The sequence below is a fragment of the Acidobacteriota bacterium genome (assembly GCA_016715115.1).
Classification (GTDB): domain Bacteria; phylum Acidobacteriota; class Blastocatellia; order Pyrinomonadales; family Pyrinomonadaceae; genus JAFDVJ01.
In genome coordinates, this window is sequence record JADKBM010000016.1 from 1 (window position 1) to 461373 (window position 461373).

The following is a 461373-nucleotide window of genomic DNA, read 5'->3' on the forward strand; positions in this document are numbered from 1 at the left end:
CTATCCACTCTGTCAATGCCTGAATAGTGTTGACCGTTTTTTGAGTTTGCTAGAAAACATTTGTTTGCTTTTTTTCGTCAAAATATCGGATACCTTCGTTTCGAGATCGAAACGGAAGTGAGTACTTCGGGAGAGCACCTCACTGTGGATAGACCTCCGAAGTAGTTTGTCGCGGAGCCGGGCATTTATTGTCCGGCTTTTCTTCAATTACTTTTGAACCCTCCACGCTTAAGAAAACTCAAGGTTCCCTGCCGCTTTTCGGAATGCATCGGGGCTTAAGGGAGTTCAATGCCGTATGCGGCTTGTAATTGTTGTACATATTGACCGCCTTTTCAGTCATCTGCCTTAGCTGGGATAAATTCTCCGGCCCGTAGAATCTGACGTAACTGTTTTTAATAGTTCCGTTTTACGCGTTCGGCATTCGGACTTCATAGACACTCGTGCCCACGCTACTTTTCATATTACAGGCTTGGGTCAGTTTCACGAATTCCTTGCAGTAATACTGGCCGCCGCCGTCCGAATGAAATATCAGACCACGTGCGGGCCGGCGACCCGCGATCGCCATCCGTATTGCTGGCAGCGTGGTGCGCCTGGTCATCAGGTTGTCCGGAGACCGCATAGCCCACGATCCGTCTTTGAGAAGAGGTCCATAATGAAGGTCAGGCACAGAACCTTTCGCCTATTCTGTAGTAGGTTACGTCGCTGACTCCAAACCTCGTTTACACCTCGTCAACTCGAATCCGGCAATCAAATTGTCAAATCGCGTCACCCCGCGCGAATCCGTCGGGCGGTGATATGCCCTTTCCGCCTGATCTTGAACCCGTGCGAAAAGCAAACTGCTCTCGAACCGGTCTCTGCCAAAACTGCATCGGCCTTTATCATCCCGTACATGACAGCGCGACGACATTTGCGGGATGATCGCGCCGTATCTCGGCGATCACCGGCAGAAGCTGCTCCTGCTCTTCCAACATCCTGAGATGACGTTCCGTATGCTGGTGAAAACGCCTGCTTGCTGATACCCATTGCCCGATACAGTTGATTCATTTTGTGCCCGTGCCTTTCCCGGTTCGGGACCAGAACCACCGGAGGGCTTTTAAAGTACATTTTTTAATATCAATGCCGTACTCTTCCTCCGCCAGATCGATCATCTTGTCAAAGAAATCGATCTGTATCTGCTTCTGCCCGACAGCCTGCTCCAGCTCTTTCAATCTTTCCTTCAACGCCTTGGATCTTTCTCGTGTCGTCTCAGACTCTCCAGCACAAGCCGCTCCTGTTTTTTTCTCATACGTGAATACTGACGCATCCACGCATATATTGCAGACCGGGAAACCTGATATTCGCGGCTCACCTCACTGACCGACGTGACGCAACGCTCGATCTCACCCACTTTCTCTTTCGCCTGAACCCTTCACTGAAAGTCCTGTTGCGTCGTTCCTTGACCGTCAGCTTTTCATATTCACTTAAATTTGCCATAGTTGTTCGCTCCTGGAGTTGAAATCAAACTCAAAAAACGGTCAACCTATTTCAGGCAAGGACACTATCCTTCTATTCCACTTTCACGAAGTCCGTGCCCGTGCGGCCGAAGGTCCGGGATGATACATCTCCTCGGCCTTGGCCGGCGGGACGACGAATTCGCCCGGTGTCGTTGCTCGGCGACGTATGAGTAGTTGTAAACGCCTTCCCAGCAGCGATGCAACGCTTCGGCGCGTTCGTCGCGGAAGTTCTGGTGTTCGAACCAGTATTGCCTCCAGTAATACCAGCCGCGGCCGTAGCTCCTGACCCGTATTCGACGACCGCAGTGTTCTGATTGTCGCCCGGGATCGATCCGTCGTCGCCAGCCCCGGATCCAGGATCTCAAGCTCCCGCCGGCAGATTGGTCGACCAGCGCGACGTGGTATCGCCGCGCCTGGAGCGACCATCGTCAGTTTCACACGGACGCGCGCCCCGGCCTTGAAAGTCCAGGTTCCGTCCGGATTCTGCTTGACGTCTTCCGGATCGTCGACCGCCTCCGTATTTGTGGAGCACAGTGAACCCGTAATCCGCCGGAGCGAGTTTCAGGACTTCTTTCGGCGCGTACTTCAATCCGATTTGGATAGTAGAGCCGTCCTGGCCCCTGTTTGTCGAGGATCAGGTTCGACGTTCCGCCCTGCTCGACGAGGTACGACATCGGCACGTTAAGCCGATTCGAATCGATCGAACGTCCCTTGAAGACCTGTTCGCCGGCGTATGCGTTGCCGAGCCAGACTTTGGCGACGAAATCGGGCGTCACCTTTCAAAGGCGTTGAAATACTTGTCGAGCGCGAGAAGAATAAACACATTCCCTCCTGCGTATTCGACCACGCGCCTTTCGTTCGATGATCGAGCAGTCCGCGGACGAGTTCGGGGATCAGATCCCTCGACGCTCAGACCGCCGCCCTGACGGGCCTGATCAGCGCTTTCGAGCAGCACGCCGTCGGCGCGCCGGTTCGAATACATAATCAGCCAGGCACCGTCGCCGTAATCGGTGACGAAACCGCCGTCGCCGCGGTTTCGGTGGTTCGGTTTACGAGGAACCGCTTGATCGCCTCGACTCGACGGTCGAACCCTTTGTCGCTCGCGAGAACCGACAGGATCCAGCCCAAAGCTTCGAACGGCATCTTCTCGATCGTCGCTTCCTTGAGCAGCGCCTTCGCCTTCGCGACGTCCTTGTCGCCGATCATATCGCGGACATAGAGCGCGTAGGCCGAAATCGTCCAGCGGACCTGCGGCGAGCGTCTGTGCCACTCATCGAAATGCTTTTCGATGTCCTTGAGATACGGCTTGGTCTTTTCAAGCATCCCTTCGGGGACCTTGTAGCCCTTCGCCTTTGCTAACCCGGAGCGCGTGCGCGACGTGGACCGTCAGGAACGGATATTCGTACCGCTCTTTGCGCTGCGACCAGAGCCCGAAACTGCCGTCGCCGCGTTGACGTCCCTTGAGAATCTCGACATCCTTCGCGAAACTCGCGTCGAGCGCGTCTTTCGTCGGGAAGTCCTGGTCTTGAAAGCCGACAGCACGTCTCGCAGTGCGGCGATCGAGATCATCCGTGACGAGATCTGTTCGGAGCATTCGAACTGATATCGATACAGGTAGATGAACGCGTCGGTAAGTTCCTGCAGCTGGGTCGAACTCGTCGTCACTTCGAGGCCGCCGAACTGCGGCCAGACCTCGCCGGGCGTCTGGACCGGCTGGAAGATCGCGCCGTTCTGATCGGTCGTGCCGTAAGTCGCGAACGCCTCGGTCGTTGCCGGCGTCCAGACCGGCAGATTGATCTCGGCCGCGTCGGACCATTTGCCGGACGTGACCGCGATCTGAAACGTGCCGTTCCGGCCGATTGCGTCGAGACCGGGAACCTCACTTCCGCGCGGTCATTGGCTTTTTACAACCCTTCGGCCCGCAGTCGTGCCGGCCGATCCGGGCTCCGTCAGGGTGCATTCGTCGCCCGAATGGCGACGTCGACCGACATATCCTTGTCGGTCTGATTCTGACGACGACCGGAAGCTCGACCTTGTCGCCGAAGTTCATAAACCTCGGGGCCGACGGCCTGACCATCAGCGGCTGACGCGCCGTCAGGTTCGATTCGCCCTTGCCGAAGCGTTTGCCGGTATCGACCGAAACCGCCGTGATGCGGTACCGCGTCAGATTGTCCGGGAGTTTGACGTTGACCGTCGCCTTGCCGTTCGAATCCGTCTTGACGCGCGGAGCGAACACCGCCAGCGCGTCAAAATTCGTCCGCAGATTGATCGGGGTGTCGGGACTCGCCTCTTCGTCGCGCTCGGCGACCATTTTGTCGGCGACCATCTCCTCGGCGCGGACCGCCGAAGGTCTCGGCGCCGACTTCTTCGCATCGTTCATATCGCTCTTGCGCGCCATGATTGCGGTGTTTGAAACGGCCCCGGCGGCCATCGTTGCCTGAATCTGCGGTTCCTGCTTTCTGACGTCGAGCGGATTTCCGAGCAAAATGTCCTTGCGCGAATGATAATCGGTGACGCCGTTGCCGCGCTGGCCGTAGAACGCGCCGAGCGGATCGGCGATCGAATACCCTGGAAAGCGCGAGCACGCTTTCATCGACGACGACGACCGCTACCTCTGAATTGGCGACCGGTTCGCCGCGGAAATCCGTCACCGCGACGTTGACCTTCGTCTCGCCGCCCGGTTCGATCGTCGCCGATTCCGGTTCGGCCGAAACGTTGAGCTTGCGCGATTCGGTCGATATCTGGAGATTTATCTGTCCGCTCGCGAATGCCGGGCGTTTGGCGAGCTTTTCGTCGATCTCGCCCTTCTCGTTCGGCCGCGGCGCGGCGCCGACCAGATCGACCTGGGCATAAATGTTCGGCAGATACTTCTCTTCGAGCGGAACGCGCAGAGTGATCGAAGAATCCTTGACCGAAAACCGCTCGGTCTTGATGAGGCCGCCGCGGCGGAGTGTCAATACGCCTTCCGCTTGCGCGAACGGGGAGATGACGAGAAGTTCCGCCGTTTCTCCGGCTTTGTAGTCCTTCTTGTTCGGGATCAGCTGCGCTTCTTCCTGTTCGACGTTGCGTTTCGGCGGGGTCTTTCCGCCCGGAACCCAGATCGTGAACTCGCTTTCGTTGAAGCGTTCCTTGTCGTCCATCACGCGCGCCGAGATCCTGTACTGGCCGCCGGCCTTCGCGACAAACTCGCATTTCTGACCCTTGTCGCCGAGCGATTTGACGTTGCAGACCTGCTCATCGACCGTCTTTTCGATCCAGCTTCCCTTCTCGAACGCCCAATCCTTCAATACGGCTTTTATCTCGACATCGCGGTTGGCGACGAGTTTGCCGTCGAGATCGGTGACGATCGACTCGACCGCCATTTTCTCGCCCTTCTGGACGAAGTTTCGCGCCGACTTGATGCCGACATACAGATCCGCCGGATGAACCAGCAGACTCGTCGAACTCGCCCACGTCTGTCGGTTGACATCCTGAACCGAGACGGAAGCCGAAACCGTGTAAGGCCGCGGCGGATTCACCGATTCAAAGTCCACTTTCAAAAGATGTTTTCCGGCTGCGTCGGTCACTCCCTTGAACGTCTGCGTCACCGATTGGCCGCCTCCCGGCCTGAAACCGCCGTCGTAATCCCCAAACGTGCGCCACCAAGGAACCCACGTTCCAAAGGTGTAATCCTCGCGGTTCGGCGGCGTGTAACTCGTCGGCGTCGCGGTCACGGTCCAGTTCGTTTCGGCGTTCCCGAGCCCTCCGCCGGCGTAGTATTTCGCTTCGACGCCAAACATCGCATTGCCCTTGACGAAGTGCGGCGCCTCGGATTCGACGCGCGCCTTGACCTCGAATTCGGGCCGGCGAAATTCCTGAACCTGAAACTGATGGTAATGGGTGTAAGCGCCGCCTTCGGTCTTGAGTTCGACGGTCGCCATCCCGAGATTCATATTGTCGGTGAGCTTGAACTTGAAGTCGAACGCGCCGAAAGCGTTGAGTTCGGCGGCGCCCTTCGTGATCTCGTTGCCGCGCGCGTCGCGCATCACATAGGTCACGCTCTTGCCGGCGCGGTCGCCGAGCGCGCCGATGTCGCCCAGTTTTCCGCCGTCATAATGGCGAATGTAGCCCTTGATCGAGACCTCCTCTTTCGGGCGGTACATCTTGCGGTCGTCAAAAACGAACCACGTCAGCGTGTCGCTGTAGCCCTTTTTGTACCAGCTCCCGGTTTCATTCCAGTAGTAGTCGGAGTTCTCGGGCAGGAACGCGATGTCGCGGCCTTTCTTCGCAATCAGCACGTTCTGGGTCTTGTCGGACTGCGTTTCGGGCAACGGCAGTCTCAGAATGCCGTTGTCGCCGGTCTGCGGACCGACAGCCGGCAGGATCGTTTCCGTTTCCTGCACGTCGCCGTTCTCATCGACCGATTCGACCTCCGTTTTCGGTTCGCTGCTTCCCCAACTCCAGAGCCATTCCCACCAGCTCTTGCTGTTCGCGGGCTCTTCGTTCACGGAAGACCCCGTCGGCGTTTTGCCGTTCGGATAGATCGACAGCTCGACGCCGTTCAGCGGCTTGCCGGTTTTGAGATCGGTCGCGAATCCGACCAACTCTTCGTTATCGACGAACGCGTCGAGCCCGATCTGCGTCGCCTGCGTCCAGGCGGTGATCTTCGTCCGGTCGTATTTGTCGCGCCGGACCGTCGGCTCGACCTCGATGATCGCGCTGCCGAAACCGCCGCTCAGAGCTTCGGATAGATCGATCCTCGTTTCGACCATTTCGTCGGGCTTCGCCTCGATCGCCTGGGTCTTGTTGATGACGAGCCTTCCCGGGATCTTCGGGCGCTTCTGCTCGTCGTAATACTGGAAACGCATATACGAGCGGTACGCTTCCCAATCCTGGACCGTAACGGCGTAAACCTTGACCTTGACCGACGGCAAATTTGTCGAATAGATCGAATATGTCGGCTTCGCGGTCGGGTCGAGTATGACGAACGTTCCGCCCTGCGAGTACAGATTCGGTTCGGCGGAACCGACGACCATCGTCGCCGTTCCGGGCGCGACGAGCGATTGTCCGTAAATGTCTTTGATCGAAGTGTCGACCGTGACTTTGTAGCTCGTTCGGCCCTTTTTGTAGCCTTGGAAATAGATGTAGTTCCCTGCCGGGTAGATATTCAGCCCTTCGACCGGCGGATCGATCTTGATCGATTCCTTACGAAACGATGTTCCGTCGATCGCGTTCGTGAACTGAACGTACCAGGACTCGAACGGCGAACAGTTCTTGTTCCCCTGCCAGCCGCAGTAGCCGTTGACGAACTTCATCGCGCCGAACGTGCGGAATCCGAACGCCTGATCCTTGACCGACGTCAAAGGCCCCTCGGCGGATGCCGTTCCTTTGAACACGGTAACATTGATCGCCGCGTCGGCGGGCAACGCGTTTTCGGTCAAGCCTTCGTTCGTGACCGCGCGGAAAGCGACCCAACGTTTCGGCTGCGCCTGCTGGGCGTAATACTTGATCGAACCGTCCTTTTCGATCTCTTCCGGCGTCGCGAGCCTGATCGCGAGCGGTTTCCCTGCGCCGGTGACCTTGACGGTCTTCAGAACCGCTTCGGGATTGATCTCCTGGTCGAACTGCAAAAACATCAGAGCGTCGCGCCGGGTCGTCTGATTCTGCGGGATCATCTGCTCGACCGTCGGCGGCGGCGTGGTGAATGTCCACATCACGTCTTTCTGGAGCGTCTGGCCGGTGGCGGATTTCGTTCCGGCGGCAACACGCGCGGTGAATTTGGTCGCCATCGGGAAACGCTTCGTGGTGTCGAACATCAGCGTCTTCGTGCCGAGCCAGCGCCATTTGCCCTCGACCTGCGGCGTCAGTTCGACGGGCACGGCCTTCGCGGCTTCCTCTTGCGATGTGACCGCGACCATCGGCTGCGAGAATGTGACAGAAAGATCCGGCGCGAGCGAGACTTCGCCCTCGGGCGAGAATCTCAGAACCTCAAGCGCCTGTTTCGACGGATCAGCGTTCGGATTTATCTGTTCGGGAGCGGGAAACTTGACCTCGATCTTGTTGCCGGTCTTCGGCGCGGGGAGCGTGCCGAGCCGTTTGTTGAACTCCGTTCGATCGTTGGGTTCCGCCTTGATGTCAGGCAGACGCTTGAGCATCGCGTCGCGATCGCCCGCACCGAGCGGGTCGGAAGGCGGCAGCGTTTGTTTCTCGCGCTTCTCGGCGCCCTCGACGCCTTCGGAAAGGCGAAACTGCAATCCGTTCGGTAACACTTGATTCATATTCTGGGTAGTTTTCCCACTGACCTTCTGTGCGTTGACCGACAGAATTACCGGCGAGAAAAGATTGAGAAAGAGACCGCAAAACAAGATCCAGGCAATAGTTTTTTTCATTGTCGTGTCCTCCCGCGAGACAGGGGCGAGTAATATTCGTCGCGTTAGTTTCATTCTAAATTATGCTCTCAAAACAGCTTTTGGAAAAGCCTACTTCTGGAATGAGAACGCGCGGGAAAGGCGGGACTTGCAACCTGACGGGAGAGGAAGTGCAAAGTGCAGAGTTCAAAGTGCTTTGACATAGTGCAAAGTGCTTAGTGCAAAGTGCATAACAGTTGAAGGCGGCAGCTTCTGCACTCTGCACTCTGCACTCTGCACTCTGCACTCTGCACTTTGCACTTTGCACTCTGTCAATGCACTCTGCACTCTACACTCTGCACTCTGCACTTAGAAGTTTTCCATCACGACGAGCGCCGTTTCGCCGCCGCCGGCGGTTACGTTGACGAGGGATTTGGAAGAGAGACGGACGAGTCCGCCGTTGACCTTTCCGCGAAAGAGGAACGGGTCGAAGTCGATGTTGAGGCTTTCCATCGTCAGTTCGGTGTCATTGAACGTCGGCATCATCGTCTTCTCGATCGCGACGCGTTCCTGGGCGATGAAGATGTTTGAAAGCGCGTTCCCGAGCAGCGCGTCCCATTCGGATTCCGAATGCTCCCAACCGAAACTGACGCCGTGGCCGCCGTAATCGTCGTGCGGTTTGATGATGAACCGTTCGCGTTCGCGGCGGAGCGTTTCGAGCAGATCGACCTCGCGGCCATCGAGCGTCGTCTTCCCTTCACGGACACGGCGCGTCCAGGGGATGTGTTTGGCGATCACCGAAAGCTGCGCGGACGTGAAAAGATGATGCCACCGCTCGTCGGACACGATCGCGAAACTCGTTTTCTTGTGCGGGATCTTGACACGGAAGTTGTTTGCCATCAGCACGTTGCCGTCGGCGTACGCGCGGATTAGCGGATGGGTCTCATCGAACGTTTCGAGAAATTCGTGAATGATGACGCGTTTGTAGAATATATCGACGACGAAGTCGCCGACGCGCAGGACTTTTCCGTCATACTCGAGCTGATACGGATTCGCAATGATGGTTTCGTAACCGTTCGCCAGCCAGTGCTTTTTAAGGATCTCGAACTCCGAATATGTCGAAACGCCGTCCCAATCGACGATCGCGATGCCCGGCTTTTCCTTCTTGCCGCCGAAATCCCGATACGCGGCGTCGAGCGTTTCGAGCAGCGTGATGTAAGGCTTCGGTCGCCAATGGGCCTTATCTGACAGGAACTCGGCGACCTCTGGAACCTTTTCAAAAACGAGATCGAAAGAATACTGATCGCCGACACCGGCCGGAGTCTCGGCATTGTACTCAAGAAACTTGAAATCGTCGCCATCGAGAAACGTGTCGAAACGACTCGAAACACACAGTCCACCGTGTCCCGGTTCCAACCGCGCCATCCGTTCTTCTTTCTCGGTCAATCCGACTTCGCTCATCAAAACGGGGTCGGCGATCGCAGCCTCCGTCATCCGTTCGAAGACCTGATGGAGAGTCTCGGCTGCCGATTTGACACTTTCGTAACGCGAGCGCGGAAAGAAATGCGGACGCATAAACGGACAGATCGGACGGTCGTCGTGAAGAATTCCGGTTTCGTGCTGGACGCGACCGAGACTCGCGAAAAAGTCGGTGTCAAACCGATATTTTTCAATAAGCCGGGCATCGAGTTCGCGGACGCTTTCGTCAAGTTTCGTGTTCATTCCAAATAATTTAGCGCAAAGCCGGATTTTCTGCTACGCGATCTGCGACTCTAGGCGGAGAACGTCACACACTTCTCTGAGTGCGCAACGTCAGAAATCCGTTCTTGCCGCCGTCGAACACCGACCCAGTTTTCGTGAAATTCGCGCGATTCGTGGCGGAAAACAAGCCTGACTTGCAGCCGACAGACCGAATTTCCGGCCGCGGCGATTCTCCCGATTCGACCCGACCGAATTCAACGCTTCAAAATTGGGACTTTCTTGTTATACTGACTCTGGAATTTGCAACTTTGGCAAAATAGATGACGTAAAGATTTCCGACATTAAGTTCATTTAACAATTTTTTAGGAGCGGATTGAACAAAAATGGGATTGTGGCAAAGAATAACGCGGATTTTTAGAGCCGGAACCGGCGCGGCTCTCGACAAGATGGAAAACCCGGAATTGGTTCTTCAACAGACGATCCGGGATATGCGCGACCGTGTGCCGGAACTCAACAATTCCGTCGCACAGGTAATGGCGACCGAGCGCCTTCTTGGAAAGCAAAAGGAAAATCTCGAAACTCAGGTCGTCGACCTCGATTCGAAGATCAAGGCATCGGTGAAAATGAACCGCGACGACATCGCGACCGCGTACATCGGCCAGTTGCAGCAGGCGCAGATGGATCTTGAACGGACGAACGTTCAGTACGACAATGCGCAATCGGCGTCCAAGCAGGCGCTCAAAGCGCGTGACAACTATGTTCTGAATATGAAGAAGCGCACCGCCGAGGCGATGCAGCTGATCAGCGCCGCGAAACAGGCGAAACTTCAGGAACAGTTGGCGCAAACGATGGAAACGTTCAACATCGGCGACGATGCCTCGACTTTCAACGAAATGCGCGAGAAGATCGATCGCCGCGTCGCAGCCGCGGAAGCCAAGCTTCAGCTCGGAACGAGTTCAGTGGACTCGCAGATGCAGGATATCGAGCGCGAGGCGATGGACATTCAGTTGCAGGACAAACTGCTCGAGTACAAATCTAAGATGGGACTCCTCGGCGCCGGGGCGCCTACGGCCGGCAAACAGATCGCCGCCGGAACGCCCGAGATCAGCGAAGAAGAGGTTCTCGACCAGGCGATCCTCAACGAAACGAACGAGATGAAATGAATCTGACGGTCAATGATCACCCTGAAACCGTTAAGAGAATCCCGCCGGCGGCCGGCGGCAAGGAGGTTTTTTATCCGTGCTCAGACGGAAAACCTATGGGGGAAACCGGCGCTCACGTCCAAACCATCATCACACTTTTTCAAATACTCACAAATCACTTTCGCCGATCGGACGACGTGGCGGTGATCGCGAATATGATGTTTTATTATGTGGAAGGCGATCCGCGAAAGGTGATCTCGCCCGACGTCTTCGTCGTCCGAAACGTCGGGAGCCACGTCCGGCGGGTTTACAAACTATGGGAAGAAGCGGCACCCGATGTTGTTTTTGAAATTTCCTCGCGCGGAACGCGGCGCGAGGATTTGAATCGCAAGTTCCAGCTTTACCAGCAAATCGGCGTCAAGGAATACTACGTCTTCGACCCGGAATACGATTATTTGGGAGACGAACCGTTGCGCGCATTCCGTTTAATCGACGGCGTTTTTGTCAAATCCGACGTTCGCAACGGCCGTGTTTTCAGCCCGGCGCTCGGACTCGAGCTTGTGGATACGGGAAAAACGCTCCGTCTTTTCGATCGCGAATCGGGTGAATTCCTCAAAACGTATGACGAGATCGATACCGCAATGGATACGATGGAAACGAACCTGAAACGCGTTGAGGCGGAAAATGATCGCCTGCGCGCAGAACTAGAGGAACTCAAACGGAAATAACGGCATCTATCGGAATATGGCGGATCTAGCGAAATATCAGAAGGAAATTCAGCGGTTCAATACGAAATTCGTAAAGGAAGCCGTCAAGGAACCCGTGAATTTTTGGGGCCTTGCCGGTTTCGCGGTCGCCGCCGCCTGGACCGGTAGCATCATCCCGCTTTTCGTCGCGCTCATTTGCGAAGCAGTTTATCTCGTGTTTCTGCCGATGGTTCCGTCATATCGCCAACTCGTCAACCGACGGGAGAAAGACCGACTGCTGGCCGCCAACCGCGCCTATCGCGAGAAGATGATCCGCGAATTCTCGCCGCGCGAGCGCGAGGCCGTCGATTATCTCAAATGGCAAAAGAATAAGATCCAGGAAAACTACAAGAAGTTCACGGGCGCCCGCGAACTGCCGACGAATCTTATCACGCTCGAACAGCGCTGGGAAGACTTCGTCGACTTGCTTGACGTTTATCGCCGCCGCAAACAGCATCTCAAGTCGATCAACCGCCAGGCCGTCCATAACCAGCTCGCGCAGGCCTTTCGCGCGTCCGAAAACTCGCCCGACGAAAAGACGCGCCGGATCCAGCAGACGAACGTCGAGATACTCAAACGCCGCATCGCTTCGTTCGACGAACTCGAGAACAGCGTCAAACTCGTCGAGGGCCAACTGCAGTCGATCGAAAACTTCTTCGGCTATCTCAACGACGAGATCGTGACGATGTCGACGCCCGAAAAATTCTCTTTGCTCGACTTTGAACAGCTCTCCGATTCGATCTCGATGACCAAGCAAATGCTAGACGCCACCGCCGATTCCGTCGGCGCCCTCGATGCCTACAACCGCTCGATGGGCAATTACGAACTGTTGCCGGAAAACCGTTAGACTTGATCTCAGAGTCTTGGTCTTGGGACGTTGAATTCTGGTCGTTGGCCATCGAGGTTCGATCTTCTCGGCATCGATATTAAATGAGATCGGCAGCCCAAAGCCCTTAGTTCGAAGCTCCAAAACCAAGTTACAGGTCCACAGATCGTAGTCCAAATCGAAAGCTCTCTTGCGTGCCCGCCCGTTCATCTACTAAAATCTAAAATTTCAGATCAACACTGAAAAACTGCACTTATCAACATAGAACATATTTATTTAAGGACTAACTTATGAAAAGAGTCGGAATATTAGCGGGGCGCGAAGTGACGTTCCCGGAATCAATTATCAAAAGCATCAACGAACGCGGCGGCGGCGAGGTCGTCGCGGAAATGGTCACGGTCGGCGGCATCCGGATGGATCAGGACAAGAAGTACGATTTCATCATCGACCGCATCTCGCACGAAGTTCCGTATTACCGGGCGATGCTCAAACGAATGGCGCTCGAAGGCACATACATCATCAACAATCCGTTCTGGTGGTCGGCGGACGACAAGTTTTTCAACTTCTGCCTCGCCGACAAACTCGGCGTCGCGATCCCGAAAACGGTTCTGCTGCCGCAGCACAGTTATATCAAGGACATCGTCAGCGACAGTCTGCGCAATCTCGAGTTTCCGATCGATTGGGCAGGGATCTGCGAGTACGTCGGATTCCCTGCCTTCCTTAAACCGCACGACGGCGGCGGCTGGAAGAACGTGTCGAAGATCTGGTCAATGGAGGAACTCTGGCAGGAATACAACCAGTCGGGAACGCTCTGTATGACGCTCCAGGAAGGCATCGAATACGATCACTTCGTCCGTTGCTATTGCGTCGGCAAGGAAAAAGTCCTGATTATGCCATACGATCCGTCGCAGCCGTATCTTTCGGGAATGCAGTATGTTGACGTCGACGAATACCTGACGCCGGAACTCCACGCGCGGGTTGAGAAGGACGTGATCACGATCTGCGAAGCTCTCGGCTACGATCTCAACACCGTCGAATTCGCGATCAAGGACGGAGTTCCGTATGCGATCGATTTTATGAATCCGGCGCCGGACGCGGAACTTGCATCCGTCGGGGAAAGAAACCACAAATGGATCGTCGCCGCGATGACCGAATTCATCTTCAAGAAGATCGAAGAAGGAGTTGAGACCCCGGAATATCGTTGGTCATCGATGCTCAATCCGCCCGCTGCGGATCCAAAAAAAAAATTGACGACTAAAGCGAAGGCGAAAAGACCGGCCGCGAAAAAGGCGAGCACGAAGAAGGCCGGAAGCGTCTGATCGTTTCGCGGCCCTGCAGCGACAGCGATCAACGCAGATTGCAGCTTTCAAATTCGATTTGCCCGCGAATCACGCCAAATCACGCGAAAAATACTGGTTTCCGGCAATTTTTCGAGTATTTTGCGTGATTCGCGGGCAACCCCCTCTTTTCGGGTAATCTTGGATTAACCCAAAATTACGTAATAGAAAATTTCTTTCCCGCGAAACATCACGCCAAAAACGCGAGAAATGGCATTTTTGATGTTGTTTTTCGCGTATTTCGCGTATTTCGCGGGAAATTGCTTTCAATGAGTAATCTGGGATTAACGGGAGTGCCGCCCCGTGGGCGGGACGTGAAGCAGTCCGAAATCCGAAATCGCAATTCGCGAATCCGAAATTCGCTCATTCTTCTTCCAGAACTTCGTACGGGATCCGCGAAGAGAAAACATTCACGGCGACCATCAGGGCGAGCCAGAGCACGAGCGCGATGGACGAAACGGCCCAGCCGATGTTGGCGACGAGCGGGTCGTCAAAAACGACACCGAAAATTATCGTCGGAAGCCCGACGAGTCCGACACGTCGCGCCGTGCGCTTCGAACGCTCGAGGGTTTCGAGCAGATTGATGCGACTAACCTCAAGATCCATATACTCTTCGTTCTCGTTAAGCCGCGAAAAGTAATCCGCCTCGGTCTGCGCCCAGCGGCGCAACGCCGGGGTCTCGGCCAGCCGGTTCGCAGTCAGAAAATTATGTATGACGTGGGCGATCTTGCCTTCGCGCAAGGCGATCTCGGCCATCCCGCGGGCGGCTCGAAAACTCTCTTCAATGATCTCGACCGACTTCTGGAACGCCGTCTGCGCGCGGCGCCAATCGCCGAACTGAAAATACGATTCGCCGACGCGTGCCAGCAGTTCGCCGTCGTCGGCGCGTTTTTCGACCAGCCGGAGCGAAGCGATCGCGCGTCGCAAAAGACGCTCGTTACGCTCGGCCGCGGCGTAGGAATTCAAACATCTGGCGAACTCGAACAATAGCCAGCTATCGCGCGGCGTGATCAGAAGCGCCCGCCGAAACGCTTCGAGCGCCTGGATGAGATATCCCGAAAGCCGCAATTCATTGGCCAGCTGTCTCAGATCGGCAGCTTTCGCCGGATCGCCCTCGGCGCGCTTTTCCGTTCGCCGCGACTTCCCGACCCGAAACTCGAACACCGAATCTTCGAGAACGTCCGCCGAAGGGATGTGCACGAATTCGGCCTTCATCAAAACCTCTTTCGGCTCCGCGAGATAGTCCCGAAGTTCGATCGAACGGTTGTCGAGAATGTCCGCGGGGACGCGTGGAAATATCTCATGCACCATCCGGCGATAGTCTTCGCCGCCCGAAGCGATGACAAAATGCATCCCGCGGCCGGAAAACGACGTGCGGTAGCGGTAGAAGACGTTCCCGCCGCGTTTGAGGGCGCGCAGCGACTGTGTTTCGATCTGCTCGATGTCGGTGATCTTGAGGCGATAGTGGAAGTTGTTGAACCAAGCCCAGAATCGCGGCACAATGCCGGTCCGCCGAAGCCGCTTCCCGTCGAAGACGATACGGTCGGTGAATGCCAAAACCGGCAGAATGACGATCCCGGATACGAAAAGCGCGACCGCCGCTATGTTCCATTCAAGGTAGACGCAAAAGGCGGCAAAAAACAGCACGAGCATCATCGCCGTCACATACCGATTCGGCGAAACCCTGATTCCCGCAAACGCGGCGCGCTCGTTCTGCCTGGTGTTGGTCAAATACGTAAAATCTCCAAAAAAATGTTCGTCCTATTACAAAGTACGAATTGCCGTTGAATTTTTCAACTGATTCGGGAATTCGATCGAAGTTTGCGTGGATTTGCGCTCTGTCAACTTTCAATTATCCGCTATCAACTAATATTATGGCTGAAAACTTTGCCGGCAATCGCCCCGGGAACGCGGTTAAGCCGGTTTTTCAAAGCTCCGTTTCTGAGATCCTTATCGAGTAATTCGGCGTCAACCGAAACTCCTCAGTCGCGGACAAGCCGGATGCCGGTAAACTGCCAGCGGAGGTGCGGTTGGAAGAAATTCCGGTAGGTCGGACGGCTGTGGCCCGGCGGAGTTGCGACGGATGCGCCGCGAAGCACCATTTGGTTGATCATAAATTTCCCATTATATTCGCCGACCGCTCCGGGGCCCTTCGTGAAGTTCGGGTACGGAAGATACGCGCTGTTCGTCCATTCCCAACGCAGTCCCCAATCGAGCGAACCGCTCGCCGCTTCCCATTCGAATTCGGTCGGCAGCCGCGCCGACCGCCATTCCGCAAACGCGGCCGCTTCGTAAAATGAAACGTGACAGACCGGCGCGTCCCTTTTCAAAGGGCGCAAACCGCTTAGCGTGAATTGATGCCGGTTTCCGTCCCCGATCTGCCAATAGAGCGGCGAGTCGATTCGATTTTGACTGACCCAGTCCCAGCCGTCGGCGTGCCAGAGATTATGATCCCGATAGCCGCCGTCATCGATGAATTCAAGGAATTCGCCGTTCGTGACGAGTGTTTTGGAGATCGAGAAATCGCCGAGACGAACCTGATGGCGACCGAGTTCGTTGTCGAAACAGAATCCGTCACCCTCAAAACCGATCCCGTAAATCCCGCCGGCGACGTCCAGAAAACCCGATTCTTCAGGCTGGACGGTTTCGCAGGGCGCGAAATCATCCCTGTACGCCGGCAAAAGCGGATTGACGCCGAAGGTGTACTTGAGATCGGTCAAAAATAGTTCCTGGTGCTGCTGTTCGTGGTTCAGACCGAGGATCACGAGATCGTCCACGCCCTCGGGCAAATCTCCGCGCAAGAACTCCGCCATCTTCCGATCGACATACCGGCGGTATTCGAAGATCTCCCTGACTGTCGGCCGGCTGAGGTCTCCGCGCTTGTGCCGCAAGGTGCGTTCGCCGATGGTGTTGTAATAGCTGTTGAAAAGAAACCCGAACCGCGCGTCAAACAACCGATACGACGGCGAGAAATGCTTCAGGATCATTTCCTCGAAAAACCAGGTCGTATGAGCGATGTTCCATTTCGCCGGACTGACGTCGACCGACGGCTGCGGAACGTAATCCTCGATTTCGAGCGGCTCGCACAGTCGTTCGGTGTACGCCCTCACTCGACTGTATCGATCCGCGAGATCAATCGATGGCTGTTTGTTGTCATCGTCCGGCATACCGACATTAAACCAAAAACCGCCGGAAAAGTCTCAGGCCGCGGATTCCCGCCCCGCCTTGCGGCAACGGAAATCGTTTTGACTTGCCGGGCTTTCGCGTTAAAGTTATCGTGCCCCGGCTCAGCGATATGACTTATCTGACGGACAAAAATGAACCCGCGGTTGAACTTCGTAACGTTCGACTTTCGATCGGACAGGCGACGATCCTCGACGGGCTCGACCTGCGGATCGAACGCGGCGAGACGCTCGTCCTGCTCGGCGAGTCCGGTTGCGGAAAAACGACGACGCTCCGGCTGATCAACGGTCTCGCAGACCCGACCGCCGGAGTCGTTCTGGTCGAGGGAAAATCGACGGCGTCCTGGGACAAGATCAAACTTCGCCGACGGATCGGCTACGTTCTGCAGGAAGCGGGCCTCTTTCCGCATTTTACGGTCGCCGAGAATGTCGCGCTGATTCCCCGGATTGAAAAATGGGACGCACCGAAAACCGACTCGCGGACGCGTGAGATGCTCGAACTGGTGGGCCTCGAACCGGAGACGTTTGCCGGCCGTTTTCCGCACGAGCTTTCCGGCGGCCAGCGCCAGCGCGTCGCCGTCGCCCGCGCGCTGGCGGCCGACCCGCCGATCTTGCTGCTCGACGAACCCTTCGGCGCACTCGATCCGATAACCCGAAACTCTCTGCAAAAAGAATTTGCGGCGCTGGTCAAAGCGCTCGGAAAAACAGCGATTCTCGTAACTCACGACCTGCGTGAGGCGCTTCTACTCGGAAACCGGATCGCGCTGATGGACCGCGGCAAGATCCTGGTTCTCGAAACCGCGAAGGGATTTCTGAACGCTGAAGAACCGTTGGCGAAGGCATACCTCGAAACGATCGCGGGACTACATTGAAATGAACTTCTTAGAGTTTCTGCGGCAAAACTGGTTCGAACTCCTCGTGCTGACGCGCGAACATCTGGTGCTTGTCGCCGTCTCGACCTTCGCGTCGGTCCTCATCGGCGTTCCTCTCGGAATCGTGCTGACGCGCATCGAGAGGTTGAGGTCCCCGGTGCTGGCGTTGGCGAACATTCTGCAGACGATCCCTTCCCTGGCGATATTCGGGTTGCTGATCCCCTTGCCGTTCATCGGCGGTATCGGCGCGCGAACCGCGATCATCGCGCTCGTTCTTTATTCGCTCTTGCCGATCATCCGCAACACCGTGACTGGAATCCTGAACATCGACCCGAAAGTCCGCGAAGCGGCGCGCGGGATGGGATTGACCGACGGGCAGATGCTGAAATTGGTCGAACTGCCGCTTGCGGCACCGGTGATCCTGACCGGGATCCGCGTCGCCATCGTGATCGCGGTCGGCGTCGCGACGATCGCCGCGGCTGTCGGCGCCGGCGGTCTCGGCACTTACATTTTTCGCGGACTTCGGCAAAACGACAATAACCTGCTCCTCGCCGGCGCATTGTTTTCGGCTCTGCTCGCGCTTTTGGCCGACTTTGGGATCGGACAGATCGAACGCGCCTTTCGTTTCGGTGAACGCGCGGGTTCGCGCCGGCGAAAATTGGCGACCGTTGTCGCCTGTATTTTGTTGCTGGCGGTCGGCGGCTTGAGCTTTTTGCAGGGCTCCGGCGTTTCGCCGATCGGCAAAGACCCGATCAGGGTCGGTTCAAAGGACTTTACCGAATCGATCATCCTTGCCGAGATTCTCGCCCAGATGCTCGAGAAGCGCGGCGTCGCGGTTGAACGAAACTTTGAACTCGGCGGAAATCTGGCACACGATTCGGTCGTTTCCGGCCAAATCGACGTCTACCCCGAATACACCGGAACGGCGTTCACGGCGATCCTCAAAAACGCCCCGTTGACCGACCCGGACGCGGTTTATCAGCAAACGAAAAGCCAATATGCCGAGAGGTTCGACCTGACGGTCAGCCCGCCGCTTGGTTTTTCGAACGATTTCGCGATTCTCGTTCGCGGCGAAACGGCGCGGCGGCTCAACCTCAAAACGATCAGCCAGGCCGTTCCGCTTTCGAAGGACTGGCAGGCGGGTTTCGGCCAGGACTTTATGTCGCGGGCCGATGGTTACAGTGGTTTTGCAAAGGCGTACGATTTTCAATTCGCGAAGCAACCGCGCGAAATGGATCTGTCATTGACCTACCGCGCGCTGGCGTCGAACCAGGTCGACATCATCGCCGGCAACTCGACCGACGGTTTGATCGCCGCGCTCGACCTTTTTCAACTCACGGACGACCGAAACTACTTCCCGCCGTATCAGGCGGTATTCATCGGACGCGCCGACAAATCGGGAATTCTGGGTGAGATATTTGAAAAAATGCGGAACGCGATCTCGACGGACGAGATGAGGCGACTGAATTTCGAAGCCGACGGAAACAAACGTCCGCCAAAAGATATCGTCTCCGAATGGATCAGGAAAAAGGGGTTCTAGCTTGCGCCGAGCCAACGCTCTGCCAAAGCGAATCCGCAAAGTAGCGCTTCTCGTCGAGAAATTCGGTGACGACATTGAACCCGCTTTTCCTGGCAATATCGGCGATCATCCCGAGCGTGTATTTCTGGGATATCTCCATAAAGATCGGCTCCCAAGCCCGAAACTCGAAGGTCTTGCCCAAATACTCCACGGTCACCCGCTGATTCTCGCGGCTGATCAAATACGATCGCGCGGCGCCGTCGGCCGGGTCATAGTTCGCATAATGTGAAAACTTCGACAGTTCGAAATTCCCTCCGAGTTCCCGGTTGATCCGTGTCAGCAGATTCAGATTGAAGGCCGCCGTGACGCCGCGGGAATCGTCATAGGCCCGCAAGATCGTTTGCGGATTTTTTTGCAGGTCGAAACCGATGAACAACAGATCTCCGTCATTGATCGACGACCTTACGCGGTTCAGGAAAGCGACGCTGTCGGCGACCGTGATGTTACCGATGTTGGAGCCGAGGAACAGGACGATCTTACCGCGCTCCGAACCGGCTTTGAGGCGTTCGAGTCCGTGAAAATAGTCGTCGTGGACAGGATTGACGACAAGCGCCGGAAATCGAGCCTTGAACTGTTCGGTCAGGACCGCGAGCGCCTTTTCGGAGATGTCGATCGGCGAGTAGCTGAAATCAATCCTCTCGTTGATGAGCGTTTCGATCAGGATCGCTGTTTTCGTGCCGTCTCCGGCGCCGAGTTCGATCAGTTCGAAACCGGCGTGATGCGCGGCGAACGCCCGAGCGATCTCAAGTTTCTGCCTATCGAAGATCTCGGTCTCGGCCCGCGTCAGGTAATACTCGGGCAGATCCATTATGGCTCGAAACAGATCGCTGCCGGCATCGTCGTAGAAGTACTTGGAGAAGAGCTTTTTCGGATTCGCGGTCAGGCCGGATCGCACGTCTTCGGCAAAAATGCTGAGTTTGTTTCCCGTTTCATCCGCCATTGTTTCTAGTCTGAATTCGATCGATCAATCTGGAATTCGCTGTGGCCAGATTCAGCCATTCCAAAATCAAATAGGGATGAAAGCTCGCGGCCGTCACCCCCATTCCACATCGGTCATCCCTCAAGCTTACTGCTGCAGGATCGGCGGCAGGTTCCCGCCGCCAAGCGGATTCTCCGGAGTCGGCTCGACGATCTCTTTTGCCTTCTCGGGGTTCAATTCCTTGAGTTTGTCCTTGGCCTCGCGTGCCGTCGTTCCCGGCGGGACCGGTTTGCCGTCGGTGTCCTTCGCTTCGCTTGCCGCCTTCGCGATGTTGAAATAAATGTCAGCCGCTTCGGTCTTTTTGCCTTGCTTTTCGAGGAGCGTCGCAAGTTCGAAATTGATCGAGTCCTTGGCGACGACCGGATTCGACGAACCGGCAAGTTCCTGATAGAGCGCCACGGCCTCATCCGTCTTTCCGTCGGCCGCCTTCGCCTGCGCCAACGCGAACTTCGCGAGGCTGGCGATATCGCCGGAAGTCTTCGACAATCCTTCGAGTTCCGTGATTGCACCGGCGCGATCGATGCTCAATTTGTTGACGGCGATAAAATACTTCGCGCGTTCGCCGACCGCCCCGCCGAACTTGTCGACGACGGCCTGGAATTCCGCGATCGAAGCTTCGGCGCGTTCCTTTTCGGTCTTGAACGTCTTGAGCGTCGAACCAGCCGCGGCCGGGACGTCGGTCACCTGCGCCTGCGACGTTTCGATCGCCTTGCCGAGCGCCGCCTGTGCCTTCGCATCGTTAGAACCCGACCAGCGCCAGAAGATCGCGACGACGATAAGCAGAACGGCGATCGCCGCCACCGTGTACAGCGCCGTTTTGCCCTTGCCCTCAAGTTTCTTTTGCGCGTCCTCGACCTTTTTGATCATCGTCGACTGAAACGCATCGCGGTACTGCGGTATTTCCTTTTTCTCTTCCGTCGGCAACACCGCTTCAGGAGTTCGTTTTTTACGTGCCATCTGTTAAAAATTGCAATCTCTCAAATGATTGTTCGTTATATAATCAGCCCTAATGGAAATTTTCCAAAAGAGTTAATTTAGCCTAAAAACACGGTCGTGGCAAGCGATTGCCGGAATCGGAGACAAAAGGAAAGGGATCGTGGTGGGAAGAAAGAAAACTTCTGCCCGCGAATTGCGCGAAAAACCGCGAAACTTGCGTCTAGTTCGAGTGTCGGGACTCGCCTCGCAAGAATCGGGGCGCTGGGGACCGGACTGATGAACTGGATTTCATTCGCCTTTTTCGTTTGTCCGGCCGATCGGAAAAATAGCCGGGAACAAATCCGGGAATCGGGTGTCTAACAGTTCAGTCCGCGAAATATGCGGGTGAGCAATTCGAAATTCCCGGTTGAGGAGATCGCTAGGCAGGAGATGTTCTTCAGCAAGTCAATCAGTTTGGACGATGAGGAATTAGGGCGCGCCGCATTGGCCGCGCGGTCCGATGCTGCCTACGGAGAGATCGAGTTCATTGAAAGATTGAAAGCGGGAGACGCCGATGCCTTCGACGTTCTCGCCAACCGCTACGCCGGCGATATCTACGGATTGCTTTACCGCTTGACGCAGGACCCGGAGGAGGCTCGCGACCTGACGCAGGAGACTTTCCTGAGCGCGCTCAGGGCGATCTCGAAATTCCGCGGCGAAGCGAATTTGAAAACCTGGCTTTTCCGGATCGCGATCAACGAGTCGCGAAATCGTTTCCGCTGGTGGAAACGCCGCCGTCGCGATCAGACGATCTCGCTCGACGTCAGTTTCGGCCCTTCGGAGACGCCGCTCAGCGAAACGTTCTCGTCCGATTCGCCGAACCCGGAAGAAACGACGTTGCGGCGCGAACGCGAAAGACTTTTGCGCGCCGCGCTCGGCGAGTTGCCCGACATCTTCCGTGAAGCCGTGGTGCTCTGCGACATCGAGGGCCTGAGCTACGAAGAGATCGCGACCGCGCTCGACGTCAACATCGGCACGGTCAAATCGCGGATCGCCCGCGGACGCGATGATCTGCGAAAACGCCTGAGGGATATTTGAAAACTCGATCCGGGAAACGGGGTCCGAAATCGGACACCGCAAATCCCGAATCGAAACGGTGGATAATTGACTCGCCCCGGTTTTACCTGGAGACGAAAAATCGGTGCCAAACGAGAGGTCAAAGGTAACGATGTGTCGGCGGCGGATCAAAAGCGGCGGAGCGGTTCGGTTTTTTTGAAAACTGACCAGCAACAAGCAAGTAGCCAAACGGCCGAAAGCGCGCGCTGCGATCCGACAAGGACATTCGTTGTTTTCCCGCAAAGGAAAACAGCCGGGGTCAGTCAGTTATTCACCGGAAAACATTGGACTTTGAATTTTGATCTTCGAACTTTTGAACATTCGCGCAGATCTTTCTTTTCAAAGATCAAAAATCGAAGATCGGTTTGATTAATATGAACTGCGAAACTTTACAACTTAGCCTATCGCTCTATCCGGACGGATCTTTGTCGTCTGAAGATAAGGCCGTCGTGGATTCGCATCTCGTAACGTGTCCGATTTGCCGCCAGAAGCTTGATGATTTTGAACTGTTGCGTTCGAGCCTCAGACGGATTTCGCGGCCGGCGGTACCCGCCGATCTGACCTCGACGGTCAGGAGTGCGATGAGAACCGAGCTTTACCGTTCGAGGAATTCGCGTTTCGGTTTCGTTCCCGAGGGTTTTCGGGAGTTTCTCAAGATGCGCGTGATGCCGTACGCGGTCGGCAGCGCGGCGTCGGTCGTCATCGGATTCACGATGCTCTGGATGTTGCTTTCGGGAACGGCCGGACCGGCGCGCGACGTCGCATCGACACAGGATTCAACAACGCCCGTTTTCCTTCCGCCGGTAACCTCGAGCGTCGGAGACGTGATCACGCCTACGGCATTTGCGGCGGAACGAATCGCCGTTTCGGGTGAATCGCCGAGCATCAACCCTGAAGGCGCGCTCATCGCTTTGACCAAGTCCCTGACCCGCGGGTCGATGAAGGACAGCGAGGTGGTCGTGGTCGCGGATGTTTTCAGCGACGGATTGGCGATCGTTGACGAGGTCGTCGAACCGCTCGACGATTCGCGGACGCTCATCGAACTTGAAAAAGCGTTGCGGCAGGACGCATCAAACGCACCGTTCGTCCCGGCATCGCTTGACCGACGCGCTGATTCGGTGCGGGTAGTCCTCCGGATCCAGCGGGTCGACGTGAGCACGAAAAAACCAAAAACGAAGAAATAACCCACCCGCGATATGACACAGCCTTCTGACAGTCCCGGCCCCAAATTGCCGCCGTCTTCAATTGCCACGGTCTTCAATTGCCACGGTCTTCAATTGCCACGGTCTTCAGACCGTGGTCCCGAGTCAGCAATGACACATCGCATTTTGGAATGGGGATTTGCGGATTTTCGTCCACCCATAAGAGTTCGCGATCACACGTGACCGCAAATCGATGAAAGACCGCGTGTCGCGATCGGATTCCTTTTGGTCACGACCAATCCAAAATCCGAAATCCAAAATCCCAAATGGATTGTGCCGGGAAGCTTTATCCAACGAACTGGTTTCCCATCAAGAAATAGGCCAGATTAGGAGATTCGTGCGAACGGTCATAGCCGACCAACTCAACATATGCGCGTCCGCCGACGTCGCCGGCGACTTCGCAGGCGCCTTCCCAGTAAATGATCATCGTCGTTCCGCGCGTGTCGAGTTCCTGTTCGCGAAGATACGGCGTCACCAGCAGGTTGAGTCCGAATCGGTCGCATTTGACCCGCCAACCGCTTGGGTAGGTCGCGCCCGATGCGGGCGATTTCCAAAAGCCCGTCGGCTCGATCGAGAAATCCTCGTGCGTGAGCGGCGTGAACTTGCCATCGGCGTCGATGAACGTCCCGCTTGAGAACGGCGAGACCCGATTCTCGCTGTCGCGCAGTTGATAGCACATCAGCTCCGTATTGTTTTCAAGTTGGATCGAGAACCAATCCCAGCCTTTTTGGTTCTCGGTCGGCGTCCACGTTCCGAACTCGCGATCCATCCACGCCGAACCCTTGAAATGCTCGGCTCGTCCGCCGCGGACGATATCGCCTTCCATTTCCATCCGCGTATATGCAAAGTAGCGCGAGGCTTCGCCTTCGTCCTTGTACGACACGCCGTCCTTGTTGCGGCCGTTCAGGATCGGCGCTTTCGACGGCTTGAGATCGGCTTCGAAGACGAGATCGCCGACGGTCGCGCGGAGGATCTGCGTCCCGTGCGATTCACGCAGCGACCAGTCGCCGAGCCGAAGGTGAAAATGGTTCTCGCTCGCCGAGGCCGGATAGTCGAACCAACCGTTAGAGCTTTTGCGATGCGCGTATTGAAATTTCTCGCCGTCGACGTCGGTCAGGGCGAAATGCGCGAAATAGATGGGATTGCCGAGGATCCGCAACGGAACCATCGAGAATTTGTCGAGGTCGGTCCGCCGTTTGAAGAATACGAGTTCGAATCCGAAACGCTTTCCCGACGAAGTCTCGCCGTGACCCGTGTAGTACCACCATTCGGTTTGCGCCCCGTGGTGCGCGTAGAGGTCGCGCGGCAGAGTTACCGGATCGAGTTCGGTTCCGTCACGCAAAGTTTCGGCCGGCCCGGCAAACGTGACCGCGAGATTCTCAAATAGTTCCGCGGCCGTCTTTTCAAAATTCTCGAATATGCTGTCTTGCTTTTCCATCCCTTGTTTGTTGTCCCTCCTGGTATAAGGTTAGCGGATTGAGCCCATCGGGGAAAGTGAACAAAGAATACGGCGGACTTTTGGATACGAATCGAGCCGTCAGAACTGAACGCTTTAACATTCGGACGTCGCGCCCTCGCGAAATAGCGGGAACATCGGCCGATTCAAATCGAACCGATCGTTTTCCCGCCAAGTCGCAAAGGCGCGGTGTTGTCGCTATCTACTTCTCGAGACGAAACAAATGCGTGATCTATTTCTCGATCACCGCCCGCAGTTTCTCGGCCAAAACCGGATCAAGGTTCAGAAGCAGATTGTATTGCTCACGTGCGGCCGATTTGTTGCCGACCGAGAAATACGAATATCCAAGCGTGTATCGCGCCCGGGCAAAATTGGGCGCAAGCCGCAGGCATTCGAGATATGCCCTGATCGCGTCGTTGTCCTTCTGAAGCGCGAAGTATGCGTTGCCGAGCAGATAAAACCCGTCCGAATAGTCCGGATTCTCCTGAGTATATTTGATCAGTCCCGTGATCGCCTTGTTGTAGTTGTCGACGGCGCGATCGGTTTGATTCAAGAACTCGTACGCGCGGGCGATGTAAAGATGGCTTTCACCGTCGCCAGGATTGATCCGCAAGGCCGAGTTGCAAGCCTGAACCGCCTGACTGTATTGTTTCGTGTCGTTGAGGGCACGGCAAAGGTTCGTATATCCCATCGACTGCGCCGAATCGAGTTTGATCGCTGCCTGCGCCGCGATCACCGCGTCCTGATGCCTGTCGGCGAGGCTGTAATACCAACTCAATCCGATCCAAAGGTTGTAATCCGTCGGGTAACGCTCGATTCCCTTTTTCGCGGTCGCGACCGCATCGGCGAAGCGGTTCTTGATCCGGTAGATGTCCGAAAGCGCAATATAAGCACCGTAGATCTCGGGCTTGACGTTGATCGCGCGTTCGTAGTATTCGATCGCTTCGTCATACTTCTTCGCACGATAGAGCGCGTCCGCGACCAAAAAATAAGACTCGCCGACGAACCGCGTTTTGTACTTCAGAGCATCGAGCGCCGCGAACCCCTGGTTCAGATAATCGCCGACGTTCGCATAAGATTCGGCGAGATTGTAATGAACATCCGCCTCGTTCGGACGGAACTGAAGCCCTCTCTTGTAACTCTCGATCGCTTCCGGATACTGTTTCTTGGCCTTGAAAATGTCACCGAGTGCGAATTGATAGTTGGCGTTCTTCGGTTCGATCCGCGCCGCCTCGGAGGCATCGCGGAACGCGGCGTCGTAGTCGCCCTTCTCGAAATACAGGAACCAACGCACACGATAGATCTCGATCGGTTTGTCGTAGCCCTTGGCGATGGCGGCGTCAAAATCGGTCAGCGCCTGGTCGTTTTCCTTCAAATAGTAATGGGCGTACGCCTTCCAGTAATGAGCCGCCGCATAGCCGGGAAAAACGACGATCGCCTCGGCATACTTGCCGATCGCGCCGCGATAGTCCTTTTTGTTGAACAACGCGTCGCCCTGAACAGCGATCTTGCGGGCCCGTTCGCGATCTTTTTTTGACTGCGCGGGAACCGAGACCGCCGATCCGGCGGCGATCGAAAGAACGATGAACAAAACGAAAAATCTAATCAATTTGTACCTTTGCATCTTTTCAAATCCTCCCGCTTACTGCGGAATCTCGCGTCCGCGAAGCGTCGGTTTGGCCGACGGTTTGACGGTCGGCTTGATCGTCGGCCGAGGCGTCTGCGGAGTTACCTGCGTCGGACGCGGCGTCGGCGGAACGTTCGTCGGTCGCGTTACAGGCGTATTCTGTCGGTCAGGCGTCACATCGGTTGCCGGAGTCGCGGTCGGTTCCGGCGACACGGTCGGCGACGGCGACGAATCGACCGTTCCGTTTTGATTCGAGGTGTTCGATTCGTCCGGCGTCGGCGTCGCCGTCACGGTCGGCGAAGCTGACGGCGTCGGCAACGGTGTCGGCGTTTCGGACGGACCGAACAAACTGCCTTTGCCCGAATAGACGTACCAAGCGAGACCGGCGCCGCCCGCGCCGAGAATCATCAGCAGGAACAACGCGATCAACACTCCGATCAGGAATCCCTTCGACGTCTTTTTCTTTTCGGGCGCGGCGGCAACTGCCGCCACCGCCGCCGGACTCGCCGGTTCAGGCTCTGGCTGCGCGAATGATTCGGCCGCCGGCGTCTCCGAAAAACCGCCGTCCGCAAACGGCGAAGCCGGAACCGAAAAATCGCTCGTTTCGGAAAATCCGCCGTACGAACCCGTTTGATCGTTATGCGGAGCCGGTGCCTCGGGCGCGTCCAGATTCACGATCGGCACGGTTGCGTCGGGAAGAAATGTCTCGTTCGCCGCCGCCGGCGCAGAAGGCGTCTCGCCAAAAGACTCGGGCATCTCTGTGAACGGCGCCGGAGCCGGTGTTTCGGTGAACGGCGCCGAAGGTTCCTCAAAAGTCAGGTTCGGCGAGATGAAGACCTCGGTCTTGATATCGGCCTGTTTCGGCGTCGAATCCGGAGCCGCCGGCGCGTCGATGATCGGGCCGTCATAGCGGATCGTCGCGTCAAACTCGGCGGGCTGAACCTCCGCCGGGGCCGGGGTCGACGGTTCCGGCAAATTGACGACCATTCCGAACGGGATGGTTGCCGCGCCCATATCTTCTTTTGAGGCCATTTGCGCTTCGCCGGGAGACGTCTCTACCGGCGCATTCATCACGACGGTCTTCTCGGAAGTCGCCTCGTTCATCCGCGCGAACGCCTCGCGGAGTGCTTTTTGCATCGATCGCGCATCAGCGAAACGCTGGTCCTGGCTAACCGCCATTCCCTTCTGGATCACTTCCGAGACCGAAGCCGGAACTTCCGGATTGATCTGGCTTATCGGCCGAAGCGGATCGGGTCTCCCACTCAGAACGGCGTCGGCCCGCTGGGTCGCATCCGGCGGGACAACGTTCGTCAAAAGAAAGTAGAGCGTCGCGGAGAACGAAAAAATATCGCTTCGCGGGTTGGTTTCGGCGCCGCGGATCTGCTCAAGCGGCGCGTAGGGCTTGGCGAAACCCGCAGATCCCGCGCCGCCCTCAAGTTTCGCAACTCCCTTTCGGGACAGCCCGAAATCGAGCAAAACGACGTTGTTGTTTTCCGTCAGTTTGAGATTTTGCGGCTTGATGTCGCGATGGACGATCGCCGGCTCGTTCGAGTGAAGATAAACGAGCGCGTCGAGCAATTGGTCGGCCCAGAACATCACCCAACTCAGCGGAAACGGCGTTTGCGTCGTTGCGAGGCGTTTTGACAGGTCGTCGCCGGCAACATGATCCATCACGAGAAACTGTTCGCCGTTCTCGACGAAATGGTCGGAAACCTTCGGCAGCGCTTGGTGTCGCAGACGCCCGAGCGCACGCGCCTCGTTTTCGAAACCGCCGCCGAGAACGTCGTCGCCGGCAAAATAGGTGCGCTTGATCACCACCGGACCGCCGACGCGCTGATCTATCGCGAGATAAACCTCGCCCATTCCGCCCTGGCCGATCATCTGGCCGACAAGATATCGGTTCTGCAGTAAAGTGTTTTGTGCTAATGGTGTCATATGATTCGCCGCAAACGGTTCTCTGAAATTTGCCAATCAAAAGAATTATAAGGAATTTCCGCGAAAAATCACTATGGCGCGGCGCGCGTTTTCGAATTTCCCGCCGGAGGCGGCTGATCTTTGTGTTGCCAACACCGTCCGCCGCCTTTGACGCGGCGTGTGCACGACGTCCCTTTCTTGGTCAAAGCGCCGCAAAACTCGGCTGATTCCTCGGTTGGCTCCGGAGTGGGACGCGTCCGCTCGCCGAAGTTTGCGATGTTTCGATTCGCCGGGGACGGTGTTTGGTCCGCGGCGACGTTCGAGTTTCGGTTCGCGTTTCGGACGGGCGCGGGCTTGCTGAACGCGGCCGGTGGCGGCGCGCTTGCCGCCTTGAAGTAAGTTCCGACGCCGAAGAGTCCGATCATCGCCATCACGCCGGCGAGGACCGTCGGTAGCCAGTCCTCGACGAAGAACTCGGTTTGGCAAACATCGCAGAATCGGCGGCTGTTCGAGAAATTCCATTCGACACGTTCGATTTTTTCGCCGCAATTGCAGCAAAAATTGGGTTTATAGATCACTGAGGTTCCCCTTTTTCTATTCGAGGCGTTGAGTCGGCGGTAATGTGACGGAACCGCCGTAAATTCGTTTGAGTTGGATTATAGTCCAATTCGGCCTGGTTGTTAAAGAGTCCTTTGACAAATCGCTCCGCAGTTTGACGTTGCGCGTAAGGCGTCACAAGGTCCGACCTATCGGGTTCGCCCCGGAGACGTTGCGTTCTTTGGGATCTCCGCACGGTGCAACTCCTGATCGGCGATGAATCATCTGCATTTCGTGCAAAGTTCGCCAAGATCGCAGAGTTTTGGATCGGCCGCTTGCGTGATCGGGAGCATTGAAAGAACACTTGGGAGGAAACGAGTATTCCGGATTCCAGATATTCCAGCATTCCAGTATTCCAGGAGCCTGTCGGAAAAAGGCCGTTTGGGAATCTTCAAGCGTGCGGAGCACCACGTGAAGCGGAGCGGAACGTGGTGTCAACCACGAACAATTCAATTCAGCGTGTGTAACACGCTCGTCGGGATTTTCCGCGGCTGACACGCCGACCTGTGTTCATTCGCAGACTACCAACTCAACTACTTTGAAATCACTGTCTTCCGGAAAGATAAGTTTGATAACTGTTCCGGAAACCACTCGGGAAACGCAGTATGGTTGGTTCTTCGAAGCCCCCGAATCTGGATCCCAGAATCAGGGTTGATCCCCGGCAAACCCGCCGGGCCTGACACCGAAGGCAGAATTGAAACAGCGATCGACGAAACATCGTAAAACCAATTCGGCGCGGCGGTGCAACCAGGCTTCGGAAATCGGCGTCTGATTAGTAAAATTTCGTGTATGTTTCGCAAACTTTTATTCTTTCTACCATTTACGTTGTTCCTGTGCGCCGGCATCGCGTTCGCGCAGGACGATGAGCCGATCACGGTCGATTCCTCGATCGTCCGGCTGAACGTCGGCGTCGTCGACCGCCAGGGGCGCCCGATCACCAGTCTCTCAAAAGACAATTTCGCGATCTTTGAGGACGGCGTCAAACAGTCGATCTCGCGTTTCGAGCCGACCGTCGCGCCGTTCTCGGTCGTGATGATCCTTGATATGTCGGGTTCGACGCTCGGGTTTCGCGAAACGATCCGGCAGTCGGCATATCGCTTCGTCGACGCGCTCGCGCCCGACGACCGGGTCGCGGTCATTGAATTTTACGACAAGGTCAATCTCCGCAACGATTTCACGACCGACCGAAAGACGATCGGAAATTCGATCGGCGTCGCCAACGGGCGCGGAAAGACGCAGCTTTACAAGGCGCTCGATTTCTCGCTCGAAAAGCTCAAGGGCGAGGGAAAACGCCGGAAGGCGATCATCGTTCTGACCGATGGAGTCGACACTGCGGCCCGCGACATCGATCGTGATTTTCTGCAGAGGGTGAACGAAAAGGATCTGAGTGCGGCGATCAAACCCGAGGCGAGCGATTTGCTCGTTCGCGTCCTCGGCAAGTCGGACGTTCAGGGCGTGACGATCTATCCTCTCGCGCTGCCGACCGGAGACCCTTTCAAACTGGCCGATCCGACGCCGATCCAGATCGCGATGTTCTCGGCCGCGCGCCAGCGCCTGCAGATAATGGCCGACCGCACCGGCGGACGGCTCAACACGATCAACCGACTCGAAGAAATGGGCCGTCTCTACGCCGCCGTCGCCGCCGAACTTCGGACGCTCTACACGATCGAATATCAGTCGACCAACGAAAAGCGCGACGGCAAATGGCGCACCATCCGCCTCGACGTCGACAACGCGGAACTGATCTCAAGAACCCGGCCCGGATATTTCGCGAAATAAGAGCAAAGAGCAAGTGCAAAGTGCATAGTGCGGAGTGCATAGTGCATAGTGCAGAGTGCATAGTGCAGAGTGCGGAGTGCATAGTCCGGAAAAAAACAAGTGTCGGGACTTTCCATTTTGCACTCTGCACTCCGCACCTTGCACTATGCACTATGCACTATGCACTCTGCACTATGCACTTGCACTCTGCACTATGCACTCTGCACTATGCACTCTGCTTGCACTCTGCTTGCACTCTGCACTCTCCCCCACTTTGCTTGACACATAATCGCCCGAATTAGTATTCTCTTCATTCGCCTTTGTGCACCCGTAGCTCAGCTGGATAGAGTACTTGACTACGAATCAAGGGGTCGCATGTTCGAATCATGCCGGGTGTACCATTTCAACTTCAATAAACAGAACGTTTAAGCAACCGCAAAGGCAGGCCCGAAAGCCTGCCTTTTGTGTTTGGTGCAACATAGGTGCGCCGACGTCGGCCCCGAGCTATTCGCCGAACGGGAGAAGATCGCGGCCTGAGATGACGTTGCCTTCGCTGTCCGTGATCACGCGCGGTGTCCGAGATGGTCTTCGGTCAGATAGCGTGTCGTCGGATTCGTCACCGGAACCTGCGTGTTAGAGTATTCCGCGACGAGCTTTCCCACGGAATAGACGAAAACAGTCGTCTCCGAAACTCCCTGGGTGTTCCAGGTGATCTTCTTGACGCGTTTTCCCTCGCCGTCATAAAATTATCGCCCGATCGTCTGGCCTGCGGCGTTCTTTATCTCGTGCTGTTTGTTCTCGCCGTTGAAGATGACGGTTCGGTTGTCGCCGTCGGTGGCCAGATTTCCGTTTTTGTCGTTGCGAAAGTTTTGATTGGCGGCAATGAACCGGTTCGTCGCCGGATCGATCGTCGGCGTCGTGAATGTCTGAACCACGCCAATCGATGGATTCAGTGCCGTGCTGTTGCCGTACCGATCTCCTGAGACCAATGCGTCGGCTTCGGCGCGATTGGTCCCGGTCGACTCAAGATTCGCGGTTCAACCAGCCGCGCGAGCGGCGGCATAGTTTAGCCGTGGCGCGTAAGCCCACGGTAACGTCGCGCGAACTCGTCCCCGAGCCGCGGCAGCGGCGGCACATCGCGCTCGGGAATTGGGATCTGCGAATACGGATTTTGCCCAATTCGGATGCGACGGATCGCGAAATGCCCGAGGGGAAACCATTTGGAATCGTCGAAACTCGGGATGTTGTGACCTTGGAATCGACGGAATCCTCCAAATCGGCAATTCAAAATCCAAAATGTACCGTGTCGTCGCTCTGCGACTCGGGCGTCCTTTTTGATCAATACCGTGGGTTTACGCGCCACGGCTAAAGTCTGCCGCCGCTCTGCGGCTGGTTGACGGGCGAGTTCGGGCTGGCGCTGCCGGAAGAGTTGTGGTTCGGGTCGCGGCGGGAGCTTGGGGGCATCAAAACTGTACAGCCAAACTTGTTTCCTGTATCTTAAAAAGTATCCCCGAATGCTTGATTTTGTGAGGTTTTTGAAGATGAAGTCGTTAAGTTTCGCCGCGATCGCGGCCGTTTGCCTTTTCTTGTTTTCCGGTCTTGCCGTGGCTCAGAAATTGAAGGCCGAAGAGATCATCGCCAAACATTTGGCAGCCGTCGGTTCCGCTGAAAAACGTGCGGTCAAGAACCGTGTCGTGATCGGCACCGCCGAATATGAGATCGAAGCCTCGGGCGGGATGAAGATCAGCGGCCAGAGCGTCCTTGCCTTTGAAGGCGACAAATCGGCGTTCGCGATGGCGTTCCAGAATCCCAAATATCCGCAGGACAAGATGGGCTACAACGGAAAGAAAGTGACCGTCGGATTCACTCTGCCGGGCGAGCGGTCGGCTTTGGGCCGCTACATTTTCAGTTTCGGCGACCCGTTCTCGGAAGGACTTTTCGGCGGCGTCCTTTCTCCGACGTGGGCACTTTACGATCTCGCGGCCAGAAAGGCAAAGGTCGAATCCGAAGGCACGAAAAAGATCGACGACCGCGAAACCTACGTCCTTTCTTACTCGCCGAAAGGCGGTTCCGACCTGACGATCCGGATCTACATCGACCAAGAGACCTTCCGGCACGTCAGAACGGAATATCGCAAGATCATATCCGCGCAGCAGGGGCGAACCGCGGATTCTTCGGCCCGACAGCGCGAGGCGCGTTATTTTCTGACCGAGGATTTCTCCGATTTCAAGAAAGAGGACGGCTTAGATCTGCCGCACGCAATGAAGATCACGCTGCTTACCGATGCGATGAGCGGTGCGCAGACGGCGATCTGGAAGCTGGCATTCAACCAGTATTTCATCAATCAAAAGCTGGAACCCGCAACGTTCGTGATCGAATGACGGTGTTTCAAATCTGAATTGAACGGGCGTGTCTGTCGCGCCCGTTTTTATGTTCGTACGGTTGCGGGTTGCCGCGTCGAGGGATTCGGTAATGTAAATTTTTGACAAAAGCGGTCGAAGTCCGTAGTTTCGTGTAAGGCCGATGAAGACGTTTTCGAAGATATGTTTCATTCTGTTCGCCGTGTCGGTGCCGTTTCTGTTTTATGGCTTCGGCGTTGAAACCTTGCGGGCGGCGGCAACGGTTTCGCTTCGCGATCCGCGTTGGACGTCGTTTTTGGCGGGAGCCGCGATCTTCGTTCCGTGTTATTTCCTCCTGCGGCCGCTGATCCATTCGATCTGGAGCTGGATTGAAACGTTCGAACACGAATTGACCCATTTGCTGATCGGACTTCTGTTTCTGAAAATGCCCGTCGGCTTTCGCGTCAGCGCCCACGGGGGCGGCGAGGTGAAACACGTCGGCTGGGGAACGACCGGTCAGACCTGGGTCACGCTTGCGCCGTACTTTTTCCCGACGGTTTCGATCTTCGTCGTTGTCGTTGCCTGGTTTGCAGGAATGAGTTCGAACTACCTGCTCGGAGCGCTCGGCTGGGCGACCGCCTTTCACCTCGTTTCAAGCTGGAGCGAAACGAGTTTTCGCCAACCCGATCTGAAGAAAGCCGGAATCCTGAAAACGCTTCTGATCTTGCCGGTGATGAACCTCATCTGCTACGGCGCCGTCATCGCCTTCGTCGCCGGCGGCGGTGAACGGTTCTCGGAGTTTTGGATAAACGGCATCAGGCATTCGTGGAAATTATTGACGGGCATTTGGATCCGATGACTTTTGTTGCAGCGCGGATTCATGCGCCCGATCCATCCGAGCCCGCCCTTCTTCCGTCTACCCCTTTTTCACTTTACCGTCACAAACTCCGTCGCCGTCCGTCCGAACGTCTCGGGGGAATACATTTCCTCGGCCTTCGCCGGAGGCACGATGAATTCGCCCGGAGTCGTAGCGCGCACAATGTAGGTGTAATCCCAGATTCCAGGCCAGAGCATCGACCTGAAAACTTCGGCACGGTCGTCGCGCAGATTCTGATGGTCGAACCAACGGCCGCGCGGATTTTCGGGCTCAGGCGGCAGGCGCTCGCTCGTCAGCAGTTCGGGATTGACGATCTCGAAACCGGCCGGCAGATGATCGACCAGCGCAACGTGATTGCCCGGCTTCGGTGCGACCAACCGCAGCCGGACGCGAACGCGCGCGCCGGCCCGGATCGTCCAGCTTCGGTCGGCGTTTCGAATGACATCCGCCGGATCGTCGATCGGGGAATAACCGCGCTCGACCGTGAAGCCGTAATCGGCCGACTCGAGTCGCGCGTTCTTCGGCGCGTATCTCAAACCGATCCGATAATAAAGTCGTCCGGTCCCCTGCCGGTCGAGTATAAGTTCCGGCGTTCCTTGCCGCAAAACCTCGCTCATCGGAACCTTCACCAAACCTGAATCCGCCGAACGGCCGGCAAAGCTCCGCTCGCCGACAAAGGACCCACCGAACCAGATGCGTGCTTTCAGATCGGGAACGTCTTTTTCAAACTCCTTGAAATAACGGTCGAGGGCGAGCAACGCAAACGCGTTTTCCTGTGTGTTCCGCCAACGCCCGCGAACGCGACCATCGAGAAGCCCGCGGACGAGTTTCGGCAACAGGTCGTCGGTCGTTGCCGAGCGCGTTCTGATCAGCGCTTCAAGTACGATCCCGTCCGTCCGACGATTCGACGAAAGCAGTTCATACTCGCCATCGCGATTTCCCGAAACGAAGTTTGCCCGACCGGCCGTTTCGACGACCCGATTGAGCAGTACGCGGCGCATCTCCCTGACCGTCTTCGCCGATTCCCTGTCTTCGGCCAATATCGGCAGCAGCCACGCGATCGTTTCCGGCGAAAGCGTTTCGATCTTTGATTCCGCAACCAATCGGCGCGCCTTTTTCAAATCGCGGTCGCCGAGAAGATCACGCACGTAAAGGGCGTACGCCGACAACGTCCAGCCGATCGGATTTCCATAGTATTGGCGTGACCGCGCCTCAATGTTCTTCAGAAAATCACCGGCGCGATCGAGCATTTTCGGAGGAACCGCAAAACCCTTCTCCCGCGCGCGGGCCAAGGCGTGAGTCACGTGAACGGAGACGTATGGAATCGAGTCGCCGGTTGCGGACCAGAAGTTGAAACCGCCGTCCGCGTGCTGAAGTTTTCTGATTTTTTCGATATCGACATTCATTCGGGCGTCAAGCTCACCTTTCGGAGGCAGACCGTCGGCCTTGAACGCCGCGAGCACATCGCGGAGCGCCGCAGTGCTCAGCATTCGGGACGAAACCTGCTCCGAACACTCGAACGGATAAGCGTGCAAATAGATGAATGCGTCGGTCAATTCCTGGAGTTGCGTTGTCGAAGTCGTTATCTCGAGCCCGCCATAATCGGGCCAGACATCCGGGGGCGCCGACACTTTTTGAGAAAGAGCGCCGTTCTTATCGCTCGTCCCGTAGGTTGCGAAAGCCTCGGTCGTCGCCGGCGTCAGAACCGGAAACGCGAACTCCGCGGCGTCGGCAAGTTCGCCCGCGACCGCGCCAACCTGAAAACGGGCGAGTCCGGTCGAATCGGTCGTTACCGGAAACCGCAATTCGACGCGATCGTTCGCCGAAACCGCGACGCGACGCCCGATTCCGTTCGTCAACCTGGCGTTCGAAGCGCGGACAGCCACATTCACGGTCAGCGTTTCGTTCGTCTGATTCTGAAGAACGACCGGCAGTTCGGCTCGGTCTCCGTAATTCATAAACCGAGGCGCCGACGGTCGGACCATCAGGCGCTGACTCGCGGTGATCGCCGATTCGGTCTTGCCGAACTGTTTCGCGTTCGTCACGGCGACGGCCGTGATCCGGTAACGGGTCAGGTTGTCGGGCAACTTGATTGGAACCGTCGCCCGACCGTCGCGATCCGTCCGGACCGTCGGTGAAAACAGCGCGAGCGCGTCGAAGTTCCGGCGGATCCGAATCGGCTCCGGAGCGTTCGGCGGACGCTGGAGGTTCGCAAGGATCTCGAGCCGGCGAAACGGCGAGTCCGATTCGCGCCCGTTTCGCAGGTCGTAAAGACCGAAACTGATCCCGTCGCCATCCCCGTCGCCGCTCCCGTTGCCGCTCCCAAACCCGTAACCGTTGCCGACACCCGCACCACGGCCGTCACTTCGAAATCCCAGCTTCGACGCGTCGGTAAGATCCCAAGGGTCGGCCAGCGAGATCGAACCACGCGAGTAATGGCTTGAAACGCGTTGCTCGACATCGCCGTAGAATTCACCGATCGGATCCGGGATGCGATAATCGGTAAGCGCCAGAATGCTTTCGTCCACGGCGACCACCGCGACCTCCGTATTCCCCGCGGGCCGTCCCTGAGAATCCTTCACCGCGACATCGATCTCCGTCTCGCCGCCCGGAGCGAGGCCGCGCGATCTTGGTTCGGCCGTGACAGTCAGAGTGCGGGTTTTTGTCGAAACCCCAAGGCTCAGTTCTCCGGTCGCGAACGCCGGCCGCGTCGGCAGTTTCTTGTCCCGCTCGTCCTCGAAATAGACGCGGGCGGCCGAGCCGAAAAGATCGACCTGAAGATGGAAATTCGAAACCAGCCCTTCGTCGATCGGGACTTTCAAGACCGTCGAAGCTTCGTTGAGCGTAAAACGCTCCGTTCGAACGATGCCGCGGCGGCGAATCGTGATCACGCCTTCTGCCGGATAAAACGGCGCGTTCAGGAGTATTTCTGCAGTATCGCCGGGCGCATACAACTTCTTGGCAGGAATCAGTTCGACCGTCTCCTGCGATACATCGCGCGAGATCTCGGACTTTCCGCCGCCAACCCACATTTGCGATTTGGTGACGTTTTTCCGGCGCTTGGAATCGTAAACCGTTGCGGTGAACTCGAACCGGCCGCCGCGGCTCGCATTGAAATCGCAGACGGCGGCGCTTTCCCGTGAGCGAGTCTCGCAGACTTCGGTCGAAACCGTGACATCCTTCCATTCGCCCTTGATCTGTTCCCAATCCTTGAGTTCGGCGACGAGCGTCAGCGGAACACCCGCGACCGCTTCTCCGCCGATGTCCGTAACTATCGTTTCGACCTTGAAACTCTGGTTCGGAAGGACAAAGGCCGTCTCGGTGCGGACGCCGACGTAAAGATCCGATGGATGAACGAGCATCGTCGTCGACGCCGCAAGCGTCTGGCGGTTGACGTCGGAAACGCGAGCTTCGGCGGTGACCGTGTAGGGCCGCGCCTCGTCCGCGCTCAGAAAGTCGAGCGCCAAACGGTGCTTCCCGTTCGCATCGGTCTTGCCCGAAAATGTCTTCGTCTTTGTCGTTTCGAAGCGGTTCGACCTCCAACGCTGCCACCACGGCACGAATTCCCCGAACGTGAAGCCTTCGCGGTTTGGCGGCGAAAACTCCGCCGGCGTCGCCTTGACGGTCCAAACGGTGTCGGCGTTCTTGAGAGCTCCGCCGGCATAGTATTTCGCCTCGACCGACGCGATCGCCGATTGATCGAGCAAGTAAGGGGCCGGCGAGTCGTTTTTCGCGGTGACCTCGAATTCGGGCCGCCGAAACTCCTGGATCTGAAATCGATGCTCGAAAACAGACGACTCGATCTCATTTTCGGCGCTGAATTTCAGGGTTTGGTATCCGAGGTTGACGTTTTCGGGAAGATCGATCCTCAAGTCGAACGCGCCGAACTTGTTGACATCGGCTCGGCCCTTCGCGATCTCGTTGCCGAGAGGATCTCGCAATGCGTAGTCGACATTCGTGACGCTTTCATTCAGACCGTCGATGTCCGGCGCGACGCCGGCAGTGAAACGGCGCAAATATCCTTTCAGCGAAACGGTTTCGCCGGGACGGTACATCGCCCGGTCATCGAACACGAACCAACGCAATTGATTGCGGGAGTCAGTGTTGCGCCATTGCCGATTGTTGAAATACGAATCGGTTGCAAAAAGAACAGCGGAATCTCCGCCGCGCTTTGCGATCAACCAATCGCCCGTCGCGTTCACGGACGGAAGCGCGATCGTCGCAAGCCCGTTTTCGGCCGATTTCGCCGTCTGCCCGGTCGAAAGCGCAATTTCGACGTCTGCGAGCGGTTTTCCGGATTTCAGATCGCTCGCGTAGAGCGTTAGACGTGCCGGATCGACAAAACCATCGACCCCGATCTTCGTCGACTGGACCCAGACGACGACACGCTGTTCAGCCGTGTCTTCGGGATCGCTCTCCGGCTCGACAACGAGGATCAAATGATGGTTTCCAGCCGCGAATCCGGGCGCAAGGTCGATCCTCGCTTCTTTGAACTCGTCCGCCTTTCCCCTGACACCGAGGCGTTTTTCAAAAACCGGCGTCCCGATCTCAGGGGCCTTTGTTGATTCCGTCTCCCGAAGCGATTGGTAAGCACCGAAATCCTCCGGACCGACGGCGTAGATCTTGATCTTCAACCGCTTGTAATTCCGCGCGAATACGGAATAAACCGGCTTCGCGTCAGGGTCGACGGTCAGAAATCCCTGACGCCCGGAATCAGCGAAGATCGCGGGCGTCTCGGGCCCGGTGCGAAACTCAGCCGTAATGTCGGAACCGAGAGTCTGGCCGAAGCTGTCCTTGAGCCGTCCTGAAACCGTGACCCTGTAATTCTGTCGGGGCCGTTTGATGCCGCGCTCAACATCGATCCGGTCGCCATAGATCACGATCTCGGCATCCTCGATCGGCGGTTCGATCCTGACCAGCGATTTGTCGAACGAATCGGGGTCGAGCTGATTCGTGAACCGCATCGAGAAGTCCTGATTCGGACCGCAGATCCGATTGTCTTCCGGCCAGCCGCAAAATGACTTGGCGAGTTTGAATGAGCCGTATGTTTCAAAGCTTCGTGAGAACGGTGAAGACGCCGTGAGCGGTCCTTCGGCCGACGGTGTTTCCGCATCGAAGGTCACAGTCACGAGCGAGTCACGCGGAAACGGCTCGACGGCCCGAAAAACAACAAACCGATCGGGCAATTGGTTGGCGATCCGTTCGGAGAGGTTCTTGTCCGCGGCGATCTCGTCGGACGTTGCGAGTCTCAACCCGATCTTTCGGCCGTCGGCAGTGGCGGTTGTCTTCGCAAGCACGCTCGCGGGCTCGATGCGTTGGTTGAACCGGGCGTAAACAAGCGCCCCGGGCCGAACCCGCGCACCTGTCGGCTGAAAGTCCGTGATTTCCGGCGGCGCGGTCGAAAACGTCCAGGAGACTTCTTTTTCAAGGGGCTCGCCGGCAGCGGACACAGTTCCGGCGGGAACGGTCGCCGTGTATCTCGTCGCCATCGGAAAACGCGTCTCGGGAACGAAAACGATCGTCCTCGTCCCGAGCCACCGCCAGCGCCCGGCGATCTCCGGCGAAAGCCGGACCGGCACAACCTGCGAGGCGACCTCCTGGCTGCCGACCGCGATCATTGGCCGCGAAAACGTGACACTCAATTCGGCGGCAAAAGGAACCGTGCCATTTGGCGCGGTTCGCAGAACGCCAAGTTTTTCCGTCCGCACCGTTTCGGTTGGCGGCACGGCTTCGACCGGCGCGGAATCCATCGGAATCACGCGTCCTGCCTTCGGCGGCGGCAGGCTCTCCGTCGGGACGACGCTTTGCTTCGTATCTGATCCGGGAGATTCAAGCGGCGGCAGGCGCTCAAAGATCGCCAGCGCATCGCCTTCGGCCAACGATTGCACATCGGGCGCTTCGGGCGCGGCGGCCGTCGGGGTTCCGGGTGCCTCGCGAAGGGAAAATACGAGGCCTTTTTCAGGTTCCGGCGTCACGGTTTGGCCCGGGACTGTCGAGACAAATAGATTGGCGAGTATCGAATAGACAAGCAGAAAACTGATCAGGCGTTTGTTCATCATCGTGGCCCTTGAAAAACCCGGGAATATAGCCAGTTAGATGCCGCACAACGTGATTGGTTCTCCCGTTGGAAACAACTTAATCGGGGATTGGATTGAAGATCCTAAAATTCATCGTCGTCGAAGCTGATCCGCTTTCCGGGCGGCGTTTCCCGAAGATCTTCCGTTTCGAGGGGTTCAAGAACAGGATTTCCCTGCGAATCCTTCAGCAGGACTTCGATGCGGCGCTCGGCCTCGTCGAGCCGTTCGCGGCATTCGCGCGTCAGTTTGACGCCGGATTCGAACAACTTAAGACTCTCTTCCAATGGCAGATCGCCATCCTCGAGCTGGCGGACGATCTGTTCGAGTTCCGTGAGTGATGATTCAAAGGATTTTTTCATTTTCGATTTTCGATTTGCGATTTGCGATTTTGCATCAAGCCGTCCGAGATTTGAGTTGATTTCAATTCGCAATAGTTGGTACGGGTGCTTTCAATTCGGAATAGTTGGTAGCTGATAGATAATAGCTGATAGTCTCACTTCTCACTTCTCACTTCCCACCTCTCACTTCCCACCTCTCACTTCTCACTTCCCACTTCTCACTTAAATATATCGTCGATCTTCTTCTTGATGTCGTCGACGCTCTTGACGCCGAGTTTCTCGGCCGCCTTGTTCAATCCTTCCTTGCTCGCCAGCGCGACGAGTTCCTGGCCGATCTTCTCGGCGATCCGTCGGGCGACGACCTCGTCTTTGATCGCGACGACGCGCCAGACATTGCCGTTCTTCTTCATCGTCAGTTCGAACGGGCGATTCTCGATGAGGCTTTTGACCTTGGCCGTTTCGCCTTCGGTCTTGATATCGAGAAACCAACCGGCGCCGACGGCGATCGCCCAGTACGGAACACGTTCGAATTTGTCCGTCTTTTCGCGAATGACGCGCGGCACTTCCTCGCGCGCACGGCGTTTGATCGCCGGCTTGAACTGATCGGCCGCGATCGTCAACCGCGAGACGACCGCTTCCGGGAGATTCTTGCCGTAAAGCTCGACGGCTTTTTCGATAACTTGCGGCAGAAACGAATCGACGACCGAGTCGGTGTCGACCAAATCGTCCATCTGCTTTTGATCGTCCTGCCGCGCGGCTTCGACGAGCAGCGCCAACGAGTATTGCGGCGAGGCTTTGACCCGTTGCCAATAGACATATCCGCTGACCGTCGACACCAAAATGGCGACGGCCAGAAAGATCAAAGTGCCGCGGACTATCCATCCGAAACGGCTCGGACCGGCGGGTTTTTCATCTCGCGGGACGGCCGTTTCGACCGTTTCGACCGTTTCGTTCTCTTTCTCTTCAAGATCAACCGTAAACTGCGACATCAATTCTTCTCCGTCGAAACAACACGCGATAATATTGTGCCATTTGCGAGCCGGATTTGCACGTTTTCATCCGCTGAAACCTGATCTACGGAGGTAACGATCTTGCCGGAACCATTCCTTGCGATCGAGTAGCCGCGGCCGAGGACCTTGAGCGGCGAAAGCGCGTCGAGCGATGCCGATTTGACGTTCAACTCCTTGGCCCGCCATTCCATCAGCTTGGTCATCGCCGCCGCGTGGCGCGTCTTGAGCACCGCGAGACGTGTTTTTTGATCGCCGGTTCGCGCCGCCAAACGGATCGGCGAAAGCCGCGACCGCGCCGATTCGAGCCGAATTTGAGATTCGCGGAGCAATTTCAAGAGCGATTCGCGCAAAGAAACGCCGATCGCCTCGACGCCACGCCGTTGTTCGCGCAAATGCCGGGGAAACTCGCCGAACACAGGCGCGAGTTCGAGGCGTTGAAATGCCGCGCGGGCCTGGATCAGCCGCCGTTCGACAGCGCGAGCGAGCGCGCGTGAACGGTCTTCGATGAAACCTGCGATCTGAACCTCGGATGCGGCGACGATCTCTGCGGCCGCCGACGGGGTCGGTGCGCGATAATCGGCGACATAATCGGCGATCGTCTCGTCGATCTCGTGCCCGACGGCCGAGATCACCGGAATCTCCGAAGCGCGGATGGCACGCGCCAGATGTTCTTCGTTGAAGGCCCAAAGGTCTTCGCGCGATCCGCCGCCGCGGCCGACGATGAGAACGTCGATGCGCGATTTCTCGTCACCGTTTTGGTTGAGCCGGTTCGCGAGTTCGATTCCCTTTCGGATCTCCTCGGCAGCAAATTCGCCCTGTACGCGGGCCGGAATGAGAACGATGCTGACGGACGATGCGCGGCGCGTCAGAACGTTGAAAATGTCGTGAAACGCGGCCCCGTTGGGGCTCGTAACGACGCCGACGCGGCGCGGCAGAAACGGCAGTTTGCGTTTCAGCTTCTGATCGAAAAGGCCTTCTTTGGCGAGTTTCGCGCGGATCTGCTCAAACGCGACGAGCAGCGCGCCTTCTCCGACCGGCTCGAGCGAATCGACGATCAGCTGGTATTCGCCCTTCGGCTCGTAAACCGAAACCCGCCCGCGAACGCGCACCTGCAGTCCGTCGAACGGTCGGAAACGAATCCGGTAGTTCGTGCCCCGAAAGCACGCGGCTTTGATCTGGGAAGAATCGTCGTGAAGCGTGAAATACCAATGGCCCGAATTCGCCGCCGAAAAATTGACGATCTCGCCTTCGAGCCAAACCGATGCGAAACGCCGCTCCAGAACCCCGCGGACTTCGGCGTTGAGTTCCGAAACCGTCAACGGACGACGTTCTTCGTCGTCGAACAATGATTTGAGCAGAGGTTGAGGCATTCTATTGTTTGACTTCCACGACCGATCCGAGCCTGACAAAGGCGTTCTCGCGTTTGATCTTGACTTTAAGACGCGGTGACGCGGTGCGTTTGTCGCCCGGATCGTACAGATTCGAACGAAACGTCACCGAATATGCGGTTCGAAGCTGGAGCACGATGTCGTCGTATGCTTTTTGGATCTCGCCCAGTTGCGAGATCGGATAATAAACGCCGCCGGACACCTGCGCGAGCCTTTCGCCCTCGCCCTCGGCCTTGCTCGTGAGACCCATATAGCGGCTGCGGACGGTGTCGATCGGTTGATTCAGATCCTGCGATCTCGACGCCGCGATCAGCCCCGACGGCACATAAAGCGGATAGATCAGCGCGCCGCTTTCCTGGATCGATCCGACCAGCGCGTCAAACGGCAAAAACGAATGATTATCGTCGCCGTCGGTGAGTACGACGACCGCCGACGGAGCGCCGCGCAACGGGCGCAGGGTCTCGGCGAGAACAAAGGCGACCGCGTCGTAGTAAGAGGTTCCGCCTCCGGCGTCGAAGGTGTCGAGCGATTCGGAGAGCTTCGCTTTGTCCGCGGTGAACGTCGAAAGCTGTTTCACGTCCTCGTTGAAAATGATGATCGCGATCTTGTCGTTCGGGCTCGCCGTCGCAATGAACGCGCGGGCCGCCTTGCGTATGAAATCGACGTAGTTTTCGACGCTGCCCGAAACGTCGAGCAACAGCACCAAATTGAACGGCGCCGTCGTCTGCTCGACCGAAACGATCTCGCGCTCCTCGCCCGCTTCGATCACCTGAAAATCATTTTTCTTCAGATCCGGAACCGCGCGGTTATTGAGGTCCGTGATCCGCGCGAGAACCCGTTTGACATCCGAGTTCACACCGGCGGGCCGCTGGCTCGCCGGGGTGAAGCGCGGTTCGAGTTTGAGCGGCGGCAGCGTCGCCGCGTACTCCCCGAAATACTTCGGACTCGCGCGGCGTATGGCTTCCATCAACAAGCCGTCGCCGCTTCGAATGACGGCTTTCGCGGCATTTGTCAGCGGACGCTCGCGGAGGTCTGACGGAACTTCGCTGGGATTGACGTTCAAAAGGACAATGCCGCGCGCGGTAGTAAAACTCAGAGAGACCGGGTCAGGTTTCTCTTTGTCCGCGTCATCGGCTTTTTTGACGATCGTGCCGGCGATCACGAACCGGCCGGCCGACTTTTCCTTGACCTCGGAAAGCTTTTTGTCGCTCAGGACGCGCGGCCGCGAGGCGGTCCACAAGAAACTGTAGGAAACGTCGTCGAGCGGGACGTCGGTCGCGATCGTTCCCGTCTCCGTCGCCGCCTGAACGACGGCGAAATTCCCCGAAATCCTGATCTCGCCCGCGACCGTCTCGAGTTTCAGACTCACGCGTTCCGGGACTCTGAGCACGATATCGATCCTCTTTTTCGGATCGAGCGGGGTGATCTCGAACCGCGTCCGGCCGTTGGCCGCGGAGGACGCCACCTCACGCTCAACGACGCCGCGAGCCGATGCGGCTTTCAGCATCGACGGCTCGTCTTTGCCGGCCGCTACGACTTCTATGCGTCCGAAGCGATTGACGATTTCGACCGTCGCGCCGTCTCCGACATTGATCTGTTTGACCAACTCCTGCGCGGCAACCGGAACCGTGCCGGCAAGGACAACGACAATGAACAAAAGTAGAATTCGACGCTTTTCTCGCATTAAGGCTTGCTTGTGATCCGGCCGGACTGGATCAGCCGGTCTTGAACGCGCTGTTGCCATTTCGGCTTCGGCTGTTCGGTTTCCTCAAACTGTTCGAGCAGGTCCTGCATCGACTCGCCGCCGGCCTGCCGCGTTTTGAAATAGATCAAGGCGGTAATGATCGACGTGATCGTCGAGATCAAAACGGTGATCGGCGCCCACAGCAATTCGAAGATCCCGGTCGCCAGCGAGCGGCGCATCATTTTCGCGTTTCGATCCGGGTCGTCCGCCGCGACTTCGTTCGCAGCGCCGTCGACGACCGGTCCGCTGAGCCTGACATTCAAACCGTCTTCACGCTTCTCCGAAACGGGCGCGCCCGGGGCAACCGATTCATTCTTCGCCTCAAGTTTGAAAAGTCCCGAGATAACGGCGCCGATGAGCGCGCCGAGAAGGACCGGAACAACGTAATTCAGCAGCGCGGCGGCAAAAACCGTCGAGAACGACCGGCGAACAAGCCGTATCGAACGCCTGAACGCGGCTCGCCCGGTGATTCCTTCCATCATTATCGACGGGGCGACAAGCATCAACAACGCGGAGGCACCGACCCCGACGAACAACCAGACGATCCCGCTGACGGCCCCGCCGACGATGAAACCCGCCGATTGACCGATCAGGTAATATACCGGAACCCCGAATACTCCGCCGGCTATTCCGGCCGGGATCAAAGCTACGATCCATCCGACGAGCGCCAGAAACGTGCTTGCCGTGACCGTAAGCACCAAGGGCCGCAACCGCTGGCGAACCTTCGCGAACGCGGTACGCAACACGATCGGCCGCAGCGGAACGGCAAGTATCTGGGCGACAACCCAGGTGATGACGCCGACCAGGATCGCGGCCGTGAAGATCTGGAGCAAAAACGCCAAAAGTTCCATCACGCCGATACCCAGAGTCGTCAGTGCCGACTCCTTGATCCATTCCACACCGACGGCGAACTTGAACCCGCCGCGGATCGAACCGATTAACAGCGCCGGAATCGAAACAAGGATTCCGATCGCCAGAAACGTCGTCAACCGCTCGCTGAAGATCGTCATCGCGCGATTGAGCAAAGCGCCGATACCTTCGGAACTTGCCTGAAGTCGCGCAGCAAACGCCTGCGCGTCCTGCGGTCGTTCGTCCGGACTCTTCGAAAGTGCCGAATGGACGACCTTTCTGACCTTTCGAGGGATCTTTCGGGCTTCGAGCGGCGGCGGCGGAATCTCTTTGTGCGCGCTCATCACGCTCGTGAAGTCGCCTTCGAACGGCGTTCGGCCGGAGAGCATCTGGTACGTGATCACGCCCAGAGAATAGATGTCCGAACGCGGTGACAGACGCTCGCCCCGGCATTGTTCGGGCGACATATAGAGCGGGGTACCGAGAACGGCGCCGACACGGGTCAGTCCGGCGGACCTTGGCGCCGTGTGTCCCGGATCTGAATCTCCGGACGCTTGTTCGGAGCCGGCCTCGCTGAGGATCTTGGTGCCTTTTGAGTCAAACAACGCCGTACGGTCTTCGCCCGCGTCTTCGATGGGCGTCATAATCGCGGTTCCCTTTTCGTCTTCCGATTCTCTGGCGATCGTTCCGGGTTCTGGACGGACGATGAGGGTCTTGGACTCCGAGACGAGCGTTCCGCCGGCGCCGGCTACGGTTTCACTCCGGTCGGCGAGCGTCGCCGCCGGACCGATCTCTTCGGTCGGGAGGCCGGAGAAGGTGATTCCCGGATCGGGCAGTTCCGAATCGTGCTCTTCGAGCTTGGCGATGCCGAAATCCAGGACTTTCACGGTGTACCCGCCGCGCTGATTCGGTTCGAGCCAGATGTTGTCCGGTTTCAGATCGCGATGAATGATTCCCTGACCGTGCGCTTCGTGGATTGCCGAACATACCTGCTCGATGATGTCGAGTGACCAAGAAAGCGGCAGCTGCTTCTCCTCGTCAAGGATCTCGCCGAGCGTGCATCCGTCGAGATATTCCATCACGAGATACGCCGTCTTCCCCGATCCCATCTCCGCAATGCCGAAATCCGTCACGTCGACGACGTTCGGATGCCGCAAACGCCCCGCGGCGCGCGCTTCGCGCCGGAAACGTTCGACGAACTCTTCGCGCTCCATATACTGCTGGACTATGACTTTGACAGCGACGGGCCGCTCGGTTCCAAGGTGCGTGGCCAGATAAACCGTCCCCATCCCACCTTTTCCGAGTTGGCTTTCGATCTTGTATTTGCCGTCAACGACTTGTCCGATAAGGCTGGCGAAATTCATTTTTCTTTCCCGAAACTCTACTCGTTTTCCGATGCTCAATGCAAGCTTTTACGCAACGGGTGAAGTATTTGTTGCGCGACTTGGCGCTCCTTCCAACGAATCAAACCGCAAACCGTAGAAATAGGTTCGTCGTTTCGCTGTTTCCGCCGGTTCGGTCAGTTTCGGCGGAAAACCCGGTCAGCATAACCCCGCCCACTGCAGGCTCTTCACCGTCCGCAAAAGATCGGGTCTTCCGCGTGATTCGCGGGACCGGATTTCTATTCGCGCAGATTCGCGAAGATTCGCGGGCAAGCCGGATCTTCGCGCAAAGTCCGCCAAGATCGAAAAGAAAGAGAATTCTCAAGATTAGCGCGCGTGATCTCGGTTAGTCCGCGGATCGGTCCGTCTTCGTCTCCCGGAAAGCGAAAAGGGCGCGGGACCGTTTCGTCGATCCCGCGCCCCCGAAATGTTGCATTCCGGATCACTTCTTCAAGGGCTCAATTCCGATCCGCAATTGCCCCGACGTCGTTTTCAGGTACATCGTGCAATTCATTTCGTCCTTTCCAATCCGACCGGTGGTGTTCGGTCCGGCTTTGACCGCGTTTTCGAGCGGAATCTCCGAGGTGAACGACCCGAGCCCCTGCCAGGCGTTGATCCGGCATCCGCTCGTTTCGGGAACGGTCAACGAAACGCGTCCGTTTTGCGAGCCGAAAGTGTACTGACCGCCGTTCAGGAGCTTGCCGCGAAAAGCGATCCCGCCGGTGATCGAATTTACCTCGACCTGGCGAAAGTCGACCGACTGCATCGTCACGGCGCCTCCGTTCGTGCGCGCCTTGAAGATATCTCCAGTTGCGCTTTGCCCGACTTCGAAGACGACGATTCCACCGGCCGTGCTGTTCAAAGTCATCGAACCGTTCGACCGTTCGACCAGGATCGAGCCCTCGTACGTCGTCGCCCAAACGCCTGCGGCGATGTTTCGCACGGCGATGTTGCCGCTGATGTTTTCGATCTTGACCTTTTCCACAGATTCGACGCGCGTCTCGTCAGGGCTTCCCTTGATGTTCACCGACGCGTCGCGCGGAACGTCCAGTTCGATCGACTCACCGGCCAGGCACTCGTCGTTCTTCACGGTCGTTTTCGCTTTCGAATCGTAACCGGTCACGAAGATCCACGTCGGGCGGCCGGTTTTTTCGCTCGTTTCGGCGACCCTGAAGCCGAGTTTTCCGCCATCGACCAGTGCCCGCACCTCTTCACGGTCCCAACCGTTGACCTTTATCCGCCCGCTTGAAACGCACAGCGAAAGAGTCAGTTTCCTGTCCACCGCGATCGACCTTTCGGCCGATACTTCGGGACCGATGCGCACGATAACAGGCTTCACGACGATCGGCGGTGTCGGTTTCGGCACGGGCGGCGTCGGTTGCGCGAAAACAGCCGCGACGAACGTCGAGAAAAACAACGGCATCGCGAGCAAAGATCTTTGAATTGTTCGTTTACCTGTCATTTCAAACCGTTATCGCATACTCGCCATCAGTTCCCCTCGGCCGTTGACCGAGTTGAGCAGATCGATCTTGTTCTGGTACGAATTGAGCAGCACCTGTCGCGCGATGTCGCTTTTCGGATTTCGGCGGACTTCACGCCGCATTCTCGTGATGGCGTCGTTTATGACCGCCAGGTCCTTTTCATATGCGAACCGCGATGACGGACTGAGCAGGGCGTCCTTGCTCTTGTCGACCGTGCGTTCGAGATTCGAGATCGTCTTGACGTACGTCTCTTCGCCCTCGACGAAACGGGTCACTACCGCCGCCGTGTCGCGATCCGTCCGGATGCGCCGTGACGGATCGGGACGGCCGAGAACGGCGCGGACTGCTTGAAAATCGTCGGCCGGTTGCTTGAAAGAGGGCGCGACCGAATCGACAACCGGTTCGGAGCGAGTCCGTTCGAAACTGATGTTCGCGCTGCGGCTCGCCATTGCGGTCATCGCGTCGTCTTGTTTCGTCAGAAGGAAAAACGCGAACGACCCGGCGACGATAAGAAGGCTGCCGTACGCCGCGACCGTCGGCAGCGAGAACTGCGACAGCATCGCCGTCAAAGGCCGCAGCCAGCCACCACGCTCTTCACCCCTGATCGAATCATTGATTTTGGTCCACAAACGCTGCGTCGGAACCAGAGTGTTCAATTCCGGATCGAGAGCGCCGAAAACGAACGCCGTTTCTTCTTCGACGACCGCCAGCAATTCCGCGCACGAAACGCAATCGGCAATGTGGCGCGAGACGCGCCGAGCTTCGCCGCTATCAAGTTCATTGTCCAAAAAGGCCTGCAATGTGCCTTCATCGAAACACTTTTCCATCTTAAACGTCCCTCCCGATCTTGCCGTAAAAACGGACGAACTCCTTTCGCCCGCGTGCCACGAACTGCCCGATGCTCGTTTCATTGAGCGACAGGCTTTCGGCAATTTCGCGGTAAGACAACCCCTGTTGCCTGAGGATCAAACAACTCCTCAGCGGTTCCTTGATCTTATTCAAAGCGCGATTGACCTCGCCGAGCGTCTCGCGCTTTTCGAAATCCGTCTCGACCGAATGAACACCCGCGTCTTCATTCTCTTTGACGTAGTTTTCCTCGCGTGTGTTCGCCCTGAATTTCGTCCGCAAGGAGTTCTTGGCAACGTTCAGCGCGACGCGTATGAGCCACGGGCGAAGCATTTCGAGATTGTCGATCGAATCCAAATTGCGGTGGAGACGCAAGAAGACTTCCTGCGTCACGTCTTCGGCGAGTCCGGAATCGCGCACAACCGAGCGGGCCGCCCGAAAGACGGTTCGGTGGTGAAGCGTGAACGCCTCATCAAATACGATTCTTTCTGTCTGAGCTGCCGCTGCCGTGTTTTCGGACATCGCGTCCATAAAGATTTCCGCGTTTTCGTTCATCTCGAGCATCAACCGTGCTTCAATCAGGAAAACACCGCGACGATCGCGGTTGTGACAAGAATTGCAGCTTTGTCCTCAGAAGTTGACGATACCGATCCGCTGAACGGTTTCCGGATTGAGCGCCTCGGCCTTGACGGTCGTCACGGCGAAAGTATGACTCCGGTCGCGTTCGTCGGCGGCGTCCGCCAACGATTCTTCAAACTTCGAATTCTCAAATTCTTCGACGATGCTCGGTTCTATTGTTGCCAACCGGCGCAGACATCCGTGCAGATGCTCGCGCCCGATGCCGTATTCGCCGTATTCTTCGTCGACCGCAAGCCTGATCTCGGCCTGCTCTTCGTTGAAAAATGAAAGCAGCGAAGCGGTTCGGCTGACTCCAGATTCAAAACGCTCTTCGTCAGCGGAAAGTTTCGTCGCTTTTCGCTCATCGTCGAGCCGTTGACGCAACGTCTTTGGCTTCAACGGTTTCGGCATCCGCGTATCGAAAACGACGGTGACGCGTTTGTCGTCTTCGGCGGAAAACTCGCGCACGATAATGCGGCGCGTGCGGGCCGTCGCCTTCCAATCGACACGGCGCATATCGTCCATCGGCTGGTAGTCGCGCAGCGCGAGAAGATCCTGGCCCGCACCGCGTTTGTTGGCGACGAGCTTGCCGATTTCGAGCGGAAGGTCGCCGAGGACTTCTTCGTGCGGTTGGATCGCCGGAAAGATGCATATCTCGGCGGCCTGCGCGGAAAGTCGCCGGCGATGCCGGAAGAACCCGAACGGAAAACGCGTCGAAAGCTCGAAATCGCGGATAAGGAACCGGCCGCGTCGCGGGAAGACGTGTTCGGCCTTGTTTTCGATCTCGCCGCGGCGCGGAACGAAGACGAAATAATCGAGCGTGTGTTTGATGATCGGCGGCCGCGTCAGTTTCTCGGCCCATTTTTCGGGAATGATCTTTTTGACCTCGTCGGTCAGCGCGGATCGTTCGCGCTCGCGTCCGCGAACCTCGGTTATCACGGAAAGCGTCGGAAACAACCATTTTCGATTGTGCAGGCTGACGATGATCGGCGTCGCCTCGCCGGCGAAGATCGTTTCCGGAAACCGCATCTTGACGTCGAGTTTCTTAAGGCAGGCGCTGCCCGCAACAAACGCGACAATGAGAGAGGCGGCAAGAAACGAAAGAACGAGGAAGAGCAGATTGTTGCCCGTGTTCCAGGCCGCGAATCCGACGACCGCGATCAATCCGAGCACGAGCGCGCCGCCGACGGTGAATTCAAACGGCAAATTCATCTGCGACGCCTCTGCACTGGCGTTGCGTGCCAGTGGCGGCACGACGAAGATCAGTATCAGGAGAACGAAAACGAGCGATACGGCGGCGGCGATCCCGGCAAGCTGCGGATTTCCCGACCGGTGGGCCCAGATTGTGAAAAACGCCCAACCCAGTCCGCCAAACACGACGACCATCCCGAGCAGTCCGTTGCGCAGATCTTTAACACTGAAAAGCTGACTGAGACGTCGGAAATCCATCAGATTCTCGATTTTGGATTTTGGATTTTGGATTGACCGGATCGGCGTTGACTGTCATTTCTCGCGCCGAGCAATCCAAAATCCAAAATCTAAACTCCAAAATCGCTACACCGGAACATTTGTCTTCTGCAAAATATCGTTCAATGCCTGTTCGGCTTCGCGAGATTTGTTCTTCAGACTGGAAGATCGCGAGTTGACCATCACGCGGTGGCCGAATACCGGAAGCACGAGCCGTTTGACATCGTCGGCGATGCAAAATTCGCGGCCTTCGATCAATGCCATCGCCTGCGCCGAACGAAACAGAGCGAGCGACCCGCGCGGACTAATGCCAAGCTCAAGTGCTTCGCTTCGACGCGTAAGTTCAACTATTTCAAGCAGATAATCGACTAGTTCGTCCGCGACCCGGACTTGCGACGTTACTCGCTGAAGTTCGACCAACTCCGATTCGTTCATCACCGGCCGGACGAATTCGAGCGGATTCTCGCGCTCGCGATCGCGCAGGATCTGGCGCTCATCGGATTTGTCCGGATAACCGACGTGGAGGCGCAGCATAAACCGGTCGAGTTGCGATTCCGGGAGCGGATACGTGCCGTGGTGCTCGGCCGGATTTTGCGTCGCGACGACCATAAATGGGCGCGGCAAAGGTCGCGAGATGCCTTCGACCGTGATCTGTTCCTCGGCCATCGCCTCAAGCAGCGCTGATTGCGTTTTCGGCGTCGCGCGGTTGATCTCGTCGGCGAGCACGATGTTCGCGAAGATCGGTCCGGCCTTCCACTCGAAAGTCGCGTTTCGTTGGTTGAAGATCGAAAGACCGATAACGTCTGACGGCAAGAGATCGCTGGTGAACTGAACGCGTTGGAACGTCAGGTCGAGCGCGCGCGCGAGCGCGTTCGCAAGCGTCGTTTTTCCGATCCCGGGAACGTCCTCGATCAGCAAATGGCCTTTGGCGAGCAGCGCGACGAGCGCGAGCTTGACCGTCTCCGGCTTGCCCTTGATGACGCGCCCGATCATCGCCTGAAGTTCGCCGATCTTTTCGTCCGCGTTAAAACTATTTGCCACGGTGCCCGGTGCGGTGCCCGCGTCTTTAACTAGCCAGTCTCTCATTATTTTTGAAGTAATCCGACGACGAGATTCGCCCTTAGTATTTTACAGGATTTCAGGTCGATCCCGCATTATTTATTTTGAATCAATTAGATGCGGGCGAATCGAAAAAGTTTCCGCAACGAATCGGAGTGTTTGCAATTTCGCAATGAATGCATCTAAAATTTTTGAAACTTCTCAACAGAATCGTCGTGAGAGAGATTCGGAGGATTTGTATAACTTTATGAAAGATGTGCGTCGTAAGTTAAAGGATCAGGCGGGTTTCAACTTGATTGAGTTGATGATCGTGATCGCCATCATCGCATTGCTCGTCGCCGTCGGAATCCCCGCTTGGAGTTCGATGGTCCGCGCCGGTAACGAAACTTCCGCCGCGCAGACCATCCAGACGATCCGCACCTGTCAGGCGACTTATTCGGGCAAGAACAAAGGCAAGTTCGCCTCGTTCGCGGATCTCGTCAAATCGGGTTGTCTCGACAGCGACAAGTTCAGCAGCGAACAGGCGGTGATCGCCGGATATGTGTTCGTCCAGAAGGTCGAAGAACCGTCGGGAACGAAGCCGGCGTTCTTTGCGGTCAACGCCGATCCGCAGGTCGGCGACGGGATCCAGCGAACCGGCGATCGCCATTTCTATTTTGACTCGACGCTCGGCGCCGTCAAGGTGACGGACGAAAACCGTCCGGCGAAGGCCGATGATCCGTCGATGTGATTTTGGATTTTGGATTTTGGATTTTAGATTATTGGAATTTGGTTTAGAGTTTGGAACTTGGAATCTGGAACCTGGAATTTGGAATCTGGAATCTTGCTTTCCTTCGCCGACTTAGCTCAGTGGTAGAGCACTCGCTTCACACGCGATAGGTCACAAGTTCAAGTCTTGTAGTCGGCACCATATCTTGCTCAAGAAAAGAGAGTCACCGTGCTCTCTTTTTTTGCGAGAAGTCCCCGCAAATCCGCCGCAGGCCGGCGATCCGACAACGACCGATATAGACTCGCCTTCGACCGGCCACAAAAACGCGCGGAGATCACAAATTAAGAGATCTCTTCTATCTCCACAACTCGATCTGAATCATCGGCGTTCCCGACGATCCGATATGGCTGCGGTAACCGCTCAGCGCCAGTGACATTGCCATCAGCACGCCGTAATTAGCCATTCCGGTCGCTTCGAGAATCGGCAAGATGCACCTCATAAACTCCGCTCCGGGTTCTCTGCCGGGCGAAAAATCATATCGGGCGAAACGGTTCGTATCCGGCCAGAGCGCGTGCGTCTGCCGCGGAGCGACCGATATCCAGCCCCGGTTCGCCCCGGAGCACATCGCGAGTTGGTCGACCGCTCCGCATAATGTATGCAGAAAAGTTATCTGCGCGACCGCCTGAACTCCATCGAGGATAGCGCTTCCTTCGGACGGCACGACATAATCGGCGACCCCTTCGGCGACTCCCAAAGCAGTCGGCCCGCCTGACCGCAAAGCCGAGAGTATAGACGCCGCTTCAAAGACATCATCGTCCGGATAATTCTCCCGCGTATACTGAAATCCGCGGCTTCCGGCAGCAAAAATATTGAAACTCATCGCGACACCTCCTAAGAACATTATACTCCCGAGATTCTCACTGCCGGACCCTACGGATTGAACCGGGATTGCACATTGGCCTTTCAACCGGCCTGACGCCGCACAGCGTGCCGAAGAAACACAAACTGAGTAAATGCTTTTTCTTCAGTAACCTGAAAATTTGTTTCTTGAGAGAGATTCTGCCCGCAAATTTTCGCAAATTAACGCCAATAGGGAGTTTGCAATTGAGCTGCTGACGGAATCGAAACAAATTCAGAAACCGTTGAGATGTTTCGCGTTGATTTGCGAAGATTCGCGGGCGACTTTTCTATCGCGCAATCCGGGTTGAAGCCAGATGAATCCGTCGCAACGAACGCCGATTCCGCGCAACGGATTGCCCGCGAAACCCGCGACAAACGCCGAAACAGGGCATTCTTCGTCCTTTTTTTCGCGTATTTCGCGCATTTCGCGGGAAAGTCCTTCCAACCAATGCGTTTTCGCCTCAACACAAAAAGGCGGACCGACTGAGCGATCCGCCTTTCCATTTTCGATTGTTTGGCCCTTACACGAACGAGATCTCCGCGGACTCGCCGTTCCTGATCACCGCCAGCTGCGGCTTTTTCGGTTTCGTGTTGTTGTTATTGTTGTTGCCCGGATTGTCGCGCGGTCTGTTCTTGTCCGGCGGCTCGATCTTGACATCGGGCTTTGGCGGGCGCTTGTTGTCATTATCCTGATTGGTATTCTGCGCCATCGCAGCGAACGAAAAGCCGAGCACGCAAATTGCCAACAATAATATTCGCTTCAGAAATTTCATCTTCATACCTCTTTCCATCATCGGGGGCTATCGGGGAAAGATGCCGCGATTTTTACTGCAATCGCGATGCCAAACAACACTTCCGTTCAAAATCCCGCAAAATCGTCGGAATTTCCGACATCGGCTGTTGGATTCGTTTACACAACTTTACGTTTTCCGTAATTTTTATACGAAATAGTGAATTCAATAAACCTGCATTTCCGGATTGCCTTCCGCCTGAAACTTGCGCGGTTCGGGTCGCTGAAACTTCCGGCGTAGGCGTTTCTCCTTTCGCAGAAGCAACGGCAAGGTCCAATTCGCGAGGCGCATCCGGCGCAGGCTGGCGATCGGATCGACAAGATGCGAATCGGGAAGCGCGGCCCCAGATTCTTTCATTACGAGGCCGATCGGAAGTTCCATCTCGTCCTGCAGTTTCATTATTTTCGCGAGCATCTTCGCTGCCGGCGTGATCAGCGGGCCGACGCCGTAACGCACCTGTTGCGTGCCGAAAACATAAATATTCTTATGATCCGCGAGCACGCAGCCGGCATAAACCTCGGCGATGTTGCCGTTCTTGACCGGCACCAATCCCGCCGGCAGGAAAGGAAAACTCACGTAGAAACCGGTTGCGCAGACGATCGTATCAACTTCGGCCGATTCGCCGCCCTTGAAACGGACCGTCTTCCCGTCGAACCGCTCGATGTCGCCGTGCGGCTTGATGCGTCCGTGTTTCAAATAGTGCAAAAGCTCGCTCGAGACCGTCGGATGATGTTCGAAGAGTTTGTGATCGGGATGCGGCAGCCCGTAATCTTCGTATTTCCCGACCACGACCTTGAGAAACGCCTTGAGGATAAATCGCTGGACGAAGACCGGCAGGTAAAGGGCCCACGATTCGGCGCTCGGCTGGCCGAACAGCGTCTTCGGCAAAAACCAGTATCCGCGCCGCAAACTCAAATGTGCTTCGGTCCCGACCCGCGCGGCTTCGGAAACGACGTCGCAGGCCGAGTTGCCGCCGCCAATGACAAGCACGCGTTTGCCGGTTAGTTGGTCGGTCTTTTTGTAGTCTTTCGAATGCATCCATTCGCCGGTGAATTCGCCCTCGTAATCGGGGAAACGCCGGTCCCAGTGATGTCCGTTGCAAACGACGACGCCTTTGTAGACGCGTTTGACCGCACCATTCGGACCGTTCAGTTCGGCGTTCCAGCTGCCGTCTTCGCGCGGCAGGCACATCACGGCCTTGGTGTTGAACTCGATGTTTTCGCGTAGTCCGAACGTGTCAGCGTAAAGCCTGTAATAGTCGCTCATCTGGCGCTGGCTCGGAAAATCGGGATAATCGGCCGGCATCGGAAAATCGGCATACTCCGTCGTTTTGCGTGATGAAATGATATGCGCCGTCTCGTAAACGCCGTGGAACCAGTTGCCGCCGACTTCCCTGTCGGCTTCGACCTGATCGTACGCAATGCCCGCTTCTTTGAGCGCTTTCGCGACGCCGAGTCCGCACGGGCCGGCGCCGATGACAAGGAATCTATCCGAATGATTTTCCATAGCTTTTTCGGGGGCGACTTTTGTGACAGTATATTAAAAACGGCGTGAAAACCCAACAAATATGAACGACAAACTAAAGCAATTCCTGGTGATTGCGGCGACGGTCGCGACGCTTGTGTTCAACTGGCTGGCGGCAACCGGAATTCTCGGCGGCGTCGCGACAAATGTTGTCTCGGACAATTTCCAGACACGGATCACACCGGCCGGATATGCGTTCGCGATCTGGAGCCTGATCTATACCGGGCTGATCGCGTTCAGCGTCTACCAAGCAATGCCTCGAAATACCGAAAAATTCCGGGCGCTGCGGACGCCGTACATTGTCAGCTGCGTCCTGAACTGCGCCTGGCTTTATTTCTGGGCCCAGGAAGCACTGATCGTTTGTCTCGTCTTGATCGCGTTGCTCCTGGCGGTTCTGTTTTTCATCAATTCAAAACTCATCGAAACCGAAACGAACGGGGATTACTGGCTCGTAAAGGCCCCGTTCGGGATATATTGCGGTTGGGTAACGGCTGCGACGCTCGTCAACGCGATGATCGTTCTCGTTTATTTGAAGGTCCCGGTCGCGGGCGCCGTCTGGCTCGGCGCGGTGTTTATCTTCGTTGCGGCAGCATTCGGAGTCGGTGTCCGGATCGCGCTCTCGAGTCACCTTTATCCGCTCGCCATCGCCTGGGCGCTGACGGCGATCGCGGTCAAACAAAGCGGAGCGACGATGATCGTCGTCAGCTGCGCCGTCGGCGTCATCGCCTGCCTGCTCGCCGCCGTCAGTTTCGTGATGGAGAAACCGAGCCGGTTCTGATTTGGGATTTGGGATTTGGGATTTGGGATTCCAGGTATTCCAGATTCCAAGATTCCAGATTCCAGATTCCAGATTCCAAGATTCCAGATTCCAAGATTCCAGATTCCCGATTCCCGATTCCCGATTCCAAAAACTCAAGATATCAGAACTTTGGAACACCGGCTTCTCTGGAATATCTGGAATTTGGAATTGAAATCTGGAATACTTGGACTCTGAAAACCTGGAATCTGGAGTACCCGGCATCTGGAATCTTGGAATCTGGTATACCTGGAATCTTGGAATCTGGAATCTTGGAATACCCGGCATCTGGAATCTTGGAATCTGAAATACGTGGCATCTGAAGTATCTCAAATCTGCGTTTCAGTTTGCGCCGCAACGGCGGACGAATTGAACGGGCTCATCGAACGAGCGGCGAAAGTTGCCGACGTGATCGAGGTTCGTTTCGATTGCCTTGAGGCGATCGCCAGGATCACGCGTCCGCGGCACTTTGCGGGTACGATACTCGCGACATATCGGCCGCAAAACGGCGGCCAGGGCGGAACTCGTGAACTGTCGGAGACCGAACGAGAGGCATTTTGGGCGAATCCCGAAATCTCCGAATTCGCCGACTGGTGCGATCTCGAGATCGATCTCCGGCCGAGTCCGGCTGGATTTAAGAAAATAATCCGCTCATTCCATTTTTTCGAATCGGTTCCGTCGGCCGACGAGATCGAATCGACCTTCAGAACGATCCTCGACGCCGGATGCGACTTCGTCAAGATCGCCGTCCGAACGGACGATGTCACCGACACGATCCCGATCTGGAAACTGCTTGAAAGGCCTTCCTCGAAACCGCTGGTTCCGATCGCGATGGGCGAGGCCGGAAAATGGACGCGGATCCTCGGACCGGCGCACGGCGCGTTTATGACATATGCCGCGCTCGACTCGGGCCGCGAAACCGCTCCCGGGCAGATTTCCGCGACCGACCTCCGCGATGTTTACAGAATCAAAGAACTGGATGTAAACACGGATGTTTACGGAATTCTCGGCGGCGACACGAGCTATTCGCTTTCGCCTTTCATACATAACGCGGCGTTCGGTTCAAAGCGTTCGAACGCCGTTTTCGTCCCGCTTCAGGCTTCGGATCTCGACGCGTTCATCAGCCGATTGGTGCGTCGGGAAACACGCGAGGTCGAACTGAATTTCAAGGGTTTTGCGGTGACGATCCCGCACAAGGTTTCAATCATCAGGCATCTCGATGAAATCGACGAAACGGCGCGGGCGATCGGCGCCGTCAATACCGTTAAGGTCGTCGGCGACAAACTGATCGGCTTCAACACCGATGCCGACGGCTTTGTTCAGCCTTTGAAGAAGGCGTATGGTGATCTCAAGAACGCCCGGATCGCGGTCTTCGGTGCCGGCGGCGCGGCGCGCGCCTGCGTTTATGCGCTTTCACGTGAGGGCGCGAAGGTCTCGATTTTCACCCGCGATGAGCAAAAAGCAACACGATTTGCCGACGAATTCGGCATTCAAGCGGGGGCGGAATCGGCCCGCTTCGACATCGTCGTCAACGCGACGCCTCTCGGAACAACCGGCCGGCACGAAACCCTATCGGCAGTTTCGGACGCGATCTTGAAAGATGCGCGGCTCGCATACGATCTGGTCTATAATCCTTTTGAAACGCGTTTGTTGCGGGAAGCAAAGGCGATTGGCGTCAAGGCCATCGGCGGATTCGAGATGCTCATCGCCCAGGCGATACGCCAACAGATCATCTGGACCGGTATCGAACCGTCCGAAGAAGCGATGCGAAGCGCGGCATTGAAACGTCTGCGAATTTGAATGATGAAGATCGAAGCCCTCAATTGTCCAAACTGTGGCGGCAACGTCACCTCTGACAGCAGTTTTTGCCGTTTTTGCGGATCGCGGCTGAAAACGGTCGCTTGCGTAAAATGTCTCGGACTGATGTTCGTCGGCGCGAAACACTGTTCGCACTGCGGCGAAGCGGTCGCATCGGTCGCGGTCGCCGACCGGAAATTGGGCGACTGTCCGCGCTGCAGATCGGCTCTTCAAACGCTCGCCGTCGAGGGCCTCGAACTCGGAGAATGCGAACGATGCGACGGAATGTGGATCGATGTCGCAACCTTCGAGCGCGTTTGCGCGGACCAGGAAAAACAAGCCGCCGTGCTGCGTTCAATGAAACCGTCGCGGGCGACGTCGGCGTCGAAGATCAGTTACGTTCCCTGCCCGGAATGCAAGAATCTGATGAATCGCAGCAACTTTGCCCGGTCGTCCGGCGTCATCATCGACACGTGCCGGAAACACGGCGTTTGGTGCGATGCGGAGGAACTGCCGAAGATCATCGAATTCATACGGCAAGGCGGAATCGATCTCCAGCGCGACAAGGAAAAGCGGCAGCTTGATGAGCAGAGGCGCGAAATGATCGATCGCGAACGCGCCGCGCTCCGCGACTCGCGGGTCCGCGGGGAAGATTACTTCGACACGCGTTCGCCGATCGCCGGCTTCCTGAGGCAAATCTTCGACTGAGATCGATTATGCAAGACCGATACAGCCGGCAAATCTTGTTTCCCGGGATCGGCGCCGACGGCCAGCGGCGCCTGAACGAGGCGCGTGTCTTGGTTGTCGGCGCGGGAGCGCTCGGCGCGGCGCACGCCGAAACGCTCGCCCGCGCGGGCGTTGGTTTTCTTCGGATCGTCGACCGCGACTTCGTCGAATTTTCGAACCTGCAGCGCCAGTCGCTTTATTCCGAATCGGACGCGCTTGAGCGTTTGCCGAAAGCCGTCGCGGCCAAGAAGCGCATCGAGGCGATCAACTCGGACATTCAAATCGACGCGATCGTCGCCGACATCAATCACACAAACATCGAAGATCTGATCAACGATGTCGATCTTGCGGTCGACGGGGCCGACAATTTTCAGATTCGCTATCTGCTGAACGACGCCGCCGTCAAACTTGGAAAGCCCTGGATCTACGGAGCGGCGGTCTCGGCTTACGGCACTTCGATGACGATCCTGCCCGGTAGAACACCTTGTCTGAGATGCGTTTTCGAAGAGATCCCTACCGCCGGCAGCGCGCCGACTTGCGATACGGAGGGCGTCATTCAGCCGATAATCGCGAGCATTTCGGCGATCCAGACCACCGAAGCGATCAAGATACTGATCGGCAAGACCGGCGAACTCCACGGTTCACTTCTGCAGATCGATATCTGGCGGAACGACTGGCGGAAGATCCGGCTCGGCCGGCCGAACGACGACTGCGAATGCTGCGCGAAGCATCGGTTCGAGTTCCTTTTGGCGACCGAAAGCGAACTGTTTACAACACTTTGCGGCCGCGATTCAGTTCAGATCCGACCGCCCAACGCGACTGCGATCGATCTTCCGGCACTGGCCGAACGCCTTCGCACGCGCGGTGATGTCAAACTGAATGAATATCTCGTGAGATTCGCGGCCGACGGCTTCGAGATTACGGTCTTCGGCGACGCGCGCGCGATCATCAAAGGCACCGACGACGTCACGATCGCCCGCGGGCTTTACGCGCGATACATTGGAACGTGATCGGAATTCGAAAACGGACTGATAGCCGAGCGCTCGCGACTCACAGCCGATCAAGGAACCGTATTGGACTCCGAAACGGACTCAAAGCTCATCGCTCGCGGCTCACAGCCCGAATCCGATCAAGGGCTGTTGATCCGAAAACCAGCCAATCTGCGCGTAATTGATTGACGAAGTTGAGATTGAGAATATGAACAAAAAGATCGTCATCATCGGCGGCGGATTCGGCGGTTTGCAGGCGGCGAAGGCATTGGCCGGCAAGTCTTTCGAAGTCACGCTCATCGACCGCAAGAATCATCACACGTTTCAGCCGCTGCTGTATCAGGTCGCGACGGCCGTGCTCTCGCCCGGCGAGATCGCATCGCCGATACGACGAATTCTGCACAAAGCGAAGAACGTCGAGGTGATTCTCGGCGAGGTCGTCGGATTCGATCTTAAGGCAAAGATCGTAAAGCTTATGGACGGATCCGAGATCGGGTTCGACTATCTGATCGTCGCCGCCGGCGCGCGGCATTCATATTTCGGCAACGATCACTGGGAAAAGTCCGCTCCGGGACTGAAAACACTCGAAGACGCGCTCGAGATCCGGCGGCGCGTTCTGCTTGCTTTCGAGCTTGCCGAACGCGACGCGTATCTGACGGGCGTCAAGAGACACCTGAACTTCGTCGTCATCGGCGCCGGAGCGACCGGGGTCGAGGTCGCCGGAGCGATCGCCGGGATCGCGCGCGAGGCATTGGCAAACGATTTCAACCTGATCGACACGCGCCGCGCGCTGGTGATGCTCTTCGAGGGCGGTGACCGGGTGCTCAACACTTTTTCGCCCGAGCTATCCGAAAAGGCGAAAAAACAACTCGAGGACCTCGGCGTCGAGGTTTGTCTCAACAGTATGGTCACCGACGTCGAGGACGGCCGGATCAAGGTCAATGACAAGTGGATCACCTGTGAGGTCGCAGTTTGGGCGACCGGAGTGGCGGCGTCCCCGCTCGGGAAATTGCTCGGCGCCGAAACCGACCGCGCCGGCCGCGTAAAGGTCAAGAACGATCTTTCGCTTCCGGATCACGCGGATGTTTTCGTCATCGGCGATATGGTGAGCCTGCTGAAGGACGACGGCAAACCAGTTCCGGGCGTTGCGCCGGCGGCGATGCAGATGGCCGATCTTGCGGTCGCAAACATCTTGGGCGACTCGATGTCAAAGCCGCGTCGCGAATTCAAGTACCGTGACAAGGGTTCGATGGCGACGATCGGCAAAAGCCGCGCGATCGCCGAAAAGGGCAAGATCAAGCTCTCGGGCTTCATCGCCTGGCTCGCCTGGCTCTTCGTCCATTTGATCACGCTGATCGGCTTTCGAAACCGGATCTATGTCCTTTCAAGCTGGTTCTGGGCTTATCTCACCCGCGAACGCAACGCGCGCCTGATCACAGGCGATGCCGGCGAACTGGGAATTCAGGAACATCGGGGTGAAACTCCGCGCGAGCAACCCGCGGGCGATTGAACGAGTCATAGAAACTGATGCAATTCCGCCGGCGTTAAGTGCTTTTCTCGCTGAATTTTGGTAATACTAATCAAAATCTTTTTTGTCACAACCAATGAAACAACATCTTTTTCTCGCCCTTTTACTCTTTTCGTCAATCACCTGCGTCATCGCCTCCGAACCGCTCGTTTGGTCGGTGAACTCGCGCGCCGACGTCCTGCGCGGCGATGCGCGCGGGGTTTCGATCGATTCGAACGGCACGCTGTCGATGGCGCCCAAACTGACTGAAGTGTTCAAAACCGATCAGCCGTATGTTTGGTCGAGCGCGGTCGATGCCGTCGGGAACGTCTATCTCGGAAGCGGCGCGGACGGCAAGGTCTTCAAAGTTGACACGACCGGCAAAGGCGCGCTTTTCGCGGATCTCGGCGAACTGAACGTTGCCGCGCTGGCGGTCGGAAAGTCGGGCGAGATCTTCGCTGCGACTTCGCCGGACGGAAAAGTCTACCGGCTCGACGCATCGGGGAAGGATTCGGTTTATTTTGAGCCGAAGGAAAAGTACATCTGGGCGCTCGCCGTGATGGCCGACGGGAGCCTCGCGGTCGCAACCGGCGAGAACGGAAAGATCTTCAAGGTCAAGTCGGCCGGATCGGCCGCCGACGCCTCGCTTTTGTTCGACACCAGCGAAACGCACATCATCTCGCTCGCCGCCGACAAGTCGGGCAATCTGTTCGCCGGAACCGATTCGAACGGACTTGTGCTTAGATTCGGAACCGACGGCAAGCCGTTTGCGATGCTCGATTCGTCGCTGCGAGAGATCCACGAACTCGCGATTGGCCCCGACGGTTCGGTTTACGCGCTGGCGCTCAGCGAATCGCTGACGGCGAAAACCGAAACGACCCCGGCTACGGCCGAGACGAAAACGGTTTCCGTCGAGCGTCCGACGCTCGTCCCGACCGAACAATTGAAAAGCCGTTACGATCTTTCGACGGCAAAGTCGGCCGTTTACAGGATCTTCCCCGACGGCGGGAGCGATGTCATCTGGACATCGCCGGCCATTGGAGCGTTCGCGATTGCGGCGCACCGCCTCGGCGTATTAATCGGAACATCGGACAAGGGACGTGTCTACGACGTCCGCAACGACGGCAGCGAGACACTGGTCCTGCAGACCGACGAGGGCCAGATCTCGACGCTCCGCACCGACGAGCGTAACATCTTCGCGACCTCGAGCAATCAGGGCAAACTTTACCGTTTCGGCGCCGAAACAAACGCCGAGGGAACTTACGATTCGGCCGTACTCGACGCCAAAGCAACCGCCAGCTGGGGACGCATTTGGTGGCGCTCGACCGGAGGCGTGACGCTCCAGACACGAAGCGGAAACACCGAGCGGCCCGACGAATCGTGGAGCGGTTGGAGTTCGCCGGCGGCTGACCCGAAGGGGACGCAGATCTCGAGCCCGAAGGCGAAGTATTTCCAATGGCGGGCGGTTTTCAAAGGCGCGGGCAGTTTGAGCGAGGTCAGCGTCTCGTTCCTCGGACGCAACATCGCGCCGGAGGTGACGTCGATCCAGATTCTCGCGACAAACGTCGGGCTTGCGCCGAATCCGCCGATCCAGCTTGATCCGAACATCGAACTTTCGGGGATGGATCCGATCCTCTTCGGCGTCCAGATCGTACCGATTCCGCCGCGCCGCGTTTACCAGCGCGGGGCCCGCGCGCTGCAATGGACGTCTGAGGACCGCAACGGAGACCGGATCGTTTATGACGTTTTTTATCGCGAACTCGGCGAATCCGGCTTCAAGATCCTGAAACAGGACCTCGCCGACAACTTCTACACGATCGATGGTCAATCGCTCGCCGACGGCCGCTATGTTTTCCGTATCGTTGCCAAGGATTCGCCTTCGAATCCGGCGGGACAGGAATTGCGCGGCGAGCGCATCAGTGAGCCGTTCGATATCGACAATACGGCGCCAGTCGTGACCGCGGCCGGAGCGCCGGCGGTGTCGGCTGACAAGGCGCGCGTCGTTTTTGAGGCGTCGGACGCGTCGAGTTTCATCAATCGTGCCGAATACAGCGTAAACGGCGGCGAGTGGCGAACGGTCTACGCCGAAGACGGCATCTCCGACGGTCCGAAAGAGCGCTACTCGTTCGAAATTCCGGTCGCCGCCGGCGAAACCGCCGTCACGCTCCGCGCGTTCGACGCCAACGGCAATTCCGGAAACGCGCGCGTGATCGTTCGAAAATAGGTTCGGAGTTCCGCCTTCAGGCGGCGCCGTTCATTCCGCAGCCCGCAATCGTATGTCGTTGAACAGCAAAAGCGTTGTCGTCATTACCGGAGCCGCGTCGGGCATCGGCCGCGCGCTCGCCGTCCGATTTTCGAAAGAGAAAATCGCCGGGATCGCGATTTGCGACGTGAACGGCGCCGGGCTCGTTGAAACGGCACAACTGGCCACCGGACCCGTTCCCGTCTCAACCCATATCGTCGATACGTCGAAGCTGGATCAGATCGAACGGCTCCGCGAAGAGGTTGTCGCAAAACACGGGCGGGCGACGCATTTGATCAACAACGCCGGTGTCGGCCTGATGGGAACTTTCGAACAGATCTCGCTCGAAGACTTCGAATGGCTGATGGGCATCAATTTTTGGGGAGTCGTTTACGGTTGCCGTGTCTTTTTGCCGATCTTGAAAGAACAGGAATCGGCCCATATCGTCAATATCTCAAGCGTTTTCGGTCTCGTCGCCCCGCCCGAACAGACGGCCTATTGCGCGTCGAAATTCGCCGTTCGCGGGTTCACGGAATCTCTTCGCCACGAACTTGAAGAAACGCATATCCGCGTCTCGAGCGTTCATCCGGGCGGCATCAAAACCAATATCGCGCGCAATTCCCGGATCGGCGAGAAGACGCCGAAAGAATTCAAGGATCAAGGCGTGGAGTTTTTTGACCTGGTCGCGCAAACGTCCCCGGAAGACGCCGCCGAGACGATCGTTCGCGGAATCAAAAATGACAACCCAAGAATCTTGATCGGAAAAGATGCGTATGCGATCAACTATGTCTCAAGGCTCTTCCCGCGCAGATATCTCCGCGTGATCGAGAGGATTTCGGGACACAGGTTGGATCTGAGAAAGAAAGAATAGCGGACGCGCCGTTCAGTTCGGTTTCTTGGGCAGCGTCATCGTTTCGCCCTCATCGTCGATCGCGAGGTGACGCGTCGTGTTTTCAACGACGCTCGGCGGAACAAGGTCGCCGGTCGAGTACGCCGAATCGGGGCGAACGAACCCGGTCTGAACCGGCGGCAACGCCGAAAGCGGCCCGTTCCCGGGAATCTGATTATGCGTGTCGGGAGCGATACCGCCGACCATCTGTCGTTTTTCCAGGCGACGACCGCGGACGATGTTTGAGATTCCGCCGGAAAGAAATGAAAAAGCCGGAAAGAGCATCGCCCACCACCAAGCGTTGCCGCCGGCGACGTTGGTTGCAAACAGGACGTATGAAATGATCAGAAATCCGATCCCAAAGATCGTCTGACGGACTCCCGCGCTCCAGGCCTCGTCGGGGTCGGTTCGAATCCGATGCCTTCGCGACAACCTGTCATTGCCCTCGAAAACACTGCCGGCCAAGTCACGCCGTTCGCCGCTTATCGCATCCGAAACAACGCTCAGATCGGACCCGCAACTTCGGCAGAATTTCCCCGCGTCGGGGTTTTTGGTTCCACATTTCGGGCAAAACATAAGCTGAATGACACCAGATCTGCAATCGTCGTCGGCGATCAGACTTCCCGATCCGGGAACTCCGGATACCGCGACGACGGCCCACAAAATAAAATTTGTCCGGCCGCGGATCAATTTGTTTCCGCGCCCAATCCAAAATCCAAAATCAGAGATTCCTCTGCCTGACGGCTTCGAAAAGAATAACGCCGGCGGCGACCGAAACGTTCAGTGATTCTATCTTTCCCTGCATCGGGATCTTCACGAGGGCGTCGCAGTTCTCGGCCACGAGACGGTGCAGCCCTTTTCCTTCGCCGCCCAGAACCAGGGCCGTCGGACGGGTCCAATCCCACTCCGAATACTCCGAATCCTCCGAACCGCTGGTCCCGACGACCCAAATGTTATTCGATTTCAACTGCTCAATCAAACGGTTCAGGTTGCGGACCTTGGCAATCTTCACGTGCGCCGTCGCACCTGCGGACGTTTTCACGACGGTGTCGGTCAGCCCGGCGGCACGATGTTCGGGGATGAAAACACCGTTGACTCCGGCGCATTCCGCGGTCCGCAGCACCGCCCCCAGATTCCGCGGATCCTCGATGCCGTCAAGAATTACGACCAGCGGCGCCTTCATCGCGGCGATCTCTTCGAGAAGTTTGTCGGCATCAGAGTAATCGGCCGCGGCCGCGATCGCGACCACGCCCTGATGATTCGCGCCGCGCTCGACGTAACGCTCAAGCCCCTCGCGCGGAATTTTCTGAAACGGAATCCCGGCCGCGCGCGCGAGGTCAATGATCTCCGTGATCCGGTGTTCACGCGCGCCGTCGGCGATCAGGATCTTCTCGATGCGGCGCGAATTCGCGCGCAATGTCTCAAGCACGGGCATCAGACCATAGAGCGATCCGCTACGTTCCTCGCGAGGTTCCGGACGCGACGGACGCGGGGCGGGTTTGACGGCGGAACGCGGGGCCGGCCGGTCGCGGCGTTTGTCGATCCTCCCGGAATTTTGTTTCTTCATATGACGTGTCGCTGCAATCGCGAGTATTTGTTGAACTGGCGTAAGTTGCTGCTCGACGAGACAGTCATCAGGTCGAACCGGCCGAAACTCGAACGCTTCATTCCTTGCGAATCCTTTCGGTTTTCGACTTCCCAAACCTCGCCCAGAACGTCGCGCAGTTTGAGATAATCATCGACCAGTTTTGCTTTGGGCGCAAACTCGTTGAGCCGCACCGTGAGTCGCTTGAGATTCTCACGCGCAAGAATCCCTTTCTCGGCTCCGAGACAGGAAAAATCAAATCCCGCGGTCGTGATTCTAAAACCCAGGGCTTCGCCGTGGATGTAGATATCGAGAACCGGCTCGTCTGACGCGGTCTCCGTCGCGTTGATCATACGCGTCTGTCCTTTCTTTCGCTTTTCGGTCGCTTCGATGGCCTTTTGAAATACCGCCCCGGTGACGATCACTTCGAGTTCGTCCGGCTCGATCTCGATCGTCGATTCGTCGTTGAAAAGCACGAACCGCGCGCCGGATTCGCCAAACTCGATTCCGCGCAAACGTCTTGGCGGCGTATCGGCCGCAAGCTCCTCATCGCTGACGATCATCGATTCGACGCCGTGCTTGGCGAGGATATCCCGAAGAAGACGGCACTCCTTGTCGGATTCGACGCGCGCGATCGGCAATCTTTTTCCGGATTCGAAAAGCCGACCGACCGCTTCGGGCTCGAGTTTGAAGTCGCGCGCGATCGCTGCCCGACCGGCCGGATCCGCCGGCGAGACGATCAGGTTGAATCCCTTTTCCCAGGCTTCGAGCCTGCGCAGCGTCGGCTTGATCTTGCCGCCGTCGACCTCGGAGATCTCGAATTCGGCGCCGCAGTAGACGCAATTCAAACGCGTCGGCGGATTTTTCCGCGCGCATTCGGCGCAGGTGACCATTTCTTCGGCCGCAAACGCGATGTTCTCCGACTGAATCGGCATCGCATCCGCAGGTTGTTTATCGGTTGATTCGCTCATCGCAGGAGACATTATCCGATATTTGCGGCGGTTTCGACTACCCAAAAGATCGACCGACATTTGTTAAACACATTGCTTGACCGCAGGGCGTCGAAAAAGGCAAACTAGACCAGACGGAAAATCGACGAAATCGACTGCCGGAAAACGATCGGAACAAGAAAATTTACAGACTGCTTTTGAGAAATTTTTTGATTGTTGATTTTAGAAATCAATTCAGTTCGGAAACCTAACTTTTTTTTCGATCCTATTACCAAAGTCCCCGTTTTGCGAACGTCGGTGTTCGTTTCCCGTCTTAGAAATCCTGGAGTAAGGGGAAACAATGCAGTTTGATACGACTACCAGCTCGTCATGGCAGTTTGGGCATCGCGGACGTGTCGCCGTTTTCATCGACGGCAACAATCTGTTCCACGCCGCGCGCTTTCACAACATCGACATAGACTACAACAAGCTTTTGCGTGTTTTGCTCGGCGACGGCCGTTTGTTGCGGGCCTTTTTCTACACCGGCGTCGACGCCGGCGCCGAACGTCAGCAAGGATTTTTGTTGTGGATGCGGCGAAACGGCTTTCGGGTCGTACAGAAGGAACTGAAAACGTTCTATGACGGCACTCGAAAGGCCAATCTCGATGTCGAGATCGCGGTCGATATGCTTTCCCTGGCCGGACGTTATGACACCGCGGTTTTGGTATCGGGAGATGAGGATTTCGTTTATGCGATCAACGCCGTCGCGTACAAGGGCTGCCGTGTCGAAGTCGCCGGCTTTCGGTCGAACACGGCGCCGCGGTTGATCGATGTCGCCGATTTCTTTATCGATCTCGGGGATATCGCGGAGCTTGTTCGAAAGGACGCAACGCAAGGCGGACATTACGATGTTCCGAGTTTTGTCCCGCCGGAGCCGGTCGGCCAAACCACGCCGCCGCGCGGCCGTGCCAACGAGAGTTTTGCCCGCATCAACAACGAGATAAATTACCAGCAGAGCTTTGCCGACGAGGAAACCGAGAACGACCTCGTCCGGGTTTCCGACGACAAATAGAAGGGCGTTTACGTTTTGAACTTTGGCCTTTGATCTTTGATTTTGGTCCAGAGTCTAAAATCTAAAATCCAAAATCCAAAATCGCTATGCGTCTCGACCTTTTCCTCAAAATCAGCCGTTTGATGGCCCGCCGTTCGCTGGCGCAGGAGTTTTGCGATGCCGGTTTGATCGCGGTCAACGGACAGACGGCGAAGTCGTCGAAAGACCTACATCCCGGTGACGAGATCGAGGTACGGCGCCGCGATCGGATCACGCGCCTTAAGATTCTCATCGTTCCGGACAAGAAACAGATCGCGAAGTCTGACGCTTCGGGGCTCTACGAGATCCTGTCCGAAACCGCCGTGGATCCGGGTTTGTAAGTGACGGACGGCGACCGATCATTTTTCCGTTTCGGGCTTTAAGAGAAACAATCCCAGCAGATAAAAGATCACTGTAAAAAATTGAATGTAACCGGTCGCGGCGGCGTATCTCGGCAGGCTGAACAGCCACGTGACGCTTTCCTTTCCCGGATTCGCCATGATCCCCTGCCACCAACTTTCCGTCGCGGGTGCGGTTAAATTGAGCAGAATCAAATATTTGACGACGAACGCGAGTCCAAAGAGCGCGCCCAGGCTGCGGATCAGCCGGCGGGTGTCGAACTCGGCGAAAAGGTTGTTCCAAAGCGTCCAGAAGAAACAGAACGCGACGACCCAGAACGGAAGTCCGAGTTCCGGAAGCAGCGAGTTGAAGATCTGGACCGACGCCGCGAACAACGAAACGACGACCGCGCCGTTGGCAACATTCTTGAGGGTCGAAAAATCTTCCGAAAACCACCCGTCGAGCCGCAAGAGCCCGGCGCGAAAAAACAAGACCAGCAGGATGGCTGCCGAGATCAGGCAAAACAGCGCCGGCCTCACAAAAATGAAATCGCTCTTTTCCGAGCCGATCCGCAATCCTCCGAGCAGCGCGACCGTCAGAAAGAGAAATGGAATCAAGAGATATGTCCGCTGGTCGTGGATATTCGATGTTCGATTCCGTGATTGCGATGCGCCGGCGACCGGAACAAGTTCGCCTTCGATGATCTCGATTTCAAGGGATTCATTGGTCATTTTCGTTCTCGCGTCAGTTTGAAAGGATTGAAATCATCGGCCGTCAGGCGGAGTCCGTCCTCGAATTCACTCTTGAGTTCGGCCGCAGTACGGAGTTTCAGGTCGCCGTCGTCGGACTTGAAGTCGCGGTCGAGTTCGACCACTTTTTCGACCTCGGCGAGTCCTTTCTTGAAAAGTTCGTCGTCGCTGTAGACCTTTCCGAATCCTTGTCGATAGTAGCTGTAAGCGATGTAGAACTGCGTCCGGGCATCGCGGCGTTCGGGGTCGGCGCGAAGAAACCCGTCGCGCGCCGCAACGAAATTGTCCCGCCGAAACTCGCCGAGGGCCGCCGTGAACCTGGTTTGGTCGACTTCGTATGTGCCAAGCACGACGCCGCCTTTGGTCGTCAGATTCTCGACCGTTTCGCGCGCCTTGGTCGACATCTGCCCGAGATCCTTGGGCGCCGCCGCGTAGATCCAAATGACGAACACCCCATATACGGCGACGAGAATTATCCCGAAAGTCTGGATTAGCTTTTCATTCATTGTTACAATCGACCCAACCTCGGATGTCGGTTTTCCGCGATCCGATTCAATTATCAAGCGGGCGCGGATTTTTGTCTATGAAGAAGTTTTTCCCGTTGCTTTGCCTTTTGCTCGCCGCTTGCTCGACGGCGCAGGTCCTGACCGACAACAAGACGGTCTCGCCGACACCGGAACGGATCGAAAAGACGACGAATCCGGGACGCGTCGTTCACGTTCTCGTTGCTCTTTGCGATAACGAGTTTCAAGGAATCGTTCCCGTCCCGGCCCATCTCGGCAACGGCGAGGACCCGGAAAGGAATCTCTATTGGGGCGCGGCGTTTGGGGTGAAGACCTTTTTTTCCAAATCGAAGAAATGGAAACTGATCGAATCGATCGCAAACCCCTCGGAAAACGTTCTGGAACGGCTCGTTTTCAAACGTCGGGACGCGAACGTTTATCTCGTCGCCGATGCCTACCGCGGCAGCCGGATGAGGCAAACGATCGATGCCTTTTTAGATGCGGTTTCCGGGAAGAACCGCGAGAACATAAAGGTCGATGACACATCCTTGCAGATCGCCGGCGGGAGCGATCTCGTTGCGTTTGTGGGCCACAACGGCTTGATGGATTTCAAACTCGATCGGCAGATCGAGAACTCGGATGGGACTTCTCGCGATGCGGTCGTTCTCGCTTGCGCGAGTCGGAGTTATTTTTTCCAACCGCTCAAAGATGCCGGTGCAAATCCGCTGCTTTGGACAACCAATCTGATGGCGCCCGAAGCGTATATTCTGCACGACGCGCTCGACGGTTGGGTTTTGAACGAAAAACCGGAGCAGATCCGCGAACGCGCCGCCGCGGCCTACGCGAGGTTTCAGAAAATCAGTCTGAAAGCGGCAAAGAACCTTCTGGTTATGGGATTCTGAGGATTCAACGGAATAACGTTCTAGCCAATCCAGCTTTTGGTGACCGGGTTGAATGAGACAAATCGTCTTTTTTTCACGGGTTAACTCAGATAGACTTAATATTACGGAAATGCCGGATCGCAGTTCTTATTTCGGAGCAGTTGAAAGCGGATGAATGATGATTGACAGAACACTTCTGAACACAGATCGGTTTTCAAGTCGGCTTTATCCACTCATCTGTGTTAATTCGTGAACGAAAGGCGGTTGGAAATTAATGTGGAATCTGGAATCGGGAACTTTGAAAAACCTGCTTGATTGAAGCGACAGGCCGTTCTTGACAGAACACGGATGGGTCGGGATGAAAACGATGATTTGAGACCAATTCGGCGCCATCACGGTCGAAAAAATACATGATCTCATCCCGCCGATCCGTGTTCATCTGTGGTTAAACTGCCGCCGATTTCCTTCAAGCCTGTATTTCAAAGCTCCCGAATCTGGAATCTGGAGTCTGGAATTTGATCGAGGCCGAAATTATGAAACCTATCTTATTCTTACTGCTTACAATCTTCGCAACGGCGGCCTTCGCCCAGGAACGCTGGACCGGACGATACGAATTTGAGGAACTCGGCGGCAAGACCTCCGGCGGCACGGCGATCATCGTCAATCACGAGCTCGAGATCACAGATTCGGACGACGGATTGATCGCTTTGATCCGCGGCACGGGCTTTCAGACGTCGCGCGACCTTGTCGGCAACGCGCGCGTCGAGGGCGAGAAATTGCTGATCTATTTCAATTCGTACAACGAGGACAACGTTCTCGAACCGTATGCGGAAGGCGATCTGCTCCTGACGCTCGAGCGCCGCAAGGGCGAACTTCTCACATTCTGGGGAAAGTACCTGCCGGTCGTTCAGAAGAACGAAAAGACCGGAAAGGTCTATTTCACGAAAGTGAAGATCGTTGAAGAATAGCGCGGTTTGGGATTCGAGCTTTGAGCTTTGAGCTTTGAGCTTTGAGCTTTGAGCTTTGAATCTGAAATATCTGGAATCTTGAATATCTGGAATCTTGAATATCTGGAATCTTGAATATCTGGAATCTTGAATCTCTGGAATCTTGAATCTCTGGAATCTTGAATCTCTGGAATCTGGAATCTCTGGAATCTTGAATCTCTGGAATCTGGAATATCTTGAATATCTGGAATCTTGAATCTCTGGAATCTTGAATCTCTGGAATCTGGAATATCTGGAATATCTGGAATCTTGAATCTCTGGAATCTGGAATATCTGGAATCTGGAATATCTGGAATCTTGAATCTCTGGAATCTTGAATCCGCCGCGCCCGTGATTTTGACGGCGAAAAGTGCGAAAATAATGTTGATGTCAGCCGTTGCGCCTCAAGTCGATAAACCGGAAGTTTTGCCCGGCGGTCATCTTTTGTTCGAATACTGCGGCGACGAGTCGGGGCCGACTTTGATCGTCTTTGGCAGCGTTCACGGAAATGAAGCCGGCGGCGTCCGCGCCATCGGGCGCGCCTGCGCCAAATTGCGGCCGATTGTCTCGAAACTCCGCGGCCGGGTCGTCCTTCTGGCCGGCAACACCCGCGCATACCGCCAGGGCATACGATTCATCGACTCCGACCTGAATCGCCATTTCACGCTTGAACGAATAGCCCAAAACCGGAAGAATCCTGGCCCGCTCAACGAAGACACCGAACAAATCGAACTGCTCGCGATCCTCGACCGCGTCATCGCAGATGCCCGCAACGAGGTTTACGCGATGGATTTTCATTCAACCTCCGCCGAGGGTGTACCGTTCGCAACGGTCGGCGACACGCTCCGCAATCGAACGTTCGCACAGAAATTTCCCGTGACGCTTCTTCTGGGGATCGAAGAACAGCTTGACGGCACGATCCTCGAATATCTAAATAATCTCGGGGCGATCACTTTTGGTTACGAGGCCGGCCAGCATTATGCCGAAACCACTGTCGATAATCACGAAGCGCTGATCTGGCTCGGATTGGTAAACTCCGGGATTCTCCGTCGCGAAGACTGCCCGCAATACGAAAAGCATCACGCTGCGCTTGCCGGCGCGACCGGGTGTACGCGGGTCGTCGAGATCCGCTATCGCCATGCGATAACTGCCGATGACGATTTCACGATGCGGCCCGGTTTCAATAACTTTCAAAAGATCGAAAAGGACGCGCCGCTCGCCGAACAGAGAACGGGGTCCGTTCTCGCGCCCGAAAGCGGCTTGATACTTATGCCGCTCTATCAGAAACTCGGCGAGGACGGATTTTTCATCGGTCGCGAGATCGCGCCTTTTTGGCTCAAACTGTCTTGGCTTTTGCGAAAAATGAAGCTCGGGAATGCCGTGCGCATTCTTCCCGGCGTCTGGCGCAGTGACGAAGATCCGGACATCTGGGAGATCGACACGCGAATCGCGCGGTTTTTCCCGTTGCAGATCTTCCACCTTCTGGGATTCAGAAAACGCCGCTGGAAAAACAAGAAACTGGTCGTCAGCCGCAGAAGATTCGACACTTCCTCGCCGTTTCTTGGTTAGGTACGAGACACGCGTAAACACGCAACTCGTGAGGTTGTCGCTACCTTCGCTTGCGAAATTGCCATTCGAAACGCGAGATCAGACCGTCGTTATTGAAATCGAGCCGTTCGAACGCGCGCCGGTTGCCGCGCCATTCGACGAATGAAACATAACCGTCGTTATTGAAATCGAGCCGGTTGAATCCGCCGAGACGTGTCTGATTCCAGTTCCGATTTTGATTCCAGTAGCGATTCTGCGTCGGACGATCGATCCGCACCCCGCGCGGCCGGCGAACCTGAGCCGACGCACAAACCGCGAACAGGCCAAAACTAAGGAGCGAAAAATAATTATCTTGCGCAACATAACACACCTCCCCAGACGAGTCATTGTTCAATTCCTCATCTCCGATAGTTAGGACGCGATCCGAGCCGTGAAAGCCGAACGATTTGGATTCCGACCTGCCGGATTCAAATCGGAATCGCGATCACGTCGACGACGACGTTTGATTCCGCTTTTCGATCTTTCGACGGGGAACAGCTTCAAGGCAGGTCGAGAGAGAGACAAAAAGGCATGCGTCAGCCAGACATCCAAGATTGGTCGCCAAAATCCAAGATCCGAGGCCGCAATCAGTTACGCGGCGCATTTAAGGCAAAAGCTGGTTTGCGGAATGGCCTGAAGCCGATTGCTCGCGATCTTGTCGCCGCAATTTTCACAAAAACCATAATCTCCGGCATCGAGCCGCGCGAGAGCGCGTTCGACCTGCACAAACTCCAGATTCAGATTGTCGTCGATCTGCGTCAGGATCTCTTCGTTCTCACGCTGAATCGCCTGTTCTTCAAGGCTCTTGTCGAATTGCCGTCTGGCGCTAACTTCGACGCGCCCGAGAAGTTCCGCAAGTTTCACCTTTCGTTCGACCAGCGTTTGCCTGATTTCGTCAAAGTTTTCCATAGTTGCCTCACGGGTTTTACAACTTTACACCGAAATAGTCTTCGGAAAATGTGATATAAATTACAATTCCGAATGAAACTCGATATCAATAACAACGAATATCTGCCGGAGTTGAAGAAGCGTGGCCGAACCAAGGTCTTTCAGCCGGGAGAGGAGATCTTCGCCGAAGGTGAAGATGCCCTACATCTGCCGATCGTGCTTTCCGGAAAGGTCAAGATGGTGCGTTATCCCGAAGTCGGAAAAGAGATCATCATCGGGATCTTTTCCGACGGCCAGATGTTCGCGGTTCCGCCCGTTTTCGACGGCGGGCCGTATCCCGCTTCGGCGATCGCAATGGACGAGTCGCGTTTGCTGATTATTTTGCGCAACGAGTTTCTCGCTTTTGTGCGCGAGCACCCGGATTTTTCGGTCGCGGTCATCAACTGGATGTGCGGAATGCTCCGCGAGAAAACCTCCGTCATCAAGAACCTCGCCACCGCCTCGCCTGAACACCGTGTCGGAAACGTGCTGATTCAACTTCTCTCAAAGGAAACGGAAAAGAATGGCGGCCCGATACGGATCTCGCTGCGGCGTCAGGATATCGCCGAAATGGCCGGATTGACGACCGAAACGACGATCCGGGCAACCCGCAAACTTGCCGAAAGAGGACTCCTGCGAATCGTCCACGGCAAGATCTATGTCGACGACGCGAAGGAACTCGGGCGATTTCTCAAGAACTGATTTTTTCGAGGACTTGAAAGGTTTTTTGCGCGAACGGCATTAACAACTGCAAAACGTTTGGAAACGCTGATCTATCAAAGCTTTTACAGGGAGAGTTCGCATGTCCGATATTCGCTACATTGACAAGGATTTCGTGAGTTTCAAATTCAAGGGTTTCGACGGCACCGAAAAGAAGGCGATACTCGTTTTCGGCGACAAGGTCGAGGTTCTGGAAGAAGGCGCGGGATCGAAGCCGAGTTCGATCCGTGCGCTGGAACTGTTCGACGGAACGATAGTGGGAACAGTTAAGGGCCGTCCGTTCCGAACCCGCGAAAAGGGGGTGTTGAAGTTCTCGATGGTTGACGTCCAGCAGGGTGACGGGATGATCCTCGAAACTCCGCCCGATGCCAACCACCGGACGCGCCTCGTCTTCATCGACGGTGGCGACAACCAGCTCTTTGCCCGCCATATCGCAGCCCGTTATCAGCATCGCAAGAGCGCTCCGAACTCGCCGCTCGAAGTTGATCTGATTCTCGTCACGCATGGCGACGCCGATCACTTTGAGGGCCTGAACTACATAATGGAGTCCGAAACGGACATTGGGATCTCGGACCGGAAGCGGCTTTTTATCCGCCCAAAACGTGTTTTTCACAACGGACTCGTCAAGGGGCCGACGAATACCGGCGAGATGGAAATGCTGGGCAGGACGGTTGATCTCAACGGAAACCCGATGATCGTCGAATTGTACGACGATCCGCGAAAAGCGCCGGACTCAAAGAAGAACACGCCGTTCAGGAAATGGGACGAGGTACTTTCACATTGGGAGACCCGCGGAAACATCGAATTTCGAAGAATTGCCCACGGTATGGACAGCGACGCGTTATTCGGCTTTCTGGGCGACGGAATCAAAGTCGAGATCCAGGGGCCGTTCTCGCAACCGGTGACCGACCCGGTCGACGGAACGGTGAAACAGGCCTTGCCGTTTCTTCACAAGCCGGCTGATTCGGCATTGATGCATCTTCAGGACGAGACTGGCGCGCCATCGGCCAGTTTTTCAAGCTCCCACACAATCAACGGACATTCCGTGGCGCTACGGTTTATCTATGGCAACGTACGCTTTAACCTGACTGGCGATCTGAATCAAGAATCGATGGCTCTGATGCGCGCTAGACTGGACCTAAGTGAACTTGAATCGGAGGTTTTGAAGGCACCGCACCACGGATCGGCCGATTTCGATTTCGAAGCGCTGCGCGCGATGAAACCGGTCGTTTCGTTGATCTCTTCGGGCGACGAAAGCGCGAACAAAGAACATATCCATCCTCGAGCGACCCTCGTCTCGGCGCTCGGGAAAGTGAGCCGCGGATCGACCGGAATCGTGCTCTGCACAGAACTCGCCGCGTTCTTCTCAAAACGTGATTATTCACACCAACGCGAACAACTTGCCAAGTATTTTGCCGGCGACGAGCCAATCACACGCGAAGAACTGCGAAAGCTCTTTGGCGGCAAGCTCCGCTCGGCGGCTGACGAGAAGGCTCTTCCCTCTTTCTTTGCCTTCGAACGGACGAATTTCGGCATTATCCACGTGCGCACCGATGGCGAACGCGTTTTGGTCTTCACGCACAGTGGAAAAGAAGGAATGCGGGAAGCCTACCGATTCAGCGTCGACCCTGCTCACGGAATACGGTTCTCGAAAAGCGTCTCAACCGGTTAGTTCAGGCCCGCGGCAGAAACACCAGGCTAACGGCTGAGCTTTCCGTCATTTGTCGGTCGTCCGATGCGGTCCACACCGATCAATCCCGCCGCAGATCGGGAACCCCGCGAATGTAGTTTTGCATTCGATTGGCGATGTTTGCGGCGCGCAGTTTCGCAAAATCGGCGCGTTCTCCAACGAACATCTCATCGGTCGTGGCGTTGAAGATCTCGAGCCAACGACGAAAATGATGCGGTTCGAGCGGTGTTTTCGAGTTGAGTTCGCCGTGAATCTGCAGCGGATTTCGGCCTCGCGTTTGATAGTTCTTTCCACCCAACAGAAGACTTTCCCAAAAATCGCCGATGATCGGCAAATGTCGGGCGAGATCAAGTTTCGCGACATCGGTAAAAATGTAGCCGATGGTCTCGTCGGCTGTCGCGCGCGCGTAGAACTGGTTCATCAAGTTATCGATGTCGGCCCTGTTCTCGATGTCGTTCTTCATCTTGGGTATCGGACGATTTGGCGGACCGTTCCGTGTGATCAGAACGGTCCGTCGTTGTGGTCGTTTGCGCTTCGCGCCCATTGCAGGCGGGACGCTTGCGCTCCGGCCTCTACGCTTCCGTCTTCCGTTTCGAGAATATCAGCTGAAGCGCGAACCAGACGAACGCGAAGGCGCCGATTGCGAACACGGTGTCGCCGAGAACGCGCATCCAACGGAAAAACTGCATCACGTCCGTCTGCATAAACTCGGCGGAACGCGCCGACCAGTAGCCGCGCGAGACCGATTCGACGGTTTGAAGCAATCCGATCGGAAGCAAACTCAGGAGCATCATCATCAAGAGTCCGATGTTGATCGCCCAGAACGCGAATTTGATCAGATTATCGTTCCATTTGCGTTCCGGATCCATCGCCCTGAGACAGAAAAGCGTCAGTGCGAGTCCAAGCGTTCCATAAACGCCATAAAGTGCGCCGTGCGCGTGGACGGCCGTCGTGTTCAGTCCTTGCATATAATACAAAGCGATCGGCGGATTGATCATAAAGCCGAAGATCCCGGCGCCGACAAGGTTCCAGAAGGCGACCGCGATAAAGAACCAGATGACCCACTTGTACTGACCGAGCCAAACCCGTGCCCGCGACCGGTGAATATTTTCCCAGGCCTCGAAACCGACCATCGTCAGCGGAACGATCTCAAGCGCGCTGAAGACCGAACCGAACGCGAGCGCCACCGTCGGCGTCCCGGCGAAATACAAATGGTGCAAAGTCCCAATGATCCCGCCGCTCAGGTAGATCGCGCCCGAAAGCAAAGATGCGCGCGCCGCCGATTCGGAATTGATGACGCCGAGCCGCGCGAAAAGAAACGCGACGACAACCGTGGCGAAGACTTCGAAAAAATCCTTCGACCCAAAGATGAACGACCCACCAGCGCCAGTATTCGACGACGGACAAATGCGACTTCATTCCCCAAAATAGTCCGGGGCGTAGAAAAGAGCGATGCCCGCCGTCGAGATCATATAGAGCAGGAGCAAAGACTTGCGTTCATCGTTCTTGCGAAACGCCGGGAGCGCCGTCCGCAATACAAGAAACAGCCACAAAAGCAGTCCGACAAAGAGCGCCGCCTGCCAGACGCGGCCGAGATCGACGTATTCATAGCCCTGGTGGCCGAACCAAAACCAGGTGTCGCCGGAGAGTTTGTGCATCACCGACATCCACTGTCCGCCCATCGAGCCGAGAACGACGACGAGGAGCGCGCCGAACAGTGCGTCGACGCCGAGTTTCTGCATCTTCGGCTCGAATCCGCAAATGATCGGACCGATAAAGAGACCGGCCGCGAGCCACGCCGTCGCGATCCAGAAGATCCCAAGCTGGACGTGCCACGTACGCGTCACGACATATGGCAGATACTCGGCCAACGGTATCCCGTAAAAACCGTGCCCTTCGACGCCGTAGTGCGCGGTAATGACGCCGAGGATAATCTGCAGCAAAAACAGAAGCGTGACCACGAGAAAATACTTGACGGTCGCCTTTTGCGAGGGCGTAAGTTCGGCTCCGATCAGCGGATCGCTGTCGGGTGCGCCCTCGAACGAGTCTTCGGAACGGGTTCCGGCGAAGAACCAGATGAGTCCCCCGATTCCGGCGATGAGCGCGATCACGCTGACCCCGGTCCAAACGATCGTCGAACCCGTCGGGACGTTGCCGACCAACGGCTCAGCCGGAAAATTGCTGGTGTACGAGATCGACTGATTCGGGCGATTCGCCGCCGACGCCCACGACGTCCAGAAGAAAAAGGATGTCAGCTGGCGGAGTTTTGCAGGATCCGGTTGCGCGCCCTTCTGAATCGCGAAATCCTTGTTGCCGTCGGTGAAGACGCCGCTGTAATACTTGAGATTCTCATCGAACGCCTCGGCCCGGAGCGCGTCGATCGTGATCTTGTTCGTGTTTGGATCGTATGTGTTGGTGCGCATCAGATCCGTCAATCGCTGACGGATTGCTGCCTGTTGCTCGCTCGACAACGCCGTGTAATCGCGGCCGAATTCCTTGTTCGAGAATTTGTTCAGGATGAACACCGATTCGCGATGAAGATAATCGGCCGTCCAATCCGGCGCCACGTAACTGCCGTGTCCCCAGATCGAACCGACCTGCATACCGCCCATCGCCTGCCACACGTTTTGTCCGTTCGAGATCTCACCCTCCGCGACCACCGTGCGGCCGTCAGATGTGACGACGGCGACCGGGATCGGCGGCGCCTCCCGAAAGATCTCGGTGCCGACCCATAGCAGCACCGCGAATGAAAGGAAGAAAATCAATCCGAATACTATCCAAAGCTTTTTCATAACCAGTTTCCTCAAAAAATTGAAATAAAGACAATGTCGCGTTAAGAATAGGCGGCGCGGCGACGGCAAAAATGATTGCGGTCATATTCATTGAAAATAAATTTTGCGACCGGCCGATTTAAGGTTAAGATGTTGTTAAATTCCGACTTCCGCTTGATAAGAAGGCTGTTTCCCGAAGGCAGAGAGTTATTTTTCCCGGTTGCCGACCAAATTGCAGGCAAGAAAGACGAGGTACCCGACGATGGGCGAACACAAGGTCACCACTGAAAACGACGAAGCTCAACTAAGACAGTTCACGCGTGCCGTTCTTGACGATCTTCAGGCGCTCGAGATGATGATCCGTGGCGGCTATATGGAAAACGACGTACTGCGGATCGGCGCCGAGCAGGAGATGTTCCTTGTCAAATCGTCAATGCATCCGGCACCGTTGGCAATGGAGATCATCGAAGACGTCAACGATCCGCGCCTGACGACCGAGATCGGCCGCTTCAACATCGAAGCCAACCTGTCGCCACTTGATTTCAGCGGAGATTGCCTGAAGGTTCTCGAGGCCGAGATCAACGAGATGGTCGGTATCGTCCGCGGTTCGGCGAAGAAGTTCAACGCCGACGTTCTTCTTACAGGTATCTTGCCGACGATCCAGTCTTCGGACCTCGTCGAGCGCAATCTGACTCCGAGTCCGCGCTATCACGAGCTGAACCGCATCCTGACGGCGCTCCACGGCACCGAACGCGTCGTTCACATAAAGGGGCTTGACGAACTGCGGATCCACGTCCAGGATACGTTCGTCGAGTTTTGCAACACAAGTTTTCAGGTCCATCTGCAGGTCCCGATGAACCGTTTCGTCGAATACTACAACTGGGCCCAGGCGCTGAGCGCTCCGATCCTTGCTTCGGCCGTCAACTCCCCGGTACTCCTCGGCCACCGTTTGTGGCACGAATCGCGGCTCGCGCTGTTCCAGCACGCCGTCGATTCGCGGTCACCGGTGCATCAGGAACGGAGCCATCCGGCGCGAGTCACGTTTGGACGGAATTGGGTTGAAGATTCGATTCTCGATGTTTTTCACGAAGACGTCGCGCGCTTTCGGATTCTCCTGACGCGCCAGCTTGAAGAGGATTCGCTCGAGTCGCTCAAAGAAGGCCGGATTCCGGGACTCGATGCGTGGCGGATGCACAACGGCACAATCTGGCGTTGGAACCGTGCGTGTTACGGCGTAATGAACGGCAAACCGAGTATGCGCGTCGAGGTTCGATTCCTTCCGTCCGGGCCAACCGTGGCCGATGAAATGGCGAACGCCGCGTTCTTCCTCGGATTGATGATGTCGATGCCGGAAGAGTTCGGCGACGTCACGAAACGAATGTCGTTCGACGACGCGAAGAATAATTTTTTCACGACTGCAAGGTATGGCTTGAAATCGCAGATCGTCTGGCCTCGACGGCCAGTCTTTTCGAACCGCGCGGCTAATCCTTGAAGAGTTGTTGCCGCGCGCTCGCCACGGCCTTGAAAAAGGTGGGGGTCGACAGCGCCGACATCGAACGCTATCTCTCGAATTCTCGAAGAGCGCGAAAAACGAGAAGACCGGTTCACAATGGGTGCTTGATTCGCTGGCGGCGATGGACAAGAAGGCGAAAGTGAACGTCCGGATGCGCACGATTACCTCGGCGATGCTCGAGAACCAGTACAACTGCCGCTGCACGAATGGCCGCTCGCCGTGATCTCCGAGAAAAGCGATTGGATCGACAATTACCGGACCGTCGAGCAGTTTATGTCGAAGGATCTTTTCACGGTCCGGCCGCAGGACGTGATCGATCTCGCCGCGAGTTTGATGAACTGGAAACATATTCGGCATATCGGTAGAAGACGATTCCGGGAAACTCGTCGGCATACTCTCACCGCGATCTGATGAAACTGATGACCGAGCATTGCGGAGAAGAGATCGTGGTGCGCGACGTGATGAAGACCGAACTCATTACCGCAACACCCGAAACGTCGTCTCGAAGCGCTCAAAACGATGCGCGATAACGACATCGGATGTCTTCCGGTGATCCGCAACGAAAAACTTGTCGGGTTGATCACCGATTTCGATTTCCCTGACGGTTTTCGGTAAAGCTCTTCGAGGAACGGCTGCGCTCGGAAGCCACATAGTCCCGTTTCGTCACGGGTCAGGTTCCGCTCGTCACAAGACCGTTGCGCGCCGGGACGATTTGCGCTGCAATCCGTATTCAGGAGATTTGAAATAGCGGCTTCGAAGGAAATCAGCGACAGTTTAACCACAGATGAACACGGATCGGCGAGAGAAGATCATATGTCTTTTCGACCGTAATGGCGCCGAGTTGGTCTCAAATCGATAGTTTTCATCCCGACCCATCCGTGTTCTGTCAAGAACGGCCTGTCGCTTCTATCAAGCCCAGGTTTTTCAAGTTCCCTATTCCCTATTACGTATTGCTCTGCGCAAGCCTTCGGAAACAGAATCAGTATGAATGAAGACAATCGCCGTTGGCTGAAGTGGGTCGCGATATTCGGCATTTGGACCGTTTTCGGCTTTCTTCGCCAGCCAACTGGCACTTAAAATCAGCTTTTCAGGAGAATCCTGTTTCGTTCTGGCGGATACTCTCGTGGCAACTTTTCTAGGGCTACATCTGGTTTCTTCTGACTCCTGTCATACTCTATTTCGGCAAACGCTTTCCCTTCGAGGATGGCCGCTGGAAATCGAGCCTTCCGGTCCACATCGCGGCGAGTTTCGCGATCGCGTTCGTCCAACTCGCGTTCGACGCCTATGTTCTGCCACAGCTCGGCTATTTAAGGCGATTTCAACCCGCCACTTTTGGGAAACCTACAAGATCTTCCTGCTCGTCAATCTCCATTTCGGGGGTCGCGATCTACTGGGCAGTGCGGAGGACTTACCAGGCGATCAGGTATTACCGCAAGTACCGCGAACGAAATCCGCGCCCCGCAGCTCGAAGCGCGCCTGCGCGCAGTCCTGCTTTGTAGGTGCTCAAATGCAGCTCCATCCGCATTTTTTGTTCAACACATTGAACGCCGTTTCCGAACTGATCCACAAGGACCGGACGCCGCCGAGCGGATGATCGGCGACCTCAGCGACCTGCTCCGTCTGTCGTTCGAAAACCTCGAGATCCGAAGATCCCGCTCAAACAGGAACTCGAGTTTCTCGAAAGTACCTTCAGATCGAACAAATGCGTTTCCAGGATCAGTTTACGGGTTGAAATGAAGATCGCGCCCGAAACGCTCGACGCGAGCGTGCCGAATATGATCCTTCAACCGTTGGTCGAGGAACGCTATCAAACACGGGATCGGGCCGCGGACGCGCGGTGGAACGATTCGAGGTCGCCGCCGAGCGCCAAAACGGTTCATTGCATCTTAGCGTCCGCGATGACGGTCACAACACGGTTCGGCGATGTCGAAACGCTACACGAAGGTGTCGGATTGTCGAACACGCGCCGCCGGTTACTGAGACATCTTTACGGCGAGAACCACAAGTTTGAGATCGAATGGGAACGGCGTAGTGTCAGATTGACGCTGCCGTTTGATTAGCCACTCGCAGATGTTTGATGTTGATACGAACCATTTTGTCGCGACAGCACTGCCAGGCGACCGCGTGCGAGGAGGTTTTGCGCGACGAGCCAGGCATTGAGATCGTCGGCGAATGCGGCAACCTGGCGCTGAAGCGATCGAACTCCATCGACTCCGTCCGCCCGGACCTTGTTTTCCTCGACATTCAAATGCCGGAGAAACCGGGTTTCCCGAAGTCGTCAAATCACTTGGCGATCGCGACGTTCCGGCGATCATTTTTCGTTACGGCTTACGACCATTACGCCCTTGAAGCGTTCGCGTCGACGCTGCTTGACTATCTTCTGAAAACCGTTCAACCGCGAACGCCTGCGCCGGGCACTCGGCCGTGCCAGGACCGACATCGAAAACCGTTCGAAAGGCAAGATCGACGAACCATCGCGTCGCTTATCGCCGACCTCAAGGCTGAAAAAGAGATATCTTGAGCGGGTCTTGGTCAAGTCCACGGGTCGCGTATATTCTTCATCAAGACGGATGAGATCGACTGGATCGAAGCCGCCGGCAACTATCTCAAGCTCCACCTCCGGACGCGAGGGCCATCTGATCCGCGAGACGATGAATTCGATCGAGTCGAAACTCGACCCGGAACAGGTGGGGTTTTGCGGATACATCGCCTTCGACGATCGTCAACATCGACCGCACCAGGAACTCCAGCCGATGTTCTCCGGCGACTATGCCGTCATACACGCTCGGGCCGCGAACTGACGCTAAGCCGCAACTATCGCGAGCGGTTTCTTGAATTGTTCGAAAATCAGATCTGAACTGGAGACGAATGCGGTGCGGCCGCGGCAAAGCGCCAACCCGACGATCAGGAGTCAGTACCGCCTGGGTTGCGCGGGCGGCAACCTCGGCCGCACGACGCTTAAACCCTAACTCTGGAATCGGGGTCCTTGGAAGAATTACTCGAGGTCGGGGCCTGCTTTGTTTTGTAACTGATTGAATTACATAATAGTTATATGAACAGCAAGCAACTGGCTCTGATGGATGCGATGTTGACGATCTCGCGACGGAAGAAGACGAGCCGTACGGTGCGGACGCTCGATTTGATCGGGAAGTGTAAGCCGTGATCAACTGATGCGAGCGCGCGAAACAAGCGGCCCCTGTTCAACCACGAGAGGTGCGCGTGATGTTATAAAGACGGTTTCTCCCCAGTCAGTGTTATGCTGACGAGTATTCAAGGTCTCTTCGTGTCGAAGATAAGGAGAAACCGTTATGGAAGTATACTACGGAGTCGACTTTCATCCACATCAGCAGACGATCTGCTGGCTGGATGACAGGACGGGGGAATTGAAAACAAGAACGATATTCCACAAGAACCGTGAGGAGTTGGCCGGGTTTACCGGGAGATGCCGAAGGGAACGGTCGGCATCGAGGCGACTGGGAAGGCCGACTGGTTCGAGGAACTGATGTTTGAAAACGGACACAGGTTGCTGGTAGGCAATTCCGGGTTTGATAAGGAGAGGGCGGAGTCGCGGCACAAGTCGGATACACGGGACGCGGAGAACATCCTGACGCTATTGATGAGACAGGAGTTCCCGGCGCTTTGGAGAAGGAGCCGGGAGAGCGTGGCGATCCTGGAGATGATCCGGCTGAGGTCGGGGCTGGTGAGGCAGCGGACGCAGGTTTACAACCGGCTGCAGGCGCTGGCGCACGATTTCGGGCTGCCGAAAGGGAGGATGGGGACGCAAGCGTACCGGGAGACCCTGGAGGCGGTGCCCGGCCGATCCGCGCAAGGCGCTGCGGCGGGAGATCCTGCTGCGGACGGCAGAGCAGCTGAGCGGGAACATCCACGAGATCGAGCGCCGGCTTGAGGAAGAAGGCGGGACCGATCCGCGGGTGGCGTTGCTGAGGACGCAGGCCGGGGTCGGCATCCTGACGGCGCTTTGCCTGATCCATACGCTGGGCGAGGTCGCGCGCTTTTCCTCGTCGAGCCAGGTGGTTGCGTTCGCGGGACTTTGCCCGCTTGAGAAGAGCTCGGAGCCGGGTAAGCTTCGGCGGGATCAGCCGTGCGGGGTCGCCGCTGCTGCGCTACATGCTCGGGCAGGCGGCGAACGCGGCGGCCCGGAGGGACGAACGGCTGAGGGCGTTCTACCGGAGACTCGCCAGAAAGAAAACCAGGCGGGTGGCGAAAACGGCCGTCACCAGAAAGCTTCTTGTCAAACTCTCGGTCATGCTGCGGGAGAACATCACCGCACGGGAGTTTGACATGCGTGGCAGCACAGCCGGAGATACCCGTGGTGAAACAAGGTCTGAAATGACCGTCGCGTGATTGGGTTATCCGGCCTTCTGCCCGTTCGGGGGCAGATGTGCGAAGCAACATCAAGGGAAGAAGTCCGGGAAACGGGCCTTCGCCAATACCCGGATAGATGAATGAGTGGACCGCGCCGAACGGGGTCACAAGCCGAAGGCTTTGCTCGCAAAGCGCCTGGCCGCGCCAACAAGCGGCAGGCGGCAAACAGAAAGAAACGAAAAACAACCGGCAGCGAGGATGATCTTGAATGGACAAAGGCACTTTCTTCGACGCCCCGGATCGGGGGGAGCGCCGGAGGTGTGTCCGGGCGGCGAGCGGTGCCGGCCGGTCTGGTCGAACCCGAAGAAGGCTATGGAAATGCCGCTCATGTGGAAATTGAGGAAAAACAAAAACGTTTTCCCTCAATTCCCACAATCGCTTGGAAAAGCCAAAAAGCGGCTTTCCACATTCCCCACAGCCACGGCTGCTGGGTATAAATCATTGAAAACCAAAGACAAAGACAGATCAATTCTCGGGACAGCAACTGCCCCGGAGATAAGGATAATGACGACGAACTTGAAACCGGAACCGAACTTTCTTTCACCAATATCATTGGCGGACCGCAAAGTTCACTTCCGAACTTGACACCGAAACCGTCTTTATAGATGTTTCACACTCGGGAACTCGGGCGTTCAGCCACAGGTTTCGCTCCGCTTCACGTGGTGCTATCGTAAGTTCGCGTTTTCCGCACGCTTGAAGGCTTTTCCGACAGGCTCCTCAAATCTGGAATCTGGAATCTGGAATCCGGAATCCGGGATATCTGAATTCTTGGAGCCTGTCCACATCAATGGATGTACCACGGCCGGCCAAATGCTTCGAACATCGGGCCGGCCGTGGTTTTTTGGTCTCGTGAGCGACGCGCGATCCGTCAGTTCACCTTTTTTACGTAGTTCTGTGAACCGTAACCTTCGACTTTTCGTCGACGGCTTCGTAAAGCGAGTTTTCCTTGTCGGATCTGATGATGACCTTCGCGCCCTTGGTCGTGGCGCGTTCTTCGGATTTCGCCTTTTCTGCCTGCTGCATAAATTCGAGGATCTGATCGCTTTTTATCGGTCGAAACGCGAGGCGATTGTTGTATTCGGCGACCGCTTCCGTCGCCGCCGCGCGGAGCATCCGATCCCAAAGCTTTCCGAACAACGCGTTCGAAACGTAGACATCGGCGCTGTTGATCTCGCCGTTGATGGCGAACGCGTATCCGATAATGTCCGTCTTGCCGGCCGTAATTCCCGGGAGTTTTTGACGTATTCGTCGATCGCGCCCTGTAGCTTCTTGTTTTCGAGGCTGAGTTGGAGACTCGTCCTCGATTTCGTGGCGGACATCGGACGAGACGTTCGCCGAGAGTTTGTCCTGTACTTTTTCGACTTCCTGCCAGACCTGGCCCTGCGAACGGCTCTCGTTGGCCGCGACCTTCAGGTCTCTCGTGACGATGCGTTCGTTCGACGACGAGAACCTCCCGTCGGATTCGGCGTCGCGCTTTTCCCAACGCCCGGATTCGACGCAGAACGCCTGGATCCTGATGCGTCCGGACCTTGCGGGTATGATTACGCTGACCGCGAGAACGCGGTCCTGTTTCCCGCCTTTGACGATGTCGCCTGATTGGATGAAGACGTCGAATTCCTTCGAAAGGTTCTCGACCTCAAGTTCGTTGACGTTGGACGTCTCGTAGACGGCGAAAAGATCGCGGGCCATCGCCTCCTGAAGCGTCAGGATATTCCCGCTTTTTGCGGCGTCCTTGCCGCGGATCAGAAATATCGTCAGATTCTTGTGCGTAAACCCTTCCGAAACCGTGTATGTTTGCGCGTTGCTTGCGCTGATTCCGAGTGCGATCACGAAGATCGCGATCATAATGGACTTAAAACTCATAGATTCTCTCCTTTGCTGCAGAATTCCCGGGGAGAGACTTTTGCATACTTACGGAACGAACGTCCGCGCGCATCTTGCAGGAACGGCTGTGTAAGTTTCGCCGCAATCTGGGCTTAAAATCTATGATGTGCCACTGGCCCGAAACGTTTCCCCGCGCGAAACGCCGCGAGTTCTTTCCGATCGCCGGGACAATCCAAGTCGACCGCGGTTCAATCGCGTCGAGTTATCAGGACAATTCAGCGGAGCGATCGTTCGCGATCGTCTCCGTTCAGATCGGATTGAGTGCGTCTGGCTGAATCACTTTTCGTACGCCGCTCTTATGGATTTGGCCAGCCGCCGTACCGCCTGAACCATCGCATGAGGCGTTGAAGAATCCTCGACTTTCTTCGCTATCCTTCAATCAGGTAATCGACAAAGAGCGGTTCGGGTACGGACGACGCATCCGGATTTCGGACCAGCGTCGGGGGGTCTTCAAACTCGATGCGCGTCAGAAACTTCTTTGTTTCCTTGGCGTCGAGCCAGTTCTTGCAACGCAGTTTCAATGGCGATTTCGAATCCGCGCCGCCGACTTCATCCGCAAGAATGACACGGCCTTTAGCCTTGGCTTCGAGCCGTTCGAGCAACTCTTGCTCCGGCATTTTCCATCCTTCCGGCGTCTTCTTTGTTTTCTTCGAAAGGGCGAATTCACGATTCGTCGGAATCATTGCGACCAAATCCTGACTCTCCATGATTTCCAAACCGCTCTTTCGGAGCGTCGCGTTGTGGCTCCCGTGATGTCCGACCTTATAAAAGACGGTGCGTTTAAGAAGATCGTCGATCAGCACCTCCTTCGAGGTTCCGTCGGCAAGTTGGATCGTCCACTTGAGTCTTTTCCAGGAATTCCAATTGCCGAACTGCGCGTCGCCGGGAAACAACAGCACTTTTCCGCTTTCAACAAGTTCGATCGCAATCGCAAGACAGGTGTTGTTGGTGATCCCATCGATGTTCAATGCAAGATCGCCCGCCATCATCAGCCAATCTTCGTCAATGCGTTTCCATTCGGGACCGCCAGAACCGTCAAATCCGTAGTTCTCCTCAAAGAACGGCCCGAATTCCCGATGAGATCTTGCATCGGTCGGCGCAATTCGGTATTTCCGATCAAAAGGATAATAGTAGTTAGCGTCGAAATCGTCATTGTCCGAACCAGTCGCGGCGGCAAGAAAACTGTCGGTCACCGCGAGCCGAAGTTGCTGCCGGTATGTCTCGTCCACCGGCGATTCCTCGTCATCGAGCACCTCAATATCCTCCGGCGGACCAAGGACGTAGATTCGCACGCCGTCAAGGCCCTTGAGGGTGTGAACTTCGCCCGGCGAACAGTACTTCGGAGACTGAGAGCCGGTTTTTGAAAGAACAAATTCCCAAGTCTCGGAACCGCTTATTCCCAGCACGTCCGCACCAATGCCGAAGAATTCGTTGACCAGAGAATCGACCGTTTCCCGAATGCCGTCGAATTTTGGAGTGTTCATTCGGGAAATCGCGGCCCGTAGTCCGCGTTTCTTTTTCTCGAAGCGTTTTTTCACCTCATCGACCTCTGGATCGCCTCGATTCTCCGTCCATCCGACCCAAACCTCATTGAATTTGAAGTCCTTCTTTTCAAAGACGTTTTTTGCAAGCGCAAATCCAGAAATGTGATCCCAATGCTCATGCGTCATCAGGACCGCATCAAGCACGTCACTGGCTGACCTCTTTATGTCCTCGGCAACCTGAGTCATAATCTCTTTCGCCGACTTTGTGGCCTGAAAAACGCCGCAATCGATCAATAGGTTGTGTTCCTGGTTCTTAGCTTCGTTGTTGAAATTAATCAAAAAACAATCGCCCAGTCCTTGCCGGTACATCCGAATTCTCACCGATAATCCGTCATCTGCCATTACCTGAACCTCCTAAAAATTACGATGCAAAAACGCAAACGGCTCGCCGGGTGAATCGCCGTCGGCAGACCCGAAATACGTCGCGCGAGTTGACGATTCCGAGCGCGCGCCGCGCCGGAATTCGCGTTGCCTGATGAGGCGCTCATGTTCGGAAACAACCCGCCATTTGCCATTCTCATCCCTCGAAACGTTGTCGCCGATGCCTTTTATCACCGCATACCGAAGACTCAAATCCTGCAGATTGAGTATCAACGTGCATCCGCCGCGAAATTTGAAGTATGGCGTCGTTTTTCTTTCGTCTTCGGTCAGACTGTCCCAAGTCTTCGCAGGATCGATGGGGATCTTCCGATGCTGCGTGATACCGATAACAACCAGGTTCAGGATCTCCCCGCTCGGACAGACGCGCCGCGCGCCCCTGAGCGAATGCACTTCAAACGAGTACTTTCCTTTGGATCGTCCGAGCCCGCCCAAACTTGCCTGACGCTCGTCCGAATCCCACAGATACAGTCCGGTCGCCTCCTCAAACTCGCGCATCTCTTTCGGCGATGCGTCAAGTTTGAAGTCCGCGAGCACTTCGTGAAGCGCCGCCTTCGAAACTTCGGTCAGGACGTGGATCTTCGCCCGTTCATTGAGTTTCTTCCAATCTTCCGGAGAACTTACGCCCCATTCCCGGTAAAAGAACGAAAAGCGGTCAAACAGATTCTGAGGAACTTCGTCAAGGTAGTCGATCTGATGAACGAACCCGCGCAGACTTGACGTGATCTGCCGCAAAACCGTCAGGCTCGACGATTCGCTTTTGGTAAACCGCCGCCAACTCAGACTTTCTTCGGAAAGCGTCCGGATGTCACGCGGATAGACCCCGCGCTTCTTGAATGCATCGATCAAAGCGATGCGATAGCCGAGATCATCGTCCGGGACCATATCGAGATCGGCCGTCACCAGGGCGCGGAGGTAATCTCCGAAGGTGATGTCGACCGGCGGGCAGTAATCCAAGGCACGGATGCACATATTCAAGATATGCTGGGCCGTTTTCGCGGCCTCGTTCGCAAGCCGGTTGACAAGATCCGAATTCAGCTCGCCGTCAGGAAGAACTCCCGAACCTCCGGTCGCGATCCGAAGCAGATCGCCGACACGCAGCTTGTATATGCACAGAAAAGTCTCAAAGATTGCGGCGACGAGTATCGCGCCCCGCAGATGCGGTTCCCTTGTGATGTTGTACTCTTCGGGTTTGGGCTGATGCGGGATCCACTTGTTGTTTTCTTCATCGTAAGACCCGATGAAGTTTCTGAGCGCTCCGTAATGGCCGATGGCGCGTCCGAATTGTTGCGCAAGTTCGCCGAGAAGATTTTGGGCCTCGAGACGCCCCCTGGTCCGCGCGATCTGATGCTTGAGCACTTCGGGAAACGAAAAATGCTGAAACAGCGCGACGATATCGGCAAACGCCTCGTGGAACGCGAGCGTGTCGCGATGGCTGGACTCAATGAATCGCCGATGCATGCCGTCAAGCAAAGCGTGCGTCGTTTCGTGAGCGATGATGTCGTGGGACAAGCAGGTGAACACCATTCCGTTCGGCAAGAACTCTCCCGGCGCGCTGGAAACGGCCGGAAAATAGCCGAAGAGGAGCGATTTCTTTGCCGGACTGTAGTATGCGTTGGCCTGCCGAAGCGCATGCGGATAGATCCTCAAACGGCCGGTGTATTCCTTTGGATATTCCGACGTCGTACCGTCTGCGCTTGTCACACGTTCACGGTAGGACGACCAAAGAGCCTTTCGCCCGAGCGCCCTTTCGAAATTCTTGATGGTCGTCATCGCAACCGCGTAGGCCATCTGTTGATGAAACTGCGGGTTTCCTTCGGATGGTGCGAGGCCGTCGCTGGCCAGAATGAACTTATGATCGAGGTCGACCGGAGCGTAAAAACTCTCGCTCGCGGGATCGAAATCGATTACTTCGATGTACTCGCCGACAGGGCCGGGCCGCAGATCTTCCCACGGAATCTTGAAGATCGCCTTGTTGATCAGCGCGGTATCAACCTGTGTCGATAAACTCGGATCAAACGCGTATCCCTGAAGCCGACGGTGTACGGGTTTAGGGGGCACACCGGTATTTTCCTCGCGACGCGGATTGAAATCGCCCGTATCATTCTCCATTTCTCATATCCTCCGTTTGACTCGAGATCAAGGTTTGGCCACTTATCCGACCGACGCGCCCGGGAAAGGAAACCCGTGCGGAACGGCCAAACCGCTATCGAAATGTTTGCGAATCGATGCGTCACAGACCGCATAACCCCAGTTGATCAATCGGTTCTGCAGCTTCTCGTCGAGCTTCCTGAGCCTCGTCGGCGTTTCGGCGAGTACGCTCGTTTGATCGAAAGGACAATTCAATGCGCCCGGAGTGCCGAAATCTTTGGCGAGATCGTGTCCGATCGACCAGAAAGCCCCGCTCCGATTCCCCTTCTTGTACGCCCCGACGATCTGCCGGCGCCGCAGACTGCGAACCTGATTGTCAATGATCATCAAAACCCGGATGGTGTGTCGGAGCCAGTCCCGTCCGGGATCGGCGTCGGTCGCGAAAGCCGCGCCGGCATCACTGACAAAGACCGTTTTGTAACGCTTCCAGGCAGTTTCAAGGCCTAAGTTGTCATACACGCCGCCGTCCGTCAGAACGATCTCCGTACGAAACATGGGATCCTCGCAGTCTCCTGTCGTACCGGCTGTGAATTGCAGCGGATCGAGCTCAAGTTCAACCGGCGACAAGACCGGCGGAAACGCGGACGATGCGGCGACGGCGACGGCGAGTTCAACCGTTGGGTTCTTGACCTCGCCGACACGATAATCGCGCATATACGGTTTTGAGAATCGCCACAACGCTCCCGACTGGACGTTGGTTGCATTGAATACAAACCGTACCTTGTCGGTAATGTCCTGGAGCGTCTTCTCGCCGAACAGATGTCTACGGTACGAATCGGCAACCTTGTCGCCGATACTGCCCACCCAAAGGGCGCCGGTGATGACCGAGGTCGAATCAATGGTTCGCGAGGCAAGTGCCTTGATCGGCAACACGACCTTTGCCACGAAGTTTGCGCCGACACCGTCGGAATCAAAACCCAACGAATCGAAATTCATCGCCAGGACGCCGGCCGTGATCGATCCGCCTGAGACGCTGGAAACGCGTTTCAATTTAGGCAGAAACCCCAGTTCGTTCAGCCGCCAAAGGACACCGACGTGAAACAACATTGCACGATACCCGCCGCCCGACAAGCAGAGCGCCATCCCTTCCTCGGGCTCGCGCCCGCGATCGGAGCTGATGTACTCGATCGGATCACTCATTTCATTCATTTCATTTGCCATAATCATACTCCCAAGCCTGTGATTCCGTTGCCGTCCGACTGAGTTCCCGACGGATTTCAAAACCTACCGATTGACCAACGGTAAAGGCCTCCGCGCCGCGTTACTGAAACTTCTTCCACCACAGATCGATGTTGAACTTTATGCCGGTTTTGAAAACACTGTTCTGCAGAATGTACTTGGGCGGTACCCGCCCGTATTCGTACGTGAAAAACGGCGAGAACAGGCCGACATTTAAGGTCAACGTCGCGGTAACATGATCTCTGACACGGCGCGTACTTTGATCCGGAAGTTCTTTTCCGTCGTCAGCGACGAAGTACGAAGTCTCGGGTTTCAGAAAGAATCTCCTGATGTAACTGATTTCCCCAAGGATCTTGTGCTTGTCTTCCTTTCGCAGCACGCCCAACGTGAGTTCGCCCCCTACCAATGGGCGGGCGATGTTCCAGCCGGGCTTGTTCTCTTCCGAACGCGAAACATAACCGCCTTCAAATCCGACATAGGGCTTAAAACGGATCGTACTCGAGCGTGACTGAGAGATGTTTATAGGTAGTTCCGCCCGAAAATCGAACGGAATGATGTTCAATTCCTCGAATCCCCATTCGGTTTCGATTTTCGGGGTGTAAACGAGGCTAAATCCGGGAAACTTCGACTTTGAATCGACGATGGTTTTGAAACGGTCGCCATCGTCGTGGAAAACGCGATTCAACTTGAAATCCGAACCGATGGTCAGCACGTTCTTCCGGTCCTTGTCGGTAGTGTTGAATCTCACTTCGGTTCGCAAGAATCCGTAGGTTAAATCGTAGTATCCCCCAAATCCGAATCGTCGTCGCCGAAAAGGACTGAAATCGGCTTTGAGCGACACCACGGTTTTCTTGCGTTTGGCGCCGTCGAGACCGAATTCAAATCCCCAAACCGGAGATTCCGTTTCCGCAGGCTTCTTGAAAACGTCACTAAACTTCACCGACTCGTCGTCGGTCTCGGATTGAATCTCGGGCGCGGGCAACTTAACAATCTGCGACGCGGCGCTACAACTCGATCCGGGTTGAATCTTAATCATCGCGGGAGTTGCGCTCGCAGTATCCGTAAACGGGGCGATCAATACATAGTTTTTCCCCAATTGATACTCCTGACCCATCACAAACGCAACCGTGTTCTGCAGAGCATATCCTTGTGTGCCGCCGCTGAGGCAAACGAACGACCCGTCGGCGAGGTTCATTACCCGGTAATGGGAAGGATTCGACAACGTTCCAATCAACGAATCGACAGTGGCGAATCGTTTGCACTCCTTTGGGGTCGGGTCGTTATGACATTCCCCGGTAGAGTCGTTGTCGAGTCGAGCGGCTCTGAATGACTTATCAAATGCCACTGCAAGCTCTTTCACTTCCGGGACGCCATCCGTCATTTGGCAAACAAGCTCCGCCTTCACGATCCCAAACGTGAAGTCGCCCGCATACGAACCGAGAGACCAAGCCAGCGCGATGAAGATGGCGCAAAGTATTCGATACATAACTATTTAACCCCCTCCAAGACACTCTCCACCCGTTCGATCAACTTCCAAAGCGGAGTAGATTCATCAATTCTCAACATCGCAAAACTGGGAAATTTGGCGTCGTCGTTGCGTTTCGATTTGAAGTTGTGTGCGTTTGCATTTAATTGCCGCTTAACTTGCTCGGGATCAAGTTGAAGATCGCCGATGGTCGTTGTTTCGCTGATCGGCAGCGCGCCGCAAAGATTAGCCAGCGGATACGACGTTTGCGAACAGTTCCCTCGAAGATTCTTGTGCAGTGGCTGCAAGGCACCGATTACGGTTCGGATCGAAGTGAGGTATGACGAGAACTCAACCTCCGATTCATGTTGCAATGCCTGCACGAGATCAAGATAAGTGCCGGCCGAGAGTACGGAATCGATCATTCCTTTGTTGTGCAGATGGTAATTGTAGCGGTTGCCTTCCGGATCGGTTACGCCGGCGTTGAGCAGAATATAATAATCGGACGTCGCCCCGCCCTCCTTTTCGCTGATGAGGCATTTCTTGAAATCATCGAAACGCGCCCCCATATCGGGGCTGATGGTATTTAACAATAACGCTGGCTCCTTTTTCGGAGAGGACGTCAATTTGGTCGCTTCGTATCGGCAGTTTGCGATCAGTGATTGCGCTTTCAGAATCGGCAATCTGGGTAATCCGGCCTTATTGCTTATCTCCAACGCCAGCTTGGCAAGGGTCCAATCCTTGCTGATATCCGAAAGCGCCGTTCTTGAAATAATGTAAGGTTGAATTCCATTTCCGAAGGGATCGCCCCAAACGCTCTGGACTCCAATTTGACGGTTCCGAATTATGTAGCGGCGCAAGGTATTGAGCCGGAAATCGTCGTTGATGCCGACGAAAGCCAACGTGTCGTCGGGACGCAATTCCTTGATCTTTCTTGTCCTTGGATCTTTGAAAGAGGACGCTTGAATAACGCAATTTTTCGCTACCTCGAGAGCTTCCTCCATTCGCATCCCGGTGCTGACGTCATCGAACTTGCCGTTTGCATGAATGCCGGCGGCACCCGCAATCGTCAACGAGATGCCGAGGAAATATAACAACTTTCGAACCATACAGTCCCTCCGCTATATAAATGTCAAAACACCCGAAACCCTTTCACCCGAAAGTCAATTTAGGACTTGAAATCCGCCTGAACGCAAGAAATGCCGGGAGGATTGGAAGTTTCGTCGAAAATCGCATAATAATCAACTGTATATGGAGAAAAGGATCAAGATTGAGGTCTGCGTCGATTCCGTCGAATCGGCCTTGGCAGCACAGACTGGCGGGGCCGACCGGGTCGAGCTTTGCGACAACCTTATGGAAGGCGGAACGACGCCGAGCGCGGGATCGATCGGGATCGCGCGGAGCCTTCTCGAGATCAAGCTTCACGTCATCATCCGACCGCGTGGCGGCGATTTTCTTTACTCGGATGTCGAGTTCGCGATTATGGAACGCGACATCCGGATCGCCAAAGACCTCGGCGCGGACGGTGTGGTGATCGGGATTCTCGACGCTAACGGGCGCATCGACCGGCCCCGAACGGCGCGTCTGATCGGACTCGCGCGGCCGATGTCGGTGACGTTTCACCGCGCGTTCGACGTTGCGCGTGATCCGTTCGAGGCACTCGAAGACACCGTCAAGCTCGGTGTCGACCGAATTCTGACTTCCGGTCAGGAATCGACGGCGGCGGAAGGCGCGGATCTGATCGGCGAACTCGTGAAGCGGGCCGGAGAGAGAATCAAGATCGTAGGCTGCGGGAATTTGAACGAGCGCAACATCGAGAGATTCGTCGCCGCGACGGGCGTCAGCGAAGTTCATTTCACCGCGTTTCAGACGGTCGTGAGCAAGATGCGGTTCAGAAACGAGCGCGTCTTTATGGGCGGGACGCTGCGCCCGCCCGAATACTCGCGGGGTGTAACCGGCTCGGACATCGTGCGCGACATTATCCGTTCGATTGAAAGTGATTAGGATCCGGCGTCAGGGACCCGAAGATCTCGGAATGCCGCGCGCCGGTGCGACGCAAATAATCCGCCGGCAGCCCGGTTCCGGAATCTGATCCGATGCTGGCCGTCTCAGTTCACCTCCCGGCTTCGTCACCCGACATAAGGCAGAAGCCTGAACCGTACCAGTCCGACGTGGACCTTTTGGCCGATCTCGAGCGGAAAAACAATCGTCTCGCTTTTAGGTCGGGTCACGGTGATCATCTGGCTCTCCGCAAGACCAAGTTTGACGACTACGCGCTCGTACGATCCGACGAAGTTCAGTTCTTCGATCCAGCCGTCGGTCAAATCGTGATAATCCTGCGTCAGATTTTCCGGGTGGCGCAGAAATACGTCTTCTGGGCGAAACACGAGTTTGGCCGGTTCGCCGTTTTTGAAATCAACATCGTCGGGCAACGCCACGTCGACATTCTCGCATTCAAACACTCCACGATTGACGACACCAGACAGCAAGTTCGCCGTTCCGATGAATTTCGCGACGTATTCCGTTCGCGGCATATTGTAGATCCGGTACGGCGTGTCGATCTGCTCGATCCGGCCTTCGTTCAGAACGGCGATCCGATCGGCGATCTCGAGCGCTTCTTCCTGGTCGTGCGTAATGAAGATGGCCGGAACGTTGATCTTCTTCAATAGCCGGCGGATCTCGCGCCGAAGCCGCGAGCGGATCTGCGCATCCAAAGCCGAAAAGGGCTCGTCAAAAAGGAGTATTTCGGGATGGTACGCCAGTGCACGCGCAATTGCCACACGCTGCTGCTGTCCACCGGACAGCTGCGATGGACGCTTTAGCCGATGTTCATCCAGATTCACGAGTTCGATCAATTCGTCGACGCGATTCTTGATTTCCGACCGCGGCTTTCGTCTCAACCGCAGGCCGTAACCTATGTTCTGCTCAACCGTCATCTTCGGAAAAAGCGAGTAAGACTGAAAGATCACGCCGACTCCCCGCTCGCGGGCCGGAAGATCCGTCACGTCTTTGCTGTGAAGAACAACCTTCCCCGATTCCGCCGATTCCAAACCGGCGATGATGCGAAGAATTGTCGTTTTCCCGCTTCCGGACGAACCGAGAAGGACAACTATCTCGCCTTCGTCGACGTGAAAATTGATGTCGTCCAGAACTTTGGTGTCGCCGAACTTCTTGGTGATGTTCGTACATTCCGCGGCTCGCGTCATATCACTCCTTCTCCAAGTATCCCTGAGCGAAAAACAAAATGCTGAAAATAGCGAACGAGAACAGCGCCAGCACGATGGCGATGGCGTTCGCGGCTTCAACCTGACCTTCGTTGAACTTGGCGAAAATGTACAGCGGTGCCGTCTGGGTCCGGGACGCCAGATTGCCCGAAACGAGTATCGTCGACCCGAATTCGCCGACGGCGCGCGCGAACGTGAGCAGTGCGCCGGTCACGATCGCCCCGCGAAGCCCGGGCAGCGTGACGTGCCAGAACGTCTGCCAGCGCGTCGCTCCCATCGTCGCCGACGCCTCTTCGAGCGAGGTGCTCATCGTGTCGAAGACCGGCTTGATTACTCCAAAAGCGAGCGGGAAAGTGACGAAGATGTTCGCCACGATAATCGCCCAAGCCGTGAACATCAAATGAAAATACGGATCGGTGTATCGCCCCAGAATCCCGTAAGGCCCCCATAGAAGAAGCAGCGCGAACCCCGCGACGGCCGTCGGGATCGCGGTCGGCAGCGAGATTATGACGGTGATTGCGTTGCTCCCCCAGAACTTGTATTTGGAAAGCACATACGCCGCAAACAATCCGAAGGCAACGTTGAAAACGGTCGCCCAAAAACTGGTCACAAGCGAAAGTTGAAGGGCGAAGACCGCTTCCGGCGCGTTGAGCGCTTGCCAGAACTTATCCAAACCACTGCTCGTGCCATAGATGAAGATCGAGGCCAACGGCAGCAGGATCAACGGCAGCATAATCCCGATCATCGCGAAAATGCTGAGCGGCTTGACGATATCGAACCCTCTTACGTGCCGAACGCGCGACATATTAACACCTCACTTTTTCGCTTGAATCTGATCGCGGAAGATACCCTCTATGACCTCCGGATATGCCTTCTCCCATCCTCCGAATCGCTGAACGGTGAACGGCATTTCGATCTTCGAGAATTCCGGATTCGCGTCGTTCAGTTTCTCGTCGGTCGTCGAGCGAAAATGGTATTTGACGAATGCGCGCTGCGCCTGCTCGGACCACAGGAAGTTTCGAAACGCTTCGATCGCCGGTCGCTCCTCGGCCGTCACGTTGCGGTCGACGATGCACACCGGATGCTCGCTGAAAATTGTTGATTTCGGCACGACGATCTCGATTGGCGCACCCGCCGCCCTCATCGCCAGCCCCTCCAGCTCATAGGTTATAAGCGCGTCGCCGAAGCCGGTTTCGAATTGAGTTCGCGCCTCACGCGCGGAGGCCGGCGTCGAGATCACGTTCTTCCAGATCGATCTCAAGGTCCCGATCGCCTTGGCATCGTCTTTAGTTCCGGCCATTTCGTTCTTGATCAGTTCCGACCCGTAGATCGACAGGATCGACCATTGCGCGCCGCCCGAACTGACCGGATCAGGATGAATGATACGAACGCCATCCTTGGCGAGATCCGGAAAATCAGTTATCTGTTTCGGGTTGCCTTTGCGCACGAGGATCACGAACGGGGTCTTGTTCGCGATGCCCTTCTGCGGCGTGACGTACCAATCATTCGGGACATGACCCGCCTTGATCAGACGGTCAACGTCACGTTCGATCGACAGAATGGCGATCTCCGCGGGCGAGCCCTGCAATATCTGGTTCGTGACCGTTTCCGAACCGGCGAATGAAGAAACAAAATCGATCTCTTCCCCGTGTTCCCTGAGCCATTTTTCTTTGAACATCGGGTATATTTCCTTTTCCAGCGGCTCCTTCATTATCGAGAATCCATAAACGGTTATCGTTCGCTTGCCCTTGCTGGAAGGCGAACTTGGCAGACAGGCCGAGAGCAGAACCGAGACAAGAATGACAAATGCGACTCTGATATACATAGTCAACTCCTTCTAGAGCTTCAACTTAAATGAGGTGCCGATAACGTTCAAATCGCCCGGACGCGAGATTCCGTCGTTTTGCCGCAAATAGTAGATCTCAAGCGAAAGGCCGTTCGACAGCGTCTTGTTGATGCCGAAACTGAGCCGATTCCGGGAAAATCTTTTGAGGCTCGAATCGTAGAACGGCTCCTCGGTGACATAGAACTTTGCTTTCGGGATCAGTTTCCCGGGGAGATCCTTTTCAAACGTCAGCGATGGACGATATCGCCACGAGTTACCGGTCGGCCGTATGCGGTATTCGAACAAACTCCGGTGGGACAGACCGAACTTCTTGATCGGAAACTTGTAGCCGATGCGAAGGTTCAGGCGATGCTCGATCCGGAATTTCCCGCGCGTATTACGGGCATTGATCTGCAAGTAGAACGGCTGAAGCGACCAGGCCTTGTTCGGTTTGATGACGACGCCGACCGCAAACCGGCCGTCATTTAACCGGGAGACGTTCTTTCCAAACCGCGTCGTGAGCACTGCCCAAAAATCGACTTTGGCGGTCATCGGAACGAACACCTGAATATCGTTCCAGGATTGGTTGTCTTCCGGTCCGACCAAATCCGGGGTCTGGGCTCTAACCGAAGCAAGAGCGCAGAGACAAATTACGGCGGATAGCGCCAAAACGTTCTTTTTCATCTGTTTCCGGCTCCTTGTTTCCGGCCAATTCGGCGAGCCTGATCTCGAGGACCTCGCGCTCTGAGAAACTTATGATGTTGCCATCCTTTCTGAAGGTTCGAAACTCGTTTGCAGCATTCCTTCCGAAAACGGTGTCGGCGTTCTCAAAAACGATCTTGAATCTGCTCAGCGTCGATCTTTCCCAAAAATACGAACTTTTCACAAATTACTCCTCCATTTTTCAGATACAAAAAGAGGTGTGAAGTATACGCTTCACACCTCTCGGATCACCTTGCGTTAACTCCTTCGTTTCGCCTGCGAGATTAGCTGTCGGGCTAGAAGCGAAGAATCTTCCGCAAATGAACTCCAAACTTCGGAGTTGATCTGCTGCGCCCCAATTTTGCTTTCGCAAAAATAATCGGTTCTCCCGTGTTGTTTAGACTGAAACAACTTCGGCAACAGTTAAATTTGAAAAGAGAATAGCAGACGAGGTTCCGTTTGTAAACAAAAATTTCCGATTCGATACCGGAGGGTCTCGTCTTCATTTTTCGTTTCTGTAGAAGAGCAGGCTCAAACAGGTCAGACCGGCCTCAGCCTTTTCAAGTTCGGTGATCTCGATGGCGCGTGTCGCAAAGCCCGCGCTCTCGATAAGCTCTTGAGTCTTCGGCGATCTGGCCGAAACGAGGACGATTCGGTCTATCGGCAATGTGTTGGCGCCGAACGGCTCGGATTCCGGCACGCTGATCTGCTTGAATCCGCGGAATGGGAAAGATTCGATCCAGTCGGAATTGAGAACGACGGTTGTTGCGTCCAGCGCCGTCACGGCGGTCTTAAGATGCAGGCTTCCGCCGACGCGCACCGGGATCGCTTCGTAGCCGAAGCGCTCGACGATCCGCGCGAACTGCGAGAAGCCCGCTTCGTTCGTCCGCGTCGAGAGCCCGACGAAAAGACGCCGGCCGATACGCAGAACGTCGCCGCCCTCGAGGGTTCCGGGAGCTGCGATTCGTTCGATCGTGGAACGGAATCCGTGCAACGCCGCTTCGACCGCGGCGACCTCCGGCCGTCTTGATTCGGTGCCGGGTCGCGTGATGACCGCGACCTCGTCGAGGACGATGGCGCAGTCCTCGACGAACATCGAATCCGCGAGAACGTCATCGGCGGCAAGTTCGACGATCTTGTATCCGGCCTCGTTGAGCGCTCGCGCGTAACCCGCGTGCTGACGTTCCGCGAGCCCGAGATCTATCGCCTCGCGATCGACAAACGTCAGTTCGCATTGATTCAGTGCCCGGCTCACCCTCCGGATGATGGCGATCTTTTCTGACATCGGAATAACTCGGAATCAAGGTCCGTCGACGGAATCTCACACTCAAGAAAGTCCCGCCAAAAAGGAAATGTCTCGCGCGCTTCTCGTTCCTAATCCTGATTCACGCAATAGGAAATACTCTCGCGCGAAACTTTGGGTTATGGCGTCCTTTGTTACGGAACGTAGGCGTTCGGCGTCGGCCGGTCGGTGTCCCGTGCATCAACCCGCTCCGAGCGCCAAAATGACAGGCCCAACACCACGCCAATGATCAACACCAGTCCGAGCAGTGCCCGTATCTTCGTCCTCTCCGTTCCAGTTGTCTTCCTGCCTTTCATATTCCGCGTCTCCTGCCAAAACCAAAAGAAATATTTGCCGGTCAATCAAGCAAAATGCGATGCTCGCCGCAATCGCGACGATATGTTTGAAGTCAATACCTAAGGATTGGGCTAGAATAACACCGTTCCTTTACAAAGCAAGCATTTTTTCGTGACGAGTTCGGACAAAATGATGCGGCCCGCGGTTGCACACTCAAGTGCGTCGTCGGCCCGGTCAATTCGTTGTTTGAGTCAATGGCGTCAACGCTTCACGCAAAGAACGCGAAGGTAATCTCGATTCAAGGGGTGATTCAGCGAGCGGGGCACACGCACGTACGATAGCACCCCGTGAAGCGGAGCGGAACCCAAGTGTCACACGCGATTTACTCAAGTGAGCGTGTAAAACACGCGGACCTGTTGAAGCCGCAAGAGGTGCGCGTGTTTCAAACGCTTTGGAAGTCGGTGCACAAACCACCACGTTCCGCTTCGCTTCACGTAGTGCTATCGCAAGTTCGCGTGCTCCGCACGCTTAAGACGGGATTGATCCAGATTCAACGATCTCAAAAGCTCTGTTCCGGCTCGAAATTCTCGAGCGCGAGGGCGAGATCGCCTCTCGTGCCGACATCTTCGACCGACTTGATCTGGGTCGCGAGCGAGGTCGCAAGCAGCGTGATGACGAAACCGCTCTGCGTACCCGGACTTTGAAGCGGAATCCACAGACGGCGTCCAAAGACGCGCGTTTTGCCGTCGGGCAGCAATCCCCGAAACTTCACTTCGTAGCCCTTCCAGCGTCCGTTCTGAATCGCAGTTTCGCCCTCGCCAAGAACCGCGAACGACTCCTTGAAGTATCCGCGAAGCTGTTCGTTCGACTTTTCGGCGAGCTTCTTGAAATTCGGGCGGTCAAGCGTCATCGCGCCGCGGCTCTTGTAATGGGTCACGAGCATTTGTTCGACGGGGATGCCGCCGCTCGTGGTTGCAATGTCCAGGAAATTCGTCGCGCTTTCGGAGCGCTTCATTTCCGCCGGATAGAAGATCTCAAAACCGAGGAAGTTTTTGGCCAGGTCGCCTTTGAGATTTTCCTGACGGTTGACGAATCGAGTGAGACCGGGCTCGGGTTTCAAGACGCGAACCGGCGGCGGACTATCGACATCGCCCTGAGGGAGAATTCCAGGCGTCACCGGCGTCTGAATCGGCTGGGTCGGACCGACGTTCGCTGTCTGCTCGGTGTCGGTCGCCGGAACTACCGGTTGGCGATTCGAAAGGAACTTCCAAACGCCCCACATCCCGAGGAGCAAAAGGGCGGCGCCGATGATCGGCAGTGCGCCCCAGATCCAGTTGCTCGTCTGCGGCGGTTCGGGGGAACGCTTGACCCAGGCATGGCCGTTTTCTTTTGTCTCAGGCGGGTTCTCCGCTTCGGCGTCATTTTCGACCGATTGACCGTTGCCCTCGATATGAATGTCGCCGTTGACCGGCGGTTCGTCAACGGCCGGCCGATTGATCGGCGGAACGACGAAAAACTCGCGCGGCTTTTCTTCGGATCTTGCTTCCTCGACCACTTCGGGCGTTTCTTCGGCAATCGGTCTCTCCCACGGAGCAACGGCCGTCAAGGCGTTGAAGAACGCGTCTCCGAAGTCGCGCGCTTTCGGATACCGTTCGGATGGTCCGAAGCTGAGCGCTTTCTCGATGATCCGGTCGGCGAGCTGCGAAACGTCCAGGCGGAGAGTTGACGGCAGAATGGCGAGGCCTTTCTCCTGCGCGGCGACGAGTTCCCGCTCGGACAAGGCGTTGAAAGGCAAACGGGTCGTCAGCATCTCGTATGCGATGACCGCGAGCGAAAAGATCTCCGACGCGAATGTCGGCGGCTCACCGACGACTTCCTCCGGTGATTTGTAGACGAGGTCGGATTCGTTCCAGAAACTGTTGGACAGTTCGAAGTTTACGAGTTTGACCTGCTCGATCCCGGTCTCCGAGACGGTCAGCATTATGTTCGACGGCATCAGATTGCGGTGCAGAATGCCGTTCTCGTGCGCTTCGCTGAGCGCATACGATGCCTGCCTAATGATGCGCGCGGTGCGTTTGGTATTGAACTGACCGGACGCACGAAGCGCGGCGTCGAGTGCTTGACCGTCGATGAACTCGCTGACGGTGAAACGGAATCCTTCGGGCAGTTCGCCGGAATCGAAAACGGCGGCGATGTTCGGGTGATTCAGATGCGAGAGCGAAATGCGTTCTTCGGCGAAATGCTGCGCATACGCTTCGTCGTCCATATAGACGCGAACGACGACGCGCCGGCCATCACCGATCTGATCGTCGGCGAGAAACTCGAGGGAGTCCTCGTCATCCCCGATCAGTTCCGTAACGACATAGCGCCCTTTGACGGTTTGTCCGACAAGCGCTCGCGGATCGTCCCAACTGAGCGCCATTCGCCCCGCGGGCCGAAGCGAGCGATCTCCGACCTCGGCGGTGCCGGACGGAATCTCGAACGGATTGACGAGTTTCGCCGTGGTTTTCGGTGCAACGTCCGTCGGTTCGGGCAATTCAAGCGTCGGTTCGGACACCTCGTTCGAGGTTTCTTGTGATTCCGCCAAAGGAATTTGCGATTCGGAGACCGATTCCGGCGTTTCAATCGTCGGTTCGGCGAATGTGTTCGCCGGTTCGGCGACGTTGGACTTCGGTTCGGCGAACGCGTTCACCGGTTTCGCCTCTTCGAGTTTCAGTTCGGCGATCAACGGAGCTTCCCGGGAATCGCGAACCGGGGCATCGAGCGGTTCTTCGAAATCGAGTTCGAGCAACGAATCGTCGTCATCGAACGCGAGCGGAGCCGCCGCGATCTGGCGCTGCGTTTCATAGATCTTGCTGATCGGCGCGTGGTCCTTCGGAGCTTCGGGTTTCAGCGGCTGTTCGAAGTTCGGATTGATGACCGTTTTCGCGGTCGGCGCCGAATCCGCCGCGTCTTTGTGCGGCATCTTGCCGAGAATGCTCGTAAAAACGCCGCCCGCCGATTTTCCGGTGTCGGACTTGGACATTACGGGCAGAAGACGACCGCCGTCGATCGAACAAAACCTTTGGGTTCCTTCTTCGTATGTGCTGCGGCACTTGGGACAGTAGAGCATCGTGGTTCTTACCGTTGCGACTGACATTAAGACTTTATCCTCAATAGATTTATCAAGCGTTCGGCAAAGAACGCCTGCTGAGAAAAAGAATCAATGAACCGGGGATTTCAGTTTTGTAGTGAGTTCCGGCTTCAGGCGGGGACAGCCGTTTCGTCACGTCCCCCGATGTTGCGTCCGTTGACGCGTTCGTTGAAGCGTCTGGGACGTCCGCGCGGCCCCAAGGCGAAACCCGCAACTACTTCGATTTCGCGATCTTTTCGGTCAGGATCGTGCGCGTCGGATCGAGCGCCATTGCTTGACGGTAAAGCCTTGCGGCGTCGCCGGATTTGCTGAACTTAAGAAACGCGTCGCCAAGCGATTCATACTCGCGCGCGAGACGCTTGCGCTCGCTGTTCGAGACGATTCGAAGCGCTTCGCCGAGCACTTTTTCGGCGTCATCGAGACGTCCGCGGCGTTGGTGCAGCGTACTGAGCAACGTGTACGCGACGACGCTGTTCGGGCTGACCTCGACGCTCTTGGTCAGTATCTTCTGCGCTTCATCGAAACTGTTGCGGGTAGTCAGCGCCCGGCCGAGGAGATTGAGCGCCGTCGGGTTTTTCGGGTCTTCGACGAGCGCGCGACGCAAAAGCTGTTCCGATTCAAGATAACGCTGCTGCGACTGCATCACGTCGGCGACAAGGATCATCGTCGGCACATCGGTCGAATACTGGATCGCGCGGCGATAACTCTCGGCCGATTCGGTTATCTTGCCGAGCCGCCGGTAAAGCCGCCCGAGATGCGCGTAAGCGAGCGCGAATTCGGGATCGATCTCGATCGCGCGCCGGTATGCGTTTTGCGTATCGTCGGCGATGTTTCCCCGAAGTTCGAGCGCCGCGCCGAGTTGGTCATAGGCGAACGCGTTGTCGGGGGCGATCTCGATCGCTTTGCGCGCCGTTTTTTCGGCTTCTGCATAACGTTCGAAAAGGTCGCCACCGATGATCGGCTGGGTCAAGACGAAACTCAAGGCGATGTACGCTCCGGGATTCGAGGGCTCGACGCGAATCGCGCTGCGGTAAGAGTTTTCGGCCTCCTCCCAGCGTTGCTGATCGGCAAAAATATTCCCGAGACCGTAAACTCCCCGCGAATCCCGCGGATCAAGCACGACCGCCCGGCGATACGCGGCATCGGCCCGCGGGTAATCGCGGTCGTCGCGAGCGGCATTGCCTTCCTCGATCGCTTTTTCGAATAGTTCCGCGTTGTTGACGCCAACGGTGATGACGACGCTTTCGTCCGGAATCGGCGTATTGACCGGCTGTTGACTGACCTTCGCGACGACCGGGGTCCTCGGCGCCGTTTTCGGTCGAACGGTCCTCGGCTTGGTCGTTGATTTGGCGACCGTCCGGTTAGTCGATTTGGGCGTTGATTTCGGGGTCGCTTTCTTGTTTGCCGCAGGCGCCGGCTTGGACTTCGCCGACGTCGTCGATTTCTTGGCCGCCGGCGACTTGAAGATGCCTGAAGTGCTGCCGAGATCCTGCGAAAAAGAAAAAACCGGCGAGAAAAACACGCACGCCGTTATTAAAAGAAACCATCTACCGTGGCCGATAATTTTCTGCATATTGCGCCAACTCCTGTCAGTCGGAGCGCACCAGACGGAAACCAATCGCTTTGTCGCGGTCCTTCGAGTCCTTGAAAACCCTGTACGTCGATGTCGAGCTCGAAGGATCTTTCTTGAGATCGAACGCGCCGCGCACCACCGAATGCGTTCTGCCGACCCGTTCTTCGACCTGCTGCGCCAAGTCCGAGCCTTTGTACGCTCGTGCCGGACTCGAGGTCCATTCCCAGACGTTTCCGACAAGATCAAGTACGCCCCATTTGTTCGCGCCCTCCGGCTTCGAGCCAACCGCGGCGAATGTCAGGTCGCGTCTCACCTGCGCCTTGTCTTCGTACCAGGTATCGCCCCACGGATAAAGAACGTTGTCTCCACCGTTGCGTGCGGCGTATTCCCATTCGGTTTCGGTCGGAAGCCGATATGTCTTCCCATCGCTCTTCGAACGCCATTCCGCAAATGCCTTGACGTCGTCGAGATTGATGTAGCGAACCGGAAAATTCATTTCCGCGGTCAGGGGCTTTGAGTTCTCCCAATTGCTCGGAACGGGATTGTAGCCGGTCGCCTGGACGAAAGCGAAATACTCCGCGTTCGTGACTTCCGTCTTATCCATCTCAAAGTCCTTCACTTCGACTTCGAATTCGGGTTTTTCAAGCGGGTCGCCGTCTTTGCGTCCCATCGTGAACTTTCCTCCGGAGATCTTGACCATTTCGGTCTTCACCGGCGGAAGATTCTGAGTGTTCGAGTTGCCTGAATTCGAGATACCATTGTTGCTTCCGGTCGTACCGGAACCGAACATCCCCATTTTCCAAGCGGCGAACAATCCAACGGAAGTAAGTACCAATACGGCTGCGATTCCAATTATTCCAACGATCAGCGACGATTTGCCCCGGGTTGGGACCGCGTTTGGATAGCTTTGCTGGCCGGTCTGCCAATTCTGGGCGGCCGCGGTGTTCTGCATCGGAAACTGCGACTGTTGGTTGACCGGAAACTGGGATTGTTGGTTGGTTTGAGAAAGCCCGGAATTCGAAATGCTTCCGGACATCACCATCGTCGCCGCGCCCTCCGTCGGGCGCGGAATGCCCCCGCTGTCGTCCATCAAACGCGCGACGACCTGCTGCGGTTGGCCGTCGCACACGACATCCGTCTCCCAATCGCGGAAACCGTCGTGACTGACTCGAATACGGTGATTTCCGCTTTGAATTCCCTCGAGAAGCAGCCATCCGTCGTCGTGCGTCAGCCCGACGGCGATGTTGTCGATGAAAACACGCGACTTCGGCGGATCCGAGTGGATCTTGATCATCGCCACCGGCAAGGCCGTTCCGGTCGAGTAACCGACCGTCGGTTGTGCGCCGGCGGATGCGTTCACCGCGTTGCGAAGTTCGTCGACGAGCTGTTCGACGGATTGCGTGCGGTTCTGGCGGTTTTTTTCGACCGAATGCCGGACCGCCTGTTCGATTTGAGGCGAAACCTGAACGCCGAGTTGCGCGAATGTCGGCGGCAGATCGCTGAGATGCTTCTTCATTATCGCCGGGATAGACGACCCCTTGAACGGCACATCGCCGGTCAGCATTTGAAAGAGCATCACGCCGAGACTGTAAATGTCGGCACGGACGTCGGGCTCTTCGTCGGCCCACTGCTCCGGCGCCATATAATAAGGAGAGCCCATCAATCCGGTCGTCTGGGCCTGAATGAACGAGCCGAGCAATTCTCCGGATTTGATCTTGGCGAGTCCGAAATCTAGGATCTTCACGGCTTCCGACATTGATTTTTTGCCGGTGCAGATCATCACGTTGAGCGGCTTAAGGTCGCGGTGGACGATCCCCTGATGGTGCGCTGCGCCGACTCCCGCGCAGATCGCGGTCATTAGCTCAAGCGCGCGTTGAGGCGGAAGCCGGCCCTCGCGCGCGAGCAGATCGTGAAGCGATTCGCCCTCGACATACTCCATCACGAGAAACGGCATCGTTCCGAAAGCGACGCCGTAATCGGACACGCCGACCACGTTTTGATGTCTGATCGCGGCGGCGGCAAGCGCTTCCTGCCGAAAACGCGTGACCAGTTGCGGATCGTTGCCGACAAGATCGGGAAGGATGACCTTGATCGCATGCTGCGTTTTCAGATATGCGTGGCGCGCCTTATAAACAACGCCCATTCCGCCTTGTCCGAGCCGCCGTTCGAGATGATATTTTTCTTCAAGCACCGGCACGCCGCTGAGCGTCTGCATCGTTTGCATACCGTCATCGGGGCAGGTCGTCACTTCATCCGGGAAGCATCGCTTACATTTCTGGCACTCTTTCATTTTGAAATTGACGTCGGGCGGAACAGTGATCGCAACTATACACGCATAAAACCGGAAAGCGTCTGATTCAGAATCCGCTTTAAGATTTTAGTTTCTTTGCCATTATCAATCAAGGCGAAAGAGTTGTGCAGACGAGAGTAACACGTAAGAGTAACGCCCTCAGGCGTGATCAAGACACGTAAGAGTAACGCCTTCAGGCGTGATCAAGGCCGAGACGCGTCACCCCTGAAGGCGTTACTCTTGGGTCGCTACATCCCGAGGTTCTTCATCAGGAATCCGTAAATGTCCGCCGCTTCTTCGATAACCTTCGCGGTCGGTTTGCCGGCCCCGTGGCCCGCCTTGGTCTCGATCCGGATCAGCGTCGGGGCGTCGCCGGCCTGCGCCGCCTGGAGCGCCGCGGCGTATTTGAAGCTGTGCGCCGGGAAAACGCGGTCGTCGTGATCGGCCGTCGTCACCATAATCGCCGGATACTTCGTGCCGGGTTTGATGTTGTGGTACGGAGAATAAGCGTACAGAGCCTTGAACTCGTCTTCTTTGTCGGGCGAGCCATAGTCCGAGGTCCAAGCCCAACCGATCGTGAACTTCGTGAACCGCAGCATATCCATCACGCCGACCGCGGGCAGCGCGGCGCCGAAAAGATCGGGCCGCTGGTTGACTACCGCTCCGACGAGCAGACCACCATTCGAACCGCCCTGCACCGCGAGTTTCTTTTTGCTCGTGTATTTGTTCGCGATGAGCCATTCGCCGGCGGCGATGAAATCGTCGAAGACGTTCTGTTTCTTCAGTTTCGTGCCGGCCTCATGCCAGGCTTCGCCATATTCGGCACCGCCGCGGATATTCGCGACCGCGTAGACCCCGCCCATTTCCATCCAGACGACGCGCGAAACCGAAAATCCGGGCGTCTGCGAAATGTTGAACCCGCCGTAGCCATAGAGCAGCGTCGGATTGTTGCCGTCGAGTTTGATGCCCTTTTTGTGCACGATGAACATCGGAACGATCGTCCCGTCCTTGCTCTTGTACTTGACCTGTTTGACGACGTAATCGGCCGGATTGAAGAGCACTTTCGCTTGTCGGTAGAGCGTGCTCTTGCCGGTTTTCATTTCGTATCGATAGATCGTCGGCGGCGCATTGTAGCTTGAATAAGTGTAAAACGTCTCGGTGTCGAAGCGGTCGCCGCCGAATCCGCCGGCCGAGCCGATGCCCGGAAGCTTGACCTCGCGGACGAATTTGCCCTTGATATCGACGATCCGGATCTGCGTATATGCGTCCTTGAGATAATTCAGCACAAACTGGTTGTTGAGAAAATCAACATTCTGCAGCGTTTCCGCCGTTTGCGGAACGATCTCGGCCCAGTCGGCAGCTTCCTTGAGAACGTCGCGCGCGACGAGCCGTGCGCGCGGCGCGCCCTTATCCGTGCGGAAGTAGAACACACTGCCGTCATTGCCGACGTAACTGTAATCATTCTCTAGTTTATCGACAATCGGAATGATCGGCGCCTTTTCCATCGAAAGGTTTTTGACGTAGACCATATTCTGCGGCCCCGTGCCTTTGCCGACGTTCAGGACCAGCCAGTTGCCGTCTTCGGTGACGCCGCCGCCGACGAAATACTCTTTGTTGTCCGGGCGTTCATAGACAACGTAGTCTTCGTCCTGCGACGTTCCGAGTTTGTGAAAATAGAGCTTTTGATTGAAGTTCTGGCCTTTGAGTTCCTTTCCCTTTTCGGCGTCCGGAAATCGGCTGTAGAAAAACCCGGAGTTGTCCTTGAGCCAGGAAATGCCGCCCTGGCGGTTCGGCTTCAGGAAATCCTTCAGATCCTCGCCGGTCGCAACGTCCCGGACGCGCCATTCTGAGCGGTCGGATCCGGAATACGCGACGCCATACGCCATCAATTTCCCGTCCTGCGTGAACGAGGTACCGGCGAGCGCCGCCGTGCCGTCGGCCGAAAGCTTGTTCGGATCGAGGAAAACTCGTCCCGGATCGTTGATGGAATCGGCGATGTAAAGCACGGACTGGTTCTGCAATCCATCGTTCTTGGTGTAAAAATACTTGCTGCCGCGCTTGAACGGCGCGCCGTATTTTTCGTAGTTCCAGAGCTCGGTCAGCCGTTTCCTGATCGATTCGCGTTGCGGGATACCGTTCAGATAGTCGAACGTCACCTTGTTCTGGGCCTCGACCCAAGCCTTTGTTTCTTCGGAGTTGTCATCCTCAAGCCATCGATACGGATCGGACACCTTGACGCCGAAATACTCATCGACCTGATCGACCTTCTTGGTCGCCGGATAATTCAGCTTCATCTGCGCAAAAGTACTTGCGGTCAACAACACCAGGACCAACCCCAAACAGCACGCCTTTCTCATAATCGAAACTCCTCAATGATAGTTTTTTGAAAATTATAGAGGATTTTCCGCCAAGATTCGACCCGCAAAAGGCCCGCCCCACCCAGACGGCACGGATTTGGATCCGCACGAGACGTTTCCGGGCCGCGGTCAACGGCGAAATGTAGGGATCACAAAAAGAAAAAAGGAGGCCGCCATTTTAGACGGCCTCCTGTGGAAGCTGGATCACGAGGGTGTTCGACGAATAAACTAGTCGGACAAGATGATTCCGCAATTCGTCTCAACCGGTTCGTCGGCCGGCTTGATGTACACGATAACGCCGGTGAAATAGACGATCACCCCAGTGAAATAGACGATCACGCCGTTGTCGACCTTCGTCGTTTCCTTTGCCGTGCATTTGTCAGTTCCGGTGGCGTCTCCGAGGATGATGCCGGCGAAGCCCGTCGATACCTGCATAGCAAAAATACTGAGTAACATTATGACTGCCGCGATGTTTGTCTTTTTCATTTTCTTTCTCCTAAATCTGATATTTTCGATTTCTCTTGCCCGTATGTAGTGCAAAACCGATGCCATTGGAGAATTCCGGTCAGACATTCCGCTAACTATCCTATTTACTTGATTTAGATAGTTCCCCAAGCAGATGGAGTTGACCCTGACTGTTGTGCTGTTCTGTTACATCTCTGGCGGGCCGTATTTGAACGGATTCGCTAACTATTTGATTCTAGGCGTGTTATATGTTTCGCGCTATGTGTCGGCGGTATCCACTGTATAGTTGGGTAACATAACGCGTTTGAGGGTCCCTTATGATGCCGAACCGCTTCGGCATTGAGACAAAATGCGAAAAGCCCGCGGGGCAATGCGGGCTTTGTTCGCGGATTCCGGCTTGTGCTTTCTAGAATGCCGGAAGATTGAGTTCTTCGTTGACGGTGTCGCCGACATCGTCGACGCCGCCAAGGAACGTTGGCGGGAACCAGTTCGACTTCTGATACAGCAACTCGTCGATCTGCTCTTTCGGAAGCGGCTTCGAAAGCAGAAACCCCTGACCGTAGTCGCAGCCGAGATTCTGAAGAAGCGCGAGCTGGTTCTCGGTCTCGATGCCTTCCGCGATGACGCCCATCTGCAGATTCTTGGCAAGCGAGATGATGGTTTGTAAAATCTCGGAATTCTCGCCGTTGGCACCAACCGTGTAAACGAACGAGCGGTCGATCTTGAGCGTGTCAAACGGCAAAGAGTGCAGTTGGCTAAGACTCGAATAGCCCGTGCCGAAGTCGTCGATCGAGAGCTGAACGCCGAGGCTCTTCAGGTTCGAGAACATCCGCACGGTCTGATCGATGTCCTCCATCGCGGCGCTCTCCGTGATCTCGAGTTTGAGGCAAGCGGGTGAAACGCGCGCGTCCGAAATCGCGTCCTCGACATCGACCAACAAGCTCTGGAAGGCCATATGCCGGCCGGAGATATTGACGCTCATCATCAGGTTGCGCGTCGCGTAACTGAACTTCTGCCATTCGGCGAGCTGCGCGCAGGTCCGTTTCAATAGCCACGTCGTGATCGGAATGATCTGACCGGTGTCTTCGGCGACGGGAATGAACTCGCCCGGCGAAATGAAACCGCGCTCGCGGTGAAACCAGCGGAGCAGCGCTTCGAAACCGATCAGCGAACCATCGGTCAGCGATATGATCGGCTGGTAGAAGATCGCCAGTTCGTCGCGTTCGATGGCGAAAGGCAGTTCGGATTCGATTCGCGCCAGCTGGACGAAACGTTCGCGGAGTTCCGGATTGAAGATCTCGACGCCCGACCCGCGATTCTTGGCGTGATGCATCGCGATGTCGGCGTCGCGAAGGACGTCCTCCGGCGTGTCGTATTCGAGATCGCAAGGAGCGATGCCGATGTTGATCCCGATGTTGATCTTGTTGCCGGACAGCGAAAACGGTTGCGAGATCTTCTGATGGATCTTCCAAGCGACCTTTTCCGCTTTTTGGATGTTCGCCAGACCATTGAGAATGATCGCGAACTCGTCGCCTCCGAGCCGCGCCACGAGATCGGTCGGACGGACCGACTTCAGAAAACGTTTGGCGACGATCATCAGCACTTTGTCGCCGATGGTATGGCCGAGGCTGTCGTTGATCTTTTTGAAACGCGACAGGTCGATGAAGATCACGTGCGATTCGGTGCGCCCCGTTTTGGCTTTGTCGGCCAGAGCTTTGCGGAGGTCCTCCGCGAAATAGGCGCGGTTCGGAAGGCCGGTCAACGCATCGTGCATCGCGGCGTGTTCGAATTCTTGCCGGCTTTTGCGCAACGCGCGGCTCGTATCCTCTTCGATCTTGAGCAGAGTCGAAAGCTCGACGGCGTATTTTTCAGCTTCTTCGGCTCGGCGCGCGTCGGCTTCGGCACGTTCGCGCCCGGCCTGCTCCGCCTCGTTGATCGATTCGGTCATCTCGGCGATGGTCTTGCGGTAGGCGAAAAAGAAGATCCCGAGCGCGACAATCGCGACCCCGATCGCGGCCGGATCCGAGTAACCCAGCAGTTTATAGAACACCGCCGCCAGCGCAGCCCCGACGAATTGTGTGATAGCGATCGCCGAACCTTCCTCGATCCAGATCTTGAGGAAGGGTTTTCCGGATTTCAGCGCGTAGTAGGTCGCCGCGAAAAATGAAGTGAAAACAAACTGGAGTATCGCAAACGTTCCGAGCGTCGTGATCAAACTCGAAGTCGAAGCCGGATCGGCGTTGCCCCCGAAAACCCCTGCAAACTTCGTCGTCAGCGCGTAGGCGAGCGACATTGAAATGGCGACCATACCGACGCTGTAGCCGATCGCATAATCGCTGAAATCGAGCCCCTTGTACTTGAAGTAGAGACAGCTGATCAGCATCTCGACCACGCCGGCGAAGATCGCCGCCTCGCCGCCATAGAGCAGATACACAAGGAATATCGCGGAGTCCGAGAAACTCAGGATAATGCTTGATTTCGGGAGATTGATACTGAGGCGCGGCGCGACCAGCACGGCGACCAAAAAAATGGCAAAGAAATTCCAGGTCAAATTCCGAAGGTCAAATCGTGTCAGGTAAAATGCAAAAACCGCGCATCCTAAAACGGATACGGCAATTCTATACGTTCTTTCCGTGGTCTTTTTATTCATCGGGCGAGAGTCCGGAGCTGGGTAGGCGATTCGATAGAACGGAGCGCCTCAATTAGGTTACCACTTTCCGACACGAAAATTCCACAACTATTTGCTTGGCGTCAACGCCGCTGGAATTGGACTCGAGAACGAGTGAAGATTGGATAAATTTGATTCTATCTGCCCTTGCTGAATCGTCGTTAGCGCGTAATTTGGTCTTGAGAAAACTGAACCGTTCGTTGGGCGACGCCGACTAACGATTCGGAACTTAGACCGGTGGGTGAACGGCGACCGCATCGGTCACGATTGCAGGATTGACGCGCAATTGTCCGGCGGCGAACAAACTGATCTCACTCGCAAACTCGCAACGGATTCTCGGCCTGCGAACGGAACCGCTTCGACCAATTCACTTGGCCAGTCTCAACCTCGAAAACTCGCGGTTTTGGGCTACGACCGCCGGGTTATTGTCGGGAATAATGTTCTGCCAACGGGACTTGTCGTCGAGAACCGTCGTCGCTTCGTCGACCGGAACCGGGCGCGAGAAGAGGTAGCCCTGGCCGTATTCGCAACCGAGAATCCGAAGCTGATGCAGTTGGTGGATCGTCTCGATGCCTTCGGCCACGATGTTCAAACCGAGTGTCTTGCCGAGCGCGATGACCGTTCGCACGATCTCGCCATTCTCGGTTCCGTCCTCCATCGACCCGACGAACGAGCGGTCGACTTTCAGCATATCGATGGGGAATCGGTGCAGATAGCTGAAAGATGAGTAACCGGTGCCGAAGTCGTCGATCGAAAGCTGCAGGCCGAGCGCGCGCAGATTCTTCAAAAGCGCGATCGCCGTTTCGGCGTTTTCCATAACGGCGCTCTCGGTGATCTCGAGTTTCAGCGTCGCCGGGTTGATCGTCGTTTCGACAATTATGCGACGGACTTGTTCAACCATATCGCTATGGGCAAAGTGCTTGCCCGAAAGGTTGACGCTTATCATCAACGAGGCGTTTTCCGGATCCCGGTTTTGCCATTCGACCGTCTGGGCACAGGCTTTTTGGAGAATCCAGAGCGTCAGCGGCACGATCAGACCGGTTTCCTCTGCAACGGGAATGAACTCGGAAGGCGGAATGATTCCGCGCTGCGGATGGTTCCAACGCATCAGCGCTTCGAAGCCGTTAAGTTTCATCGTCGCCAAATCAACGATCGGTTGATAAAAGACCGAGAGTTCGTTTCGCTCGATCGCGGACCGAAGGTCGGTTTCGAGCTGGAGGAGCGTCACGGCGCGCAGATGCATCGTTTGATCGAAGACGATGTGATCCTTGTCGTTCTCCTTGGCGTGATACATAGCGATGTCGGCGTCACGCAGAATATCTTCCGCATCCTCATACGTCACGTTGCAGATCGAGATTCCGATGCTCGCATCCGTGAACACCTGGCGGCCGGCGATCGTGAATGGCTTTTGGATCCGGCGATGGATCAACTGTGCGAACTGAACCGCATCGTCGGCCATCCTTATATTGCTTAGGATGATCCCGAAGGCGTCTCCGCTGAACCGAGCGACGAGATCGTTCTCGCGAATCATCGACGTGAGCCTTTTCGCGACGTGAGAGATCAGCCGATCTCCGACCGAATGACCGAGACTTTCGTTGATCGTCTTGAACCGGTTGAGGTCGAGTGAAAGCACCGCGAAGGTTCGATTCGGCGTGTGCTTGAATTTCTCGAGCAAGAACTTGAGCGTTTCGATAAACAAACTGCGATTCGGAAGGTCCGTCAGCTGATCGTGAAACGCGGCATGGCGATATTTCTCGCGGCTTTCGCGCAATTCGCCGCTGGTTTTTTCCTGTTCCCGGATGTAGTGCTGCAACTCCTCGATATGACGCTCAGCCTGCTCGGCTCGATCCCGTTCTGATTGCTCTGCTTTCGCCGACGACGATTTAAGCTCCTCGATGTAGCGCCGGTATGTAAGGAAGACAACTACCGCCACGCCGAGAGCGACCGCGATCAGGACCGGCTCAAGATTATCGAGAGCTTTGATGATGATCGCCGCCAGAAATCCGCCAGTGAGGAACATCAGCAGCGCATTGAAACAATACTCGTACCAAACCTTCCAGATCGGCCTGTCAGAGCGGAGCGCGGCAAACACCGCGACGAACAACGAGTTGACCAGAAATTGAGTTCCGACCATCAGACACATCAGAGTCACGAACTCGGTCGGTGTCGTTGTTTGCGACGCGGACTTGATGCTCGGAAAAACCGTGCGTGCGACGATTACGGTGACGAGAGTCGCGACGGAGGCGATCGAGCAATTCAAAAGCAACGTTCGCAATCCGATCGGGACGCCCTTCCGCTTGAGATTGAGCGATGTGTAAACCGATTCGACGGCCGCGACGACAATGCCGACCTCGCCGCCGTAAAGCAAAAGCGCGACGAATATCACAGAATCGGAGATCGTAAAGTGAATCTTGGTTCGCGGCAGCTGAACCTGGAGAAACGTCGTCAGCACGATCGCGGCGGCTGTGAACCACAGAAAGCGGTTGTCGACGATTGAAAACGGAAATCGAACGATCGCAAACGCAAGAGCAGCGGCGCCAAGCGCGACCGTCGTCCACAAGAGTGCTTCGTTTACTTTTTCTTTTGCTGTCACAATAAATGCGATCGAATCGATGGCCTCGGGAAAGATCCGAATAAAGGGCGAGGACTTGCGCCCGAAAATCGGGCCGAACTTTGTCCAGTGTTAGTATATGTTGAAACTGGTTGTGCTGACAAGAAATTTTCTTTCAGGATTCGACAAAAATCGACGCTTTCATCAGGTGCGTCCGCGAATCCTCAGTTCATACGCCGGAGCAAACTTGGGGGACCTTGTCCGTTTCGTATTCGGCGCCTCAGAATTTCGACATCCGGCGTTAACAGAAATCCCGCCCGCAGACTTGTAAGCAATGTCGGTGCCACATCCCAATTCGCCGCTCAAACATTGAGTATACGGAGTTTAGCGGCTTCGATGTTACGCGATTGTTCGATCTCCTTCGACCCCGTTGAGCAAAAGTCGGTCAAAATGAAAGAAGCGGCCGACTATTCCGTCGAACCGCTTCCTCACACAAAATCAAGGGCCGCTACTTCGTGATGCCGACCTGGCTCAGCGCATAAGCGTACTCGAACGCGACTTCCTTCAAACGGTCGTAACGACCGCTCGAACCGCCGTGGCCAGCGCCCATATTCGTCTTGAGAAGAACGATGTTTCTATCGGTCTTCAGCTCGCGAACCCGAGCGGCGAACTTCGCGCCTTCCCAATACGGAACCTGGCTGTCGTTGAGCGAGACCTCGATCAACATATTCGGGTAGTTCTGCGCTTTGACGTTGTCATACGGGGAGTACTTGATCATATAATCCCACGCTTCCTTTTCGTTCGGATTTCCCCATTCGATCCACTCCTCGGTCGTCAGCGGCAGAGTATCGTCAAGCATCGTGTTCATAACATCGACGAAAGGGACCTGGACTATCGCCGCCTTGAACGTTTCGGGCGACATATTCATCACGCCGCCCATCAACAATCCGCCGGCGCTGCCGCCTTGGATCACAAGCCGGTCGGCCGACGTGAACTTGTTCGCGATGAGCCATTTCGAAGAGTCTATGAAATCGTAGAACGTGTTCAGTTTCTTGAACATACGACCGTCCTGTCGCCATGTCTCGCCGAGTTCGGAACCGCCGCGGATATGCGCGATGCCGTAGATCATACCCCGGTCGACGAGGCTCAAACGCGCGGTCGAGAAGTTTGGCGTCATCGAAAATCCGTATGATCCATATGCGTAAAGAAGCATCGGCGCCGAGCCGTCGAGCTTCGTTCCCTTTTTCCAAACGATCGAAACGGGCACCTTCACTCCGTCGCGCGCGACGGCCCAGACGCGTTTCGTCTCATATTTCGTCTTGTCATATCCCGAAGGAATTTCCTGCTGTTTCAGCAGTTCGCTCTTGCGGGTCTTGAGGTTGAACTCATAGGTCGAATTCGGCGTGATCATCGAAGAATAGGTGTATCGGACGGCTTCGATGTCGTATTCGGGATTTCCGCCAAGCCCCATCGTATAAACACTTTCCGGGGTCGGAATGCGGAGCGCGGCGCGGCGCGTCTTGCTATCCATCACCTTCAGATACTCGAGTCCGTTCTCGACCTCCGAAACGACGGCGTGATCCTTGAAGAATGAAATTCCTTCGATCTTCACCGCCGGATTGTACGGAATGTAGTCTTTCCAGTTCGCCTCGGAAGGATCTGCGGCCGGCGCCCGTACAACCTTGAAGTTCTCGGCGTTTTTGTTGGTCGTGATGAAAAATTCGCCATTGTCGAAATCTGCCGAATACTCGTGGCCTTCGCGGCGCGGCGAGACGACTTTCCAGTCGCCGGTCGGATTCTCGGCCGCCAAGTATCGATACTCGCGCATCGTTTTCGCGAACGAGGCAATGAACAGCATCTTTTTGTCGCGGGATTTCCCGACTCCGACATTGAACAGCAGATCCTTGTCTTCGTAGATCAGTTCATTCTTGTTGGACGCGATCTCGTGCCGCCAGACTTTGTCGGAGCGCTTCGAAACGGCATCTTCCTGGCCGATGAAGAGGTACTTTCCATCATTCGACCATTCGGCGCTCGTCACGCGTTCGATCTTGTTCGGCAGCAGTCCGCCGCTGCGAAGGTCCTTGATCTGGAGCGAGTATTGCCGATACCCGGTCGTGTCGGTCGAGAAAGCAAGAAAGTTTCCGTCTTCACTAACCGAGAATTCACCGATCGCGAAGTATTTAAACCCCTTGGCCATTTCGTTCTGGTCGATCAGCACCTCTGGGTTCTTGAGATCTTTCGTCCTGCTCCGCAAATACGTCGGATACTGTTTCCCTTCTTCGGTCGTCGTGAAATACCAATAGTCGCCGATGCGATAGGGGACGCTCATATCGGTCTGTTTGATCCGGCCGAGCATTTCATTGTAAAGACCATCGGCAAAGCTCTTGTGCGGATTCATAAAATGATCCGTGTAGGCGTTGTTCTCCTCAAGATATTTGATCACTTCCGGGTCTTTTTTGTCATTTCGGTCGCGCATCCACGCGTAGTTGTCGACGATCTCGTAACCGTGGATCTTCAGGACCTTCGGTACTTTTTTTGCAACGGGTGCTTTCATATCGGTTTGTGCGAATAGTTCAGTGTTTCCAACTGTAATCAAAGTTATCGCGAATACCAAGATGCAGAACAATTTTGACATTTTCCTAACTCCCTTTCGATGAATAAGATTATAACAAGCGGGCCGTGTACATTACGCATTTCCGAACGATTTGTTTCGATTTGAACATCCCGAACAAACCCGTATTTCGCCGGCGCGCGTCACGCTGTCAAATCGACCGCCGACAAAACAAAAGGGCGGAAATCGGGAAACGATCCCGATTTCCGCCCTTTTTGTCGGTTCTGCCTTCTATCAGCGTTCGTTCATCGGAACATAAACAAGATCGCGGCCGCCGATGTACTCGGCCCGCGGACGGATCAACTTGTTGTTCGCGTACTGTTCAAGGATATGTCCCGTCCAACCCGAAATGCGCGACACGGCGAAGATCGGCGTGTACTGATCGAGCGGAATATCCATCAGGTAATAGGCTGAGGCCGAATAGAAATCGACGTTCGGATGCATATGTTTCTTTTCGAGCATCAGTTCCTCGATGCGCCGCGACATCTCGTACCACTTCGTGACGCCTTTCTTCTCGCCCAATTCACGGGAGAATCTCCGTAGCCAGGTGGCGCGCGGGTCTTCCGTCTTGTACACCGCGTGGCCGATTCCCATAATCTTGCGTTTCGCCTCAAGCGCGGCATCCAGCCAAGAGTCAACCTTCGACAGGTCGCCGATCTCAAGCAACATCTTCATCACGTTCGTGTTCGCTCCGCCGTGGAGCGGTCCGGCAAGCGCCGCGATCCCGGCGGTGACGGCACCGTACATATCAGCCAGAGTTCCCGAGACAACGCGCGTCGTGAAGGTCGAAGCGTTCAGTTCGTGGTCGGCGTGCAGAATCAGCGCGATGTCGAAGATCCGAACTTCGTCCGCTTCGGCGCGCTCGCCACGCATCATATACAGAAAGTTCTCGGCGATGCCGAGCGACGGGTCGGGCGCGACAATCTCGTCGCCGTTGCGAATACGCTCCCAAGCGGCGACGATCGTCCCCATTTGAGCCGTCAGTTTGACCGCGGTCTTGACTGCTGCCTCGCGATCAGTTCCATGTCCGGCCTTGTCGTAAAATCCAAGCGCGGAGACCGTTGTACGCAGTACATCCATCGGACTCGCGTCCTTTGGAAACGACTTCAGCATTGCAACGACTTCCGAAGGAACTCCCGAATTTGCCCGAAACTGAGCCTTGAGGTCATCGAGCTCATCCTGCTTCGGCAAACGTCCGTTCCAAAGCAGGAAGATCACTTCCTCGAACGTCGAATGTTCCGCAAGATCGTGGATATTGTAACCCTGATAGATCAAGATCCCGTTCTCGCCGTCAACATCCCCGATTGAGCTCTGCGCGGCAACCACGCCCCTCAGTCCGGCGGCTGCGGCGGTTGTTTCTGTTCCTGTACTCATATTGATTGATACCTTGTAACAAATTAGAATTTTCTATCAACTAAATTTATCAAATGAGACGCCAAACGGCAAGCATCCGAAAGTGCCTGAAGGCATGACCCAAGATACTAGAAACACTCGGTTTTTCAGGTTTCCGCGCGTCCGGTGCCGGCGTTTCCGGCGACGTTTTTTCGTCGTTCTTGCCGAATCCGTCGCGATCGATACCGCCGCAATCAAAAAGATCCGCGAAGCCTCCCGGCATCGCGGATGATCAGGGCGGGACGCTCAGCGATGTCCGCGCCGAAAGTTACGAAGACTCAGCGAATCTGAGTTTCATAGGTCGATTTGATCCGAAGTTGCTGCGCCCGGTTAAGCTTGACGTGCTTTCCGCGCTCGACGACAACGGCCCCGACTCCAAATGCCGCGCCGACGCCCGCGCCTACCGCTGCTCCGACCGGCCCGCCGACGACCGCTCCGACGACCGCTCCGGTACCGGTTGCGGCTCCGACCTTGATCGTGTCGCCTTTCAGGGAACTCTTGCCTTCGACCGTTCCCTCAGTGTCGACTCGCTTGACGTTATCGCCCTTGACCGGGAGAACTTCCGTCAGGATCGCGCTGAAGTTCGACCAACGCGCTTCGTTCAGAATAATGCGGTCAAAGGTCAGCAGGATCTCGGCGCGGCGCTTGATGCGGCCGGGCTTCTGGATCTTTGAAACGCGTCCTTCGACGATCGCGCCCCCGATCTCCATCGGCGAGACGACCTTGGCCGTGAACTTGTCGCCTTCCTTGCTGCGTTCGGTCGTGATCTCGTCATTAAGTTCGAGGATCAGCTCCGTTTCGGACGGAATCAAAATGATCGCCTCGGAGTTGGTGGTCGAATAATTGACCTCGTCGGTCTTGGTCTTCAACACCGGTGCTTCTTCGACCGGATCGGTCCTTGTCGCCGTCACGGTAACGTCCGGAACCGGCGTCGTTGGAACCTGAATCTCGTTCCGGCGCTTGAGGTCCGTCGGCAGGTTCGCGTCGAACGAACGCTTTTCGTAGCCGGCGTTGTAACCCGTTTCGAAGCCTTGCTGGTAACCGTCCCGGTAATCTTCGATCGTGCCGAAATCCTTGCTGTACGCACGGTCGGCCTTTGTGTATTCATTATGCCGCGTGTAGCTCTTCGCGGCATTGTCGATGACGTCGCGGTACCCGGCCATATAACCGTCCGAATAGCCTGTTCGGTAACCTCTTTGCAGAGCGACCTTGGTTGTCTGGGCATTGATTGTCTGAAGGGGCAGCGTCAGAAAAGTTACAAGACTCAGGGAGAGAATCAGGGCGAAACTCGAGAAACTTCTGGTCAGTTTCATTTTACCTCCTATGTTCAAAAAACAAGAAATGATTTATCCTCTAGGGTTTATACACTATAAGTTAAGAAATTACAACAACATTTTTCAAAGTGAAAAATACGACCGCCTAAGAACTCGTGGACGGTTCGATGCCGCAATGATTTTGTCAGGATGCCCCGAATCACAAAACCGGATCGTTCGAAATGGGATTTCGGTTATGTTTTTTGATTGTTTTGACGCCGAACAAACACCATTCAAACCGAATCAGGCATTAGTAAGCTTAAGCATTTCTATCTGTCCCTGAAAGGGACTCAGGTAATAGCGTCGGGAGCATCCCGACGACTCGGTTATAGTGATTGGACGTCCCTGGAAGGGACGCAGGGATTAATCGTTTCTTCCTGCGTCCAGGGACGAAAGGCCTCGTCGTTCGCGCGATCGTCGGGATACTCCCGACGCGATTGTCTGCGTGCCTTTCAGGCACGGCCACAATTCGTTCGACAGATGTTAGGTTCGAATAGGGCAAACAAAATCGGTGCCCGAAAAATCTCTCGCAAGAAACACAATTTCAAGTAACTGATGCCAAGGGATTTAGCTTATCCGTGTTTCGTCGGCGCGCCGTGCGCCCGCCGATTGGACAGCTAATGCGCAATCCGGGTTCAAACCAAATCAGGCATTTGAAGGAACTTCCAGCGAAGCGCGAAGAACCGCATGAAAATGCCAATTCTCGCGTTTTTTAGCGGGTTTCGCGGGAAAGAGACGTCCGATCGCGCAATTTAGATTCGAAGGCACCTCGTCCTCGGCGCGCACTCAGGATGCCGTCGCGCGGCGCTTTAGTAACTGCGGCGGAAAAGGTAAGACGCGCGGACGAAGAAAGTCCGGTAGTTTCGCTCGAAACGCGGTTCGAGTTGTCCCGAATACGGGCTGAAACCGTTGAAGTTCGCGTTTTCATTGTATCCGACGTAGAACGCCGTTCCGGGATTCGGGTTCCATCCGAACAGCATCTGGCCGCTGACATTGCGCGTCAGACTGTCATAATCCAGCCGCAGACGCGTGTACGCGAACCTCGAAAACTGATATGTCGATCGAATCGAGACGATGTCCGTTTCGTATGCCGCCTTGCCGCTATCATTCCGCTTCAGTCCGCTCTTTGAATAGCTCAGCGACACCCTTAACGGATCCGACGGTTTGTACTCGAATCCGAATCCGAAATTGAATTGAAGGCCTTTGCCGGGATCGAGGCCGGGACTGCTGCCCGCCGAGCCCGGATCGAGGAGATACGCCGAAAGCCACGAAAGATACGCCGGACTGACACGTCCGAATTGCCCGCCGGCGCCAAAATCGTAGTCGAATGAGTTCCAGATCGAGAACATCGACGCGCTCGCGCTGAAACGCTTGTTGAAGCTCCGGTTAACGCTGAAGTTGAAATACGGTTGATAGGCCGAACGCTCCGAATGCCCGAAGAAAGCGCCGGCCCGCGTGAGCGTCCGCTTCGGCCCGAATTCCTCTTCGAAGATCCGTTCGTACGTGAAACCAGATGAGGTATTGACGGACATATTCCCCTGAAGACTGAAACTCAGGCTCGTACCGACGGAACCGTTCTGCGACCGCCCCTTCCAGTCGTAACCCAAACGCGCGCTCTGATTCCAGTTGACGCGAATCAGTTTGGCCTTCGGATTGGATTTCGTGCTCAACCGGTTCATCAGGAAGATCGAATTCGTATTCGTCCGCCGCGTGAACCCGGCATCGGTGCGATAGTCGGCCGACTGTCCCGACGCTTCCACGTACCAACCGCGCGTGTCGGTCGTGTAATCCAGGCTCCAGTTGTATCCGAACCCATTCCCGCTCCGATACTTCGATGTGCCCAAATCGGCATCAAAGAAGAACTTCCTCGAATGCGTGCCGAGAGCCTGGAATGTCATCACGGTCCGGTCGTCCAGTTTGAACGTTCCATCGATTCCGCCTACGAAGTTGCGATTTTTCGGGAAGACGCGCGCCGAACCGAAAAACCCGAGATTGTTGTTCGTTCCGAAATCACGCTTGACGCGCAAGACCGAGAAGAAGGCGTTTTTGTCCACGAATTCCTCGATCGATCCGCAGTTTCGGCCGGGATTCGTCGCGCGTTCACGCTGACAGATCGCCAACTCCGTGCGTTCGTCCTCGGAATAGTTCCCCGGCGCGTTGTCGGACGCCGCGAGAAACCCGAACGATGTTTTGCCGATCTTGCCGGTCAGTTTCGCGGCGATGTCGGGGTCGACGATCGTCCGCGAGTAAAACGGTTGAAGCGGCGAACTGAAGATCTCCTGGCCTTCGAGAAAGAATGGCCGTTTCTCCTGAAAGAAGATCGGAAAACGCTGATTCGCCGTGACCACCGGCGCGTCGGCCTCGATCTCTGCGAAATCGGGATTGAACGCGGCGTCGAGCGTCACGTTCGGCGTGATCGTATATTTAAGCGTCACGCCGATATCCTGCTTGACGGGCTCGTTGACGAATCGACCGGGATCCCGGATCCCGCCCGGATTGAAGATCGGATGATACCGGTTGGCGTTGACGGTCGATCTTGGAATCGTCCGGTTTCGCCGTCCTGTTTCCGAGAGCGTTACGCTTGGAACGATCTCGAGCGTTCGTTCCGACCTTATTTCGTCGAGCCCCGTGATGCGACCGTGTTTTACGAGCGCTCCGGCAACATCCCGATCGTCAGGCAACCACTGATCGAGTTCGTCGTTAAGTCGTTCGATATTGCGCGCGACATTGAAGCCCCAGTGCTTGCCTTTGCCGGCCGAGTATCTTAGGGACTTGAATGGGATCTTCACCTCAACCGACCAACCCCAGTCTTCGATGACTCCTTTTGACTCCATCACGATATCGATCGAGAAGTCCGCGCCTTGCCGGCTGCCTTCTGTAAAAACGCCGTCCTGCTGGATGCCGAGCGGATTGAAACCGAGAAGATACGCACGCCGTTGATCGTCATAGGTGTCGAGCCAGACGCGGACGTTGTCTTCGCCAAAGACCGAATCGCGTTTGGCCACCGTCGCGCGGATCTTGTCGGGCTCGTCCCAGCACTTGAAAGCGATGTAGAGGTTCTTTTCGTCGTAAACCAAATAGACCTCGGTCGGTTTCGACGGCGCGGTGTTGTAGCCCGGATTGGTTTGGTAGAAATCTTTGAAGACCGCGGCCTGTTTCCAGATCTCCTCGTCGGGTTTGCCGTCGATCGACGGACCGGTCTCGATAAACGGGATCTTGATCGAACCGCGCTTTTCGGCTGGAACTTCAACCTTCGAACCGCGCGAGTCGCCCCTGGAATCGGAAACGCCCGCCTCGGTCGTGTTTTTGACGTTCTGCTCCGCCTGCGCTTGAACCGCAAACGAAAAGAACAAGATCGAAATCAGGATCCGAGGCAATCTCATAAAACAATCAACAAGACGAAAAATCGCGAGCAACCGCAGGAAAGCAACGTGCTGAGACGCAATTATAGCCGGATTGTTTCAAAAAAATCGCTCTTTTGAAAATGGGTCAAGCCCAGATTTCGGAACGGAGACAGGTTTCGAAGAGTTTTGTCGGGCGCGGATACCGCATGCGTTTCTGATCCAAGATTCCAGGTATTCCAGGTTTACGATCAATACCGTCCTTTCGGATTTGGGAGCTTTGAAAAACCCACTTAACGGCGGTCTCGGTGCAGTTTCCGACACAGACGGACACAGATGGATCGGATGCAAGAGGATAGTTCGAAACCAGCGTTTCTCTATCGATTGAAACAAATTCGCTCCATCCATCCAATCTGTGTTCTGGAGGAAACGCGATTTGCTTCCTTCATGTCGGTTTTTCAAAGCTCCCAATTTTTGAAAAACCTGCTTGATTGAAGCGACAGGCCGTTCTTGACACAGATGAACACGGATGGGTCGAGACAAAACGATGATTTGAGACGAATTCGTCGCCATCACGGTCTAAAATATATATGAACTCATCCCGCCGATCCGTGTTCATCTGTGGTTAAACGCCGCTGATTTCCCTCGAGCCGGTATTTAAGAGCTCCTGAATCTGGAATCCCAGATTTCGGATATTTCGGATTTCAGATTTCAGATGTTTCAGATCTCAGATTTTTGCAGACGCATCCGCAACGCGGCGGATGCGTCTGCCGTTAACTTGGAGTCTGTCGGAAAAGTCTCAGAAGCTTTTACGGAACAAGTACGACGCGCGAATGAAGAACGTCCGGCTGTTGCGTTCGAAGCGCGGCTCCAACTGCCCGGTGTAAGGGCTGAAACCGTTGTAGTTCGCGTTGTCGTTGTAACCTATATAAAAGGCCGTCCCGGGATTCGGGTTCCAACCGAAGAGCACCTGCCCGCTGGCGTTGCGGGTCAGCGTGTCGTAATCGAGCCGCAAACGGGTGTACGTAAACCTCGAAAACTGGTACGTGGAACGGATCGAAACGATGTTCGTATCGAACGCGACCCGTCCGGAATCGTTCCGTTTCAAGCGGCTTTTCCGGTAGCTGAACGACATCCGAAGCGGATCGGTCGGCTTGTATTCCAGTCCGGCCTCGGCGTCGAACTGATAACCCTTTCCGGGATCGAGCCCCGGATAGTCGCCGGCCGTGTTCGGGTTCTGCTGAAATCGGGCGAGCCACGCCAAATACGCCGGACTGACGCGGTCGAAACTGCCGCCGGCGCCGAAATCATAGTCGAAAGAATTAAAGATCGAACCGATGAAACCGTACGCGTTGAACCGTTTGTTGAAATTCTTGTTGATGTTGAAACTGAAATAGGGCTGATAGGCCGACCGCTCGGAATTCCCGAAGAAGGCGCCGGCCCGGTTGGCGGCGCGCTTCGGGCCGAATTCCTCTTCGAAGAGCCGTTCGTAGCTGACACCGCCTTCGGTATAGATGAACGTGTTTCCCTGCAAATTCAAGTTCAGGTTCATTCCCGCGACGCCGTTCTGCGATCTTCCCTGCCAATCAAACCCGAGCCGCGCGAATTGATTCCAATTGGCGCGAATGATCGTCGCCTTCGGGTTCGATTTCGTGCTGAACCGGTTCGCGAGCAGGATCGAATTCGTATTCGTCCGTTGGGTAAAGCCCGAATCGGCGCGATAATCGGACGTCCGCCCCGAAGCCTCGATGTACCAACCGCTCGTGTCCGCCGTTCGGTCGAGACTCCAGTGGTAGGCGAACCCGTTGCCGCTGCGGTACTGCGCGCGATCCTGTTCGGGGTCGTAGAAGAACTTCCGCGAGTGGGTTCCGAGCGCCTGAAACGTCATCACGGTCTGGTCGTCGAACTTGTACGTTCCGTCGAACCCGCCGACGAAATTCCGGTTTTTGGGGAAAACGCGGGCCGTGCCGAAGAATCCGATGTTGTTGTTTTTTCCAAAGTCGCGTTTCACTCGCAAAACGGTGAAAAACGCATTCTTGTCGACAAACTCATCGATCCGCGGCCGGATCACTGGATCATTCCGCTCGTCTTCCGAGTAGTTGCCGGGGGCGTTGTCCGAGGCTGCGAGAAAACCGAACGATGTCTTTCCGATCTTGCCGGTCAGTTTCGCGGCGAAATCGGGATCGACGATCGTCCGCGAGTAAAACGGCTGGAGCGGAGAATCGAAGATGTCCTTTCCTTCAAGAAAAAATGGGCGTTTCTCCTGAAAAAAGATCGGAAAACGCTGATTCGCTGTGACGACCGGCGCATCGGCCTCGATCTCGGCGAAATCCGGATTTATCGCGGCGTCGAGCGTGATGTTCGGCGTGATCGTGTACTTCAATGTCACTCCGATATCCTGTTTGACAGGTTCGTTGACGAAACGGCCCGGATCCCGAATTCCGTTCGGATTGAAGACCGGGTGATAGCCGTTGGCGTTAACCGTCGATATCGGAAACGTTCGCGTCCGGCGCCCGGTTTCTGAGAGCGTGATGCTCGGAACGATCTCGAGCGTCCGCTCGGACTTGATCTCATCGAGCCCGGAGATCTTTCCGTGCTTGACGAGAAAACCTGAGACATCGCGGTCGTCAGGCAACCATTGGTCGAACTCGTCATTCAAGCGGTCGATGTTGCGCGCCACGTTGAAACCCCAGTTCTTGCCCTTTCCGGCCGCGTAACGAAGCGATTTGAACGGGATCTTGGCCTCGACCGACCAGCCCCAGTCTTCGATGACGCCTTTCGATTCCATCACGATATCGACAGAAAAGTCGGCTCCCTGCTGACTCCCTTCGGTAAATATCCCGTCCTGCTGGATCCCGAGCGGATTGAATCCGAGAATGTACGCGCGACGCTGATCGTCGTAGGTGTCGAGCCAGACACGGACATTGTCTTCGTTGAATATCTGATCGCGTTTCGCGACCGTCGCTCGGATCTTGTCACGCTCGTCCCAACACTTGAACGCAATATACAAATGCTTTTCGTCGTAAACGACATAGACTTCCGTCGGCTTCGACGGCGCGGTGTTGTAGCCGGGATTCGTCTGGTAGAAATCCTTGAAGACGGCGGCCTGTTTCCAGATCTCTTCGTCGATCTTTCCGTCTATCACGGGAACGGCTTCGATCTTCGGGATCTTTATCGGGCGGCGCTTTTCGGCAGGTGCCTCGATCTTCGATCCTTTGGTGTCAACTTTCGTATCCACAACCGCCGCATCGGTATTGGCATTGCCGCCCTGAACCGTTTGCCCTTGAACAATGAATAAAGGCGCAAGAAAAAATAGCAGAGCAAATACAACTCTCATACGTCACCTCTGTGTCGTCAAATAAATGGTATGAATGCGATGAGAAAACAGGCCGTCAATTAACTAGAACGACGCCAAAACGAATTAGTTTCACAAAAAGTCCTAATTGTTGGACATCTCAATTGGCCGAATTGATGCTCATCGAGGTTCGGATCACGAGCCGGCCGTCTTCGGCGGAGAATGTGAAGTTGTTGCCGCCATCGCCGAGTTTGTAGGTGTAGTTTTCGCTCTCGTTTCCAACGAAGACAAACGGCAGCCCGTTGGCTTCGACCGATCGCGTGTTCGATGTGATGGTCGCGTTCGGCGACCCGGGCAGCGTCAGGATCACGGTGCCGTCGACGGCTTCCGCGCGAAAGCTGTCGAATTCGCCTTCGAGACTGATCTCGCCGTCAACCGTTTCGGCCACGGCATCGCCCCGAAAACCGATCACGCGGACGCGGCCGTCGGTGTTTTTGACCGCGAGTTTGCCGTCGACGTCACGAACGTTTACGGCTTCGTCACCGCCTTCGACGCGAATGTCGCCGGAAACGTTCTCCAGCCTGATCTCGCCATCGGACGTCAATCGCAAGTTGGATTTCCTGGGCACCATCACCTCGATCCGCACGCTTGCTCCGCCGCCTGGACAATCTTCGCAGACGGCCTCGTTCTCGACAGAGATGTTGACATCGGATCCCGAACTCACCGCCTTGACCTCAAGCGGTTTCGGCGCCCGGTTCTCGGAGATCCGGGTGACCGTGTATTCAACCACCGGCCGGTCCCAACCGCGAACGCTGATCTCGGCGTCGTCCGCCTTGACCGTGACCGTCGGGACACCTTTTACGTCGAACGACTCCGATTTCTTGTCAATAACCGGCGGTCCGCCTATAAAACGCGCATTTCGAAAGCGTTCGCGCATCTCGCGCTTCATCCGCTCCGCTTCGACCCGGATTCGTTTGAATTCCTCGGTCTTGATGAGTTCCTTCGAACGCTCAAATATTTCCGCCGACTGGCGCATCGCGTCTTGGGTCGCCTTTTCGATCTCGGGACGGGCCTTTTCAAACTCCTTCCGCGCCTCTTCCATTGCCTTGACCGCTTCCTTGTTCGCCTTCCGAACCTCCGAATCGATCTTCGACAGTTCTTCGGCATCGGGCACGTCGAGCGTGTCCGACTCGTCCTCGCTCGATCGGGTCGGCAAGAGGTCGACCACCGGATTCGGATTGCGGCCGTCGGATTTGCGCTTGATCGTCAAAGGGCCGTTGATGCTGTTCAGTTTGATGGATGCTTCGCCGTTGCCGATCTTGCCGAAAAGATCGCGGCCGACATATCTTCCTTTTCGAACCGGAAGCCCAAAATCGTTGGTGATCGGTCCGTTCATCGAGTCGGCTTTGACCGTCGCGTTGACGTCCGACGGGATCGTCAGGCTCACCGAGCCGTTTATCGTGCCGAGCGTGATGTTTCCGCTGCCCGCGAGTTGTTCGAAGTCGGCGACAACGCCTCCGTTGACTGTCGAAAGATCGGCGACGCCACGCAGATTCTGTGCCCGGACCTGCCCGTTGACGGCCTTTGCCCTGGTCACATTTTGCGCGTTGGTGATGCTGATCGAGCCATTGACGGTCTCGATCTCGTCGAGAACCGCGTTTTTCGGGACCGTCAGACGATAATCGACGACGACTTTTCCCATTCGGTTCCAGCTTCCGCGATCCCTGTTTCGATACTCGGTCTCGATCGTCAGCGAATCTGATTTCGCGTCGATCTTGACCTCGACATCTTCAAGCCACTCCTTCGAGTCCGCCGTTTTGACGATCTCGAGCTTGACCTGATTGTTTTCCCAGGTGTCGATCGTGATCGAGCCGTTCACGTTTGAAACCGAGACGCGGCCGTTCGCGCTGAGCGGATAGGTCTGCTCGGAACGCTCGGTTTCGTCCGCGGCGGCGGTCGCCGGTTTGTTATCGTTCTGAAACTGATCTTGCCGGACGGGCAACGTGGCGTCCGAAGTCAGAATTCCGCTTGCGAGTAATAAAGAAAATAGCCAAGACATTACGGTATAACTCCTGAATTAATGTTGAATGAACAGGAAATGAACTTCCCTTTACGATGGAGATACACCGGCGGCGTCCCGTCTGTGACACTTTTTTAGACCGGCGGCGGGTTGTGAGTTTGATTCGCGCGTGTGTTAAAATCGGCTTTGTTTGACGCGCTCCAGTTCCGACATCGTTGACACGGAGATTTACGTTGAGTTCTGCCTCCGGGAAGCGTTCAATTTACATCGATTCCAGGATTTGCTAGCTTTATACGTTTGAGCACGCGCGTGAACAGCGGAGAAGTAGGATGAATTTAAGACGAACAAGGCTCCATATATTGCACCAGGCTGAAGATCTCAGCAAGGAAGCCAAGGCCGGCGTCTCTCTCCATTGCCACACGGAGCATTCCAAGGAAATGCTGGATTTTGTTCCGCATTATGCCGAAAAGCTACCGATAATCGCGTACTTCTGGCGGAAAGAACGCGACAAATACGAGAAGAAAGAGGGCAAGGGCATCGATTTTTCGACCGCTTACTGGTCGCCGCCGATGACCGCCCACGATGTTTACGAGATCGAGAAGACCCAGATCGAAGGGGCCGGCCTCGAAGCGATAGTCTCGCTTTCGGACCACGACAGCATCGACGGCAATATGCGCAACAGCGAGACGAAGCAGCTGTCGCACGCGCCGATCTCGCTCGAATGGACCGTTCCGTTCGAATACGGTTTTTTTCACGTCGGCGTCCATAACCTGCCGAAGGATCGGGCGGTCGAGATCACGAAGGATCTTTTGGCATACACTTTCAGCGGCGACGAAAATCCGTCCAACGAACGGCTTTCGGAGCTTTTCGCGATGCTTGGCGAGATACCGCAGGTGCTCGTGATCCTGAATCATCCGTTGTGGGACATTGAAATGGTCGGCAAGGAGCGTCACGAAGTTCTGCTCCGGCATTTCATCCGCGAGCACGGCCAATGGATCCACGCGTTGGAGATAAACGGTTTCCGGACCTGGTCCGAAAATAAAGCGGTGATCGAAATGGCGGAAGCGCTCGGGATACCGATCTCGACCGGCGGCGACCGTCACGGCTGCAAACCGAACACGGTCATCAATCTGACGAACAGCAAATCGTTCGACGAGTTCGTCGAAGAGATCCGCGTCGAGAAACGAAGCGAGGTTGTCTTGATGCCCGAGTACAAACAACCTTTGCACTCGCGCCAGCTGCAATCGTTCTCGGAAATTCTGAAGCTATATCCGGAGTTTCCCGAGGAACGCCAACGTTGGTTCGATCGTGTTTTCTTTGACGTCGGGAACGGTTCAGGCTTGAATCCGCTTTCGGCCTACGGCTGGAAAAAGGGCGGGCCGACCTGGCTTCGCTGGGCGATCTGGACCCTCGGTTTTCTGGGAAGCCCGAAAATGCGTCCGTTTTTCGAGGCGGCGAGAAAGAAACGGGACCGCGTTCCGAAGGATGCGGCCGAAACGAAATTTGAAATTCCGAATTTGGAAGAGATCGCTCCGAAGAGCCTTTCTTCCGATGCGGTTTCATAGGAATCGAACTAAGGTGTCTTTTTCGTTTGGAGGCGGTCTGTTCGAGACTGCCTCTAAGCTTTTTCAAGTTATTGTGAAGGAAGTTTTGCGTGTCGCCTATTTTCCGGACTCGTTTCTGGAAGTCAACGGCGTGGCGATGACAAGTAACAAGTTGGTGCGGTTTGTACGCAAGCGCGGATATCCGTTCCTCGTCGTCCACGCCGCGCCGAAGACCGAAACGGTTCAGGACGAGAACATCACTTTCGTCAGACTGAAGCGTTCGGTAACGTCGTTCGCGATGGACGAGGGGCTCAAATACGACCCGCTTTTTCAACGTCACACGAACCGCGTCCGGAAAGCGCTCGAAGAATTCAAACCCGACGTTTTTCACATTACGGGCCTTAATGACATCAGCATTATGGGCGCGTACCTTGCGTGGAAAATGGGGCTTCCGATGGTCGGTTCGTGGCACACGAACCTCCACGAATACGCGGCGCGCCGCCTGCGCGGGCGGCTCGGTTTCGTGCCCGAAAAACAGCGGTTCGGATTCACGAACTTTCTCGAACGGAAGATACTTGACGGCGCGAAACTCTACTACAAAATGCCCCAGATCCTGCTGGCGCCGAACGATGAGTTGGTCGAAATGCTGGAAACGGGCACCGGACGCAAGGCGCGTCTGATGATCCGCGGAGTCGACACGGAGATCTTTTCGCCCGAAAAGCGAACGATCAACGACGGCATCGTCCGATTCGGATTCTGCGGACGTTTGCGGGCTGAAAAGAACGTCCGGTTGCTCGCGGATCTCGAACGGAAACTGCTCGACGCCGGAAAAACGAACTTTCGATTTCTGATAATCGGCGAGGGCAACGAGCGTGATTTTCTTGAAAAGTCGATGAAGCAGGCCGACTTCACCGGTTTTCTGGAAGGCGAAGCGCTCTCGGAAGCCTATGCGAATATGGATGTTTTCATCTTCCCGTCCGACACCGACGCCTTCGGCAACGTCGTTCAGGAAGCGAATGCGGCCGCGGTCCCGTGCATCGTCACCGATCAGGGCGGTCCGAAATTCATCGTTCAGGAAGGCACGACCGGTCACGTCGCCCACTCGCTCGATGATTTCGTCAAGTATTCGATCGAGTTGTTGGACGATCCGGAGAAACTGGCGGCAATGAAAAAAGCGTCCCGGGAGTTCGCGCTTTCGCGCTCGTGGGATGCGGTGTTCGACAAAGTTTATGAGGCGTACGCTGAAGCCAAGGTAACACTGGCGGAAAACCGGCGGAAAATTGCGGAACGGAAAGAAATTGCAAAAAGATCGAATGACTAACGAGGCCGCGATTGATAAAACGCCGAAGAAAGCTGCGACTTTTACCGTCAGCGAGGCTTGGAGCAATCTCCGCCAAAACCCTTCGCTTTTTATCCGCTATTGGAATTACAAGGGCGCGATTCTTAGCGGACTTCTCCGCGCGCCGATCTTTTTGATCACTTACCTCGTCGGAAAGGAAGGATTGAAACTGGCGATCGGCGCGGCATTGGTTCAGTTCGTCTATCGCTTCGTCTTCGCCGGCATCAGCGGCGCGATGATCCAGTCTTTCCGGCGCGTCGAACCCGCGTGGAAAGCACTTTTGACGATTCTCCTCGCGGTCCCGCTGATCAGCCACATCTTCGAATTCGCTTTTCAGGCGGCGTTCGCGTATTTCACCGGCACCAGCGATCATACCGACGAAGCGATCGTCCGCTCGATCTGCGTTTCGATCATTTCCGCGCTTTTCACACTATTCATTATGCGCCGGAACGTGATGATCGTCGGCGAAGAAGGCAGCCGATCGCTGTTTCACGACCTGACGCGGCTTCCCTTCCTGATCTTCGACTTCATCGCGTTCATCCCGAACGAGGTCGCATCTTTGTTCAGGCGCGGAGCGTATCTCTCGGTCGTCATCGCGATCGCCTCATTCGGGATCTTCTCCCAAATGCTCATTTGGGCGGTGACGAACAAGGCCGCCTGGACCTACAACAACGGCCGCGAGATCGCCCTCTTGAAATACTGGGGCATCGATGGAATGATACTCCTCGTTCTGGCCATCGTTCTGTCGTTGATCGTGCCGACGCGCGGCGGAATCCACGCCACGAAGCATTAGAATTTTGCCCGGCCTTTTGCTAACCTTGCGATATGCAATCACTGGAGTCCATCCAAACCAACATCGCCTACTCGCCGATGCTCAAGCGTTACACTCTCGCTGAATTTTGGGAACTTCCGGAACCTGACGATCGATCACATTTCGAGTTAATCGAAGGAGTTCTTCACATTGTGCCTCCACCGACAAAACAACACGGCAAGATTGTTGCCGCATTGAACCGTTCATTGATGCGTTTTCTGATAGCCACAAACAGTAACGGAAACGTCTACCATCCCCGTGAAGCAATGTTTTTTGAGAATCTATGGGGAACATATCTCGAGTCGGATATGATGTTTGTGTCCGAGGAACTCGAACGGAAAACGCCGGACGGGCGCTCGTCGGCGACGATAGTTTTCGAATGCATCTCTGCAAGTTCGGGCATTTACGACCGAACGTCGAAGGCCGACACCTATCTTGCGCTCGGCGTCGAGGAACTGTGGCTGATCGATCCGGACACGGGGACGGTCGAAATACGAAACCGGAATTTTCATAACGGCGGGCCGGTGTGGCAAAGACGCCTCTACGGAGCGAATGAAACGGCGGTTTCGAATGTTCTCGCGGACTGGAGCGTCGCGCTGGAAGACGTTTTCGCAGGGTAGGTTCAGTGTCGATCAAATCAGTTCACATCACAAATTACTATCACAAGAACTCCGGCGGGATCAGCACGAGTTTCAATAATCTGCTCGACGCGGCGGCGCGTCATCGGCGCGAAGTTCGGCTCGTCGTGCCCGGGGAAGAATCCGCCGTGGAACAGGTCAACGAATTCGCGAAGATCTATTACGTGCCGGCAAAGTACTCGCCCGTTTTCGACAAACGCTACCGGGTGATGATGCCCTGGCAGTATATGGTCAAAGATTCGCCGATCCGCCAAATACTGCTCGCGGAAATGCCCGATATGATCGAGGTCACCGACAAGTACACGCTGAGTCTCCTGGGCGTGATGATCCGGACCAACAGCTTCAAGAAACTCGGACGGCCGATGCTCGTGCATTTCAGCGCCGAACGGATGGACGACAACGTCGGATCGTTTCTGACTTCGGGCAAGCTCGGCCACTGGTTCGCGCGCCGCGTCATCGGAAACTACACGTTGCCGAACTTCGACTTTCATATCGCCAATTCCGTTTACACCGCCGAGGAGTTTTACAACGCCTACAAGACCGAAACGAATCCGCATCGTTCGGGCCGGTTTTTCAACTTCTGCTGGCGTTTTTTCAAGGCCCCGCGGATTCCGATCGAAGAACGCATCTTCGTTTGTCCGCGCGGCGTGAACGCCGACATCTTTCGCGCCGACCGCCGGAGCGACGAGGTCAGGCGCGAGATGCGCGAACGGGCCGGAATTCCGGCCGAATCGACCGTTTTGCTGTACGCCGGACGTATCTCGCCCGAAAAGAACATCGGATTGCTGGTCGAAATGATGAAGGAACTCGCGGCCGACGAGCGGAACGATTACCGTTTGCTCATCGCCGGCGCCGGCCCGGAAGAGGAATGGCTGAAGGCTCAGGCCGCGAAGCTTTTCCCCGGCAAGATCGTTTGCCTCGGCCATCTCGACAAGGAAACGCTCGCCGATTACTATGCGAACGCCGACGTCTTCGTGCATCCGAATCCGCGCGAGCCGTTCGGAATCGCTCCGCTCGAAGCAATGGTCTCGGGCGCGCCGACACTGGCGCCGAATTCGGGCGGGATCTTGTCCTATGCAACGGAAGACAACGCGTGGCTCGTCGAACCGTCTGGGGCGAAATTCGCCGCCACCGTGCGTTCGATCGTCGCCAAGCCCGAGGAAACCGCCCGGCGCACGGCGAACGCGGTCGAAACGGCGCTTGCGAACACGCGTGTTAAATCGACCGACAATCTTCTTGCAACTTACGACCGGATGTTCGAAGATTTCCAGCGTCGAAAGGAATTGTTTACGGATTTGGAAGAATCGAAGAGGTTCGATTATTTGGGATTGTTGGCCCGATAACTGAAAAAGCTGATAACTGATAGCTGATAGCTGATAGTGATAACTGAAAGCTGATAACTGATAACCGATAACTGATAACTGAGCCGTATTATGTTGGAACTAGTTTTTGCAAATCTAAAGGTTCGGCCGTTCCGGACGCTGATCAGTATCATCGGCGTCGCGCTCGGGGTCGTCCTCGTCGTACTTTTCACCGGGCTTGCGCGCGGGATGACGAACGATATGGCGAAGCGCGCGTCGAACTGGAAGGCCGAGATCGTCTTCACGCGCGTCGGCGCGATGGAACTGACGACTTCGAACGCGTCTGTCTCGACAACTTATGCACAGAAGTTGTTGGAGATCGAAGGTGTCGGCGCGACCGTTCCGGTGATCCGCTACATCACGCCGAACACCAAGGGTCGCTGGGGAATCCTGCAGCTCGACGGGGTCGATTGGGAACCGTTCGCGGCGATGAACGAGATGAAGATCATCGGCGGCCGTGCGCCGACGGCGGCGAACGAGATCGTTGTCGACGAACGTCAGCTTCGTGAGGATAATCGCCAAATCGGCGATACGATGGAGCTTTTCGGCGATCGTCAATATACGGTCGTCGGCATTTTCGCGCCGCCATCGGGCTCGCGCATCAAGATGTCGCTCGGCGCGATGCAGGAAGCGCTGGAAGCGCCCAACAAATGCACGTACATCCTCGTCAAACTGAAGGATGGAGCTGATGTTGACGCGGTCGCGTCGCGCATCAACGAGCGATTGCCGGGCAATAAGATCAACTTGACGCGCGACCTCGTCATCGACGCCCAGGAGCGTATTCCGGCGCTCAACACGTTCCTCCGGGCGCTTGTCGGACTGGGGGCGTTCGTATCGACGATCTTCGTCCTGCTTTCGATGTACACGACGATCACCGAACGCCGCAAAGAGATCGGAATTCTAAAATCGCTCGGCGCGTCGAGTTCGTTCATAATCCGTGTGATCGAAGGCGAAGCGTTTCTGATCGGGCTGTTCGGCGTCATCGGCGGCTTTGCCGTTTCGTTCATCGCCTCTTACCTGATCGAGAGCGGCTTCGAACTTCAGTTCGAATTCAGCCGTGGCTGGATCTTGACGGCGGCGCTGATCGCGATCGGCGGCAGCCTTTTCGGCGCGCTCTATCCGGCCTGGAAGGCTTCGACCATCGACCCGGTCGAGGTGATGGTCAATGAGTGAGCCGATTTGGGATTTGTGATTTGGGATATTTGGGATTTGCGATTTGCGATTTGCGATTTGGGAATTGCGATTTTTTGAATTCGTGATCTGATTTTTGGAATTCTGGAATCCGAATTCCCAATCTGGAATTTGGAATCTGGAATTTGAAGCTTTGCGATTTGCGGAGATTCGGAGTTTCGAATTCTTATCTTTAATCCTCGGATGACGAAAAAATTGGTCAAGAATGCGGTTATCCAACCGGCGGCCTCGAAGCGGCAGAGCGTTTTGCAAAAGCTGTTCGCGGTCTGGTTCGACGCCTTCGTTTACAATCAGATCTGGGAAGACCCGCGGGTCGACCTCGAAGCGCTGCGGATCGATTCCGAATCCAACGTTTTGACGATCTCGTCGGGCGGTTGCAACGCGCTCAACTATCTGCTCGCCGGCCCGCGGTCCGTAACGGCGGTCGACCTCAATCGCCATCACATTTACCTTCTCAATCTCAAACTCGCCGCGCTCAAACATTTGCCCGGCCACGCGGAGTTTTTCGCGTTTTTCGGATTCGGTAAGAGTGACGAAACGACTGCCGATTACGAAAAATGGATCGCGCCGAATCTCGACAAGGCAACCCGGAAGTTCTGGGAGTCGAGTTCGCTCGTCGGAAAACTTACGCACGGCCGACGGATCAACTTCTTTCGCAACGGCGGACTCTACGAACATTCCCGTAACGGCTATTTTCTACGCTTTTTTCACAAATTCGCGCGCGTCCTCGGATGCCGTCCCGAAGAGGTCCTGAAAGCAAAATCGCCGGAAGAACAGGCGGAAATGTTCGAGAAATTCGTCAATCCGTTTTTCGATTCTCTTTTCATCAAGGCGGTCGGGAAACTTCCGGTAACGATGTTCGGGCTCGGAATTCCGCCGCAGCAATACGCCGAACTCAAAAAGGATCTCGACGGCGGTTCGGTGATCGATATCTACCGTGACCGCGCGCGGCGCCTCGCGGTCGATTATCCGATCTACGAAAACTATTTCGCGTGGCAGGCGTTCGCGCGCCGCTACGACACCGAGAACCGGCAGGCAATTCCGGAATATCTCAAGGCTGAGAATTATGAACGGCTGAAAGAGAATGCCGGACGGCTCACAACCGCGATCGGTTCGATAACCGACGAGATCGACAGATCCGAGCCGGGACATTTCAACCGTTTCGTCTTTCTCGACGCTCAGGACTGGATGAACGCCGAAACGATGACCGAACTTTGGTCCGCGATCGCCGCGAAAGGCGCCGCCGGGTCCCGAATCATATTTCGTACGGCCGGAGCGAATTCGCCGGTCGAATCGAATCTGCCGAAGGCGCTGTGTGATCGGTTCGAATACGAGAAGGATCGGTCCGAGGAACTCTTCAAACAAGACCGCGCCTCTATCTACGGCGGTTTCCATTTGTACGTTCTCAAACCGTGATGGACGATAAATCCCAATTTCCCAGTTCCCAATTCGAGCGGATGGATCGGATGTACCGCCATCAGCGCTTCTTCTACGATCTGACGCGCAAGTACTATCTGCTCGGACGCGACCGGCTGATCGCCGAGATGAAGATCGCGCCCGGGGACCGCGTTCTCGAACTCGGCTGCGGAACGGCGCGCAATCTCATCGCTCTCGCGAAAAAACATCCTGAATCGCATTTCTACGGTCTCGACGCCTCGGCGGAAATGCTCCGGACCGCGCAAAAGAAGATCGACGCGGCAGGATTGTCGAACATCACACTCCGGACGGCGCTCGCCGATGAGTTTTCGTTTGACGGGACGTTCGGCCTCGACGACAGATTCGACAATTGCTTTTTCAGCTACGCGGTCTCGATCATCCCGCCCTGGAGGGAATCGATCCGAAACGCAATCGAGAACCTCAAACCCGAGGGAAAGCTCCATATCGTCGATTTTTTCGATCAAAACGACCTGCCGGCGTGGTTTCGCACGTTGCTTCAAGGCTGGCTCGAAAAATTCCACGTGCGCTATCCGGAAGAGTTGATCCCGTTTCTTGAAACGATGCGCGACGAAGGCTCGATCGAATTTCGGGTCGATCCGCTCTATCGAAGATATGCCTTGATCGTTGAGGTTACGAAAGCCCAGATTCAATAGTCGGGAGCTTTGAAATACCCGCTTGAAGGAAATCGGCGACAGTTTAACCACAGATGAACGCGGATTGGCGGGATAAAATCATATTTTTTTTCCACCGTAATGGCGCCGAGTTGGTCTCAAATCATCCGGCCCCATCCGTGTTCTGTCAAGAACGGCCTGTCGCATCAATCAAGCAGGTTTTTCAAAGTTCCCTTGTCGTTTTTTTTAGTTGTGCGCGTGAGACTCCAAGCTATTTGCGTCGAACGAGTATCGCAATTCCGATTCCGCCGAGTATCAGCAAGCTCGCCAGCAAAAGCCGGACCGAAAACTCTTCCCGAAGAAGCAGGATTCCGCCCGCCGCAGCGATCGCCGGAACCGCGAGCTGCAGGACCGCCGCCCGGACCGGTGTGTGAAACCGGAGCGCCGCATACCAAACCGCGTAACCGATCCCGGAGGCGATCGCCCCGGAAACTGCGGCGATCAGAGCGGCTCGAAACGATATCTTGAGATTCCCGAGGAACGGCAACGCCGCAACGGCCGCAAAAGGCAGCGAACGCGCGAAATTGCCGGCGGTCGTCGACAGCGGGTTCTTGACGCCTTTGGCGCGAAGCGTGTAAAAACCCCAAGCGGCGCCGGCCACGGCCATCAATATCGAACTCGCGATCGGCGGCGACTCGAGTCCGGGAAGGACGAGATAGACGAGACCGCAGAACGCAACCGACAGCCCGACCCATTCAAGCCGCCGCGGAGATTCGCCCCGGGCAATCGCCCAAAAGATCATCGTCAGTTGAACCGACCCGAAAAGGATCAGCGCGCCGGTCGCGGTCGTCAGTCCAAGATACGCGAACGAGAAAAGAATCGCATACCCGAACAAAAACAGCGCCGAAACCCAGTTTCCGTTGTCCTCGCCCGCGTCGCGGCGGCCGAACGCGTGCGCCAGCAGGAATAGCACGGCCGCCCCTGAAACAAGCCGGACGACCGTGAACGAAGTCGCGTCGATCTCGCCGCCGCGCAATGCCATCCGGCAAAGGACGGAGTTCAGCGCAAAGCAGAGGAGGGCGACGGTTGTAAATGCGAACGCTTTCATTTGCCGTTGTCGATCAGATCGCCGATCTCGCGGTTCAGATCCTCGCGTTCGAGCAGGAGCCGGAGAAACAAGGCCCGCTGGCGCAGCAAGAGCCAAACCGACTTGAGCCAGACCTTGAGATCGATCAAGGTTTCGGAACTGCGAAGCGCAATGTAGCCGCACAACGCGGTCAAAGGCACCGATGCGGCAGCTATCTGCCACCCAAAGAAATACCACGCAACGCCGGCGACGATCAGCCAGGTCAGCGGCATCAGGACGATCGCCGCGAGTATCTTGAAGGTCGAACCCGCAGAGTCCGGTCCGTGCGTGCGGAACATCAACCCTACGAAATTCGAGAACACATAAGCCGGCGAGTGGACCACCGCGCCGAGAATCGCAAGCGGCGACAGCAGTAAGATCACGAACAGGCGCAGGAAAAGGAAGCGAAAGACGTAAAGCGTCGGATGTTGAAGCACCGAGAGACTCTCCGACGTGACACCGCTCGCGCTAAGTTCGGCTTCATATTTTTCGATACGTTTCCCGAGCGCCGCCTTGCGTTCGGGATCATTCCGGCCGAGGAGCTCGTATCGTTCGGCGAGGTTTTGAAGCCTGCGAAACGAATCGTTGAGCGTGTTCTTGAAAAGCAGGTTGCGATAGACGGACGAAAAAAGCGCCTCGGCCTTGAGCACCGCGTCGAGTTCGTCCTGACTCTCGAGGTTTAGCGTCGCGGCACGCAGCGCGGTTTCGATCCGCTCGGTCAGGCGACGGACCGCGTCCGCGGGCGGCTCGAGATCCGCGTCGAGCGCCACCGGTTCGACGTCGAGAATTTCGCCGTAACGGATCAGGACCTCGCTTCGAAACGCCGTCTTCGACGTGTAAAACAGTCCGACGGCCGCGATCTTGAGATCGAGTTTCTCCGACCCTTCGCGCTTGATTCCGAGCGCGCCCAAAGCGATCCGCGCCGCGCCCGTTTTGACCGGCTTGAGCTTGGTCTCGTCGTGTGAGAGCCCTTCCGGAAAGATCGCGACACATCGATTCTCGGCAAGAAACCGGCGACACGCGTTGAATGTCTCCGCGTTCCGTTCCGGATCGCCATCGGCATCGACGCGCCGATAAACGGGCAACGCCTCGAGCGCGCGGATCAGCGCCCCGGCGATCGGGATCGTGAAAAGCGTCGATTTCGCGAGGAACGAAACGCGCCTTGGAAGCGAAACGAAAACGAGCGCCGGATCGACGAGACCGTTCGGATGGTTGAGGACGAAGATCACCGGCGAGTCCGTCGGGACCCGCTCGACGCCCGACGTTTCGATCCGCCGGAAAAACAAACGCAACGCGATGCTGATGACGGCGTGGAGCAGCTGCCGCGCGATCGAGCCCTTGCCGAGCACGAGCATATCCCACCAGCGAAGAACTTTGATTGATTCAGTCTCGTTCGTGATTGATATTCCTACGCCTTTATCTGTTCCAAAACGCGCCGCGCCGCGCCGATCGGATTCTCGGCGTCGCCGGCAATCCGCAAAACGCCGTTCGGCGTGAACGAAGCGCTGTCGTTCCCGGCGAGAAGTTCCATCAGTTTCTCCGGCGCGACGCGCGCGTGCTCGCTGAGTTTGACGGCGAAGCCTTCGCGCGTTTTGTCGACCGAGACGATGTTCATCGATTCGGCCAGTTTTCGGAGCCGCGCGTAATCGAAGAGGTTGTTGACGGATTCCGGAATGCGTCCGTAACGATCTTCGATCTCCGCGTGAATCGCCGTCAACCGCTCTTCGGACTCGGCCGACGAGATTCGTTTGTATGTCCGCAAACGCTGCGACGTTTCGCTGATGTAATCCTGCGGGATCGCGACGTCGATGCCGAGATTGATGGAAACGCTGATCTCGTCGACGATCTCCTCGCCCTTGAGTTCGGCGATCGTCCGCTCGAGCATCTTCGTGTAAAGATCGAAACCGAGCGCGTCGAGCTGACCCGATTGCTGGCCGCCGAGGATGTTTCCGGCGCCGCGAAGTTCGAGGTCGAGCGCGGCGATCCGAAATCCCGCCCCGAGGTCCGAAAACTCGCGGATGGCACTCAGGCGGCGCCGCGCGATCGGCGTCAACTCGATCTCGGCCGGGATCAGCAGATATGCGTATGCCCGCCGGTTCGAGCGTCCGACGCGTCCGCGAAGCTGATAGAGCTGCGAAAGCCCGTAATTGTCGGCGCGGTTGATGATGATCGTGTTCGCCCGCGGGATGTCGATGCCGTTTTCGATGATCGTCGTCGCGACCAGGACGTCGAACTTGAAATCGACGAAATCGAGCACCGCTTGCTCCATTTCCTTCTCGTTCATCTGACCGTGAGCGATGACGATCCGCGCGTTCGGGACTATTCTTTTGACGTGCGCGGCGATCGTTTCGATGGTCTCGACACGATTATGGATGAAGAAGACCTGGCCGTTGCGCGCCATTTCGAGTTCGATCGCCGACTTGATCACTCCTTCCGAAAACTGCACGACCTGCGTGTTGATCGCCAACCGGTCCCGCGGCGGCGTTTCGATGACCGACATATCGCGCATTCCAAGCAGAGACATATTGAGCGTCCGCGGGATCGGCGTCGCCGACAGCGTCAGAACGTCGACCTTTTTCTTCAAATGCTTGAGTTTTTCCTTGTGCGCAACGCCGAACCGCTGCTCTTCGTCGACGACGACGAGTCCGAGATTCGGCAGCTTGACGTCGTTCGAAAGGACGCGGTGCGTCCCGATCAGGATGTCGACCTTGGAATTCTCAGCCGCCTCGACGACCGCTTTTTGTTCCTTCGCCGAACGGAATCGAGACAGGAGATCGATCGACACGGGAAACGCTGCAAAGCGCTTTTTGAAGGTTTCGAAATGCTGATACGCGAGTACCGTCGTCGGCGTCAGGACGGCAACCTGACGCCCGTCCATCACCGCCTTGAACGCGGCGCGCATCGCGACCTCGGTCTTGCCGTAGCCGACGTCGCCGATCACCAGACGGTCCATCGGCACGGCGGTTTCCATATCGCCCTTCGTGTCTTCGATGGCATTCGCCTGATCGACCGTCAGCTGATACGGGAACGCGTCCTCAAACTCTTTCTGCCACGGCGCGTCGGCCGAAAAAGCGAAGCCCTGGACCATTTTCCGTTCGGCATAAAGCCGCAAAAGCTCGTCGGCCATATCGCGCATCGCGCGTTTCGCCTTCGCCTTCGTCTTTTGCCATCCCAGTCCGCCGAGCCGGTCGAGCGACGGCTGCGTCGCTTCGCCGGACGAGTATCTTGAAACGAGGTCGAGCCGTTCCACCGGCACGAAAAGTTTCGTGTTATCGGCATAGACGAGCAGCATAAACTCGCGCTCGCTTCCCTGCGCGGCGATCGTCTGAAGCGCTTCGAAGCGGCCGATGCCGTGATCGACGTGGACGACGTAATCGCCCTGTTTCAGGTCGCGAAAGTCGGAGATGAAAGCTCCGAGCGCTTTGCGGCTGGCGATCTGCGTTTTCGGATTCGGCTTCGCGGCCTCGCGCTGAAGATTCTCGCCGAAAACGTCGATCTCGGTAAACACCGTAATTCCGAGTGAAGGGATTTCGAAGCCGCTCGACAGCTCCCCGATGTTGAGGTTTCGCGCCGGCACCTGTACGTCGTAATCGCGGAGGATCTCGGTGAACCGTTCGACCAGCCCAAGCGATTCGAAAACGAAGGAGTAATCCTCGAGCTTTTCCTTCGATTCGCGGACGAACGCCGCGATGTCGCCGTGAAACTTGCGCGTCGCGCGCGAGCCGATCTCGAATTCGGAATCGATTTCGATGGTCGGAAAGAGGAACATCGGGATTTGCGATTTGCGATTTGCGATTTGCGATTTTTGGGCTGGTTCGCCGGATTCGCCGTCATTGGAATCCGGTTCGACCGTTCCGAAATCCGAGATCTCCTCGCCCGTGCCGGCCGCGGCCTTGCCGAGCGCGCGTAGTTCGAGACGAGTCGCGCCGGAAAGACCTTCGCGGAGCTCCGGGCCGCTCAAAAAGAGTTCGGACGGCTCGAGCGCCAGCTCGCCCGCGCTGCGGATCTCATTGTATCGGTTCCCCAATCCGTCGGAAAATCCGGCCAGCGTCTGCTCCACCATTCCGGGCTCGTCGATCACGAAAACGGCGTCTTTCAGGTAATCGAAAACCGTCGAACCGCGGGGAGCGGTCAGCGGCAGCAAAAACTCCCAGCCGGGAAACGATTCGCCGTGGTCCGCAAATTCGGTTCGGTCGCGAACGGCGCGCGCATCCTTGTCATCGTCAAATTTCTCGCGCGCGAAAAACGCCCAGTCGCGAAAATCGGACGGGCTTGCCGAGAACTCGCGCATCGGAACGAGTTCGATCCGCGTCAGCTGTGCGGTCGAAAGCTGCGTATCGGGGTCAAATTCGCGGATCGAATCTACCGTGTCGCCGAAAAACTCCACACGCACGGGCATTTCAGCCGCCGGAGACCAGACGTCGACGATCCCGCCGCGAACCGAGAACTCGCCGACGTTCTTGATCGGCTCTTCGCGAACGTAGCCGCAGGCCGCGAGGCGTTCGACCAATTCCTCGGGCGCGAAATCCTCGTCCCGCGCGAGTACCGCGCCGAGTTTGCGAATCTCGCCCGGCGACGTCGTTCGGGTCGCCAGCGACTTCGCCGAAACGATGACGAGGTCCGGCGTCGACTGCGCCAGCCGCCAGAGTGCCAGAGCGCGGCGTTCCAAGGTTTCCGCGTGCGGCGAGATATTCGAATAGATGTCGGTCTCGAAGGACGGAAGCGAGACTATTTGCGAATTTCGATTTGCGATTTGCGAGTGGGCGTCAGCCGGCGCCGGGTTGTCGTTTCGTGCCTGTTTTTCCAAAAGGTACGCCAGGTCCGACTCGATGGTTTCAAGTTCCCCGTTTGTGTCGGTCACGACGACGAGGGTTTTCCCGAGCGCGGCCCGAATGCGGGTCAGCACGAACGCCTTCGCGGCAGTCGATGTCAGGCCCGCAAGCGACACAATCCGACCGCCGCGCCGAATTTCGGCGCAAACGCGTTCAAACTGGTCCGTTTCTCCGTTCATTTTCTCTGGCAAAGAACTCTGCGAATGGACAAAGTCAGATAATTGCCGCAACCTGAGCGCAGATTTCGGTCGCACGCATCTGATTTCGCGCCGTTCGTGAAATTCGTGAAATTCGCGGCGAAACCTACTCCAGGATCAAGATCTTCGCTTCGCCGGTGATGCAGTCGCCGTTCGGCGTCGAAACGGTCGTTTCGATCGTCACTACGGGCTTGTCCTCGCGAATCGCGGTCACGACCGCCTTCGCCGTCACCGTGTCGCCGAGAAACACGGGCGCGATGAAGCGCAGCGTTTGCGACATATAGACCAGCTTTCGCTCGCTGAGTTCATAGCCGAGAACCGCCGAAATGAACGCCGCGCCGAGCATTCCGTGAGCGATGCGTTTGCCGAAGCGCGTCTTCGACGCAAAATCGTCGTCGAGATGGATCGGATTGTAATCGCCCGAAACGTCCGCGAACTTGCGGATGACCTCATCCGTGACCTCTTTTGTGACGCTGAAAACGTCGCCGACTTTCAAATCCATATGATTTGACTTTCGCACGAACGAAACATCTTTTCAAATCGCTCGATTGCCGTTGCCCGAACCCGTAAACTATAATCAACGTTTTGATTTGGACCAACGGGATTTTCAATTTCGGGAAGACTGTGCGGCATATCCAAAATCCAAAATCTAAAATCCAAAATCGCTACTCGGCTATGTCAAATTCAATCACCGGCGCCGGCATCATCGAAAACAACGACCAGGTTCAGGCGCGTCTTGAGCATCTTGGCGAGCTTAAGGAACTGGTCGGCAACGTCTATCCGAACAAGTTCGACCGGACTAGCATTTCCGGACGAACGGACACGATCTCGGACATCATCGCGTTCGCGCCCGTCGCCGAGGTCGTCGGCGAGATCGGCGAGCATATCAAGACTCTGGCCGAAGGCGAACGTCCGCACGCCGAGATCAGGGACGCGCTCAACGAACGGCTGAAAGTATTCGGCAACGTTCGCGTCTCGGGCCGCCTGACGACAACGCCGCGGACAATGGGCAAAGCCGCGTTCGTTCATCTCAGCGACGGCAAGAACCGCATCCAGATCTACGTCAGAAAGGACGACGCGGCAGGAGTGAGAAACGATTTTGGATTTTCAGATTCCGATTCGAACAATCCCAATTCCCAAATCCCAAATCCCGAATCAATCTCCGGTTGGTCGATCTTCAAGCTCCTCGACGGCGGCGATTTTGTGGGTGTCGAGGGATTTCTGTTTCTGACTAACACGGGCGAATTGTCGATCCACGTCGAAAAACTCCAGTTCCTTTCGAAATCGCTTCTGCCGATGCCCGACAAGCTGCACGGCATCGCCGACGCCGAGATCCGCCAGCGTCAGCGTTACGCCGATCTCATCGCTTCGAGCCTTCAGGTCGAACACGAAGGACTGACGACGCGTCAGGTTTTTGAGGTCCGCGCGAAGGTCATCTCGTCGATTCGCAGATTCCTGGAAGACGACGGCTATATCGAGGTCGAAACGCCGATGCTGACGCCGAAGGCGACGGGAGCAGCAGCGAAACCGTTCGTCACGCATCACAACGCGCTCGACATCACGCTCTTCGCGCGCATCGCGCCGGAACTTTATCTCAAACGCCTGACGGTCGGCGGCTTTGAGAAGGTTTACGAACTGAACCGCAATTTCCGAAACGAGGGCATCTCGTACAAGCATAATCCGGAATTCACGATGCTCGAATTCTATTGCGCCTATATGGATGTCAACGGAATGATGGATTTTTGCGAGACGTTGCTGCGGCAGTCGGTCGAGAAAGCGACCGGCGGGTTGGTCGCGAATTACGAGGGAAAAGAGATCGATTTCGGCAAGTTCGAGAGGATTTCGATGCACGACGCGGTCGGAAAGCACGCGCCCGGCGCCGAGATAACGGACAAGAATCTTGTGGCTCTTTTTGAAGAACACGTCGAGCCGAACCTCATTCAGCCGACGTTCATCATCGATTTCCCGAAATCGATCTCGCCGCTCTCTAAGGCGTCGCCCGAGAATCCGGCGATCGCCGAGCGTTTCGAGCTTTTCATAAACGGAATGGAGGTCGCGAACGGCTTCTCGGAGTTGAACGATCCGCAGGAACAGTACGAGCGGTTTCTAGACCAGATGAACCAAAGGGAAAAAGGCGACGACGAGGCAATGGTGCTCGACGAAGATTACATCCGCGCGCTCAGCTACGGTATGCCGCCCGCGGCCGGGATCGGCATCGGAATCGACCGTCTCGTGATGCTTTTGACGAACAAGCACTCGATCCGCGACGTCATCCTTTTCCCGCATCTTCGGCCGGAGCAACGGATTTCGGATGTGTGATTTGGGATTTCGGATTTAGGGATCTGAATGTGGAATCTGTGGATTCTGGAATATCTAAAAGCCCCAATCACACATCCGAAATCCGAAATCAGCTCATTCCGTGCAATCGGAAAATTCTTTTTCCTCGCAGGCGAAGAGTTCCGGCACGATCTCGCGGGTTTGCTTGCGGACGTTGCGCCAGACGACCGAATTCACGTATGTCTCTTTCGTCCAACCGAGACGTTTCCTGTTCTTCCAGACGAATTTGTAGGCTTCGGGTTCGTCGGCGCCCTTCAGATGCTGGGCCTCGTGCAGAAGTATCGCGGCGCGCTCGGTGTCGTCGACCGGCACGTTGAAAAAATCTGGATAGATCGTCAGGATCTCGAACGGAAAGTTCGTCGCGGCGTAGGCATTTTCCTTTTCGACCGACGCATTCAGCCAGTTGTCTGTGCCGCGGTATGCGCTAAAGTACCGCAGAAGAGTGACTTCGCTCGAAAAACCCTTTTCATCGAGAATATCGATCGCTCGACCGACCGTCTTTTTCTGGTCGTATTCGAGGCGCTCGGCCGATCCGATGAGCGAAAGATAGAAGCCGAAGAGCGTGAACGCGATAGCGAAAACGCAGACGGAGGCTCGCCGCACGAGAACCGCGCCGAACGAACGTTCCCGGTTGCGTGCCGGCACCGCGAAACTCGAAACTTCGCGCAGGCTGCGCTGACAGCGCAGACATTCAGCGGCCGTCGCGAAGTTGACGAGATTACAGTCTGGACATTTCTTTTTCATCGGAGTCGGGATCGGAGCGCGCGCGGGAGTCGCCTAATTATTAAAAACATTCAATTCAAGAACGTTCCAGTTTTTTTGCGTCGCCGATAAACGCCGGTCGCGGATGCCGCATCAAACCCTTCAGTTTGCATATTACAGGCAATAAATTTAAGATTTTCAGTTGAGTCAATAATCAATGAACAGTATGAAACGAATCAGCTCGGCAATAATCACTATCTTATTCCTTTTCGCGTTCAACGCGCTCGGGCAGGAAACCGAACTAAAGGTGGTCGACGAAGTCGTCGCCCAGGTCAACGACGGTGTCATCACGCTCTCGCGCGTCAAGCGTGAAATGAAGTTTCGCGTCGATGCGATGGTCGAACAAGGCAAGACACGCGACGCTGCGACTGCCGAGATCAAAGGCAAGGAAGGCGAGGTGATTGCGAAGATCATCGAAGAAGAGCTCTTGATGCAAAAGGGCAAGGAGATCGGGGTTGAATCGGACGTCGATTCCGAGGTCAACCGGCGGTTTCTCGACATTATGAAACAGCAAAATCTGAAGACCATCGAGGCGCTGTACAAAGAAATGGAGAAACAGGGTCTTGACCCGCAGGAAGTCAAGGAGAGTTGGCGGCGGCAGTTCACGATCGACTTCGTCGTCAACCGCGAGGTTTACGGAAAGACGCTTTGGGGCTGGACCGGAAAAGAGGTCAAAGCATACTTCGAAAAGAACAAGGAACGTTTTCTTAAACCCGAGGTCGTGACGCTTTCCGAGATCTTCCTGAGCTTCGCCGGCCGCGACGAGGCTGCGGTTCGCGAGCGGGCGAAACAGATCGTCGCCGATCTCCGCAAAGGCGGCGACTTTCCCAAGACCGCGGCCGATAATTCGGATCGTCCGGATGTCAAGGAAACGAACGGCGCGGTCGGTTCGATTCCGATTCCGGAACTCAAGCGCATTTGCGAAAAATGTCTCGGACCGATCGGAGCAACCGCGAAGGGCGGCGTCACCGACCCGATCGAGCTCGTCGAAGGAATCGAGATCTTCCGCGTCGACGATCGAAAGGAAGCGAGCAAGGAGTCCTTTTTCGACGAACCCGAAGTTCGGCGCGCGATGACGACCGAGGTCTTTGACGCCAAACGCAAGGAATATATGACCGACCTCCGCCAGGAATCCTACATCAAGATCAACGACAACTATCGCCCGATCGTTACGCCGTACTTTTTGAATCAGAGCGCGGCGACCGAGGAAAAGAAGCCAGCCAAATAGACATTGACCTAAATGAAGCTTTTTACGATCGAAGAAGCTAACGAGCTGATCCCGATGTTGCGCCCGAAACTCGAACAGATTCGGGCGCAATACTTGTCTCTTGCGGTTTATCGCGACAATGCCAAGCTTGCGGCGGCGGCGGCCAACGATTCGGGCGGCGGCGGAATGGCGGGCGGTACGGCATACGTCAACCGGCTGTACGAAGTCGGACGCATTGCGACCGAACTGCACGAAACCGGCATCCAGCTCAAAGACTATTCGCGCGGCCTGATCGACTTTCCTAGTCTGAAGGAAGGCCGCGTCGTGCTTCTCTGTTGGCAGCTCGACGATGCCGACGAACTCGAATGGTGGCACGAACTCGAAGGCGGCTTCGCCGGAAGGCAGCCGCTTTGAGATTTTGGATTTTGGATTTTGGATTCTTGGAATCTGGAATGTGGAATTTGGAATGTGGAATTTGGATTTTGAATTCTTGGAATCTGGAATGTGGAATTTGGAATCTGGAATTTGGAATTTGGAATTTGGAATTTGGAATTTGGAATTTGGAATTTGGAATTTGGAATTTGGAATTCCTGGAAGTTTGTTTCGAGTTCGAACCGCTCTCACAGCTCAAAGCCCAAAGCTCACGGCTCGAATCTCCTGCGGCATTACGATACAAATTGATCAATCCGTATCCTAACGATACATCTGTGGCCGCCAATAGCGACGCCTTCAAGACCCACCGGCTGCAACTCATAAACAAAAGTTGATGGGATCATTCGCATCGATAATGAACAACTTCAAAACAAATCCCTCCAAGTTTAACTTTTGCTTAACTTTACTGTTGACGACTTAAAGTAAAGTCTGATAACATCGCCTCTGTTTTTGATCATATCGTAAGGTTCTCTGATCCATCAGACAGCAATTCCAGTTTTTTCAAGTTTTTTGCACACCTATGAATTGTCCCGTTTGTAATCGAATTCTTGCATCAACTTTATCGATTTGCCCAAGTTGCGGTGCGATGATGAACGATTCCGTTCGTGAGGAACTGACCGAAAAGATTTCCCCCATCGCGAGAAACAGTATGAACGCTCCCCAACGCGAACCGATAATGCCGCCGGCCCCGCTGAAGTTCGTCGCCGCGCCGCCCGCGCCTGTGGTGGAGCCGACGCCCGCGCCGACGCCGGCCACTCCGCCGTTGAAGTTTGATACGGCCGAGATCACGGCGAAGCCGACAAGTCCGACGCTTGTCGATTTTCAGAACAAAAACGCCGCGCTTCCCGATTGGAGGCTCGAACTGCAGAACGCCGTTCGAAAGCGCCGCGACGCTTCACTTCCGGCGCCGGCCGCCGAACCCGTTCCGGCCGTTTCGCAAACGGTGCTGTCGACCAACGGCTCGGCCGCGGTCAAGGCTGAGGTCGTAGCGTACAGCGAACCCGCCGTCGCGCCCGTGAACGGCAAGCTCGAAGGCGCGCTGAAGCGCATCGAAGAATCGAGACGAAGATTTCTTGCCGAGGAAACGGCCGCTCAGCCGGCCAAAGCCGAAATCCCGGCGGCCGCGTTGGCGGCATCCGCTCCGGTTCCGGCGAAACATTATCCTTTTTATATCGCGACCAAAAACGCGTCCGTTCTGCCGAAGCCGCCGGAGATAATGCCGCCGGCGACGCTCGCCCCGCGTCCGTCGATCGAGGATCTGCCGATCATCGAAAAGAAGGATCTCGACACCAACAAGCTCAAACCGCTGCCGAATTCGTCGATCATTTCAAGCAGCCTTGAAAGATCGGCCGCGGACGAACTGCCGGAGATCGAACGGACCGACGCCCCGATGATCTCGATCTCGCGGGCGACCGACGATTTCGACGACGAAGACGATTACGAATTCGAATCGTCCGAGTCGGAACTCGAAGAGGACGAGGATCTCGCGCCGCTCGGAACGCGTTTCAACGCCGCCGCGCTCGATCTGATCATCGGCGCCGGGTCGAGCCTGATCCTGCTCGCGCCGCTGATGCTTTCGGGCGGAAACTGGTTCAGCCTCGCCGGACTGCTGGCGTTCGCCGTGACGTGTTCGATCGTGATGTTCATCTATTTAACGACGGCGGTCGGCTTTTTCGGCCAGACGCTCGGGATGAAGCTGTTTCAGCTCGAAGTGCTCGATATCGAAGAAGAAGAGTATCCGTCGCTCCATCAGGCGGCGGTCAACACTTCCGTTTACCTCGTGTCGCTCGCGTTCGGCGGGCTCGGACTGATCCCGGTGCTGTTCAACGACGAGAAGCGCGCCGCGCACGATCTGCTTTCGGGCACGATCGTCGTCCGCGAGGAATACTAGGCGGATACCGTTTTACGGAACGGGTCTTGGATTTGGGATTTTAGATTTTAGATTTTGGATTTCTGACTTAATCCGGGATCGAAGATCGAAGGTCCAAGATCCGGGATCCGTTCTTTTTTTAATGAACAACCCGACGCTCGAACTCATTTGCGAAGAATTGGCCGCAACGCTTGTCGGGCGGAGAGTCGGACGCATCTTTCAGCTTTCGAAGCTCGGTTTCGCCATCGATTTTCGCGACGGTTCGCGGTTTCTGTTCGTCAGCGCCGACCCGAACGCACCGCGCCTCTTCCTCGTCAACCGCCGCCTTCGAGACATCGAAAAGCAGTCGCTGCAGCAATTGGCGTTCGCGCAATTTCTCAAAAAACGAATCTCCGGCGCGAATGTCGTCGCCGTCGAAAAGCTCGAAGGCGAACGCGTCGTCAAGATCCGGCTGCGCGCCCAGACGGAGTTGGGCGAAACAGCGCCGTTCACGCTCGTCGTCCAGCTTACCGGCCGATCGTCGAACCTGTTCCTGCTTGACGGGTTGGACCGTATTCTCGACCGCCTCCGCGACACGTACGGCGACGGCCAGGAGATCGCGACCGTTTACGCGCCGCCGGAACGAGCTGCCGCGGTCGAACGGACCGAATCGGCGTTGAACACCGAAGGATTCGGATCGATCTCCGAAGCGCTCGACGCGCATTATCTTGCCGCCGGCGAAGAGGCGGAATTCAAACGGCTCGCCGGAGCGGCGCGCGCGAAACTTAAACAGGCCGCGGCGAAGTGCGAAAAGCTCGCCGCGAAACTCCGCGCGGATCTTGCTGCGCACGGCGATCCGGCGATCTGGAAACGATCCGGAGATCTGATCCTTGCGAATCTCTCTGACGCCGCCGTTGTTGACGGTCGCGTTCTCGTGGTGGACTATTTCGACGATGCGACGCCGGTCGTCGAGATCGAGATCGACGAAAACGACGAACTGACCGTCGCCGCGGAAAGGTTTTTCAAGCGTTATTCGAAGGCGCGAAACGCGCGAGAGGAACTAAACCGGCGACTTTCGGAACTGGAATCGACGGCCGCGTCGCTACAGGCGCAAAAAGCGGAGATCGAGGAGCGGATCGAAGACCGCGACGTCGATTATCTCGCGGAGTTTCTCGGCGACGGGAAGATCAAGACCGGTCAGAACCGAACTTCGGCAAGCGATCCGCCGGCGGGCACGCGCCGTTTCATCTCGCCGGACGGATTCGAGATCCTCGTCGGAAAAGGCGCGAAGGACAACGATCAACTGACGTTCCGCGTCGCGCGTTCGTCAGACCTATGGCTCCACGCGGCCGACTATCCGGGTTCGCACGTCATCGTCCGCAACCCTTCACGCGGCGAGATCCCACCGGCGACGGTTCTCGAAGCGGCCAAGCTCGCCGCCTTCTACTCGCAGGCGCGCGAACACCCGAAAGCCGCCGTCCATTACACGCTCCGCAAAAACGTACACAAGCCCCGCGGCGGCGTCCCCGGACTTGTCAGCCTGACGAATTTCAAGACGATCCTGGTCAAGCCGGAGATCCGGGTTTAGTCCATATCAGGCGACGGGCAGACCTCCACATTCGCCCGTGTCGCCGATCCCGCCGTTCAAGGATCGACAGCAAAGGCGTTCTATCGGTTAAGGTTCGCTGGATCGAGCGTCGACCCAGACGGATCAGGGCTGCACACGCATTTCCTGCGAAACACTCCGCCGTTGCAAGGATCGCACCGGCGCGTTAGAAGTTCCGACCGAGATCACGGGCCCGTTCGAGGTAGCCGCGCCGCGTTTCATCGTCGGCGCCGTGAACTGCGTAAAACAGAACGTGTTCAACCTGCTTGATCCCCGGATAGTTCAACGTGTACTCATCGATGACCTTGCACATCGCGTCGCGGAGCCCGGTGTCGTATGAACGCTCATCCCAGATCGTCGTCTGCATAATCAGCGCCTTCTTATGCGTCAGCAGCCCCCGACGGCCGTTGATATCGCCGCGCCAGGCCTCCTCGGTCAGGTCGTAGGCGAAGCCGGGCGTCCAGACGCGATCGAACCACCCTTTCAAAATGACCGGAAAGCTCAAGAAATGGACGGGCGCAATGAACGCCAGCGACTCGGCGCGCGCCACTATCCGCTGCTGTTCGAGCACATCCTGCGGCTGAAAACGCTCCCGCAGGAGGCGTATGATGCCGCGATCGTCGCGCTTCCCGAGCATACGCTTCATCAGGAATCGTCGAAGTGGTCCGCCCGCGCCCTCGATCACGGACTCCCGCACGCGCATTCGTTCGAGCAAGTCGTCCGGGACGCTTTCCGTAAGCCAGCTCGGCGTGTCGCGCGGACGGTGCACCGGATCAAAGCCGATCGCATACAGATCGACGACCTCGCTTGAGTGCCCGGCCTCGCGCAAGCCTGCCGTGAACTGATCCAAAATAGCGTGACAGAACGATTTCGGGTTCGAATTCGCATAGATAGTCAGCACGTTCATATAAGACCTCCCGACTGAGCGGAGTGGAACAAGTTTCTGTCGGCAAAACGCGCGACTGTACCCGCCTAACGGTTGTGAGGACGCGGAACGAAACCGTCGCGCCGCAAGTCACGGGAACTTTTTCATAACTCTACTGTCTTGATTGTAACAAGAATTGATACTGCATTCGAGGTCAACCTCGCGCGGAGTTCACTGTCTTTCTCAGGATCTTGATGCAAATCGAGAAGGCCGCCGTCTTCCCCGTAAGACGTGCGGCCCTCTGTGGGACTTGCCCCAGAATCAAAATGCCCCTAAGCCAAGATTTCCGTCAGCCTTCCGAGGAAATGTTTCTCCACCTGGCTGATGCCATGATCGACATCCATCAGCGAGCGGTCGCCTGCGGAAGAGGCCACCTTGTGGCAGCGATCCAGCATTTTGCGCTTGAGCGCAGTTCGCTCCTTTACCGTGAGGTTGTCGAGCGAAATGTTTATGAGGTCGAGACAATGGTCGAAATACTGAAGGCTCGGCTGATAGCTGAGCCATTCGTCGATCACAACATTGAATCGATGGCGTTCATCGATGCCGTCCTCGCGCGCCGCTTCAAAGATCAGCTGCTTTTCGCGCGGCGAAACCGCGCCGCAAACCCACGCCGTTTGGATCAGCGGGGTAAGGAAGAGGAGGCTTGCCTCCTCTTCTGCCAATTCGCCTCCGGCATCTATGTCTCTGAATAATTCCGTTTTCCTTTTCATATCATCTGCTCCTTGTGTCTATCGAAGTTATGCCTCGTCCGCTTTTGGCCTCTTTGGAAAAAGAAGCGAAACAGCGATCGATGCGGCTATCACCGAGAGTATGAATCCCAGCGAATAAGAAATGGGAAACTTCCCGCCAAACGCGTCGTTTAACCAAACCATCTTGAGTCCAACGAAGATCAGCACGACCGACAGCCCGTATTTCAGCAAGTAGAATTTATCCACCGCCCCTGCAAGCATGAAATACATTGCCCTGAGGCCGAGGATCGCGAATATGTTCGAGGTGAAAACGATGAAAGGCTCGTTTGTGAGCGCGAAGATCGCCGGAACGCTGTCGACGGCGAAAATGACGTCGGTAAGCTCCAAAAAGAGAAGCGCGATAAAGAGCGGCGTCGCAAAAAGCTTGCCCTCTTCGCGGATAAAGAATTTCGGTCCGTGGAGTTGGGGCGTGACCGGAATAAACTTCTTGAAGAGCCTGATCAGGAGATTTTTCTCCGGCTCGATTTCTTTTTCGGAAACGAGCATCATCTTGATCCCGGTGATGATCAGGAACGCGCCGAAAATATAGATCACCCACTGAAACTGCATCAGCCAGGAGCCCGCGGCGATAAAGATCGCGCGGAACAGGAGCGCGCCGATGATGCCATAGAACAGCACTCGGTGCTGGTATTTCGCCGGAATGGCAAAATAGGCGAAAACCATCACGAAGACAAAGATGTTGTCCACCGAGAGCGACTTTTCAACGACATAGCCCGTCAAGAATTCGAGCGAAAGCCGACTCCCAATCTCGTCGCCAAATTTTGCCGCCGAATAATAGTAGAAAAGAAGATTGAAGATCAGAGCCAGAGAAACCCAGACGATGCTCCAGATCGTGGCCTCCTTAAAGGAAACCTCGTGGGCTTTTCTCTGGAAAACGCCCAGATCGAGCGCGAGCATCGCCAAAACGAATGCCGTGAAACCAAGGTAGAGCCACCAATATTCCGCTAATGGAAAATACATTTTTTACCCCTTTGATATCTTTTCCTCTTCGATCGAGGATTTTCTTAACGGCCCGCTTCAGCCCTTTTCTTCGGTCTTTTAGGATTGCTGTAGTTAACGCCGTTGCCTTTGTACCCACTTCCGAGGAGATCCTTAAGAAACAGCTCCGCGAATCTTCCGGGAAATATCCATCCGCCGCCTTCGAACAACCGCTGGAAAACCGCGATTGAACGATTTCGTCAACAAACCGGCTCCCGGGCAACAGAAAAAGACCTTCTGCAGCAGATTGTTACAAATGCCACAAAAGGTCTCGGAAATTTACCTGGCGCGCCGAATCACCCTGGCGTGGATGATTGTATTGACGGTTGCGCCAAACCTGGAAAGGCTTCCTACTCCCCCTTCAAACGAATTGTCAGGACTAGACTAAGTAATCTTTACAAAAAAGTCAAGTATGAAGATAAACTGAAGCGGTTTCGCAAAATGTTCCCGCGCGATCCAACGACGATGGCGTCTTTGGATCCGCTGCGATGAGGCAGTTCGGAGCCTTTTTAGTGGGTTTTGCCGGACTAGAACCGCCCGGCAAGACACGCTTCGATTCGGCAACGGGTTCAACTTCCTTGCGCTCCCTGTAAACAGCTTTTCGACGACAAAGACTTTCGGCTTCAATTGCAGAATAGAATTCCCTGCGATCGAAGAATATAATTTCAAGGAGAGTCTGAAATAACTGCGAGAGCGCGACATCCGGCCGCTTTGAAGGTTTTTTTTGATTTTCACGTCGACGACATCGGGCGCGAGAGATCGGATTCAGCCGGGAGAGATTTATGAAAATACAGAAATTGAATGCTTTGCTGGTACCGCTGCTCTTCGCCGCTTTGGCAATCCAGGGCTTCGGCCAAACCGTCAATAAGTCACCCGTAGAAACCGCGAATTCGGTTGGCAACGGGTATGCTTTAACAGTCGAACCGATCGCCGTTGCAGGTTTCAACGGACTTCAATCATTTGCAGTTGCCCAATATGCGGGCAAATGGTTGTTGATCGGCGGGAGAACCGACGGACTCCACCGACGACGGCCGTTCGAGTCGTTCGCGGTCAGCGGAAACAACACGTGCATCCTGGTCATCGATCCCGAAACCAAACGAAGTTGGAGTTCCGCCGTCAATGATTTGCCTGCCGCTTTGAAAGAGCAGCTGCAATCCACGAATATGCAGTTTATCCAACGCGGAAAAACTCTCTATCTGATCGGCGGTTATGGATACAGCAACACGGCCGGCGATCACATCACGCATAATAAATTGACGGCCGTAAAGGTCGATTGTCTGATTTCGGCGGCTCAAAAAGGCAATGCGGATCCGTCGTGTTTCCGGCAGATCTCAGATCCGGTCTTTGCATTGACCGGCGGGCAGATCGGGAGAATCGGCGAGACTTACTATCTGGTCGGCGGCCAGAAATTCGTCGGGCGCTACAATCCGATGGGTCCCGACCACGGACCGGGTTTTTCCCAACAATACAGCAATCAGATCAGAAAATTTCGGATCAACGACGACGGAATTGAACTGAAAATTGAGAACTTCGTTGCGATCACGGATGAAGCGAATCTGCATCGCCGCGATTTCAATATGCTGCCGCAGATATTTCCAAACAATGTTCAAGGTTTCACCGTTTTTTCGGGCGTGTTTCAAGTTGGAGCGGATATTCCTTTCATCAATACGGTTGATGTGTTTGCCGACAAACACATCGTCAACAATGCATTTGCGCAATACCTCAGTCATTACCACTCGGCAAAGGTCGCGTTTTACGATGCGGCGAATCAGCGAATGGAGAACATTTTCTTCGGCGGAATAAGTCAATATGAAGAAAACGCGGGCGCGTTGACGAGAAATGACGACGTGCCTTTCACGAAAGTGATCAGCAAGGTCGTGCGTGAAAAGGACGGAAAAATGACCGAGACAAAGATCAGCGAGTTGCCGGGCTTTTTGGGCGCGGGGGCGGAATTCGTCCTCAATCCGCAACTGCCGATGTATGAAAACGAGATCGTAAAAACCAATGAAATCAACGCTGATCGAATCTTGCTGGGCCATATCGTTGGCGGAATCAACAGTTCGAAAAAAAGCATTTTCTTCAGCAATTCCGGCCTTGAAAGCGTTGCGAGCAAGACGGTTTTTGAGGTTTGGCTGACAAGACCTCCGAAACAGCCCGCCAAGAATTCAAGATCAGAATCAAATGAATAGGAACCGAGGAGATTCCTTGGAGGTGAAACGATGAAAACGACTTTGATAACTGCGGCAGCGCTGGGAATCCTGTTGGCGATCTCGATCGTCATCGTGTCTGTCGACAGTAAGGAAATGAAGATGCAAAAATTGAATTTACAAACAAAGATCGGCGACGGAAACGACAAAGAGATCACACCCCTTTTTGACGGGGAGCGTCGAAAGATCATCCAGATCACGCTTCGAAACAGAGCCGTTTTGGAATCGCACAAAGCCGCGGAGCCGATCACCATTCAGTGCGTTGCGGGTAAAGGATTGTTGATCGTCGGTGAGGACAAGGAAGAAGTTGAACTGAAAGAAGGCGTGTTGGTTACGATTGAACCGAACGTCGTCCACGAAGTACGATCGTCGCCAAAAGTCTCGGTCCTATTGACGAAATTCAAGGAGAAGTGATCCCGCGTTTGTTGTCAGCTCACCGCACGCAGTTCGGCCCTCGCTGAAGAAACGACTCGGATCGCAGAGCGCATCAGGAGCCATACGAGACCGAGTGCGACGAAGATATCGGGCCAACCCGAACCCGTTAGCCAGACCGCTCCGGCGGCCGCAAACACGGACAGGTTCGATGCGATGTCGTTTCGTGAACATTCCCATACCGAACTCATATTCACGTCTTCGCGGCGATGTCGCCAGAGCAGGTAAAGACAAACCGAGTTTGCGGCGAGACCAAGAAGGCTGAACGCGCCCATCACCTCGAAATGCGGGAGACTCGGCACGAAAAGCTTGTAGGCGATTTGCGAAGCAACGGCGAACGCTGCGACAAAGATCAGCGCGCCCTTGAACAGCGCGACCTTGGCCTTTACGGCGGCTCCCCTCGAAACGGCGTACAGGCTGAGGCCGTATGTCAGCGCGTCTCCGAGATTGTCGAGGCTGTCGGCCAGCAGCGCCGTCGATTTGCCGTAAAGCGCGGCCGCGACGATCACCAGAAACATAACCGCATTGATGCCAAGCACGATCTGCAGCGTTCCTCGCTGCCTTTCGCGGAGGGCATCGAGGTGACAATCATTATCGCAACAACCACTCATTCCGAAAGCCTCACCTGGGCAACCAGCCTACTTACTCAAATTACGCAATAGGAAATATTCTCCCGCGAAACACGCCAAATGTGGGAATGCACGAATAATGATCCGGGTTGAAGTCTCAGGTTGCGCGAACTGACAATTACCGCGGTTTTCCGGGCCACTTCTTGATCGTAGAATCGACTTCGCATTGAGAGAAATAAAAGTTTTCTAATCATTTTGCACCTGGAAAACCCGGCAGCGATCCACCTTGAACTAGGCCTTTCGTGTCCGGAAAAACGGGGCACCTAAACCCACAGCGCGGCAGAGCCGCCCATCCAAAGCACAAAGACGTAAGGAAAACTGGAGTCTTCGTTGAACATTTGATTTGATTTCATCAGAAAAGTGGTTCGATTACAAACGAGGCTGTCTAACAGCCCAAGCTCAGCGACGGCGGCCACGAGGCGCGCCGATTGCAGCCACACAGAAGGTTTCGTATGCATTGACGGAAGGCTTCATCCGGGTTTATGAAAGCTTGCCGGATAATGAAACACAGACAAAGGCTGCCCAAAATGGCGAAGAAATTTCTATAAGACGCGAGCGAACCATATTGATTGTTAACCCGCCAATGTTGCCGCTTTCGCCTGTCGGGCCGAAAAGAGGAATGTATCTTTTGCTTGGCATCGTTGGCGGCGCAGTTTTGGGTTTTTTGTTTGGCGGACCTTACGAATGGCGACGTTGGAAAGAGACAACGACCTAATTTTCTGGGTAAAATTGTGTATGTGCCAAGAGCCATCGAATGACTCAAAGGACGTGAGGGTGAAACAGCGATTTTCTGATTACCGCCGTCCGTTAAACTTCGGCTTGCGTGGTGGCGGTTTCGCCCCACGTCAACGCCGCCTTAAGGCGCTTTCGGGTGAAAATAAAATATGCTGTTGAAAAAACAATCAAGTCTGATCCTCGTTCTGCTTCTGCTGTGCATTTCTGCTTCGGCGCAGAAAAAAGACGAAACAAATCAGGATTCAAACACCGGAATTATTTACGGAAAAAATCACGCTTACGCTTTGACCGCGCCAAAGGGTTGGGTGCTTGATAACAAAAACGGCGTCAAACAAGGGCTTCACGCCGTTTTTTATCCGCGAGGTTCTTCGTGGAGCGACGGCGTTGCCGTGATGTATGCGAATGTCTCGCAGAAAGAAAGCGCAACGCAAACAGTTCAAGACATCATTGACAGCGACATTCAGAAATTCAAAGAGAATGTGCCTGATTTGAAAGTTGAAAACGCAGAGGCGATCGAGCTTGAGAAGGACAAAACGGCAACCGTCAAGTATTTTACCAGCGATGCGAATGGCCAGAATTTCGAGGCAATCGCTTACATAAACGAAGAAAAACTGGTTGTTCTAATCGTTCTAACATCGCGCACGAAAAAAGATTTTGAGAAGTCGTTGCCGGCGTTTCGGGAGTTGGTCGGTTCATATTTGTTCTTGACCGATAAAGTTGTTATCGAAAAATAGCTTGTGAAGGAACGCCGCATCGTCAACCCCACTGTTCGGCATTTTCTCTTGTTTACTTGACGTTGGAATGATGAAGAACATTTTCTCAATCGCTCCGATTTTCTTCGCATTGCTTTTCGCTACGCCAACGGACGCAAATGCCTGTTGGTGTCGGAAAGACCCCGCGGAGACAAACACGCCCAAGAAGTTCAGGAAAGCCGTCGCGCGTTCGTTTCGCGACTCGACCCTTGTGTTTTCCGGCACCGTAACGGAGCGCAACGGCGAACATTTGAAATTTGAGGTCAAACGGATCTGGAAAGGCAAAAACCAAACGGAAGTATTCTTTACATCTGGCAATTATTTGGATTCGAGCAAACTCGGTAACAATCAGGACTATTTCGTTGACGACTGCGCTTACAGTTTCAGAGTTGGCGAAACTTACTTGGTTTACGCTGAAACCGAGAACGGCGAGTATTATGTTTCAAAGTGCGGGCGAACCCAGATTCTGACGGACACAACCCAAGATGTTGAGGTATTGAACTCTTTGACCAAAAAGGACGTTCCGAAGTAGGCCAACGTATCGATTACCGATTGCTTCGGTGCCGCCGGAAGGATCTCGGGATAGTCCGATTTCCCCACTGCCGCAAAGGATCACGCAGCAAGAAGTATTCTCCCGGCTATTCGCGACGATCCGCGAAAATTCGCGGGAGAATTGCTATTGCTTGCTCTCGGTTGAATCCGATTGTGATGCGGCGCCTTTCGGACGACTCACCCGCGGATAGGACAACGTAAATCCCGTCGCATAGTATTGAGTCAAATGAATCGGCGCTCGGCCGATCGGAACCGAATTACGTTTGACCAAATATGTGCTAAGGTAGCAATCGCGAAGCGACTGTTGTTCGGTATCAGCTCCGAGCCAGAGCAAATCAAGAACCGGACTGAACGGGCCGAACATCCACATCGTCATCCGCATTGTCATAGTGAGCAGCGAGGGTTTCCCACCTTTGGCGTTGACCAGCCGAATGCCTAGCAGTTTGAAACCAATCGACCCAAAATCAGACCGTTTTACCGGTGCGAGGTAGACCCAAATGGCGGTGAGATACAAGAGCCAGAAGCAGCCGCTTGGATCACCATCAATGGCACCCGAGATTATCAAAATTGCGAATGGGATCCAAAGCACGGTCCCGACGATCAGAAGGACGAGCAAGTCTATCGCCGTAACAAGCAATCGGGGCAAGAACCCGGCGTATTGCTTCTTCTCGTAGTAATCTGCGTCGCCCAATGAATTGTCTGCCAGTCGAATGCTCATTGTCGCACTACGCTCCAGCATCAGCCGCGGCGCGCGGCGCCTTCCGCCGAATGCTTTTGTTAGTCCGCTCCCGACAAAATTACCACATTCTTCGCGAGAGTCTTGAACCGTTCACCGTTTTGCTGGACAACGGTGATGGTGATGTGACCTGTCTTGCTGGTGTTGATGTCTCTGACGATGCCGGCCTTTCCGGTATGTGTGCCGCCGACCACCTTGCAGCGGGCGCCGTCGCTTATTTCTTGTGGTTCTTTTGATTCCATCCTCGTCGCTCCATTGTATCCGTTTCCGGTCGGTTGGGCCTCAGTCCGTCTGACTGCTCATACCGGACCGTTCGGAAAACATCCTGATTCCGCGCGTTATGCGCATTCCGGCCCGGCGCGACAAGAGCCTTCCTTCCGCAGTTCAATTCGGTGACATTATAACCCATATGTTTGTTGGCGAAATTGCAAATCGACCCTTGTGTGTCCCATTTACCTGATTGGGACATCATACTCGGCCAATCGAGACATTGTAAGGCTGATCGGGACATATTTATCTCAAATTACGCAATAGCGAATATTCTCCCGCGAAACATCACGCCAAATACGCGAGTTCGATTCTGCTGTCAGGAAGTGGCCCGGAAAACCTCGGCACTTGTCAGCACGCTCAACCTGGGCGATAAACGACGTTGCCACAATAGCTTGCAAGTTTGACGCGGTCAGATTACGCTCGGCCGGGCCGGTCACATCGACAAGACAGTTTCGCGGTTCTTAGCGTTTTTTCGCGGTCAAAATTTCCGGCTTGGAAGATCCGGGATTCCTCGGATTCGGTGAAAACGGAGACACTCTTGATGCACAAGCATCACGTGATCGGCGACATCGAACTCACGGTTGCACTAATTTCAACATATCCAAATTCCGTGGTCCGGCTCGTCGTCTGTGTCCAAGCCGTACTTGGTACGATAGTCTCAGGAGTCCAGGGGAATTTCGTTTGTTGCGTCCCGAAACGTTTCGTTTGAAAGTTTGAAATCGCTGACATAATGGAGATAAAGCTCTCTTATCAATGGGTTGGCGGATTTTTGCCATCTTGCGCGCTAATTTGAATCGCCATCGAGATAAGATGTCCGAACCTGCAATTAGCCGCAATGTTGCCTTCCGACGATAGCCAAGCAGACGCAAGCCCGAAGGGACGCGGTTGCGGAAATTGTTTGCCAAGACTGTGTGATCGCGATATTATCAGACCGATTTGATCCGCGGCAAGACGGTTTTTGTCGCAAGACATCCGCACAGTACGCGGAAACGGAAGCTTGTCCGGAACGTTCCAGATACTAGGTGGTTGGATGGCCGGATAAGCGGAGACCCGACGAAGGATGTGTGATGCGCGCCGACAGAACCTCTGAGCCAGAACCCGCTGTTGCCGCCTCGAAGAGGACGGACGCGGTTCAGGTGGCCGGCGTCATTGGCGCCGCCTGGCTGCTGTCGATCGGCTTCGACTTTCTTCTTCATGCGGGACTCCTGGCGAGCCTCTATGTTGACGCCGGTCCGTTCCTGCTGCCGCCTGACGTCGCGTTGCGCCGCATTCCGCTGGGCTATCTCTCGTTTCTCTTCCTCACCATCGGTCTCTACTGGCTCTTTCAACGTCTGGGTATTCGAGGAATCGCGTCAGGACTCCGGCACGGCGCATGTTTTGGTCTCGTCGTCTGGGGCGCCTTGGCAATCGGTCTGTATTCGATCAGCACCGCGAGGTTGCCGCTTCTCGCAGGCTGGTGGATCGGCCAGGCGATTGAACTCGGACTCGCGGGCGCCGTCCTCGGCACGGCTGCGGCCGGCGCGTCGCTCAAGCGGATTTGGATGGCAGTGGGGCTCATTGCCCTCGGGTGTTTCGTGGTAACCGTCGTCCTGCAGAACCTGGGGCTTGCCCCGGCGGTGAGACTGATGAAATGAGTGGCAATCAGCCGAATATTTAAGAATTCGTGTCGCGCGGTGAACGGAGGCGAACCGAATCGATCTGCGCGCTCGCGCCGGTAGAACGACGAAGCGCACTAAGCAGAAAGCGATTTTGAGCAAGATTATCGAGTGAACTTCATCCGACGTGTGCGAGGTGAATTATGAAAATCCTACGAGACATTTTCCTGTGCGTTTTAACGGCGGTTGTTTTATCTGCCTGCACTGAAAGAAACAGCTTGCTTTTGGAAAACGCGAACGGGTCACGAATTCCGCCGGACACTTTGATCTCGGTTGGATCTTCCGAAACGCTTGGTCAATGGTATTCATATGTCATTTCAAACGATGGCGAGGTTGTCTATATGCCCATTAAATATGCGGGTTACGGCAAACCTTTAGTGACGCAGGAAGTTCCCATCAAAAGCCGAATCAGCCAAGAGCAGTTGGAGCAAATCGTCCGCGAGTTTGAAAATCAAGAGTTTTTTTCTTTGAACAACGAATATCTGATGGGTGAGAACGACTGCGAAGGTCGCGTTTTAGATGCCGGAATCCGAACGGTTTCAATCGAAATCGGCGGAAGAAAGAAAACTGTGCGTTGGAAGGGTTGTCTGAAAAAAGGAAAGTACTATCCGCCGCAGTTGTTTTCCGTCATCGAGAAGATTCTTCAAGCGGTCAACGCGGCGCAAAGTACGTAATGTAATTATGATTTAAGAACGCCGCGATTATTGCGCGGAGCGCTGAATTCAAACGTTATGCTGCTCCTGTTACAATTTGAACGATGCCCAAGATAATCTTACTTTTCTTTTGTTTCTTTCTATTTTCTGACCTTGCTTTGGCGCAGGAAACGAACGACTACGGCAAGTTTCTCGACGAAGTGGCAAAAGGTTTTGGCGCGGACGCAGAGAAACTTAACAAAGAGTACAAACTTGGCGACTATGACCGTTGGGACGCAGACCAAGAAACGGGCAAACTTATCTTTTCCAGCAAAGGAAAACCAAGAGTTATCGCTTCGTTTCAGATCGCTGGTTCGTATTCAACTTACTCAAATACTTGGAAGTGGTCTTGGGCAAACGAAACCGTTGATGCTGCCAACAAGCGAGATATGAACAAGATCAAGGAGTTCGGAGAGAAAAACCAATTCAAAGAACTAACTACGCCACAATGGAAGTGTGAAGAAAATTACGGCTGGACGATGACGGCAGTTGCAGGGCAGCTTATCAAAGCAAAGGGCGCGTATCGCGGGAGAATTGCTGACGGTTTTGTTTATTTATTGATTACAGACATAAAATGGGCGGATGACGACGGCAGGCAGGCCGATTCCACCAAGCAGAAGTTCGATACTCTCTATGCCCATGCGCGATAAAGCGGCGCGGTCGGGGGAACGGTGCCGTTCGCCCGCTTCTATGAAATTGAACGTGATATGTTTTTAGGCGATGTTTATTGTTTTATCTATTGTTTTCGTCATTATCGGTCTTTCCCTTTTGTTAACGGGTTTGCGCGGCGTGGTTTCAAAAAAGCCGTTCGTGTTTTCCTCGAAAAGCAGTTTTTGGTTTGTTGCACTGGCTTTCTCGCCCGGTATCATTCAGCTGTTAACTTTGTTCTGGGAACTTTACTCGTCATCAGTAGAACACGGAGAAGATTTTGTTGAATGGTATTTTGCTTTCCTGCTCCTGTTTCCGTTGCTTATGTATCCCGTATTTTTCGCTTTTCTCTGGCGGCAAATGCGCGGCTACACGGTTTTAGGCGTAACTGACGACTCATTTCGGCAAGCACTTTATTCAGTTCTTAACGATTTATGTTTACCGTTTGAGGAGAGTTTGTCGAAACTGCGTCTAACTTCGCTCGACGCAGACCTCGAAGCAAACGTCGCAAGTTGGATGGGCGTTGCAAATCTTCGCGTCAAACAGGACGAGCATCAGGAAACTTTAGTGCGTATTGCCGATGCACTGAAAACTTATTTTGCCAACTCGCACGCTAGTATAAACATGGTAACTTGCATTTACTATATTTTTCTCGGCGCGATGCTTTTGGCAATGGCTGGAATCTTTAGCTACCATTTAGCAAGCAGAGACTTATTACATTAACGGACGGGCGAACAATTCAATGGACGTGATGGCGAAACAGCGACTTTCTTATTGAGATTTTTGGTGAACTCAAACGGGCTTGGTGGCGGTTTCGCGCCACCACATTTCAGTCGTTAGCCACAATAGTGAGATGCTCGTGGAACTTCAGGAATTCGTAGTCCCTCTTGAATCGGAGTCCGTGTGAATCCACGATCAGGGATGGTATTACGGTGCCCGATTTCGGCTGTAGCGCGGAGACGAGACGATATCCGCAACCGTCGCGCCGGATGAGTGAGAGTTTGGCGTGGAGTGGTTCCGGGGTGACCTTGCCGCTTGGCCAAGTTCAAGTTGGTCGGTTACGGAATGGGTAATTGAGAGAAAGGGTGAGATGGAAATTCTCATCCTGAAATGTAGTTCAGATCCTAGCGTTCTTTGCATCGTTACTCTTCGGCCGCAGATTTCCGTAGAGACCGTTTCGCAGTGGTAAGGGTTGCGGCTAACAATTCGCTGAGGCCGACCGCCCTGACGGGCGTCGGCCTTCGCTTAAATGTTGGGCGTTTCGTTTGGTAAAGAAATTGCGCTTGGTGAACGAGGATGATTAAAGAAAGTTCCCACGAAGCGTCAACACCGCCGTTGGACTTTAACGGCTAGGCTCAAAGGTGCGCGAATGGCGCGTCCTTTGCAACCGTTCGTTAAATGGCGCCTAGCGCCACCTTCAGTTTCCTTTCAAAAAAGAACTCATTGTTAGGTACTGCATACTCGATACAATCGCAAAGAAATTCGCCACTTGGGACTTTATTCTCAAGATCTTTGCGGAGGTCTTCACTTTGCTCCCAGGTATAGCCAAATTCCGCGATAGTCATATGAGCCGGAATGGAATCACGTCGATATGTAAACCCGGTAAAAGCCGAGGTCGAATGAACCCGATCCTTCAGTTCGATGAACTTGTCATTGGGCTGGATGTCAAAGCAAACTCCGGGATGCGGGGGATAAGTAATCAGGGGACCGTACCTGACTTTGAAGGAAGGAAAGTTCGACATCGAAAGCCGAAGCTCGTCCAGTTGGTCGTCTGTTAGCACGCTCTTGAGTGGTCGACTTAAACTAATGTGTCCGCAGCAATAACTGGCCGAAGTTGGATCGTGTCTGGCCCTAAGCTCATCTACTATCGCCAAGACCTCTTTCGGAGGAATCACATAGAAAGCTCCGAATTGATAATCGTGTTGCCATTCCAGCCATTTTGATTTGTCTTGTGCGTATGAAATCATAGCGCCATTTAACTGATTACTAACTCTGGTCTCGCAGATAACACGCAAAATCAGGCGTGTCATCCAAATGAGTTCGAAACTTTTGCGAATCCCGCTGAAATTTGTCTTGATTGTATTTGAACCGGATTCCGACATCAAGGAAAACTTTTCCGGCTCACTTGCCTCAACTATGGAAAAACGGAAACTGCCCGATCAGGTCCGGAACCCTTCGCCGATTTGCGATTTTGTTATGAGTGCCGTCGATCCCGTGCGGTTTCAGCGTCGGGCTTCCAACTGACGAACCGGTTCAGCGTCGGGCTCCTGCCCGACGGACGGCTCTTCTTTCTCGGGGCTGCGGGCTAAGCCCGCGGATTGTCGTGATCTCGTTTGACCCGTCGGGCGGGAGCCCGACGCTGAACGCGTAGCCTAACTAACTCAAAGCGGTCTTTGACGGCCGGCTTGGTTCAACACCGAATTGTGCGGCGGCTCATTGACCGACCGCCGGCTTGCCTCGATCAACCGCGACACTCGAATTTCTATCACGTTAGATTGCCGTTCCACCACTCTCTTGAACCTTGCGAGTAATGAATTGCTGTAACTCATCATCAATATCCGCCGTCGGCAAGGTGACATAACCCTGCTTCGCAATAAAGACCAACCACACTTCAGGATACTTCCATACCTTTTCGATCATCTTCCACGAAAGCTCTGTCCAGCCGATGTCAGATTCAATACCGATCCGATCATCCGTAAAACGAAATTTAGCTTCAGGAGTTTCCATCCGCTTGAACTTCTCCATCGAGCGACTCAAGTAGATGGTATATGACAGCACGCCGAAAACCAGACAAAGCCCCACTACTGATCCCAAGAATCCGAGAAGCCAAGAGCGATCTCCCGATATCAGGAAATATGCGAAAGCAAGCAAGGCCACCGCGAAGGAGGTAAACCCTCCGAGACCGATGGAGCGAATCCAGAATTGCCATACGGCAAATTTAATCAGGTCAGGAGAATATCTGACTGTAATTTCCCGATCCATACTTGAGACCTTGAGTAAGCAATCTAACGTTCGCGTTAACCCGCGAGCAAAAGGGGCGTGAAGCGCCGCTTTTGCAAGTCGGAGTTGAACGCGTTGTTATGCGTTTTTATCCCTGAGGTGATAAATATCACCTTTGATAAATTTTTCATACGAATCACAAGTGATCCAGCCGTATTTTTCGGAGAAGTATCCCTCGCTACATTCAGCGTAAGATGCGATAGCCTCCCAAGAAAATAGGCAATGCTCATGATTTCCGTTATCCGGGCATTTTTTCTTTTCCCATTTCAGCCCAACATCCAGAGCTGCCTCCATTGCTTCAGGAAGCCACCAACCTCTGTATGAAAACACCTCTCCAACCTTTGGTAGCGGGTGAGTTCTGTTAAAAAGTTTCAAACGTGAACACTGGACCTTCATTATTAATTACACGGTGTAGTTGAAACTGTTCATTACCTGTTTTTGGGTCAACATAGAGACCAGCGGGAGCGACTGGCCCGATATCCATTCTGTCAAATTCCACAACAAGCCTCGAAACGCCATCGTTTTCCGAAACGTTTAATATTTTTCCTTTTGGCTCTACATAGGGCATCGTTTTGTTACGCATAACGGCTGAGAAGACGTGGAGCGAAACCGGCTACGCACAATGTGAAATTTACCACGCAACGCGATAACAAAGTCGCTGTTTCGCCCTCACGTCTATTGAATTGTTCGACGTTTCCTGATCTTTAGCACACTTCTCAAAATACCCGATATTTTGTCTTTCGTTCATTTGTCTTCAGTTCTTGTTTTGATGTCTATACTTTCGACAGCTCATCATAGAAAACTACCGCAGTTTGACAAATTTGTTCAAATTTTTCAGCCTCAATTTGCGGACTTTCAAATTCGCTAAAATTCCAAGTTATAACAAATGCTTTATTTTCAAAAGCAATTCTAAATTCCTTATGGTCTGTATTTAGATATTTGTAAATTTCAGCAACGATCTGCTTTTTTTCAAGTAGAGATACAAGAAATTGAGGATCAAAACTATGAAGAATTATATCTGCTGGAATTGCAGGAATTATGACTGGCTGGTAATCAATGGAATATTTAGCGGAGCTCTTGAGGAAAGTCGGTTTGTTCTGAATGTCGAAGGTCTCTCGAAGATTTGGCAAATTGAATCTAACTTCATAGTCAGTTTTGGAGATAGTAAAATTATTTACAGACATCTTTAACCGTTTGATTTTAGCCTCAAAATTGTGTTTTCACGCTCAAAAATTATTGTGTTATCAGAATCAAGAATTGTCCCGCCGCCGTGGACATCAATAACTTTTCCGTATTTGGACGCTATTTCCGGCAGAATTCTCTCCTTCATCAATTTGCTTTCCTTATTTCTGTTTAGGAGAGATACAATGATCCACACCCAGCCAATTAACATCGCTAAAATTGCCAAAACAAACAGTAATGACATAAGACTGCCTTTAGCAAAAATAAGAATCAAATCAAAATCCGCCAAAAACAAAGATACAATTGACTGATATGTCATCACCATTTTTAATTTGAATTATGGTTCAACCGCATAAACCGTAAATTTGCAACTTGCCGTTATTCAAAGATGTCCTGCTAAACATCAAACTATCTGTGGGATTGTGAGTGCTTGCGTCTGATTAACTAGGCGCAAAACGCCGAACTACTTATTAACTCTAATCTTCCAGATAACACGCAAAATCAGGCGTGTTATCCAGTTGGACTCGAAATTCTTGCGACTCCCGCTGAAATTTGTCTTGATTGTATTTGAACCGGATTCCAACATCAAGGAAAACTTTTCCGGCTGACTTGCCTCAAATTTGGAAAAACCGAAACTGCCCGATCGGGTCCGGAATCTGATCCGAATGATGCATATCTGCCATTCTCAACGACCAGCGCGTCGCGTCGCGGGCGCACCGCCGAACTGTGTCTGCGAACGCAAAAAAACCAGCCTCACGGACTGGCTGCCTCTACCTGATGCCGACAACGACTCTCCTGATTGCCGTTTTCCATCCACCGGCCCCGCTTTTCTGCTCGTCTCGCCCAATCCGGTTTGGTATTCTAACTCCAAGCGGTCTTTGACGGCCGGCTTGGTTCAACACAGAATTGTGCGGCGGCTCGTTGACCGATCGCCCGGCTGCCTCGTTTAACCGCGCCACGCGAATTCTTAATACGTTATGTTTCTTTCTGTGACCAATGGCAACTGATGTTTACAAGCTGTTGAGTGCAATTCATAAGCGACCTGTAATGTATCTTGGCGAGCCATCGCTTTGGCTGCTTGCATCCTTTTTGTTTGGCTACATTTCGGCTCTTGAAACCAATGAAATAGAGATTGAAGAAAACCCTTCGTTTCGAGGTTTTCAGAGTTGGGTTGTGATGAAGCTTCAATCAAACGAAGGCAATGTGGTTTGGAACTATTTATTAGTGAAATCTTGCAACGGAGACGCCGAGAAAGCGTTTGAGAAGTTTTTCGTTTATTTGGAAGAATTCAAAGATAAAAAGGAGAAAATTCTTGTGTCGGTGCAGTTGCCGCTTGCGTCAACGCCCAAAACTGAGAAAGTTCTTCGGTCAGACGGCAGATATTACAGAGAATCGCTCGTCTGCTTGGTTCAGATTGTCGAGTATGCGGGAGCAGAAGGGGCATTTGTTCGCTGTATTGGAGCTGATGGCAAATTGAAGGACGAACGTTACAGCTTTAGTTTCGAACTTGCTTTGGAATATGCAGAAATGCTGTATGGAGTAAGAAAAGAGGATTGGAAACTAACGGAAAAATAACAAATCAATGGACGTGAGCGACTACACCTTCAGCTTGAATGCTGATCGCGCGCCGCCGCAGCTGTAGGCCGGCGTTGGGCGTTTCTTTGTTTCCGTCGGCAGTGCAATGATTGACTTGAGCAAAATACAAAACGGCCATTTGTTGACCGACGTTTTTGGAAAGTTTCCGTCTTTTCACGATTCGGAAGTTCATCGAATCAATCTTATTCGCGAAACTCGTTCTTTCGGTCCGACGCTGACCGCATTGATTCACGTTTTCGAGGTGATTAAAGAGTCTCACGAGAAAAAGCGCCGCTTTTTGGAGAGTCACGCTTTTGTAGAGTTTCGCTTTTCAAAAGTCAGCGATTTGGAAATTGTAGGTTTTAATTATCAGAATGTCTTACAATCGCTCGAAATAACGGAGGTTGTCGAAGCTGAAACAGAAAAACCGAAGTATGAGATCTCGTTTGAAGGCATCTTCGGCGTAAGCGCAAGGTTTTATTGTGAGGAGATTTCGATTGAATCCGTTGAACCTTATGTTCCCTAAAGATGAAAACGGGACCCAACGTATCAAGAATTCGTGTGGCGCGGTTAATCGAGGCAAGCGGGCTATCGGTCAACGAGTCGCCACACAATTCTGTGTTGAACCAAGCCGGCCGCTTGGAGTTAGAATACCAAACCGGATTGGTTCATAACATTGCCACTTGCGAGCGTTCCCGAAGAAATGCACGCGTTAATTGTTCAACGTGTATCAACTGCCGAAGGTAAAATCGATCGCTAACAAGCGCTTCGAGATCGACGGGCTACGTCGGCGCTTCGCGCCTCCTTCGCTCGCCACCCAAGCGCGCCGTTGTACGTTTTCGGTAATGCCAATCGAATTCTTGATATGAAGAATGTTGTTTATTTGTATTTGATTGTCGCCTTTGCTGCTTTTATCCCTGCGCCTGCGCTCGCGCAAACTCAAGACCGCAGAATGGTTTTCGACAGGTATGATTGCAACGAGCCTGCGACAGAAAGCGAAGACAAAGACAGTAGTTGCTTGGTCGAACTTGTTGATGTCCACGTTGGCGGTCAGAAAATCACTTCCGGCAAACCATTTGTCGCCGATGAAAACTGGCTGAAAAATCTCAAAGTCAAAGTCAAAAATGTAAGCGGCAAACCATTTGTTTTCGTCCAAGTCAGTTTTGGCTTAATTGAAGGATTGTATGAAGAACTCGCGCCGAGTGCTTCGTGGGGTTGGGGATTTGGTCTTTCCCATGGCAAAGCTTCGAATTCAAACGATAAAAAGAGGAAAATATCGAAGGTTATTGTTCTCAAACCGAATGAAGAAATAGAATTGACCTTTGCCGACCTTGCGGATGTTTATAAGAAGTCATCGTTTATGCAAGTCGTCGGAAAAATGAGTCAAATCGTTGTAAGAACTGCAACTGAACTGTTGAATTTGAGGACGGCAACCAAGACGACAGTTTCATTTTTATCAAGGACAAGTAGCTTGTGATTAGGCGGCGACAGTACAAATTAATGGAGGCGAGGCGAAACAGCGACTTTGTTATCAATCTTGCCAGTTAAGCTCGAAGTGGCGTAAAGGCGGTTTCGCCCCGCGTCATCTCAGCCGTTCGGCTTCTTTTCTTGTTTATGGAAAGGCGAATCGCAAAAGTTGAAGGTCGATATTTGCAAGGCGAACCGAACGAGCGGTTTTCTGGAACAATTAGTTTTGAATCTCATTCAGATTGCATTTATTACCAGTGGCGTATCAATACTAAAGACGGCGAATGGGGCCAAAGTGCAATCCCTGTATCTTTTCGCGTAATACCAGAAGATGGAGATTCTTTCGAGTATGCGCTAGAACATTCTATCGAGCGCTTGCGTCGCTATCGCTCGAACAGGCAGAAAGTATTTTACGTGGAAAGCTGGTCTTGGCTTCATTTTTAGCCGAGCAAGCCTGTTGAAAACAAATTTGCGTTTAGGAAAACGGCTTGTTTAAGCTGGCGGAAACCCGAACGTATTAAGAATTCGTGTGGCGCGGCTGATCGAGGCAAGCCGGCGGTCGGTCAATGAGCCGCCACACAATTCTGTGTTGAACCAAGCCGGCCGTCAGAGACCGCTTGGAGTTGGAATACCAGACGGGGTCGAGCGAGACGGGCGGAAAAGCGGGGCCGGTGGAGTAAAAACAGCAGGCAGGAGAGCCGTTGTCGGCGTCAGATACAGACAGCCAGCCCGTGAGGCTGGTTTTTTTGCGTTTGCCGCCACGGTTCGGCCGTGGCGGCGAACGCGACGCCTTGCACCCGCCGTTTGGAAAAGAGACGACGAAATCCAACGCACGGTGTTTGATGGCGAATGCCCTCTCGGAGCGATCCGGCCGATCAGCGCGAGCCGCCCGCCGCCCGCGGATTTTCACGCACGCCCGAAACAGGATGTGAAAAATTGCCTGTTCAGTGATTTCTTTCGCGTAGCTCTATACAATCGTCCATTGATGTTAAAATCGTGCTATGGAAACGATGACTCTAACAATCAATTTGCCCAAAGAAGTCGGCGCAGCGTTGGAGAACAAAGCGAAATCAGACGGAAAAGATGTTGCGGAATATGTTGAAACAATGATTGCCGCACAAATCAAACGCCCGACATTTCGAGAACTTTTCTCGGATGTCCGCGAAAATATTTCCGTCAGCGACGAAGATCTGGAAAAAGAAATTGATGCCGCGATTGCCGAATCACGCGAAGCGAAACGTAAAAAGTGAGTGAAATTCCCATCACCGTTTATGATTGCGGCGTTTTTCTGCAAGGTTTGCTCTCAAAAGCCGGTCCCGCCGTCGCGTGTCTTGAGCTAGTCGAGCAAGATCGTATTCGCCTTGTGATGAGCGAAGCGGTTTTGGGGGAAATCAAAGATGTGCTTTCGCGTCCGCTTCTTCGTGAACGTAATCCGAATTTAACCGATGAAAAAGTTGAAAACTTGATTGACTTAATTTTAGAAAGAGCCGAATTTGTTGAAAATGTGCCGCCGCACTTCAGTTGTTCACGCGACCCGAACGACGATCAGTATCTCAATCTTGCCATCGAAACCGAAGCAGTTTTTCTGGTCAGCAGAGATAACGATTTGCTTGATTTGATGACGGATTTTACTGCCGAAGCAAGAGATTTTCGTCGTCGCCATCGTCGAATCAAAGTCCTAGATCCAGTGAAGTTCTTGGAAGAAATACGGAAATTGGAAAGCAAAGGCAGCGTTTCGTAATTCAGGCGCGTTCCAACGTTTTACGAATACGTGTGGCGCGGTGAACGGAGGCAGATCAGCCGCCACTGTTGAATTAAGCCAGACGTCACAGGCCGACAGGAACTTGACACAAGGCTGAAATGAGCGACACGGCTGGGAAAACTGCGCCGATGAAGGAACACGGCGGTCCGTTCGACGCCGTCACTTGACAACGAACCGGAGGCGGACGATAAATGATGATAACCGCCTGCGGTCGGCGATCCCAAGTGTTCACCTTCGCGCGAAACAGCCTTCATTTCACGCGAAATCGTGTTCACGTTAACGCGAAACAAGCACGCTGCGCGCCGGTTCGATACCTGAGGATTTATGAATCTTTATCTGCCACGTTTGATCACCGCTTTTCTCGCGTTTATCGCTGGTGTTTGCGCCGTCTGGTCGTGGCCTTCTGAAGCGAAGAAACCCAATTTGGACAACGCTGCAATTGCCGAAAAGCCAATGATTGCCCCGTTGGTAAAAGCAACGCCGCGACAAAACTTGGAGCCGCAAATTGAACCCAGGCCCCGACGAATCAAACCAATTCCTTTTGACCGCCACGAAAATTTCGAGGATGCGGTGCTAACCCTCAAACGGCTTGCCAACTATATGGGCAAAAAGGGCTTGCAGACGTTTCGGGTTTCAGAGGTCCGAGATGACCACGGTACCGAATTCACTTACGCGTATTGGATGCAGGACAATTCAATCATTATTTTGCATTTTCCGTTGTATGGTGAGCCTTCGGAGCCGGAGCTGTTTTGGCTAAGCGACAAAGCTCGCATTGACCTCAAAGATGTCGTGCCGACAGGAGACTATGGAAATTTGGTTTTTCGTTTGGTACAAAGAGATTGGGCTGACAAAGTCTTGGCGTCGTGCAAAGCTGGCTATGAGCTAAGATTCGTTGCCAAATGAAGGGCGAATGAAGGACGTTCCGGCGCGAACAGCCTGGCACGATCAAGCAGCCGTATTCACGATCCGGCAATTCCGTTGCGCTCCATTGCCGCCGGTAATGCCAGTCTTTAGGCCGACGTATCTACCATGAGTGAGAAAGACGTTCTCTGGCGAAAGTTATTGGGTGAGGAGAAGCAGCGGTTGCTTTCCCAACCTGTGGAAGAATTGATTGCGATGAAGCCTTTTACATCAAGCGTCATCAAAAAGGATGGTCTGACTATTGAATATGGAATTTGGCATGAGATTCACAGCGAGGACATAGAAGTCTGCGCAGAAGAAGCAAACAAGCTTTCGACGCACCTCGACCGGTCTTTTAGAATTCCCAGGCCACAGCGCGCGAGTCACACATTCGTTCTCCAGGCGACTCGGAACATATTTCTTGGTCTTTACAGGAAATATCACGCTGGCTTTTCAATTGATAGCATGGGGAAGATCGCTCCTGTATCGGACGACACTTTTGCCGCCTACGATTAATGGTAAGCAGCATATGAAAGATGAAATCACAAGTTCACCACAACCGCCAAACCACGCGCTCGTGCCTCACGACAAGAATGTTTCGCCTGTCGGTTGGTACCTGGTTTCGTACCTGCTACGGTTCGTGGAGCTACGAGACAAGGATAACGACGATGACGAGAGGCGATTCTTGTCCTGGGAGAACACGGTCCTTGTGAAGGCTGAGAACATAGACCACGCCTACGACAAGGCGACGACGATAGCCAGGCAGGAGGCAAAGCCATACAAAGGCGGTCCGGAGGGAGTTCCAGTTCAATGGAAGCTCGTAGGCATCACAGACATACTCCCCATCTACGAAGAAATAGGAGACGGCGCCGAGATCGCCTGGGCCGAGCGGGCGCCAAGAAAACTGCACAACCTGAAGAAGATGGTCAGGCCCAGAGGCAAGTTTCGCCAGTAGGTCACGCCGCGCAGTGAAGCCTGACATCGAAAATTTGCTTTATGATAAACGTAAGATTTATTTTCTGTGTCTCTTTGCTTTCAGTATTCATTTGCGGAGCTTGCAACAGCAATCTGAACGTCGAAGGGCAAAACGATAAATCTTGTCAGGCAAGTCCGAGTGAAAGAGTTTCGCAATATCAGAGCAAAATATTGCAGAGTGATTTCGTTGGAGTCAATCGTTACTATTCCAAACGAGTGCTTCAGATGAAACTAAACAATCGAGAACCTAAAGGCTGCAAGAACGCCGACGATTGTTTGACCGCCGCCAATCGCATCGCCGGTTTTGAAGTTTCTATCGCGGGCGGACAATCTAAAACGCTGAAAGAAATTCCGACTTCTGACGTTAATCGAACGCGAGTTCTAACAATTCCGCCTTATCCGTTGAGCGTCAATATCATTTACGAACTCGTCCGTGAAGATGGCGATTGGTATTTTGACAAAGCGTTCTATGAGAACGGTGAACCTATTGCAGGTTTTGAAGACGCTCCGTTAGCGGAAGGAGAGATTAAATAAATACGGCTTATTGCTTTTTGACGCGGGATAACGCTGGCTTGTCCCCGCCAACCGCGCCACACGAATTCTTAATACGTTAGATGGCTTTCGCGTGATGCCAAGTCTCGAAGAGCCAAGGAGTCATAATCAAACCGTGATATGTCGAAGCGTAAGGTCCTCACCGCGATCATAGTGCTGCTGCTAATCGGTGTTCCCATACTGATTAATCGGTGGATTTCGGAAAGCGCTCGGCGTCAAGATGCGCGCGACGATGAGTTGGTGGCTAAATATGAGTGTGAGCCGCCTACCAAGTGTGTAGCCGATTTCAATGGAGATGGTATTGCTGACCGCCTTGACGTGATTCAGACCGATCCCGCCAATCGTTCTGAACGGTGGCTCGTAGCTCTCTCTGATGAACGCGAACTCCTTCGTCTGCCTTACGACCACACCGATAACACGCTTAGGACACACACCGCAGTTGTAAATGACGTTGGTAAATCCAGTCTTTTGGTTTATGACGGAGCGAGTTATCGTCCGGCTCTCAAGGCTGCCTTTGTTTGGAAGGGTGAAAAGATGGTCGAGGTGACGCCCTCGAGTCAAGAGCGAGAAATCCTATCCGCGATGGCAGCACATGATGACACAGGAGGGTGGAATGATCGGGTTCTGAGGGATCTATACGAAGTGGCCAGGTTAATCGCTTATTATGTGCTGCTGGCCATCGTTGCAGGGGTGATAGCTTATCGGAAATACGGAAAGAGAGTGGCTGTGAAATCCGCCATCTAACGTATTAAGAATTCGTGTGGCGCGGCTGATCGAGGCAAGCCGGCGGTCGGTCAATGAGCCGCCACACAATTCTGTGTTGGATCAATCCGGCCGTCAGAGACCGCTCTCGGAGTTAGAATACCAGACGGGATTGAGCGAGACGGGCGGAAAAGCCGGTCCCGCCGTCGCGTGTCTTGAGCTAGTCGAACAAGATCGTATTCGCCTTGTGATGAGCGAAAGCGTTGCGGCGCTCGTCACGCAGTTGATGACCAGCGTGCGACACGGATTTCTTCTCCTCGCTCTGTACATGGGCGTCGTCTATGAATAGCTCTCTCAATTACGTCGTGTAGATATGTTTCCTTATAATCGAAGATATCGTCGTCGCCAACATTTAGCTTCTCTTTTACAAAATTTAGATATGAAGCTACCTCATGCTCAACCGATATGTTCACTTCCGGCAGACTATTCTGAAGTAATGCTGCTAAAGAGCCTTTAGCCCTCAAGAAATCTTTCAGGCGTCTTCTAATCTCCCGCTCAAAAGTGGCAGGCAATTCATCGTAAACAATCTTAGGTAAGATGACTTTGGATTGAGTCTTCCGTATATAGTCGATCAGGATCGCAAATTGCCCTGACCTCATTAGAAAGTCATTGTGTAGGATATTGGTATCGAGGACGATTATCATTTGATTCAAGTTGCCAGACGCCTAACGCCTTGCCGATCAGCGGCCGTTGGAGCCGGTCCGCTGCATCGGCTTGTTAGCTGCTTCCCACACGGACATGATGCCATAGGGCCCCGGTTCGTATCCGCCGTCTGCGTCGATTTCACGGACGACCGCAAGAGCTTCCTCCAGAGTCCGCAACAAGCAATGCCGATTGACCTGGTACTGCTTCGCGCCGGAGTTGCAGGACAATGGCGAACACTCAGGAGCCGGGCCGGAAGTGAAGCAAACGATGTCGTAGCCCCTCAGTTCAAACCCCGTGCCTGGCCCCACAACGCCAGTAGGGACTTCTTCGATGGGTTCCCACTCGCCATCAAGTACCGCCTCCGGGTGCGCTTCGTAGAAGAACCGTCGGAGGGAACAAGCGTCCTCCATCTCGGTTGCGGCGAGAGCCTTTTCGAGGGCATCGATGGTGTCGTAAAGACGCCACCGGTTGCAGAGCCAAAGAGTCGTGTGGTCAATTGGTGACTCAGAGAAGCACTCGCTGACCGACAGGATCTCCTCGACTGCTGCGTTGCCCAGCCAGGACTCGGGCTTCTCGATGAACTTGGCGTTGTACCCGACAGGTTTCATGTGCAGCTAACGTTTGAAATCACCGGGCTGCGCGGCTTTTTGCGCAGCTCCGGTGGATTGATGGGTTATGCGTCAACTTCTCGCTAAACCAGTTTCTCGATTGAGCCGCTAACGCTTTGTGCCAGCCGCCAATGCTTGCGCTCGTCTTTGCCAAGCTTTCTTGTGGCAAACAGAATCGCCAACTTCAGGAGTGGTGACGCCGCCGGGTATTCGTCCTTCAACACGAGCGCCTGAGCCCTAGTTCCAGATGAATGTATTGCGAGCGACGCGAAGCGCTTGATGACCTCTGAAGTAGATTCAGAGTACAGCTTAACAATGTCTTGAGCATGATTCCACTCGGGCGCGGATGCAAAGATATGCAATATCCACATCGCGTAGTAGGGGGGCGGCGGAGTGCGTTTGCTCTTCAGAGGTTTCAATAGCTTTTTCGCGATCTGCTTTTGCTCTGCTTTTGTCAAATCATCGAAAGAAAGAACGTAGGTCGCAATGTGCTCAGCCACGGGGTAGAGCAATTCGGCATTGTCAATTGCGAGGTGAAGTACTTCTCGCATGAGTTCCGCAGGAGCGCCTGGGATACGTGGCAGCTTCGTCAGTGCAAAGGTGACCGCTTGGTAGTCGACAAGCGCTGTATCGGCGAGCGAGGCCTCAAGCATTCCCTTCAGGTCAGAACCTTGAAGAACGGCAAGGGCCTGTTCGATAACCACGTCATCCATGTTGCCATCGGAGTCCTCGTCGTCACCCTCGGTGCCTTCGTAACCAACTCTAAAGTTGCGAAGCATGTTGACGATAGTGTCACGATCGGTTAACTGGTCACCGTGATCAAACAAGTATTCATGGCGGTAGTCGTCGATCGTAAGTATCTTGGTTTTCGCAGACTGAAGCGTTAGGCCGTGCTTTGAGAACAACCACTCGCCCAGCGAAAACAGGACCGACTGAGCTTCGTATTCGGTTCGACAAAAGATGCTGAAGTCGTCGACCCAGCGAACAAAATCGACGCTCTGACTCTGCATGGATGCGTCTACGTCTATCAGTAGGGCCTCGGCAAGCAACCTTGAAGCATAGGGACCGACAGGGATTCCATAGCTATCCCGCCCCAGCACGTTTCCAATGAGCTTCTTTACAAGTACGCGAGCCACGTCGCGTACGCGCTGGGAAGCAGCTACGCTTTCAATGACGTTTTCGAGGCGATGCTGATAAATACGGGGATAGAAATCTGCAATATCAGCAACCGCTACGTAACGCACGTGCGGTTTAGCAGCCTTGGCGGAAAGCTGTTGACGATAGGCCTCATAGGAGCCGCGAGAGTCGTACAACTCTAGGGGTTTGCTCACATCCGCACGGTATGAGAACACACGCTTTGCCTTGGTAGGTATGCGACTGACCTCGATGTCTGGCTTTGCAATAAGAACTAGTGCCGTGTAAATAATGAGGTCTTGGGGGTGAAGCATGTAGAGAAGTCGCACATTGGCGCGATTCTTCGGGGCAAAGACCTTGAGTGGCTTAAATGGTTCGTAAACGTCAAGGTCAATGCGTTCGATAGTGTCGCGTATCGAGTTCCAATTTACGGCAACTACTGACCACTCAGGTGGCTCTGGGAGCATCGTGCTGAAGCCATGGTGAACAATCGCCGCAAATGCATTGTCGAGTTCTTGAGTGGTGAGATTAAACATAGTGGTCCGAGCTGGCTGGTTTATGACGCATAACTTATGATTATCCCGCATCGATCTTGATAAGACGCCGATTCGGGTGTGTTATCCGGGTCAAACCCAGGCATCTTTGAAAGATTTCACAATCGCCTTTATTATCTTGAAAACTCAATCAACGGGCGCTTGAAGCCCGTAGTTTATCTCAATTTCACAGCCCTTGCATACCTCGATGGAACATACCTCGATGGGACATACCTCGATGGAACAGAAACCAAAACTACTCGAATGCGCGCCGTTGCGCGGGCGCGACATCTCAGCCACAGAACGGAGAAGGCATATCACAATTTCATCAAACGATTCATCCTATTCCATAACAAACGGCACCCGACGGAAATGGGCGCGGACGAAATAAGCCAGTTTCGCGGTCGAGCGTTTCGGCTCCGACTCAGAATCAGGCGTTTTTCGCACTGCTTTTCCTTTACCGCGATGTTTTGAAGATACGCCTTCCACAGATCGAGGGAGTGGGCCGAGCGAAACGTCCGAAACACTTGCCCGTGGTCTTTACTCCACGAGAAGCGAAGGTCATTCCCGGGCACTGAAGAACAACCAATCATCAGCGAGGTTTATCAAGCGTAAACGGGCATAAATTCTGTATGCTAACAGTTGAGTAAGCAAAATTGTTGACAAGATTGACAACAAGGCTTAAGGTGAAATTTGGAGGTAAAACAATGTCGCAAGTAAGAGTTAGTGAAAACACCCACGAAGTATTGCGTTCGCTTTCCACACGGGAAGGAAAATCAATGCAGGATATTATAGACAAAGCCATTGAAGATTATCGCCGAAAAGCCTTTTTGGAAGGCTTGAGCAATGACTACCGGCTTTTGCGGGAAAACCCGGAAGCATGGAAAGACCACGAGGAAGAAACGGCACTTTGGGATAATACTTTGATGGACGGACTGAAAAACGAATGACGCAAGTAAAACGCGGTGAAATCTGGCTGGCAGATCTCAGCCCGACAATTGGACGGGAACAGGCAGGAATGCGCCCGGTTCTGATTCCGTCCGCCGATTATTTTAATCAAGGCTTTGCCGATCTTGTTTTTGCCATTCCGATCACGTCCAAAGACAAAAATATCCGCTCGCACGTTGCCGTTTTCCCGCCGGAAGGCGGCTTGACTATGCCAAGCTTCATAATGTGCGAGGCAATGCGCTCGATCAGCAAACAACGTCTTGTCAAACATTTGGGAATAATCACCCCGGCGACCATGCACGAGGTCGAAGATACGCTGAAAATTCTACTCGAATTATAAATTAGCTGGAACGAAACAAAATGGCAAAAAAGCCACTGTAACAGATAATAAAAAACTCGAAGAATTCAAGCAATCCAAGCCCAAACAGCTGGTTTTGTTTGAAATGATTTTGCCGGAAGATAAGAGATATTCCAACACTATCGAGTCTTACGACTTTATACCTAAACACTTTTGGGGCAAAGCCAAACGCATCGAAGGACGTTTTTTGGATGAGTTGGACCGAGAATTTTCTGCTCACGCTGATCCGCCCGATCACTGCTAGAGGTCATTCCCCATGAAACTCCGTCCGCCGGTTATTGTCGTTGTTCTATTTTCAGCGGCAGGCGCAAGGCGTCGCGTCCGTTGCCACGGCCGAACCGTGTCGGCAAACGCAAAAAAACCAGCCTCACGGGCTGGCTGCCTCTACCTGATGCCGACAACGACTCTTCTGATTGCCGCTTCCCTTCCGCCGGCCGCGCTTTTCTGCTCGTCTCGCCTAATCCGGTCTGGTATTCTAACTCCAAGCGGTCTTTGACGGCCGGCTTGGTTCAACACCGAATTGTGCGGCGGCTCGTTGACCGATCGCGCTTGCCTCGATCAACCGCGCCACACGAATTCTTAACAGGTTGGGTGAGCTTTCTTAACGTAGTATGATTTCTGACGAAAAACTCCTGGAGCGGTTGCAAGATTCTGAAGATGCCTTCGTGGAACGCAAGCCCCAAGCGGTAAGCACTGAGGATGCCTGCAAAACGCTAGTTGCTTTCGCGAACTCCCTGCCTGACGGTCGTGAGGGCATTCTTTTCATTGGCATCTCTGATAAAGGCGGCAATGTAGCCGCGTCAACTCCACCGTTATGCCCCTGCGTGGTTCTTGCGGCAACAGATTTATGAAGTTTAAGATTTTACACATCTTCATTTGTATCGGTTTATGTTTTGTTGCCATCTGTGAAAGCAATGCACAAACCCGTAAAATCACAAAGCGAGTCGGCAGCACAACTTTGTATCCTTACAGCCCGAAATCAACTGAATCGTTGAACGATATTCCAGCAAATATAGTTGAAAAAGTTACAACTCATCTGAAAAATCGTTTGGGCGAGAATTTTTATCAGAAACTTCAATTTAGTTACGGAGTTATTGTAAATTTTGATGATTTGAAACGCGCTGACCCAAATGCTAATTATCAATGGAAAGTTTTTACCTATAAGTTGGAATACAAATTTAGTATGCCCGAAGTTGGCGTAAAACTTTATGAGGCTGAAATATGGCTTGACGAGAAAGGCGACGTTCTAAAGGAAATTGACCTTCCGGCTATCGCACAAAAACCTGAAAAGGCAAAAATAATTCCTGTCAAAGAAGCACTCGTTATTGGCAAAAGGAATAAGTTTCGAGCAAGTCGCGTTGAGTTAGCGTATCGAGACAAAGAAGATTCGATTGTTTGGCGGCTCGTAAAACATAATAGAGATGGCTCTACATCGGAACTTGACGTAAGCGCACATTCGGGCGAGATTCTAAATTCAGTAAGTTATAAAGGTATTTCGTAATGTTAAAGCCGCATAACAATTCAATGGACGTGAGGGCGAAACAGCGACTTTCTTATCGCGTTGTCCCTTAAACCTTAACGGGCTTGGCGGCGGTTTCGCCCCACGTCATCTCAGCCGTTACCTTTACGATGAACGCATCGGTTAAACCAGAATGGCCAAAACGCTGGGCTCTGCTCCGAGACCTGATCTGCTCGCGACTTACGTCCGACGACGATGCGGCCGCATGGCCGATCATCATTGACCGAGTTTGTTCGGACGCCGAGTACCTTTGCCGTCACAATCCCGACAGCAAGCTCGTTGCTATGACAATCGGTTGCTGCTCGCACTGGCTCCGACCGCATCAGACGCGCTGGACCGCGGATGGCGGGTTTGCTTGGCCAACGGGTTATGCGGGGCGACGGCACTCACGAATGGGGCTTCCACAACACGATTGGGATGTCACTGTCCATTGGCACGGGAATGAGGCTCGTTGGCAACAGACTGACCCGCGCAGACGATTCAAGCCCCGGCAGATTCTTGAGTTTCGCGTGTCCGTTCCGGCGCGTACAGCCTGGCACGATCAAGCAGCCGTATTCACGATCTGGAGGCCTGGCAGCCCGCCTCTACCCAACGATGAACTGATTCAGTTTTACGGCTTTCGAAAAAGAGAGGACGTATGGGCCTGCACAGCTTCAACTGGCCCTGAAGACGCCTATGATCGAACCGCCGAAGGTGCACGATGGGAGTTGACACGCGCTTGCAACGGGCTGTCCGCTGCCCGATGCGGTTTGGGCACTCGTTAGGTTTCGAAATGCGCATTGTAGCTGAGATGCCGCATCCGGATCAGGTTTCGGACCTGATCGGGCAGTTTCGGTTTTTCAATAGTTGAGGCAAGTGAGACGGAAAATTTTTCCTTGATGTTGCAAACTTGTTCAAATACAATCAAGAGAAATTTCTGCGGGAGTCGCAAGAGTTTCGAACCCAAATGGATAACATGCGTGATTCAGCGTGTTATCTGCAAGATTAGAGTTGATAAGTGTTGTGCCGCTTTCTTTTGATCATGTCTGAAGAAGAAATACCAAAATTATCGGAAACTACCGGGAACCTTTTTTCTGTTCAGCAAATCGCTATGGCAACATTTGTTGGTACGCCGATAGCGGGTGTTTGCTTCGGGCCCAAAACTACAGAAACTTAGGCAGAGGCGCAACATATCAACGGACGTGAGGGCAAAACACGGACGCTGTTTCGTTTGCCAGCTTGCGTGGTGTTTTGCCCCACGTCATCTCAGCCGTTAGGCCCTCCGCGCATATGCAAGAGTCGCTTAAGCGTTTGATTGCCGAGTTGCATGCCGCTTACTTCAAGCCGAACGGCTTCAAGAAAGAGCGACAGCGTTTTCGGCGCGATGTGGATGTCGTGATGCAGGAGGTGGAGTTCCAGTCGTCCTCCTGGAATTCTTCGGGTGGTCCAGTCACATTCTTCGTCAACATCTCGGTCGGATTTGCTGACATCCCGATGAAGGATGGCAAGACGGCATTGACAGGGTCAGGCAGGGTTGGCTCGCTTGTTCCAGGCGCACCGGCGCAGTTTGACCTTACATCGGTTAGCTATGAGAGCATACGCGGTGAGTTGCTTGTATTCATTCCGCAGGCATTATCAGAGCTGCCGAAGCATTACGAGGATGTCCGCGGTCGCGCACGCGAAGGCTGGCATACGCCAATTCCGCTACCAGATACATGGCGGGCCTAACTATGCGCTGCAGTGAACCCGGCCAACGCATCACTGTTGCAATCGTTGTCTCCCGTGGGCCGGGTCGTTGAGCTTGGGTCGTTGTGCCCCCAAAATATGCGTATCTCGGACATTTCGATTGAAGACGTACGTCGTGGGCTGAATTGGAAATTTGTCCATCCAGACGACTCTTGGCTCGGTCAACCAATGGAGCATTGGGATGGCGTGCTGCCGTTGGACGCGATTCATCCCGAGGATAGCATCCTATATTCTGGATTGGTTGTCCTCAGCGATGGCGTGGTTTTGCCGACTGTCACTCTCAAGGAGGTTGGTTCACCAGAATACGGTGGCGACTACTGCTGGCATGTCAACGGGAGCTGGAGGCAAGTTGGCCTTGAGAAGGTAGATGTGGAAATAGTGAAAGACTTCATCGCGGGTCCACTGGATGACGATCCCTCTTTCGATTCTGATGACGGGCTCTATCGCGAGGAGCACAAGCAGGGCTTTCAGAGTTTCTGCATAAGAATTTCTGGAGACGTTAAAGTAGTAGTTCGCCCATGGTAGCCGGGGATTCACCCATCCTGTGGTGTTCATCGGCCAACCAGCGCGTATCTCCAAGCCAAATGTTCATTGCACTTCTGAGTTTTTCAATATCATGGAAATACGATACAAGATTCCGCAACTTGATGAAAACGGGAAAATATCGACAAAGCTTAGAGGAAGAGCAGAGAAAGTAATCTACAACATAGGAACGATAGATTCTCTGAAAATGGTCGTCATTCCCAGTGGCGATTTTCAGATGGGATCGGATGAAACGGAATTTGGATCGCGTGCGAATGAATTACCTAAACACTCAGTGACGATACCTTCATTTTCTATAGGCCAGTATCCTGTCACTCAAGCTCAGTGGCTTGCAGTGATGGGAGAACTTCCCGAGATTGATCTCTCGTTCCGTGGGGATAACCTGCCTGCGGTCAATATCTCGTGGATGCAGGTCGACGAATTTTGCAAGCATCTTGCAGCGATTACCGGAACCGCGTTTCGTCTTCCAAGTGAAGCCGAATGGGAATACGCGTGCCGCGCCGGTACAAGCAGTCCGTTTCACTTTGGGGGGACGATTTCTACAGATGTGGCGAACTTCAACGGTGGAGAGCCATATGGGAATACACCCAAAGGGCAGTTTAGAAAGTCGCTGACACCAGTTGGTTATTTTGATGCACCTAATGCATTCGGTCTTCATGATATGCACGGAAACATATGGGAATGGTGCTCCGATATATGGCACGATAATTACCATGGTGCTCCAGGCGATAGCAATGCCTGGTTTGATTCCGGGGATTTGGGATATCGAGTACAGCGAGGGGGCTGTTGGAGAGATAATGCAATAAGCTGCCGGAGTGCATTTCGAGTTGGTGATATTGCTTACAATTGGGACCACATAGTTGGCCTGCGCGTCGCTACTAATTTGGTCTAACTCCGGTACGACCCGAGGCGCCGGCCTTTCAGGTCGATCCCTCGCGGAGGGTGGCGGCCCGGTCAACTCGATGTTCAACGCCTCGTGTTAAAATGAAACGAATTGATCGACGAACAGATAAAAGCAAAAGTTGAGCGTTTCGCTGAACGCATGGTGATTCCACGCATCAAAGAAAAGCTCCAGAAGTATCCGCATGTCACCTACACGACCAGCGATGACCACTTGGAGATTCCGGCCCAAAGTCCGACGGGTTTTCGCGTGTGGATTCAGGAGCGACCAGACGGCTACACCGTTGGCTTCGAAGGTTGGCATGAGGAGTTCACCGATAGTGACGAGGCGCTCAACTGTTTTGCGTTTGGTCTTTCCCCTGCATGCCGGCTCAGAGTCTTCACGCGAGGCAGCACGGATTACAAGTGGCAGGTTCTCCATCAGGTGGACGGCCAGTGGGTTGCAGACAGTGAGACCGGCCTGCTTATCTTCCCATTCTGGCGACAGAGAGTTCAGAGGGAGTTACAGAATGACATCAGCATCGCGACCTAAACATGCGCTGAAGCGAACCCGGCCATCGCTTCGCGGTTGCAATTCAGGCGTCCCACGTGCCGGGTCGCTGAGCTTGGGTCGTTACCGCTTCTTTTTGGCTATGCGAACGATACTTCTAGTGTTTGTTGTTTTCTTTATTGGTTGCGGCTCGAACAATCCAAAGATAGATGCAAATGTAAATGTATAATTACAATATTCAATACGTAGATTTTCGTTGGGACGAGAAAGAAGAAATGGGACAGATTGATGCTGTCGGAGCAGTCAACGCTTTTCGCACATTTCCTTTTCCAGAGCAATACCAGAAAGCCAAGACTTTACCCGAACCAACAGCACCGACACTTTCTTTCGTATCGCAAGGCGACGGCGCGATTTTGTCCGTTTGGTCACACGAGCCAAACGAGTATGAACTTTACCTTGAAAACGCTGGCGAAAAGATTACAGTGGAAACGAAAGGCGAATCTTTGATAGTCGAGTCAATAAATTCATTTTTCGCCGGTAGCCGCAAAGACTTGTTTAATCGTCTTGCGAGTGAACCGAGTGCCGTTACAAAGCGCGGTTTTTTTAACACAATAAGATCTTTCTTTTCGGGCTGAAAGATTTTGGAGTCGAATAGTGAAATGAACGGGCGCGACAACAATTCAATGAATATGAGGGCGAAACAGCGACTTTGTTATCACGTTGCGTATTAAAATTTAGCGGGCTTGGTGGCGGTTTCGCCCCACGTCATCTCAAGCGTTAGGCTGCCGCGCGAGCTATGTCTGATTCGTTCAAATGCCATCATTGCGGAGAAGTTCACGAGGGGTTGCCAATGAGTTTTGGCTCGGACGCGCCAGATCATTACCACGGTGTCCCTGAACATGAGCGCGAGCAGCGCGCCATACTGGGTTCCGACCAATGCATCATTGACGACGAGCATTACTTCGTGCGCGGCTGTCTTAACATTCCCATCCAAGGAACTGAGGACGTTGTCAATTGGGGAGTTTGGGTCTCCCTGAGCGAGGAGAGCTTTAATCGGATGTCTGATTTGTGGGAGACGCCGGGCAGGGAGTCTGAGCCACCATACTTTGGCTGGCTATGCACGCGTTTGCCGGGATATCCAGACACGATTTCTCTCAAGACGCAGGTTCATACTCGGCCTCTTGGCGAGCGCCCGTTCATCGAGCTAGAGCCGACAGACCATCCGTTGGCGGTTGAGCAGCGGTCTGGTATTTCACTCGCCAGAGCGAGAAAGATTGCGGAGAGTTTGTTGCATGACCCGTCAGCCTAACGTATTAAGAATTCCTGCGGCGCGGTTAATCGAGGCAAGCCGGCTCGGTCAACGAGCCGCCACACAATGCTGTGTTGAGTTAAGCCGGACGTCAAAGACCGCTTGGAGTTAGAATACCAAACCGGATTGGGCGGGACGAGCAGAAAAGCGGGGCCGGTGGAGTTTTTTTGCGTTTGCCGCCACGGTTCGGCCGTGGCGGCGGACGCGACGCCTTGCACCTGCCGTTTGGAATAGAAACGTCGAAAACCGATCCGCCAATTGAAACGCAGTGTGAAAAAAGTCTCCGCCGCGCCTGAACCTAGAACATCGGGTCGATCGTTTTGATGATCGCGCGGTATCTTTCATCGTCCGAGACGCGCGTCCAGCAGGGGTTTGACTTGATCGAGATGAGATCGACGTCGCGTTCGCGGATCGCTTCGCCGAGAAGTCGGAACGCCTCGTCATACTCTTTCAGGCCAAGATGGATCTTCGCGATCTTGAACGCCCGCGAGGTGTGCGCCGTGGTGTCGGCGCGCAGCCGGCCGATGAGTTCGTTCGCCCCTTCGCGGTCGCCGAGCAGCGCGCGGACGTAGCCGAGCATCGAGACGGTTTCGAGATTGAAGTTGATCTCGAGCGAGTCCCCGAGGATCGACGCCGCCTTTTCCAGTTCCCCGAGTTCGGCCTTCGTCGCCGCCAGCAGGTCGAGCGCGATGTAGTTGCCCGGCGACAGTTCAAGCACCTCGAAAAAATAGCTTTCGGCATTTTCAAACTGTCCGAGCTTGAAAAAGATCCGGCCGGTCCGGATCAACGTCGAGACCGAGAGCGGATCCTGCTTCGCGCATATGAACCGAGGGATGGAAACGAATCGGAATCGACACAACCGCTTCAACAGAATTACGATATTTTGCAAGGTAAGTGAGGTTGCCGAAAGTGCCAAAAGTTCACAATTTGAGTTGTAAGTCTCAAGGCGTATAGTTATAGAATGATGCATGATTTTGATTCGCTTTTTGTGCAGTCTCGCCGTAGTAGCTTGATAGAGGCAACCACGTTGAATATTCGGATTCGCGTTTTCATTTCAAAGACCCGACATTCGTTTGGCGCTTTTGCTTTAGGATTCTTACTGCTCTTTTCTTCAGTTTTGAATAGTTACTCAAAACCGAGTTTGCTCAATAGTTTTCCTTTCGCAAATTCTCAAACATTTGCCGCGGAATTCCTTATTTCTCCGGGCGACCTTGATTCAAGTTTCAACGGTAGGGGAATACGAACTGACGGTTACGGAAACGGGGCGGATGAAATTTACGGAACGGCTCTACAATCTGACGGCAAGATCGTAGTTGTTGGAAGGTCAGGTATTGGCGCGCGTTTTCCGGCGATTGTCACTCGATATAATACTGACGGATCTCTCGATTCATCATTTAATCTATCCGGAAGTGTTTCCCTTTTGAACGCGATGGCAACCGCATTCGCCGTAAGAATTCAGCCGGATGGCAAAATCGTCGTCGTTGGTAGTGTTTTTACGGGTCAATTTTCGGACTTTGCGGTTATTCGCCTTAATTCGAACGGTACTTTTGACAGTACTTTTGACGATGACGGGATCGTGGCTACTTCTATAAACGCGCGAAATGACGTTGCATTTGCCGTATCAATTCAATCCGACGGCAAGATAGTCGTCGCCGGATCGGATGAAAATCCCAATCTTTCCCTTTTTAGAGAATTTGCAGTCGTTCGATACAATTCCGACGGATCATTAGATTCATCTTTTGGTTTTGGCGGCAAGAAAACAACGTTGTTAACCGCAAGTTCTGAAGCTCGTGCCGTTGCGCTACAACCGGACGGTAAGATCGTTGTCGCCGGAGCAGGAGAACATTTGGCGGGCGTTGTTAGATACAATTTGGACGGAACGCTCGACTCAACATTTGACGGCGATGGAATTGCTACCCTTTCATCCTATTCCGCCTATTCAATCGCGTTGCAGACTGATGGCAAAATCGTACTGGGAGGTTCGCCAACTTCCGGAAACATCGATTTGACGGTTATTCGTTTCAACACAGACGGATCATTGGACACAACGTTCGATGGCGACGGTATTGCCCGTGCCCCTGAAAACTTCGGTACGCACATCTCGAACGCGATTGTAATTGGAGCGGGCGAGAAGATCACTGCAGTCGGTGAGGCTTTATCCGAGTTTATCGCAGTCCGTTTCAACTCTGACGGGAGTTTGGACACAAATTTTGGAAATTCCGGCAAAGCCTCCGCTGTTTTCAATGTTCAGAGAGTTGACGCGAACGGCGCGGCGATAGCTCCCGATGGGAGACTTGTAATTGCAGGCTTTGTTCAAAAGCCGAATAGTGCGACCGATTTTGCTCTTGCGAGATTTAACCTTGGCGGGAATTTGGACCTTACATTCGGCTCAGGCGGCATGACAACCAACGATATCGGCGATGGCGAAGTCTACACAATGGCGGTCGCCGTTCAATCGGATGGGAAAATAGTCACGGCAGGTCGACATTTCATTCCCGATTCGGTGAGCGCCAATTGGAATTTTGCGATTTCTAGGTATAACGCAAATGGATCCCTCGATACAACATTTGACGTAGACGGAAAGGTGTCAATCGGTGTTTTTGACAATGTTAGCGATTACGCAACTTCAATGGCTATTCAGCCCGACGGAAAGATAATTGTCGCGGGCTATATCGGTGAAACGACGCTTTGCACGCTCGTTCGTCTTAATCCTGACGGTTCGCCGGATAGCAGCTTTAACGGTAACGGGAGGGTCTTTACTAGCGTCGGGTCAGATCGGAGTTACGCAAATTCTGTCGCTTTACAATCAAACGGCAAGATCGTTATCGGCGGCTATTCCCATGTGGGTAGTTCAACTGACTTTTCGGCTGTTCGCTACAATTCGGACGGTTCACTTGATACCTCATTCAATGGAACCGGCATAGTTATCACTCCCGTCGGCAACGTAAGTGATCAGGCAAACTCAGTTTTAGTTCAGCCGGACGGAAAAGTGGTGTTAGCTGGCACTTCAGGTGTAAACGGAGTCGGCAATTTTGCCATGGTTCGTTATAACGAGGATGGAACGCTTGATTCATCTTTTGGAGTTGGCGGAAAGGTTTTGACTCTGGCTGGTACGACGTCAAGCTTAGGTTTTGCAGCTAGTCTTCAGACGGACGGAAAGATCCTCGTCGGTGGAGGTTCGATCATTTCAAATGTAGGATTTGCGCTCGCCCGATATAATGCGGACGGCGCCCTTGACGCCGGTTTTGGTTCAAATGGAATAGTAAACACTCAGGTAAACGCAACTTCACAGATAAATGCGTTAAAAGTACAGCCAAACGGCAAAATTATTGCTGTCGGCGAATCTACGGCGATTGGCCAGAATGGTTACGATTTTGCGATTGTTCGTTACGATTCAAACGGGAGTCTTGACCCTTCCTGGGGCAACGCCGGTAAAGTCATTACGAATATTTCGGGAATTCAAGACAACGCATACGCTGTCGCGATAGATCAATCAGGAAATATCGTGGTTGCGGGCCGGGCAGGTGGTCTTTCGGGCGTTGTCAGATATTTTGGCGATCCCGTAAATTCTACTCGCAAGACGCTGTTTGATTTCGACGGCGATTCAAAAACGGATCTCGGAATCTTTCGACCCGCCATGGGCGAATGGTGGTATCAGAAATCTTCAAACGGCGGTAATTTCGCCGCACAGTTCGGGGCGTCAACAGATAGAATTGTTCCGGCTGATTATACAGGAGACGGTAAGACTGATTTCGCGTTTTTCCGTCCGTCGAGCGGACAGTGGTTTGTTTTACGCTCGGAAGATTTTTCGTTCTTTGCATTTCCGTTCGGAGTCGGGACTGATATCCCCGTTCCGGCTGATTATGACGGCGACGGCAAGGCTGATGCGGCCGTTTTTCGTCCGTCGACTTTGACTTGGTTTATTCAAAAATCATCGGGCGGAACTGACATCTTAGCTTTTGGTGCGTCAGGCGATAAACCTGTTGTCGGAGATTATGACGGCGACGGCAAAGCGGATATTGCGATTTTTAGACCAAACGGGGCGAATGGCGCGGAATGGTGGATTCGCCGAAGCTCAAACGCAAGTGTTTTTGCCTTGCAGTTCGGCATTTCAACGGATAAGCCGGTGCAAGGTGATTATACGGGCGACGGCAAGGCTGATGTTGCTGTTTGGCGACCGTCGAATGGGAATTGGTTTATCTTGCGTTCGGAAGATTTTTCGTACTTCTCGTTTCCGTTTGGAGCAAACGGCGATGTTCCGGTTGCGGGCGATTACGATGGCGACGGCAAGTTTGACGCAGGCGTGTTTCGACCGACGAGCAACTCTTGGTTCATTCAACGCTCGACTGCCGGATTATTGATTCAGCAATTCGGCACGACAGGAGATTTACCGGTTCCGAGTGCTTTTGTGCCGTAAAGCTAACGACGTGGTAAAAATAGCGCCCCCCGAACAATTCCAATCGACGTGAGGGCGAAAGAACGACCTTGTTTGTTGGCTCGTCTTTTTACTCCAAACTTGTGCAGTGGCGGTTTTCGCCCTACGTCATCTCAGCCAAAAGGCAACCAGTAAGTTGAATGGAAGTGATGTGGTTTTCATCAACATCTTTTGAAGGAACGATGACTCGCCTGTCGCAATCTGTGGCGGCAGGTATCCTGATACCAATAATCATCTTCGTTGTCGTGTTTCTGACTGACTCAGGGGATTCGATGCTCCCTTTAGTTGAAAGGCATCCATTCGCGTGGGTGCTATTCTGGCCGGCTCTCATTTGGGGCCGTGTTCTGAACTCTGACGCGGCCTTAATAGGAACGGCCTTGACGAATGTTGTGCTCTGCACGTCTCTTACTTTTGTATTCCTCCGCTGGCGGGGCAAGCGCGGGCATTTACTGTAAGTTCGGCGGCGGAACCTGCCTGACAACGCCCTGCGGTTGACGACGCGATAGCACGTTTCTCAAGTAACCCTTTTCCTTCAGCTTAAATGCTGATCGCGCGTTGGGCGTTTCTTTTTTTTTCGGCAGTGCAATGATTGACTTGAGCAAAATACAAAACGGCCATTTGTTGACCGACGTTTTTGGAAAGTTTCCGTCTTTTCACGATTCGGAAGTTCATCGAATCAGTCTTATTCGCGAAACTCGTTCTTTCGGTCCGACGCTGACAGCATTGGTTCACGTTTTCGAAGTGATTAAAGAGTCTCACGAGAGAAAGCGCCGCTTTTTGGAGAATCACGCCTGTGTGGAGTTTCGCTTTTCAAAAGTCAGCGATTTGGAAATCGAAGGTTGGTTTTAATTTTGAGAATGTCTTACAATCGCTCGAAATAACGGAGGTTGTCGAAGCTGAAACAGAAAAACCGAAGTATGAGATTTCGTTCGAAGGCATCTTTGGCGTGAGCGCAAGGTTTTATTGTGAGCAAATTTCGATTGAATCCGTTGAACCTTATGTTCCCTAAAGATGAAAACGGGACCCAACGTATCAAGAATTCGTGTGGCGCGGTTAATCGAGGCAAGCGGGCTATCGGTCAACGAGCCGCCGCACGAATTCCTAATACGTTTTCGGCGGCGCGATCGTGAAAAACGCACCTCGCTTTATGCTGGCAAGGCCCTTTTTTCAACTTGCACATCTACGGCTTAATTGCTGTTTGAATTGAATCAACTTCGGCTTCGGCAAAATAAACTTCGCCGCATTGACGACAAAGAATGGAACGACGAACTCAGGCCGGCGAATCGGGAGTTGGACGGCGGGCCAGGCGATCTGAAAAAGCGGGGAGCACAGATCTTCGCGGCGGTGCGAACCTAAAACATCGGGTCGATCGTTTTGATGATCGCGCGGTATCTTTTGTCGTCCGAGACGCGCGTCCAGCAGGGGTTTGACTTGATCGAGATGAGGTCGACGTCGCGTTCGCGGATCGCTTCGCCGAGAAGTCGGAACGCCTCGTCATACTCTTTCAGGCCGAGATGGATCTTCGCGATCTTGAACGCCCGCGAGGTGTGCGCCGTGGTATCGGCGCGCAGCCGGCCGATGAGTTCGTTCGCCCCTTCGCGGTCGCCGAGCAGCGCGCGGACGTAGCCGAGCATCGAGACGGTCTCGAGATTGAAGTTGATGTCGAGCGAGTCCCGCAGGATCGATGCGGCCTTTTCCAATTCTCCGAGTTCCGCCTTCGTCGCCGCCAGCAGGTCGAGCGCGATGTAGTTGCCCGGCGACAGTTCAAGCACCTCGAAAAAATAGCTTTCGGCGTTTTCAAACTGTCCGAGCTTGAAAAAGATCCGGCCGGTCCGGATCAACGTCGAAACCGAAAGCGGATCCTGCGTCTTGATCGTCTGCAGTTCGACCAGCGCCTCCGCAAAACGCTCGCGCGTGATCAGAAAGTTCGTGTACCTGTACCGCGCCGTCAGACAATTCCGGTTCAACCCGATCGCCCGCAAAAGATGCTTTTCGGCGGCTTCGAAATCCCAGTCCAGATACATCTTCTTCCCGCCGAGCATCGCCTGAACGACGTCAAGATCCTGGTCCAGTCCCGAGACGATCTTCAAAAAAGGAGTTATCTTGTCGACGGTGGCTTGGTACGACAGATAATCGAAAAAGAAAAGCGAAAAATAACACTCGATCAGTTCGACGTACGCGTGGGTGTTCGTGACGTCGTGGCCGACCGCCTCAAGCAGATACGAGATGGCACTATTGATTTCGTTTTCGGTGGACTTCTCGTGAAGAAACCTGGCCTTGAGAAGCAACCGATGCGATTCCGCATTCCGCGGCGCGGACTCCGAAAGCTCGCCGTTTTTGGCCTTCGAACGAGATTCAAAGAATTGAGCGACTTCCTTAAGAATCTGAGCTTCGATCGCAATGACGTCGTCAAAGTTCCCTCTGAAACTCTTTCCCCACCGTTGCGTTCCGTCGCTGCATCTGATCAATTCACAGTTGACAGTCAGTCGCGGACCTTGGACCCGCATTCGCCCAACGATAACACTCTCAACATCGTATTCGCCGATCAATTCGTGGAGCGGCAAGTCCGAATTCTTAAATCGAAACACGGTTTCCCGCGCGAGCACGCGTATTTCAGATAGCTTTGAAATATGATTTATCAGTTCTTCGGTGATACCGTCAACTATATAATCGAACTCAGTCTCGTCACTTTGATTCTTGAATGGCAAAACTGCAACCGTCGGTAACACGACCTTCGCGTTTTCCAACGAAGATTCACTAGAGTTCTGTAGTTTCTCCCATTCCCTCCGCGGAACAACCTTTACCAGACCAACAAATCTATATCCGACACCGGATATTGTTTCAATCAATTGTGACTCTTTCGTTTCGCCTAATGCTCGCCGAATTTTGAAGATCTGAACAGGCAAATTTGCCTCTTCTACAATAGTCCCGTTCCAAACAAGCCCTAAAATTTCATCCTTCGTGAAGATTTTCCCGGGGCGCTCTACAAGCAGTTGGATCAAATCGAAGGATTTCGGGGTGATGTCAAGAAGAACTCCGTCTTTAAGAATACGGCGTTCCGTAGTATCGAGGAGCCAATTGCGGCATTTGTAGATCGTCATATGGAAGATCGTGACGGATTAATGATTTCGAGTGCTAAGCAATTTTCTGAAAATGATAGCACATACGGAGAAAAGTTCAATTTAGAATATTTTATGACAATTAATATCAGTTAAAGACAGGGAATTCAGGCTTCGATTACGATCTAAATCATTGAGATGAATCGGCAGCGAATCCGGAGTTGCTGACGTCGCGTTCGGTCCAGCCGGATACGGCAAACACAGGGTTCCGGTTGCAGTAAGCTGTCGATTCCCCACCTCAACGACTGACCGATCCTTACGCTCACACCTCACCACGGAAAGGGAGCCGTCCTAAAAAGACGGCTTCTTTTCTTTTCCCGGAGATCAAAAAGCGGAATGCGCCAAACCACGCTCCGCTCCCGGCGGGTTCTGTCAGTTCGCCCGGACGGTCGTGCGGGATCGCGGGCTTTTGTTCGGGGCCGTCCCGGCGAGCCGGATGACGAAGGGCGGCGTGGCGGCGGTGAGGACGAATTCTTCGCTTTCGCCCTCGGCGACGGAGACCGCTCCGCCGTCGGCGGTCTTTTCCCAGACGATCGCTTCAAGACGATATTTGCGGCCGGCGAACCATTCCAGATCGAACTCGCCGCGGGCGTTTGTGACGGGCGCGGAGAAAAACACGCTGCTGCCGGCGTCGATGTCGCGCAAACGAACCTCGGCGCCGGCGGCGGGCGTTCCGTCGGCCCAGAGGACCGCGCCGCGGATCTTCAGTTTGAATAGCTTCGGCGGAAGCTTGAAAACCACGCGGCCGATTTTGCTCCCCGGACCGATTTCGAAGACCTTCGCCTTCGAACGGTCCGCCGTTCCCGGATAGAAATACGTGCCGTACGGCCGGTCGTCCGTCGGATCGAACCCGAAGTTGAGTCCCAAGATGTACTTCCCGAGCGGGATCGCGCCCTCGGAAAACGTCCCGTCGGTCGCGGCGGAGACCAATTGGCTGCCGCGGAAACGGTTTTCGGGGGCGGCGGCGGCGGGGATCAGTTCGAGCGTGACGGCTCCGTTCGGCCGGCCGGCCGAATCGACGACGCGTCCGGAGATGCGGCCGTCGTTGTAGACTGTAAAATACTCGCTCCGGCACCCGGCGTCGCCGACCGCGAGAGGCTTTCGCCGGACCGATTCCGGAATGTCGGTCGTCCCGGGCGGCAGTTCGGGCCTGACGAAGTATCGGCCGGGCGGAACCTTGATCTCGTAGCGCCCGTCGCGGTCGGTCGCGGCGGAGAAAACGCGGCCGCGCCGGCCGACGCTGACGGCGCTCACCCGCAGATTCGCATAGGCGGGGTTCACTTGGCCGAGGAGTTCATAATTCCGGGTCGATTCGTAAACGGTGCCGAGGATGGTTCCGCCCGAGCCGGGTTTCGGAATGTTCCGCAAAAATCCGAGCGCTTCGTCCGCGACGCCGAGCGCGGCCGTCCCCGAACAGAGCGAGGTCCAGAGCCTGGCCGTGGGCGTTTTTTCCCGCGAGGCGAAAACGACGTACGTCTCGCCGCGCCGGAACCAATACCCGCAGTCGCCGCCGCCCGTATTGGAAAGAATCGTCAGCCTCCGGCCGGCGACGGTCCCGCGAAAGGCTTCGATGACCTCGAAATAGATCTCGCCGACGTCGAACACGGTTTCCGTTTCGCGTTCGCCGTCGTCGTACCTTCCAATCCGCTGCTCCTTCGACCCGGTGACCTTGCCGATGAAAACGGTATCAGCGAGATCAAACTGCTCGCAGATCGCCAGCCGGCTGCACGAGCAGCCATAGGCGTTCGCCGCGATCGAGACCAAGACCACGAAGACGAAGAAGAGCATTTGGACCGGATGTTTCGGACGCATCGAACAAGTATAAACCATGCGGAACCCCGCACGGAGTAAGGGGGTATGGCCGCGGAGCGGTCAAGTGTCTGTGGTATGGGAGCGATGGTCCGGGAAGGCGCGGCGGCGTCCAAGCGGACAGTATCGAAGCGCGCCGACCGCTCCGCGGCCGTACCCCCTTACTTCGTGCGGGGTTCTGCATTCGGTCGTGCGGGGTTCTGCAAGCAAGAATCAACGCACGACGATGTTCACCAGGCGGCCGGGGACGACGACGATCTTGACGATCTGTTTGCCGGCGGTGTGTTCGGCGACCTTGGCGTCGGCGAGGGCGAGGCGTTCGAGGTCGGCGTTGCCGGCGTCGGGCGCGGCGAGGACGCGGGCGCGGAGCTTGCCGTTGACCTGGACCGGGATCTCGACCTCTTCGGCGCGCGCGAGTTCGGCGACGAATTCCGGAAAACGGGCGCCGTTGGCGAGCATTCCGCGGTCGTTGCCGGCGAGCGCGGCGTAGAGTTCCTCGGCCGCGTGCGGCGCGAACGGCGCGAGCATCAGCACCAAAGCCTCGCACGCCTCGCGGACCGCCGCCGCCTCTTCGGCCGTCGCCTCTCCGGGCTCGAACCTGAATTCGTAGAGCGCGTTGCACAGCTCCATCAGCGCCGCGACCGGCGTGTTGAACTGCAGCGATTCAAGACTGTCCGAGATGCGCTTGATGGTCTGGTGAACCTTACGCAACAGCATTTGGGATTTGGGATTTCGGATTTCGGATTTCGGACCCTCGGATTTCGGATTTGTGATTTGTGATTTGGGATTTGGATCGCCATCCGCCCGCTCACCGCTCACCGTTCCCTGCTCACTGCCCACTGACCACTGACCACTGACCACTGCCCCCGGCTCACTGCTCACCGCTCCCTGCTCACCGTCCACCGCCCCCTGACCACTGACCACTGCCCCCTGACCACTGACCACCGCTCCCGGCTCACTGCTCACCGCTCCCGGCTCACCGCTCACCGCCCCCTGCTCACCGCTCACCGTCCGGACGAAGCGCCAGACGCGCTGGAGGAAACGGACGGCGCCTTCGATGCCGGCTTCGTTCCAGACGAGTTCGTTCTCGACCGGCGCGGCGAAGAGGACGAAGAGCCGCGCCGCGTCGGCGCCGTAGATCTCGACCATCTCGTCCGGGTCGACGCCGTTGCCTTTCGATTTCGACATCCGCTCGACCGCCGACTTCAGAGTTTTCCCGTCGGCCGACACCGCCGACAGGATCTTGCCCTTCGCGTCCCGCTCGACCGTGACCTGCGACGGCGGAAAGTAGATCCGCTTTCCCTTGCCGGCGGGATCGTCCGGGTTCGGGATCTCGTCGAAAAACGTCTCGCCGACGACCATTCCCTGCGTCAGAAGGCGTTTGACGGGCTCGTTGAATTTCACGAGCCCTATGTCGCGCATCACCTTCGACCAGAAACGCGTGTAGATGAGGTGCATCACCGCGTGGTCGTCGCCGCCGATGTACTGATCGACCGGCGTCCAGTAGGCCGCCTTTTCGGGGTCGAACGGCATCTCGTCGTTGCGCGGGTCGATGTACCGGAAATAGTACCAGCAGGAATCGACGAACGTGTCCATCGTGTCCGTCTCGCGCCGCGCCTTGCCGCCGCAGCGCGGGCAGTCCGTGTTGACGAATTCCTCGACCTTCGCCAATGGCGACTCGCCGGAACCCGTGATGGCGACGTTTTCGGGAAGCCTGACCGGCAGATTCTCGTATTTTTCGGGGACCACGCCGCACGCGCCGCAATAGACGATCGGGATCGGCGAACCCCAGAAACGCTGGCGCGAAATGCCCCAGTCGCGGAGGCGATAGGTCGTCGCGCCCTCGCCGAAACCGTGGGCCGAGGCGTGCCGCGTCATCTCCTTTTTCGCCTCCTCGCTCGATTTGCCGTTCCAGAAATCCGAATGGACGAGGACGCCGTATCCGGTGAACGCCTGTTCGAGCGCGAGCGCGTGCATCGAGTGGTGCTCGTGCGCGAGGTGCGGCTCGGAGATCACCTGGCGGATCGGCAGGCCGTATTTCTTGGCGAATTCGAAATCGCGCTCGTCGTGGGCCGGAACGCTCATCACCGCGCCGGTGCCGTATTCCATCATCACGTAGTTGCCGACCCAGACGGGCAGTTCCTCGCCGCTGAACGGATTGACCGCGCGGAGCCCGGTGTCGATTCCCTCTTTTTCCTGCTCGGTCTCGTGGTCGACGACTTTGAGTTTTTCGGCGCGGATCTTCTCAATCGCCGCTTTCGTCTCGTCCGAAAATGATTCGAAATAAGCCTCGACGACCGGATGCTCGGCCGCGACGACGACCGCGTTCGCCCCGTAGATCGTGTCGATCCGCGTCGTGAACACGCGAATCGATCTCGGATTTTCGATTTTGGATTTTGGATTTTCCGAATCCGGCCCGTCAGTCGATTCGCCCAATCCAAAATCCCCAATCCCCAATCCAAAATCGACAAGCGCTCCTTCCGAGCGGCCGATCCAGTCCCGCTGGCGTTTGAGGACCTTTTCGGCCCAGCCGGATTCGATCTCGGCCATATCGTCGAGCAATTGGTCGGCATAGGCGGTCGTCTTGAGGAACCACTGTTCGAGGTCCTTTTTCGTGACGCCGTTCCCGCACCGCCAGCAGAGTCCGCCCGACGCCTGCTCGTTCGAGAGCACGGCCTTGTCGGTCTCGCACCAGTTGACCTGCGTCTTTCTCTTGTAGGCGAGTCCCATCTCGAACATCTTGAGGAAGAACCACTGGTCGAACTTGTAGTATTCCGGACGGTGCGCGGCGATCTCGGTCTGCCAGTCGTAGCTCAGGCCGAGGCGCTGTAGCTGGCCGCGCATATGTGCGAGATTCTCTTCGGTCCAGGCGCGCGGATCGACGCCGCGCTTGATCGCCGCGTCCTCGGCCGGCTGACCGAACGAATCCCAGCCGATCGGATGCAGAACGTTGAATCCCTTGAGCCGTTTGTACCAGGCGAGCGCGTCGCCGACTGAATAGTTGCGGACGTGGCCCATATGGAGGTTGCCCGACGGGTACGGCAGCATCTCAAGCTGGTAAAACTTAGGCCGCGGGTCGCCGGCGTCGGCCTGAAACGCGTTCGTCTCGTTCCAGATCCGCTGCCATTTGTCTTCGATCTTTTTTGCGAAATACTTCTCGTCCATAGTCTGTGAATTCCCTCGGTTCCGGGTCGGGGAGCGAAAAACGGCCCTCAATTCGAAGACCCGAAACGAATCTAAAATTTTAACGGATTAAACTGAATTTGCGTAGCGTCCGCCGCGTCGTCAAAAGAATTCGACGAGCGGCTATCTAAGGGCGAGAAATTTGAAGCTTCCGAACATTGGAGAGAGTTTAATGCAATCCGGGCGGAAAAGTCCAACGATTCCGCAAACGAGATCGCGCCCAAGATCTCGAAGCGGACGCCCGAATGCGGTTTCGCTCGATCGCGCCGTTCGGCCCCGGGATCTTGCGACGCAACCCGCGTCACGCGATGAACCGAGGCTCGATCGCATCTTAGGACATTCCGTTTCACCCAATCACGCTTCAAGCAAGAGAAACCCCGATCGAGTGCGACGACTCGAGTCTTCGAATAACGGGCCGTCGCGACCGGTTTCAGAAAAACTTCAGAAAATATTCATAAATTGCTAAATACCGCCGTGTTGTCTTGGGAGATAATCCATCCTGCGTCAAAAGGAAATCCAAGGAGTCGCCACATTATGAAAACTGAATGTTCACTAGGTCGTTTCCGATCGTTGTTCGTCACTATTGCGACATTGCTCGTCACTGCAACATCGTCATTCGGCGGTGCCGCCGAGCCTTTTTTCCGCCAATTTTTCGAACCGCCCACGAAGTGGACGGGTGCCCCCGCGATGGCAGCCGGCAGTAACAAACTTCGCGGAACGACGGGGAACGACACGATCAGGATCGGGCGAAACGGCGAGTCGATCGTGATCGAAGGACTTGGCGGCGGAAACCTCACCATTTCATCGTTCGCGCCGACCGGTGAATTGGTGATCTACGGCCTTGAGGGCGATGACACGCTTGAGATCGACTTCTCCGGCGGACCGTTTCCGTTCTCGAGCGTATCATTCCACGGCGGCGGGCAAGTCTCCGCGACCGGCGATACCGTGACGCTCCTCGGCGGGAGTTTCGACCGCGGCGTGAGCGACCCGATCAATTCGCATGACGGGACAATCACGTATTCAGGCGGCGAGACAGGAAATTTCGTCCTCAAATACACCGGACTTGAACCGATCAACGACCTGACGGCGGTCGCCGATTTCACGATCAACGCGACGACGGCGCTCAATTTCCTCAACATCGTCAACGGCCCGATCGTCTCCGCGACGCAAACCACGCAGGTCAATGACGGAGGCGGTGCCTTTGAATTGGTGAACGTCGCCAACAAGGCCACTCTGCGGATCAATGCGCTTGACGGAAGCGATCAGATCGCCTTCAACAACAACTTGAAGGGCGTCGGCATCAATTCCTTTATCGTCAGCGGCGGGATTGGCAACGATCAATTCAACATCAATGGTCCGGGCACGGTCGCCGGAACATCCTACGTTTTCAATGGCGGTGACAACGATGATCTTTTCGTTATTTCCGGCGGTCTTCTTTCGGCGGCAGTCACGATAAACGGCGATGCCCACAACGGAGCGACTCCGAACACGCAAGATCGCCTGACCGTCAATTCTTTCGCTTCGAACGTGACGCAGAGTGCAACCCAGCTTGGATTTTCGGGCGGACAATCGATCAATTTCGCGACAATTGAATTGATCAGCCTCAATAATCTGAACACCTTGTCCGTCAGCGGCACTGCGGCAAGTGACTCGCTTCTGCTGTCCAAACCAACCGCAACGGATTTTCGCTCGGTTCTCAATTCGGGACTGCCCGTTGAATTCAATGACCCGGCAGCCGCCGTCGGAGCCCAGTTCTTTGCGAACGTCGGAGCTTCCGGCGACACGTTCACCGTCGACAACACGTCACGATTGGTTGATCTTCGGGTCGCGTACAACGCCGATGCCAGCGCCGGCGACGTCCTCAACGTTTTCGGCAATCCCGGATCGGCGATCGCCCGCGAATCATACATCGTCGGTGCCAGCGAGGATGCCGGTCGATTTCTGGTGGACCCGAACGGGAATATGGGCTATCTGAAGACTTCAGTGACGAGCGCCGACGGTGACGAACTTGATATTTCCTTCAACGGTCTCGACAGCGCCTTGAATTCTGACACGCCCGCGGACATTTTCGACATTGCGCTGTCGGCGTCTCCGGACAACGCGACGATCTCCAACGACGGAGTCCTGCTGAACACCTTCCAGTCGATGCGGCTAGTCGATAATTTGGCGACGTTCGTCAATACAAGACTGACGCGAAAAACGAAGATCACGGTCGCGGGCTTTCTCAGCACCGACACGATCGCGTGGAATCTTGGCAACGTGAGTGCCAATCTTGCCAACCTGGAATTTTACGGATTCCTTCCGCCGGGCCTCGGAGTGGACGATGCCCCCGGAAGTTCGATAAACCGGGACGTCGTGGACATTAACGACCCGGCGGGCGCGGTCAGGAACGGTACGTTCACTTACTCCACAACGCAATCCGTCGTCGACATTTCTGGACTCGGTGTAACTACCCGCGTCGGAACCGCCGAAACCATCAGCTACGATGGCAGCGCAACCAATGACGACCGGATGACGATCGTCGACAACGCTTCCGCCGCATTACCTGCGCGGGTCGCCAATCTGACGTCGAACGGCGCCGAATTCACGAGAAACGGCGGTGTCGGGAATCCCGAATTCGCGCCCGATCTCTTCATTACGGGTCTTGGAGGAGTAGCGACTCCTCTGACGGTCGACGGGTCGGCGCCGACGACCAATCCGGGTGATCTTTTTGTCTACGGCGGTCCGTCCAACGCAACGGTCACATTGACCGGGGCAGGTTCCGGGACGGTTACGGCGGCCGGCGTGATCGGCGTTGCGTACCAGAATTTTGAAGCCACCAGATTTTCCAACCGAAAACCACCGGCAGACTTTGACGGGGATCTGAGAACGGACGTTTCGATCTTCCGGCCTGCGTCCGGACAGTGGTGGCTGAATCGGTCGACGCTTGGAACAATCACGCATACCTTCGGCAATTCCGCTGACAGGCTGGAACCCGGCGACTACACCGGCGACGGCAAAACGGATGTCGCGATCTATCGGCCGTCGACCTCCGAATGGTTCGTTCTGCGAAGCGAAGACTCTACCTTCTTCTCGTTCCCGTTCGGAACGGCGGAAGATCTTTCGGTTCCGGCGGATTACGACGGCGATGGGCGTGCAGACGCGGCAGTATTCAGGCCTTCGAGTTCGACCTGGTTCATTCAGCGTTCGAGCGGCGGAACGACGATCCAGCCGTTTGGGAGCGCTGGCGATAAACCGGCGCCGGCAGACTATGACGGCGACGGCAAGGCTGACATTGCCGTCTTCCGCCCGTCGAACGGACAATGGTGGCTTAACCGATCAACGGCCGGAATCATCGTCTTAACGTTCGGTATCTCGACCGATCGCCAAACTCCGGGCGACTTTACGGGTGACGGCAAGGCTGACGTCGCGTTCTGGCGGCCGGGCACGGGAGAATGGTTCGTTCTTCGCAGCGAAGACCTGACGTTTTTCTCATTCCCATTCGGAACGGTTGGTGACATCCCGGCCCCCGGCGATTACGACGGCGACGGGAAGTTCGACGCGGCTGTTTTCAGACCTTCGACCGCGACGTGGTTCCTTCGCCAGTCGACCGCGGGAACATCGATCCTCGGATTCGGCATCTCGACCGATTTACCAGTTCCGACTGCATACTTGCCATAGCTGATCTTCTGAGGCCGGTCCGACACCCAATTCGGATCGGCCTTTGATGACATCGGTGTCGTCCTGCGAAGAGGACGTTTATTCAAAATTTGTGACGATTGAACCCAGATTACGCATTAGCGGATTTTGCCCGCGAATCCTCGCCAATCGGCGCGAATGGAAATCCGGTTTAAGAGCGCGCCGAAAGACTCCGTTTTTATGAAATTGGGACACAAAGCTTCGAAAAGCGGTTTGTTCGGACGCGTTCGGACAAAATTCTATTCGCGCCGATTCGCGGAAATTCGCGGGCAAACTTTCCATTGCGTAATTCGGGTTGAAGGGATTGTCCGGACGGTCGAGCCGGAAACCGGACGAATCGTGATTCCGGTCGGACAGACGATTATTTTCCAACGAGCGGATTGCAAGAAATGCCTTAACGTGGTGATCACCGATGGCGACGGCAATTACAAATTAAGGGTCGGCGAGGGAAAATATCGAGTGATCGTCAATGAGGCTTGTTTGGAAGGCGGTAGCACATTGGATCCGAAACAGCCGGAATTTGTTAATGCCAATGATAAAGTAGGGCGCAACGTTTTTGACATAAATCTAAGACGGTCAAGGAACGCGGCGGACATTGAAATCAAATGAGGCGTCACCCGGTTTTTGCAACGCTCGACATCCTCAACATCAGCCGGTTCGATCAGGCGAACACGAGTTTCACGGCGGTTCGGCAACAGGACAAGCTTCGCGAAACGCACGGGAAAGACGCAGTTGTCGCTTGACCGGAAGATTGTTTTGACGAATTCCGTTGCGTCCGCCGCGTCAGCGTCTAAATGCACGGGAAAGACACAGTTGTCGCTTGACCGGAAGATTGTTTTGACGATTCCGTTGCGTCCGCCGCGTCAGCGGCTCGTTGAGTTTAGACGTGGGTTTCAACCCACGGACAGTTCGAAAAGCCTTGCGCGTCGCGTCAGCGACGATTGACTCAGCCGTCGCTGACGCGACAAAATAGCAAGAACCCGACGTCCGTGGGTTGAAACCCACGGCCAAATTCGGGACATCGCTACGCGATGCGGATCCGTACGCAAGTTCGCGCTAAAATGGACGAACGACCGCGGGCGCACCGTAAAGATCACCGCCGTTGGGGTGATCAGTGACTCAGGAACTTTTGGCCATATGGGCCGATACCGCAGAAAGTTCGTGATCGATTATGTTGAGTCAGTGGAGGTACAGCCCAGCCCCTCCCGGTACGGCTTTGGGCGAAAGCCAGTTGAACACGTAATTTTGGCTAACTAATGCCGACGACGGTCAATCAGGAGCTATGAATTGCAAATGTTTCGGACATTCATCGCATCTCTAATCGGCACCGTGATTCTTACAGTATTGCCGCTCGTAAACTATTCTCAGGAATGTAGGACTCCCGATACGACTAAAAGGGTGACTCTCTTCCTGTCGAACCGAAGTCTTGACGACGCCCTTTCGACCCTCGGAACGAAAGCAGGTGTCTCAATTGGATTTGTCGACCTTTCAACGGTTCGGAATCCGTCTCGACTGGTTTCGTTGAAACTGGTATGCGTTTCCATCGAAGATGCGCTTGCCGAGATCTTTTCTCAGGATCGTAGATATCAGTGGGAGATCAAAGGAGACATTGTAAATGTTTGGCCCCGTGACTCGGACGTGACCGTAAATCGAATCGCGAACGTCCGTATTCGACACCTGGAGTTTAGAGAAGTTCCGCTGAGTGAAGTGGGGATCAGGATTCTTGAAAGCGGTGATGTCAAGTCACAGTTGAGTATTGCTGAGAAAACGGGCAGCGGTGGCATGAAGTATTCTGGCCCGGCTCGCGATGATCCGAAAATCGTTGCGTCGTTCAAGAACGAAGCGTTACGGGATGTCCTAAATAAATTCCTTTTGGAAGGCAATGCGGCGTTTTGGAAGATTGAGTTAGATGGCGCCGAAGATCAGTTTGTTCAAATTGTACTTCTTGGCGTTGTTTCAGATTGAGAAGCCCTTCTTGGCGGTTGCGCACAAAGAATTGGATCGTCGGTCAAGGTTGGGAGCGCATTGCCTTGACCGGCGACCCGAGTTGGCCGTTCGCCGATTATTCGTAGATATTTTCGGAGCGCTCGTTTCGCAGACGTATCCTTCCGGCCTACCCGCGTTCGTGTGATTCGTCCGCGGAACTAGCTTGAGGAATTATGAACGTTTATCGAAAAGAACTAATTGAAAGACTTGGCGAGAAATTAGGCAAAAGCGAATTTCGCCTATTGCGGCGACTTAATTCGTTCATCAAAAAGGGAGAACCGCTACAGAGTTACACTCTGTATTTTACAGATCGGTAGGAAGGTTACGAAGTCGACCCGGTGTTTGGTCTGCGATTCGACGAGGCCGGACGCTTTCGGACGTTGACCGCTTAATCAACTCGCGACCGGAACCTATCAGCATTTATGGGTTCGAGGACTATATGTGCTACAGAGGTATCATCGTTGCCAAACTCGCAGACAATCCGCGCTATGCGGAGTTGGTTGAGATCTATCGAAAGAAGGTCTATGAGTTTTATCGTCCGGGATTTGAATCACTCGTTGAGATCCTCGATAGTTTGGACGATGCTAAAGTATGACAGAAGCTGAGATAATGACGTTGTTATTGGAAAAACCCGGACTGTATATCGGGTATGGATCGGTCGTCCGAATAGAGGCCTTTATTGCGGGCTATACCTTTGCCAAGAAAAAACCGGATGACCTTGTGTACCGGGGATTTGGTCAGTGGTTACGCAAGAAATTCGATATTCGCCAGGATCTCAGTTGGACATCCATAGTTTGTTTCGTGGGCCAGAGTGAGGCAGAAGCCTTCGAAATAACCAAGGAACTTTGGAAAAAATATAAAATAGAAATAAGCTAATCCGAGCCTTTCAAAACACCGATGTGACGCCAATCGTCTCGCGATATGCTTCTAAAACCAATATAGGCGCCGATAGGTTCGGACGAAAGAAACTAATTAAAGAGTTTCAGGAAAAGGTTTGGAATTCCGAGACGCCGGACGAACCTGGTTTCGAGATTCTATCTGAACTTGCCTTCGACCTAGACTTCTACGAGCCCGACGAAAAGCGCAGGCGTGAAGATTTCTCTTACTACGGTGATGAGAGGTTGAACACGGAAATTGAATTGGCAATACAAAAACTACATGTGGGCCGGAATCTTCGATCGAAAAGTTGAAGTTCGGCAACAACCGATGGGAAATGGCGAAGTTCACCGAGCGTGCGCAGCTGACCGAGATCGGGATCGGCGTCGGTGTGAGCGACAACAGCGTCTGGAAGCTCGAATACAAATACGGCGAGCTTGAATCGGGATCGGTCAATGCGAACAAGAACACGGGCAACATCGCACAGACGGTGATGACGGTTGCCGGCATTGCGAATCCGATCGTCCAGAATTACAAATACGATCCGCTCTATCGGCTGACCGAGGCGCGACCATATGTTTCCCCGGTCAAACAGCCGCAGCGCGGCGGCATAGTTTAGCCGTGGCGCGTAAGCCCACGGAAAACGAGCGAAATCAAATGACCGAGCCGCGTGAGCGGTGGCACGCTACCCGAAAATGTAAAGACCGTCGCGGGGATCGACATCGTGAAGCCTCAACAACTCGCGATACTCTTCTTCAAAGCTCATTTTCGCGTGATGAATTCTCTGGTTCCGAATGTATTCGATAACCTCCGGAACTGCGGATTTGCTCACCGAGAAAATCCCGAAACCGTCCTGCCATCCGAACGATCCGAGATTCCCGAACTCTTCGTGAATGAACCGGGAAGAGTTGGCATTGAGTTTCATAACGACTTCGCTCGGCGCGTATTTTGGCGGAACCATCAAAAGGGCGTGAAGGTGATCTTCGATCCCGCCGACCGCAACCGCCGTGCAATCGATTCCCCGGGCGATTCCGCCGATGTTTCGCCAGACCCGATCTTCGATCGACGGGGCGATCCAGCCTTGCCTGAGTTTCGTACTGAAAACGGCGTGATAGAAAAGAGATGAGTAAGTATTTGCCATCGTGAGCCTCCAAATTGAGATTGAGTGTAGGGGCTCGATTTTGCCAAACGAGGTCCGTGAATGCAAGCGCCTTGCGGGACTGTGCCGCCGCTCGCGCGGCTCGGGGGTCATTTTTTGACTTTTCCGTGGGCTTACGCGCCACGGCTAAGTTCTGCCGCCGCTCGCGCGGCTGGTTGAGCTGGAAAAGCGAGTCGGACGGAATTGATCGTGCCGAGCCCGACCGATCCAATCGTTTCAGGAGACAGTTACGGAAACAAAACGACGAAGAATCCGGCCTCGACTTCGCCGAAGCCAGAATGTGCGAAAACCGCCACGGCAGATTCACCGCGGTAGATCCGCTTCTCGCAAGCGGCAAGAGCGCGAACCCGCAGACATTTAATCGGTTTGTTTATGTGCTGAACAGCCCGTTGACGATGTCGGATCCTGACGGTTTGCAGGCCGGTCGATGGGTTTTCCCAACAGCTGGCGGTGACGGCAAATACCTCAAGAACGACAAGCCGATTCCAAAAGGATACTTCGAAGTTACCGAGCGAAACAGAAACGGTGACCTCGTCGTTCCATGGTCACAGTCAAAGTCCACGACATCGGGCGACAAGACTTATTACGATTATTACGATTATGTGGTCCGACTCAATGAATTTGGCCCGCGGACACCGCAAACATTCATTGATTCAAGGACCGGGAGAACATTTAAGGAGTCGCTCAGTTTCTACGAACGCCAAGGGTGGGAAGTAATAAAGGGAGATGGATACCACTATGTGCATCCCGCAACCGGCGCGGTGGTAAACGCGATCGAACCGATTGACGTCGCTCTGGTGCTTGCACCGTTCAAATTCGGCGCAGTTGCCCGGGGAACGACGATTACAAGGCTTGGGGTAGCCGGTGAATCTTCGACCACGGTCCCGTACAGGCTTGCATTGGGACTTGGCGATGTTAAGGAATTTGCGCGAACCACGAAATCGGTGACTTATATTGAGCGAACGGGAACCCGGCTCTTCATTCCCGAAAAATTCGAACGACTCGCGCGAAACGCAACGGAAATCAACTTCAACTTCGGGGCTCGTGCGACCGGCAATCAATTCAGCGTCAGCCGATTCGCAGTTTGGCAGCGGAACGGTCGCCCATTGCAGTCTGGAACGTTTACAATGCAGGAGTTGGATTTCATCCTGTCGAACCGAGAAATACTCAATAAGACCCGATTCCATGTGTTCCCGGGGAATTGAATGATATGACCGAAAAGCAATTCATCGAAATCGTTGAAGCGGTTTGTCGCCGACCACGAATGTACACCGTAAACGGCACCTTTGAGGAGGTGGTCTGTTTTCTCGACGGCTTTGGTCTTGGTTCGGATTTGGCGACTGGGCAAACTCATTCCATCTGGACGAACTTCGGAAAATGGCTTGCAAACACTCGCGGAATTGCAAACGGGCCGATTATGATGTCCGAATTCCGAGGGTGGTATGAAAACGATGAAAGAGCATTGGCGGAACTGATTCGTTTTTATCAAGAGTATGCTAATAACTCCGATGTTGGGTTTTGAACGCGATTGACTCGCAGTTGAAGTCGCAAAAACATTGCTCAGGACGCAACCGTTTTCGTCGCTTGAGAGTTGGTCGCCGAATACATGACGGCGGCGCCGCCCGAGAATCCGACAACTCGTTACACCGCGAACGACATGTTCGGGTCTCCTAAACCGGAGAACGCACAATCACCGCGAAATACGGAGTCTCCGACAACCTCCGCCAGAAATTCACCGGCTATCAAAAAGACGACGAAACCGGCCTCGACTTCGCCGAAGCCCGGATGTACGAAAACCGCCACGGACGCTTCACCGCCGTCGATCCGCTCCTAGCTAGCGGCAAGAACGCGAATCCGCAGACCTTCAACCGCTACACCTACGTCCTGAACAGTCCGCTCGTCAACACCGATCCGACGGGTTTGCAGACTAATCAAGAACCAGAAAATGAGACCGAGACAATCGACGGAGGTACCTCTCGGGCCTGCGAGTTCTTTGGTTTTGCTTGCCGTGCGATGAGGTGGGTGAGTAACACAATTTCTTGGAACGGTGAAACGGCAAGAACTGGCTCATGGGAATTGGCAACGTTGGCGGTAAGGTATCGTTCATATACATCGGGAGGTGACGATTCTTGGGAAACCGATTCCACCCCGACACCCATTCGATTTGGATTCCAACAAGTTGTGAACAGCACAACGGAAGCGCAATTCGATGCGCTTAATCGGACGATGGAAGACGTAGACGCTAAAATACAATGGGTTCCAGTTCTAAGTAGTATCTATAATGCTCAAAAGTCCGGGCTTTTGGCAGAACAAGGGCGGGGGAGTTACGGCAGATTCGCCGTTGACACCGTTCTTCTTGGCGTAGACGTAGTGACAGCACCGACGGGGAGCAAGGGACAATCGGCCAAAAGTATTGCCTTGGGTCTGGAGACCCTTGGGGAACGCTTTGTTGTTAAGGAACTTGCGGAATCGACTTCAGCTAGCGTTGCAAAAAACTGGGCTAGTAACGGAATTACCCGGCGGACGGTAACAAACAACTTTGGTCGCGCATTTAACCAGGCTGCGTCTCGGTCTGATCAAATATATTTTGCGCTAGACGGCCTAATTGATGATATTCCCGGAGCCCTGGACAAAGGGAGGAGATTCGGCTTCGATGTGCGGCGCCGTAATGTCACAAATGCCGAGCTCTATACAATCGCGAACAATCCAAGCCTGTTGCAAAAAACAACTTTCTTCGTCAATAATCGTCGGGTCGCTTCGCCTTTTTGAAAGGCCAACAGCGTTTTGATTGAAAATAATGAAAATTGAGGAAGATATTAGAGAAGTACCGCAAAATTGGAAATTAGTGTTGAACCATTATTATGGTCTCGCCGCTGAGGGCAAGGATGTACTCCCGATTTTTGAATTGTTTGACTATCTGTTGCGGAACGGTCGACTTGACGGGTGCCATCCGCTTTCCTTTTCGCATTGTGTCAGTTTCTCTCGGACGAGCAGCTATGAGGTTTCTCGAACGATGCCATCAGTAGCCGTACAATATCTCGGGAACAGGAGATTTCGAGTCTTCTACGTCGAGGCGGAAACCAAGGGTTTTTCCGAAAAACGGTATGACTGTTCTGAAGCGGAAGTCTATGGATTAGTTGAGTCAATGACACTTCGCTTAGAAATCGATGAGCGATCGCGAAAGCAACCCGACTCTAATCTGTGATATCGGGAAACCCTTTTTCTCCCTTTGGTTCGAAACGCGAAAATATGCACGTCGACCCTTGGTGGATTTGCGACCAACTCGACCGCCGCGCCGCCCGTGAATCCGACGACGCGTTACACGGCGACCGACATGCTCGGGTCCCCGCGCGTGATCACCGACAGCGAGGGGAACGTCATCGCGCGCCGCGATTTCAAACCCTTCGGCGAAGAGATCACCGACAACACCGGCGAGCGCACAACAACCGCCAAATACGGCGCCGCCGACAACCTCCGCCAGAAATTCACCACCTACCAACGCGACGAAGAAACCGGCCTCGATTTCGCCGAAGCCCGGATGTACGAAAACCGCCACGGCCGGTTCACTGCCGTCGATCCGTTGCTCGCAAGTGGAAAAGCCAAGAATCCGCGGACTTTCAATCGGTTTGTTTATTGCGGGAGTAATCCTGTAACGTGCTCTGATCCGTTGGGCCTGGATTGGATCTTGGAAGAGCGGGTCGAAAAACAAAGAGTCAAAATCGGCAAGAAGTACAAAACCGTTGAGCGAAAATTCCTTGTACCAGTATACGTCGACAAATCCGATGTTGTGGGGATTCCCCGAATCGAACCCGGTGTTTATCAGGACTCTTCATCAGGAGGATATTGGGCGCTTCATCCTACGAGTAATGTCCAGTCACCTATCTACAACTCAATGGCGGAGGCAAAGGCGGCATTTGATCGATGGGTGAATGGCCCATCGATCGGACCAACGAATCAGGGTGAATCGAGTAACGTACGTCCTGGGTTTCTTCTGTTTGAATTTCTCACTGGCACGGGCGAGGAACAACGCTTCTTTGGCCCAAACAGTAGTATCACAAACGGAATGAAAACATCGCCACAGCTATCCTCCGACCGAAATCGGTTCAGCGAAAATGCATGCAATCGTTCGGGATTTCAGTACGACCGTACCCGGAGTGAAGGTCAATTCGGCGTCACCGGTCGTGGTACGATTGATCGGTTTCTTCCTGGAATTCAGGGCAATGGTTCCGATAGCCATTTGAGGGCAACCGTCGACCTAAGCGAGTCTCGTAATTTCGTCGGATCGTTTCGCATTAGAATCGCAGAATTGGACCCGAACACTCGTTTAACGACATTCACGGTAAGCAATGAGACAGGCGCGTACTCAACGTTTTATCATCTTCTGAGTGATCGGAACGTAAATACTTCGCCGTTGGGTAATTTTGGAGGCTATCGGAGCAATTCCCGGGCGTCATTGTCTACCATCAGACAGACTATAATGTGGAGTGAACGCAATCCCTGTGGATTTAGATAGAGAACTAGCATTACCATGAAACTGCGGCCAATATCGAACGCGACTTTAAGGCTCTGTATGGCACTGACCGTGACTTTGCTTAGCTCCTGTGGCGGCGGTTACCGGCCGGTTAAGGGCAATTTAAGCGAATCCGAACTCATCGGTAGATGGATGGTCAAGGCCGAGAGCGAATTCTACCTTAGAAGCAATAAGATCGGTTCGCCCGATCGGAACCCCGTACTCGTCTTGGAAGGCAATCACGAGTATCGTCTCGACGACATTCCGCTTTGCTGGGCGCGATTTGAAGAATGCGGCGAAGGAGTTGAATCGTTCAGAGGTAAATGGAATCTACATAGAGGCCCGGGCAATCAGATCTGGCTCGATCTAATTGATATGGGTAGCGGAAGTCCGAGACTCATAACGATCCCGTTGGCGCGGCAAAGCGGCGTTCTATTGGCGGTGTTTACTTTTGGTGATCCCGACAGTGGACGGACCATTTTCCTTCAACGCTTAGAAACGCCATAACGCCAACTGGGAATCGGGTGGGATCGAGCGGATGAAGCTCGGGAACAACCGCTGGGAGACGGCGCGCGTTCAACGAGCGTGCGCAGCTGACCGAGATCGGAATCGGCGTCGGTGTGAGCGACAACAGCGTCTGGAAGCTCGAATACAAATACGGCGAGCTTGAATCGGGATCGGTCAACGCGAGCAAGAACACGGGCAATATCGCCCGGTCGGTGACGACGCTCGCGGGCGTCGCGAATCCGATCGTCCAGAACTACAAATACGATCCCCTTTATCGTTTGACCGAAGCGGGAGAAACCGCCGGCGCGGCGCAGAACTGGATCCAGAACTTCGGCTACGACCGGTTCGGCAACAGGACGGCGTTCAGCCAGACTCTCAACAAGACATCGGGCGCGGTCCAGACGACCGCAACTCCTTTGATCGATCAGGCGACAAACCGGTTTGTCACGACGAATCAGAACTTCCGCTACGACAAGAACGGCAATCTGACAACCGACGGCGACAACCGCGGGGTCGTTTTCAACGGCGAGAACAAGCAGTACGAGGTAAAAAATGCCTCGGGCCAGACGATCGGGCGATACCTTTATGATGGCGAGGGAAAGCGGGTCAAGAAGATCACGTGGAACTCGCAGGGTGCATCCGAGACCACGATCTTTGTCTATTCTGCCGGAAAGCTGGTCGCGGAATACTCGGACACGCAGGTTCCGGTTCCGAACAAGACGACCCGTTATCTGACCGAAGACCATCTCGGCACGCCGCGCGTGATCACCGACAGCGAAGGCAATGTCATCTCCCGGCGAGACTTTCTCCCATTCGGCGAAGAGATCACCCCCGACATCGGCTCCCGCGCCTCGGTCGCCGCCTACCAGCCGGCAAACGACAACGTCAAACAGAAATTCACCGGCTATCAAAAAGACGACGAAGCAGGATTGGACTTCGCCGAAGCGAGGATGTACGAAAACCGCCACGGCAGATTCACTGCCGTCGATCCATTACTTGCCAGCGGCAAATCAGCGAATCCGCAGACTTTCAATCGGTTTGTGTATTGCGTCAATTCGCCATTGGGTTGCGTCGACCCAACGGGCCTAGACGGCGAACGGCGGTGGTACTCGACAACCAATCCGGACCTTCTCAAGGAAAAGTGCGACAACCGCTGCACGACCTATTATCAAGCGTTCGAGGAGTCGCCCGGAGAGAAATGGAACGACGTGAGTTTCGAAAACGGGGTTTATCATGTTATCAGCGGATCCCGAATTGGCACACAATACCTTTATGCAGACGGAACGAGTGACGGCGGATCCCGTGCGCGATGGTTCGACGAATGGGCCTCTTTCACACAAGCCACGCGCGATTACTGTCGAATTGATCCAAAATGTATCGGAGTACGCGACCCGGAATTTGCAGCACGTGCAGGCGATGCGATGTGGTCCGGTGCAGCTGTTTACAACGGCTTTGCCGGAACGTACAATCTCGGAGCATGGGGCGCGAATTCGGCGTCCGGCGGCGACAGAATTCCGTACGCTCCGATTCTGTCGCCTGATGAAAACACATCGGGCGCCGGAAAGTTTTTCTACTACGGCACGAACGGCGCGATGTTGGTGAACGGCGGCGCCAATGTGGTTCGGTCATTGGCGAATTTGAGGAGCATATCGTTGTATCGAGCGATTTCCGCCTCCGAACTCAGAGACATTGCCGTAAACGGTTTGAGAACAAAGCGCGGTGGGTATGAGTCCGTCAAACTATTCGCCACTTCAGTTGATGATGCAACCCGTTTTGGTAGAAACAATTTCCGGCTTGATAAAATCCCGAATTTTGTTTTGGAGGTAAGGGTACCATCGCGAGTATTCAAGATGAGCGAGAAGCTTCCAATGGATGGCATGAAGGCTGTTGCCATTCCGGCTAATCAGCTACGCAGAGCGCAGGCACGGCGTGTTTTTATGGCAAGCCCGCTTTCCGGGAACTAGTTATCTCCTTCGGGAATTTGTTTCTTATGATAATTGCAACTTCGAGAATCAAACTGAACAAGCTTCGAAAGACTCCTTTCATCAGTGGTTACAGGCCCGTTTTTGATTTCGGTGGCGAGTATATGACGAGCGGAATGATTGATCTTCTTGACCGGGACTCGATGAAACCAGGTGATGAAGCTCTCGTTTCAATTCGATTCTTGGATGAGAGCATAGATTACTTAGGGGTCGGAATAGGCTCGACGTTTCAGTTCGGTGAAGGCGACAAGCCATTTGGGCATGGAGAAATCTTGGAATTACGATCGGTTTCGGACAAATCTAACGAAGATTGATGCGCCCCCGCGCAATGTCCTCGCTGACGTGCGGAATACGACCGGTTCGGCAACCGGACGCAGTTCGCGAACTTTGCCGGAACGACGCAGATCGTCAATGACAACAAATCGTTCCCGCAGATCGATCCGGCGACGAACCGGTTCAACCCGAATCAGGGCTACGGCTACGATAAAAACGGCAATCTGATCGCGAATGCCGACGGGCTGAGCGTCGTTTTCAACGGCGAGAACAAGCAGTCGTTGGTGCTCGACCAGAACAACCAACCGATCGGGCGCTACTTTTACGACGGCGAGGGTCGCAGGGTCAAGAAGGTCACCGATCTTGAAACGACCGTGTTCGTGTACGACGCGAGCGGCAAACTGATCGCCGAATACTCGAACCAGACGCCCGAGAATCCGAACACGAGCTATGTCGCGACCGACACCCTGCTGAGCGTCAGGCTGGTGACGGACCGGAGCGGGAATGTCGTCTCACGCCGCGACTTCAAGCCGTTCGGCGAGGACCTTGCCGCCGACCAGACGTTCAGGAAAACGACCGACAAATACTCGACTGCAACCCAGGACAAGGTCCGCCAACGCTTCACCGGATACCTGAAAGACATCGAAACGGGCCTCGACTTCGCCGAAGCGAGGATGTACGAAAACCGCCACGGCCGGTTCACCGCGGTCGATCCTTTGCTCGCAAGCGGCAAATCAGCGAATCCCCAGACCTTCAACCGCTACACCTACGTGATGAACAGCCCGCTGGTCAATACCGACCCGACGGGTTTGCAGAACAACCAGATTCCTGACGAAGGTGGAACAATCGACGGCGGAACCTCTCGGGCCTGCGAGTTCTTTGGTTTTGCTTGCCGTGCGATGAGGTGGGTGAGTAACACAATTTCTTGGAACGGTGAAACGGCAAGAACTGGCTCATGGGAATTGGCAACGTTGGCGGTAAGGTATCGTTCATATACATCGGGAGGTGACGATTCTTGGGAAACCGATTCCACCCCGACACCCATTCGATTTGGATTCCAACAAGTTGTGAACAGCACAACGGAAGCGCAATTCGATGCGCTTAATCGGACGATGGAAGACGTAGACGCTAAAATACAATGGGTTCCAGTTCTAAGTAGTATCTATAATGCTCAAAAGTCCGGGCTTTTGGCAGAACAAGGGCGGGGGAGTTACGGCAGATTCGCCGTTGACACCGTTCTTCTTGGCGTAGACGTAGTGACAGCACCGACGGGGAGCAAGGGACAATCGGCCAAAAGTATTGCCTTGGGTCTGGAGACCCTTGGGGAACGCTTTGTTGTTAAGGAACTTGCGGAATCGACTTCAGCTAGCGTTGCAAAAAACTGGGCTAGTAACGGAATTACCCGGCGGACGGTAACAAACAACTTTGGTCGCGCATTTAACCAGGCTGCGTCTCGGTCTGATCAAATATATTTTGCGCTAGACGGCCTAATTGATGATATTCCCGGAGCCCTGGACAAAGGGAGGAGATTCGGCTTCGATGTGCGGCGCCGTAATGTCACAAATGCCGAGCTCTATACAATCGCGTCCAATCCAAGCCTGTTGCAAAAAACAACTTTCTTCGTCAATAATCGTCGGGTCGCTTCGCCTTTTTGAAAGGCCAACAGCGTTTTGATTGAAAATAATGAAAATTGAGGAAGATATTAGAGAAGTACCGCAAAATTGGAAATTAGTGTTGAACCATTATTATGGTCTCGCCGCTGAGGGCAAGGATGTACTCCCGATTTTTGAATTGTTTGACTATCTGTTGCGGAACGGTCGACTTGACGGGTGCCATCCGCTTTCCTTTTCGCATTGTGTCAGTTTCTCTCGGACGAGCAGCTATGAGGTTTCTCGAACGATGCCATCAGTAGCCGTACAATATCTCGGGAACAGGAGATTTCGAGTCTTCTACGTCGAGGCGGAAACCAAGGGTTTTTCCGAAAAACGGTATGACTGTTCTGAAGCGGAAGTCTATGGATTAGTTGAGTCAATGACACTTCGCTTAGAAATCGATGAGCGATCGCGAAAGCAACCCGACTCTAATCTGTGATATCGGGAAACCCTTTTTCTCCCTTTGGTTCGAAACGCGAAAATATGCACGTCGACCCTTGGTGGATTTGCGACCAACTCGACCGCCGCGCCGCCCGAGAATCCGACGACGCGTTACACGGCAACGGATATGTTGGGATCGCCAAGAGTGATCACGGACAGCGAAGGCAACGTCATCGCGCGCCGCGATTTCAAACCCTTCGGCGAAGAGATCACCAGCAACACCGGCGAACGTACAATCACAGCAAAATACGGCGCCGCCGACAACCTCCGCCAGAAATTCACCACCTACCAACGCGACGAAGAAACCGGACTCGATTTCGCCGAAGCGCGGATGTATCAGAACAAACACGGCCGATTCACCGCGGTCGATCCGCTGCTGGCATCGGGCAAGAGGGCGAATCCGCAGACTTTCAATCGGTTTGTTTATGTGCTCAACTGTCCGCTTGTGCTGGCCGATCCGGATGGGCAACAGGCGGCCACCGGATCGAAAAGACGAGTTGTCGATGTGTACGTATTACTGAATCGCGGAGAACGTCGAGGAACGCGCAGTCTCGACGGACTTGCTCAGCGCCGGAACGTCAACGTGTATTACATCAAGGAGAATGAATTTGGAACCCAAAAGATATTTAAATCCTTGCAAGATCCAACTAGGAATGTCGTAATAGTCACGCACTCCTGGGGCGGCAAAGGCCAAGGGATATGGCTCGGTGAGAGAGTAACGAAGACGCCCTTGGGTAGCATTAACGAAGTACAAAGCCTCGGCTCACTTGGTATCACGACGCGGATACGTGACGAAAAGGGAAATGTTAGTTATCAGAACGAGTCAACGCCTATGATTGATAGTCAAAACGTGTTTATCGTTAGCTGTTGGCAAGGTCGCAACTTCCCGAGAGTACTTCAGTTTCTGAAAGGCGATAATTCAGAGATCTATTTCAATAACCCTTTGGGGCCAGACAATTTGGGAAACAATGCTGGAACGCGGGTCACGACAGCGATGAATGCCGGCTACGAGATAACAAAGGCGCTGTCAAACGGTGATTCAATCGATACGGTGGTAAAGAAGGGTAACGCGGCGCTGTCGAAGGACCCGAAGGCGGCCGGGAACACCGATTATTTGGAGCGGGTGCCCGATTATGCGGTTTCCGTTGAAGTCACCGATGTCGAAGTACTACCTGATGAAAAGAAACCAAAAAAGCCAGAAACCCCTGAATAATATAGAGGAAACACAATATGGATTGTACGAGAAATCATTGGATTCTTATTGCTGTTCTCGCGGTTTCGGCATCGCTGGCGGCATGTTCCCAACGTGTTAGCGATGTAAGAATGAAAACTGAACAGCACGAGCTTACCAGTGTGGAGATTTGTCGTTATGTTTCCGGCAGGTGGATCGTGTACAATCCGCCAAGCAGTGTTGAAGACAAAGATTGTCAGCGGAAACGATGCGGCCCGATTGTTGGTTTGCTTGAGTTGACGTGCAGCGGCGACACCGTGTCCGGCAAAATGCTACTCGGGATTAGTTCCCAGGAGGCGCAGCCGAATGAGTCTTGGGCGGACGTATCAGCGGAACTCAAACGAGGTTCGGTCGCGCTACAGTTCTCGGATGATGAATGCATAATGCGACTTCTTTTAAATGATTTTGAAATGAATCAGTTGTCCGGTGAAATATCGTCCGAAAACTGCAGAGTCCTAGGTCGAGAGATTCGTTGGGACGGAAAGGTGGTCTTGGTAAGAACCAGATAATCTCGACCGAGCTAAAGGGCAACATCGCGCGGTCGGTGATAACGTGTATAGTTTAATTCACCGGCTATCAGAAAGACGACGAAACCGGCCTCGACTTCGCCGAAGCCCGAATGTACGAAAACCGCCACGGCCGCTTCACTGCCGTCGATCCTTTGCTCGCAAGCGGCAAATCAGCGAATCCGCAGACTTTCAATCGGTTTCTTTATGTGCAGAATAGTCCGATTATCTCAACCGACCCAACCGGATTGTGCGGTGGGCCAATAATCCTTGTCCAAGAGAATGGAACCGGACGGCTTACACGGCGACCGATTCCACAGGTCGGACTTGGTACAACAACGAAATCCCTGCAAATACAACGCTGAATTGGACCGTCTTGCCAGTCGGTTCCGATATTACAATTACGGATGTCACGACAAACGCTCAATTTCGCATTTTCAATTATGGCGACGGTACTGTGGGTGGTATGGGCTGGTATCAGGTTAAGGCGCGCTCTCAGTTAGACTTCTTGACTTCAACCCTAAGCAACAACACTTTGGGTGACGCACTTTGGAATCGAAGATTTCCAACCAGAGCTCCAACGATCAGTGTCTGGGATCGCGCGATGATGGATACCATACAAAGAAGCGATAGCAGTGCATTTCCATCCCTTTCGCGATCGGTCACAAAAAGTCCCACTTGGCCAGTCCTAAACGGTATCCGTCGTGTAGCTCGACCCGACGCGATTTCGATTGGCGGCAGTGTGCCAATACCTTTTTGGAATCCCGGAGCAACAATAACGCTAACAAGTGAGGGAGACGTTATCGGGTCTCGGGATTATAGCCCAATCAACCTTTCCAGCTATTCGAACGCACTAAGGAATATTCAGAACCCAAGCAAGTTCCTTTCGGGTTTCAGCACGAAAAACCTCGGAGGTGGAATAAGCCTAAACGCTAATTACATCCTAGACAACAACCGCTCTCGTGATGGGATCCGAGACTTCTTTCTCGGAAGCAGCGTGACGACTCAGGGATGTGCAAGAATATGTGCCGGAGTCACGAGAACCGGCTCTCGGACTTCTTTCAATGTTGGCTTTTCACCTGGTTCTGGTGGCAGCCTTACAATTGGAAACGGCACGTACTTGGGAAATCCAATAGAGTGGTTCAGGCCGAGAAATTGAAAGGAGAAATTCATGGTTGACATAAAGGTCTTGATTCTTGCATTCGGAATTCTTGCAATCGTCTCTTGTTCCGGTCAAACGAATCCCGATGAGATTGACGCGACAGTTGCGCGATCTGAAATCTTGAAACGAGTCACTGCAATTTGCGCTGACATGCCAAAACCGGAGAGCTTTCGATTTATCAGAAAAGAACTTGGCGGAAATACCAACATGGCGGTATTGACGTTTTCTATATGTCCGACAAACGTATGGATGAAATAAAGGCATTCTATGAAGATTGGGCAAGAAACGCCGGTTGGAGCTTTTTGGAGGAAAGCTTATCGGATGAAAGCCGATACGTTAAAGGAAACCAGTTTGTTGTGATTGAATTTCAACTGATGGGTGATTCAAATGTTGAGATCTCGTGTAAAGAAAGACGCTGAGAAGGATTCGGAGACAAAATGTCGAAAAAGGTCATCAGCACAAGCCTCGATGATCGTTCTGATCCTATTGACGGCGGCGTGTTTCAGAATTGATCCAATATACTTTGCAGATGACAAGAACCTTGCGGAGAAGAAGATTGAGTATTTTCATGAATTGTACAACGATCAGAAGTTCGACGAAATGTATGATTTGTTATCGGTTCAGACAAAGCGTGTACTGACATTTGATAACTTCTCACAAGCATATGGGGATGTTCGACGGAATTTTGGAAAAGTCAGAAAAAGTACTCGAATTGAAGAAGGCGTGAAAGTTGAGGCCGCGTACCGCGTTGTTAGACTTGTTTTTGAAACTGAGTTTGAGAAAGCAAGAGTTCGCGAGGAATTTGTTTGCCATGTTACCAAAGAAAATGCGGTCATTTACTTCATGGAGAAACCCGAAGTAATTCGATAGATTACGGAGCGCTGCTACTCCAAGCCGAACCTCAACGTCACAGCCACGACCTGCGCCGGCCTCGCGAGCAACGACCTCAGCGACAACACGCCCGAGGTCACGTTCCTTTACGACGGACTGCTCGAACCCAATCAGGCTCCGGCATCGCCGAACTACGCCAAAGGCAAACTGACGCGCGTCGCGAGCTCGGTCTCGGACACGCGCTACACCCAGTTCGACACGCTCGGCCGCCTGACCGAAAGCATCCAGCGCACTCCGTTCGGCACCGAATCGGTCGAAAGCGCGACGCCGCGCGTCTCGAAGTACGCCTACAACTTCGCCGGCGCGTTGATTGAGGAAACCTATCTCTCGACGCGAGTCGTCCGCTACGAATACGAACCCGACGGCGACCTCAGCCGGATCTGGGGCAAAGCCAACCAGATCGCGCCCGAGAGGACCTACGCCAATTCGTTCTCATACACGGCATCGGGCGGGATCGAGCGGATGAAGCTCGGGAACAACCGATGGGAGACGGCAAAGTTCAACGAGCGGGCGCAACTGACCGAGATCGGGATCGGCGTCGGTGTGAGCGACAACAGCGTCTGGAAGCTCGAATACAAATACGGCGAGCTTGAGTCGGGATCGGTCAATGCGAGCAAGAACACGGGCAACATCGCGCAGATGGTGATGACGGTTGCCGGCATTGCGAATCCGATCGTCCAGAATTACAAATACGATCCGCTTTATCGCCTGACTGAGGCGGAAGAAAAGAACAACAGGACCGAAAATGCCGGACAGAACTGGACTTTGCCGGCCCGTCCAGCCGCGGAGCGGCGGCAGAGTTTAGCCGTGCGGCGTAAGCCCACGGAAAGCGATCGAATCCCGAACCCGAGTCGCAGAGCGACGGCACACCGCATTTTGGATTTCCGATTTTGGATTTCGCCAACCCGCAGGAGTTGCGCGTTCACGCGTGACCGCCGAAAGCGGACGAACGGCGTGTCGATTTCCGACCGATCGGAAATCCAAAATCGAAATTCCAAAAATCGGCCGTGCCGTCGCTCGCGCGACTCCAATCTCTAACCGCGCGTTGGCCCGTGGGCTGACGCCGCACTGCGGCTGGTTGAATGCGTAAAGTCCGCGACGGCGAGGGAAAACGCGTCAAGAAGATCACGTGGAACACTCAAGGCGTATCGGAAACCACGATCTTCGTCAATTCGGCCGGAAAGCTGGTCGTAGCCGTGGATTTCAACCAACGGCAAGCTTCGAAAAGGGCCGCGCGTCGCTTCAGCGACGACCCGAATCAGCCGTCGCTGAAGCGACGAGATCCCACAATGCGATGTCCGGGGGTTGAAACCCACGGCTTGTTCACGGCATCGCTACGCGATTCGGATCTCGTCGGCGACTCACGGCATCGTTGCGCGATTCGGATTTGGCGGACGGATCCAGACGGGGCGCTTATGAAAAGTCCAGAGCCCTGAAAGGCGGGAACGGGACAACAAAGTAGTGTGCGGCAAGGCGAAAGAAACGAGCGCGGCCGTTTTTTGAACAACGCAACATGATGCTGCAAGGGTCCGACAATCAACGACTTACCTTCGACCCCTTCAGGGCCGGCGTCCCATCTGACTAAAATCCTGGGTTTACGCTCCGCTCACCCCAGGCTATTATCTGATTCGCTTTCAGCGAATTTATACAGTTTTTGACAGCCCCAAGGGGTCATAAAAGTTTCGCGCGTCGCGTCAGCGACGATTGATTCAGCCGTCGCTGACGCGACTAGATACGAATCAACGAGAACCCGTGGGTTGAAACCCACGATCGGGATAGGGAGAAGCCTCACGGCTCCCGCCTCCCACACCACCCTGCGTACGGGTCCGTACAGAGAACAGGGTCAGCCAGCCAGCGAATGCAATCCGAGCGAGGTGAAAAGGCATTGGGAAGAACACGTGAAACGAGCCTGAATCGCGAAAGCCACTTCGTGCGACACTCCGAAATTCGGCGAATAGAACGCTCGAAATGAAGTGATCGCGCTTGTTTCAGAAATGCGGCAGGCGATTATAGTTCAATCCGTAATATGGGATTAGTAGAGTCGAAGACTGGCGCGGTTGCTTAGGCTCCGTTTCCAGTCCCCGCTCATCGAACCGGACGTGCGGATTTCCCGCATCCGGCTCTCCGACTTGATTCATTGCAACGCTGTCGGCAGAGAGCCATTTCTTCTTTTGCCAATTTGGTGAACTCCGAGATCGGCAAAGATCTTGGCGTAAGCAAACTGACGAGTGCCCCGCGAGGACACCTTGTGGCGCCGCTGCAAGAAGTTCCGCACCGTTTTGATCACATGGGCATTGACTGCCTGATAGCTCTTCCGTTTGCTGCCGTAGTGGAAGTATCCTTCCCATCCGATCAGCGTGCGGTTGAGGCTGTCGCGCACATCCGCCCATGCGCCTGATTGCGGGCGCAGAGTTTCACTGATTTTGGCTTTGATCCGCTTGACGCTTTTGCGGGACGCGCTGGCGCCAAGGTAGCGCCTGCCGCCATCTCTGGCGTAGTAGTGCAGGCCAAAGCTGTAGCCCAGGAAATCAAACTGCTCCGTTCCCGCGTTTCGCACGCAGGTCTTGGTCTCGTTTATCTCCAGTTTCAGCTTCGTCATTGCCTGCCTTGTCCACGCCAGAGCCTCGTTGGCCTTGCCCCGGCTGAGGATGACAAAGTCATCCGCGTAGTTCACCAGCCGGGCCGCAAACTGCCGCTCGCCCGAGCATTGCTTCCAGTACCGCAGATACCGGTTCATGTAGCGATTGGCAAGCAACGGACTGATGACGCCGCCCTGCGGCGTACCGGTCTTGTTCTTCTTGCCCCCGCTCATGTTCGGCCCCTTCGGCCCTTCGCTTTGCACGGGTGCCTGCAGCCAGCTTTTGAGCAGTCTCAGCACCTCCCTGTCCACGATCCGCAGCGTGATCGAACGCATCAGTTCGTCGTGCGGGATATTGTCGAAGTATTTCGACAGATCCGCATCGACGACCTGCGTGTGCCCCTCAATCAGCGCCCTGTGAACCGCCTTGACCGCATCGATGGCGCTTCGCCTCGGCCGATAGCCGTAGGCTTCGTCTTCCATGTCCGCCTCAAAGATCGGCTCCAGAACCAGCTTTGCGGCTGTCTGGACGACCCGGTCTCTGATCGTCGGCAATCCCAATGGACGCTCCCCGCCGTCGGGCTTCGGGATCATCACCCTGCGCACCGCCTGTGGACGGTAGCTTTTGCCTTTCAGCTCTTCTTGCAGTCCGCTCAGCCAGTCTTCCACACCCTGCTCTTCGATCTGATCGAACGTCACCCCGTCCACACCCGGCGCTCCGCGCTTTTCGCGCGACAGCTTCCAGGCATGGGCCAGTATATCGCTCCGCCAGATCTTGTCGTAGAGCTGGTAGAACCGGAATTGCGGTTCCGCCTTCGCTTTGCAATACAGCTTTCGTTGTAGTTTCCGGATCGATTCCGGTGTTTCCAGACTCACGTCAATCACCTCACCTCGTCTACCACTAGAGCATTCAAGAAGTTGGGGTCCTTTGCTCGGCGGACATTACTCCGCTTCGACGCTCCTACAACCCCATCCGCCACCCGTCGCTGCCCGTCCGCGCCTGTTGCCAGACCTTCCGGTTGGGATCGCGACTCCCACAGCTCCGGGCTTCCCGTATTTGCGCGATTGGCTTTCACAACATGCCCAGCTCATTACCCCGGCGAACCGAAGCGGGTGCGTTTGTCGGTGTCTTCCCCGTTTCGTACTGCCTTCCCCGTTTGGGTGGCGGGTCGGCGTTCGCATTAGCTCTTTCGAGGCCTGCTCAAGCTTCACTCACGTTTGGGCCTGCTGCTTCGCTCGACCGCCCTCGGCGGCCTTTGTCACGAGGCTCCGACTTGTACGGTTGCCCGTACCCGCCGCTCGTCAGCTAACAGATTTCACCAACATTTATCTGTGTGGTTCCTTCCACCACTAGTCAATCGCACCGAGTACGGCGCACACCCAGATTACGCGTTTGCGACGGTTCAGTAATCTGAGTGATTTGATTCGCCGGATCAAATTGATATTGACGATCAAAAAGCGTCGCGGTTGATGCCGCGTCTTTCAATCTCGTCAGTCGGCTCATTCCGTCATAATCAAAAGTCGTCGTTACTCCGTTCGGCAAAGTCGTTGAAGTCAAACGATTGGCGATGTCATAGCCGAAAGTGAAATTCTGACTCGCTTCGTCGGTCAGCTGCGTCAAACGATTCACGCCGTCATAGTTGTAAGTCGTGTGAACCGCCGAATCCAATTTTAACTGCGTCCGATTCGAAGCCGCATCGTAATCATATTCAACGAGATGACCGAAAACATCGGTTGAAGTTTTAACCCGACCGCGGGTGTCGTAAGTAAAGTTGACCGTGCCGTTTTCATTGCCTGCGCTCGTCAATCTTGATAAATCGTCATAGTTGTAGGTCGCCGTAAGCGCCGGTACCGGATTCGTTGTTCCGGGAAAATAGTTGATCTTCTTGAGGCGGTTCAAAACATCGTATTCAAAGGTCGTTTCGCGACCGGAATAGTCAGTTCGGTTTGTCCGATTGCCGACCGCATCGTATTCAAAGCTCATCGTCGCCCCGGCTCTGGATTGCGACAACTGGCGACCAAGTGCGTCGTATGCAAATTGATAATGCTGATTCAATGCGTCGGTGACCTTCACCATTTGGCTCCGCGCGTTGTATTCAAAATGCGTAACCTGCGCCATTGCGTCGGTCGTACTAATCAGTCGGTTCGCATTATCGTACTCATAAATTGTTTGTCTACCGGCCGTATCAATCCGTTTCTTGACGTTACCTACGAGATCGTATTCAGTTCTTTGATCAAGTCGGGTCCCGCCGGACGTGATCGCCGGATAGATCACTTTTCTTAGTCTGTTGAACTCATCGTATTCATAATTTGTCTCGTTTCCGAGCGCATCGCGTTGGTTGACCCAAGCTGTACTACCAGTCAGGAACCTACACCACCGGCGAATATTCATCAAACTCCCAAGAGCCAATGAGGCGCAACTTCGCCGCAATGCCCTGCCAATTCTCGGCTTCAACATTTCCAACGAAGCGGTCAATTGCCACGCGAATCGCATCGTAATCGTAGTACTCCACCAGTAGATGATGGTATCCGAATAATGGACCGGTTTGTCTAAGTTTTCGCTCAAGCCACTTCGGTGTGCATACGACTAGATCGAAGCTCTCTTCACCAATACCGCCCACCTCACCGACGATCATTCTGACGACAAGCGAAAAATCGTCCACCAATTCCGGCAGATGCACTTTCAAATCATCAATTTGGTCGTTTATCAAATGCTTGATTTCGCATCGCATCGCTGTCTCCTTTTGAATCACGGTTCTTGAAACAATCAATAAACATCAAGATGCCCGTTTGCATAGGGTTGTGCTCCCGGGGTCAATTTAGATTCGAAGTTCGCCTGCACACGTCCAAGATTCGGCTTATATGTCGGTGGTCGGAATACCCTGAGCCCGTCGGCGCTGACAAGCGTTTTTCCGTCTGACGCGATACGGTAACCGTCACCAACCCATGCGCGGCCCATTTGAATTGACTCACTATGTGATGCGGCACCTATGCCGAAATTGCCTTTTCCAACTGCGGCATTCCTTAGAATTCCGCTCATTTCTGCCGTCGACAATCGTGTGGATCCCGCTGAAATCCCAAGTTCAATTATCTCATCCCCGGTTCCAAACAAGACTCGCCTGACTCCGGGGCCGAGAACGCGACCGACCTTTCCGAGGACTTTGCCGATGACGAAACCGCCGACCGCATTGAACGCTGTCCACCCGACAAGTTTTGCTCCGGCCGCGAGCCGGTCTTCGGTCGAGCATCGATAGTCTCCGGCGATCCATGACCACTCAGCGACGTTGTCAAGCATCAACAGATCGGATACCGTGTTCGATACACCGTTTATTTCCCAGTATTCGACAGGCAGCGGATTCCGGAGATAGTTTACCGGCCCTTCCTGCAATCCAAAAGGATCAACCGCCCCCAGCGGCCCGTTGCCGACATATCCGTACAGATTAACGTCCCCACCAGCAAAGCCGATCGGGTCTTCGGAGATGAATCTGCCAAGATTGCCGTCGTACCAGCGGGCGCGATAGTAATGGAGTCCGGTGAAATCGTCGTACTCGCGGCCGGTGAATTTGTATCTCGTCGCAAGATTGCCGCTCGCATTGCCAAACGAATCATACGAAGCCGACGATGTGAGAGCGCCGGAAGCGCCGGTCAGCGCGTTTGTTGATCCGAGATGGTCGGCGAGGAAGTACTTTACGTCCGAACCGGTCTGCACCCGGAGCTTGTTGTCGATTCCGGGACCGTTCAGGTATTTCGTCAGCGTTCCCGAATTGTCGTCGGCGATGACATCCGCGCCGTCGTGGATGAACTTCGTGTTCTCCTTTCCGCCGACAATGAACCGATGGATTCTGCGTCCGAGAGCGTCGTATTTGTAACGCACGGTCTGCCGCGTGGGCCCTGCGCTTCCGGTAACGGAGTCGGGATGTCAACGTCACCTACCTTTTGACTGGGTAACGGGCTATTCGGTGCGTAGCCGCGCGGAATCGGACCTCCGGCAATTCCCAACTCAATAATCTCGTCACTTGGGCCGAACATCAACCGGCCCAGCATCGGCCCGACGAACCTGCCGATCACATATCCACCAACGAGGCCGACGACGCCATTTGCGACCAGATTATCGCGTGAATCGTATCGCGCGCTATCTGTCTTGTCGAGGTAATGCCCAGCGAAGGCGTGCCCGTAATATTCGGATATCCCGCATGACTGTAAGTATCCTAAAGGTATTGAATCGGCACCGTTCGTCGCTCACCTCCTTGTGAACCAACGTGAAATCAAGCACACGAGGACATCCGCTAACCATGCAATCAATGCCCACTGCAAAAAAACAAGTATCTTGGCTAGAGGCTCGCCTAAATATTCAGGCAAGCCGAGAGCCATCAAAAAGAGGTAAATTGGCAGACTAAGAGCGATCCAAATGATCGCAACAGAGTCAATCGGAAAGTCGAAGGGAGGCGGATTCCCGAGAATCAGCCAATTCATCAGAAGCGCGAGGCTTCCAGCCAGAAATGCGATCACGCTTCTCCTGTAATTAATTGCAGCCACAGTCGCCTCCTCCGTCGGGGGAATTTCCCGTCATTGAAATTGATTCGACCGGTCCTTGATTGGAATCATAAGTGTGATTGATGAAAAAGTCGTTCGGCATTTCTTTCATTCCTTTGTAGTAATACCAGGCCCGTCGTGTCATTATGCGTGAGAAAATGACCCCCTAGCATGCGTTTGTTTTTGACCCCCCTGGACGGCATTTTTGATAACTTTCGTGAAACGGAGGTTATCGGGAATGCTTGGAATGGAGGAATGGATGGAGGTCAAAGACTTGAAAAGGCAGGGGCATTCGATAAAGCAGATCTGCCGGATGACGGGATATTCGCGGAACACGGTCCGCAAGGTACTGCGCGAGGGTTCGCCGAAGCGCGCGGCGGAAGCGAAACGGGGTTCCAAACTGGACGCGTACAAGGATTATCTGAAGAAGCGGTACGAGGAGACGGGCCTCAGCGCGGTTCGGCTGACGGGCGAGATCCGGGGAATGGGGTTCGCGGGATCGTGGGACATCGTGAGGCGGTACTTGCGGGAACTGGACATCGGGGCGAAGGTATCGGCGAAGGCGACGGTGAGGTTCGAGACGCCGCCCGGCAAACAGGCGCAGGCTGACTGGGCGGAGATCGGGTCGTACATCGACGAAAAGGGGAGCCGGAGAAAGATCTACGCGTTCGTGATGTTGCTGGGTTTTTCGCGGACGATGTACGTCGAGTACACGCGGCGGATGCGGATGCCGGAGCTGATCGGGTGCCTTGAGAGGGCGTTCGCCTACTTCGGCGGCTGGCCGGAGACGATCCTCTTCGACAACATGGCGCAGGTGCGCCTTCCGTGCGGGAAACTGAACCCGCAGATGGCCGACTTTCTGAATCACTACGGGATCGCGCCGAGGACGCACCGCCCGTACCGGCCGCGGACGAAGGGCAAGGTCGAACGCGCGGTCGGGTATCTGAAGGACAACTTCATCAAGGGGCGGGAGTTTGCCGACCTTGCGGATCTTCAGGCACAGGGCGCGGCGTGGCTGGAAGAGGCGAACGGACGGAAACACGGGACGACCGGAAAGCGGCCCTTCGACCTGCTGCGGGAGGAAGGTCTGACGCCGTACGGGTCGGCGCCGCGGTACCGGCCGTCGGTCTGGAAGAAGCGGACGGTAAGCGTCGACGGGTACGTCTCGATCGGGGCGTGAAGTACTCGGTGCCGCCGGAAGCGGTCGGCCGCAAGGTCGTGGTCGAGCAGGGAGAACGCCGGTGACGGTGCGCACGGGCGAGACGGTCATCGCCGAACACCCGCGGTCGCTCAAATCCGGCGAAAGCGTGGCGGATCCGGCGCATGTCGCGGCGATGTGGAAACTGACGGTTGAAACGCGTGAGGCGCCGCCGAAGAGATCGGGACGGGTTCTGTTCGAGACGGTCGCGGCGGCGTCGCTCGTCGCCTACGAGGAGGTGATCGGCTGATGAAGGTCTACGAAGATATGGCATCGTCCGCGCTCGGCGAACTTGATCTCAAGACCGCCGCGGTCAATCTTGACACGATCGCCCAGCGGGCGGCCGCCGAGGACTGGAGTTACACGGAGTTCCTCGGGCGGCTGCTCGAAGGCGAGATCAGGCACCGGCAGGAGATGCGCGTCGCGCTGAGCCTGCAGTTCGCGCGCTTTCCGTACCCGAAGAGGCTTGGCGAATTCGATTTCAAGGCGCAGCCCGGCGTTGACCGGAGGCTCATTGACGAACTGGCGACGGGGCGCTTTCTGGCCGAAGGGCGGAACATCGTCTTTCTCGGGCCGCCCGGAGTGGGCAAGACGCATCTCGCGATCGGGCTCGGGGTGATGACGGCGGAACTCGGGCACCGCGTCTATTTCACGACCGCCGTCGACATCGCGCGCAAACTCGTGCGGGCGATGCACGAGAACCGGCCTCGCGCGAGATCAAGAACCTGACGCGCCCGAAACTGCTGATCATCGACGAGGTCGGCTACCTGAAGCTCGAACCTCCCGAGGCGAGCCTGTTGTTTCAGGTCATCTCGGAGAGATACGAACGCAAGGGAGCGGTCATCCTGACGAGCAACAAGGCCTTCGCGGCCTGGGGCGAGGTCTTCGCCGGAGACGCGGTGATGGCGAGCGCGGCTCTCGACCGGCTGCTCCACCGCTCGACGGTGATCAACATCCGGGGCGAAAGCTACCGGCTCAAGGAAAAGCGGGCCGCCGCGGCGCGCACGGGAGTTGTGGAAGAGTTGTCGGCAATTGCCGCCAACTCTTCCACAACTCCGGACAACAATGACTAAAGGGGGGGTCAAAAACTAACGCCTGTAAAGGGGTCAAAAATTAACGCTGATTGACACCGTCGAGTTTGAATCCGACCGAGCTCGGCGTTTGACGGCCGAACCAATGACTCGGAAACGTAATGGTTGCGATGGCGCCAATAGGATCTGATCCCAGTGTCGTCCCACGCTGGCTGAAAATCAAAATGAGCAGGTGAGGTGGAATCGTGAAGTGAACCGGTATCGGGTCGCGAGATTGCAAACTCAGTCGTTTGCGAATTCCCACTTCGCTCTAACTTCGTCCTCGATCTTTTTACGAATGATCCCGAATCGTTCAGATGCGGACGCGTCGCCGTCAATCAGCTTTTCATAAAACGAGCCATCCGCCGCCCATTCCGACGGCAAGATTTCGGTGATCTTTCCCGACCAGTTCCAAACGAGACTCCATGAATCAGGAAACCGCGAACAGACTGTTTCAAAAAATGCGGCACAAACGGGAACTGGATAATCATCGGAATCTGCTTCCAAAACATAGTAGTACGGAACACCCGACCAGAAAACGATACCAAACACGACGTACTCCGCCCCAACGACAATATCAAGTTGATCTAGGTGAACATTTTCATGCACGAGTCGTCGCAACTCTTCATCGGCAATCTCAGCCGGTTTGTTTGTCGAACATCGAACTATCATAGTTTCCTCATTTAGGCACGTAGCCGTTGCTGTGTTTCTTGAACTTAAAGTCCATGAGTTGTCCCGTTTGGGGATTTCGAACGTAATGCACGACTGAGTCTCTGCCACTCGTGGACTTAACCTTATATTCCCATTTCTCCAAGCCGCGATATCGCCAGTCCCCCAAGTTCTTGATGATCCTCCGGCCGGCACCTGTCTTCGCAGCTTCCAGCGCCATTTCATCTTGCAGCGTCAACGGGTGACGACTGAATCCACCAGACGTTCCCGGAATCGGCTTTGTGAGAAACGCTGAAGGCGCGGATGAAAAACCGCCTCTGACTGCGCCGCCGAGCACAATGCCTGCAATTCCCGATGCGCGCTCTACGTCCATCAAGATATACGCCGCGCGGCCCTGCCAGGTGTCCTCGCAATAATATGCCTGGGCCAGTCCGTCGCCGACTCGGAAGAGATTGGCTGCTCCATGCGCCAGATTCGCGACAAAGATAATCGCCGTATTTGTGTTTACGGCATGCGGATCCGTTTGATAATAAGCGCTGGCATACTCGATCCTTTCATCCGACCAGTCCGCGAATTGGCTCGGAGTGAGGTTGCTTCGATTCGTGCCTCCACCGTATATGCTCGGATCCTGATAGACGCTCGGATCGATCAATCCTGAAGGATCCGTACTGGTCAGCGGCCCGTTGCCGACATACCCATACAAATTAACATCCCCGCCGGCAAAGCCGATCGGGTCTTCGGAGATGAATCTGCCGAGATTGCCGTCGTACCAGCGGGCGCGGTAGTAGTGCAATCCGGTGAAATCATCGTACTCGCGGCCGGTGAATTTGTATCTCGTCGCGAGATTGCCGGTTGCGTTGCCGAATGAATCGTAGGCCGCGGACGACGTGACGTTTCCGGAACTGTCAGTCAGCGCAGTTGTTGACCCGAGATGATCGGCGATGAAATACCTGACATCGCTGCCGGTCTGCATCCGGAGTTTGTTGTCGATTCCGGGGCCGTTCAGGTATTTAGTCAGCGTTCCCGAATTGTCGTCGGCGATGACATCCGCGCCGTCGTAGATGAACTTCGTGTTCTCTCTTGCGCCGACGATGAAACGCTGGATTCTGCGTCCGAGAGCGTCGTATTTGTAACGCACCGTCTGCTTTCTGGTCGACGCCGAAACCAGCCGGTTGTCGAAATCCCACTGATAGCGCCAGAGCTCTTTGCCCTCAGCCTTCATCCGGATATTGCCGTTTTGATCGTATACGTAACCGGCTGTATCCGTTGAGCTTACCCGATTGAACTGGCCTGACTCATAACCGTAGTTCGCGCTCCGGTGCGAGCTTGTCCGGTTGCCGACCTTGTCGAAATCATAGGATTCGGCCGGTTCAGTCGGACTCGTCATTCCGGTCAGCCGGTTGACGAAATCGTACGAGAAATTCCGGACCCTGCTCGGTTCGGTTACGCTTTCGATCTGGTTCGCGTTGTCATATTCGTACTGTCTGTCAAAGAGCGTCGCCGTCTGGCTCGTGTCCTTAAGCCGCGTCAGCCGGCTCATTCTGTCGAACGTGTAAGTTGTGGTGACGCCGTTCGGAAAAGTCCTCGTTTCCGGCCGGTTCGCATTGTCGTAGGTGAACCCGATCGTTGTCGAATCAGCCGGATTGACAATGTTCGTCAAACGCCCGGCATCGTCAAAATTATACTGCGCTTGGACTGATCCGTCGAGAACTAATTCAACCCTGTTTAACGCCGTCGCACGCTATGTTGATGCGTTGTCTTTTGTCAATATTTGCGAAGGATTTCCTCTTTCTATTCAATAACCCGATGCCTGTAACACCGAACGCCATCCGTAAAGTGATCTAGTCAAACCTTTCAGCGAGCGCTCCTTTGGCCAGCGAAAGCACGTTTATAAACTCGTCGAAATTTAGATGCCAGCCCTGTCCGGTCCGTCTCGGATACAACTCAACCTCAAACTCGGAAGTCTCCCGGCTAATCTCAGCGACCTGCTCCTCACCCCAAAAGATCTCCGCAACCAGATACTTTCGATCTGGTGGACTTGAGATGCAGAAACGAAATTCCTCGTGTGTGCTCATATCAATTCTCCTTCAAGAAAAGAAATCGACGGTTCGAATCAAAAACGACACCGCGACCGTCGGGGGCCGAGAACTCGATTGTGTCGCCGAATCTCGCCCGATAGGATTGCGTCACCCGTGTCCCGGGCGTGGTCAAAATATCATCGACAATATCTTGAGCTTGCTCGCTGATCTGTTTTCGGTTCCCGCTTGCAGGTGGGAACAAGCTGTTCCCGGTTCGGGCGCCTTGCCCATGCTTCGTTAATGAATGACCGGCAACGGAAAGCTCATCACCGTATTTCGAAACCTTGGCTGCCTCAGAAAAAGGCAAAAGATCGATGATTTGCGACCGTCGACAAATCTTGACAATCCCCGCCCCTGTTCCAACGAAGGGCATCATTGCGGGGAGGCTCAGTACTGCTCCAGAGTAGTCCCCTCGGACAAGACTGATGACCCCATCAACTAAATCATAACTGCCGACATTCCGTACACCGGCAATGCCTGGCATAGGTGCCGCGCGGACTTGATGCCTGTGCTACGTCCATTGCTGCTTGACAGGCGTCTCGTTGACTTGCCCCAGTTCCCGTACCGTAACAAAATTTCCAGTTCTCCCTTTGGAATCATCAGTCAATTACCAAAAGGTTTACGCAGAATTATGTCCAACTCGGTTGCTCTGGCTTCTCGGTCGGTTAATCTGTATTTCGTCGGGAGTGTCAAATTGTGATGCCAACGGAAATAATTTTTGAGCCGATCAGTGAGTTGTGCAAAGAGAATCCCGAATGAAATACTGGACAACACACGTAATTTTGACTTTCATTGGTAGTGTTGATAATAAGTGTCGAGCTCTTGAAGGACACGATTCTGAATACAATCTGGCTTCATTCTATCCGTCGCGAAAAGCAATGACTTGCGACCATCAGTTTCTCAGTTACGGCGTCGATACTCTCTCCCGTAATCCCACCAAGCGACGGATGGTTTTCACAGACATAAACTCCGATAGAAACAGGGTGTGACAGGCCCTCCACTGGGAAGGTCGGGATGAGATCATAGTAACGCAAATAGAAGGTTTGGGTTGTGTAGACTGGTGTCGGGGATAGCAATTTAAGAATCTCTACCCGTATTCGAAGCGTGTCATCATAACCCGATTCGTCAGTGACATCGAATTCATACGTTTTGACAATCTCCTGTGCCTTAAGTTTTGCCATTTCCGCCGACGTCCACGACTGTTGAATATCTTCCATCAGATTTCCGATTACCTCCGATTCAGTCTTACCACATACTCGCTCCCAAAAAATCGCTCCGGAGGCGCAGAACACCTCAATCTCTTCGTTGGAACTGTTAAAGGGCCCAACGAATCGGTCGCTCTCTTCGACAAAAAGTCGCAGATCTTCATCTTCCACCAATACACCATGAAGTATTGACGCCTTAAAACGAATAGGCGGACGGCTGGACCCGTCTTCGATTATTGGTCCCAATTCGAGTACCGTTTTGACTTCTGACAATTTCAAATCAATTCCTCCAACAGCGTACAGGGTGACAATGTCGAGTGTAACATCCCATCATCCGACCGTTCGCAATCCCTCTTAGTTGTGCCTTGCAGGCGATCTCTCCGTTATATTTGGCTTCTGCTGGCGAATTGCCGTGACCATAGTCTTCTATTGTATCAGGGCAGTCCGGAAGGGCCAGATTGGACTTCTGGACATTGCAACGAACAAGACACGTCCAAGTCCCACGCCTACCGCGTGGAAACGAGGACGGCTCGGTTGGCGATGTTGGAACAAATGGTTCAGGCTTTGCTGGCTGGACTTGGGGCGTCGGATTCGATTTCGGCTTTGTGCTGCAGGTCTCTGGCTTGGTTTGTGTTTCCGGATACTGATCTGGATATCTTCTCCGAGCGATGTATTCGCCAAGTTCCCATGCTCCGTATATCAACAAAGCGCCCCCCACGACAACCGCAGCTGGCGGAGCCGCAGCGACTAATGCCGCACTCAACGCCGCGCCGCCTCCGCCGATCAATGCTCCTCCACCAAGAACAAGATTCGCTCCCCCATCAGTTCCGAAAGGATCGACTAATTTTATTGAATTGTTCCAAACATACCCGTACAAATTCACGTCCCCGCCGGCAAAGCCGATCGGGTCTTCGGAGATGAATCTTCCTAAATTGCCGTCATACCATCGCGCCCGATAGTAGTGGAGGCCGGTGAAGTTGTCGAATTCGCGCCCGGTGAAGGCGTAACGCGTCGAAAGCTGATTCGTTGCGTTTCCGAAACTGTCGTAGGCGGTTTGTTCGAGAACCGTTCCCGAAGCGTCCGTCAGCGCGTTTGTTGACCCAAGATGATCGGCGATGAAGTACTTCGAAACGCCGTTCGCCGACATTTTCAACTTGTTGTCGATCCCCGGTCCGTTCTGGTATTTCGTCAGAACGCCGGAATTGTCGTCCATTACGCCGTCAAGACCGTCATAGACAAACTTCGTGTTCTCTCGACCGTTGCCGACGATGCGCTGGATTCTGCGTCCCAAAGCGTCATAACGATAACGAATCGTCTGTTTGCGCGTTGCTGCGGTCGTCAATCGGTTTTCGTGATCCCACGCGAAACTCCAGAAGTCCTTGCCCTGAGACTTCGTTACGAGATTGCCGTTCGCGTCGTAATTCATCGTCGACGTTGCGGTCGACGACATACGGTTGAAAGGCTGATACCCGTAGGCCGTACTCAAATGCGACGTCGTTCGGTTGCCGACGCCGTCAAGACCGCGACGATCATCGTCAATACAGACAGGCAATCAGAGAACTATTATTCTATCGACTTTTGACATCTTGTGGCTCCAGCCCGCACCATGCTCCCACCAACTCGCCAAATGTTCGAATCGTCTGTCCTTGCCTGAAATAGGTTGACCGTTTTTTGAGTTTAATTTCAACTCAAGGAGCGAACAACTATGGCAAATTTAAGTGAATATGAAAAGCTGACGGTCAAGGAACGACGCAACAGGACTTTCAGTGAAGAGTTCAGGCGAAAGAAAGTGGGTGAGATCGAGCGTTGCGTCACGTCGGTCAGTGAGGTGAGCCGCGAATATCAGGTTTCCCGGTCTGCAATATATGCATGGATGCGTCAGTATTCACGTATGAGAAAAAACAGGAGCGGCTTGTGCTGGAGAGTCTGAGCGACACGAGAAAGATCAAGGCGTTGAAGGAAAAGGTGAAAGAGCTGGAGCAGGCTGTCGGGCAGAAGCAGATACAGATCGATTTCTTTGACAAGATGATCGATCTGGCGGAGGAAGAGTACGGCATTGATATTAAAAAAAATGTACTACAAAGCCCTCCGGTGGTTCTGGTCGAACCGGGAAAGGCACGGGCACAAAATGAATCAGCTGTATCGGGCAATGGGTATCAGCAAGCAGGCGTTTCACCAGCATACGGAACGTCATCTCAGGATGTTGGAAGAGCAGGAGCAGCTTCTGCCGGTGATCGCCGAGATACGGCGCGATCATCCGCAAATGTCGTCGCGCGTCATGTACGGGATGATAAGGCCGATGCAGTTTGGCAGAGACCGGTTCGAGCAGTTTTGCTTTTCGCACGGGTTCAAGATCGAGCGGAAAAGGGCATATCACCGCACGACGGATTCGCGCGGGGTGACGCGATTTGACAATTTGATTGCCGGATTCGAGTTGACGGGTGTAAACCAGGTTTGGGTCAGCGACATAACCTACTACAGAATAGGCGAAAGGTTCTATTACCTGACCTTCATTATGGACCTCTTCTCAAGACGGATCGTGGGCTATGCGGTCTCGGACAACCTGATGACCGAACACACCACGCTGCCGGCAATACGGATGGCGATCGCGGGTCGCCGGCCCGCACCTGGTCTGATATTTCATTCGGACGGCGGCGGCCAGTATTACTGCAAGGAATTCGTGAAACTGACCCAAGCCTGTAATATGAAAAACAGCATGGGCACGAGTGTCTATGAGAATCCGAATGCCGAACGCGTAAACGGAACTATTAAAAACAGTTACGTCAGATTCTACGGGCCGGAGAATTTATCCCAGCTAAGGCAGATGACTGAAAAGGCGGTCAATATGTACAACAATTACAAGCCGCATACGGCATTGAACTCCTTAAGCCCCGATGCATTCGAAAGGCAGCAGGAACGAGTTTTCTTAGGCATGGAGGGTTCAAAAGTAATTGAAGAAAAGCCGGACAATAAATGCCCGGCTCCGCGACAAACTACTTCGTCACCCGGAGGTCTATCCCTGGTGAGTTGCTCTCCAGCATTGCTCACTTCCGTTTCGATCTCCGAAACGAAGGTATCCGATATTTTGACGAAAAAGCAAACAAATGTTTTCTAGCAAACTCAAAAAACGGTCAACACTATTCAGGCATTGACAGTCTTCCAATCGTCCTTCGTACCGTGTCGTTTCAGCCTGATATTCAGTTCTTCCAGCAGATCGTCCCCGCGAAAGTAATTGCCACCGAAAATCAAAAGCAAAGGATTCGGTGAACTGGGCGGTTCTGTCAATAATGAAAGATCGTCTTCGGGCCGAAGGTAACCTACAGGGAACTCGAAATCAAACTCAAAAAAATCAAAGCACTCCGCAATATCATCTTCATCCATACTCGGATCGCCAAAGAACCTCTCTCGAAGTTCACTCCTGCTTAACAATTCTCGATTTGAGAACTTCTGCGGCAAATTCCTATAGGTCTTTTTTGGCATAATGACGTCACTCCAAAATCCCGCAAATGCACTGAATATCGACGGTTGTGTTGTATGAAAATGTCAAAACACCAAAAACTAGGAATCCACGCGTCGCCTTATCACCAACTGGTCTAAGGTATTTGTATGGATAAAATCCTCCAATCTTCGGGTAGCCCAAGGCACGGTTTGTCCGCCGCAACACCATGTTTATTCCGCTGGCGTATGGCTGTGGCTTTCCAAACGTCGTGCCTCCGGCCTTTATTCCAGTGGCAACAGCATCGCTTCCAATCGACAGAATGGAACCGGTTTCCAGGATTTCCAACGTTCCTTGTCCATACGGAACGACACTGCCGAGCGTCGAGAATTTGTTTCTTTCATGACAGGCGACAAGTCTTTCCCAGCGATCCGTTACAATAGGGTCAGGCATATTTCTGATCTTAACGACCATGTCTGAATTCTCTTCCCTCGGCCACGGTTCCCAACGCGAATCCGCGCGAACTTGTGTGCCCTCAGGGTCGAAGTAGTTCAGCGGATTGTTGTGGACATACACAAAGAGGTTAATGTCATTTCCTTCGAAGCCGATCGGGTCTTCGGAGATGAATCGTCCCAGATTGCCGTCGTACCACCGGGCTCGATAATAATGAAGCCCCGTGAATTCGTCGTATTCGCGGCCGGTAAACGCATAGCGCGTCGAAAGCTTATTCGTCGCGTTGCCGAATGAATCATACGACGTTTGCTCAAGAATCGCCCCGACCGAATCCGTCAGCGCGTTTGTTGATCCAAGGTGATCGGCGATGAGGTATTTCGAAACGCCGCTTGCCGACATCTTGAGTTTGTTGTCGATCCCCGGTCCGTTCTGGTATTTCGTCGGAACGCCGGAATTGTCATCCATTACGACATCAAGGCCGTCATAGACAAACTTCGTGTTCTCGCGGCCGTTGCCGCCGATACGCTGGATTCTGCGTCCCAAAGCATCGTATTTGTAGCGCACGGTCTGCTTGCGCGTCGAAGCCGAAACCAAACGGTTTTCGTAGTCCCAATTGTATCGCCAGAACTCCTTGCCTTCCATTCTGGTCGTCATATTGCCGTTCGCATCATAGCCGTAATTCGCTGTCACGGTTGATGTTACGCGGTTGAACGGCTGATAGTTGTAGGTTGCGGACAGATGCGACGCCGTCCGATTGCCGACGCCGTCGAATGAGTAATTCTCGTTCGAAGTGCCGTTCGTCATCGAAATCAATCGGTCAATGTTGTCGTAACCGAAATTACGTGTTTGCGACGGTTCGGCGATCTGAGTGATTTGATTCGCCGGATTGTACTGATACTGACGATCAAAAAGCGTCGCGGTCGACATTGCGTCTTTCAATCTCATCAGTCAGCTCATTCCGTCATAATCAAAGGTCGTCGTTACTCCGTTCGGCAAAGTCTTTGAAGTCAAACGATTGGCAATGTCATAACCGAAAGTGAAATTCTGACTCGCTTCGTCGGTCAGCTGCGTCAAACGATTCACGCCGTCATAGTTGTAAGTCGTGTGAACCGCCGAATCCAATTTTAACTGCGTCCGATTCGAAGCCGCATCGTAATCCTGATTGCGTGGCCGTCGTAAACGAACTTCATTCCGTCGCCCATTTTATTTTTCAATACCGTATAAATCGATCGGTTCGTTACCCTTCATCGCCCTCTGGAAATCCCCGAATTCGCTGTCGCCGAGCGAATCTTTGAGCCCCATCAACTCATCCAATGAACTCGCATCGCCTCGGCTGACAAGGATGATGCTTTCAAAGAATGCAATGTCATAAACAGGAGCGGCCGCGAAATCGTTATCTCTCCCGACCTTCTTGAAAAATCGACAGAGCTTTGCCAGCATTATCAAACTCGCCGGATCGCCGTCAAAGGAACGAACCAGTGCCTTGACTTTCCTTTTTCGTGATTCCTGCCCGACGTCCGAAATTGGCGCCTCCAAGAATTGAGCGTCGAGTTCGGTCAGTTGATTTAAGACTGAGATAATCTTTAGGTTTGCTCGGTAACGGTCATCGTGAAGTTGCTTATCGGTCTTCTCCGCAGTTTTCTCCTGCATTTGCGGTTTCGAAGTCGGTTCGGGCATATTCTGAAGCTCTCTTTCCGACAGCGAATTCTGTACATTCGACTCGACGTTGCTGTTCCAAGCGGAGCAGCTTGTCAGCGCCAAGGATGCGACAGTCAAAACAATAGGAATCCAAACCACTCTCGCATGTCTGAAATTCATACATTCAGCTCCTGAACGCAAAATCGTTCTTAGAAAACAGTGATAACGCCACGACCTGACCTCTGATAGGTCTTGCCGTCGTCATCAAGGAGAAACGGTGATCTTGAGGTCCCCTTAAGCAAACCGTCAAGCCTTTTATATGTCTCTCGTAATTCCCAACTGAAAGTTAAGCACCCCCAACTAACTCGCCCAAGATGCCAACGGAAGTTGCCGCGCGAGACCCCATTTCGGATTGGTGCGAAATCACTGAATGTGCCGTTTGGTTGTCTTCTGTATAGCCAGTACCAAGATCTTCGATCTGGGTACTCCGAAATCGCATAATCCCCTGCAGGAATCGGTCCCTTAAATGGGGTTACTTCGCAACTGACATCATTCTTGCATTCTTTGTCACCCGAAAATAGCCCTTCGTCGATAACTTCACCAGAATATTCCCACTGATAATCGCCGACGGGATCGTTGACGTCGTTACTCGTATTCTCCTTCCAAATCTCTTGCGGCGGTTTGTCATTGTCGTAAATTTCGAGTCGCGCGCCTCCATCCCGACCGCCTTTTCGGAAAAAATAGGCTCTGACATCGAGACCGAGTGGGTCTACAAAACGAATAGGGACGTTCCACGTGTAGCCATAAAGGTTTACGTCGCCGCCCTTGAAGTCAACCGGGTCTTCGGAGATGAATCTGCCGAGGTTCGAATCGTACCAGCGCGCCCGGTAGTAATGGAGGCCGGTGAAATTGTCGAATTCACGGCCGGTAAAGGCATAGCGCGTCGAAAGCTGATTCGAAACGTTGCCGAAACTGTCGTAAGCGGTTTGTTCAAGAATCGCCCCGGAAGCGTCCGTCAGCGCGTTTGTTGACCCTAAATGATCGGCGACGAAGTATTTCGAAACGCCGTTCGCCGACATCTTGAGCTTATTGTCGATGCCCGGTCCGTTTTGGTATTTCGTCAGAACGCCGGAATTGTCATCCATCACGACATCGAGGCCGTCGTAAATGAACTTCGTGTTTGGCCCTTCGCCGCGGATGAAGTATCTCTGGATTCGGCGTCCCAGCGCGTCATAGCGATAACGAATCGTCTGTTTGCGCGTTGCTCCGGTCGTCAATCGGTTTTCGTGATCCCAACCGAAACGCCAGAAGTCCTTGCCCTGAGACTTCGTCACGAGATTGCCGTTCGCTTCGTAATTCATCGTCGACGTTGAGGTCGATGACATTCGGTTAAAAGGCTGTTACCCGTAGGCCGTACTCAAATGCGACTGCATTCCGCGCATCCGGGCGGCGGAGGTCAAACATTCGGATTCCGGAATCGTTTATCAAAATCAGTATCAGTAGCTCTCTTCTTTTTTCACAATGATAAAACTCTGACCGTTCACAACCAACTTCTGTGGATTTTGTAAATCAAACTTTATTGTATTTAAGTCAACTCGCTCGCTAAAAGCTTCAACCTTTCCATACGGATGCTCAATTTCGATTTCTTTCCCATATTCTATTAATATAAGACGGAACGTGTTAGTATCACGGTTAAAATACTCGGCTAATTGTGTGCCGTCAGGCTTTTCATCAAGTAATCGACAAGCAACGTCCGGATTTAAGCTAAATGAGCAAGGACTTTTTGAAATTGCACAGTTCAATGCAGAAATCATTATTAGCGTAAAAAGAAATGAAGATAGCAAAATTCTCATTTGCACCTCCAGTTCCCATATTTTCCGCAATCACCGTAACTTCCATAATCCATTCCGGGTAGTGGATAAACTAAACTTTTCGGTCTAAATTGAGAACACACTTCCTCGCAAGGCTGACATCTTATTCCGCCAAATCTTCCCGTGTCGTTTGCAAATCTATCCTCATCACAGTCTTTTCGAGAGTCGCCCTTAATATATTCATCGAAATACTCTCTTCCCTCGCCAACGGCATTAGAAATAAGGTTTCCAATACTGCCTCTCCTTGATGATTCACAATTTGCCACACAGTGAAAGAATTTGTCTGCTCCAACTGTATTGGCAGCTCTCATATCGGAGTAGTTTCGACTAAAATCTGATAATCCGCCTAAACCTAATCCTGAATTTGAACAGCCAAAACTATATGAAAGAGGCGTGTATTTTGATTCTGGAGAGTCAAACGGCGGTGAGTTAAGGATTATTACATCGGTATCTTGCAAACCAAAAGGATCAGTTCGGCCTGCGGGGTTATTCTTTACATATCCATACAAATTAAAATCGCCGCCGGCGAAGCCGATCGGGTCTTCGGAAATGAACCGGCCGAGATTCGAATCGTACCAGCGGGCGCGGTAGTAATGAAGCCCGGTGAAATCATCGAACTCGCGGCTGGTGAATTTGTATCTTGTCGCAAGATTGCCGCTTGTGTTGCCGAATGAATCATACGTTGCCGACGACGTGACGTTTCCGGAACTGTCAGTCAACGCGTTTGTTGATCCAAGGTGATCGGCCATGAGGTATTTCGAAACGCCGCTTGCCGACATCTTGAGCTTGTTGTCGATGCCCGGTCCGTTTTGATATTTCGTCAGAACGCCCGCATTGTCATCCATCACGACATCGAGGCCGTCATAGACAAACTTCGTGTTCTCGCGCCCGTTGCCGATGATGCGCTGGATTCTGCGTCCCAAAGCATCATATTTGTAGCGTACGGTCTGCTTGCGCGTCGAAGCCGAAACCAGACGGTTTTCGTAGTCCCAATTGTATCGCCAGAACTCCTTGCCTTCCATTCTGGTCGTCATATTTCCGTTCGCGTCATAGCCGTAATTCGCTGTCACGGTTGATGTTACGCGGTTGAACGGCTGATAGTTGTAGGTTGCGGACAGATGCGACGCCGTGCGATTTCCGACGCCGTCGAACGAGTAATTTTCGTTCGCGGTGCCATTGGTCATCGAAATCAATCGGTCAATGTTGTCGTAACCGAAATTACGTGTTTGCGACGGTTCGGCGATCTGAGTGATTTGATTCGCCGGATTGTACTGATACTGACGATCAAAAAGCGTCGCGGTCGACATTGCGTCTTTCAATCTCATCAGTCGGCTCATTCCGTCATAATCAAAGGTCGTCGTTACTCCGTTCGGCAAAGTCTTTGAAGTCAAACGATTGGCAATGTCATAACCGAAAGTGAAATTCTGACTCGCTTCGTCGGTCAGCTGCGTCAAACGATTCACGCCGTCATAGTTGTAAGTCGTGTGAACCGCCGAATCCAATTTTAACTGCGTCCGATTCGAGGCCGCATCGTAATCATATTCAACCAGATGACCGAAAACATCGGTCGCAGAGGTCAAGCGGCCACGGGCGTCGTAACCGAATCCGACCGTGCCGTTTTCATTGACCGCGCTCGTCAATCTTGATAAATCGTCATAGTTGTAGGTCGCGGTGAGCATCGGCACGGGGTTATTTGTGCCCGGCAGATAATTGATCTTCTTAAGCCGGTTCAGAGCATCGTATTCAAAGGTCGTTTCGCGACCGGAATAGTCAGTTCGGTTTGTCCGATTGCCGACCGCATCGTATTCAAAGCTCATCGTCGCCCCGGCTCTGGATTGCGACAACTGGCGACCAAGTGCGTCGTATGCAAATTGATAATGCTGATTCAATGCGTCGGTGACCTTCACCATTTGGCTCCGCGCGTTGTATTCAAAATGCGTAACCTGCGCCATTGCGTCGGTCGTACTAATTAACCGGTTAGCAGTATCGTACTCATAAACTGTCTGTCTGCCGGCCGTATCAATCCGTTTCTTGACGTTGCCTACGAGATCGTATTCAGTTCTTTGATCAAGTCGGGTCCCGCCGGACGTGATCGCCGGATAGATCACTTTTTTTTGTCTGTTGAACTCATCGTATTCATAATTTGTCTCGTTTCCGAGCGCATCGCGTTGGTTGACCCAAGCTGTACTACCAGTCAGGAACCTACACCACCGGCGAATATTCATCAAACTCCCAAGAGCCAATGAGGCGCAACTTCGCCGCAATGCCCTGCCAATTCTCGGCTTCAACATTTCCAACGAAGCGGTCAATTGCCACGCGAATCGCATCGTAATCGTAGTACTCCACCAGTAGATGATGGTATCCGAATAATGGACCGGTTTGTCTAAGTTTTCGCTCAAGCCACTTCGGTGTGCATACGACTAGATCGAAGCTCTCTTCACCAATACCGCCCACCTCACCGACGATCATTCTGACGACAAGCGAAAAATCGTCCACCAATTCCGGCAGATGCACTTTCAAATCATCAATTTGGTCGTTTATCAAATGCTTGATTTCGCATCGCATCGCTGTCTCCTTTGAATCACGGTTCTTGAAACAATCAATAAACACCAAGATGCCCGGTTGCATAGTTTTGTGCTCCCGGGGTCAATTTAGATTCGAAGTTCGCCTGCACACGTCCAAGATTCGGCTTATATGTCGGTGGTCGGAATACCCTGAGCCCGTCGGCGCTGACAAGCGTTTTTCCGTCTGACGCGATACGGTAACCGTCACCAACCCATGCGCGGCCCATTTGAATTGACTCACTATGTGATGCGGCACCTATGCCGAAATTGCCTTTTCCAACTGCGGCATTCCTTAGAATTCCGCTCATTTCTGCCGTCGACAATCGTGTGGATCCCGCTGAAATCCCAAGTTCAATTATCTCATCCCCGGTTCCAAACAAGACTCGCCTGACTCCGGGGCCGAGAACGCGACCGACCTTTCCGAGGACTTTGCCGATGACGAAACCGCCGACCGCATTGAACGCTGTCCACCCGACAAGTTTTGCTCCGGCCGCGAGCCGGTCTTCGGTCGAGCATCGATAGTCTCCGGCGATCCATGACCACTCAGCGACGTTGTCAAGCATCAACAGATCGGATACCGTGTTCGATACACCGTTTATTTCCCAGTATTCGACAGGCAGCGGATTCCGGAGATAGTTTACCGGCCCTTCCTGCAATCCAAAAGGATCAACCGCCCCCAGCGGCCCGTTGCCGACATATCCGTACAGATTAACGTCCCCACCAGCAAAGCCGATCGGGTCTTCGGAGATGAATCTGCCAAGATTGCCGTCGTACCAGCGGGCGCGATAGTAATGGAGTCCGGTGAAATCGTCGTACTCGCGGCCGGTGAATTTGTATCTCGTCGCAAGATTGCCGCTCGCATTGCCAAACGAATCATACGAAGCCGACGATGTGAGAGCGCCGGAAGCGCCGGTCAGCGCGTTTGTTGATCCGAGATGGTCGGCGAGGAAGTACTTTACGTCCGAACCGGTCTGCACCCGGAGCTTGTTGTCGATTCCGGGACCGTTCAGGTATTTCGTCAGCGTTCCCGAATTGTCGTCGGCGATGACATCCGCGCCGTCGTGGATGAACTTCGTGTTCTCCTTTCCGCCGACAATGAACCGCTGAATCCTGCGTCCGAGAGCGTCGTATTTGTAACGCACCGTTTGCTTTCTGGTGGATGCGGGGCAGGGGCGTGATGACCGTGCCTAAAGGGCACGTAGTCAAGAGCGCCAACGAGGATTTTAGAATTCGGAATTCGGAATTTGGAATTCTTACCCTGAAACTCCAATCCAAAATCCAAAATCCCGAATCGCAGATGGCATGTTCCTTTCAGGGACGAAAACGTTCGAAATATCACACAATCAGCTTCTCGCACGCTTCCGCGGCGCCAAGGGTCGAAGAAAACAGTACGGACTGTTCGCGAACATCATGAATCGATCCGGATGTTCGTCGCACCAACGCGCCGCGTCAGGCCCGACAACCGCACTTGGCACCCTATCGTTAAGAACCGTGCCGGTCGATTTGTCGACCGCGATCGCTCGATACGTTGCTACACGCTGCAAGATCCTGAAAACGCCGACAGTTTCAGCTTGTTGTCGATCCCCGGTCCGTTCTGGTATTTCGACAAAACGCCCGACTTGTCGTCCATCAAGACATCGAGCCCGTCATAGACGAACTTCGTATTCTCGCGCCCACCGCCGCTGCGCTTCGAAGCATTTAATAAACACTGGTTTTTGTTATTCTTCTAGAATTAGGCACATACTATATTCACTATCCCAAACCAGTTTAGGCTCGTTTGTTATAAACCAATCGGTGTTTCGAATCCCGGACTCGATTTCTTTCAAGGTTTCTGAAAAAAGTTCAAATTGTTCTGTTGATTGGCATATAACGTAAAGAAATCGCCATCAGCATTTGAAACAAGAACTATTTTGAATAATTTGGCAAGCTGACTTAGAAGAATCAAATGCCCTTCCAACGATTTGTTAAGCAACTCAAACGCGGTTTCAACCGAATTCGGAAAAAGATCTCCAACAAACATTCCTACTGCATCTGAATAGACTATGTTTGAAAACAATTCTTCGTTTCGGCCAATTTCAATAAAATCCGGCCCGATTTTCGGAAAAAAAAGCGGAGGAAAAGACGGCCATTTGTGAGAATCGTAAAACTCTCCCCCATAAATTCCGATTCTTGATTGAAAAAACTTTTCGAAGTATGCAGATTTTTCAAACAAGTCACTTGGATTGTCGCCAAAATCAGAAAGATTACCAGTCAGAGCTGAAACGTCGAATTGTTTTGAAATGCTCTGCAAGAATTTAAGCTGCGGGCTTAATTCATGGGGAATTCAGATTCATTTGCGCTAAGAATATTAAGTCCGAAAATACTTCTTTTGTTCAGATTGACTTCAACACTGTCGGCAAATCGGATAATTTGTTTTCTCATTTCAATTTCTCAGGAAATCAAATAGTTCCCAATATCTATACAATGCAAAAAGCCCAAAACTAATACCCAAATCGAGGAGTAAGTTGACTGTTCAACTCCATCAAGCCCGTTATCAAGGCCGTCGGCGAATTCAGCCGGATTCGCGAATCCTCCGCTGCTGTACATCGTCGGATCCTGATAGACGCTCGGATCGATCAACCCCGAAGGATCAGTACGATTGAGCGGCCCGTTGCCGACATACCCGTAAAGATTGAAATCACCGCCGGCGAAGCCGATCGGGTCTTCGGAGATGAACGGTCCGAGATTGCCGTCGTACCAGCGGGCGCGGTAGTAATGAAGTCCCGTGAAATCATCGTACTCACGGCACGTTTTGCCAAATGACAGAACTGTCTCTATCTCAGGCGCTTATCTATATCGAAATGGGATATTCTCAAGCTGTTGTTCCAAAATCCAGTCATTCGGCATGACTTTGCTGTTCCACCATTTTGCCCCCGATTCTATCCACAACGCACGGTTTTTCTGAATTGCAGCAATCGAAGAGTCCTCGTATCCGAATTCTGATCCGCAGCAATCGCAAATGTCGTGACTCGGATCCTCTCCGCTTTCGCCCCAAGGCATATCAGGCTGGGCCAAACCACATACTCTGCAAATGAATAATTCGTTACTGGTCATAAAAATACTCCAGGTTGGTTTTCCTGCCATGAACTGCTGGATCCGGCCGAAAGAACGTACTCGGTATCCCGTTTCTTTCTACCCCGAACAAATCAGAAGTAGGATCAAAAAGAACTCGGTCGCCGTTTGGTCTAACCTTTGATAGCGTTGTTGGCGGTGGACTGTCAAAAAAATTCCTGGCGCCACCGACATACTCGAGTGAGTTCTGATATTCGGGAAGATTGTCCTTGTGCTTTTTCCAGTGTTCGAATGCATTTCCGACACTATCTAATCCTTTCTTTGGATTGGCATTCCAGATCTTGTTTGTTCGATTACAAATCTTAACAATACCGGCCCCGGCTCCCACAAAAGGCAACATTGCGGGAAGGCTCATCGATGCACCATAATAGTCGCCACGCAACAAGCTAATAACTCCGTCGACCGCATCGAATGGCTCCCCGACTATCGGGGTACTGCCGGCAACAGCTAGACGAAGCTGCAAATCATCGAGAATCTCATCTGTTGTCCGATTTTGCGGTTCTTGGTTGGCGAACCGCTCCATCATTGCGTATTCATCGAGACCAAACGGATCAGAGTAACTCACAGGCTTGTTCCGTACATACCCGTACAAATTAACTTCGCCGCCGGCAAATCCGATCGGGTCTTCGGAGATGAATCTTCCCAGATTACCGTCGTACCATCGCGCACGATAGTAATGAAGACCGGTGAAATCATCGAACTCGCGGCCGGTGAACTTGTATCTTGTCGCAAGATTGCCGGTCACCCAATTTGCGATTTGCGACTGCCGATTTGCGATTTCGGGCGCGGCGATCCACATTCTGAAATCGCCAATCCGAAATGCGTTGGTGCCGTCGATGTACTTCGTCAGAGATCCCGAATTGTCGGACTCACGGCCGAGCCTGAAAGGCTCGCAGGAAATAGCGTCGGGAGAATCCCGACGAAATCATCGCTAACCGTTCGCCGTCCCTGAAGGGGACGCAGGACAGCAGTTTGTACTCCTGCGTCCCTTTCAGGGACTCCAAATCATCTTCTGAAATCCTGCCGTCGTGATGCTCCCGACGCTATTGCCTTTGTCCCTTTCAGGGACGGTAGAACTTGTCTCGTTTCCATTCGCGCTACGCTCAGGGAAACGATCCAGCAAGAATTATGTCTGAAATTCCGGCAATTCCAAACGGCTAACCCAAAACCTTTTCAACATCCGCCTTCAACAATTCGATATTTGTGTCGAGCTTCTTTTTCCTTACAACTTCCGCCAAAAGATCGAGTTTTTGAAGTATGGACACTTTAAGAAATTCGAACCGTTCGGTTTCCGACTTGCTGAAGAAGTTCTCATCGTTGACGATTATCGGAATTCCGATGGATTTTTCCTTTATGCGGTACGGTTCGATTTCCTTCGTTTTTAGAAGTTCGGTCGATGTTGGTTTGACATGGAACTGGAATAGCGCCAGTTCCAAATCTTCTCCATATTTCGCGTATTTCAGCTCTGTCCACCTGTTACTGAAGCCGTTCTCACCCCAAATATAAGGCCTGAATGTGCCCGCCAGTTCCAAGAATTCCTGCTCCGACAAATTCGGATCGAATCCAACTTTCAGGAAACAACCGAAGATATTTTCTATGTCACGCATATCACGCTTACTTCAACGACGGGTGAAGCAGGTTGGCTCCAGATGCCCAAATCTCGAAGAAACCGAGTTACGCTGACAGTACCCGTTCAACATCCTCCTTCAACGATTGGATATTTGTGTCGAGTTTCTTCTTTTTGACAACTTCCGCCAAAAGATCTAGTTTTTGAAGTATCGATTGTTTGAGGAATTCGAACCGTTCCGCCTCCGACTTGCTGAAAAAGTTCTCATCGTTGACGATTATCGGGATTCCGATGGATTTTTCCTTTTTTCGATAACCTTCAATTTCTTTCAGCTGTTGCCGCAAATATGGAATTGGATTCACATAAAACTGGAGCAGGATCAGCTCCATATCATTTCCGTAGGTTTCGTTCATCAGCACACTCAATCGTTCGGAAATACTATTTTCGCCCCAGACATATGAAGTAAACAATGGTCCCGATCCATCTTTTCTGAAGGATGAAACAAAACATCCAAGAATACTCTTCGTTTCGCGCATAACTCACCGCTTAATGTATCTTTCTCGATTCAGTGGACCCGGAGTCGTCATATTTTCACCATATTCCCAATTCAGCGCTTCACGCCGATTTGGAAATTGGTCTTCGATAATCATCTGTTTATCGTTCATCCACCACCTTGTGTATCTTCTCTCAGGAACAGGGTTCGACGTAATTCCGTTCTTCAGGAAAGTGCCGTCTGTGCTGTACAGTTTATATCCCCAAGTGGGCCTAAGACTATTAGCGGAATTCCCGTGAATCCTGCACGCTTCCGCCGGCGTGAGGGGAGTCCAAGACTCATTGGCTACTTCCGTGGCGGACTTTCCAAAAGGATTGAGCGGTCCGTTCACAAACGGGTTCGATTCCAGTTCCGACGTGTAAATGCCGATCGGCAGTCCGATTGCTCCGCCAATGACCAGACCGGCGCCTACAGTGCCTGCCACCGGGGCGGCCCCGGCCGCCGAGACTGAGGTTCCGCCGTAGGCCACGACGCTTCCTAATCCACCGACTCCGCCCGCGGCGCCCACTCTCGCTCCCGTGCTTGAGTTGGCAATTATTTCCTCAAGGAGTCTTGCGTTACGCAACGCTTCCGACCCGGTTGTCGCGATCACCTGTTCAAGAAGCGGCGAAATCTGAGTTATCGTCTGAGTAACGGCAAGTACTTCATTTCCGGTTAGCCCGCTCGGATCAACCGCACCAAGCGGCCCGTTGCCGACATACCCATACAAATTAACATCGCCGGCGGCAAAGCCGATCGGGTCTTCGGAGATGAATCTTCCCAAATTGCCGTCGTACCAACGGGCGCGGTAGTAGTGCAATCCGGTGAAATCATCATACTCGCGGCCGGTGAATTTGTATCTCGTCGCAAGATTGCCGCTTGCGTTGCCGAATGAATCGTATGACGCTGACGACGTGACGTTTCCGGAACTGTCAGTCAGCGCGTTTGTTGACCCGAGATGATCGGCGATGAAATACCTGACATCGCTGCCGGTCTGCTTCCGGAGTTTGTTGTCGACGCCCGGGCCGTTGATGTATTTGGTCAGCGTCCCCGAACTGTCGGACTCACGGTTTGGAAATATCGTGATCGCCGCATCAATTCAAAATGATAATGGAGACCGGTGAAATCATCGTTGTCACGGTCGGTGATGGCATTCAGTCTTCAAGTTGCTTTTTCGAGAGTCGCTCAACCCGGTGATTATAAGATACCTAAGTCGAACTTTGGCACATATCCTCCAGTTCGCGGAAGAGAGATTTTCGAGCTGATTATATCCTTCTTGAGCTGTTCATAACCCGTCTCGATGTCCGTCGACTCTTCTATTTTTGGCCGGATTCCTGTTTTCGTGTGATTGATCCAACTCGAGAGTGGTTTATTAAGGTACTGTTCAATGCTATTTATCGCTTCATCGAGCGACGAAAACGTACAACAAAATTCGTATCCACTTTCATCCTCGCCTACATCTATGCCGACAAACTCTATACACACCCGATTTCTCGGATAGAAAATCACTCTTCTTACAAATCCCGAGTATTGTGGTGTCGAGATAATGTCTACACAAACAGACCCATTCGCAGTATATCTGCTAACTTCATCAAACGTCATAATTCTTAGTTCCCGCCGATTATGATCGACGCCTTCGTGTCATCGTGAAATCGAATGATGTTGTAATGCGGATTAAGGGCGTTGTTCCCGAATCGTCCGTCAGCGCGTTTGTTGACCCGAGATGATCGGCAACGATAGATCAAGTTAGACACAAGCTGCAATCAGTCGTGAGAGTAGACCCGACATCGACTTGTAGCCGTGAGCGCAATCCTTCTCAAGGCCTATTACTTGCTCGGTCGTTGCCTTTGTTTCAATCGATAATCCATTAGGGTTATCATCAGGATATTCAACAAGAAAGAGCATCCCCATTATCGGCTCCTGTCGATAAAAAACGGGCATCTTCCATTCATCCCGATTCCAGTCGTGAGGCTTGCCGATTACCGGCCATTCTCCGTTTACCAAACCAAGATCGCCGAATATCTGAACCGTGATCGCATCGGACGGCCTGAAGGTGGCAAGTTCCTTGAGCATTGGAACGTCCGCGAAATGATTCGCGAAAAAATAGCCCAAAAGCGCCCGGCCCCGAGGCGCCATTCGTGCAACAACCCCGATTCCGAATCCTCCCTGTTTCAAGGGAACCGCGAAATAGCTTCCTTCTTCGTAATTGATCTTCCATCGTGCCATAGCTTCAGTCTCGTTCGTCCGATTTCATTGATTAATCTATCGCCGGTTTAGCTCTTTCAAAAAGTCATCTGCTGCGTCGAGATAATGCTGCTTTTTTTTGTTCCGATCCGAGATTGGTCTGATTTTGTCCAACGGAGCATTCGACAAATTGTAAACGTAGTGTTCCAGACCCCGCTGTTGTCCGTAGTCATCCGTCTTAAACACTGGTTCGAAACCAAATTGACCAAGCGCCGGGTCTCGCAAGTGCTCGCCCCTACGTCTTGCAAGATCATTGGTGTGCCCGGTCCTCATTATTTGCCCGGTATCTGTATCGACCAATCGATAGACACCGCCGCGAGGGATCGCGTTATCTGCTCGACTGCAAATCTTCAGGACTCCGGCGCCGGTTCCCAAAAAGGGCACCATTGACGGAATGCTCATTCCCGCGCCGTAATAATCGCCGCGAAAGAGGCTTATCATTCCGTCTATCAGATCAAGCGGTTCTCCGAAAAACGGAGTGTTGCCGGCCGTCGCAAGACGAAACTGTAGGTCGTCAAGAATCTCATCCGTCGATCGATTCGTCGATTCCTGATTCGCGAACCGCTCCATCATCGCGTATTCATCGAGACCGAACGGATCAGAGTGACTTACAGGCTTGTTCCGTACATACCCGTACAAATTCACATCGCCACCAGCAAAGCCGATCGGGTCTTCGGAGATGAATCTGCCGAGATTGCCGTCGTACCAGCGGGCGCGGTAGTAGTGCAATCCGGTGAAATCATCGTACTCGCGGCCGGTGAACTTGTATCTCGTCGCAAGGTTGCCGGTCGCGTTGCCGAATGAATCGTACGACGCCGATGACGTGACGTTTCCGGAACTGTCAGTTAGAGGATGACTCGCAACGGAAAATCAGATGTTAACTTCGGTCTTGAATAAACCTTTGAAATCCCCGCGTTTCGATAAGTCCCTTAGCCGTTTGTCAATGACTCATCGAATGGATGCCACGCAAATTGGATATCTGAGCACTCAATTCGCCATTGGTCGCCGTAAACAAATCGGATCTCGTGAACGACTGATCCATCATCGGAAAGCCCGATTTCATCGACGGCCCAGTCACTGTGAGTCTTCGTCTCAAACTGATTGCTTCGGAGCGAAATCTGATAACTCGAAACCATCTTGTAATCAAAAACCAACTCGCCGTCGTGAAATGCTCCGAACAATCTCAATCGGATCGCGATCTGCCCATTCTCTTCGGTTACCGAAACGGATCCGACCGAAGAATCATGCGGGCAACGGTGATCGCTCGCGTCGTAATACCAGTCAGAAATCGCAAATTTGCGAACCCCTTCCGGTAGCCGATCGGCAACTTCATTCAGCGAACGACGGTACTCGTCAAATAATCGCCGCCACACAGAGGCCGTAACCTGAGGCGCGGATGAGTCCAGATAGCGCATTTCAATAGATCTCCTCGATGTAACTTGGATTTGGCAACAACCCCAAGGGCGTCATGATGTACCGGTAGTTTCGGTTATCTTCAGCGAATTGTTCTCCAAATGTTCGACCGCATGATTCCGCCCTAAAATAAGTCCCATAGTCAATTAATAGACCCTCAACTATTCCAAGATACAACACGGTTCGCCCCATCGTTCCAAAGATCGATCGCCCTGGGAACAAGTACCTGCCGCCTTGAATATTTGCTGAACCCTTCGGAGGAATCAACTCGTATTGACGTAGAACGTCCACGTTCAAACCATTTAACTTGTTAAGTACGGGTTGAGGAAGTCCTTCGGGCGGAACCGACGGAAAGCCATGTTTCGCGATCCAGCCGTTCCGGCCATTAACAATGCCGACCTCCGCCTGAGCACCGATTCGATTTACCTTAGGCGAATAGACGTGAATCTCGAAGCCCTCCGGACCGTTGAAGCGATCGATACGGGCGCGGTATCCCATTCCTAAGTCGTGCGGGGCTAATTTGAGTAATGCATCATCAGAAATTGTTCCGAAAGGATCAACCGCACCAAGCGGCCCGTTTCCGACATACCCATACAAATTCACATCGCCGCCCGCAAACCCGATCGGGTCTTCGGAGATGAACCGTCCCAGATTGCCGTCGTACCAGCGGGCCCGGTAGTAATGAAGTCCGGTGAAATCATCGTACTCGCGGCCGGTGAACTTGTACCGGGTCGCAAGGTTGCCGGTTGCATTGCCGAATGAATCGTAGGCCGCGGACGACGTGACATTTCCGGAAGCGTCGGTCAGCGCGTTTGTTGACCCCAGATGATCGGCGATGAAGTACCTGACATCGCTGCCGGTCTGCATCCGGAGCTTGTTGTCGATTCCGGGGCCGTTGATGTATTTCGTCAGTGTCCCCGAATTGTCGTCGGCGATGACATCCGCGCCGTCGTGGATGAACTTCGTGTTCTCTTTCCCGCCGACGATGAACCGCTGAATCCTGCGTCCGAGAGCGTCGTATTTGTAACGCACCGTTTGCTTTCTGGTCGATGCCGAAACCAACCGGTTGTCGAAATCCCACTGATAGCGCCAGAGCTCTTTGCCCTCAGCCTTCATCCGGATATTGCCGTTTTGATCGTATACGTAACCGGCTGTATCGGTTGAGCTTACCCGATTGAACTGGCCTGACTCATAACCGTAGTTCGCGCTCCGGTGCGAGCTTGTCCGGTTGCCGACCTTGTCGAAATCATAGGATTCGGCCGGTTCAGTCGGACTCGTCATTCCGGTCAGCCGATTGACGAAATCGTACGAGAAATTCCGGACCCTGCCCGGTTCGGTTACGCTTTCGATCTGGTTCGCGTTGTTGTATTCGTACTGTCTGTCAAAGAGCGTCGCCGTCTGGCTCGTGTCCTTCAGCCGCTTCAGCCGGCTCATTCTGTCGAACGTGTAAGTTGTAGTGACACCGTTCGGAAAAGTCCTCGTTTCCGGCCGGTTCGCGTTGTCGTAGGTGAACCCGATCGTTGTCGAATCAGCCGGATTGACAATGTTCGTCAAACGCCCGGCATCGTCAAAATTATACTGCGCGTGGACCGATCCGTCGAGAATTAATTCAAGCCTGTTTAACGTCGGGCTGGAAAGATGATTGTAGCCGACCGTGTGTCCGAAAACGTCGGTGGTATTGAGTAGTCGGTTGCGATTGTCGTAATTGAACGAAACCGTCCCGTTCTCGTTGGTCGCGGTCTTCAGCTGCGAGATCTTACATAGCGTCAGGAAAACGCTGATTTCTGGTGATCACGGCACTGCATCCCAGAATCAACCGCAACTTCAGGAACATCGTCTTGTTTGCCTTAACAATTCTGTAAAGTTATCATTCTTACATAGTTTACGGAGCAAACAATTGGCAAACAAAGGCATTGAAATCGCGCCCGCGGAGGGCAAATTGGGAATCTTGCTGGTCGGGCTCGGGGCGGTCAGCACGACTTTTGTCGCGGGTGTCGAGGCGATCCGCAAGGGAACGGCGAAACCGATCGGCAGTTTGACGCAGATGGGCACGATCCGGCTCGGCAAACGGACCGACAACCGCTCGCCGAAGATCAAGGATTTTGTCCCTCTGGCCGCGCTTGACGACGTCGTTTTCGGCGCCTGGGACATTTTTCCCGAATCGGCCTATGACGCGGCGCTCCACGCCGGCGTGCTCGAAAAGGGACTCGTCGAGGAACTTCGCGAGCAACTTCAGTCGCTGACGCCGATGCCGGCCGTTTTTTCACACAACTACGTCAAGCGCCTGAATGGGACAAATATCAAGCAAGGCGCGAACAAGATGGAGCTTGCCGAACAGCTGATGGCGGACATCGCGCGGTTCAAGGCCGAGAAGGGCTGCGACCGGCTCGTCATCGTTTGGGCGGCATCGACCGAGATCTACCTTGAAACCTCGGAAGTTCACGAATCGATCGAAGCGTTCGAAAAGGCGATGTACGACAACGACGAACGCATCGCGCCGTCGATGATCTACGCCTACGCCGCGATCAAATCCGGCGTTCCGTTCGCCAACGGCGCGCCGAACCTTTCGGTCGACATTCCGGCGCTGACGAAACTCGCCGAACAGAATCGCGTCCCGATCTGCGGCAAGGATTTCAAGACTGGCCAGACATTGATGAAAACGATCATCGCGCCGGGACTGAAAGCGCGCGTGCTCGGACTCGACGGCTGGTATTCGACGAACATTTTGGGCAACCGCGACGGCGAAGTGCTCGACGATCCCGAAAATTTCAAAACAAAGGAAGAATCGAAACTTTCGGTGCTCGAGACGATCTTGCAGCCCGGGCAGAATCCGGACCTCTACGGTGACATCTCGCACGTCGTCCGGATCAACTATTACCCGCCGCGCGGCGACAACAAGGAAGGTTGGGACGCGATCGACATCTTCGGCTGGCTCGGCTACAAGATGCAGATCAAGATCGACTTTATGTGCCGCGATTCGATCCTCGCAGCGCCGCTCGTGCTCGATCTCGCGCTCTTTCTCGATCTCGCGCAGCGCGCCGGCCTCAAAGGCGTACAGGAATGGCTGTCATTCTACTTCAAGGCGCCGCAAACCGCGGCCGGGCTTTATCCGGAGCACGATCTGTTCATTCAGCTCAAGAAACTCAAGAACACGCTGCGCCATCTGATGGGCGAAGATCTGATCACGCATCTCGGGCTCGATTATTATGATGAGCAGTGATGTCAGTGCAGAGTGGATAGTGCAAAGTGCATAGTACAAAGTTCTCAAGTGGTCTTGCACTGTGCACTATGCACTTTGCACTATCCACTTTGCACTATCCACTCTGCACTCTGCACTCTGCACTCTGCACTATCCACTCTGTACTGCTTACTGACCTCCACCACTTGAAACACCTCTCTTTTTTGTGTAAAACAATATGCGGAGTCGAACTTGCTGGATTTACGGCTCGGTCAAATCAAAACGCACGGAACGGGAATGCCTTCCTGAGATCGGTTCCGGCCAACGAAAAATCTTTTGAAATCATCAATGCATTCGACAATTCGCCGGAATTTCTTCGGCAATTGAGGATTGACAGTTCGTCTATTTCGCAGCGAGTTGGTCATTTAGATCGACCGACGAGCCAGGAGAAAGGATATGAAACAGGAATCGGTCAAAAAGAACAAGATGGAGAAACTGGTATTGCTCGATCCCGACCAAAAGTCGCCACGGGCAGCGGAGTTCGAGGACAAGCTGACTGCCCGCATCGTCGGTCAGGAACGCGCCGTCCGCCGTATGAGCGGTTTGTTTCAGATCTATCTCGCGGGGATGAACAACCCTTCGCGCCCGATCGGCACGATGCTCTTTCTCGGCCCGACCGGTTCCGGCAAAACGCGCGTCGTCGAGGCCGCGGCCGAAGTCCTGTTCGGCGAACCGCACTCGGTCGTCAAGATCGACTGCGCCGAATTCCAGCATTCGCACGAGATCGCCAAGCTGATCGGCTCGCCTCCGGGATATCTCGGCCATCGCGAAACTTCGCCGATGCTGACCCAGGAAAACCTCGACAAGGCGCACACGGACGAGACGAAACTGACGTTCGTGCTTTTCGACGAGATCGAGAAAGCTTCAGATTCGTTGTGGCAGTTGCTGCTCGGCATCCTCGATAAGGCGACGCTGACGCTCGGCGACAACCGTCGCGTCGATTTTTCGAAAACGATCGTCATTATGACTTCGAACCTCGGCGCGCGCGAGATGAGCGATATGATCTCGGGCGGCATCGGATTCGCCCCGAGCAAAACCGGAAAAGCGCAGGAAGACAACGAGATCGACACCAAGATCTATCGCACGGCGCTCGAGGCGGCCCGCCGCAAATTCTCGCCGGAGTTTATGAACCGAATCGATAAGGTCGTTGTTTTCAGGAGTTTGAAGGAACATCACCTGCGTGAGATCCTGAAGATCGAACTGCGGGATGTTCAGGCGCGGATCACGGAATCGGCCGGGACAAAATTCGTCTTCGAATGCACCGATCCCGCCAAAGAGTTCCTGCTCAGCGAGGGAATCGATCTCAAGTACGGCGCTCGGCACTTGAAACGCGCGATCGAACGGTTTTTGGTTTATCCGCTTTCGAATCTGGTTGCGACCGAACAGGTCGAGACGGGCGATCTCGTCCTCGTCGATTTTGACGCGGCGGGCGAAAAGCTGACGTTTGCAAAGCAGTCAGGCAAGATGATCGTCAACGAAGTCGAGGACATCTCGATCGACGACGAACCTGAGAAGATTTCGGACGCCGTCGGTCTCCCGTTGCCGCAAGTTCAGGCCGCGGCGAGCGGAAAAGGCAACAAGTCGAACGACGAAAGCTAACGGATTTGCGATTGCGATCAGCGATCAGCGATTTGCGATTGCGATCAGCGATCAGCGATTTGCAATCAGCGATTTGCGAATTGCGATTTCCGATCGGTTTCGAGGGACCCGCTTTTTGCGGGTCTTTTTAATTCGGTTGACGCTCGCAGCCGTCAGCTCGCGGCTCGTGGCTCGAATCAACCTGCGGCCTAATCTAACTTATCGTGCGCTCCACAGCGACACGCCATTCCGCCATCAGCCGCGCCGACGCGTCCGCGGACATTCGCGGTTCGAACCGTTTGTCTTCCTGCCAGTGATGCCGCAAGTCTTCGGTCGATTTCCAATAGCCGACCGCGAGACCGGCGAGGTACGCGGCGCCGAGCGCGGTCGTCTCCGTAACCTTCGAACGGACGACCGGAATCTGCAGCAAATCGGACTGAAATTGGAGCAGGGCGTCGTTCTTTGTGGCACCGCCGTCAACGCGGAGTTCGAGCAGCTGCTGCCCCGAATCGGCGTGCATCGCTTCCAAAAGCTCCGCCGACTGAAATGCGATCGATTCGAGCGCCGCCCGGGCGATGTGCGCGCGTCCTGTGCCGCGGGTAAGTCCGACGATCGTCCCGCGCGCGTCCTGATTCCAATAAGGCGCGCCGAGACCGGCAAAGGCCGGAACGAAATAGACGCCGCCGTTGTCGGGAACCGAGTTCGCGAGTTCCTCGACGTCCGCGGCGGTGCTGATGATCCCGAGTGAATCGCGAAGCCATTGAATCACCGCGCCGCCGATGAAAACGCTGCCCTCAAGCGCGTATTCGGTGCGATCGCCGATCTTCCAGGCGACGGTCGTCAGCAGGCGCTGCTTCGAGGCGATCGGCTTTTCACCGATGTTCTGCAACAGAAAACAACCCGTCCCGTAGGTATTCTTCGAAAGTCCGGGTTCGAAACAAGCCTGACCGAACAATGCCGCCTGTTGATCTCCCGCGTTTCCGGCGATGGGAATTCCCTTCAGCGCCGGAACCGATTCGATCTCGCCGATAACCTCGCTCGACGCGGTGACGCGCGGGAGCAAACTGCGCGGAACATCGAACAGGTCGAGCAGTTTGTCGTCCCAGTCGAGCGAATTGATGTTGAAGAGCATCGTCCGAGAGGCGTTTGAAACATCCGTTAAATGCGCTTTTTCGGATGTAAGATTCCAGATCAGCCAACTGTCGACCGTGCCGAAAGCGAGTTCACCCCGGTCGGCACGCGCTTTGACGCCCTCGACGTTGTGGAGGATCCATTCGAGTTTGCTGGCGCTGAAGTAAGCGTCCGTCTCGAGCCCGGTTTTCGCACGGATCAAGTCGCCGTGCGAGGCACGGACAGCGTCGCAGCGGGCCGATGTCCGGCGATCCTGCCAGACGATCGCGTTACAGACGGGCGCACCGGTCGCGCGGTCCCAGACGATCGTCGTTTCGCGCTGGTTCGTGATTCCGACGCCGGCGATATCGGCGGCCGCAAGCCCAGCCTTTTCAAGCGCTTCGATCGCTGTTTCGACCTGGCTTTCCCAGATCTCGACCGGATCGTGCTCGACCCAACCGCTTTTCGGGAAGATCTGCGTCAATTCGCGCTGCGCCATCGAAACGACGCGGCTGTCGCGATCGAAGACGATCGCGCGGCTCGATGTTGTGCCCTGATCGAGGGCGAGAATATAGGTCATTCGGAGATCAGTTGGATGAATTCGGCCTCAAAGTACTGCTTTATCTCGTCGCGTACCTTCCGAAACGCCGCAACCCGGGTTTCGAAATCGCCCCCGGCGTCCACCGGATCTTCGAACATTCGATGAATTACGCGGGTCTTTGCCGGAAAGTACGGACAATTTTCTTTCGCATTGTCGCAGACCGTAAGGACGAAGTCGAACTCACGCGAGGCAAATTCGTCGACCGATTTCGAGCGGTTCCCACTGATGTCGATTCCGATCTCGGCAAGCGCCGCGATGGCTTCGGGACGGACGATCGACGGCTTCGTCCCGGCGCTTTCGACTTCAAATCTCCCGTCGGTCAATGACTTGAGCAAACCCTCGGCCATTTGGCTCCGGGCGGAGTTGCCGGTGCAGAGCACCAATACGCTTTTCATATTTCGTTTTGAAAGTACTTCTTCTGAAACCAGAGTGAAACGCTGACCAATCCGATCAGCGCCGGAACTTCGACGAGCGGACCGATGACGGCGGCGAAGGCCGCGCCCGAGTTGATCCCGAAGACCGCGACCGCAACGGCGATCGCGAGCTCGAAATTGTTGCTCGCCGCGGTGAACGACAGCGTCGCCGTCTTTGAATAATCTGCTCCGGCGAATTTGCCGAGCGCAAAACTGACCAGAAACATCACGACGAAATAGATCAGCAGCGGAATCGCGATGCGGATCACATCGAACGGCAGTTGAACGATCAGATCCCCCTTGAGGCTGAACATCACGACGATCGTAAAAAGCAACGCGATCAGCGTCAAAGGCGAGATCCGCGGAATGAATTTTTCGTGAAACCACTCCTTGCCTTTCGCCTTTACAAGAAAGAAACGCGTCAGAAACCCGGCGAGAAACGGAATGCCGAGATAGATGAAGACGCTTTCGGCGATCTGCCAGATGCTGATATCGACAAAGCTGCTTTCGAGCCCGAACAGCGGCGGAAGAACGGTTAGGAAGATCCACGCGTAGATGCTGTAAAAGAAAACCTGAAAGATGGAGTTGAAGGCGACGAGCCCGGCGGCATATTCAGTGTCGCCTTTTGCGAGTTCGTTCCAGACAATGACCATCGCGATGCAGCGCGCCAGCCCGATCATTATCAGCCCGACCATATATTCGGGTTGGTCGCGCAGAAAGACGATCGCCAGCACGAACATCAAGATCGGCCCGATGATCCAGTTCTGAACAAGCGAAAGTCCAAGGACCTTGGTGTTCTTGAATACCTCGCCGAGTTCTTCGTAGCGAACCTTCGCGAGCGGCGGATACATCATCAATATCAGTCCGATGGCGATCGGGATGTTCGTGGTCCCGACCTGGAAGCGGTTGATGAAACCTTCGATCCCGACGAGAAAATGTCCGGCCGCGACGCCGATACCCATCGCGACGAAAATCCAAAGAGTCAGGAACCGGTCAAGAAAGGAAAGTCGTTTGGTTGGATTGCATTCTACGGAATTCATCGAGCCACCGTCCTATATATGCGTTTAGCCATATACTATCACGACGGTCGCTCGCTCGGCGAGTGGAGAACTAGATTTTTTGCAGCGCGCCGTCGAGATCGTCGATCAGGTCGTCCGCGTTTTCAATCCCGACCGACAAACGAATCAAACCGTCCGAAATTCCGGCTTTCAAGCGCTCTTCGCGCGGCAAGCCGGCGTGGGTCATCGACGCCGAATGCTGAATTATCGTTTCGACGCCGCCGAGCGACGTCGCGAGCGTGCATATTTTGACGTTGTTGAGGAGCGTCTTTCCGGCTTCGACCGTTCCGACGTCAAACGAGATCATACCGCCGAACCCACGCATCTGGCGCTTGGCGACTTCGTGCCCGGGATGCGACGCGAGTCCCGGATAGTTGACTGCGGCGACGCGCGGGTGTTCGGCGAGAAACTCGGCGACGCGCTGCCCGTTCGAATTGTGGCGTTCCATTCTGAGCGCGAGGGTCTTGATCCCGCGGAGAACAAGCCAGGCGGTCTGGGGCGAAATGTTCCCTCCGAACAGTTTCGTCGTCTTAAGCCGTGCCTTCTCAACGAAATCCCTGTTTCCGGCGATAACGCCCGCCGTCAGATCGCTGTGGCCGCCAAGGTACTTTGTCGCCGAATGAAGGACGACGTCAACGCCGAGGTCGAGCGGCATTTGATTGAACGCCGTCGCGAAAGTATTGTCGCAGATCGTCGTCACGCCGTTCTCGCGGGCAATACGCGCAATGGCCTCGATATCCGAGATCTTGAGCGTCGGATTCGAAGGCGTTTCGATGTACAGAACCTTTGTTTCAGGCCTCAGCGCGTGACGGTAGTTCTCCGCGTCCGTCTGATCGATATAGGTTACGCCGACACCGAAGTCACTCGCCAGATAATCGAAGAAACTCCCCGTCGTCGCATAGTGCGAGGCAGGTGCGACGATGTGATCGCCCGATCTGACCGCCGTCAGAACGGCGCCGGTCACGGCCGCCATTCCGGAAGCGAACGCGAGCGCGCCGTCAGCGTGTTCGAGTTCGCAGACCGCGCGCTCGAGCGCGTCCTGGGTCGGATTCCCGAGCCGGCCGTAAAACCAGCCCGGCTTTTCGTAGTTATGGATCGCCGCCGCCTCGTCCGCATCGGAAAACGCGAAAACCGATGCGTTGTAGATCGGCACAGATACCGCGCCGGCGTGCAGTTGAGGATCTTCACCAGCGTGAACGGCGATCGTTTCGATTGATTTTTCGGACATAGCGGTTGGAATTAGAACTTAGAACTGAGAACTTAGAACTGAGAACTTAGAACTCAGATCTTTGAACTTTGGCCTTTGATCTTTGATCTTTGACCTTTGAACTTTGCACTCTGCACTCTGCACTCTGCACTCTGCACTCTGCACTCTGCACTCTGCACTCTGCACTCTGCACTCTGCACTCTGCACTCTGCACTCTGCACAATTCTGACCTATACTAACCGCTTCGCCGACCGGCGCGCAACAGGCGCTCGCGGCGTAGGTCGCAATCGGGTTGGTGTCGGCCAAGACGGTGAACACTTCCCAACGGTTTCCGTCCGGATCCTGTATCCAGGTCTTGTCCTGGAGCGCGTAGCAACAGTCGGTCTCCATCTCATCAAGCGTGATCAGACCGCTTTCCCGCCAACGCGTGCCAATTTCCACCACTTCGGCTGTCGAGTCGACCTGAAGCCCCAGATGCGAGAGAGTCCCTCCCTGTTCAAACGCGCGCCGGTTCATTGTAAAGTTCAGCGGCGGATTTGAGATATCGAACTTCGCATAGTCATCGCGGATCTTGACCGGATCGGCACCGAACATCCTGCTGTAAAAATCGATGCTCCGCGAAACATCGCGGACGTTTATTGAAATATGTGTCTTCATATGATTTCTCCTTAATCGATCTCATATATGCCTGCCCATATCTGTGTACACGAATATATTTGGTTCATCGCTCCAAGTCAAGACTTTATTTCGATTTTGTGATATTTTTTTTCTATGACCGAAGAGAGCGTTCTCAAGGAAATGGAAGCATTCTTTCTCGCGATGGCTGACAAGACGCGTCTGCGCCTGCTCAATCTGATGCGTAACGAGGAGATCTGCGTTTGTTTTTTTACAGAGGTCCTCGGCGAGAGCCAACCCAAGATCTCGCGGCATCTGGCCTATTTGCGCAACGCCGGCGTCGTCGAAGCCCGGCGCGACGGGAAATGGATGCACTATCGGATCCGCCGCCCGTCCGATGAGAACGCGGCGCTCGTCTTGGACGAGATACTCAACTGGCTCGACAGCCGCGAGGAACTCCGACGCGATCGCGCCAGATACGAAGATGTTTGTTGTTCGCCGGAACTGCTCGTTCAGATCGCTCGGACGCCGATGCCTTTCCTCGCCAGCGGTCCGGAATTTGAAGAAGAATTTGAAGAGCAGTCCTATGTTGCCGAGGAACCGGCCGAGCTTGCGGATTATTTGCTTTGAGTGTTTGACCCGGCGCCGTACGGACAATGCCGGCAACCGTTGGCGCAACAGTAGCCGCGCCGTTCGAGGAATCTCGCGGTCAGTACCATTAGTCCGTTTTCGAAATAATAGTCAATTTCCTCGACGAACTCCCGTTTTGATTCGCGACCGTCGACCTTGGTTTGTGTTCCCTGCCCGCTCATTTTTGTTGATCCAGTTTCGAAACTAACCAATCGACGTCGAGTTTGCAACATCGCTGAAGTTGTCCGCGGGTGCGTAAAGCGCGAGAAACTCGCGATTGCCATCGGCTCCGAGAACCGGGGAATCGACGCAACCGACGCAAACAAGCCCGATCTCGTGCGCAAACTCGTTGACCTGACTGACGACGCGTTCGTGTATCTCAGGATCGCGGACGATCCCGCCTTTCCCAACCTCTCCCCTGCCGGCCTCGAATTGCGGCTTGATGAGCACGATGATGCGCCCGCCTTCTGCGAGAAGATCAACCAGCGCCGGCATTATCTTCGTCGCGGAGATGAACGATACGTCCATCACGATCAGGTCGAAACGAGTCTCGAAATCTTCCGGTTTCAGATATCGAGCGTTGACGTTCTCGCGCGCCTCGACGCGCGGATCGGTGCGGATCTTCCAGACGAGCTGGTTGGTCCCGACATCGACGGCGACGACCCGCGCCGCGCCGTGCTGCAGCAGACAGTCAGTGAATCCGCCGGTCGAGGACCCGACATCGAGACACACATATTCTGTCACGCATATATGAAAGTCCGCCAGAGCACGTTCCAGTTTCAATCCGCCGCGTCCGACGTATCTGGTCTCGTCCGCAGCGCCTTTGATCCGGATCAGCGCATCCGAATGAAACTGCTCCGACGGCTTTTCGACACGCTTATCACCGACCAGCACAACTCCGGACATCACAAGCGCCTGTGCCTTCGCGCGCGAATCGGCAAATCCGCGCTCGACGAGAAGTTTGTCGATTCTTTCACGCTTCATTTCAGTTCAAATCGCTGCCCTTGACGCGCGACATCGAATCCTTTCGCGCGCAGATCGCGGATCGTTTGCTTGTTTCCCTGAATCAGCGGATTGCTGTGATTGAGGTGTATGAAGGCGATCTTCCTCTTCTCCGAAAGCGGCAGATCCTTCAGCAATTCCATCGTTTCGGAAACAAACGGATGCGGGACCTCGCTCATCGGCCGCGGGATCTCGCCGTCGGCGTAAAACGTGCCGTCGATCAGAACGAAGTCGTTCGCTCTGACGACTTCGTCGAGCTTCTGAGTCCATTTCTGCCATTTGTCGATATCCGGTATGAAGACGAGCGATTTTCCGTTGGCGACGATCCGGAATCCAACCGTTTCTGAGAACTCGTCGCGATGCGGCACGAGAAACGGTTCAACCGAGATCCGCTCGGCTATTTTCGTCGGTTTTCGGTCGGCAAGCGTTTCGAGCGTGATGTTCCTGAGCGACACGAGTTGCGACCAGGGCGCGTTCTTTTCGAGCATTTCCCTCATTCGCGGCATCGCATAGACCTTGACGCCGTCCGCGCCCATCGATTCGCGACCGAAATACATCAGCCCCGTATAGTGCCCGATATGAGCGTGCGTCAGGAAGATGCCGTCGAGTCTGTTGGACGCGTCGCCGGTTTCATTCTTCAGAATCTGAAACTGCTCCGGCAGATCCGGGGTCGCATCGAAGATCCAGCGCGACTTCGTTGCCGGATCGACGAGCGCGATCGAAGACACGAGACGTCTGAGTTTCGGATCATCCCAGGCGCGTTCGCAGAACGGTGTCGAACAGCCCATCTGCGGCACGCCGGCGTCCTGGCCGATGCCGAGAACAAGCACGTAGGGATCTTTCGCAAGAACCGTGACAATTGAAGTTACAAGAGTTACGAGAACTAATGCGAATCGGATGCGAATCGGTTTTAGGGATTCTAATATTTTCACTTTTTCCAGAAAGTTCGGACGCGGTGCTATTCTAGGATTCGACTTTATCAAAATGGACACCGAAACAAAACTTTCGAGATTCGCGAAGTACGCGTGGTTCGTGCTCGGCTACAACCTTCTGGTCATTCTCTGGGGCGTCTTTCTGCGCGCGTCGAAATCGGGGGACGGCTGCGGCCAGCACTGGCTGACCTGCCACGGCGAAGTGATCCCTTCGGCGCCGGAACTCAAAACCGTCATCGAATTCTCGCACCGCATCACGAGCGCGCTCGACGGATTCATCGTCATCGCGCTGCTGATCTGGGCGTTCCGTCGGCGGCGGGCGGGCAACGAGCCGGGCCGCGTCTTGAAGATGGCAGCGGGTTCCTTCGTTCTCGTGATCATCGAAGGATTGCTCGGCGCCGGACTTGTTCTGACCGGAAACACGGCCGAGACACTGACCGCGGCGCGGCCTTTTTGGATGGGCGCGCATCTGATCACGACACTCGTTTTGCTGACCTTTTTGACGCTGACGGCGTGGTTCGCGAGCGGCGGCGAGCAATTGCGATTCAACAACGCGGGCAAGGCGAAAACGTTGCTGATCGGCGGCGTGATAGCGTTCCTGCTGATCGGCATGTCGGGCTCGATCGCGGCGCTTACGAATTTATTGTTCCCTTCGAGTTCGATCGGCGAGGGCATTGCCAAGGATTTTGCGGAATCCTCGAATATCCTTCTCCGATTGCGGGTTCTGCACCCGATCGTTTCGGTATTCGGCGGCCTCTATCTGATTTTTCTGGCCCTTCGGCTAAAGGGATTGAGACCGGATGATCTCAATGTCGGTTACTGGTCGAGGGTTACGACCATGCTTGTCATCGTTCAACTCGGGTTCGGGACGCTTACATTGTTTCTTTTGGGTCCGATCGTAATGCAGGTCGGGCATCTTTTGCTGGCCGACCTGATCTGGATCTCGATCGTGCTTTTGTCGGCGAACTTTCTGAGGCAGGAGGCATCCGGATAGTCGCCGGCGCGTCCGTGCCCGGGCTTCGCGAAACCCGAAAAGGCAGAAGCGTTTTTCCGCTTCTGCCTTTTTCTTTGTCCGTCGATCAGGTCAGATCCCGATCCGACTTTCTACTTGAGCAATCGAATGGCGGTTTTTCTATCAGCCTTTCGTTCCTCGTCGCCGGCGGTTTCAGCCACCGTCGCGAACTGTTCGCCGTAACCCTCGGCTTCCGGAACCTGCGCTCCGACACCGGCCTTGTCAAGCGCTGCCTTGACCGCTTTCGCACGATCGTCCGACAGTTTCTTGTTCGCCGCGTCATCGCCCTTCTTGTCGGTATACCCTCCGATCTTGATCTTGACACTCGGGAACGCCTTCAGGATCGCGACGATGTTATCCAATTGACGCTTCGATTCGGGCGCGAGTTCCGTCGTTCCGAACTTGAAGTTAAGATCGTCAAAACTGAACCACTTGTTCTTGAGCGATTCATCGGTGCCGTTCTTGAAATCGTCAGACTGGATGAATTTGATCAGTTGATCCTCGATCCCGCCCGGATACGCCTGCAGTTTCGTACCGTTTGGCAGCGCAACCTCGGTCAGTTTGCGTTCGGCGTCGCCGATGCCCGGCATCGTCCACCCCGCGAAAAGCGTTTTCAGCTGGTCGAGCGCGGCCGCCGGAAGCCCGGTTGCCGCCGTGATCGCGTTCCCGGCAAACGACAATGTTCCGTTCTTCCAATCCTTCAGGCTCGGGAGGAGCTTTCCGAAGTTGTCCCACCAACCGGCGGCGAACGGCTTTGCGTTGGCATCGACCTTGAGGCCGCTGAAATCGACGTTTCCGGCGCCAAACTGCGCTTCGAGCTTGGTCTTGATCTCATCGAAGGTCTTCTGATCCGGAACGACGCCCGTGACGGCGTATTTGCCGTCCCTGGCACTGATGCTGAAGCTCGATTCGACCTGTTTCGCCGGCATCGAGCCGTTGACGTTCGATTTTGCCGAGTTAACATTCGAGGTCGTGGTCGGCGTCGACTTGCCGCAGAACCAGTAGCCGAGAACGAGAAGTCCGACCAGAATAAGCAACGGGAGAAGCCATCTGAGCACTCCGCCGCCGTTTCCGTCTCCGTCAAGAACGTTGCCGACCTTGCCAATCGCGCCGCCGACGGAATCGCCGACCGCCCCGACGGCCTTTTTACCGGCATCGTAAGTCGCGCCGGCAGCGTCGCCGACCGCGCCGGCAGCGTCACCGACGACCTCCGCTCCCTTTCCGACCACCGCTTTCCCGGCATCGACCGTCGCGCCTGCGGCATCGCCGATCTTGTCCGCGGCCGCGCCGGCAAAAGCGCCGGTGGCGCTCAAAGCGCCGAGCACCGCAGCACCGGCCGCTCCGCCGAATTCGCTCAGGAATCCTTTGACCTTCGACAAAAGGCTCGCGTCGTCCGGAACTTCGCCGTCAGGCGTCAATGCGTCGACGACCTGCGGCGTCATTGAGCCGAGCGCCGACACCGCCGAGGCACGTTCGACGCCGGATTGTTCAACGATCGAATCGATCGTCTCATTGCCGAACGCAGCCTCTACCTGATCGTCCGTGATCGGCGTGTTGTCGCCGGACGAGATCCACGAATCCACCTGTTCGCCCAGACCTGCGTCGCGAAAGCGATTGATGAAGCCGGCGAAGCCACCGTTTGCGGGATTGGCGATAATTCCGAGCAGCGATGAAACCAGACTTCCGGCCTTGTCGCCAAGTCCGAACTTCTCTTGTGCGTCCTTGATAATCGAATCAAACATAAGTATTTCTCCTGTTTTGTTTTCTTTCAGTTTTTTCAGGGGCACGAACGCGGGGCGTCGTTCGATCGGGGCAGATTCGGGGGCTTACTTGCTGTTGCTTTCACGCCATACTGCACCAGAGCGTTCGAGTTCGTCAAGTTGAGACTGCAATTGAGTTCTTTTTGACTCGACATCATCAGTCGCCCTGATCGGGATCGGGGCGCCATAAGACATTCTAACGCGAGTAAACGGCATCGGAATCCGGAGTCCGTCCCAGCTCCGGGCGCGGCGAAAACGGATCGCCTCGAACGAGACCGGAAGCAACAAGGCCCCGGTTCGCTTCGCGAGCAAGCAGGCGCCGCCTTTGACGACGTGGGGCGGGCCTTTCGGGCCGTCGACGGTGATCAATGCCGGAAGGCCGAGTTCGACGGCTCTTGCCATCTCGATCAATGCGCCGATTCCGCCGCGGCTCGATGATCCGCGGACGGTTCCGAATCCGAATCGGGTCACGACCCGCGCAATGTACTCGCCGTCGAAACTCCGCGACGCCATCGCGACGATTTTGCGATCGCGAAGCAGATACGTCAGGAAAAAGATGTGTTCGTGCCACAACGAATAGATCGGCCCGCCGCCGTGTTCGCTGGCCGACTCCAAATTCTCGAGGCCCGCAACTTCAATGCGCAGCGTCCGCCCGATGCAGGCGACGAGCGCGCAGAAAAGGCGTTCGGCGGCGCGAATCAGGAACCGTTCACGAAACGAATACGCGGACAGATCGGCGAACCTGTAGAATTGTCGAAGTTTTTCATCCATTCGATGCAAAGTATCCGATGCTCTGGTTTGTGATTGCAACAAAACAAGCTATTCTAGCGTAAATCGGGGCCTTGGGCCTTGTTGACCCCCTAAAGCGATGCAGAAAAAGATCTTAATTGTTGACGATCACGACGATTTGGCGAGCCTTTTGACGCGTAAGTTTACCGAGTTTGGACACTCGGTGACAACCGTCGAAAGCCGCGATAAGGCCGTCGACCTCATCGAACGGGAACGGTTCAGCATCGTTATCTCGGACCTCGACGGCGTGCCGGATACCGATTCGGCCGATGACCGCAGCGCGATCAAATCGTTCAAGCTCTCGGTCAACGACTTCAACGAATCCGGCTGCACCGAAGAGGAGTTGAAACAATGCATCGAGATCACGCTCAACTGCAAATCGGAATGCGTCGACAAGCTTGCGACGGTTCAGGCGGTTCACGAAAAGATCGAGTTCGAGGTTCCGAGCCTGATCTCGCTGATGCACGACATTTTGGCGTATCTGATGCGGCGCGTCGAAAAGGTCGGCGTCATCAACCCCGAAACATCGAACCTTTTCATCGCGCTTGACGAGGCGTTCGTGAACGCCGTCAAGCACGGCAACAAATTCGATTCGGCCAAACTCGTTCGCATCAGCGCGGACGTTTCGCCCGACGAGGCGCGCTTTACGATCGAAGACGAAGGCGACGGCTTTGACGTCAGCGAGATCCCGGACCCGCTCGACCCGGTCAACCTCTTCAAGACCTCAGGGCGCGGCGTGCTCTTTATTTACAACATTATGGATGAGGTTTCTTACAACGACCGCGGCAATCGTCTGACGATGGTCAAACGGCCGGAACGCCCCTGACGCACAATTCCCCGACCTTCACTTTGTTCATTTCCGGGCGTATCTGCTCGTCCGTCGGTAGTTTTTGGCAGTCCGGTTCGTTCCGGCAAGCCGTTTCTATTCCATTTGTGAAAGGAAATCATCTCACTTACACTTAGAGCCGCGAACGCTGCAGAACAATGAAAGTCACTATCGCACAAATTGACACGACGAACGGCGATTTCGAGGGCAATATCTCGAAGATCCTGGCCGCAATCGAAAAGGCGAAGTCGGACGGTTCGGATCTGATCGTCTTCCCCGAAGTCTGCACACACGGCTACACGTCGCAGGATTGGTTTCAGGACCGGGACATCATCGATCACGCGCTCGAACCGCTGCAGGCGATCATTCCGGCGACGCGCGGCATAACCGCGATCGTCGGGACGATCCGACCGAACGAGGACAACGACGGTCGAAGGCTTTATAACTCGGCGGCGGTCATACACGACGGCGAACTGCTCGGATTCACCGACAAAACGCTCCTTCCCGAATACGACGTTTTCGACGATCCGCGTTATTTTGAACCGAACGACAAGCCGAATAGGCCTTACGAGATCAACGGGAAGAAGATCGGCGTCGTTGTCTGTGAAGATTTCTGGAACGACAAGACGTTCTGGAAAGACCGTCTGTACGATTCCGATCCGGCCGATGAAGCCCTCCGGCTCGGTCCGGACGTGCTCGTCTCGATCAACGCCTCACCGTACAACAAAGGCAAGATCCGTCTGCGCTGCGAGATGGTCGCCCATCGCGCGAAAGCGGCCGGCGTGCCGATCGTCTTCGTCAACCTGGTCGGCGGCAACGACGGGATCATATTCGACGGGGCAAGTCTGATCGCCGACGGGCAGGGCGACATCATTCTGCAGGCGACGGCGTTCGAGGAGTTCGTCGAATCGGTCGAACTCGACATTGGAAAGCCCGATGCCCGCGGCATCACCGGCGGCGAGATCGATTCGATCCATCAGGCGCTTGTCCTCGGAATCAGGGATTATGCCCGAAAGAACCGATTCAAAAAAGCGGTTTTGGGTTTGAGCGGCGGCATCGATTCGACGCTCGTCGCGGCGCTCGCGTGCGAAGCGCTCGGATCGGAGAATCTTCTCTGCGTGATGATGCCTTCGCCGTTCTCTTCGGAGGGCTCGGTAAAGGATTCGGAAGAACTTGTGCGAAACCTGGGTTGCGAATCGCGGATCGAACCGATCTCCGGCGCGTTCGAGACGCTGCTCGGGCAAATGAAGTTCACCAAGCCGAAAAAAGGCGGCGAGAATCTCGCGGCCGAGAATATGCAGTCGCGCCTGCGCGGCGTGATCCTGATGGCGATCTCGAACGCTGAAGGACGACTTCTGCTCTCGACAGGAAATAAATCCGAACTCGCCGTCGGGTATTGCACGCTCTACGGCGACACAAACGGCGGCCTCGCGGTCCTCGGCGACGTTCTCAAAACCGAGGTCTGGCAGATCGCCCGGCGCATCAACGAGCGCGCCGGACGTGAACTGATCCCGGTCAGGATCATCGAAAAACGTCCGAGCGCCGAACTCGCGCCGAATCAATTCGATCAGGATTCGTTGCCGCCATACGAACTTATGGACCCGATACTGCATCTGTACTTTGAGCAGAAACTGTCGCCGTCGGAGATCATCGCCAAGGGCAACGATTCGAAATTGGTATACGAGATCCTGAACAAGGTCGAGCATCCTTCGAACGAATTCAAGCGTCAGCAATTGCCGCCGACGATCATCATTTCAAAGAACGCGATCGGCGTCGGGCGGCGCCGCCCGATCACGCATAAATACCGGCGAACGGCCCCGTAGGTCGAATGAGATTTCTCTCAGCAGACGTTCAGCGTCGGACTCCCGCCCGACGAAAAGAACGCAAAACCCGAAACGGGCTACGGCCCGTGTCGATCGCCTTTTAGCTTGGAGCCAATACTATGAAAAACCTTGTCCGAATTTCGCTTTTCAATATCTTGTTTGCAATTCTCGCGAGTTCCGCCGCCGGCCAGACCGTGCCGCCGACCGAAAAGCGCGTCATCGAAGTAACCGGTTCAGCCGAGGCGCTGATCACGCCGAACGAATTCACGTTCAAAATTACGCTCGTGGAACGCGTCGACGGCAAGAAGAAGATCACGATCGAGGATCAGGAAGAAGCTTTGAAACGCGAACTCGCGGCAATCGGAGTTGAGGTACAAAAAGACCTGACGGTTTTCGATCTGACGAGCGTCTACGTTCGGCAGCGGAGATTGAAGGACACGCTTGCTTCGAAGGATTACCGGCTCAAGATCCGTGATCTCGACAAAGTAGGCAAGCTTCAGGATCTTGCTGACCGCAACAACATATCGCGCCTCGACCTGATCGACTCGACACACACCGAACTGATACGATTCCGCAAAGAAACGAAAATGGAAGCCATTCGCGCCGCGAAAATGAAGGCCGAATATCTGCTTGGTGCGATCGGTGAACGCGTCGGAAAGGCGGTTTTCGTGCGCGAAGTCGACGAAGAGAACAATTCCGGTTTCTATCGGGCGAATGCCAACATCAGTTCGAACAGCCAGTCGAACGTCTTTGTTCAGGACGGTAACAGCACTCCGTCAGCAAGCAGTTTGAATATAACCCAGATCAAACTGCGTTTCGAGATCTTCGCGCGGTTCGAGATCGAGTAGACGAATTCAACAATTTTCTCCCGAACGCGATCGATGAGGTTGATTTCGTTTCTGACCGAGTCGATCCAATGTGCGATCCAATCGCCAATCGGCAATCGCAAATCGCAAATGGGCTAATCGGTGACGCTGCAAAGCCCGATGATCGGCTGATGGAGCATCGTGATCTCCGCGCTGCGTCCTTTGTATGACTTGGCCATCGCGATCGCGTCCGTCAGATTGTCGGCGCGTTCCCAACCGAGCATCTCGGGGACGTGCGCGTTCTCGGCGCCGGCGACGATAACCTTGCCGACGTGCTGCCGGCCGTTTTCGCCCCAGTACCACATAAAGAACGGATGCGCTCCGTGATAAGCGTTGCCGCGCCGGTACATCTCGATGTAGGCCGGATTTTCGGCAAATTCCCGCTCGTATTTTTCGCGAAGATAGAACGCATCGCGCGATTCGGGTAGCAACCTGTGGAAAAACTCGATGTAACTCGGGTGGAAATTATGGTCGAACTCGTCAAAGCACGGATGCGTGATGATCATCACGCCGCCCTTCCTCAGCAAAGGTTTGTTGCGGTACATATTGAAGTGATAGCCGAGAGCCATAACCTGTACCAACAATGGGTTTAGCGCCGAATACACGTTGTACGGCGAGATGTCCGGGATTCCGGTGATCAGAATGTCGCACTGGCCTTTTACCGGGATCTCGTATTGCTGGTAGTTCTTTTCGAGGATCTTCTCGTGCACCGGCTCGGTCGCGCCCGCGTGGCAGGCGATCAATTCGTATTGCGCCGGAATCGCGTGGAGCATCTTGCGCCGGGCTCCGCGCGGGAGTTTTGAGAATGTCCGCTTCATCGCTTCCCATTTCATACGATCGGCAAAACTGAACTCGTCCTCGTTGCGCGTCAGGATGTCGTAGCCGTCCGGGAACATCTTGTTGTTGATCGCGGTCTCGATGTGAAAGACGTTGCACGCCTCGTCGACCAGTTTCCCGAGGCGGATGACCTTGTGGTTCAACTCCGACGCCGGCGGATCCATATACGAATGCGAATCGCGGATCGTCTGCGGCTCGTGGTGCGCACGCAGACTCTCGTAATCGCAAAGTCCGACCGCGACCGACTTGTGGCCGCCGTCCATCGGGACGAGGTTGATGTTGAGATAGATCAGGATATCGGACTCGATCGCGCGGCGGTTGACGCGAAGCGGTTCGTTGTGGCGCGTGTGGCCGAGCGTCACTAGGTTCGCATCGTCTTCGGCATCGTGATTGTAATAGCGGTCGGGATAGAAGGCGTTGAAGATGCGCGATCCGACCATCCGTTCCATTTCCCACGCCGTCATCTTGCGATGAAGCGAGTTGGCGATGATCAGATGAATATCGTCGACGCCGTTCGCGGCGCACATATCGAGCACGACCTCGAGCATCGTCTGACGCAGATCGGGCGTCGCCATCGGCGGCAGCGGCAGCGAAATGTCATCCATCGCGATCGTCACGCGCATTCCCGGTTCGAGCTGCGCATAGAGCGGCTTGGCGTCGATCGGATGATTGATCGCGTAACGGATCGCCGCCTCGCGGTTCGGCAATCCCTTGATCGGCGGATTCGGATAGATCACCCGAGTCCCGACCGGGAGATCGTTGATGATGAAATCCTCGCCGTTCGGCATAATCCGCGGCGCGCTGTCGCGATCGATGTAAACGATCGATTCGTGTGTTTTTCTGCGTAATTGAAGAGACATCTTAAAACTTGTCACCCGCCTTTTTCAAAGATTTGATCAGGATATCTGCGAAAAAGCATCTAATTGGGTCTCGGAGTCGTTGATAATTATGACCGTGTTTGAATCTTGCGCAAAACAGATAACTTGAAAAACAAGGGCAGGCATTGGAATTCGTAATCCATTCACGACAACTCGATCAATCTTCACCACTAGCTCAACATTTCTCAGAATCTATCCCGATGTTTTGCTTCACTAACTCACCCACGGATTTAAGACCCCGGCATTCGACTTTTCGAAATTCCGAACGTTTCGTGTCACGATCACCAGATCGTGCTCCAATGCGAGCGCTTCGAGAAGCGAATCAAACGCAGGTCTTACAACTCCCGTTCGTTCAAACTCGCCATACATTTTGCCCCAAAAAAGGAAAGTCGTTTCCGTGATCGGCAAAACGCGACCTGAAAAACGTTTTCGCAACAATTCCAACCATTCTTCGAGTTCGGTCCTTCTGCGACTCGGCTCAAGCCGATAGATTCCGCGACGAATTTCACCTATCGTCAACGCACTCAAATACAAGCGATCCTCAATTTGATCCTCGAGCCATTCAATGAATCCTTGATTCGGACTTGGTTTTCGTGGCTCAGAAATTGCGCAGGTATCGAGAAGATACTTCATCCGAGATCGACCTCGCGCGGAAGTTCATCTGACCGATCCAAATCTTTCATAATCTCGTCGAGCGGGCTGTTGCGCAAGAACTCAACCAGACTTTCGCCGTCGCCTTTAATACGCCGCCATTCAGTTATCGAAACAACGACCGCGACTTCCGTACCATTGCGGCGAATTACCTGTGGCGCGCCTCTTTCCGCGAGGCGGATTAGCGTACTCAAATTGTTCTTGGCATCTTTGACGGTGTGTGACATATCTCACCTCAGCCAATAGTGGCTACGTAGCCATCTTACCAAACCTCTATCATCTTTCGCAATCTATTTCAAATCCAAAATCGCCCAATCGTGTTGTATCGCGGTTTGCTTCAATCGGAAATCCGGGTTGACGGCAACCGGGTGCCCGACGATGGAAAGCATCGGCAAATCCGATATCGAATCGCTGTAAGCGTATGAATCGCTTAAGTTTATAATCTCACGCTCGGCATATTCGCGCATCCATTTGGCCTTTGTCGCCGACGCCATCACGGGCGGCAGCACCCGGCCGGTCGCGTAGCCGTTGACGAATTCCATACGGTTCGCGACGTAGTCGTCGATGCCGAGATGATCCATCAGATGCTTGATCGTAAAGTCGAGCGCGCCGGTCAGAACGACCTGACGCTGGCCGAGTTTCTTGCCCTGCGCGATCAGTTCCGGCGTGCCGTCAAAGATCGCCGGTTTCAGGACCTCTTCAAACAGCTCCTCGCTGAAATAGCGCAAACGATCGAACGATTCACCCTCGTAGCTTCGGAAAAAATACTCGTTGAAAACGTTGCGCGAATAAAGATCGGTGATGCCGAACGCCGGAAGTTTGGCGAGCGTTCCGACACTCTTGCGAATGGTGTTTAACAGGCCTTGCTGGCGACGGGAATAGAACGCGAGCGTATGCACCAGATTGGTGCTTACCAGAGTTCCCTCCAGATCATAAAACGCGGCGGCCTGTCCGTTTCTGTTCATCGTTGCTTTGTGCTATTTTTAGAAAACTTTCTGCGTTTGCAAAGACATAGACTATACCAAAATTTTCCCGTATTCGGTAATTTGGCAAAATGAAACCTTCGAATTCTTACCGATTTATTACAATCATCGCGACCGCGTTACTCCTTGCCTCGTGCGCCTCCAAAGCGGAAACGGAATCGCTCGACGCCAGGACCGATCCCGCCGTCCTGGCGGATGTGATTTCCAGATCCGATGAACTCTTCAGACAACGCGAGGATCTTGCCAAGCTTCGGGAAGCAGTCAAAATGCTCGGGGCGATCAGAAATCCGAACCAGCGAAATTTTGAGGTCGAATGGAAGTTCGCGAAATACAATTACTGCCTCGGCCGACAGACGACGGACGAAAAGGAGTCGGAAAGGGCATTCGAAGCGGGTAAACAAGCCGGGCGAATCGCGTCGCGCATCGAGCCGTCGAAACCGGACGGACATTTCTGGTTCGGCGCGAATCTTGGTGAGCAAGCTCGTCGAAGCCCAGTTACCGTGGGCATCAAATCGATCGACGACATTCGCGAAACGATGAACAAGGTGATCGAACTCGACCCGAAATATCAGGGAGCAAGCGCCTATGATGCCTTGGCGCAGGTCGAGCTTTCAACGACCGGGATGATGGGCGGAAAACCCGAAAAAGCGGTCGAGTATCTTGAAAAGGCGCTCGAGCTCGAAAAGGAGAATACGTACATCTATTTGCATCTTGCCGAGGCGTACGCGGCGGTCGGCCGGAAGCCGGAAGCGCGAAAGCATCTCGAGCATTTGCTGAGGATGAAGCCGGATTCCGAATACATTGTTGAATACAAGGAATCGACCGAAAAAGCGAAAAAGATGCTGGAAACAAGGTTTTGAACGGTGGCTTTTCGGTGAGCGGTGAACCGTAAGCGGTGAGCGGTGAGCAGTCGTCAGTGGTCGATAAGTATTTGAGCTTTCGAGTCGGCTCACAGCTTACTGCTCACTGCTCACTGCCTACGGCTCACGGCTCACTGCTCACCGACAAATATATATGCGCAAAGCAATTTATCCGGGTTCGTTCGACCCGATCACGAACGGTCATCTCGACATTATCGCCCGCGGATGTACGCTGTTCGACGAGGTCGTCGTCGCCGTCCTCAACAACCCGGACAAAAGTTCGATGTTCACCGTCGAGGAGCGATGCGAGATGCTCCGCGAAGTTCTGCCGCAAGCGTCGAATTGCCGTATCGAGGTCGATTCGTTCCAAGGGCTCCTCGTTGATTACGCAAAGAAAAAGAAGGCGATCGCGATCGTCCGCGGCATCCGCGCGATCTCGGACTACGAATACGAACTCCAAATGGCGCTGATGAACCGCCGGCTCGCGCCCGAACTGGAGACGATCTTTCTGATGTCCGGCGAGGCGTTCTCGTACATTTCCTCGAGATTGGTCAAGCAGATCTTCAATCTCGGCGGGAAGATCGAAGGGCTCGTCCCGTCGCTCGTCGAGCAGAGGATGACCGACAAACTCGCATCCAAGACGCGCCGCGGGTGATCAGCGAAGTCGAATCCATCTTGGAGCTGCGATTCGAAAAGCTCGATGATTCGGTGAAATCGACCCGTCTCCTGTAATTGAATTTTGATCGGAATCTATCTATAATCCGTTCTGCGTGAAAGAGCGCATCTAGTCTGCAGAAAGGGCTGTGCCCATCTTTGTTCAAACAGCAATCCGAAGGAACGCAAACCTTCTTTCATCCTGAATCAGGCAGACATCAGGTTTATCTATGAAAGGAGCTTAGTGTGCAAACATCAAACCTACCGGTCAACCCCAATTTAGAACAGTACAGAAAGATCGCCAAAGCCTTAGTGAAAGCCTGGCGAAACAACACCGCGGTCGATATTCCGTGGGAGGGCTCGATGATCGCGGTAACACGCGAGCATTTGCGGCAAAAGCATCCCCGTTTGCGAGGCTTGTCCGTGGTCGAAGCAGAAAATGAAGGGCTTTCGCTCGCGGATGCACAGTTTCTGATCGCCCGCGAATACGGATTCGAGAGTTGGTCAGGATTCCGCAAATCGATCGAGGAGACTCTCAAATCCGAATGCGGGTCCGAAAACACCGAACCCGACACGACAGTTCCGAATCTGTTTCTTGACGCCCGGGACCCCGTTGCGTTGTCTGTCGTCAAGGCGATTCAGGATGGCAATGTCGACGTATTGATCCGACTTCTGGAAGCAACTCCGAACCTGGCACGCGCCAGGATCAGAGACGAGGCCAACCCCAAAATGGCCCGTTCTCTTCTGCATATCGCAACCGATTGGCCCGGGCATTTTCCGGGAGTGGCCGAAACGATCGACGCTTTGGTCGCTGCCGGCGCGGAAACGGACGCGCCGTTCGTCGGCGGCCCGCATCGCGAAACCGCGCTTCACTGGGCCGCCAGCAGCGATGACCTTGCGGCACTGAATGCGTTGCTTGATGCCGGTGCAAACATCGAGGCAAAGGGGGCGGTGATCGCAGGCGGCAGTCCGATCGCCGATGCCGTCGCTTTTGGGCAATGGAATGCAGCCGCGAGACTTGCGGAACTCGGCGCGGAAATGAACGCCGACCACGAAGCCGCGCTCGGGTACCTGAAGCGGATTCAGAAACGCTGGTCGGACGCAAAGCCGACATCCGCCGAGATCGACCAAGCGTTTTGGTTTGCTTGTCACGGCGGACAGCGCCGTGTCGCGGAGCATTTGCTGGAACTTGGCGCCGACCCGAATTGGTCGCCGGCGTGGGAGAAGAAAACCGCGCGGGAAGCTGCGATTCGGAGCGGATTCGCCGATCTGGCGGACTGGATTCAAAGAATCCGGACGAAATGATCTGCGGCGGGGCTCGATTCCCGGATTGCGAGTTGGGGAGTTATCGGATCGTTGCTGTGGTGTGTACGACGTTTTTTTGCTTAACTCCCGTTCTCGGATTCAAAATACGGCTCATTCGATTTAAGATTGATATTATGACTCCGTTTACTGTTTCCGATAACGTCTCAAGAATGCAGGCTTCGTCGACTCTTAAGGCGATGCAGGCGGCGGCCAATCTTCGCGAGCAGGGCTACGATGTGATCGATCTCACGGTCGGCGAGCCGGACTTTCCGACGCCGCAGTTCATCAAAGACCTCGCCGTCGAAGGGCTCAACAAAGGCCTGACCAAGTACACGCCCTCGAGCGGTATGAAGTCCTTTACCGAGTCGATCTCTCATTTCTACAGGGATCAGTTCGGCGCCGACTTCGCGCCGTCGGAGGTGGCGGCGGCTTGCGGCGGTAAGCAGGCGCTCTTTAACGCCGTCTGCACGCTGGTCAACCGCGGCGACGACGTCCTGATTCCTAAGCCGTATTGGGTGACTTTCCCCGAGATCGTCAATTTCTGCGGCGCGAACAACGTCTTTATCGATACCGAGGCGACCGATTTTATTCTTACCGCCGACCAGGTTCGCGATGCGATCACGCCGACGACGAAACTCCTGATCATCAATTCGCCGAGCAATCCGTCCGGTTGCGTAGTGCCGGCGGCCGAAATGCGCCGCATCGTCGAGACCTGCGCCGAACGCGGGATCTATGTCCTGACCGACGAATGCTATCTTTTCTTCGCGTACCCGCCGGCGGAAGTTTTTACATCCGCCGTTTTGCCGAAAGAACTGCGGAACTTCGTGGCGATCGCCGGGAGTTTCTCGAAGACCTACGCGATGACCGGTTGGCGAATCGGTTACACGATCGCGAATGAACAATGGACGAAGGCGATGGTCAAACTCCAGAGCCATTCGGCGACGCATCCGACGAGCTTCGTGCAATACGCTTGCGGGCGCGCCCTCGACCGGCGCGAGGAATCGATGAACGCGGTCAGCGCGATGCTTGCCGAATACAAGCGCCGCCGTGACTGGTTTATCCCGGAACTTCAAAAGGTCAACGGATTCAAATGCGCGATGCCTGAGGGCGCGTTTTACGCGTTCGTCGATGTCCGCGGGCTTTTGGGTGATAAGTTCGCGACCTCCGCCGATGTCGCGGACCATCTGCTCCACGAAGCGTACACCGTCGTCACCGACGGTGCCGGGTTCGGAGCCGACGGGTTCTTGCGGCTCTCTTACGCGACATCGATGGAAAACCTGCGGACGGCGATTGAAAGGATAAACAAGCTGTTCTGACCGCGGAGTAGGTTTGCGGAAATGAGTTCCCGACGTATTGATCCGATTTCAAACTTCTTGGAGCCTGTCGGAAAAAGCCGTTTGACTACTAAATCTGCTTCTTCAAGCGTGCGGAGCACGCGAACTTGCGATAACACCACGTGAAGCGGAGCGGAACGTGGTGGCTGAACGTCCGAGTCTCCAAGCGTGTGTAACACGCGCAACTCTTGTGGCTTCAACAGGTTCGCGTGTTTCACACGCTCGTTTGAGTTAATCGTGACTGACACCTGGGTTCCGCTACGCTTCACCTGGTGTTGTCGTATGTGCGTGTGCTCCGCACACCTGAATCGATTTTTCCGACAGGCTCCCTGCGTGCGTGATTCCAGTACGTACGTAAATGAAAACGCTCCGTTCGCGCTCCGCGCTCATTGCAAGCGGGACGCTTGCGCTCCAGTCTACGGTTTTTTCACCTCATCGACGCTCGAACCGGTAACTTCAGTCTTGAATTTGCTGTAATCCCCGTATTTGATCAGGTTGTTGATGTTGATCCCGGCGAAAAGGATCTTGATCGAGAGATTGACGTCCGCCTGCGACGGCAGCCAGATCTCATTGTTGATCAACTCATTCTCGATCGTGAACGATGCGCCGCGCTTTGCTTTGGCGATGAAACTCCCGGCGCTTTTCGTCAGAACGGCGTCGAGCCGGACTACCTGCTTCGTTTTCGTATCGACCCAAACCGCGCCGGTGCAAAGGGCGAAGAGCTTTTCCATCCGCGACTGCGGCTTGAACGCCGGATTCGGCTCGTAATCGAAGACGATGACGTCGTTGCTCTTGTAACGCTCGCGGCGGGGATTCGTGAGGATCGATCCCTTCAGCGCTTCGGCGATCGTGATCCGCTGGCCCTCGCCGTTCGGAGTTCCGCCGGTACCGGATCCCATTTCGCGCTGTTTTGCGGCCTTGCGCTCTTTGTCGGCGATGCGGCCCTCGATCTCGGCAACCTGCTTTTGCGCGTCGCGGTCTTCTTTCTCCTGATCCGAAGCGGACAAAGGTCGGCCGTTCTTCTCGATCAGGCGATTGATGCGATAGCCCTTATAGAATGTCAGCAGTCGTTTCTCGGAACTCTTTTCGACCAATTCGCCGTTTGGCAACGGTTCGCGATCGATGCGAAGTTCGGTGTAGCTGTAGTTTTCGAGTATCTCGTCGACGCGCTCGGCGTTCGCCTTGATCTCGGCGAAGAGCGTCGGGATGTCCGGGATCGGCTCGTTCGAAACCCGCGGAAAATCGAACTTGGCGCGCGCGACGGGTTCGTTGTATTTGACGCTGTCGAGTTTTATCTCATACGTCTCGTCTGCGATCTTGGAAACAATTGCAAACGCCGTCTGAATTCCGCTGACGATGCGATAATCGCTGTAATCGAATGACTTGACGAGCGGACCTTGCGGAATCTCCTCGCGCACGAGCAATCCCGTCGCCTGATCGAAGAACAGCTTCATCTGCACGCCTTTGGAGGTGTTCAAGACGACGACGCTCGCCGGTCGCCCTGATACGTTGACCGTTCCGCCGGCCGAGATCTTCGTCTTTTCGGCCTTCGCGCTCAACCAGCGCGAGTTCCGGTAAACGGCTTCCGCCTGAAAGTCCTTTGCCGCCTCGCCGGTCAACGTCCTCAAACCGTTTCGCGAATCGCGCATCCATCCGGACTTGCCGTTGTAGCCGACGGCGTATTCGAATCCGTTCAGATCGAACATTCCTCCATAAAGACTCCCGCCCGACGCTTCCGCCTCGTATCGCCCGGTCGCACCGTCCGATTTTCGCGTTATGGTTCCGGACGACTGCCACGAACGCACCGATTTGAGAACCTTTTCGCTTCCGAGCGCCTTGTTTGCGCGGCTCAGGACTTTCGATGGCGACTGGGCCTGGACGGCCGCGGCAGCAATCAATATAAGCAAGAATGATTTCAGTTTCATTGTTTTTCCCTTGTTCGTTTGTGCATTTCTGACGTTTGATGCCCGATCATCGCGTTTCGTCCGAACATTTGATTCTACAATTTTGAATGGATGTTTCCAACGCCGGCGTTTTGCGCAGTCGATAACAACGGTCTCGTTCGAGCCAATACTACGCTTTGAACAAACAATCGCCCGCCGGATTCGTGAAAAATGCACGATTTCGCCGGGTAGCGGTGTCCTGACAAGCCGTGGGTTGAAACCCACGGTCCGCCGCATATCGCTCTCGTGTCGCGTCAGCGACGACTGTCTCTGAATTTGCCTCGATTGCGTAACTCGGGCTTCATGGATGCAGAGCAACCTGCAAATGCGTAATCTGCGTTATTGCCAACTCCCGCCCGTTTTGGTTTTGTCTTTTGGTCAACTACAATCTAAATCCGTAATGGCAGTCTCAAACCAAGAATTTCGCGCCGCCTTGGGTCGCTTCGCCAGCGGCGTCACGGTGGTCACGACACGCGACCATAAAGGGGATCTCCACGGCATCACGGTTTCGGCGTTTTCGTCGGTCTCGATGAATCCGCCGCTCGTGCTCATATGTATCGAAAGGACGACCGGCAGCCATCACGCCTTCGTCGAGTCAGGGCGGTTTACGGTCAATATTTTGAGCGCCGAACAATCGGGCGTTTCGGATCGGTTCGCGTTTCGCCACGAGGATAAATTCAGCGGGATCGGGTTTCGCATCGGCGAGCAAGGGATTCCGATCATCGAAGGTTGTCTTGCCAATCTGGAATGCCGCGTCGTCAACGAATACAGCGGCGGCGATCATACTATCTTCGTCGGCGAGGTCGAGGCGGTCCACACCGACGACAAATCGCCGCTGATCTACTGGACGGGCGAATATCGAACGATTGCTTAACTCCGATAGACCGCGAAATCGACTTCGGCAAAGATGTTGTCACGGTTCTCGATCTCCTTCAGCAACGGCTCGTTGAAATCGCCGGTTTCAAGCATTTTTGCCAGCATATTGAAACGGTGGATGTGCGATTTGAACCGGTTCGAAGAGTATTGCACCGTCGTTCCCTGATAGATCTGAAAAGCCCAATCGCTCGACTGCGCGAGCAAGAGTTCCCGCGCAAGTTGGTTCAACACCCGCCGTTCAACATCGTTCGGATGGTGAAAACGATTCGCCAAAGCCGTCATTTTCCGTTCGGCGTCGTGTTGATAAGGATACATCCAGGAATTCCCTTCATTTATCCAAACCTTGTAATAGCCTGCTTCGCCCCAGCTTGACGCCGATGGAGTCTGGATCTGGATCGGGATCTTCGCATCGAGATAATCGCCCGGTGTGACGGCCGTGATCTCGTCCTGATCGAAATGGATCTGGCGAAACAGATAATCGATGAACATCGGTCCCTCAAACCACCAGTGCCCGTAAAGTTCGGCGTCATACGGCGATGTCACGAGCGGCGGATGCCCCTCGTGGATCTCGCGCAGTTTGCGGGCCTGGTCCTTGCGCCTCCCGAGAAAATCGAAGGCGTGCATCGCCGCCTTTTCCTTCGCGATCGCCGGAACGTATGCTTTCTTGCGGTTTTGCGGAACATCGCGGCCCGTGATCCGATAGTATTTCAGACCGAGATGGCGCCGGCTGCCGTCCGAATGAAGGTGCGGCTTCAGATATTCCATCGGCAGATCCCAGCCGACATCGCGATAAAATTCCCGATAGAAGGGATCGCCCGGATAGCCGACCTCGGCCGACCACACCTGTTGCGACGTTTCGACGTCGCGCGCGAAAACGGCAACGCCATTGGGACACATCACCGGCGCGTGGACGCCGTAGCGTGGCCGCGGCTCGCCGTATAGGATAGCGTGCGAATCCCCGATGAAGTATTCGATCCCGGCGTCTTTCAGCAGATCCTCGACGCCGTGTTCGTAGGCGCATTCGGCGAGCCAAATGCCGCGCGGCTTGCGCTTGAAGTGTTTCTGATAATTGGTGACGGCGATCTCGATCTGCGCCCGACGCGACTCCTGCGTCGAGATCAACGGCAGAAATCCGTGCGTCGCGCAACACGTGATGATCTCGAGGACGCCTTCGTCCTGGAGTTCGCGAAAGGCGTTGATCAGATTGCGGCCGTAACGATCGTTCCAGAGACCGAGCGACGCCGAGAGGGTGTCGACGTACATCCTGACCACCTCAAGAAATTCCGGCGCTTCGGCCGTAACGCGCTCCAGTTCCTTGCGGGAGAGTTCGAGCAGATTCTCGAGATGGCGCGTGTACCGCAACTGAAGCAGAGGATCGGCCAACATCTCGCACAACGGCGGCGAAACATTCATCGCCAAACGCGGTTTCGCGCCAGCCTCGTGCTGACTCTGAAAAATGAAGATCAGCGGAAGATAGACCTCGGTGATCGCCTCGAACAGCCAGTCCTCTTCAAGGAATTCGGGGTATTCCGGATGCCGTACGAACGGCAGATGCGCGTGCAGAACCAGACTGAAGTAACCAACCATAATCGATTTCGGATTTTGGAATTTGGATTTTGGATTAAAGATCAATCCGGCAACCACAATTGTCGAAGTATAAACCAATTCGCGGTCCGGTTCGATTTCGGAATCTGGATTTTGGATTTTAGATCTTTTTGAATGTGGAATTTGGAATCCAGATTCCAAGGATTCCAGATTCCACGATTCCAAATTCCAAGGTAAGGTTCGAGATTCCAAGATTCCAGATCCACGTTCGAGATTCCAGAGTTCCAAGGGTTCCAGACTGGGAATCCCGAATCGCGTTTCAATCGCGTCGAGTCGGTACCATCTGCGGTAGCGGATGGTTGGTTGCCGCACTCCCGGACCGAAGTATTGATACCAACCGATCTTCAACCATCCGCTATCGCAGATGGTACCGACTCGTCCCGGCCCCGAATACAAAGAACCCGTGGGTTTTTCAAAGCTCCCGAATCTGGATTTTGGAATTTGGAATCCGGAATCCGGAATCTGGAATCTGGAATTCTGGAATTCTGGAATTCTGGAATTTGAAATTCTGGAATTCTGGAATTCTGGAATTCTGGAATTTGAAATTCTGGAATCTGGAATTCTGGAATTTGGAATATTTGGAATCTGGAATTCTGGAATTCTGGAATTCTGGAATTTGAAATTCTGGAATCTGGAATTCTGGAATTTGGAATATTTGGAATCTGGAATTCTGGAATTTGGAATTTGGAATTCTGGAATTTGGAATTCTCGAATCGGGAGAATGCAAAAAAGTCCCGGAAGCGAAGATCTTCGCCGTCCGGGACCAATCCAAAATCCAAAATCCAAAATCTAAAATCGCAAAGAGCTGACCGGTGAAAGTCGCGGGACGAATTTCACCCGTTCACCCGTGATCGGCGACTTGGGAACGGCGCGCGTAACGCGACTCTTCGGGAAATGAACCAAACTCGCGCCGTAAACGGCCTCGCCGGTCTCCTCGTAGCCGATGATCTCTTCGTCGAGAAGATCGAAATGGTCTTTGAGAGCCGACATCGTGTTTTCCGCGCTGAGCTTGACGACGTTCTCCGCTAGAACCAGGTACAGCGCTTCCGAGATCTGCCCGCGAAGCGCCTCGACGCTGATTCCGGACGCGAGCGCGAGCAGCGCATAACGGATCTCGTCGGCGCTGAACGATTCGGCGTGCTCTCCGAGCAATTGATAGAAAGTGCTGTCCGTCGCCTGCTCGGCGCTTTCAAAGTCATCGCCCGCGAGCGCGACTTCGAAGGCGTCGCGCGTAAATCCGGCGACATCCAGGACTTCGGCAAATTCGTTCGCGGCGATTGCCCAGTCTGATTCGGCCGCCTGCCGCGGGCTCGGGCTCTTCCGCGGCGTCTCGATCGTGTTCGAGAACATCACTCGGATAAACGGACGGCCCGGCGCAAAAAACCCGATCTCCGCTCGATAGCTCGCGTCAGATTCCACGTTGTACCACCAACTCCCGGCCGCCTCGATCTGTTGGATGACCTCACGATCGGTTTCCAGATTCACCAACTTCGCGACCAACCGGTAATTTCCAGCGTTGCCGCCGAAGAGCTTGTGAAGCGTCTGAAACGGGTTGTTCTTGATCGACCAATAGAAATAGAGCCGATTCGGTGACTGCATCTGCAAACGCGCCCGGTTTTCCTTCTCAAGTTCCGGAAGCGCCGGCATCGATAGCGCTTCAAAAACGGGATCGACCGGTTTCACATCCGCGGCGTCAGCAAGGATCGCGGGCATCGTCGGTTCGGGAATCGCGAAAAGTTCATCAAGATCGCTATCGACCCGCGCAAAAAACTCCTCGTCACCGACGAATTCGCCGGATGAGATCGGCGCCAGCTCAAAGTCGTCCAACACGTACTCAACCACCTTCTTTTCTTCGTCGTTCAACTGCTCGATCTTCTCTTGTTCACTCATAAATTTATCCAAATGAATTCAAAATAAGTGAAAATTATCGGGTTTTGAGCCCGCCGATGCAACCGCCGGGCGAAGATTCTCAACTTCGGTTCGTTAAACCCGAATCGGACGCAGATGATTCTTGTGCTTTTTCGGCGCGGAGTCGGAAACCGCGAAGATGCTGACCGGACACCCGTAAATGGGAATCGATGGCTTACATTTTCGCGGATTCTACCTTCTTCAATTTCACTTCGATCTTGCCGTATTCCGAGTTTATCCGCGAACGAACCGGAATCCGGCGTTCATCGTCGGTGATCCAGATGACCATACTTCCCTTCTGCTCGATCAACCGGTTGTTCCCGAACACTTCCGGTTCAACCCGGAAGCACATCAGGCGGCCAAGGACTGATTTTTGAACTTCGCGCGCGGTGACGCGGACCGGCACCTGATAGATCAGGCCCGAATCGCTGATCGTCAATTCGAATACCCTGCCGACTGCGAGCGGCAATGTCCGAAGGAAATAGAGGCCGGAAACCAGATCGTGTGTATCGCCCTTGAGGTCGGACGCGATCGTCCGCGGCGCGCGCATCGGTTCCTTTGGATTGGTTTCCGTAAAGGTCACCTTTTTTTCAACATAACTGAAAAGAGCTTCGCTATTGCGGACGCGTTCCTTCTGAACATCGTTCTTAACGGTCTTCAGGACCCGAAACTTGTCCGAGTCAACGGTTGATTCATATTCCTGAACGAAACTGAAACGGAAAAGCTTGAGCAACGTTCCCTTCGAACGCGCGTCTGTCTTGATCAGATAATCGTCTCCGTCCGCGGTCTTGCCGAAGGTGAATGAAAGATCCGCAACCGCAATTCCCTGAATGATCTTGCTGATCTTGCCTTCATAAACCAGTTTCTCGCCGCCGAGGAATGGCGGTTTGACAGTCGCCTGCGCAAGCGCGCCGGCCGCGAACAAAAGTCCAAATGCCGAAACGAAAACAAAAATTCGGGTAAATCTCTTCATAATTGAACCGCTGCGACGCATCTCGTTAGTATAATCCAAAAGCCAAATTATGCCACGACATTTCGACGCCGCCGAAATCCGATGATTTGACGCCTCGAACGCTTGAAATGGATGCACCGGACAAATTCACTTTTCGAGCAAGAAAAGATATTCCCGATTCGGTTCGTCAAAGTCCTTCGTCCATTGGTTCGTCCAGCGCATCGAAGCCATCACGTTGCGACGGTGGTCGACTTTCAGAGTTTCGATCAGCGTGCCGCAGTTTCCTAGGATTCCGGCCAGTTGTTCGGCCGTCGCGCGACCTCCCGAACTGTAAGAAAGCAAAACGTGCCGCGCATCGGCCTCGCGGATCATCTTTTCAATTGCCGAAACGGCCAGAAAAGCTCCGGTTTCATCTTTGCGAAAATCCTCGAAAACGGAAGCTGCCGTTCCGTCGCGTGAATCGGTTCGCCGGTTCGCGCGACCGAAGACCGGCGGACGGTCGTTCCTTATGACTGTCGTCCAGAGATGATAATAGGCCGCATACCGAACACGCGACGGCGGCATTCTCTCATTGTTCGAACCGTACGGCGGATCGAAATACGCGAGATCGGCGGCCGCCTTCGGGAGCGCGTCAAAAATGCCCCCGCTGAGAACCTCGTGCTCGGCTGCGGATTCGAAAATCCGCGGAACTTTGAGCCGCATCGTGTTGTAGGATCTCTTTGACCAATTCTTCAAGTATGCGGCGTGATGGCCGATCGTCGAATCGACCGCGTCGAGCGCGAGGATCAAGCTGGTCAGCAACACGCTCTTTTCGACTTCGCCGAGTCCGAGCCTGTCGATCTCGTCGCGAATCGCGTCGAGCTTTCGTGTGTTGTGAAGTTGCCACGGACGCTTGACGGGTTGGCCGGCTGCCCCGCCATAGTTTTCGGTGAACCAACCGTCGTGTGGCGCAAGTTCATTGAGATGTCGAACGATTTCTTCATAGAAGCTCTTCGGCCGCCTGTTCTTGAAATAGCAAAGCGCGAAAACGCGCGACCATTCGGCAATGTCGTTCGAGATCACGCGGTAACCGAGCCGCGCGAACATCTGTCCGACCCGCGTCGTTCCGGCAAAGCCGTCGAACACGGTCCGCGCGTTGACCCTTTCCGCGAGTTCGGCGATGAACGGCAAAAGCCGCAGCTTCGAACCGGCATACTTGATTCCCTGTGTCTGCGGCACGTTCATCGGCTGATGGTTTCGAGTCTGCGTGCAACAGCATCGAGCACCGTCTCGACGCCGATGTCCATACAGATCCAGTTCGCGCACGAACGGCGGTGGCAATCGACACGGCATCCGATGTCGTTGCGTTCGACGCATATGTCCGAGGGATTCAGACTGCCGTTTCGCCACCATTCGGTCGGACCGAAGATGCCGACGACCGGACATTCGGCGGCAATCGCAAGATGCGTCGGTCCGGTGTCACCGCCGACGTATATCTCGGCCCGCCGCGCCAGTTCGAAGAAGCCCTTGAGCGTCGGTTCGCCCGTGACAAGTCGCCCCGAACGCGAATTTGCGGCGGCTTTCATCGCCAGTTCGGATTCATTCGGGGCGGTCGTGACGATCGACGCGAGCCCGAAACGTTCGAAGAGCCGATCGGCAAGTTCGCCGAACTTCGCGGCGTCCCAGAGTTTCGTCGGCCAACCGCCGGCCGGATTCAGGATCGCGAACCTGCCGCCCGCGAGTTCCGACATTGCACCGGCTTCGGCCTGATGAATTTCTTCGGTAAAGATCGGAAACTCGGGCTTTTCATCTCGCGCCTCAAAACCGAGCGCACTTCCGGCGAGGATCAAGTTCTTCCTTACGACGTGAAAGCCCGGCGGAGTCTCGACCGTGTCGGTAAGCAAAAACCGGCTTGCGGGCTCACGCAGACCGGACTTTGCAAATCCGAATCGACGCGCGGACCGGGTGAACTTCGCGACAAACGCCGATTTCAGAAGTCCCTGGAAATCGATCGCGATGTCGAATTCCCGTTTCCGGAGGTCACCGATGAGCTTTCCGGCATCGATCAGGATCTCTTCGATCATCCGTCCGCCGCGGAGAGCCCGCGTGTCGATTTCGAGCAGTTCGTCGATCAACGGATTGCCGCGCAGAATCTCGGCGGACGATTGTTCGACCGCCCAAGTAACGCTGGCGTCGGGCATTTCTTTTCGGATTGCCGCCAGGACCGGAAGCGTGTGAACGACGTCACCGATGGAACTGAGCTTGATGATGAGAATCTTCATCGGACTCAATGTTAATGAATTTGTTCCGTTTTCCGAAATCGACGCTTTCAAATGGTTTGAAACTAGTTATTGTCGCCGCGCGCCCTGATGAGGTATATTTATGAAGGCCTGTTTGTTTTCGGGCACTCTCGTAACTTATAGCATCAATCGCTTTAGACCTTTTCCCGCCCCCGGAAACGACACCTGCGACATTTGCAGATATGAGCCAGAAGAAAAGACTTCAGCGCGATTTGCGCCCGGCACTTGTATTTCTAAACGGTGATCTTCTCGCCGTTCCGATCCCGCTTGAACGCGAGGAGGTTATCCTCGGGCGCGCCCTTGAGGCCGATGTTCGCGTCAACGATTCCAAGACCTCGCGCAAGCACGCACGGATCAACACTATCAACGATCGTCAGAACGAGGAAACGAGCTATGTCCTGACCGATCTCAGTTCGCGAAACGGAACCCTGCTCAATGGTCAGCGAATCCGCCAGGAAACGCTCCAGCACGGCGACAAGATCACGATCGGCGAGCATATTCTTCGATTCGAGTTCCTTGACGAGATCGACCGCGAATACCATCGCCAGATTCACCGTCTGCTCTCGCACGACGACCTTACCGGATTGCTTTCATCCCGCTCCTTCTTCTCGGAACTTCGACGCGAATCCGGCCGGGCGCGCGCCGAAAATCGAAGATTCTGCGTCTTGATGATGGACGTCGATTTTTTCAAGAACGTCAACGACACTTACGGCCACCTGACCGGCAGCAAGACGCTCGAAGAGATCGGTTACTGCATTATGCAGAATTTGCGGAGCGGCGACGTCGCGTCGCGTTTCGGCGGCGAGGAATTCGCTGCTTTTTTGCTCGACGCGTCGCTCGGCCAAGCGCTGGTCGCGGCCGAACGCATCCGATCCGAGATAGAAACCGCAGACTTCACCGTCATCCGTCAGGGACGTCCGGCCGAGAAACACCACATCACGATAAGTATTGGCATTGCTTCATTTCCAAGCGATTCAAACGATGTCATCGAACTCGTAGAAATGGCCGATTCGGCGCTTTACCGGGCCAAACGAGAGGGCCGAAATCGAATCTGCGTCTATAGCGAACTGGATCCTGAAGATACTGCCGACCGTTTTCCGTCGCGGGAAGAAGAATCAGTCGAGGTGTGACTTATCGGCCGGATTCGCCGACTTCCTGACTTCCTCTTCGAAAACCCGCTCGATCTCTTTGAACTCCCCGGCGTTGAAGATCGTCCGGTTCATCAGGACCAGTTCTTCTCCGTTGACCGCGACGACAAAACTCTTCGCGCCTTTTGCGCCGGTTTTGACCTCCATACCCGAAACGTCTTTCCACTCAAACGTGCGCATCGTTTCGGACGATCGCCAAAACGTGCGCGAGAAGACCGTGAAGTCGGACGAGCCGCAAACGATCGTCAATCTCGGCATCACGCTCAACATAACCCAGACGATCGCGAGCACGAACGAGAAGACGAGAAACAGGAACACGGCCACCCCCGACGTCGTCGTGATTCCCATTCGCGCGAACTTTCCGTGCGCCGCAGGCTGCCCGACGTTTGCCAGGATCAGGATCATCACGAACCAAAAACACGCCATAAAAACGGTTACGAAAATACCGATAGTGTATGGATTCTCCTCAAAAACCCGCTCTTGTTCCGTGATCATTCAATCAGACGCCCCCGCATTGTTTCCGCAAAAGTACTTTATCAAACAATATTTTGCAACAAATTCCAGGCCGCCGCCGTGAAACGACACGGGAAAACTTTCGTGTTAAACTGGTCTCCGTTTTCGATTCTCAGTTTTGTTGTTTTGGAATGATAACCAAGTTAAATCTTGCCACAAATCCGTTTCGCAATCGCACGCTGCCGTATCTGATAGCGGTTCTGCTGTTGATGACCGCTCTCGGCGGGGCGTTCTGGTCGCTTACGCGCTGGAGCAATATCCGCAAGCTGAACGAGGTTGCAAAAACGGATATCGAACGCATCAACGCCGAGCTGACCGAGCTCAAAGGAAAAGGCGACCGGGTTCAGCAGGAACTGACGCCGGATCAGCGCGCGTTGCTGGTCGGCGCTCATAAACTCGTCGCCAACAAATCGTTTAGCTGGTCGCGGCTTTTCGCGGACATCGAGGGCGTGTTGCCGGGCAATGTCAGCGCGTCGCGCATCGCCGTCGAGAATATCTTTCAAGAACGCGAGAGCATCAAGGCCGACCTCGCCTTTTCAGTTCTCAGCCGTGACTACGCGAGCGTCGAGCAGATGATCAACCGGATGAACAATTCGGGCGTCTTCAAGGCTGAATTGCGCGGACAGGATCTGCAGCAAACCGATCGGTCGACCTACACCGAGTTCACGCTTCATCTGGCCTATACGCCGAACATAGGTTACGCCGTCCCAACGCCGACGCCGGCGGATCTCGTCAGCAACCAGGGAGGAAATCGATGAGCGACGAGAATCAGTTGAACGGCGAACCGGGATTCGAGCCTTCGCCGCAAACGCGAAGGCCTGCGACGCATAAGCGCCCGCGAAAGGTCTATTCCGGAATGTGGGGAGTTCCCGAGATGATCGTTGTCGGGATCGGGCTTTTTGGAATTCTCATTTTCGTTCTCTTGCTAGCGTTCCTTGTCTTGCCGGCGCAGCGCGAGCTTGATAACAATCGCAATCGCCGGAACGAGATCGAGTCCGAACTCACGAAGGCGCGGTCCCGGTATGGTTCGATAACGTCAACCGAAGATCGCGTCGGCGAGCTCATCCGGAGCGCCGATGATTTCGAAACGCGATCCCTGCGCAGTGAAAATGACGCAAAGGTCGCGCTCTATCAGCGTCTGAACGGCCTGATGTCCGCGCTTGGTCTCGTCAACACTTCCGGGCCGGACTACGTTCCGCTCGAACTCAGCGACAGGAATCGCACGCAGACGGCGGAAGACCGCAGCGGGCGCTCGAAATACATCAGCATTTATCCCGGCGTCTATGTATCGATGACGGTCGACGGCTCGTATCAGAACATTCGACGGTTCATCCGCGAGATCGAGACCGGCGGCGAATTTATCGTCATCAGCGCGATCGAACTTGAACCGTCGGAAAACAAAGATCAGAAAACTCCCGCCGACCAGACAAAACCCAGAGAGGCTGACCCGACGGCGCAACCGGGGACGATCGGCCAGCCGATCTCGCAGCCCGCATCGACGGATGTCGATCGCGGCAAGACTTCCGGTGCGACGGTGACATTGCGGATCGAATTGGCGTCGTATTACCGACGCGCGAATTTTAGTCCGATGCCGATTGAAACGAGGTCGGAGCAGTAGTTTTTTTCAATGAATATCTTCGAGGGAAAAACAAAGGAAGAAAAATACAAGCTGATCGCCGCGATCGCGCTCGGCGTGCTCGCGATAGTTGCAGTCGGCTATAATCTGATCGGTTTCTTCCCGGCAAAGAAAACGACTTGGGCGTCCACATCGCCGACCGCGACGCCAACGCGTTCGACGACGGGCGGCAACGTCGTTACGTCTTTGCCGCCGCAGGACGAGATCGACGGGATTTATTCGACCATTCCGGTCGTTTATCCGGCGGTTTCGCTCGGCGCGCCCGACGCGGGCCGAAATATTTTCGCTTTTTACGAGCCTCCGATCCCGACGCCGTTCAGTCCCACGCCTTTCGTCACGCCGCCCGAGATCATCAAGACTCCTGCGCCGACTCCGACGCCGCCGCAAACGGTTCTTGGCTTTAGTCCGGCGACGGTGTATGCCGGAACAGGCGGTTTCACACTGTCTGTCGACGGGACTGGATTTACGCCGGATTCGAGGATCTTCCTGAATAATATCGAGATGCCGACGAACTACGTCGGACCGCAGCGCCTTTCGACCGAGGTGCCTTCGAACCTCATTTCGGGCGGCGGTCAGATGCAGGTATTCACGCGCACTCCGGATGGTAAATTCTATTCGCTGCCGTCGTTCTTTACGATCCAGCAACCGCCGCGCCCGCAGTTCCAATATGTCGGCATCGTCGCTCCGAAACTTGGAAACAACGCGACCGCATATCTGCAGGAAGGCACCGCGCAACCCTTGGCGCGCCGGCTCGACGACCGGATCGGTCTTTGCAGCGGCGCAAATCCCGGGTGCTTCCGCGTCGTGAGCATCGCGCGCGAACGCGTTATCGTGCAGGATGTCGCGTTGGGATTCCGTTACACGATCGAGATCGCCAAGCCGGGCGGCTCGACCAATTCGAGCAGCAACCCGAATTCCAGCAATCCTAACTTCCCTGGCGGCAATCCTAACTTCCCCGGTGGCAATCCGAATTTCCCTGGCGGCAATCCGAATCTTCCGAATCCGAACGCAACGCCGTGCGTACCGGGAATTCCGTGCAACACCCCGGTCTTCGTACCCAATCGCATCCCGAATCAGAAGGACGTCGACGATAATGATGATGACAAGGATGATGGCGACAATTAGAATCTGGATCGGCGATTTGGGATTGCGGACCGGACGTTGTCGCGGGATTGCGGCTCGGTTCGGGCCGACTTTGAAATCGCGGATCCCAAATCCGCAATCGGGAATGTCGCTTGTCGGGGTCCTCGGCGCGATGACCGTCTTCGCGACATTTTTGCTGGCCGTCGCTCCGACGGTCTATATCGAAGTCCAGCGCGAAAAGGAACTCGAGTCGATCCGGCGCGGCGAGGAAGTTGCCGAAGCGATCAGGCTCTACATCGAATTCTATCGCGGAACTAAGCTCCCGAATTCGATGGACGATCTGCTCGAAGGCCTGCCGCAGGGAACGAAAAAACGGATGATCCTCCGGCCTTCCGCGGCTGTCGATCCGCTCAGCGAGGACGGTAAATGGCGTTTGATAAAACCGGAAAGCCAGGCTTTTCTCAATTTCGGAAAACGCGTCCAGCTCTACAATAACGGACTCTTGCCTTCGAGCCCCGAACCGAGGCAGTTTCTCGATCGTTACGCGCTTCCCCTCGTGAACATCATCAACACCAAAGATCCGGGCGACGCCGAGGAAGCCGACGAAACGGAGATCGAGGATGTGACCGACAATGTTCAATTCATCGCCGTCGCGAGTCAGAGCCGAAGCAAATCAGTGATCGCCTACTACGGGATCGAGAACCATTCAAAATGGGTTTTCACCCCACTCTTCCGCGGCTCCGGGCCGAGCGTCGTCAGTCCGAAGATTCAGGAAATGGATCAATAAAGCCGGATTCCCTGATTACGCAATAGTAAACCCTTTTGGTGCTCGGTAACGATTGCCGAGGACTACTACGTCATCGGGCACGGGTGTCTCGAACTCGGACTGCGGACCGATCTCGTCTCGGCGCTCGACCGCGCCGCGGCTTGCCGCCCGGATGTGCGGAAAGGCTGTGGGGACTGTCTCAAGAGTCCCCAATGTCGCCGACGGTGACGGACAACATAGCGCAGAATCGCTACGTGAGGATCGGAATTCGTCTTCGGTCTCCGAAGGAGACGAACATCGATGATTGTTGGTCACTTACAGCGACGAAGACGGGAATGCAACGTCACGTAGGATTCGCTTCGCTTCATACTACGCTATGCTCTTTGTCTCCTTCGGAGACTCAATTCGGTGACTTCTAAGACGGCCTCCTCGGCCTTTCCGTAAGTCGCCGGGTAGAGCCGCGGCTCCGCCGCAGGGTTCTAAGCGGCGGCATCAAATGTCACAGGATATATGCAATCTGTGGCGGCTGTCGTCTTGGATCAAGGAGGGAATATTATGGAAAGCGGGAGTATGTCGATGACTGAGTTTGTCGAACCCGCAAATGATGCGGCAAAAGTCATAGAGAAAACTGGAAGTCAGAATACAAACAATGGTGTTCCCGTGCCTCAGATTAGCCAAGGTGTCTTTTGGGATGTTCAGATTAGAGGGCCAGGTAGCATTACGTACAACGAAATTAAGACGACCCAGCGTCTTCTATTTCGAAATGGGAATCGCGGAATGTTCGTAATTAAAGAGATTTCGATCGTGATGAACGACGTCGAGCGAACTATTTCCATTACGCCAGGCAAAGTTCGGAAGTTAAATTAATTAATCAAGGAGGTTTAACTTATGAGAATTCTAAACGTATTGGCTCTATTATTCGTCATTTTGTGCTCGTTCGGCATTCGTGTGGCAAATGGACAACCCACATGTCCCAAAAGCAATCTGAACCAAGGCAGATGTGAAATAGAGTCGCTAACGGTTGAAAAGCAAACTATATCGCAAGTTCTGAACACGATCGCTTATGAGTACGATGTTCGGATTGGTCTTGAGCTTTCAAACAACGACGATCTCACACGCACTTTGTCGTTTTCGGTGACGAACCGCTCCTTAACAGAGGTGCTCGACCTTATTACGCAACAAATGCCGTCTTATAAATGGGAGTTTCGTGGCGAGGTTATCAACTTTTATCCGAAACCCGAGTTCCGAGATGCGTTTTTGTCTGTCCTGCTGGAAACCAGGATTAATTCTTTCAAAGTCAAAAAACGAATGAGCCGTTTGGAGTTGAGGAGGTCACTGGCGGAAATTCCTGAGATAAAAATCCTCGCAAATTCCAACGGTTTGATTTTTGACATTAGCGCGATACACATCAGTCAGTTTAAGCCGTTCGATCAGACAAAATCATTTAAGGTGAAACGTCGCACACTCAGTGTGGTTTTGAACAGGATTGTTCTTGCCGGTCAAACAAAATTCTGGGTACTCTCCCGATACGGAGAAGGCAAGAAAATACTGGATATTGGTCTTTGATGACCGAAACTGATATTTCCAAACCATACACTACAGCTTCTAATGATCGGTGCACAGAACGTACGTCAACAGCAATCCGCACTTTTTTTCGAGGTGAGACAATGGAAAGGAAGCAGTTTTGGCGCGTGCTGCCGAAGATGGCTCAAAATCGATTCATTCGAGTCGGCGTAGGCTTGGGGATCATTTTGCTGATCGTTTTTGTCTTATGGATCGGCAACAAAGAAATTACTCCCGAAAACTTCTATTTCCAACCGTTTCTTGTAAAAGCATTCGTCGTTATTAATCTGCCGGCGATATTTTTGGCAGGATTGCCATTCGGCCTGGCCTTTGGTGGTAATGTCCCGGAACCTACAAATTGGCTCCTCGTGGTTTATTATGGATTCCTGATTTGTTGCTATCTGGCGCAGTGGGCTTTCTACGGATTGATCGTTTCCCTTTTTCGACGTGCGAAGTAGTTCGGGAGTTCATTTGGTCCGGCAGGAAAGAAAGACAAACGCCGATGAGACTTCCGTTATTTCGGATTTTGAAAATCGACTTGTTAGCCTACTCGCGAAGATCAACAGGGCTCCGGCGCATCTGTGAAGAAAATTTCATCGGCTGAAACGACCGTTTGCGTTTATGATGGAAGCGGAACGCTTGTGGCGGAATACACGGCTCTGGTCGGCAACGATCCGGCCCCGACGCCGCAGGTAAGTTATTTGACAGCAGATCATCTGGGCAGCCCGCGGGTGGTGACAAACCAGAACGGCGAGGTGATCAGACGAACCGACTGGATGGCATTCGGCGAAGAGGCCTTCCGATTTTGGATTTGCGATTTTGGATTTTGGATTGCTCGGGCTTGGTTTTGTTCTTTGAAATTTACGCGGAATCGGGCCTCGGCTACGACGAGGTTCCCGAGACTCGGAAAGGCTATACGGGTTACGAAAAGGACGAAGAATCGGGCCTCGATTTCGCGCAGGCGAGATACTACAACCCGAAACACGGCCGCTACACCTCGGTCGACCCGCTGACCGCCTCGGCCAACGTCAAGAACCCGCAGACGTTCAACCGCTACAGCTATGTTCTTAATTCGCCGTACAAGTTTGTTGATCCGCTGGGGTTGATCTCGGAAACAACCGGTGCATATGGTTCAGCAGGACAGTGCGATGCGTCGTACTCAAGCTGTTACGATTCGTCGAATTCCGGAGGCTTCGCTGACCCGACCGAAGAGCCGGCTGCCGAAAGCCAAACGCCGAGCGCCGGTGAACCGCTTGTCAGCGATGAAGATACGGGCGACGAACCGCAAGCTGAACCGCCGGCCCCGCCACCGCCCCCAACTACACCAACTGAAGATTTTGTGGTATCAAATGTTGATGAATTAGAACGCCAGACAGAGCAGGGCAAGGTTGCCTATCTCGATTCAAACGGCGTTGCCCAATGTGCGCGATTACCAATCGCTTGGGAAATCGATCAATCTGAGACTCCGATACTCGGATCAGTTTGGGCAAGAGTTGTTAGCGACGAGGATCGGCAGCGGCGGCTTTCTGAAAACTGGATTTCAGGATCACCGGCAAATTATGGCGCAGGGATCGCAAAAGGTACGGTGTTGGCGACTTTTAAGCAAGGCAAGTATTCTCAGACCGATTCTGGACAGGGTGGTGAGAATCACGCAGTTATCTTCTTGAATTGGGAGACACGGAATGGGGTCAAGGGAATGCGGGTTATTGAACAACGTAGTGACAAGAACGGAAAAGCCAAGATCAATTTCATCCCATTCGATAATAGTCAGCCTTACCACAGTAACGCATTCCGATTCAGTACAGTGAGGATAAAAATGAAGGAAGGTCTTTTGTAAGGGAAAAAGGAGATCCAAAATGAAGACGAAGTGTTACGTATCGCTCACCGAATTCTCGGCCGATTTGCTACGCTGGTCAGTTTTCCTGATTGCGACAGCCGTGGTTGTATTCGTCGGATGCGGTAAGATTGAGTTGTCCGAAAGAGCATCATCGGACATGAATGTGAAGGATCCGTGTTGGTTTATGACGCTTAATGATAAGTCAATCGACTACAAGACGATCAGGGAAAGGCAGGACCGCGAAAGCTACGGATATTCCGAGGCGACGGAATTGTCGTACGCGGTCGAGGTGTTTAATAGTGAGATCGGATGTTTTCGAGACTACGCGGAGTTTCCACTCCTAACGGTCGACGAACTTCGAGCCGCAGTTCTCGTAGGCTTGAGTGAATCCGCCAGCGAGGAGCAAAGAAACAGACGGAGCGCGATTTTGAAAACGTTGCTGTCCGAAGGAAAGCTTCCGAAAGGGAGCCTCATTCGCGCGGACAACGGGGGGCGGATTCAGGAATACGGCCTTTTCAAAACAAAGACAGTCGAAGCGAAGGGGATTCGAATCTCTTTGCTCTTGGATCTTGATACGAGTGGTCCGGAAGCCTTGTCCGGAAATCCCAGCGATGTGATCATCATTCGAAAGGCATTCTCGGGAATCGTGCCAGTCGATTGACGGCGGACACAAATATCGGATGCACGATGCCGTCAACCCATTTGGGATTCGCGATTCTGGGTGAATTCTTCGAAATGCGAATTGTATTGAGTGGACTGACAACACGTAAGTTATTTGACAACAGATCATCTTGGAAGCCCGCGCGTCGTGACAAACCAGAACGGCGCGGTGATCAAACGAACCGACTGGATGGCGTTCGGCGAAGAGGCCTTCCGATTTTGGATTTGCGATTTTGGATTTTGGATTGCTCGGGCTTGGTTTTGTTCTTTGAAATTTACGCGGAATCGGGCCTCGGCTACGACGAGGTTCCCGAGACTCGGAAAGGCTATACGGGTTACGAAAAGGACGAAGAATCGGGCCTCGATTTCGCGCAGGCGAGATACTACAACCCGAAACACGGCCGCTACACCTCGGTCGACCCGCTGACAGCCTCGGCCAACGTCAAGAACCCGCAGACGTTCAACCGCTATTCTTACGTCCTCAATTCGCCGTACAAGTTCACCGATCCGCTGGGGTTGATCTCAAGCACGACCGGCGCCAACGGCGGCGCGTGGTGCAGCACCTGCGACTCGCAAGACGGGCCGGGAGGGTTCCTTGAAGAAGATTCCGCGGGACCGGCTGATTCCGGTCCGGCACCGGAAAGCACCTCGAATGACACGAACGGCCCGCCCGCAAGTAACAATGTTCATTCGCCCGAAACTCAGCCGTCAGCGACACCACCACCACCTCCTCCTCCTCCCGTAGGCGACTTCGACAATATCAGCGTCAGTATGGTGTTCAGTATCTCAAACCGCCTTTTGACTGTGACCGTTAAAAAGCACGTATACAACGGCGACGACATCGTTTCAACATACGAATTTGGTGGATCTTCCGGTACAGGGGAATGTTTGAACAATCCCGACTGCGCGGTAGATGATGAGAAAAATAAGGACAAGGGACCAATTCCAATTGGAAATTACACGATAGCCAGTTCGAATATGGTGGATCTAACCGAACCGGGCGCTTCCAAAACCGGGAAGCTTTTAGGCACTAGAGTGCGGAAGGTTTTTGGAACAGCGGTTACTCCAGATTGGGGCAGCTTCAGAATCTCAATACAACCGGATGAGAAGCTTAAGGTCCGCAGTGAGTTCTTTTTGCACGGCGGTTCATTTCCCGGGTCAAAAGGTTGCATTGACATCGGCGGCGGAGAATACGATGACGACAATACCCAAACTATGATAAAAATCAAGGCGGGTGATATTGACGGGAAGATTCCGTTAAAGGTGATCAAATGAAACCGAAGCTGATAAAAAGAGCAGTTTGGGTTGCAGTTCTCTTACTTGTTTCCCTGATTGTCGCAGGGTGCTTTGTACGAGAACGAGAACCCCTAGCGGAGCTGCCGGCTGACTTCGAAACCTATGAAGGCGACCAGCGCGATCCGCTGATTCTTGCAGGAGATAGGGCGGTACCGAGGGTGCTTGAACGGATCCGCGACAAGAAAATGCCTCGCCGCCCAGCTGCAATACGATTTCTCGGAAACGGCAGGTACGCAAGCGCGCTCCCCGTGCTGATCGAATTGTTCTCCGATTCGAGTGATCCGGACAGAGAAATATTACTCACGCAAATTTTCAGAATTGACGAATCCGAAGGCACTCGCTTGGCAATGCGGTCATTGAACGATAAAGGCGTTCTCGGAAAATCGGCCCGTGAAGTGATCGTCCGGGAACCTTATCTCTATGAGCGAAGGAGCTTTATCCAGGCTTGGTTAGCGTATCGTGGTATGGAACCACACGATTGACGGCCCCGACGCCGCAGGTAAGTTATTTGACAGCAGATCACTTGGGCAGGCCGCGCGTCGTGACAAACCAGAACGGCGAGGTGATCAAACGAACCGACTGGATGGCATTCGGCGAAGAGGCCTTCCGATTTTGGATTTGCGATTTTGGATTTTGGATTGCTCGGGCTTGGTTTTGTTCTTTGAAATTTACGCGGAATCGGGCCTCGGCTACGACGAGGTTCCCGAGACTCGGAAAGGCTATACGGGTTACGAAAAGGACGAAGAATCGGGCCTCGATTTCGCGCAGGCGAGATACTACAACCCGAAACACGGCCGCTACACGTCGGTCGACCCGCTGACCGCCTCGGCGAACGTCAAGAACCCGCAGACGTTCAACCGCTATTCATACGTTCTCAATTCGCCGTACAAGTTCGTTGATCCGTTGGGGTTGATCTCAAGCACGACCGGCGCCAACGGCGGCGCGTGGTGCAGCACCTGCGACTCGCAAGACGGGCCGGGAGGGTTCCTTGAAGAAGATTCCGCGGGACCTGCGGATTCGGGTCCTTCCGATACACAGCCGTCGGTCAGGCCGCCGGCTTCGCCACCACCGCCAAGGGCCGAGCAAGATCAGGAGGCGCAGCTTCGTTCCCAGTTTCCGGCACTCAATCGAGCAGATGGTGCAGTTGTCAGTGAGGCCATAGTCGATGCCCAAAATGCGACAGATGGTTTTTTTCGAACTGTGTTAGTCGTTCGTTTTAGACGTACAGGGGACACCACTACTCCCGATCAAGCACTTCGAAATATTGTCCCATCAACAGCGTCAAGTATTAGTGTCACCCGCGACGCAAATGGGCAAGTTGAAACGGCTTCGGTTGCAGAGAATGCCATTTATGATGGCAGAACATCAACACTTTTGGTTGATGATGATAATGATTCTAATACTCCTGAGATCACTGTTTCCCAGTTGTTCCGGAATAATTCCACTGTTAATGCAATTACTTTCGCTGGATACATTTTCGTTGGACAAGGATTCTTTAATCAGAGCGCCGATGGTAGAGCAAAAAGTGTTATTCACGAAGCCGTGGTTCATAAAGGGTTTGGAAGAAACGATACCGATTTCGGGCCCACGAGAACCCAGGGATCACACGCTATAAATGCAGTTATTGACACATTCTTTTTTAGGCGTAATCCTGTTCAGATAACGATAGAACGTTAATTGATTACCCGCAACAACGGTTATTTTGAGAACGCCATAAAAAGCATTGAAACAAAAGGCCCAATGGAGGTTGGAAATGAAAAAGGCGAGCGCAACAGTTTTGTCCATCATCTCTCTTTTCTTTTCAGGAAGTTCCCAGAACGTACAGAAAGACGAAGTTTTCGTTTCAAGTTGGAAAACGGGAAACGAAATGATTACGGAGCAGACCGTGCAGATCAAAATAACGCCTGAAAATCCAAGTTATGAAAAGGAAGTTCTAAGTGACTCAGGCAAAGTTTACAAACTGCTCATCGTACCAAACTATTCTAAATCCTTAAAAGGAGAAAATTGGAAAGTGGAACTCCGTGAAGTTGGCTTTGACAAGAGTAAAAATGTGACAAGTCTCGGTGACGATTTGCTCTATGTTGAGCGTCCTGGTGAAGTTGGAGATAATTTTCCACGAGGCGATTTGATAGCGTATTTCTACCCAAATAGTAAGAACAGCATACTAATCAATAATGTTCCTTGGATTGAGGGAGTTCTACCAATATACCCAGTAAATGTTATAAGAACTATTCAAGTCGAAGATTTCTTGGTAATTCTTCGAAGCGGAGAAATACAATTTAACGCTAAAGATAAAGTCAAAGTAGATTTGTTTGAGATTTTCATTGAATTCACGAATACCTGTAACAGAAGTAAATAAGCAATCGGACTAACCGTATTCAATGGCTAAAACCGTCGTTTTGTTTACGACTCCGCTTCGCGTCAAAAAACCGAAGTCATTCTTCAGGACGGATCTTCGGTCAAGACGGGTTACGGCGTTTCAACTTCGTGCGTCATCGGAGTCACCAAGACGACACGGACAGAACGTACGTCAACAGCAATCCGCACTTTTTTTCGAGGTGAGACAATGGAAAGGAAGCAGTTTTGGCGCGTGCTGCCGAAGATGGCTCAAAATCGATTCATTCGAGTCGGCGTAGGCTTGGGGATCATTTTGCTGATCGTTTTTGTCTTATGGATCGGCAACAAAGAAATTACTCCCGAAAACTTCTATTTCCAACCGTTTCTTGTTAAAGCATTCGTCGTTATTAATCTGCCGGCGATATTTTTGGCAGGATTGCCATTCGGCCTGGCCTTTGGTGGTAATGTCCCGGAACCTACAAATTGGCTCCTCGTGGTTTATTATGGATTCCTGATTTGTTGCTATCTGGCGCAGTGGGCTTTCTACGGATTGATCGTTTCCCTTTTTCGACGTGCGAAGTAGTTCGGGAGTTCATTTGGTCCGGCAGGAAAGAAAGACAAACGCCGATAAGACTTCCGTTGTTTCGGATATTGAAAATCGACTTGTTAGCCTACTCGCGAAGATCAACAGGGCTCCGGCGCATCTGTGAAGAAAATTTCATCGGCTGAAACGACCGTGTGCGTTTGATGGAGGCAGTCACTCGTGGCTGAATACACGGCGCTGGTCGGCAACGACCCGGCCCCGGCGGCGCAGGTCAGTTATTTGACAGCAGATCATTTGGGCAGCCCGCGCGTCGTGACAAACCAGAACGGCGAGGTGATCAAACGAACGGACTGGATGGCATTCGGCGAAGAGGCCTTCCGATTTTGGATTTTGGATTTTCGATTTTGGATTGCTCGGTTTTGCTGACAACAAGAGTGCAAGGGCCGTCATGATTGCGGTGTTTTCAAGTGGTCGGGGAGCTTTGTTTGATAATTATTACTCGTCCAACGGGACAACCATAGTTTATACGAATCCTGGCACCGGCTACCTCAATGTTACTCTACGTTCACTGCGAACATCGTTAGATTAGCAAGCCTCGAAGAAGCAACGTCAATGGCGAATGTGACCCTCAGGAGAACTGGGATAGGCATGCCGCAAGCGGCCGATGCGAGCATTGACTCAAGGGTTCTTCCGATACCGCCTGCTCCGTCAGGCAAAAAGAAGCGCAAATGACGCTAATTATGCGAGTTGCGGCATTTGCGCTTCATCGTGAGTGTCTGTTTGGGAGATTGTGCAGTTTTGAACGAATCATGATGTGTACACATATTCGGATGGCAGTTATGGTCAGAGAAAAGGTTTACGTACCGTGAGGTAGTATTTATGAAAACTCCTGGTTTATTGACAATACTTTCGATTCTGCTCTTTTGCGGATTTGGTTCGTCGCTCTTCATTGTTTCTCAGTGTTCAGATCAGCGTTCGTCGACGAATCGACAAACAATTCAGACTGATACGCCGCGAATATCGGTGGAAAGGCTGGAAAACGGATCATTTATCAACCGGAACGGATGGTATGTACCGGATACAGCAAATACCCGGAAAGCTACCCCAGACGTGAAAAACTCGAGCTCCGAACAGGGCAAGCCGGTTCAAGTTCTAATTACTACGTTTACACCGAACAACTCGGTCTTGTACATGGAAGAGTTTTTTGCCAACGGAGTCACTCGGCTTTACGGCGAGTTGGTGCTTACGCGATTCGAGGAGTATCGCGCTAATGACAAAGTCTACTCTTTTCGAATAACGGCGAAGAATCGCGAAACTGCCGCCCAAGTGAATGTCCGTGACCACAATGAGATGCTGCTTTACCGGATTGTTGATTCCGATGGAGACGGAACGTTTGAGACACTCTTCGACGATGATCGAGAGGTGGCCGTTCCGAATTGGGCTAGCAAATAGAGGCCGCAGACGTTTAACTGGGACCGTTTCGGCAACAGAACATTCGACGCCGCCAACACGACGACCATATCGGTTTCAAACACGGTCACCAATCCTTCGGCGAGCACCGCGAGGAACAGGCTCAACGGCCATACTTACGAGCCCGCCGGAAACCTGACGGTCGATGCCGAGAACAAACGGTTCGTCTACGACGCCGAAAACCATCAGACAAAGTCCGGGACGAAGCCATAAACAATAAGAAAATCGCGAGAACTAAAATGCTCATCGGAGTCGAATTCCGATGAGCATTTTGCATAAAGACCATAAAACCGACGAATCAGAGATCAAATTCAAGTTTCTTTCGGACTCTGTACTGAAGGCCTTCGAGAAAGACAACGCATTTTGGATTTATGATTTTGGATTTTGGATTGGCCGTGATCAAAACGTTCGCAGGAAGCGACATGTGTTCGATCACTTATCGGGACGTCACGCGTGAACGCGTAACTCCTACGGGCCAAATCGATCGAAATTCTGCCGGAGGATTCCGCGGCCGGTGCGCCGCAGATACCCGAGGCCGATCAAACGGAAGAGATGCGCAAACAGTTGGCCGACGCCCAGACGCGTGAGGCCGATCTGCGGACGCAGTTCGACGAAGCAAACGGAGATCTCGAAATCGCGAAAGCCGGGCTGAAGGCCGCGAACGGGCGAGGAATACACCACCCGTCCAATCCCCGCCGAAAAAGCTCCTGCGACCTCGCGGCGGCTTGAAGAACCGCCGACGACGAAGATTATGGCGCGGATCCGTTCGCTGAAAGGCACCTTTGATCCCAAATTACGTAATAGAAAATTTCTTTCCCGCAAACATCACTCCAAAAACGCGAAAAATGGCATTTTTGATCTTGTTTTTCGCGTATTTCCCGTATTTCGCGGGAAATTGCTTTTAATGAGTAATCTGGGTTGATAACCGATCTCAATATTCCGGCCGAATACTCCTTCGTCAATTTGGGATCGACTCCGATTTTTGAAACTCAGGTTGACATCAAGAGATATTAGAATTAGAATAATTCTAAATTTGGAGGATATATGGCACTACATAACACAAAAATTGACATTACAAAGGCAAAGCGAGAGAAGATCGTGGCAATCCTGAACGCCAGGCTCGCCGACGCGGCGGACTTGAAATCGCAGGCCAAGCAGGCCCACTGGAACGTGAAAGGGATGAATTTCATCGCGCTCCACGAGCTTTTTGACCGCGTGGCGACGGAGGTCGACGTCCACGTCGACGATATCGCCGAACGTATCACGACGCTTGGGGGAACGGCCCTTGGGACAGTTCGTATGGCGGCCGCGAGTTCAACGCTCGCGGAGTATCCGGCGGAAATCACCGACGGTGCGGCGCACGTCGACGCGCTTTCGACGGCGCTCGCGGATTTCGGCAAAAAGGTCCGGGCAAACATCGACGAAACCGACGAACTCGGCGACGCCGACACCGCCGATCTTTTCACCGGCGTCTCACGCGGGATCGACAAACTTCTGTGGTTCGTCGAAGCGCATATTCAAAGCTGAAAAGGGAAAAGCGAAAGGGCAAAGGGGAAAAGGCAAAAGGCAAAGGGGAAAAGGCAAAAGGGGAAAAGGCAAAGGGCAAAGGGGAAAAGGCAAAGGGCAAAGGCAAAAGGGGAAAGGCAAAAGGGGGAAAGGCAAAGGGGAAGGGCAAAGTAAAAGGCAAAGTGAAAGGGCCCTCTTTTGCCTTTGCCCTTTGCCTCCCCCTTGCCTTTTGCCTTTCCCCTTTGCCCTTTGCCCTTTCCCCTTGCCCTTTGCCTTTTGCCTTTGCCCTTTGCCTTTTCCCCTTTGCCCTTTGCCTTTTCCCCTTTGCCCTTTGCCTTTTCCCCTTTGCCTTTTGCCTTTTCCCCTTTGCCCTTTGCCTTTTCCCCTTTGCCCTTTGCCTTTTCCCCTTTGCCCTTTGCCTTTTCCCCTTTGCCCTTTGCCTTTTCCCCTTTTCCCCTTTTGCCTTTTCCCCTTTTCCCCTTTTGCCTTTTCCCTTTGCCTTTTGCCTTTTGCCTTTCGCCACGCCGTCAATAATCAAAGACTATATTGCAGAACGCCTTGACGCCGACGTCGAGCCTCGAATCGTCGATGAAAAAATCCGGCGTGTGATGCGCGGCCGAGTCTTTCGGATCCTTCCCTTTCGGCAGTCCGCCGACGAAAAAGAAGAACGCCGGCGCCTTCGAGCCATAGTACGCAAAATCCTCGGCGCCCGTAACCCATTCATTTTCTGCAACATTCGACTTCCCCGCCGCCTTCTCAAGCGATGGCACCATCTTCTTGACGAGTTCGGGCGTGTTGAACGTGACCGGCGTTTTGACGTCGATCTTCACCTCGGCCATCGCGCCCATACTCTCGGCGATCTTTTCGGCCGTCAGCTTTATTCTGGCGTGAACGTCTTTCTGGATATTCGAATCGAGCACGCGGATCGTCCCGGCCATCGTCAATTCCTCGGGAATAATGTTCTCGCGGACTCCAGCGTTGATCTTCCCGACCGTGATCACGACCGGCGATTTGGTCAGCTCCGATTGCCGCGAGACGATCATTTGCAGTCCCTGAACAATCGACGCGGAAACCGCGATCGGATCGACGCCGAGCCAAGGGTACGCGCCGTGGGTCTGCTTTCCCTTGATCTTGATCGAGAACCAATCGCTTGACGCCATTATTGCGCCGGGTTTGAACCTGATCTGCCCGATCTCCGTTTGCGCGTTGATGTGGATTCCGAAGATGGCGTCGATCTTCGGATTGTCCATCACGCCCTCGCGAACCATCAGATCGGCGCCTCCCTCTTCGCCCGCCGGCGGGCCTTCTTCGGCCGGCTGGAAGATGAAAACGACGGTTCCCTTGATCTTGTCCTTCATTCCGGCCAGCACCTCGGCCGCGCCCATCAGCATCGCGACGTGCGTGTCGTGCCCGCAAGCGTGCATCACTCCGACCTGCTGGCCGTTGTATTCGGCCTTCTCTTTCGAAGCAAACGGGATCGGCGCTCTTTCGGTCACGGGCAGACCGTCCATATCAGCTCTCAATGCAAGTGTCGGTCCCGGCAGTGCGCCCTTGAGGATTCCGACGACCCCGGTTTTCGCGATTCCGGTCCGAACCTCGAGACCGAGACGCCGCAAATGTTCTTCGACAAATTTCGATGTTTTGAACTCCCGATTCGAAAGCTCGGGGTATTGATGCAAATGCCGCCGCCATTCGACTAACTTCGGCAACAGTTTATCGGTCGCGACGTTGATCTCGCGGCTCATATCGAGCGCCGGAACGGTACCGACACAAATGACCGCCAACAGGAATGCGGCAAACAGGACTCTCATTTTGATTTGGATCTCCCGGAATTTGAAACGTTTCGATTCTAGCTTACTTCTACCGAAATCCGAAAGAATCCGTGGTAAAATCGCCGCCGTATGAAAAAACCGTTCGGCTGGATGTGGAAATCGATGCTGACAGCGATTCTTTTGATGGTCTTGAACGTCGCGGCTCACATCGCTTATATGATCATCTTCGGAATGATCATTAATCCCGGAAATGAACCGGTATTTTATGAGGAGCACGCGCGATCGACGGCGCCTTATTCCGCGATCATCGCCGGATTCCCGTTGACCTTCGTCGCGGCGCGCCTCTTGGCGGCGTGGGTCGGACGCGACGATGCGATGCGTGCGGCTCTTTCGATGTGGGCGATCTATTTCGGCGCCGACCTGCTGATAGTCGCATCATCGGGCAGTTTCACCGCGATCGCGCCCTTTTTTGCAGTTTCGTTCTCGACCAAACTTCTCGCGGCATATCTCGGAGTCTTGGTTTATCGCCGGTCGGCGTAAGAATCCCGCCGATCATCGTCACGTCTTCATCGGTGCAGCGGGAAAGCGAGATATTCTCAAAAAACGCGCCGCGCAAGAAAGCGGCGACGGGTTACGTCTGAATCCCTACTGCGGTCCGCGTGGACGGATCACTTCGTCCGTTTCTTCAGCATCTCCTTCGGTATCGGATTTCCCGGCCGCTCTTCATCCCAGGAAACGGCCGAGATCCACCAACGACTTCCGTCCCAGTAAAGCTCAATACTGTTCACACCGCGTCCCTTTATTTTGGCGTCCTCGGTAGTAAATTCATACGCCGAAAAGACGTGCGCCAGATTGCCGAAGCGCCTTTCGACGCGGCCGATCTCGCGTTCGCTGAAGCCCTCGGCGACAAAGAACTCGTTAGATCCGTTCACGTACTGCAAATGATTTTGGATCGATGCCCGGATCTTGCCGTCGCGTTGGCTGAGCGCAACGAACCGGATGTCTTTCGTGTACAGAGTGCGGTCGCGCGACCACTGTCGCGGAACCCCTTTCCCGCCTGAGATCGTCGCATAAAACGCCTTGACGATGCCGTCGATCGTCGCGACGTCCGACGGATCCGCCTCGATCGCGGGAATCTCGACCGACTTCAGATCGCGATCGCATTGGAATTCGAGAGTCGAAGCTGCGTTCGCGATCTTCCAGCCCGCTTCCGTCCGCACGAGGTTGAAGGTATTTGTCCCGCAATGCGAAAACTTGTCCCCGACGAAAAACGTGTAGCGCCCCGAAACTATCGACAGATCGCCGCTGATCCGAATATCCTTGTTCGGCATCCTCTCGATGTATTCGGCGGCCTTCGCTTCCGAGATTGCTTTCGCGAAGCTCTCGGCAGTGAAGACGCGCGTTTTCGAAATTCCTTTGCCGTCGCGCGGTTTGTCGATGGCAACCAACTGCCCGTCGTTGGTGAATTGCGCTTTGATGTCCGCGAAACTCTTCGCGCGCATCGCGGCAAACAGGGCATCGGGAACCGCGCCCGCATCCCGTTCGTCGGACGTTTGCGGCAATGCCGCGTTCGAAAACAACAGAACCAAACCGACTAGGATCAACTTTTTCATTTCTTTTCCAGTGAACCGGCGATGCGCGGCGCTATCTCGTCGAGCCAGCGATCAAGAACGATCTGTGAATAGTACTTTCCTTTGAGCATCACGCCGGCGCGTTTTTCGGTATTTGAGATATCGAGAAGCGGATTAGCGTTGAGCAAAACAAGATCGGCATTCTTTCCTTTTTCGATCGTGCCCGACTTCGAGAGCGTTCCGAAGAAGAGCGCCGGGTTTTTTGTCGCGGCTTCGAGTGCGGCGAATCGGGTCAGTCCGGCTTCGTTGAGCGCCTTGAGTTCGCGGTGCATCGTGAACCCGTAAAGCCAGAGAAACTCCGGCGTGTCGGAGCCGGCGAGTATTTTTCCGCCGGCATCATATATCGCTTTGATCATCTTGTCCCTGATCGCGACCCATTTTGCGCGTTTCTCGTATGAAATTTGGTTCAGCGGCGTCCGCTTCAGATACCCGATATAGAAGTCCTGCGCTTTTTTGGGGTAGAACCGGAAGTCCGGCTGCGCGCGGATCGATTCCTCAGTTCGCGGCATTCCGAAAGTGTTCTTCATAAAATGCTGCGTCGGATCGACGAAGGGGTTTGATTCGACCGTCATTTTCGCGATCTTTGCGATCTTCGATTCGTCGATGTAATCGAGGCTTTCCCAGTTCTTCGGATTGTAAACATACAGATCCGAAACGGATCCGCGCATCGGCGCGTCGTCCGCGAGAAGCGCTTCGAGGTAACCGTCAAGATGCTCCACCTGCTGGCCCGCCTTGAACGCGCGCTCGAGACCGACGAATCGGCTGTCGGCGTGGCCGACGACGCGAATCCCGATCTTCGCGGCTTCATCGACGGCCGCTTCATACACTTCCGCCTTGATGAACGTCGTGATCTTGATGAAGTCGTAGCCGGCGGCCTTTGATTTGCGGACCGCGTCACGGGCTTCTTCGGGCGTGTTGACGACAAAATCGTTTCCCTGCTTCTTTCCGGTCAGGTGCGGGCTCGCCGAGTAGATCGTCGGCGCGATGATCTCGCCTTTCGCGGACTGTGCGCGGAGGATCAACTGCTCGGGCGTTCCGATCATCAAACGGATCGTCGTCACGCCGTTGGCGATCATCACCTTGAGTTCGTCTTCGGCGATCGATTTCGGGTACTCGTCGCCGTCCGAGAGAAGATGCGTGTGCATATCGGCAAGTCCGGGAATCAGGAATTTGCCGGTTGCGTCTATGATCTCCGCACCTTTCGGAACCTTCGCCGTTGGACCGATCTCGGCGATGACGCCGTTTTTGACGATGACGATCTGGTTAGTCAAAACATGTTCCGTGTCCATCGGTATGACATTGACGTTCTTGAAGACGACCGTTTGGGCAAAGGAAACTGCGGCCGTAAAAAGTGAAATCAAGATAATGAATGTGACTTGTTTCATAAGTTTATTTCGGCGCTCGGGTCGAGGCGATCGCGGTCAGTTTCCATTCGCCGCGGATCTTTCGATATGTGGCGATCCACGAAAACACGTCGAATTCCTCGATCTCCGCACCATCAGCATTTTTTGTTCTCAGTCGGACACGTTTATGGACGAGAGTGTACGCGAGAGTCGCGTCGTCTGACACCTCGATCACCGGCGCATCTATGTCGTCCCACTCGACAAACTCCGAGTTTCGAAAGTAGTTTTCGAACCGGCTGAGACTCGATTCGCGAGTCGGACGCGCGATCGAACCGTTCCTGATATCGGCGAATCCGTCGGCAAAGGAGGATAACAACAGTGCGGCGTCGCGCCTGAAATGCGCCGCCCGCGCCCGGTTGTGAACCTCAAGTATTTCGGTCATCGCAACGACCTTCGCCGGAACAGCGAAGAGATCATCACTCGATCGGTTGATTCTGATCTCGCGAAACCTGAGGACGAAATCGCCCGTTTTATCCGTTGCGGTCGCGACCGACGGCAGTTTCAGTTTCCCGACCTGCTTCCATTCGCTGAAGACGGTCCGGATCATCTCCGTCGCGGCGCTGAACGGGTTGCGGACCGCGAAACCTACAAGCAATCCGTCGGATTTCGCGAAAAAGACCGCCGCGTCATTCCCAAGTTCATCTTTTGCATTGAGCTTCCACGCGGGGATGCCGGCAACCTTTTCTTCGCCGCCGAACGTATAGTCACGAAAATAGTTGCCGATCTCGAGCGCAATGCGCTGGTAGTCGTGGGAATGCCAAACGAACCCGGTTTTCGCGTCGGCCATCTTGATCTCGCCGTCTACTCCGCGCGTCCAATATGAAGCGCCGTTTTGAATCCCGACGTAGGGAGCGCCGTTCGTTCTGGCCTGCCTGAAAACGAGCCTCGAACCGCTCGCGGAGTCGATCTCGGTGATGTATTTGCCGTTTGGCCCGAAACAGTCGGCGATCGCGTGGATCGACTTCACACGCTTGCGTTCGCTTTTGGGACCGACTGAGTCAAGCGATCGTTGGATGATTTCCACCGGCGAGTTTTGGGCCGCCAACGAAATGACGCTCGAGAGTGCGATCATAATCAACGACATCAGTTTTGCCATTTTCTCCTGTTGGCGCTTACTTCGCCGAAAGCTGTTTGAATGCCGCGGCTGTCGCCGGCAGAAAGACGTAATTGTCGAAAACGAAACGTTTGTGCTGCGATTCGCCCGCGAACATCCGGACGAATTCATCGAGATTCACCGACTTTCGCATCTGTTCAAGGTTCTCGCCCTTTGCATAGGAGGCTTCGGTCTGCCGCTTGACCGATTTGAGAAGTTCGATCATTTGCTTCGCGTATTTGTCGTCGCGAAAGATCGGACCGTGACCGGGAATCGTGATCTTCGCCCTGATTTCGATCAGTTTCTCGAGAGTCGCCGCGTACTCGAGCGGATATGACGTGGAACCGACGAGCGGGATCGGCGAAACGATCAGATCGCCGCTGGCGACGATGCGCTCCTTCGGAAGATGGACGACAATGTCGGCGCCGGTATGCGCACGGCCGAGGAAGAGTATCTCGATCTTCCGCTTGCCGTCGTCGATCGTCGTTTTGTCTTTCACGGTCCGCGTCGGAAGAACTATCTCAAAGTCTTTGCTTTCAGCAAGATACGATTCGACCAGAGAAGCGTCGCTGAGATAACCGAGACGTTCTTCTTCGGTTAGCTTATTGCCCGCGAGGTTTTCGCCCTTTTCGACGGTCTTTCTGAGAAACGCGGCGAATCCCGGGCCGTTATCGACCGAACCTTTGCGGTTCGCCGCGCCGATCGTCGGAAGATCCGTGAGCGTGCTCTCGTGAGCGATGAACTCGACGCCCGGAAACTCGTCGCGATAGACCCGGTTGCCGATGATATGATCGTCGTGCCAGTGCGTATTGACGACGTAGCGCACGGGTTTGCGCGTGATCTTCCTGAGCGCGGCGAGAACATCGCGCGTGTAGGCGCTGCTGATGTTTGTATCGACAACGGTGACGAACCGTTTGCCGACAATGATGACCGTGTTCGGGTTGAACCAGAGTGAGGCCGGCTCCGTCCGGATCACCGCATAGACGTCGGGCGCGATCCTCTCGATCGTAAAATCGGGAGCCGCCGAGGTGGAAACCACGAATGAGAGAAGCGCCGAAACAATCAGAAGTCTGCCCAGCATAACTACTTCGGAGTTTGAACCGTTGGCGGTTTGATGGATTTTTCTTTCTTCGTGCAGCCGTTTGGTTCCATCGACGAAACGGCGTTCGCGATCTTCCAGATGCCGTCGGTTCTGATCAATTGAAACGCGTTCAGACCGCAATGCGACAGTTTCCCATCGGTAAAGAAAACGTAACGCCCGTAAACGAGCGCGATATCGCCGTCCACCTCGACCTTCGGCGCATACATCTCTTCCTTGATCTCGCCTTTCTTCTCGGTGAAGTTCTTCGAAAAGACCTCGCCGGAAAAACTCACGTATTGCTTTTTACCGTCGCGGCGAGTGACGACCGCGGCCAGATTCGAGTCTTTCGTCCAGAGTCCGGCGATTGCGGCCGGATCGTGATTCGCCATTTCGTCAAACATCTTGTTGACGACGGCGAGCGCGTCTTTCGAATCATCCGATTTCTGCGCAAACGCTCCGAGCGACCCGAGCAGACCGATTGTGACCAATACAATAAAGTTTTTCATTTTTGCCTGTGTAATTACGTCGTAATTACGATTTCCGTTTGGATTTCGATTCAACAAGGTTCTTACGCCTCAATTGCCGTCGAGTTTCAAGGGTTTGTCCACTTTCGGCCGCGCCGCGCGGTTCCCGAGTTCCCAACCGGTCGCAAAGATCGTCCGCACGACCTTCTCCATCTCCCCGAAGTTTATCTTTTCGATCGAATCCGAAACCTGATGATAATCGGCGTGGCTGCCGTCCATATAAAAGATGATCGGAATCCCCTTGCGGGCATAGTTGAAGTGGTCCGAGCGATAGAAGAACTGTTCCGGATCCTTCGGGTCGTCGTATTTGTAATTGAAGCTCAAATTAAGGAACGACTTGTTTGTCGCCTCGCTGACCTCACCGAGTTCGGTGCTCATCATCTTCGAACCGATCAGAAAGATCTCGTTCGGTTTCGGCAAAGCCTTGTTTTGCGGATGGTTCTCGTCGCCGGGATTCTGGTAACGGCCGATCATATCGATATTCAGTTCGGCGATGATCGAACCGATCGGAACGGTCGGATTGTCGGTAAAATACTCGCTTCCCCACAGACCTTTTTCCTCGCCGGCGTGCCATATAAAAAGGACCGAACGCTTCGGCCGCATCGCGCCTTTCGAAAACGCCTCCGCCATTGACAGGACGGCGACCGTCCCGGAACCGTCGTCGTCAGCGCCGTTGTAGATCTTGTCGTCTCCCGGCGCGTTCGGATTCATCCCGACGTGATCATAATGCGCGCCGATCGCGACGTATTCGTTTTTTAGAACCGGATCACTGCCCTCGAGAATTCCGACGACGTTTTTCGACGATGTTTCTTCGGTCTTTACCGAGATCGTCAGGCTCATTTTCTTCGTCGGCTTGAGATCGAACGGCTCAACGAAATCGGCGGCGGCGGCCTTGTTGTAAACGTTTGAGCCGCTTGCCTTTTCGCCTTGAAAAAGCGCGGCGATAAGCCGCGGATTCGCGGTGATCGTCGGAATCGCCGGCCCGCCGGCCTTGCCGAACGAGATCGCGCCCGAAACGGTTTGCTGCGTTCGGATTCCCTGCCAATTGGCGAGATTGCTGAAATTCCCAAACTGGATCAGCGCCCGTGCGCCGTTCGCCTGTGCGTACATCGGCGGCGAGATCCAGTCGCCGCCGGCCGGTCCCTGAAGATCGTTGAACGTGATTCCTTTCGGAAGACTGTTCACGACGACGACGATCTTGTCTTTGACCTCGATCCCTTTGTACGGGTCGATGCCTTTCGATTTGATGACCCAACCGTGACCGACATAAACAACGTTGCTCGGCGCGATCTGCCCGGGCACGAATCCGGCGAGAAAATCGTCGCCGTAATTGAATGCCTGCCCGTTCAACTCAAGTTTTGTCGCGGCGCCGTCGATGCGGTTCCGTTTCAACGGAAACTTCTGAAAATACGTGCCGTTGTCGCCAGCCGGCTTGATCCCCCAGGCCTTCAGATGTGAAGCGAGGAACATCGCCGCGATATCGAGTCCGCGCGATGGCGTATCGCGGCCTTCCAACTCGTCCGATGCAATGAATTCAAGGTAGTTTCTAAGTTGTGCCGCGGTGATGCCGTCGGTATTGCCGAATTTCGGCACGGCAGCGGCACTCTTGGTTCGGGTTTGAGCGAAGGCCGGGAATGATCCCGACAACGCGACGACGATCAGTAAGAACAGAGTAATTTGTTTCATTGTTTATTTTTTTTGCCTTGGGCCGGCCAGCAGCATCTTTGTCTTCTACGAATGCAGTTCAATCAACCGGAGTAGGTATGAAAGGTACTGACTGGGCTATCTCGTTTTCTACATCGATGTCGCCGCCCGGCCCAAAGATCGCAGAGCCTAAAGTCCGAAAACGGCGATGCCGTCGGGAATCGCGCCTGAGGCAAGCTTCCCTTTGATTTCACCGGAGGCTAGCTGCAACTTGAGGACAAGATCCGGCTGAACCACGGAAACGAACGCCGTCGCGCCGTCTTTCGAAAAGACGATCCCGAGCGGGGAGCTTTCCAGCTTTAACCGCTTCGTCTCCTTGCGAGTCGCAACGTCGATCAGGACGATCTCTTTCGTGTTCGGGATCGTCGCCGCGGCGATTTTGCCGTCCGGCGTGAATTTCACGCGATACGGACGCTCGCCGAGTTTGATCCTGTCGACGACCTTGTTTGTCGCCGTGTCGATGACGTCGATCGCGCCTTCGGCGTTCAATCCGGCCCAGACCTCTTTGCCGTCCGGCGAGACGTCGATCGCCTCGGGTTGTTTCCCGACTGCGATATGCGTCACCTTCGAAACTGCCGGCGGCACATTCTGAAACTCGAAAGCGGTCACCGTATCCGAACCGATGTTCGCCGTGTAAAAACGTTTCTGGTCGGGCGTTCCGACGATCATATGGGTAGCATTTTGTCCTGTTCCCATCAGCCAATCCACACGATTTGTTGCCAAGTCGAAACGCCCGATAAGCCTGTTTGTTTCCGCAGTAAAATAGATCTTCCCCGCAAGTTCGATCAGTCCGTGAGGCCGCAGAAGCGGCGAAAGATCGACCCGTTTCGTTTCTTTTTTCGATTCAAGATCGATGATCGAGAATGAACTTCCCGGAGTCTGCGCTCCGTAGTTGGCGACGACCGCCGTTTTTCCGTCAGGCATTATGACGACCTCGTGCGGTGAATCACCGGTCGCGACCTTTCCGAGAACGGTCATCGACAAAGGATCGATGATCGCCAGCGTCGCGTCCTGTTTGTTGAGCGCGACGAGCAAGGGTTTCGGAGTCTGACCGATGACGATGACGTAACTTTTCCAGTAGATAATGACTGAAACCGCCAGCATCAACAGCGCTTTGGTTTTTTGTTTCGCCAACATAAGCTCTCAATCCTCTTGTCTGACGGTAATCTACGTCGAGAAGCCCGGGAAAGATCCGATTATGTGACGAAACGAATCTCGAAGGGATGAAACGCGAATTCGACACAGTGCAGAGTGCTACACAGTGCTGCACAGTGCTGCACAGTGCATAGAGCATAGTGCAAAGTGCAAAGTGCAGAGTTCACAATACTCAGGCAACGCCCGGTGTATTCTGATCTTTAACTTTTTTGCACTCTGCACTATGCACTCTGCACTCTGCACTATGCACTCTGCACTATGTCAATGCCTGCACTCTGCACTCTGCACTCTGCTCTCTGCACTCTGCTCTCTGCTCTCTGCACAAAAAAAGACTTGGGGATTCACTGAAAGCAAATCCCCAAGTCCAGGTTCAATTCCCGATCGCAAATCGCAAATCGGAATTCGGCAATCGCTTTACGGGAAGATCCCGAGTTCCGTGTAGCACGCCGCGACCTTGTCGATGGCGTTCATAAACGCAGCCGTCCGCAGGTTCAAAACCTTCGGATTCGACTTCAGGATCTCGCGGATCTGGTGATAAGACGTGATCATCGTCTCTTCGAGTCCGGAATAGACGAGATCCTTTTCGTCCGCCCCTCTCGCAACGACGCGCCGTTCGTCAGCCGTCAGCGGGCGGCCGGTTTCGCGTTCGATGATGCTCAGGATCTTCTCGTACGCGCCTTGTTCGAAGCGTTTTTCCATACGTCCGAAACGCACGTGCGAAAGATTCTTGAGCCACTCGAAATACGAGACCGTGACGCCGCCGGCGTTGATGTAAACGTCCGGCACGACCATAATTCCCTTCGCATCAAGAATCACCTCGGCATCGGCCGTGATCGGGCCGTTGGCCGCTTCACCGATGATCTTGGCCTTGACGCGCGGAGCGTTGTCGGCCGTGATCTGATTTTCGAGCGCCGCCGGAATCAGAATGTCGCATTCCAGTTCAAGCGCCTGCTCCCGAGCGGCGAGATTGGTGGCGCCAGGGAAGTTCATCATTGAACCGTTTTCCTTGCGGAACGCCATTACCGCTTCGAGATCGAGTCCGTCGGCGTTGTAGATCCCGCCTTCATATTCCGAAAGCGCAATGATCTTCGCGTCGGCTTCACGGAAAAACTTCGCGGCGTGATATCCGACGTTTCCGAGCCCCTGAACGACGACCGTCTTGCCGGCGATGCCGCGCGTCAGTCCGATCGCTTTCATATCGTCTTCCTGGTCGCAAGCTTCCTTCAGACCGTAGAAAACGCCGAGCCCGGTCGCTTCCGTACGTCCGCGGATTCCGCCTTGCGAAACCGATTTGCCGGTGACGCAGCCGAGCGCGTCGATCTGATCACCGTGGAACGCGAGATACGTGTCCGCGATCCACGCCATTTCGCGCGGACCGGTACCATAGTCGGGCGCCGGGACATCGACCGCCGGCCCGATAAAGTTCTTGCGGATCAACTCGGCCGTGTAACGGCGAGTGATGCTCTGAAGTTCATCAACCGTGTAATTCTTGGGGTTGATCTTGACCGCGCCTTTCGCGCCGCCGAACGGCACGTCAACGATCGCGCACTTGTAGGTCATAAGCGTCGCGAGCGCGATAACTTCGTCCTGATTCGCTTCTTCCGAATAACGGATTCCGCCCTTCACAGGCAGCTTATGATGACTGTGTTCGGCGCGCCAAGCAGTTATTACTTCATATTTATCGCCGCGCCGCACCGGAAATTGGAATGAATAAACGCTGTTGCAGGTTTTGATCTGCTTCAGCAAACCTTCGGCGTGACCGGTAAGGTTCGCCGCCTTGTCGAAATATCGGTCAACACTTGCCAAAAAACTATGGCCGTCTCCCATTGCACTCATAATATTTCCCCTTTTTTCATAGATTTAGAAACACCTGAAGTTATTTTTATTCTAACGCAGTTTGACGGTCACCGAAAGCGGTTTTCACAAGATTTGGAAAAACCAACCCCACTTTTTCGGGCGTCTGCCGGAATGCGGCGCGCCTCGACGGGTTGCGCCGGACCTGATTCACATCGCCCGCCGATTTGTGTATAATTCCCCAAGTTCGCGCCGCGCGTTTTTTTGCAACTTGCTCCGACATATATTCATCTTTTGACTTTGGTTTGTTCGGAAATCCCCGAGGTTGCTTCGATCCCTTTTCCCGTTCTTGCCGCAGAGGCGCGGCCGCCGGCGACAACCGACCGATCCGTTGGAGGAACTATGTTTTTACGATCACGATTCGTCCGCATCTCGACCACACTCGGCTTGATCCTGTCGATCGCCCTGCTCAGTTTCGGCGACACGATCCGCCTCAAGGACGGCAGCATTATCAAAGGCCGCATCGTCAGCTTCGCCGAAGGCAAGTTCACGGTGCAGATCGGCGAGGGCTCTCGGCAACGGCAAATGGTGTTTTTCGCGGACGAGGTCGAATCGATCGAGTTTGACGGAACGACCGGCATTTCGACCCTGAAGACCCAGCTCCCGAACCGCACGAATTCGAATACCGCGACCCCCGACGCGACGCCGAAGCCGAGTCCGACTCCGAACCGTTCGGTGATCATAACCGATAATACGACGCAGCCGACTCCGACACCGACTCCGGTATTTTCGCCCGTACCGACGCCGACGCCTTTGCCGACGCCTTCGAGTACGCCGGTCGTTTCGAAGATCAAACCGGTTGTGCTCAACGTCAAGGTACTCGCCGACAATACGGCCAACGGTTGGACCAATTCGCAATGGGTGGTCAAAAAGGGGCAGAAGATACGAATCTCGGCGAAGGGGCAGATCAATCTCGGCAACGGGCGATTTTCCGGGCCGGCCGGGATCAGTTCGCTTCCCGACAAGGACAAGCTTGTCCCGACCTCTGCAACCGGCGGACTGATCGCCGTCATCGGCGACGACAACAACGAATTTCTTTTCATCGGAGCTTCCCGTGAATTCGTTGCGCCGCGAGACGGAGCGTTGTTTCTCGGCGTCAACGAAGGGGATCTGAACGACAACTCAGGGGCGTTCGATGTGACCGTCGAGATCGAAGTCAATTAGTTGCGGTCAACAAAAGTAGTCGCACGGATGCCGATCGCGTCCGTGCGACTTCGTTTTGCTTCGCAACCTTGATAAAAACCAACTAAACATCCAGAATCGGTATCTAAAGTAGAAATTGCGCCCGTAACCCGAATTCTTATGAAGATCAGAACCGCTTTCCGAACATTTTTGTCGCTATTGATCCTTTTCGGACTTTTCGCGAACACCTTCGCGCAGTCGAAGGTGCAGAAGGTTGACCCGAAGGATCAGAAGAAAAACACGCGGCCGACGCCGAAGACCGAAGAAGAACTCAAGAAAGAGGAAGAGGAACGGCGGCTTCGCGAGGAATCGAAAAATGCCGTCACCGATGACGAGGTTTTGACGATCAAGACCAACATCGTCAACGTCGACGCGGTCGTTTACGACAAGAAGTCGGGCCAGATCATCACCGGGCTCAAAAAGGAGAATTTCGCGATCTTTGAGAACGGCGTCAAACAGGAAGTTTCGCAATTCGCGACGCCCGATGCGCCGATCACGGTCTCGCTCGTCATCGAATACAGCAAATGGTCGGAAGCCATCGGATACGCGGCGAATCGCGGTTACGAGTCCGGGAAATACGAGGTCATCCGGCCGGCCGCCTACTTTTTGTCGAAGTTCATCAAACCGCCTGACGATTATGCGTCGGTCATTGCCTTCGACATTCGTCCGACGCCTTTGACGGATTTCACGAACGATCCGAACCGTCTGCGCCAGGTCGTCGACCTTCTCGTCCGCAACAACCCAGCGTTTCGCGAGAACAATCTCTTCGACTCGATCAAATTCGCGCTCGTCGGCGGCAAGGGCGACACCGTCGTTCTTGAGAATTCAAAGGAAAAGTATCAGGAATACGGCGGAATGGTCAGCGTCAAATCCAAGCGCCGAGCGATCATTCTCGTCGCCTCGGGGCTCAATACTTTCAGCCGTTTGAACTATGACGACGTCCGCAAAGTGGTCCAGAGTTCTGGAATTCCGATCTACGTCGTCGGCACGGGCAATATGTTTTTCAAGCTATATGAGGACCGTTTGCCCGCGACCGACGGAGTCGACGGCACACCGGGACGAATGTCGTTCCAAATGGCGGCGAACTATTTGACGACCTTCGCCAAGGAATCGGGCGGCGCCTATTTCCCGGTGACATTCGAAAGCGAAGTGCCGAGCGTGCTGAATTCGATCAACGCGCTTTTGCGGAACCAATACAGTCTCGCCTACGACGCCACCGACAAGCCGAAGGACGGAAAGAAGTACAAGCTCGAGGTAAAGGTCGACCTCAACGGCGACGGCATTTACGAAGAAAAGCAACTCGTCGTCCAGCACCGGCCTTTCTACACGGCGGAAAAGGAAAAGGTCAAAAAGTGAAAAAGGGATGAGCGAATGTGATTCTTGCCGTTACTTATCGATTCATATGATTCGAAATCGAGCCGGGAGAGATTTTGCTCGTTCTTATTAATTGGTTGAACTCCGCTTTTTCCGGTTGGTTCACCTCAGAGCAATTTCGTTTATGCTTCGATGGAATCCGAGGTTATTGATCCGAAACGGATTCCGGGCCAAGTTTCTTCTTAGTTACTGACCGTCGAAAGCAATGCTTTGCGCACATCCGGGCGGCAAACGGCTGCAAATCCCGGCGTTTCGAATCCGAAACCGAGGATGTTTGTGATATTCTGACCAAACCTTCTGGAAGTGCGAGGATTCGCGATTATAAGTTCATTTATGACAAAAACCTGATTGCGGATGGTTGATCGTTTCGCCGTCCGCCGGAAAATCGGAGGACGGGCCAATGATCGGCAAGAAATCGATTGTCACCGACAGCAACAAGTTTAACGAAAATCAAGCGGCGCTCGACCGGGTCGCCGGAACTCACTCAAGATCACGCCGGCACATAAGCTCCGCGAACGCCGACGAACTGATCGGAACTCTTTCCGATGCGTATGAGAACCGTCGGGCGCGCCAGGTTCTCGAATGGGAGAAAGCGCGCCGCGGTCGATTAATGGATCTCTGAACAATGCCCCGAACTTCTGCTTCTGCATTATTCCTGTTTCTGGTCATCGCCTCGTCCGCGTTCGCGGTGCGCGCGCAGGACCTTTCGCGGTTTGCGGATGCGATCCGCGCCGGCACGTCGGAGGAAAAGCGCACGGCGCTGTTCGATCTTCGCAATCTGCGCACCGCGGAAGCTTCGCGGATCGCGGCCGCAGCGCTGAGCGATCCCGACGCGGCAGTCCGCGCGACGGCGGCGATGTCGGTGGTATTTCTTCCCAAGGACGAAGCCGTCACGGCGCTGACACCGAATCTCTCGGACAAGGACGCGTTCGTCCGCGGCGAAACGGCCTCGGCACTCGGCACCGTGCGTTCGGCCCTCGCGATCGACGCGCTGACGGAAGTCATCAATCGCGACCCGTCTCTCGCGGTGCGCGGCGCGGCATTGCGCGCGCTCGGCGACATCGGCGACGCGAAAGCGGTGCCGGCGCTGACCGATTTTTTGATTGCGAAACCAAAGGAATCGAACGGATTCGAACGCCGGTCGGCGGCGCGGTCGATCGGGCGCATCGCGCAAACGCTCCAATCCGGCGGATACGATCTGACGACGCCGGAGAGTTTTCTTCCGCCCAAATACAAAACGGCGCGCGAGGTGCGCGATCTTGAAGCTGCGTATCCGGTGTTCCGTGAGGCAGTGAGGGTTCTGAAAACGGTCGTTGCCGGCAAACGCGACGCGGCCGACACCCGGCGCGAGGCGGCCTATGCGCTCGGCGCGATCTCGAAAAACTCGATCGCATTTCTTGAAAACTGCGCCCAGTCACCGGATGTTTATCTCGCCGAGATCTGCCGCGAAGGCGCTCTGCGCGCGTCGCCTGCCGAAAAACGATGAATTTCACGATCCTTCGCTTTGACACGCTCGATTCGACCAACACCGAAGCGCTGAATGAGGCGAGGCTCGGCGCCGACGAAGGCCTGACGATCGTCGCCAAACGGCAAACCGCGGGCCGCGGGCGAAACGGACGCACTTGGATTTCCGCCGAGAATTCGGGGCTGTATGTCAGCGTCGTTTTGCGGCCGCGCATCGAAATGCGTCTCGTGCCGCTCATAACTTTGCTGACCGCGGTTGCGGTTTCGGACGTTCTTCGCGAAAATTACAAACTCGATCCGGATATCAAGTGGGTCAACGACGTTCACGTCGGCGGCAAAAAGATCTGCGGGATACTTGCCGAATTGACTGAAACGCGGACTGGGCCGGCGATCGTGGTCGGGATCGGGATCAATCTGAGATCGTCGAATTTTCCGCCGGAACTCGCCGGTATCGCGACCTCGATCGAGGTCGAGACCGGGAAGGTGACGACGGCTGACGAACTGCTTGACGGACTTTTAGGATTTTTCGGATATTTGTATGACCGTTTCGGCGATGAGCCCGGTTTCGTGATCGACGAATGGGCGGCGCGTTCGTCATATTTTCGCGGCAAGCAGGTCCGCGTCGCGACCGGCGGCGAAACCGTCACCGGCGTGACCGACGGCCTCGAACACAACGGCGCGCTGCGCGTCCGGACCGAATCCGGCGAGGTGAGGATCGTCCAGGCCGGAGACGTCGAGCAGCTGCGTTGAGAACTGGGAACTGGGAACTGAGAACTGAGAACTGAGAACTGAGAACTGAGAACTGGGAACTGAGAACTGATAGCTGATAACTGATAGCTGATAGCTGATAATTGATAACTGATAACTGATAGAGCTGATAATTGATAACTGATAACTGATAGCTGATAACTGATAGTTGTGGGTTCAACTCTTGTCTCGGAGAACTGTCAGTGATCAGCTATCAGTTGCCACTTATCAGCTATCAGCTATCAGTTATCAGCTATCAGTTATCAGCTTTCAGCTTTCAGCTTTCAGCTTTCAGCTATCAGCTATCAGCTATCAGCTATCAGTTATCAGCTATCAGTTATCAGCTATCAGTTATCAGCTCTTTCAGTTATCAGTTATCAGTTATATCAGTTATCAGTTATCAGCATGAGATTTTCTGAAATTCATCCGGTCATTTACCACACGCGGGTCTGGCAGTTGCGTCTGGCGCGCAGGTTCAGGGACGCGCGGAGCGGCGTCCGGTTCGCGTCGGAACAGGCGGGCGAAACGCTTCCGCTGACCGTCAAGAATCATCAGTCGCTTCTCCGCCGCAAACTGGGATCGCTCGATATGCGGTTTCAGGAGAACAAGGTGACGAATCTCGAGATCGCGCGGCAACCGATCGACGGGCTTTTGGTCAAACCGGGCGAGACGTTCTCTTTCTGGCAGAGGGTCGGCGAGACAACTTCAAAAAAGGCTACCTCGAAGGCCTTCAGCTATCGCGAGGAGAGATCAAGACCGGCATCGGCGGCGGACTCTGCCAACTCGCGAATCTGCTGCTCTGGATGGCCTTCCATTCGCCGCTCGAGATCGCCGAACGGCATCATCACAGCTTCGACCCGTTTCCCGACGACCGGCGTGCACTCCCTTTCGGCAGCGGCGCCAGCGTTTTCTACAATTACATCGACCTCCGTTTTTTCAACCCGACGGAACACACGTTCCAGTTTCGGGTCCGGCTGACGGACGAGCATCTCAAAGGCTCGATTCTTTCATCAGTCGAACTTCCGACGACCTATCACGTCGTCGAGCGCGGACATCGTTTCGTTCGCAAGAACGACAAGAATTACCGCCAGAACGAGATCTGGCGCGAGGTCATCGACCGCCGCACAGGAAATGTCATCGAGACCGAGTTGCTGGTCAAAAACTTCGCCGAGGTCAAATACGAATTGAATTTTCCTGCCGGAGAGTGTTAACGTTTACAAGCTTATGAATAACGAGTTTGAATTTGACCACGACGAAGAGTTCGAGGATCCAGAAGGCATTTTTGAAGATTTCGAGGAATTCGATCCCGAAGAGGTCAAGATGCGCACCGCGATCCTCTCGAAAAACGATATGATCGCGCTTCTCTGCGTCAAAACCGCCGATCAGGGCGGAGCTATATGCCGTGTCGATCCGCGCGAACCGACGCCTTCAGTTCAACTTTACGACGACCCGGCGAAAGCCCTCGAATGGTTCCACAAGAGCCTCCGCACAAGCCGTCGAAACGGCTGGCAGCTTGTTTACGACGGCCTTCCGCTCCAAGGTTAACTTCCTTTTTTGCAATTATTTATGCTTCTGGCGATCGACATCGGAAATTCGGCGACGAAGTTCGGTGTCTTCGACGGCGAGCGGCTTGTCAAACGCTTTACGGCTCCGACGATCCGCGGGAAATCCGCGTCCGAGATCTTCGAATCGATCGCGGACGAGGTCGATTTCCGGGTCGAACGCGTCGTCATCTCGTCGGTCGTGACGGAGTTGATCGAAGCCTTCAAGGAGCTTTCGGAAGAGCGCTTCAACCAAACGCCCGTGATCGTCGATTCGACGTTCGATTTCGGATTGAAGGTCGCGTACGACCCGCCGTCGAATGCCGGGACCGACCGCCTCGTGGCCGCGTCGGCCGCCGTCAGGAAATACGGCAAACCCTGCATTGTCTGCAGTTTCGGAACAGCGACGACGGTCGATGCGGTCAATTCGAAGGGCGAATTCGTCGGCGGCGCGATCGCGCCCGGGATCAACACTCTCGGCGAAGCCTTGTTTCTGAAGACATCGAAACTCCCGCGCGTCGAACTCGTCAAACCGAAAAGCGCGATCGGCGATTCGACCGCGGAATGCATTCAGTCCGGGATTTTTTACGGTTACGTCGGGCTCGTCCGCGAGCTGATCACGAGAATCAAGCACGAACTCGGCGAACCGGCGACGGTCGTCGCCACCGGCGGCTTCGTTTCGCTGGTCGCCGGCGAGATCGATCTGCTCGACCACGCCGACGAACTCCTTATTCTCGAGGGCCTCAGGGATCTTGCTACGGAACGATGAATCCGTTGAGCGGGTTTGCGTAAAAGGCGTCGGTCTTCCAATTCATCAGATTCCATTTGCCGGTTCCGATCACCTTCACGGGGATCACGACCTTTTGATCGCCGAGCTTGTTTTTTGAAGCAATGCCGTCGTCAACGAGATTTCCGTCCGAGCCGACCTTGAAATTCGCCTCGCGGATCTGCGTTCCCTGATAGAAGAGTTTGACCGTGTAATCGCCCGGCATATCCTTCATAAATTTCGACTGCGGATACTTCATCGAACCGCGCGGATTCAGGAACGCGTGAAACTTGTACCACGCCATCACATATTCTTCCCATTGCGATGCCGCCTTGTCGTCGTTGCGATTGGGGAAACGCCTCTGCTTGGCGCTGATCTCGCCCATATCGTCGGTCGTCGCGATCTGCGCCCCGTTGTAAAACAGCCGCGCCTCAAGTTGCCCGAGCGTATATTCGCCCTTGAGCCACATCGTCACGGCCGTCAGCGGCGACCATTGGTCGCGTGAATAATCGAGCCAGACGTAGCCGATCGGGAGGTTCCAATCCTGATCGACGTAATAGGTGTAGACGTTTTTCCACATCGGGATCTTGGGCAGCGCGTCGGGTTTGTATTTTGCGACCTTGTACTTCCCTTCAAAGACGACCTCGCCGTTCTTGTCGGTGATCTTGATCCCGAACGTGCCGACGGCGTCCGTCGAAGTGTTCTCGTGTTTGTTCGACGTTCGCGGCGTGTTGAGTTCCGCGGTCTGCTCGTTGCCGTTGCGCACGTTTTCTTCGAGCGGTTCGCTGAACCACGCGGCGCCGTTCGGCAGAAAATACTCCGCCTTGTAGCGGAGCCGCTCGTTGCCTTTGTAAAACACCTTGAATTTCACTTGCGGCACCCAGCTCGTGAAGTTGTATTTGTTCTCACCCATTTTCCAATAGGTGTCGAGTGTGTCGCAGCGTATGTCGAGCGTCGTTTTCAGGAAAACGGGATTCTCATTGGCGACCGGCTTGAGCGGCAGGTCGGATGCGGTGACCGTCGAAACCGTGTTCGAATTCGTTCGGTCCGGCGTGGCCGTGGTCATAGGCGTCGCCTGGGGCGTCGGTTTCGGCCCGATCTTCGGTATGTTGATCTTGATCTGCGCGCTCGCGACGGCGACCGCAAAAACTAAGAAAGTTATCGTGGAAATTGTCTTCATTCTTCGCTCCTTGGTTTCTAAATGAACAAGCCATTAAGAATAGGACGCCGTGCGGCATCCTTCGGTTACATCCGCGGAAACAAAAATAGAACCGGCCGCGAACACAGAACGACCCGGCGAGATGGTTCTGCGCCGGGCCGTTCCAAAATCAGAATTAGGTCGGGACTACACTCCACAGGCCGCCTGCAATTCCTTGATCTCGACCGCCTTGCTGCCGATGATCTCCCAAGCCTGCGTTCCGCCGCCCTCGTAGTATTCGCCGTAAACGAGAAACTCCAACTTGCCGTCGCCGTTGAGATCGGCGACCGCCGACAGCATATAGCGGCTCGGGGCGCCGAATTCCACCCGCCGTTTGACGAACTCGCCCGCGAGCAGCGTGTCGCGGACCTTTCCGCCGACGATCTTGCGCAAAACGAGCATCGAGTAATCGCCGGGTTTCGCGCTCGGCGTGATGATCTCCGGCCACGTGCCGGCTTCGAGCAGAACCTCTTCGACGCCGTCACCTTCGAGATCGATCCGCCAGGCGCGGATATTCTGCGGCTTCGCCTTCGGCAGCCCCTTCGTCCTTAGAATTCCGGCAACGACGCGCGTGTAGGTCGCGGCGGCGGCCTTCTTGGTCAGTTCGGTCGGAACGCGCGGCATCGGGTTCCAGGTCGCGTTCGCTCCGATCGCGACTCCGTTGTCGGAACTCGATCGATCCTCGATCTTGCGGTTCTTGAACGGCGTGTACCAGAATCCCTCGCACGGCACTTCTTCTTCGGGTTTGTCGCCGACGAGATCGACGGTCGAGCCGTCGAGTTTGTACCATTTGTAGGCATCTTCGCCATTCATCTTCGGACCGAGCGCCGCGGCGTTCACCCATTTGCCGTCCTTCCATCCACCGATCAGCCCGCCCACTTTGATGTCGACGATCGGGACGATTCCGGATTGTGCAAAAGCCGACGCGACGAAGATCAACAAACACGCCGTAACAATGATCTCTCTCATTTGATTATCCTACTTGTTTCCAAAAAAGAAGAAAAAGAACAGCGCCGCGTGTTCCGCCTTGATGCCCTCGGCATAACCGATGGTTCGCCGTGAGCCGTCGTCGACACGACCGTTCGAATTGACGTAACCGAGCGTTGAATGGCTTGAATTCTCGACCGAGCCGTTCGGATTGACGTATCCGAGCGTCCGCCGCGAACTGTCCTCGACCATCCCGTTCTCCTTGATGTATCCGAGCGTTCGCCGCGAACTGTCTTCGATCGTGCCGTTGTCTTTGATATAGCCGAGCGTCCGGCGCGACGAATCTTCGACCGTTCCGCTCGAACTGATATAGCCGATCGTCCGCCGCGAACTGTCCTCGACTGCCTGTCCAAACGCGCCGACGGCCGAGAGCGCGAACAAAAGAAAGATAAAGGCTGCTTTGATTTTCATATGCGTCATGGCTCCGGGGGCCTTTTCGCGGTCCGAGTTCAATATATGTTTACCCCGGCGTTTTGTAAACCGAAGGTGAAGATTGTCCGGAATCACCACGCTCAATTGTCAGAACGTTTCTTCCATTTTATCCGAGCGCCTCGGCGATCGCGGCCCGCGTCTTTTTCAATACCGGCATCAGGTCGGTTTCGACCGAAAGGCCTTTGGTTTCGATGGGCGGCAGGAGGATCATTTCGATCGTTCCGCCAAATGCGACTCCGGTGCGCTTGCCCATCATTCGGTCGGTTTCGCGGATCGCGACCGGCACGATCGGCGCTTCGGTCTGCATCGCAAGGTGAAACGCGCCCTTTTTGAACGGCAAGAGTTCGCCAGGCATCGCGCGCGTGCCTTCGGCAAAAACGCCGAACGAGTAGCCGCTTTCGAGGACCTCCTTCGCTTTGCGCATCGACTGCATCGCCTTTTCGGGATTGCGCCGGTCGATCGCGATGATGTTGACGAATCCCATCCCGACGCCAAGGATCGGAACCTTCAGCAATTCTTTTTTTCCGACCAGACCGAGCCGCCGTCCGGTGAAGGCGAAAAGCGCGGCAGTATCGAGATAGCTTCGGTGATTTGATACAAAAACGTAATTCTCGTTGGGGTCGAGATTTTCCGCTCCGGTGACCTTGATCTCGGCACCGCACGCCCAAAGCCACATTCTCGCGCCCCAGAAACACCACGGATAGAGCCAGAGTTTGCGATTGATGATCCGGAGGAGAATCATCAACGGCAACGCGACGCAGAGCAACAGACTTCCCGCAACGATCCAGCCCCACCAATATCGGAGTTTGCCGAAAAACCGGGATTTGTTAGACTCTTTGACAGGAAAAGTCAGCTTCTTGTTTTGTTCAATTGCTTCGAGAGAAACGTCTTGCATGGTCAATAGTCATAAATCTATATCGTTTGCAGCGATTTCCAAAATCGCCGCCGTTCTTTTTTGTCTGCTCGCGGTCCACGTTCGGGCGCAGGTTCCGCCGTCGCCGAAAGCGTTTCTCGGGTTCAATCCGACCGACGACCGGACGATCGCCGACTGGAAACAGATCACCGATTATTTTGCAAAACTCGATGCCGGAAGTCCGAAGGTTTCGGTTCGCGAGATCGGACGAACGACGCTCGGGAAACCGCAGATCGCGGTTTTCATCTCCGCTGCCGAGAACATCCGGAATCTGGAAAAACTCAGGCAGATCAACGCCAAACTCGCGAATCCGGCGTCGATCAAAGATGGCGGCGAACTCCAGGACCTTTTGAAACGCGGCAAGGCAATCGTCTCGATCTCGTGCTCGATCCACTCGACCGAGATCGTCGCTTCGCAAATGTCGCTGAACTTCGCCTACGCGCTCGCGACCGCGACCGACGCCGGCACCGAGGAGATCTTGAAGAACACGGTTCTGATCCTGATCCCGACGTCGAATCCGGACGGCATCGACATCGTCGCCGATTGGTATCGGAAGACATTGGACACGAAGTTCGAAGGCACGAATCCGCCCGAGCTTTACCATCATTACGCCGGCCACGACAACAACCGCGACTGGTTCATGCTCAACCTGCGCGAGACGCAGAACATCACGAAACTTTACTGGCAGGAATGGTTTCCGCAGATCGTCTACGACATTCACCAGCAGGGCCAGAACGGCTCGCGGCTGACGATCCCGCCGTTCTTCGATCCTCCGAATCCGCGCATCGCGCCGCTGATCCTCCGCGATCTCGGAACGATCGGCTACAAGATGGCGGCCGATATCCAGGCTCAGGGGCTTTCGGGCGTCGCGACGAACGCGACCTACGATACCTGGTGGCACGGCGGATTTCGCTCGGCGCCTTACTTTCACAACTCGATCGGAATACTCTCGGAGGCGGCGAGCGCGAACCTGATGACTCCGGTCACGGTCACGCCCGAGCAGTTGCAGCGCAGTTCGACGCGCGGGATGCGTTCCGCGCTCGAGACGGCGACGAACTTTCCGGACGCCTGGCCGGGCGGCGTCTGGCGGCCCGCCGACATAGCCCGTTTGGAGTCGATCGCGTCCCGCTCGCTGCTTGAGATGGCGGCCAAATTTCGCGAGCGATACCTGCGCAATTTTTACGAACTCGGCAAGGCGAACCTGACCCCGAAAGCGGATGATCCGCAAGCGTTTCTGGTTACGGCCGGGCAACCGAACGCCGAATCGGTCTCGCGGTTTCTCGAGATCCTGATGTGGCAAGGCATTGAGGTTCAAGAGATGACCGAAGAAGGTTACTTTGCGATGGAGCAAAAGAAACCCGACGATTTTCACGAAATGCCGCTCGGGTCGTTTTTCGTCTTCGTCAATCAATCGCAAAAGAACAACATCCTGAGCCTGTTCGAAAAGCAGGTCTATCCGAACCGGCTCAATCCGAACGGCGAGGCCGAGGTTCCGTACGACGTCGCCGGCTGGACGTTGCCGCTCCAAATGGGCGTCGAGGCGGTTCCGGTCTGGAATACGCGCGATCTGGACAAGTTTCGCGCGACTCTCAAAAGGGTCGCCAAGATCGATCAGGTGCGGGCCGTTTTGAATCTGAAACCGGCGTCGGCGCCGTTCGACAAGCTTTCGAATCCGTTGAAAACGAATCCGCGCGTCGGACTCTACAAGGGTTTCATCTCATCGATGGACGAGGGCTGGACGCGGTTCGTCCTCGACAACTATCAGATTCGGTATTCGACGGTTTCGGACAAGGACGTGCGCGGCGGAAAACTCGAATTCGATTCGATCATCTTGCCGGCCGACGGCGAGAACGCGATCGTCCGCGGCCTCAGTGCCGAGCGATATCCGGCCGAGATCGCCGGCGGGATCGGCGAGGAAGGCGTCGAACAACTCAAGAAATGGGTCGAAAATGGCGGCACTCTGATCTGTTTCGACGACAGTTGCGAGCTTGTCATCAAACGCTTCGAGCTTCCGATGAAGAACGTCCTCAGCGGTCTGAAACGAAACGAGTTTTACAATCCGGGATCGATCGTCGAGCTTGACGTCGACCGGCGATCCAACCTTTCGCGCGGGCTAAACGAAAAGACGCCGGCCTACTTCACCAACAGTTCGGCGTGGGAAATCATCGACACCGGCCGCGTCCGATCGGTCGCGAAATATGCCGCGAAAGACGCTTTGATGTCCGGTTGGATGCTCGGCGAAAAGCATCTGAACGGCAAAACCGCGCTCGCCGAAACGATCTACGGCAAAGGCCGGATCATCCTCTTCGGGTTCCGCCCGCAGCACCGCGGGCAAACGTTCGGGACGTTCCCGTTCATCTTCAACGCGTTGGAGAAGCCCTGATTTGAGAATAAAGCGTTCGGCGCGCGAATCACGATCGTTTCAGATCCCCGCGAATCCGGTCAGGCGCGGCGGTTTCACATTTAATGCCGGAACTCTTATCATTAAGGGATGAGTTTCAGCCGCCTTTTCATTGCTGTCTGCATCGTCGCTTCCCTGCTTTCAAGTGTCACCGCCAAAGAGAACGGTTACTTTTCTTTCGTTTCCGAACCGTCGGTGCGGATCGGACTCTCGACGAACGCCGGAAGCGTGACGATCACGACGGCTGACACGTCACTGATCGCGGTCACCGGCGATGACGCCGACAAGGTGCTTTCAGTCAACCGTATCACCGTAGCGCCGCGGCTTTATCGCCCGCCGGTCATCGAATTCTTCCGGTTTGAGATCCCAAATCTCGAAACTCAGGCCGATGCCGATGATCTCGCCAAAGAACTCCGCGACGCCGGCGAGAAGGCGACCGCTTCGCTCGACTGGACAAACAATAAATGGCGGATTCAGATCGGCGACAGCAAGGAAACCATCGAGGAAGCCAACGACTATAAGGCGGCACTCGCGGAAAAAGGATTCGAGGACGTAGTCATTGTCACCGAAAAGAAAACGCAGCCGTCCGAAGAAGCCGTCGCGCTTTCGGAGCAGCTTCGCAACAATCCGAATCCGAAATCCGAAAATCGAAGCTTGATCAAACCGACCACCTCGACACAACCGACGACAAACGCCCCGATCGCGCCGAACGTCAAGGAGATCTTGATCTCCGGCGGCGCCGAATCCGCGAGATTCTCTTCGTTCAAGCCCATCTCGTTCGGCTCGCTCAACCAACGCGCTGTTCCCGTCAAGCTCAACGGCAAGGCCTACCGCGGCCGCGTCGAGGTTTTCGTGAATTCACGCGGCAGCCTGACGGTCGTCAACGTCGTTCCGATCGAGGAATACCTGCTCGGCGTCGTCCCGAAAGAACTCGGGTTGCCGTCTCTCGAAGCGCAGAAAGCTCAGGCCGTGGCCGCGCGCACGTACGCGATCGCGAACCTCGGCGGTTATTCGACTCAGGGATTCGATCTTCTGCCGACCGTCTGGTCGCAGGTTTACGGCGGTGTGTCGGCGGAAACGACGATGGGAACGATGGCCGTGACGCAGACCCGCGGGATCGTCGGAACATACAACGGCAAGGCGATCAACGCTCTTTACACTTCAACGTGCGGCGGACGCACCGAGAATTCCGAGAACATTTTCGAATTCAATGAGCCGTATTTGCGCGGCGTCGAGTGTTCGCTTGAAGGTCGCAAGCATTTCGAACCGTTCCTGATCCGAAGTTCGCGCGAGTTGCCGAAGGTCGAGTCCGACGACCGGCTCGAACTAGTGCGGCTTTCGTCGCAGTTTGCGGTCAACGGGTTCGTGATGGCGACGAACCGCTTCACCGACGAGTGGTTCGATCTGCCGCCGAACGAGACCGAGCTTCGGAGCTGGATCAATCAGCTCGCGCTTAAACTCGGCAAACCGGTCCCGGCGTTTTCGTACGACCTCGTCAAATCGATCGAATTCGCGAATATGCTCGCGAAGATGATGTACGCGGAAGGGCAGACCGATATGCTGATGAGCGAATCGGACATCAATTACCAGCTTTCATTCACCGACGCCGCCGACATCGACAAGGACAAGCGCGCGAACCTGGCGATGCTCTTCCGCGACGGCTGGTTGTCGCTTTACCCGGACTCTAATTTCCGTCCGCACCGACCGATGCCGCGTGCGAAACTGTTGCGGTTGATCGAGAATATCTACGCCAAACGCAAGCTGACGCCGGCCTTGCAGTCCGGCGAGGCGCGTCCGACCGCGGACGGCAAGCTGATCCTCAAAAGCGGACGCAACGAAAGGCCGATGACGGTCAGTCCGAACGTCTTTCTTTTTCGTGAATTCGGAGGCCAGTTCTATCAGGTGAAGGAAGTCGCGCTGATCGGCGGCGAGCAGGTGGCGTATCAGACGAACGCCGCGGGCGAGATCGCTTATCTTGAGGTGAAACCGTCGGATGAGCCGACGGTCGCCGAAAAGATGTCGCCATTCACGATCTGGAACGTAAGCCTTGCGGCCGGCGCCGTGCAGTCGCGCCTGTCGCGCTACGTTCGCGGCATCGGCACGCTTCTCGACGTTAACATCAAGCAAAAGGGCTTTTCGCGCCGCGCGACCGAACTCGAGATCATCGGAACGAATGGGCGCTTTTCGCTCAAAGGCGGCAAGATCCGATCGGCTCTGCGTTTGAAAGAGCAATTGTTCGTGATGAACAAGCGCTATGACACCGGCGGTCGCGTCACATCTTACCAGTTCACCGGCCGCGGCTGGGGCCACGGCGTCGGGATGTGCCAGTACGGCGCCTTCGGCCTCGCCAAAATGGGCGTCAAATACGATGCGATCATCAAGCACTACTACACGGGCGCCGAATTGACGAAAGCGTACTAGGATTTGGGAATTGCGATTTGGGAATTGGGATTTCGGATTTGGGAATTGCGATTTGGGATTTGGGATTTGGGATTTGCGATTCGAGACTTGAGATCCACGAGTCAGTACCGCCTGCGTGAGCGGGCGGGCAATCGCTGTAAAACGAGCGTATCGAGCATTGCGAACCGCTTGATAACGATTCTTCGGAAACAACCCGCGACAGAGCAAGTCGGAACCGCATTCCTGGCGGTTCCGACTTGCTTCGTCGAATACATCAAAAGGTCCAGTCCGTAAAACCTGAAGGATTGTCGGTCCAATGATTCACGTAAAACGTGTCGTTTCCGGATCCGCCGAATCCGAAATCGCGCCGATCGGGTTTCCCGCCGTCTTTCAGATCGATAACGTCATCGCCCGGTCCGCCGAAGACGAAATTTCGCCCGACGTTCGTGTTTATCGAATCGTTATCTTCATTTCCAAACGAGACGTTGAACTCGGTCGTGCTGTTCGAGACGTTGTCGTTGTCAACGATCGTGTCCGCCTGCTTCCCGCCGAACATTATGTCCAGCCCCTGACCGCCGCGAATATTATCGAGCCCGTTGCCCCCAAAAAGCAGATCGCCGCCGTCGCCGCCGAAGATATCGATTTCGTCGCCGTCGCCGCCGAGAATTACGTCCGAGCCACCCGCGCCGTTCAGCGTGTCGTTCTGATTTCCTCCAAGGATGATGTCTGAATCCGGTCCGCCGCTGATGATGTCGTTCCCGTCCCCGCCGAGCAGGAGGTTTATACCCGAACCGCCGTCGATCGTATCGATGCCGATGCCGCCGATCGCGAGATCCGCTTCACCATCGCCGTTGATCGAGTCATCACCGTCTCCGCCGAGCAGGATGTCCGAATCGGCGCCGCCGGAGAGACTGTCGTTCCCGACACCGCCAATCAAGAGATCGAAACTCTGATCGCCCTTCAGCGTGTCGCTGCCAGTCATCCCGAAGAGGACGTCGGGAGCGCCGCCGCCCGAGACCTGATCGTCTCCCGCGCCGGCAAACACGACATCGACGTCGCTGTCACCGCTGATCACATCGTGACAGTCCTCGCCGAAGAGTATGTCGATCCCGTTTCCGCCGGAGATCCTGTCCGGACCGAATCCGCCGAAAATGAAGTCGATGCCGTCGCCGCCGTTCAGAGTCTCGTATTCGTTGGCGCTCGCCTTCATTCCGCACCGGTCGCTGTCGTAAAGATTCTTGTTGCCGAAGATTATGTCGATACCGGCCTCCCCGTCGATCAGGTCGGTTCCCAATCCGCCGAACGCCAGATCGACCGTTCCCGAGCCGTTTTTGATGATGTCGTTGCCGGTTCCGCCAAAAATGGCGTCGATCATTCCTTCTCCATTTAGCTGATCAATGCCGTCCCAGCCGACGATGATGTCGAGCGCGCCGTCGCCGCCGGCCGCCTTGTCATCACCGACACCGGCAACGATAAGATCGAGACCCGTGTTTCCGACTATCGTGTCATTGCCCGGCCCGCCGAACATCATCGAAAAGATCCCGAGATCGCTGTAGAGAATGTCGTTTCCGGCGTTGCCGGCGAGCACGTCCTGCTTATCGTCGCCGTGAACCGTGTCGTCGCCCTGCTGCGCGATGACGAGGTCCATACCGTCGCCCGCATTGATGGTGTCGTTTCCGGTCGACGGAATCACGAGTCGGTCGCCAAAGACGAAATCATCGCCGTCTCCGGCGTTGATCAGATCATTTTCGGGACCGCCGACAATCAGGTCGCCGAGGCTTTTCGGGATCAGGATGGCGGGCTTGTTGGTACCGTTGATCTTGTCGTTTCCTTCATTCCCGGCGAAGAACGACCCGCACGATACAGGCACGCCATCGATCGAAAAGACGCCAATTCGGGTGTTCGATAGATCGTCGTCGCCCGCCTGACCAAACAAAAAGTCGATCCCGCCGTCTCCGTTGATCGAATCGGGACCGGACTGGTTTCCGGCGAAACCATCGCCGATAATGACGTCCGCGTAGCCGTATTTGTCCTTTGAGTTGCTGTCGCCGGATCCGACGAGCGTGTCGGCGTCGCCATCACCGGAAATGAAATTCCCAATGTCGAACGTGAGCGTGACCGGGCCGGCCGTGACATCGTACTGTTCGCCGATGCCGCCGTGGATCTTGTCTTTCCCGTTGTTGAGAAAACCGAGCGTGTCGCCGAACAGAAAATCGTGGCCGTCGCCGCCGTAAATCTCGTCGTTGTCGCCCATCCCGAAAACCGCGTCATAGTTTCCTTTGGCGTACACGCAGTCATCGCCGGACAAAGCGAGGACGAGGTTGATCCCGTCGTCGGCGGTGATCTGGTCGTTCCAAGGCGTGCCGATGATGACCTTCACGGCTTTCACATCGAAACTGAGGTATTTGCCGCTGCCGCAAGGGCTTGAACTTGCTCCGCCAAGCTTGGTCGCCAGCAGATCATAACTGAACGCGACATTGCCGGCCGGGCTCGCGCCTTTGGATGCCGGACTCAAATAGTCCAGGATCGGCGAGGCGATTGATTGCGCCCTTTTCAGAAGATCAAGATAATTCGTTGCGGGTTGCTGGCCTGCCAATGTTTGGAGCGCGATCTGACCGCTTTTTGTCGGCGCCGGCAGAACGACCCCGCCGCGCCCGGTCGTGGCACCCGATCCGCCAAGGCCTCCACCGGACGTCTGCGTCGAAGGCGCAAGCCTGTCGAGATTGTTGAATCGCGATTCGAGCTGAACGGACCATTGATCGAGTTCCTTTTCGGCGGTTATCGCGTAATCCTCCATCTGATTGCCGAGCGCTTCATAATCCGTCTGGCTGATCAGGTTCGATTTGGCGACGTCCGGAACCGGCGAATTCGGATCGTTTTCGTTGATCGTCGTGTATTTCACAACGAGACTGTTCAGGCACGGCTCGATCGTATCGAGTAGCGAGAGCGAGTCCGACTCGAATGCCGAGACTTGAGCGTCGTATTTCGTATTGCCCTGATTTGCCTTTTGATCGAACGAATCGCCGGCATCCGTGTCATTTTCGTCGACCCTGAGGCCCTTGACGAAACCACGGGTGCGTTCCGTCATAGTGCCGAGCTTTCCGCAATTGAATCCGATCGAAAACTCCGGCGCCGGACTTGGCGAGTTTTGAAGCGCCGTCCCCGCTGCGAGAACCTTGGATTCATCGTTAGCGGCTTTGCCTTTCAACTTGTTCTCAAAGTCGACCATCGCCGCGTAGGAGTTTTGCGACTTTGAGTTCAGCTCTTGAAGCGATGTTTCGATGCGCTGATAGTAATCCCTCAAACTGTCCTTTTGCATCTCGACGAAGTTGTTCTTCAGCGCCTCGAAGTTGGTCATAGTTTGACCGGCAACTTTGTAAATCTCTTTCTGCCGCGCCAGAATCTTCGAGAAATTGTCGTTCGCAACGACCGCTTGCTGCGTCGTGACGGGTTTGAGCCAATCGACCCAAGGCAGCGCGGCATCGGATTTCAGCGGCATAAAGACCGTGCAGGACGGACACGACGGGTTGTCGAGTGTGCCGCTGAAGCTCAGCGTCAGCGACGAACTGAAGGTGAGATTATCGGCATAGAAGACACCGGTTATGCCTCCGTCCGGGCCATTCAGCAGTTCTACCTGGACGGATCGGACGCTGGCGGGCGTGGTTTGAAGCGGAACCTTGGCGACGGGGATGACATTTGATTCCGTCAACAACCAGAAAGTCATATCGCTTCCTGTGTTTGCGATATAAAGCGCACCCGGACCTTTGACCTTGACCGGCACCGGCACCGGCCGAATCCGGGTTATTGCCTCCGAAACCGTTCGATTTATCTGGGCGGATGCCGCCGAGATAAAGAGCACCGTTGAAAGCAAGAGCGTAACCGTCCTGACGACGGCTGAAGTTAAAGTGAATTTCATTGTTTTCTCCTCACGAATTATTCATACAAAGCTTGTCGGCTTTGTTGTGTGTGAAAAAAGCCAGGAAATCGTAACGCTCGGTGTTTCGTGGATCGAGACTAAAAATGATGGATTGCCGAATTGAGATCGGGGATTTCGGAATTTGGGATGTCGGACGGCTTAATCCCAAACGCCTTCATCACGTCGCTGATCGAATTGGCGACGCCGTAGGATTCGATCTTCGGGGTTTGGTTGATAATGATGTTTCAGGCCGACGCAAAGCAAGCAAATTGGATCGGTCGCCCATTCCTGGACGACGGCGAGGATCAAGCGAAGAAACCGTCCCGGTTAATTTCGGTTTGAGACGAATTCGAATTCTGAATATCGGCGTGGTTCGTTCCAATCAGCTTCCCGAAGGTGCAGATTGCTTCAGCAGCGAGACGTTTAGTTTCGATATGATCGTTGAAATCGGCGTCACGACCGAGTAGTCGTCGCCCGTTTTTGTAAGATTTCGGTCAAATGGTGCCGCTCGCCGGTAATCCTTTTGATTTCCAGCCCCGATAAGCATCCCGACGGCTCGATGGCCGTTTGTCTTGTGATTGTCGAATACCAACGCGCCGCTGTCACCCTCGACTGAAAATGTACTGTTTTGACCGGGAACGTACTTGTTTGGCTTGTCGGTCCTGATGACGCGGAATTGTTTCACAAATTTGCAGGCAGCCGTTCCATTCTCGTCCGACATAATGAAATCGCAGTCGACATCGTCGATCCATCCGCCGGTTTCGCAAGAATAATGACCATGCTTCGTGACACGATACGATTGTCTCGGATCGGTTCTTCCGTTCCGCTCATCCGGAAACTTCCCGGCGATCCGAAGCTTCGTCGACCAGTAGCTCCGCATACTTGCAGTTGGCTTCACACCGGAAGCGAGTTTACCGAGCGCGGCGTCGATGTGGTTGGTCGCATAAATCCGTTTCCCGGCGCTGTTGGTCGTCTCCCCGAAACGCACGACATTGCTTTCGCTTTCGATCAGTTCGGCAACAAACCTCTCGCCCGAAAAAATGCCTGCTCCGTTCAGACCGTTACCATTCGCGGCGATAACATGACTGCAACTTAGAACGCAGACATCGCCGTCCGCGTTAACGACATAGAAACCGAGAGTCCCCTGTGGCCCGTTGCCAAGCGAAATCTGCGAACCGGAACGAAGTTCGTTCGGCGCCGCTGTCGAACACTTCGGGCCGTGCCGGGCCACCGCCGACGTCAATTTCGGAGCCTTTGCGTTAACCCGTTCCAGCCGAACCTGTTCCCCATTGTGGCGGATCTGAACTGGCAGTTCGCCGGACGCAAAATCGATCCCGAGAATGCTCGCCGCGAGTTCGCGGGTTCGCATCCCGATCGGCGCCGACGTGTACAGCCTTAATGAATAGTTGGCCCCGACGACATCCTCTCCCTCGCAAATACGGGCGATCCCGACGCCAACTCCGAAAACATCCGCAGCGCCGCCTGGGGTCAGGAGAACTTCGCTGAGCTTTTCTTTCAATTCGGTACAGGCTTCAAGACTCATATTCGTCTCGGTCTCTTATACAAATCCGTCCAATCCGTTTTCTGCGGCGATCAAGTTGCACGTCCGCCGAACGCCGTGAGAGGAACCTCCTCTGTCGCGTGTAAATGGCAAACCATACATCTTGTACGTTTTTTCAAGCTCGCTGAGAATCTCAAGATCGGTCATTGTCGGGTCGTCCACGTCCCAGAATGTCTGATAAACAGGCATATCGCTTTTCGTCGTGTCGACCCGCAATGCGTTGGTTACAAGGATGTAATACGGCTTCTCGGCCTTCGGCAGAATGCGCGTAAATCCGTAGCTGCCGGCGTTTATCTCGATGCGCACGAAGTCCGACCTGAACTTTGCGCCAACGTAATCGGTTACCGGTCCGTAATCATCATCCAAGATCTGAACGCCCTTCTTCATATCTTTCCGAATCGTGCGTCGAAGGAACTTAGTCGTCAGGGCTTGCTTTACGCTGCGCTTTTCATCGTTTGTAACGAGATCGTGACTGAACATCAAACAGTTTTGAAGAAAAACCCGGCTCGTATCGGTCGCGGAATCGCTCGGCTGCCTCTTCTTCGAGCCGTCTCCCAGCAAGTCGTCACGCTCGAGGTCCGGGACCCAGCGCCAGTCGTGCGGATCGTTTTTCGCTTCCGAGCGCCGATCAAAAGTTACGCCAAGATGCCTTTCGATCCCATTGAACTCAGAATTTCCGATGCCCGTGACCGAGATTCTCAACGGCTCTGCGAATTGCCCTTCACGATTAACGCCGCGCGTCGGAAGGTCGCTATGATCGATCCATACCTCGTGCCCGACTATCGGAATATCAACGATAGGCGTCGTGGCTTTCCAAGCAGGTTTCAAAATCCTCAGCTTTGGCGAATGTTCCGGGTTATGGATGAGCAACGTTTCGCTCCGCTTCCGCTCCTCGCTGATACCGACTATCCCCAATCCTGTCATCAAAACGATCGCCGTCGCGTCGCTGTAATCTACTGGCATATTATGTTCCCCCCCAAATGTGTGATAAATGCTTTGATAATGTAACGTCAGAAATCGGAAAGTCCGCCGATCACCGAAAACGCCGCCCAGTAATAGGGATTCGAGCGACCGTCTTTGATCTGGGCGATCTGCGCGGCGCGCAATGCGTCAACGGTTCTCATACGTTTCTCCGACCGATTCCGATGAAACGCGATCATCAGATCGGCAGTGGATTCGGATTCGACCTTCCACCCGGTCGCGACGACCACCTCGGCGCCGGCCGCAATAAACGTCCGCGCGATTCCGATCGCCCCTTCGCCGCGAAAATGGCGGTCGATTCCCGTCTCGCAGGCCGAAAGCACGACCAGCCGAAGGTTTGCGGCGCCGCGCTGCAAGATCTCCGCGCCGGGAATTTCGCCATCGGATTCCTCGACCGAAGATTCGGGCTGGGCGAGGATCAGCCGCGAGTAAAGCGCTGATGCGGTTGAATGTTCGTAGTGTCCTGCAAAATGCAGCGTGTTCGCGCCCGCCAACCGTTCGAAAAAATCGGCTTTCGTCACCCGATCGCCGAGAAGAACCCGCGACTCCGGATACATTCTCGCGACCTCAGCAGCTTCGCGCGCGGCGGCCGGAAGGTCTCCGAGGCGCGGATGCATCCTGCCTGAAAAAGCGGGATTGCCGGCCGCAAACAATCGTTCCGCGCCGGCTGACCGATTTGCACTCTCGGTCAGAAGCACGAACAGCGTCGCACTCGCAGCATATTGCAGCGAATGATCCTCAACCAAATATCTGCCGGTTTCAGGTGACCGAATCGCGGCAAACGGCACGGCGTGAAACTCCCCGTCGGGTATGAAAACGATCAGTTTGTCCGGATCGATCAACCTTGAGATCTTCGCAAAGAGCAATCGATACATTCGTTCGTTTGCCTTTCCGGCAAGCGTCGCCTCTGGCGTGACCTCTTGAAGAAAATCGCGGACGGCATCCGCAACCTCGGCGTTCGAGGCTTGGACTACTGCCGATTCAATCTTTTCGCGGGTCACTACCCACGCCGCGACGCGGCCGTCAAATACCGCATATTGAACGAGCTGGGCGGCTTCCGGCATCCGCGACTGAATTTCGCGAAGTTTCAAAGGAGTTGACGATCCATTGAAAATAACGGCATTCTGGCCCGGTTCATAACGACCCTTTTTCTCGACAAGATCGAGCAGAGACCTGGCTTTGGAACTCTCGATCGCGTCGAAAGAACCTTCGATGTCGCCACGGTCCATCCTGAATTCACTTTCAATCGCGGCAATTCCCTGCTCGCGATCGAAGAATGTCGTTCGATTTCTTTCGTTTTCCAAAACCTGACGATAACGCTCGAAAAGATCACGAACCTCATTCAACGAGGATTCGAATTGATCGAGAAGCCCCAAACGGAGCAGACAACGGATTCGGCTCGACTTGGCGAGATAGTCGTCAACGCTATAGCCGTCGAGAGCTCGAAACGCGTCGATCGCGTTCGAATACTCGATGATCGCAGCTTCACAGCGGCCGGCGATCCGTTGCATATGGGCAAGTTGCAGGCTCGAGTCCGCTATCGCCAATTTCTTCGCCTCCGGATCGTCGAACGAGTCTGCGATCGCGCGGTTCCTCTTCGCGTATTCGAATGCTGAATCAACATCGCCCAATTCAAGCGAAGTCAAACCGAGTTCGACCGTCGAATCGAAAACGAGCGAATCGTCATTCGCCGAAAGACGCAATGCCTCATCGCCAAAATCGATCGCCGTACGGAGCCTTCCGAGATCACGAAGCAGACTCGCGGCGTACCAAAGATTCCGAAGCGTTTGGAGTTTGCTCTCGTATTGTCGGTCTTCCGCTGAAAGCAACGCCGAAATCTCCCGCAAACCGGACTCAGCATCACCGACACTCTGATAACAAGAGCCGAGATTCGCCACGTTCTTTTCGACCATCAGCGTATCGCCGGTCAAAACGGCCAATTGCGCAGACTGTCGCGCGAACCTTATTGCATTCGATAAATCGTTTGTTTTGAACGAGATCTCGGAGATTGCATTGAGAATCCTTACTTCGAGAAACCGATAACTTCGCGCCCGCGCGCTTACGAGAAGCTGATCGAAAGCCGCATGGCTCTCTATCAGCTTTCCGCGATCACGAAGATTGAATGCGAGAAGAAAGCGCAGGAGCAGAACGTCCGTTTCATTGCCAGACCGCCGCGCGGTTTTGAGCGCGTCTTCAAGCGAACTTCCGGCGAGATCGAACCTTCGTTCGAGGATCTGGCGACGCGCGGCCGCAAGATTCTTGCGCGATCTGAGTGCTCCGCTCAGACTTCCGAGCTTGAGCCGCCTGCAGTATTCGGCAGCATCGCTGACAAATCGATCGCGGTTCCGCTCAATTTCCATCTCTCCGATCTTCGACAGTAATTCGAGCGCTTCATTCGCCGTGGTTCCGTCATCAAGACCTTTCGCTTCAACGATTCTATCGACTAGCTGGCCGGGCAACCAGACCCCCGAGACAATCTCTTTCGATTCAGAATAGAGTCTCCAGAGCAGGTCGGCGTCGCCGGCGCGGAAAGCCGATGACGTTTCGGCGAATACGGTCTCGGCGGTCTTGAAATTACTCGTCGCGGACGTCAATTGGCTGACCCGTTGCCGCGCTTCATCCGCCCAGCGAGAGGTGGAATCGACGGTTAAGTATCGATTCCACGATTCGATCGCCTTTTCTCGCAACCCCAATTCCTGAAGCACGATCGATCGGTTAAACAGTGCGGCGGCGAAGTTCGGGTCGAGCGCGAGTGAGCTAGCGAACGATTCGTTCGCGGATGTAAGCAAATCGGCGCGTTCGGTCTTTGAAATTTGTCGCGATTTCTCCAAAAATGCGGATCCGAGATCATTGAGGTAGACAGCATTCCGGTCGTCCAACCCGACGGCTCTTTCAAGTTCGCGATGGGCGTCGTCGAACTTGCGCTGCGTCAAATAGAAAACTCCGAGCGCGTGGTGCGCGGCGGCGCTCTTCGGTTCTCGCTCGACGGCCGTCAAAAGGTTGTTCTCTATGATTCGGAGACGGTTCTTCTCGCGCTCTTCGGCCGCGCCGCGCGTGACGACGAGCGGCGCATAATCGAAGTCGGCGATGCGCGACTCGACCGGCCGTTCGGTCTTGTAGATCGAGCGCAGTTCGGCAAGGTCGTTGGGTCGGTTGTCGCGCAGGACGATCCAGATTCCAAACGCGGCGATCAAGATCAGGGCGAACGCCCCGGCGACCAACGGGCTTGCAAAAAACGCGCGGACCGAATCCCAAATCGACGGCGCCATTTCCGTTTGAGGCGCACGCGCCGCAATTTCGCGTGTAACCGCAACCTTTGACCGCCGGTCGGCGTCCAGATCGAGAGTTTTGACGAAATCGGCGCGGTCACGCCCGTTCAGTCGCCCGAGCACGAAGTCGTTGATCAATGCGTCCTCGGCAATCTCGGCCAGCGAGCAAAACTCGTCGTCGCCAAACAAAAGCTCCTCGAATTGCTCAAGCTCGCGCTCGTCCGCGACCCGGCCAAGCAGGTATTCGCGGATGGCGATTTCGTCTTTGAGCGATTCGTTCATCACATTTACAAGTGTCTTTCAAGGGCGAAAGATAACATCCTAGGCCGCCGCGCATTCCTCCAGACAGAGTCTGAGTTTCTGTTTGATGCGAACGATCCGCATCCGCAACGCAGTCTGAGAACTCGCGAATCGGTCCGCAAGCTGTTTGTGGAGATCGATCTTCGCGCGTTTTGCTTCCGAAAAATAGTCGAGGATCAGATTGCGGCTCTCCGTCGGTAGTTCGGCGAGGCATCTGTCGAGACACGCGTGTGACGGATCGGCGGTTTTTTCACGCGCGGCGGCGAGTTCAACGTCGTCGATGCTGACGTGCTCTTTGCGCCGGCGGACGTGTTCGAGAAACACGTTGCGCGCAAATCCGTAAACATAAGCGAGTTTGTTTTCAACAACTTCCGATTCGATCTTGAGGCAAACGCGATTGATCGTATCGTCCGCCAGATGATCCGGATCGTTGCATTTCCGACCGTTGAAAAAGGTAATCAGGCGAAAACGAAGACGCTCGTACGCTTCGCCGGCGCGATCGCGGTCAGGATCGAGCCAACGCAAAAACGCCTCAAACTTCTCAGGCGTGACATCTTTCTTCGCGGAACCGTGAGCCAAACCTTTAGCCTCTGAAAACGGACATTATTTCGGGATGAATTCGAGTGTAAAGATAGCGTAGTTTCGCTTGCGAGACAAGACGGATCGAGACGGGAGCCGCAAATCAGGGACGGGCAAGGAGAGAAGGGCCGGCGTCACGCCGGCGCCCCTCACCCGTCGTTCTTCGATGTTCAACGGATCAACCCCGGACGACAAGAACCGAACACGGCGCGTGATGGATCACGAAGTCTGAGACCGATCCGAGCAGAACGCGGCTCAGGAAGCCGTAACCGTGCGATCCGACGACGATCAGATCGGCGCCGAAGCGTTTCGCGGCTTCGACGATCTCTTCCTTGACGTTGCCGGTATACACTTCAGATTCGATCGTATAATCGCGTCCGCTGCATTTCTCGGCAATCAGCTGCTTGGCATCGTCAACCGCATTGCCCGCCTGCTTTCTGAGGTCGGCCGCGACCTCGGCGTAATACTGATTCGAAACGCCGAACGGTTCGGCGGCGATCGGAGTTACGTTCTCGACCGCCGAAATGATCATAATCTCTGTCCGGCCTTCCGGCGCGACGAAGTATGTGCATTTTTCGATCGCTTTTCGGCTATATTCCGAGCCGTCGGTTGCAACGAGGATCTTCATAATTACCTCCATCGGTTTCACTGTCACGAAGCCGCAACGATCTTGAAGGCCGTATAGCCGATATATACCGGCATTGGATCGACAAGCGACAGCAGGGTCTTTGTCCCGTTCGCCTCTTCGATCTCGAGCATTCCGCGAAATCCGCTTTCTTCATCGAGATAGCAGACCGCGACCGGTTCGTGAATCGTGTGCGTTTGATGCGCGTCGCCGACGCCGATCAGAATTTCGATCTCACTTCGGCCCGCCCGATTTTCAAACGTCACGCCTTTCAGCGCAAGTCCGTTTGAGAGGATCTGGTCGCCGATCGAATCCGAGATGATCTCGACCTTTGTCTCCCAACCGTACCGACGCCTGCTGAAATCGTTCAGGAATTCCGCCCATCTTTCTTTTGGTATGTCGAAAGTCATTTCAGTTACTCCCTTATCTGCAATTAATTCATCGCAAGGGGCGTGCCGTTCGCAAACCATTGTGAATACTGGACCGACGGTGCCGTCCAACGTTGATTTGAGTGATTTTCCAATGCCTGACGCGTATTTTTTCGCGCCTCAGCGGATTTTCTCGGTCGTTGTGCTGCCGACTGTTATAGGTTCCTGCTCGGCATCTTCAATCGGTCGGCTTAGCTAACGGCGCACTGCCACTGCGGGAAATCCGCGTTTCGCATCGCATTTTCGTATGTCGGATCGGGAAGCGGATCGGGATCGGCGTTGTAGATCTTTTGACCGAGCGGTTCCGTTTCTTCGACCGAAGTCAGCCAGTCATTGTCGATCTTGCGCCAGGTTACGGTCGTTCCGGTGACCGGATCAGAAGTCATCCAATGCGGGCCGGTCGCGCCTTCCTTGGCGATCACCGCCCCGCCGGCAAAGATCTTCGTTTCCCACTTCGTCTCGTCCGGCTTGACCGGGATCCATATCCGGCGCTCGTCGGCGGATCCGGATTATTGCCTCTGCAAGGGCGAAATCTGAAACTCCAATTTCTGCCAACTGAAGCCGCCGTTGGTCGTATGAAGCACAAGCTTATCCGAAAACGCCCAGCCATCCAATCCGGATGTGAACAGGATTCGGCTGAATTCGTAGGGTTCTACAAGCGGCAGCTTCGAGTTCAGTCCCCAAGAACTTCCGCCGTCCTCACTCTTGTAAATCCCATCCTTGGTCAACGCCCAGCCGTTATTTCTGTCGACGAAAACAAAATCCTTGAGTCGCAGCTTGCCTGAATTCCGAGTCGTCCATTTGTCGCCGCCATCATCTGTAAACAACAACTGGTCATCCACCGTTGTTGCCCAACCGACGTTTGAATCAATGAAAAATAATCTCTCAATCCGTTTGAACGGTTCTTTTGACAGAAGTCTCCAAATCACCCCGTTGTCCGTAGTTTTCAACAAAACCCTTTCCGAACCTCGACTCTGGAAGTTATTGCCGAGAATCCAACCAACGTTCTGTTTTGTGAACAGAATATCCACTAAGTCGAATTTCTTGTTGCTGGCTTGTTTCTGCCATGTTCTTCCACCATCATGCGTCACAACGATCAAACCATCGGCTCCGATTGCCCATCCGGTCCCGGCATCGACGAATTTGACCGTTTCGAATGAATTGTTCCTGATCGTTCCAAAATCGACCTCAACAAGCTTATGCCGCTCAACTTTGACTATTGCGTGACCCCAGGATTTTAGTCAGATGAGAGGCCGACCCTGAAGGGGTCGAAGGTAAGTCGTTGATTGTTCGACCCTTGCAACATCATAATGTCGCGGTGTTCAACAAACGGCCGTACTCGTTTCTTTCGCTTTGCCGCACACTACTTTTTTTCTTGTCTCGACATCTGCTTTAGTCTTCCATCCGTAATCTGGAGCGTCGATTTTCTTCGCTTTCGAATACGCACGGGCGAGGTCACGATCGTCAAACGCAAACGCTCCGGCTTGATGCATTGCTTCGTTGAGGGCGTCTTCAGCCCTACCGCCAGCAATTCCCGTTGGGACCGAGCCCATTCGATTCGACGCCCATCAATCCAGGATTTGAGACGGTTGCTTTGACCGCAACCTTAACTGCAGAACGGGCGTGGACGAGGCTGTGCCGGTGGATAGCCAACCGGGACGGCAAATGTCTCAAACTCAAGTTTGCATCGAATGCCGCCGAATATGATCGTCACCAGATTCTTATCGATTCCGTTCTGGCCCTTGAGATAGTTTTTCGTCTCTTCAACCAATCGATCTGCTGCGGCCCGATCCGATTTCGGCGCATATACAAAAATGAAAACTTGTCGCGGTCTCGATTCACGCGTATACGCTAACGACAGGTAAAGGGCGTCCGGATTCCAGCGATCCGGTCGAGAAACTTCTCCACTCTGATAAGGATAATAGTGATCTGCGGCCGGATCGTATTTGGGAAAACCCGGACAACGTAGACTCGCTTCGCCTGATCTCGGAACAATCCGTACGGCATGAATCCGGGGTTTTTCGAATTCGTACCGCATTTCGTAATCGAGTCCGGTGCTTCGGTTAATAAAGTACTTGCTCGAGTCCAGTCCGAAAGATTCAAATTGCTTGTCACCCGACGGATCAAAGTAAGTGATCTCTCTTGGGTAGATCTTGAGCAACACGAGTGTCCCGGTCGGCACGTTCCATCCGTACTCATCACACGGTCCGGTCGCGAATGTTGCTTTGATTACGGACTTTGATGTCTCAAACACGGCATCCGCTGACGGAACCCCCGGCAATGCAAATTTGCGGGCGATCTCTTCCCGAGTTGAAATAAGCGGAACGATTCCAGGAAAGACTTCAGCGGGAGCCTGTGCAAATGAGTTTGAAAACAGGCAAAATGCACTTACGGCAAAGACGATTAGCGACAACATTACTTTATCGGTTATCGAATTTCTCAACATATGTACCAACCTCATTACTTTATCGGTTATCGAATTTCTCAACATATGTACCAACCTCACAGTACTTTGCAACAAGTCGTTCAAGACCGGAAACCGAAGGATCGACTATCTTCGCCGCAGCATCCATCTCAACGTGGTCGAAATAGCGATTCGTCCCCGCAGCATGCAACAGTTCGTGGATTAGGATACCCAACAGGGCTCGCCTCGCCTGTTGAATTCTTCGTGGAGTGCACTCAGTGAATGTCCGCGGATAAACACCGACATATATGAACGCATTGATCAAGAAATTGCTGCCCTTGTCATACGAAGCGTGAGTTGATCCGCCTCCTCCTGCCGGGAACTCGGTTCCGGGGTCGATTTTGTCAACGAGCGCCGCAAACCCGGTTTCGTCCAAGTCGAACGAGAAGCCGCCTCGCTTTTGACCCGCAATTGCGTCGAACAAATCCAAGATGGATTTCGCCCTCAATGAATTCTGGACACCGAGGGCCTTTTTTAGATTTTCATCGCTCAGTTTCAGGTTACTCAATACAGCATCAAGCTTGGACGCACATTCACCATTACCAAGAGTTCCAACTAGCTGGTTTCGTGCATCTTGAAGTCCATTGAAGGCAATAGTAACACTAGAAAATGCGGTGTCAGGTTCCACCCATTCCGTTTCAAGCGGTTCCGGATCGGCCTTGATGTTCAAAATCCCGAGATTTCCGATGTTTTGAAGCTCTTCATCGTCGTCGCCGATGTGTTCTCCAGTCTCTTTGGTCGATTTCCGGGTTGCGCCGAGCGTGAAGTTCATCAAACGGCTGTACGCCATCTGATAGCTAGTCGCTGAACGGGCGGGACCCGATTGAAGTTGCCGGGCCGCGGATCACGTGAGATGGGGGGAAACAACAAGATGCGACAAGTTAAAGGTGATTTCGTCGGCGAATTAGACCAAGTCTTTCGAATCTTCTTGGTTACCGGGTATAGCGGCCGGGCAACCGGAGGCGACCATCTTGGATCAAGGACGAAGGTTTCTATCTCGATCTCATCCCGGAATCCGCCCACAACGACCTCAACGGGCTGAGTTTTGATCGATCTCAGAGCCCATGCAACGTATTTCTCAAGCTCCCGCGTTACCTCGCTGCATTTTGCCGTGCGTCGTTTCCCGCAATAAACGAAAACATAGCCTCTTTTTGACGGGGTAGCGCGGAGCGCGGCGACGGTCATTGGTATCTCAATGGTAAAGTCCGCGTTTCCGGGGATCGTGATTTTCTCGGTCTTCGGATATCGATCCGAAACCGGATTGTAGGTGGGAAAACCCTTGCAACGGGGCGTAGGCTCGCTGAGTGGCGGTACTTTGATGATTGAGACGACGTACTCAGCGCTTGGATCAAGTTCATATGTCAGTCCGCTCACCTCATCAAAGAAGAACTGCTGCGCGATATCGTTTGTGTAAGGGAAGTACCTTCCAGTTCGAATGTCATCCGGCGGTTTCACGAAATTCGAGTCGTATTCCAGCCGAACGCTGGAGACGACATCCGGTTCAACGTTCCAGCCTTCCTCGCAGCGTTTTGTGATGAAAGAGACGGTGAATCGACCGCTTTCCGTTGGAATTTTGACTGACCACTTGTTTGATCCGGAAACAGGAAAACGACGCTCGATCTCGAGCCGCTTCGTTTTGAGCAATTTGACTTGAAGCGGCTCAAACTGTGCGTGAACAGTGCCGGTAACGCCAACGAATAATAGGATTACAATCAGAATCGTTGTGATTTTCATATTTCCTCGAGAAGACGATCAAAGCCCACAGTGTTTCCTGAGAAAACTCCCAAAGACCGGTGCTTCTTGCTCATCTGTTCTTGGCGTGCCCGTCCTGACTGACGCATAAGAACGTGGATTCCGGGAGTTAAACGACTCTTCAAGAATGGGATTCGGACCAGTAGTTCCTCGGAGTACGTCTGTTTACCAGAGATCGTCGCGAAATCGTCAATCGAAAAAGTCGGTTCCGCTCTCGTGTTATCCGTCAAGACAGACACGCTGCTGTTTAGTTCAAATTCCTTCTTGCGGGCTTCCGCCTCAGATTTTGAAATCCAGAAATGTGAAGCTGAAACCCATCCTTTGTAGATAAAAATGGGGATCGTCCCATCATTGGAAAATGTCAACTTTAGCTTAAACTCAAGGGTCGAAACCTCTTCATCTCCGCTCTCAATCGACTTCTTATCCAGTGATTCGGTGCGAATCTCTACATTCTCCGCGGCATTCCGCGCCGGAAAGGGGCTCTGGCTCCAGACCGAATTGGCTAATACCAGGATTGCAATCAAGCAAAGAAAATACATTACGGCAATTTTCATACTTCCTCCGGGGATCGGGTTCTACTCCTCATATGCGACACCTACGCTCTCAATACCTCACTTGAACCGAATCGGCGATGCCAATGATCCCGCCTGCAATCCTTTCGTAAATGACAACCCATTTCACTCTAGAATGGTGACAACTCGACGGCCAGTTGAGGCGTTTCCTTATCTCTAGCGATTACGAACTTCGGCGTTTTGCCGAGGATTTTCGGATATAGCGCGTTTCTTGAATAGACGTATTTCTGAAACTCAAAACTCCACTCTCCCTCGGGAAGCATTATTCGCATCTCAGAGGATTCGACATCCGCGTTGGATTCAATCGACGGGGCGAAGCTCTCCTGATAAACCAAGCGTCCTTTCTTGTCCAGTAGCCGGACCCACAGTTTCTCCCAATCGGAAGCTGTCAGATTCCTTCGGCGAAGGGCAAGCTTAACGTGCACATCTCCGAACCAATACTGAACGGGTACGTCGCCGACGTCAAACGTCTCCGATTTGCCGATATCGATCCTTTTTCCGACGTAAAACTGATCCATCTTAAAAACATTCATATACGGCGGATAGATCAAAAAAGCGTCTATGTGTGTTCTCGGCTTCGAAACGCTCGTGTAAAGGAAGAGGCTTTCCTGAATAGGGCCCGCAAACGTAATTCGAAATCTCCCGTTCTCTCCGCTCTCGCCCGAGGCTAACGGGAAGCCACCAAAGCGTCCGATGTTGACGTCTGCTCCGCATACTGGTTCACCATTCGTTCCGACAACTCGACCAGTCAATGTTGTGATATTCAACGGATAAGCAATTGTGCTTAAGAACGAGATTGCCAGAATCAGATGAATACGTCGGAGATATGAAATAGCCGAGTTCCTCATTGGTCTAGTGTTCAAATTAGCTTTCAGCATTCCTAGTCCGATTTGCGATTGCATCAATTTCCTTCTTACAATCTCCATTTCCCTCTCCTGTATCCTTAATTTTATTGGTATTCGAGCTGCTTTTACTGGAATCTCCGCCATCGTCTTCAATCAACGTGTTCCCCGGATAAGGCTTGTAAATCATATGGGCGAGTTCATGTAAGATCTGCAGAATTCGAGACTCAAAGGTGTTCGCGTCATATCCGCCGATTTTCGCACGAGATTGCCCGTTGAAGAATGGTCCTCTTTGCTCTATTCGAACCCTTCCGAACACTCGAAATCCAGTATTTACTCCATACCCCTTCTGTCTTCGGCCGTTTGAATCGTAGTAGGTGGTTTTCGAATCGCCGGTATCATCCATTCGGATGCCGGCGTAGTCGTTATCCGCAAATGAAGTCACGTTTGCACCGATAAGTTGCCTTTTCAAACGATAGAATGCGAACAATGCGGGACCGCCAAAGAACCTCGAACACTGACTGTCACCCCACAAAATTTCTTCCACCGCATCGAGTGCTTGGTTGGCTCGCTGGAGCTGATCACCGTCATCGATTGGCGGAGATCCATCACTCGCATCTTTGAAATCTTCGGGAATTGTCGAATCGCCGCAGCGGATGTTGACTCGGTTGTTTTCGAGGTCAACGTCGCCGTCGCAGTTGTCGGGATTCTGGGTCGGTACGGTCGTCGCGCCGTCGGCGATCTGGTCGATCGGTTTTGCCGTCGAATGCGTCGCCTGATGCGTGACGGTGCCGGGCATGTCCCGCGCGGAATCGGGCGGCGGGTCATTGACGTGAATGAACGACGGATCGCCGTCCTTCTTGTTCGGGTCCCAGATCGATTTGATGCTCGTTCCGTTGAGCGAGCTTTCGATCTCTTCACGGATCCGACATTCCATGAGGCTGTCTGGAAAGTCACTCAGAAAGTCTCCGGGATTGCCGTTTTTCTGTTGTCTGTTTTGGGAGAGTCCGCTTCGGCCGTCATCAGTTGGCCGGTCGCCGAGCGCATTTCCGCCTTTTCAGACGGTTGCCAGCCTTTGCAGGTTGTGTGCGATCGCGATCAATCCGATCTCAATCTGTACTTTTGCCAACCCCCTCAGTAAGAACCTTCTGAATTTCTTGTTTTCCTTTATGTTTCCGATCACCGCCTCGACCTCGTACCGTTGTTTCCTCCGTTCGACGCCTTTCTCGCTTTCGAGCATCTCGCGCGCCTTGCGCCGGTGCCTCAGAACTTCTTCGTTGCGCTCGATCGACCGTCCCCCCTCGCCCTTCGAACATTCGGCCCGCATCGGACATCCGCCGCAGGCCTCGGTCCGGTAGATTTTGACGTTTTGCTTCCGGCCGTTCTGCGTCGTCTTCACGCGATCCTCCGAGAACTCCATCACGTGCCCCGCCGGACACCGGTAAGTATCGGTCTCTGCGTCGTATTGGAAGTTGTCTGCCGCGAACTTCCCTTGGGCTTCCCGGAATCGAACCCGGAAACTTCACAAATGCCTTGATCGCCCGTTTCTCCAGATAGGCGTAGTTCTCTTCACTGCCGTAACCCGCATCCGCCGTCACGCTTTCGGGTTCCGTTCCGTACGTTTCGATCATCTTGCCGACATGCTCCGGCAGCGCGGTCGTGTCCCCGCCGATTGTGTCAGCGTGTACCCGGTCAGAAAATGCCCCTCGGTCGCCAGCTGGACATTGTACGCCGGTCTCAACTGCCCGTTCCCCAGATGGTCTTCCTTCATCCTCATGAACGTCGCGTCATGATCGGTCTTCGAACTGCTTCGTCGCCCGTCCAGCATCCGCTCCTGCGCCTCGACCTTCGCCGCCCGGCCCGGCAACTCCCGCCTCAATTTCCGCACCCGCTGCCTTGTCTTCGCATCGGGCTCGGCTTTCAGCAACTCCTCGTCGATCGCTCTCACCGCGCGCGTCACCGCTTCCGGGTCCACCGCCTCAAAATCCGGCTCGTTCGGCGCCTGCTCTTCCTCCGCGCTCGCCCGCTCGACGTACTTCCACACGTCACGCAACTGTTCCCTTATCCGCTGCTTGTTCCGCTCCACCGTCTTTGCCCAGACGAACGTGTACCGGTTCGCGTTCGCCTCGATCTTCGTCCCGTCCAGTATCACTTCCCGCAACGATACCGCCCCCTCTTCGACAAGCAGCAGCACGACCTGCGAAAAGATCTTCTCAAGATGATCTTTCAGCCGCTTCGACCGAAAGTCCGCCAGCGTGTTGTGGTCCGGCCTCGCGTTGCCGGCGAGCCACATGAAATGCACGTTTTCCTGCAACGCCTGCTCGATCTTCCGGGACGAATAGATATTCCGAAGATACGCGTAAACCAGCACCTTCAAAAGCAGCCGCGGATGGTAGCTCGACGCTCCGCCGCCTTTGTACCCAAGCTCAAGCACGCCGATGTCGATCCGCTCGATCACTTCGTTCACAACGCGCACCGGATGGTTCGCGGGCACCAGATCATCCAGGCTCGGCGGCAACAACATCGGTTGGTTCTGATCGTAATGCTTGAAGACCACCTTCTTCCTTTTCTCGTGTATCATACTTAGTATTATAACCCACGTATGCAACTCGACGAAATTCAAACAACACTCCCGAGACCGAAAATCGCCGAACCCGAGGGGACTTTTCAGACAGCCTCATCGCACTGCCATTGGGGAAAAGCGGAATTCCGCGCGGCGAAGTCGTAACCCGGATCATTTTCGGTGTCCGGATCGACGCTGGCGACCAATTGTCCAAGCGGTTCCGTCTCTTCCGCCGCCTTTTCCCAGACGCCGTTCGATCCCGCCCATCTGACGGTTGTCCCAATCACCGGATCGGCGGTCGCCCAGCGCGAACCCGCATTTGCATTCGCTGTTCCGATCAACGTTCCTCCCGCAAATACCTTCGTGCCACCCGTGTAACCGCCGAACGTCACAAGATTTGACCCGAGAACCGATGACCAAATCTGAAAGACCTTCGGCGTTGCAACGAGCCCTCCCGACGGCGGATCGTTCCGCGGATAAGTCCGCCAGTTATCCTTTTCGACAACCGGTCGGCCGTCGCCATCAAAATCGTATGCCGTGACATGCTCCTGAACCATGTTGAGGTATCCGTTAAACCGCCCGAAACGCTGATCGAAATACTTCACGCGCCGGCCGGCCGCGTCGAAAGTGTTCGTTCCCGTCCCTTCCGGCATCGAGTCGATCGGCTGCGAGACGACGTTGCCCGACGCATCGTAATCAACCAGCGAACTCTGAATACGCCCATTGACGTAGCTCTCGCCGAATCCTCCGGTTTGGCCCCAGTTTGTAATCTCTCTTTCCGACATCATCGAGAATCCGTCGTACTCGATCGCCTGTTCGTAAACGCGCACGCTTCCGTTGCTATTGCTTTGCCCCATACCGAACTGATTGTGCGTCAGACGTCCGGCGAAGTCGTACTTCATCGAACGGTCCCATTTGTCATCGAGCAGGTCGTTCTTCGCGAGCACGCGCGAGTCACTGCCGTGCGTGAAATCTGCCTTCGCTTCGAAACCGCCCGATCGGGCGATCTCCCAATAGTCGGCCCGCAGACGGTTGTCGTATTCGAGCTTGATCGTCGGCGCCGCATCCGGTATCGCATATGTCATCTGTTTGATCTGGCCGAATGCTCGATATTGGATGCCGTTCGCCCATTGTCCGGTTGGATTGTCGGCAGTGGCATCACCGCTGACCGCCGTAATACGCCCCGACTTGTCGTTGGTGTAATCGACGGTATAGCCAAATGGGTCGGTTACCGATTTCAAGCCGCCGCCAATACTGTATTCGTAACTCAGAGAGTATTTATGATCCGGAACCGGCGCTTCCGGCAACAAATTGAAGTACTTCTTCTCGCTCTCCAATCTTGAAAGGGGATCATAAAAATACTCCGTCGTGCCGGTGCCGTCGCTCATCTGCGTCCTGTTCCCAACGGCATCATAGCTAAAGCTGACGGTCGTTGCGTCGGGAATCTCGGGATGATTCGCCGGAGGATCATACGATATCTGAGTGGCCAATCGAAGTTGGTTGTAAGTGAAATTGGTGAGCGCGCCGCGCGGGTCGATCGTTTGCTGGACGGAATCGTCCGGATTGTAGATCCAAGTCGTGTCGGTGTTGGCGTCCTCGACCGGATAATGCCGCGTTTTCATCCGGCCGTGGCCGTCGTAGGTCATGGTGACGTCCTGATAGCCGGTCGAGTTGGCGTCGCCCGCGTACTGGCGGGTTTTTGTGATCTGGTCGCGGCCGTTGAAGGTCTGGACCGTCGTCGAATAGACCGCGCCGGTCCAGTTGAGGACTTCGGTCTTGTATGTTCGGCCGAGAACGTCCTGATAGACCTTCTGGGTTCGGCGGGCGGTCTCGTTCGGGTTTGTGTCCTTTGGCACGACTTCGCTCTGGATCGTCGTCACCTGGCCGCCGGCGCAGCCGCAGCCTTCGTAGCTGATGAGCTGATCCTTGCCGTCGGAGCCGTTCGAGTCGGTCGGGATGGTCCGCGTCGGGCGGCCCTTCCAGTCGTACTCGGCGGAGTTCCAGAGCCAGCCGCCGCGGGCTGCGTCTTCGTTCTGGAGCGTCCAGCCTGAATTCACCTCGGACGGAACGCTTTGACGCTTGACCTGTCCGAGAATGTCGTACTCGGTTTGAACGCCCGACCAGGTGAGAGTCGCGCCGTTCGAATCCCACGTCATCGGAGTCCGCGCAAGCCTGACCCGGCCGGCGCCGTCGGTCCAGCTTTCGCTCAACACCTCGTCGACCGCGTCGGCGCCGTTGTTGTTTGTATCGACTACCGTCGTGAAAACCTTTGACTGGATATTGTTTGTCGGATATTCGAATCGGGTGTAGGCGCCGCTGTTGACAATCGTTTCGCGTTCAACGCGTCCGACGGCGTCGAATTCGCGGGTCGTTTCCTTGCCAGTCGTGTTTCCTGCAGGAGATGGACTCTTCGCCCAGACGTTGGCGCCGTTATCGAACCGGTATTTGACTTCCGAATAGTTTCCGGCTGGATCGTAGAGCTTTGTCGGATATGCGTAGGTGTTGCGGGTTGTTGACGTGTCGTTGAACGCGTCGGCGTAACTGATCTTCACGGTTCGTGACAAAGGATCGATCTGCGCGACCGGAGCGCCGGCAATGTTGTATTTGATCTGGGATGAAACGGAAGCAGTGGCACCGGTAACGTCGTAACGGGTCGAAGTGGTCAGATTCCCGCGCCCGACGGTGAACGACGCGCCGTAAGCGCTGTCGTGCCTGATGACGTTCGCGATGTTCTGTTCGAGGTTCGTATCGCTGAAATCTCCCTCGTCGTAAGTATAGCCAGTTCTGGTTGCGAGAACCAGAGAATTGTTTTCAAGACCGTACGATCTTGTTTCCGACGGGAGTCCGATGATCCGGCGCGAGGTGTAGGCCGAGGTGAGATTGTAGTCGGTCTCAACGCGTTTTAGAACGGTGTCGTTTTGGTCGAGAATCTCCGACTTCCAGACAAGGCCGTAAAGCGCTATGGGGGAGTTTTCCGACACCGGAATGTAATATGCCTTCGATTTTTTGACGTTTCCCGAATCGCCGACTTCCGACGCGGTGACGCGCGGATTCGTGATGTAGGAAGCGTTGGTGTCGTCCTGCGTCCATTGGTTCCACGTCCAGCGCTTGCGTTCACTGTTTGCCCAGTCTTCGGTAGCGATTGTCAGCCCTTCAGTCCAGCCGGACGAACCGACCCACGTTTTCGAGACCGCGCCGTGCGGATGATTGGACATCTCCACCTCGATCTTTGTCGCTGTTCCCGAATGCGTTCCGACGCTGTACGACGCGTTCTCGGTGATCGAGTTCGCGATCACGGCTTCCTGTTCGACGCCGCTTGAGTTCAGATTGAAATTCTCGGTCCAGTTTCGCGTTTCGGTGAATCGCGGACAATCGGTCTGCTGGCTTGTCGCGTCGGCCGGCAGATTGATGCTCGTGTAATTGAGCGTATGCCCGTCGGCCGCCTTGTTCGTGATCTTCCAGACCTGTCCGTAACTGTTGTATATAAACGACGTGCTCGGGCCGTCGCCGTTCGTTTCGGTCGGGAATGTGACCTTGTCGAGCACCTTGAGCGAAAAGCCGTTGCCGGGGCCGATCACCGAAAGCCCGTTGAAGTTGGTGTTGATCTCTTTCGTCGTATAGGAAAACGTCGCGTAGGTTCTGGTGAAATCGCTGTCCGCGCCGTTGTTTGTTTTCCACGTCTGGGTGACTGATATTGGAAGCGCTTCGCTGTTGTAGTTGACGGTGACGACGCGTCCCAGGGTATCGGTGACGGTCTGGAGCAGTCCGTTCGCGTCGTGGTTGATCGAGATGTAGTTGCCGTTGCGGTCGGTGATCTTCTGGCAGCGATATGCGCCGTTCTTCCATTCGTAATCGGCGCGCGTGCCGTCGGTTCCGGTGACGGTCAGCGTGAGACTGTCCGCCGGATCGTTCGGGCCGGACGTTCCGTTGATCTTGAGCTCGGCGTAGCTTGAATCGGCAGTTTCGAAGATGTTCGAATTGGTTGTCTGCCGGAACTCGGCGCGGCCTCCCGAGGGCGTGACCATCAGATATGCGAACTTCTGGGTCGTCGAGTCATAGTAGACCGGCTCGATCGTCGGAAACCCGAAGCGGAATCCGGGCGTCAGGTTCGAGTTGTCGGCATTGAAGACAATCGTGTTTGTCGCCGGATCCTTGGTCCAGACCAACGAGTTGTAGGAAATGCCGAAACCGGCGTCGAGACCGGCGCGTCCCGGCAAACCGAACGGCTCAAACAACAAAACGGCCGAAGCTGCTTTCGCTTTCGGCCGTCAGACAAAGTTCTTTTCGCATCGCGCTCGACGTCAGCGAAATTGGCGTCGGTGACCTTCGTCGGCCCTACGGGCTTGAGCGCTGCCCCGCAACGGCCGCAGATCGCCGCCTTGCCGGACCTCGGCTCGACCCGGTTCACGGCGCCGCATTTCGCGCACGAACGAGTGGTCGGCATATTACCAAAGCCCCCGAACACGTTTCTTTTTGAGCGCGCCCGGCTGCCCCGGCGGGATTATGGCGTCGAGGTTCTCGTTGAACGAATGGTGGCCCGTGATCTTGTCGATGACGATCTTGAAGAACACCGGAACCTCTTCGAGTTCCTTGCGTTCCGATCCGACAAAATACGCCGGTTGCCACCACGTCGGAGACTTTGCGAGAAGTTCTCGCGCGCGTGTCCGTTCGTCATCGAATTCCGCCGCGTCGGGGAGTTCTTCGTAATGGCCGAAGACGATGATCGTCGTCCAGTTTTGCTTGTCCGCGATGTCTTCGACCTCAAGGCAGACCTTTGGATTCCTGCGCATCCACTCGATCTTTTGCCCGGCTGTAGAGAAAGCGTAAATGTCGTCGCCTTCCGCGTATGCGAAACTGAACGGGACAACATACGGCTGACCGTCAAGCGCGCACGCGAGTCGGCCAAGCCTCGCCTTTGTCAGGATCTGCCGGCATTCACTTTCTTCGAGATTCTTGACTTTCATAACAATTGTGGGTTTCGAATCTGCGGCTTGTTGTCAAACCACGCAAATCCGAATCATCGTCGCCAAACCGATCGGCTAAAACCGTTCGATGAGAAGTTATGCTCCTCTTTCGATCGGCCTTCCGTGCGCAAACCGTGACTGAAATCCGTAGATCAAAAACAGGACCCCGGGAATCAGAAACGGGAGAAAACCCCAGCCTTGCCACAAGCGCCCGCTTAGCAACGCACCATATATAAGATAGAACGCGACAATGGAAATGACCGCGACCGCGCCTCCGGCAAGTTCCTCGCGCCAGGCGAGAACAAGTCCGATCATAACCCCGAGCGGAAAAAAGAGAAGTCCGACGTATTCGACCGGACGAACAGCGCTGAAGTCGATGCCTTCACCGGCAAAGAACAGGAAAATGATCGCGAGACAAACCACGCTCGCCAGCCGCGCCGTCCATCGCAGCGAAAACAACAATGCGTTTTCGTGTTCACGATGTTCAAACATAAACACCCCCAGGGGATTTGGGATTTTGGATTTGGGATTTTGGATTTGGGATTTGGGATTCCATAAATTCCAGATTCCAGATTCCAAGATTCCAAGATCCAAGATTCCGAGATCCAAATTCCAGATTCCAAATTCCAGATTCCAAATTCCAGATTCCAAATTCCAGATTCCAAATTCCAGATTCCAAATTCCAGATTCCAAAATCAAAGTTCAAAAATCAAAGTTCTCAGTTCCCAGTTCCCAGTTCTCAGTTCTCAGTTCTCCGTTCCCAGTTCTCAGTTCCCAGTTCCCAGTTCTCAGTTCCCAGTTCCCAGTTCCCAGTTCCCAGTTCTCAGGTCCCAGTTCCCAGTTCTCAGTTCCCAGTTCCCAGTTCCCAGTTCCCGTTTCACCATTCAAATCCCAAATCCGAAATCATAAATCCGAAATCTTCAAGATCCTGACCGCCGTCACCTTGTATTCCGGCGTGTGAACGAACCGGTCGCGGAGCGGGGTCGTGATGCGATTCAGGAAGATCTCGGGATTGTGAAAGGTCGCGAAAAGTTCTCCGTCGCGCACCGTCGGGTTGATCTTGACCGGTAACTCGGCCACACCGTAACGGCTTTCGAGCTTCACTACTTCGGCGTCTTCGACCCCGAGTTCGGCGGCGTCTTTTGGTGACACATACAGCAGATCCGAAGGCCGCAGAATCCTGTTCTTCGTCCGCAAGGTCATCGTTCCGGCGTTGAATTGATAGAGCGTTCTGCCCGTGCTCAGAAGCAGCGGGAATTCTTCGCTGACGACCTCTTTCGTCGGAATGTACTTCAACCGCCGGAGCGAGGTTTGAACACCGTTGACAAACGAGTCCGTATGCAGAACCTCGGTTCCGGGATGATCGGTGTCCGGACAATTCCACTGCAATCCGTGCGAATCGATGCGGTCGTATGTGATTCCGTAACTGCCGGGCCAAACGGCGCGGATCTCGTTCCAGATCTCTTCGGCCGACGAAAACTCGAATTGCTCGCCCTTGCCGTATGCACGCGCGACATCGCAAATGATCTCCCAATCGCTGCGCGAATTCCCGATCGGCTCGATGACCTTTCGAACGCGCGAGACGCGGCGTTCGCCGTTCATAAACGTGCCGTCCTTTTCAAAACTCGACGCCGCCGGGAAAAACACCGTGCCGAACTCCCGCGCCGTTTCGTTCATAAACATATCCTGAACGATAACGAGTTCCAGCTTGTCAAACGCCGCGAATGTCTCGGAGGCGTTTGCGTTGCTGAGGAAAACGTCGTAGCCGATGACCCAAAGCGCTTTCAGTTTCTCGGCCCGCGCCGCGTCCATCATTTGCAGCTGGCTCAAGCCCTTGCTCGATGGAATCGTCGTTTTCCAAACGCTTTCGAAATGCGCGCGCCCTTCTTCGACGGCGATCGAACCGGTCAGAATTCCGGGGTCGCAACCCATATGCGCCGCGCCCTGAACGTTGTTCTGGCCGCGCAGAGGATTGACGCCGGTGCCCCGTTTGCCGAGATTTCCCGTCAGCAGCGCGAGGTTCACGAGTCCCATCACGCCTTCGGTTCCCTGCGTGTGCTCGGTCGTGCCGAGCCCGTGGACGCACATCGCGGGTTTGACGCCGCCGTACATTCGCGCTGCGCGGCGGATCAGATCGGCCGGAACATCGCAGATCTCCGAGACACGCTCGGGCGTGTACTCGCGAACGAAATCGGCAAATTTCTCATAATCGGTGACACGCGTTCTGATGAATTCTTCGTCGACCAGCCCTTCTTCGATGATCACGTTCGCGAACGCGTTGAGCATCGCGATGTTGGTTCCCGGACGAAGCTGCAGATGTATCTTGGCGAAGCGCGTCAATTCGATCTTGCGCGGATCGATGACGATCAGGTTCGCGCCGTTGTGGCGCACCGCCTGTTTGATCCGCGAGCCGAGGATCGGATGGTTCTCAGTCGGATTCGCACCGCAGATCAGGATCGTCCGCGCCAACTCAATGTCGCGGAACGAATTCGTCGCGGCGCCGGCGCCGAGCATCATCTTCAAAGCCGCGGCCGAAGGCGTGTGGCAGACGCGAGCGCAGTTGTCGACATTGTTCGTTTCAAGACAAACGCGAGCGAACTTTTGCGCGAGATAGTTGTCTTCGTTGGTCGCGCGCGCCGATCCGAGAACCGCCGCCGCGTCCGGTCCGGCGCGTTCGACGATCTCCTTCATTTTGCGCGCCGCGAAACCGATCGCCTCGTCCCAGCTGACGGTTCGCCAGTTCCCGCCCTTTTCGCGGATCATCGGCTCGGTGACGCGGTCGTCGGCGTGAACAAAGTCGAACGCGTACGCCCCCTTGACGCAGAGATGACCGTGGTTGACCGGTGATTCGTTTACCGGTTTGATCTGAACGATCCGTTGTTCGCGACGCCCGACGCTTATCTCGCAACCCGTTCCGCAATAAGGGCAGACCGACTTGGTCCAATCGGTCGGAACGCCTCTTTCAAGGATCGATTTGTCCTCGAGCGCGCCGGTCGGACAGGTATCGACGCACGCGCCGCAACTGACGCAAGAACTATCGCGCAAAGTCGTTCCCGAATTCGGCGTGATGCGCGTTTTCCGCCCGCGATCGAAAACCTGCCAGACGTACTGCCCCTGAACCTCGTCGCAGATGCGGACGCAGCGATAGCAGTCGACGCATCGCGCCATATCGACGTGGATGTACGGATGCGAATCGTCGATCAGATGTCCGTTGACGTCCGCCGCGAAATCCTTGTCGGTCAGTCCGTATTGCCGCGCGAGGCGATGAAACGGCTTGTCCGGATACTTCTGAAACGCCGAAAGCGGATAGCGTCGCGCAAGCATCTTGAGGTTCATCTCGCGCGATTCCTCGATCTCCGGCGTATGCGTTTCGATCTCGAGCCCGTCGAGAATGTCGTTTTCGCAGGACACTATCGGATGATTCGATCCCGCGACGCGGACCAGACACAATCGGCAGGCGCCGACATCAGCGAGACGTTCGTCGTGACACAGCGTCGGAACGTCGATGCCGACCGACTGAAGAGCTTTCAGGATCGACATTTTCTTTTCGAATTGATACGGCTTTCCGTTGATCGTTACGTTAGGCATTTTGGTTTTAGTAGCGATGCGCCAACGTGTCGTATTCCTGTTGGCAGCCTGTGCACAGGAACGGGCTTTCGGTGGTTTCCCGGATGACCTTTATGATCGCCTCGAAAAGCTTGTCATCGACAAAGAAAATTCCGCCGCACATCCCGCAATACACCCTGTTCTTGTTTTCGTCGGTCTTGAAAACAGAAGGATTGAACTGATTCTGACGGTCAGCATCCAAAAACTCCCTCAATCTAACCATTCTCGTCCTCCGGGCATCAGCGTTTCGGCAATCCACCTGAGATTGCGCTCGGTTGACCTCATACAAAGCAAGGCGTATGCCTGTTTGAAATCCAACGAATGCGCAACATCCGGATCTGTTTATCGCGTATTTTCCCGCGAAGACTGCGGAAACTTACACAAAGGATTGGAGATTTGCGATTTGCGATTTGCGATTTGGGGATTCCAGGGATTCCAAGAATTCCAAGAATTCCAAGAATTCCAAGGATTCCAAGGATTCCAAGGATTCCAAGGATTCCAAGGATTCCAAGGATTCCAAGAATTCCAAGAATTCCAAGAATTCCAAGAATTCCAAGGATTCCAAGGATTCCAAGAATTCCAAGGATTCCAAGGATTCCAAGGATTCCAAGAATTCCAAGGATTCCAAGAATTCCAAGAATTCCAAGGATTCCAAGAATTCCAAGGATTCCAAGAATTCCAAGGATTCCAAGGATTCCAAGAATTCCAAGGATTCCGGGGATTCCAAGAATTCCAAGGATTCCAAGAATTCCAAAGATTCCAAGAATTCCAAGGATTCCAAGAATTCCAAGGATTCCGGGGATTCCAAGGATTCCAAGAATTCCAAGGATTCCAAGAATTCCAAGGATTCCAAGAATTCCAGGGATTCCAGGGATTCCCGGGATTCTGAATCTTGAACCTGGAACCTGGAATATGGAATGTTTGGAATGTTCGGAATCTGGAATCTTTGGAACCTGGAATCTGGAATCTGGAATCTTTGGAATCTGGAATCTTTGGAACCTGGAACCTGGAATCTGGAATCTTTGGAACCTGGAATGCTTGGAATCTGGAATGTTTGGAATTTGGTACAATCTCGAAATGCAACTGACACGTTCACAAACAGTCGGAGCACTCATTTTGCTTGCGGCGACCCTCGCGTTTTTGGCTCTGCGCTTTGCGTTTTCACGTTGAAGGCGGAAAATCATATTCGTGAGTGAACCGAAGACAATCTTCTCGATCGCCGGACCGACCGCGTCGGGCAAGACGGAACTCGGCGTCGCGCTCGCACTCCGGCTGGGCAACGGCGAAGTGGTCAACTGCGACTCGGTGCAGATATATCGCGGGATCGAGATCGCGACCGCGAAGCCGACCGAAGAAGAAAAGCGCGGCGTGCCGCATCATCTGATCGACTATGTCCCGCCGACGGTCAATTACACCTCCGCCGACTGGGCGCACGACGCCGCCCAAAAGATAGCCGAGATCGAAGCTCGCGGCGCTGTTCCGATCCTCGTCGGCGGGACCGGATTTTATCTCCGAACCTTGCTCGAACCGTTGTTCGAAAGTCCGAAGACCGATCCCGCGATTCGCCGGCGACTCCTCGCCATCAAGTACGAAAAGGGTCCTGAGCATCTGCATAAGTTGCTGACGGAGATCGATCCGGTCTCCGCCGCGAAACTCTTCCCGCGGGATTATGTTCGCGTCACGAGGGCGCTTGAGGTGTTCTATCAGACCGGCACAAAGATCTCGGAAGCGCAACCGAATCGCGCCGAACCACCGGAATTCGCGGCACGCATACGGACCTTCGTCCTCAGCCCGCCGCGCGAAGAACTCTATGCGAAGATCAACGCCCGTGCTCTGATCCACTTTGATCGGGGCCTTGTCGACGAGGTCGAACGGCTCAGGGCGAGCGGCGTCCCGGATGACACGAACGCTCTCGGCGCGCACGGATACCGGCGTGTGTGCGAGTATCTGCGCGGCGAGCGCGACCTCGCGAGCGCGATCGAGAAAACGCAACAGGACGTGCGCAATTATGCGAAACGGCAGTTAACCTGGTTTCGCAAGGAATCCGGAGTCATTTGGCTCGAAGGATTCGGGGACGAGCCGCGAATACTTGACGAACTCCTCGGCGCTCTCTGAAAATTCCCTTGTCTGCAAAAGCAAATCTGCTATAATCCAACCTGTTCGTTTTATTCAACTCAAAGTTAGAAAAAGGTTATGGAAAGATCAACCGCTCAGAATATCCAGGATGCTTTTTTGAACTCCGCGCGGCGCGACAAAGTCGCGGTACAGATCCATCTTCTCAGCGGCGCGACGCTCGCCGGCCGGATCAAGAGTTTTGACAAGTTCTCGGTATTGCTCGACGCCGGCGGGCAAGAGTTTCTGATCTTCAAACACGCGATCTCGACCATTTCACCCGAACGCCGTCGACCGGACGCGGATTAACGTTTTGCGCGGAAAATTCATCACATTCGAAGGGATCGACGGAAGCGGCAAGTCGACGCAATTGCGGTTGCTTGCGGGCGACCTCAGGATGCGCGGCCTGAACGTGCTGACGACGCTTCAGCCCGGCGGAACGCCGCTCGGAAGGCGCCTGCGTGAGTCGTTTCTCGAAACCGAAGAGAACGTACATCCGATGGCGGAACTTCTACTTTTCGCCGCGGACCGCGCGCAACACGTCAATTTCCTGATCAAGCCGGCGCTCGAAGAGGGCAAGATCGTGATTTCGGACCGCTATGCGGACGCGACCGTCGCGTACCAAGGCGCCGGTCGCGGATTCGACGAGAAGATCGTCGCGCAAGTGATCAAACTCGCGACCGACGGATTGAAGCCCGATCTGACTTTGTTTTTTGACGTTCCGATTGAGAAAGCCATCGTCCGCACGAATTCGCGCAGCGACGAGGAATCGAAGCAGAACCGGATGGACCGCGAGAACGCCGCATTTTACGGAAGGGTCCGCGAGGCTTACTTGAAGATCGCCGAGCGCGAGCCGAAACGATTCGTCGTCATCGACGCCTCCGGCTCGATCGACGAGGTGCACCACAAGGTCGTCGAGGTTGTCGGCGAGTTCTTAAGCTGACTGGCGCGTAATCTGACGGGAGCGCAAGCGTCCGCGACCGGAGCGCAAGCGTCCCCGCTTGCACTGAGCGCGGAGCGCGAACGGCGCCGGCGGAAAAGAGCGCGTGGAATTCAACGGTTTTACGGCGTTTCACGCCGTTGCAAGCGGGGACGCTTGCGCTCCAGTCGCGCTCCAATCGCAAATATGTTTGACCGGTTGATCGGAAACAGCGAAATCAAAGCCACCTTGCGGCGGATGATCCGCAACGGGCGTGTGCCTCGTTCGCTGCTGCTCGCCGGTCCGGAGGGAACAGGCAAGCGCGAATTCGCGTTCGAACTCGCGCGGGCTTTCATCTGCGCGGCGAAGATCGACGGCGAGGGTTGCGGCAAATGCCCGGCGTGCGTCCGCTGCGACAAATTCACATTTCCGGCGCCGGACGCGAAGAAGGAACATTTCGAACGCGTTTTCTTGAGCGAGCACACCGATGTCGGAACCGTCATTCCCTGCCGAAACAACATTCTCGTCGATGCGATCAGAGGGCTCGAACGTGAGGCCAACTATCGGCCGTACGAAGCCGAGGCCCGTTTCTTCATCATCGACGATGCCGACAAAATGAACGACGCGGCGTCGAACGCGTTGCTCAAAACACTCGAAGAACCGCCACCGACGTCGCATATCTTCGTCATCACGTCGCGGCCGGACAGTTTGCTGCCGACGATTCGGTCGCGCTGTCAGATCCTGCGTTTCGCGCCGGTTCCGGCAGCCGAGATCGCCGATCTGCTGACGTCGCGGCGACAGATTTCGCATTCCGACGCGGATCTGATCGCGAGGCTTTCGGCCGGCAGCGTAGGGCGCGGGATGTCGTTCGATCTCGAGCGTTTCAGGTCGCATCGCGAGCTTATGCTGGGCGTCATCCGCGGCGTCGTCGGACGCGAACGGCCGGATTTTCTCGCGCTCCTGAAGCTGGCCGAATCGCTCAGCGACGCAAAGTTCAAGGACGACTACGCGGAGCGGCTCGATTCGCTGCAGTCTCTGATCCACGACGTCTGGTCGATCAAGCTCGGCCGGACGCCGGAATCGATCGGCAACGCTGATATCAGCGCCGATCTCGTCGTGCTTTCGCGGGCGCTCGAATCCAAGCGGCTTGCCGGCTGGCTCCGGGAGATCGAAGACCTGCGCGAAGCGTCGGTTCTGAATCTGAACAAGAAGATCACGAGCGATGCATTGTTTCTCGGGATGGCGGGTTGACGCGTGAACCTATGTTGAAGTTTTTTGTTTTTTTAGCATTGCTGAGTGCGAACGTCGCCGCTCAGCAACCAAAGATCGATCCGCCCCGACCGGACGGTGCGCCGCAAATCCGGGAGTCGTTCAACTTTCCGCGATATCCAAACTTTTTCCGCGTTGGCGAGATAAAAGGGAAGATCGCCCCGGCGAAGGCGATCTACTTGCCGACGCCGACATTTCCGGAAAACGCGCGCGAAGCCGGAGTTGACGGCAAAGTCCGTGTCGACATCATCATCGCGACAGATGGAACGGTTTCCTCGGCAAAATCCGTGTCCGGCGCGAAAGAGTTCTTCCCGGCGGCCGAAACAGCCGCGGTTAACTCCCGTTTTCTACCGCCGGGCATTGAAGTTGCGGCCTATTTGACGTACGAGTTCATCATTCGCAAGCCAAACTGGTTTCTCGTCGCCTTTGATCTTTACACGATTCCGGATTCGAATCCAGGCGTTATCCGAAAGGCGTTCCCGTCCGATTGGGCGGAGGAAATTGAACTCGCGGAGCGGTTGATCGAGATTGGACGCCGGCGACCGCCGCGTCCGAACTTGGTCGGAGCTACCCGAACCGCTACCGATAACACGACGATGATTCGGGCCTCCGTTTCCCTTCCATCGCCGGAGTTGAATGCCGCCGCGACGAATCTGGCCGGCAAGATTCGTTTGCGACTTGCCGCCGACCCCGCGAGTTTGCGGCAGTTTGAGTTGGCGGAAGGCTTCATACAAGCACTTACGGCCTTTCGGAATCCGGCGATGCAGAATTATTCGACGGGTTTGCTGCGCCGGTTCGTTGACGAATCGCCGGAAAATCTGCCGCCGACCTGGATCGCCCGACTTCGCGGATTTTTGGCTGACGAACGCGGACTTGCACCCGGCGCGTACGTTGGTCGTTTGCATTTGATGATCAACGAGTTTCGTTTGTTCGAAGTCAAGTAAGTTACAATGCAAAGAAGCGGGACGAACATCCCGCGGGTCACGATGAATGAATCCTTGTCACAAGCTGCGGTTCTCGGACCTTTGGAAAGGGTAATATCGGCCGTTTTCGCAGGAGGCATCGGCGTCGGCGCGTTATTGGTCGCGGCGTTCGATCCAAGCTAGACTTCTATCTTTCCTCCCTGCCCCCTTCTTTCGCTGACCGGCATTGCCTGTCCCGGCTGCGGGCTGACGCGCGGCTTTCACGCTTTGTTTCACGGAGATATTCTGACCGCGCTCGACTTCAACGCGATGATCCCGATCTACTCGGTAATGCTCGGTTTTTTGTTTGTTTCGCTGCTGCTTGCCGCCGTCCGCGGCCGCGGATTGAGCGCGGAACGTTTTCCGGTCGCGAGCGTTTACGGAATACTGGGTCTGGCGGTCGTCTTCACGGTCCTGCGGAACCTTCCGTTTGAGCCGTTCCGGGTTCTGTATCCCTGAAACGACTTTGATTCAGGCGGCATCTTTCAGTTATCCACTCTCAGTTATTCCGGAGCATTTCTTTTTTCGGAATAGCTGAGAACTGATTGCGGATAGTGGATATCGCAATTCAAGATATTCAAGTCTCGCGGCTCAAAACTGACCGCGGATATCGCAACTTTCATCTTTCAGTTATCCACTCTCAGCTATTCCGGAGCATTTACATTTCGGAATAGCTGAAAACTGACAGCGGATAGTTGATATCGCAAATCCAAGACCGAATTGATTCCGGGTTTAGGACTCAAGATTAGATTTATCCCAGATTACGCATTAGCGGATTTTGCCCGCGAATCCTCGCCAATCGGCGCGAATGGAAATCCGGTTTAAGAGCGCGCCGAAAGACTCCGTTTTTATGAAATTGGGACACAAAGCTTCGAAAAGCGGTTTGTTCGGACGCGTTCGGACAAAATTCTATTCGCGCCGATTCGCGGAAATTCGCGGGCAAACTTTCCATTGCGTAATTCGGGTTTATTCAAAAATTCACGAGCGATCAGCTATGGAGAGCATTAGAAGGAACTTCGGGCGTAGTTACTCTGAAACTATCTCCCGAACAATGTTCGGGTTGAGTGCGGGGACGCTCGGCCCTTCGGTGCGCAAAAGCTCGACTTCCTTGACGAATTCCTCGACGATGTCGACGCCCGCGACCTTGCGCATCGGGACGCCGTTCTTGAAGATCATCCCGACCTGACGGCCGAACGTGATCCCGAGCTGGGAATCGTGCGCTTCGCCCGGGCCGTTGACGGCGCAGCCCATAATCGACAAATGCAAGGGCTCTTCGATATGCGCCAGGCGGCGTTCGACCTCAGTCACGATCTCGACGAAGTTATCGACATCGAGCCTGCCGCAAGTCGGACACGCGACGACCGTCACACCGCGCTCGCGCAGTTCGAGCGATTTGAGAATCTCCCATCCGACACGGACCTCTTCGTGCGGTTCCGCGGCGAGCGAGACGCGGATCGTGTCGCCGATGCCTTCGTGAAGCAGAATTCCGAGCCCCATCGCCGATTTGATCGTGCCGCCAAACGGAGTTCCGGCTTCTGTGACGCCCAAGTGGAGCGGATAATCGACCTTGTCCGACATCAGCCGATACGCGGCCACCATCCGGTTGACATCCGACGCCTTGAGACTGATGACGATGTCGGAGAATCCGAGGTCTTCAAGGATCCGCACGTGACGCATTCCGGATTCGACCATCGCTTCGGGCGTCGCCGTCCCATATTTCTGCAGCAGGTCCTTTTCGAGCGAGCCGCCGTTGACGCCGATGCGGATCGGGATTTTGCGAGCTTCGGTCGCGCGCACGACCTCGCGGACGCGATCGATCGATCCGATGTTGCCGGGATTGATCCGAAGCTTGTCGATTCCGGCATCGAGCGCAATGAGCGCAAGTTTGTAGTGGAAATGAATGTCGGCAACGATCGGCATATCGGTCCGCTTGCGTATCTCGGACATCGCTTTCGCCGCATCGTTGTCGGGAACGGCGATGCGGACGATCTCGCAGCCCGCGGCCTTCATCTCTTCGATCTGCCTGATCGTTCCATCGACGTCGGTGGTGTCGGTCTTGGTCATCGACTGCACCGACACCGGCGCGCCGCCGCCGATCTGGACGCCGCGAACATTTACGGATCTTGATTTTCGCATAACGTTTGGAGTTCCGCCTTCAGGCGGCCTCGCGTTTGAATTCGTCTACGCCGCCTCGGCGGAACTCCGAGCTTAGAAGAATCTCGAAATATCCAGAACCATCGTGAAGATCATCAACAGCACGATGATCGCGAGTCCGGCGAGTTGGATCTTCTCGCGGAACGCCATCGACATCGTCTTGCCGAACCAGGACAGCACTTTCTCGATGCCGAGGACCATTATCTGGCCGCCGTCAAGCAGAGGGATCGGCAGCAAATTGAACACGCCGAGGTTCAAACTGATGACCGCGAGAATCGAGAAAAGTCCCGCGATTCCTGCCTCGCGAACCACTTGCGCGATGATCTGAACGATCCCGACCGGTCCGGCAAGCCCGGCGTCCCTAACCGAACGCTCGCCCGAGAACAGCTGTCCGAAAACGCGTCCGGTGAGGCGCAGAATATCGAGGTTCTGGGTAACGGCGAAATTTGCGGCCGATCCGATCGTCGCCGGATCCCGGACCGCATCGACCGAGTTGCCGAACGCGATTCCGATCTGCCAAGCGCCTTCCGGCGTCTGTTTGGCAGTTGTCGTGATCTCCTTCGGTTCGTTGTTGCGCGTGATCGACATCGCGATCGGCTGGTCCTTGGCCTCGACGATCGCGTTTCGGACCTCCATCCGGTTGCGCACGAGTTTTCCGTTTACGGCGGTGATCATATCGCCCTTTTGCAATCCCGACTGAGCCGCCGGCATATTCTCGACGACGCGGTCGACGACCACCGGTTCGGCGCCCATATCCGGATCGAAATCGAGTTCACCGATGCCGTTGCCGTTGACCATCGTTCGCGACGGCTTGATCGTCAGCGGCAAGCGCTTTCCGTCGCGCTCGATGACGATCGCAACTTCTTTGTCGGGAGAGATCGCCGCATCTTTGCGAATCCGGTCGAACGTCGGACTTTCGATGCCGTCGAACGCGACGATCCGGTCGCCCGGCTTGATCCCGGCCTGTTCCGCGGCTCCGTTGGCCTTGACGACGCCGACGACCGGCGCCGGCATTGCCGGAATTCCGTAGATCATCGCCGCGCCGAACGGGATCGCCAATGCGAGCACGATGTTCATAAACGGGCCGCCGAGCATCACGAGAAACTTCTGCCAGCGCGGACGAAGCTCGTAGAGTTCGCTTTCCGGAACCACCTCGCCGTCCGACGCTCCGCCTTCAAGCGACGAGGTCGCTTCGTCACCGTAGAGCTTGACGTACGCGCCGAGCGGGATCGCTGAAATGCGATAGTCGGTGTGGCCGCGTTTGAAACCCCAGACGCGCGGTCCGAGCCCGAAGAACGAATACGCTTCAACCCTCATCCCCAAGATCTTGGCGACGATGAAATGCCCGAATTCGTGAATATTGATCGCGACTCCGAGAACGAAAATGACCGCTAATGTAACAACTAAGATATCCGGCATGCTTTGTAAACCCTTTGTTTGATCTAGTCTCGATTAGAATCTTGAAATTAAATTCAAGTTGCAAGGATAAAGAATAAAACGCGGCGGCGCGGTTAGGCAACCCGGCTTATGCCGTTGCGCGGCGTTCGAGTCCGGCGAGAGCCTGCGCGCGCGCCCAGGCATCGGTTTCGACGATCGTTTCAAGATCCGAGGCGGCGACCGGTGAATGCTGATCCATTACCGATTCGATAATGGCCGGGATCTCGCTCAAACGGATGCGTCCGGCAAGAAATTCGGCGACCGCGACCTCGTTTGCCGCATTCAGAACCGCCGGCATCGTCCCGCCCGCCCGAAGCGCGCGATACGCGAGCGCGAGGCACGGAAACCGGTCCGTGTCGGGTTCTTCGAAGGTGAGTTGCGAAACGCGCCGGAAATCAAGCGGTTCGAGGCAATTTTCGGAACGCGCCGGATACGTCAGCGCATATTGGATCGCATGCTTCATATCGGTCACACCGAGTTGCGCGATGATCGATCCATCGACCAGTTCGACCATCGAATGGATGACTGACTGCGGATGCACGACGACCGAAATGCGGTCCGCGTCGAATCCGAAAAGCCATTTGGCCTCAATGACTTCGAGGCCCTTGTTCATCAGCGTCGCGGAATCGATGGTGATCTTTTCGCCCATCTTCCAGTTCGGATGGTCAAGCGCCTCGGCACGCGTCGCGTTCTCGATCTCCGATTTCGATTTGGTGCGGAACGGTCCGCCCGATGCGGTCAGAATGAGTCGTTTTACATCTTTCGACGATTCGCCGCGCAGACATTGGTGGATCGCGTTGTGTTCTGAATCGACCGGCAAAAGCTCGGCGCCCGATTTCGCCGCCGCGGCGGTCATCAGTTCGCCGGCCATCACGAGAGTTTCTTTGTTCGCGAGCGCGATGCGCTTCCCGGCTTCGATCGCACGGAGCGTCGGGACGAATCCGACCGCGCCGACGGTCGCCGAAACGACTGTCTCGGCCGAAGAGTGAGTCGCGACGGCGACAAGCCCCGCCTCGCCGGTCAGAATCTCGGGTCTGTTTGATTTGAGAAGTTTGCTAAGTTCGTCGGCGGCCGATTGATCACGAACGGCGACCACTTCCGGGTCAAATCGCTCGATCTGCTCGGCAAGCACCGAAACGTTTCCGCCCGCGCCGAGCGCGACGACGCGAAACCCGTCGTTGAGATGCTCGACAACCCTTAACGTGTTACATCCGATCGATCCGGTCGAGCCGAGAATTGAAATCGCTTTCATAAATGACAGGACTCAGATTAACACAATTTGATTTTGGATTTGGGATTTGGGATTTGGGATTTGGGATTTTGGATTTTGGATTTCGGATTTGGGATATTTGGGATTTTGGATTTTGGATTTGGGATTTGGGATATTTGGGATTTGGGATCTGGGATTTGGGATCTGGGATTTGGGATTTCCAGAATTCCACGGGTTCCAGACTGGGAATCCCGAATCGCGTTGCAATCGCGTCGAGTCGGTACCATCTGCGGTAGCGGATGGTTGGTTGCGGCACTCACGGACCGAAGTATTGATGCCAACCGATCTTCAACCATCCGCTACCGAGGCTGTGTCGAAACCTTCAGAAGTTTGAGTTCATAGATCAAAATCAAGCGGCTTTCTTCTAATTGCCACTAGCTTCAGCTAGTGGGCAGCGTAACCCCAAGACTTTCTTGGCTTTAGCCCAATACTGCGGCTAAAGCCGGGATCAAGTTTGAATCTCGATTCATAAAACCGAAGACAAATCGGAGTTTTGACACAGCCTCTACCGCAGATGGTACCGACTCGTCCCGGCCCCGAATACAAAGAACCCGTGGGTTTTTCAAAGCTCACGAATCCGGAATCTGGAATTCGGAATTCGCTCCCAGGTCAACCCTCAAAGCCGAAAGCTGTTTCAATTCCCTTCGTGCCGTCGCTTTCGGTCTTCATTTCGTGAAACTTGTTGAACGAATCTGATCGGCCGCGCGGGACGCTGAGCGATTTCCATTCAGCGGCGCGGAAATGTTTCGCGAGAAAAACGATCTGGCCGACGTGATAGGCGTAATGCGTCAACTGCCGGTTGATGGCTTCGACGACCGTGTGCGGTTCGCCGCGGATCGTCACCGATTTTTGAAGATCATCCGCCGTCAGCGATTCAAGAGTTACGAAAAGCGTCGCCCACCCGGATTCCCAGTATTCCGTCATCGAAACCCGCGTTTCGCCTTGAAACTCAAACTCCGAATCGCGGTTCCTGTCCGGCGATTCGCCGTCCGAAGTCAGAAAAGCCCGCCAGCGCGAACGCTGGTTTCCGGCAATATGCTTGACGATCAAAGCGATCGAATTCGATTCCTCGTCGATCTGCCGGAAAAACTCTTCATCCGACACTTGTCCGATCGAGCGGTCGGCGAGTGTCTTGTAATTGCGAAAAGACCGTATCGCGTCGGCGAGATAGTTCTCGTTGATTCGCATAACGTTGATCTAATCGAGGTTTATCGCCGAACGGTGGAAACGCATAATCGTGTTCGGGTCCGGCAACAAAGAGATCTTTGAGTTTGCCTTGCCGTCGTAATCGCACATCGACAAGACGTAACGCATGCTTTCAAGGCGCGCCTTCCGTTTATTGTTTGCTTTAACGATCACCCAGGGGCTGAAAGAAGTGTGGGTCTTGCTGAACATCAATTCCTTGAAATGCGTGTATTTGTCCCACATTTCCTGTGCGAGCGCATCGATCGGGCTCAGTTTCCACTGTTTCAAGGGATTGATCTTCCGTGAATCGAATCGGCGCTGCTGTTCGTCTTTCGAAATCGAAAACCAGAATTTTATGACCGTGATGCCGTCTTCGTAAAGCATATGCTCAAACTCCGGCACCTGGCGAATGAACTGATCGTACTGCACATCGCCACAAAACCCCATCACGGGTTCGACGACCGCACGGTTATACCAACTGCGATCGAAAAAAACGATCTCGCCGCGGTTGGGCAGCTGTTTGACGTAGCGCTGGAAATACCATTGCCCCGTCTCCTCGTCGGTCGGCTTCGGGAGGGCGACGACGCGCATCGCGCGCGGGTTGAGATGTTCCGTAAACCGACGGATCGTTCCGCCCTTTCCGGCGGCGTCGCGCCCTTCGAAGACGATCGCGATGCGCTTGTTCTTCTCTTGCACCCAACGCTGGAATTTGACGAGTTCGATCTGCAGTTTTTCAAGGTCTTCCTCGTATTTGAGCAGACTCGAGATCTTTTTGGTGTCGATATCCCGCTCGTTCAGTTTCGCGAGAAATCCCCGTTGCGAGCGGACGCCAAGCAGATCTTCAAGGGTCAGGATGGCCGAGCGTTCATCGTCGTTGAAACCGTTGGTGACAATGGGGGCGATCTCTTCGGCAAGGACTTCGTTCACCGGCTTGTTCTCTTTATCTTCGGTCATAAAAATGGTCCCTCTCGTTTTTGATTTCAAGTGCGCCGAAAATTGGCGATTTTTCGAGTATATCCCCGAAACAATCAATTCGAAACCGATTTGCCAGATAAGTGCAATGAATTCTTCCCCCTCCGCTGTTAAGGAAAACTACTTTTTCACGTTTCGCCGGTAATAGCTCCGGATGTAATCTCGCATCCAGATCTGCCACCAACCAATGCCGTGCTTCTTGGCTTCGCGATTGGCGGCGCGATCGGTCCAGCCGTCGGCCAGCATCCGATAGACCGCGATCACGGTCCCGGTGCGATCGGCTCCGCGTTTGCAATGGATGAAGATCGGTTGATTCGTCGGATCGCGTATGACGTCGATGATCCGATGGATCTCGTCGTCGGTCGGTGAGAACCAATTGCTCAAACGCATATTGATGAAGTTGATCCCGTGCGCGGCCGCTTGCGCCTGTTCGCGCAAAACCGAACTTTGCGTGTCCCGAAAACTGATGATCGTCCGCACGCCGAGTTCGGCGAGCCGCTTGACGCCTGCGGCCGTTGGCTGGCCGCCGCGATAGAGCGTTTCGTTGACCTCAGAGAAGTTTGGCAGGTCGTCGTCCATCCGATTTTCGGAAACTTACCAGATTTGGGCCGCGATTGCTAATTTTCGGTGATTGGAATAATAATGAAGCAGTTTTTTGCGGATGAACTCCAAAATATACAGCCCCCTGGTCCTGGTCCTCGTGCTCGCGATGGCGGCGTTGTCCGTTTTCGCCGAGAGACTTCCGGTCAAAACGTACACTTCGGTCGACGGTCTCGGGAGCGGTTTCGTCGATTCGATCTTTCGCGACTCGCGCGGATTTATGTGGTTCTGCACACGCGACGGGCTTTCACGATTTGACGGTTCGCGGTTCGTCAATTATCAGATCGAAGAAAAAGGGACGTCGCCTGGCGTTGAGAGCATATTCGAAGCGCGCAACGGAGACTATTGGGTCTCGACGACAAGCGGAACCTATCGATTCAACCCGAACGAAAACTCGCTCGCGGGAAAAAGCTCGTCGAACCTGAATGCCGAATACGTGTCCGGCTCGCGCGGTTCGTTTATTGAGGATCGCAACGGCACCCTGTGGATGGCCTCGGGGACATTGATGCGACTCGAGGTTGAAGACGGCAAGCGAACGTTCAAGACGGTCGATTGGAAGATACCGCAGAAACCGAACACGACATTCAGCACATTTCGCGTCCTTGAGGCGGATGACGGCAGTTTGTGGCTCTTCACGTCTTGGGGAATAGCCAGAAAACTGCCGGACGGTCGAATGGTCGTTTACACGTTCGATCAGCAGGTATACGGCGGCAACGGATCGGTGGAAATGATCATCGACAAAGGCGGTCGGATCTGGATCTCATTGATGAACGATACTTTCGTCATCAAGCCTGAGCCGATCGAGCTCATCAATGAAGCAGACCCGATCTCCATCCGACAATTGCGACCGACGTCCGTTTTCAAGTTGAAAGCGAACGATCCGGTTCAAATGCCGAAGATTAGCGGCGAGATCTTCTCTTTGCGGATCGATGCCCCCGAGATATCGTTCGTGCGGCGGCTTTTTCAAAGTTCGGACGGCGACGTCTGGATCAGCGTCGGAGATAGGCTTTTTCAAATCTCGAGCAACGTGATGATCGCCCATTCGGCCGATGAAGGCCTGCCGGAAAATATGGCCCGGATGGGCGAGGACGCGGCCGGGAATCTATGGATCGGCGGCAACTCCGTCCTCGCGAGGCTCGACCGGCACGGGATGATAACGTTCGACAAGGCTGACGGTGCGCAGTCGTCGCGTTTCGCCGCGATCAGCGAAGGGTCGGACGGGAGTGTCTATTTCGCGAACTCCGACACCTATTTCGCGCGTTTTGACGGCACACGGATCGAGATCGCCCGGCCGCAGATTCCCAAGGAGATTTCCCATATTTGGACTTCACGCTTTGCATTTGTCGATTCAGGGGGCGATTTCTGGATGCTTTCGACCGGCAGTTTGTTCAGGTTTTCGGGCGTCAAGAACTTCGCCGACCTCAATGGCCGTCGGCCCGACAGGATCTATGACAAATCGAGCGGGCTGAAATCCGACGGGATTTTTCAGATCTTCGAAGATTCGAGCGGCGACATCTGGGTTTCGACGCGCGGCATCAACAATCTCGATCACGGTCTGGCGCGGATGAAGAAAGGAACCGACACGTTTCAGACGTTTACCGAAGCCGACGGCTTTCCGCCGCGCCGTTCGCCGTCGGCATTTGCCGAAGACCGTTTCGGGAACATTTGGCTGACTTACTATGAGGGCGGCCTGTCGCGATTCGACGGCGAACGGTTCGAGTTTTTCGCGCCGGGAGAAAAACTGCCCGAGGCGCTGCTATCCGATCTGCTTATCGATCAAAAGGGCCGGCTCTGGATCGGATCGACGATCAGCGGACTGATTCGGGTTGACGACACCAGCGCCCGGGAACCGGTATTTGCTTCGATCACGACCCGAGACGGACTTTCGAGCAACAACATCCGCACGATAACCGAGGATCGATTCGGCCGCATCTATGTCGGAACTGCGAGCGGCGTCGATCGTGTCTCGCCGGAGACGGGCCACGTCAAGCATTTCTCGGTCGATGACGGCCTCGCCGCCGACTTCGTTGTCGATTCGCATCTTGATCGCGACGGAAACGTATGGTTCGCGACGGGCAGCGGTGTTTCGCGTTTGGCGCCGAAACTTGACGATACCCGCGTCCCGCCGGGCGTTTTCATCGGAAGTCTGCGCGTTGCGGGAGTTGAACAACCGGTTTCAAATCTCGGCACTCCGGAGATCGAACGCGGTGAGCTGGTCCATACGGAAAACAACCTGCAGATCGAGTTTTTCGGACTCGATTTTCGGGCTGGCGAGACGCTTCGTTACCAATACAAACTCGAGGGAGCCGACACCGATTGGAGCCCGCCAACCGAGCAGCGCAGCGTGACATTTGCAAACCTTTCACCGAGTTCCTACCGCTTCCTGGTTCGCGCGATCAGTTCTGAAGGCGTCCAAAGCGAGAAGCCGGCCGTCGTATCGTTCCGGATCCTCCCGCCGATCTGGGCTCGTTGGTGGTTCATCGCGCTGGTCGTCTTGGGGATCGCGCTGCTCGTGACGGCCTTTTACGGCTATCGTCTGGCGCGCCTGCGCGAAGTCAACGCAGCGCTTGAAGACGCGCGGCTGGCGGAAGAAAATCTGAGAAAATCGCGCGACGAGCGTCTGGCGGAACTGGAACAGGTCCGTTCGCGCATCGCGACCGACCTTCACGACGACATCGGCGCGTCTCTGACGCAGATCGCGATCCTTTCGGAAGTCGCGCAGGCACAGTCGAAAAACGGTGATTCGGAACCCCTGAAAATGATCACGAACGTTTCGAATGAGCTGGTCGGGACGATGAGCGACATCGTTTGGTCGATCAATCCGACCAAAGATCATTTTTCCGATCTGACGCAGCGGATGCGGCGCCTTGCTTCGGACGTTCTGGCGGCGAAAGGCATCGGGCTCAACTTCAACTCGTCCCATTCCGACGATGCTTTCACCGTCAACTCAAACATCCGGCGCGAGGTTTTTCTGATCTTCAAGGAAACGATCAATAATATCGTCAAGCATTCCGCGGCCGAACGCGTCCAGGTCGATGTCGGCATCGTCGATGAAAGCCTGCGTGTGATTATTCGGGATGACGGGTGCGGGTTCAGGATCAATGACGGCGATGATTCCTCCGGCCCGGACATCGACGGCGGAAACGGAATTCCGAGTATGCGCAAGCGGGCACTCGAAATGCGCGGCCGGATCGATATCGAATCGTCGCCCGGAGCAGGCACATCCGTAACCTTCAGCATACCGGTTGAGTCGACTGCCCAAACGGGTGGCGAAACCGTCGGCAAAAAGCCTTAGATTTGATTCGACCAATGAAAATCCAAACGTCAACAATCAGAACCGCGATCGTCGAAGACATCCGGAACATCCGCGAAGGACTCGTAACGCTCATCAATTTCACCGATGGTTTCGCCTGCAGCGGCGGTTATCGTTCGATGGAGGAAGCGATTCCGCGTATCAAGGGAAACGTTCCGGACGTTCTGCTTTCCGATATCGGACTGCCGGGAATGAGCGGGATCGAAGGCGTCAAGATCCTTAAAGAATCGTATCCCGATATGACCGTCCTGATGCTCACCGTTTATGAGGACGACGAACGGATCTTCGACGCTCTCTGCGCGGGCGCGAGCGGATATCTGCTCAAGCGGACGTCACCGGCGAAGATCATCGAGAACATCCGTGAAGCGGCGTCCGGCGGAGCGCCGATGTCCCCCGAGGTCGCGGCGCGCGTCATCCGGCTGTTTCGCGAAGTCCGTCCGCCTGAAAAGGTCGATTACGACCTGACGCCGCACGAGACACGGCTTCTCAAACTCCTCGTCGAAGGCCACAACTACACGACCGCGGCCGAGGAACTCGGCGTCAGCTACAACACGATCAAGTTCCATATGCGGCATATCTACGAGAAACTCCAGGTCCACTCCAAATCCGAGGCGGTCGCCAAAGCGCTTCAAAACAGGCTTATCGGTTGAGCTTGGAGCGTGAGCATTCGACAACTTCGGTCTGAAATCCAATTCACAAATCCATAATCGAATCTCCCACCCGAACGGGCGGCTTAATCCGACTTTTTTTCGAATATGTTTGAAACTGCGTCGAATTGTTCGACGAAACCAGTTTTCAAGGAGATTTCTGTATGCCGTTTCTAACACTTCGTTCCGTTCTTGCATTTCCGACTTTGTTTGCAGTTTTCGTGTTCGGACTTCCGGTTCACCTTTTGGGCGCTTCCGAACCGGCATCCGCGTCGGCCGCCGATACGCCGAATCCAGTTCGCAACACGGTGGCGTTTGAAGAGAATCGCGGTCAGTTCCCTTCGTCCGTCAGATTTCTGGCGCGGGCTGGCGGGGCCAACGTGTTTCTGACGGCGGACGAGGCGGTATACGTAATGCGTCCGGACGAGATCGGAACACCGGAGATCCTTCCCGACGATGATCTCGGAGCACGAATCGCGAGTCCGAAATCGAATCCCGCCTTCGCGCTGCGAATGAAGTTGGCCGGCTCCAATCGCTCCTCCGAATTCGAGGGCGAAGGAGTTCTGGAGCAGCGGACGAACTATTTCAAAGGCGCGGAATCAAACTGGGTGACGGACATCGCGAATTTCGAACGGGTTCGGTACGAGGACATTTATGACGGCGTGTCGATGATCTGGCACGGACTCGACGACGGCTCGACGCGTTACGACTTTGTCGTCGCTCCCGGCGCAGATGCCGGGCAGATCGCGATCGAATTCTCAGGCGCCGACAAACTCGAACTCGATACGGACGGCAACCTTCTGATTCACACGCCCGCCGGTACGATCACCCAGAAGAAACCGCTGACGTTCCAGGAATCCAATGGATTTCGGCAAGAGATCGAAAGCGAATTTGCGCTCGAAAACGACCGTGTAAGTTTCTCGATCGGCGAATATGACCGCTCGCTGCCGCTCACGATCGACCCAACCGTGACGCTCAATAATCCGGCCTTCTCGACCCTCGTCGGCTCGTTCGCAAACGAGTTCAGCAACGACATCGCGGTCGATTCCAACGGCAACACCTATATTACCGGACGGACTTTGTCCGCGAGCTACCCGACAACATCCGGAACAATTGACACCTCGGCGAACGGCCTTGAAGACGTCTTCGTGACCAAGATCAATTCTAGCGGCACCGGCATTGTTTTTTCATCCTTTCTCGGCGGAAGCGCGTACGATGAAGGCCTCGGAATCGCGGTCGATCCGTCCGGCGACGTCTATCTTGCGGGTTCTTCCGCGAGTGCGAATTTTCCGGTGACGGCCGGCGGATACGACAATTCATTCAACGGCGGCGCCGATGTTTTCGTCTCGAAGCTCAGTGCGAACGGTGCATCGCTGATCTATTCAACATACATCGGAGCGTCGCAGATCGATTATGCGCAGGATCTTGCCATCGACGCTTCCGGGAGCGCTTACATTGTTGTCCGCACATCGGATGCGATCGTCGACTATCCGACGACCGCGGGCGCGTTCGACACCACCCAGAACGGTTCGGACGATGTCGCCGTCACGAAACTGAACGGCACCGGCTCCGCTCTCATATATTCGACGTTTCTCGGCGGAAGCGCCATCGACAACGGCCGCACGATCGCCGTCAATTCGGCCGGGGAAGCCATCGTCGGCGGCGCGACGACCGACGACGTGACGGACTTTCCGACAACGGCGGGGAGCTACGACACGACTCTCAACGGCGTTACCGATTTCTTCGTAACCAGGCTGAACGCAACGGGTTCGGCGCTGGTCTTCTCGACCGTCATCGGCGGGGCAGGAATCGATAACGCGAACGGTTTGGCGATCGACGCGGCTGGAAACGTCTATGTTACCGGCATTGTAGCCCCCGGTTTTCCGACAACGGCCGGCGCGTTCGACACGACAAATCTCGGCAGCAGCGAATCGGCGGTGTGCAAACTCAGCGGCGACGGAACGACACTGCTGTACTCGACTTACATCGGAGGCACGCAGGGCGAATCGCTCGAATCCATCACGGTCGACAACTTCGGAAACGCGTATCTGACGGGAAGCAACTTCGGCGGCGATTACCCGACGACGGCCGGCGCCTACGACACCGTTTACAACGGATCGTCGGACGCCGTCCTGACGGTACTCAATCAAAATGCGTCGGCGCTCGTCTATTCGACGTATCTTGGCGGCGGCGGAGACGACCTCGCGACCGACCTCGCGATCGACGCATACGGAAATGCCTACCTGACCGGCCGGACCTCCGTCAGCGGCCCCGCCTTCCCGACGCACAATGAAGCCTATCAGTCGTTCAACGCCGGCGGCAACGACGGTTTCGTTACAAAATTCGGCGACTTCGTGATCGGAGGCAAGGTCATCGACGCCTCGACCGGAAATCCGGTTTCGAACGTGATGGTCGCCCTCAGCGGCCAGGTTTCCGGCTTCGTCATTACCGGTCCCGATGGCCGCTTCGGCTTTCTCGACACCGTTCCCGGCGAACCGCACGCCGTCTCGGCGACCCGCGCGGGCTATGCGATGAACCCGGCGATCTTCAATATCGCGTCGCTGGCGAACAATCGCGAACTGATATTCGTCGCGACCGTCGGTTCGCCGACCGGCGGATCAGGCGGAACGCTCAGATTCGAACTCGGATCATTCATCAAGAGCGAAAATGGCGGTTCGGCGACGGTGACGGTAAAACGCGTCGGCGACATTCAGACCACCGATCCCGTGACGGTCGATTTTTCGACTTCGGACGTGAACGCGACCGCCGGCCAGGACTACGTCGCAACGAGCGGTATTCTGACGTTCAACGCCGGCGAAACGCTGAAAACGATCACGGTCCCGATCTCCAACGACGGTCTTCTCGAACCGCGCGAGATGTTCAGGATCACGCTCGCCAACCCGACGAACAACGCCGAAATCGATCCGAACCGCGACGTTCTGACCGTCAATATACTCGACGAAGATCTTTCCGCGGGTGACCTGCTGATCAGCGAATTTCGCGAACGCGGCCGGCTCGGCCCCAACGACGAATTCATCAAGTTCTTCAATCCGAACGAGTTCGACATCACGGTCAACGCGCCGGACGGTTCGGCGGGAATGACCCTTGCGCGCGAGAACAACGGTCTTTTGACGCCGGTCAAGGTCATCCCCAATTTGATCACGATCCCGGCGCGCGGGTTTTATCTTTTGACAAACAACAATCCGAACGGCGGATTCTCCGTCCTTGATTATCCGACCGGAACGGGTCAGATGATCCTCAATGGCGACGACGTCTACTCGGCTGATATTCCGGACAATTCGACGCTTTTGCTGCTCAGGACCGCGAATCCGCAGAATTTCGATCAAGCGAATCTTCTCGATTCCGTCGGCTTCGGCGCGTCCGTCTGGGCCGAAGGAAAGTCGTTGCCGGCAATCGCACCGCAAAACGCGGAGATGAGTTTTGTAAGACGACTGACAACCGCCGGATTGAAGGATTCGGATAACAATCTTGCCGATTTCCTGATCGTCGATAATCAGGCGCGAGCGTTCGGGGGAAATGAGGCGAAGGTCATTTCCGTACTCGGCGCGCCGGCCCCCGAACACAGCGAATCGTTGCGGTTGATGACTTCCGGACAAGTCACTATCGAAGAAGCCGGTTCGGAATACTACGATCCGAACCCGGTCCCGAACGGCGCGCAAGGCACGCTGACCGTCTATCGGCGGATCACGAACAACTCGGGATTGCCGTTGGTCGCGCTCCGGCTGCGGGCGATCGATTTTCCGACGGTCGGAACCCTGACGCAGAGAAGATTCTCGTCGCGGCCCGATTTTCGGCTTCTGAGTTCCGCGGACGAAGGATCGGAGATCAAGGGACTGGCGCTCGCGGCCGAGTGGCTGCAGCCGAACGGCGGCGGAATAAACAGCACGCTGTCGGTCGGCGCGGTGACGCCCGGCGATCCATTGATGCCGGGCGAATCGATCGACGTCGCGGTCAAGTTCGGAGTGATGCGGTACGGTCGCCATCCGCTCGAACTGGCGGCGGAAACCACGCATTAGCTGGAATTCGGAATTGGGATTTGTGATTTCGGATTGGGACTTCCAATTCCTGTCAGCAAGGTTGCAACGCGATCCGACATCCAAGAACGATCCCGTTCTAGACGTTTTTGAATCAGGAACGATGCCGATGTCGATACTGGTCGAATTGTGGAATTAAGCCCAAATTACTCAATAGAAACTTTCTTTCCCGCGAAACACACCAAAAACGCGAAAAATGGCATTTTTGTACTTGTTTTTCGCGTATTCCGCGTATTTCGCGGGAAATTGCTTCTAATGAGTGATTTGGGTTTACGGATCTGAATTTGTTTCTTCAAGCGTGCGGAGCACGCGAACTTGCGATAGCACCACGTGAAGCGAAGCGGAACCCAAGTGGCCCGTCGCACCGGGTTCCCAAGCGTGTGGAACACGCGGACCTGTTGAAACAACAAGAGTTACGCGTGTTCCACACGCTTCGGAAGTCGGGCGTTCAGCTACCGTGTTTCTCGCGCGCCCAATCGGAACCAGCGATTCGTCATCAGGCGGCGTTTCGGGTTTTCACTGACATTTCACAGCAATTACCTGCGTCCCGTCGCTATGCTGTTTCAAACAGCCTTTTCGACACTGATCAATATATCGGCTCAATTTTTCGTTCGTCATCGCCGCCCATTTTTTCTCCTTCAGCGGGATTTTTTCTGCATTAAAGTCAATATTGATCTTTTTGGCCTCAGGAGTTTTGATGAATTCCTGATACATCCGGTCGTAGCCTTTGTCACCTTCAATGCAGTATGAACTGCAAGCATTGTCCCGGGCTTGGGCTTCGACCCGGTCTTCGCCCTTATAATCGGTCGACGCCTCGTTCGCCGTCCCCTGAAATGTCTTGCCTTCGAAGGTCAACTCTCCAACGCAGGTTTTTCCCGAACCGCCTCCGCACCCCAACACCAAGCCGAGGATGATTACGAATATGAAAGATGCTGAGATTGAATTCTTGTTCGTATTTGTCCAAAACATAAGACTGCCTCCTTCTTCATTTCCGAAAAGTGAACTATTTCAAAATATCCCCAAACGGAATTGCGGTTTCTTTGTCATCGCCGTCGAATTTAACGAAAACGCGTCCGATTCCGGAATCAACTTTGACCACGGTCGCATCTCTGAACGTATTGAATTTCGGCGCTTTTACGCGGTCGCCGTCTTTGACACTCGGCACGACCGGAACAGGTTTGCACGACGCTTTCGGATACATTTTCATTTTTCCGACCGATTCCAGCACCAGGACCTTATCGCCCGCCACGCGAATCACCACGCCTTTGTTCAGATTTGCGCCGTCTTGAATCGCCACGGTCGTTCCCGCGTCCCATTCCTTGATTTTGAAGAACGAATCAGGGACGATCTTTTCGTCCATTTTGCCGATCGTAGTCACGTTGTCGCGGGATTTGGCGGGATTGTCGTAGTCAATATCGAGATAGCGGACAATCGGTGAAATCGGGTTTTTATCGTCAACAACGTATGCCCTGCCCATTCCCGAACCGGTTTGCCACCAAGTCAGGAGAACATCGCCCTTCTTGGCTTTTTGTCCCGGAGGAATGGCGACGATATAAGCGTTCGGAACGCGTCGTCGTTCCGACATAAACTGCACGTCCGAAAATTCCTTTTCAGGTGCAGCCATTTTCTGCACATACCAAATGAAACTGGTTGATTCAACGCCTTTTTCCGCTGCCTCTTTCAGCCAATTCCAAGATGGGACGAGAACGTATTCGCCCGCTTTGGCCGTAGTTTCGACCATCGGAAAATCGGCGATCGGAAACTTGACCGGTTCATCCGTGTCGGCGGCGGTGCTTTGAAAACTCGGCGGTTTGGCTTCGGAGAGTTTTGGTTCGCCGGCCGGTGCAGGAGTCGTCGCGATATTGACCGCAGGCTTGTTTTCGGCAACATTGCCGTTGTTGCCGGCCGGCTGAGTATTGTCGCAAGCCGACATCAACAAAACACTCATTAAGATCGGTAGTATTTTCTTCATTGTTCCTCCTTGTTTCCGACGCGTAAATTCGTCGCTTTCAGGCGAAAAATCAAAAACCGGGTGCTTCGCTCCGAAGCATCGTCGCTTATCGGATTATCCGCCGCTAAAAGATCTCAAAACCCTGCTTGGGCTTCATTTCGAAGCCGCTTTCGTATTGGTCAGAAGAAACGACTTCGTCCAGAACGGCGAGGCGGGTGATTTGCCTGAATTGATCATTTCTTGCCATTTTTCATCCGTCAGGCGATCGCTTGCCGGATAAGTGAATTCGTAGTAACTGAAAACCGCGCCTCGCGTGAGCACCAATTTGCCCTCGATCGGAACCACCACGAGGATTTCGTTTGCGCGTCCGACCGCTTCTTCCAAAACCAAAGAACCGCCTGTATGAACGTCCGCGACCGTCGCCATATCCTTGTCGGATTCATTGACCAGTTCCCACGTGTCGGGATTTCCGGTCATTACGGAAAGCGTCAGATACTCAAGCGTGCCGCCGATGGTGCGAATCGATTGATACTCGTTTTTGGTGAGCGGTTGGTTCAACAGTTCTTTTTCGGAGATCGTTTTGAGAATCGTCAGCAGTTCCTCGAATCCCGAAAATTTGTTGGTCAGTTCGTCCGTGAGCAGATTCCTGGAACTCAACCCTTCGCGCGATTGGATCGTCAATTTCAGCATCCGATCCCAAAACTCCACATTCGGCTCGACATAGCCTTTGAAAGGCGCGGGTTCGTCGCCGTCCCCCATTTCCGCACCGCTTTGCTTGCCGTAAAGGATCGTGTCGTGACGCAACTGTGCCCACGAACCCAACGCCGTGTGGAGCGATTTATCTTCCCAGGCCTGGTTTTTCATAAACGACGGATAGCCTTCGGGCACGGGTTCGAGCAATGCGCGGAGTCCGTTGAGCCAGCTCCAATAGAGGTTCGAGGTCCACGTTTCCGTCTTTTCGTTGGCGAATTGCGTGACCAGTTTGTCGCGTTCGGGCTTATAGCCGGTCCAATTCTTTGGATTGTAAATGGAAGGATTCGCATCGAGAATACTCACCGCGCGCTTGCTTCCAAAAACCGCCATAACGTCCAGTCCCGACGGGAACACGCGTTCGATAGGAACAGAAAGCCGCTGCATGATTTCGCTGTCGGGAATGTATCTCTGACCCATAAATCGAAACTGAAGCGCCGGATCGGGAGCAACCGTTTTGCCGGGTTCAATGAGCCGCCGATACTGAATCTTTGACGCACGCAGCTTCTCCGCCGCCTGCACGAAAGCTTCAAATCTCTGCGGATCAGCGAACGTCGCGGGTTTGGCGTTCGATCCGAAAGTCTCATCCATCGCGGCTTTCCATTCGGAAGGCGTGATGTCATCCGCCGCGCCTACGTAAAAGGAAGTAGGCTCGTAGATCGCTTCCCAATCGTCTACCAACTTCGCACGATAGAGCGATGCCGTGATCAGCAGACTCTGGCGGATCGTCTCGTCCGCACGCTGCTCATTTGTTTTCAGGGCAAAGGGCGATAGTCCATACCACATCATCGCCCGGAAGAATTTTTGAAGAGTTTCGCTTCGCGTATAATGCCCACGCGGAACGAACTGCGAATAGTCCATTTCGTAGGGGAAAATCGCTCCGACGGCGAAGCCTTCGTGCCGGGAGATGAGGTCCATTTCGACCCTGACGAGATCATCCGCCTCGTTTGGCACTTGCACATTGAGCCCGAGATTCCTCGCCGCGACCGCAAAATAAACGACGTTCTTCAACGCCGCGCGCTTCAACTGCACGTCGCCGATCTCGTTCCAGCTCTTTATCGAATCCGCGAGCATTCCCTCGGTCAGTCGCTGCAGAACGGGCATCAGTTTTTGTTCTTCAACGGTTCGAAGCGTGAAATCGAAAAAGATGTGGTAAAGCTGCAAAACCGAATCGGTCGTTACGAAAGAAGGAATGTTCTTGTATTCATTGTCTTCGTAAATATGGAACAACTGCTTCGATTTGGTCGGCGAAACCGCAAACAAATTCTTCGTGAGCAACGCGCGTTTTTGCGCATTCAGGGGGAAACTCCTGGTAAAATGTTTGATGTTCGAGACCTCGGCAAGAGTCGGTGAGACCTTGTAGGGCTTCACGCGTGCCGTTTGAGCTTCGGCGATCGAAAAACCGCCGAGCAGTGCCAAGACCCAAAAACTCCACAGTAATTTGCTAGTTGAGCTTCCTCGTTTCATAGTGTTGTCCTCCTCGATCTTTCGACAGGAAAATCCTCTTGTCGTCAGCCTCGATCGATATCTTCCCGTTCTCAAACATCAGATTCTTCGCCGATTTCCATTGACCTTGCTCGCTCTCGAGCGTAAAACCGAAGCTGTTCCAACGGTAAAGGCCGACGCTTTTCGTCGCGTCCAAATTCGTCTCCAATGCAATCAGTTCTTCGCCGATTCGGCCGTCCAGGTCCGCGAAGCGAAAATCGTCAAAGGGTTTGCTGAGCGACGACCCAAGCCATTTCGGAAAACCCTTTCGGTCCCGAAATCCGTAGATGAACAGACAATTGTGCGGCTTCGGGAAAAACTTCGTCGCCTTGTTTACGCCGATAGCGATCTCGCGAATTCCATCGCCGTCAACGTCCGTGATCTGGATCTTCCACGCGTTCCATTTTGCCGAAACGCCTTGCCACATAATTTTCTTGCCGTGGAAGATCCGCAGCGCCGGCTGGCGTTCGCTGTTGAGATCGATGCGTTCGATCTTTCCGTCAGAATCGAGATCGGTTTCGATTTTCGCCGTGAAGGCTTTCGAGTAAGCGGTCGAACTGATCAGAGCGATGACCGCGAGACCAAAAACAACCCGGCGAAGATTTTTGTCGCAGAATCTCTTCATTGCTCCCAATTCTCCGATTGCCGATTCAAGCGCTTCAAGATCAGCTCTTTGGAATTCCCGGCCGCGATTTCGGGCCGATAATTTTCAATCAGGACCGGAATCGCCTCCGCACTCACGAAACCGTTTTCCCCGACGCGGATCTTGAGAATCACGCTTTCGGCCGTTTTTGCTATCAGGGACTTTGGTGAATCGAAAACGAAATTCCCGAGCGAATACGCGATGAAGGACCTTCGCTTTGAACCTTCGTTTTGAAAGACGGAAAATCCCTGCAATACGTGCGGGTGATGCCCCAGAATTACGTCGGCACCCGCTTCAACCGCGATGTTCGCGAGCTCGATTTGTTCGGTGTTTGGACGGGAAGCGTATTCCGTCCCCCAATGAAATGAGACTACAACCACGGCGGCGTGTTTTCGTGTTTCGGCAATCGATCGCGCGATCAGCTTCGGATCTGCGATCGCCAGATTCGGATAAACACTTCGTTTGAGATCCGGACGGATTGCCGTAAAAGCGAGGAAACCGATCTTGATCCCTTTCTTCACAAAATAAACCGGAGATTGGATGTTTGCCGTGTTTTCGGCTACTCCAATTGCCTGGAGGTTGTTGTCCGTAAGGTTTTGAATTGTCTGGAACAATCCGACGTCGCCGCAATCCAGACTGTGATTGTTGGCGAGCGACAGCACGTCAAATCCGGCATTCGAGAGAATTTTGGCCGAACTCGGATCTGCTTGGAATTGATATTTCTTCTCGGCTTTTCTGCATTTGCCGGTTAAGGGATTTTCGAGATTCCCGAAAGCCAAATCCGCGCCGGACAATGTCCCGCTTACAGTCGCAAACGGATAGTCTGCTCCGAACTTCCCGATCTTCCTTTCCAAACCTCTTGACAGCAAGATATCGCCAACGGCAACGATTTCGACGGTTTGGGTCTGAGACGCAACTCCCGAAGCCAGCAAAAGAATGAGCGCGGCAAATATCGGAACCTTGAAAACACCTTTATCGCGAGACGGCCGGCAATTCCGATCTGCGGCCATTTTGGCAAACGAAGTATCTTTGCGGCTCAAGTGCATTGCCTTTTCGCCCATTGCGTGGCGGTCAATCGCCCCGCGCGCGGTGCTCAAACGGCATCCGAACGGCAATCCGTGGATTTCCTCTGTGCCGTGTCCCGGGAAACAACTCGCGATGATCAATCATAATCTTCGAAATTCGGATTCTCGCGCGTCGACAGCGATCAGGATTTTCATACGAAACGTCCCCCTCGAATCTCGCTTTCCCAATGCATCGATGCAACGTCTGTGCCACGTTCAATCACGCCCGGTGTTTCGGTCCGACTCCCACAGTAATTACCTTCAACTACGTCTAAAGGTGCAACTCCGACCTGTCAACCGAGGCAAAAATCCCCAACCGAGGGCAAGAATCCCGATTTGGAAACCGAACGACCGACGTTCGGCAACCGCGTCAATCGATGGGATCGATCCGAATCCGGATCGCTTCCGTGCCGTTTGCGATCATCATCGAAAGGTCCCGGCCCTTGGGAACGACAAAACACTCGTCGGCGCTTCGGCTGATTTCCTTTGAGTTCCGTTCGCGGAACGCAAGACTTCCCTGACGGACGAAATAGAACAGGAATTCGCCGGTATCCACGATCGGCATTTCGACGTTGCCGGTCGCGCGCCAGACCTCAACGTCCGCCAATCCGCCGGTCGCCGTGCCGATCGCGAGCCTGCATTTTTCGATCGCTCCGTCGCGATCCCAGATCGCCTCCGAAAAACGGTGATGCAGAAATCTCTGACCGCCAAAATCGCGTTCGGGATCGACCCGTCCATTGGGCAGGTCGAACTCGTGTTCGGCGAAGGTCGGATGTTCGGCCGGTGTTCCGACCTCGAGAACTTCGAATCCGTCAGAGCATTCGATGACGCGGTGACGAATTTCGGGCGGCTGCAGGACGCAGTCGCCGGCGCGAAACTCGAACGGCCCGCCCTGATCCTCGTAAACGAGCCATGCGCTTCCCTTCAGGCAGTAGATCATCTGGAAACGAACACGGTGATAATGGACGTAATCCGGGATCGGCCCGCCGTTTCGAATTCTGATATGCGAGGCGATCACGCGTCCGCCAAGCCTGTCAGGAATGAGGTCGCGATATTCCATTCCGGCGCGCCCGACGTGCCATTCGCCGTCGGAGGCTTGTTTCCTGTGCGATTCGATCCGGATCGATTCTCCATCGCGGCTCAACACCGCTTCGCGGGGCGCGTCGGCCGGAAAGATCATCTCCAGCCGAAAACCCTGCGACAGATAAGAAGCGATTTCCGCGTCGAATTCCATTGATTCCATAGATGATTCGAGCTTTGGGCTGCGAGCTTTGGGCTGCGAGCGCACCTCACAGCTCACAGCTCACAGCTCACAGCTCGCAGCTCGAAAATATCGTTTGACTTACGACTCGAACAAACGGGCTGCGATATCCTTTCGCGCGATCGAGGCCTGTTCGCCGGTCGCCATATCTTTCACCGCCACGACGCCTTCGGCGACCTCGCTTTCGCCCAGAACGCATACGTGTTTGACGCCAATCTGGCCGGCATACTTGAACTGCTTTCCGAGTTTCTCGGCTTCCGGATAGACGAGAACACGCAAACCCGCGGCGCGAAGTTCCGAAGCGAGCCGCATCGATTCGCCGACCGATTCTTCGCTCCAAACGGTCACCATCACGTCGGCCGCGCTGTTCGACAATTCAGGCGGGAACATACCGCGCTCTTCCATCACGACGAGAATCCGCTCGAGCCCCAGCGAGAAACCGCATGCCGGAATCTGTTCCTTGCCGAACATTCCGATCAGGCCGTCGTAGCGCCCGCCGCCGCCGAGGCTGCCGGCGAGGTCCGGAACACTGATCTCGAAGATCGCGCCGGTGTAATACGAAAGACCGCGAGCGAGACTTGGAAAAACACGGATTTGGGGGCCGAATGTCGTGCCAACCAAATCACAAATTTGCTGCATTTGATCGATACCAAATCGTCCATCCGCTGTATCGCCGAAACTACCACGAAGCATATTGAGTATGTCGGAATGCGCCATTCCTTTCGCATACATTTCACGAAGCCGCAATTCTCTTACTCCGAAAAAATCGAGCAATTCATCGCACGAATCTTGACTGATACCTCTTTCGATCAGATCCTTGGTAACGCCATCAATCCCGATCTTGTCGAGTTTGTCGATAGCGACAAGCGTCGTATTCTGTTTGTCCTTCGATACGCCGCAATCTTCAAGAATTTCTTGCAGTAGCAACCGGTGATTCAACCTAATTTCAAAATCATCGAACCCAAGCCTCTTTAAAATCTCGCACACCGCCGAAATCAATTCAGCTTCGACGATCATCGAACTCGAACCGATCGCATCGACGTCGCATTGATAGAATTCGCGATATCGGCCGCGCGCGGGGCGGTCGGCGCGCCAGACGGGCTGGATCTGATACCGTTTGAAGAACTTCGGCAATTCGTTGCGGTAGTTGGCGACGACGCGCGCCAAAGGAACGGTCAGGTCGTAACGCAGTGCGAGGTCGGCCAATCCGCTCTCACCTTTCGAAATGTCAAGCTTTTCGCCGCGCTTGAGGATCTTGAAGACGAGTTGGTTTCCCTCCTCGCCGTATTTGCCCATCAGCGTTTCGAGGTTCTCGACGGACGGCGTTTCGAGCGGCTCAAAGCCGTAGGATTCGTAAACTTGCTTGATGACGCCGATGACGTAGTTGCGTTTCCGCACGTCCGCCGGCAGGAAATCGCGCATTCCGCGCGCCGGTTGGGTCTTGCTCATAGGTTACAAAATTAGCACACGGGGACGGCGACCGCTACATTGAACGAAACGTGTAGCCGATCCAAAACAGGTTATTGTCAAAACCCGGATTCTCATCACCGCGGTAGCCATTTGAAATATGAAAGTACGAATATCCGACCGAGATCGCCCTCCCCTTCTTGAGGCCGATCTCGATACCGCCGCCGAAACTCGCCGTAAACTCAAAGCGCGTTCCGACATAGTTCGGCGTTCGTTTGTTGACATACATAAAGCCGGCGCTTGCTCTGGCGAATGGGCGGATCGCTTTCCGCGGTCTCAAGTTCAGCTGTATGCCGAACGGCTGGATGCCAATGGCGGTGCGAAGCGGCCGCGTATCGCGCTTCTTTGCAGGCGCGCTCAGGTCGGCCTCACTGTCCGGATAGCTGAGAAACGCGACCGGAAAGACATCGGCGGTGTATTTGAGATTCAGGTACCGGCTGTTGTTGAACCGGCGCGAGTACCTGAATCCGATTACGGCGAAGCGCACATCGGGAGTTTTTCCCGCAAACAGGAATCCGTTGGTCGAATCGGGCGAAACACCGCCCCAGACAGTGAACTCGTTCTTTCCCCTTTCACTTCGTTCCTGAGAAAGCACCGTGCCTGCAAGCAACGCGAGTATGAAAAACAAAAACTGGATGCGTCTCATGATCGTCGCACCTCCGTGGCCGTCGCTTGAAACGGACTTTTAAGAGATTTCCCGGTAGACTGTGCATAGTTTCTGATAATTGACGCAATTTTCGGACATCTTCTCCAACTCTTCTTCAGAAACCTGCCGCTTTACGCGCGCCGGACTCCCGACGACGAATGAACGCTCGGGAATTACCGTATTTGGGGTCACCAGACTTCCCGCGGCGATCAGCGAGTTGCGGCCGATGCGCGCGCCGTCAAGTACGATCGCGCCGATACCGATCAGGCAACCGGATTCGATATGGCAACCGTGGATGGTCGCTGCGTGCCCGACCGTGACATCACTTTCGATGATCGTCGGAAACTTCGGGCCCCGCGAAACGTGAATGACCGTCCCGTCCTGTATATTCGTACCGTCGCCGATCCGTATGAAGTTGACGTCGCCGCGCAGGACGCAGTTATACCAGATGCTCGCGTTCGCGCCGATCTCGACATCGCCGATGATCACCGCGTTTTCGGCGATAAATGCCGACGCGTCGATCTTCGGATTCAACTTCTTAAACGATCTGATCATTTGCCGTAAACATCCGGAATTTCCTATGTCGATTATATGCCATTAATGCAGGCGTTTGAAATAGACCGTCCCAAACGTGTAATCTAATTTTCAATGAGTTATCAACCGAAAATACTGGCGTTTGCCGGAGCGCTTCGAAGGGATTCGACGAACAAAAAGGCAGTCCTGACCGCCGTCGAAGGCGCGCGCAGGGCCGGGGCGGAAGTGACCTATATCGATTTCCGCGAGTTTCCGGTGCCGCTTTACGATGGCGACCTCGAAACGGCGGAGGGTCTGCCCGAGAACGTGATCCGGCTCCAGGAACTGATGCTCGCGCACGACGGATTTCTGATCTCGTCGCCGGAATACAACAGCGGCATCTCGGGAACGCTGAAGACCTACATTGACTGGACATCCCGACCGCACGGCGAACTGAAGGCAGGCGCCTGCTACGGCGGCAAAGCGGTCGCGCTGATGTCGGCGTCGCCGGGAGCGCTCGGCGGCATCCGCGCCTTGCCGAGCGTCCGTTCGATCCTCGGGACGATGGGCGTCCACGTTCTTCCGGAAGATTTCTGCGTCGGCAGATCGCACGAGGCGTTCGATGAGAATGGCCGGGCAAAAGACGATTTCGTCCGCGGCAAACTGGAAGGCCTCGGGCGAGATCTGACCGAGTTCCTGATCAAGCTTCACGGCTAACGTTGCGTTTTGAGTTCCCCGCTTGGAGTTCCGCTTGGAGTTCCGCTTGGAGTTCCGCTTGGAGTTCCGCTTGGAGTTCCGCCTTCAGGCGGCGACCGCGTTGACTCACGATGCGTGAATTTCAACTAAGGCCGCATGAAGGCGGAACTCCGAACTATCAGTGAATGTGGAAGACAACATTGAAACACCCGTGCCGACTCAATATACTCACATTATTGGAGGCCCAATGCCAGGAACTTGGACGATTCGAATCATTACGTTGGTTGCGGTCCTGACCTTTTTTGGGCCGACGGAGGCCCAAAGTCTGGCGCGTGGCGGGAGGCCCAAGCCGGCTGAAATCGAAGGATACGCGGACGCGTATTGCGTGACGCTTCCCACTAGTTTGCGTGTGTGCAAGGCACGTGAAACGAGTACCCGAGAATGGGAACCGCGATTTGTCATCGAGCGGTCCGGCAAGATCCTTCATACCACGGACGCGGTTCTCGCTGTCTACAGCTCGACCGAGGATTTTTTTGCCTACAGGGGCAATTTGGAAAAAAACGGGAAGAAGTACCTTGTCATTTCGGATCTGGAGAACGTAACCAATGGAATTGCCATTGCGACCAGCCGCGTTAGAGTATTCGAAGAGGTGCCGGGCCCGAAATTTGAAGAGAAGTTCTCGTTTCCAATCCATGAATTCGGTGAGAATGGGAACTTCATCTACGATCGCCGTGCGAATGAAACCTTCATTCTATTGACCTATTGGACCGACTTCGACACTCTCGACAAGAGTCGAGGAACCGGTCTTTACCTTGTTGGAAAGTGGTTTCGCTTTCGACGGGACCGGCTCGAGCCAGTCTATCGAAAGCCGACGTTGGCGCGGCGCTATCTGTTCGGCTTTCAGAAACTTCGAGGTCTAACTCGGCGCGATTCAGGCGTACCATATTCGTGGCTTAAGAGCCGTAACACTCATCGGTTCATTGTTCTTCCGGAGATTAAGCCCTCACCGGTTGAGACGGTAGCCGGGCGAATAACGCGATTTGACGATGTTGAATTCACAATCAAGTCCAATTCCGGAGAGGAACGCCGTTTCAAACTAAGCATCTTGAGTGATTTCGGCTATTTGCCAAAGAAATACATTTTTCCCGATATGTTCCGCGGCTACACCCCGAAACAGTTTTTTGGGGACCTGACCGGAAAACGAGTTAGGCTTGAGACTTATCCGGCCGTTTATGGTCGAAACGAGTCACGGCTTTGGTTCCTTGACCGATGACCGCCCGAAACAGTTGTTCGTAATGACTTCAACGTTGATTTCCGGAATTTCAACACCTCGCTCACTTTGTGCTAGTCTTTCAATTTGTCCGGAGAATTCGATTTGAAACCGTTTAAGATCAGAGATATCGCGATCAACCCGCCGCTTATCCTTTCACCGATGGCGGGAGTAACCGACTACACGTTCCGGCGGCTGATCAAGCGGCGCGGCGGCGTCGGGCTCGTCGTCTCGGAATTCATCTCGGTCGAAGGCTTGACGCGACACAATCCGAAGTCAAAACGGCAGATGCGGTTTGACGAAGAGGAGCGCCCGTACGCGGTTCAGATCTTCGGCGGCCAGCCGGAACGGATGCGGCTCGGCGCGGAGATGGCCGAAGAGGTCGGCGCCGACATTCTCGACGTCAATTGCGGTTGCCCCGCGCCGAAGGTCGTCAAACACGGCGGCGGTTCAGGTTTGCTTCGCGATCTGTCGCGCCTCGAAATCATTCTGAAAGAAATAAAACGATCGATCACGATCCCGCTGACGCTGAAGATGCGCGTCGGATACTCGGATTCGACGATCAACGCCGTCGAGGTCGCGAAAATGGCGGTCGATTGCGGTGTCGAGCATATTCAGGTGCACGGACGCACGAAGGAGCAAGGCTACAAAGGACTCGCCGACTGGGAACTGATCCGCGCGGTAAAAGATGCCGTGTCGGTTCCCGTCTCCGGCAATGGCGACATCACGACGATCGATTACGGAATGAAGAAATGGGACGAATCGGGCGTCGACGGTGTCCTGATCGGTCGCGGCGCGATGCAGAATCCCTGGATCTTTCGCCAGTTTGCGGATGTCATCGCCGGCCGCGAACCGTATCAGCCGGACCTCGCTGAAAAGAAGTTGGTGCTGCTCGAATTTTTCGAAATGCTGCGCGAGGAAATGCCCGAGATCGTGGCACTCGGCAAAATGAAGCAGTTGGCGGGACAGTTTACGAAAGGACTCGTCGGCGGCGCGCAGTTTCGGCAGACGCTCTATCATTCGCATTCGTCCGAGGAGATCCTCGACAACATCACGACCTATTTCGAAACGCTCCAGGCGCGTCAAACCTTCGGCGACGGCGTTACCGAAGCCGATCGCGATCTCGAGATACTTTCGTGCGAAACATTTGCCGGCGATTCGAGTCAGAGCGCGGCGAACGTTTAGAACATAGCCGGATCGCTTTCGCGCCGATCGATCGGTAACCGTTGAAAAATCAAATACTGCGTTGAAGAAACCGTTATGAAATTGAAGTTGATCATTGCCTCTGTCGCGATCATATTCGGGATGGTCTCGGCCGCCCACGCGCAGGTCAAGCCAAAGCCGGGACCGGTTTCGGGAACTCAGGTCAAAGCATCGGCCGCCTACTCGGAAGTTTTGCTTCACCGGGCCGAATTGACCGCCGAACTCGAATCGCTGCTGGTTGAATACACCGAAGACTATCCGAAAGTAAAAGCGCTGCGGACGGAATTGGGATTTCTGGGGAAGGAGATCGACCGTCTGTTCGCGGTTCCGCCCGCCGAAGTCGGAAAACTATCGACCGCACTTGGAAAACTTATGATCCGAAAGGTCCAATCCCAAACTGAACTTTGGAATTTGCAGCAAACCTACAAGGACGACCATCCGGACGTCAAGACGGCGCAAAAAAAGATCGAGGTTTTCGAATCCGCGATCAAGGAGATCCTGGGTCAAAGCTAACGTAACTTTTTCGCTATTTGAGCTGAACGACAACCCTGACACCGTTTCGGGTCACCGTGATGGTCTTTCCCTGCGCGGATCTCTCGAAAACCGTCGCCGCACCGACCGTTCGGTCATCGATCGCCTCGATGACGTCGCCAACGGCGATCCGAGATCGATCAGCGAGGCTGTTCGCGCGGACCGCCTTAACGATCCATTTGCCGTTTTCGACATTCGCACCGATCCCGAGATCGATGAGAACACCTTCGATCGGGATCGAAGATCGCGGCATCGTATTCTTCTCGGGCGAGGTGTTCACGGTCGTCGGCGGCGCTTTCGTTTTGCCCTGACGGATCGCGAAATCAACCGATCCTCGCCCATCCGTAACCGCACGCGTTTTCTTTTTTGCTGCATCCGGCGGCATAGCGTCCTTTGATCCGAACCGTCCGTTCCCGGGAATCGGAGTCTCTGAAACTGCAGCCCTTTCGACCGGAGTCGATTCGACGCCGATGGTCCGAACGAACGGATCGGGTTCTATGACTGTAACCGGCTGATCTCCAGGAATGATGTCGCCCGACATCCAATTCAACGCTGCAAAAAGAATCAACCCGGCCGCCGGCGCGCCAAGCGTCACGAACCAGCGGAACCCGCGACGCGATCCGTCAGGCTTCTCCGACGCAATTCGCGCTTTGACACGCGTGCCGAAGTCGGTCGGCGTTTCAACTCGATCGAGCGACCGCAGCAGTTGGCCGAGTCTTTCTTCCTCGTCAGTTTGTCGGAATTCACTTTCCATCAGTCCAGATAATTCTTCAGCTTTTCGCGCAACAAAGCACGGGCGCGGCTGATCCGCGATTTCGTCGTTCCGAGACCAAGACCCAGGACGGCCGCGACATCCTCGTAACTCAACTCCTGAACCTCGCGCAAGACGATCGGCGCACGGTATTTGTCCGGCAGTGCCGTGATCGCTTTCTCGATCGCGCGTTTTCGCTCGGCGTCAAGCAAGTTCCCGTCCGGTAGCGCCCGCTGATCCACCGGGTGGAGTTCCCCGCCGTCCTCTTCGTCGTTCTGAAAAAACGTCGCCAGCGACATCAGCTTGCGCCGTCGTCTGCGCCGGATCTCCGAGATCGCGAGATTCGTCGCGATGCGGTAGATATAGGTCGAAAACGCGTAATCGGTATGGTAACGGTCGAGCGCGAAATAGACGCGAACGAACGATTCCTGCGCCAGATCGACCGCTTCTTCATAGTCGCCGAGCATTCGGAACAGATAATTTGTCAATGGGTTGCGATACCGTTCGACGATCTCTCCAAACGCCGATTCGTCACCGTTCTTTACAACTTCGATCAGTTGATGGTCGGACAGAGTTTTAACAGACACGGGTTCGCGGACCCCCGTGTTTGTTTTTTCGAATCTGTCGAACGCCATACATTCATACTTTTTACAACAGAAAGACGATCGAAACAAAACTCGTCTGACCTAATGCCCTCACGCGCGCGCGAACGATTTGGTTCCAAAAACTTTGCGGCTGCGTCAATCGACTGCTTTGACCGTCAAGAATAGAAAGATCATTTCGCCCGCGTTCTCACCGGCGATACTTGCGACCAACGTCGGTTCGGCTTCAGGGAGCCTGAATCGCGAACTGTTGACTCCGTACCATTCGTAGAGCGCCGAACGCTCGGCGCCGGGTTTTTCGGACGGCGATCCGAGCGGAACGCGGTACCCGGCTCTGAAACCGTCGATCGTGACGGACGTACTGCCCTCGCCGGAGCGACGGATGTTTCGGATTCCCCATTCAAAAAAACTCATCCAACGTTCGCCGGGCGCTCCGGGGCTCTGCGGCCCCTTGTATTCGACCGCGTTCGATGTTCGTTCGATGTAAGTTGCCCGAAGCCTAAAATCCAAAGGATCATAGGTCGATTTGAGCTTTTTGACGGCATTCGAAAGGTTCGACGGAACTTCCGTTCGACCGTCTTTGGCGGCGACTACGATTTGAAGAAAAACCTCGAACGACGTTTCGGCCGGCTGTTTCGTTTCGGGTTGCGCAAACGCGCTTGAAACGCCGAGCGTGATCAACAGGAAAACCGTCTTGATCAGAATTACTTGTCTTTTCATATTTTGCTCCCCGTTTTATTCCACCTTCCGAAGCCGGTTTTGTTTCAAAATTATCGCAAACGCAAAAAAGCCGCCGGCTGATCGCCGACGGCCTTTGATTCTTGCGAGTAACTCCTTAGCTTTCCTGGAACAAGGTTTCCCCGATCTTCTGCCCGAACGTCACCGTTCCGATCTCGGTTTCTTCAACTTCGCGCTCATTCGCCCAGAGCACAGACCGGTACGGCACGAGCGTTCCCTGCGCGTAATTATAATCGTAGAATTTGCGCTTGAATTTGACGCTCTCCGACTCGTATTCGAGCATCATCACGCGCAGGGACTTAACCGAAACGTAAAATCGCGTTTTGAGATTCTGCTTGTCAGTCACATCGACGAGATAGAAGTCGACGCCCATTATCTTCTCGCGTTTGACAAGTTCCAGTTTCGATTCGTTTTCCTTGTATCGCAAAAGCGCGTCGATGCTGTGCCAGATCTGATTCTGAAACGCGCGGGTCGCGTCTTCCCGCGGCGTGAAAACGGTTTCATTGTAGAGACCGTAGATTTTTTCGTTGTTGTAAACGAGCGAGAATTTGGCGTCCGGATAAGCTTGATCGAAGCGGATCTTTTCCTTCGTCTGGTTCTCGCCGCGAACAATGAAGCGTTCGTAAGTCGACGTCGTCTTACGGCCGTCGGCTTCGGTGACCGTCGTCTTGCCGCGCTCGAAAGATGTCTTGCGGATCTGATCGAGGTTTTGACGGCCGAGCAATCCGCCGTAAATGAAGATCGCCGATTCCGCAACCTGCTCTGCCGTCGCGGCCTCGGGCGCGGTTTGCTTATTGTCAGATTTTGCGGTTTTGTCGGTTTTCGCTTCCTGTGCCGCAACGGCCACGGCGAACGCCATCGAAAATACCAAAATTAGGACGGTTAAACGCAAAAACACTCAGTAATCTCCTTTAGTTACGGACGAATCTCAGCCGCGATTCAGAATACGGGATTCAATTCGTCAGGCTAAATGCGGATTGTAGCACAATCAATTAAGATCGGCACAAGCAGGGCCCGACGAAACACTCTATTGATGTTTGCACGGTCGGAAAGGATGCCAGTGGAGGGAGTTGGGAGTTGGGATTTGCGATTTGCGATTTGCGATTTGCGATTTGCGATTTGCGATTTGCGATTTGCGATTTGCGATTTGCGATTCGCGATTTGCGATTTGCGGTTTGCGATTTGCGATTTTGGATTTTGGATTTTGGAATTGTTGAATCTGGAATCTTGGAATCCTGGAATCCTGGAATCCTGGAATCTTGGAATCTTGGAATCTTGAATCCTGGAATCCTGGAATCCTGGAATCCTGGAATCTTGGAATCTGGAATCTGGAATCCTGGAATCCTGGAATCCTGGAATCCTGGAATCTTGGAATCTTGAATCCTGGAATCTTGAATCCTGGAATCCTGGAATCCTGGAATCCTGGAATCCTGGAATCCTGGAATCCTGGAATCCAGGAATCCTGGAATCCTGGAATCCTGGAATCCTGGAATCCTGGAATCCTGGAATCTTGGAATCTTGGAATCTTGAATCCTGGAATCCTGGAATCCTGGAATCTCGATTCTCGATTCTCGAATCAATCAGGTCGATCCGGCTGCGGGGCGATCGACATAAAATCGACGGTGAACCGCCGTATGTACTCTTCGAGCAGATAACGCAGGCGAAGCTGATCATCCGAGCGCAGGACGAGTCCGACGTGATGCTCGCGGCGCGGGCGGAAAAAAATCTCGGGATCGACATACTCGGACGTATCGGGAAACTCCTGTCGCGCGAGCGAGACGACGATTCCGCCGAATTCTTTGCGGGTCGCCTTCGGGACATATGCGTCGCCATCGGGAGCCGCTTCGATCCTCGCCCATTCGCGCCATATGTTCAGGCCGCAAGCGGCCTCGAACGCCTCGGCGGTATAAGCGCCGCCGACACGCGCGCCGACCTCAAGAAAGTAAAACTCCCCGTCATACCGGCTTTTGATGAATTCCGCGTGCGTCGCACCGTGCTTCAGTCCGAATGCCTTCAGAACCCGCTTGTTAGCCTTCAAGAGTTGTTTCCGTTCGTCGGAGTCGTACTCGATGGTATAGGAACTCGAGACGCCGCCGTTGACCGCGATCTCGAGCGGCGCCGAGCCATATCGGTTCGCGCACGCAACCTCGACCTTGCCGTCGCTGACCAGCGAATCGACGTGGAAGACGTCGCCTTCGATAAACTCCTCAAGGAGATAGGCATCTGCCCGTTCGTGCGGGTCGGGATTGCTGTTCAAACCGTCCACGGCGCGCCAAACACGTTCCGTATGCAGATACTTCTTGATACCGATCGCCGACGCATCGGCGCGAGGTTTCAGAACCCACGGACCGGCGACGCGTTCCATAAATTCACCGATCTCCTGATAGTTCAAGGTATTCACGAATCTCGCCTGCGGTATCCCGTGGCGCTCGCCGGTCGCGCGCATCGCGAGTTTGTCGCGAAACAGACGCGCACGCGAACTGAACATTCCGCGAATGCAAAAATATTCTCGCAAACGCCCGGCGGTGATGACGTCGCCTTCCTCGAGCGCAACGATCCGCGTCGGTTTGACCATCCGCGCCGCCTCGATCGCGGCGTTCAGAAAAGAACTGATGTGCCCGTCGTCCGGGACCGGAATGATCCCGTCGAGACTCTCGCGCGCCCAGTCGTCGCCGACTTTCGACTCGCGCGTGAGCAAGTAAACACGATGGCCGAGAGCCTTGCATTCGCGAAGGAAATCGTTGCCTTTGAAATAGCTCGCAAGACAAAAAATGGTGTGTTTCTGCGGTTTCATTACGACATCATTATATCGGCTTTTGCGGCTTTAGTCTTGACAGGGCGGTGTCAAAAGCCGATAAGTGCGGCGGTCGTGAGCATCCGGCGTTAAACGTTTGCCACGGTCGATAACCGCCGTTACGGGGAGTCGCGCCAAAGGATCGCTTCGGCCCCCTATGCCAGGAAAGCGACAAAATCGGAGAATGCCGATAAGAACGCAAAAGCACGGACTCGACGTAACACGTTGGCTGGATTGGTTTCTGAGATGTCTCGCGTCGGCGCTCGATCGGTCGGAAGAAACGCTGGGCAAAGTGCTCGGCAAGGCTCGCTTTTGGGAATCGGTTTTGGACAAGCCGCTCAATTCCCGACAGCGACTCGTGCTCAACCGTTTGCTCGGCGGATTTCACGGCAAGCTGACGTCGTCGAAATGGGCGACGCTCAGGAAATCGTCACAGGACACGGCCTCGCGCGACATCGATGACCTGATCCGTAAAGGCATTCTCGCCCGCGGCCCCGCCGGCGGCCGAAGCACGAGTTACGAACTCATCCTTGCTCCCGATGCAGAGAAAACGGCGGAAGGATGATCGTGCGGGAGTTCAATATCCCGTTGTATCCTTCCGCCGACAATTCTGGTGCCCTCGGCTGGACTCGAACCAGCGACCTACTGCTTAGGAGGCAGTCGCTCTATCCAAACTGAGCTACGAGAGCGGTCTCGATTTGGGATTGGTGATTTGGGATTTGGGATTTGGGACCTAAGACAAAATCCGAAATCACAAATCACCAATCCCAAATCTCAAGAATCATAACTTATCAGGGACTTGACCTCATAACCATCAAACTTGTCGCGGCCCTTCAGGAAATTGAGCTCGACGACGAACGAAAGTCCGACGACCTTGCCGCCGAGGCTTTCGACGAGATCGACGACGGCGCGGGCGGTGCCGCCGGTCGCCAGCAGATCGTCGACGATCAGCACGCGATGGCCCTCGCCGACGGCGTCTTTGTGGACTTCAAGCGTGTCCTGCCCGTATTCGAGGTCGTACGACACCGAGACCTTTTCGGCCGGCAGTTTCTTCGGCTTGCGCACCGGAACAAAACCGGCGTTCATCTGATACGCGAGCGGCGCGGCGAAAATAAACCCGCGCGATTCGACGCCGATGACGGTGTCGATCTGCTCGCCCCGAAACTGATCGCAGAGCGCGTCGAGCGTCATACGCAACCCGGCGGGATCTTTCAAAAGCGTCGTAATGTCGTAAAAGTTGATGCCTTCCTTCGGAAAATCCGGCACTTCTCTGATAAGTTTTCTTAAGCTTTCCATAAGTTTTCTTGATTCGAATCCTATTTCTCGACCCGGAACGATGAATAAAGATTCGTCGGGTCGAGCACTTCTTCTTCAAACTGCGCGACGACCGCGTAGTTCGGACCTGTCAGGAAGTCGCTGCGAAAAGCGTCGACCGCGCGCGGCGAACCTTCGACAAAGGATTCGACACGGCCGTCCGGCAGATTCCTGACGTAACCCACAACCTGGTGCCGCGCCGCGGCCCTTTGGGTAAAGAACCGATATCCGACCCCTTGAACCATTCCGGCGATGACGAATTTTCTCGCGACACGCATCATATGGATTTTCGATTTTGGATTTTCGATTTTGGATTCGGAAGTTCAATCATCTGAGTCACGCCAGAAACGACGTGATCGAACGTTCGCTCGGGCTACCGATTTTGATCCAACCCCTAATCGAAGGTTTCATCCGATCGCGTCCAAACACTCCATCAGCGGCCGCTGCCGGCAGGTGTAAACCGGCATTCCGCGCAACGTGAACTTGCTCGCCGACGTTCCGCGCATTTCTTCCGCAAGCGCCAGGAAATCCTTCGGTTCGTCGGTCTCGAAACTGACGATGAACTCCTGCTCGCTGAACCCGAAAGCGTGCGTCAAATGGATCTTGATGTTCTCGAACTTCTTGCCGACCATAAAGTTCTCCTCGACGAGCGACAACCGCTCTTCTTCCGATTTCGAATACCAGTCGCTGTGTTTCGAGCAAGGATAAACGAAATGATACCGCTTCTCGCCGGCCCGTACGTGATAACGATCCTCGGCCGTTTGGTGCGAATCGTTCGAAAGGAACATCATCCGTTTCGTGACCGAAAGATAGTTGTCAGCGGTTTCGAGATAGCTCCCGAGATTCGTCCGATAAAGCTTCGCGGTCATATCCTGGATCGAATCGAGCGACGAACCGATCCGCCAAAACATCAGGTCCGCCTTCGAATCGAACCCGACGAGCGAGTAACTGTAGAGCAGCAAATTCTCGTTGTATTTATTGAAAACACTTTGAAATTCACTCTTGAAGACGCGTTTCGTTTCGTGATTGAGTTTGCGCCAGTCCGGATTGACCCGGAAAAAGATGAAATTAACGAACTGCTTTTCAATCACGGGAAATTTCTGAGGCTCGCGGATCCCCTCCACCAGGCGCAGTTGCGCGGCATCCACTTCTTTCTTATCGAATTCGAAAAGTTCCATTATTGTTTTGTTGGCGCGAGTTCGGCACGACGCGCGGCATATGAGTTCCCCGGGGTTTATTCTGCCAATTTTTGAGGTCGTTGTCCAAATGCTCGGATGGAAAGCGAGCGGCGGAGGCGGGCCGGAGCGAAGGGGTTGCGGCTTTGATATTCAATCCGTCTTTGTGTTATTCATTACGCTGGTAACGTCGACAAAACACACAATGGACACTGGTTTTCCCTTCATAAGCGCGGACTTTGCGGCTCTTTTGCGCGCATTCGACCCGGATCCGGAAATGGCCGGGCTGTCTTATGAAGCAACCCGCCGCCGATTGATCGTCTATTTCAACGCTCACGGATGCCAAACTCCCGAAGAACTCGCGGATCTGACCTTCGACCGGCTCGCGAGGAAGATCGAATCGTTCGTGCCTAACGGTGCCGGCAGTCTGAATGCATTTATCTACGGTATCGCGAGAAATATCAAAAGAGAACATTTCGCGAAAGTCTCGAGATACCGACTTGTAGACGAGTCGTTTCTTCCGGAGATCGGGGTTGCGGCCGATGCGGTCGAGACTGTGATCGATCAAAGATTGGAGTGCCTGAACCGCTGCGTCGACGCTTTGAATGAAGAGGATCGATCGACGCTGCTTGACTATTATCGACTCGACGGCATCGAGAAGATCAAACTTCGAAAACAAATTTCAGCCCGTCTCGGTATCTCGTTAAATAATTTACACACAAAGGTTTACCGGATTCGGGCAAGGATCGGAAAGGGTGTTCGGGAATGTCTCGAAAAAAAATAGTGTGCGATTTCGGCCGGAAAACGCAATTATCAGTAGAACGCGGTGCAGGTTATGAGTAACGGACCTACAGAACTTAGCGATTTCCTGCTCGGAAAGACCGATGAATTTCAGACCGAACGAATCGATCTTATGATCATTTCCGGTGAAATTACGGCGGACGAACTCGCGATCGCAGAAAACGCGTTGATCGAGGATTGTCTTGAAGGCGTTTTGTCGCCCCCCGACATCTCCCACTTTTTTCAAGACTTCCTCAATTCGCCGAGCCGCCGTCAGAACTTCGTCGAGACGGCGGCTCTTCGCCGGATGGCTCAAGAAGCTTTTGTCGGGGACAATTGCGAAGAAGCCCGATCGGAAAGTTACATTCAGGTTTTCGGCCGCTTTTTCTCGGCTCGCCCATTCGTTTGGGCGTCCGCCGCCTTGCTTCTCCTATCGTTTGCCGGCATCGCCTCTTGGTTCTTGCTGGGCAAATCGAGGCCTGCGGAGGTTGCCGCGCTTGAAAAGCGTTACGCCGAATCGAACAGAGGCGACCTGTCGGATCTTTCCAAATTCAGTCCCGACGCCGTCAAAACCGTATTCCCGACGAGTCTTCGGAGTGCTGACGGCAACCGAAAATTCATACTTGGCACCTCGGATGAACTGCTTTTTCGTCTGTCGGTTCCGTTTGAAACCAGTGCCTCGTATACGCTGACGGCGGTTCGCGACGGCGTTTCGTTCTTTGAACTCAGGGATTTGAAGCCGTCCAACGGTGAAATCCGCGTGTTGCTTCCGAGGTCGATCTTTCGCTCCGGGCGCGTCACTTTCCAGCTTCAGGACCCCGGATCGACAAACTCGCTGATCACCTACGAATTTTCGTTTGAATAAGCCCTTTTCTTCAGCCTTGTGAGAACGAGCAACAAGATAAGAAACGGTACAAAAACGGCCGGGAGCAGGAATTCGTAGGCCAACCGGCGCCGGAATTCGACCTTGGTCGTCGGATCGCCCTGGACCGTGAACGCGGCCCAGAAATATGGAGACCGGAATTGCGGATCCTTGAGCAATTCGATCTGCGCGACCCTCAACGCTTCGGGCGCGGTGCTTTGACCCCGAGAGAGTTCTTCGTAGAACTTCTCCATCAATTGCCGCGCCGCCGCATCCTCAACCTTCCAGAGACTCGCAACGACCGACCTCGCGCCGGCGTTGATAAAACCGGTCGAAAGGCTTTCGATCCCCTCGCCGCGGGTCTCGTTCCCGTAACCCGTCTGACACGCGCTCAAGACGACAAGTTCCGCTCTCAGATCCAATCCGAAAACATCATTGATCCGGATCATTTGGTCGATCTTTCGGCCGGCACGATCGAATCTTGACAGTGCAATCCCCGAAAGCTCCGGACGAACGTCATCGACAACGCCGTGCGTCGCAAAGTGGATGACCCTGTACTCCGAGACTCGGTCCGCAATCGCATTTTCGCGCGTCGCCTGAAAACCCGACAAAACGGAATCCGGATCGGCGCCGAGGATCCGCGCCACCGTCGCGCCCTCTTCCGCGGATCCGCTGAGGCGCCGGAATGTCACGGCTGCCTCCGTGTTCTCAGCCGATACGGCGGCTGGAAGTCGCGGATCATCCTCACCGAAAACCGGATCAGAAAACACCAGCACGGGCTTGGAGGTCTTCACGGACTCCGGATCCTTTTCACGAAGCAACTGAAGACTTGCCGCCGAATGCGCGTAGATTACCTGGTTCGTAAGAATCAATGGGTCGTCACGGTCGCTCAACGGCATCGGCAATGCCGAAACCGGATAGTAATGCAGCTTTCCGTCGGCGACCACGATCAATTTCTTGCCCTGCAGTTTTGGCGCGATGCGGCTGAATAACATCTCGCTCAGCGACCGGCCTTCCGTCCGCAAGGTCAGATCGGCCGTCGCGGCCCGTTGGCTGAAACTCTCGATCGAATCGTCCGGACGGATCGCCCGGGCCGCGACCGCATCGCGAAGTCTATCGACCCGTTCTTCGATCCGGACACGCGGCGGAAGAACCGTTACCTCAACGTCGCCTTTGCGGATCGTCCACAGAAAGCTCTCCTGCGCACCGAGAAAGAACTCGAGGACGATCGTTTCATCGTCTGTGACCTGCTCCTGAAAAGTTGCTAGGTCAAAATTGCGGGGATCTTTGATCTTCCCAAGCATCGGATTCGACCTCTTGAGCTGCGAATTGAGTTCGTCGAGTTCGGCCTGAAGGCCGGAGATCTCTCCTTCGATCCGAATGACCTCATCTTCACGCGGCTCGGGCGTGGCGAGCAGTTCCGTCAGCCGTTCCGAGTTCGAATTGATGACTGAACGCAGCTCGCGGGCCCGGCGCAGCAGGTCTGGATCCGAATTCTTTGAAAACTCGAGTCCCGCCAGCCCGAGCCGTTCGCGAAGCACGCGCGCCCTTGAATTCTCACTTATGCGCAGCGCCTCGACATCAAAACCGGCTTCAGGCTGCTCGCCGTGTTTCGCAACAAGGAGACCGATCAACAATTCGTAACGATCGTAGATGCTTGAAACGTAGGTCGAACGGAGGCGATCATTGAAAACGCCATTCGTCAGCGAGTCGGTGATCTCGACCGATTTGCGAACGAGGTCGAGCGCCGAACCGCCGTTGCCGTCGAGCGCGTCGATCCGGGCCAGTTGGAACAGATCCTCGGCCTCGGCGAATGTGTCGCGTATCCGCCGGTCGATCTCGAGCGATCGTGAGAAGTTTTTGCGCGCCCGAAGACGGTCGCCGAGTCGCAAATGGATCCGGCCCAATCCGTTGGCGGTCATTCCGATACCGCGAAGATTTCCGATCTTTTCAAACTCCCGAAGCGCGGCACCAAAGCTCTTCTCCGCCTGTTGAAACTGGGAATTGCCAAGAAACGAAAAACCCTTTTCGAGGCTGCAATACCCGACCAGCGACTTGATCTTCAGCTTCGCGGCCTTCGCAATGCACGAATCCAGATAAGATATCGCGGCATCGTTGCGTCCGAGCACGCGATTGGCTCGCGCCGCGGCCCAAAATGACCCGGCGATCCCGATCTGATGCCCTGATTCCTCACCTGTTCGCAGGGCCTTTTCCCGGTAACCGAGCGCGGCTTCCCAAGTGCCGAAGCTCTCGTAAACATTGGCCAATCCGGAATAGAGCGCCGACAATTCGCTGAGGTCCAAACCATCCGGAAACGCTCGTTCGGCAAGACCGTACGAGTCGAGCGCGGCTTGCTTGTCATCGATCCTGCCGGCAAGAGCGCCGAGTCCGATATTGGCGAGCGCGACTCCGCGAACATTCGCGGAGTCGGTTGACGCTTCGAGCGAGCGCGCAAAACTCCGGCGCGACTCGGCAAACCGATTGAGCGCCAAATAAGCGTATCCGAGCGAAAGATAGCTGTTGGCCGCTCGACGGATATCGCCGAGCCGAACGAGAATCTCCGCCGCATCCGAATAGTTCTTGATCGATGATTCGGGTTCGTCAAGATACGACGATAATTCGGCCCTCGCGAAGAGCATCGAAGCGAAGACGGATTCCTCTGTCGGGCGCAGACGCGAGAATCGTTCGACCTCGGCTTTTGCCTCGTCTAAAAGACCGGATTCGAGGAGTCTTTGAACGAGGTCGCATCGAACGAGGATCTCGTCGTCTACCGACCGATTGGTGCGCGAAACCTCAAGGGCGCGGGCGAGCAGCCGGCCCGCCCGCGCGCCGTCATTGGCAATCGTCGCGAAAAACGCCGACTCACGCAGATCGGCCACCGCCCGCCGGTAATTTCTCTCCGCCAATCGAAGGTCGGCGGCCCGTTCGAGGAGTTCCGATGCATCGATCACCGACTCGCGTCTCCAATCGCGGCCGAGTTCCGCGGAACGGGATTCGAGAAGTTCGGCATCTTCAAGCGAACCGGCACCCGCGAAGACCGGAACCGGCCCGACGCAAAGACACAGGATAATGGTGAAAGTCGTCAACAAAACAAGACGCATCGCGGCTCACAAAAACGATCGGAATCTTTGCATTATGGTAGCAGGCTTTCACCGAGTCCTACGACTCGTCCGAATCCCAGTCAGCCGGAAACCAGGGAAAGTTCTTCATCCGGCGAAAACTCTCGATCGAGTCATCCCCGAATCCGCGGTTGATCGGCTGCGTCCAGCGGTTGATCGGTTGTGTCCAGCGGTTGATCGGCTGTGTCCAGCGGTTGATCGGTTGTGTCCAGCGGTTGATCGGCTGCGTCCACCTCGATTCGGCGGCTCCGATCTCCGTGCCGTGACTTGCTTTGCTTTCCACGGAGACGGGCGGCGCGTCTTCCAGGGACGCCGCAATAGCGCGGGAATTCGGGTTCTTTCGGATCGGCCTCATCGTTCCCGCCAGATAAAGATCCAGAAACGCCGCCCAGCCGTTGATCTTTTTCTTTCGCCCGCCGCCGGAGAGCTTGTAACCGAGATACGCGTTTCGCTTGAGCAAATGCGAACGATAGGACCACGGGAAGTACAATGACAGGCCGCCGGCCCACTGGTACTCCGGACCGACATATGAAAAATCAACGCAGGTTTCGATGGCGGAAACGACCTGTTCGCAAATACGTGTGACGGCATCGAGCCGGCGATTCGCCTTTTTCGCGCGCTTCGCCAGATCGCTGCCCGGCGCCGCGTCGATGATCTCCGCGTTCTCTTCCGCCGCAGTGCGACATTCCGACGCCAGGATCGCGCAAAAGTCAGCGACGTCCACCGCCTGGTCGTAGATCAGCGTCTGGCAATTCCAATGGCAGGCGAGCAGGATCCGTTCGATCGACCGCGCCGAATTCTCGTCTTTCAAGGCTCGCTGAAGTTCTTCCCCAAGTTCGTTAACGGCGCCGGAGACCGTCGCGAAGTCGTTCCGTTTGCGGGGACGCAGATCAATCGCCGAGATATCGGCCGAACGCCCGCCGCGAATCACATACGGCCAGCTCGATTCGATGTGGGCATCGCACATCGTACGCGCCACATTCCCGGGATCAAGTTCTGCGTCCGGCCGCTCGAGTTTTGAAAAAAGGAGTTCATAGTCCCAACCCGTGTTGGCGACAAGTCCCTGCGAACCGACGATCATATCCGTCGCGCCCCGGAATTCCTCGGCAACTTCAAGAGTGTTCATCACGCAGCTGTCAAACCCTAGGATCGCCAGTTTCTTTCCCAGGGTAAACTTCTTCTTTTCGGTCTTGTTGTGCGGCCTGGTCAGCGAATGAAGCGCCGCGCCGAGATCTTTGACCGAGACGAACGCCCGCGGAGTCTGGTCGTTAAGGAAGGTCTCCGGCTGATACCCCTCGCCGTGGCCCGCCAGGATAAGCGCATAGTTGCGGGCGCGGCGGCGTTTCGACTTGACGGTCCATTCGACGAAATCACAGATCGAGGAAACCGATGTCGCGGATTCCTCGATCGCAGTCTTTGTTCCGTCCGTGAAATCGTACAACGTTGTCGGGATGCCGATCGCGGCCGAATCGTAATAAACCGTGACGGCGATCTTTCCCGACTTGAATCGGGCCGCGTTCTCGATTCCGATCAGTCCGGTTATCATATCGTCACTGAGATTGTTGTCGCCCGCCATATAGATCATCAATGTCCAGTCTTTCATTTGGTCCTCCGAAAAGTGTCGCACGTTCAACCGTGCCGTCGATGGCGGATCGGAACGCAAAGCATCTGACCCGTCACGGACTTAAATGGGGTTCGCACGGCCCAACCGGAAAGGCAGGACATCTTAAAAGGCAAAAAAACGAAGATCAGAGATTCATAAACCCGAGATTTGAGCTCGGGAAGTTGTTGATATAGGGGAAAACCAGAGGAATCTGTTGTTCGGTCAGTCCAAACCAACGGGCGATCGTCGCCGCGTACATTTCCACCGAAACCGTCGGCACGAAGCGTCCGCGGGTGCTGATGTCATCCGGCCCGTTGTTGACGAGCGTCGGAAAAATACTGCCGTTCGATGTCGCCCGTCCGTAAAAATTGCCGCCCGCCACCGCGCCGCCGAGAACCAGATGATGTCCGGCCCAAGCGTGATCCGACCCCACCGTCGATCCGGAACCCGCCGGATTTAGGGTGCGCGAGAAATCGGACATCGTGAACGTCGTCACCTGTGAAGCGATTCCCTGCGCGACAGTTTCGTCATAAAACGCCTTCAGCGCCTGGCTGACCTGCGTAAAAAGCGCACCCTGGCCGGCAATCTGCGAACCGTGCGTGTCAAAGCCCGGCAACTGGACATAAAAGATCTGGCGCGACATATCGAGCGAAGTCCGAAACTTCATCAGCTTCGCGACCTGTTTGAGTTGATTGCCGAGTGCCGTGTTCGGAAACGTCACCGTCAGCGTCGGATCGGTGCTCAGTTGCTCGCTGACGTTCACCGCCTGCTGCGTCAGGAATCCGGCGGCATCGACGAGCGTTTTGTCGAGGTCTTCGCCGCGGATCAGCCGCATCGCGTTTTTGCGCGCGGCTTCGTCCGGCCCGGCGCCGAATCCTTCAAGCGCGAGGACGAGATTGAGCGGCGTCGGCGCCGGCTCCATAATCAGCGGCTGCGTGTTCTCGCCGTTGCTGAAGACCGTGACGCCGGCCATCGAAGTGACCATCGGGATCGCGCCGCCGCCATTGAGGCCGAGCGTCCGGTCGGCGAGCCGTCCGCCCCATCCGGTGGCCGAGGAATACGCAGAGATCGAAGTCCGGAATTGCTCAACCTGATTCGAATGCGAAAAGAGCTGGTCGGGACGCGGATCGCCGGCCAGGTACTGCTGTTTCGTCAGCGGCCGTATGAGAGTTCCGACGTTGGTCACGACGGCCAGTTTTCCCTGCCCCCAGAGCCCGTGGAGTTCGCTCAGATTCGGGTGAAATCCGAATTCGAGCCCGAGTGACGGCGGATTGACGGTCAACAAATTCGCCTGCGGGATCGCCAAGCCCTGAGGCGTGCGCGCGGCGCTGTATTCGGCGTAACCGGCGCTGTGCGTCGGCACGATCATATTGTTCGAATCGTTGCCGCCGCCGAAAAAGACGCAAACGAGTGCCTTGTAATCCGCGCCGGCCGAAACCGTCTTCGCTGCCGACTTGTTTTTCTGTGCGAACGCGCTGATCGATCCGAGATGCGACATCTGCGTCGCCATCGCCGTCATCGTCAGCGCTCCGCACGACTGTTTGAGAAAATTCCTTCTTGATTCGTTCATTGGCTTCAAGGAGATCAATCCAAAATGTCCGGCTTAAGAACTACAGCCATCTTTCGATTATTCCAAAATCCAAAATCGAAAATCCCGTCTATCTTTGGATCTGAAACTGCGGCGACGTCGTCACCAAATAAAGCGCCGTCCGCGCGCGCTTGAGAGAGTCCGCCGCGGCGACCGTCTGCACCGCCGTCAGGATGTGCCCGCGGACCGCGGCCGACATCGTTCCGTGCAAAAACTCGCGATTCATCGTATCGATCAGCAACGCGCCGGTCTGATCCGCGTCCGCCAGCGATTGCCAGCGAGCCAGATCGATCTTCGTTCCGCAGGGCGCGGCCGCGTCGCGCAGGATCCCGGTGCCGAAGACCATCGAATTGACGAAATTCGGACGCTTAAGCGCGGTTCCGGTCGAGAATATCCCGAACTCCGGCGCCGCAAGATTCGTGTTCTGGAGAACATAATCCATCGGATAATAGTTGAACACGCTCGGCGGATTGAAAACGTCCTGATCGAGAATCAGCGTCTTGCCGTTGATCACGCCGTCGCTCTGGCCCTTGCAGGCGATCGTTGAACCGGGCTGCGCGGCCGGATTCAGGTTTCGGAGGATGTTCGTGACATACAGGACCGGCTCGCGCAGATGTCCGTAATCCGGATCGGTCTTGAAATTGCCGCGCGCTTCGGGGTCGGTCAGGATCGCGCGCACGACGGCGCTCATATCGCCCCGCACGCCGCTGCCGTTGTCATTGAAAACGGATGCGACGCGACGGACATATGCTGGGGTCGGATTGCTCGTCACCATTTGCTGGATCAGCAGTTTACCGATAAACGGGCCGACATTCGGATGATAAAAGATATTGTCGAGCGCGAGTTCGAAATCCTGTTCTGCGGGCAGTCCGCCCGGAATGAAAGGAACCGAGCCCGGATAAGTCAATAGCTGTTTCTGTGTAGTGTCGTGATTGGCCGGATTCAGGACCAGCGGATCGACGTAGTTCTTGATCCCGGGCAGCGAATTCGCGCAGCCGACGTCGCAAAAAGTCCAGCCGGTGAAGACCTTTGTAAACCCGTTGACCTCGTTTTGGCTGTAGGTCGGAACCGGAACGCCGTTTGAATCGACGCGGACGGTTCCGTCGTCGTTGAGCATATAAAGCCCGATCGTGAACAACTGCAGGATCTCTCGCGCATAGTTTTCGTTCGGACTCTGGCGCGTGCTGATCGCCATATCGAGATAGTTGCCCATCGCCGGATTCAGCGTCATCTCGCGCATCAGATCGCGATAATTGCCGAACGCGTTGCGATCGAGGGTTTTCAAATACGGGATCATCCGCGACGGCTGAACCGTTTCGCGGCCCGAAACGACCCAGATCTGCCCGAGCGCCCAGGAAACCCGGCGCCGGAGCTGCTGGTCGTCGCCGTAAAGCGCTTCTTTGAAAAACCAGTTCTGCAGCGGATACATCGTGTAATTGTCCCGCAAGCACGTTCCGGTGCAGCCCGTCGGCGGATTCGTGACCTGGAGTGCGAGTCCGGGATACGGCAGCGTCGAAGTCCGAATCGCTCCGTTCACGTCGCGCTTTTCTTCCATCTGTTCGTTGAGCCAGGCGGAAATCCCGATCCGGCGCAAGCGCAGCTCGGTTGCCGAGGTCGGGCCGAACGTCGCCTGTTCCATAAAGCGCACATTGTTGCCGTTCCAGGGCAGCTGGGCGATCTCGTCGGAGGACTCGAACCGCGCCGGCTCATTTTCCGGCATCGGAGTCGGCCGCGCGCCCGGATCGTCCTTGATTTTCCCGCCTTCGAATCCGATCGCGACCCGCACGCGATTGCTCGACATACCGCGCCACGCAACACGCAAAAGCACGTCGCCGGCCGCCGCGAGCCGCGGATTCAATCGAACCGTGACCGCATAGACCCAGGGACGCTTCGCGGTCGGTTCGAGAGAAACGATCCTCAACGGATAACGCACCCGACGAGCGTCTTCGACATCCGCGCGAAACGCATTCGCGCCCTCATCGGGCAGCAGCGCGACGTTCGTCAGATAGAATGTGATCTCCGTATTCGCGCCGGGAGCGAACGCCGTTCCGGCATCGGCCGTATCGACGGTCCCGGACGCATCGGTCAATGCTCTCGTCGAATCCGGATGACTGATCAGGATCGGAGCGACGTCGAGCGGTTCCTGCGCCGCGATCCTCAACGAAGCGAGCGCCGCCGCGCAGATCAGGAGAGCAATTTGAAGGATTCGAAAATGGCAATACGATTCTGACATTGGAATTCACCTGGCCCTTGAAGCAGAGATTTCGAATAGTTATATATTGTTCGGCGGTCAATTGCAATACTTTCAGCTTTTTGAGCCGAAAGCCGGGATTTTCTCGGGGCCGGTGACCCTTTTGTCTTCGACTTTTCGTTTATCTTCTACAGTAGGCCACCTGATTCGCTTCGGATGATCGAGCGCTCCCGAGAACGGAGCGTCGGACAAGATCCGCGATTCTTGCCATTTGAACCATCGGGCGGCTTGCCTTCATCGACCCCCTCGGTGTCAAATGGAGAATCGCTTGTTCACGTTCCTCGGTTTCGCGATCAAGGCAACACGAGTTGGTTCTGCCGATAGTTATGAAATTAATCGCGGACCGCCCAATGGACTGCCGGGCGGACGGTAATTTTAGCGGAATGCACCGCGCGTTCCGCAAAACTGAATTTATTAACAAAACAAAGGATGAGAAGAATGATGAAAAAGTCACTTTTATTGATAACGGTTTCGATATTTGCGGTTGTTGCCGCGGGGTGTTCGGCGTCGATCACTACGAACACGACATCAAATAACGCGAAACCGGCGAACACGGCTGCGAACTCGACGAGTTCCAATTCGTCCAGCTCCAATTCGGCTTCAAACTCGAATTCGGCAAAAAAGGATCAGGCCAAACTGACGAACGAGAAGAAGCCCGAGGGTAAATCCAAAAAGGTCTCGACCAATCCGGTTCCGACAAACTGGGTCTATGTCTACGACGAGAAGAAAGGTTACGGGTTTTCGGTTCCGGAAGGAACGACCGGCGAATCTAATTCCCAGGACGGCGTCGATGTCTTCGGCGCGACGACTCCTGAAAAGATCGACATCTTTGTCATCGCCTACAAGGACAAAACCCTCTCCAAAGAGGATCTTCTCAAGGATGCCGTCGATTTCCTGACCGAAATGGGCCAGACGGTCAAGCCGGGCGCGTTGAAGGGTGAGAGCGCGGACTATTCCGTCGCCGACGCCGACACCGAAATGAAGGCTGACGGGCGGAAGGGCAAACTGCGCATCCTCGTCGGCACCGACGTTACCGACAACTACATTATGATCCTCGGCACCGACGCGGATAAATTCGCCGCCAACGAAAAGATCATCGATGAGATCTGGGGCAGCTTTGAAATGTGGAGCGGAGGCGCGAGCGGCAGTTAACGCTTAGCCGACCGATCCGTAAACTTCCGCCGGGTTGACGCCGTTGCGTCAACCCGGCGGCTTCTTTTTTGAACCTCTAGCCGCAGAGCGGCGGCAGAGTGCAGCAAGACCGCCAAACCGAAAAACGTTGCGGAGGTTCCCGCGATTCTGCGGCCAGGCTCAGGCTGCCCATCGCCGATCGGCGGCGCAGCCGCGTTGGCAGTTGCCGCCCCCGGAAAGGCAGAGGAGGATGTCTCAAAAGTCACCGAATTGAGTCTCCGAAGGAGACAAAGAACATAGCGTAGGGTGACGTTGCATTCCCGTCTTGGTCGCTGTAAGTGACCAACAATCATCGATTTATGTTCGTCTCCTTTGGAGACCGAAGTCGAATTCCGATCCTCACGTAGCGATTCTCGCTACGCTATGTTGTCCGTCACCTTCGGCGACACCAGTGACTTTTAAGACGGACTCCCGAGCCTTTCCGCACATCCGTGCGGCAAGCCGCCGTGAAAAGATGAATTTCGGGCTACGACAAATCAACTACCTTTCCGGCGATCATCACCATTTTGATCTTTCCGCTTTGATCAACTGCGACCAGGTCGGCGCGTTTTCCGGCTTCGATCGAACCGCGTGAGGCGTCGATTCCCAAGAGTTTCGCCGGATTGGTACTCGCCATTTTCGCGGCCGCAACGTCCGAAACCCCGACGGAGCGCGCCATTCGAACTGCATCGAGCATCGTGATAACACTGCCGGCAATGCTCCCGCGCTCGTTTTTTGTGCGGCCGTTCTTGACCGATATCGTCTCGCCCCAGAGATCGAATTCCCCGTCGCCGAGTCCGGTCGGCGCGACCGAATCGCTGATCAGCGAGACGCGGTCGGCGCCTTTCGAATCGAAAACGAACTTGAGCAATTCGGGATGAACGTGAATGCCGTCGGCGATGATGTCGACAGAGACGTCGCGCGTCAGCCCCCAGCCGACGACGCCGACATCGCGGTGATGAAGCCCGGTCATCGCATTGAAGAAATGCGTCATATGCGTCGCACCGGCGGCGAAAGCCTCGTCGAGAATCTCAGGCGTCGCCTTGGTATGACCGATCGACGGAATCCAGCCGCGGCGCCGAAGTTCGCGGACGAGTTCGACGCCGCCGACGATCTCCGGAGCAAACGTCGTCATATGCGTACCCGCTGACATCGTCGGAAGTCCAATGACTTCGTCGCCGCTGAAAGTTTTGAAATACTCCGGACGCAGCGCGCCGCACATCTGCGTGTTCGCGAAAATGCCCTCATAGTGAACGCCGACAATCTGCGCGATCGGCAGATCGTCCTGACCGGCAATGACCTTTTCGATCTCGCCGATGACCCGGGCATAAGTTTCAGCCGAATCGGGAACGAACGTCGGGAGCCAAGCCGTGACACCATTCCGCGCAAGAAAAGCGCCGATCTCGCGGAGACCGTCCGCGTCCGAAGTGTTGACGTCGATCCCGACCGCGCCGTGATTGTGAATGTCGATAAAACCGGGAAACATCGTCGCGCCGTCAAGGTCGATCACGCGCGAGGCGTCGATGTCGTCCGTTGAAATTTCGGAAATCGAACTTCCGGAAACAAGAACGTTCGCGTTGTCATCAGAACGATTCTGAAACACGGCCCGAACGTCTCGAAGCAAAATACTGTTCATAACTTCGACATTCTAGCAAAAAAACGCCCGCGCCGTTATGCCGGCACGGGCGTTCAGTCTATGCGAATTCAGCCCCTTAGAAGCTGAATTTCGCGCCGAATTGAAGAACGCGCGGATCGCGAACGGTCAGCGCCTGGCCGAACGTCGAGCAACCCGAGACACAGGTTCCGCCGTTGGCAACTGGAGCCGTCGCTCTCGTCCACGTACCGACGCTCAATCCTCTGAAGTTGACTGTGTTCAGGATGTTGAACGCTTCAGCGCGGAGTTGAACCCGATACCGCTCGCCAAATGTCAGATTCTTGGTCAGCGTGAAGTCAATTCGCTTCGTGCTCGGACCAAAAACCGTCCCACGGCCGCCGCTTCCGACGATGTTCTGGAACGAGCCATCGTTGCTTGTCGGCGTGAACTGGAAGCAGGCGGTGTTGAACCACTGCTGCGGCGTTCTCGGAGCGCCTTCGTTGGGATCACACAACATATTCGGACGTGCGACCGTCGTCGGCGGCGGAATCAGTCCGAGACCGGCCGGGTCGAAGCCCGAAACGGTCGGCGTGAACGGCAGACCGGTGTTGTACGTGATGATGCCCGAAAGCTGCCAGCCGCCAAGCACCTTGCCGACGAATCCTTGCTGTTTATCGAACCAGGGAAGTTCGTAAATGTAGTTGATCGAAAGGATATGACGTCGGTCAAGCGCCGCACGGGCCCGGTCGGCCGCGATGTTGTACGTATTCTGCGGTGACGCCGAACGGTCGTTCTGGTTGTCCGTCAGGTTTTTCGACCAGGTGTACGAAGCATTGATCTGCGAGGCGCCGGTGAACCGTTTCGTAACGGTCGCCTGCAGACTGTGGTAGTTCGAGTTGTAACGCGGTTCGACCGCCGTGATGGCTCGATATCCGCGATACGGTCGGATCTGGTCGAGAATTGCCGACGCCGCCGACGAGAAGAAAGCCTGGCCGGCAAGCTGACACGGCGCGGTCGGAGTCGTCGATGCGCCGACGGCACAGCCCGTCGGTCCGAGCGCGATCGCCTTGCCCGGCTCGATCAGGTTCTTTTCGAACGAGCCGATCAGGTTCGTACCCTTCGATCCGAAGTAGCCTGCCGTAACAACAAGGTTCTTCATCAACTGGTGCTGGAAGTCCAACGACCAGTGCTGCATATACGGCGTCTGCCAGTCCGGATCAATCGCCCGCACGCTCGCGACCGTCGTCGTCGACGCCACCGCGCAGCCGCCCGGCACCGGGTTATCGAGGCGAACGCCGGTCACCGTGCAGGTCTGCTGGAACGGCGGGTTCAGACCGATCATCTGAAGAAGCATTCCGTTGAGAACCTGTTCGTGATAGATACCGTAGCCGGCGCGGACAGAAGTCATCCCCTTGCCGAACGGATCCCACGCGAGACCGAAACGCGGAGCAAAGTCCGTCTTCGAAACGTTCATAATGAACTTGCCCCACGGCGAAATCGTCGGGTTGCAATTCGAAAAGGGCACGATGTTCTGCGAATTGACGATCATTCCGTTACAGAAGTTTCCGGTTCCGACGACGCGGGCTCCGGCTCCGGTAACGAGCGGTGCGTCAGACGCTTTCCAAAGCTGCGGAACGAAATTCGTCAAGCGTCCGTTGCGGTCCCACGGCGAACCGAAGAACGAGTAGCGAACACCGGCATAAACCGTCAGATTGCGGAAAACACGCCATTCGTCTTGAGCGTAACCCTCAAAAGCCTTCTGACGGAGATCGGCCGTATAGTCAAAACTCGCCTGCGTGAAACTCACGTTGGTTCCCATCAGGAAGTTTGCCCACAACTGCTGGGTGGTGTTTCCGCCGGTCGCCGTCACGTTGGATGTTGCGCCAGGCGTGTTGAATCCGGAGAAGATACCTTCGTTGTTTCCCGCGAGAGCGTTTTCGTTCTTGCGGTACTTCGAATAGACGGCTCCGAACTTGAAGGTGTGATTCGAGACGATCCAAGTCAAACTGCCCGCGATATTGCTTTTCCACGAAAAGTTGTCATACGGACCGAACGACTGGAGCGCACTGAAACCGTTGCCGCTGATCGTCGGCGCGCGGTCACGCTGATTCGTGTAAGCGAGGGGCGGCGTGATCGGCGATCTCGACAACGCGAGCGTGCCGATATTTTCACTGATGATCGCGCCGTAGCCGAATGTGTAACGGCCCTCGAAAATTACGTTCGGCGACACCGCGTACGTCGTCTGGAAGGTATGCGTCCGTCCCGGTGAGTTCGTTGAAGTCGTCGAAACTCCCGGCAATCCGGAACCGCTCGAGAACAACGCGTTCGCTTCGGTCGTCGGAATCTTGTCGTTCTGGAAGCGATAGTACATCGACCATTTGTCGTTGACGCTGTGATCGATCTTCAGGACCTCCTGGCGGAATTTCGCGATGTTCTCGGTCGGAAAGTTCAGGTTGAACGTTCCCGCGATCGTCGGTTCCGGAAGAGCATTGTAAATGTACTGCAGATACTGAGCCGCGACCGGATTGATCGGACGCAACGTGCTGAGCGGAGTGCCTGCCGGAAGAACTGCCGAACCGGCGGCCGTACACGAAGATCCGACCGCGGTCAGACAGATCGGAACGGTGAAGATCCCCTGCTTCAGTTGATTGGTCGGAACAGTCGAATTCAAGGTCGGGAAACGCTTGTCCTGGCGAAACTCCTGCGAGAAGAAGAAGAACGTGCGATCCATTCGCTCGAACATACTCTCGCTCGGATCCTTTTCACCGAAGCGCAAGAAGAAAAGCGGTCCGCCGAAGGTCCAACCGTAGTTGTTGTAACGGAACGGGCGTCGCTTGACCTTGCCGTTGCTGTCGCGGCCGAGCGTCGTCGCCAAACCAGGATTCTGATTGGTGACCCAGTCATTCGCGTTGAATGCTTCGTTGCGGATGAACTCGAACATACTGCCGCGGTACTTGCTCGTGCCGCTGCGGGTCACGACGTTGACCTGACCGCCGCCGCTGCGTCCGGACTCCGCCGGATAGAGCGAGCGAAGAACGCGAAACTCGCCGATCGAATCGACGCTCGGGTAAGCCTGAATCGTCAGGTTCGAGCCGCGGTCGGTGATGTCCGCGCCGTCAACGGTAAACGTGTTCTGGCTCGAACGGGCTCCGTTGACAGAGATCTGAACAATGTTCGCCGCGCCGTCCGGACTCGTCGTGCCTTGATAAACCTGATCGGACAGGTCATTCGAAACGCCCGGAGCCAGCGTCACAAGCTGCGTGAAGTTGCGGTTGTTGATCGAAAGTTCACGAACCTGGTCGCCGCTGATGACCGTGCCGCTCGTGGCGGACTGGAGGTCAACCTGAACCGGGTCGGCTTCAACAGTTACAACCTCGTCGATGCGGCCGGCCTCGAGTGTGATCTCGGTAGTGAATCGCTGCCCGACGTCAAGCTTAACGCCGGTCTTAACGGATTTCTTGAAATTCGCCGCTTCGACCGTGATGCTGTAAACGCCGGGCGAAAGATTCGGAACGGTGTACTGACCATCGGAATCCGTCGTCACGGTTCTCACTGTCAGATTGTTTTTCTGCGCGTCGCTGATCGTTACGTTCGCGCCGACAACGGCAGCGCCGTTGGAGTCGCGAACCGATCCGACGATCGTTCCGGTTATTTCCTGCGCAATGCCTGAAAGGCCAAAACTCAGGATCATCGCCGTAGCTATGATCGAAAGTGTGATGCTCGAAAAAATTCGCCTTGTCATATTTTTCCTTCCTATTGATGGATTTCTACCAGACAGTCCTCGAACAAGCTATCAAGATAATTTTGGTTTTTGGACAAATCTCCAAATTTTCGTTATGGCGCGAGCTTCGGTCCTAGCCTGAAAATGCCCGCGATCATTGATAATTGCTGTAACTTCAGAAGTCTGTTTTGAACTAAATTCGGTTATAAACCGATTGACACTACTTGTAAAGCAAAAACCGTGCGCGACGACGACGAAATTCCTCGAGCGATGCAACCCACGCCTTCTCGATCGCATCCGGCTCGTCGCCGCGCTTTACAAGCTCGAGAATTTGAGCATTCACAAGCAGCCGTCCGTAGCGTTCGGCCTGCCATTCGGCCGCATACAATTTGCGGAGCGCGACCGCGATCTCGATGCCCGTCCGGACCGATCTGAACAGCCGGCGATCGACGATCACGATGTTGATCCCGCCGCAGTTCTCGTCCTTGAACACCGACGCTTTCGGCTTGAATTTGATGGGGACGAACCGCACGCCGGCGAGATTCCTCGCATTGAGATAGGAGGCGAGTTTCTGAGCGTCGATCCAAGGCGCCCCGACAACCTCGAACGGCGTGTCGGTACCGCGTCCGACCGATAGATTCGTCGTTTCGAGAAGCCCGATGCCGGGATACAGCGTCGCTTCGGTCAACGAGCGCATATTCGGCGACGGGTTGATCCAAACCTGATTCGTTTCGTCGAACCATTGGGCGCGCGACCAGTTTTCCATTTTGACTATCCGCAGATCGGCGCCGATCTTCCGCTCGGCGTTCATCATCATTCCGAGTTCGCCGATCGTCAGTCCGTAGCGGACCGGGATCGTATGCGCCGCGATGAACGAGAGTTTGTCCTCGTCCGCGAGCGGGCCTTCGACGTCGACGCCATTGATCGGATTCGGGCGGTCGAGCACGAAGACCGGCTTGCCCAACTTTGCCGCCTCTTCCAACACGTTTCGAAGCGTCGCCGTGTAGGTGTAAAAGCGCGCGCCGATGTCCTGAATGTCATAAACGAGCGCGTCGAGGTCTTTTAGCTGCTCCGGTTTCGGCCGTCGCGTCTCGCCGTAAAGCGAAAAGACCGGCAACCCCGTCTTTTCATCCTTTGTATCGTCGATCTTCTCCTGATCGAGTTCGCCGCGGATGCCGTGTTCGGGCGAGAAAAGCGCGACGAGTTTGACGTTCTTGGCTTCAAAAAGGACGTCGATCGTCGGCTTGCCGGCGAAATTCCGCCCGGTTTGATTGGTGACGAGACCGATCTTAAGGCCTTCGAGCTGTTTGAAATTGTCGCGCTCGAGGATGTCGATGCCATTTGCGACATTTGCGATCTGCGATCTGCGATTTGCGATCGACTCAGCCTGACGCCTTGCGGCTTCGGACTGTTCCCTGAAGCGATCGATCTGGGGGGCGATCCGGGCATAGAAAGAGGCTTCGGCATCTTTGTATTTTTCGATCGGGGTGTCTTCGATCGCCGCGGCGACGACGGTCGAGACCTTTGCGCGGAGCGGGGCGACATCGCCTTTGCCGTCGGGGTGGACACGGTTCGACATAAAGACGACGAAAGTCTGCGACGTCGGGTCGATCCAGACTCCGGTGCCGGTAAAACCCGTATGGCCGAACGATCCGAGCGGGAGAAGTTCGCCGCGGTTGGCGGAGAACGACGTGTTCAAATCCCAGCCAAGTCCGCGCGCGTCTCCCGCGTCGGATACAACGACCGGCGCCGACATTTTCGCGACCGTCAGGGCCGAAAGCAAGCGTTTGCCGTTCAACGTTCCGCCGTTCAGCATCATTTGACAGTAACGCGCAAGATCGTCGGCGGTCGAAAACAATCCGGCGTGTCCGGCAACGCCGTTCATACGAAACGCCGTCGGATCGTGGACCATTCCACGAAGAATCTCGTTTCCAACGCGGTCGTCGCCTTCAAACTGAGAACCGAGATAGTTTTGCTGGCCGCGCACGTTTTCGGTCGGCGCGATCGAGCCTATTGGAAACCGCGTCGATCCAGTCGAATCCGTCATCCGTATGAAACTCGACGAGTTCATCTGCATCGGGCCGAAGATGTTGCGGGCGACGAAAACGTCCTCGCTGTCACCGGCGACCCGTTCGATGATCTCGCCGAGAACGATGAAACCGATGTCCGAATAGACGAAACGCGTGCCCGGCGCGCTGCGGAGTTTTTCTTTAAGAAGAGCTTGCAGCATCCCGTCGCGGCCCGACCATTTTTCTTTTAGATCAAAATCCGGCGCATAGCCCGAGGTGTGCGTGAGAAGTTGCTGGATCGTGATTCGTTTGGCGTTTTCATCCTGAATGTCGGGAATGAACTTGCCTACCGTGTCGCTTAAACGGATCTTTCCGCGTTCGATGAGGATCATTATCGCGGTCGCCGTCGCGATCGGTTTGGTCAGACTCGCGACGTCGAAGATCGTATCGAGCGTCATTTTCTCGACCGTCGGTGCGAGCGAGCGGTTTCCGAATGCTTTCCGGTAAACGATCTTGCCTTTATGGCCGACGACGACGACCGCGCCCGGGAGTTTCTTGTCGGCAATGTCTTGGGTGACGAGTTCATCGATCTGAGCGAGCCTTGCGACGTTGATGCCGACCGTTTGGGCCAACATAGTCCGCGCGGAACAAACGACGAAAATAAAGACGATGAACAGTACAAGTCTCTGCTGATTAATCATGAAGTTGGTTTTTGTGTGATCGAGGTCGCTGCGCTCCCGCTTGCTAATTCTTTGCGGTCGCTATCGCTCCCGGTTCTGACTCTTCGCTTTCAGTTCTTTCTCGCGTTCTTTGAAGCTCTCTTTGCAGAACTTGCAAAACTCCTTCGCGATCGGCGAGAAGTAGCCGCCCCGCAAGCGGGCGAGACCGAGTTCCCATTTGATCTCGGCGCCTTCGATGAACCAGGAGACCAATCGGCCTTCGCGAACTTCGCGTGAAACCGTCTTCGCGCCCGCGATCCCGACGCCCATCTGGTTTTCGACCATCCGGTTGATCGCAGTCTGGCGCGAAAGTTCCATCATCACGTTCGGTCGGACGTTCGAAGCGTTGAAGAAATCGTCAATCATCCGGCGCGTGTTGCCGCCTTTCTCGCCGAGGATGAGATGTTCGCCGGCGAGCGCCGCGGCGCTGATGACGCGTTCGTCGCACAACGGGTGCGACGGATGGGCGATCGCGACGATCTCGTCGGAAAACAGCAGCTCGGTCTGAACGTTCGACGTCTCGACCGGAAGCGATACGAACGCGATGTCGATCTCGCCGTGCATAATCTTCTCAACGAGCACCTGACTCGTGCCGCTGCTGACCGTGATCTCGGCATTGGGGAAGGTCTTTTTGAGCTTTTCCAGAATCCCGGGAAGCTGTTCGGTGGCGAACATCGACGACGAAGTGCCGATTCGCAAACGACCGTATTCGGCGCCGGCGAGTTCCGAGATCTCGGCGATCGCCGAGTCGTGCTCGCGCAGGATCCGGCGCGCGCGGTCGAGCAGATACTCGCCGGCCTCGGTCAAGATCACGCGCCGCGGCGTACGTGTAAACAGCTGCAATCCGACCTCGTCCTCGAGCTGCCTGATCTGCATAGAGATCGCCGCTTGGGTGACGTTCATGATCCGCGCCCCGGCAGTGAACGTCTTTGTCTCGGCGATCGCCAAGAATGCTTTGAGTTGTCTGATTTCCATGTTCGTGAACGGTAAGTCGACGATTGCTGACGGTTGAAGACCGTGCGCGCGCCGTCAACAATTAACGATTATCAATCAACTTTTGTTATTGCACTTATAAAATCTTTTAGTTTTGATTATATGTCAAGCATCATTAGAATAGGACTCAAGAGCTTCATCTTCCGTTTATGTCGCCGCGCACCCCAAAAACGAGCCGTAAAGGCAACATCCACAATCTTTACCTGGGAGTTGACGGAGGCGGAACAAAGACCCACATCGCGCTTATCAATAACCAGGGAGAGGTCGTCGCCGAGGGCTTTTCGGGCGCGTCGAACCCGCTTCGAGTCGGCATCGAAACGGCTGTTTCGAACATCCTTGCAGCCGTCGACAAAACTTGCGATGAAAACAACCTGATTCGCGGCGATATCGTCGCGGCGACACTCGGACTTGCGGGAGTACGCCGCTCAGACCTGCGGCAACGCGTTCGTGAACGCATCGTTCAGCTTTTGCGGGTCAAGAAGGTCGATGTCTTTACCGACGCCGAGATCGCGTTGTTCGGGATCGGCAAAACCAGGCCCGGACTGGTTATCATCGCCGGCACCGGATCGGTGGCCATCGGCCAGAACTCGAAGGGCGAAAGATCTTCGGCGGGCGGCTGGGGCCCGCTCGCGGGCGACGAGGGTGGCGGCGCGGGAATCGCTTTGAGCGCACTGCACCGTATCGCCAAGGCTTCGGACGGACGGGCACCGGAAACCGCTCTGAGCGAAAAAGCTGTGGAATACTTCCGCGCCGGCCGGTTGGAGAACCTGTCGGTGGCGCTTTACGCGCCGCAGGTGGACAACGCTCGTATCGCCGGATTCGCGAAATTTGTCTGCGAAACCGCCGCTGCGGGCGACGCGGTTGCGATCGAGGTTTTGCGCGAGGCGGGCAGCGAACTCGGACTCGCGGCCCGGGCGGTAATCGAGAAGCTTAGGCTGCAGCGATCGAAGGTACCGATCGGACTCGTCGGCGGCGTCTTCAAATCCGGCCCGCTCGTCACCGATTCCCTGCTCGCGAAAGTTCATCAGGTCGCGCCGAAAGCGTATTTGTTCGATAATATGACCGCGCCCGCATACTCGGCGGCGCGAATGGCTTTGGCGGGGAGCAGTGAGCGGTGAGCGGTGAGCAGTGAGGGGGGGAGGGGGGCGGGGGGGGGGGGGGGGGGGGGGGGGGGGGGGGGGGGGGGGGGGGGGGGGGGGGGGGGGGGGGGGGGGGGGGGGGGGGGGGGGGGGGGGGGGGGGGGGGGGGGGGGGGGGGGGGGGGGGGGGGGGGGGGGGGGGGGGGGGGGGGGGCCTCGCTCACCCAGCTCACCGCTCACCGCTCACCGCTCACCGCTCACTGCTCACTGACCACTGCTCACTGACCACTGACCACTGACCACTGACTGCCTATGATTCCTGTAACAGAACAAGAAAACCCGAAGACGAGAGCGATCGATCAGGTTTCGACGCTTGAGGCGCTCCGTTTGATCAATGACGAGGACAAACTCGTCGCGCTCGCGGTCGAAAAGATATTGCCAGAAATCGCGTCGGCGACCGATCGTATCGTCGAACGGATGGAGAACGGCGGACGGCTGTTCTACGTCGGAACCGGCACGAGCGGACGACTCGGCGTTCTTGACGCGAGCGAGATCCCGCCGACCTACGGCGTCTCGTACGACCTCGTCCAGGGAGTCATTGCCGGCGGTTACGACGCGCTTTACAAAGCCACCGAAGCGAGCGAGGACAATCGCGAAGCGGGCCGCGCGGATCTCGAAAGACGCGGGCTGCGCTCAACCGATTCGGTCGTCGGCATCGCCGCCTCGGGCCGCACGCCGTACACCATCGGCGCGCTCGATTACGCCCGGGAAGTCGGCTGTTTCACGGCCTGCATTACCTGCGTTCCGGAATCGCCTGTCACAAATGCCGCGGAGATCGCGCTTGTCGCCGTCGTCGGCCCCGAAGCGATCACCGGATCGACGCGGATGAAGGCGGGAACCGCTCAGAAGTTGATCCTCAATATGATCTCGACGACCGCGATGATCCGCCTCGGATACGTCAAGGGAAACCGTATGACGAACGTCAAATCGTCGAATATCAAGCTGAAGGAACGTTCGCTTCGGATTCTTATGGCCGAAACCGGCCTCGATCAGGATTCCGCCTCGCGTTTGATGGACGCGGCGGACTCAGACCTGCGGGTCGCGCTCGTGATGGCACGCACCGGAGCCGAGCCGAAACGCGCGGCGGAGCAGCTGGCACAAAGCGGGTTCGTAATTGAATCGGCCGTGGCCGCGATCGAATCGGAGGGACGATGATCCGATTTGCCTTTGTTCTTTTCGCGATTCTTGTCCTTGCCGGCACGTCAGCCGCGCAGGACGCGAACTGTGCGATCGATGCGTGGGTCGAACATCGTGACCCGCGCGGTCTGAACGTACGGGCAAAGCCTGATCTGAAAGCGAAGATCGTCGGCAAGCTCAGGTACGACAACGGCGACGACAACGAGATCGTGATGGTCAAGATCGTCGGCTATGCGAAGGGTTGGGTCAAGATCTCGGGGGCCTCGACCGTCGGCGGCGACTTGCTATTCAGCGGCAACGGATGGGTCACTGCGAAAGCCGTGATCTTGCGCACGGAACGGCCGGACGGAAACTCCGCCAAACGCGTCGCCTTGTATTCGCGCCCGTCAAAGGCCAGCGGCGTCGCGGCGCGAATTCCTGCCGAAGTTGCAGTTCGCATTCGTGGATTCGCGTGCTTCGGGCCCAAGGTCACCTATTCCGGTAAAACCGGATGGCTTTCGCGCGAAGACCTCTGCGGCAACCCGGTCACCACCTGCCCCTGATCGGCGCGCAATTCCCCGCCGTCCGTGAAATTTTACCCAAGTTCGCCTCTGATATTCTCAAAAACCGAGCATTCCCGCGGGCATAGCGCTTGCCGTGATCATGTTTGACGGATCATCGAAGACCGTCGAAAAGGAGCAGGATTATGCACGCTGAAAACAGAAGATCTTGGCTCGACGCGGCGTTCGTTCTCGCGGTCGGACTGGTCATTTCTTCGTTTATTTTTGGTTGGTTTTTCGCCAAGTCGAAAAAGGGCGACGAAGCGATCACCGTGACGGGCTCGGCGAAGAAAAGGATCAAATCGGATCTTGTCGTCTGGTCGGCCGACGTTTCGTATCAGGCGTCGCAGGTTTCGGACGCTTACACGCGCCTTTCGGGCGACATCCCCAAAGTCAAGCATTATCTGATCACAAAAGGCGTTGCCGAAAACCAGATCACGATCTCGTCGATTTCGACAACGACGCTGAAAAAGACCGATCAGACGGGAAATGAAACCGGCGAGATCACCGGCTACGTCTTGCGGCAGAGCCTCGAGGTACGCTCGAACGATGTCGATCGGATCGCCGCGATCGCGCGCGAGGCAACGGAGTTGATCAATCAGGGAATAATGCTCGAATCGTCGGCGCCGCGTTTCTATTTCACGGCCATCGGCGATCTCAAGATCGAAATGCTCGGTGAGGCGGCCCGAGACGCCAAGGCCCGCGCCGTGCGCATCGCCGCGAGCACCGGCGACAGCGTCGGCGCCGTCCGCAACGCGCGAATGGGCGTGATGCAGATCACGGCCGCCGATTCGACCGACGTTTCGGACTCCGGCATTTACGACACGAGCACGATCGACAAAGATGTGACGGCGGTCCTCAACGTGAGTTTCACGGTCGACTGACGGGAGAGCATTTGACTGGAGCACAAGCGTCCCCGCTTGCAATGAGCGCGGAGCGCGAACGGCGCCGGGGAAAAGAGCGCGCTTAAGTTCAGCGGCTTGACGGCGTTTCACGCCGTTTGCAAGCGGGGACGCTTGCGCTCCAGTCGAGTACGCTTGCGCTCCAGTCGCATTTCTCTGAGAGCCCATTTGACCTCAAACCCCTTTCAAGATAAAAATTCCTTATCGCATTCCAAATATCTTTCGGGTTATCTTATTGAACAATGCAGACTCTCGACCTGATCATCATCTTCGGCTATCTGATCGGCATCACGCTTTTCGGCGTTTTGTACTCCGGTAAACAGGAAACGACGGCCGATTACTTTGTCGGCGACCGCAGCGTCCCTTGGTGGGCGATCGCGATGTCGATCGTCGCCACCGAAACTTCGACGATCACGTTCATTTCCGTGCCCGGGATCGCTTTCGCCAAGAACGGGAATTTCGAGTTCCTGCAGCTTGTATTCGGCTATATGGTCGGCCGCGTCGTGATCTCGCTGATCTTCATCCCGATGTATTTCAAGGGCGAGCTTTTCACTGTGTATCAACTTCTCGGCGACCGGTTCGGCCAGAAAGTGAAGATGCTCGCATCGTCGTTGTTCGTGATAATGCGCAACATCGCAGACGGGATCAGGCTTCTGCTGACCGCGATCGTCCTGGCCGCCGTTTATACCGCTTTCGTTCCCGATGCGAACCCGAACACGATCATCATCGGATCGATCGTACTGCTCGGGATCGTGATGATCATTTTCACGTTTTACGGCGGAATGGAAGCGGTCATCTGGGTCGAGGTCGTGCAGCTCGGAATCTATATCGGCGGCGCGATCGCGGCGGCCTGGGTGATAATCGGCCAGGTCGACGGCGGAATGACGCGCGTATTGGAAGTCGGGAGCCAGTTCGACAAGTTCAAGTTCCTGGACTTTACTCTCGATTTTACAAAGACTTACACGTTTTGGGGCGGAATCATCGGCGGCTGCTTTTTGACGATGTCGACGCACGGAACCGATCAATATCTCGTGCAGCGTTACCTCTGCACCGACAAGCCCGCATCGGCGAGTTTCGCATTGCTTTCGAGCGGCGCGGTAGTGCTCGGCCAGTTCATCGGATTCCTGTTCATAGGTGTTCTGCTTTTCGCCTATTATCAGCCATTCAACCTGCCGGAATACTCGCAGATCGGGGTCGGAGGTTCGAGCCTTGCGGCGACGTTCCCGTTCACCGGCGGCGACAAGGTCTTTCCTGATTTCATCACGAAACATATGCCGACCGGTTTGAGCGGCCTTGTCGTTGCGGCGATCTTCGCGGCGGCTCTGTCGAGTTCGCTCAATTCGATCGCCGCGACCGCCGTCAACGATCTTTACAAACCATTCGCCAAAGACAAATCCGACAAGCATTTGCTGAAGATCGCGAGCATTCTGACGGTCATTGTCGGATTCGTTCAGATCACGGTCGCGATCGCCGTCAAAGATGCCGGACAATCCGCGCTCAATCAGGCGCTTGCCGTCGCCGGCCTGATCAACGGCCCGATCCTCGGAGTTTTCCTCGTCGGGACATTCGTCAAAAGGGCGAATCAAACCGCAGCGCTCGCCGGAATGCTGACAAGCATAGTCCTGATGCTATATGTTTATTTCGGAACGAAGATCGCGTTCCCTTGGTTTCCGGTGATCGGGAGTTTGACGACGCTCGTCGTCGCGACGGCCGTGAGTATGCTCGTGAGAACGCCGAGTCAATCGGTTCGCTGACGTTTGCGCGCGAGCGGTTTCGACTCGGCGTCGAGACGGTCGTCGAGGTCTTCGAAGGTATCGAACGCGATTCCCGTTAACTGCGAAAGATGGTCCAGATGACGCTGGGTCCGGTCGCTGATCTTCTCGAACCGCAGCCAGCGCTCATCGCTTTCTTTTCTGAACGAGAAAATGTCCTTCTTGTTCTGAAACTCGAGTTTGAGAATCTGCCGGCGAAGTTCAGCGCATTCGGCTTCGATTTTTTTGAGTCGTTTTTCGTGAGTTGAGTTTTCCATAACCAAGATTTTATTAACAACGATCCGGGGTGTCAAGATTTTTATGAAATTTGTCGTAAGTGTTGCAATCACGATAGTTCTACTCTTCAATTCGTTTCTGCCGGCGGTCGCGCAGACGGCCGCGCGGTCGATGCGTTCGGACTTCGCGCCGAAGGACAAGTCCTGGAAATTCGCCGACAAGGCGCTCAAGAAAATGACCATCGACGAAAAGGTCGGCCAGCTTGTCCACATCGGCATCAATGCCAAATTCGCGAATCAGGACAGCGAGTATTTCCAGGATCTGAAACGGCATATCGTCGAGAACAAACTCGGCGGCATCATCCTATTCGGCGCGCCGATGTATGAGACGGTTCATCTCGTGAACCGTATGCAGGAGAACGCGAAGACACCGCTTCTGATCTCGCTCGACGCCGAAACGGGGATCGGAATGCGGTTCTTCGACGCCGCGAATTTTCCTTGGAATATGGCGGTCGCCGCGACCCGCAACCCCGATTACGCGTATCAGATGGGCGTGGTCACGGGCCGCGAAGCGAAAGCGATGGGGATCCTGCAGGTCTACTCGCCGGTGCTCGACGTCAACAACAACGCGGACAATCCGGTCATCAACGTCCGGTCATACAGTGAAGATCCGGAACTCGTCGCGCAATTCGGCGAAGCCTTCATCGCCGGAGTACAGAGTCAGGGCGTGATCGCGACGGCGAAACACTATCCGGGCCACGGCGACACGAACATCGACTCGCACCGCGGTCTGCCGGTGATCGACGTCTCGCGCGAGCGTCTCGATCGCGTCGAACTCTATCCCTTCAAAAAAGCCATCGAAAACGGTGTCGCGTCGATAATGGTCGCGCACGTCGGAATGCCGCAGATCGACCCGACGCTGATCAAACCGCTCAAGAACGCGCTTCGCGTCGATGCCGAGGAAGGCGCCGAGATCGTCAGTGACAGCGTGCCCGTTCCGGCGACCTTGTCGAAAAAGATCACGACCGACATCTTGAAGACCGAGCTTGGATTCAAAGGACTGGTCGTCACGGACGCGATGAGTATGAGCGGCCTGACGCTTTACGTCGGCCAGGAAGAAGCCGGTGTCCGCGCGATCGAAGCCGGCGCCGACATCCTTGAAAAACCGGCCGATGTCGATGCGATGCTGAAAGGCCTCAAAGACGCCGTCAAATCGGGCCGTCTGAGCGAATCCCGCATCGACGAATCGGTCCGGAAGTTGCTCGCTTGGAAACATCACACCGGTCTTTACAATCAGAAGATCACGCCGCTCGATCAGATCGATCGTATCGTTTCGTCGAAAGACGTTTATGCGCTCATCGAGGAAGTTTCGAACAAAGCCGTAACGGTCGTTCGCAATGACGATAAACTTCTTCCGCTGGCAAAAGACAAGCGCGTTTTCGTGCTCGGCGTTTCGAACGGGTTCGACGGCGAGGCGACAAACGCCGCAATGAACCGCTTTTTGCGCGAGAACCGGATCCGTTCCGGGTCGGTGATGCTCCAGGACAATTCGACTATGGAACAGGCGGCCCGCGCCCGCGAGATGGCGAACAACGCCGAGATCGTCATCGTCGCAATGTTCGGACGTGTCCGTTCGGGGGCGAGGAACAGCGTCGGAATTCCGGAATCGGGCGCACAGATAATCCGTGATTTGCTCGCGAAGAACAAGAAGGTGATCGGCGTCGCATACGGCAATCCTTATGTTCTGGGAAGTTTTCCGGAGTTCAAGACATATGTCGTCGCTTACGGCGATATGGCCGGCCTTCAGCGCGCATCGGTTCGCGCGATGTTCGGGATGATCGAACCGGCCGGCAAGCTGCCGATCTCGCTCCCCGGCCTTCATCAGATCGGAACGGGATTGAAGTACTAATTTCGGAACTCCGAACGGAAATTCTCAAAGAAAATGTCCTGGAAGATCGCAAAATTCCTCGAATCGAAAAACAACGCCCTTCTGGTTGACGGCGTTTCCGCCGTTGATTTGGCAGAACGCTTCGGCACGCCGCTTTTCGTCTTCAGCGAGGCGCGGATTCGTCACAACATCGAGCGCCTGAAAAAAGCGCGGTCGGTGATCGACTGCGAACTGAAGGTCTGTTACGCGGCGAAGGCGAATTCGAATATGGGAATCCTGCGGGTCGTCAAAGAATCCGGCTGCGATCTCGAGGTCAATTCCGGCGGCGAACTCTGGAAGGCGCTGGAGGTCGGGTTTCGCGGCGATCAGATCATCTTCAACGGCACGAGCAAGGAAGTCTGGGAGATCGAAAAGGCGATCGACGCCGATATTTTCGCGATCCAAGTCGATTCCCTGTTCGAACTCTCGCTGATCGAGGAAACGGCGCGGCGACTCGGAAAACGCGCCAACGTCTCGCTTCGACTCGTGCCGGAGATCGAGACTAAGACGCATTCCGGTCTCCAGACGGCGCTTTTGACGTCGAAATTCGGAATGATGCCGGACGAGGCGCTTTCGGCGTTTCGGGAACATAAATCAAACCGGCATTTGAATCTATGCGGCATACATCTGCACATCGGTTCGCAGAACGCCGACGCCGCGCCATATTCTGAAGCATTGCGCGCGCTGTTCGATAATATGGTGTCGATCCACCGCGAAACCGGGATCAGGCTGTCGCATCTCAACCTCGGCGGCGGTTTTCCTGTAAATTACCTGCGCGACGGCTCGCATTCCGCGGATTTTGCAGTTCCCGAACGCGAAATGTTCGCTGCGGATTTCGAGCCGTCTGACGCGATCGCAAGCGCCTGGAAAGAGCTCAGGGCCGCAGCCGCTGATTCAAACGCGGAACACCTTCTCGACGGGTTGACGTTGCTTTTGGAACCCGGGCGCAGCGTCATCGCCGACACCGGGATTTGTCTGACGACGGTCCGAAATCAAAAAACCCGTCCGATCGCTGAAATCCAAAATCCAAAATCAGAAATCCAAAATGAGAACTGGTTGTTGACCGATGCCGGCTTCAACATTCTCCTTTCGATGGAAACTTACAAATGGTATTACCACATCGTTCACGCGTCGCGCGCGGACGACGCCCACGACACGCCGTACAAACTTGCCGGACCGCTCTGCGACGGTGGCGACGTCTATTTCGATATCGAAGGTCACAGCCGGCTGCCCGATCATCGGCTCTTGCCGGCCGGAGTCCGGCCGAACGACGTTTTGGCGTTGCTCAACTGCGGCGCGTATTCGATCGCCCAGATGTTTCAATACAACGGCAGGTTCTTGCCGGCGATCGTTTTGACTCGGGGCAACGGTGAGGTTGAATTGATCCGAAAGCGCGACGAATTCGCGGAACTGGTGGCCAACGACCTCTGGTAAATCGCACGGGCCGACTGGAGCGCAAGCGTCCCCGCTTGCGACGGCGCGTGGTGCCGCAAGCCGCGGCGCATCTTAAGCTGATCTACACCGCAGGCTTCACCATTCGGTCTTCTGAATCAGCGCCCGGAGCGTCTCTTTTTCTGTATCGTTGAGCTCAAATCCCATCAATTCATAGATTTGCGAGAGATCGGCGAAGGCGATGGCGCGGACGCTGTCGTCTTTGATCGCAAGGATCGTTTCGAGATTGAGATGCGATATCTCGCGGGCCTTGTCGGTCTCGCCGTGGGCCGCAAATCGTTTGGCGAGTTCGTTGTAAGCGCCCGAACGCAAGGCGAGTTGCGGAACGGTTTCGGCGAGTTCGGCCGCGGAACCGAGCAATTGCAATGCCGCGTCCGAATCGCCCCGCCTTTGCTTCGCGTCCGACATTCCGACAAGCGTCGTCATTCGCTTGGCGTCATCCGCGATCGCGCGAAGGGCCTGATCGGCGAAATCGTCCTGGCCGTGGAGCGTGGCGATCTGCGCGATCTCGCCGAGCGCATCCATTTGCTCGCTATCGTCCGGCAGGAACTGCGCCGCCTCGATCGCGCGCTCGTACTTCTCAAATCCGGCAAACTGGGTCGCGACCGAACGCCAGAGCTGAAACTTCGCGCGGCTGTCGCGTGTTTCGGTTTCGAGCTGCGACTGCAGTATCTGGTAAGCCTCTTCGAGCGCATCGAGGGCATCGATTCGCTCGTCGCGTTCCCAGTAACCGCGCGCGAAACCGAGCAGTGTCGCGGAAAGATGTGTTTTATCGGTGATGAGGTCAAGCGTGCGGTCGGCGAGATCGATCGAACCCGCGTTGAAGAAACCGAGTGAAACAGCCGAAAGCAGATACTCGCGATGAACGCTGTCCATCTTTTCGACGACCTGCCGCGCCTTGTCGAGCGTTTCGATCGCCCGATCCTTTCGGTTCGCGTCACTGAACAGGTTTCCGATGTCGGTCAAAAGCCGGATCTCGTCGGTTTCGTAGTCGATCGTGCCGGCCACGATCGCGGCGCGGTCGAGAAACTCGACGGCCGACTTCTTGTCGTCTTTCTGTAGATACTGTCCGGCGAGCGTGCCGAGCGCGACGGCCTTGGCCGTCGGAAACTTCATCGCGTCGATCATTTCGTCGCGCCGTTCAGCGTTGCCCTCCGCATCAAAACGCAAAGCCATTTCGCTGAAGACATTGTCCGGGTGGTCGAGCGTTTCAGCCGTGGCCAGCGCCTTTTCAAAGTCGCCGGAGGCAACCTGGCAGACAGCGATGCGTTCGCGGGCTTCAGCTGCAATCCCGACGTCTTCGATCGCTTCCGCGAGTTGGAACGCGTACTCGACGTCGTTCGCCACGGCGCATTTCTCAGCGACGAGCGTCAGCAAGCGGTCCCGCGCAAACGGGTCCGCGATCGAGTCCGACAGTTCGGCGGCCAGATCGACCTCGCCTTTTTCGACATAGATCGGCACGATGCGCTTCAGCGCGTCGGCGTGTCCGTCGGCGCTCTTAACGTCTTCCGCGAGCCGCGCGGCCAGCGCGAGCAAATTCCCGCGGGCGTCGTCGATTGATATCAGATGTTCGCTCATAATTCAGATTCGGAATTTCGACCCGAGCGCAAACCTCGCACCTGCAAGCGCGAAACGGCTCACGTCGTCGGCTCCTGCCTTCGCGCGCAGCACCGTTTGAACGGGCAACCTTGCGCTTCGGTCAGCTAAACAAAGACTCTTCGAACGGATTCGGGCATCCAGTCACGAAGGTCGGAGGAAACGGCGTCGGCGCCGGCCGCTCGAAGTTTTTCGGCCGAGACCGCGCTCGTGATCCCAAGCGTTTTCATTCCGGCGGCGCGCGCGGCGGCGATTCCCTGCGTCGCGTCCTCAATGACCAACGTCTCGCCGTGGACCATCGGCAAATGACCTTCCTTTATCCGGTAGGAGTCGATCAGGCCGAAACCCTTCAAAAAACATTCAGGGTCGGGTTTATGCCGGGAAATGTCTTCGGACGAAACGATCACCGAAAACCATTTCAACAGTCCCGTCTTCTCGAGCACGAACTCGATCTCTTCACGTTTCGCCATCGAAACGATCCCGAGCGCAAAGTCCTTTGACGCGAGATGAATGAAATGCTCGGCGCCGCGGATCATTGGGACTTCCCCGGCAATCAGTTCCCGCCATCGGGCCGTCTTTGCGGCGTTGATTTCGGCAACCCGTTCGTCGGTCACTTCCTTGCCCGCACGGGCGAAGTTCGTCCGGATGAAGGTCAAATCGTCCATTCCCATACAGGCGTAATAGTCATCGTCGGTCAGCTCGATGCCGTCGGCCTTCAGGATCTCCCGATAAGCCGTCAACTGAACCGGTTCGTCGTCGATGATAACGCCGTTAAAGTCGAAAAGTATTGCTTTGATCATTAGTTTTGTATTCCAAACATTTATATTCCAGAATTCCAGATATTCATATTCCAGATATTCCAGATATTCATATTCCAGATATTCCAGACATTCGTATTCCAGATTCCAGAACTATATGCTTTCGTGTTCCAGATTCCAGAATTCCAGATATTCATATTCCAGATATTACAGATTCCAGATATTCCAGATTCCAGATATTCCAGATTCCAGGCTTTCGTATTCCAGACATTCGTATTACAGAATTCCAGATATTCACATTCCAGATATTCCAGATTCCAGGCTTCCGTATTCCAGACATTCGAATTCAAGTATTCAAGATATTCACATTCCAGATATTCCAGATTCCAGAATTACTGGCTTTCGTATTCCAGACATTCGTATTACAGATTCCAGGCTTGGAATCGGGAATCGCGTTGAAATCGCGTCGAGTCGGTACCATCTGCGGTAGCGGATGGTTGGACGCGGCATTTCCCGACCGCAGTATTGATACCAACCGATCTTCAACCATCCGCTACCGCAGATGGCACTGACTCGTCCCAGCCCCTGATAGAAAGACCCATTGGGTTTTTCAAAGAACCCGAATCTGGATTCCATTATCCGAAATCTGGAATCTGAAATCTGGAATCTGGAATCTGGAATCCGAATTCCCAAATCCGAATTCCCAATTCCCAATTCCCAAATCTATATGAACCTCTCGTCGATCATATTGCCGCGGCCGAGTAGGCCTTTCGGATCGAAGGCACGTTTCAGTTCCGCCATTTCGTTCAGATATCGCTCGCCGTACTGCACATAAAGATACTTCGCCTTGTGTTTGCCGATGCCGTGTTCGGCGGATATCGTGCCGCCGAGCATTATCGACTGGGCGATAAACCGGCCGTAAAGATGTTTCGCGCGCACCGCCTCTTCGTCGTTCTTCGGGATCATATTGGCGTGCAGATGATTGTCCGCGATGTGGCCGAAGATGACGTATTCGAGCCCGCTCGCCTCGAGTTTTTCCTTATAGAACGTGAGAAACGAAGCAAAATTCCGATCGGGGACAGCCATATCGGTTCCGATCTTTTTCTGTTTGTTGCGAACGATCCTTTCATTGACCGCGACCGGCAACGCATGCCTGAAATCGCGAAGCTTTTCGCGGTCCGTTTCGGTCGTCGTGAACCACGAGCGTTCGAGATCGGCACCGTGTTTTTCGAGCAGATCGTTCCACTCGGCGAGCGATTCGTCCTCGGTCCCGGCCGTCGTTTCCTGTTCGAAAAAGATCGCCCCGCGCGCCGATTCGGGGACGTCCGGGAACTTTTCGGAGATGAACTTCAGCGCGCGGTCGTCAAAGTATTCGATCAGCGATGCCGAAACGGATCCATCGCGAGTTGGGGCGCTCCGGTTTCTAAACGAAGATTCGCGGGCCTCGGCGACAAAGTTCAAGAGATTCTCTTCGCTTTCGAAAAAGACGATCCCGCTGAAGAACGACTCGGGTTTCGGCAAGAGCGCGAGTTCCGCCTCGACGATCACGCCGAGCGTACCTTCGGATCCGATGAACAGATCGATCGCGTCGACCTTGTCTCCGGAAACAAAGCCGCTCGCGTTCTTTCGAACGTCCGGTTGCTCATAGGTCGGAAGCTTCGCCCTGATCGCTCGACCGCCGTTCGTTTCGAGTTCTACGAAGCCGTCGCGTGAAAAGACTTCGCCGCGTCTGAGCGTCAAGGTTTCGCCGTCAGGCAAGACGATCTCAAGCCGGCGAACGAAGCTTCGGGTCGCGCCGTACTTGAAACTCCGCGCGCCCGAAGCGTTGGTCGCGATCGTGCCGCCGATCTGACAACTCCATTCGGTCGGATCGGGCGGATAGAACAGCCCTTCAGCCTCGACCGCCCGCTGAAGATCGCTGAGAACCACCGCGCTCTGAACGATCGCAAAACCGTCTTTTTTGTTGATCTCGACGATCTTGTTGAGTCGTTCCATCGAAATGACCCAACCTCCGAACGGCACGGCGCCGCCGACCGTTCCCGTTCGTGCGCCCGAAACCGTTACCCCGATCCCTTTCTCGTTCGCCTCGCGGAGCGTTTCGGCGATCTCGTCGGCAGTGTCGGGAACAAAAACCCTCTCGGCGTGGCCGCCGGGCATATTGCTCGCGTCGATGAGATAGTCCTCTATTCCGTCCTCGGCGGTCTTGACCTGCATACCGTCTAGTTTAAGTCAAAATGCGAGAACTTGCATCCTGATCAGTTTGCCGGGGAGCGTTGCGACTTCTGCCGCGCTCGTTCGGATTCCTGTTTGAAGCGCTCGATCAGCGGCTGGGCGTCGGCAAAGCGCGGATGATCCCGTTCGACCGAACTTAGCAACAGATAAGCGCGGCGGTATTTGTTCGCGATCTCCTCCCATTCGAATCGGGTCGTTGCGACCGTTTCCTTCGCCTGCGCCTCCCTTCCCTGCTCGAGCGCTTCGTTGTAAACATCGACAGAAGAAACCTCGGCCGCCGGTTGAGTCTGCGCATCAGGAGCCGGCGCGCGCCCTTTGACGGTCGCCGATTGGCGCGAGCCGACGCCCGCGAAATGGAGCGTCAAAAACAACAGGGCGACCGTTCCGAAACCCAAAACAATGCGCGTCAGATTGCGGTTTCCGGCGTCGTTCGCAACTTGCGCTGTGCCCGCAATGGGCGGCCGCATCAAGCGCTGTGTCGGCGAAACGATCACCGTCGGCGGGGTTTCGACCGGCGTTTGGATCAGAATCGGGGCAGCCGGAATTGAGGTGCTGCGGCGACCGTGAAAAAAACCGGTGTGCGCCGCTACCGAGTTGAGCGCGGCCAACGCCTCTTTCGCCGAGACGAAGCGTTCGCGAGCATCGCGCCGGACAAGTCTTGAGACGAATTCCCGAACGTCCGGCGAAAGCGCGGCGCGTGTCGTCCATTGAAATTCGAGGGTCGCGGGATCTTTCGGAATATCGAGCGGCTTGACGCCCGAGAGTCCTTCGATCCCAACAAGTCCGAGCGCGAACAGATCGCTGCTGAAGTTCGGATTTCCGGCCATTTGTTCGACCGGCATATATCCGTGAGAACCGATCGCAACCGATCGCTCTCCGGCCGCGGAATTGACCTGCTTGACGGCGCCGAAGTCGATCAGCGCGAAACTTCCCTCCGACGCGCGACGGATGATGTTCGCCGGCTTCACGTCGCGATGGATAACGCGCTCGCCGTGAACAAATGAGAGGATCTCGAGAATCTGTCCGAGAAACTGTATCAATTCGTGCTGATCGTAGCGCTTGCCGCCGAGAAACTCGCGGTCGAGCGTGTGTCCCTCTATAAACTCCTGAACCAGAAAGAACTCGCCGCGTTCGCAGAAATGCGCGATCAGCGCGGGAATGCTCGGATGGCGTCCGAGCCGGTAAAGAGTCTCGGCCTCTTGTTGAAAAAGTTCGCCCGCAAGCGCGAGCGACGCCGCGTCGCGCGACTGCGGACGGAGATGCTTGATGACGCATTTCGGCCGATGCGGAAATCCAAGATCCTCACCGAGGAATGTGAACCCGAATCCGCCCGACCCGATCTGCCGCAGGACGCGGTAGCGATTGTTGATGACTGTGTTTTCCATTTGAAGCCGTTCCGGGTGAGGCGTCGGACCGTATCAATTTTATCAAATCGCCAACCGGGTTTGATAGCGATATTTTCCGGCGTCGAACGACGGAGTAAAGTGAAGAGTGCAGAGTGGATAGTGGATAGTGCATAGTGCAGAGTGCAGAGTGCATAGTGTACATAACACTTGATCAGGACCTTTGAACTATCCACTCTGCACTATGCACTATGCACTATCCACTCTGCACTATCCACTCTGCACTATGCACTATGCACTATCCACTCTGCACTATGCACTATCCACTCTGCACTATGCACTCTGCACTATCCACTATGCACTCTTCACTATCCGCGATCCAGATCAAACCGTGACGGTCGTGCCGTCGAACTTCGTCAGGCTGAAACCCGCGAACTGCTCGTTGTAGCAGGCTTTTTGATCCTTCAGAACACCGATGGCGACCGCTTCGCCGAGTTTCAGAGATTCGGTGCCGTCGGAACGCCAGTGAACCCCGGCGATGTTCCGTCCGAGCGCGACGTTCGAAGCGATCTTGTTCAACTCGCCGCCGACAGTCAGCGAAGGGCCGACGTACGGGGTCAGGAACTGTCCGTTCTGATCCGGCATAACCGGATTGGGAATGACCGCAGACTCGTCAAACCAAGCCTTCAAGATGGTCACGCATGCGCCGGCGACGGTCGCATGTCCGGCGCCGTAAGCAGGATGCGTCGGACTGCCTTCCGGAAAAGCCATCGGCAGCAGCGCGTTTCCGGGCGTCATATACCCGCCAAGCCGCGAGTTTGTGGAAAGCGAATTCAGAATTTCCGCCTGTATCGGATACGCGGCTTTGTGATAAAGGGCGCGATCGATCCGGGCCGCAAATACTTCGGGACGAAGTCTCCGATGAACGATCCATTTCTGGTTCCAGACGGCTTTCAGGGCACGCGTCGAGACCTCGCACAGCAACGTCGCGATATGCGGTCCGCCGAATGTTGCGAAGCCCTGCTGCGTCGCCGAATTCGAATATGGGTTTCCGGCGTCAAAGGCGGCGCCAAGCGTGCCCGCAAGAACCAAGAACGCCTGAAAATAACCTTGAAACAAGACGTCGATATGGACCCATTGTCCGATGTCGCGCCCGTTTCGCATATATCGCGGCGTCGGGTCAAAAGCGTCGCCCTGAGACGGCGAGACGCCGTTTTGGACGCTCAGCCAGCTCGCGAAATCGGTCATATAGTTCTGGCCGCCGACCACGGTTCGGATCTTCTGGCTGATCTCGTTGGCGCCGAAAAAGCACGGCAGATAGAAATACTGCGAGAGATACGGTCCGACCTGGTCACCGGGAGTAAGTCCTCGAAACAATAGATCGGTCGTCACCTGGCCGCCGTTCGTCTTCGCACCCTTGAAATCCGCGCCGAAAAGCGTCAGATCCGCGGCCGCGGCGTTCGCGACAGGATTCGTCGAATAATCCGAAAACGGCACGTCGCGCAGAAGCGCCATCCAGTAATTCTCGGCGATCTCGGCGCCGATCTCGCGGCTCGCAAACGCCGGCGGGGGCGGTTGAATCAAGGAAAAAGCGTCTTTGCCTTCGAGATCGAATGCAAATCCGGCCTGCGGGTTGGTCAGTTTGCGGTCGCCGCCTAGAGGTATCTGCTCGAACAGCGCCGGAGTTCCCGTGCGCATCGCGTTCAGAAAAGCGTTATACGCCGCGGGATCGACCTCGCCGTTGGACTGATGCGGCAATCCCTTCGAGTAACTGCCGATCCGATTTGGGTAGCGTTCTTCGTCACCGTTGCCCGGACGACTGAAAAGCGGCGGGATCGGCTGGAAATTCGCCCTCGCTGCATTCACCCGAAACTGATAGCAAGCTTGTGACCTTTGATGGTAGAACGAACCTTCGATCGGGCGCTGCGCCGAAATCCCCGCAGTCTTGTCGATGAACGGCACGATCGCGCCAGCCGCAGCGGCAGCTATCGCGGATTTTCCCAAATTGCCGAGGAACTTTCGCCGATTCGGTTTGTCGGACGATTCCGCAACCGCAAATGATTCACGATCTTCCATAAAATTCACTCCTTTTCAAAACTCGAAAAACGGTCGCTGCCGGGTTCGGACCGGGCGCCGATTCAAGAACAGGATTCCGGGCCGGACCGGGAGATGATAAGCACCCAGGATCAAGGCGCCGGCCGTTCCCCCACGGCGCGGGGACGCAGATGATGATGCTTTCCAAAGACCTGAACCAAGCATCGTCACATACCCGATTTTAACACGTTTTGAATCCCGAAAAACAGCTAAAACTTCATAACGGCACAACAAAACAAAGCCTGGCGACGCAGGTCAAATCGCGTCGAGATGGAAGACCAAATCCGGGATCACGACATCTGCAGTTGCCGGTCGCGCAGATACTTGAGCTTGTCGCGGACTTCCGCCGCGTGTTCGAATTTCATCTCTTTCGCCGCCTCGCGCATCTCGCGTTCGAGCCCGGCGATCGTCTCCTTGATCTGTTTCGGCGAGTATTCATCGTACGCGTCGAGTTCAAGCGGCACCTTGAAATAATCCGCCTCATACGCCGTGACGAGCGTCGATTCGATCGATTTGACGATGGTCGTCGGCGTGATCCCGTGTTCGGTGTTGTATTCTTCCTGCACCGTTCGGCGGCGCTCGGTCTCTTCGATCGCGCGGCGCATCGAATCGGTGATCTTGTCGGCGTAAAGGATCGCTATTCCGCCGGCGTTGCGCGCGGCGCGGCCCATCGTCTGGATCAGCGAACGTTCGCTCCGAAGAAAACCCTCCTTGTCGGCGTCGAGGATCGCGACGAGCGATACTTCAGGCAGGTCGAGACCCTCGCGCAAAAGATTGATGCCGACCAGCACGTCAAACTCGCCGCGGCGCAGGTCGCGCAGGATCCGGATTCGCTCGAGCGTGTCGATGTCCGAATGCAGATAGGTGACGCGCACGCCGACCTCGGCAAAGTACTCGGACAAATTCTCGGCCATTTTCTTGGTCAGCGTGGTGACGAGGACGCGCTCGTTGCGTTCGGCCCGAACGCGGCATTCGTGCAAAAGGTCGTCGATCTGTCCACGAACGGGACGGATCTCAACCTTCGGATCAAGAAGGCCCGTGGGCCGGATGATCTGTTCGATGACTTCGCCTTCGGTCTGCCGCAACTCGTAATCGCCCGGCGTGGCCGAAACATAGATCGTCTGTCCGCGCATCGCCTCGAACTCTTCGAAACACAGCGGACGATTGTCCTTCGCCGACGGCAATCTGAACCCGTATTCGACGAGCGTGCCTTTGCGCGATTGGTCGCCCTTGTACATCGCACCGAGCTGAGGGACGGTCTGGTGCGACTCGTCGATGACGACGATCGCATTCTCCGGAAGATAGTGAAGCAGCGTCGGCGGCGGTTCGCCCGGTTTCTTGCCGGTCAGATGGCGCGAATAATTCTCGATCCCGTGGCAGAATCCCATTTCCTTGATCATCTCGAGATCGTACATCGTCCGCTGGTGCAATCGTTGGGACTCGACGAGTTTTCCCTGTTTGATGAGTTCCTCTTCCCACCAGACAAGCTCCTCTTTGATCGTTTTGAGCGCGCGCTTGATCGTCCCGGGCGACATCACATAATGCGTCTTCGGATAGATCGGCAGGCGTGTTTCGTGTTTTTGTTTGACCTCGCCGAGCAGCGGATCGATCGTGTACACGGCATCGATCTCGTCGCCCCAGAACTCGATCCGGTACGCCATATCCTGGTAGCTCGGATATATCTCGACGATGTCGCCGCGGACCCGAAAGTTGCCGCGTTCGAAGTTGATCTCGGCCCGTTCGTACTGAAGTTCGACGAGTTTGCGGAGCAGATCTTCGCGTTTCATCTGCTGGCCGGGCTCAACGAACAAGAGCATTCCGTAGTAAGCGTCGGGATCCCCGAGACCATAGATGCAGGAAACGGACGCGACAACGATAACGTCGCGACGTTCGAAGAGCGCGCGGGTCGCGCTCAGCCGCAACCGATCGATTTCGTCGTTGATCGTCGCTTCCTTTTCGATGTACAGGTCGGACGCCGGAACGTATGCTTCCGGCTGGTAATAATCGTAATAAGAAACGAAATACTCGACCGAGTTTTCCGGGAAAAAGCTCTTGAACTCTTGGTATAGCTGCGCCGCGAGCGTTTTGTTGTGCGCAAGGACCAGGGTCGGACGTTGGACCTGATCGATGACGTTGGCGATCGTGAACGTTTTGCCGCTGCCGGTAATTCCGAGAAGCACCTGATTCCTCGTGCCGTCGTTGAGCGCTTCGACGATTTGCCTGATCGCCGCCGGCTGATCGCCTTTGGGCTGATTTTCAGAAATAAGACGAAATTTCACGAGTAAATTTTACCGTGAAAAAGAAAAAAGGGGAAAGGGAAAGTGCATAGTGCATAGTTCATAGTGCACAACAATTGAAGACGGTCTTCCACACTATGCACTTTGCACTCTGCACTATGCACTTTGCTGCACTATGCACTTTGCACTCTGCACTGATCTCAGGCCGCGACCAATTCGAAGCTTGCGATAACCTCTTCGATGCGGTCTTTCATTTCCTTCGGGATCATCAACTGGTTCAGCATCTTCTCGAGACGCGGAATGACGCGATCGTCGCCGACGACTTCGATGACGCGAAGAAATGCGAGTTTTACGTTTTCGTCGCGATGCGTCTCGACGGCGTCGAAGAGCTCATCGGTTTCACCGGTCTTGATCATCAGCGCCAGCAATGTGAATGCCTCATATGCAATCTTGTGATCCTGATGGACGAGCCGGTCGAGCGATCTGAGAACCAGTTCGGCTTCCATTGCGGCGCGGGCAGCCTGGCGCATTCTGAACTCTTCATTCGTTTCGGCGATCCGCGTCCAGGCGTCGGAGCGGTCGAAACTCAGACGGAACAGACCGCGAGCCGCCGCGGCGCGAACTTCCCGCGTCGGATCGGCACAGCAAAGGAGCATCGTTTCAAAGACGGATTCGTGGTCAAAGTCGGCAAGGACCGAAACCGCCTTCGAGCGAAGATTCGACGAAAGATCGTAAAGCGCTACCTGGGCCAACGATTCGACCGAGTTTCTGGTCTTGAAGCGCGCCAGAATGCGAACCGCAAGTTCGCGAACGGCTTCATCCTCTTCATATTCGTCCTGCGTCTGTTCGATCGCGCTCATCAGGGCGTCATCGTTAGAGAGGGGCAACGGCGAAAACGGTCGGGCGAGTTCGAGTTTCTTGAGTTTCGAGATCGGCAGCTGCGAGAACTGGAGATGGAGCAGTTTTTCCTTGATTTCGCGCTCTGTAAATTCCTTGCGCTCCGAGACTTCCGGCCGATTCTTGAGCACTTTTGAAGTTTGCGGAAGTCCGCGGGCCAGGTTCTTCTTCTTGGCATTGGTAGCCTTCTTAGCCTGGCGATACCATTCGAGTTCCCGGTCTGCGTCCAGCGCGCCGGTTTCCCAAGCGTCGGCGTCTGCCTTGGCTTTCAATTTCCGCTCTTCTGATTTGCTGGTTTCGGCCGCCGAACTTCGGCTCTTGAGCATCCAAACGACCGCTCCGGCCAGTGCGGCAACCAGGACGAAAAGCGAAACATACCACCACGTGTAATCTTCCGACGGTGTCGGCGGAGCTTTAAGTTGCGCCGAAACCGGCACGGCAAACAGCGTAATGAGGAAAAGAAGCGTCGTCGGGGCGGCGTATGACCTGCAGAGTCCAATCATTGTTAAATTCTTGCGTTTCATCTATTTAGTCGTGAAATCCGTTCTGGGACGGGGCATCGATGGGGGCCGGCGGGTTATCGTTTTTGATACTTGAGCGTACAATTCGGCGATGTCGAATTCGCCATTAGCATTATAACTCTTTTTTTCACATTGTCACGAATTTTTTAACTTTGTTGATAAATTTTCAACAATAGCAATTCCGCCGTGATTTGAAGAATTAGATCTCTCGCCGAATCCTTTACAACTTTCAGATTTCCGAATAAAGTTATCTCGTCCCAACGATGATCAAGGTGAAGAATGATGTCGGCTACAGGTCCAGTTTCGGAAACAAATATCGGCACGCTCGAGCTCGTTCACCGCGGTAAGGTTCGCGATGTTTACGCCGTCGACGAGGATCGCCTTCTGCTGGTCGCGACGGATCGAATCTCGGCGTTCGACTGCATAATGCCGACGCCCGTTCCCGATAAAGGCGCGATCCTCTCGGCGATGTCGCTTTTCTGGTTCAGATTTCTTGAATCGGTGACCGATCATCACGTGGTCAGCGGCGAATTCGAGGAGATGCCGCAAAGCGTACGGCAACACGAGGAACTCCGTGGTCGTTCGACGCTCGTCGTCAGGACCAAGGTCTTTCCCGTCGAATGCGTTGTTCGCGGATATCTCGAGGGTTCCGGATGGAAGGATTATCTCGCAACCGGATCCGTCTGCGGCCACAAGCTTCCCGAAGGCCTGAAACAGTGCGCCCGTTTGCCCGAGCCGCTTTTCACGCCGGCGACGAAGGCTGTCGAGGGCCACGACGAGAATATCGATGAAGTCGAGTTTGCCCGAATCGTCGGCGCTGAAACCGCGTTGCGGCTGAAGGAACTTTCGCTCGCGATCTATAAGAAAGCGAGCGACTACGCGATCTCGCGCGGGATCATCATCGCCGACACGAAGTTCGAATTCGGTTTGGACGAGGCTGGCCGGATCCTTCTGATCGACGAAGTTCTAACGCCCGATTCGTCGCGCTTCTGGTCATCGGAAACGTACGAGCCCGGACATTCGCAGCCGTCGTTCGACAAGCAGTTCTTGCGCGAGTATCTCGAGTCTTTGGATTGGAACAAACAACCGCCGGCGCCCGCTCTGCCCGATGCGATAGTCACCGCCACAAGGGAACGGTACCTTCAGGCGTACCGTCTCATTACCGGCAGAAATCTTGGTTGACGATCAACCATCCGTCTTGTTACGAAACAACGGTCCACGAACTTATGCAGATGAGAAACCGAATGGAAGCTTTGATCGACGAGATGCTCGAAGGTCAGATATTGCTCAACGAAGCGATGGCGGAATTCGAAAAGCTTTATATTCAAAAGGCGCTCCTGAAGTACGGCGAACATCTATCAAACACCGCCACCGCGCTCGGAATTCACCGCAACACCCTTTCGAAACGTGTCGTTTCGTACCAGGCTCCGGCGCAAACCCCGAAACGTTTGCTCGCCAGACGCGGCTGAGACCTTTCTTGATCCTATTCGACAACCTCGACCCGATCGCCGACTCTCAGACTCCCGCCGACGTTCTCGGCGATCAGATTTTGCCCAAACAAGATCTTCTTCGCGCCGTTACGCTCGAAAGTCCGGAACTCCGCGAGCGTTCGCAGCGGCTCGACTCCGGTCTTGACGCCCTCGGCTTGGTCGATCGTTGTAATCACACATCGCGAGCAGGGTTTTACCACGTGAAAGACCGTTTCGCCTATCCTTATTCTCCTCCAATCATCTTCGGCAAACGCCTCGGCGCCGGAAACGACCAGGTTCGGCCGGAACCGATCCATCGGGACCGGAGTTTCGAGTCTCGAGTTCAGATCGCCAAGAGACGATTCGCCGATCAGCAAAAACGGAAATCCGTCCGCGAAAGAAACCCGGTCGTCGGCGCGAATCGCGTAAGCCGCATCGACCGGGCGCACGGAATCGTCCGGCATACGCACGAGTCGGCAACGTGCTTCCAGAATATCCGAAAGCCATTCGTTGATCTCGACGCCGGCGACTTCAGCCGGGCACCGATCGTTCCAGACCGCGACCGTTTCACGTTTCGAATCGGCCGCCGCAAACGGCGCGCGGATCCTTTTGCCTTCAAACCCGAGAATCAACCCGGCGTCCGTCAGATCGGTCGTGATCCTCGCCATTTTCGGAAACTCGCGTTGCGACAGAAACCGATTTTCCACATCGACGATCATCCAGCGCCGGTCGTTGGCAAGTCCGCGGCGCTCGACGAGAGCCGTTTCGCGACCGGTCCCGCGCAGCGATTTGACGGGAAAGACATTTATTTCGGATATGAACATAGGATTTTGGATCTTTGGACTTTGATCTTTGGACTTTGGGCTTTGATCTTTGATCTTTGGGCTTTGGGCTTTGATCTTTGGGCTTTGATCTTATCTTGGAGCTTTTGAGCTTCGGAAAATTGAAAAGATCAGATTCCGAAGTCCAAAAATCAAAAATCGAAGCCCAAAGATCAAAGCCCAAAGATCAAACTTGATAACAACATCATCAAGTTTCCTGCCTACCGACAAGTCACACTTGACAGTTTTAACCACGTTTGCGTAAACTAGCACTTTCGATGGATGAGTGCTAAGAATGGCGTTTTCGACCGTCGAAAGTCATCTTAAACTTTTATTACCACTACCAACAAGGAGTAAAACACAATGGCTACAACAATTAAACCTTTGCACGACAGAGTGATCGTCAAACGTATTGATGAGAGCGCGGACAAAACCGCCGGAGGACTTTTCATTCCGGATTCGGCCAAGGAAAAACCGCAGGAAGGCGAAGTGATCGCGGCCGGCGCCGGGAAATATAAGGAAAACGGCGAAAGGCAACCGCTTGACGTCAAAGCGGGCGACCGCATCCTGTTCGGCAAATACAGCGGGTCGGAGATCAAGATCGACGGCGATGAGTTCCTGATAATGCGCGAAGACGAAATCCTCGGGATCATCGAACGCGCCGGAGCGAACGCGAACTAGTTTGGAGTTCCGCCTTCAGGCGGCAGGCGCGCGAAAGCGCGAACCCAAAAAAGAAATTAAGGGAGAAATTAATAATATGGCTAAACAAGTTGTACACGGAGAAGAGTCGCGTTCGGCGATTTTGCGCGGAGTCAATCAGCTCGCCGACGCAGTAAAGGTTACGTTGGGTCCGAAGGGCCGCAATGTCGTTATCGACAAGAAGTTCGGTTCGCCGACGATCACCAAGGACGGTGTTACCGTCGCGAAGGAAATCGAACTCAAGGACGCGCTTGAAAATATGGGCGCGCAGATGGTCCGCGAAGTCGCGTCGAAGACCTCGGACGTCGCCGGTGACGGAACGACGACCGCGACGGTTCTCGCCCAAGCGATCTTTAAGGAAGGCGTTCGCACCGTCGCCGCCGGAGCCAATCCGATGGCGCTCAAACGCGGCATCGAACAGGCCGTCGCGGCGATCGTCGAAGAAGTCAAGCGTCTCGCAAAGCCGGTTTCCGGCGAATCGATCGGACAGGTCGGAACGGTTTCCGCCAACGGCGATACCAAGATCGGCGAGATCATCGCCGAGGCGATGGCCAAGGTCGGCAAAGACGGCGTCATCACTGTTGAAGAATCGCGCACGATGGATACGACGCTCGAAGTCGTCGACGGAATGCAGTTCGACCGCGGATATCTTTCGCCGTACTTCGTCACCGACGCCGACCGTATGGAAGTCGTCCTCGACGAACCGATGATCCTCATCAACGAGAAGAAGATCTCGAACATGCGCGACTTGCTGCCGATCCTCGAAAAGGTCGCGCAGATGGGACGCCCGCTGCTGATCATCGCCGAAGACGTCGAAGGCGAAGCGCTCGCGACGCTCGTCGTCAACAAACTCCGCGGCACGCTCAACGTCGCCGCCGTCAAGGCTCCGGGCTTTGGCGATCGCCGCAAAGCGATGCTCGAAGACATCGCGACGCTGACGGGCGGAAAGGTCATCTCGGAAGATCTCGGCATCAAGCTCGAGTCGATCACCGTCGAAGACCTCGGACGCGCGAAGCGTGTCACGATCGACAAGGACAACACGACGATCGTTGACGGCCAGGGCATCGGAGACGCGGTTGAAGGACGCGTCAAGACGATCCGCAACCAGATCGAAGAAACCACTTCGGACTACGATCGCGAAAAACTTCAGGAACGTCTCGCCAAATTGGTCGGCGGCGTCGCCGTCATCAAAGTCGGCGCGGCGACCGAGACCGAAATGAAGGAAAAGAAAGCCCGCGTTGAAGATGCGATGCATGCGACGCGCGCGGCGGTCGAAGAAGGGATCGTCGCCGGCGGCGGCGTGACGCTTGTTCGTGCGGCGAAGGTTCTCGACACGCTCGTCGTCACCGGCGACAGCGACGAGAAGATCGGAGTCAACATCATCAAGCGCGCGGTCGAAGAGCCGCTCCGCCAGATCGTCGGCAACGCCGGCAAAGAAGGCGCGGTAATCGTCGAGAAGATCCGCAACGAAGACAGCGAAACGTACGGCTTCAACGCCGCGACGGAGGTTTTCGAAGATCTCGTCGCGGCCGGCGTCATCGACCCGGCCAAGGTCACGCGCACCGCTCTCCAGAACGCAGCCTCGATCGCCGGCCTGATGCTGACGACCGAAGCGATGATCTCGGAACTTCCGGACGACAAGCCGGAAATGGGCGGAATGCCCGGCGGCGGAATGGGAATGGGAATGTAAGCCCATTTCGGATTTTGGATTTTCGATTTTGGATTATCCGAAACTGACAAAGGCCTCGACCGGAAACGGGCGGGGCCTTTTCATCTGGGGTTAGGGATTTGGGGTTTGGGATTCTGCGTCGCACGTGTCCAGTTCGATTTCTTAACTTCAATCGGAGTACCGACCGCTGCAGCGAAAGCCGGCAGGTTCTCAAAGCGGACCGACTTCAATGCTCTCCAAACCATTGAAGGAATGGATTTTACGGGCTCAGCTCGGCATCGGGTTCTAAAGCGAGCCTCACAGGAGTCGTCGCGCGTGGCCCGCAAACATCGCCGAGCCAGCCTCGTTCTTTGGCCTTCGAGCCGTTATGTTGTGAGATTTCAACATCCGCCCGTGTAAATTCCCGCAAAAAAGTTCTCAAAACATACGAAAAACGAAAGGAATAGATTTTGCTATCGATATTTCCGGTATTTGTTACAACAGTTTGTGGTAGGAAGGAGGAAAGACGCAGTGTTTACCCGGATAGTTCTTCTCATTGCCCTCGCATTTGCGGCTGTAATTTCATGCTCTTCAGCGGCCGGCGACCGAAACTGGGCGTTCGGCACGAATGGTGTGCGTAAAACGACATTTGCAACGAGCGGGTCGGCCACGGCTGGAGTATTCCAACCCGACGGCAAGTTCTTGGTTATAGGCTGGCAGTTCCGGAGTGGCACCGGCACGGACTTTCGAATCGTTCGCGTTGGGGCTAACGGAGCACTCGATTCTTCGTTCGGCTCGAACGGCGTTGCCTTTGTCGCCGTAAGTACCCGTGACGATCAGGCGCTAGGTATTGCGCTTCAAAGCGATGGCAAGATAATCGTTGTCGGATCCTCTCGAAATTCGACCGCCATTTCGGACTTCGCCATTGTCCGACTGAATGAAAACGGAAGTCTCGATACTTCATTCGGCATCAACGGCGTCGCAGTCACATCTGTTCGACCATTCGATGATATTGCATACGACGTCACTATTCAGGTTGATGGAAAGATCGTCGTTTGCGGCGAAAGCGGTAACAACGGAACCAAAACGTTTGGTCTGGTGCGTTACCTTACGAACGGAACTCTAGACACAGCTTTCAGCGACGACGGAATTACGACGGTGGATTTTCCGGGAGGTCCGTCTACCTGCTCTGCGGTTCGAATACAGACCGAGAACAAAATTGTCGCCACCGGAAACGTGGGTTTCGGAGATTTCAGCGCGTCTGGGTTTGGCTTCGTTCGGCTGAACATCGACGGCTCCGTGGATTCAACTTTCGGTGCCGACGGAACCCGCATTGTTGAGGTCCGAAATTCGACCCGACGACAAAATGCACCGAACGATCTTTTGATTCTGCCAGATGGAAGAATCCTCGCAGCAGGCTCCACCCTAAGTGACTCGCCGGATTCTTTCGACTTCGCTGCGACACGTCTCACCCCCGATGGCTCGCTAGACTCCTCGTTCGCGAGTTCGGGGCTACTAATTGTTCCGTTTTCAGGCTCCGCAACCGACGGGGCGAATACTATTCTCCCCCTTCCCGATGGGTCGTTTTTCTTGGGAGGTTACGCGAACGGCGGGGCAAATTTGGATTTCGCGCTCGCACGATTTTCACCGAACGGAACAACTGATCTGCGATTCGGCGTTAACGGGCGTGTTGTCACTCCTTTAACCGATCAAGCCGAGTTGATACACGCGTTGCGACTCGATGAATCCGGACGGATCCTCGCGGGCGGAATGAACAACTTCGAAACTACAATGATCAGTTACCAGAATAACGGACTGCGTGACTTTGATTTTGATGGCGACAAGATATCCGATATTTCGATCTTCCGGCCTTCGAACGGCCAGTGGTGGCTGAACCGGTCGACCGCCGGGACAATCACGCACACGTTCGGGAATTCAGCCGACGTGCTCACGCCCGGAGATTTCACCGGCGACGGGAAGACCGATGTTGCGATCTTCCGGCCTTCGAACGGCGAATGGTTCGTCTTGCGATCCGAGGATTTCTCGTTTTATTCGTTCCCGTTCGGGGCGTCGAACGATATCCCGGTTCCCGCCGATTACGACGGCGACGGCAAAACCGATGCGGCCGTTTTCAGGCCCTCGGATGCGACCTGGTACATTCAACGTTCGTCGGGCGGAACGACGATCCAAACGTTCGGCGCGGCGACCGACTTCCCCGTTCCCGCCGATTATGACGGCGACGGCAAAACGGACATCGCGATCTTTCGTCCGTCAAACGGTCAATGGTGGCTGAACCGGTCGACGGCAGGGTTGATCGTCCACACGTTCGGGACCTCGACCGACAAGAACATCCAGGGCGACTATACCGGCGACGGCAAGACGGACGTCGCGATTTTCAGACCGTCGACAGGAGAGTGGTTTGTCCTCAGAAGCGAGGACGCCTCGTTCTACTCGTTCCCGTTCGGCGCGAACGGCGACCTTCCCGCGCCGGGTGACTATGACGGAGACGGCAAGACGGACGCGGCAGTTTTCAGACCGTCAAGCGCGACCTGGTACCTGCAACGTTCGACCGCCGGCCTGCTCATCCAAAACTTCGGCGCTTCGACGGATGTTCCGGTTCCGAACGTGGTCGTTCGTCCATAAACGGCTGAACCGCGCGTCTTTCGTGCGACATCAAACGCCCAACGAAACGAGGGGCAAAAATCGCCCTGAAATCACCGAACCGCACGAAGACGGGGTGCCGCCGTTGCTTCGTGCGGATTCCGCATCGGTGGGCGACTTTGACTTTCATCGCCACGTCATCTTAGTATCGAATCCGAACAAAGTAATCGGGCAGGTGGCGTAAATGAAGAAAATTCGTCCTTTATCGATAGCGGTCTTGATCTTTGCCTTCTTCGGGATCGTTTCCGCAGCTTCAAACGACAACAACGTCGAATGGAACGGACTCGAACACGACACGTTCAACAATTTCTACCGGACGCCGTTTGGCGCGGTGACGGCCGGGACGGTCGTCAACCTCAGGTTCCGGGCGTTCAAAAACGATCTCACCGGCGTCTTCCTGAGGGTTTACGAATACAACCCGCCGACCGGCACGACCGCCGGGCCGATCGATACGGCGATGGCGATCACCTCGTCCGACGCGACCTACGATTACTGGTCGCTCAGCTACCAGACGCCGACGACGCCGAAGATCATCTACTACAAGATCCGCGTCGTCGACGGCACCGACACCGACTACTACAGCGATTTCTACGCGGACGACCACGACAATCTCGGACAGGGCGGCGGCGGCGGCTCGTTCGACAACGAACCGTTCCCGGCGTTCCAGATAACCGTTTACGACCCTAATTTCTCGACCCCGTCGTGGATCCAGAATTCGGCCGTGTATCACATTTTTCCCGACCGTTTCCGCAACGGCGACATCACCAACGACTGGTGCCGCGCCGGCAACACGACCGGCTGCCCGTCGCTTTACGGCGCGTCGCCGGCATCGAATCGGGCGTTCACGACCTGGAATTCGCAGGTTTGCGACCCGCGTCAGCCGTCGCCGTGCCCGAACAATTACGGTTCGCAGTTTTTCGGCGGCGATCTCAAGGGGATCGAGAACAAACTTGACTACATCAAGGGTCTCGGATTCGATGCGATCTATCTGAACCCGATCTTCAAGGCGCGTTCGAACCATCGCTACGATACAGACAATTTTCTCGCGATCGCCGACGAACTCGGCGGCGACGCGGCGTTCGCTTCCCTCGTCAGCGCGGCCAACCAGCGCGGGATGAAACTGATCCTCGACGGCGTCTGGAACCATATGTCGCAGGACAGCGAGTTTTTCGATTATTATCACCGTTCGCCGGTTGTCGGCGCGTGCGAAAGCCTCGCCTCGCCTTACCGTTCGTGGTTCAACTTCTTCAACAACAACGCTCCCTGCACGACCGCCGATTACGAGGGCTGGTTCGGTTTCGGCGGACTGCCGGCGCTCACCGAAAACAACGCCGTCAAGGACTTTTTCTACCGCACGCCGACGACCAACGTCACCCAATACTGGTACGACCGCGGTGCCGGGGGCTGGCGATTCGACGTCGCGCCGGACATCTCGCACCAGTGGTGGAACGAGTACCGCGGTTTCGCCAAGACCTACAAGCCGGACGGCCCTTTGATCGGCGAGATCTTCCCGGACGCGAGCCAGTATCTCGCCGGCGACCAACTCGACGGCTCGATGAACTACCGCTTCCGCAAAAACGCGCTCGGCTTCGCGAGGGCGGTCGACTGGTCCGACAACGACAACAACGGCAGCAACCGCATTCTCGGCCTTTCACCTTCGCAGTTTGACGCGTCGCTCCGCTCGATCCGCGAGGACTATCCGGTTCCGGCACAGCGCGCGATGCTCAATCTGCTCGATTCACACGACACGAACCGCGCGCTTTACAGCCTGACGGCGCCCGGCGACAGCGGTTTGACGCAGGCGAAGGAACGCCTCAAACTCGCGGCGCTGATACAGTTCACGTACATCGGCGCGCCGATGGTCTATTACGGCGACGAGGCCGGCATCAACGCGCCGTCGCTCGGCAACAGTCCGGGCGGACTTGCGGAGGACGATCCATACAACCGCGCGCCCTATCCTTGGGCGGATGAAGCCGGAAATCAGAATATCTACGGACCGGCCGATACGGGTCTGATCAACTTTTACACCTCGCTCGGCGCGATCCGCAGGCGTTCGAAGGCGCTCAGAACGGGTGACTTCAAGACGGTCCTGACCGGCGACACGACGGCCGCCGCAACCGACGACAGCACGTTCGCCTACGCCCGCGTAGACGGGAATGAAAAAGTACTCGTTGTGCTGAACAACGGCGCCGCGTCGAACAGCGCCGCGCTTCCAGTCGCCGATCTTTTTGCGGACGGGACTGTTTTGACCGATCTTCTCGGCTCGGGGAATGTGACGGTCACGGGCGGGGTCGCGAGCGTCGTGCCCGCCGCGCGTTCGGGAATGATACTCGCGGCAAAAGGCGGCGCGCCGTTCGACTTCGACGGCGACGGCAAAACGGATATTTCGATCTTCCGTCCGTCGAATGGTCAATGGTGGCTCGGACGCAGCGCCGACGGTTTGATTGTCCACACCTTCGGGAACTCGTCGGACATCCAGACGCCGGGCGATTTCACCGGCGACGGCAAAACGGACGTCTCGATCTTCCGACCGTCGAACGGGGAATGGTTCATTTTGAGATCCGAGGATTTTTCGTTTTACAGTTTCCCGTTCGGAGCGAGCGGCGACGTTCCCGTTCCGGCCGATTATGACGGCGACGGCAAAACTGACGCGGCCGTTTTCCGTCCGTCAGATTCGACTTGGTACATCAATCGTTCAAGCGGCGGAACAACGATCGAAGGCTTCGGCGTGAGTGGTGACCGGCCGGTTCCGGCCGACTACGACGGCGACGGCAAGACCGATATCGCGGTTTTCAGGCCAAGCCTTGGTCAATGGTGGTTGAAGCGTTCGCTAGCGGGCGTGATCGCGGTAACTTTCGGTTCGGCGACGGATCGCGCGGTGCCGGGCGATTTCACCGGCGACGGCAAGACCGACATCGCCATCTGGCGGCCTTCGAACGGTGAATGGTTCATCTTGAGAAGCGAGGACTACACGTTCTATTCGTTCCCGTTCGGGGCGAACGGCGACGCGCCGGCCCCCGGCGACTACGACGGCGACGGCAAAACGGATGCGGCGGTGTTTCGCCCGTCAAATTCAACTTGGTACGTCCAGCGCTCGACCGCCGGAACATTGATACAGGGATTCGGTCTTTCGTCCGACGTGCCGGTGCCGAATGCGTTCGTCAGATAGTCGCGACCGGAGCGCAAGCGACTGGAGCGCAAGCGTCACGCTTGCCTGAGCGCGAGCGCGAACGGACCTTTTACGGTCTCAGAACTTCAGAAACACCCGGAAGATCAGCAACAAAAGAATCGCGCCGGCGATCGAGACTATCCAGCCCGCCCGATAGTTCTCGTCCCGCCAGATCATTCGACCGGCAAACGTGCCTATCAAAGACCCGGCGACGCCGATGCCCATCGTTATCAAGAATCCGCGCAGCGTCCAACCACCCGGATCGTTGCCGAGAAACAATATCTGCGCGATCGCCCCGACGATCAAGCCTCCGATCAACTGTCCAATGATATGAAACATATTAATCTCCTCAAATTTTTTGGTTAGCTATCCGTTTGTACTACAATTCGTCGCGCGCGACAAGAAAATTTTCCGTTCAGAAAATTTTCCGTTCGTGCCGAACTTCTTCGATACGTGACCGATGCATCGAATCCGGATCACTCAAAACAAAGAAACTCGGGCGATGGCCGATCAACCCGTCGCCGAGCGCGCATTCTGAATCGCGATATCGGCGGATCGTTTGCTGCTCAACTCCGGGTTTCATCAGGCCGCCTTCGACAGCCATTCCGTCACCCACTTCGGGGGTTTTTGAAGTTCCGCGACGAGCGCGGTCTTGAACCCGGTCGTTTTCGCGTGCGGCGGCCAATCCTTCGAATTGAATCCCCACCAGTCGATGTGAATGTGATTCTTGTGCTTGGCGCCGAGCGCCGGATCGGTCGGGTTCTTTTTGAGCATTCCCTTCCTGCCGCCGTACGGCGGCATACCGGGAATATGAAAATAGACCGGCGTTTTGCCGTTCCAGTCGACGTAGATGATGTCGGCCCAACGCATCTGCGGATGAACCGTGATCAATGCGTCGATGATCTGATCCGCGACGGATTTCTCGACCGAATCGCGGCTGTCGAGCATAATGTCCATCGCCAGGCCCGCCGTATGCCTTGAGCCGTCTCCGCGAATCGTCCCGATCTTATTCCGGTCGGCCGCGAGCAACGGCACGCCGAGCATCAACGCTTCCTTCAACTCCCGGATCGCCGGACATTCGCCCTTTGCCCCGCCTTTCCATTCGCCCATAATCCCTCCTGCGGCACGCCGATCCGACCGGCTGCGTTTCGCTGCGAAAAAGCGCGCCAAGTCCTAATTTCTCAACTCTTCATAACGCAAGCCGCGTACCACCGCAGCAGGGCGCGCGCAGATTTTGGCCGCTTCCGAGGATTCGAATTCGTCAGATTCTTACAGCCCGTCGAAAAAGCCGTTTTACAACTAATTTGCTTCTTCAATCGTGCGGAGCACGCGAACTTGCGATAGCACCACGCGAAGCGGAGCGGAACCCAGGTGGCTGAACGCCCGAGTTCCCAAGCGTGTGTAACACGCGCAACTCTCGTTGTTGCAATAGGTCATCGTTTTTCAAACGCTCATTGGAGTCGTTCGTGGTTGACACCTGGGTTCCGCTTCGCTTCACGTGGTGCTATCGTCCGTGCGTGTGCACCGCACACCGAATCGATTGTTCCGACAGGCTTCTTAGATCCAAGATAGCATTGGAGAGTCTTCCTCCCGGCGATCCGCGAAAGAGCCCGACTTGTCCGATTTTTGGGTCCACAAGGAATCAACACCAATACGTTCCGACCTCCGCGCGGGTAAATGCCTGATCGGCGAATTGCCCTCTTCGCTGTCCGGCCGAGAGTCTCCGCAGCGCCGGCGTTTCGCGTAGGTCGCCGGAGCGCAGGGTCTCTGTTCGACGAACCGCGTAATCCGGGTCAAATTCGGAAAAGTTACGTGGAGAACGAGCGATCTTACCCGCAGTAACCCGTTCCCGGGCGAGACGCGGCGAAATCGATCAACGATGCCGCACACGCCGCCCGGCTCGCTTTGATTGGGCGCGCCGAGCGATTCCGGCCGACCCGATCAAAAAGGCGAATTTCCGCGCGGCGTACACTGGCTGAACTTGATTTCCCGTGTCTCGAACACCGCCTCGGCCGTTGACGCAGACGCAAAAGTCTGCGACGCTAAAAGAGCCCCGAAGAAGAAAAATGTCCATCGATTTACGGAAACGGTTCGACGGCTGACAGCATCAAAGGATTGACGGCCGATCACCGATGATCGAGGTCAAGAACAGAAGAGGAAACATATGAGAACAAGACTTGCATTAATGCTATTGGGTTTGGCCGGCGGCCTGATCTTCGTCGCCGGGTTGAGTCTTCAGACCGCCGCGCCGGGAGAACGTGTGATCCCTGAGGTCATCGTTTTGGCCGAGAAGGCGGCACTTGGAAAGGTGACGTTCAACCACGGAAACCACATCACGAAAAAGGCGAACGCCGACGGCACTGCCGCACTGAGTTGCGTCGACTGCCATCACGCCGAACAGCCTGCGACCGAGGCGGCGAAGGTTGCCGGGCGGAAGACGGTCTATCCGGCGGACCGAACGATCACGTTGACCGCCGAGAACTGGAAAGACGGAACCGCACCGGCGGTAACGGCCTGCGGCGTTTGTCATCTGGCGAAAGACGGAAAAGCGACGATCCTGACCGAGGTTCCGAAATCCGGAACGACCGTTCTGAACAATCAGAATGCGCTTCACAAGGCTTGCGCGACCTGTCACGACAATGTCGTGAAAGCGAGGCCGACGGTTCAGGTGCCGACGACTACGAAATGCCTCGGCTGCCATAAGAAGGCCTGATCCCGTCAGATTGTCGGGGTTATTCCCGTGATCTTCGAAACGCCCAGACTTTTGTTGTGACGTTTTGGAAATGGCGGGAGAGTCTGGTGTTGCCTTATGTTGCCGGCGGGCTTAAGTTCGGCGTTTTTTGAAACCACGAAGCTCACGAAGGAACAAAGAGCAGTGGGAAACTCACAACCGGGCCGCGCGCTTCGGATAGTGACCTACGGCCGGCGTGATGCTCAAAAGAAAAGACGCGTAACTTTGTGAATTCGACAAAGTTACGCGTCTTTTCAGCGCTCAAGATTCGGCTTGGCGGCACGGCGCTCGCCTTTGTTTTCCAGACTGAGCCTTTTACTTGTCGGCCGTGTTGATCCGGATGCTGGCAAGTTTCCAAGCGCCCTCTTCCTTAAAGTACTTCAGTTCGAACTTCAACTTCTTCGGAGTTGTAGCATAAGAACCGGTCAGTGAGAGAGCCTTCTCGTCTCCTATGGGTTCGAATGTCGGCGAAGGCTCGAACGTCGCCTTCATTGTGAAGACGGACTTCAGGTCAAAGTCATCCTTGTTGTCGACAAACACCTTGAAAGCGTCTTTCAGCTTATCCGGCGAACTCTGGTCCTGAAACTTCTTCGCCAGTTTTTTGTAAAATCCCGTGAAATCGCCCGACTGGACCGCGCCGTCAAAATCCTTCATCGTCGCCTTCGCAAGTTCTTGCAACTCGGGTTCGGCAGGCATCTCGAGAGTCGCCGCCACGCCCCCCTTCTTGTAGACCACGCCGCTCAACGTCATTTGATTGCCGTCCGGCGCCTTGTCGATCGTGAAAGAAGGTCCGAGCGACGCGAAGGTGATCTTGAGTGTCTTCCCTGCTTCGTCGATCTCCAGACCGCCGCCGCTGATCGATGAGTTGGATGATTTGTAATCCGCTCCGCCGTCGGCGCGGATCGTGATCGTCGTACCGTCCGCTCCGGTCCAGAAACCGACGTACTCGCTCGGCGCCGGCTTGCTCGATCCGCCGCAGGCAAGCCCGATCATTAGAAGCACGCCGAGCGTGATGGACAGCGTTTTCAGATTATGGTTTCGAACAAGGCTCAAATTGGTTAAGAATTTCATTGAAGGTCTCCTTTTATGAACGGCTTTCTATGTCGGACACATTCTCAGCAAGGAGCGTGTTCGACCTCAAAATTTGATGTCGTAGAGTTGTTTATTTTGCACTCGGCTCACTTTCGCGTCAAACACGCAAACATAAATCCGGAATTACACGATCTGACGAAATGGCACCGCAGCAAATCACTCGATCCGCTTGGCGGTTTTCCTGAAAAAGTGGTCGGCGCGCATTTGGCACTGAGAGCAAAACGCCGGCGTCCGAACGACATCGTTCGCGATCGCGAGCCGGAATTTGCAATGTCACTTCGGTTTTTGAAGTGCATTTAAGCGATGCGAAAAACTCTCTATTTGAATCAACTCCGAATGCGGCTCATTCGCGTAGCTTCCTGTCAGCGAGTATTTCTTCCCAATTATTGTTGGAATTTACTCGTTTCGTCGCAAAGTCGGCACCCTTCCCCCGTAAGAACCGCGATTTTGAACGGCACACAGCTTGCGACAATCTCTTGTAGGCAAATGTTAATTGCGTTCGAAGAGCAGCGTTGGATGTATCAACGCAGTTCTCCTGACGAAGGTTGAATGGGTATGATCCGGCGATCTTATGAGGCTTGCCGGAATTCCATTCGGGAGGTGATCCCATGAAAAGCAAATTTATTCTGAAAGCGTTTCTGGCCATCGCTGCGCTCACGACAAGTGCTCTCGGCGTAACGATCAATGAAACCATCGACACAACTGCTCCAGCGGCGAATCCATCGTATCGGGCGGTTACCGGGCAACAGACCGGCCGACTGTCGCGCAACACCATTGTGAGCACCTGCGGTACGGCCAAGACCAATCCCGGCAGCGGCGCGGCTACGGAGCTCAGACAATA

The 461373-nt window shown here is 54.9% G+C and carries 399 protein-coding genes, 3 tRNA genes and 10 pseudogenes (1 of these 412 only partly in view); 186 read left to right on the forward strand and 226 right to left on the reverse strand.

Annotated features, from left to right (window positions below; genetic code table 11):
* Positions 1 to 238: 238 nt before the first annotated feature.
* From IPN69_17760 to IPN69_17805, 10 genes and pseudogenes are all read right to left on the reverse strand, one after another.
* Positions 239 to 397, reverse strand: a complete 159-nt coding sequence (locus IPN69_17760) for a transposase (protein MBK8812560.1) — start codon at positions 395 to 397, stop codon at positions 239 to 241.
* Positions 398 to 1103: 706 nt separating this feature from the next.
* Positions 1104 to 1387: pseudogene (locus IPN69_17765) on the reverse strand (transposase).
* A 169-nt stretch (positions 1388 to 1556) separates the two neighbouring features.
* A complete protein-coding gene (locus IPN69_17770) occupies positions 1557 to 1931 on the reverse strand; it encodes a hypothetical protein (protein MBK8812561.1) in 375 nt (124 codons plus the stop codon).
* Entirely contained in the window at positions 1928 to 2269 is a 342-nt protein-coding gene (locus IPN69_17775; protein MBK8812562.1) for a hypothetical protein, read from the reverse strand. The genes IPN69_17770 and IPN69_17775 overlap by 4 nt, the downstream gene beginning before the upstream one ends.
* Positions 2266 to 2475, reverse strand: a complete 210-nt coding sequence (locus IPN69_17780; protein ID MBK8812563.1) for a hypothetical protein — start codon at positions 2473 to 2475, stop codon at positions 2266 to 2268. The genes IPN69_17775 and IPN69_17780 overlap by 4 nt, the downstream gene beginning before the upstream one ends.
* Positions 2476 to 2477: 2 nt before the next feature.
* Positions 2478 to 2816 (reverse strand): hypothetical protein, encoded by a 339-nt coding sequence (locus IPN69_17785; protein MBK8812564.1) that lies wholly within the window; start codon positions 2814 to 2816, stop codon positions 2478 to 2480.
* On the reverse strand, positions 2809 to 3087 hold the full coding sequence (locus IPN69_17790) for a hypothetical protein (GenBank protein ID MBK8812565.1): 279 nt from the start codon (positions 3085 to 3087) through the stop codon (positions 2809 to 2811). The genes IPN69_17785 and IPN69_17790 overlap by 8 nt, the downstream gene beginning before the upstream one ends.
* Before the next feature lie 285 nt (positions 3088 to 3372).
* Positions 3373 to 3819 carry a hypothetical protein gene (locus IPN69_17795; GenBank protein MBK8812566.1) on the reverse strand — a complete coding sequence of 149 codons (447 nt, stop codon included), beginning with the start codon at positions 3817 to 3819 and terminating at the stop codon, positions 3373 to 3375.
* Complete coding sequence (locus IPN69_17800; GenBank protein ID MBK8812567.1) at positions 3740 to 7861, reverse strand: Ig-like domain-containing protein; 4122 nt, start codon at positions 7859 to 7861, stop codon at positions 3740 to 3742. The genes IPN69_17795 and IPN69_17800 overlap by 80 nt, the downstream gene beginning before the upstream one ends.
* Before the next feature lie 327 nt (positions 7862 to 8188).
* Positions 8189 to 9541 carry a hypothetical protein gene (locus IPN69_17805; GenBank protein MBK8812568.1) on the reverse strand — a complete coding sequence of 451 codons (1353 nt, stop codon included), beginning with the start codon at positions 9539 to 9541 and terminating at the stop codon, positions 8189 to 8191.
* A gap of 362 nt (positions 9542 to 9903) precedes the next feature.
* Here IPN69_17805 and IPN69_17810 point away from each other — a divergent pair, with 362 nt between their 5' ends.
* The 4 genes from IPN69_17810 (at position 9904) to IPN69_17825 (ending at position 13553) form a co-directional block, all read left to right on the forward strand.
* Complete coding sequence (locus tag IPN69_17810; GenBank protein MBK8812569.1) at positions 9904 to 10683, forward strand: PspA/IM30 family protein; 780 nt, start codon at positions 9904 to 9906, stop codon at positions 10681 to 10683.
* The gene (locus IPN69_17815; GenBank protein ID MBK8812570.1) at positions 10680 to 11390 is read left to right on the forward strand and encodes a Uma2 family endonuclease; all 711 of its coding nucleotides are present in this window, start codon (positions 10680 to 10682) and stop codon (positions 11388 to 11390) included. Before IPN69_17810 ends, IPN69_17815 begins: the two co-directional genes overlap by 4 nt.
* A gap of 16 nt (positions 11391 to 11406) precedes the next feature.
* Complete coding sequence (locus tag IPN69_17820) at positions 11407 to 12255, forward strand: hypothetical protein (GenBank protein MBK8812571.1); 849 nt, start codon at positions 11407 to 11409, stop codon at positions 12253 to 12255.
* 269 nt (positions 12256 to 12524) lie between these two features.
* Positions 12525 to 13553, forward strand: coding sequence for a hypothetical protein (locus IPN69_17825; GenBank protein MBK8812572.1), 1029 nt, complete (start codon positions 12525 to 12527; stop codon positions 13551 to 13553).
* Between the two features lie 381 nt (positions 13554 to 13934).
* On the opposite strand, the gene IPN69_17830 is transcribed toward IPN69_17825, so the two are convergent.
* Together IPN69_17830 and IPN69_17835 are read right to left on the reverse strand one after the other, a co-directional pair.
* A complete protein-coding gene (locus IPN69_17830) occupies positions 13935 to 15302 on the reverse strand; it encodes a hypothetical protein (GenBank protein MBK8812573.1) in 1368 nt (455 codons plus the stop codon).
* A 251-nt stretch (positions 15303 to 15553) separates the two neighbouring features.
* Positions 15554 to 16738, reverse strand: a complete 1185-nt coding sequence (locus IPN69_17835) for an ergothioneine biosynthesis protein EgtB (protein ID MBK8812574.1) — start codon at positions 16736 to 16738, stop codon at positions 15554 to 15556.
* 128 nt (positions 16739 to 16866) lie between these two features.
* Here IPN69_17835 and IPN69_17840 point away from each other — a divergent pair, with 128 nt between their 5' ends.
* Both IPN69_17840 and IPN69_17845 read left to right on the forward strand, forming a co-directional pair.
* Positions 16867 to 17625, forward strand: coding sequence for an ATP-binding cassette domain-containing protein (locus IPN69_17840; protein MBK8812575.1), 759 nt, complete (start codon positions 16867 to 16869; stop codon positions 17623 to 17625).
* Between the two features lies 1 nt (position 17626).
* A complete protein-coding gene (locus IPN69_17845; protein MBK8812576.1) occupies positions 17627 to 19165 on the forward strand; it encodes an ABC transporter permease/substrate-binding protein in 1539 nt (512 codons plus the stop codon).
* Here the strand turns inward: IPN69_17845 and egtD are convergent.
* Together egtD and IPN69_17855 are read right to left on the reverse strand one after the other, a co-directional pair.
* Positions 19146 to 20144, reverse strand: coding sequence for an L-histidine N(alpha)-methyltransferase (gene egtD / locus IPN69_17850; GenBank protein MBK8812577.1), 999 nt, complete (start codon positions 20142 to 20144; stop codon positions 19146 to 19148). The two genes, IPN69_17845 and egtD, sit on opposite strands and share 20 nt — an antisense overlap.
* A gap of 126 nt (positions 20145 to 20270) precedes the next feature.
* Positions 20271 to 21140 (reverse strand): hypothetical protein, encoded by an 870-nt coding sequence (locus IPN69_17855; GenBank protein MBK8812578.1) that lies wholly within the window; start codon positions 21138 to 21140, stop codon positions 20271 to 20273.
* A gap of 363 nt (positions 21141 to 21503) precedes the next feature.
* On the opposite strand from IPN69_17855, the gene IPN69_17860 reads away from it, so the two are divergent.
* A complete protein-coding gene (locus IPN69_17860; protein MBK8812579.1) occupies positions 21504 to 22196 on the forward strand; it encodes a sigma-70 family RNA polymerase sigma factor in 693 nt (230 codons plus the stop codon).
* A gap of 392 nt (positions 22197 to 22588) precedes the next feature.
* Positions 22589 to 23398, forward strand: a complete 810-nt coding sequence (locus tag IPN69_17865; protein ID MBK8812580.1) for a zf-HC2 domain-containing protein — start codon at positions 22589 to 22591, stop codon at positions 23396 to 23398.
* 304 nt (positions 23399 to 23702) lie between these two features.
* Here the strand turns inward: IPN69_17865 and IPN69_17870 are convergent, their stop codons facing one another.
* The 4 genes from IPN69_17870 to IPN69_17885 form a co-directional block, all read right to left on the reverse strand.
* Positions 23703 to 24854 (reverse strand): carotenoid 1,2-hydratase, encoded by a 1152-nt coding sequence (locus tag IPN69_17870; protein MBK8812581.1) that lies wholly within the window; start codon positions 24852 to 24854, stop codon positions 23703 to 23705.
* 250 nt (positions 24855 to 25104) lie between these two features.
* Positions 25105 to 26496, reverse strand: a complete 1392-nt coding sequence (locus IPN69_17875) for a tetratricopeptide repeat protein (protein ID MBK8812582.1) — start codon at positions 26494 to 26496, stop codon at positions 25105 to 25107.
* Positions 26497 to 26514: 18 nt separating this feature from the next.
* Positions 26515 to 28434 carry a protein kinase gene (locus tag IPN69_17880; GenBank protein MBK8812583.1) on the reverse strand — a complete coding sequence of 640 codons (1920 nt, stop codon included), beginning with the start codon at positions 28432 to 28434 and terminating at the stop codon, positions 26515 to 26517.
* 71 nt (positions 28435 to 28505) lie between these two features.
* Entirely contained in the window at positions 28506 to 28991 is a 486-nt protein-coding gene (locus tag IPN69_17885) for a hypothetical protein (GenBank protein ID MBK8812584.1), read from the reverse strand.
* Between the two features lie 808 nt (positions 28992 to 29799).
* On the opposite strand from IPN69_17885, the gene IPN69_17890 reads away from it, so the two are divergent.
* Both IPN69_17890 and IPN69_17895 read left to right on the forward strand, forming a co-directional pair.
* On the forward strand, positions 29800 to 30789 hold the full coding sequence (locus IPN69_17890; GenBank protein MBK8812585.1) for a VWA domain-containing protein: 990 nt from the start codon (positions 29800 to 29802) through the stop codon (positions 30787 to 30789).
* 303 nt (positions 30790 to 31092) lie between these two features.
* A tRNA-Arg gene (locus IPN69_17895) sits at positions 31093 to 31169 on the forward strand.
* Between the two features lie 345 nt (positions 31170 to 31514).
* Here the strand turns inward: IPN69_17895 and IPN69_17900 are convergent.
* On the reverse strand, positions 31515 to 31757 hold the full coding sequence (locus IPN69_17900) for a hypothetical protein (GenBank protein MBK8812586.1): 243 nt from the start codon (positions 31755 to 31757) through the stop codon (positions 31515 to 31517).
* Between the two features lie 552 nt (positions 31758 to 32309).
* On the opposite strand from IPN69_17900, the gene IPN69_17905 reads away from it, so the two are divergent.
* Positions 32310 to 33149: a hypothetical protein gene (locus IPN69_17905; protein ID MBK8812587.1), complete on the forward strand. Its 840-nt coding sequence runs from the start codon at positions 32310 to 32312 to the stop codon at positions 33147 to 33149.
* A gap of 142 nt (positions 33150 to 33291) precedes the next feature.
* Positions 33292 to 33966 carry a hypothetical protein gene (locus tag IPN69_17910; protein MBK8812588.1) on the forward strand — a complete coding sequence of 225 codons (675 nt, stop codon included), beginning with the start codon at positions 33292 to 33294 and terminating at the stop codon, positions 33964 to 33966.
* Between the two features lie 68 nt (positions 33967 to 34034).
* Here the strand turns inward: IPN69_17910 and IPN69_17915 are convergent, their stop codons facing one another.
* The 11 genes from IPN69_17915 to IPN69_17965 all read right to left on the reverse strand — a co-directional run bounded on the left by IPN69_17915 (position 34035) and on the right by IPN69_17965 (position 52270).
* Positions 34035 to 40043, reverse strand: a complete 6009-nt coding sequence (locus IPN69_17915) for an Ig-like domain-containing protein (GenBank protein ID MBK8812589.1) — start codon at positions 40041 to 40043, stop codon at positions 34035 to 34037.
* Between the two features lie 101 nt (positions 40044 to 40144).
* Positions 40145 to 40420: an exodeoxyribonuclease VII small subunit gene (gene xseB, locus IPN69_17920; protein MBK8812590.1), complete on the reverse strand. Its 276-nt coding sequence runs from the start codon at positions 40418 to 40420 to the stop codon at positions 40145 to 40147.
* A 197-nt stretch (positions 40421 to 40617) separates the two neighbouring features.
* On the reverse strand, positions 40618 to 41388 hold the full coding sequence (locus tag IPN69_17925; GenBank protein ID MBK8812591.1) for a hypothetical protein: 771 nt from the start codon (positions 41386 to 41388) through the stop codon (positions 40618 to 40620).
* The gene (gene xseA / locus IPN69_17930; GenBank protein ID MBK8812592.1) at positions 41388 to 42779 is read right to left on the reverse strand and encodes an exodeoxyribonuclease VII large subunit; all 1392 of its coding nucleotides are present in this window, start codon (positions 42777 to 42779) and stop codon (positions 41388 to 41390) included. The genes IPN69_17925 and xseA overlap by 1 nt, the downstream gene beginning before the upstream one ends.
* A 1-nt stretch (position 42780) precedes the next feature.
* Complete coding sequence (locus IPN69_17935) at positions 42781 to 44454, reverse strand: VWA domain-containing protein (GenBank protein MBK8812593.1); 1674 nt, start codon at positions 44452 to 44454, stop codon at positions 42781 to 42783.
* Positions 44455 to 44480: 26 nt separating this feature from the next.
* On the reverse strand, positions 44481 to 46754 hold the full coding sequence (locus IPN69_17940; protein MBK8812594.1) for a protein kinase: 2274 nt from the start codon (positions 46752 to 46754) through the stop codon (positions 44481 to 44483).
* Positions 46755 to 47214: 460 nt separating this feature from the next.
* Complete coding sequence (locus IPN69_17945; GenBank protein MBK8812595.1) at positions 47215 to 48234, reverse strand: hypothetical protein; 1020 nt, start codon at positions 48232 to 48234, stop codon at positions 47215 to 47217.
* Between the two features lie 9 nt (positions 48235 to 48243).
* Positions 48244 to 49080, reverse strand: a complete 837-nt coding sequence (locus tag IPN69_17950; protein MBK8812596.1) for a zf-HC2 domain-containing protein — start codon at positions 49078 to 49080, stop codon at positions 48244 to 48246.
* A 1-nt stretch (position 49081) separates the two neighbouring features.
* The gene (locus IPN69_17955) at positions 49082 to 49663 is read right to left on the reverse strand and encodes a sigma-70 family RNA polymerase sigma factor (protein ID MBK8812597.1); all 582 of its coding nucleotides are present in this window, start codon (positions 49661 to 49663) and stop codon (positions 49082 to 49084) included.
* Positions 49664 to 49729: 66 nt separating this feature from the next.
* Complete coding sequence (locus tag IPN69_17960) at positions 49730 to 51166, reverse strand: DUF58 domain-containing protein (GenBank protein ID MBK8812598.1); 1437 nt, start codon at positions 51164 to 51166, stop codon at positions 49730 to 49732.
* Between the two features lie 105 nt (positions 51167 to 51271).
* Positions 51272 to 52270 (reverse strand): MoxR family ATPase, encoded by a 999-nt coding sequence (locus tag IPN69_17965; protein ID MBK8812599.1) that lies wholly within the window; start codon positions 52268 to 52270, stop codon positions 51272 to 51274.
* Positions 52271 to 52499: 229 nt separating this feature from the next.
* On the opposite strand from IPN69_17965, the gene IPN69_17970 reads away from it, so the two are divergent.
* On the forward strand, positions 52500 to 52973 hold the full coding sequence (locus IPN69_17970; GenBank protein ID MBK8812600.1) for a prepilin-type N-terminal cleavage/methylation domain-containing protein: 474 nt from the start codon (positions 52500 to 52502) through the stop codon (positions 52971 to 52973).
* Between the two features lie 105 nt (positions 52974 to 53078).
* A tRNA-Val gene (locus IPN69_17975) sits at positions 53079 to 53153 on the forward strand.
* Between the two features lie 154 nt (positions 53154 to 53307).
* Here the strand turns inward: IPN69_17975 and IPN69_17980 are convergent.
* From IPN69_17980 to IPN69_17995, 4 genes are all read right to left on the reverse strand, one after another.
* Entirely contained in the window at positions 53308 to 53832 is a 525-nt protein-coding gene (locus tag IPN69_17980; protein ID MBK8812601.1) for a hypothetical protein, read from the reverse strand.
* Between the two features lie 252 nt (positions 53833 to 54084).
* Entirely contained in the window at positions 54085 to 54276 is a 192-nt protein-coding gene (locus IPN69_17985; GenBank protein MBK8812602.1) for a hypothetical protein, read from the reverse strand.
* Positions 54277 to 54373: 97 nt separating this feature from the next.
* Positions 54374 to 54625, reverse strand: coding sequence for a hypothetical protein (locus tag IPN69_17990; GenBank protein MBK8812603.1), 252 nt, complete (start codon positions 54623 to 54625; stop codon positions 54374 to 54376).
* Between the two features lie 183 nt (positions 54626 to 54808).
* Entirely contained in the window at positions 54809 to 56149 is a 1341-nt protein-coding gene (locus IPN69_17995; protein MBK8812604.1) for an NAD(P)/FAD-dependent oxidoreductase, read from the reverse strand.
* Positions 56150 to 56210: 61 nt separating this feature from the next.
* Here IPN69_17995 and IPN69_18000 point away from each other — a divergent pair, with 61 nt between their 5' ends.
* Both IPN69_18000 and IPN69_18005 read left to right on the forward strand, forming a co-directional pair.
* The gene (locus IPN69_18000) at positions 56211 to 56945 is read left to right on the forward strand and encodes a tryptophan-rich sensory protein (protein MBK8812605.1); all 735 of its coding nucleotides are present in this window, start codon (positions 56211 to 56213) and stop codon (positions 56943 to 56945) included.
* Position 56946: 1 nt separating this feature from the next.
* The gene (locus tag IPN69_18005) at positions 56947 to 57138 is read left to right on the forward strand and encodes a hypothetical protein (GenBank protein MBK8812606.1); all 192 of its coding nucleotides are present in this window, start codon (positions 56947 to 56949) and stop codon (positions 57136 to 57138) included.
* Here the strand turns inward: IPN69_18005 and IPN69_18010 are convergent.
* A complete protein-coding gene (locus tag IPN69_18010) occupies positions 57088 to 57282 on the reverse strand; it encodes a hypothetical protein (protein MBK8812607.1) in 195 nt (64 codons plus the stop codon). The genes IPN69_18005 and IPN69_18010 overlap by 51 nt on opposite strands.
* Positions 57283 to 57332: 50 nt before the next feature.
* Between IPN69_18010 and aroE the strand changes: the two genes are divergently transcribed.
* The 6 genes from aroE to IPN69_18040 all read left to right on the forward strand — a co-directional run bounded on the left by aroE (position 57333) and on the right by IPN69_18040 (position 65095).
* Positions 57333 to 58763, forward strand: a complete 1431-nt coding sequence (aroE, locus tag IPN69_18015; GenBank protein MBK8812608.1) for a shikimate dehydrogenase — start codon at positions 57333 to 57335, stop codon at positions 58761 to 58763.
* A gap of 3 nt (positions 58764 to 58766) precedes the next feature.
* Positions 58767 to 59468 carry a zf-TFIIB domain-containing protein gene (locus IPN69_18020; GenBank protein ID MBK8812609.1) on the forward strand — a complete coding sequence of 234 codons (702 nt, stop codon included), beginning with the start codon at positions 58767 to 58769 and terminating at the stop codon, positions 59466 to 59468.
* Between the two features lie 8 nt (positions 59469 to 59476).
* Positions 59477 to 60496, forward strand: coding sequence for a ThiF family adenylyltransferase (locus IPN69_18025; protein MBK8812610.1), 1020 nt, complete (start codon positions 59477 to 59479; stop codon positions 60494 to 60496).
* Positions 60497 to 60683: 187 nt separating this feature from the next.
* Positions 60684 to 61985 carry an NAD(P)/FAD-dependent oxidoreductase gene (locus tag IPN69_18030; GenBank protein ID MBK8812611.1) on the forward strand — a complete coding sequence of 434 codons (1302 nt, stop codon included), beginning with the start codon at positions 60684 to 60686 and terminating at the stop codon, positions 61983 to 61985.
* 94 nt (positions 61986 to 62079) lie between these two features.
* Positions 62080 to 64206, forward strand: coding sequence for a hypothetical protein (locus IPN69_18035; GenBank protein ID MBK8812612.1), 2127 nt, complete (start codon positions 62080 to 62082; stop codon positions 64204 to 64206).
* Between the two features lie 52 nt (positions 64207 to 64258).
* Positions 64259 to 65095, forward strand: coding sequence for an SDR family NAD(P)-dependent oxidoreductase (locus tag IPN69_18040; GenBank protein ID MBK8812613.1), 837 nt, complete (start codon positions 64259 to 64261; stop codon positions 65093 to 65095).
* 12 nt (positions 65096 to 65107) lie between these two features.
* Here the strand turns inward: IPN69_18040 and IPN69_18045 are convergent, their stop codons facing one another.
* The 3 genes from IPN69_18045 to IPN69_18055 all read right to left on the reverse strand — a co-directional run bounded on the left by IPN69_18045 (position 65108) and on the right by IPN69_18055 (position 67669).
* Complete coding sequence (locus IPN69_18045; GenBank protein MBK8812614.1) at positions 65108 to 65545, reverse strand: hypothetical protein; 438 nt, start codon at positions 65543 to 65545, stop codon at positions 65108 to 65110.
* A gap of 289 nt (positions 65546 to 65834) precedes the next feature.
* Entirely contained in the window at positions 65835 to 66548 is a 714-nt protein-coding gene (gene rlmB / locus IPN69_18050; GenBank protein ID MBK8812615.1) for a 23S rRNA (guanosine(2251)-2'-O)-methyltransferase RlmB, read from the reverse strand.
* Between the two features lie 128 nt (positions 66549 to 66676).
* Positions 66677 to 67669 carry a hypothetical protein gene (locus IPN69_18055; GenBank protein ID MBK8812616.1) on the reverse strand — a complete coding sequence of 331 codons (993 nt, stop codon included), beginning with the start codon at positions 67667 to 67669 and terminating at the stop codon, positions 66677 to 66679.
* A 319-nt stretch (positions 67670 to 67988) separates the two neighbouring features.
* On the opposite strand from IPN69_18055, the gene IPN69_18060 reads away from it, so the two are divergent.
* Together IPN69_18060 and IPN69_18065 are read left to right on the forward strand one after the other, a co-directional pair.
* A complete protein-coding gene (locus IPN69_18060) occupies positions 67989 to 68699 on the forward strand; it encodes an NYN domain-containing protein (GenBank protein MBK8812617.1) in 711 nt (236 codons plus the stop codon).
* 86 nt (positions 68700 to 68785) lie between these two features.
* A complete protein-coding gene (locus IPN69_18065; protein MBK8812618.1) occupies positions 68786 to 69058 on the forward strand; it encodes an RNA-binding S4 domain-containing protein in 273 nt (90 codons plus the stop codon).
* 18 nt (positions 69059 to 69076) lie between these two features.
* Here IPN69_18065 and IPN69_18070 read toward each other — a convergent pair whose 3' ends face one another.
* Together IPN69_18070 and IPN69_18075 are read right to left on the reverse strand one after the other, a co-directional pair.
* Positions 69077 to 69787, reverse strand: a complete 711-nt coding sequence (locus tag IPN69_18070) for a hypothetical protein (protein MBK8812619.1) — start codon at positions 69785 to 69787, stop codon at positions 69077 to 69079.
* Positions 69784 to 70311 carry a hypothetical protein gene (locus IPN69_18075; protein MBK8812620.1) on the reverse strand — a complete coding sequence of 176 codons (528 nt, stop codon included), beginning with the start codon at positions 70309 to 70311 and terminating at the stop codon, positions 69784 to 69786. The genes IPN69_18070 and IPN69_18075 overlap by 4 nt, the downstream gene beginning before the upstream one ends.
* Before the next feature lie 77 nt (positions 70312 to 70388).
* On the opposite strand from IPN69_18075, the gene IPN69_18080 reads away from it, so the two are divergent.
* The 3 genes from IPN69_18080 (at position 70389) to IPN69_18090 (ending at position 73744) form a co-directional block, all read left to right on the forward strand.
* The gene (locus IPN69_18080; protein MBK8812621.1) at positions 70389 to 71210 is read left to right on the forward strand and encodes a hypothetical protein; all 822 of its coding nucleotides are present in this window, start codon (positions 70389 to 70391) and stop codon (positions 71208 to 71210) included.
* A 512-nt stretch (positions 71211 to 71722) separates the two neighbouring features.
* The gene (locus IPN69_18085) at positions 71723 to 72157 is read left to right on the forward strand and encodes a hypothetical protein (protein MBK8812622.1); all 435 of its coding nucleotides are present in this window, start codon (positions 71723 to 71725) and stop codon (positions 72155 to 72157) included.
* Positions 72158 to 72388: 231 nt separating this feature from the next.
* Positions 72389 to 73744, forward strand: coding sequence for a succinylglutamate desuccinylase/aspartoacylase family protein (locus IPN69_18090; GenBank protein ID MBK8812623.1), 1356 nt, complete (start codon positions 72389 to 72391; stop codon positions 73742 to 73744).
* Positions 73745 to 73784: 40 nt separating this feature from the next.
* Here the strand turns inward: IPN69_18090 and IPN69_18095 are convergent, their stop codons facing one another.
* Both IPN69_18095 and IPN69_18100 read right to left on the reverse strand, forming a co-directional pair.
* On the reverse strand, positions 73785 to 74117 hold the full coding sequence (locus tag IPN69_18095; GenBank protein ID MBK8812624.1) for a hypothetical protein: 333 nt from the start codon (positions 74115 to 74117) through the stop codon (positions 73785 to 73787).
* A gap of 236 nt (positions 74118 to 74353) precedes the next feature.
* Positions 74354 to 74671 carry a TraR/DksA C4-type zinc finger protein gene (locus tag IPN69_18100; protein ID MBK8812625.1) on the reverse strand — a complete coding sequence of 106 codons (318 nt, stop codon included), beginning with the start codon at positions 74669 to 74671 and terminating at the stop codon, positions 74354 to 74356.
* 72 nt (positions 74672 to 74743) lie between these two features.
* Between IPN69_18100 and IPN69_18105 the strand changes: the two genes are divergently transcribed.
* Positions 74744 to 75391, forward strand: coding sequence for a Crp/Fnr family transcriptional regulator (locus tag IPN69_18105; GenBank protein MBK8812626.1), 648 nt, complete (start codon positions 74744 to 74746; stop codon positions 75389 to 75391).
* A gap of 100 nt (positions 75392 to 75491) precedes the next feature.
* Entirely contained in the window at positions 75492 to 77081 is a 1590-nt protein-coding gene (locus IPN69_18110) for a competence protein (GenBank protein MBK8812627.1), read from the forward strand.
* A 79-nt stretch (positions 77082 to 77160) separates the two neighbouring features.
* On the opposite strand, the gene IPN69_18115 is transcribed toward IPN69_18110, so the two are convergent.
* Together IPN69_18115 and IPN69_18120 are read right to left on the reverse strand one after the other, a co-directional pair.
* Positions 77161 to 77562: a group III truncated hemoglobin gene (locus tag IPN69_18115; GenBank protein MBK8812628.1), complete on the reverse strand. Its 402-nt coding sequence runs from the start codon at positions 77560 to 77562 to the stop codon at positions 77161 to 77163.
* Between the two features lie 109 nt (positions 77563 to 77671).
* Positions 77672 to 79891: pseudogene (locus tag IPN69_18120) on the reverse strand (nitric-oxide reductase large subunit).
* 241 nt (positions 79892 to 80132) lie between these two features.
* Between IPN69_18120 and IPN69_18125 the strand changes: the two are divergent.
* The 8 genes and pseudogenes from IPN69_18125 (at position 80133) to IPN69_18160 (ending at position 86206) form a co-directional block, all read left to right on the forward strand.
* Positions 80133 to 81998, forward strand: a pseudogene (locus IPN69_18125) (CBS domain-containing protein).
* A gap of 508 nt (positions 81999 to 82506) precedes the next feature.
* Positions 82507 to 82977 (forward strand): histidine kinase, encoded by a 471-nt coding sequence (locus IPN69_18130; protein ID MBK8812629.1) that lies wholly within the window; start codon positions 82507 to 82509, stop codon positions 82975 to 82977.
* 139 nt (positions 82978 to 83116) lie between these two features.
* Entirely contained in the window at positions 83117 to 83443 is a 327-nt protein-coding gene (locus tag IPN69_18135) for a hypothetical protein (GenBank protein MBK8812630.1), read from the forward strand.
* 17 nt (positions 83444 to 83460) lie between these two features.
* Positions 83461 to 83904 (forward strand): hypothetical protein, encoded by a 444-nt coding sequence (locus tag IPN69_18140; protein MBK8812631.1) that lies wholly within the window; start codon positions 83461 to 83463, stop codon positions 83902 to 83904.
* Between the two features lie 49 nt (positions 83905 to 83953).
* The gene (locus tag IPN69_18145) at positions 83954 to 84184 is read left to right on the forward strand and encodes a hypothetical protein (protein ID MBK8812632.1); all 231 of its coding nucleotides are present in this window, start codon (positions 83954 to 83956) and stop codon (positions 84182 to 84184) included.
* 641 nt (positions 84185 to 84825) lie between these two features.
* A complete protein-coding gene (locus tag IPN69_18150) occupies positions 84826 to 85290 on the forward strand; it encodes a transposase (GenBank protein MBK8812633.1) in 465 nt (154 codons plus the stop codon).
* A gap of 31 nt (positions 85291 to 85321) precedes the next feature.
* Positions 85322 to 85684 (forward strand): transposase, encoded by a 363-nt coding sequence (locus IPN69_18155; GenBank protein ID MBK8812634.1) that lies wholly within the window; start codon positions 85322 to 85324, stop codon positions 85682 to 85684.
* A 165-nt stretch (positions 85685 to 85849) separates the two neighbouring features.
* Complete coding sequence (locus tag IPN69_18160) at positions 85850 to 86206, forward strand: hypothetical protein (protein MBK8812635.1); 357 nt, start codon at positions 85850 to 85852, stop codon at positions 86204 to 86206.
* Positions 86207 to 86651: 445 nt separating this feature from the next.
* Here IPN69_18160 and IPN69_18165 read toward each other — a convergent pair whose 3' ends face one another.
* The 6 genes from IPN69_18165 to IPN69_18190 all read right to left on the reverse strand — a co-directional run bounded on the left by IPN69_18165 (position 86652) and on the right by IPN69_18190 (position 94963).
* Positions 86652 to 87632 carry a hypothetical protein gene (locus tag IPN69_18165; GenBank protein MBK8812636.1) on the reverse strand — a complete coding sequence of 327 codons (981 nt, stop codon included), beginning with the start codon at positions 87630 to 87632 and terminating at the stop codon, positions 86652 to 86654.
* A 389-nt stretch (positions 87633 to 88021) separates the two neighbouring features.
* On the reverse strand, positions 88022 to 89539 hold the full coding sequence (locus tag IPN69_18170; protein MBK8812637.1) for an MBL fold metallo-hydrolase: 1518 nt from the start codon (positions 89537 to 89539) through the stop codon (positions 88022 to 88024).
* A gap of 12 nt (positions 89540 to 89551) precedes the next feature.
* Positions 89552 to 91687 carry a hypothetical protein gene (locus tag IPN69_18175; GenBank protein MBK8812638.1) on the reverse strand — a complete coding sequence of 712 codons (2136 nt, stop codon included), beginning with the start codon at positions 91685 to 91687 and terminating at the stop codon, positions 89552 to 89554.
* A 42-nt stretch (positions 91688 to 91729) separates the two neighbouring features.
* Complete coding sequence (locus tag IPN69_18180; GenBank protein MBK8812639.1) at positions 91730 to 92893, reverse strand: patatin-like phospholipase family protein; 1164 nt, start codon at positions 92891 to 92893, stop codon at positions 91730 to 91732.
* Positions 92894 to 92987: 94 nt separating this feature from the next.
* Positions 92988 to 94391, reverse strand: coding sequence for a hypothetical protein (locus IPN69_18185; GenBank protein MBK8812640.1), 1404 nt, complete (start codon positions 94389 to 94391; stop codon positions 92988 to 92990).
* Between the two features lie 2 nt (positions 94392 to 94393).
* Positions 94394 to 94963 carry a hypothetical protein gene (locus tag IPN69_18190; GenBank protein ID MBK8812641.1) on the reverse strand — a complete coding sequence of 190 codons (570 nt, stop codon included), beginning with the start codon at positions 94961 to 94963 and terminating at the stop codon, positions 94394 to 94396.
* A 189-nt stretch (positions 94964 to 95152) separates the two neighbouring features.
* Here IPN69_18190 and IPN69_18195 point away from each other — a divergent pair, with 189 nt between their 5' ends.
* Together IPN69_18195 and IPN69_18200 are read left to right on the forward strand one after the other, a co-directional pair.
* A complete protein-coding gene (locus IPN69_18195; GenBank protein MBK8812642.1) occupies positions 95153 to 95464 on the forward strand; it encodes a hypothetical protein in 312 nt (103 codons plus the stop codon).
* A 157-nt stretch (positions 95465 to 95621) separates the two neighbouring features.
* Positions 95622 to 96374 carry a copper homeostasis protein CutC gene (locus IPN69_18200; protein MBK8812643.1) on the forward strand — a complete coding sequence of 251 codons (753 nt, stop codon included), beginning with the start codon at positions 95622 to 95624 and terminating at the stop codon, positions 96372 to 96374.
* A gap of 125 nt (positions 96375 to 96499) precedes the next feature.
* Here IPN69_18200 and IPN69_18205 read toward each other — a convergent pair whose 3' ends face one another.
* The 20 genes from IPN69_18205 to IPN69_18300 form a co-directional block, all read right to left on the reverse strand.
* A complete protein-coding gene (locus IPN69_18205) occupies positions 96500 to 97576 on the reverse strand; it encodes an ABC transporter ATP-binding protein (protein ID MBK8812644.1) in 1077 nt (358 codons plus the stop codon).
* A gap of 1 nt (position 97577) precedes the next feature.
* Positions 97578 to 98399 (reverse strand): ABC transporter permease, encoded by an 822-nt coding sequence (locus tag IPN69_18210; GenBank protein ID MBK8812645.1) that lies wholly within the window; start codon positions 98397 to 98399, stop codon positions 97578 to 97580.
* Between the two features lie 9 nt (positions 98400 to 98408).
* Positions 98409 to 99419: a sulfate ABC transporter substrate-binding protein gene (locus IPN69_18215; GenBank protein ID MBK8812646.1), complete on the reverse strand. Its 1011-nt coding sequence runs from the start codon at positions 99417 to 99419 to the stop codon at positions 98409 to 98411.
* 12 nt (positions 99420 to 99431) lie between these two features.
* Positions 99432 to 100103 (reverse strand): DUF2490 domain-containing protein, encoded by a 672-nt coding sequence (locus IPN69_18220; protein MBK8812647.1) that lies wholly within the window; start codon positions 100101 to 100103, stop codon positions 99432 to 99434.
* Positions 100042 to 100305: a hypothetical protein gene (locus IPN69_18225; protein MBK8812648.1), complete on the reverse strand. Its 264-nt coding sequence runs from the start codon at positions 100303 to 100305 to the stop codon at positions 100042 to 100044. The genes IPN69_18220 and IPN69_18225 overlap by 62 nt, the downstream gene beginning before the upstream one ends.
* A 318-nt stretch (positions 100306 to 100623) precedes the next feature.
* Positions 100624 to 101406 carry a dimethylargininase gene (locus IPN69_18230; protein ID MBK8812649.1) on the reverse strand — a complete coding sequence of 261 codons (783 nt, stop codon included), beginning with the start codon at positions 101404 to 101406 and terminating at the stop codon, positions 100624 to 100626.
* 152 nt (positions 101407 to 101558) lie between these two features.
* Positions 101559 to 101720 (reverse strand): hypothetical protein, encoded by a 162-nt coding sequence (locus tag IPN69_18235; GenBank protein ID MBK8812650.1) that lies wholly within the window; start codon positions 101718 to 101720, stop codon positions 101559 to 101561.
* Between the two features lie 539 nt (positions 101721 to 102259).
* Entirely contained in the window at positions 102260 to 104839 is a 2580-nt protein-coding gene (locus IPN69_18240) for a protein kinase (protein MBK8812651.1), read from the reverse strand.
* A gap of 208 nt (positions 104840 to 105047) precedes the next feature.
* On the reverse strand, positions 105048 to 106406 hold the full coding sequence (locus IPN69_18245; protein MBK8812652.1) for a tetratricopeptide repeat protein: 1359 nt from the start codon (positions 106404 to 106406) through the stop codon (positions 105048 to 105050).
* Positions 106407 to 106422: 16 nt separating this feature from the next.
* Complete coding sequence (locus IPN69_18250; protein ID MBK8812653.1) at positions 106423 to 108696, reverse strand: SUMF1/EgtB/PvdO family nonheme iron enzyme; 2274 nt, start codon at positions 108694 to 108696, stop codon at positions 106423 to 106425.
* A gap of 248 nt (positions 108697 to 108944) precedes the next feature.
* Positions 108945 to 111053: a S9 family peptidase gene (locus IPN69_18255; GenBank protein ID MBK8812654.1), complete on the reverse strand. Its 2109-nt coding sequence runs from the start codon at positions 111051 to 111053 to the stop codon at positions 108945 to 108947.
* Between the two features lie 228 nt (positions 111054 to 111281).
* Positions 111282 to 111539, reverse strand: coding sequence for a hypothetical protein (locus tag IPN69_18260; protein MBK8812655.1), 258 nt, complete (start codon positions 111537 to 111539; stop codon positions 111282 to 111284).
* A 385-nt stretch (positions 111540 to 111924) separates the two neighbouring features.
* Complete coding sequence (locus IPN69_18265; protein ID MBK8812656.1) at positions 111925 to 114069, reverse strand: bifunctional diguanylate cyclase/phosphodiesterase; 2145 nt, start codon at positions 114067 to 114069, stop codon at positions 111925 to 111927.
* 484 nt (positions 114070 to 114553) lie between these two features.
* Positions 114554 to 116779 carry an EAL domain-containing protein gene (locus IPN69_18270; GenBank protein ID MBK8812657.1) on the reverse strand — a complete coding sequence of 742 codons (2226 nt, stop codon included), beginning with the start codon at positions 116777 to 116779 and terminating at the stop codon, positions 114554 to 114556.
* Positions 116780 to 117245: 466 nt separating this feature from the next.
* On the reverse strand, positions 117246 to 119291 hold the full coding sequence (locus tag IPN69_18275; protein ID MBK8812658.1) for a S9 family peptidase: 2046 nt from the start codon (positions 119289 to 119291) through the stop codon (positions 117246 to 117248).
* 291 nt (positions 119292 to 119582) lie between these two features.
* Entirely contained in the window at positions 119583 to 120722 is a 1140-nt protein-coding gene (locus tag IPN69_18280; protein ID MBK8812659.1) for a citrate synthase, read from the reverse strand.
* A gap of 296 nt (positions 120723 to 121018) precedes the next feature.
* A complete protein-coding gene (locus IPN69_18285; protein MBK8812660.1) occupies positions 121019 to 122053 on the reverse strand; it encodes a hypothetical protein in 1035 nt (344 codons plus the stop codon).
* Positions 122054 to 122862: 809 nt separating this feature from the next.
* Positions 122863 to 125436 (reverse strand): carbohydrate binding family 9 domain-containing protein, encoded by a 2574-nt coding sequence (locus IPN69_18290; GenBank protein ID MBK8812661.1) that lies wholly within the window; start codon positions 125434 to 125436, stop codon positions 122863 to 122865.
* Positions 125437 to 126193: 757 nt separating this feature from the next.
* Positions 126194 to 128731 (reverse strand): hypothetical protein, encoded by a 2538-nt coding sequence (locus IPN69_18295; protein ID MBK8812662.1) that lies wholly within the window; start codon positions 128729 to 128731, stop codon positions 126194 to 126196.
* 118 nt (positions 128732 to 128849) lie between these two features.
* The gene (locus IPN69_18300) at positions 128850 to 130748 is read right to left on the reverse strand and encodes a hypothetical protein (GenBank protein MBK8812663.1); all 1899 of its coding nucleotides are present in this window, start codon (positions 130746 to 130748) and stop codon (positions 128850 to 128852) included.
* 290 nt (positions 130749 to 131038) lie between these two features.
* Here IPN69_18300 and IPN69_18305 point away from each other — a divergent pair, with 290 nt between their 5' ends.
* The 8 genes from IPN69_18305 (at position 131039) to IPN69_18340 (ending at position 139683) form a co-directional block, all read left to right on the forward strand.
* On the forward strand, positions 131039 to 132274 hold the full coding sequence (locus tag IPN69_18305) for a hypothetical protein (protein ID MBK8812664.1): 1236 nt from the start codon (positions 131039 to 131041) through the stop codon (positions 132272 to 132274).
* A 73-nt stretch (positions 132275 to 132347) separates the two neighbouring features.
* On the forward strand, positions 132348 to 133574 hold the full coding sequence (locus IPN69_18310) for a glycosyltransferase (protein MBK8812665.1): 1227 nt from the start codon (positions 132348 to 132350) through the stop codon (positions 133572 to 133574).
* Positions 133567 to 134385, forward strand: coding sequence for a hypothetical protein (locus IPN69_18315; protein MBK8812666.1), 819 nt, complete (start codon positions 133567 to 133569; stop codon positions 134383 to 134385). Before IPN69_18310 ends, IPN69_18315 begins: the two co-directional genes overlap by 8 nt.
* Before the next feature lie 32 nt (positions 134386 to 134417).
* On the forward strand, positions 134418 to 135023 hold the full coding sequence (locus IPN69_18320) for a Uma2 family endonuclease (protein MBK8812667.1): 606 nt from the start codon (positions 134418 to 134420) through the stop codon (positions 135021 to 135023).
* A gap of 5 nt (positions 135024 to 135028) precedes the next feature.
* Positions 135029 to 136384, forward strand: a complete 1356-nt coding sequence (locus tag IPN69_18325; protein ID MBK8812668.1) for a glycosyltransferase — start codon at positions 135029 to 135031, stop codon at positions 136382 to 136384.
* A gap of 90 nt (positions 136385 to 136474) precedes the next feature.
* On the forward strand, positions 136475 to 137575 hold the full coding sequence (locus IPN69_18330) for an ABC transporter permease (GenBank protein ID MBK8812669.1): 1101 nt from the start codon (positions 136475 to 136477) through the stop codon (positions 137573 to 137575).
* A 201-nt stretch (positions 137576 to 137776) separates the two neighbouring features.
* On the forward strand, positions 137777 to 139009 hold the full coding sequence (locus tag IPN69_18335; protein ID MBK8812670.1) for a BtaA family protein: 1233 nt from the start codon (positions 137777 to 137779) through the stop codon (positions 139007 to 139009).
* 41 nt (positions 139010 to 139050) lie between these two features.
* Complete coding sequence (locus tag IPN69_18340; GenBank protein MBK8812671.1) at positions 139051 to 139683, forward strand: class I SAM-dependent methyltransferase; 633 nt, start codon at positions 139051 to 139053, stop codon at positions 139681 to 139683.
* A gap of 229 nt (positions 139684 to 139912) precedes the next feature.
* Here the strand turns inward: IPN69_18340 and IPN69_18345 are convergent, their stop codons facing one another.
* The 4 genes from IPN69_18345 to IPN69_18360 all read right to left on the reverse strand — a co-directional run bounded on the left by IPN69_18345 (position 139913) and on the right by IPN69_18360 (position 146298).
* The gene (locus tag IPN69_18345; GenBank protein ID MBK8812672.1) at positions 139913 to 140749 is read right to left on the reverse strand and encodes a DMT family transporter; all 837 of its coding nucleotides are present in this window, start codon (positions 140747 to 140749) and stop codon (positions 139913 to 139915) included.
* Complete coding sequence (locus IPN69_18350) at positions 140746 to 142122, reverse strand: 1-acyl-sn-glycerol-3-phosphate acyltransferase (protein MBK8812673.1); 1377 nt, start codon at positions 142120 to 142122, stop codon at positions 140746 to 140748. Before IPN69_18350 ends, IPN69_18345 begins: the two co-directional genes overlap by 4 nt.
* Before the next feature lie 53 nt (positions 142123 to 142175).
* On the reverse strand, positions 142176 to 145778 hold the full coding sequence (gene mfd, locus IPN69_18355; protein MBK8812674.1) for a transcription-repair coupling factor: 3603 nt from the start codon (positions 145776 to 145778) through the stop codon (positions 142176 to 142178).
* Between the two features lie 124 nt (positions 145779 to 145902).
* Positions 145903 to 146298, reverse strand: a complete 396-nt coding sequence (locus IPN69_18360; protein MBK8812675.1) for a MaoC family dehydratase — start codon at positions 146296 to 146298, stop codon at positions 145903 to 145905.
* A 173-nt stretch (positions 146299 to 146471) separates the two neighbouring features.
* Between IPN69_18360 and IPN69_18365 the strand changes: the two genes are divergently transcribed.
* Positions 146472 to 148115: a lysine--tRNA ligase gene (locus tag IPN69_18365; protein MBK8812676.1), complete on the forward strand. Its 1644-nt coding sequence runs from the start codon at positions 146472 to 146474 to the stop codon at positions 148113 to 148115.
* A 93-nt stretch (positions 148116 to 148208) separates the two neighbouring features.
* Here IPN69_18365 and IPN69_18370 read toward each other — a convergent pair whose 3' ends face one another.
* The gene (locus IPN69_18370; GenBank protein MBK8812677.1) at positions 148209 to 148877 is read right to left on the reverse strand and encodes a hypothetical protein; all 669 of its coding nucleotides are present in this window, start codon (positions 148875 to 148877) and stop codon (positions 148209 to 148211) included.
* Between the two features lie 184 nt (positions 148878 to 149061).
* On the opposite strand from IPN69_18370, the gene IPN69_18375 reads away from it, so the two are divergent.
* The 4 genes from IPN69_18375 (at position 149062) to IPN69_18390 (ending at position 153971) form a co-directional block, all read left to right on the forward strand.
* Positions 149062 to 150123 (forward strand): peptidyl-prolyl cis-trans isomerase, encoded by a 1062-nt coding sequence (locus tag IPN69_18375; protein MBK8812678.1) that lies wholly within the window; start codon positions 149062 to 149064, stop codon positions 150121 to 150123.
* A 12-nt stretch (positions 150124 to 150135) separates the two neighbouring features.
* Positions 150136 to 150516, forward strand: coding sequence for a DUF2203 domain-containing protein (locus IPN69_18380; protein MBK8812679.1), 381 nt, complete (start codon positions 150136 to 150138; stop codon positions 150514 to 150516).
* A 667-nt stretch (positions 150517 to 151183) separates the two neighbouring features.
* Positions 151184 to 152425, forward strand: a complete 1242-nt coding sequence (locus IPN69_18385; protein MBK8812680.1) for an RDD family protein — start codon at positions 151184 to 151186, stop codon at positions 152423 to 152425.
* A gap of 121 nt (positions 152426 to 152546) precedes the next feature.
* Positions 152547 to 153971, forward strand: coding sequence for an NFACT family protein (locus tag IPN69_18390; GenBank protein ID MBK8812681.1), 1425 nt, complete (start codon positions 152547 to 152549; stop codon positions 153969 to 153971).
* Between the two features lie 184 nt (positions 153972 to 154155).
* On the opposite strand, the gene IPN69_18395 is transcribed toward IPN69_18390, so the two are convergent.
* The 4 genes from IPN69_18395 to IPN69_18410 form a co-directional block, all read right to left on the reverse strand.
* Positions 154156 to 154896: an NAD(P)H-dependent oxidoreductase gene (locus tag IPN69_18395; protein MBK8812682.1), complete on the reverse strand. Its 741-nt coding sequence runs from the start codon at positions 154894 to 154896 to the stop codon at positions 154156 to 154158.
* A 290-nt stretch (positions 154897 to 155186) separates the two neighbouring features.
* Positions 155187 to 155624 (reverse strand): hypothetical protein, encoded by a 438-nt coding sequence (locus IPN69_18400; protein MBK8812683.1) that lies wholly within the window; start codon positions 155622 to 155624, stop codon positions 155187 to 155189.
* Positions 155625 to 155651: 27 nt separating this feature from the next.
* The gene (locus IPN69_18405; GenBank protein MBK8812684.1) at positions 155652 to 156623 is read right to left on the reverse strand and encodes a TerC family protein; all 972 of its coding nucleotides are present in this window, start codon (positions 156621 to 156623) and stop codon (positions 155652 to 155654) included.
* A 424-nt stretch (positions 156624 to 157047) separates the two neighbouring features.
* Positions 157048 to 157587 (reverse strand): hypothetical protein, encoded by a 540-nt coding sequence (locus IPN69_18410; protein MBK8812685.1) that lies wholly within the window; start codon positions 157585 to 157587, stop codon positions 157048 to 157050.
* Positions 157588 to 157633: 46 nt separating this feature from the next.
* Here IPN69_18410 and IPN69_18415 point away from each other — a divergent pair, with 46 nt between their 5' ends.
* Together IPN69_18415 and IPN69_18420 are read left to right on the forward strand one after the other, a co-directional pair.
* Positions 157634 to 158830 (forward strand): T9SS C-terminal target domain-containing protein, encoded by a 1197-nt coding sequence (locus IPN69_18415; GenBank protein MBK8812686.1) that lies wholly within the window; start codon positions 157634 to 157636, stop codon positions 158828 to 158830.
* A 30-nt stretch (positions 158831 to 158860) separates the two neighbouring features.
* Positions 158861 to 159262: a hypothetical protein gene (locus IPN69_18420; GenBank protein ID MBK8812687.1), complete on the forward strand. Its 402-nt coding sequence runs from the start codon at positions 158861 to 158863 to the stop codon at positions 159260 to 159262.
* Positions 159263 to 159276: 14 nt separating this feature from the next.
* Here IPN69_18420 and IPN69_18425 read toward each other — a convergent pair whose 3' ends face one another.
* Positions 159277 to 159891, reverse strand: coding sequence for a cation transporter (locus IPN69_18425; protein MBK8812688.1), 615 nt, complete (start codon positions 159889 to 159891; stop codon positions 159277 to 159279).
* 361 nt (positions 159892 to 160252) lie between these two features.
* Here IPN69_18425 and IPN69_18430 point away from each other — a divergent pair, with 361 nt between their 5' ends.
* The 3 genes from IPN69_18430 (at position 160253) to IPN69_18440 (ending at position 161928) form a co-directional block, all read left to right on the forward strand.
* Positions 160253 to 160624: a hypothetical protein gene (locus IPN69_18430; protein ID MBK8812689.1), complete on the forward strand. Its 372-nt coding sequence runs from the start codon at positions 160253 to 160255 to the stop codon at positions 160622 to 160624.
* Between the two features lie 175 nt (positions 160625 to 160799).
* A complete protein-coding gene (locus IPN69_18435) occupies positions 160800 to 161378 on the forward strand; it encodes a hypothetical protein (GenBank protein MBK8812690.1) in 579 nt (192 codons plus the stop codon).
* A 70-nt stretch (positions 161379 to 161448) separates the two neighbouring features.
* Positions 161449 to 161928 carry a hypothetical protein gene (locus IPN69_18440; protein ID MBK8812691.1) on the forward strand — a complete coding sequence of 160 codons (480 nt, stop codon included), beginning with the start codon at positions 161449 to 161451 and terminating at the stop codon, positions 161926 to 161928.
* A gap of 144 nt (positions 161929 to 162072) precedes the next feature.
* Here the strand turns inward: IPN69_18440 and IPN69_18445 are convergent, their stop codons facing one another.
* A complete protein-coding gene (locus IPN69_18445; protein MBK8812692.1) occupies positions 162073 to 162666 on the reverse strand; it encodes an RDD family protein in 594 nt (197 codons plus the stop codon).
* 59 nt (positions 162667 to 162725) lie between these two features.
* Positions 162726 to 162926, reverse strand: coding sequence for an RNA-binding protein (locus IPN69_18450; protein ID MBK8812693.1), 201 nt, complete (start codon positions 162924 to 162926; stop codon positions 162726 to 162728).
* Positions 162927 to 164021: 1095 nt separating this feature from the next.
* Between IPN69_18450 and IPN69_18455 the strand changes: the two genes are divergently transcribed.
* From IPN69_18455 to IPN69_18470, 4 genes are all read left to right on the forward strand, one after another.
* Positions 164022 to 164588, forward strand: coding sequence for a hypothetical protein (locus IPN69_18455; protein ID MBK8812694.1), 567 nt, complete (start codon positions 164022 to 164024; stop codon positions 164586 to 164588).
* 164 nt (positions 164589 to 164752) lie between these two features.
* Positions 164753 to 165283, forward strand: coding sequence for a hypothetical protein (locus IPN69_18460; GenBank protein ID MBK8812695.1), 531 nt, complete (start codon positions 164753 to 164755; stop codon positions 165281 to 165283).
* Between the two features lie 83 nt (positions 165284 to 165366).
* On the forward strand, positions 165367 to 165951 hold the full coding sequence (locus IPN69_18465) for a hypothetical protein (protein MBK8812696.1): 585 nt from the start codon (positions 165367 to 165369) through the stop codon (positions 165949 to 165951).
* 70 nt (positions 165952 to 166021) lie between these two features.
* Entirely contained in the window at positions 166022 to 166672 is a 651-nt protein-coding gene (locus IPN69_18470) for a hypothetical protein (protein ID MBK8812697.1), read from the forward strand.
* A 671-nt stretch (positions 166673 to 167343) separates the two neighbouring features.
* Here IPN69_18470 and IPN69_18475 read toward each other — a convergent pair.
* From IPN69_18475 to IPN69_18495, 5 genes are all read right to left on the reverse strand, one after another.
* Positions 167344 to 168051, reverse strand: a complete 708-nt coding sequence (locus tag IPN69_18475; protein MBK8812698.1) for a 2'-5' RNA ligase family protein — start codon at positions 168049 to 168051, stop codon at positions 167344 to 167346.
* Between the two features lie 388 nt (positions 168052 to 168439).
* Positions 168440 to 168931, reverse strand: coding sequence for a YcxB family protein (locus tag IPN69_18480; GenBank protein ID MBK8812699.1), 492 nt, complete (start codon positions 168929 to 168931; stop codon positions 168440 to 168442).
* 96 nt (positions 168932 to 169027) lie between these two features.
* Complete coding sequence (locus IPN69_18485) at positions 169028 to 169324, reverse strand: hypothetical protein (GenBank protein ID MBK8812700.1); 297 nt, start codon at positions 169322 to 169324, stop codon at positions 169028 to 169030.
* A 398-nt stretch (positions 169325 to 169722) separates the two neighbouring features.
* A complete protein-coding gene (locus IPN69_18490) occupies positions 169723 to 170133 on the reverse strand; it encodes a hypothetical protein (protein MBK8812701.1) in 411 nt (136 codons plus the stop codon).
* A 2-nt stretch (positions 170134 to 170135) separates the two neighbouring features.
* On the reverse strand, positions 170136 to 170450 hold the full coding sequence (locus IPN69_18495) for a hypothetical protein (GenBank protein ID MBK8812702.1): 315 nt from the start codon (positions 170448 to 170450) through the stop codon (positions 170136 to 170138).
* 677 nt (positions 170451 to 171127) lie between these two features.
* Here IPN69_18495 and IPN69_18500 point away from each other — a divergent pair.
* The 11 genes from IPN69_18500 (at position 171128) to IPN69_18550 (ending at position 178106) form a co-directional block, all read left to right on the forward strand.
* Entirely contained in the window at positions 171128 to 171706 is a 579-nt protein-coding gene (locus IPN69_18500; GenBank protein MBK8812703.1) for a hypothetical protein, read from the forward strand.
* Between the two features lie 106 nt (positions 171707 to 171812).
* A complete protein-coding gene (locus IPN69_18505; GenBank protein ID MBK8812704.1) occupies positions 171813 to 172232 on the forward strand; it encodes a hypothetical protein in 420 nt (139 codons plus the stop codon).
* Positions 172233 to 172571: 339 nt separating this feature from the next.
* Positions 172572 to 173183 carry a hypothetical protein gene (locus IPN69_18510; GenBank protein MBK8812705.1) on the forward strand — a complete coding sequence of 204 codons (612 nt, stop codon included), beginning with the start codon at positions 172572 to 172574 and terminating at the stop codon, positions 173181 to 173183.
* 137 nt (positions 173184 to 173320) lie between these two features.
* Positions 173321 to 173617, forward strand: a complete 297-nt coding sequence (locus IPN69_18515) for a hypothetical protein (GenBank protein MBK8812706.1) — start codon at positions 173321 to 173323, stop codon at positions 173615 to 173617.
* 557 nt (positions 173618 to 174174) lie between these two features.
* Entirely contained in the window at positions 174175 to 174423 is a 249-nt protein-coding gene (locus tag IPN69_18520; protein ID MBK8812707.1) for a hypothetical protein, read from the forward strand.
* Complete coding sequence (locus IPN69_18525) at positions 174420 to 174914, forward strand: putative toxin-antitoxin system toxin component, PIN family (protein ID MBK8812708.1); 495 nt, start codon at positions 174420 to 174422, stop codon at positions 174912 to 174914. The genes IPN69_18520 and IPN69_18525 overlap by 4 nt, the downstream gene beginning before the upstream one ends.
* Positions 174915 to 175259: 345 nt before the next feature.
* Entirely contained in the window at positions 175260 to 175838 is a 579-nt protein-coding gene (locus IPN69_18530) for a hypothetical protein (GenBank protein ID MBK8812709.1), read from the forward strand.
* 126 nt (positions 175839 to 175964) lie between these two features.
* Positions 175965 to 176351, forward strand: coding sequence for a hypothetical protein (locus IPN69_18535; GenBank protein ID MBK8812710.1), 387 nt, complete (start codon positions 175965 to 175967; stop codon positions 176349 to 176351).
* Positions 176352 to 176364: 13 nt separating this feature from the next.
* The gene (locus IPN69_18540; GenBank protein ID MBK8812711.1) at positions 176365 to 176790 is read left to right on the forward strand and encodes a DUF4288 domain-containing protein; all 426 of its coding nucleotides are present in this window, start codon (positions 176365 to 176367) and stop codon (positions 176788 to 176790) included.
* Between the two features lie 41 nt (positions 176791 to 176831).
* Positions 176832 to 177344 (forward strand): hypothetical protein, encoded by a 513-nt coding sequence (locus IPN69_18545; GenBank protein MBK8812712.1) that lies wholly within the window; start codon positions 176832 to 176834, stop codon positions 177342 to 177344.
* Positions 177345 to 177482: 138 nt separating this feature from the next.
* Complete coding sequence (locus IPN69_18550) at positions 177483 to 178106, forward strand: hypothetical protein (GenBank protein MBK8812713.1); 624 nt, start codon at positions 177483 to 177485, stop codon at positions 178104 to 178106.
* A 233-nt stretch (positions 178107 to 178339) separates the two neighbouring features.
* On the opposite strand, the gene IPN69_18555 is transcribed toward IPN69_18550, so the two are convergent.
* The 3 genes from IPN69_18555 to IPN69_18565 form a co-directional block, all read right to left on the reverse strand.
* Positions 178340 to 178768 (reverse strand): DUF4935 domain-containing protein, encoded by a 429-nt coding sequence (locus IPN69_18555; GenBank protein ID MBK8812714.1) that lies wholly within the window; start codon positions 178766 to 178768, stop codon positions 178340 to 178342.
* A 36-nt stretch (positions 178769 to 178804) separates the two neighbouring features.
* On the reverse strand, positions 178805 to 179377 hold the full coding sequence (locus IPN69_18560) for a hypothetical protein (GenBank protein MBK8812715.1): 573 nt from the start codon (positions 179375 to 179377) through the stop codon (positions 178805 to 178807).
* An 83-nt stretch (positions 179378 to 179460) separates the two neighbouring features.
* On the reverse strand, positions 179461 to 181047 hold the full coding sequence (locus IPN69_18565) for an RNA-directed DNA polymerase (protein MBK8812716.1): 1587 nt from the start codon (positions 181045 to 181047) through the stop codon (positions 179461 to 179463).
* Positions 181048 to 181308: 261 nt separating this feature from the next.
* Here IPN69_18565 and IPN69_18570 point away from each other — a divergent pair, with 261 nt between their 5' ends.
* The 11 genes from IPN69_18570 to IPN69_18620 all read left to right on the forward strand — a co-directional run bounded on the left by IPN69_18570 (position 181309) and on the right by IPN69_18620 (position 188836).
* Positions 181309 to 181518: a phage integrase N-terminal SAM-like domain-containing protein gene (locus IPN69_18570; GenBank protein ID MBK8812717.1), complete on the forward strand. Its 210-nt coding sequence runs from the start codon at positions 181309 to 181311 to the stop codon at positions 181516 to 181518.
* 233 nt (positions 181519 to 181751) lie between these two features.
* Positions 181752 to 181994: a toxin-antitoxin system protein gene (locus IPN69_18575; GenBank protein ID MBK8812718.1), complete on the forward strand. Its 243-nt coding sequence runs from the start codon at positions 181752 to 181754 to the stop codon at positions 181992 to 181994.
* Positions 181991 to 182332: a type II toxin-antitoxin system PemK/MazF family toxin gene (locus tag IPN69_18580; protein MBK8812719.1), complete on the forward strand. Its 342-nt coding sequence runs from the start codon at positions 181991 to 181993 to the stop codon at positions 182330 to 182332. Before IPN69_18575 ends, IPN69_18580 begins: the two co-directional genes overlap by 4 nt.
* Before the next feature lie 629 nt (positions 182333 to 182961).
* Positions 182962 to 183201 carry an ATP-binding protein gene (locus IPN69_18585; protein MBK8812720.1) on the forward strand — a complete coding sequence of 80 codons (240 nt, stop codon included), beginning with the start codon at positions 182962 to 182964 and terminating at the stop codon, positions 183199 to 183201.
* Complete coding sequence (locus IPN69_18590) at positions 183198 to 183851, forward strand: hypothetical protein (protein MBK8812721.1); 654 nt, start codon at positions 183198 to 183200, stop codon at positions 183849 to 183851. Before IPN69_18585 ends, IPN69_18590 begins: the two co-directional genes overlap by 4 nt.
* A 1287-nt stretch (positions 183852 to 185138) precedes the next feature.
* Positions 185139 to 185576: a DUF4304 domain-containing protein gene (locus IPN69_18595; protein ID MBK8812722.1), complete on the forward strand. Its 438-nt coding sequence runs from the start codon at positions 185139 to 185141 to the stop codon at positions 185574 to 185576.
* 96 nt (positions 185577 to 185672) lie between these two features.
* Complete coding sequence (locus IPN69_18600; GenBank protein MBK8812723.1) at positions 185673 to 186119, forward strand: hypothetical protein; 447 nt, start codon at positions 185673 to 185675, stop codon at positions 186117 to 186119.
* A 22-nt stretch (positions 186120 to 186141) separates the two neighbouring features.
* Entirely contained in the window at positions 186142 to 187029 is an 888-nt protein-coding gene (locus IPN69_18605; protein ID MBK8812724.1) for a formylglycine-generating enzyme family protein, read from the forward strand.
* Positions 187030 to 187131: 102 nt separating this feature from the next.
* Positions 187132 to 187569 carry a hypothetical protein gene (locus IPN69_18610; protein MBK8812725.1) on the forward strand — a complete coding sequence of 146 codons (438 nt, stop codon included), beginning with the start codon at positions 187132 to 187134 and terminating at the stop codon, positions 187567 to 187569.
* A gap of 179 nt (positions 187570 to 187748) precedes the next feature.
* A complete protein-coding gene (locus IPN69_18615; protein MBK8812726.1) occupies positions 187749 to 188162 on the forward strand; it encodes a hypothetical protein in 414 nt (137 codons plus the stop codon).
* Between the two features lie 161 nt (positions 188163 to 188323).
* Positions 188324 to 188836: a DUF2199 domain-containing protein gene (locus IPN69_18620; protein ID MBK8812727.1), complete on the forward strand. Its 513-nt coding sequence runs from the start codon at positions 188324 to 188326 to the stop codon at positions 188834 to 188836.
* 298 nt (positions 188837 to 189134) lie between these two features.
* Here the strand turns inward: IPN69_18620 and IPN69_18625 are convergent, their stop codons facing one another.
* On the reverse strand, positions 189135 to 189704 hold the full coding sequence (locus IPN69_18625; GenBank protein MBK8812728.1) for a tetratricopeptide repeat protein: 570 nt from the start codon (positions 189702 to 189704) through the stop codon (positions 189135 to 189137).
* Between the two features lie 93 nt (positions 189705 to 189797).
* On the opposite strand from IPN69_18625, the gene IPN69_18630 reads away from it, so the two are divergent.
* On the forward strand, positions 189798 to 193253 hold the full coding sequence (locus IPN69_18630; GenBank protein MBK8812729.1) for a VCBS repeat-containing protein: 3456 nt from the start codon (positions 189798 to 189800) through the stop codon (positions 193251 to 193253).
* A 573-nt stretch (positions 193254 to 193826) separates the two neighbouring features.
* Entirely contained in the window at positions 193827 to 194120 is a 294-nt protein-coding gene (locus tag IPN69_18635; protein MBK8812730.1) for a hypothetical protein, read from the forward strand.
* A 503-nt stretch (positions 194121 to 194623) separates the two neighbouring features.
* Here the strand turns inward: IPN69_18635 and IPN69_18640 are convergent.
* The 3 genes from IPN69_18640 to IPN69_18650 form a co-directional block, all read right to left on the reverse strand.
* Positions 194624 to 196372, reverse strand: a complete 1749-nt coding sequence (locus IPN69_18640; GenBank protein ID MBK8812731.1) for a winged helix-turn-helix domain-containing protein — start codon at positions 196370 to 196372, stop codon at positions 194624 to 194626.
* Positions 196373 to 196762: 390 nt separating this feature from the next.
* Positions 196763 to 198202, reverse strand: a complete 1440-nt coding sequence (locus IPN69_18645) for a hypothetical protein (protein MBK8812732.1) — start codon at positions 198200 to 198202, stop codon at positions 196763 to 196765.
* Positions 198203 to 198412: 210 nt separating this feature from the next.
* A complete protein-coding gene (locus IPN69_18650) occupies positions 198413 to 201364 on the reverse strand; it encodes a leucine--tRNA ligase (GenBank protein MBK8812733.1) in 2952 nt (983 codons plus the stop codon).
* 705 nt (positions 201365 to 202069) lie between these two features.
* On the opposite strand from IPN69_18650, the gene IPN69_18655 reads away from it, so the two are divergent.
* From IPN69_18655 to IPN69_18680, 6 genes are all read left to right on the forward strand, one after another.
* A complete protein-coding gene (locus IPN69_18655) occupies positions 202070 to 205042 on the forward strand; it encodes a VCBS repeat-containing protein (GenBank protein ID MBK8812734.1) in 2973 nt (990 codons plus the stop codon).
* Between the two features lie 623 nt (positions 205043 to 205665).
* Positions 205666 to 205803: a hypothetical protein gene (locus IPN69_18660; GenBank protein MBK8812735.1), complete on the forward strand. Its 138-nt coding sequence runs from the start codon at positions 205666 to 205668 to the stop codon at positions 205801 to 205803.
* A gap of 550 nt (positions 205804 to 206353) precedes the next feature.
* Entirely contained in the window at positions 206354 to 207025 is a 672-nt protein-coding gene (locus tag IPN69_18665) for a hypothetical protein (protein MBK8812736.1), read from the forward strand.
* 460 nt (positions 207026 to 207485) lie between these two features.
* Positions 207486 to 207641: a hypothetical protein gene (locus IPN69_18670; GenBank protein MBK8812737.1), complete on the forward strand. Its 156-nt coding sequence runs from the start codon at positions 207486 to 207488 to the stop codon at positions 207639 to 207641.
* Positions 207638 to 207922 carry a hypothetical protein gene (locus IPN69_18675; protein MBK8812738.1) on the forward strand — a complete coding sequence of 95 codons (285 nt, stop codon included), beginning with the start codon at positions 207638 to 207640 and terminating at the stop codon, positions 207920 to 207922. The genes IPN69_18670 and IPN69_18675 overlap by 4 nt, the downstream gene beginning before the upstream one ends.
* 310 nt (positions 207923 to 208232) lie before the next feature.
* Complete coding sequence (locus tag IPN69_18680; GenBank protein ID MBK8812739.1) at positions 208233 to 208541, forward strand: hypothetical protein; 309 nt, start codon at positions 208233 to 208235, stop codon at positions 208539 to 208541.
* A gap of 66 nt (positions 208542 to 208607) precedes the next feature.
* Here IPN69_18680 and tnpA read toward each other — a convergent pair whose 3' ends face one another.
* Positions 208608 to 209063 carry an IS200/IS605 family transposase gene (gene tnpA, locus IPN69_18685; GenBank protein ID MBK8812740.1) on the reverse strand — a complete coding sequence of 152 codons (456 nt, stop codon included), beginning with the start codon at positions 209061 to 209063 and terminating at the stop codon, positions 208608 to 208610.
* A 173-nt stretch (positions 209064 to 209236) separates the two neighbouring features.
* Here tnpA and IPN69_18690 point away from each other — a divergent pair, with 173 nt between their 5' ends.
* The 14 genes and pseudogenes from IPN69_18690 to IPN69_18755 all read left to right on the forward strand — a co-directional run bounded on the left by IPN69_18690 (position 209237) and on the right by IPN69_18755 (position 223274).
* Positions 209237 to 210286, forward strand: coding sequence for a hypothetical protein (locus IPN69_18690; protein ID MBK8812741.1), 1050 nt, complete (start codon positions 209237 to 209239; stop codon positions 210284 to 210286).
* A gap of 5 nt (positions 210287 to 210291) precedes the next feature.
* Entirely contained in the window at positions 210292 to 210603 is a 312-nt protein-coding gene (locus tag IPN69_18695) for a hypothetical protein (GenBank protein ID MBK8812742.1), read from the forward strand.
* A 167-nt stretch (positions 210604 to 210770) separates the two neighbouring features.
* Positions 210771 to 211850 carry an RHS repeat-associated core domain-containing protein gene (locus tag IPN69_18700; protein MBK8812743.1) on the forward strand — a complete coding sequence of 360 codons (1080 nt, stop codon included), beginning with the start codon at positions 210771 to 210773 and terminating at the stop codon, positions 211848 to 211850.
* Between the two features lie 460 nt (positions 211851 to 212310).
* Complete coding sequence (locus tag IPN69_18705; protein MBK8812744.1) at positions 212311 to 213594, forward strand: hypothetical protein; 1284 nt, start codon at positions 212311 to 212313, stop codon at positions 213592 to 213594.
* A 57-nt stretch (positions 213595 to 213651) separates the two neighbouring features.
* Positions 213652 to 214098 (forward strand): hypothetical protein, encoded by a 447-nt coding sequence (locus tag IPN69_18710; protein ID MBK8812745.1) that lies wholly within the window; start codon positions 213652 to 213654, stop codon positions 214096 to 214098.
* Between the two features lie 113 nt (positions 214099 to 214211).
* Positions 214212 to 216062, forward strand: coding sequence for an RHS repeat protein (locus IPN69_18715; GenBank protein MBK8812746.1), 1851 nt, complete (start codon positions 214212 to 214214; stop codon positions 216060 to 216062).
* A 26-nt stretch (positions 216063 to 216088) separates the two neighbouring features.
* Complete coding sequence (locus IPN69_18720) at positions 216089 to 216394, forward strand: hypothetical protein (protein MBK8812747.1); 306 nt, start codon at positions 216089 to 216091, stop codon at positions 216392 to 216394.
* Between the two features lie 243 nt (positions 216395 to 216637).
* The gene (locus tag IPN69_18725; protein ID MBK8812748.1) at positions 216638 to 218008 is read left to right on the forward strand and encodes an RHS repeat-associated core domain-containing protein; all 1371 of its coding nucleotides are present in this window, start codon (positions 216638 to 216640) and stop codon (positions 218006 to 218008) included.
* 565 nt (positions 218009 to 218573) lie between these two features.
* The gene (locus IPN69_18730) at positions 218574 to 219659 is read left to right on the forward strand and encodes a hypothetical protein (protein MBK8812749.1); all 1086 of its coding nucleotides are present in this window, start codon (positions 218574 to 218576) and stop codon (positions 219657 to 219659) included.
* 17 nt (positions 219660 to 219676) lie between these two features.
* Positions 219677 to 220186 (forward strand): hypothetical protein, encoded by a 510-nt coding sequence (locus IPN69_18735; GenBank protein ID MBK8812750.1) that lies wholly within the window; start codon positions 219677 to 219679, stop codon positions 220184 to 220186.
* A 59-nt stretch (positions 220187 to 220245) separates the two neighbouring features.
* Positions 220246 to 220548, forward strand: a pseudogene (locus tag IPN69_18740) (hypothetical protein).
* Between the two features lie 1027 nt (positions 220549 to 221575).
* The gene (locus IPN69_18745; protein ID MBK8812751.1) at positions 221576 to 221764 is read left to right on the forward strand and encodes a hypothetical protein; all 189 of its coding nucleotides are present in this window, start codon (positions 221576 to 221578) and stop codon (positions 221762 to 221764) included.
* 49 nt (positions 221765 to 221813) lie between these two features.
* The gene (locus IPN69_18750; GenBank protein ID MBK8812752.1) at positions 221814 to 222215 is read left to right on the forward strand and encodes a hypothetical protein; all 402 of its coding nucleotides are present in this window, start codon (positions 221814 to 221816) and stop codon (positions 222213 to 222215) included.
* A gap of 327 nt (positions 222216 to 222542) precedes the next feature.
* Positions 222543 to 223274, forward strand: coding sequence for a hypothetical protein (locus IPN69_18755; protein MBK8812753.1), 732 nt, complete (start codon positions 222543 to 222545; stop codon positions 223272 to 223274).
* Between the two features lie 1096 nt (positions 223275 to 224370).
* On the opposite strand, the gene ltrA is transcribed toward IPN69_18755, so the two are convergent.
* The 5 genes from ltrA to IPN69_18780 form a co-directional block, all read right to left on the reverse strand.
* Positions 224371 to 225690, reverse strand: a complete 1320-nt coding sequence (ltrA, locus tag IPN69_18760; GenBank protein MBK8812754.1) for a group II intron reverse transcriptase/maturase — start codon at positions 225688 to 225690, stop codon at positions 224371 to 224373.
* A 478-nt stretch (positions 225691 to 226168) separates the two neighbouring features.
* A complete protein-coding gene (locus IPN69_18765; GenBank protein ID MBK8812755.1) occupies positions 226169 to 227206 on the reverse strand; it encodes an RHS repeat protein in 1038 nt (345 codons plus the stop codon).
* Positions 227184 to 227546 (reverse strand): hypothetical protein, encoded by a 363-nt coding sequence (locus tag IPN69_18770; protein MBK8812756.1) that lies wholly within the window; start codon positions 227544 to 227546, stop codon positions 227184 to 227186. Before IPN69_18770 ends, IPN69_18765 begins: the two co-directional genes overlap by 23 nt.
* Before the next feature lie 35 nt (positions 227547 to 227581).
* Complete coding sequence (locus IPN69_18775; protein MBK8812757.1) at positions 227582 to 228688, reverse strand: hypothetical protein; 1107 nt, start codon at positions 228686 to 228688, stop codon at positions 227582 to 227584.
* Positions 228689 to 229053: 365 nt separating this feature from the next.
* Entirely contained in the window at positions 229054 to 229350 is a 297-nt protein-coding gene (locus IPN69_18780) for a hypothetical protein (protein MBK8812758.1), read from the reverse strand.
* A 235-nt stretch (positions 229351 to 229585) separates the two neighbouring features.
* On the opposite strand from IPN69_18780, the gene IPN69_18785 reads away from it, so the two are divergent.
* The 3 genes and pseudogenes from IPN69_18785 to IPN69_18795 all read left to right on the forward strand — a co-directional run bounded on the left by IPN69_18785 (position 229586) and on the right by IPN69_18795 (position 231618).
* On the forward strand, positions 229586 to 230527 hold the full coding sequence (locus tag IPN69_18785; protein ID MBK8812759.1) for an IS21 family transposase: 942 nt from the start codon (positions 229586 to 229588) through the stop codon (positions 230525 to 230527).
* A gap of 61 nt (positions 230528 to 230588) precedes the next feature.
* Positions 230589 to 230795 carry a hypothetical protein gene (locus IPN69_18790; protein MBK8812760.1) on the forward strand — a complete coding sequence of 69 codons (207 nt, stop codon included), beginning with the start codon at positions 230589 to 230591 and terminating at the stop codon, positions 230793 to 230795.
* A 17-nt stretch (positions 230796 to 230812) separates the two neighbouring features.
* Positions 230813 to 231618: pseudogene (locus IPN69_18795) on the forward strand (ATP-binding protein).
* A gap of 240 nt (positions 231619 to 231858) precedes the next feature.
* Here IPN69_18795 and IPN69_18800 read toward each other — a convergent pair.
* The 6 genes from IPN69_18800 to IPN69_18825 form a co-directional block, all read right to left on the reverse strand.
* Positions 231859 to 232287: a hypothetical protein gene (locus IPN69_18800; protein MBK8812761.1), complete on the reverse strand. Its 429-nt coding sequence runs from the start codon at positions 232285 to 232287 to the stop codon at positions 231859 to 231861.
* A gap of 7 nt (positions 232288 to 232294) precedes the next feature.
* On the reverse strand, positions 232295 to 233944 hold the full coding sequence (locus IPN69_18805) for a hypothetical protein (protein ID MBK8812762.1): 1650 nt from the start codon (positions 233942 to 233944) through the stop codon (positions 232295 to 232297).
* 181 nt (positions 233945 to 234125) lie between these two features.
* Positions 234126 to 234359 (reverse strand): hypothetical protein, encoded by a 234-nt coding sequence (locus tag IPN69_18810; protein MBK8812763.1) that lies wholly within the window; start codon positions 234357 to 234359, stop codon positions 234126 to 234128.
* A 1-nt stretch (position 234360) separates the two neighbouring features.
* Positions 234361 to 234846, reverse strand: a complete 486-nt coding sequence (locus IPN69_18815; protein MBK8812764.1) for a hypothetical protein — start codon at positions 234844 to 234846, stop codon at positions 234361 to 234363.
* A gap of 370 nt (positions 234847 to 235216) precedes the next feature.
* On the reverse strand, positions 235217 to 235846 hold the full coding sequence (locus IPN69_18820) for a hypothetical protein (protein MBK8812765.1): 630 nt from the start codon (positions 235844 to 235846) through the stop codon (positions 235217 to 235219).
* A gap of 1 nt (position 235847) precedes the next feature.
* The gene (locus tag IPN69_18825; protein MBK8812766.1) at positions 235848 to 237119 is read right to left on the reverse strand and encodes a hypothetical protein; all 1272 of its coding nucleotides are present in this window, start codon (positions 237117 to 237119) and stop codon (positions 235848 to 235850) included.
* 180 nt (positions 237120 to 237299) lie between these two features.
* On the opposite strand from IPN69_18825, the pseudogene IPN69_18830 reads away from it, so the two are divergent.
* Together IPN69_18830 and IPN69_18835 are read left to right on the forward strand one after the other, a co-directional pair.
* Positions 237300 to 237667, forward strand: a pseudogene (locus IPN69_18830) (transposase).
* 28 nt (positions 237668 to 237695) lie between these two features.
* Positions 237696 to 238478: pseudogene (locus tag IPN69_18835) on the forward strand (IS3 family transposase).
* A gap of 230 nt (positions 238479 to 238708) precedes the next feature.
* Here the strand turns inward: IPN69_18835 and IPN69_18840 are convergent.
* The 9 genes from IPN69_18840 to IPN69_18880 form a co-directional block, all read right to left on the reverse strand.
* On the reverse strand, positions 238709 to 239047 hold the full coding sequence (locus tag IPN69_18840) for a hypothetical protein (protein ID MBK8812767.1): 339 nt from the start codon (positions 239045 to 239047) through the stop codon (positions 238709 to 238711).
* Positions 239048 to 239054: 7 nt separating this feature from the next.
* Positions 239055 to 240401 carry an RHS repeat-associated core domain-containing protein gene (locus tag IPN69_18845; GenBank protein MBK8812768.1) on the reverse strand — a complete coding sequence of 449 codons (1347 nt, stop codon included), beginning with the start codon at positions 240399 to 240401 and terminating at the stop codon, positions 239055 to 239057.
* 3 nt (positions 240402 to 240404) lie between these two features.
* Positions 240405 to 240578 (reverse strand): RHS repeat protein, encoded by a 174-nt coding sequence (locus IPN69_18850; protein ID MBK8812769.1) that lies wholly within the window; start codon positions 240576 to 240578, stop codon positions 240405 to 240407.
* Positions 240579 to 240659: 81 nt separating this feature from the next.
* Positions 240660 to 241274: a hypothetical protein gene (locus IPN69_18855; protein MBK8812770.1), complete on the reverse strand. Its 615-nt coding sequence runs from the start codon at positions 241272 to 241274 to the stop codon at positions 240660 to 240662.
* 29 nt (positions 241275 to 241303) lie between these two features.
* Positions 241304 to 242479 carry a DUF2778 domain-containing protein gene (locus IPN69_18860; GenBank protein MBK8812771.1) on the reverse strand — a complete coding sequence of 392 codons (1176 nt, stop codon included), beginning with the start codon at positions 242477 to 242479 and terminating at the stop codon, positions 241304 to 241306.
* 111 nt (positions 242480 to 242590) lie between these two features.
* Positions 242591 to 242908: a hypothetical protein gene (locus IPN69_18865; GenBank protein MBK8812772.1), complete on the reverse strand. Its 318-nt coding sequence runs from the start codon at positions 242906 to 242908 to the stop codon at positions 242591 to 242593.
* A 35-nt stretch (positions 242909 to 242943) separates the two neighbouring features.
* Positions 242944 to 245190 (reverse strand): hypothetical protein, encoded by a 2247-nt coding sequence (locus tag IPN69_18870; protein ID MBK8812773.1) that lies wholly within the window; start codon positions 245188 to 245190, stop codon positions 242944 to 242946.
* Positions 245168 to 245593, reverse strand: coding sequence for a hypothetical protein (locus IPN69_18875; GenBank protein MBK8812774.1), 426 nt, complete (start codon positions 245591 to 245593; stop codon positions 245168 to 245170). Before IPN69_18875 ends, IPN69_18870 begins: the two co-directional genes overlap by 23 nt.
* Positions 245565 to 246671, reverse strand: a complete 1107-nt coding sequence (locus IPN69_18880) for a hypothetical protein (GenBank protein ID MBK8812775.1) — start codon at positions 246669 to 246671, stop codon at positions 245565 to 245567. Before IPN69_18880 ends, IPN69_18875 begins: the two co-directional genes overlap by 29 nt.
* 282 nt (positions 246672 to 246953) lie before the next feature.
* Between IPN69_18880 and IPN69_18885 the strand changes: the two genes are divergently transcribed.
* Positions 246954 to 247181 (forward strand): hypothetical protein, encoded by a 228-nt coding sequence (locus IPN69_18885; protein MBK8812776.1) that lies wholly within the window; start codon positions 246954 to 246956, stop codon positions 247179 to 247181.
* Between the two features lie 170 nt (positions 247182 to 247351).
* Here IPN69_18885 and IPN69_18890 read toward each other — a convergent pair whose 3' ends face one another.
* The 10 genes and pseudogenes from IPN69_18890 to IPN69_18935 form a co-directional block, all read right to left on the reverse strand.
* Positions 247352 to 247819: a hypothetical protein gene (locus IPN69_18890; GenBank protein ID MBK8812777.1), complete on the reverse strand. Its 468-nt coding sequence runs from the start codon at positions 247817 to 247819 to the stop codon at positions 247352 to 247354.
* 140 nt (positions 247820 to 247959) lie between these two features.
* Positions 247960 to 248346 carry an RHS repeat-associated core domain-containing protein gene (locus IPN69_18895; GenBank protein ID MBK8812778.1) on the reverse strand — a complete coding sequence of 129 codons (387 nt, stop codon included), beginning with the start codon at positions 248344 to 248346 and terminating at the stop codon, positions 247960 to 247962.
* A 265-nt stretch (positions 248347 to 248611) separates the two neighbouring features.
* Positions 248612 to 249439: a hypothetical protein gene (locus tag IPN69_18900; protein ID MBK8812779.1), complete on the reverse strand. Its 828-nt coding sequence runs from the start codon at positions 249437 to 249439 to the stop codon at positions 248612 to 248614.
* A gap of 358 nt (positions 249440 to 249797) precedes the next feature.
* Positions 249798 to 250190, reverse strand: a complete 393-nt coding sequence (locus IPN69_18905; protein MBK8812780.1) for a hypothetical protein — start codon at positions 250188 to 250190, stop codon at positions 249798 to 249800.
* Positions 250191 to 250314: 124 nt separating this feature from the next.
* Entirely contained in the window at positions 250315 to 250743 is a 429-nt protein-coding gene (locus IPN69_18910; GenBank protein MBK8812781.1) for a hypothetical protein, read from the reverse strand.
* A gap of 3 nt (positions 250744 to 250746) precedes the next feature.
* Positions 250747 to 251838, reverse strand: a complete 1092-nt coding sequence (locus IPN69_18915; GenBank protein MBK8812782.1) for an RHS domain-containing protein — start codon at positions 251836 to 251838, stop codon at positions 250747 to 250749.
* A gap of 647 nt (positions 251839 to 252485) precedes the next feature.
* Complete coding sequence (locus IPN69_18920) at positions 252486 to 252965, reverse strand: immunity 26/phosphotriesterase HocA family protein (GenBank protein MBK8812783.1); 480 nt, start codon at positions 252963 to 252965, stop codon at positions 252486 to 252488.
* A gap of 36 nt (positions 252966 to 253001) precedes the next feature.
* Positions 253002 to 253751: pseudogene (locus tag IPN69_18925) on the reverse strand (RHS repeat-associated core domain-containing protein).
* A 161-nt stretch (positions 253752 to 253912) separates the two neighbouring features.
* Entirely contained in the window at positions 253913 to 254398 is a 486-nt protein-coding gene (locus tag IPN69_18930; GenBank protein MBK8812784.1) for a hypothetical protein, read from the reverse strand.
* A gap of 1 nt (position 254399) precedes the next feature.
* Positions 254400 to 255950, reverse strand: coding sequence for an RHS domain-containing protein (locus IPN69_18935; protein ID MBK8812785.1), 1551 nt, complete (start codon positions 255948 to 255950; stop codon positions 254400 to 254402).
* Between the two features lie 394 nt (positions 255951 to 256344).
* Between IPN69_18935 and IPN69_18940 the strand changes: the two genes are divergently transcribed.
* Both IPN69_18940 and IPN69_18945 read left to right on the forward strand, forming a co-directional pair.
* Positions 256345 to 257616, forward strand: a complete 1272-nt coding sequence (locus IPN69_18940) for an inositol-3-phosphate synthase (GenBank protein MBK8812786.1) — start codon at positions 256345 to 256347, stop codon at positions 257614 to 257616.
* Between the two features lie 444 nt (positions 257617 to 258060).
* Complete coding sequence (locus tag IPN69_18945; GenBank protein MBK8812787.1) at positions 258061 to 259233, forward strand: ATP-dependent Clp protease ATP-binding subunit; 1173 nt, start codon at positions 258061 to 258063, stop codon at positions 259231 to 259233.
* Between the two features lie 193 nt (positions 259234 to 259426).
* On the opposite strand, the gene glpK is transcribed toward IPN69_18945, so the two are convergent.
* The 5 genes from glpK to IPN69_18970 all read right to left on the reverse strand — a co-directional run bounded on the left by glpK (position 259427) and on the right by IPN69_18970 (position 264258).
* A complete protein-coding gene (gene glpK, locus IPN69_18950; protein ID MBK8812788.1) occupies positions 259427 to 260902 on the reverse strand; it encodes a glycerol kinase GlpK in 1476 nt (491 codons plus the stop codon).
* Entirely contained in the window at positions 260899 to 261318 is a 420-nt protein-coding gene (locus tag IPN69_18955; protein ID MBK8812789.1) for an arsenate reductase ArsC, read from the reverse strand. Before IPN69_18955 ends, glpK begins: the two co-directional genes overlap by 4 nt.
* The gene (gene arsB, locus IPN69_18960; GenBank protein MBK8812790.1) at positions 261315 to 262376 is read right to left on the reverse strand and encodes an ACR3 family arsenite efflux transporter; all 1062 of its coding nucleotides are present in this window, start codon (positions 262374 to 262376) and stop codon (positions 261315 to 261317) included. Before arsB ends, IPN69_18955 begins: the two co-directional genes overlap by 4 nt.
* A 70-nt stretch (positions 262377 to 262446) precedes the next feature.
* Positions 262447 to 263622, reverse strand: coding sequence for a PLP-dependent transferase (locus IPN69_18965; GenBank protein ID MBK8812791.1), 1176 nt, complete (start codon positions 263620 to 263622; stop codon positions 262447 to 262449).
* 18 nt (positions 263623 to 263640) lie between these two features.
* Entirely contained in the window at positions 263641 to 264258 is a 618-nt protein-coding gene (locus IPN69_18970) for a VOC family protein (GenBank protein ID MBK8812792.1), read from the reverse strand.
* A 114-nt stretch (positions 264259 to 264372) separates the two neighbouring features.
* On the opposite strand from IPN69_18970, the gene IPN69_18975 reads away from it, so the two are divergent.
* Positions 264373 to 264846 carry a metalloregulator ArsR/SmtB family transcription factor gene (locus IPN69_18975; protein MBK8812793.1) on the forward strand — a complete coding sequence of 158 codons (474 nt, stop codon included), beginning with the start codon at positions 264373 to 264375 and terminating at the stop codon, positions 264844 to 264846.
* Here the strand turns inward: IPN69_18975 and IPN69_18980 are convergent.
* The 3 genes from IPN69_18980 to IPN69_18990 are packed head-to-tail and all read right to left on the reverse strand — an operon-like array spanning position 264834 to position 266636.
* A complete protein-coding gene (locus IPN69_18980; protein MBK8812794.1) occupies positions 264834 to 265028 on the reverse strand; it encodes a hypothetical protein in 195 nt (64 codons plus the stop codon). The two genes, IPN69_18975 and IPN69_18980, sit on opposite strands and share 13 nt — an antisense overlap.
* Before the next feature lie 22 nt (positions 265029 to 265050).
* Complete coding sequence (locus IPN69_18985; GenBank protein ID MBK8812795.1) at positions 265051 to 265830, reverse strand: TlyA family RNA methyltransferase; 780 nt, start codon at positions 265828 to 265830, stop codon at positions 265051 to 265053.
* The gene (locus tag IPN69_18990) at positions 265827 to 266636 is read right to left on the reverse strand and encodes an MBL fold metallo-hydrolase (protein MBK8812796.1); all 810 of its coding nucleotides are present in this window, start codon (positions 266634 to 266636) and stop codon (positions 265827 to 265829) included. The genes IPN69_18985 and IPN69_18990 overlap by 4 nt, the downstream gene beginning before the upstream one ends.
* Before the next feature lie 196 nt (positions 266637 to 266832).
* Between IPN69_18990 and IPN69_18995 the strand changes: the two genes are divergently transcribed.
* Complete coding sequence (locus IPN69_18995) at positions 266833 to 267774, forward strand: COX15/CtaA family protein (protein ID MBK8812797.1); 942 nt, start codon at positions 266833 to 266835, stop codon at positions 267772 to 267774.
* Positions 267775 to 267884: 110 nt separating this feature from the next.
* On the opposite strand, the gene IPN69_19000 is transcribed toward IPN69_18995, so the two are convergent.
* Positions 267885 to 269534: an OmpA family protein gene (locus IPN69_19000; GenBank protein ID MBK8812798.1), complete on the reverse strand. Its 1650-nt coding sequence runs from the start codon at positions 269532 to 269534 to the stop codon at positions 267885 to 267887.
* Positions 269535 to 269618: 84 nt separating this feature from the next.
* Positions 269619 to 270323, reverse strand: coding sequence for a lysophospholipid acyltransferase family protein (locus IPN69_19005; protein MBK8812799.1), 705 nt, complete (start codon positions 270321 to 270323; stop codon positions 269619 to 269621).
* Between the two features lie 97 nt (positions 270324 to 270420).
* On the opposite strand from IPN69_19005, the gene IPN69_19010 reads away from it, so the two are divergent.
* From IPN69_19010 to IPN69_19020, 3 genes are all read left to right on the forward strand, one after another.
* A complete protein-coding gene (locus IPN69_19010) occupies positions 270421 to 271167 on the forward strand; it encodes an ATP-binding protein (GenBank protein ID MBK8812800.1) in 747 nt (248 codons plus the stop codon).
* A gap of 158 nt (positions 271168 to 271325) precedes the next feature.
* The gene (locus tag IPN69_19015; GenBank protein ID MBK8812801.1) at positions 271326 to 272990 is read left to right on the forward strand and encodes an NAD+ synthase; all 1665 of its coding nucleotides are present in this window, start codon (positions 271326 to 271328) and stop codon (positions 272988 to 272990) included.
* 119 nt (positions 272991 to 273109) lie between these two features.
* Complete coding sequence (locus IPN69_19020; GenBank protein MBK8812802.1) at positions 273110 to 273838, forward strand: SIMPL domain-containing protein; 729 nt, start codon at positions 273110 to 273112, stop codon at positions 273836 to 273838.
* Between the two features lie 113 nt (positions 273839 to 273951).
* Here the strand turns inward: IPN69_19020 and IPN69_19025 are convergent, their stop codons facing one another.
* From IPN69_19025 to IPN69_19040, 4 genes are all read right to left on the reverse strand, one after another.
* Positions 273952 to 275553, reverse strand: a complete 1602-nt coding sequence (locus IPN69_19025; GenBank protein MBK8812803.1) for a DUF2088 domain-containing protein — start codon at positions 275551 to 275553, stop codon at positions 273952 to 273954.
* Between the two features lie 231 nt (positions 275554 to 275784).
* Complete coding sequence (locus IPN69_19030) at positions 275785 to 276204, reverse strand: type II toxin-antitoxin system VapC family toxin (GenBank protein ID MBK8812804.1); 420 nt, start codon at positions 276202 to 276204, stop codon at positions 275785 to 275787.
* On the reverse strand, positions 276201 to 276449 hold the full coding sequence (locus tag IPN69_19035) for a type II toxin-antitoxin system Phd/YefM family antitoxin (GenBank protein MBK8812805.1): 249 nt from the start codon (positions 276447 to 276449) through the stop codon (positions 276201 to 276203). Before IPN69_19035 ends, IPN69_19030 begins: the two co-directional genes overlap by 4 nt.
* Before the next feature lie 63 nt (positions 276450 to 276512).
* Positions 276513 to 277187: an HAD-IB family hydrolase gene (locus IPN69_19040; protein MBK8812806.1), complete on the reverse strand. Its 675-nt coding sequence runs from the start codon at positions 277185 to 277187 to the stop codon at positions 276513 to 276515.
* Positions 277188 to 277276: 89 nt separating this feature from the next.
* Between IPN69_19040 and IPN69_19045 the strand changes: the two genes are divergently transcribed.
* The 4 genes from IPN69_19045 (at position 277277) to IPN69_19060 (ending at position 281340) form a co-directional block, all read left to right on the forward strand.
* Positions 277277 to 278065, forward strand: a complete 789-nt coding sequence (locus IPN69_19045) for a tetratricopeptide repeat protein (protein MBK8812807.1) — start codon at positions 277277 to 277279, stop codon at positions 278063 to 278065.
* A gap of 154 nt (positions 278066 to 278219) precedes the next feature.
* The gene (coaD, locus tag IPN69_19050; protein MBK8812808.1) at positions 278220 to 278720 is read left to right on the forward strand and encodes a pantetheine-phosphate adenylyltransferase; all 501 of its coding nucleotides are present in this window, start codon (positions 278220 to 278222) and stop codon (positions 278718 to 278720) included.
* 362 nt (positions 278721 to 279082) lie between these two features.
* Positions 279083 to 280024, forward strand: a complete 942-nt coding sequence (locus tag IPN69_19055) for an ankyrin repeat domain-containing protein (protein MBK8812809.1) — start codon at positions 279083 to 279085, stop codon at positions 280022 to 280024.
* A gap of 134 nt (positions 280025 to 280158) precedes the next feature.
* Positions 280159 to 281340: a pyridoxal phosphate-dependent aminotransferase gene (locus tag IPN69_19060; protein ID MBK8812810.1), complete on the forward strand. Its 1182-nt coding sequence runs from the start codon at positions 280159 to 280161 to the stop codon at positions 281338 to 281340.
* Positions 281341 to 281774: 434 nt separating this feature from the next.
* On the opposite strand, the gene IPN69_19065 is transcribed toward IPN69_19060, so the two are convergent.
* Positions 281775 to 283283, reverse strand: coding sequence for a hypothetical protein (locus IPN69_19065; protein ID MBK8812811.1), 1509 nt, complete (start codon positions 283281 to 283283; stop codon positions 281775 to 281777).
* A 418-nt stretch (positions 283284 to 283701) separates the two neighbouring features.
* Between IPN69_19065 and IPN69_19070 the strand changes: the two genes are divergently transcribed.
* A complete protein-coding gene (locus tag IPN69_19070) occupies positions 283702 to 284175 on the forward strand; it encodes a flavin reductase family protein (GenBank protein ID MBK8812812.1) in 474 nt (157 codons plus the stop codon).
* Here IPN69_19070 and IPN69_19075 read toward each other — a convergent pair.
* The 6 genes from IPN69_19075 to waaC form a co-directional block, all read right to left on the reverse strand.
* Positions 284172 to 285764: a DUF1957 domain-containing protein gene (locus IPN69_19075; protein ID MBK8812813.1), complete on the reverse strand. Its 1593-nt coding sequence runs from the start codon at positions 285762 to 285764 to the stop codon at positions 284172 to 284174. The genes IPN69_19070 and IPN69_19075 overlap by 4 nt on opposite strands.
* Positions 285765 to 286194: 430 nt before the next feature.
* A complete protein-coding gene (locus tag IPN69_19080; GenBank protein MBK8812814.1) occupies positions 286195 to 286554 on the reverse strand; it encodes a hypothetical protein in 360 nt (119 codons plus the stop codon).
* A 17-nt stretch (positions 286555 to 286571) separates the two neighbouring features.
* Positions 286572 to 287672, reverse strand: coding sequence for a DUF4912 domain-containing protein (locus IPN69_19085; protein MBK8812815.1), 1101 nt, complete (start codon positions 287670 to 287672; stop codon positions 286572 to 286574).
* Positions 287673 to 287865: 193 nt separating this feature from the next.
* Positions 287866 to 288663: a DUF3108 domain-containing protein gene (locus IPN69_19090; GenBank protein ID MBK8812816.1), complete on the reverse strand. Its 798-nt coding sequence runs from the start codon at positions 288661 to 288663 to the stop codon at positions 287866 to 287868.
* 126 nt (positions 288664 to 288789) lie between these two features.
* Positions 288790 to 289866: a DNA adenine methylase gene (locus IPN69_19095; GenBank protein MBK8812817.1), complete on the reverse strand. Its 1077-nt coding sequence runs from the start codon at positions 289864 to 289866 to the stop codon at positions 288790 to 288792.
* Complete coding sequence (waaC, locus tag IPN69_19100; GenBank protein ID MBK8812818.1) at positions 289863 to 290903, reverse strand: lipopolysaccharide heptosyltransferase I; 1041 nt, start codon at positions 290901 to 290903, stop codon at positions 289863 to 289865. The genes IPN69_19095 and waaC overlap by 4 nt, the downstream gene beginning before the upstream one ends.
* A gap of 200 nt (positions 290904 to 291103) precedes the next feature.
* Here waaC and IPN69_19105 point away from each other — a divergent pair, with 200 nt between their 5' ends.
* Positions 291104 to 292051: a GGDEF domain-containing protein gene (locus IPN69_19105; GenBank protein ID MBK8812819.1), complete on the forward strand. Its 948-nt coding sequence runs from the start codon at positions 291104 to 291106 to the stop codon at positions 292049 to 292051.
* Here IPN69_19105 and IPN69_19110 read toward each other — a convergent pair.
* Positions 292037 to 292564 (reverse strand): hypothetical protein, encoded by a 528-nt coding sequence (locus IPN69_19110; protein ID MBK8812820.1) that lies wholly within the window; start codon positions 292562 to 292564, stop codon positions 292037 to 292039. The genes IPN69_19105 and IPN69_19110 overlap by 15 nt on opposite strands.
* Before the next feature lie 149 nt (positions 292565 to 292713).
* Between IPN69_19110 and IPN69_19115 the strand changes: the two genes are divergently transcribed.
* The 15 genes from IPN69_19115 to IPN69_19185 all read left to right on the forward strand — a co-directional run bounded on the left by IPN69_19115 (position 292714) and on the right by IPN69_19185 (position 305756).
* Positions 292714 to 293340 (forward strand): hypothetical protein, encoded by a 627-nt coding sequence (locus IPN69_19115; GenBank protein MBK8812821.1) that lies wholly within the window; start codon positions 292714 to 292716, stop codon positions 293338 to 293340.
* On the forward strand, positions 293337 to 294200 hold the full coding sequence (locus IPN69_19120) for a hypothetical protein (protein ID MBK8812822.1): 864 nt from the start codon (positions 293337 to 293339) through the stop codon (positions 294198 to 294200). Before IPN69_19115 ends, IPN69_19120 begins: the two co-directional genes overlap by 4 nt.
* A 9-nt stretch (positions 294201 to 294209) precedes the next feature.
* On the forward strand, positions 294210 to 295343 hold the full coding sequence (locus tag IPN69_19125; protein MBK8812823.1) for a hypothetical protein: 1134 nt from the start codon (positions 294210 to 294212) through the stop codon (positions 295341 to 295343).
* A gap of 103 nt (positions 295344 to 295446) precedes the next feature.
* Positions 295447 to 296088, forward strand: coding sequence for a hypothetical protein (locus tag IPN69_19130; GenBank protein MBK8812824.1), 642 nt, complete (start codon positions 295447 to 295449; stop codon positions 296086 to 296088).
* Between the two features lie 555 nt (positions 296089 to 296643).
* On the forward strand, positions 296644 to 296934 hold the full coding sequence (locus IPN69_19135) for a hypothetical protein (protein ID MBK8812825.1): 291 nt from the start codon (positions 296644 to 296646) through the stop codon (positions 296932 to 296934).
* A 21-nt stretch (positions 296935 to 296955) separates the two neighbouring features.
* The gene (locus IPN69_19140; protein ID MBK8812826.1) at positions 296956 to 297633 is read left to right on the forward strand and encodes a hypothetical protein; all 678 of its coding nucleotides are present in this window, start codon (positions 296956 to 296958) and stop codon (positions 297631 to 297633) included.
* Between the two features lie 101 nt (positions 297634 to 297734).
* Positions 297735 to 298088, forward strand: coding sequence for a hypothetical protein (locus IPN69_19145; GenBank protein MBK8812827.1), 354 nt, complete (start codon positions 297735 to 297737; stop codon positions 298086 to 298088).
* A gap of 347 nt (positions 298089 to 298435) precedes the next feature.
* Positions 298436 to 299467 (forward strand): RHS repeat-associated core domain-containing protein, encoded by a 1032-nt coding sequence (locus IPN69_19150; protein MBK8812828.1) that lies wholly within the window; start codon positions 298436 to 298438, stop codon positions 299465 to 299467.
* A 19-nt stretch (positions 299468 to 299486) separates the two neighbouring features.
* Positions 299487 to 300128, forward strand: coding sequence for a hypothetical protein (locus IPN69_19155; GenBank protein ID MBK8812829.1), 642 nt, complete (start codon positions 299487 to 299489; stop codon positions 300126 to 300128).
* A 260-nt stretch (positions 300129 to 300388) separates the two neighbouring features.
* Positions 300389 to 301402: a DUF2778 domain-containing protein gene (locus tag IPN69_19160; GenBank protein MBK8812830.1), complete on the forward strand. Its 1014-nt coding sequence runs from the start codon at positions 300389 to 300391 to the stop codon at positions 301400 to 301402.
* The gene (locus IPN69_19165; protein ID MBK8812831.1) at positions 301399 to 301905 is read left to right on the forward strand and encodes a hypothetical protein; all 507 of its coding nucleotides are present in this window, start codon (positions 301399 to 301401) and stop codon (positions 301903 to 301905) included. Before IPN69_19160 ends, IPN69_19165 begins: the two co-directional genes overlap by 4 nt.
* Positions 301906 to 302035: 130 nt before the next feature.
* Positions 302036 to 303100 carry an RHS repeat-associated core domain-containing protein gene (locus IPN69_19170; GenBank protein MBK8812832.1) on the forward strand — a complete coding sequence of 355 codons (1065 nt, stop codon included), beginning with the start codon at positions 302036 to 302038 and terminating at the stop codon, positions 303098 to 303100.
* Between the two features lie 76 nt (positions 303101 to 303176).
* Positions 303177 to 303782: a hypothetical protein gene (locus tag IPN69_19175; GenBank protein MBK8812833.1), complete on the forward strand. Its 606-nt coding sequence runs from the start codon at positions 303177 to 303179 to the stop codon at positions 303780 to 303782.
* A 207-nt stretch (positions 303783 to 303989) separates the two neighbouring features.
* Entirely contained in the window at positions 303990 to 304343 is a 354-nt protein-coding gene (locus IPN69_19180) for a hypothetical protein (GenBank protein ID MBK8812834.1), read from the forward strand.
* Positions 304344 to 305183: 840 nt separating this feature from the next.
* Positions 305184 to 305756: a hypothetical protein gene (locus IPN69_19185; protein MBK8812835.1), complete on the forward strand. Its 573-nt coding sequence runs from the start codon at positions 305184 to 305186 to the stop codon at positions 305754 to 305756.
* Positions 305757 to 306242: 486 nt separating this feature from the next.
* Here the strand turns inward: IPN69_19185 and IPN69_19190 are convergent, their stop codons facing one another.
* Positions 306243 to 306554, reverse strand: a complete 312-nt coding sequence (locus IPN69_19190) for a hypothetical protein (protein ID MBK8812836.1) — start codon at positions 306552 to 306554, stop codon at positions 306243 to 306245.
* Positions 306555 to 306818: 264 nt separating this feature from the next.
* Here IPN69_19190 and dps point away from each other — a divergent pair, with 264 nt between their 5' ends.
* On the forward strand, positions 306819 to 307301 hold the full coding sequence (gene dps, locus IPN69_19195) for a DNA starvation/stationary phase protection protein Dps (protein ID MBK8812837.1): 483 nt from the start codon (positions 306819 to 306821) through the stop codon (positions 307299 to 307301).
* 506 nt (positions 307302 to 307807) lie between these two features.
* Here dps and IPN69_19200 read toward each other — a convergent pair.
* Positions 307808 to 309091: an amidohydrolase gene (locus IPN69_19200; GenBank protein ID MBK8812838.1), complete on the reverse strand. Its 1284-nt coding sequence runs from the start codon at positions 309089 to 309091 to the stop codon at positions 307808 to 307810.
* A 90-nt stretch (positions 309092 to 309181) separates the two neighbouring features.
* Between IPN69_19200 and IPN69_19205 the strand changes: the two genes are divergently transcribed.
* Positions 309182 to 309592: a hypothetical protein gene (locus tag IPN69_19205; protein ID MBK8812839.1), complete on the forward strand. Its 411-nt coding sequence runs from the start codon at positions 309182 to 309184 to the stop codon at positions 309590 to 309592.
* Between the two features lie 128 nt (positions 309593 to 309720).
* On the opposite strand, the gene IPN69_19210 is transcribed toward IPN69_19205, so the two are convergent.
* The 8 genes from IPN69_19210 to IPN69_19245 all read right to left on the reverse strand — a co-directional run bounded on the left by IPN69_19210 (position 309721) and on the right by IPN69_19245 (position 319470).
* Positions 309721 to 310665, reverse strand: coding sequence for a nuclear transport factor 2 family protein (locus IPN69_19210; protein ID MBK8812840.1), 945 nt, complete (start codon positions 310663 to 310665; stop codon positions 309721 to 309723).
* Entirely contained in the window at positions 310662 to 312068 is a 1407-nt protein-coding gene (locus IPN69_19215; protein MBK8812841.1) for an amidohydrolase family protein, read from the reverse strand. Before IPN69_19215 ends, IPN69_19210 begins: the two co-directional genes overlap by 4 nt.
* Before the next feature lie 4 nt (positions 312069 to 312072).
* Complete coding sequence (locus tag IPN69_19220; protein ID MBK8812842.1) at positions 312073 to 313182, reverse strand: hypothetical protein; 1110 nt, start codon at positions 313180 to 313182, stop codon at positions 312073 to 312075.
* 16 nt (positions 313183 to 313198) lie between these two features.
* Positions 313199 to 314260, reverse strand: coding sequence for an MBL fold metallo-hydrolase (locus tag IPN69_19225; protein MBK8812843.1), 1062 nt, complete (start codon positions 314258 to 314260; stop codon positions 313199 to 313201).
* Positions 314261 to 314262: 2 nt separating this feature from the next.
* The gene (locus IPN69_19230; GenBank protein ID MBK8812844.1) at positions 314263 to 314766 is read right to left on the reverse strand and encodes a nuclear transport factor 2 family protein; all 504 of its coding nucleotides are present in this window, start codon (positions 314764 to 314766) and stop codon (positions 314263 to 314265) included.
* Positions 314767 to 314835: 69 nt separating this feature from the next.
* On the reverse strand, positions 314836 to 316470 hold the full coding sequence (locus IPN69_19235) for a M28 family peptidase (protein MBK8812845.1): 1635 nt from the start codon (positions 316468 to 316470) through the stop codon (positions 314836 to 314838).
* A 147-nt stretch (positions 316471 to 316617) separates the two neighbouring features.
* On the reverse strand, positions 316618 to 317625 hold the full coding sequence (locus IPN69_19240; protein MBK8812846.1) for a YncE family protein: 1008 nt from the start codon (positions 317623 to 317625) through the stop codon (positions 316618 to 316620).
* 432 nt (positions 317626 to 318057) lie between these two features.
* A complete protein-coding gene (locus tag IPN69_19245; protein ID MBK8812847.1) occupies positions 318058 to 319470 on the reverse strand; it encodes a Glu/Leu/Phe/Val dehydrogenase in 1413 nt (470 codons plus the stop codon).
* A gap of 369 nt (positions 319471 to 319839) precedes the next feature.
* Between IPN69_19245 and IPN69_19250 the strand changes: the two genes are divergently transcribed.
* The 8 genes and pseudogenes from IPN69_19250 to IPN69_19285 all read left to right on the forward strand — a co-directional run bounded on the left by IPN69_19250 (position 319840) and on the right by IPN69_19285 (position 326574).
* Entirely contained in the window at positions 319840 to 320661 is an 822-nt protein-coding gene (locus IPN69_19250; protein MBK8812848.1) for a hypothetical protein, read from the forward strand.
* Positions 320662 to 320799: 138 nt separating this feature from the next.
* Positions 320800 to 322035 carry a VWA domain-containing protein gene (locus IPN69_19255; protein ID MBK8812849.1) on the forward strand — a complete coding sequence of 412 codons (1236 nt, stop codon included), beginning with the start codon at positions 320800 to 320802 and terminating at the stop codon, positions 322033 to 322035.
* A gap of 418 nt (positions 322036 to 322453) precedes the next feature.
* A complete protein-coding gene (locus tag IPN69_19260) occupies positions 322454 to 322675 on the forward strand; it encodes a hypothetical protein (protein ID MBK8812850.1) in 222 nt (73 codons plus the stop codon).
* Positions 322676 to 322678: 3 nt separating this feature from the next.
* Positions 322679 to 323539: a HEAT repeat domain-containing protein gene (locus IPN69_19265; protein ID MBK8812851.1), complete on the forward strand. Its 861-nt coding sequence runs from the start codon at positions 322679 to 322681 to the stop codon at positions 323537 to 323539.
* Positions 323536 to 324267, forward strand: a complete 732-nt coding sequence (locus IPN69_19270; protein MBK8812852.1) for a biotin--[acetyl-CoA-carboxylase] ligase — start codon at positions 323536 to 323538, stop codon at positions 324265 to 324267. Before IPN69_19265 ends, IPN69_19270 begins: the two co-directional genes overlap by 4 nt.
* Positions 324268 to 324669: 402 nt before the next feature.
* Positions 324670 to 325475 (forward strand): annotated as a pseudogene (locus IPN69_19275) (VanW family protein).
* A gap of 13 nt (positions 325476 to 325488) precedes the next feature.
* Positions 325489 to 325809: a hypothetical protein gene (locus tag IPN69_19280; protein MBK8812853.1), complete on the forward strand. Its 321-nt coding sequence runs from the start codon at positions 325489 to 325491 to the stop codon at positions 325807 to 325809.
* A 21-nt stretch (positions 325810 to 325830) separates the two neighbouring features.
* Positions 325831 to 326574, forward strand: a complete 744-nt coding sequence (locus tag IPN69_19285; protein ID MBK8812854.1) for a type III pantothenate kinase — start codon at positions 325831 to 325833, stop codon at positions 326572 to 326574.
* Here the strand turns inward: IPN69_19285 and IPN69_19290 are convergent.
* The 4 genes from IPN69_19290 to IPN69_19305 all read right to left on the reverse strand — a co-directional run bounded on the left by IPN69_19290 (position 326561) and on the right by IPN69_19305 (position 330083).
* A complete protein-coding gene (locus IPN69_19290; protein MBK8812855.1) occupies positions 326561 to 327751 on the reverse strand; it encodes a hypothetical protein in 1191 nt (396 codons plus the stop codon). The two genes, IPN69_19285 and IPN69_19290, sit on opposite strands and share 14 nt — an antisense overlap.
* 165 nt (positions 327752 to 327916) lie before the next feature.
* Positions 327917 to 328738: a hypothetical protein gene (locus tag IPN69_19295; protein MBK8812856.1), complete on the reverse strand. Its 822-nt coding sequence runs from the start codon at positions 328736 to 328738 to the stop codon at positions 327917 to 327919.
* 9 nt (positions 328739 to 328747) lie between these two features.
* A complete protein-coding gene (locus IPN69_19300; GenBank protein ID MBK8812857.1) occupies positions 328748 to 329167 on the reverse strand; it encodes a hypothetical protein in 420 nt (139 codons plus the stop codon).
* A gap of 127 nt (positions 329168 to 329294) precedes the next feature.
* Positions 329295 to 330083, reverse strand: a complete 789-nt coding sequence (locus tag IPN69_19305; protein ID MBK8812858.1) for a 1-acyl-sn-glycerol-3-phosphate acyltransferase — start codon at positions 330081 to 330083, stop codon at positions 329295 to 329297.
* On the opposite strand from IPN69_19305, the gene IPN69_19310 reads away from it, so the two are divergent.
* Positions 330082 to 332484: a hypothetical protein gene (locus IPN69_19310; protein MBK8812859.1), complete on the forward strand. Its 2403-nt coding sequence runs from the start codon at positions 330082 to 330084 to the stop codon at positions 332482 to 332484. The genes IPN69_19305 and IPN69_19310 overlap by 2 nt on opposite strands.
* Before the next feature lie 108 nt (positions 332485 to 332592).
* Positions 332593 to 334923, forward strand: a complete 2331-nt coding sequence (locus tag IPN69_19315; GenBank protein ID MBK8812860.1) for a SpoIID/LytB domain-containing protein — start codon at positions 332593 to 332595, stop codon at positions 334921 to 334923.
* Between the two features lie 253 nt (positions 334924 to 335176).
* Here the strand turns inward: IPN69_19315 and IPN69_19320 are convergent, their stop codons facing one another.
* From IPN69_19320 to IPN69_19415, 20 genes and pseudogenes are all read right to left on the reverse strand, one after another.
* Positions 335177 to 338818 carry a hypothetical protein gene (locus IPN69_19320; protein ID MBK8812861.1) on the reverse strand — a complete coding sequence of 1214 codons (3642 nt, stop codon included), beginning with the start codon at positions 338816 to 338818 and terminating at the stop codon, positions 335177 to 335179.
* 382 nt (positions 338819 to 339200) lie between these two features.
* The gene (locus IPN69_19325) at positions 339201 to 340361 is read right to left on the reverse strand and encodes a hypothetical protein (GenBank protein ID MBK8812862.1); all 1161 of its coding nucleotides are present in this window, start codon (positions 340359 to 340361) and stop codon (positions 339201 to 339203) included.
* 15 nt (positions 340362 to 340376) lie between these two features.
* The gene (locus tag IPN69_19330; GenBank protein MBK8812863.1) at positions 340377 to 341342 is read right to left on the reverse strand and encodes a hypothetical protein; all 966 of its coding nucleotides are present in this window, start codon (positions 341340 to 341342) and stop codon (positions 340377 to 340379) included.
* Positions 341343 to 341389: 47 nt separating this feature from the next.
* Complete coding sequence (locus tag IPN69_19335; protein ID MBK8812864.1) at positions 341390 to 344911, reverse strand: CHAT domain-containing protein; 3522 nt, start codon at positions 344909 to 344911, stop codon at positions 341390 to 341392.
* 39 nt (positions 344912 to 344950) lie between these two features.
* On the reverse strand, positions 344951 to 345508 hold the full coding sequence (locus IPN69_19340) for a hypothetical protein (protein ID MBK8812865.1): 558 nt from the start codon (positions 345506 to 345508) through the stop codon (positions 344951 to 344953).
* 178 nt (positions 345509 to 345686) lie between these two features.
* A complete protein-coding gene (locus tag IPN69_19345; protein ID MBK8812866.1) occupies positions 345687 to 346136 on the reverse strand; it encodes a universal stress protein in 450 nt (149 codons plus the stop codon).
* Positions 346137 to 346159: 23 nt separating this feature from the next.
* Positions 346160 to 346543 carry a DUF5335 family protein gene (locus IPN69_19350; GenBank protein MBK8812867.1) on the reverse strand — a complete coding sequence of 128 codons (384 nt, stop codon included), beginning with the start codon at positions 346541 to 346543 and terminating at the stop codon, positions 346160 to 346162.
* 209 nt (positions 346544 to 346752) lie between these two features.
* Positions 346753 to 346983, reverse strand: a complete 231-nt coding sequence (locus tag IPN69_19355; GenBank protein ID MBK8812868.1) for a hypothetical protein — start codon at positions 346981 to 346983, stop codon at positions 346753 to 346755.
* Between the two features lie 87 nt (positions 346984 to 347070).
* Positions 347071 to 347661: a hypothetical protein gene (locus IPN69_19360; GenBank protein ID MBK8812869.1), complete on the reverse strand. Its 591-nt coding sequence runs from the start codon at positions 347659 to 347661 to the stop codon at positions 347071 to 347073.
* A 506-nt stretch (positions 347662 to 348167) separates the two neighbouring features.
* Positions 348168 to 349091, reverse strand: a complete 924-nt coding sequence (locus tag IPN69_19365) for a hypothetical protein (protein ID MBK8812870.1) — start codon at positions 349089 to 349091, stop codon at positions 348168 to 348170.
* Positions 349027 to 349800 carry a hypothetical protein gene (locus IPN69_19370; GenBank protein MBK8812871.1) on the reverse strand — a complete coding sequence of 258 codons (774 nt, stop codon included), beginning with the start codon at positions 349798 to 349800 and terminating at the stop codon, positions 349027 to 349029. Before IPN69_19370 ends, IPN69_19365 begins: the two co-directional genes overlap by 65 nt.
* A gap of 955 nt (positions 349801 to 350755) precedes the next feature.
* The gene (locus tag IPN69_19375; protein ID MBK8812872.1) at positions 350756 to 351331 is read right to left on the reverse strand and encodes a hypothetical protein; all 576 of its coding nucleotides are present in this window, start codon (positions 351329 to 351331) and stop codon (positions 350756 to 350758) included.
* Positions 351332 to 351459: 128 nt separating this feature from the next.
* A complete protein-coding gene (locus tag IPN69_19380) occupies positions 351460 to 351867 on the reverse strand; it encodes a hypothetical protein (GenBank protein MBK8812873.1) in 408 nt (135 codons plus the stop codon).
* A gap of 346 nt (positions 351868 to 352213) precedes the next feature.
* Entirely contained in the window at positions 352214 to 352990 is a 777-nt protein-coding gene (locus tag IPN69_19385; GenBank protein MBK8812874.1) for a hypothetical protein, read from the reverse strand.
* 258 nt (positions 352991 to 353248) lie between these two features.
* Positions 353249 to 354772: pseudogene (locus IPN69_19390) on the reverse strand (IS1182 family transposase).
* A gap of 86 nt (positions 354773 to 354858) precedes the next feature.
* Positions 354859 to 358992, reverse strand: coding sequence for an RHS repeat protein (locus IPN69_19395; GenBank protein ID MBK8812875.1), 4134 nt, complete (start codon positions 358990 to 358992; stop codon positions 354859 to 354861).
* A gap of 207 nt (positions 358993 to 359199) precedes the next feature.
* Complete coding sequence (locus IPN69_19400; GenBank protein ID MBK8812876.1) at positions 359200 to 359718, reverse strand: pyridoxamine 5'-phosphate oxidase family protein; 519 nt, start codon at positions 359716 to 359718, stop codon at positions 359200 to 359202.
* 96 nt (positions 359719 to 359814) lie between these two features.
* Positions 359815 to 360210: a hypothetical protein gene (locus IPN69_19405; GenBank protein MBK8812877.1), complete on the reverse strand. Its 396-nt coding sequence runs from the start codon at positions 360208 to 360210 to the stop codon at positions 359815 to 359817.
* A gap of 411 nt (positions 360211 to 360621) precedes the next feature.
* The gene (gene fdhF / locus IPN69_19410; protein ID MBK8812878.1) at positions 360622 to 363306 is read right to left on the reverse strand and encodes a formate dehydrogenase subunit alpha; all 2685 of its coding nucleotides are present in this window, start codon (positions 363304 to 363306) and stop codon (positions 360622 to 360624) included.
* A gap of 7 nt (positions 363307 to 363313) precedes the next feature.
* Positions 363314 to 363547 carry a hypothetical protein gene (locus IPN69_19415; protein ID MBK8812879.1) on the reverse strand — a complete coding sequence of 78 codons (234 nt, stop codon included), beginning with the start codon at positions 363545 to 363547 and terminating at the stop codon, positions 363314 to 363316.
* Positions 363548 to 363720: 173 nt separating this feature from the next.
* Here IPN69_19415 and IPN69_19420 point away from each other — a divergent pair, with 173 nt between their 5' ends.
* The 8 genes from IPN69_19420 to IPN69_19455 all read left to right on the forward strand — a co-directional run bounded on the left by IPN69_19420 (position 363721) and on the right by IPN69_19455 (position 369045).
* Positions 363721 to 364494 carry a hypothetical protein gene (locus IPN69_19420; protein ID MBK8812880.1) on the forward strand — a complete coding sequence of 258 codons (774 nt, stop codon included), beginning with the start codon at positions 363721 to 363723 and terminating at the stop codon, positions 364492 to 364494.
* A gap of 18 nt (positions 364495 to 364512) precedes the next feature.
* Positions 364513 to 365439, forward strand: coding sequence for a tRNA (adenosine(37)-N6)-dimethylallyltransferase MiaA (gene miaA, locus IPN69_19425; protein MBK8812881.1), 927 nt, complete (start codon positions 364513 to 364515; stop codon positions 365437 to 365439).
* Between the two features lie 78 nt (positions 365440 to 365517).
* Positions 365518 to 365745, forward strand: a complete 228-nt coding sequence (hfq, locus tag IPN69_19430) for an RNA chaperone Hfq (GenBank protein ID MBK8812882.1) — start codon at positions 365518 to 365520, stop codon at positions 365743 to 365745.
* 4 nt (positions 365746 to 365749) lie between these two features.
* The gene (locus IPN69_19435) at positions 365750 to 366379 is read left to right on the forward strand and encodes a dTMP kinase (protein ID MBK8812883.1); all 630 of its coding nucleotides are present in this window, start codon (positions 365750 to 365752) and stop codon (positions 366377 to 366379) included.
* A 183-nt stretch (positions 366380 to 366562) separates the two neighbouring features.
* A complete protein-coding gene (locus tag IPN69_19440; protein MBK8812884.1) occupies positions 366563 to 367606 on the forward strand; it encodes a DNA polymerase III subunit delta' in 1044 nt (347 codons plus the stop codon).
* An 11-nt stretch (positions 367607 to 367617) separates the two neighbouring features.
* A complete protein-coding gene (locus IPN69_19445; protein MBK8812885.1) occupies positions 367618 to 368568 on the forward strand; it encodes an energy transducer TonB in 951 nt (316 codons plus the stop codon).
* A gap of 6 nt (positions 368569 to 368574) precedes the next feature.
* A complete protein-coding gene (locus IPN69_19450) occupies positions 368575 to 368730 on the forward strand; it encodes a hypothetical protein (GenBank protein MBK8812886.1) in 156 nt (51 codons plus the stop codon).
* A gap of 6 nt (positions 368731 to 368736) precedes the next feature.
* The gene (locus IPN69_19455; GenBank protein ID MBK8812887.1) at positions 368737 to 369045 is read left to right on the forward strand and encodes a DUF2752 domain-containing protein; all 309 of its coding nucleotides are present in this window, start codon (positions 368737 to 368739) and stop codon (positions 369043 to 369045) included.
* Between the two features lie 567 nt (positions 369046 to 369612).
* Here IPN69_19455 and ispG read toward each other — a convergent pair.
* From ispG to IPN69_19485, 6 genes are all read right to left on the reverse strand, one after another.
* Positions 369613 to 370722 carry a flavodoxin-dependent (E)-4-hydroxy-3-methylbut-2-enyl-diphosphate synthase gene (gene ispG / locus IPN69_19460; protein MBK8812888.1) on the reverse strand — a complete coding sequence of 370 codons (1110 nt, stop codon included), beginning with the start codon at positions 370720 to 370722 and terminating at the stop codon, positions 369613 to 369615.
* 72 nt (positions 370723 to 370794) lie between these two features.
* The gene (gene rseP / locus IPN69_19465; GenBank protein ID MBK8812889.1) at positions 370795 to 372159 is read right to left on the reverse strand and encodes an RIP metalloprotease RseP; all 1365 of its coding nucleotides are present in this window, start codon (positions 372157 to 372159) and stop codon (positions 370795 to 370797) included.
* 106 nt (positions 372160 to 372265) lie between these two features.
* A complete protein-coding gene (locus tag IPN69_19470; GenBank protein ID MBK8812890.1) occupies positions 372266 to 373429 on the reverse strand; it encodes a 1-deoxy-D-xylulose-5-phosphate reductoisomerase in 1164 nt (387 codons plus the stop codon).
* A 627-nt stretch (positions 373430 to 374056) separates the two neighbouring features.
* Positions 374057 to 374635, reverse strand: a complete 579-nt coding sequence (locus IPN69_19475) for a DUF1572 family protein (GenBank protein ID MBK8812891.1) — start codon at positions 374633 to 374635, stop codon at positions 374057 to 374059.
* A gap of 9 nt (positions 374636 to 374644) precedes the next feature.
* Positions 374645 to 375586: a polyphosphate kinase 2 gene (ppk2, locus tag IPN69_19480; protein ID MBK8812892.1), complete on the reverse strand. Its 942-nt coding sequence runs from the start codon at positions 375584 to 375586 to the stop codon at positions 374645 to 374647.
* A 138-nt stretch (positions 375587 to 375724) separates the two neighbouring features.
* Entirely contained in the window at positions 375725 to 376183 is a 459-nt protein-coding gene (locus tag IPN69_19485; protein ID MBK8812893.1) for a tyrosine-protein phosphatase, read from the reverse strand.
* A gap of 82 nt (positions 376184 to 376265) precedes the next feature.
* On the opposite strand from IPN69_19485, the gene IPN69_19490 reads away from it, so the two are divergent.
* The 3 genes from IPN69_19490 to IPN69_19500 all read left to right on the forward strand — a co-directional run bounded on the left by IPN69_19490 (position 376266) and on the right by IPN69_19500 (position 384201).
* Positions 376266 to 379499 (forward strand): hypothetical protein, encoded by a 3234-nt coding sequence (locus IPN69_19490; GenBank protein MBK8812894.1) that lies wholly within the window; start codon positions 376266 to 376268, stop codon positions 379497 to 379499.
* 14 nt (positions 379500 to 379513) lie between these two features.
* Positions 379514 to 380167, forward strand: coding sequence for a response regulator transcription factor (locus tag IPN69_19495; protein MBK8812895.1), 654 nt, complete (start codon positions 379514 to 379516; stop codon positions 380165 to 380167).
* Between the two features lie 161 nt (positions 380168 to 380328).
* Entirely contained in the window at positions 380329 to 384201 is a 3873-nt protein-coding gene (locus tag IPN69_19500) for an SBBP repeat-containing protein (protein ID MBK8812896.1), read from the forward strand.
* A gap of 534 nt (positions 384202 to 384735) precedes the next feature.
* Here the strand turns inward: IPN69_19500 and IPN69_19505 are convergent.
* The 9 genes from IPN69_19505 to IPN69_19545 form a co-directional block, all read right to left on the reverse strand.
* Complete coding sequence (locus tag IPN69_19505) at positions 384736 to 385188, reverse strand: hypothetical protein (protein MBK8812897.1); 453 nt, start codon at positions 385186 to 385188, stop codon at positions 384736 to 384738.
* Positions 385189 to 385222: 34 nt separating this feature from the next.
* Positions 385223 to 386191 (reverse strand): hypothetical protein, encoded by a 969-nt coding sequence (locus IPN69_19510; protein ID MBK8812898.1) that lies wholly within the window; start codon positions 386189 to 386191, stop codon positions 385223 to 385225.
* 132 nt (positions 386192 to 386323) lie between these two features.
* On the reverse strand, positions 386324 to 388387 hold the full coding sequence (locus IPN69_19515) for a DUF3160 domain-containing protein (protein MBK8812899.1): 2064 nt from the start codon (positions 388385 to 388387) through the stop codon (positions 386324 to 386326).
* Entirely contained in the window at positions 388365 to 389030 is a 666-nt protein-coding gene (locus IPN69_19520) for a hypothetical protein (protein ID MBK8812900.1), read from the reverse strand. The genes IPN69_19515 and IPN69_19520 overlap by 23 nt, the downstream gene beginning before the upstream one ends.
* Positions 389027 to 390109 carry a CapA family protein gene (locus IPN69_19525; GenBank protein MBK8812901.1) on the reverse strand — a complete coding sequence of 361 codons (1083 nt, stop codon included), beginning with the start codon at positions 390107 to 390109 and terminating at the stop codon, positions 389027 to 389029. The genes IPN69_19520 and IPN69_19525 overlap by 4 nt, the downstream gene beginning before the upstream one ends.
* Positions 390110 to 390482: 373 nt before the next feature.
* The gene (locus tag IPN69_19530) at positions 390483 to 391355 is read right to left on the reverse strand and encodes a cupin domain-containing protein (GenBank protein MBK8812902.1); all 873 of its coding nucleotides are present in this window, start codon (positions 391353 to 391355) and stop codon (positions 390483 to 390485) included.
* A 99-nt stretch (positions 391356 to 391454) separates the two neighbouring features.
* On the reverse strand, positions 391455 to 392822 hold the full coding sequence (hisS, locus tag IPN69_19535) for a histidine--tRNA ligase (protein ID MBK8812903.1): 1368 nt from the start codon (positions 392820 to 392822) through the stop codon (positions 391455 to 391457).
* A gap of 34 nt (positions 392823 to 392856) precedes the next feature.
* On the reverse strand, positions 392857 to 393486 hold the full coding sequence (locus IPN69_19540) for an acyloxyacyl hydrolase (protein MBK8812904.1): 630 nt from the start codon (positions 393484 to 393486) through the stop codon (positions 392857 to 392859).
* A gap of 39 nt (positions 393487 to 393525) precedes the next feature.
* Complete coding sequence (locus IPN69_19545) at positions 393526 to 394041, reverse strand: gamma carbonic anhydrase family protein (protein MBK8812905.1); 516 nt, start codon at positions 394039 to 394041, stop codon at positions 393526 to 393528.
* 93 nt (positions 394042 to 394134) lie between these two features.
* Between IPN69_19545 and IPN69_19550 the strand changes: the two genes are divergently transcribed.
* From IPN69_19550 to IPN69_19565, 4 genes are all read left to right on the forward strand, one after another.
* The gene (locus IPN69_19550) at positions 394135 to 394716 is read left to right on the forward strand and encodes an NAD(P)H-dependent oxidoreductase (protein MBK8812906.1); all 582 of its coding nucleotides are present in this window, start codon (positions 394135 to 394137) and stop codon (positions 394714 to 394716) included.
* Positions 394717 to 394882: 166 nt separating this feature from the next.
* Positions 394883 to 395968: a hypothetical protein gene (locus tag IPN69_19555; protein ID MBK8812907.1), complete on the forward strand. Its 1086-nt coding sequence runs from the start codon at positions 394883 to 394885 to the stop codon at positions 395966 to 395968.
* Between the two features lie 159 nt (positions 395969 to 396127).
* Positions 396128 to 397150, forward strand: a complete 1023-nt coding sequence (locus IPN69_19560; protein MBK8812908.1) for a tRNA-dihydrouridine synthase — start codon at positions 396128 to 396130, stop codon at positions 397148 to 397150.
* 75 nt (positions 397151 to 397225) lie between these two features.
* A complete protein-coding gene (locus IPN69_19565; GenBank protein ID MBK8812909.1) occupies positions 397226 to 397681 on the forward strand; it encodes a hypothetical protein in 456 nt (151 codons plus the stop codon).
* A gap of 13 nt (positions 397682 to 397694) precedes the next feature.
* On the opposite strand, the gene IPN69_19570 is transcribed toward IPN69_19565, so the two are convergent.
* The 6 genes from IPN69_19570 to IPN69_19595 form a co-directional block, all read right to left on the reverse strand.
* A complete protein-coding gene (locus tag IPN69_19570; GenBank protein MBK8812910.1) occupies positions 397695 to 398453 on the reverse strand; it encodes a hypothetical protein in 759 nt (252 codons plus the stop codon).
* On the reverse strand, positions 398453 to 399085 hold the full coding sequence (locus tag IPN69_19575) for a sigma-70 family RNA polymerase sigma factor (GenBank protein MBK8812911.1): 633 nt from the start codon (positions 399083 to 399085) through the stop codon (positions 398453 to 398455). The genes IPN69_19570 and IPN69_19575 overlap by 1 nt, the downstream gene beginning before the upstream one ends.
* Positions 399086 to 399190: 105 nt before the next feature.
* Positions 399191 to 399772 carry a hypothetical protein gene (locus IPN69_19580; GenBank protein ID MBK8812912.1) on the reverse strand — a complete coding sequence of 194 codons (582 nt, stop codon included), beginning with the start codon at positions 399770 to 399772 and terminating at the stop codon, positions 399191 to 399193.
* Positions 399773 to 399887: 115 nt separating this feature from the next.
* Positions 399888 to 400688, reverse strand: a complete 801-nt coding sequence (locus IPN69_19585; GenBank protein MBK8812913.1) for a hypothetical protein — start codon at positions 400686 to 400688, stop codon at positions 399888 to 399890.
* A 94-nt stretch (positions 400689 to 400782) separates the two neighbouring features.
* Entirely contained in the window at positions 400783 to 401370 is a 588-nt protein-coding gene (locus tag IPN69_19590; GenBank protein MBK8812914.1) for a hypothetical protein, read from the reverse strand.
* Positions 401367 to 402584: an ATP-grasp domain-containing protein gene (locus IPN69_19595; GenBank protein ID MBK8812915.1), complete on the reverse strand. Its 1218-nt coding sequence runs from the start codon at positions 402582 to 402584 to the stop codon at positions 401367 to 401369. Before IPN69_19595 ends, IPN69_19590 begins: the two co-directional genes overlap by 4 nt.
* 184 nt (positions 402585 to 402768) lie before the next feature.
* Here IPN69_19595 and IPN69_19600 point away from each other — a divergent pair, with 184 nt between their 5' ends.
* Positions 402769 to 403149 carry a Fic family protein gene (locus tag IPN69_19600; GenBank protein MBK8812916.1) on the forward strand — a complete coding sequence of 127 codons (381 nt, stop codon included), beginning with the start codon at positions 402769 to 402771 and terminating at the stop codon, positions 403147 to 403149.
* A 46-nt stretch (positions 403150 to 403195) separates the two neighbouring features.
* Here IPN69_19600 and IPN69_19605 read toward each other — a convergent pair.
* The 4 genes from IPN69_19605 to IPN69_19620 all read right to left on the reverse strand — a co-directional run bounded on the left by IPN69_19605 (position 403196) and on the right by IPN69_19620 (position 405076).
* Positions 403196 to 403273: transfer RNA gene (locus IPN69_19605), tRNA-Arg, on the reverse strand.
* Between the two features lie 85 nt (positions 403274 to 403358).
* The gene (locus tag IPN69_19610) at positions 403359 to 403880 is read right to left on the reverse strand and encodes an adenine phosphoribosyltransferase (GenBank protein MBK8812917.1); all 522 of its coding nucleotides are present in this window, start codon (positions 403878 to 403880) and stop codon (positions 403359 to 403361) included.
* 20 nt (positions 403881 to 403900) lie between these two features.
* A complete protein-coding gene (locus tag IPN69_19615; GenBank protein ID MBK8812918.1) occupies positions 403901 to 404176 on the reverse strand; it encodes an acylphosphatase in 276 nt (91 codons plus the stop codon).
* A 129-nt stretch (positions 404177 to 404305) separates the two neighbouring features.
* Entirely contained in the window at positions 404306 to 405076 is a 771-nt protein-coding gene (locus IPN69_19620) for a chlorite dismutase family protein (GenBank protein MBK8812919.1), read from the reverse strand.
* A gap of 202 nt (positions 405077 to 405278) precedes the next feature.
* On the opposite strand from IPN69_19620, the gene IPN69_19625 reads away from it, so the two are divergent.
* Together IPN69_19625 and IPN69_19630 are read left to right on the forward strand one after the other, a co-directional pair.
* Positions 405279 to 405857: a hypothetical protein gene (locus tag IPN69_19625; protein ID MBK8812920.1), complete on the forward strand. Its 579-nt coding sequence runs from the start codon at positions 405279 to 405281 to the stop codon at positions 405855 to 405857.
* Positions 405858 to 405908: 51 nt separating this feature from the next.
* Positions 405909 to 406718: a hypothetical protein gene (locus IPN69_19630; GenBank protein ID MBK8812921.1), complete on the forward strand. Its 810-nt coding sequence runs from the start codon at positions 405909 to 405911 to the stop codon at positions 406716 to 406718.
* Here the strand turns inward: IPN69_19630 and IPN69_19635 are convergent.
* From IPN69_19635 to IPN69_19650, 4 genes are all read right to left on the reverse strand, one after another.
* Positions 406697 to 409816, reverse strand: a complete 3120-nt coding sequence (locus IPN69_19635) for a CHAT domain-containing protein (protein ID MBK8812922.1) — start codon at positions 409814 to 409816, stop codon at positions 406697 to 406699. The genes IPN69_19630 and IPN69_19635 overlap by 22 nt on opposite strands.
* Before the next feature lie 58 nt (positions 409817 to 409874).
* Positions 409875 to 411437: a hypothetical protein gene (locus tag IPN69_19640; protein MBK8812923.1), complete on the reverse strand. Its 1563-nt coding sequence runs from the start codon at positions 411435 to 411437 to the stop codon at positions 409875 to 409877.
* Between the two features lie 145 nt (positions 411438 to 411582).
* Positions 411583 to 413007 carry a DUF1501 domain-containing protein gene (locus IPN69_19645; protein MBK8812924.1) on the reverse strand — a complete coding sequence of 475 codons (1425 nt, stop codon included), beginning with the start codon at positions 413005 to 413007 and terminating at the stop codon, positions 411583 to 411585.
* An 88-nt stretch (positions 413008 to 413095) separates the two neighbouring features.
* Positions 413096 to 415258 (reverse strand): DUF1800 domain-containing protein, encoded by a 2163-nt coding sequence (locus tag IPN69_19650; protein MBK8812925.1) that lies wholly within the window; start codon positions 415256 to 415258, stop codon positions 413096 to 413098.
* Between the two features lie 459 nt (positions 415259 to 415717).
* Between IPN69_19650 and IPN69_19655 the strand changes: the two genes are divergently transcribed.
* Entirely contained in the window at positions 415718 to 416428 is a 711-nt protein-coding gene (locus IPN69_19655; GenBank protein MBK8812926.1) for a hypothetical protein, read from the forward strand.
* Positions 416429 to 416933: 505 nt separating this feature from the next.
* On the opposite strand, the gene nagA is transcribed toward IPN69_19655, so the two are convergent.
* The 4 genes from nagA to IPN69_19675 form a co-directional block, all read right to left on the reverse strand.
* Positions 416934 to 418082 (reverse strand): N-acetylglucosamine-6-phosphate deacetylase, encoded by a 1149-nt coding sequence (gene nagA / locus IPN69_19660; GenBank protein ID MBK8812927.1) that lies wholly within the window; start codon positions 418080 to 418082, stop codon positions 416934 to 416936.
* 76 nt (positions 418083 to 418158) lie between these two features.
* The gene (locus tag IPN69_19665; GenBank protein MBK8812928.1) at positions 418159 to 421782 is read right to left on the reverse strand and encodes a TonB-dependent receptor; all 3624 of its coding nucleotides are present in this window, start codon (positions 421780 to 421782) and stop codon (positions 418159 to 418161) included.
* 199 nt (positions 421783 to 421981) lie between these two features.
* Positions 421982 to 424405 (reverse strand): DUF1343 domain-containing protein, encoded by a 2424-nt coding sequence (locus tag IPN69_19670; GenBank protein MBK8812929.1) that lies wholly within the window; start codon positions 424403 to 424405, stop codon positions 421982 to 421984.
* Between the two features lie 126 nt (positions 424406 to 424531).
* Complete coding sequence (locus tag IPN69_19675) at positions 424532 to 425464, reverse strand: LysR family transcriptional regulator (GenBank protein ID MBK8812930.1); 933 nt, start codon at positions 425462 to 425464, stop codon at positions 424532 to 424534.
* A gap of 167 nt (positions 425465 to 425631) precedes the next feature.
* Between IPN69_19675 and IPN69_19680 the strand changes: the two genes are divergently transcribed.
* From IPN69_19680 to IPN69_19700, 5 genes are all read left to right on the forward strand, one after another.
* Positions 425632 to 426600: a hypothetical protein gene (locus tag IPN69_19680; protein ID MBK8812931.1), complete on the forward strand. Its 969-nt coding sequence runs from the start codon at positions 425632 to 425634 to the stop codon at positions 426598 to 426600.
* A 272-nt stretch (positions 426601 to 426872) separates the two neighbouring features.
* Positions 426873 to 427775: an N-acetylmuramic acid 6-phosphate etherase gene (gene murQ, locus IPN69_19685; GenBank protein ID MBK8812932.1), complete on the forward strand. Its 903-nt coding sequence runs from the start codon at positions 426873 to 426875 to the stop codon at positions 427773 to 427775.
* Complete coding sequence (locus IPN69_19690) at positions 427772 to 428299, forward strand: hypothetical protein (protein ID MBK8812933.1); 528 nt, start codon at positions 427772 to 427774, stop codon at positions 428297 to 428299. The genes murQ and IPN69_19690 overlap by 4 nt, the downstream gene beginning before the upstream one ends.
* Positions 428300 to 428442: 143 nt before the next feature.
* On the forward strand, positions 428443 to 429180 hold the full coding sequence (locus IPN69_19695; GenBank protein ID MBK8812934.1) for an SIMPL domain-containing protein: 738 nt from the start codon (positions 428443 to 428445) through the stop codon (positions 429178 to 429180).
* Between the two features lie 260 nt (positions 429181 to 429440).
* The gene (locus IPN69_19700) at positions 429441 to 430952 is read left to right on the forward strand and encodes a sodium/solute symporter (GenBank protein MBK8812935.1); all 1512 of its coding nucleotides are present in this window, start codon (positions 429441 to 429443) and stop codon (positions 430950 to 430952) included.
* Here the strand turns inward: IPN69_19700 and IPN69_19705 are convergent.
* The gene (locus tag IPN69_19705) at positions 430937 to 431227 is read right to left on the reverse strand and encodes a hypothetical protein (protein ID MBK8812936.1); all 291 of its coding nucleotides are present in this window, start codon (positions 431225 to 431227) and stop codon (positions 430937 to 430939) included. The genes IPN69_19700 and IPN69_19705 overlap by 16 nt on opposite strands.
* A gap of 43 nt (positions 431228 to 431270) precedes the next feature.
* On the opposite strand from IPN69_19705, the gene IPN69_19710 reads away from it, so the two are divergent.
* On the forward strand, positions 431271 to 433094 hold the full coding sequence (locus IPN69_19710) for a glycoside hydrolase family 3 C-terminal domain-containing protein (protein ID MBK8812937.1): 1824 nt from the start codon (positions 431271 to 431273) through the stop codon (positions 433092 to 433094).
* A gap of 33 nt (positions 433095 to 433127) precedes the next feature.
* Positions 433128 to 434546 carry a diaminopimelate decarboxylase gene (gene lysA / locus IPN69_19715; protein MBK8812938.1) on the forward strand — a complete coding sequence of 473 codons (1419 nt, stop codon included), beginning with the start codon at positions 433128 to 433130 and terminating at the stop codon, positions 434544 to 434546.
* Between the two features lie 96 nt (positions 434547 to 434642).
* Here lysA and IPN69_19720 read toward each other — a convergent pair whose 3' ends face one another.
* Both IPN69_19720 and IPN69_19725 read right to left on the reverse strand, forming a co-directional pair.
* Positions 434643 to 436142 (reverse strand): hypothetical protein, encoded by a 1500-nt coding sequence (locus IPN69_19720; GenBank protein MBK8812939.1) that lies wholly within the window; start codon positions 436140 to 436142, stop codon positions 434643 to 434645.
* A 125-nt stretch (positions 436143 to 436267) separates the two neighbouring features.
* Positions 436268 to 436960, reverse strand: a complete 693-nt coding sequence (locus tag IPN69_19725; GenBank protein MBK8812940.1) for an HAD family phosphatase — start codon at positions 436958 to 436960, stop codon at positions 436268 to 436270.
* Between IPN69_19725 and IPN69_19730 the strand changes: the two genes are divergently transcribed.
* Positions 436953 to 437408, forward strand: coding sequence for a hypothetical protein (locus tag IPN69_19730; protein MBK8812941.1), 456 nt, complete (start codon positions 436953 to 436955; stop codon positions 437406 to 437408). The genes IPN69_19725 and IPN69_19730 overlap by 8 nt on opposite strands.
* A 233-nt stretch (positions 437409 to 437641) precedes the next feature.
* On the opposite strand, the gene IPN69_19735 is transcribed toward IPN69_19730, so the two are convergent.
* The 5 genes from IPN69_19735 to IPN69_19755 all read right to left on the reverse strand — a co-directional run bounded on the left by IPN69_19735 (position 437642) and on the right by IPN69_19755 (position 446224).
* Positions 437642 to 439132 carry an FAD-binding oxidoreductase gene (locus tag IPN69_19735; GenBank protein ID MBK8812942.1) on the reverse strand — a complete coding sequence of 497 codons (1491 nt, stop codon included), beginning with the start codon at positions 439130 to 439132 and terminating at the stop codon, positions 437642 to 437644.
* A gap of 41 nt (positions 439133 to 439173) precedes the next feature.
* Positions 439174 to 440535 (reverse strand): serine/threonine protein kinase, encoded by a 1362-nt coding sequence (locus IPN69_19740; protein ID MBK8812943.1) that lies wholly within the window; start codon positions 440533 to 440535, stop codon positions 439174 to 439176.
* 342 nt (positions 440536 to 440877) lie between these two features.
* On the reverse strand, positions 440878 to 442569 hold the full coding sequence (locus tag IPN69_19745) for a vanadium-dependent haloperoxidase (protein MBK8812944.1): 1692 nt from the start codon (positions 442567 to 442569) through the stop codon (positions 440878 to 440880).
* A gap of 308 nt (positions 442570 to 442877) precedes the next feature.
* On the reverse strand, positions 442878 to 444866 hold the full coding sequence (gene uvrB, locus IPN69_19750; GenBank protein MBK8812945.1) for an excinuclease ABC subunit UvrB: 1989 nt from the start codon (positions 444864 to 444866) through the stop codon (positions 442878 to 442880).
* A gap of 158 nt (positions 444867 to 445024) precedes the next feature.
* Positions 445025 to 446224, reverse strand: a complete 1200-nt coding sequence (locus tag IPN69_19755; GenBank protein MBK8812946.1) for a HEAT repeat domain-containing protein — start codon at positions 446222 to 446224, stop codon at positions 445025 to 445027.
* A 300-nt stretch (positions 446225 to 446524) separates the two neighbouring features.
* On the opposite strand from IPN69_19755, the gene IPN69_19760 reads away from it, so the two are divergent.
* The gene (locus IPN69_19760; protein MBK8812947.1) at positions 446525 to 447424 is read left to right on the forward strand and encodes a phosphoribosylaminoimidazolesuccinocarboxamide synthase; all 900 of its coding nucleotides are present in this window, start codon (positions 446525 to 446527) and stop codon (positions 447422 to 447424) included.
* Between the two features lie 62 nt (positions 447425 to 447486).
* On the forward strand, positions 447487 to 447711 hold the full coding sequence (locus IPN69_19765) for a hypothetical protein (protein MBK8812948.1): 225 nt from the start codon (positions 447487 to 447489) through the stop codon (positions 447709 to 447711).
* A gap of 14 nt (positions 447712 to 447725) precedes the next feature.
* Here IPN69_19765 and IPN69_19770 read toward each other — a convergent pair whose 3' ends face one another.
* Positions 447726 to 448535: an MOSC domain-containing protein gene (locus tag IPN69_19770; GenBank protein MBK8812949.1), complete on the reverse strand. Its 810-nt coding sequence runs from the start codon at positions 448533 to 448535 to the stop codon at positions 447726 to 447728.
* A 360-nt stretch (positions 448536 to 448895) separates the two neighbouring features.
* On the opposite strand from IPN69_19770, the gene groES reads away from it, so the two are divergent.
* The 4 genes from groES (at position 448896) to IPN69_19790 (ending at position 456709) form a co-directional block, all read left to right on the forward strand.
* Positions 448896 to 449213, forward strand: coding sequence for a co-chaperone GroES (groES, locus tag IPN69_19775; GenBank protein ID MBK8812950.1), 318 nt, complete (start codon positions 448896 to 448898; stop codon positions 449211 to 449213).
* A gap of 76 nt (positions 449214 to 449289) precedes the next feature.
* Complete coding sequence (groL, locus tag IPN69_19780; GenBank protein MBK8812951.1) at positions 449290 to 450921, forward strand: chaperonin GroEL; 1632 nt, start codon at positions 449290 to 449292, stop codon at positions 450919 to 450921.
* A gap of 489 nt (positions 450922 to 451410) precedes the next feature.
* Positions 451411 to 453522 (forward strand): VCBS repeat-containing protein, encoded by a 2112-nt coding sequence (locus IPN69_19785; GenBank protein MBK8812952.1) that lies wholly within the window; start codon positions 451411 to 451413, stop codon positions 453520 to 453522.
* A 202-nt stretch (positions 453523 to 453724) separates the two neighbouring features.
* Entirely contained in the window at positions 453725 to 456709 is a 2985-nt protein-coding gene (locus IPN69_19790) for a VCBS repeat-containing protein (protein MBK8812953.1), read from the forward strand.
* 78 nt (positions 456710 to 456787) lie between these two features.
* On the opposite strand, the gene IPN69_19795 is transcribed toward IPN69_19790, so the two are convergent.
* Positions 456788 to 457048 (reverse strand): GlsB/YeaQ/YmgE family stress response membrane protein, encoded by a 261-nt coding sequence (locus IPN69_19795; GenBank protein MBK8812954.1) that lies wholly within the window; start codon positions 457046 to 457048, stop codon positions 456788 to 456790.
* 243 nt (positions 457049 to 457291) lie between these two features.
* Positions 457292 to 457819, reverse strand: a complete 528-nt coding sequence (locus IPN69_19800; protein MBK8812955.1) for a hypothetical protein — start codon at positions 457817 to 457819, stop codon at positions 457292 to 457294.
* 1054 nt (positions 457820 to 458873) lie between these two features.
* Here IPN69_19800 and IPN69_19805 point away from each other — a divergent pair.
* Positions 458874 to 459422, forward strand: a complete 549-nt coding sequence (locus IPN69_19805) for a cytochrome c3 family protein (protein ID MBK8812956.1) — start codon at positions 458874 to 458876, stop codon at positions 459420 to 459422.
* Between the two features lie 333 nt (positions 459423 to 459755).
* Here the strand turns inward: IPN69_19805 and IPN69_19810 are convergent, their stop codons facing one another.
* A complete protein-coding gene (locus IPN69_19810; protein ID MBK8812957.1) occupies positions 459756 to 460511 on the reverse strand; it encodes a hypothetical protein in 756 nt (251 codons plus the stop codon).
* A 629-nt stretch (positions 460512 to 461140) separates the two neighbouring features.
* Here IPN69_19810 and IPN69_19815 point away from each other — a divergent pair.
* Positions 461141 to 461373, forward strand: the 5' end (the start) of a protein-coding gene (locus IPN69_19815) for a VCBS repeat-containing protein (protein MBK8812958.1). 2059 nt of this gene lie beyond the right edge of the window; only the first 233 of its 2292 coding nucleotides appear in the window; it begins with the start codon at positions 461141 to 461143; its stop codon lies beyond the right edge, outside the window.

Bases quoted from the DNA above. Each gene is read 5' to 3' on its own strand.
- IPN69_17780 (MBK8812563.1), bottom strand. From the start codon at position 2,475: ATGTATTCGAACCGGCGCGCCGACGGCGTGCTGCTCGAAAGCGCTGAT.
- IPN69_17785 (MBK8812564.1), bottom strand. From the start codon at position 2,816: ATGCTTGAAAAGACCAAGCCGTATCTCAAGGACATCGAAAAGCATTTC.
- IPN69_17790 (MBK8812565.1), bottom strand. From the start codon at position 3,087: ATGCTCCGAACAGATCTCGTCACGGATGATCTCGATCGCCGCACTGCG.
- IPN69_17795 (MBK8812566.1), bottom strand. From the start codon at position 3,819: ATGGTCGCCGACAAAATGGTCGCCGAGCGCGACGAAGAGGCGAGTCCC.
- IPN69_17800 (MBK8812567.1), bottom strand. From the start codon at position 7,861: ATGAAAAAAACTATTGCCTGGATCTTGTTTTGCGGTCTCTTTCTCAAT.
- IPN69_17805 (MBK8812568.1), bottom strand. From the start codon at position 9,541: ATGAACACGAAACTTGACGAAAGCGTCCGCGAACTCGATGCCCGGCTT.
- IPN69_17810 (MBK8812569.1), top strand. From the start codon at position 9,904: ATGGGATTGTGGCAAAGAATAACGCGGATTTTTAGAGCCGGAACCGGC.
- IPN69_17815 (MBK8812570.1), top strand. From the start codon at position 10,680: ATGAATCTGACGGTCAATGATCACCCTGAAACCGTTAAGAGAATCCCG.
- IPN69_17820 (MBK8812571.1), top strand. From the start codon at position 11,407: ATGGCGGATCTAGCGAAATATCAGAAGGAAATTCAGCGGTTCAATACG.
- IPN69_17825 (MBK8812572.1), top strand. From the start codon at position 12,525: ATGAAAAGAGTCGGAATATTAGCGGGGCGCGAAGTGACGTTCCCGGAA.
- IPN69_17835 (MBK8812574.1), bottom strand. From the start codon at position 16,738: ATGCCGGACGATGACAACAAACAGCCATCGATTGATCTCGCGGATCGA.
- IPN69_17840 (MBK8812575.1), top strand. From the start codon at position 16,867: ATGACTTATCTGACGGACAAAAATGAACCCGCGGTTGAACTTCGTAAC.
- IPN69_17845 (MBK8812576.1), top strand. From the start codon at position 17,627: ATGAACTTCTTAGAGTTTCTGCGGCAAAACTGGTTCGAACTCCTCGTG.
- egtD (MBK8812577.1), bottom strand. From the start codon at position 20,144: ATGGCGGATGAAACGGGAAACAAACTCAGCATTTTTGCCGAAGACGTG.
- IPN69_17855 (MBK8812578.1), bottom strand. From the start codon at position 21,140: ATGGCACGTAAAAAACGAACTCCTGAAGCGGTGTTGCCGACGGAAGAG.
- IPN69_17865 (MBK8812580.1), top strand. From the start codon at position 22,589: ATGAACTGCGAAACTTTACAACTTAGCCTATCGCTCTATCCGGACGGA.
- IPN69_17870 (MBK8812581.1), bottom strand. From the start codon at position 24,854: ATGGAAAAGCAAGACAGCATATTCGAGAATTTTGAAAAGACGGCCGCG.
- IPN69_17875 (MBK8812582.1), bottom strand. From the start codon at position 26,496: ATGCAAAGGTACAAATTGATTAGATTTTTCGTTTTGTTCATCGTTCTT.
- IPN69_17880 (MBK8812583.1), bottom strand. From the start codon at position 28,434: ATGACACCATTAGCACAAAACACTTTACTGCAGAACCGATATCTTGTC.
- IPN69_17890 (MBK8812585.1), top strand. From the start codon at position 29,800: ATGTTTCGCAAACTTTTATTCTTTCTACCATTTACGTTGTTCCTGTGC.
- IPN69_17905 (MBK8812587.1), top strand. From the start codon at position 32,310: ATGAAGTCGTTAAGTTTCGCCGCGATCGCGGCCGTTTGCCTTTTCTTG.
- IPN69_17910 (MBK8812588.1), top strand. From the start codon at position 33,292: ATGAAGACGTTTTCGAAGATATGTTTCATTCTGTTCGCCGTGTCGGTG.
- IPN69_17915 (MBK8812589.1), bottom strand. From the start codon at position 40,043: ATGATGAACAAACGCCTGATCAGTTTTCTGCTTGTCTATTCGATACTC.
- xseB (MBK8812590.1), bottom strand. From the start codon at position 40,420: ATGAAAAAATCCTTTGAATCATCACTCACGGAACTCGAACAGATCGTC.
- IPN69_17925 (MBK8812591.1), bottom strand. From the start codon at position 41,388: ATGTCGCAGTTTACGGTTGATCTTGAAGAGAAAGAGAACGAAACGGTC.
- xseA (MBK8812592.1), bottom strand. From the start codon at position 42,779: ATGCCTCAACCTCTGCTCAAATCATTGTTCGACGACGAAGAACGTCGT.
- IPN69_17940 (MBK8812594.1), bottom strand. From the start codon at position 46,754: ATGAATTTCGCCAGCCTTATCGGACAAGTCGTTGACGGCAAATACAAG.
- IPN69_17945 (MBK8812595.1), bottom strand. From the start codon at position 48,234: ATGACAGGTAAACGAACAATTCAAAGATCTTTGCTCGCGATGCCGTTG.
- IPN69_17950 (MBK8812596.1), bottom strand. From the start codon at position 49,080: ATGGAAAAGTGTTTCGATGAAGGCACATTGCAGGCCTTTTTGGACAAT.
- IPN69_17955 (MBK8812597.1), bottom strand. From the start codon at position 49,663: ATGCTCGAGATGAACGAAAACGCGGAAATCTTTATGGACGCGATGTCC.
- IPN69_17960 (MBK8812598.1), bottom strand. From the start codon at position 51,166: ATGGATTTCCGACGTCTCAGTCAGCTTTTCAGTGTTAAAGATCTGCGC.
- IPN69_17965 (MBK8812599.1), bottom strand. From the start codon at position 52,270: ATGAGAGACTGGCTAGTTAAAGACGCGGGCACCGCACCGGGCACCGTG.
- IPN69_17980 (MBK8812601.1), bottom strand. From the start codon at position 53,832: ATGAGTTTCAATATTTTTGCTGCCGGAAGCCGCGGATTTCAGTATACG.
- IPN69_17985 (MBK8812602.1), bottom strand. From the start codon at position 54,276: ATGCGCGAAATACGCGAAAAAAAGGACGAAGAATGCCCTGTTTCGGCG.
- IPN69_17990 (MBK8812603.1), bottom strand. From the start codon at position 54,625: ATGAAATTTCTGAAGCGAATATTATTGTTGGCAATTTGCGTGCTCGGC.
- IPN69_17995 (MBK8812604.1), bottom strand. From the start codon at position 56,149: ATGGAAAATCATTCGGATAGATTCCTTGTCATCGGCGCCGGCCCGTGC.
- IPN69_18000 (MBK8812605.1), top strand. From the start codon at position 56,211: ATGAACGACAAACTAAAGCAATTCCTGGTGATTGCGGCGACGGTCGCG.
- IPN69_18010 (MBK8812607.1), bottom strand. From the start codon at position 57,282: ATGCCACGTATTTCAGATTCCAAGATTCCAGATGCCGGGTATTCCAAG.
- IPN69_18020 (MBK8812609.1), top strand. From the start codon at position 58,767: ATGAAGATCGAAGCCCTCAATTGTCCAAACTGTGGCGGCAACGTCACC.
- IPN69_18025 (MBK8812610.1), top strand. From the start codon at position 59,477: ATGCAAGACCGATACAGCCGGCAAATCTTGTTTCCCGGGATCGGCGCC.
- IPN69_18030 (MBK8812611.1), top strand. From the start codon at position 60,684: ATGAACAAAAAGATCGTCATCATCGGCGGCGGATTCGGCGGTTTGCAG.
- IPN69_18035 (MBK8812612.1), top strand. From the start codon at position 62,080: ATGAAACAACATCTTTTTCTCGCCCTTTTACTCTTTTCGTCAATCACC.
- IPN69_18040 (MBK8812613.1), top strand. From the start codon at position 64,259: ATGTCGTTGAACAGCAAAAGCGTTGTCGTCATTACCGGAGCCGCGTCG.
- rlmB (MBK8812615.1), bottom strand. From the start codon at position 66,548: ATGCCCGTGCTTGAGACATTGCGCGCGAATTCGCGCCGCATCGAGAAG.
- IPN69_18055 (MBK8812616.1), bottom strand. From the start codon at position 67,669: ATGAGCGAATCAACCGATAAACAACCTGCGGATGCGATGCCGATTCAG.
- IPN69_18060 (MBK8812617.1), top strand. From the start codon at position 67,989: ATGCAGTTTGATACGACTACCAGCTCGTCATGGCAGTTTGGGCATCGC.
- IPN69_18065 (MBK8812618.1), top strand. From the start codon at position 68,786: ATGCGTCTCGACCTTTTCCTCAAAATCAGCCGTTTGATGGCCCGCCGT.
- IPN69_18070 (MBK8812619.1), bottom strand. From the start codon at position 69,787: ATGACCAATGAATCCCTTGAAATCGAGATCATCGAAGGCGAACTTGTT.
- IPN69_18075 (MBK8812620.1), bottom strand. From the start codon at position 70,311: ATGAATGAAAAGCTAATCCAGACTTTCGGGATAATTCTCGTCGCCGTA.
- IPN69_18080 (MBK8812621.1), top strand. From the start codon at position 70,389: ATGAAGAAGTTTTTCCCGTTGCTTTGCCTTTTGCTCGCCGCTTGCTCG.
- IPN69_18085 (MBK8812622.1), top strand. From the start codon at position 71,723: ATGAAACCTATCTTATTCTTACTGCTTACAATCTTCGCAACGGCGGCC.
- IPN69_18100 (MBK8812625.1), bottom strand. From the start codon at position 74,671: ATGGAAAACTTTGACGAAATCAGGCAAACGCTGGTCGAACGAAAGGTG.
- IPN69_18105 (MBK8812626.1), top strand. From the start codon at position 74,744: ATGAAACTCGATATCAATAACAACGAATATCTGCCGGAGTTGAAGAAG.
- IPN69_18110 (MBK8812627.1), top strand. From the start codon at position 75,492: ATGTCCGATATTCGCTACATTGACAAGGATTTCGTGAGTTTCAAATTC.
- IPN69_18115 (MBK8812628.1), bottom strand. From the start codon at position 77,562: ATGAAGAACGACATCGAGAACAGGGCCGACATCGATAACTTGATGAAC.
- IPN69_18135 (MBK8812630.1), top strand. From the start codon at position 83,117: ATGAAGATCGCGCCCGAAACGCTCGACGCGAGCGTGCCGAATATGATC.
- IPN69_18140 (MBK8812631.1), top strand. From the start codon at position 83,461: ATGTTGATACGAACCATTTTGTCGCGACAGCACTGCCAGGCGACCGCG.
- IPN69_18145 (MBK8812632.1), top strand. From the start codon at position 83,954: ATGAGATCGACTGGATCGAAGCCGCCGGCAACTATCTCAAGCTCCACC.
- IPN69_18150 (MBK8812633.1), top strand. From the start codon at position 84,826: ATGCCGAAGGGAACGGTCGGCATCGAGGCGACTGGGAAGGCCGACTGG.
- IPN69_18160 (MBK8812635.1), top strand. From the start codon at position 85,850: ATGAGTGGACCGCGCCGAACGGGGTCACAAGCCGAAGGCTTTGCTCGC.
- IPN69_18165 (MBK8812636.1), bottom strand. From the start codon at position 87,632: ATGAGTTTTAAGTCCATTATGATCGCGATCTTCGTGATCGCACTCGGA.
- IPN69_18170 (MBK8812637.1), bottom strand. From the start codon at position 89,539: ATGGCAGATGACGGATTATCGGTGAGAATTCGGATGTACCGGCAAGGA.
- IPN69_18175 (MBK8812638.1), bottom strand. From the start codon at position 91,687: ATGGAGAATGATACGGGCGATTTCAATCCGCGTCGCGAGGAAAATACC.
- IPN69_18180 (MBK8812639.1), bottom strand. From the start codon at position 92,893: ATGATTATGGCAAATGAAATGAATGAAATGAGTGATCCGATCGAGTAC.
- IPN69_18185 (MBK8812640.1), bottom strand. From the start codon at position 94,391: ATGTATCGAATACTTTGCGCCATCTTCATCGCGCTGGCTTGGTCTCTC.
- IPN69_18200 (MBK8812643.1), top strand. From the start codon at position 95,622: ATGGAGAAAAGGATCAAGATTGAGGTCTGCGTCGATTCCGTCGAATCG.
- IPN69_18205 (MBK8812644.1), bottom strand. From the start codon at position 97,576: ATGACGCGAGCCGCGGAATGTACGAACATCACCAAGAAGTTCGGCGAC.
- IPN69_18210 (MBK8812645.1), bottom strand. From the start codon at position 98,399: ATGTCGCGCGTTCGGCACGTAAGAGGGTTCGATATCGTCAAGCCGCTC.
- IPN69_18215 (MBK8812646.1), bottom strand. From the start codon at position 99,419: ATGTATATCAGAGTCGCATTTGTCATTCTTGTCTCGGTTCTGCTCTCG.
- IPN69_18220 (MBK8812647.1), bottom strand. From the start codon at position 100,103: ATGAAAAAGAACGTTTTGGCGCTATCCGCCGTAATTTGTCTCTGCGCT.
- IPN69_18230 (MBK8812649.1), bottom strand. From the start codon at position 101,406: ATGTCAGAAAAGATCGCCATCATCCGGAGGGTGAGCCGGGCACTGAAT.
- IPN69_18235 (MBK8812650.1), bottom strand. From the start codon at position 101,720: ATGAAAGGCAGGAAGACAACTGGAACGGAGAGGACGAAGATACGGGCA.
- IPN69_18240 (MBK8812651.1), bottom strand. From the start codon at position 104,839: ATGTCAGTCGCAACGGTAAGAACCACGATGCTCTACTGTCCCAAGTGC.
- IPN69_18245 (MBK8812652.1), bottom strand. From the start codon at position 106,406: ATGCAGAAAATTATCGGCCACGGTAGATGGTTTCTTTTAATAACGGCG.
- IPN69_18250 (MBK8812653.1), bottom strand. From the start codon at position 108,696: ATGAAAGAGTGCCAGAAATGTAAGCGATGCTTCCCGGATGAAGTGACG.
- IPN69_18255 (MBK8812654.1), bottom strand. From the start codon at position 111,053: ATGAGAAAGGCGTGCTGTTTGGGGTTGGTCCTGGTGTTGTTGACCGCA.
- IPN69_18260 (MBK8812655.1), bottom strand. From the start codon at position 111,539: ATGAAAAAGACAAACATCGCGGCAGTCATAATGTTACTCAGTATTTTT.
- IPN69_18275 (MBK8812658.1), bottom strand. From the start codon at position 119,291: ATGAAAGCACCCGTTGCAAAAAAAGTACCGAAGGTCCTGAAGATCCAC.
- IPN69_18280 (MBK8812659.1), bottom strand. From the start codon at position 120,722: ATGAGTACAGGAACAGAAACAACCGCCGCAGCCGCCGGACTGAGGGGC.
- IPN69_18285 (MBK8812660.1), bottom strand. From the start codon at position 122,053: ATGAAACTGACCAGAAGTTTCTCGAGTTTCGCCCTGATTCTCTCCCTG.
- IPN69_18290 (MBK8812661.1), bottom strand. From the start codon at position 125,436: ATGAGATTGCCTCGGATCCTGATTTCGATCTTGTTCTTTTCGTTTGCG.
- IPN69_18295 (MBK8812662.1), bottom strand. From the start codon at position 128,731: ATGAGAGTTGTATTTGCTCTGCTATTTTTTCTTGCGCCTTTATTCATT.
- IPN69_18300 (MBK8812663.1), bottom strand. From the start codon at position 130,748: ATGTCTTGGCTATTTTCTTTATTACTCGCAAGCGGAATTCTGACTTCG.
- IPN69_18305 (MBK8812664.1), top strand. From the start codon at position 131,039: ATGAATTTAAGACGAACAAGGCTCCATATATTGCACCAGGCTGAAGAT.
- IPN69_18315 (MBK8812666.1), top strand. From the start codon at position 133,567: ATGACTAACGAGGCCGCGATTGATAAAACGCCGAAGAAAGCTGCGACT.
- IPN69_18320 (MBK8812667.1), top strand. From the start codon at position 134,418: ATGCAATCACTGGAGTCCATCCAAACCAACATCGCCTACTCGCCGATG.
- IPN69_18330 (MBK8812669.1), top strand. From the start codon at position 136,475: ATGTTGGAACTAGTTTTTGCAAATCTAAAGGTTCGGCCGTTCCGGACG.
- IPN69_18335 (MBK8812670.1), top strand. From the start codon at position 137,777: ATGACGAAAAAATTGGTCAAGAATGCGGTTATCCAACCGGCGGCCTCG.
- IPN69_18340 (MBK8812671.1), top strand. From the start codon at position 139,051: ATGGATCGGATGTACCGCCATCAGCGCTTCTTCTACGATCTGACGCGC.
- IPN69_18345 (MBK8812672.1), bottom strand. From the start codon at position 140,749: ATGAAAGCGTTCGCATTTACAACCGTCGCCCTCCTCTGCTTTGCGCTG.
- IPN69_18350 (MBK8812673.1), bottom strand. From the start codon at position 142,122: ATGCTCGTGCTCGGCAAGGGCTCGATCGCGCGGCAGCTGCTCCACGCC.
- mfd (MBK8812674.1), bottom strand. From the start codon at position 145,778: ATGAACGGAGAAACGGACCAGTTTGAACGCGTTTGCGCCGAAATTCGG.
- IPN69_18360 (MBK8812675.1), bottom strand. From the start codon at position 146,298: ATGGATTTGAAAGTCGGCGACGTTTTCAGCGTCACAAAAGAGGTCACG.
- IPN69_18365 (MBK8812676.1), top strand. From the start codon at position 146,472: ATGTCAAATTCAATCACCGGCGCCGGCATCATCGAAAACAACGACCAG.
- IPN69_18370 (MBK8812677.1), bottom strand. From the start codon at position 148,877: ATGAAAAAGAAATGTCCAGACTGTAATCTCGTCAACTTCGCGACGGCC.
- IPN69_18375 (MBK8812678.1), top strand. From the start codon at position 149,062: ATGAAACGAATCAGCTCGGCAATAATCACTATCTTATTCCTTTTCGCG.
- IPN69_18380 (MBK8812679.1), top strand. From the start codon at position 150,136: ATGAAGCTTTTTACGATCGAAGAAGCTAACGAGCTGATCCCGATGTTG.
- IPN69_18385 (MBK8812680.1), top strand. From the start codon at position 151,184: ATGAACGCTCCCCAACGCGAACCGATAATGCCGCCGGCCCCGCTGAAG.
- IPN69_18390 (MBK8812681.1), top strand. From the start codon at position 152,547: ATGAACAACCCGACGCTCGAACTCATTTGCGAAGAATTGGCCGCAACG.
- IPN69_18395 (MBK8812682.1), bottom strand. From the start codon at position 154,896: ATGAACGTGCTGACTATCTATGCGAATTCGAACCCGAAATCGTTCTGT.
- IPN69_18400 (MBK8812683.1), bottom strand. From the start codon at position 155,624: ATGAAAAGGAAAACGGAATTATTCAGAGACATAGATGCCGGAGGCGAA.
- IPN69_18405 (MBK8812684.1), bottom strand. From the start codon at position 156,623: ATGTATTTTCCATTAGCGGAATATTGGTGGCTCTACCTTGGTTTCACG.
- IPN69_18420 (MBK8812687.1), top strand. From the start codon at position 158,861: ATGAAAACGACTTTGATAACTGCGGCAGCGCTGGGAATCCTGTTGGCG.
- IPN69_18425 (MBK8812688.1), bottom strand. From the start codon at position 159,891: ATGAGTGGTTGTTGCGATAATGATTGTCACCTCGATGCCCTCCGCGAA.
- IPN69_18440 (MBK8812691.1), top strand. From the start codon at position 161,449: ATGAAGAACATTTTCTCAATCGCTCCGATTTTCTTCGCATTGCTTTTC.
- IPN69_18445 (MBK8812692.1), bottom strand. From the start codon at position 162,666: ATGAGCATTCGACTGGCAGACAATTCATTGGGCGACGCAGATTACTAC.
- IPN69_18450 (MBK8812693.1), bottom strand. From the start codon at position 162,926: ATGGAATCAAAAGAACCACAAGAAATAAGCGACGGCGCCCGCTGCAAG.
- IPN69_18455 (MBK8812694.1), top strand. From the start codon at position 164,022: ATGCGCGCCGACAGAACCTCTGAGCCAGAACCCGCTGTTGCCGCCTCG.
- IPN69_18460 (MBK8812695.1), top strand. From the start codon at position 164,753: ATGAAAATCCTACGAGACATTTTCCTGTGCGTTTTAACGGCGGTTGTT.
- IPN69_18465 (MBK8812696.1), top strand. From the start codon at position 165,367: ATGCCCAAGATAATCTTACTTTTCTTTTGTTTCTTTCTATTTTCTGAC.
- IPN69_18470 (MBK8812697.1), top strand. From the start codon at position 166,022: ATGTTTATTGTTTTATCTATTGTTTTCGTCATTATCGGTCTTTCCCTT.
- IPN69_18475 (MBK8812698.1), bottom strand. From the start codon at position 168,051: ATGTCGGAATCCGGTTCAAATACAATCAAGACAAATTTCAGCGGGATT.
- IPN69_18480 (MBK8812699.1), bottom strand. From the start codon at position 168,931: ATGGATCGGGAAATTACAGTCAGATATTCTCCTGACCTGATTAAATTT.
- IPN69_18490 (MBK8812701.1), bottom strand. From the start codon at position 170,133: ATGTCTGTAAATAATTTTACTATCTCCAAAACTGACTATGAAGTTAGA.
- IPN69_18495 (MBK8812702.1), bottom strand. From the start codon at position 170,450: ATGACATATCAGTCAATTGTATCTTTGTTTTTGGCGGATTTTGATTTG.
- IPN69_18500 (MBK8812703.1), top strand. From the start codon at position 171,128: ATGGCAACTGATGTTTACAAGCTGTTGAGTGCAATTCATAAGCGACCT.
- IPN69_18505 (MBK8812704.1), top strand. From the start codon at position 171,813: ATGATTGACTTGAGCAAAATACAAAACGGCCATTTGTTGACCGACGTT.
- IPN69_18510 (MBK8812705.1), top strand. From the start codon at position 172,572: ATGAAGAATGTTGTTTATTTGTATTTGATTGTCGCCTTTGCTGCTTTT.
- IPN69_18515 (MBK8812706.1), top strand. From the start codon at position 173,321: ATGGAAAGGCGAATCGCAAAAGTTGAAGGTCGATATTTGCAAGGCGAA.
- IPN69_18520 (MBK8812707.1), top strand. From the start codon at position 174,175: ATGGAAACGATGACTCTAACAATCAATTTGCCCAAAGAAGTCGGCGCA.
- IPN69_18530 (MBK8812709.1), top strand. From the start codon at position 175,260: ATGAATCTTTATCTGCCACGTTTGATCACCGCTTTTCTCGCGTTTATC.
- IPN69_18535 (MBK8812710.1), top strand. From the start codon at position 175,965: ATGAGTGAGAAAGACGTTCTCTGGCGAAAGTTATTGGGTGAGGAGAAG.
- IPN69_18540 (MBK8812711.1), top strand. From the start codon at position 176,365: ATGAAAGATGAAATCACAAGTTCACCACAACCGCCAAACCACGCGCTC.
- IPN69_18545 (MBK8812712.1), top strand. From the start codon at position 176,832: ATGATAAACGTAAGATTTATTTTCTGTGTCTCTTTGCTTTCAGTATTC.
- IPN69_18550 (MBK8812713.1), top strand. From the start codon at position 177,483: ATGTCGAAGCGTAAGGTCCTCACCGCGATCATAGTGCTGCTGCTAATC.
- IPN69_18555 (MBK8812714.1), bottom strand. From the start codon at position 178,768: ATGATAATCGTCCTCGATACCAATATCCTACACAATGACTTTCTAATG.
- IPN69_18560 (MBK8812715.1), bottom strand. From the start codon at position 179,377: ATGAAACCTGTCGGGTACAACGCCAAGTTCATCGAGAAGCCCGAGTCC.
- IPN69_18565 (MBK8812716.1), bottom strand. From the start codon at position 181,047: ATGTTTAATCTCACCACTCAAGAACTCGACAATGCATTTGCGGCGATT.
- IPN69_18570 (MBK8812717.1), top strand. From the start codon at position 181,309: ATGCGCGCCGTTGCGCGGGCGCGACATCTCAGCCACAGAACGGAGAAG.
- IPN69_18575 (MBK8812718.1), top strand. From the start codon at position 181,752: ATGTCGCAAGTAAGAGTTAGTGAAAACACCCACGAAGTATTGCGTTCG.
- IPN69_18580 (MBK8812719.1), top strand. From the start codon at position 181,991: ATGACGCAAGTAAAACGCGGTGAAATCTGGCTGGCAGATCTCAGCCCG.
- IPN69_18585 (MBK8812720.1), top strand. From the start codon at position 182,962: ATGATTTCTGACGAAAAACTCCTGGAGCGGTTGCAAGATTCTGAAGAT.
- IPN69_18590 (MBK8812721.1), top strand. From the start codon at position 183,198: ATGAAGTTTAAGATTTTACACATCTTCATTTGTATCGGTTTATGTTTT.
- IPN69_18595 (MBK8812722.1), top strand. From the start codon at position 185,139: ATGCAAGAGTCGCTTAAGCGTTTGATTGCCGAGTTGCATGCCGCTTAC.
- IPN69_18600 (MBK8812723.1), top strand. From the start codon at position 185,673: ATGCGTATCTCGGACATTTCGATTGAAGACGTACGTCGTGGGCTGAAT.
- IPN69_18615 (MBK8812726.1), top strand. From the start codon at position 187,749: ATGTATAATTACAATATTCAATACGTAGATTTTCGTTGGGACGAGAAA.
- IPN69_18620 (MBK8812727.1), top strand. From the start codon at position 188,324: ATGTCTGATTCGTTCAAATGCCATCATTGCGGAGAAGTTCACGAGGGG.
- IPN69_18630 (MBK8812729.1), top strand. From the start codon at position 189,798: ATGATGCATGATTTTGATTCGCTTTTTGTGCAGTCTCGCCGTAGTAGC.
- IPN69_18640 (MBK8812731.1), bottom strand. From the start codon at position 196,372: ATGACGATCTACAAATGCCGCAATTGGCTCCTCGATACTACGGAACGC.
- IPN69_18645 (MBK8812732.1), bottom strand. From the start codon at position 198,202: ATGCGTCCGAAACATCCGGTCCAAATGCTCTTCTTCGTCTTCGTGGTC.
- IPN69_18650 (MBK8812733.1), bottom strand. From the start codon at position 201,364: ATGGACGAGAAGTATTTCGCAAAAAAGATCGAAGACAAATGGCAGCGG.
- IPN69_18655 (MBK8812734.1), top strand. From the start codon at position 202,070: ATGGCAGCCGGCAGTAACAAACTTCGCGGAACGACGGGGAACGACACG.
- IPN69_18660 (MBK8812735.1), top strand. From the start codon at position 205,666: ATGAGGCGTCACCCGGTTTTTGCAACGCTCGACATCCTCAACATCAGC.
- IPN69_18665 (MBK8812736.1), top strand. From the start codon at position 206,354: ATGTTTCGGACATTCATCGCATCTCTAATCGGCACCGTGATTCTTACA.
- IPN69_18670 (MBK8812737.1), top strand. From the start codon at position 207,486: ATGTGCTACAGAGGTATCATCGTTGCCAAACTCGCAGACAATCCGCGC.
- IPN69_18675 (MBK8812738.1), top strand. From the start codon at position 207,638: ATGACAGAAGCTGAGATAATGACGTTGTTATTGGAAAAACCCGGACTG.
- tnpA (MBK8812740.1), bottom strand. From the start codon at position 209,063: ATGGCAAATACTTACTCATCTCTTTTCTATCACGCCGTTTTCAGTACG.
- IPN69_18695 (MBK8812742.1), top strand. From the start codon at position 210,292: ATGACCGAAAAGCAATTCATCGAAATCGTTGAAGCGGTTTGTCGCCGA.
- IPN69_18710 (MBK8812745.1), top strand. From the start codon at position 213,652: ATGGCACTGACCGTGACTTTGCTTAGCTCCTGTGGCGGCGGTTACCGG.
- IPN69_18720 (MBK8812747.1), top strand. From the start codon at position 216,089: ATGATAATTGCAACTTCGAGAATCAAACTGAACAAGCTTCGAAAGACT.
- IPN69_18730 (MBK8812749.1), top strand. From the start codon at position 218,574: ATGTTGGGATCGCCAAGAGTGATCACGGACAGCGAAGGCAACGTCATC.
- IPN69_18735 (MBK8812750.1), top strand. From the start codon at position 219,677: ATGGATTGTACGAGAAATCATTGGATTCTTATTGCTGTTCTCGCGGTT.
- IPN69_18745 (MBK8812751.1), top strand. From the start codon at position 221,576: ATGTCCGACAAACGTATGGATGAAATAAAGGCATTCTATGAAGATTGG.
- IPN69_18750 (MBK8812752.1), top strand. From the start codon at position 221,814: ATGATCGTTCTGATCCTATTGACGGCGGCGTGTTTCAGAATTGATCCA.
- IPN69_18765 (MBK8812755.1), bottom strand. From the start codon at position 227,206: ATGAATATTCGCCGGTGGTGTAGGTTCCTGACTGGTAGTACAGCTTGG.
- IPN69_18770 (MBK8812756.1), bottom strand. From the start codon at position 227,546: ATGCGATGCGAAATCAAGCATTTGATAAACGACCAAATTGATGATTTG.
- IPN69_18785 (MBK8812759.1), top strand. From the start codon at position 229,586: ATGCTTGGAATGGAGGAATGGATGGAGGTCAAAGACTTGAAAAGGCAG.
- IPN69_18800 (MBK8812761.1), bottom strand. From the start codon at position 232,287: ATGATAGTTCGATGTTCGACAAACAAACCGGCTGAGATTGCCGATGAA.
- IPN69_18810 (MBK8812763.1), bottom strand. From the start codon at position 234,359: ATGAGCACACACGAGGAATTTCGTTTCTGCATCTCAAGTCCACCAGAT.
- IPN69_18815 (MBK8812764.1), bottom strand. From the start codon at position 234,846: ATGCCAGGCATTGCCGGTGTACGGAATGTCGGCAGTTATGATTTAGTT.
- IPN69_18840 (MBK8812767.1), bottom strand. From the start codon at position 239,047: ATGCCAAAAAAGACCTATAGGAATTTGCCGCAGAAGTTCTCAAATCGA.
- IPN69_18845 (MBK8812768.1), bottom strand. From the start codon at position 240,401: ATGAGATTGAAAGACGCAATGTCGACCGCGACGCTTTTTGATCGTCAG.
- IPN69_18855 (MBK8812770.1), bottom strand. From the start codon at position 241,274: ATGAATTTCAGACATGCGAGAGTGGTTTGGATTCCTATTGTTTTGACT.
- IPN69_18860 (MBK8812771.1), bottom strand. From the start codon at position 242,479: ATGTCATCGACCTCAACGTCGACGATGAATTACGAAGCGAACGGCAAT.
- IPN69_18865 (MBK8812772.1), bottom strand. From the start codon at position 242,908: ATGATTTCTGCATTGAACTGTGCAATTTCAAAAAGTCCTTGCTCATTT.
- IPN69_18870 (MBK8812773.1), bottom strand. From the start codon at position 245,190: ATGAATATTCGCCGGTGGTGTAGGTTCCTGACTGGTAGTACAGCTTGG.
- IPN69_18875 (MBK8812774.1), bottom strand. From the start codon at position 245,593: ATGCAACCGGGCATCTTGGTGTTTATTGATTGTTTCAAGAACCGTGAT.
- IPN69_18885 (MBK8812776.1), top strand. From the start codon at position 246,954: ATGTTCGTCGCACCAACGCGCCGCGTCAGGCCCGACAACCGCACTTGG.
- IPN69_18900 (MBK8812779.1), bottom strand. From the start codon at position 249,439: ATGTGGATCGCCGCGCCCGAAATCGCAAATCGGCAGTCGCAAATCGCA.
- IPN69_18910 (MBK8812781.1), bottom strand. From the start codon at position 250,743: ATGCGCGAAACGAAGAGTATTCTTGGATGTTTTGTTTCATCCTTCAGA.
- IPN69_18920 (MBK8812783.1), bottom strand. From the start codon at position 252,965: ATGGCACGATGGAAGATCAATTACGAAGAAGGAAGCTATTTCGCGGTT.
- IPN69_18930 (MBK8812784.1), bottom strand. From the start codon at position 254,398: ATGCGCTATCTGGACTCATCCGCGCCTCAGGTTACGGCCTCTGTGTGG.
- IPN69_18945 (MBK8812787.1), top strand. From the start codon at position 258,061: ATGGAGAAACTGGTATTGCTCGATCCCGACCAAAAGTCGCCACGGGCA.
- glpK (MBK8812788.1), bottom strand. From the start codon at position 260,902: ATGACCTATATTCTCGCCCTCGATCAGGGCACAACATCGAGCCGCGCG.
- IPN69_18955 (MBK8812789.1), bottom strand. From the start codon at position 261,318: ATGAAAAGCGTATTGGTGCTCTGCACCGGCAACTCCGCCCGGAGCCAA.
- arsB (MBK8812790.1), bottom strand. From the start codon at position 262,376: ATGAATTCCGTAGAATGCAATCCAACCAAACGACTTTCCTTTCTTGAC.
- IPN69_18965 (MBK8812791.1), bottom strand. From the start codon at position 263,622: ATGTCCGAAAAATCAATCGAAACGATCGCCGTTCACGCTGGTGAAGAT.
- IPN69_18970 (MBK8812792.1), bottom strand. From the start codon at position 264,258: ATGAAGACACATATTTCAATAAACGTCCGCGATGTTTCGCGGAGCATC.
- IPN69_18975 (MBK8812793.1), top strand. From the start codon at position 264,373: ATGACCGAAGAGAGCGTTCTCAAGGAAATGGAAGCATTCTTTCTCGCG.
- IPN69_18980 (MBK8812794.1), bottom strand. From the start codon at position 265,028: ATGAGCGGGCAGGGAACACAAACCAAGGTCGACGGTCGCGAATCAAAA.
- IPN69_18985 (MBK8812795.1), bottom strand. From the start codon at position 265,830: ATGAAGCGTGAAAGAATCGACAAACTTCTCGTCGAGCGCGGATTTGCC.
- IPN69_18990 (MBK8812796.1), bottom strand. From the start codon at position 266,636: ATGGGCTGTTCGACACCGTTCTGCGAACGCGCCTGGGATGATCCGAAA.
- IPN69_18995 (MBK8812797.1), top strand. From the start codon at position 266,833: ATGGACACCGAAACAAAACTTTCGAGATTCGCGAAGTACGCGTGGTTC.
- IPN69_19000 (MBK8812798.1), bottom strand. From the start codon at position 269,534: ATGTTTGATTCGATTATCAAGGACGCACAAGAGAAGTTCGGACTTGGC.
- IPN69_19005 (MBK8812799.1), bottom strand. From the start codon at position 270,323: ATGGATGAAAAACTTCGACAATTCTACAGGTTCGCCGATCTGTCCGCG.
- IPN69_19010 (MBK8812800.1), top strand. From the start codon at position 270,421: ATGCAGAAAAAGATCTTAATTGTTGACGATCACGACGATTTGGCGAGC.
- IPN69_19015 (MBK8812801.1), top strand. From the start codon at position 271,326: ATGAAAGTCACTATCGCACAAATTGACACGACGAACGGCGATTTCGAG.
- IPN69_19020 (MBK8812802.1), top strand. From the start codon at position 273,110: ATGAAAAACCTTGTCCGAATTTCGCTTTTCAATATCTTGTTTGCAATT.
- IPN69_19025 (MBK8812803.1), bottom strand. From the start codon at position 275,553: ATGTCTCTTCAATTACGCAGAAAAACACACGAATCGATCGTTTACATC.
- IPN69_19030 (MBK8812804.1), bottom strand. From the start codon at position 276,204: ATGAAGTATCTTCTCGATACCTGCGCAATTTCTGAGCCACGAAAACCA.
- IPN69_19035 (MBK8812805.1), bottom strand. From the start codon at position 276,449: ATGTCACACACCGTCAAAGATGCCAAGAACAATTTGAGTACGCTAATC.
- IPN69_19040 (MBK8812806.1), bottom strand. From the start codon at position 277,187: ATGAACAGAAACGGACAGGCCGCCGCGTTTTATGATCTGGAGGGAACT.
- IPN69_19045 (MBK8812807.1), top strand. From the start codon at position 277,277: ATGAAACCTTCGAATTCTTACCGATTTATTACAATCATCGCGACCGCG.
- coaD (MBK8812808.1), top strand. From the start codon at position 278,220: ATGCGCAAAGCAATTTATCCGGGTTCGTTCGACCCGATCACGAACGGT.
- IPN69_19055 (MBK8812809.1), top strand. From the start codon at position 279,083: ATGATCGCGGTAACACGCGAGCATTTGCGGCAAAAGCATCCCCGTTTG.
- IPN69_19060 (MBK8812810.1), top strand. From the start codon at position 280,159: ATGACTCCGTTTACTGTTTCCGATAACGTCTCAAGAATGCAGGCTTCG.
- IPN69_19065 (MBK8812811.1), bottom strand. From the start codon at position 283,283: ATGAAACTGAAATCATTCTTGCTTATATTGATTGCTGCCGCGGCCGTC.
- IPN69_19070 (MBK8812812.1), top strand. From the start codon at position 283,702: ATGGCAGTCTCAAACCAAGAATTTCGCGCCGCCTTGGGTCGCTTCGCC.
- IPN69_19075 (MBK8812813.1), bottom strand. From the start codon at position 285,764: ATGGTTGGTTACTTCAGTCTGGTTCTGCACGCGCATCTGCCGTTCGTA.
- IPN69_19085 (MBK8812815.1), bottom strand. From the start codon at position 287,672: ATGAGTGAACAAGAGAAGATCGAGCAGTTGAACGACGAAGAAAAGAAG.
- IPN69_19090 (MBK8812816.1), bottom strand. From the start codon at position 288,663: ATGAAGAGATTTACCCGAATTTTTGTTTTCGTTTCGGCATTTGGACTT.
- IPN69_19095 (MBK8812817.1), bottom strand. From the start codon at position 289,866: ATGAACGTGCCGCAGACACAGGGAATCAAGTATGCCGGTTCGAAGCTG.
- waaC (MBK8812818.1), bottom strand. From the start codon at position 290,903: ATGAAGATTCTCATCATCAAGCTCAGTTCCATCGGTGACGTCGTTCAC.
- IPN69_19105 (MBK8812819.1), top strand. From the start codon at position 291,104: ATGAGCCAGAAGAAAAGACTTCAGCGCGATTTGCGCCCGGCACTTGTA.
- IPN69_19110 (MBK8812820.1), bottom strand. From the start codon at position 292,564: ATGATCACGGAACAAGAGCGGGTTTTTGAGGAGAATCCATACACTATC.
- IPN69_19115 (MBK8812821.1), top strand. From the start codon at position 292,714: ATGATAACCAAGTTAAATCTTGCCACAAATCCGTTTCGCAATCGCACG.
- IPN69_19120 (MBK8812822.1), top strand. From the start codon at position 293,337: ATGAGCGACGAGAATCAGTTGAACGGCGAACCGGGATTCGAGCCTTCG.
- IPN69_19125 (MBK8812823.1), top strand. From the start codon at position 294,210: ATGAATATCTTCGAGGGAAAAACAAAGGAAGAAAAATACAAGCTGATC.
- IPN69_19130 (MBK8812824.1), top strand. From the start codon at position 295,447: ATGTCGCTTGTCGGGGTCCTCGGCGCGATGACCGTCTTCGCGACATTT.
- IPN69_19135 (MBK8812825.1), top strand. From the start codon at position 296,644: ATGACTGAGTTTGTCGAACCCGCAAATGATGCGGCAAAAGTCATAGAG.
- IPN69_19140 (MBK8812826.1), top strand. From the start codon at position 296,956: ATGAGAATTCTAAACGTATTGGCTCTATTATTCGTCATTTTGTGCTCG.
- IPN69_19145 (MBK8812827.1), top strand. From the start codon at position 297,735: ATGGAAAGGAAGCAGTTTTGGCGCGTGCTGCCGAAGATGGCTCAAAAT.
- IPN69_19155 (MBK8812829.1), top strand. From the start codon at position 299,487: ATGAAGACGAAGTGTTACGTATCGCTCACCGAATTCTCGGCCGATTTG.
- IPN69_19165 (MBK8812831.1), top strand. From the start codon at position 301,399: ATGAAACCGAAGCTGATAAAAAGAGCAGTTTGGGTTGCAGTTCTCTTA.
- IPN69_19175 (MBK8812833.1), top strand. From the start codon at position 303,177: ATGAAAAAGGCGAGCGCAACAGTTTTGTCCATCATCTCTCTTTTCTTT.
- IPN69_19180 (MBK8812834.1), top strand. From the start codon at position 303,990: ATGGAAAGGAAGCAGTTTTGGCGCGTGCTGCCGAAGATGGCTCAAAAT.
- IPN69_19185 (MBK8812835.1), top strand. From the start codon at position 305,184: ATGAAAACTCCTGGTTTATTGACAATACTTTCGATTCTGCTCTTTTGC.
- dps (MBK8812837.1), top strand. From the start codon at position 306,819: ATGGCACTACATAACACAAAAATTGACATTACAAAGGCAAAGCGAGAG.
- IPN69_19200 (MBK8812838.1), bottom strand. From the start codon at position 309,091: ATGAGAGTCCTGTTTGCCGCATTCCTGTTGGCGGTCATTTGTGTCGGT.
- IPN69_19205 (MBK8812839.1), top strand. From the start codon at position 309,182: ATGAAAAAACCGTTCGGCTGGATGTGGAAATCGATGCTGACAGCGATT.
- IPN69_19210 (MBK8812840.1), bottom strand. From the start codon at position 310,665: ATGAAAAAGTTGATCCTAGTCGGTTTGGTTCTGTTGTTTTCGAACGCG.
- IPN69_19215 (MBK8812841.1), bottom strand. From the start codon at position 312,068: ATGAAACAAGTCACATTCATTATCTTGATTTCACTTTTTACGGCCGCA.
- IPN69_19220 (MBK8812842.1), bottom strand. From the start codon at position 313,182: ATGGCAAAACTGATGTCGTTGATTATGATCGCACTCTCGAGCGTCATT.
- IPN69_19225 (MBK8812843.1), bottom strand. From the start codon at position 314,260: ATGCTGGGCAGACTTCTGATTGTTTCGGCGCTTCTCTCATTCGTGGTT.
- IPN69_19230 (MBK8812844.1), bottom strand. From the start codon at position 314,766: ATGAAAAACTTTATTGTATTGGTCACAATCGGTCTGCTCGGGTCGCTC.
- IPN69_19235 (MBK8812845.1), bottom strand. From the start codon at position 316,470: ATGAAACAAATTACTCTGTTCTTACTGATCGTCGTCGCGTTGTCGGGA.
- IPN69_19240 (MBK8812846.1), bottom strand. From the start codon at position 317,625: ATGTTGGCGAAACAAAAAACCAAAGCGCTGTTGATGCTGGCGGTTTCA.
- IPN69_19245 (MBK8812847.1), bottom strand. From the start codon at position 319,470: ATGGGAGACGGCCATAGTTTTTTGGCAAGTGTTGACCGATATTTCGAC.
- IPN69_19250 (MBK8812848.1), top strand. From the start codon at position 319,840: ATGTTTTTACGATCACGATTCGTCCGCATCTCGACCACACTCGGCTTG.
- IPN69_19255 (MBK8812849.1), top strand. From the start codon at position 320,800: ATGAAGATCAGAACCGCTTTCCGAACATTTTTGTCGCTATTGATCCTT.
- IPN69_19260 (MBK8812850.1), top strand. From the start codon at position 322,454: ATGATCGGCAAGAAATCGATTGTCACCGACAGCAACAAGTTTAACGAA.
- IPN69_19265 (MBK8812851.1), top strand. From the start codon at position 322,679: ATGCCCCGAACTTCTGCTTCTGCATTATTCCTGTTTCTGGTCATCGCC.
- IPN69_19270 (MBK8812852.1), top strand. From the start codon at position 323,536: ATGAATTTCACGATCCTTCGCTTTGACACGCTCGATTCGACCAACACC.
- IPN69_19280 (MBK8812853.1), top strand. From the start codon at position 325,489: ATGAATAACGAGTTTGAATTTGACCACGACGAAGAGTTCGAGGATCCA.
- IPN69_19285 (MBK8812854.1), top strand. From the start codon at position 325,831: ATGCTTCTGGCGATCGACATCGGAAATTCGGCGACGAAGTTCGGTGTC.
- IPN69_19290 (MBK8812855.1), bottom strand. From the start codon at position 327,751: ATGAAGACAATTTCCACGATAACTTTCTTAGTTTTTGCGGTCGCCGTC.
- IPN69_19295 (MBK8812856.1), bottom strand. From the start codon at position 328,738: ATGAGAGAGATCATTGTTACGGCGTGTTTGTTGATCTTCGTCGCGTCG.
- IPN69_19300 (MBK8812857.1), bottom strand. From the start codon at position 329,167: ATGAAAATCAAAGCAGCCTTTATCTTTCTTTTGTTCGCGCTCTCGGCC.
- IPN69_19310 (MBK8812859.1), top strand. From the start codon at position 330,082: ATGGTCAATAGTCATAAATCTATATCGTTTGCAGCGATTTCCAAAATC.
- IPN69_19305 (MBK8812858.1), bottom strand. From the start codon at position 330,083: ATGCAAGACGTTTCTCTCGAAGCAATTGAACAAAACAAGAAGCTGACT.
- IPN69_19315 (MBK8812860.1), top strand. From the start codon at position 332,593: ATGAGTTTCAGCCGCCTTTTCATTGCTGTCTGCATCGTCGCTTCCCTG.
- IPN69_19320 (MBK8812861.1), bottom strand. From the start codon at position 338,818: ATGAAATTCACTTTAACTTCAGCCGTCGTCAGGACGGTTACGCTCTTG.
- IPN69_19325 (MBK8812862.1), bottom strand. From the start codon at position 340,361: ATGAGTCTTGAAGCCTGTACCGAATTGAAAGAAAAGCTCAGCGAAGTT.
- IPN69_19330 (MBK8812863.1), bottom strand. From the start codon at position 341,342: ATGCCAGTAGATTACAGCGACGCGACGGCGATCGTTTTGATGACAGGA.
- IPN69_19335 (MBK8812864.1), bottom strand. From the start codon at position 344,911: ATGAACGAATCGCTCAAAGACGAAATCGCCATCCGCGAATACCTGCTT.
- IPN69_19345 (MBK8812866.1), bottom strand. From the start codon at position 346,136: ATGAAGATCCTCGTTGCAACCGACGGCTCGGAATATAGCCGAAAAGCG.
- IPN69_19350 (MBK8812867.1), bottom strand. From the start codon at position 346,543: ATGACTTTCGACATACCAAAAGAAAGATGGGCGGAATTCCTGAACGAT.
- IPN69_19375 (MBK8812872.1), bottom strand. From the start codon at position 351,331: ATGAAAATTGCCGTAATGTATTTTCTTTGCTTGATTGCAATCCTGGTA.
- IPN69_19380 (MBK8812873.1), bottom strand. From the start codon at position 351,867: ATGGATCAGTTTTACGTCGGAAAAAGGATCGATATCGGCAAATCGGAG.
- IPN69_19385 (MBK8812874.1), bottom strand. From the start codon at position 352,990: ATGCCCGGCACCGTCACGCATCAGGCGACGCATTCGACGGCAAAACCG.
- IPN69_19400 (MBK8812876.1), bottom strand. From the start codon at position 359,718: ATGAAAGTCAAGAATCTCGAAGAAAGTGAATGCCGGCAGATCCTGACA.
- IPN69_19405 (MBK8812877.1), bottom strand. From the start codon at position 360,210: ATGTTTGAACATCGTGAACACGAAAACGCATTGTTGTTTTCGCTGCGA.
- fdhF (MBK8812878.1), bottom strand. From the start codon at position 363,306: ATGCCTAACGTAACGATCAACGGAAAGCCGTATCAATTCGAAAAGAAA.
- IPN69_19415 (MBK8812879.1), bottom strand. From the start codon at position 363,547: ATGGTTAGATTGAGGGAGTTTTTGGATGCTGACCGTCAGAATCAGTTC.
- hfq (MBK8812882.1), top strand. From the start codon at position 365,518: ATGGAAAGATCAACCGCTCAGAATATCCAGGATGCTTTTTTGAACTCC.
- IPN69_19440 (MBK8812884.1), top strand. From the start codon at position 366,563: ATGTTTGACCGGTTGATCGGAAACAGCGAAATCAAAGCCACCTTGCGG.
- IPN69_19445 (MBK8812885.1), top strand. From the start codon at position 367,618: ATGTTGAAGTTTTTTGTTTTTTTAGCATTGCTGAGTGCGAACGTCGCC.
- IPN69_19450 (MBK8812886.1), top strand. From the start codon at position 368,575: ATGCAAAGAAGCGGGACGAACATCCCGCGGGTCACGATGAATGAATCC.
- ispG (MBK8812888.1), bottom strand. From the start codon at position 370,722: ATGCGAAAATCAAGATCCGTAAATGTTCGCGGCGTCCAGATCGGCGGC.
- rseP (MBK8812889.1), bottom strand. From the start codon at position 372,159: ATGCCGGATATCTTAGTTGTTACATTAGCGGTCATTTTCGTTCTCGGA.
- IPN69_19470 (MBK8812890.1), bottom strand. From the start codon at position 373,429: ATGAAAGCGATTTCAATTCTCGGCTCGACCGGATCGATCGGATGTAAC.
- IPN69_19475 (MBK8812891.1), bottom strand. From the start codon at position 374,635: ATGCGAATCAACGAGAACTATCTCGCCGACGCGATACGGTCTTTTCGC.
- ppk2 (MBK8812892.1), bottom strand. From the start codon at position 375,586: ATGACCGAAGATAAAGAGAACAAGCCGGTGAACGAAGTCCTTGCCGAA.
- IPN69_19485 (MBK8812893.1), bottom strand. From the start codon at position 376,183: ATGGACGACGACCTGCCAAACTTCTCTGAGGTCAACGAAACGCTCTAT.
- IPN69_19490 (MBK8812894.1), top strand. From the start codon at position 376,266: ATGAACTCCAAAATATACAGCCCCCTGGTCCTGGTCCTCGTGCTCGCG.
- IPN69_19495 (MBK8812895.1), top strand. From the start codon at position 379,514: ATGAAAATCCAAACGTCAACAATCAGAACCGCGATCGTCGAAGACATC.
- IPN69_19500 (MBK8812896.1), top strand. From the start codon at position 380,329: ATGCCGTTTCTAACACTTCGTTCCGTTCTTGCATTTCCGACTTTGTTT.
- IPN69_19505 (MBK8812897.1), bottom strand. From the start codon at position 385,188: ATGTTTTGGACAAATACGAACAAGAATTCAATCTCAGCATCTTTCATA.
- IPN69_19510 (MBK8812898.1), bottom strand. From the start codon at position 386,191: ATGAAGAAAATACTACCGATCTTAATGAGTGTTTTGTTGATGTCGGCT.
- IPN69_19515 (MBK8812899.1), bottom strand. From the start codon at position 388,387: ATGAAACGAGGAAGCTCAACTAGCAAATTACTGTGGAGTTTTTGGGTC.
- IPN69_19520 (MBK8812900.1), bottom strand. From the start codon at position 389,030: ATGAAGAGATTCTGCGACAAAAATCTTCGCCGGGTTGTTTTTGGTCTC.
- IPN69_19525 (MBK8812901.1), bottom strand. From the start codon at position 390,109: ATGGGCGAAAAGGCAATGCACTTGAGCCGCAAAGATACTTCGTTTGCC.
- IPN69_19530 (MBK8812902.1), bottom strand. From the start codon at position 391,355: ATGGAATCAATGGAATTCGACGCGGAAATCGCTTCTTATCTGTCGCAG.
- hisS (MBK8812903.1), bottom strand. From the start codon at position 392,822: ATGAGCAAGACCCAACCGGCGCGCGGAATGCGCGATTTCCTGCCGGCG.
- IPN69_19540 (MBK8812904.1), bottom strand. From the start codon at position 393,486: ATGAGACGCATCCAGTTTTTGTTTTTCATACTCGCGTTGCTTGCAGGC.
- IPN69_19545 (MBK8812905.1), bottom strand. From the start codon at position 394,041: ATGATCAGATCGTTTAAGAAGTTGAATCCGAAGATCGACGCGTCGGCA.
- IPN69_19550 (MBK8812906.1), top strand. From the start codon at position 394,135: ATGAGTTATCAACCGAAAATACTGGCGTTTGCCGGAGCGCTTCGAAGG.
- IPN69_19560 (MBK8812908.1), top strand. From the start codon at position 396,128: ATGGCGGGAGTAACCGACTACACGTTCCGGCGGCTGATCAAGCGGCGC.
- IPN69_19565 (MBK8812909.1), top strand. From the start codon at position 397,226: ATGAAATTGAAGTTGATCATTGCCTCTGTCGCGATCATATTCGGGATG.
- IPN69_19570 (MBK8812910.1), bottom strand. From the start codon at position 398,453: ATGGAAAGTGAATTCCGACAAACTGACGAGGAAGAAAGACTCGGCCAA.
- IPN69_19575 (MBK8812911.1), bottom strand. From the start codon at position 399,085: ATGGCGTTCGACAGATTCGAAAAAACAAACACGGGGGTCCGCGAACCC.
- IPN69_19580 (MBK8812912.1), bottom strand. From the start codon at position 399,772: ATGAAAAGACAAGTAATTCTGATCAAGACGGTTTTCCTGTTGATCACG.
- IPN69_19595 (MBK8812915.1), bottom strand. From the start codon at position 402,584: ATGAAACCGCAGAAACACACCATTTTTTGTCTTGCGAGCTATTTCAAA.
- IPN69_19600 (MBK8812916.1), top strand. From the start codon at position 402,769: ATGCCGATAAGAACGCAAAAGCACGGACTCGACGTAACACGTTGGCTG.
- IPN69_19610 (MBK8812917.1), bottom strand. From the start codon at position 403,880: ATGGAAAGCTTAAGAAAACTTATCAGAGAAGTGCCGGATTTTCCGAAG.
- IPN69_19615 (MBK8812918.1), bottom strand. From the start codon at position 404,176: ATGCGTGTCGCGAGAAAATTCGTCATCGCCGGAATGGTTCAAGGGGTC.
- IPN69_19620 (MBK8812919.1), bottom strand. From the start codon at position 405,076: ATGGAACTTTTCGAATTCGATAAGAAAGAAGTGGATGCCGCGCAACTG.
- IPN69_19625 (MBK8812920.1), top strand. From the start codon at position 405,279: ATGGACACTGGTTTTCCCTTCATAAGCGCGGACTTTGCGGCTCTTTTG.
- IPN69_19630 (MBK8812921.1), top strand. From the start codon at position 405,909: ATGAGTAACGGACCTACAGAACTTAGCGATTTCCTGCTCGGAAAGACC.
- IPN69_19635 (MBK8812922.1), bottom strand. From the start codon at position 409,816: ATGCGTCTTGTTTTGTTGACGACTTTCACCATTATCCTGTGTCTTTGC.
- IPN69_19640 (MBK8812923.1), bottom strand. From the start codon at position 411,437: ATGAAAGACTGGACATTGATGATCTATATGGCGGGCGACAACAATCTC.
- IPN69_19645 (MBK8812924.1), bottom strand. From the start codon at position 413,007: ATGAACGAATCAAGAAGGAATTTTCTCAAACAGTCGTGCGGAGCGCTG.
- IPN69_19650 (MBK8812925.1), bottom strand. From the start codon at position 415,258: ATGTCAGAATCGTATTGCCATTTTCGAATCCTTCAAATTGCTCTCCTG.
- IPN69_19655 (MBK8812926.1), top strand. From the start codon at position 415,718: ATGAAAAAGTCACTTTTATTGATAACGGTTTCGATATTTGCGGTTGTT.
- nagA (MBK8812927.1), bottom strand. From the start codon at position 418,082: ATGAACAGTATTTTGCTTCGAGACGTTCGGGCCGTGTTTCAGAATCGT.
- IPN69_19665 (MBK8812928.1), bottom strand. From the start codon at position 421,782: ATGACAAGGCGAATTTTTTCGAGCATCACACTTTCGATCATAGCTACG.
- IPN69_19670 (MBK8812929.1), bottom strand. From the start codon at position 424,405: ATGTTGGCCCAAACGGTCGGCATCAACGTCGCAAGGCTCGCTCAGATC.
- IPN69_19675 (MBK8812930.1), bottom strand. From the start codon at position 425,464: ATGGAAATCAGACAACTCAAAGCATTCTTGGCGATCGCCGAGACAAAG.
- IPN69_19680 (MBK8812931.1), top strand. From the start codon at position 425,632: ATGTCGCCGCGCACCCCAAAAACGAGCCGTAAAGGCAACATCCACAAT.
- murQ (MBK8812932.1), top strand. From the start codon at position 426,873: ATGATTCCTGTAACAGAACAAGAAAACCCGAAGACGAGAGCGATCGAT.
- IPN69_19690 (MBK8812933.1), top strand. From the start codon at position 427,772: ATGATCCGATTTGCCTTTGTTCTTTTCGCGATTCTTGTCCTTGCCGGC.
- IPN69_19695 (MBK8812934.1), top strand. From the start codon at position 428,443: ATGCACGCTGAAAACAGAAGATCTTGGCTCGACGCGGCGTTCGTTCTC.
- IPN69_19700 (MBK8812935.1), top strand. From the start codon at position 429,441: ATGCAGACTCTCGACCTGATCATCATCTTCGGCTATCTGATCGGCATC.
- IPN69_19705 (MBK8812936.1), bottom strand. From the start codon at position 431,227: ATGGAAAACTCAACTCACGAAAAACGACTCAAAAAAATCGAAGCCGAA.
- IPN69_19710 (MBK8812937.1), top strand. From the start codon at position 431,271: ATGAAATTTGTCGTAAGTGTTGCAATCACGATAGTTCTACTCTTCAAT.
- lysA (MBK8812938.1), top strand. From the start codon at position 433,128: ATGTCCTGGAAGATCGCAAAATTCCTCGAATCGAAAAACAACGCCCTT.
- IPN69_19720 (MBK8812939.1), bottom strand. From the start codon at position 436,142: ATGAGCGAACATCTGATATCAATCGACGACGCCCGCGGGAATTTGCTC.
- IPN69_19725 (MBK8812940.1), bottom strand. From the start codon at position 436,960: ATGATCAAAGCAATACTTTTCGACTTTAACGGCGTTATCATCGACGAC.
- IPN69_19735 (MBK8812942.1), bottom strand. From the start codon at position 439,132: ATGCAGGTCAAGACCGCCGAGGACGGAATAGAGGACTATCTCATCGAC.
- IPN69_19740 (MBK8812943.1), bottom strand. From the start codon at position 440,535: ATGGAAAACACAGTCATCAACAATCGCTACCGCGTCCTGCGGCAGATC.
- IPN69_19745 (MBK8812944.1), bottom strand. From the start codon at position 442,569: ATGGAAGATCGTGAATCATTTGCGGTTGCGGAATCGTCCGACAAACCG.
- IPN69_19755 (MBK8812946.1), bottom strand. From the start codon at position 446,224: ATGATTGGACTCTGCAGGTCATACGCCGCCCCGACGACGCTTCTTTTC.
- IPN69_19760 (MBK8812947.1), top strand. From the start codon at position 446,525: ATGTCGGCTACAGGTCCAGTTTCGGAAACAAATATCGGCACGCTCGAG.
- IPN69_19765 (MBK8812948.1), top strand. From the start codon at position 447,487: ATGGAAGCTTTGATCGACGAGATGCTCGAAGGTCAGATATTGCTCAAC.
- IPN69_19770 (MBK8812949.1), bottom strand. From the start codon at position 448,535: ATGTTCATATCCGAAATAAATGTCTTTCCCGTCAAATCGCTGCGCGGG.
- groES (MBK8812950.1), top strand. From the start codon at position 448,896: ATGGCTACAACAATTAAACCTTTGCACGACAGAGTGATCGTCAAACGT.
- groL (MBK8812951.1), top strand. From the start codon at position 449,290: ATGGCTAAACAAGTTGTACACGGAGAAGAGTCGCGTTCGGCGATTTTG.
- IPN69_19790 (MBK8812953.1), top strand. From the start codon at position 453,725: ATGAAGAAAATTCGTCCTTTATCGATAGCGGTCTTGATCTTTGCCTTC.
- IPN69_19795 (MBK8812954.1), bottom strand. From the start codon at position 457,048: ATGTTTCATATCATTGGACAGTTGATCGGAGGCTTGATCGTCGGGGCG.
- IPN69_19800 (MBK8812955.1), bottom strand. From the start codon at position 457,819: ATGGGCGAATGGAAAGGCGGGGCAAAGGGCGAATGTCCGGCGATCCGG.
- IPN69_19805 (MBK8812956.1), top strand. From the start codon at position 458,874: ATGAGAACAAGACTTGCATTAATGCTATTGGGTTTGGCCGGCGGCCTG.
- IPN69_19810 (MBK8812957.1), bottom strand. From the start codon at position 460,511: ATGAAATTCTTAACCAATTTGAGCCTTGTTCGAAACCATAATCTGAAA.